This window comes from Bradyrhizobium sp. AZCC 1678 (assembly GCF_036924765.1).
Taxonomy (GTDB): Bacteria; Pseudomonadota; Alphaproteobacteria; order Rhizobiales; family Xanthobacteraceae; genus Bradyrhizobium; species Bradyrhizobium algeriense.
The window spans coordinates 3692975-4154347 of sequence record NZ_JAZHSE010000001.1; the positions used below are offsets into that span (position 1 = coordinate 3692975).

Genomic DNA, 461373 nt, shown 5'->3' on the forward strand with positions numbered 1-461373 from the left:
GAGGCGAAGGGTAAGGCGAGGGGTGGACGGTGCGGCGATCATCGGCGGCCTCACTGCAGATCGCGCTGGCCGGAGACCAGCCCGAGGATGCGGTTATAGGCAATGACCAGAACCAGCGAGATGGTCAGTAGCACCATGCCAAGCGCCGCGGCAAAGCCGACATTGAAGCTCGAGGAGATCTGCTGGTAGATCAGCATGGGAAGCGTCATGATCTGGAAGCCGCCCATCAGGATCGGGGTGACATAGGCGCTGATGGCCAGCGCAAAGACCAGGAGCGAGCCGGCCAGGATGCCCGGCAGGCTCAGGGGCAGCGTCACTTCGAGGAAAGCGCGGAGCGGCGAGGCGCCAAGATTTTGCGCCGCATGCTCCAGCCGCTCGTCGATCCGCCCGATGACGCCGACCAGGGTCAGAACCATGTAGGGCACGTAGATATGCGTCAGGCCCAGCACGATGCTGAATTCGTTGTACATCAGCGGCAGCGGTTTCGAGATCAGGCCGAGGCCGATCAGGGCCTGGTTGATCGCGCCTTTGTCCGACAACAGCGCCATCCAGGCAAAGGTGCGGACGACAATGCCCGTCAGCATCGGCGTCAATACCGCCATCATCAGCATGGCATAGGCTGTGCGGCCACGAACACGTGCCATCAAATGGGCCAGCGGGTAGCCGATCAGCAAGGCCGCCAGCGTGGTGAGCAGGCCAATCCGCAGCGTGGTCCAGATCACCTCGAAATAATAAGTGTCGTCGAGAATCCTCCGATAATATTTGGTCGTGAAATCGACATTTGCCTGCACGACCGGATTGCCGGTGAGCAGGCTCATCATGGCCATCAGCCCCATCGGTAGGAAGAAGAACAGGGCGAACAGCAGCGCGCTCGGCGCGATCAGCCAGGCGATAGGCGTGATGCCCGCGCGAGCCGCATTCATCTTGCTGCGGCCTTGCGTATGGGTGTGGCGCTATCCAGTGCGAGCCATATCGGATCATCGAAGAGCCGCCCGAGGTCGACCGCCATCGCACGCAAAGCTTGCCAAAGCTTCGCGCGCTCTTCAGCTGAGGTCAGCTGGCTCGGATAGGATACGGCGACCCCGATCGTTTCATTGGTGTCGCGACGGGTGAGTGCGAAACCCAGCGAGCCTACGCCCGGCAAGGATTCATTGCTGGCTTCGGAATAGCCGGTGCGGCGGATTTCGGCGATACGCGCCATCAGCGCCGTCAGATTCCGCGGCGCAGACGGCGAGATGGCCGGCAACGGTTTCGGCATGCGGGCGCGAATATCTGCGTCGCCGAGGCGCGCAAGCATAGCGCGGCCGTTGGACGTCGCGAAGGCCGGCGCGCGTACGCCGGGTGGCGTCACCACCTGAAGCGGATTGGATCCGGGGACGACGCGCAGCACGACCTGTTCGGCGCCGTCGAGCACGGAAATGTAGCCGGTATGGCCGGTCTTGGCGCAGACCGCGCGCAGCCGCTGCTCGGCGAGGGCCACAAAGTCATTTTGCGTCCGATGCAAGCGGCCGAGTTCGAACACTAGCAGGCCCGGCCGGTAGCGGCGGGTCAAGGCGTCCTGCTCCAGCAGCCCACATTCCTTGAGTTGACGCAGCAGCCGTGACGTCGAGCTCTTCGGCTTGCCGGTGAGCCGGATCACGTCGGCATTGCTGATCTCCGGCTGATGCGGCGCGAAGCAGCGCAAGATTTCGATGGCGTTGTCGAGGGCGCTCATGGTCTTGAACGGGCTTTCCGAGTAGTTCCGGAAAATGGAACAGAGTTTTTAATTTTGAGACCTGGAAGGGAGGCCGTCAACGGGTGGATGCGCAGCATTTTTGAACAATCCACGCTCAAAATTCGCGCAACTGACCAAAGATTGCTGTTTGAGTGACGTCGTTGAGTTGGTCCAGTCTCGCCGCGACATTCTTGGTGCGGCGTCGCTATCACCGCGCACGTGATCAAACGCGCATCAGGTAGTCGCTGTGACATGCGCAGCGCAGCTCCTGCGGCATGGACATTGCTTGAGAGACCAACTGCACGCGAGGTGCATTGGCCGTTTCCAAATCCTCCCAGACTCTGCTCACGAACCTGAAAAGGCACCCATGTCCAAATTGAAGGCTTTCTTCCCCGCGATGTTTTCGCTCGCGCTTATCGCGGCTCCAGCGGTTACGCCGGCCTATTCCGGCGGCAATCTTGTCGCGGTGCTGGAAGCGGAAATCGCCACGCTCGATCCGCATTTTACGCCGGCTTATATCTCGCGGACGTTCGGATTCATGGTGTTCGACACCCTGTTCGCAAAGGACGCCAAGGGCGAGGTCAAGCCGCAAATGGTGCAGGACTGGAAGGTTTCGCCTGATGGTTTGATCTACACGTTCACGCTGCGCGACGGCCTGAAATGGCATGATGGCCAGCCGGTTACATCCGCGGACTGCGTCGCGTCGCTGCGACGCTGGGGCCAGCGCAATGCACTCGGCCGGCGAATCTTCGCCATTACCGCGTCGCTCGAACCGAGTGATGCCAAAACTTTCGTGCTGACGCTGAAAGAGCCGTCGGGCCTGGTGATAGACGCGCTCGGCAATCCCGTGAGCCCTGTCGCCTTCATGATGCCCGAGCGCGTCGCCAAGACGCCCGCCGATCAACGCATCACCGAAATCGTTGGCTCCGGACCGTTTGTCTACAGCAAGGCTGATCACCGCACCGGCGATCGCATGATCCTGAAAAAATTCGCCGATTATGTGTCACGCTCCGAACCCGCCGACTTCCTGGCCGGTGGCAAGCGCGTCAATATAGACACGCTGGAAATTCGCGTCATCCCCGACGGTTCCACCGCCGCATCTGCGCTGCAGACCGGCGAGGTGGATTACATGCAGTACGCGCCGTTCGATCTGCTGCCGGTCCTCGAAAAGAATGCCAAGGTGAAGGTCGTGAACTTCACCGGAGGCAACATGTTTGCCGGCGCCTATCGCCTCAACGCCGCGCAGAAGCCGTTCGACGATCCGGCGATCCGGCGCGTGCTGTGGAAGCTGGTCGATCAGCGCGAGGTGTTGGACGGGCTGGGCCTCGATGCCAAATACGCCACGCCTTGCGCAACATTCTTCACCTGCGGCACCACCTATGACAGCAAGGCCGGAACCGACGCCGCAGCGAACCCATCCGTTGAGGCGGCGCGCGCGGCACTCAAGGCGACGAAATACGCCGGCGAGCCGATTATCGTGATGCAGGCCAGCGACCTCGAAGCGCCGCGCATTTCGGCGCAGGTTCTTGCAGAGAAGCTGAAGCAGGCCGGCTTCAACGTCGATTTGCAGGTGATGGATTGGGCCTCGGTGCTTGCCCGTCGCACCAAGAAAGAAGGCTGGAGCGTTTATGGCGTTCACGCCGGCGGCTTCGATCTGGCCTCGCCGCTTACGAACGTCATGGTGGCGTTCAACTGCGTCGACTTCACGGGCTGGCAATGCGACCAGCGCATCACGCCGCTGGTGGATGCCTTTGCCAAGGCGCCCGCCGAGGAGGATCGCAAGAAGATCGCAGCCGAGATCCAGACCGTGATGTACGATCAGGCTCCGGGCATTCCGTGGGGGCAGTTCGCCCAGCCGGCTGCCTATCGCGCCAATCTGCGCGGTTTGATACCGTCGGCGATTCCGATTTTCTGGAACATCGAGAAGTGACGCCATGTATGACGTCATTGTAGTCGGCGGCGGCTCTGCCGGCGCCGCGGTTGCCGCCCGGCTGTCCGAGGACCCCGCCAGGCGCGTGCTGCTGCTGGAAGCCGGCCTCGACTGGCGCGCCGACGAGGCGCCCTGGGAAGTCCGCACGCCGAACCCGATCCCGATCATTCACAAGCGCGAATATCAGGAGAAATGGCAGTGGCCGAATCTTTTGACCCGCCGAGTGGCGGGACAGGAGGCGCGCTTCTATTGGCGCGGCAAGGGCCTCGGCGGCAGTTCGATGATGAACGGCCAGATCGCCATCCGCGGCGTCGCGGACGCGTTCGACGACTGGGCGGCCGGTGGCTGCACCGGCTGGTCGGCAAAAGAGGTGATGCCGCTGTTCTCGGTCATCGAGGATGATTTCGAGTTCGGCGACAGGGCAGGCCATGGCCGTGATGGACCGTTGCCGGTCTATCGCGCGCCGCCGGAGAAGTGGGGCCCGATCGACCGCGGGCTCCGCGACGCCGCGCTGGCATCGGGGTATCCGTGGTGTGCTGACCTCAACGGACCGGATGGCGAGGGTGTCGCCTGTTATCCGATCAACAGCCGCGACAGCCGCCGCATCACCACCAATGAAGCCTATCTGGAGCCGGCGCGCGGCCGCGCCAACCTGGAAATCCGGGGGCATGCGCTGGTCGATCGCCTCTTGATCAGGGATGGCCGGGCCACCGGCGTACTGGTCCACATCGAAGGGCAAGGCAGTTTGGAAATCAGCGCGCGCGAGATCGTGCTGTGCGCCGGCGCCATCCACAGCCCGGCGATATTGCTGCGTTCGGGCATCGGCCCCGCCGACGAGCTGAAGGCGATGGGCATCGCGGTCGAGCGCGACCTGCCGGTCGGCAAGCACTTCTTCGACCACCCGCTGTTTCGCGCCACCATACAGCTGCGCGAGGAATGTCGGCCGAGGGACCCGGATACACGTCATACCAACTGCTGCGTAACGTATTCGTCCGGGCTTGCGAATGGCGGCAAGCGCGACATGATCCTGATCGCCTTCAACCACCGCGGCATCGGCACCCCCGGCGCGATCGGTGCAGGTCTGTTCAACGCCTACTCGCGCGGTCATTTGAAGCTGGCTTCGACCGACGCGTCGATCGACCCGATCGTCGAGGAAAACATGCTTGCCGATGACCGCGACCTGCTGCGCATGGTCGACGCGGTGAAGCGACTAGCCGTGCTCACCACCCGGCCGGCGCTGGCTGAAATCAGCGACTGGATTCGCCTGATTGATACCGACCTGACGCTGCCGCAGGCCGCTTCACTGCCGAATGGGGAGCTCGAAGCGCTGCTCCGCCGCGAAACCGGCGACATTCAGCATGCCGCCGGTTCTTGTCGCATGGCGGGCTTCAACGACGCCAATGGCGTGGTGAACCCGGATGGCACCGTGAAAGGAATCGCTGCGCTGCGCGTGGCGGACGCTTCGATCATGCCGTCCGATTGCCGCGCCAACACCCATTTCACCACGGTGGTGATTGGCGAGGCGATTGCGCGGATGATGATGCGGAAGACGGACGCGTCGAACAACGCTGCCGCCATGGCGCTGTAAGCAACGAGCCCGAGCAGCCTCGGGCCGCGCAACGCTCAAGAGGCACCTTGGTCCAGGGACCGGCTCGCCTGCCGGACTTCATTCAGGAACGCCTTGGCCAGGCGCGATAGCGGCTCCGCCTCGGACCACAGCATATAGGCCACGGCCACGGTCTTGGGCGTGAAAGGCCGAACGATGAGGTCCTGGCTACCGCCCTGGCGCGGTGAAAACGGGTCGACGACCGCCGCGCCCACGCCGGCGGCCGCGAGCACGCAGGCCGTATTGCAGTAGCGCACCTCGACGGTCGGCTGGAACGGCGCGCCGGCCTGCGCAAAGCTCTCGCGGACGGCTTCGCCCAACCGCGTGCCGCGCTCCAGCCCGATGAAGGGCAAGCCGACAAGGTCGGAAGCTGAAATGACCGGCCGTTCGGCCAGCGGATGGTTCGGCGGCAGGACGCAAACCATTTCGCCGGTATGAACCACCTCATGCGCAATGCCGGGATGATGCGACAGCCCGAGCGCGAAGCCGAGTTCGGCGACCCTGCTCGACACGCCGTCGATGATTCCTTCGTAACGCCGCACATCGAAAAAGACGCGCGTCTGCTGACGGCGGCGCAGGAAGTCCGATAAAGCGCGCGGAATAATGCTGTAGGCCAGCGGCGGCGTCGCCACGATCGATAGCAGCCCTGTGCGGCACTCCCTCAAGTCGCGCACGCGATTTTCGAGTTTGGCGTGGAGCGCAAAGATCGCTTCGCTTTCCTTGTAGAGCGCCATCGCCTCTGATGTCGGGAACAGCCGGTTGTTGACCCGCTCGAACAGAGCGAAGCCCGCCTGCGCCTCCATCGTCTTCAGCGCGTTGCTGATCGCCGGTTGCGATAGCGCCAGTTCGTCCGCCGCCGCGACCGTGGTCCGATGGCGGATAACCGCACGCAGGATCTCCAATTGGCGCAGGTTCATATAACTACCGGTTATTGTCTCACTGAAAATATCATAGCACGAGTGATTGCGTTTAGGGCTGCGCTTCCGCGTAATCACCCCGGCATCGGAGCGCTATCGGAGCGGGATCATCCGCCTCTTGAGTAAGCAATCCGCTTAGATTGGAGGCAATGTTGGTTCGAGTTCTCCGCGCCGCCGCCGCTCAGATGGGGCCGACGCAAAAAGCGGACTCGCGGGAGCATACGCTTGGCCGGATGCTGGCGTTGCTGGAGGAGGCGGCTGCGCGCGGCGCAACACTGGTCGTTTTTCCCGAACTGGCGTTCACGACCTTCTTCCCGCGATGGCTTATCGAGGGCGACGCACTCGATCATTACTTCGAGCGTGGCATGCCAAATCCGGCCGTGCAGCCCTTGTTCGACCGCGCCCGGGCGCTCGGCATTGGCTTCTACGTCGGGTATGCCGAACTGACATCGGACGGTCAGCGCTTCAACTGTTCGATCCTGGTCGATCGTGACGGAGAAATTCTCGGGCGCTATCGCAAGGTGCATTTGCCGGGCTCGGTCGAGCCGCGTGCCGGCGCAGCCTATCAGCAGCTTGAAAAGCGCTATTTCGAATATGGCGATCTGGGATTTCCTGCCTTTCGGGCGGGACCGGACTGGAGCCACGCAATCATGGGCATGATGATCTGCAATGATCGCCGCTGGCCGGAAGCCTGGCGCGTGCTGGGCCTGCAGGGCGTCGAACTGGTTTGCGTCGGCTACAACTCCGCCGCTTACGATCCAAACGGCGGTGTCTCCGAAGACGCGGCGCTGCGCACCTTCCATTCCAAGCTCGTAACGCAAGCCAACGCTTACATGAACGCCACCTGGGCGATCGCGGTCGCCAAGGCGGGGAGCGAGGATGGCTCCGGGCTGATCGGTGGCTCCTGCATCGTGGATCCCAACGGCCGGATCGTCGCCGAAGCGCAAACGCTCGTGGACGAAATTGTGGTCGCAGACCTCGACCTCGATCTTTGCCGCCAGGGCAAGGACAAGATGTTCAATTTCGCCGCGCACCGGCGGCCCGAGCAATACGCGGCTATCACGGAGCGTGCAGGCGTCGTCGAACCGGCCGCGTTCGATGCGGTCAAACGTCAAGCGGCCAGTGCGGGCAGAAGGAACTGATATGACACCTCTCTGGTTCTCCGTTGGGTTCGCCGTGCTGGTTGCGGCTGCATCTGCACAGGCCACCGAATTGCCGGAATCGATCAAGCAGGCGGGCACGTTGAGGCTGACAGTCAACTCGACCTACGCCCCCATGGAATATCGTGATCCCACCACAAACCAGCTCGTCGGGCTCGATATCGATCTCGCCAACGAACTCGCCAAGCGGCTGGGCGTGAAGATCGTCTGGAGCGAAACGCCGTTCGCCGAACTCATTCCCTCATTGCAGACCAAGCGCGCGGATTTCATCATCAGCGGCATTTCGGACCGCGGTTCGCGACGCGAGACCGCCGATTTCATCGACTATCTGGCGACAGGTCCGCAGTTCTTCGTCCTGACGGAAAATGCGGCGAAGTCTCCCATCGATCTCTGCGGCGAGAAGGTCGGGACGACGCGCAGCACCAGTTTCCCGGTCGAGATCGAGAAATGGAGCAAGCAGAATTGCGAGGCGAACGGCAAGCCCGCCGTGCAATATGTTCCGGGCGAAAACAGCATCGATGTCCGCAACCAGCTCAAGCAGGGCCGTATCGACGCCGCGGTGCAGGGTAGCGAAACGTTGCCTTACGCCCAAGGGCAGGAGGCCGGCAAATACCGCATTTTGGGTGAACCGTTCTCCACCGGCTATCAGGGCATCATGTTCCGGAAGGACGATGCAGCGCTGCGCGAAGTGGTGACGGAACATCTCGCAGCGATGATGGCTGACGGTTCCTACAAGGCCATTCTCGATAAATATGGATTGGGCGCGAACGCCGTGGCCCAACCGATGATGAATGCGTCCACGCAATGAGAGCAGCACCCACGCTCGCGGAAGGTTTCCCCGATATTTCGGAGATGACGGTCGCGCGTCAGGCTCACTGGGGGCGCTGGCTCGCTGCGGCGGCGATTCTCGTTGTGCTGGCGGCGATCGGTCGCGCTTTCGTCAACGGTCAGATTGAATGGACTTATGTCAGCCGCTTCCTGACAGCGAAGGTGATCCTCGAAGGTATCACCAACACCATGGTGATGGCGGTGCTCGCGATGGCCCTCGGCATCGTGTTGGGCGTCGTCGTCGCAATCATGAGGCTCTCGTCCAATCCGGTGCTGACGTCGGTTGCCGCTGGCTATACGTGGCTGTTCCGCGGCACGCCGTTGATCCTGCAGTTACTGCTGTGGTTCAACCTCGCGCTGGTATTTCCGACGATCGGCATTCCGGGCCTATGGTCGGCCCGGGCGGTCGACGTCATGACGCCGTTTCTGTCCGCACTTCTCGGTCTCGGCATCAATCAGGGCGCCTACACCTCAGAGGTGATGCGGGCGGGCATGCTATCGGTCGACGTCGGACAATATGAGGCCGCGCAGGCGATCGGCATGGGGCGGCTGCGCGCGCTGCGCCGGATCATCCTGCCGCAGGCGATGCGGGTAGTGATCCCGCCGCTCGGCAACGAATTCATCGGCATGGTGAAGGCCACGTCGCTCGCCAGCGTCATTCAGTATCCGGAGGTGCTGCACAACGCCGAGAATATCTACTACGCGAATTCACGCGTGATCGAACTCCTGATCGTCGCCGGCTCCTGGTATCTGCTCGTCGTGTCGATCCTGACTCCTTTGCAGATGCTCCTCGAACGGCGCTTCGCGCGTGGAGCATTGCAGATCACCCGATGACCCAGCCGCTCGTCGCCATCCGTTCGGTCAGCAAGAACTTTGGGGACTTTCAGGCCCTGAATCGTGTCTCGCTCGACGTCAGCGCAGGTGAAGTGCTGTGCCTGATCGGCGCGTCGGGATCGGGCAAGACTACGCTGCTGCGTTGCATCAATCAGCTTTCGTCGATCGATAGCGGCGGCATCTGGCTCGATGGCGAGTTGCTGGGCGTCCGGGAAGAGGGTGGGCGATTGCATCGTCTCACCGAGCGGCAGATTGCACGGCAGCGCCTGAAGACCGGCATGGTGTTTCAGCGCTTCAACCTGTTCCCGCACAAGACCGCGCTTGAAAATATCACCGAAGGTCCAGTGCAGGTGCAGGGCCGCAGTCGCGAGGACGCGCGGGCGGAGGCGATGGAGCTTCTCGGGCGCGTTGGGTTGGCGGCGAAAGCCGATGCCTATCCATCACAGCTTTCCGGCGGACAGCAGCAGCGGGTGGCGATTGCCCGCGCGCTCGCCATGAAGCCGATGCTGATGCTGTTCGACGAGCCGACCAGTGCCCTCGATCCTGAACTGGTCGGAGAGGTGCTTGCCGTCATGAAGGAGCTTGCCCGCAGTGGCATGACGATGATGGTGGTGACGCACGAACTCGGCTTCGCGCGGGAGGTGGCGGATACGGTCGTCTATATGGATCATGGCGTCATCGTCGAGTCCGGGCCTGCGGCGGAGGTTCTGGGCAAGCCCCGTGAAGTGCGTACTCAATCCTTTCTTTCCGCGGTGATCTGATGGAGCGATTGTCATGATGAAATGGTTTCTCGCTGCCGCGCTCACTTGCGCCGCTATGATTTCGGCCATGGCGATCGAACTGCCTCCGGAAATCGCCAAGCAGGGCAGTATCAAGGTCGCCATCGTACCGAATTATCCGCCGATGGAATTCCGCGACCCCGCGACCAACACGCTGACCGGTTTCGACGTCGAGCTTGGCGAGGCGCTCGGCAAGAAGCTCGGCATCAAGATCGACTGGCAGCAAACCAGTTTCGACCAGATGATGCCTGCGATTTCGACGGGGAGGGTGGATGCGATCCTGTCCGGCATGACGGATATGGCGAGCCGGCAGGACACGGCGACCTTTGTCGACTACCTCCGCAACGGACCCCGGTTCTTCGTGCAGCAATCGCGCGCCGCCGAGTTCAACGACACGACGGCATTTTGCGGGAAAAAGGTCGGTGCCAGCCGGCGCACATCGTTTCCAAAGCTGATTGCTGCCTGGAGCGACGCCCATTGCGGCGGCAATCCTATTCAATTCGTCGGCACTGAAGGATCGGCCGATGCCCGGACCCAGCTCAGGCAGGGACGGATCGACGCGGCCGTGCAGGGCGGCGAGACGCTTCCCTACATGATGGACCTCGAGCCGGGCGTCTATCTCCCGGTCGGCGACGTCTTCGCGACCCAGTTCACCGGGCTTGCGTTGGGCGTGAAGGAGAAGGTGCTGCAGCAGGCGGTCGTGGAGGCGCTGGACTCGTTGATCGCGGACGGCACCTACCGTGCCTTGCTGGCGAAGTGGAAATTGACCGACTACGGTGTAGAGAAGGCGACCATCAATGCTGGACAGTAAAGCACTCGCGAGCATTCCGCTCATTCCCGCAAACACCGCGCCGCCGGCTCCGGACTACCCCTGGCCCAAGCCTTACACCTCGGCGATGTTCCTCTCCTTCGACGTGGACGCGGAGAGCGCCTGGACCAGCAAGGATGCGTTACACGCCCAGCGCCTCATCACCATGAGCTACGGCGGCTACGAGGCGCGCGTCGGCACGCCGAAACTTTTGGAGCTGCTCGATCAGCTTGACCTGAAGGCGACGTTCTTCGTCACCGGCTGGTCGGTGGATGCGCATCCCGCGATGGCAGAGGCTATTCTGAAGGCGGGCCACGAGATCGGCCATCATGGCTACCACCATCTGCTGCCGGATCCGGGCGACCCCTGGATCGAGGAGGAGCTGGAGCGGGGGTTTGAGGCGCTGAAGCGAAGGCTTGGCGTCAAGCCGACCGGCTATCGGGCGCCCTACGGCGAATTCACCGAGGAATTGCGTGTGGCGCTGGTGCGCCACGGCATCGTCTACACCTCGTCATTTCGCGACGACGTGCGGCCTTACCGCCATCGCCTTGCGGATGGCAAGCCGGGCACGATCGAGCTTCCGGTGACCGCAAGCTACGACGACTGGATGCACGGACTGTCCGCCCGATTTAGCCCGCGGCCGATCTTTCCCAAGGAGCATGTGCTCTCGATCTGGAAGGATGAGCTCGACGAGGTCAGGGATTGGGGCGCGATGGTTACGACCGTGCTGCATCCGCAATGCAGCGGCCGCCCGATGCGGCTTCGGCTGCTGCGGGAATTTCTCACCTATGCCAAATCCTGCCCCGATCTGTGGATCACGACCGGAGAGGCGATCGCGGCGAATTTCAGCAGTCACGAAGCGGCCACCCTCTGAGAACCGCGCTGATCAAATATTGGAATCCTCGATGCTCGTTTCCCGTCGTTCACTGCTAAAGGCCGCCGCCACGGCGCCGGCGTTGTCGCTGCCAGGGATCCTGCGGGCGCAGTCGCAGACCACGCTGCGCTTTATTCCGGTGATCGACCTGACTTTCATCGATCCGATCTACTCCACGGCGCAGGTTTCCCGAAACCACGGATTCATGGTCTACGATACGCTCTATGGCATGAATTCGGCGCTCGAGGTTTCGCCTCAGATGGTGTCCGGGCATGTCGTTTCCAACGACGAGCGGCAGTGGGACCTGACGCTGCGCGACGGCCTGCTATGGCATGACGGCGAGCGCGTGCTGGCGCGCGATTGCGTCGCGAGCATTCGCCGATGGGCGGCCCGCGACGGCTTCGGCGCCGAGCTGATGGCCGCAACCGACGAACTGTCGGCGCCTGATGACCGCACCATCCGCTTTCGGCTGAGCAGGCCTTTCCCTCTGTTGCCTGCGGCGCTCGGCAAGGCCGCGATCCAGGCGCCGTTCATGATGCCGGAGCGGCTGGCGAGCCAGGATCCGTTCAAACCGCTGGGCGAGGTCGTGGGCAGCGGTCCCTTCCGCTTTGTGGCGGATGAGCGCGTGCAGGGCGCGCGCAACGTATACGCCCGTTTCGATCGCTATCAGCCCCGTCAGGACGGCAAGCCCGATTGGACTGCCGGTCCCAAGATCGTTCATTACGACCGCGTGGTCTGGACGACGATGCCGGATGCCGCGACGGGGGTGGCAGCGCTGCAAACGCGCGAGCAGGATTGGCAGGAGACAACGCCGCATGACCTGTTGCCGGTGCTGAAACGGACCGGTGGCATCACCACCCGGATTCTCGATCCGCGGGGGTACACCTGCATGCTGCGCGTGAACCATCTGCAGCCGCCGTTCGACAATCCCGCCATCCGCAGGGCGCTGCTGGGCGCGATCGACCAGTCCGCCTTCATGACGGCGGTTGCAGGCGACGATCCTGCTTACCAATCCTCACCGATCGGCTTCTTTGCGCCGGGTACGCCGATGGCGAGCGATGTCGGCCTCGATGTGTTCCGCGGGCCGCGCGACATGGCGAAGGTCAAGGCCGACCTGAAAGCGGCTGGTTACAATGGCGAGAAGGTGGTGCTCCTCGTCCCCACCAACTCGCTTGCGCAAAAACCGCTCGGCGACATCGCAGCCGACATGCTGCAGCAGGCCGGCATGAATGTCGAATATGCCGGGCTGGATTTCGGCGTGGTATTGCAGCGGCAGCTGAAAAAGGATCCCATCGCGCAGGGCGGCTGGAGCGCCGGCGTTGGCAACTGGCAAGGCATCGATTGGCTGACCCCGGCCGGCAATTCGAATCTGCGCGGCGACAGCAAGACGGCCGGCTGGTACAAGAGCGAGAAGATGGGGGCACTGCGAAGCCAGTGGCTCGCCGCCGCCAGCCTTGCCGAGCAGCAGCGGATCTGCCGCGATATCCAGGCACTATCGTTCGAGGAGGTTCCCTACTTCCCGAGCGGTCAGTACAAACAACCGACCGCCTACCGCTCGAACATCACCGGCATCCTCGACGGTACGGCCGTATTCTGGAATGTGAAACCGGCATGAGTACGATCGCGATCTTCGGCAGCTATGTGTTGTCGCGCAGGGATGGCGTGCAGGAGGTGCTGCGCGATCACTGGGTGTTACTGGAAGGAAAAAGGATCGCCGCCGTCACGCGCGAGCGGCCGTCCGCCACCGAGGTGTTCGACAAACCGGGCCGCTTCGTGCTGCCCGGCCTCATGAACCTGCACAACCACTGCTTCAGCGAAGCCGTCGCCCGGACACACACTGAGGACGGCAATGGTCGGCGGAACAACCAGAGCATCGTCTATACGGTGTTGCTGCCGCTGACCAAGCGCGGTGCGGACCTGTTGTCGCCGTCGGAGCGGCTCGCGATCGCGCGGCTCGGCATTCTGCAATTGTTGAAGGGCGGCGCCACCACTGTGATGGAGCCGTTCCGCAATACCATTCCGGAGATGTTCGACGCCGCCGAGGAAATGGGAATCCGCTTCTACGGCGCGCCGTATTTGTTTTCGACCTCGGATGCCAAGGCAGGTCCGGACGGCGTGGTGCATTACGCGGGCGATGACGGCCAGGCCGATATGGACACCTGGAACGCGCTGTACGATCGCTGGAATGGACGCGGCGACGGCCGTATTAGCCTTGCGATGAGCCCGCACGCGACCGACACCTGTGGTCCGGATCTGCTGCGGGCGTGTGCCGCCCGCGCGCGCGAACTCGACATTCCCATCACCACCCATCTCGCGCAAAGCCAGGCTGAAGTCGCGACAATCGGAAGCCGTCACGGCGGTCGCACGCCGGCTGAATATCTCGACTGGCTTGGCCTTCTGGCGCCGGATCTTATGGCGGCGCACTGCATCGCGAGCACCGATGGCGATTTGAAGCTGATGGCGGCGAAGGGCGCCACGGTGCTGAACTGCCCGCGCGTGTTTGCGCGCTCGGGCGTTACCGCGGCGTTCAGCCGGTTCGCGGAGCATGGCGTCCGGACGGTGGTCGGAACCGACGGCTACAACATGGACTTGCTCGGCGAACTCAACGCCGCGTCGATGATCTCGAAGATTGCGTCCGCTCGTGCAGATGTCGCCAACGCACCTGACCTGATCGAGTCGGTCACCGCAACCGCGGCGGCGGTCATCAAGCGGCCGGATCTCGGGACGATCACGCCGGGCGCAACCGCCGACCTCACCGTGGTCGACCTGACCCATCCCCATTTACAGCCGCTGTTCGACCCACGGCGCGGGCTCGTCGCGCTCGGGAACCGCGCCAACATCGATCAGGTCATCGTTGACGGGCGTGTACTGATCGATGCGGGCCGGTACATTCACGGCGACGAAGCCGCGATGATTTCGGCCGCGTCAGCGGCGATCGGCAAGATCTGGGATCTGCCGGAAGCCCAGGCGGCCTTCAATGGCTGAACGGCTGGTCGGCACACGCACCGTCAGGAGATTGCAATGCCCATCGATTTGATCCTGCGCGGTGGCCGCGTGATCGACCCCTCCCAGAAGCTCGACGCGGTGACGGATGTCGCCTTCGCGGGTGGCAAAGTGGCCATGGTCGGAAGCGAGCTCAAGGCCGGTCCCGGAACCGATGTGCGGGACGTATCTGACTACATCGTCACCCCCGGTTTGATCGATCTGCACACCCACGTCTATTGGGGCGGCACCTCGCTCGGCATCGACGCCGAGGAGTTCTGCCGTACCTCCGGCGTTACTACGGCAGTCGACACCGGCAGCGCCGGCCCCGGTAATTTCGCCGGCTTCCGCAAGCACGTCATCGAGCCGAGCCAGGTCCGCATTCTGGCCTATCTGCACGTCTCCCACGCCGGCATCTACGGCTTCTCGCACCGGGTCATGGTCGGCGAGAGCGAGGAGATGCGGCTGATGAACCCGATCGACGCCGTCAAGGTGGCAGAGGCCAACCGCGACCTCATCGTCGGCATCAAGGTGCGGGTAGGGCTCCATGCTTCGGGCACCTCGGGGATCGTGCCGCTCGAAATTGCGCTTGAGGTCGCTGAAGAGGTCGGCATGCCGCTGATGGCGCATATCGATCACCCGCCGCCGAGCTATGAGGAGGTGCTTGCCCGGCTGCGTCCAGGCGACGTTCTCACGCACGCGTTCCGGCCGTTTCCCAATACGCCCGCCACAGCCCAGGGCACGGTGAAGAGGGTGGTGCTGGAGGCGCGCGAACGCGGCGTGCTGTTCGACATCGGCCACGGTAAAGGCTCATTCGCCTTCAAGACTGCCCGCGCGATGCTTGCCAACGGCTTCTATCCCGACACGATTTCCTCTGACGTCCATGTCCTGTGCATCGATGGGCCGGCCTTTGATCAGGTGACGACCATGTCCAAGTTCCTGTGCATGGGCATGCCGCTCCCTGATGTGGTCGCGGCTTCGACGGTCAACGCGGCGATGGCGCTGCGGCGTCCCGAACTCGGCAGCCTCAAGCCGGGAAGCGCGGGAGACGCCACCCTCATCTCGGTCGAGCAAGTCCGGTTCGACTATGTCGACGCCGTCGGCGAGCAACTGATCGGCGACCGCAAGATTGTGTCCGAAGGCGTCGTCATTGCCGGCCGTTGGTGGCACCCGAAGCAATCGCCGAAGTTCAAGCAACTCGCAGGTTAGAACCGCAAATGGATATCACCGCGCGAAAATGTGATCGCTTGCAAGGGCTTCTCGTGTGGTCGGCCGGAAGTCGGCGGGCGCGTGAGCTGGCCGTGCTGGCATACCGCTTGCAAGCAAAAGGAGACTGATTGGCATCGGTTTGACTGGCCCGTTTCACCTCGTGCGGCGTCGAACCTTCGGCCACTGAATTGGCCGGAACTGCCATGACAACCCGAGACTGGGAGAGCCCTATGGATCGCAGAACTGTGTTGAAGGGATTGGCCGGGGTAGGAAGCTTGGCGGCGACGGGCGGCCTTTCGATGCCGGCGCATTCCCAAGGCGCTGCGGCGCGCACCTTGCGCTTTGTGCCGCAGGCCAATCTCGCGAATTTCGATCCGATCTGGGGGACCCAGTATGTCGTGCGCAACGCCGCCGCGCTGGTGTGGGACACCCTCTACGGCCTCGACGCCACGCTGCAGCCGCAGCGCCAGATGGTCGAGTCCGAGGAGGTGTCCGATGACGGGCTGGTCTGGACTTTTCGGCTCCGGCCGGGGTTGAAATTTCACGACGGCGAACCGGTGCTGAGCAAGGATGTGGTGGCGAGTCTCGCGCGCTGGTCGGCGCGCGATCCGATGGGCCTGATGCTCAAGGCGATCCAGAACGAGCTGACCGCCGTTGATGACCGAACCTTCAAATGGGCGCTGAAGGCGCCGTATCCGAAGATGCTGCTGGCATTGGGCAAGAACAGCACGCCCTGCGCGTTCATCATGCCGGAGCGTATCGCCCAGACCGACCCGTTCAAGCAGATCCCCGAATATATCGGCTCAGGCCCCATGAAATTCGCAAAGGGCGAATGGGTGCCTGGCGCCAAGGCGGTGTTCGAGAAGTTTGCCGATTACACGCCGCGGCAGGAGAAGACGTCCTGGCTCGCCGGCGGCAAGCAGATGCTGGTTGACCGCATCGAATGGGTGGTGATCCCGGATGCCGCCACGGCGGCGGCAGCACTTCAGAACGGCGAGGTCGATTGGTGGGAGAGCCCCATCACCGATCTCGTGCCGTCGCTCAAGAAGAACCGCAACATCAACGTCGACATCGCCGATCCCCTCGGCAACATCGGCTCATTCCGGATGAACCACCTGCATCCGCCCTTCAACGATGTGAAGGTGCGACGTGCCGTGCTCGCGGCGCTGAGCCAGGAAGACTACATGCGCGCGCTGGTCGGCGACGATACCGCGCTTTGGAAGCCGTTGCCGGGCTTCTTCACGCCGGATACGCCGCTCTACACGGAAGAGGGCGGCGAGATCCTGAAAGGCAAGCGCGATCTCGCAATGGCAAAGAAGCTGCTGGCCGAGAGCGGCTATTCAGGCCAGCCGGTCACCTGCGTGGTGGCGCAGGATCAACCGATCACCAAGGCGCAAGGCGATGTCACCGCCGATCTGCTCAAGCAGATGGGCATGAATGTCGATTTCGTCGCGACCGATTGGGGTACGGTCGGTTCCCGCCGCGCCCAGAAAACGCCGCCGGGCCAAGGCGGCTGGGGGATGTTTCATACCTGGCACGCCGGCGCGGACTGCGTCAATCCGGCCGTCTACAACGCTGTACGTGGCACTGGCGACAAGGCGTGGTTTGGCTGGCCCACTAGCGCGGCCGTGGAAAAGGAAGTCACGGCATGGTTCGATGCCAAAAATCTCGATGAGGAGAAGGCTGCGGTCAAGCGCCTCAACAAGGCGGCGATGGAGGACGTGGTCTATGCGCCGACCGGCTTCTTCCTGAGCTACACGGCGTGGCGCAAGGACGTCTCCGGTATCGCCAAGGGGCCGCTGCCCTTCTTCTGGGGCGTGTCGAAGACCGCATGACGGCGCAGTAAACCCACATGGTCTCGTATATCCTTCGGCGCGTTCTCTCGACCTTGCCCGTGATGGGGATCGTCGCGCTGTTCGTCTTCAGTCTGCTCTACATCGCGCCGGGCGATCCGGCCGCGGTGATTGCAGGCGACCAGGCGAGCCCGGCCGACGTTGAGCGCATACGCCAGGGCCTTGGCCTCGACCGGCCGTTTCTGATCCAGTTCGGGACCTGGCTCTGGCATATCCTGCATGGCGATCTCGGCACCTCGATCTTTACCAACCTGCCGGTCTCCGCGATGATCGCGCAGCGCATCGAGCCGACATTCTCGCTGATGGCGATTACGCTCGTCCTGACCATCCTTGTCGCGGTGCCGCTCGGCGTGGCGGCGGCGTGGAAGGCGGGAAGCTGGATCGACCGCACTATCATGGCATTCGCCGTGTTCGCCTTCTCGCTTCCGGTCTTTGTTGTCGGATACGTCCTTGCCTATGTGTTCGCGCTGCAGTTCGAATGGCTTCCCGTGCAAGGCTACACGCCGCTTGCAAGAGGCTTCTGGCCATGGCTGCAGAACCTCATTCTTCCCGCCCTGGCCCTCGGCACCGTCTACATCGCGCTGATCGCGCGCATTACCCGCGCCTCCATGCTCGAAGTGCTGCAGCAGGATTATGTTCGCACCGCCCGCGCCAAAGGCCTCGGGCAGCGCAACATCCTGTTCGTTCACGCGCTGAAAAACGCAGCCGTTCCGATCGTGACGGTGATCGGTATCGGCATCGCTCTCTTGATCGGCGGCGCGGTGGTGACCGAAAGCGTGTTCGCCATTCCGGGACTTGGCCGGCTCACGATCGACGCGATCCTGCGCCGCGATTATCCGGTCATCCAGGGCATCGTGCTGCTGTTCAGCTTCCTCTATGTGCTCGTCAACCTGATGGTCGACGTCACCTACACCCTGGTCGATCCGAGGATCCGCTATTGAGCATCTCCACGTCAAGCACGGCGCCGGTGCCGCCGGGCCTCGTCATCGCGCCGCAACTGCCGGACCTGCTGCTGCCGGTGGCCATCCGGCGCGGTGTGTTCGGCTTCCTGCGCGGTCATCCAACGGTTGCGATCGGCGGCGCCTTGCTGCTCTGCCTCGTCCTGGTTGGGATCTTCGCGCCCTGGCTTGGGACCGTCGACCCGACCGCGCTCGCGCCCGCCAAGCGCACGCGCCTGCCTTCCGCGGATTTCTGGTTCGGCACCGACCTGCTCGGCCGTGACATCTATTCACGCGTGCTCTACGGGGCACGGGTGTCGCTCACCGTGGGCTTGTCGGTAGCCATACTGTCCTCACTCGCCGGTCTCGCTATTGGCCTGGTTTCGGGGTTCGTGCGATGGGCGGACAGCATCCTGATGCGGTTCATGGACGGGCTGATGTCGATCCCGCCGATTTTGCTGGCCGTCGCACTGATGGCGCTGACACGCGCGAGTGTCGGCAACGTCATCCTGGCCATCACGATTGCCGAAGTCCCGCGCGTCTCGCGGCTGGTGCGCAGTGTCGTGCTGTCGCTGCGCGAGCAGCCCTATGTGGATGCCGCCACGGCCTCGGGCACGCGAACGCCGATGGTCATCCTGCGTCACATCCTGCCCAACACGCTGGCGCCGATGCTGGTCCAGGCAACCTATATCTGCGCCAGCGCCATGATCGTGGAGTCGATCCTCTCCTTCATCGGCGCCGGCACGCCACCCACCATTCCGTCCTGGGGCAACATCATGGCCGAGGGCAGGGCGCTCTGGCAGGTCAAGCCTTACATCGTGTTCTTTCCCGCCGCGTTTCTGTCCGTCACTGTGCTCGCCGTCAACCTGCTCGGCGACGGCCTACGTGATGCGCTCGATCCGCGAATGGCCAAGAGTCTCTGATCCGATGGCATTGCTCGAAGTCGAAAATCTGCAGACTCATTTCCGTACCCCCGAGGGTATCAACCGGGCCGTCGACGGCGTCTCCTTTCATGTCAACGAAGGTGAAACGCTGGCCATCGTCGGCGAATCCGGCTGCGGCAAGTCGGTTACCTCGATGTCGCTGATGCGGCTCATCGCCGAGCCCCCGGGCAAGATCGCAGGTTCTATCCGCTTCCAGGGCAAGGATCTGCTGCAACTCTCCGAACGGGAGATGCGCGCCATTCGCGGCAACGACATTTCGATGATTTTCCAGGAACCGATGACGAGCCTCAATCCGGTGCTGACAGTCGGCCGTCAGATCGGCGAGACGCTGCGGATGCATCAGGGGCTCGACAAGCAGGCGGCAGAGGCCCGCGCCATCGAGATGCTGACATTGGTCGGTATCCCGGAGCCTGTGCGGCGCGTGCGCGAATATCCGCATCAGCTTTCCGGCGGCATGCGGCAGCGCGTGATGATCGCCATGGCGCTCGCCTGCAATCCAAAACTCCTGATCGCCGACGAGCCGACCACGGCGCTTGACGTCACCATCCAGGCGCAGATCCTGCAGCTGATGCTCGACCTCAAGCGCCGCGTTGGCGCGGCGATCGTTCTGATTACACACGATCTCGGTGTGGTCGCTGAAATCGCCGAGCGCGTCATGGTGATGTATGCCGGCCGCAAGGTCGAGGAGGCGCCGGTCGCCGAACTGTTCCGCTCGCCCCGTCATCCCTATACGCAGGGCCTGCTTGGCGCGGTGCCCAAGCTCGGCTCTTCGCTAACAGGCGCGGCGCGGCGGCTCGCCGAAATCCCCGGCCAGGTACCCAGCCTCAAGGGGCGGATCGAGGGCTGCGTCTTTGCCGGGCGATGTTCGCTCGCGACCGATCTTTGCCGGCAGGTCGCCCCGGGTCTCGAAGAGAAAGGGCCCCGCCACATCGCCGCCTGTCATTACGCGCGCAAGGAGGCGGCCGCGGCATGAGCGCCCCATTGCTCCAGGTCAACGACCTCAAGAAGCATTTTCCGGTCCGTGGCGGCCTGTTCAGCCGCAAGTCCAACTGGGTCTATGCCGTGGACGGTGTTTCCTTCGAGGTCGAGCGCGGCGAGACGCTGTCTCTCGTCGGCGAATCCGGTTGCGGCAAGTCGACGGTCGGCCGGGCCATCCTGCGGCTGTTCGACATCACCGGCGGGCAGGTGGTGCTGGATGGCCAGCGGATCGATGATCTTTCCCCCGGCGGCTTGCGCAGCATGCGCCGCCGCGTGCAGGTGGTGTTCCAGGATCCGTTCTCCAGCCTCAACCCGCGCATGCGCGTCCGCGACATCCTGGCCGAGCCGATCCGCAATTTCGGCCTCGCGAAATCTTCCGCCGAACTCGAGGCGAAGGTTGCGGCGCTGATGGACACTGTGCGGCTGCCGCGCGACGCGCTGGGCCGCCGACCTCATGAATTCTCGGGCGGTCAGCGCCAGCGCATCGGCATCGCCCGGGCGCTTGCCGCGGAACCCGAACTGATCGTCTGCGATGAGGCGGTCTCGGCGCTAGACGTCTCCGTCAAGGCGCAAATCGTCAACCTGCTGCAGGATCTGCAACGGGAGTTCGGTCTCGCGCTGCTCTTCATCAGCCACGATCTCGCGATCGTCGAGCACATGACACACCGCGTTGCTGTCATGTATCTCGGCAAGATCGTCGAGATGGCGCCCAGGCAGCAAATCTTCACCGCGTCGAGGCATCCCTATACCAGGGCGCTGCTGTCAGCCGTGCCGGTGCCGGAGCCCGGGGCCATTCGCAACCCGATTATCCTGAAGGGCGACGTGCCGAGCCCGATCAATCCGCCCAGCGGGTGCCGCTTCCACACCAGGTGTCCATTCGTGTTCGATCGCTGCCGGACGGAAGAGCCGGAGCTTCGTTCAGTCGAAGGCGGACAATCGGTGGCGTGTCATCTCAAGGCGTTGCCGGAAGCGCCGGGCTCCGCTCACTGATCCCGTGTTGTGACACCGCCAACCTACTTTGTGCCATAGGCGCGGTCGCCGGCGTCGCCGAGACCCGGCACGATATAGGCGTTGCCGTCCAGCCCCTGGTCGATCGCCGCAAGCCAGATCGGAACGTCCGGATGAATGCCGCGTATGCGCTCGACGCCTTCCGGCGCGCCGATCAGGCAGACCAGTCGAATGTCGTTCGCACCACGCTCTTTCAGCCGATCGACCGCGGCGACGGCGGAGTTCGCCGTTGCCAGCACCGGCGAGATCACGATCACCAGCCGCTCATGCAGATCGCTCGGCGCCTTGAAGAAATACTCTACCGCCGTGAAGGTTTCCGGCTCACGGTAAAGGCCGATATGCGCAATCCGCGCGGTCGGCACCAGATCGAGCATGCCTTCCGCGAAGGTCACGCCGGCACGCAGCACCGGCGCGAACACCAGCTTCTTGCCCGCGATCTGCGGCGACTTCATCTGCGCAAGCGGCGTTTCGATTTCGATATCGGCCAGCGGCAGGTCACGGGTGACTTCGTAACATAGCAGCATCCCGATCTCCTTGAGGAGTTCGCGAAACGACTTGGTTGATCTGTCTTTCTGCCGCAGCAGCGTCAGCTTGTGCTGCACCAGTGGATGCCTAACGATTGTAACGCCGTCCATTTTCTCTGACCTCGGATCTAGAATACCGTACCGTCGCTGATGACTTTTACCGGAGGCGACGCGTCGGGGCGGCGTTCGCGCGCCAGCCGTCGGCCCGCAGCCCACGTGCCGCCCTCCAGAATTTTCGCCAGCGGCATCGACGTGGCATCGCGTCCTAGCCGATGCCGCAGACCATCGGCCACGCGGTCGAGCAGCGCCACCGTCAGCGCCCGCCATTCCACGACCAACTGTGACGATACCTCGTGTTCTTGCTGCGCTGCTGCTGCATCGCGAAATGCGAGCACGCCGGTATCGACGAACAGCCCGCCATTGCGATATTCGGCAAGGCCGGTCAGGCCGTCGATATCGGTCACGCTGATGCCGGATGTCTGCAGCGGTTCGATGAGAGAGTATGCCAGCCACTGCGAGAGCTTGTGCAGCGGCACCAGGCCATTGGTCGCATCCGCGGTCGTCAACGCCGGATGCCGCCAGCAATCGCCGAGCGCGATCCCGCCCAGCGTCAGCCGCGACGGCCAGATCGGCCCGAGTTGTTGCAGCAGTTCAGTTAAAATCGTCGGGGCGGGCAGGTTTCCACCCTCCGCCAGCATCGCAAGCCGGTCGAACAGGCCGCCGGGCCGCGGCATGTCGCGGCTGCCGAATATTTCCGGTTTCGAGGCCACCAGCCGGCCCAGGCGACGCAACAGGTCAGCGCGGCCGTCCATCCCGACCAGCGGATTGGCATCCGAGACTTGCATGCCGCGTTCGAGGTCGGCAACGCCAAGATTCGCGAGCACGCCGGCATCGACGCGCAAGGGCTCAAGCGGGGCTGCCGAGAATGCGCCACCCGTGAACATGGCAAGGCTGGCCAGCCCCAATCCTTCCGAACGGCCGATCGCCGATCCGGTTTTGGGATCACGATAGCGCCACGATGGACCGGCGCCGGCATCCAGGAAGACGCTGACAATGGCCAGATCGAATTCGGCCCGGGCGCGGGCCGCGCGATCGTGCCAGCCGGTCCGGTCGGCGACAGCAGCCCAACGATTATCCCCATCGGTGACGAAGTGCCGCCAGCGCGAATGAAACGGCACGTCGAACGAAGGGTAGGCGTTGCGCGTCGTTTCCAGCACCAGATCGACCGCGCCGTCCATGCGATCGAGGTCGATGCGGAAGTTTGGAAGCCTGTCTTCAAGGCCGATGGCGAGCATGCGGTGCGCGCGCTCGCGGACTGCCGTCGCACTTAGTAGCGTCAAAGCGGCTGACGCCTCCGGATTTGCAAGGGACAAGGCCGCCGCCTCTCTCAATATTTTTCGAGCGAACGGCCGACCGGGTTGTCCGGGTCTTGCTGCGGCTCGGGCGTGTAGTAACCCGCGGCCTTCTTGGCCGCGATTTCCACGTGCGCGTCGGCCGGGATCATGTCATCGGGGATAGGCACACGCTCGACGATTTCGATGCCCTGGCCGGTCAGCGCGTCGTGCTTCATGTCGCTCATGGAAACGAAGCGGTCGATCCGCTTGAGGCCGAGCCAGTGCACCACGTCCGGCATCAGTTGCTGGAAGCGGGCGTCCTGCACGCCGGCGACACATTCGGTACGCTCGAAATACTGCGCGGCGGCGTCGCCGCCTTCCTGCCGCTTGCGGGCGTTATAGACGAGAAATTTTGTCACTTCGCCGAGCGCGCGGCCTTCCTTGCGATTGTAGATGATGATGCCGAGCCCGCCGCTTTGGCCTGCGCGCGCGCATTCCTCGATGCCGTGAATGAGGTAGGGACGGCAGGTGCAGATGTCAGAACCAAACACGTCGGAGCCGTTGCATTCATCATGCACGCGGCAGGTTATCTTGGTGGAGTGGTCCGGCAGTTTGCTGACGTCGCCGAACAGATAGGCTGTGGTGCCGCCGATCGGCGGCAGAAAGACATGCAGATCGGGCCGCGTCACCAGTTCCGGAAACATGCCGGCGGTCTGTTCGAACAGTTGTCGGCGCAGATTGTTCTCGGTGGTTGCGAAGCGCGCCGCCAGGCCGGGCAGATACCAGACCGGGTCGATCGCGATCTTGACCACGGAGACGCTGCCATTCTTGTGCACGACCGTGCCATCCTGCCTGAGCCGTCCAGCCTCGATCGCTGCCTGCAGTTCGGGCAGATCAAGACGGGCACGCGTAATGGCAATACTCGGACGGATGTCGATGCCCTCGGTGATCTCGCTCGCGAAGGTCTCCGCGGCGAGATGTCCCCATGGATCGAGCGAGACGATCCGCTGCGGCTCGGTCCATTGCGGAAACGGCCCGATCGTTTCAGCAGGGTGGGTATTGGTGAGGTCCGGACGTCGGATCGGGTCGAGGGCGCCGGACGAGACGGCGAGCGCGCGATAGACCGAATAGGAGCCGCCGTGGGTGCCGATCACGTTGCGGTCCTGCGGGCGCGACACCGTGCCGATCACCGGTCCGCGTTCGCGCGCGCTGGTTGCGCCCCAGGCGATCGGGAATTTAAGCTTGGCACCCGGTGCCGGGTGCGACGTAATGCGAATATGATCAATCCGATTGGAACGAGTCATCGCCACGAACCCTGAAACGGCGACGGCCCGCCTAAATAGACGGGCCTGGTCACCAACATCAAAATCTCAGCAGCGGCTGCGGCTGAGACAGTAGTATAGTCAGATTTCGACCGAACACAACGGCGATTTGAGTTCGGGTACGTCAGGACATACCAGCCGTTAACCCTTTCGGTGCGGAGGGCTGGGCTGCCGGTTCTTGCGCCCGCGGGTCATCGCGGAAAACGAGATCGAGAAGCGGGACTATTCGTCGTGCGCTTGACGCGCGCGATCAGGTACGGTGCGCGTGGGCCCCCACGACAATCTGTGGCTTGATTGAGTTGGCGACCGTCGGCGCTTCAGAACTGGTGCTCGCGGTGACAAGCAGAAACGCAGAACTGACGTGCGTCACACGGACTGTCTCTGGAATTGACTTCGCGTGAACCAAAACTTTAACTGCCGACGTCGATCGAGCCGGAAAAGATTCCGAGCTCCGCGGACTGCTTCATTTTCATGCAAGCGCCGCCTTAAATGGAAGCATCCAGAAAGTTATCCATGCGCGTCATCAACGTTGCCGCCGCCCAGTTGGGTCCAATCCAGAAAGCCGACAGCCGTGAAGCCGTCGTCAAGCGCATGATCGCGCTGATGGATGAAGCCAAGGCGAAGGGCGCTGATCTGATCGTCTATCCGGAGCTCGCGCTCACCACGTTCTTTCCGCGCTGGTACATGGAGGATCAGGCCGAGGTCGATACCTGGTTCGAACGCGAGATGCCGAATGCGGCGACAAGGCCTTTGTTTGAACGAGCCGCCCACCACGGCATGGTAATGAATTTTGGCTATGCCGAACTGACGCCGGACGGGCATTATTTCAACACCTGCATCCTCACCGACCAATCCGCGAAAATTGTCGGCAAGTACCGCAAGGTTCATCTGCCCGGTCATTCGGAGTTCGATACGAAACGCGCGTTCCAGCATCTGGAGAAGCGCTACTTCGAGCCGGGCGATCTCGGCTTCAACGTCTGGCGCGCGCTCGGCGGCATCTTCGGCATGGCGGTCTGCAACGACCGGCGCTGGCCGGAGACCTATCGCGTGATGGGCCTGCAAGGTGTCGAGATGGTGCTGATCGGCTACAACACGCCCTCGGTCAATGCCGAGAAGATCGAGGAGGGGCCAGAAAAGCGGCTGTTCCACAACCGGCTTTCCGCGCAGGCCGGCGCCTACCAGAACTCGACCTGGGTCGTAAGCGTCGCCAAGGCCGGCGTCGAGGACGGCCACCCCTTGATCGGCGGCAGCCTGATCGTCGATCCGGACGGCGAGATCGTTGTCGAGGCAAGGACCGAAGAGGATGAGCTGCTGGTTCACCCCTGCGATCTCGACGCCACCATCTTCGGCAAGAACACGATCTTCAATTTCGCGCTGCACCGCCGCATTGAGCATTACGGCCTGATCACTAGCCGCACCGGCGCGGTGCCGCCTCCGGAAAACTAGATGTCCGGTATCTCCTTCCGCGAACTTGCCCCCCACGACCGCTACAAGCTGCTGTGTGGGGTCGTGGTGCCGCGGCCGATCGCGCTGGTCACGACGCTCGACGAGAACGGCAGCGTCAACGCGGCTCCGTTCAGCTTCTTCAACGTCTTCTCCGAAGATCCGCCCCTTCTGGTGCTCGGCCTGCAGCACAAACCCGATCTCAGTCCAAAAGACACCACGCGCAACATCCACCGCAGCGGGCAGTTCGTTGTGCATTTGGTGGACGAGACGCTGGCCGCAACCATGAACGACTGCGCGATCGATTTTCCCTCCGGTGACAGCGAAGTGGAGGCGACGGGGCTAAAGACACTGCCGTCGATCGATATCGCGGTGCCGCGATTGGCTGCGGCACCTTTCGCGCTCGAATGCCGGCAGCACGTCGCACTCGCCTTCGGGCCCGGCCGTGAGCTTCTCGTCGGTGAGGTGCTGCGCCTGCACGCGCGTGAGGGCCTGATCGACCAGGAAAAGATGTATGTCGATTTCGATGCCTACCAGCCGATCGGCCGCTTGTTCGGCAATCTCTACGCCGCCCAGCGCGATACCTTTACGCTGGCGCGCGAAAGCCACGCGCAATGGCTCCTGCGCAACGGAGCGGCCGAAACGTCCGACCAAAATCAGTGATGCGAGAACTGCACGGTGCCCAGCGCCATGGTCACGGCCGCCTGGGTCGGGTCGATCACGGGAATCCCGAGCGCCTGCTCCAGCGGCCGGCGATGACGAGCCATGCCGGCACAGCCCATCACGATGGCGCCGGATCCGTCTTCGTCCTTGAGCGCGCGCCCGACCTCGATCATCTTCGCGAGCGTTCCTTCGCCCGACGCTGTCTCCGCCACGCTCATGTTGAGCGGCCGTTCCCTGGTCAGGCGATCCATCAGACCCATCTGCCTGAGGTAACGGACATGGCGGCGGATCGAGCGCTGTGCGATTGCAATGACGCCGAAGGTTTCAGCGCGCGCGAGCGCTGTCAGTACGCCGCATTCGGCGATGCCGAACACGGGCCGGTCGGTGGCTTCGCGGCAGACGTGCAGGCCCGGATCGCTGTAGCAGGCGATGACAAAGGCGGCCGAATGGTTGTCGCCTTCGACGAGGCGGCGCAGCGGCATCGCCACGCCATCGACGTCGGCCTGGCTTTCGATCCCGTAGGGGCCTTCAATCAGCGTCTCGCAGACAATCTCCGGTCCGCCTTCAAAGCCAAGCGGCTTCAAGGCTTGCTCCAGCCCTTGTGTGACGAGCTGGTTGGAGTTGGGATTGATGACGAGAATGCGTGGCCGGGACATGGTATTTTCCTGCGGGATGATGCGTCGGTTGATACCGCGAGACCGGCGCGCAACAAGACGACAATGGAGGCAATGACCATGCCATCCAGTGATGCATGGTCCACTGTCTGCCGCGAAAGTGCAAGGGAGTGTAACGGCACGATCTGTGCTTTCATCCGGCGAATGCAAAACTTAGGATGCAGGACTCAATAGTTGGAGACTTTGCCATGACCGAGCCCGCCTACGACCTTCTCATTCGCGGCGGACGCGTCGCGACCGTGAGTGATGTATTCGAGGCCGACGTCGCCATTTCCGGTGAAACGATCGTCGCCGTCGGCCGCGGGCTGCCGGGCGCGCGGCGGGAGATCGACGCGCGGGGCAAGCTGGTGCTGCCCGGCGGTGTCGACAGCCACGCCCATATCGAGCAGCTCTCCGCTGCAGGCATCGTGAACGCCGATACGTTCGAGAGCGCGACCGTCTCGGCAGCCTTCGGCGGCACCACCACCGTGATTCCGTTTGCGGCCCAGCATGTCGGCATGAAACTGCCCCAGGTGCTGGAGGAGTACCACGCGCTCGCGAGAAAGGGCGCCGTGATCGACTATGCCTTTCACATGATCATCGCCGATCCGACCAAGGAAACGTTGGAAAATGATTTGCCGGCGCTGATCAAGCAAGGCCATGGCTCGATCAAGATCTTCATGACCTATGATCGCCTGAAGATCGACGACGAGCCGCTGCTCGACATTCTGCTTGCGGCGCGCGACGGCGGCGCGATGCTCTGTGCGCATGCCGAGAACCACGGGATCATTTCCTGGATGGTGAAGCGGCTGCTGGCGCGCGGCTACACCGATCCGAAATATCACGCCATCAGCCACGCCCGCGTCTCGGAAGCGGAGGCCTTCAACCGGCTGATCGGAATGGCAGCGCTGATCGATCAGCCGATCATGATCTTTCACGTCTCGACCGCCGAAGGCGCCAAGGTGATCCGCGATGCGCGCGGACAGGGGCTGAAGGTGTTCGCGGAGACCTGCCCGCAATATCTCTTTCTTACCGCCGACGATCTCGACAAGCCCGGCGTCGAAGGCGCCAAATGGATGTGCAGCCCGCCGCCGCGCCGCGCCGCCGACCAGGAAGCGCTGTGGCAGGCGCTTGCCCTTGGCGATCTCCAGACTGTTTCATCCGACCACGCGCCGTACCGGTTCGATGAGACCGGAAAACTGCGCGCCGGCCCCAATCCCAATTTCAAACAAATAGCGAATGGTCTGCCCGGCCTTGAGGTGCGCTTGCCGCTGCTGTTCGACGCCATGGTGTCCGGCGGCCGCCTGGGGCTCGAAAAATTCGTCGAACTGACCGCGACTGCGCCGGCGAAGATCTACAATCTGCATCCGCGCAAGGGCTCGATCGCGGTTGGCGCCGATGCTGACATCGCGATCTGGGACCCGCAGCGAGAGGTCACGCTGAGCGACGCCATGATGCATGATCTGGCGGGCTATACGCCCTTCGCCGGCCGCAAGCTGCGGGGCTGGCCGGTTACGGTGCTGTCGCGCGGGCGCGTCATCGTGGCGGACGGCAAACGGTCGGTCGAAGCAGGCTCGGGCCGCTTCCTTCCGCGCGCAGGAGGCGAGGCGGCGAAGCCGACTGGGCGCCTGATGCCGGACATGGATCCCGAGCAGAATTTCGGCGCGACCCTGCTGTGATCCATCCGCCGCGACGTGTTCGGATTGAGCGATGAGAATCCTTGTCTTCGGCGGCACCGGTTTCGTCGGGCTCAATATCGCTTCGGCACTGCTGTCACGCGGTCACGCGGTGACAGTGTTCGACCGCGCCGGCTTGCCGCCTGACGCAAGAAAGGATCTTACCTCTCACGGCGATCGGCTGGCGGTAATCCAGGGCGATGTCACGAATAGTCAAGCCGTGGAGGGCGTGATCGCCGCGGGTTATGACGCCATCATTCTGGGGGCCGCGATCACCGCCGGACCGGCGCGCGAGGCGAGCGATCCCGAGACCATTTTGCGGGTAAACCTGCTGGCTCAGACGCCGATCCTGATCGCGGCGCGAAGCAGCGGTGTTAAACGCATCATCAATCTGTCGTCCGCGGCAGCTTACGGCGCGAGCGCATTCCGGAACGTGCTGCTCGATGAAGAAACACCCTGCGATCCGGCCTCGCTCTACGCCATCACCAAATTCGCGTCCGAGAAGGTCGCGGCGCGCCTGGCCGGTCTCTGGCAACAGGAGATCATCAGCGTGCGGCTGAGCGCGGTGTTCGGGCCCTGGGAGCGAAGCAACGACGTGCGCGACACGCCGAGCCCGCAAGCGCAGATTCTCGCCGCGATGCAGGAGGGGTATGAGGCCGTTCTATCGCGTCCGGGCGTCAGGGACTGGATCTATGCCGTGGATGTCGCGGAAGCGGTGACGTTGCTGATCGAGGCTGCGAGGCCAAAGCATCAGCTCTACAACATTTCAACCGGCATGGAATGGTCGGCGTTGCAATGGGGCCGGGAGCTTGCCGCGTTACACCCGGGCTTCATTTGTCGGCTGACGGATGCCGGTGAGGTGGCAACGGTCGACCTGCATAGTCCGGCCGACCGGGCGCCGCTGTCGGTCGCGCGCATGGACGAGGAGTTCGGCTGGCGCGCGCGGTTCGACTGCGCTGACTCGGCTGCCGATCTGAGCCGTTGGTGGACCGGGCATCGAGGGGAAACCTGACATGAGACTGGCAGGGCGGACCGCGATTGTGACCGGCGCCGGCTCCGGCATCGGCCGGGCCAGCGCAGTGCTTTTCGCGAACGAAGGCGCCTTTGTTGCGCTGGTCGATCGCGATCGCGCGGGCTTGCAGGAGACGCTGGCGGCGATCGAGGGCGCGAAAGGCGAAGCATCGCTGCATGTCGGCGACGTCGGCGAGGCCGATTTCGCGAAGGATACCGTGGCCGATGTTATGGCGCGGCGTGGCCGGTTGGATGTGCTGATGGCCGCCGCAGGGTTTTCCTGCGGCGGTACGGTGCTGACCACCGACCCCGTCGATTGGGACGCGGTGTTCCGTACCAACGTCGGCGGCACCTGGCTTTGGTCGCGCGCGGCGGTGCCCGAGATGCAGCGGCAAGGCAGCGGCTCGATCATCACGCTCGCATCGCAGCTCGCGATCGCCGGCGGCAAGGGCAACAGCGCCTATATCGCTGCGAAGGGGGCGATCATCAGCCTGACCCGGACGATGGCGCTCGATTTCGCCACGGATGGCATCCGCGTCAATGCGATTGCGCCGGGCGCCATCGACACACCGATGCTGCGGCGCAGTTTTGCCCGTCACGCCGATCCCGAGCCGGTGCGCGAAGCGTCGCGCAACCGCCACGCCATGAAACGGTTTGGCAAGGCGGAGGAGGTGGCCGAGGCCGCGCTTCATCTTGCCAGCGATGCGTCATCCTTTACGACCGGCACCGTGATGGTGGTCGATGGCGGTTGGCTCGCGGCATGAACAGCGCCCTTATCGCTCTCGAAGCCCAGGTTCGCGCCGATCTTGCCAAGACCGCGCATCCGAATGCCGCGTGGCTTACGCCAAAACTCGGGCCGGACGACAGGCCGGCGCTGGACGTGCTCGTGGTGGGCGCCGGACAATCGGGGCTCGCGACGGCGTTCGGGTTGATGCGCTCGCAAGTAAGCAACATCCTCGTGCTCGACAAATCCGCGGAGGGAAACGAAGGGCCGTGGCTGACCTATGCCCGCATGCACACGCTGCGCAGCCCGAAGCATTTCACCGGGCCCGATCTTGATATTCCGAGCCTAACCTACCAGTCCTGGCACGAGGCGCGCTTCGGCGAGGAGGACTGGCGGAATCTCGACCTTATTTCGCGCGAGCTTTGGGCGGAATATCTGCTCTGGTTCCGGCGCGTCTTGAATCTGCCGGTGCGCAATGGTTGCGAGGTCATCGATATCGCGCCGGCGGCCGGTGGATTGCTCGCGGCGAAGGTACAGACCGCTGTTGGCATCGACGTTGTCTTTGCGCGGAAGATCGTGCTGGCGACGGGGCAGGAAGGCATGGGCGACTGGACCGTTCCGGAGCCGCTGCGCCATCTGCCGTCGCAGCTTTGCGCGCACGCGGCGCAGCCGATCGACTTCGCGTCATTGCGCGGCAAGCGGGTTGCGGTGATCGGCGCCGGCGCCTCGGCCTTCGACAATGCCGCCACAGCGCTGGAAGCAGGCGCGGCCGAGGTGGATCTGTTCTGTCGCAGGGCGGAGATCCAGGTGATCCAGCCCTACCGTTGGCTCACCTTCCGTGGCTTCCTTCGGCATTTCTGCGATCTGGATGATGCCTGGCGCTGGCGCTTCATGCGCGCCGTTCTGGAGATGCGCGAGGGTTTCCCGCAGGCAACCTACGATCGTTGTGCCCGCCATCCCAATTTTCGCCTGCAGGAGGGCGCGCCGATCGGCGCCGCCAGGGAAACCGCTCATGGCGTCGAATTGCAGACGCCAAGGGCCGAGTTCGCAGCTGACTTCGTGATCTGCGGCACCGGGATCGACATGAATTTTGCAGGCCGGCCCGAACTGCGAAACTGCGCCGCCAACATCGCGACCTGGGCCGACCGCTACCAGCCGCCGCCAGACGAGTGCAGTCCGCGCCTCGGACGCTTTCCCTATCTCGCTGACGACTACGCGCTGATGGAGCGCGCCGTCGGCGAAACACCCTGGATTGCGGACATTCATGTCTTCGCGATTGCCTCGACCATGAGCTTCGGCGCTTCGGGCTCATCGATCAATGCGATGACCACGGCGGTGCCGAAACTCGTGCATGGGTTGACACGCGGCCTGTTTCGCGCGGACATCGAGCGGCACTGGGCTTCGTTCCAGGCGTATGACGTGCCGCAGGCCGTCGTCGCGCGGCAAGCGCCGGCTATGGGCGAGGAACGGTGAACGGTTTCGCTCATACCTACCATGCTTGTATCTCCGGCGGTGTTCGGTTGGCATATCCCTTGCTTTAAGTTGATGTTCTCATTCAGAAAATAAACTCGGCAAAACAGGGAATAAGTTCGATGAGCGTTACAGGATCCAGGCGTCTGCTTACGGTAGTTGCCTCCATCGCGTTCTCACTGGCGACTGGATCGGTGCAGGCGCAAACACGTTCTGAAACGTTGCGCTACGTGACCGGAGCATCCGTCAATACGCTCGACCCGAATATTCCGGGGTCGACCCGCGAAGCTTTTGCGGTGAGCCTAAGCACCTACGACCGGCTGGTTTCCTTCGGCCGCAAACAACTCAACGGTAAATGGGTGTTTGATCTCGGCAAGATCACAGGCGAGCTTGCGGAATCCTACGAAGTCAGCCCGGACGGGTTGAAGATGACATTTCGCCTGCGCAAGGACGCCAAGTTCCAGGACGGCACGCCGGTGACGGCGGAAGACGTCAAATGGTCGCTTGACCGGGTCGTCACGGCGCCGGTCCTCGGCAAGGCGCAATTGCTCACGGGATCGATGACATCGGCCGACCAGTTCAAGGTGATCGATCCCCTGACCATCGAGGTGACGCTGCCGAAGCCGGACAAGCTTGCGCTTCCCAATCTCGCCACCGTCTATCCCATCATCTTCAACTCGAAGGTCGCCAAGGCCCATGCGACGGCGGACGATCCCTGGGCACTGGCATGGTTGAAGGAGAACACGGCCGGCAGCGGGGCTTACAAGATCGAGACCTTCAAGCCGGGTGAACAGGTCATCATGGCGCGCAACGAGGCCTGGAATCGCGGTACACCCGATAAGTCGGCGTTCTTCAAGCGCGTCATCGTGCAGTCGGTGCCGGAGCCGGCGACACGCGCCAATCTGGTCGAACGCGGTGACGCCGATATCGTCGTCGACCTGCAGGCAAGTGACGTCCAGTCGCTCGAGGCAAAGGGCAAGCTGAAGGTGATCTCGACGCCACAGTACAATTCCGTCACCTTCGTTTCGATGAACAACCAGATCCCGCCCTTCGACAACGTCAATGTGCGTCGCGCCATCGCCTTTGCGTTGCCCTACGACGACATGTTCAAGGCGGCGCTGTTCGGCCGCGGCTCGCCGCTGTTCGGCGCGACCTGGGCGGACGGCAAGCCTACGAGCGGCGCCTATCCGATCCCACAGCCGGTGAAGCTCGACCTCGAGAAGGCCAAGGAATATCTGAAGGCGGCAGGCATGCCTGACGGCTTCTCGACCACGTTCAGCTTCAATGTCGGCCAGGCCTCGACCGCCGAGCCGATGGCTGCCCTGGTGAAGGAATCGCTCGCCAAGATCGGCATCAAGATTGATATCCAGAAGCTGCCGGACGCGCAGATGTCGACGCAGATCAATGAGAAGAAGCTTCCCTTCTTCACCGAGGGCATCGTCGCGTGGCTGCCGTCGACCGACTATTTCTACCGCAACTTCTACACCGGTAATCAGCGTTGGAATTACTCATCAATCAACAATCCGGAACTGGCGGAGATCGCGCAGAAGGCCCGTTTCGAACCCGATGCCGCCAAGTATGAGGAAGACGGTAAAAAGCTGAACGCCATCCATTTCAGCGAAATACCGCAGATACCGCTCTGGCAGCCCAGCCAGGACGCCGTGATGGCGTCCTCGGTCGAAGGCTACACCTACCAGTTCCACCGCCAGGTCGATTACCGCGATCTCAATCGCAAGTAACGGGTAGATCAGATGGCGGCGTTTGGAGCAACGGTGATACGGGCGGGCAGGCGCTTTCTGTCCTCGCTGCCGGCGCTCTTTGGCGTGCTCGTCTTCACCTTCCTCTTGATGCGGGTGCTGCCGGGCGATCCGGCGGTGTTCTTCGCTTCCGGGCCCAATGCCGGCAAGGAGGAGATCGAGGTTATCCGCAAGCAGATGGGGCTCAACAAGCCGGTGCCGGAACAACTGATGCTGTATCTCTATGATGTCGGCAGCGGCAATCTCGGCAGATCGATGATGACCGGGCAATTGGTCACCAAAGATCTCCGCGAGCGGCTGCCGGCCTCGCTGGAACTCACCTTCACGGCGTTGCTGATCGCGCTGCTGTCGGCGGTGCCGCTCGGTGTGCTGGCGGCCCTGAGACCAGGCTCCATCATCGACCACGGCGTGCGGTTTTTCTGCGCGCTTGGCGTCTGCGTGCCGACGTTCGTTTCGGGCCTGTTGCTGATCTATGTCTTCTATTACTTGCTCGGGCTCGCGCCTGACCCGACCGGCCGGGTCGATATCTTTGCGTCACTGCCGCCAAGGCGGACCGGTTTCCTGCTGATCGACTTCCTGCTCGCAGGCGATTTCGATGGATGGTGGGCTGCCTTCAGACAATTGATCCTGCCGGCGCTGAGCATGGCGCTGTTTGTGGTGGCGCCACTGGCGCGCATCACGCGGGCCTCGATGCTGGTCTCGCTGGGCAGCGATTTCGTGCGCACCGCGCGTTCCGTGGGGCTTCCGTGGTGGCGGGTCGTCGTTACCTATGCGTTGCGCAACGCCATCCTGCCGGTCATCACTATCGCAGGCATCGTGTTCTCGACCATGCTCGGCGCCAATGTCCTGGTGGAGAAGGTGTTCTCCTGGCCGGGCGTCGCTTCGTACGCGCTCGACGCGCTGCTTTCTTCCGATTATGCGCCGGTACAGGGGTTTGTGCTGCTGATGGCGACCGTGTTCGTGATCGTCAATCTGCTGGTGGATATTCTTTATGGCATCGCCGATCCGCGGGTGACAATCGGATGACCAGTGCGACGCTTCGCCATGCCGGCTGGATTTTGCGCGGCAACCCGCTCACCGCTGTTGCCGCTACCGGCGTCCTCCTGCTTGCGCTGATCGCGATTTTTGGGCCGTGGATCGTGCCGTACGATCCGATCGTCTCGAACGTGTCGCAGGCCCTGATGCCGCCGAGCGCGGCGCACATCGCCGGCACCGATCAACTCGGCCGCGACGTGTTCAGCCGCCTTATCGTCGCGGCACGGCTCGACCTCGCCATTGCCCTCTCGGCGGTCGGAATCTCCTTTGCCATCGGCGCCGTCATCGGCGCGATCTGCGGCTATACCGGTGGCCGTCTCGATCGCGGCGTCGGTCGCTTCGTCGACGTCGTGATGGCCTTTCCGCTGTTCGTGCTGGCCATGGCGATGGTCGCCGCACTCGGTAATCGGGTCGAGAATATCGTCATCGCGACCGCCATTATCAATCTGCCGTTCTACATCCGCTTTGCGCGGGCGGAGGTGAATGTCCGTCGCAATGTCGGCTGGGTCGAAGCGGCGCGCGCCTGCGGCGACAGCCACCTTTCGGTCGTGCTGCGCTTCCTGCTGCCGAACGTGCTGCCGGCCATGGCGGTACAAATCTCGCTTAATCTGGGCTGGGCGATTCTCAATGCGGCCGGACTTTCCTTTATCGGCCTCGGCGTCAAACCGCCGACGCCGGAATGGGGCATCATGGTTGCGGAAGGCGCGCGCTTCATTTCCACCGGCAAATGGTGGCTGGTCGCCTTTCCAGGCCTGGCGCTGATGCTGACGGTACTGTGTTTCAATCTCCTCGGCGACGGGGTGCGCGATATTCTCGACCCCCGCATGCGAACATGACCCCATCACTGCTGGCATTGAGCGACCTGCACGTCACCTTCTCGACACGGCGTGGCCTTGTCGAGGCGGTACGTGGCGTCACGCTGTCGCTTGGCGAGGGCGAGATGCTCGGCCTCGTCGGCGAGAGCGGCTCGGGCAAATCCGTCACCGGTTTTGCGATCACGCGGCTGCTCGATGCGGCCGGCCGGATCGCGGCAGGCCATATCCGGTTTCGCGGGCAGGACATCACGCGGATATCGGGGAGTGATTTTCGCCATCTGCATGGCGCGGCGATGGCGATGATCTTCCAGAACCCGCGTGCGGCGCTTAATCCGATCCGTGCCGTCGGGGACCAGATAGCCGATGCGATTACGGCCCATAAGCGAATGCCCCGGGATGAAGCGCGCACTCAGGCGCTGGAGCTGCTGCGTGCGGTACAAATTCGCGATCCCGAAAAGCGGATGGCCGCTTACCCGCACGAACTCTCCGGCGGCATGTGCCAGCGCGTGATGATCGCCATGGCGATTTCCTGTAACCCGGCGCTCTTGATCGCCGACGAGCCGACGACCGGCCTCGACGTCACGACACAAAAAGTCGTGATGGACCTTCTGACCGGGATTGCGGCCGAGCGCGGCATGGCGACCATCCTGATCACCCATGACCTCGGTCTCGCCGCCCGCTACTGTCGCCGCGTCGTGGTGATGGAGCAGGGCCGGCTGGTCGAGGAGGCCGAGCCGAAAACTCTCTTTCACGCGCCACAGCACCCTTACACCAAACGTCTGGTGGCGGCTTCGCCCACGGCGAGTTCGCGGATCGCGGACCTGGTGCCGGAAGAGGAGAGGGGGCGGCAGGTTGCGATGCCCGTCGCGCCCAGGCCGCAACCTGCGCCGGGCACGCCGCCGCTGCTGGAAGTGCAGAAACTCGCAAAACGGTTCGATCAGGGGGCCGCGGCGGTGGCAGACTTTTCCATGACGATCAGCGCCGGCGAGAGCGTCGGTCTGGTCGGCGAATCCGGTTCCGGCAAGAGCACGACGTCGCGCATCATCTGCCGGCTGATCGATCCGAGCGAGGGGGAGATTGCGTTCGAGGGACAGTCGATTGGCCATATCCCGGCCCGCGATTTTCACCGGTCACCGTTCCGCAAGGATATCCAGATCGTCTTTCAGGATCCGAACGACAGCCTCAATCCGCGGTTCACTGCCTTTGACTGCATCGCCCATCCGCTGCTGCGGCTCGGCGGCATGCGCGCAGGTGACGCTTTGCGGCAGCGGGTGGAGGAGTGCGCGCAGCGCGTGGGACTGGGAATCGAATTGCTGACGCGCTTCCCGCATCAACTCTCGGGCGGCCAGAAGGCCCGCGTCGGCATCGCCCGCGCCATTGCCTGCCGTCCGCGCCTCTTGGTACTGGACGAGCCGACAGCGGCGTTGGATGTCTCGGTGCAGGCGGTGGTGCTGCAACTGCTCGACCGGTTGCGGCGTGAGGATGACCTGGCCTTCCTCTTTGTCAGCCACGATCTCAACGTCGTTCGCATGATGTGCGATCGCACTATCGTTCTGCAAAACGGCCGCATCGTCGAACAAGGCGAAAGCCGGGCGATGTTCGACAATCCGAAAACCGCCTACACACGCGAGCTGGTCGAAGCCGTGCCGAATATCGAGCCAAAATTAGCTGCGTTCGCAACCTGATATCATTGACGGGCACGACGGCTGCAAGGAGCCGCTTTCGCTCGATCGGTTGCAGTGGCTTTCCGCTGCGTCCAATGGAAGCCGGCGCCAAGTCTCGGATGATTACAAATTATGCAGTCCGAGTTAAAAAGGCGGCAGATGGCACCGTGGTGTTCAATCGAATAGGGCAGTAGCGCTGTCGCGATTGGAGTGCGCCGCGACGATGCGCTGCATCATGTCGACGAATGCGGCTTGCTCCCTTTCACTTAAATTATCGAGCGTGGCGCGGTGCGCGGACCGCGCCGAGGCCTCGATTTTTGCCAGAAGCGCCGCTCCCGCCGGCGTCAATTTACAGAGCCGCGCGCGGCGGTCCTCGTCATCTACGGCTCTCTCGACGAAATTGCGGGCGGCCAGTCGCTTGAGCGCTCCGGTCGTCGTCGTCCTGTCCAGTGCGATATCGGCCGCCAATGTGGTCTGATCGGCGGTTTTTCGGACTGCGAGCGCCGAAAGCAGGCTGTATTGCAGTGGCGTGATCTCGAATTCGCCGCATGCTTCCTGGAACAGTGCGACATGGATCTGATGCAGCCGCCGGATCAGAAATCCCGGCCGTTGTGACAGCGGCCAGGGGCGGTGCTTGGTCTCGCCGCGACGCTTTTTTGCCTTCCGCAATGCACTCTCCCAGCCTCGGAACATCAGCGCGAATAGCTCGATTCGATCGGCTTCGCCACGTCTGGATCATGGCATGAAGTTTGCTCTTGTAAAATACGAAGTATGCTTCGTATTCTGATGCGCGCGGTAACCAACTCCGCCGGCGAGGACAGAGGAGATCTTTCATGGCTATCAGCGCCACCTTCGACCAGCTTCTGCGCGGCGGCCGCGTGATCTGCCCGGCCTCCGGCATCGATGGGATCAGGGACGTCGCCATTCGCAACGGCAAGATCGCCGCCGTGCAACAGGACATCCTGCCGACCAGCGCCAAAGAGGTCATCGACGTGACCGGCAAGCTGGTATTGCCCGGACTCATCGATACGCACGCGCATGTCTATCAATATGTCACCGGCCGCTTCGGCATGAATGCCGACATGGTGGGCGTTCAGTCCGGCGTGACGACGTTGGTCGATCAGGGCGGTCCGTCGTGCATGACGCTGCCCGGTTTCCGGCACTTCGTGGCTGAGCCCGCGAAGTCGCGCGTTTATGCCTTCCTGTCGGCTTACCTGGTGGGCGGGCTAGAGGGCCATTACTATCCGCAACTCTATAGTCCCGAAGGTGTCGATATCGATGCCACGGTGAAGGCAGCGACGGCCAATCTCGACATTGTTCGCGGCATCAAGGCCCATGCGGAGATCGGCGGCTTCGCGCGTTGGGGCATTCGCGTCATCGAAATGGCGGCCGAGATCGGACGCCGCGCCGATCTGCCGGTCTATGTGCATTTCGGTCAACTTTGGGGCCTGCCCGAAAGCGGCACCAATGGCGAAGATGTCGACACTATCCTGGAGCGCGTGATCCCCTTGCTGCGGGAGGGTGACGTGCTGGCGCATCCGTTCACGCGCCATCCCGGCGGCTTCGTCAACCGCGAGGGTGAAGTGCATCCCGTGATTCAGGCGGCGCTCGATCGCGGCCTGAAGGTCGACGTCGGTCACGGCAGCCATTTCTCCTATCGTCTCGCGAAGAAGGCGCTCGCCGCCGGCATCGTTCCCACCACGCTCGGCGCGGACATTCACGGTTACAACACCCACGTGCCTGCGCCCGCCGGCACGCCGGAGCAGCACGAGGACGACGAGAACCATCCCTTCGCCGGCCAGGCCAAGTTCAGCTTGGTTCAGGCCATGAGCTCGATGATGGCGCTCGGGCTCACGCTTGAGCAGGTCGTGCCGATGGTCACATCCAACCCGGCCAAAATGCTCGGCCGTGCTGACGAAATCGGCGCGCTTAAAGTGGGCATGGAAGCCGACGTCTCGGTAGTCGGAGAACGAGCCGGACGATTTGTCCTTCGCGACAACGAGAACAATGAAGTCATCGCCGAGCGTCTGCTGCAGCCCGCGTTCTGTCTGCGCGCCGGAGCGCGATACGACGCGGTGGCGCCGATTCTGCCGCAGGCCGTCGCGGCGTAGGGAGGTCAGCGTCAGTTCGATCGGGGAGAACGTCACCGTGCGCAATGAGCGCGAGTTTCCTTCCGCAGGCGGAGCGGGCGCCGGACAAGGCGTCGGCGCGCGCCTGCCGCGAAAGGAAGACGATCGGCTGATGCGCGGCCGCGGTCAGTTCGTGGCCGATATCCGTCTTGCCGGGCTGCAGGACGTTGCTTTTGTGCGCAGCCCTTTGGCGCATGCGCTGATCCGCGGCATCCACGTGCCGGAGCGCTATCGCGCCAGCGTCTTTACCTCGGCGGACCTGGCCGGCGTCAATCCGATCCGTGCAGTTTCAGGGTTGCCGGGCTTCAAGATTTCCGAGCAGCCGGTGCTTGCCACCGGCAAGGTGCGTCAGGTCGGCGAACTCGTCGCCATGTGCGTGGCGTCGACGCGTGCCGAGGCCGAGGACATTGCGGCGGCGGTGACGCTCGATCTCGAAGAGCTTCCTGCCGTCCATGACATGCTGAGAGCGCGGGAGCCGGGTTCGGCTCTGGTGCACGAGCAGTGGGGAGATAACGTCTTTCTCGAAACCAATTTCGAGGTCGACATCTCCAGGGCGTTCGATGCGCCGATCAAGGTGTCGCGAGAAATATCGACCGCGCGGCAGTGCATGTCGCCGCTAGAGGGGCGCGGTGTGGTCGCGACCTTCGATCACCGTCTCGACCAGCTCACGCTGTATTCATCGGCCCAGATGCCGCACATTACGCGCAGCGGGCTTGCCGAGTGCCTTGGCATGGAGCAGGGCCGAATCCGCATTGTTTCGCCTGATGTCGGCGGCGGCTTCGGACACAAGGGCATCCTGCTGCCGGAAGAAGTCTGCCTTTCCTGGCTGACGATGCGTCGCGGCCATCCGGTGCGCTGGACCGAGGATCGCCGCGAGCATCTCACCGCCAGCTCCAATTGCCGCGAGCACCACTACAAGATCACCGTCTATGCCGATCGCGACGGACGGCTGCGGGGCATCGACTGCGAAGCGACCGTCGATTCCGGCGCCTACTCGTCTTATCCGTTCTCGGCGTGCCTCGAGGCGGCGCAGGTCGCCAGCATTCTGCCGGGACCTTATTTAATGCCGGCCTATCGCTGCCGGACGTTTTCGGTCGCCACCAACAAATGCCCGATCCTGCCTTATCGCGGCGTGGCCCGCACCGGCGTCTGTTTTGCACTTGAACTGATGCTCGATCTGGTCGCGGCGGAAGCCGGGCTGGAGCCGGGCGAGGTCCGCCTGCGCAATCTGGTGCAGCCCGAGCAGATGCCGTTCGACAACATCACCAACAAGCACTTCGACAGCGGCGATTATCCGGAGGCGATGCGACGGGCACTAGCGTCCATCGACGTCGAGGGCGTGCGTGCGCGTCAGCGCAAGGGCGAAGCAGACGGGCGCCGGATCGGCGTCGGCGTCTCGATCTATTGCGAGCAGGCCGCGCATGGCACGTCGGTCTACTCCGGCTGGGGCATTCCGATGGTGCCCGGTCACGAACAGGCCTCCGCACGGCTGACGCCGGACGGCGGCCTTGAACTCCGCGTCGGCGTGCATTCGCACGGGCAGGGCATGGAGACGACGCTGGCGCAGGTCGCCCACGAGATGCTGGGCGTCGACGTCGCCAAGGTGCGCATCATCCTCGGCGACACAGCGATGACGCCGTATTCGACCGGCACCTGGGGCTCGCGCTCGATGGTGATGGCGGGCGGCGCGGTTGCAACAGCATGCCGCGAGTTGGGGGAGCGCGCCAGACGCATCGGTGCCAAGCTGTTGCAGCACGATCCGGCCGCAGTGGTGCTGCAGAACGGCGAAGTGCGCGGCGTCAACGGCAGCGTCACCTTGAAGGAAATCGCGCACACCTGGTATCGCCGGCCGCAGGATCTGCCTGCTGACGTCGATCCCGGTGGGTTAGAGGTCACAGCAGGCTACAAGCCGCAGCGCGATACCGGAACCTTCAGCTATGCCGCGCATGCCGCGGTCGTTGCGGTCGATGCGGATCTCGGAGAGGTCGAAATCCTCGATTACGTTATCGTCGAAGACGGCGGTGTTCTCGTCAATCCGATGGTGGTTGACGGCCAGATCTATGGTGGCCTGGCCCAGGGCATCGGGACCGCGCTGTACGAGGAGATGCCGTTCGATGCGTCCGGCCAGCCGCTGGCGACGACGCTTGCCGACTATCTGCTGCCTGGTCCCACCGAAGTGCCGGCGCCACGTCTCGATCACATGGAGACGCCGTCACCCTATACGCAGTTCGGCGTGAAGGGTATCGGCGAGGGCGGCACCATCGCGCCGCCGGCCGCGATTGCCAACGCCGTCAACGACGCGCTGCGGCCGCTTGGCGTAGAGCTGATGCAGTCGCCGATTACGCCAATTCGCATCGTCGAGGCGGTTCTGGCCGCGCGCGACGCAGAAAGGCCGGCGGCATGAAACCGGCGCCTTTCGGCTACCAACGTCCACGCGACCTGCAGGCGGCGCTTGCCGTGCTCGGCGAGGCCAAAACTTCCGCCAAGATCATGGCCGGCGGCCAGTCGCTTGGTCCGATGCTCAATCTGCGGCTGGTGGAGCCGCAGATGATCGTCGACATCACCGGTCTTGCCGAGCTTAAGCAGGTCGAGCGTCGCGGCGACGAACTGGTGCTCGGGGCCTGTGTTACCCACGCCGATATCGAGGACGGACGCATTCCGGACGTCACGCGCGGCGCCATGCAGCGCGTCGCCGGCAACATCGCCTACCGCGCCGTGCGCAATCGCGGCACGGTTGGCGGATCGCTCAGCCACGCCGATCCCGCGGCAGACTGGGTATCGGCGCTGTCGGCGCTGGGTGCACGATTGACGCTGCGAAGCCGCGCGGGTGCGCGCATGGTGGCGATGGAGGATTTCATCATCGGCGCGCTCGAATCTGCGTTGCACGATGGCGAGGTTGTCGAGACCATTCACGTCCCGGCGATGCCGACATCGGCGCACTGGGGCTATGCCAAGAGCTGCCGCAAGACCGGCGAATTCGCGCATGCGATCGGGGCGATCCTGATCGATCCGAGCGCCGCATCGGCCCGCGTCGTGATCGGCGCGATCGATGCCGCGCCGATCGTCATAACCAGCGCTGCAGAGCTGTTTGGCGGACGCATTGCCGGCGACTACAAGGATCGCTTCGACATGCGTGTAGCTGACGTCCTCCTGGCAAAGGCGGGCGTATCGAGCGCGGCGCATCGGCATATTCATGTGAACGTGCTCAAGCGCGCGGTCAGTGAGGCCGCCGCATGAGCATGATTTCACTCACCGTAAACCGGCGTGCCGTGCAGGTATCGGCGGAGCCGCGCACCAATCTCGCGGATTTTGTCCGTGAAAAACTCGACCTGACCGGTACGCATCTCGGCTGCGAACACGGCGTCTGCGGGGCTTGCACGGTGCTGCTTGACGGCGTCCCGGCGCGCTCATGCATCACCTATGCGGTGGCCTGCGAGGGGGCTGAGGTCACCACGATCGAAGGGCTCGACGACGACAGCGTTACGACGGAACTTCGGGCGGCCTTCACCCGCGAACATGCGTTGCAATGCGGCTATTGCACGCCGGGAATGCTGGTCTCGGCGCGTGATCTTGTGCTGCGCCTGCCGCAAGCCGACGAGCGCCTGATCCGTGTCGGATTGAGCGGCAATCTGTGCCGGTGCACCGGCTATGTCGGTATCGTGCGTGCGGTCAAGTCTGTGATCGAAGCGCGGCGCGCCCGCGATATTGCGCCGATGCCGGACGGAGGGAGAAAGATCCTGGGTCCCGTCGGCTCAGATCGAAGCGACGCGGACCGGACCGAACGCATGCGGCCGGTCGAAAGCGAACCAACGTCGCCAGAGGCGGTCGGTTCGGTCGCCTCGATTCCGGATTTCACCCCCGCCACTGTCCTGGAGCAGCAGTTCACCGTCGCGCACCCGCCCGAGCAGGTGTTTGCGATGTTCGACGACATCGCGGCCGTCGCGGCATGCCTTCCCGGCGCGTCGTTGACGGGGCCGCCGAGGCCGGAGCGCGTCGAGGGCGCCATCCGTGTCAGGATTGGCCCGATCGCCGCGACGTTTCAGGGCGCCGCGCGCGTCGAGCGAAGCCCCACCGATATGTCCGGCCGAATCGTCGGCATCGGTAACGACCGGCGCAGCCGGTCTTCGACGCAGGGCGAAATCCGCTATCGGCTGGTGCCGATCGAGCAGGGGACGCGTGTCGATCTTTCTATCGGGTACACACTGACGGGTATGCTGGCGCAGGTCGGGAGGCCGGGGCTGGTGCGTGACCTCGCGGCGCGATTGATCTCGGAGTTTGCCGGCAATCTCGATCGCCGGCTGTCGGGTACGTCGCCGGGCGACGCCACAGCGGTCGAACTGAATGGAATGGCGCTTGCGTTCGGCCTTTTGCGCGCGCGGCTCGCGGGTTGGGTCGGTCGTTTCTTGTCCAACAAGGGTGGAGCGACGTGATGGATTGGATTTTCCGCGCGATGCGGAAACGACGAAGTTTGAACTGCGGACAGATGAACAGCGTGAGATTGGAGAACCAAATGACACGGACTTTCAGAATTGTTCCGGCGATTGCGCTGGCGGCTGCCTTGCTGGGTGGTGCCGCCGAGGCTCAGACCATCAAGATCGGCGTGAACGAGCCGCTTACGGGCGCGTTCGCCGCTTCCGGTACCTACGTCGTCAACGGCGCCAAGATCGCTGCCGATGAGATCAACGCAAAGGGCGGCATTCTCGGCAAGAAACTCGAACTCGTCATCGAGGACAACAAGAGCAATCCGACGGAGGCGGCCGCCGTCGCCGAAAAGCTGATCACGAGCGACAAGGTGCCGGTCCTGATGGGGGCGTGGGGCTCGAGCCTGACGCTTGCGGTGATGCCCAAGCTGATGGAATACGAAGTCCCGATGGTGGTCGAGACCTCCTCGTCGGGCAAGATCACCACGACCGGCAATCCCTACATCTTCCGTATCTCGCCGCCGTCGGCGATCGAGGCCGCGGCCTTCAAGGGGATCGTCGACAAGCTCGAACTGAAGAAGGTCGATTTCCTCGTCATCAACAATGACTGGGGTCGCGGCACCGCAGAAGACTTCAGCAAGATGATGAAGGAAAAGGGGATCATGGTCGGCGCCGTCGAGACCATGGATCAGGGCGCCCAGGACATGAGCGCACAGCTCTCCAAGCTCAAGGGTACCGATTCCGAAACCATCATCGTGACCACGGCGGTGGACCAGCTGACGCTGATCTTCAAGCAGGCGGCAGCGCTGGGCCTCAAGAAGCGTATCATCACCACCGGGGGCTCGCAGAATCCGGACCAGATCATCGCGCAGGCGGGGGCCGCCGCCAACGGCACCATGCACCTGACGACCTTCCTGCCCTGGTTCCCCGACAAGACGCCGAACCCGGAGGCGACCAACTACTTCATCGCCGAATGGAAGAAGCGCGGCTTCGACTTTGCCGGCTGCACCGAGAGTTTTCGTGGCTATGACGGCATTCGCACCGCGGCAGCCGCGATCGAGAAGGCGGGCAAAGCGGAGCCTGCAGCGATCAAGGCGGCGCTGTGGGATATCAAGATCAAGGGCCTGAACGGCGACATCGTGTTCCGCAAATCCGGTCCCGAAGGCAAGGAGAGCGGTCAGAGCCAGCCCAACGTCTATCTGATCGAAATCACCGACGGCAAGATCGGCATGAAGACGCTCTGACGTCACGTTGCTGACCGGCGAGGGTCGCGGCGAGCCGCGGGTCTCGCCGGCGTCAGGATATCTGGGGGCCACCTTGAGCGAATTTCTGCAACATCTGATCAACATGCTGGTGCTCGGCGGCACCTACGCGCTGCTGGGGATCGGGCTGACCTTGATCTTCGGCATTATGAACGTCGTGAACTTCACGCATGGGGTGCTGTATACGTTCGGCGCCTACATCATGTTCATCGTGGTGCATCAGCTCGGAGTTAACTTCTTTCTGGCGTTGCCGCTCGCCGTTGTCGCCGGCTGGCTACTTGGCGCGGCGATCGAACTGACCTTGCTGCGGCCGCTGCGCGGCTCCGATATCGACACGACCATGCTGGTCATGATCGGCGCCTGGATCGCGATGCAGTCCGGTGCTCTGTGGATCTGGGGCGGCGTGGCGAAATCGGTGACGACGCCGTTCCCCGACGCGCCGCTGGTGCTGGGTCCGGTCTCGGTGTCCTGGTTGCGGCTGTTCGTGCTCGCCGCGGCCGCGATGCTGATCGTCGTCACCTATCTCCTGATCAACAGAACAAAACTCGGCTGCGCGATGCGGGCGACGTTTCAGGATCAGGACACCGCCTCGCTGATGGGCGTCAACGTCGATCTGATCTACACCTCGACGTTTGCGATCGGTTCGAGCCTTGCAGCCGCGGCGGGGGCACTGCTTGGTCCGGTCTACGTCATCTTCCCGCAAATGGGCGATCTCGCCGCCGTCAAGGCATTCGCGATCGTGATCCTCGGCGGGCTCGGCAATATCACCGGCGCGGTCATTGGCGGCTTCATTCTGGCATTGGCGGAGGAACTGGGCGCCGGCTATGTTTCATCTGGATACCGCGACGCCATGGGCTTTTTGATCATTATCGCGGTTCTGATCTTCAAGCCGACCGGACTTTTCGCGCGCTCGGAGCGCGTCGGATGAAGTCAGCGGTCGCCATTCTCACGGTCGTCGCGTTTGCATCGGTGCCGCTGTGGCTGCGCGATCCGTATCTCATGAACGCGCTGATCACGACCGGCATCTTCATCATCGGCGCGATGAGCCTTAATCTTCTGCTTGGGTTCACCGGCCAGCTCAGCCTCGGTCATATCGCGTTCTTCGGCATTGGCGCCTATGTCAGCGCATTGACGTCGCTTGGCTTTGACGTCGGCTTGCCCTTCGGCTTTCGCATCGTTCACGAACCCTGGCCGCCGATCGTCGGTTTTGCGCTGGCAATCGTCATCGCTGGATTGTGCGGATATCTCGTTGGGCTGCTGTCGTTTCGTGTGCGCGGCGCCTATTTCGTGATCGTGACGATTTCCTTCGCCGAAGTGGTCCGCCTGGTGGCGCTGAATTGGGTCGAGCTGACGCAGGGCCCGCTGGCGCTGACCAACATTCCATCGATTACGATCGGATTGCCGGGTCTCGGAGATCTGACGCTGCGCACCAAGCTGCAGAACTACTACCTCGTGCTTGCCGTCGCGGTTGTCACCTATCTCTTGATCTCGCGCCTGGTCCATTCGCATTTCGGCCGCGCCATGCGCGGGTTGATGGAAAACGAAACGCTGGCGGTATCGGTCGGCATCGACGTGACAAAGACGCTCACGCTGGCAGCGGTGATCTCGGCAGGGATCGCAGGCGCGGCCGGCAGTCTCTACGCACACTATATCCGGATCATCGATCCGGAAGTGTTCGCCTTCATCAATACGGTGACGATGGTGATCATGGTCATCACCGGCGGCAAGGGATCGCTGGCCGGGCCTGTTGTCGGCGGCATGATCTTCGGACTGCTGCCGGTCTTCCTGCGCCCGATCATGGCGCCGGAGGCGCAATGGATCGCCTATGGCGGCGTGCTGATCGTCATCCTGTTCGTATTGCCGCGCGGGATCGTGCCATCGCTGGCGCAACGGTTTGCGAAACCGAGGAAACGGATCGAAACGGTTGCCCCGGTTGCTTTCTCCGAACGTGACGCCAAGGAGCATGCCTGATGACAGCTCCAGCGACGGCATTGAGGGTAGAAAAGGTTGCCGTGCACTTCGGGGGGCTCGTTGCGCTCTCGGACATGAACTTCACGGTCGGCGAGGGCGAGATCGTCAGCCTGATCGGGCCTAACGGCGCCGGTAAGACGACGGCATTCAACGTCGTTACCGGCTTCCTGGATCCAACCCATGGCGCCGTGAGCTATCGCGGGACGGCGCTGAATGGATTGAAGCCGCATCAGATCGCTGGCCTGGGACTGATCCGCACCTTCCAGCGCACCAGCGTGTTTCCGAACGACACCGTTTACGACAATCTGCTGGTCGGGCTGCATCGCCAGGGCAGGGTGAGCCTGCTCGAGGCCATTCTGGGCCTGCCGCGCGCCCGGTCGTCGCAGCGGCGTTTGCGCGAACGGGCCAGCGAACTGGTCGAATGGGTCGGCCTCGAACGCCGCGCCCACGATCTTGCGGGATCACTGTCCTACGGCGAGCAGCGGCTTGTCGGCGTGGCACTGGCGCTGGCAGCCGAGCCGTCGATGCTGCTGCTCGACGAGCCGGTCTCCGGCATGAACGCCTCGGAAACGCACACCTTCGTGCAATTGGTCCGCAACATCCGCGACCGCGGCGTCACCATCCTGCTCGTCGAGCACGACATGCCGATGGTGATGAGCGTCTCGGATCGCATAGTGGTGCTGAACTACGGCCGGATCATTGCCGAGGGTTCGCCGGACGTGATCCGGAACGACCCGGCCGTCATCGAGGCCTATCTCGGGCAGGGAGCGACACGTGCTTGAGATCCGCGACATGGTGTGTGGCTATGGCGGCGTCACGGCGTTGCGCGGCATTTCGCTGGAGGTCAAGGCCGGGCAGCTCGTCGCCCTGATCGGCGCCAACGGCGCCGGCAAAAGCACCACGCTGCGCGCGATCTCCGGGCTGGTCGCGCCGCGCTCCGGATCGATGCTGTTCGAGGGCAAGGACATTGCGGGCGCCAAGCCGCCGCGCGTGGTGGCCTCGGGCATCGCGCATTGTCCGGAAGGACGGCGGGTTTTTCCGCACATGACGGTCGAGGAAAATCTCGACATGGGAGCCTATCTGCGCAGCAGTGCCGGCGAGATCGCTGCGGACCGCGCTCGGATCTACGCCGAGTTTCCGCGCCTTGCCGAACGGAGAAAGCAGGCTGCCGGCACCCTGTCGGGCGGTGAGCAGCAAATGCTGGCGATCGGTCGGGCCCTCATGTCGCGCCCTCGCTTGATCATGTTCGACGAGCCTTCCCTCGGGCTCGCACCCAACATCGTCGAGCGGACCTTTGCGATCATCCGCGGCATCCGTGATGCCGGGACGACGGTACTGCTGGTGGAGCAGAACGCGTTTGCTGCGCTCGATATGTGCGACTACGCCTATCTGCTCGAAGGCGGCCGCATCGTTCTGTCCGGGCCGGGCGCCGATATGATTGAGAACGAGCACGTGCGGAAGGCCTATCTTGGCGGATGAGCGGCCCGAAACGGCGGCGTTGTCAGGCGACGGGCAATGGATGCCGGTCTGCGGGCTTAGCCGGCTGATTTCGCAAACGATCGTCTGCGTCCGCGTGACCGGCGTCGATTTGATCCTGGTCTGGAGCGAAGGACGTGTGGTCGCCTGCGAACGGATGTGCCCGCACGAACAGGCGGACCTTAGTCTCGGACACCCGGCGGGAGGACGCTTGTTCTGTCCCCGTCACGCGGCTTCGTTCGATCTCCGTCATGGCCGGATTTCCTACGGTTGGCCGAGCCGGCCGTTGCGGCTATACCCGGTCCGGATCAGGGACGATCAGATCTGGATCGACGCTGCGGCGATCAAGTCGCCGGCGACCTAGAGCGTTTTCCAGCGAAGTGGAGACCGGTTCGCGCCAAGAAAACGCGTCAAATCAAAAATCTAGAGCCCCGTTCCGATTCCATCGGAACGGAAAAGGCTCTAGCCGACGAGCTTCCGGGCGATTTCGACAAGCGCGCCGCCAGGCCGCCGCAGTTCGCTGAGAATGCTGAAATGGTCTGCGCCTTCGATCGGGAAAAGCTTGCCTGGTGCGTGCGCGGCCATGCGCGATTCATGAAACTTGATTGAATCGAAAACCAGCGCCGGAAGTTCGGCCGTACCGTAGGCGATGTCGAGCCGTTTGTGGACGGCGGGCAGGCGAAGCGGCGAAAGTCGTGCGATTTCCTGGTCGGTCAGCTTCAGCGCGTTGTTGAGCCCCGTGTCGCGGATGGGTGCAAGATCATACACGCCGGAAATCGCCAGTCCCGCGGTGACGCGCGGATGATCGAGCGCCATTGCGGCGAGGTGAGCGCCGGCCGACCAGCCCGAGAGCACGACGGGCCCGGACATGCCGTATGACGCGCCGTTTTGGGCCAGCCAATCGAGCGACCGTGATATCTCTGTCACGATCTCCGTCAGTGACGTGTCCGGGGCCAGCGAATATCCGGGAATGGCAACCGACCAGCCATGGGCCGCGACGCCTTCGACCAGCATGGCAAACAACTCGCGCGAATTGCGCTGCCAGTAACCGCCGTGCAGGAACACCAGGCAGGGGGCTGTCTTGTCGGCGGCCGGATAAAGATCGATCTTCGTCTTTTCGCGGTCGCCATACGGCATATCCAGAAATGATTTGCGGCTGGCGCGCAGCGCTTCGGACATCTGGTTTCTTTCCGCGATCAGCGCTGGGCTGTTCTTCACCGCCGCATTGTTGTCATATGCAGCGTCGCGCTCCGCTTGGGAAAGCGTGGCCCAGTTCAGCCGGGGATCGAGCGGTCCATTTTTCGTCGCCGAGATATCAGTCACGCACATCACTCCTGCAGAAACAAAGCGTTCGTTGTCATTCAAGCCAAGCGAAGATCACCAGTCGGTCCCACGATGGATTGAAGCGAGAGTTTAGGTTTTTCAATTAGATAGAAGGCAGCGTGTGCACGATGTGCACCAAGTGATCAAGCAAAATCTCAGTACAGCCAACATGCGCTGGCGCCGGCCTTCGCAGAACCGGCCTGTTTGGCTGGTCGTATGATCGCAGGAAGCCCGACGAGTGATTGGCTGTCGGCCGGACCCCTGGCTCCCTTGCGCAAACGCTTCGCGTTTGTCGCAGGCAATGACGAAGCCTACTTGCCAAACTTCTCGTGCAACAGCGGCCATAGCCGGTCCGGCTTGAACGGGGTTGCCGTGAAGCGGATGCCGGTGGCGTTGGCAATGGCGTTGCCGAGCGCGGCGGCGACCGGGTTGTACGGGCTTTCGCTCATCGATTTGGCGCCCATCGGCCCCAGGGTGTCCGACGTGTCGGCAAAGAACACTTCGGTGCGGGGAATGTCGGCAAAGGATGGCAGATGATAGTCGCGGAATTTGGGATTGATGACGCGGCCGTTGTCGTCGATCACCATTTCCTCGTAGAGCGTCGCACCCAGCGATTGAGCGACCCCGCCCTCGATCTGGCCGCGGCACTGCATCGGATTGGCGACACGGCCGGCATCGGCGGCCTGCACGCTCTTCAGGATCTTGAGTTCGCCGGTGTATTTATTCACGGCGACGCGAAAGCCCTGTACATTGAAGGCGACGGAACGCGGCGTGCCTGACGAATTGCCGCTGGCACTGAGGACCTTGCCACGCGAGTGCGCGGAGGCGGCGAGCTGGACAAAAGGAGTGCGGCGTCCGGCACAGACAGTGGCGTGGCTGTCGAGGGTGCACGTATCAGGGTTTTCGCCCGACAACGACGCCGCGAATTGCTTCAGTTGGCCGGCCAGCGCCTCGGCCGCAACCTGTGTCGCGCGCCCGGCGACGAAGGTCCCGGCGCTGCCATAGGCGCCGGTGTCGTGGCCGCCATGTGCGGTGTCGGATTGCAAGAGACGGATATGATCGACGGTCGTCGCCAGCGCGGACGCGGCGATCTGGCGATGCACGGTGCTGGTGCCATTGCCGAATTCGGCGGTGCCGACCGTGAGGTCGAAGCCGCCGTCATCCCGCAGCGAAATGCTGCAATCGGCGAAATGACCGGCCGGCGGCACGGTGTCGATCATGGTCAGCGCGATGCCGTCTCCGGTCAACCAGTCCGCGGAGAGCGAAGGCGGCGGCGCCTCGGCGGCCATCGCGCGCTCGACCAGATCGAGGCATTGATCGAGGCCGTAGCTGCCATAGAGCACATCGTGATACTCGGATTCCGGCGACGACAACGTGGGATCGCCTGACTTGACGACATTGCGGCGTCGCATCTCGAACGGACTGATGCGGAGCTGCTTTGCCAGTTCGTCGATCGCGGCCTCGACCGCGATCAGGGTTTGCGGCAGGCCATAGCCGCGAAAGGCTCCCGCGGGCACGGTGTTAGTATAGGCGGCGACGCCATCGACCTTCTTGTTCGGGCAGTTATAGACGCCGATGCATTTGCCGACCGAATGAAACAGCACCGGGCCGGCGTGGTTGCCATAGGCCCCGGTGTTCGAGAGGACGTCGAGCTGCAGCGCCGTCAGTTTGCCGTCCTTGTCAGCACCCGCCTTCACGGTGACCTGCATCGGATGCCGGGTCGAGGTCGCGATGAATTGTTCTTCCCGCGTCAGTTCGAATTTGACGAGGCGGCCGGTCTTGAGCGCTGCGAGCGCAAGAATGTCCTCGACGAACATTTCCTGCTTGCCGCCGAACCCGCCGCCGACGCGTTCACAGAACACCCGCACCTTGTCGGGCGGGAGACGGAAGAGGTCGGCCAGCGCACGCCGCGTCAGGAATGGTACCTGCGTGCTGGAGCGGACATTGAGGATTCCATCGGCATCGACCCAGGCAAGGCCGCCATGGGTTTCCAGCGCCGCATGCTGGACCCGCTGGGTCGTGAAAGTACCTTCATAGGTGACGGCGGCCTGCGCCAGTGCGCCCGCGACATCGCCAAATTCGCCATGGATTTCCGCCACGATATTGCGGCCTGCATTCGCGACGCGGTTTACCGGCGTCTTGTCGTCATGAATCGCAGGGGCGCCGGGCGTGATGGCGGCTGTGGGATCGACCACCGCCGGCAGGATTTCGTATGCGACGTCGAGTTGCCGGCAGCCTTCCTCCGCGGCGGCTTCGGTCTCGGCGATCACGGCGGCGACCTTTTGCCCAATAAAGCGGACGACGTTGTCGAGCACACGGGTGTCGTCCGGATCCATCCAATCCCACTCGTGCCGCGCGGTCGAGAACAGGCGGTCCGGCGCGTCTTCAAACGTCAGTATCGTGTGCACGCCGGGGACGCTGAGCGACGCACGCTTGTCGATCGAGATGATTTTTGCGTGCGGATACGGCGAACGCAGCATCTTGATGTGCAGCAGGCCTTCCGGCGCAACATCGAACGTGTAGGACGCCGTGCCGCGGACTACCTGCGGTCCGGCGGGGGCAGGGAGGCTGCGGCCGAATGCGGTGCCCGCGGCGGCGTCTTCGATGTTGTTCTTGCCATTCAGCGCATCCTCGATCGCGCGATAGCCGGTGCAACGACAGATATTGCCTTTCAGCGCGGCGCCGAGGTCCTGCCGCTGCGCCTGGTTCAGCGATGCGCAGGTCAGGATCATGCCTGATGTGCAGAAGCCGCATTGAAAGCCCTGCGCGTCCAGGAACGCCTGTTGCATCGGATGAGTGCCGCCATCCGGCGCAAGACCTTCGATCGTCGTCACGGCGTGACCGTCGGCGCGGAAGGCCGGGATCAGGCAACTATGCACCGGCTCGCCGTCGATCAGCACGGTGCAGGCGCCGCAGTCGCCGGCGTCGCAACCTTTCTTGACGCCGAAATGGCCGAGTTCGCGCAGGAACGTGCGCAGGCATTGGCCGGGTTGCGGCGCTTCGGAAAACTCCCTGTCGTTGATCTGGAACGTCATGCCTATGCCGTGCCCCGCAATTCGACGCGGATCTCTTCCGCGAGCCGCAGCGTCATATGCTTGCGCCATAATGGCTTGCCGTGAACGTCGCTATGGTAGAGGTCGTCGGCAATGTGCTGCAAAATCGTTTCGCGCAATTCCTTGCCGTTCGGGATTCCCGCGAAGGACAATCGAACAGGCCGCTTGGTCGATGCCGTAATCGTCAGCGCCAATCCGCCGTCGCTGGTCACGCTGCCGATCAGCAGCGCCGCCGAGCGGCCGACCGGCGTCAGCGAAATCTGGCGGAACGCCGAACGCCGCCTCAAGGCCGCGAGCGGGATATCGATCTGCCGCAACAGATCACCCGGCGCGAGCACGTTGCGCTGGTCGCCGGTGACGAATTCGGCGACGGGAATTTTCCACTCGCCGCCACCGGCCTGCCAGACCGTGCAGACACCGTCGAGCGCCGAGGTCAGCGAGATCATCGGTCCCGCCGGCAGCGACATGCAGATGTTGCCGCCGATGGTGGCCGTCTTCCAGATCTTGAAGGAAGCGAGAAACGCGCGGCAGCACTGGTTGATCAGCGGCGAGGCGATCCATTCCGGCGGACAGGCCAGCGCATCGAGCTGCGCCACCGTGCAGGTCGCCGCGATTGAAAGCTCGGTCTCGCCGATGGTCAGCGCCGGCCATTTCAGGTCGGTCAGATCGATCAGCCGCTTCAGATGGGTCTGCGGTTCGGAGAACAGCCAGGTTCCGCCGGCGAGCCAGGCATCGCCTGCCGTCCAAACGGGCAATTGATCCCGCGTCGTCGGATGGGCAACCTCGGCAATGGTGTTCAGGTCCATGGATACGGTAACACTTTCAAGTAGATGCATCTCCGACTATGAAGTCTTGCAAGTCCAGCGCCAAATTGCCATTCGGGTTGGGACGGTCCTTGCAAGAGGATGGCACTCGCAACCGCGCCTTCGCAAATCAGGTGGGATTATGGACCAAACGCAGGCGATCTGGATCAGGGATCCCCTCTCCATTCTCGCTGACGGCGCCGAGCGCGGCCTCGTGGTCCGCGGCGGCAAGATCGTCGAACTGGTGCCGCGCGGCCGGGAGCCGGTGACGGCAGATGCCGTCACCTACGACGCCGGTAGCCATGTCGTACTGCCGGGGTTGATCAATACCCACCATCATTTCTACCAGACGCTGACGCGGGCACTTCCGGCGGCGCTAGACCGCGAACTGTTCCCGTGGTTACAGGCACTCTATCCGGTCTGGGCGCGGTTGACGCCGGAATCGCTCGACCTGGGTGTCACCGTAGCGATGTCAGAATTGCTGCTGTCGGGCTGCACCACCACGACCGATCACCATTATGTGTTTCCGGCCGGGCTCGAGGACGCCCTCGACATCGAGGTCGCGGCCGCCCGGCGGCTCGGCATCCGCGTGCTGCTGACGCGCGGCTCGATGAACCGCTCGCAGAGGGATGGCGGTCTGCCGCCCGACAGCGTGGTGCAGGACGAGGATATGATTTTGGCCGACAGCGAACGCGTGGTGGCGAAACACCATCAGCGCGGCGAGGATGCGATGACGCAGATCGCGCTGGCGCCATGCTCGCCGTTTTCAGTGACAACCTCGCTGATGCGCGCGACCGCCACACTTGCTGACAAGCTCGACGTCCGCTTGCATACGCATCTGGCCGAGACCGAGGACGAGAACAAGTTCTGCGAACAGATGCATGGCTGCCGCCCACTGGATTATCTCGAACAATCCGGCTGGCTAAATGCACGAACCTGGCTGGCCCACGGCATCTTCTTCAATTCCGACGAGATGAAGCGGCTCGGCAAGGCCAAGACCGCTATCAGCCATTGCGCATGCAGCAACCAGATCCTGGCGTCGGGTTGCTGCCCGGTCTGCGAGATGGAGGAGGCGGGGGTTTCGATCGGGCTCGGCGTTGACGGCTCGGCGTCGAACGATGAGTCCAACCTGATGCAGGAAGTCCGCGCTGCCTTCCTGCTGCAACGGGCGCGCTACGGCGTCGGCCGTGTCAGCCACAAGGACGCGCTGCGCTGGGCCACCAAGGGCTCGGCGGCCTGCATCGGGCGCCCCGAGCTCGGCGAAATCGCGGTCGGGAAGGCCGCCGATCTCGCGCTGTTCAAGCTCGACGAACTACGCTTCTCCGGCCACGGCGATCCGCTGGCGGCACTCGTTCTATGCGGCGCGCATCGTGCCGACCGGGTAATGGTCGGCGGCAAATGGGTGGTAAAGGATGGCTCGATCCCCGGCCTCGATGTGTCCGACCTGATCCGCCGGCACAGCGCCGCCGCGCGCGCGATGCATCAGGGGTAAGGATTCCCCGGTGTGCCATTGCACATCTGAGGCCTGCCCCAAGAGGCGCATCCGGGAATGACGAGCAGAGATTTGCGATCGTCGATTTCCAACTAGATCTTGCGTTTTCGGATGGAGCGAGGCCCCATTCCTACTTTGCATGGGGTTGTTTTCGCAATTTTTCTGTCCCTCGAAGCGACCCGACCTCTCCCCGCAAAAGGGCGGAGAGAGGTAAGAGCGACGGGCCGTCCTACTTCCCGGGAATCTTCTCGTCGATGCCCTTTACGTAAAAATTCATGCCGAGCACCTGGCTATCGTCGAGATGGGTGCCGCCCTTGCATTCGACTTCCTTGCCGTCCTGGCCGACGATCGGGCACTTGAACGGCTGCAGCTTGCCTTCGATGATGGCAGCTTCGGTCTCCATCGCCAGCTTCTTCACGTCGTCGGGCATGTTGGTGTAGGGCGCCATCACGACGAGCTTGCTCTTCAGGCCGCCCCAGAAATCTTCCGATTTCCAGGTGCCGTCGAGCTCAGCCTTGACGCGCTGGATGTAGTAGGGGCCCCAATTGTTCATGGTCGAGGTGAGCTGCGCCTTCGGCCCGAACTTGATCATTTCAGAATCCTGGCCGAACGCCAGCTTGCCGCGCTCGGCGGCGACCTGCATCGCGGCAGGGCTGTCGGTGTGCTGCATGATGATGTCGGCGCCCTGGTCGATCAGCGCCTTGGCGGCGTCGGCCTCCTTGCCGGGATCGAACCAGGTGTTGGCCCAGATGATCTTGACCTTGATGTTTGGGTTGATCGTCTGTGCGCCGAGCATGGTGGCGTTGATGCCGGAGATGACTTCCGGAATCGGGAACGAGGCGATGTAGCCGAGCACGCCGGACTTCGACATCTTGGCAGCGATGATGCCCTGGATGTAGCGGCCCTCATAGAATCGACCCGAATAGGTCGACATGTTCTTGTCGCGCTTGTAGCCGGTGGCGTGCTCGAAATGCACGTTCGGATATTTCTTGGCGACCTTCAGCGTCGGCTCCATGTAGCCGAACGAGGTGGTGAAGATCAGCTTGTTGCCGGCGCGTGCCAGCTGCTCGATCGAACGCTCGGAGTCCGGGCCTTCGCTGACGTTCTCGAGGAACGTGGTTTCGACCTTGTCGCCGAATTCCTTGACCATCTCGAGGCGGCCGAGGTCGTGCTGGTAGGTCCAGCCGAGATCGCCGACCGGACCGAGATAGATGAAACCGATCTTGAGTTTGTCGGCGGCGGAAGCGCCGAACAGGCCTGCTCCGGTGACGAGCATCGCTGCGGTCGCCGCGATGAGAATCTTTTTCATGGAACTCTCCGTTTACTGACGGGTGGACAGATCTCTCCCATGCGCGGCGCCCCGTCGCGCGCGCTTCGGGCATGTTACCGGTCGGGCACGAACACGGTCCCGAGCGCCGCAGGCGCGGTCGAGCCGCCGGTTCGTGCACGTGAAATCAGGACAAGGACAATGACGGTCGCCAGATACGGCAATGCCGACATGAATTGCGATGGGATACCGACGCCCCAGCCTTGCGCATGCAGCTGCAGGATCGTCACCGCGCCGAACAGATAAGCGCCGATCACCAGGCGCCCCGGCAGCCATGACGCGAACACGACCAGCGCCAGCGCGATCCATCCGCGCCCGGCGGTCATGCCTGGAATGAAGAACGGCGTGTAGGCGAGCGGCAGATAGGCGCCGGCGAGGCCCGCGCAAGCGCCTCCGAACATCACCGCGAACATCCGGATCCTGAGCACGGGATAACCGAGCGCGTGCGCGGAAGCGTGATTGTCGCCTGCGGCCCGCAGGATCAGGCCGGCCCGCGTCCTGTAAAGGAAGAACCAGACGCCGGCGACCAGTGCCAGCGAGAGGTATACGAAGGCGTCCTCGCCGAACAAGATACGCCCGATAAGCGGGATATCGGTGAGGCCGGGAATATAAAGATGCGGCGCCAGCGAAATCTTTTCGCCGACGAAGCGGGAGCCGATCAGGCCGGAAAGGCCGATTCCGAGAATGGTCAGCGCGAGGCCGGTGGCGACCTGGTTGACCGCAAGTCCCAGCGTCATCAGCGCGAAGATCAGTGACATCAGCACGCCAGCGGCGATGCCGCACAGCGCGCCGATGATGACCGAGCCGGAGAGCCAGGCGCCGCCGAAGCCGCATGCCGCGCCGACGATCATCATGCCCTCGACGCCGAGGTTGAGCACGCCGGAGCGTTCGGTCACGAGCTCGCCGGTCGCAGCCAGCAGCAGCGGCGTGGAAGCCGCCAGCACGGCAAGGATGATGGCCTCAATGAGCCCCACTGGACACCTTTGGCGATACGAAAATGAGCTTGAACCGGTAGAGGATGAGGGAATCGCAGGCGAGCACGTAGAACAGCAGAATGCCCTGGAAGACCTTGGTGACGTCCAACGGAATTTTCATTGCGATCTGCGCCTGCTCGCCGCCGATGAAGGTGAGCGCCAGGAAAAGTCCTGCAATTAGTATTCCAGCCGGGTTCAGCCGCCCCAGGAACGCGACGATGATCGCGGTGAATCCGTAGCCGGGCGAGATCCCGGGCTGCAGATGCCCGACGGGGCCTGCGACCTCGATGATCCCGGCAAGGCCTGCCAGCGCGCCCGAAATCGCGAAGGTCAGCAGGATCAACTGGTTGGAGTTGAAACCACCGAAGCGCGCGGCGCGCGGGGCGGCGCCGACGACGCGGATTTCAAATCCCTTGATGGTTTTGCCGAGCAGCACCGCGCCTGCGGCGACCACCACGAGCGCGATGACGCCGCCAAGATGCAGCCGGCCGCCCTCGATCAGCAGCGGCACGGTGGCGACCGGATCGAACTCGGCGGTGGTCGGGAAGTTGAAGCCTTTCGGGTCGCGCCACGGACCGCGCACGAGGTAGTCGAGCAGGAGATCGGCGACATAGACCAGCATCAGGCTGGTGAGGATTTCGCTGGCGCCGAACCTGACCTTGCAGATCGCCGGTATCAGGGCGTACAGCGCGCCGCCGATCGCAGCCAGCAGCATCATCGCCGGCAATACCCACGGGCCGGCGTCGGTGCCCTGCGTCTTCACCGCGAGCCAGCTTCCGGCGACGGCACCGATCAGGAATTGTCCTTCGGCGCCGATGTTCCAGGCGTTGGCGAGGTAGCAGAGCGACAGGCCGATCGCGATCATTACCAGCGGCGTTGCCTTCACTGCGATCTCCTGCAGTGAATAGCTGTCGACGAGGGGATCAATGAAATAGACGCCGAGCGCGGTGATCGGGTTCTTGCCGAGGATCGCAAACAGGATGCTCATGGTCACGAGCGTCAGGCCGATCGCGATCAGCGGCGAAATCAGCGCGATCGTGTTCGACCGTTCGGCGCGTTTTTCAAGCACCAACTGCATGCGCCGCTTCCTTCTGCTCCAGAGTGCTTCCCCCCATCAGCAGGCCCAGTTTCTCGCGGCTCGCGCCGGCGGTTGGCAACGGCTCCGACAGATGGCCATGGAACATCACGGCGATGCGGTCGGTGATTTCAGCGAGTTCATCGAGGTCCTGGCTCGTCACCAACAGCGCGGCGCCGCTGGCGGCGAGATCCAGCAGGGCCTGCCGGATCACGGCGGCGGCGCCCGCGTCGACGCCCCAGGTCGGCTGGCTCACCACGAGCACCACCGGGTTGCGCAGGATTTCGCGGCCGACGATGAATTTCTGCAGATTGCCGCCGGAGAGGCTGGCGGCTTCCGGGTCGCGCTTGGCCTTGCGCACGTCGAAGGTTTCGGTGGCGCGGTCGACAGTCTTCAGGGTCGCGGCGGTATTGACGAAGCCGTGCAGGACCATGCCGCTCGCGGCGTGGCCGGTCAGCAGCGCGTTTTCCGAAAGCTTCATGCGCGGCGCAGTTCCGTGGCCAAGCCGCTCCTCGGGAACGAAGGCCGCCCCAAGCCTGCGGCGCTGCGTGATCGAAAGGTGCCCCGCGGCATGCCCATCTATGACGATTGTGCCGGGGTCCTGTGCCAGCCGCTCACCGGAAAGGGCGGCGAAAAGCTCGTCCTGTCCGTTACCGGCAACGCCGGCGATGCCCAGGATTTCGCCACCCTTGAGCTCGAAGGAGATGTGCCGAAGCCGCACACCGTGCGGATCGTCCGGCTCGAGGCTGAGGTCGTTGACGACTAGCCGCGGTACGGTGGTTTTCCGGTCGGCGGGCGCCCTCACTTCCTTGATCTCGCCGCCGACCATCATCCGCGCGAGCGAAGCCGCAGTCTCCGCCTTGGGATTGCAGGTCGAAACCTTTTTGCCGCCGCGCAGGATGGTGGCGGTGTCGCAAAGCCGCTTCACCTCTTCCAGTTTGTGGCTGATGTAGAGGATCGCGCGGCCCTCGGCCTTGAGGCGATTGAGCACGACGAAGAGTTGGTCGGCTTCCTGCGGCGTCAGCACCGCGGTCGGTTCGTCGAGGATCAGGAATTTCGGATTTTGCATCAGCGCCCGCACGATCTCGATGCGCTGGCGTTCGCCTACGGACAATTGCCAGACCTCGCGTTTGGGATCGAGTGGAAGCCCGTAAACACGGGACACTTGCTCAAGGCGGGCCGACATGTCCTTGAAAGATTCCTTGCCGTCGAGCCCGAGGGCTACGTTTTCCGCCACGGTAAGATTGTCGAACAGCGAGAAGTGCTGGAACACCATGCCGATGCCACGGCTACGGGCTTCCGACGGTCCGGAGAGAACCATCTTTTCACCCTGCCAGCGCATTTCGCCTTCGCTCGGCTGGATCAATCCATAGATGGCCTTCACGAGGGTTGTCTTGCCTGCGCCGTTTTCGCCGAGCAGCGCGTGGATCTGCTGTGGCCAGATATCGATGTCGATCGCCTCATTGGCGAGGAACGCGCCATAGCGCTTGGTCAGGCCAACCGCCTGGAGCAGTGGTCTGGCACCGGTGTGCAGCGCGGCAGGCGTCGAATCCAACATGCGTTGTCACGGTCAAGAGGAACGGATGCCTCAATACTGAGCCAGTTTAGGCGCGTGCGAAAGCAGGGGAAAGCGCCAGCCCTTGCCCAGAGCTACTTATCCCAAACCCCGGCGTGAACCGCCGCGGCCTCGTCCTCGAGCAGCGGACCTACCACCTCGGTCGCGCGTTGCCCGCTGGCGAACACGTCGCGGCAGGGCAGGTTGAGGGTGGGATTTTCCGGATGGTTGCCGGTGAGATCCCGCAGCCGATGTTCGCTCAGGCCGTAGACCACGCGGCCGATGCCGGCCCAGTAGATCGCGCCGGCGCACATCGCGCAGGGCTCGGCGGACGAGTAGAGCGTAGCGCTGCGCAGCGTGCCCGGATCGAGCGTGGTGCAGGCCTGCGTCGCGAGCAGCCGCTCGGCATGCGCCGTGCCGTCATGGGAGGGCATGTAGCCGTTCTCGGCCTCCAGCAGCAAATTGCCTTCCCGGTCGACAAGAACAGCCCCAAAGGGATGGTTGCCGTGGGCCACGGCGCGGCGCGCGACCTCGAACGACAGCCGCAGGAAATGCGCGTCGCGCTCTGACGGGCTGAGTGCTGAAAGGTTCGCCATCAATGGGTTCCTCCGCGACTGCGCACGGCGGTGGTGTTCGGGTTGACGATCAGACGGCACATGAGGCTGGTTCTACACCATTCCCTTGCCCGCGTCCGATCCGTGACGCCGTTGTCGCGCTTGGAGCACAAGAATGACGATCAGGGCCGAAAAGATGACGAGAAAGGATACGGCGCTCGTCAACGTTCCAAGCGCATAGATATCCGGCTTCGTTACGGTCGTCGTCAGGCCTTGCAACTCAAGCGGCAGGGTGTTGACGGACCCGATCGCCTGGCTGGAGCGCGCGAGTTCGTCCCAGGACAAGGTAAAGCCGAACAGACCAATGCCCACGACGGACGGCAATATAATTGGCAGCACCACATGGCGAAATGTCTGCCATGGCGTTGCACCGAGGTCGCGCGCCGCCTCTTCAAGCCGGCCATCGAACCGGTTGAAAATCGCAAACATGATCAAAAGGCCAAACGGCAGGGTCCAGGTAAGGTGCGCACCAAGGCCTGAAGTAAAAAGCCCCATTGCCGTCGTCCAGCCCTCGGCGCCGCTCTTGATGATGAAATCATCAAGCAACCGGAATTCCAGTGCGATGCCGAGCGAAGTGATGATCGACGGCATGATCAGGCTTGCGATGGCGACATAAAACAGGAAGGTCGCGCCGCGGAACGATTTGCGAAAGGCCATGCCCGCCGAAACCGAAAGCACGACCGTCAGGACCATGACGACGAGGCCGAGCTTGAGCGACCGCTTGAAGGCCGCACCGATGTCGACGATGCCGGCCCCGGCGAACACCTTGCCGAACCAGACCAGCGAAACGCCGTTCATTGGAAAGGTCAGGCCGCCGTCGGGGCCCTGGAACGAGAGGATGTAGATCGCAATCATCGGTCCGTAAAGAAACAGCACATAGGCCGCGAAGAACGCTGCCAGAACATAAAAGGATCGCGACCGCTTGTCGCCCATCTCATAGCTCCTTGCGGATATCGACGATCCGCGTCAGCGCCGAAATGATCATGATCGTGATGCCGAGCAGGATGACGGCGTTGGCTGCGGCCGCGGGAAATTGCAACGCATTGAGGCGCGCCTCGATGATCTTGCCTGCGGAAGCGATTTGTTGGCCGCCCATCACGCCGATCGTGACAAAATCACCCATGACGATCGTGATCACGAAAATCGAGCCGATCACGATCCCCGGTTTTGCCAAGGGAATGATGATATTCACGAGGGTCTGCCACCCGGTAGCTCCGGCATCATAGGCGGCCTCGATCAACCGCTTGTCGATCCGGATCATCGAATTGAAGATCGGCACCACCATGAAGAATGTGAAGAGGTGGACGAGGGCCAGCACGACAGAGAACTCGGAGAACAGTAGCCATTCCAGCGGCTGCTGGATCAAACCCGAGCCCTGGAGTCCCTTGTTCACCAGTCCATTGCGGCCAAGAAGCGGAATCCACGCGATCATGCGGATCACATTCGAGGTCCAGAACGGAATCGTGCAAAGCAGGGAGAGTACGATCTGCCAGGTTTTGGATCGGACGTGGAACGCGAGAAAATAGGCAACCGTGAATCCGATCAGCAGCGTCAGAACCCAGGTCAGCAGGCACAATTTCAGGGTCTTCAGGTAGGTTTTCAGGATCGTGCACAGGCCGGGCAGTTCGGCGATGCACCCTTCGAACGTATCGGTGTAACCGCGGAGACTGAAGGCGGGGAGCATTTCATATTCATTATAGTCCCACGCACTGACGATCGTCACAAACACCAGCGGCAACATAAAAAACAGCGCGAAGATCAGCATCATCGGCGCGGCTTGAAGCCACGCGACAAAGGATTTGCGGTCTGGAAGCATTTGGAGGCCGATCTCAATCAAACCGGAGCGGGTCTTGCCGGGCGCGTTGGCCCGGCAACTCCCGGCGCGGCATCAAGCGGCGATGAATTCGTTCCACTTGCGCACCATGTAATCGTTCTCGTCCATGACGGCGTTCCAGCAGGCGACGCCGCCCATGCGGTCGTCGTAGGAGCCCCCGTCACGCTTGGAACCGGCTTTCTCCAGGATGGTGCCGTCGGGCGCCTTGATATCGCCGACAGCCGCCTTGCCCTCCATCCAGTAGCCCCATTCGTCCGCCGTCATATTGGCCTTGGCGGTGGACAGAACGGCCGAATAGTAGCCCTGGCGATTGAGATAGGCGCCAGCCCATCCCGATAGATACCAGTTCACGAATTCATAGGCCCAGTCGAGCTTCGGTCCCGAAACCGCCTTCGACACGCAGAACCCTGACGCCCACGAGCGATAGCCTTCCTTGAGCGGTTGGAACGTGCAGGCGATTCCCATCGAGCGCACCTTGGTGACCGCGGGAGACCACATCGACTGAATGACGGTTTCACCTGCGGCCATCAGGTTGACGGACTCGTTGAAATCCTTCCAGAAGGCGCGGAACTGACCGGCCTTCTTTGCCTCCGTCATGATCTTCATCGTCAGATCGATCTCGGCCTTGGTCATGTTGCCCTTGTCGGCATACTTGTGCTGGCCGGTGGCCTCCACCACCATCGCCGCATCCATGATGCCGATCGACGGGATGTTGAGGATCGACGCCTTGCCCTTGAATTCGGGATTGAGCAGTTCGCTCCAGGATGAAATCGGCCGCTTGATCAGATCCGGCCGGATGCCGAGCGTATCGGCATTGTAGACCGTGGGTATCAGCGTCACGAATTCGGTGGGTGTTGTCGAGAATTTCTTGGAATTGGCTCCCTCGAGGTAAAGCACCTTCCACGGCGCGGTGCCCTGGTCGCCGATCTTCTTGCCGTTGGGCAACTGACCTTTGGTGAACACCGGCGTGATGTTGTCGAATTGCTTGATCTTCTTGGCATCGAGCGCGAAAATATTGCCCGACGGCACCAGCTTCTTCAGCGAGAAATATTCCGTATCGAGCACGTCGAACGAGTTCGGCTGAGTGATGACACGCTTGGTCACATCGTCGGTCGTTACGGTGATGTACTCAATTTTGATGCCGGTATCTGCCAGGCATTTCTTCGATATCTCGTCTCCCGCGTTCACCGCGGTCCCGAGGTAACGCAACACTTTCGGGTCGGCCGAGTGGACATAAGGAAATCCGGTGATGGCGCCCGAACCTGCCGCCAGGCCGACCGCACCGGCCGCGCCCTTCAGCACGGCGCGACGGCTGACGCCACGATTGAATTTCGAAGGTTTGCTCATGATCATCTCCCTAAGATGTCAAGCCGCCTTATCAGGCGGCGGGACGGTTACAGAACGACTGGTCATCAATGGGCTTGCCTGCGCCGGGTCCCAGGTGGCGAGAACACGCTCACCGACGGCGTAGTTGGCTGCGTCGAATTGATCTTCGTTGAGTTGGACCGAGATATCGGTTCCGCCTTCGGCGGCAATCGCGATACGGATATAGGTCCCCTGGTATTCGACCTCGCTGACGGTGCCCGCGATCGACGGACCGTCGAAGGCTCCGCCCGGTCTTCTCAGCTTGAGGCGATCTTCGCGAACCGCAAAAATTTCGTTGCCGATGGCAATGACATTGTGGCTGCCGATGAATTTCGCCGTGAACTCGGTCCGGGGATGGTTGAATATTTCACGCGGCGAACCCTGCTGTTCGATCCGGCCGCCATTCATCAGAACCACGATATCGGCGAGCGCCATCGCCTCGTCCTGACCGTGCGTCACATGAATGAAGGAAATCCCAAGTTCGCGCTGCAGCCTTTTCAGTTCGGTTCGCATCCGCAGCCGCAAAAACGGATCGAGCGCCGAAAGCGGCTCGTCCAGCAGCAGGATCTGAGGCGAGGTGATCAGCGCGCGCGCGAGCGCCGCGCGCTGCTGCTGGCCCCCGGAAAGCTGCGCCGGCAGCCTCGCCGCATAGGCCTGCATATCGACGAGTTCCAGCAGCTTTCTGGCTTCGGCATGGCGCTCCGCCTTGGCAACGCCTTTCATCTTCAAGGCAAAGGCAACGTTGTCGATGACGGAGAGATGTGGGAACAGGGCATAGGACTGGAACATCATCGCCGTGCTTCGGCCGGCGGGCGGCAGGTCCGTCACATTCTTCGGCCCGACAAGGATGTCGCCTGAAGTCGCCGATTCATGGCCAGCCACCATGCGCAAGGTGGATGTCTTGCCGCAGCCGGACGGCCCAAGCAGGCAACAATAGGAGCCGGCGGGAATCTTGAGGTTGATGGCGTCAACGGCGGTGACGCCGCCGTACTTCTTCGTCAATTGCACCAATTCGAGCGCCGCCGTGGTCGTCATCCGCACCATTCCGCATTGTCTTGCCCAGGACCCGGCGACCTTGGCGCCGGGAACGCTATCCGGAATTGGATGCAACAGATGTGCCAAAAATTGCGACAGATGAGACAAAAAGTGGGCAACCGGGAATGTTTATGAAGGCGACCGCGTTTCCCTAGTCCAAGTCAGGGAGGAAGAGTGATCAATTGGAGGCGCCGGTAGCCGTTACGGCTTGCCATATCTTTTCGCCGGCCCGAAGATGTCCAGGGGGAAGAGCATGCGCACAACATCGGTCGACGTCGTTCGCATTGCCACCAAAGGCCCCGGTGATGTCTCCGGCCGCTGGGCTTGATCGAGCAAGGCAAGATCGATCCAAAGTCGATCGTCGCGATACTGGGCAAAACCGAAGGCAATGGCGGCGTCAACGATTTCACGCGGGAATACGCCGTTTCCGCGCTCAGCGCTGCCCTGGCGCCCTTTATTGATCTGCCACCGCACCGCGTGGAGCAGCGGATCGCGTTCGTGATGTCGGGTGGTACGGAAGGCGTGCTTAGTCCGCATATCACCGTCTTCACGCGTGACAGCGCTGCCAATCGCGTTTCCGAAGAAATTTCCGGAAAGCGCCTCAGCATTGGGATGGCGCACACGCGGGATTTTTTGCCCGAGGAGATCGGGCGCAGCGTGCAGATCAGGGAAACGGCAAGGGCGGTGGCCGCGGCCATGGCCGAAGCTGCCATCGTCGATCCGCAGGATGTCCATTTTGTGCAGATCAAGTGTCCGCTCTTGACTAGCGACCGCGTCGAAGCGGCAGCGGCCCGTGGGAATAAGACCGTTACAAACAGTGCATACGGTTCGATGGCGTATTCGCGCGGGGCATCGGCGCTGGGAGTAGCGGTCGCCCTTGGCGAGATCGAGGGCGAGATTGACGACGAGCACGTCCTTCGGCGGTTCGATCTGTTTTCGTCGGTAGCATCCACATCGGCCGGCATCGAGCTGATGCACAATGTGGTCATTGTCCTGGGCAATTCGACATCGTCGGCCGCCCCGTTCGAGATCGGACACGCCGTGATGCGCGACGCAATTGATTCCACAGCCGTGATCAAGGCGTTGAAAAGCGTGGGACTGCACATCGAAGACGGGTCCGGGCCGCCGATGGCGAGCCGCCAACTTGTCAACATCTTCGCCAAGGCGGAAGCCTCGCCAAACGGTAGCATCCGCGGATTTCGTCACATCATGCTGGAGGATACGGACATCAGCTCAACCCGGCACGCCCGCGCTGCTGTCGGCGGATTGATCAGCGGCTTGTCGGGAACCGGCGCCGTCTATGTTTCTGGCGGGGCCGAACATCAGGGTCCGCCTGGCGGCGGACCCGTAGCCGCAATCGCCCGGCTATCAACAAAATAATTCCGACTGAATATTGGGCTTCTCTTGCAGTAAGTAGCGGTCAATTTCGTCTTATTGCTGCTGCAGGGCGAAAGCAACGCCGCGCACGCTTACTTGGTGCCGAACATTCTGTCTCCGGCATCGCCCAAGCCGGGCACGATATAGCCGTGATCATTCAGCCTCTCGTCGACAGCAGCGGTCCAGATCGGGACGTCAGGACACTCAGTCTGAAATCGGGCAATCCCTTCGGGGGCCGCGAGCAAGCAGACGAACCTGATGTCTCGGGCACCTCGCGATTTGAGCAGGCTGACCGCGGCGCAAGCTGAATTTCCCGTCGCAAGCATTGGATCCAACAGAATCACGATGCGATCCGACAGATCCTGTGGCGCCTTGAAGAAGTATTCCACAGCTTGAAGAGTTTTCGGATCCCGGTAGAGGCCGATATGCGCGACGCGCGCTGACGGAACGAGCGCCAGCATGCCGTCGAGAAATCCGACACCCGCCCGCAATATCGGAGCGAGTGTGAGTTTCTTGCCCGCGATTTTTGGCGTCTTCATTGCAGCGAGCGGCGTATCGATGTCGACCATTTCCAAAGGCAATTCCCGGGTGACCTCATAGCAGAGGAGCATGCCTATCTCGTTCAGAAGCTCGCGAAAGCCCTTGGTCGAGAGATCCTTGTCGCGCATCAGCGAGAGCTTGTGCTGGACCAGGGGATGGCTGACGTGGTTTACGGTTTTGGGTGTCATAGGATCGCTTTGTAATTGACCATCGGCCCTGACCGTCAGTGGCCCGCCATGTGTCGCCCGATTTCGGTGAGATTGGCTTCGCTGGCGCGGGCCTCGTGGACAAATTCACCGTGGAACATCACGACCAGACGATCCGACAATTCGAGCAGTTCGTCGAGATCCTCGCTGACCAAAAGCACCGCGGCGCCGCGATTGCGGGCAGCCATGATCTCGGCGTGGATCTGGGCGACGGCGGCGAAATCGAGCCCGAAGCAGGGATTGGCGGCGATCAGCACCTCGACCTCGCCGCCGAGTTCGCGCGCCAATACCGCGCGCTGCACATTGCCGCCCGAGAGTGCCGAGATTGGCGTGTCCGGCGTGCGGGTCTTGATCTTGTATAGCCCGATCTTGCGTTCGGCATCCTTGCGGAAGGCTGACCGGTTCAGCCACCAGCCGCTTTTGGCAAATGGCGCACGGTCGAATTCACGGAACGCGATGTTGTCAGCGACGCTCATGCCGCCGACGCAGGCGTTCTTCAAAGGCTCCTCGGGAAGCAGCGACATCTTGTGCCGGCGCATCTGTTCGCGGCGTGCATGATAGAGATCGCCGCCGACGCGGACCTCGCCGCTTTCGGCCTCGCGCTGGCCGGCCAACACTTCGACAAGCTGCCGCTGGCCGTTGCCGGAGACGCCCGCAATGCCGACGATCTCGCCGCCGCGCACGGTGAGCGATACGCCGTGGACGGCGATGGCCCCGGCATCGTCGAGCGCGGTGAGCTTGCTGAGTTCAAGCCGGGCTTCCCCGACTTCGCCAACCCGTGGCGGCTGGACCGTCAACTGTTCAGCGCCGATCATGGTGCGAGCCATATCGTCAGGCGTGAGTTCGGCGACCTTGCCGTGTCCGGCCAGTTTGCCCCGGCGCAGGATCGTCACGTCGTCGGCAAACGCCATCACCTCACGGAATTTGTGCGTGATCATCAGGATGGTCAAGTCGCCCGCCACGACCATGGCGCGTAACATGCCCAGCACCTCGTCGGCCTCGCCCGGCGTCAGCACGGAGGTCGGCTCGTCCAGGATGAGAAAGCGCCGCTTCAGGTAGAGCTGCTTGAGGATCTCGCACTTTTGGCGCTCACCAGCCGAGATGTCGGACACCTTTGCGTTGAGCGGCACCTTGAACGGCATCCGCGCCAAAAACGCTTCCAGCGCCTTCTTTTCCTTTGACCAGTCGACGACCGCCGGCACGTCGTCGCGCGCCAGCACCAGGTTTTCGGCGACCGTCATCGCCGGCACCAGCGTGAAGTGCTGGTAGACCATGCCGAGTCCGAGCGCATGCGCTTCCTTGGGATTGGCGATCGCCTGTTCGCGGCCGCCGACCAGTACGTCGCCTTCGGTCGCGCGGTAATAGCCCATGATGCATTTCACCAGCGTGCTCTTGCCGGCGCCGTTCTCGCCGAGCAACGCATGGAACGAGCCCGGCCGCACCTTGAGTTCGACGTTATCGAGGGCGACAAAGTCGCCGAACCGCATGGTCATGGCGATGGCGTCGACGCCGAGCGCCCCGCTGGGTAACGGCGTCTCGCCGATGATCATGACAGCGCTCCGATCAGCGCCGTCGAAGTCGCGACCGCGCCGAACACGCCGCCCTGCATCTTGATCATCTTCAGCGCGTGATCGTGGTTGCTCTTGTCGGTCGCGGCACAGCAATCCTCGATCAGGACGCATTCGAAGCCGCGATCATTGGCCTCACGCATCGTGGTGTGGACGCAGACGTCGGTGGTGATGCCGGTCAGCACGATATTCTCGATACCGCGCAGCCGCAGCATCAGCTCGAGGTCGGTGGCGCAGAACGATCCCTTGCCGGGCTTGTCGATGATGGGTTCGCCCGGTAGCGGCGCCAGGTCGGAAATGATCTCCCAGCCGGGCTCGCCGCGCACCAGCACGCGGCCGCATGGGCCGGGATCGCCGATCCCGGCCCCGATCTGCCGCGAGCGCCACTGCTTGTTGGCGGGCAGGTCGGTGAGATCAGGCCGATGTCCTTCGCGGGTATGGATGATGTGAAAACCTTGCCCGCGCATTACCGCGAGCAGTTTCTTGATCGGTTCGATCGGAGCGCGGGTCAGCGACAGGTCGTATCCCATCTTGTCGACATAACCGCCAACGCCGCAAAAGTCGGTCTGCATGTCGATAATGACCAGCGCGGTGTTTTGCGGGCGCAGATCGCCATTATAGGGCCAGGCATAGGGTTCGGATGAGATATAGCGCTCGGGCATGGTTCGCTCCCGCCTATCGGGTGATGGACAGTTCGGCCGGCGCGCCGGTCAGCGTGCCGCTTCGGCGAACAGGTGATGATCATGATCGCCAGCGTCAGGATATAGGGCGCGGCGTTGAACAGATGATAGCCGGAGGTGACGCCGACCGATTGCAGCGCCGGTCCCAGTGCCGCCGCTCCGCCAAAGGCCAATGAGGCCCACAGGCACAGCATCGGGTCCCAGCGCGCGAAGATCACCAGCGCCACCGCCGTGATGCCCTGACCTGAGGAGAGGCCCTCGTTCCAGCTGCCGGGATAGAACAGCGACAGGAACGAGCCGCCAATCCCGGCGAGAAAGCCGCCGACCATGGTGGCGCGCAACCGGATCCAGAGCACGGAATAACCCATCGCGCGTGCGGCATCCGAACTTTCGCCCGCGGTCCGGATCAACAGGCCCCAGCGCGTGGTTCGGAACGCCCAAAACAAAATCGGCGCGATCGCCACCCCGATCAGGAACAGCACATTGATCCGGAGCGCCGCCTGCACCTGGGGGATGTCGCTCCACCAGCCGAAATCTATCGCCGGCAGGCGCGCCGCGGTCGGTTCGATCAGCGGTTTGCCGAGATAGAACGCCAGGCCTGTTCCGAACAGCATCAGCGCGATGCCGACGGCAATGTCGTTCACCCGCGGCAGCGAGCAAATGCCGGCATGAAGTGCGCCGAGCAGGGCGCCCGTGATGCCGGCCGCCAGCACGCCAAGCCAGGGCGAGCCCGAGAGATAGGAGATGCCGTAGGCGCTCATCGCACCCATGATCAGCGTGCCTTCGAGGCCGAGATTGATGCGCCCCGAGCGCTCGGTGATGCATTCGCCCAGGCTGACGAACAAAAATGGCGTCGAGACGCGGATGGCGCCGCCGAACACGGCCAAGGGAACGGTCCAGAGTCCGATCGATCCGTCCGCCATGTCAAGGTTTTCCCTTCAGGAAGCCGATCCGCCCGTACAGCGCGTCGCTGGCCAGAACAAAGACGAAGATGATCCCCTGCAGCACCAGCACGGAGGCGTCCGGTAGGCCCAGTCGCCGTTGCAGCAGCCCACCGCTGGCGCTGATTCCGCCGAGCAGGATCGCGACGGGAATGACGGCCAGCGGATTTTGCCGCGCCAGAAAAGCGACGAGGATGCCGGTGAAGCCATAGCCCGCAGCGAGGTTGGCGTTGGTGCGGCCCTGCACGGCCGCGACCTCGATCATGCCCGCAAGGCCGGCTGCGCCGCCTGCAAGGAAGCAAATCGTCAGGATCAGTTTGCTGACGCCGAGGCCGACAATTTTGGCCGCACGGATGTTGCCGCCGGCGACCCGCGCAGCGAAGCCGAACACGGTGTGATAGATCAGGATATAGGACGCCAGGGCCGCGACCAGGCCGAACGCCAGCCCCCAATGCACGTCAGTGCCGGGAATGCTGCCGATCATGTTGGCGGCGCCGATTTCGCGGGTCGAGGGCTTGTTGAGACTGGACGGATCGCGCATCACGCTCTCGACCAGATGGTTGAGGACAGCAAGGCCGATATAGACCAGCAGCAGGCTCGAGATCGTCTCGTTGACGCCGCGGTATTGCCGGAGCGCACCAGCAAGCGTGATCCAGAGCCCGCCGCCCGCGACGCCGGCGCAAACCATCGCAATTTGTACCACCAGCGGCGGTGCCCACGGCATGGCCAGAGCGATTGAGGTCGCAGACAAGGCGCCGATCAGCAGCGCGCCCTCGCCGCCGATGATGACCATGCCGAGCTGTGCGGGCAGGGCGGTGCATAGCGCCGTCAGGATCAGGGGTGCGGCGCGCGTCAGCGTGTTCTGCCAGGAGAACCAGGTGCCGAACGCACCCTGGTACATGTAGAAATACAGATCGAGCGGGTTCTTGCCGAACAGGGCCACGAATATGCCGAATACGGCGAGCGCGCCGACCAGCGCCGCGCCCGGGATCAGGATGTATTCGATGGTTGTGCCGTAGCGTTGCAGGAAGCCGGGATCGGCGGCCGGAGCAACTCCGACCGCCTCCACCGGATCCGCCGCGTCGGTGGTCACGAAGTCGCTCCGAGCACGCCCTCGACCAGATAGTTCATCTTCTCAAGCTCAGGATCCTTCTGGCCGCGATCAGTGCCGGCGGTGATCACAGCCTTGCCCTTGTTGTCCATGATCGGACCCTTGAAGATGGTGTAGCCTTCGGCGGACAAGAACTTGGCCTTGATGTCGTCGGCGTGCTTGCGCGCTTCCGCCGAGACCGCCTCGCCATAGGGCGAGCATTTCACGATCTCTTCCTTCAAGCCGCCGCGATAGAAATTCGGGATAGCTTCGCCCGCGGCGATCATCTTGACGAACTTCGGATACAGCGCCTCCCAGTTCCACTCCGCGCCGGTGAGATAGGCCTTCGGCGCCAGCGGCGACTGGTTGACGTGATAGCCGCAGACCATCGCGCCGCGGCGGGCGGCGTTCTCGACCATGGTCTTCGGACCATCGACGTGACAGGTGAGGACATCGACGCCCTGGTCGATCAGACTGTTGGTGGCTTCAGCTTCCTTGACCGGCATCGACCAGTCGCCGGTGAAGATCACCTGCGTGGTCGCCTTCGGGTTGGCAAGCCTGGCTCCTAGCGTGAAGGCGTTGATATTGCGCAGCACCTGCGGGATCGGTTTTGCGGCGACGAAGCCGAGTTTGCCGCTCTTGGTCGAATAGCCGGCGACAATGCCCGAAATGTACTGGGCTTCGTCGATATAGCCAAAATAGCTGCCGGCGTTCGTGGGATCCTTGTCGCTCCACAACCCGCCGCAATGTTCGAAGCGCAGTTTTGGAAACTTCTTGGCCATCTTGATCATGTGCGGGTTGTAATATCCGAACGAGGTCGGAAACAGCAGCGTCGCACCGTCGAGATTGATCATCGACTCAATGGTCTTTTCGACCGCGTCGGTTTCCGGGACTTTCTCTTCCTCGACCACCTTGAGGCCGGGCATCTTCTTCAGCGCCGCAGCACCTTGCGCATGCGCCTGGTTGTAGCCGTAGTCGTCGCGCGACCCGACATAGATGAAGCCGATGGTGGTGTCGGCCGCCAGCGCCGAGCGCGCACCAAATGCCGAACCCAGCGTCAGCGCCGCGCCGCCTTGCAACAAATGCCGTCGTGAAATCCTGCCAAAATCCATTGCCTGCTCCCTCTGGGCGAGCGGGTCGCCCTTCATTGCGCAGCCGCGCCGAAACGGCGGAGCTCAGGAGAGGTGTCGCAATGTTCGTGCCAGAGATTTCTCGATGAGCATTTGGTCGTAACCATTTGAAAATAACCGGATATGACCGCTCGACTGAATCTTGTGCAGCAGGTTACATGCCTAAATTTACAGCATAATTCGCATGTTGTATGCAACGTAGCTGAGCAATCGCAACTCGATCCGGTTGCCGGTTGGCCGCGCTCAAAGCTAAGTCCTTCGTCTATGGAAAAGTCCCGTTCCCAAAAGAAGCGCGTGTCGATCGCCGGCGTGCATATCGATCGTGCGTCAGCGGTTCCGATTTATCTGCAGATCGCGGCGCATCTCCGGAACGGAATTCTGCAGGGGGCGCTTCCGGCCGGCACGCAGTTTCTCGGTTCGCGGGAGATCGCGCGCGAACTGGGCTGTTCACGAACGGTGATTCTGACCGCGTGGGATTTGCTTTATGCAGAGGGTTACCTGGAATCGACACCGCGCGGAGGTGTCACCGTGGCGTCGGTCAAGCGGGCGCAGGTGAACCCGGCGCCTGCTGCGTTCGTCTCGGAGGCTGCTTCAACGGCGATCGAGATTGGCCCCGTCTCCGATCGCTGGCGGTCCCTGCTGGCGTTCGAATACGACACCAACTGGAAGTCTGAATTCAGCCCCGGTGCGCCAGACGTCTCCAGCTTTCCGTTCAAGGAGTGGGCGAGGCTGCTGCGGCAGGCCTGGCAGAATCCCAGGAATTCCGACTGTCTGGATCTTCCGCCTGAGGGGCATCCGGTGCTGCGGAGCGAAATCGCCAATTTTCTCGGATCGGTTCGCGGTCTCGTCTGTGCGCCGGGCAATGTGGCCGTGACGTCAGGCACATCAGGTGCGCTGGATTTTTGCAGCCGGATGATCCTCGATCCGGGCGACGAGGTCTGGGTCGAGGAGCCGGGGTTCGTCGAAGCCCGATGGACGCTGACGGCGGCCGGCGCAAAACTCATTCCGGTGCCTGTCGACGACAAGGGGCTCTGCGTCTCCGAGGGGATTCGGCTGGCGCCGAATGCGAAGCTCGTGGTCGTGACGCCGTCGCATCAATATCCAATCGGCGTCAGCATGGGGCTCGAGCGGCGGCTCGAGCTTTTGGACTGGGCGAACAGGAATGATGCCCGGATCATCGAAGACGATTACAATTCGGAGTTCAGGCATCAAGACAGCATGATCGCCTCGCTGCGGTCGCTCGATCGCGACGGACGCGTGATCTATCTCGGGACATTCTCGAAGCTGGTGATGCCTAGCCTGCGTATCGGCTACATGATCGCCGATGAACGCCTGATCAGGGCGTTCTCAAAAGGTCGGGCCCGGATCGATGTCCACACATCTGGGATCGGGCAAGTCGCGCTGGCGGAATTCATGCGGGAAGGACACCTGCTGAGGCACCTGCGGCGAATGCGGAAGGTTTACGCCGAGAGGCGGGCTGCCCTGATTGACGCGATCGCCACGTTGATGCCGGACGACTTGACCGTGTCATCCGCAGCGACCGGGCTGCATCTGGTCGCCTTCTTTACCGAGCGAATGCGGGCGCGGCTGAGCGACACCCAGGCGGCAAAGCTCCTGCTGAAGACGGGTATTCATGTGCAGCCGCTGTCGCAGAACTATCTCGGCGAGCCAACGCGGCAGGGATTGGTGTTCGGGTATGGGCGGCTGCAGACAGAGGATGCGCACCGGCTCATTTCCAAAATGGCCGAATCCTTGAGTGGCCGGACTTCATAGCTGCAATCGGTGGTTTGGTGTACGGGCGATGCTGCTACTTTCGCAGGCAACGCAGCACCGAAAAGTGCAGAAGTCCCTTGCAGGAGTGAGGCGGCGATTTCGGGTGGCTGGCCTACCTGTTTGCGGCAACTCTGGCTCTATACGGTGCCTCGACCGGTCTGTCACAAATTCGCGCGGGTGGCCTTCACAGGGGAAACAGGGTGATGATGACGGATCGTGGAGTCTCGTTGAAGCTGTTGATCGGCGTAGCCTGTCTTTTGTCGGCGCCGGTCGTTGCGCAGGCGCAGACGCGCGCCGAGACGCTTCGTCAGGTGACCGGCAACAACATCAACACCCTGGATCCTTCGACGCCCGGAGCCACGCGGGAGGCGTTCGGCGTGTCGACCAGCACCTACGATCGCCTCGTGGCATTCGATCGCAAGCGCGAAGCCGGCGTCTGGGTGTTCGATCGTACGAAAATCCGCGGCGAGCTTGCCGAGAGTTACGAAGTCAGCCCGGACGGTCTCAAGATCACTTTCAAGCTGAGAGATGCGAAGTGGCACGACGGCACTCCCATTACCGCCGACGATGTCAAATGGTCGCTTGACCGGGCCGTGAGTGCGAAGTCCCTTTCAAAAGGCCAGCTGGGGACCGGTTCGCTGACCACGCCCGAACAGTTTGTCGTCGTCGACGCGCGCACCATTGCGGTCACGCTGCCGAAGCCGGACCGGCTTGCGCTTTCCAACCTTGCCACGCCGCTAGCGCCGATCTTCAACAGCAAACTGGCCAGGCAGCACGCGACATCAGAAGATCCCTGGGCGCAGGAATGGCTGAAGACCAATACGGCCGGCGGCGGCGCCTACACGATCGAGATCTTCAAGCCGGGCGAGCAAGTGGTGCTGCGGCGGAACGATGACTGGAAGAGCGGTCGCGGCGGCCAGTTGCCGTTCTTCAAGCGGGTCATCGAACAGACCGTTCCGGAACCCGCGACCCGCGCCAATCTGATCGAAAAGGGCGATGCCGATATTGCCACCGATCTCCAGGCCAGTGACGTGCTGGCGCTGCAGTCTCGCGGCAAGCTCAGGGTGGATTCGACGCCGCAAAGCAACGGCTTCACGATGGTCGCGTTCAATACCCGGATGGCACCGTTCGACAATGTCAAGGTGAGGCAGGCCATCGCCGCGGCGCTGCCTTATGACTCCATGTTGGAGGCGGCGATTTTCAAGCGAGGCTTTGCCCTGTTCGGCACATCCTGGACGGAGCCTCCGACCGGAGATTTTCCGCAAGCCATGCCGACCAGGACCGATCTGGTCAAGGCCAAGCAACTGCTTACCGAGGCGGGTGTCGCCGCCGGCTTCAAGACCACGTTCACGATCAACGTCGGCTCGGCGGCGATCACCGAACCTATGGCCGCGCTTATCAAGGAATCGCTGGCGAAGATCGGTATCGAAGTGGACATTCAAAAGCTGCCCGACGCACAGATGAGCACCGCCATCACCGACAAGCGGCTGCCGTTCTTTACCGAAGGGTCGACGGCATGGCTTCCGACCACCGACTATTTCTTCCGTAACTTCTTTACCGGCGATCAGCGCTGGAACTACAGTTCGTGGAACAATGCTGGTGTGACCGAACTGGGGGCCAAGGCGCGCTTTGAACTTGATCCGGCCAAATACGAAGAGATGAGCAAGCAGATGATCGCCGAATACGTCAAGGAGATGCCGCTGGTTCTGCTCTGGCAAGCGAACCAGGATGCCGTGATGGCACCCAACCTCGACGGCTATACCTACTGGTTTCATCGCCAGCTCGACTTTCGCGACCTGAGCCGCAAGCAATAATGTGGCCTTCGTCGTCGCGCCCTGCCTTGTTCGATACGCTGTGAAAGAAGGCAATGCCTGAACAAGGAATGAAATGAACAGCTCGGACAGGGAATGGGAAGTCGGAACCGATATCGGGGGCACGTTCACGGATATCATTGCCATCCGTCGTGATCCCGCCGAAACCCGGATTGCCAAGGTTGCGTCGCGTCCGCATGCGCCGGTCGATGCGATGCTCGAAGCCATCGAGGCCGTCGGGCTGCAGAAAGATCAGGTCAAGCGTTTCGTCCATGGCACCACGCGGGTGACCAATGCGATCGTCGAGGAGCGTCTGCCGAAGGTCGCGCTGATCGCCACCGCGGGATTCGAGGATGTGCTCGATATCGCCCGCTACCGGCGCCGTGATCTTTACCGCCTCGACATCCCGCCAAAATCTCCATCATTGGTGCCGCGCGAGCTTTGCTTTGGTCTGGTCGAGCGGCTTGATCACGAAGGAAACGTGCTGAAGCCGTTGGAGGATTGCGAGATCGATCGTCTGGTGATCTGGCTCAAGCAAACGGGTGTGCAAAGCGTGGCGGTGGCCCTGCTGCATGCCTACGCTAATCCGGTGCATGAGAGGATGCTGGCTGAGCGCCTGAAGGCGATCGTGCCGCATGTCTCGCTGTCACATGAGGTCAATCCCGAGGCGCGAGAATATGAGCGCACGTCGTCGACGGTGTTCAATGCGGCGGCGATGCCGATTGCCGTCGAATATTTGAGTGAGCTGGAGCAGCGCTTGCCGATTGGGCCCGGCCTGCAGGTGTTCCATTCCGCCGGAGCCATGGTTCCGATTGCCACGGTCAAGCGGCGCCCCCTGGTGATGGCGATGTCCGGGCCGGCGGCTGGTGTATCGGCGTCGGTCAGCATTGCGCGCCAGCTCGGCACATCGAGAATGCTCACCTTCGACATGGGTGGTACCACCACCGACGTCTGCCTGATCATCGATGGACAGGCGGAGATGGCGGACGGCCGGATGCTCGGGGATCGACCGCTGCGTCAGCCGATGCTGGCGGTTCACTCGATCGGTGCGGGAGGTGGTTCGATCGTGCGCAATGGGCCGGGCGGCTTGACCGTGGGACCCCAGAGCGCGGGGTCGGAACCCGGCCCGGCCTGCTATGGCCGCGGTGGCACTGCGCCGACGATCACCGATGCCAACGCCGTGCTCGGCTATCTCAATCCTGAGACGCGGCTCGGGGACCGTATCAGTCTCGACATCGAGGCTGCCCGGCGCACCATTGCGCCCATTGCACAGGCGCTGAATCTGAGTCTTGAGGAAACTGCACTCGGCATCGTCAAGGTCGCCAACGCCACCATGGCGCGGGCGCTGCGCCGGGTGACGGTGGAACGCGGCATCGATGGGCGCGACTGTACGCTCCTTGCCTTTGGCGGTGGCGGTCCGATGCATGCAGCGGGATTGGCGGATCTCTACGGCATCGGCTCGATCGTGGTGCCCAACGCATCGAGCGCCTTTTCCGCGCTTGGCTGCCTGACCGCCGATTTCAGTTTTCTGCAGCAGCAGACCTTCCGCGTCGCACTGGATGGCATCGATCTCGATCGGGTGTTGAAGCGGATCGAGATACTGATCGGGCAGGCGTCGGAGCCGTTGATTGCCAACGGAGTTACGCGCGCAGCGATCGATGTCGATCTGATCGCATTGATGCGCTATGCCGCGCAGAACGACGCCATTGCGGTCCCATTCTCTCTGCCGCTGGACGCTACGCGGCTGCGGGAAGATTTTCTCGCCCGTCACCACGAACTGTTCGGCTATGCGACGGCCGAGAGTTGCGTCATCGAATCGGTGCGCGTGCAGGCGCGGCGGCCATCGACCACCATCGTCGATCGCCCCACGACCGCTATCCGAAAACTGCGCGCGACCTCACGCCGATGCTCGTTCGATGGTGTTCATGACGTGGCGACTGAGATCGTAGACCGTGCTTCCATGAAGGAAGCGGTCCTTGGGCCTGCGATCATTGAAGATGCGTGGTCCACGGTTGTGATCCCGCCAAGCTGGCAGGCCAAACCGGACGCAATCGGTCATCTCTTTCTGACGAAGGTGACGCCATGAGGCTCGATCCGTTTACCGTCGAGGTGATCCGGCATGGCCTGTCGGCGGCGGCCGAGGAGATGAGCCTGGTGATGACGCGTTCGGCGCGTTCGCCACTGCTGCGCGAAGCCGGCGACCTGTCGTCGGCGATCACCGATGCCAGGGGCGATCTGGTCGGCCAGGGCAGGGATATTCCGATCCATCTCGGGGCGATGGCTTACACCGTTCCGGAACTGCTGAAAGTCCTGCCTGTCAGCGGCCTGAACGACGGCGACGTTCTGATCTATAATCTTGGTGCGCTCGGCGGCAACCATCTGAACGACGTCAAGGTGGTTCGGCCGGTCTTCGTCGACGGCGATATCGTCGCATTCGCCATTAGCCTCGCGCATTGGCCCGATATCGGCGGGACATGGCCCGGCAGCTACTTCGCCAAGGCCATCGACACCTTTCAGGAGGCGATGCGCATTCCCCCCGTTCTGATTGCGACAGCGGCAGGCGTGAATACGCCGATCATGCAGCTTCTGAAGGCCAATGTGCGAGATCCCGAAGCGTGCGAGGGCGATCTGCTTGGACAGATCGCGGCAACCAAGGCTGGCGAAAGGCGCATCGTCGAGCTTTGCCGGCAACACGGCAAGGATGTTTTCAGCGTGGCGCTGGCGCGTCTGCACGATCTGTCGGAGATCGAGATGCGCGAGGCGATCCGTGAATTGCCCGACGGCGTCTATGAAGGCGAGGACTACCTGGACGATGGCGGCGCGGGCGGCGAACCCGCCCGCATTCACGTCAAGATCACCATCGCCGGAGACGAAGCAACCTTTGATCTGTCTGATAGCGCCGACCGGGCCTCGAATTTCTGCAACACCACGCCGTTCATTGCGCGTTCCGCGGTGGCTTATTCGGCGCGCATCATGAGCGGGCGCGAGATGCAGCAAAACGCAGGCGCCTTGCGGCCGCTCACGATCGTCACGCGTCAGGGCTCGATTCTGGAGCCCGGGTGGACGGCGGCCGTCGCGGCTGGAAATCACGAAACCTCAATGCGCATCGTCGATGCAATCTTCCGCGCGATGCAGGACGCAATTCCGGAGCGCCTGTCTGCAGGCGGGACAACGACCGCCAGTGTACTCTTCTTTGCCGAGCCACGGTCGGATGGCTCCTGGAAGATGCTGTACGAGGTCCATGGCGGCGGCGAGGGCGCACGCCATGATCGCGACGGCGTTTCGGCGACCCGCGTACACCTTGCCAATACGTCCAATACGCCGGCCGAAGTAATCGAGGCCAACTACAAGATCCGGGTCGAACAGCAAACCATTCGCCGCGAGTCCGGCGGCGCCGGAAAATACCGCGGCGGGGACGGCGTGGTGCGTTCTTATCGGATTCTCGCGCCGTCCATGCACCTGACCACCTGTATCGAGCGGATGGTGATCCCGCCATTCGGTATGCAGGGCGGTCAACCCGGCGAGACCTGCCGGGTATCGCTGATCAGAAACGGCGCGAATGTCGAAATCGATGGCAAGTCGAATCTGGTGCTGCAGCAAGACGATCTCGTCACCATCGAAAGCTGCGGTGGCGGCGGTTATGGAATGGCGAAAGAGATTTCTCGATGAGTAAACTTTTGCGGACCGGCCTGAATGCGGGTGACAGCGCACCGCTTACCGTTGTCGGGGGCGAGGGTGTCTATTTCCATCTCGAGGATGGCCGGCGCCTAATCGACGGAAGCAATACCGGCGGCGGCCTGGGCCATCGCCATCCGGCGATGGTAGAAGCGATCCGTCGTGCTGCGGACACGCCCGTCGTGAACGAAGGCTGGACCTGGATCGGGCGCGAGCAAGCCGCCGACGACCTGATCCGGGTAGCGTTCGAGGGTGAAGAGGATTGGGTCGGTGCCGTCCGCTTCTGCATCAGCGGAAGCGAGGCGAACGATATGGCGCTCTCGCTCTGTCAGGCACTGACGCAGCGCACGGCGCTGGCCACCCGCGAGCGCGCCTATCATGGCCTGGTCGGTCTGTCCCGCAGCATGACCGTGCAGCCGCAATGGCATGGCGGCCTGGCGGTGCATGCCGGTGGCTCGCAGCTCCCTGCCGCCATGGCGCCGGTTCGTATTCTGCCCGCGCCGGATGGCGCGATCTATGGTGCGCCTCCGAACAATCCGTCGGCGAAACAATATCTTGCCGACGCCGCAAGCACGCTGGCAGATACCGCCGCAACGATTATCGACTATACGCAAGGCGGTATTTACTACGACGCCGAATATCAGGACCAACTGGCGCTGCGGGCCCGCGAGGCTGGATCGATCTGGATCGCCGACGAAGTGGTGACCGGCGCGGGGCGGGCGGGGCGATGGTTCGCGTTTCAAGGTGCCGAAAGCCGCCCGGATATCGTGACGCTCGGCAAATCGCTGGGGGGCGGCGCTGCAGCGGTCGCGGCGGTCGTGGTGTCGAAAGCCATCGTCGAGCAACTCAGGGGCAAGAGTTGGCAGAACTACGGAACGTTGCGTGGTCACCCGATCAGCATGGCCGCCATCAGCGCCTACCTCCGCGTAGTCGCGAGCGAAAATATCCTCTCCCGGGTGCGGCAGCTCGAAGGGTTGTTCGCCCAGCGTTTGCTCGAGATCGCCCGGCGGCATCCGAGCGTAAAACGCGTGGCGGGGCAGGGCCTGCATTGGACCATCGAGCTGCATGGACCGGATTGGCGGACGTGGCGCGCCGATACCCTTGAGGATCCCGTCGCCTCCCGCGTGGCGTTGCGTGCATTGGAGGCGGGTGCCGTCATTGGAACCAGCGGCGAACAGACCTCGTTGTTCCTTGCGCCGCCCCTGGTGATCTCCGCCGATGAATCCCATCAACTGCTCGATGCGCTCGATCACGGCCTGCTGATTGCGGACGAGGAGCACGACCGGAATGCCGCGTCGAGCCACGGCCGATAGGAGGTTGAGCTAAAGTCGTCGATGGGCAGCCAATGAACAACGTGTCTCCACTCTGGCCGGTTGGCGAACCTTGGCAGCTGCCGATGCCTGACGGCACGCTCTACCATGCGCTGGCGCGCGCTGCGCAGCAGCGCCCCCGTCATCCGGCGACCGCCTTCTATGGAGCGACGCTGAGCTATGCCGAATTGCGCCAGCGCATCGACGCGATGGCGGGCTTTCTGCAGCATATGTGCGGCGTCAAACGTGGCGATCGCGTCTTGGTCGCGCTGCAGAACTCACCGCAATATGTGATTGCGTATTACGCACTGATGCGGGCGGACGCGGTGATCGTGCCGGTCAATCCGATGACCAAGACCGAGGAAATCGCCTATCTCGTCGCCGACAGCGGGGCGACGGTGGCGATTGTCGGCAGCGAGTTGTGCGAAATATTCGCACCGCTGCTGGGAACGGTGCTCTCGCAGGCCGTGGTCGCTCACTATCGCGACGAGGTGCCCACGGACACACCCTACGCCTTGCCAGCCTGCGTGACGCAATCGAACGAGCAGCCGAGTTCACCGGGATGGTTCCGCTGGCATGAGGCGATCGCTCAGGCGCAATCACCGACGCCAATGACCGCAGCGCCGGACGAGCTGGAGCTGGGACTGGCGCTGTTGCGACCCGCTGCGGTAAGGGCTGAGGAGGAGCGGTTGCGCGAAGAGGTGAGGGGGATCCTGACGCGGTTTGGCGAGCGTCTCCTGCCGCGCATCGATCCCGGCCTATAGCCTGTCCTACGCCAATCGCCGCCGTGTCGAGATCGCGCGCGCGCTGGCGCTCAAGCCGCGTCTGTTGCTGCTCGACGAGCCTACGGCCGGCATGAACCCGACCGAGACCACCGAAATGCAAGGGCTGGTCGCCGAACTGAAAGCCGAGGGACTGACGATTCTGCTGATCGAACACAAGCTCGACATGGTCATGCGCCTCTCCGACCGCGTCGTCGTCATGGACGAAGGCAAAAAGATTGCCGAAGGCGCCGGCGAGGATGTACGGAACGACGCCAAGGTCATCGAGGCCTATCTCGGCCACGGATTGTCGCAGCGGGCGGCCGACGCGCGGGAGACAGCGGCATGAATGCCACAGCACATTCCGCCGGCCCGCTCTTGCGGCTGTCCAGCATCAATACCTTCTACGGTCAGGCACAGGTGCATTTCGACCTCTCGATCGATGTGCAGCGTGGTCATATCGTGTGTCTGTTGGGCGGCAATGCCAGCGGCAAATCGACGACGATGAAGATCATTCTCGGCCTGGTGAGACCGCGCTCGGGCGAATTGACTTTCGACGGTGCCTCGACGCTCGGTCTGACCACGCCGCAGATCGTTCGGCGCGGCATCGCGTCCGTGCCGGAGGCGCGCCGGCTGTTCGCGGACATGAGCGTGAGGGAAAACATCCTGATGGGCGCCTTCGTGCGCAACGACAGCGCCGAAGTCGCAAACGATCTCGAACGGATGCTGGCGCTATTTCCCAAACTCGGGCAACGGCTTTCACAACGCGCCGGCTCGCTCTCGGGCGGCGAGCAGCAGATGGTCGCCATGGCCCGCGCCCTGATGAGCCGGCCGCGGATGATCGTGATGGACGAGCCGACCATGGGCCTTTCTCCGCTCTTCGTCGATCGCGTCCTGGACTTGATCAGAACCATCAACAAGGAGGGCGTATCGATCTTCATGGTCGAACAGAATGCCAGCCTGGCATTGGAAATCGCCCATGAGGCCTATGTTCTGCAGACCGGCCGTATCGTTCTTTCCGGTTCGGCCCGCGCGCTGAAGGACGATCCCCGGGTGCGCGACGCCTATCTTGGCGGCGCGGAGGTCGCTTGAATATCTCCAGTCCTTGCGGGCCGTTCAGCTTCGTTCGGATTCAGGCACGAAGAAGCGTGTGCCGGCAAGTTCGGGCTCATTGTAAGCTTCGACCTTGCGGCGCATGTGATCGATATCTTCGCGGAAGAGCGAGGTCACGATAGCACTGGCGACCCGCTCGGCCGCGATATTGACGCCGGGGATATCGCTGGCGATGCCGGCATGGCTTGCATGGGCGCCGAAATTGACCAGATGGATCTGGCTGAGGGTTGGCTCGCTGCCCGGTGCCTTCTCGGTCAATTCGAAACCGGGACCCAGATAGGGAAACTGCTCCAGATCGCGGCGGCGGAGATCAGGAGCGGGCTGATAGCGATCGTACCAGGTGGCGATGTTGGAGGCGTAGCTGGCGAGTTCCGGAATCAGCGCCGGGTCGACATTGAAGCCAGTGCCCACGATCAGAAAATCATGCGTCCTGGTTTCATCCCGGCCCGCGATCTTCATCGCCACTTTCCCATCCGCACGGGAGGCCGTTTCGATGCCTGTGCGAAAATGGATATGGAAGTTGCTCAGCCTGGTGGTGCGGTTGACGGTTTCGTGTGGCACCGGCGCCTGAAGATCGTTCAGATAGACCATCGTCGCCCAGCGTTCGGCATCGGGCAGGGACGACCAGCCGTGCAGAAAGCCGGGAAAAGCCGAGCCACGCCCCTTGTTGACCTGCGGCAAGTAAGGGCGGCGCACATACATGTCGACGCGCGCAGCACCCCGTTCAAGGGCGGTTGCTGCATTGTCCCAGGCGGAGGCGCCGCCGCCGAGGACGGCGACGGATTTGCCGCGAAGCGCTGCGAAATCGATGTCATCATTGGTATGGGCGGCAAGATCGGGCACCAGTCCCCGATCGATGAAATCCGGCCAGAAAACGCCACCGGCTCCGGCACGGCCGGTCGCCAGAACGACCCGTCGCGCCAATAAATTTCGACGTACCCCGTCTTCATTCAGCATGGCTCGCACGAAGGGTCCTGCAGGCTCGAGGGCTTCCAGCGCAGCCCCATGCCTGACCGGCAACGCCAGCACTTTCTGCAACCAGGACAGATACTCAACCCAGGTCCGATTATGAATCTTGTAAAGGGTTTCCCAGGCATTGAGGCCGTATTTCGCCTCATACCAGGCACGAAAGGTGAGGGAGGGAACGCCGAGGGCGGGGCCCGTCAACGTTTTGGGCGAGCGCAGCGTGTCCATCCGCGCGAAGGTCAGCCAAGGCCCTTCCTGCCCCGGTCTTGAGCGCTCGACCACAGCGATATTGCGTATTCCTTTGAACATCAAGCTGCCGGCCGCGGCGATGCCGTTCATGCCGGCGCCGACAACCAGGACATCCAGGACCGGTTGGCCGGTGGCATCCTCGATTTTGGCCGGCCAATTCGCCGCCGGTACACCCAGAATTTCCAGGTCTCGCGCGACGGCACGCTCGTGCAGTGCGATCCCCGCCAAATCGATGCGATCAACCTTGCCCAAATGTCTGGCCCCATAGTCCGCGGTTCGAACGAAGTTCAGGACTTTCTATCCGCAAGAAGCGGATTTTTTCGTTCGGCTGTCTTCAGAAACACGCCGGAAATGTACCCGATGATTCCGGAAGGTGCTTGGCTAAATTCGCGGTGGAATCGCAGTTTCATCGCATAAATATGCTCATTTGCACACCGATCTTGGAATGGCCGCGACGGACTTGCTGAGCTCTTCAAGTGGGGTAAATGGAGGCATGCGCGGAGGAGTTCGATGTGGCTTGCCAGCGGTGTCAGGCACCAACCGCAACCACGGCTTTGCCGACGATACAATGCTTTAGCCCAAAGCGAAGGCAGACTGCGGCAGGAAGTGGCAATGCAGGGCGCAAATTTCACCGGCGCTTGCGGCTCAGCGCACGTCGTTCTGCAAAAATATGCACTGCCCACGTCCGAGGGGTCCACCTTACACTTCTCCCGACACAGAGGAGTGGAGTGGTCATGAAATTTAAATCCGGTTTGTTGCTGTTGTTGGCTCTCGCCGCGCCGTTCCCTTCCGCGGTGCTTGCCAAGGATACCGTGAAGCTCGCGTTCATCGGCCCGTTGTCGGGCGGCAATTCCGCACCAGGCCTCGGAGGCCGTAATTCCGCGCAGCTTGCGGTTCAGCTGCGCAATGCCGATCCGGCGGCGAAATACACCTATGAACTCGTTACGTTTGACGATGAGTACAAGCCCAATGTCGGCATTCAGGTCGCAACCAAGGCGGCTTCCGACAACTCCATCATCGCCGGTATCACGCATTACTGTTCCGCCGTCGGTATTGCCACCGTCGATACTTATTCGCGTTTCGGTCTTCCTGTCGTGGTGTGGGGTGCGATCCTGCCCGAAATCACCTACGGCAACGATTACCGCGAAATCCATCGCGTCAACGGCACCATGATCAACGAGGGAAGGCTGGCCGCGGATTTCCTCACCAAGCAGGGCTACAAGAAATTTGTCGTCGTCCATGACACCACGGACTACGGCAAGGGCCAGAACAAGTATTTCACTGAATATCTCAAGCCGACCGGCGGCGAGATCGTTGCGACATTCCCGGTCAGTCCTGACCAGCACGACTTTACGGCGGAGCTTACCAGGATCAAGGAGCTCAAACCTGACCTCATTCTGATCGGCGGATTGACGCCGCTCGGCGTTCGCCTGCGTGCGCAGATGGATCGCGTCGGCGTCACGGCCCAGCTTGCCGGTGTGTCCGGCATCATGACGGCCGGTTTCCTCGAGGGCGCAGGCGCGGCCGGCGAGGGCACGATCTCGTTCCACAACGGCGCACCGATCAGCAAATATCCGCAAGGCCAGGCCTTTCTCGACGCCTACGCCAAGGCCGGCTTCCGCGAGGACCCCGACGCCTACGGCCCGTTCGCCTATTCCGCCACCAATCTGGTGATGGACGCGATCGAAAAGACCGGCCCCGATCGCAAGAAGATGAAGGAGGTGCTCAACGGCACCAAGGGCTACAAGGCGCTGGTCGGCGAGATCAACTTCGATGATCACCGCCAGAACATCGTCAACGCCAATGTCTACGTGGCCCAGGACGGAAAGTGGGTCTATTGGCCGGATAGCGACTATGCCGCCGGCAAGAAGAGGCTGGCCAGGAACTAGCTCCATCGCGGCGAGCTTCGGCTCGCCGCTCCCTTCGCTCTTCGAATTTCTTTGCCACCAGGACTCCGCGATGGATATCGGCATTCTTGCCCAGCAGCTTTTCAACGGCCTGATGCTGGGCGTGATCTATGCGATGATCGCGGTCGGCTTCTCGCTGTTCTTCGGCGTGCTCGACGTCATCAAGTTCTCGCACGGCGATGTCGTCACCGTCGGCGCATTCTCCAGCCTCGGCGCGGCCGGGATTGCGGGAGGTCCGGTTGCGCTGCCGCCCGTGCTGGCGCTGGCCTCGGGAATAGCTGCGGCGGTGGCGATAGGCGCGCTGGCCGGCGTCATCATCGGGCGCGTTCTTGTGCTGCCGTTGCGCCATGCACCCGGCGTCAACGTGCTGCTGGCCACCTTGATGGCGGGCACCGTGCTACGCGAAGCCATCAGGCTCGGCGTGCCCAACGGTGGCAATCCAAAACCGTTTCCGGCACTGCTGCCGGGCGGCGCCATCAAAGCCGGTTCGTTCAGTGTCGGCATCGACAGCGTGATGATCCTCGCCTCCGGCCTGCTGCTGGTGCTGGGGACGCACCTTCTGATCACCCGCACGCGATTCGGTCTCGCCATTCGCGCGGTGGCCCAGGATGGCGAGGTGGCAAGGCTTTCGGGGATCGATTTCCACGCGGTGGTTCTGGGGACGTTTGCGCTGGGCTCCGCGCTCGCGGCGTTCGCGGGCTGCATGCTCGGGCTGTACTACCGCGAGATCAATTTCAACATGGGCGTCCTTCTCGGCATTATCGGCTTCGCTTCGGCTGTCGTCGGCGGGCTCGGCAGCATGCTCGGTCCGATCATTGGTGGTTTCCTGTTTGCCGGAGTACAGACCCTGGTCGTAGTCGCGCTGCCGATTTCGAGCGCGTACAAGGACGTGATCGCTTTCGCGGTGATCATCATCCTGATCGCGATCTTCCCAACCGGCCTGATCGCCGAGCGCCGAAGCGAGCGGGTGTAATGAGCAGCATTCCTTCCCCGATCCCCGTCTTGTCGCCGCTTCGGATGCAGCGTCATCCGCGCGCCGTGGTCGTGCTTACGGTGGCTTTGCTGTTTGCAGGCGGTGGCCTGATGATGCATGCGGAGTCGCAGATTCAGGTGCTCGGCCTGCTCGCGGCCTTTCTGGCGGTGTTTGCGATCGCCGATCGCACGCCGCTCGGTCAGGACGTCTCCGCCATCTGCAGCGACTACAGCGGATTCGCCAACGCCGTCGCTTTCGTCTGCGCACTGGGCCTGATCGTCGTCTTTCACGGCGAGCACTACACGCTCTTGATGATGGCGACCGTGGCGCTGTTTTCCACGGCCTGTATCGCGCTAAACCTTCAACTGGCGTTCGCAGGAATTGCCAATTTCGCCGGCGCGGCATTCTTTGTACTCGGTTCGTATACGGCTGCCGTAATGACGGCGTATGCCGGGATTCCGCATCTGATGATCCTCGTTGTCAGCGGCATCGTGACCGGCGCGATCGGAGTTATTCTGTTGCTGCCGGTGCTGAGGACCCGCGGGCACTATGCAGCACTTGTGACCATCGCATTCGGCCTGCTGCTGCGCAGCCTGCTGGAGGTGAACGACACACTCGGCGGCCCGCAGGGCATGAAGATCAGGGGTTTTTCGATCTTCGGCCTCGACTTCAACCGGATATCGTCGATCGGTCCGTGGGACGTGTCATTCTATCTGCCCTATGCAGTGCTTTCGATCTGCATTTTCGCGGTGGCCTTCACGCTGATCCGCCGCATCGAGCGGTCCTGGATCGGGATCGCGCTGGACACCGTGCGCAGCGATGAAACCGCGGCCTCGGTGTTCGGCCTGTCGATCGCCCGCTGGAAGGTCGTAGCCTTCCTGATCGGCAACGCAGTGATCGGTGTTGCCGGGGCGGTCTACGGCATGATGAACGGGTTCGTGACGCCGAACGGGTCCGGGCTCGGCGACTCCCTGTTGATGTTGTCGATCATCGTGCTCGGCGGGCTCGGCAATTTCTGGGGTGCTGTGGTCGCCGCCATGGTGATCCTCGTCATCCCCGAAAAACTGCAGGCTATTCAGGAATTCCGGCTGCTGATCTTTGCGTTGCTGGTGCTGGGTATCCTGCTGTTCCGCCCGTCGGGCATTTTACCGCGTCCGATCCGCGATCTGTCGCGCTTCATCGGGCGGCCGGGAGCAGACGCATGAACGCTCCCTTGCTGGCCTGCGGCGGCCTCACGATGCGCTTCGACGGTCTGGTCGCGCTTGATGGTCTCGATATCGAGATCGACAAGGGCGAAACTGTCGGGTTGGTCGGTCCCAACGGATCGGGCAAGACCACGTTTCTTCAATGTGGTGACCGGGCTTTACAAGCCATCGGCCGGATCGGTGCGCCTGGATGCGCGCGATCTGTTCGCCAAGCCGCCGCAAATGATCGGCAGGGCAGGCGTCGCGCGAACCTTCCAGCGCTCGCGGCTGATGTTGGACCAAAGCGTCTTTGACAATATCGCGGTCGGCGCCCTGTGCAGGCTCGATCTGGGGCTGTTTACCAACCTGTTTCGCCGCCGCCGCTGGCGCGGCGAGCTGAGCGGGATGGTCGAGCACGCCCGCGCGCTGGCGCATCGCTTTAATCCCGTCATTGCTGACCGGCTGTTTCAGCCTGCCGGCTCGTTCACGATGATCGACCGCCGGCGGGTCGAAATCTGCCGCGCACTGATCGGTGCGCCACGGCTTCTGTTGCTGGATGAACCGTCGGCGGGCATGACGCAGGAAGAGACGCGCCAGTTGATGGACGATCTGCTGACGTCTCGCCAGGAGATGCCGGATCTGGCAGTGATCCTGGTTGAGCACGAAATGGATGTGATCCGCCGCGTCTCGGACCGCTGCGTTGTGCTGAATTTCGGCCGCAAGATTTTTGAAGGCACGTTCGATGCGCTGATCGCCAATCCCGATGTCCAAACTGCGTATCTGGGAGTAAGTCAATGATCGCCGGCGCTACCGCAACGCGCAGGCTCTCGGCCATCGGCGTCACCGCCGGTTACGACCGCGCGGATGTGCTAAAGGGTGTCACGGTGGAGGTGAAGCCGGGCACGGTGACGTGTATCCTCGGCGCCAACGGCGCCGGGAAGAGCACGCTGATCCGCACCATTCTCGGCCTCAACCGCGTCCGCAAAGGCGAGGTGTATTTCGGCGGCGCTGCGATCGCAAATATGCCGACCCACAAGATCGCAGCGCTGGGTATCGCCACGGTGCCCGAGGGCAACCGTGTACTGCCGCGCATGACCGTGCTCGACAATCTGAAAGTCGGCGGTCTCCTGATGCGGGACTCCAGGCGTGTGGCCGCGCGCATGGAAGAACTGTTCGAGACATTTCCGCGGCTGAGGGAGCGGCGAAGTCAGTTGGCCGGCACGCTCTCCGGCGGCGAGCGGTCAATGCTGTCGATTGCACGCGGGCTGATGACCGATCCCGAGCTGGTGGTATTCGACGAGCCGTCGCTTGGGTTGTCGCCGCTGTTCGTCTCCGAGGTTTTCGGAATTGTACGGCGCCTGAAGACGGCCGGGCTGTCGATCCTGCTGGTCGAACAGAATGTGCGGCAGACGCTCGACGTCGCCGACTACGGCTATGTGCTGGTGCAGGGCCAGGTCGTGGCGGAGGGGGATGCGGAGTCGCTGAAGCAGAATGCCGAACTCCACAAGGCATACTTCGGCGTTCACTAACAAAGAAAGTAAGGGGAGCGAAATGGGACTTCAGGTTTTCGATCGCGTCAATCCGCTGCGCAAGCCAAAGGGCTTTGAACCGGTGGTGCAACGATGGTCCGCCGGCTTTACCAACAAGTGCGAGACGCTGTGCGTGGCGTTTCACGGCATTCAGGGGCGTGACGCCGAGAGCGTCTACGCGTCGCCGTTTTTTCCCTGGATCGAAAAAGCGACCAGTCTGCCGAGCGGGCCGACGGTGCACGACCATGCCTGGTTCATTGACCAGAACGGCCTCTATACCCACATCGTCGCGGCTTACTGGGTAGATCGAGAGCGCCGCGATGACTGGCTGGCCGATCCGCACCTGACGGCCTGGTGGACCGACGCGGCACGTCTTGCCGAGCCGAACGGCTATTTCCGTGAAAGCGTCACCGTGCCGGTGGAGCGGCAGGAAACGCTGTACTGGAAGGATTATCCGGCCGCGCTGAGCCGATCGCCTGAAGTGGCGGTCTATCCGACGCCCTATTGCGGCTATTACGGCGCCATGCGAGATCGGATTCCGCTGGCCGCGGTGGATGCGCTGGCGCCTGCCATGAATGAGTTGCCGACGCCGATTGCCCGCGACACCCGGTCGGCGCGTTGGCGCATCGTCACGCCGCAAAACTTCACCGTTATTCGCTCTGCCGCGTATTGGGGCCGTTGCGATCCGGCGCAGACCGAAGATTATATGCGCGATCTGCGCGCGCCGCTGGAGCGCGGCATGGCCTATTTGCGGGAGAGTCCCCAGGCGACCGGCTGCTGCTCGCTGCGCTTTCAGCAGACCTGCGATGCCAAAGGCAGACCGGAACTCGAAACCCACGCGCTCGGCTATTTCCTGTCCCTGGAGCACATGGAGAACTGGGCCGAGCGCCATGCGTCGCACGAGGCGATCTTCACCGCCGCGATCGCGCGTTATCGCAAGTTCGGCAAGGCCAATCAGCTCCGTACCTGGCACGAGGTGTTCGTGCTGCCGGAGCAAGGCCAGATCTTCGAGTACGTCAACTGTGCGCCCGGCACCGGGTTGTCGGGCTATTTCGTGGGCGAACGCCTGTGATCGCACAGCGGATATGCCTGCAGGGCACCGAAGCCGGCATGGCAGCGAGCGGCTGCAATCATAAGAAGGGTTCGTGATAATGACGTCATCCGTGAAAGTTGCTGCCGTCCATGCAGCGCCGGTGTTTCTCGATCGCGCGGCGACGGCGGCGAAGGCGATTTCGATCATCCGGGAGGCGGCCCGTGGCGGCGCGCAGCTGATCGCGTTTCCGGAGACCTATATTCCGGCATTTCCGGTCTGGGCGGCGCTGTGGGCGCCGATCGAGAACCACGACCTGTTCGTGCTGATGGCCGAGCAGTCCGTCGCCATCGCGGGACCGGAAATCGCGGCGTTGCGGCGTGAAGCCAGGTCCCTCGGCGTCACGATCTCGATGGGCATCAGCGAGAGCTCGCCGACCAGTGTCGGGCTGATCTGGAACAGCAATGTCCTGATCGGCCCTGATGGCGCCATTCTCAACCATCACCGCAAGCTGGTGCCTACTTTCTACGAGAAGCTGATCTGGGCCGCGGGCGATGGCGCCGGGCTCCGCGTCGTCGACACGCCGGCCGGCCGTGTCGGAAACCTGATCTGCGGCGAGAACACCAATCCGCTGGCGCGCTATGCGCTGATGGCGCAGGCCGAGCAGATCCACATCTCGAGCTGGCCGCCAATGTGGCCGACGCGGCGGCCGAGCGCAGGCGGCAATTTCAACAATGTTGCTGCCAACCGCATCCGCGCCAGCGCGCATTCGTTCGAAGCCAAGGCGTTTGGCATCATCACCGCTGGCTTCATGGATGCGGCGATGCGCGAATTCCTGATCGCGCGCGAACCATCGGTCATCGACGTGATCGACCGCACGCAGCGGGCGGCGAGCTTCTTCGTCGATCCCACGGGAGAAGCATTCGGAGACGTCCTGCAGGATCAGGAAGGCATCGCCTACGCGGAATGCGACCTGCAGCGCTGCGTCGAACCAAAACAGTTCCACGACGTGGTCGGCTATTACAACCGCTTCGATGTGTTCGATCTCAAGGTCAATCGCAAGCGGCTGGTTCCCGCGACATTCATCGACGCTGTTTCGACCGATATCGCACCCGTGCTGGCCGAGCAGGGCGCGACGGCTGAGGCCATCTCATTCCACAACGGCGGCAATCTGGATTCCTGACCCGATCCGAAGATAATTCAAACCGAGAGAAGGCGCGCCAGCAGGTCATCACCGGCCGTTACACGAGTCTGCCACAACCGCCCAAACGGGCGACGAGTGCCGGATGGTGCCGGTCTCCGTCGTGCCCATGGCGCGATGCACAACTGCGTCATCGTCGGACTGGCGTTCCGAGCGCCAATCTCGCAAGATGGGCCGCGCAAGTCCATTGGTTGCCAAGTTGGTTGCTCAATCCTGTCAGGACTACTCGTGTTCGATTGGAACGATCTGGTTTATTTTCTTGAACTGGCACGCCAAAGCCGCCTCATGCCAGCCGCACGGCGGCTGAAGGTCGACCATACTACCGTCAGCCGGCGTATTGCCGAGCTGGAGAAGAGCCTCTCGGTCAAGCTGTTTGATCGCAAGCCGGACGGCTTTGTCCTGACCGAACACGGCCATCGCCTGTTCGCGATCGCCGAACGTATAGAACAGGAAGCGTCTTCCGTTCAACAGGCGTTGGGCTCGGACGCGAGCACCGCCACGGGGCGGGTGCGCGTTGCGACCATGGAGGGGATCGCCGCCTTTTTTCTCGCGGAACGCTTCACGGAGCTGGCGGTGGGGAGCCCGGGAATAACGGTCGAACTTGTGACCGAGCGGCATCTGATCAGCCTGACCAAGCGCGAGGCGGACGTCTTTATCAGTTTCGTGCATCCCGACGGGCAGCGGCTCGTTGTCAAGAAGGTCGGATCGTTTCGTCTCGCTCTGTATGCGAGCCACGCCTATCTCGCCCTTCGCGGGATGCCGGCCAATCGTGCCGAACTCGCGTCTCATACCTTCGTCGACTATGTCGAGGACCTCATCGCTATCCAGCCGGTGCATTGGCTGCTGGATGTGCTTGAGCCGACTAACGTCGCCTTCCGCTCGTCGAGCATGCATGCGCAGCAGAACGCCGTGGCTGCGGGTGCAGGCATCGCGCTGCTGCCGCTGTTCTCTGCCAAGGCGAACCCGATGCTCGTTCCCGTGCTCCCCGATGAGGTCAAGGTCTATCGCGACGTTTTCCTGTCGGTACACCAAGACATCGAATTCATGGCTCGGGTCCGTTCAGTGAGCCGGCATATCGCCCACGTCTTCGACCGCGACAAGGCTTACCTGAACGAATTCTGAGAGGCAGCCGCATCGCCGGATCATTCACTGATCCGACAATGAAATGATGCAACAGGCTTGTTCGCACCAAGGTGGGCCGGTCCCCGACGCCAACGGGGCGTTCGGACAGGATGTCGGATCCGGCTCGCGGGAAGCCTGGGACCGTGTGTACACCCAGAAGTCAAAATGGGATCATTGAAGGTCGTTGTCAGCTTTCGTGGTCGCGTTGCAAGTGCAACGCGTGATGGCGCGGTTCGCGCGAGGCCGGTCGCTCGGACGGGTCGCGGCCAAGCTTGGACTTCAAATCCAGGAGGTCGATGAAAGCGTCGGCCTGACGCCGAAGTTCATCGGCGATCATCGGAGGATGGCTGGCAATGGTTGAGACGACGGTGACGTGAACCCCTCGACGTTGCATCGCCTCCACCAGCCGGCGGAAGTCGCCGTCGCCCGAGAAAAGAATCATCTGATCGATATGTTTGGCAAGCTCCATGGCATCAACAGCGAGTTCGATGTCCATGCTGCCCTTCAGCTTGCGATGGCCGCTGGCGTCGGTGAATTCCTTGGCCGCCTTGGTGACCACGGTATAGCCGTTGTAGTCGAGCCAATCGATCAAGGGCCGGATCGACGAATATTCCTGATCCTCGATGATCGCGGTGTAGTAGAACGCGCGAAGTATTGTGCCGCGACTTTGGAACTCCTTGAGCAGTCGCTTGTAATCCACATCGAAACCAAGCGCCTTGCTGGTCGCATGAAGATTGGCGCCGTCGATAAGGAGTGCGATTCTGCTACAGCTCGATGACATTCAGTCAATGACTCCCAAATCGGACGGCAAGGAATTAGAGACATCAGTTCACGTCGTGCGTTTGCGCCGCCACGAAAAGCGGGCCGGAGCAGCATCGCGAGTAGACTTGCCCATCAAATCATAGAATGGGACGGGGTCTCGTTGTGGTGCGGAGCGACGCCCGCCGGGCGCGGAGAACGTCCGCTTGAGCTTGTTGATGGCGCGAACGGCGAAGCCTAGTCCGAACGGTATGGTCTGGCGGAAGAAGGCGATCTTCTTCACGTAGTTCTCGACATGCCATTTGACGTGCGCACCGTCGCGGAACAATATCACGTCGCCCACGCCATAGCGCTTCGGTAGTTCGCCCTCGCTCTCGAGTACGATCGATCCTTCGAGAATCATGATGGTCTCGTCGACGTCGTAGTACCAGTTGAACTTGCCCTCGGTGCAGGACCAGATCAGGGTCGTGGCAGTGCCGCATGCGCTGCTCGACAGTACGTGCGAGCGGGCTTCAGGATTGCCCTCAAGGATCCAGGATGGCTCGATCGGCGACGGCTTGAGATCTACATTGCAATGGCCAGTTTCAATAAGCGCAAGCGGCATCGATGACCTCGACGGTTTGAATAAGCATGCACGGCTTCAAAGCATCCCGGCGGCGCTAGTAGCGGCTGTCGTTCTTCCGGGAGCCGCATATTATCCCAAAAAAACTGAAGGGGCCACTTTGGCGCAAGTAGCTCTGCGGTGCGCCCAACGGGTTGCTGAACGGGGGTTACCTCCAAAGAGGCACCTCAGGCCGTGTCCAAACTTGAGATGAAGCTACAATGCGAGCTACCCTCTGATCCCTGCCGATTGGCGCCGGGGATGCGGTGCCGCGCAGGCGCCTTATAGGTCTGATCGCGCCGTCATCTTCGTTGCTTCACTCTTGAAAATGCAGACCATCAGATCACCCTGAGGCATCAGCCAGCCGCCGCAGCGAGGGAGCGATTGATGGTTTGGCGTACGTCAGATCGAACTTCGATCACGACGGGGCCGTTGGCCGACATTGCTTCCGCGACGACTTCGGCCACCTGGGCTGCGTTCGTGATCGTATAGCCCTGCGCGCCGAAGGCGCGGGCAAGAGCCGCAAAATCGGGATTGGATAGATCCGTACCCCAAGGGCGGTTCGGAAATGCTCTTTCCTGATGTGAACGGATGGTGCCGTACGATTGGTTATTGGAGATCACGATCGTTATATTAAGCCGGCGGGCAACGGCGGTTGCCAACTCGTTCCCGGTCATCAGGAAGCCGCCGTCGCCGCAAAACGCGATCACCTGACGATCCGGATAACGAAGGCCCGCGCTCAATGCAGAAGGAACACCACTGCCCATCGCGCCGCAGGCGGAGCCGAGCAGTCGAGCTGACGGCTTGAAGCGGAATATCCGGTGTACCCAGGCGGCGAAGTCGCCGGAGTCGGTCGTCACGATACCATCTGCTTTGAAATGTTTGGCGAAGGCCGCAACCGCATGGCCAAGGACATCAGCGCTGGGGATACGCTGCTCGGGCCATGCGTGCACTGCTTCCCGAGCTTTCGCCGCGGCTTCGATCCACCCATCGCGCTCGCGTACGGCGACCGGCAGGTCGAGCCAGGATCTCAAGAAGGGGTGCGCCGACGAGACGATCGCAACATTCGTATGGAAGCGAGTCCCGATGGCATTCGGATCGGGGTAGACGTGAACCAGAGGCTGAGACGTCGGCGATTGTCGCGGAAATCGAAATCCGAGAGAAGACAAGTCGCCGAGCCGGGTTCCGATAGCAACGATCAGATCCGCTCGCTCAAAGAGTCGAACATGAGCTGGCGAGGTGAAGAAGCCAAGGTGCCCAATCCAGAGCCGGTGATCGTTCGGGAATTGATCTTGCATCTTGGTGGTGACTGCCACCGGAATATTCCAGCGCTCGCTCAGTGCGATCAGATCCTTGCGAAATTCCGCCGTCCGACACTCTCCTCCGACCAGCAGAATCGGCCTCTCCGCCTTTCCAAGCAAGGCGGCGGCCTGCTCGACGGCGGCTTGACTGGGCTCGGCTCGCGCGACGCCGTGAACCCTGGCGGTGAGCAGGCCGGCCTCCATCTCGAGAACATCTTGAGGGAGCTCGATCACAACCGGCCCTGGCGTGCCGCTAAGTGCCACGGAAAATGCGCGCGCCACCATCTCGGGTGCCTGGGCCGCTGAATCGATTCTGGTGGACCATTTAATAAGGCCACTGAAGGCCCGCCCGGTGTCGATCTCCTGCACTGCGTCGCGTTTCAGATTCGGCGTGTCGACCTGACCAACCAGCAGTATGAGGGGTATGGCCTCCTGCGAAGCTACATGGAGACCAAGCGCCGCGTTGGATGCGCCCGGTCCGCGGCTCGCCATCACCACACCCGGGCGGCCGGTGAGCTTGGCGTCGGCGACTGCGGCAAGACTGGCGCTTCCCTCGTGGCGGCAAGTCACGAGATCGATCTCGTCGCGTTTGTACAAAGCGTCAAGGAGCGCAAGAAAGCTTTCGCCGGGTACGCCAAATGCCCGGTCGACGCCGTGCGCGATCAGAGAATCAACGATTAGATCGGCAACCCGAGAAGCCATGCCACACCATCTCAATTTACGAACCGCTCCATCTCACGCCGCAAGCTTTGCCGTGTGCGCGAAATCCCAATACAGCTTCCGCGCACGTGCATAGAGGGGGCCGGGCGTGAGCTGCCGGTCGTCGATACGGATGACCGGCGCGACCTTGGCGAAATTGCCGGTCGAAAAGATCTCGTCAGCGGCGAGGAAATCGACATAGCGAAGCGTGGCCTCTATCACGGTGACGCCTTCGCCACGCAATAGTTCGATCACCCGCTGCCGGGTGATGCCGTTCAGGAAGGTGCCATTCGGAGCAGGCGTGTAGACAGCCCCATCTTTCGCCATGAACACGTTGGAATTGCCGAACTCCGCGACGTTGCCGAGCATGTCCAGCATCAGGCAGTTCTGGAAGCCGCGAGAGGCGGCCTCGATCAGCGCACGCGAACAGTTCGGATAGAGACAGGAGGCCTTGGCGCCGACCGGCGCGCATTCGGCCGTGGGTCTGCGGAACGGCGACAGCGTGATCGCGCTGCCGACAGGCTTCGGGATCGGCGCTTCGTAGATGCACAGGCACCAGTCGGTCGTTTCCGGATCGAACAGCACTCCGCCCCCGACGCCGTTCTGCGGCCAATACATCGGTCGGATGTAGAGCTCGGCACCGGCCGGGAAGCGGGCGATGCCTTCGTGCGCCAGACCCAGCCAGGTATCGAGATCGACGATGGGCTTGAGTCCGAAGTAGACCGCGGATTGATTGACGCGCGCGCAATGGCGGTCCAGGTCAGGCGTAACGCCTTCGAAAGCGCGTGCACCATCGAACACGGTCGAGCCGAGCCAGAGCCCATGGGTGCGTGGCCCCATGATCGGCACATTGCCCTCGTGCCACTGGCCTTTGAAGAACGTCCATGTCCGCGAATGGCTGACGGACTTGCTGCTCGGAATCATGACGGTCCTCCTAGGCGACTGAGTTACGGTCCATAGATCACCAGTTCGGTATCCGACAGATCGGCAAGCCGGGGGCACTGCGGACCCTTGAAGTATTTCCGGCCGCGCCGCTCGCGATAAACGCCGACCAGGTCCTTCATGCCGCCATTGGCGTCGAGAGCGACCGAGATCCGGCCGCGCCGGAGCAGGAAGCGGCCGATAGCGCCGGCGCAGGCGACATAGTCGGCCACATCGTGGCAATAGATCAGCTGCATCGCCGGCAGCGCGATCCGGCGCTTACGCATCGGCTGCAGGACGAAGGGAAAGCCGCGGCCATCGGCCGCGCGGCAGGCCAGGCTGAGGCAGCCGTAGGCCGCGTGCCGTGCAAGCAGCGCGACGTCGGCTTTGGACAAGCCGCCGATCGCCTGCGCGTCCTGTTGCACGACCTCGACGCGCATGCCCTTCGCCGAACGCGACAGCGCGGGAAAGGAAAAGAACAAGCCGCCGCAATACGCGCGGAATCCCTGGGCCTCGATGGTCGGCCAGGTCCAGTGCGCCGGGCTGATGTTGATGTAAGTGACATGCTCGTGGCGTTGCGCGACCTTGGTCAGCATCGACGCGTAGTTGCGAAAGGCGGGTTCCACATACCAGCTGGAAACATTGCAGCGGATGCAGGTCTCGCCGCCGTCGTCCCGTGCGGTGTAGATCAACAGCAGAACACCAACGGGCGTCCCCTCATGGTCGAGCATGTAGCCAAAGCGCGGGAATCCTTCGGGCACCTCGCGCACGGACGTGCGCCGGAGCCCCTCCATCCAGTAGTCGCGCGAGCGGCCCTCAAAGCCGCGCGTCAAGAGATCGGTGACGGCGGCGAGATCGGCTCTTACTATCTCGCGGCATCGGATCATGGTCCGAACTCCGTCATACGATCCGCTCCCGCTTCTTCGTCAGCAGGTCGGCGAGCGGCTCGCGGCCGTCGTCCGGCACGGGAATCTCCGGACGGGCGGCGCCCAGCTTGCGTCTGTGGCGACGAGCCGGAATTCCGGTTACGGAGCGAACTCCCTTCTTGCGCCTCCTACCGTTACCCATGGTGCCCGAATGCGCGGTATCCGCCGCGGTCCTGGACCGGCTTCGTTCGGCTCCTTCCGTTGAGCGCCAGCGGCCTTGAGCGTGCGGCTCGCTGCGACGCCATGTACAGCAGCCAGTTGCGGTAAATGCGCCTGGCCGGCAGATGCCAGGCGTTTCTCAGATTTTTTGCCAAGTGATCGGCCGGGAAATCGGCGAAAAACTCCGGACGTCTGTCCGCAAGGGCTTTTCGCCGGAAGGTGGTCAGGATCTCTTCCGCCTTCGTGCCAAAATAACCTTTCGGTATCGTCGGACAGACTTCGTTCTCTCCCCGGAGGAACCGGCCCATGTCCCTTCTGTATTCGCCCAACAGGCTCTGGGTCTCGTATTCCGGATGGCCCTGGAAATGGACGAAAAGGCTCTTCTTCTGCTGCTTGACGAAGCAATCGATGCCGGCCTCCGCCGACTTTGTGAGAACGGAATATCCGCAGCTCGCGATAGCTTCCTCCTGCACCTCGTTCCACCGGGCGTGCGGAATTCTGAAGATCGCGGGAATGTCGTGCATCAAGGGATGATCTCTCGTCTTCGTTTGAGCGAAGACGCCGATGCATTTGGCAGGCAGCTTGTGGCGTTCCACGCCGTCCATGTGCAGAACGGCCGCATGGACGGCGAGACAGGAATACACCGACGAGATCGTATTCTCCCTGGCCCAGTCCATGACCTGGGCGAGGGTGGTCCAATATGGCTCTTCCGTCAGGCGGGCAGCTCTCGGTTCGGCGCCGGTCACGATTATTCCGTCCAGGCTGCCGATCACCAGATCGTCGGTGCTGCGGTAGTATCGACGCACGTAATCGCGCCCCCATTCCGAACGGGGCGTGCTCTCCATCGTGTAGAAGTGCAGCCTGACGAGGAGCCTTCCGGCCGCCGCGCCGAGCAGGTCAAACAGCTGGCGCTCGGTGGACATCAAGGCAGCGTCCGGCATGTTGTTGATCAGCCCGATATCGAGACATTCCGCCCGGTTTTCCAGTGACGCCTTTGCGGCGGCGCTTCCGCTCGGTGCTCTCGAGAAGAGGTGGTGGTCGTAGGCGTCTATGTCGACTAGGACAGGCATCGGAATGCCTTCATGGCTGTGTGGGTTCAATCCGCGGCATGGAGCGCCTGATCGAGGTCGGCGATGATGTCGTCGACGTGCTCGATTCCGACGCTCAGCCTGATCATCTCGGGCCGCACGCCGGCCTTTTTCTGCTCTTCGGGCGACATTTGCCGGTGCGTGGTCGATGCGGGATGGCAAGCGAGCGATTTCGCGTCGCCAATGTTGACCAGCCGCTTGAATAGTTTGAGCGCGTCGTAGAACCGCTTGCCGGCCTCGAACCCTCCAGCCACGCCGAAGGTCAGCAGCGAACATGCCCGGCCGCCCAAATATTTCTGTGTCAGCGCGTGATAGGGGCTGTCCTGGAAGCCCGCGTAGTTCACCCATCCGACGCGACGATCGTTGCGCAGAAAGCGCGCGACCTTCTCGGCATTCTCGACGTGGCGCTCGATCCGCAACGCGACGGTCTCGATGCCCTGGAGCAACAGGAAGGCGTTGAGCGGCGCCAGGATGGAGCCGGTGTTCCTCAAGGAGACGGCGCGGCAGCGCGCGATGTAGGCGGCCGCCCCGTAGCGTTCGGTGAAGACCAGCCCGTGGTACGATTTCTCAGGCTCGTTCATCATCGCAAAGCGCCGGCCATGCTCCGCCCACGGGAATTTGCCGCCGTCGACGATGATTCCGCCGAGCGTGGTGCCGTGCCCACCCATGAACTTCGTCAGGGACTCCACCACGACGTCCGCGCCGTATTCGATCGGTCTTAGCAGGATCGGGGTGGCCACCGTGTTGTCGACGATCAGCGGCACGCCGTGCCTGTGGGCGACCTCGGCCATCGCTTCGATGTCGCAGACGTTTCCGGCCGGATTTCCGACGCTCTCGCAGAACACCGCCCGCGTCTCGTCGTCGATCAATCTTTCGATGCTCGCCGGACGGTCGTCTTCCGAGAATCGGACCGTGATGCCCTGCCGCGGCAGGATGTGCGCGAACAGCGTATGTGTGGTGCCGTAGAGTTGCGGGACCGAGACGATGTTGGTGCCCATCTCTGCGATGTTGGTCACCGCATAGTTCACCGCGGCCTGGCCACACGCTACGCTGAGCGCCTCGACGCCTCCTTCCATGGCGGCAACGCGCTTCTCCAGCACTGCGTTGGTCGGATTGCCGATCCGGGTGTAGCGGAAGCCATCCACTTCGAGGTTGAAGAGCGCGGCGCCATGGTCGGCGCTGTCAAAGGCGTACGAGGCCGTCTGGTAGATCGGTACGGCGACGGCCTTGGTGGTCGGATCGTTGTCGAAGCCACCGTGGACGGCGAGGGTCTCTCTTTTCATGGAGGTTGGCCCTCTGGCTCTTCGGTCGTGGGCTACCTCGGGATTTCGTTGGAGCATTGCATTTCCTCGAATGCCGAAAATCGTCTAGCGATCGTTCCGCGGGAAGCCGAGCAGGTCCCGCACCGCGGTAGGCCATCTGGCGACGTTGCTGCCGTGTGTGTGGAACATGGCGACGGCGAGGCGGTCCATTCCGAAGGCCACGCAGGCGGTATGGGCCGGCTCCCCGGAGGCATCCGCGATGTCCCAGGCGATGCCGAAATGATCGCGGTGGTAATTGAAGCTCATGCAGGCGGTCGGTTGCTCCTCGGAGCGCAGAGGCACCAACAGCTCGAACTTCAGCGCCTGCTGCTGCTGGCTCACCGCCTTCATCCGTCCGACCCGGCCGAAAAACGGATCGCTGGCGTAGTCGATCCTGAAGGTCAGCCCGAGATCGCTGGCGATCTCCTGTGCAAGCATCATCCAACGCTCCCGGAACTGCGAAACGTGGTCGGGGCTCCCGATGCAGACATATTCGCGCATCCTGAAGGACTGCAGCCGGTCGAGATGGCGCGAGGGCTCGCGACGGAAGCAATCGGCGGCTACGTCGAAAAGCCAGCCATCCGCCGGCACCGGACCGCGGCTTGCCGCGATCGGGTAAACGGGATAGCAGGCGGCCGGCGACAGCACGAGGTCGGCCGGCGACAGCGCGGCAGTCCAGTCTCCCCCGGCATCGAAGCGGCCGACCGCTACGTCGATTTCGCTTTCCGTGCCGTGCAGGCCGCAGACGCAACCCAGCAGGTTCGGGAAGCTCTTTAGATAGCCCGACCGTTCGAGCTGCCCGCGGTTCATGACGGGAGGGAAGCGCATCACCTCGGCGTCTGGTTCGCGATACCGCGTGATCAGCGCCGCAAGCCGCTCCACGATGTCTTCATAGAGTGCGGTGCGGGCATAGATCCCCGGAGAGCCCATCCGGTGGAACAGCACATCGGCGAGATGGTCCAGCGGATCGGCGGGTTCAACCGGTGCGGCGGCAAACATGGCCACGTTCATATCGAGCCCCATTCCTTCGAGGAGAAAATCAATCGCGCAGCGACACCGGGACGGCGCTCATCAGCGTGGCGCTACCCATGCTGGCGAGGATGCGGTCGTTGTTGATCATGATTGGAGCTGAAAGCACGTCGCGGAGGTGGCGGCCAATGCTGACGTCGGTGTCGTTGCGGTAGCCGGACAGGCCGCAGGCGCGCATCGCATGCAGCACGGCCGCGACGGCGAGCTCGGAGGCCTCCACCTTGAGAAGGTTGATCGAGGACTGAAAGTCGATGGACGACAGCGCGCGCTCGTCCTGTTCGCGGGCCGCATAGGACTCGAGATTCGCGGTGATGATGGCGCGCAGTTTCGTCAGCGTCATCTTGGCGGCGGTAAAATGTGACGCGCCGGGAGGCATGTTGCCGCCCGATCCACGGGCGGCCTTGCGGATGAATAGCTGCGCGCGATCCACCGCGGCGGCCGCAATTCCCGCCCAGACCGACGACCAGCACAGGTGGGCGACCGGCGTCATCGTTTGCGCATGGATCCTGTCGTAAGGCACGGGGAATATCTGTTCCGCGGTGCCCTTGAAGTTCAGCTTGAAGCCGGCGCTGCAAGTTCCTCGCATGCCGAGCGTTTCCCATGCGAGAGTGGGCTCCAGCGAATAGTCGTCCCGGGTAATGGCGAGCATCACTTGGTCGGATCCGGCGGCCTCGTCTGCACGGCGGGCGATGGTGACGATGCCGTCTGCCTCGGCGCCGTAGGAAATGACCGTCGCGTCGCGCAGCAGCGAGATCTCGGTACCGGCGCGCTCCACGGCCGCCGAGCTGAAGCGGATGTTCCCGCCGTTCTGGCCTTCCGTGGTCGACGACGCCAGCAGCAGCTGTTCGGTCGCCACGCGGCGCATCAGTTTTTCGTGCCAAGCGCTGCCCCCGCCGTGGCGGACAAGACACGCGACCTTGGTCTGATGCATCGCGAAGATCATCCCGGCCGACGCACAGGCGCGGCCGAGCGCGTAACACATGTCGGTTACGTCAGACATCGATGCGCCGTCTCCGCCGAATTCGATCGGGATCTGGGTGCCCAGAAGCCTCTGCTTGCGCGCCGCGTCGATGGCCTTCCGCGGGAAGCGCGCCTCACGGTCCACCGCTTCGACCTCCGTAGCCGCCGCCTCTGCGACGACAGCCGTCCGCTGCTGGAACGAGGCGCGGTCGGAACTGAATTGTACTCGGCTGGTTTCCGGGGCGAAGTTGCGGAACTGGACTTCCTGCACGTTCATGGCCCAAAGCCTCCCATCTAATGGTCGGACGACCCGCCCCTGATGGTTGGACGACCCGCACCGCGTTGAGATGATTTCCGCGCGAATTCGAGGGCGGCAATCTAACCGACCGTGGCTGCGGAGTCGGCGGCGCAAAGGTGGATATCGATGAGCAATGCGCTTCCGAGCGAGGTACCTCCGAAGTAGAGCTATTGACCTGGGTTGCAGTCAGCTATCTTCGCATCGACGACGATCGTGCCATTTCACGCGATGTATGGGGTTGAAATGCAATACTTAAGCGCCAGCGTTCAAGACCGTGTTCTTTTCGTCGTCAGGAGCGTCCTTGAGCAGAATGCGATCACCGCGGATGTCCACCCGGAGTCGCGGTTGGTAGATATCGGACTGGACTCGATGGATATGGTCGCCCTAATGCTCAAGGTCGAAGCCGAGTTCGATCTCACCCTTCCTCAACCCGAGATTACGCCCGAGAATTTCCAATCGGTGAAGACGCTGGAGCGGCTGATACTCAACCAGCTCGGACCCGGAGCGGGATGAAGCGCTTCGGGAGGCTGTCCGCGCCGACATCGATCAAACTCATCTGCATGGTCAGGTCATGGAAGCAGGGGTGATCCAGCGGGCGACTGGAAGTGGCGCTCCGCGGCGCAGGCCCTCCGTCGCCAAAACCTGGCTGAAGGCCATCGAATTGATCTCGCAGATCGAGGCCGAGCCGCATCGACTGTTCGCTGACGTCGTGGAAGACTGGGCGCAGCGGCAACCCGGGCGCCCCGCTTTGCTCTCGGATGGCCAATCCTTCACGTACGGGGAACTCGCCGCGCGGGTCAACCGATATGCGCGCTGGGCACTGAGCCTCGGCATCCGCACCGGCTGCACCGTCTGCCTTCTGATGCCGAACCGGCCGGACTATCTCGCCTGCTGGCTCGGCATCACCAGGGTCGGCGGCACGGTGGCGCTGATCAACACCAGGCTGGTCGGACCGTCGCTCGCCCACTGCATCGATCTCGCACGCGCCGATCATATCATCCTTGCCGCCGAGTGCGTGGATGCGTTCGAGACCGCACGTCCGCATCTGGATCGTGTGCCGCCAACCTGGAGTCTCGGTGCCGGCGGCGCAGACGCCGATCTGGATGCGGCGCTCGCGGCCGCGGACACCCGCCCGCTGTCCTCCGCCGAACGCGGCCACGTCACGATCGATGGACGCGCGCTTCTCATCTTCACCTCGGGCACCACGGGGCTGCCGAAGGCGGCGAACGTCAGTCATCGCCGCATTCTCAGCTGGGGAGGGTGGTTTGCCGGGCTCACTGACGCTTCCGTGGACGACCGTCTCTACGATTGCCTGCCGCTCCACCATTCCGTGGGCGGTGTCGCCGCGCCCTGCAGCATGCTTCGCGCGGGCGGTTCGGTGGTGATCGCAGAGAAATTCTCCGCGACGAACTTCTGGGACGACATCGTGCGTTTCGACTGCACCGTCTTCCAATATATCGGCGAGCTCTGCCGCTACTTGCTGAAGGCGCCGCCGTCCGGGCTAAGAGCAAGACACAGGCTGCGGCTGGCCGTCGGCAACGGATTGCGCGGCGACATCTGGGAGGCATTTGCCGGGCGGTTTGCGTTTCCTCATATCCTCGAATTCTACGCCGCGACGGACGGCAATTTTTCGCTGTTCAACGTCGAAGGAAAACCCGGCGCGATTGGCCGAATCCCGCCGCTGCTGGCGCATCGCTTTCCCGCCTCGATCGTGAAGCTCGATGCCGACAGCGGCAGCCCGGTCCGCGGCGAGGATGGGCTTTGCATCGCCTGCGCCCACGGCGAGATCGGTGAGGCGGTCGGGCGCATCGGCACAGCAGATCGGGGCGGCGGCCCCTTCGAGGGCTACACCGATCCGGCCGAGACCGAGAAGAAGGTGCTGCGCGACGTCTTTGCCGAAGGCGATGCCTGGTTCCGCACGGGCGATCTCATGCTGTGCGACGAACAGGGCTACTTCCATTTTGTCGACCGGGTCGGCGACACGTTCCGCTGGAAGGGCGAGAACGTCGCGACCAGCGAGGTGAACGACGCGATCAGGGACTGCTGCCCCGGCGTTCTCGATGCCTCGACCTACGGGGTCGCTATTCCAGGTGCCGATGGCCGCGCCGGCATGGTGGCTTTGGTAGTAGACCAAGGGTTCGATTTCAGGATATTCGCGGAACACCTGGCGCGCCGGCTTCCGGTCTATTCGCACCCGGTCTTCGTCAGGTTCTGCCGCGCGCTCGACGCCACCGAGTCCTTCAAACAGAACAAGCAGCGGCTGATCCGCGAGGGATTTGATCCCTCGGTCGTGGGCGATCCGCTGTTCCTGCGTGATCCGGCGACCGGCGACTATTGTCCGATCAACCGCGCCGTCTACGCGCGCATCGTGGAGGGCGGAGTCAGGTTTTAATGTCGGCTCGCAAGCCGTTTTTCTTGAGAGGTGAGGTGTTCCATGTCAGTGAGGTCAAGGATTTTCTCGGCGATGCAGCAGATCGCCGAAGAACAGAAGGTCACGCTCCCGCCGCTGCAGGACGATCTATCGCTTCACGACACCGGCTTCGATTCGCTGGCGTTCGCTATCCTGGTGGCGCGGCTGGAGGACGATCTCGGGATCGATCCGTTCACCATTGCCGAGGATGCCGCCTTCCCATCGACTGTCGGCGAATTCGTCAGAGTGTACGAAAATGTCCCCGCCTGAGACCTTCGCATTGCGCGAATATCTCGGCCCGGAGCTGAAGGGTCGTACGATTTCCGATGCCCGGCACAGCGTATCGCTGACCGACATTCGCGGGCACAGCTGTCTGATCGGCCGGTCCCGCGAGCTATCCGGCCGATCGGTGCTGCTTGCGGCGTCGGGGCAGCTGCAGTCCGCGCTCGCCATGATCGAGCTCGACGGTGTCGCCCGCCGCATGCTTCTGTGCCCGCCCGACCTCGATCCGGATCACATCCAGGCGCTGCTTGCGGATGCCGAGATCGACGCCATCGTCACCGACCGGCCGGACCGATGCGATGCCGGCAAATATTTGGTCGTCGGCGTCGGTCTGCCCGATCCTGCGGTGGTGCCATGGAAGACCGAACGCGCGACAGAATGGCTCATGCTGACCTCGGGCACATCAGGGCCGCCCAAGATCGTTGGACATACGCTCGACGGGCTGGCCGGCGCAATCATTGCCGAAGGGGCTGCGCGCCACCCGAATGCGGCCTGGGCGACGTTCTACGACATCCGCCGCTATGGCGGCCTGCAGATATTCCTGCGCGCCGTGATCGGCGGCGGATCAATGGTGCTGTCGGAGCCCGGAGAAGCCATTGCGGATTACGTGGCACGGCTGCGCGTAGGCGGCGTCACGCACATCTCCGGGACGCCGTCGCACTGGCGCAAGCTCCTGATGAGCGGTGCTGCAGCGAACTTCTCGCCGCGCTATGTCCGTCTGTCAGGCGAGATCGCCGACCAGGCCGTGCTCGACGGCTTGGCCCGTGCGTTTCCGCATGCGTCGATCGGCCATGCCTATGCTTCCACCGAGGCTGGGGTCGGGTTCGCGGTCGACGATGGGCGCGAGGGTTTTCCCGCCGACTTTGTCGGGCGGAACCGCGACGGCGTCGAAATGAAGGTCGTCGACGGATCGCTCCGGATCCGCTCCCATCGCGCGGCGCACGCCTATATCGGCGCCGACGCGCCACCGCTCGCCGATGCCGAGGGCTTCGTCGACACCGGCGACATGATCGAGCTGCGCGGCGATCGTTACCACTTCGTCGGACGGCGCGGCGGCATCATCAACATCGGCGGGCTGAAGGTCCATCCCGAGGAGGTCGAGGCCGTGATCAATGGACACGAGTCGGTGCGGATGTCGCGCGCGCGGTCGCGCAAGAGCCCGATCACCGGCGCCATCGTGGTCGCCGACATCGTCCTCGCCGACGGCGCTGATGCGGGTCGCCAGGAAGCGATCCGCACGGAGATTCTCGGCCGGTGCAAGGACTCGCTGGCGGCATACAAGGTGCCTGCGGTGATCCGGTTCGTCGAACGCCTCGACGTCACCACAGCGGGAAAACTGGCGCGGGCCGATGCGTAACGTTCTCGTCACCGGCGGCAGCCGCGGCATCGGGCTTGCGATTGCGCGCAGGCTCGTCGCATCCGGCGACTACAAGGTGATCGCGGCCGCGCGCCGCGAGAGCGAGGATCTGGAACGGGCCATCCGCGAGGCGGGCGCGGACCGCCTGCACTTCAGGGCGTTCGATCTCGGCCAGACAGACAAGATTCCCGCCTTCGTGAAGGAACTGCGCGACGCCTTCGGCGCGATCTACGGCCTTGTCAACAATGCCGGCATCGGCACCGAAGGACTGCTGGCCAATATGCGCAATTCCGAGATCGAGGCGTTGATCCGTCTGAACGTGCTGTCGCCGATCGTTCTGACCAAATACGTGGTGCGCCATATGATGGCCGACGGCGCCGGGCGCATCGTCAACATCTCCTCCATCATCGCCTCGACCGGCTACAACGGCCTGTCCGTCTACGCCGCGTCCAAGGCCGCGGCCGGCGGCTTTACCCGTTCGCTGGCCCGCGAAGTCGGCAAGCTCGACATCACCGTGAACGCGATCGCGCCCGGCTTCGTCGACACCGAATTGACAAAGTCCCTAGACGACGACGGCCGCCGGCGCATCGCCGGCCGCAGTGCGTTGCGCCGCTTGCCCGAAGCCGATGACGTCGCTTCCATGGTCGAATATCTCCTGGGAGAAGGCGGCCGGAACATCACCGGCACCGTTCTGACCGTGGACGCCGGCAACACCGCCTGACGCCGCGACGGCAGGCATGCGCCTTCGCGGTGCACCGCATTTCGTGCCCCTTTGAATGGAAGCCAGTTATCGAAAACTCGTGCAGCCTCCCGCGCAGCAAAGAATACGGGAATTAGGAAACGACAGGTGGAGTGCACCCCTGCTGTGAGACACAAGAATCAGGGACAGGTTGTGCCCGCCGCTTGTGGCGGCAGGGCGGGTTGAGAGATAGCGGCCGGGCTGCGGGGCTGCTGCGCAGCAGCCCCGCAGCCCGGTAGATTTGCTTCGAACTCGGCGGGAGGCCGGTAAGCCAGCGCCGAGTGCAGCCGTTGGCGGTTGTACACCTCCTCGATGAAGGTGCCGATGGCATTTTTCGCATGCTGCGCATCGCGGTAGGTTTGGCCGTTGACCTCCTCCTGCTTGAGGGTCTTCATGAAGCTCTCGGCTCTGGCATTGTCGTAGGGATTGCCAACCCGGCTCATGCTTGGGGCAATGTCGTGCCGCTGGAGTAGTTCAGTGTAGTCGCCGCAGGCGTATTGGATGCCGCGGTCGGAGTGGTGGATCAGGCTGCCGGGCGTTGGCCGGCGCGCCTCCAGCGCCATGGAGAGTGCGGCGATCGCCAGGCGCGCCTCCAGGTGCGTTTCCAGGGCCCAGCCGACCACGCGCCGGCTGAAGGTATCGAGCACGATGGCGAGATAGGCGAACTCTTCCTGCAGCCGGATGTAGGTGATGTCCGCCACCCAGAGCTGGTCGAGGCCGCTCGGCACCATGCCGCGGGCCAGGTTCGGTACCACGCGCCAGGAGTGGCGCGAGTCTGTCGTAACCGGCACAAACGGCCGCCGCCGCAGGCACAGCAGATTATCCTGCTGCATCAGGCGCAGCACGCGTTTGCGGTTCACCGCAAAGCCTTCACGTCGCAACTGCGCGGCGATCCGGCGATAGCCGTAATGCGTGTACGCAAGCACCAACCGCTGGATCGCGTCCCGCACAGCGGCTTCTTCCACGCGCGGGGCGGAGGCCGCCCAGTGCCGGTAGTAGCCGGCCCGGCTGACGCCAGCCAGCACGCACATCCGCTCAATCGTGAGTTCGCCTTGCAGCAGGGGGATCGTCATCGCCTGGATGACCGCGTAGATCCCGTCACGCCAGGTCCGGCGTTCGGCCGGCGTGCTTCCTTGACCCGCCGCAAGGCTTGCCGAAAAAAATCGAGCTCGATCTGCTGCTGGCCGATCTTGCGCTCAAGTTCGGCAACCCGCTCTGGCGCGGCAATGTCGCCAGCCGCAACCTCGCGCGCCCGCTCCGTCACCTTCGCCGCGACAACGGCAGTGCCCTTCCGCGGTCGACCCAGCGGCCGCAGCGCCTCCGCCCCGCCCGCCCGAAACAGATCGCGCCATGCATAGAGATCCTTGCGCAGCACATTCAGCTCCTGTGAAAGAGCCCTTATGCGCTCGCCCGCCAAAATGCGGCGCACCGCCTCAAGCTTGAATTCTCGGCTGAAAATACGGGGAGATTTCTTGGACATGCGTTCTCCGTTAGAGAACTGTCCCTAATTTCCCGTGTCTCACTTTTGGGGTGCACTCCACAGGTTCAATCGAAAACGTTCCGGATTTTCTCATGCAGGGGGCTACGTCTTACCGTGTGCTTCCAGCCGACCTACGGTGGTTACTGAAGTCAAGCTCTCGATCTGGTTGGCCATCGCGTCGCCTGATGCTGGAAGCCGCTTCCTTGGATGTACCCCTTAAGAGTTTCCCAGCAGCGGGCAAGCGAAGTGCATAAGGTGCGTGATGACGCATTGAAAGGGCCATCTCACCGTGCGGCGGTTGATGGCAGATGGGTCGCCCAATGAAAAACAGGTCAATCCTAGGCAAGGATGACGTAGCTGTCGCCTACGAGATCTCGGGCACGTCGCGCGTCGATTCGGACAGGACGCTATTTGCCCAGAACACAATGATGCGCCTGCAAGTGGAGGGACGAGCGGCGCCCGTGTGGACCGCTGCCGCTGTCGTCGTGATGACGTGGGCGTCCCAACCGCAGGCTTTCCCGGATCAGGCGCGATACGCGGCGGCGGATGAGCAACGCGCGACGAAGGCTCGGATGGCGGCGCTACATCCGTAGCACAGGGCAGTGCCTTCAAAGCTTGGAAAGGAAGGGGCTGATGAACTGGTCTTTTGGTTTAGCTCCGCGACTTTTGCTCATGGCATTGGCCTCGTTGCCCGTAACTATTCAGCCGTTCGCTGCGGACGCCCAGACTCAAAATGCCCGGATGCAAGGCGTTCGCCCGTTGCCTCGCGAGGTGCCGCGGCAAAAGCCGCAAGTGGCGATGAATGCCTGGACGGTCGGTATTGCAGGGGGCCTCCTCGAGGGAGCGCCAATCCGCCTGGCGGCGGAGATCGCCCGGGTCGTCGACGATGGACAGAATCTGCACGTTCTGCCGGTCGTGACGCGCGGCGCTACGGAAAATGTGAATTCACTGCTCTATTTGCGCGGCATCGATGCCGCGATCATCAATTCGGACGTCCTGGAGGAATACAAGAGCCAGGTGCCCGATATTCAGCAGCGGCTTGCCTACATCCTGAATCTATTCCCGTCCGAACTTCATATCTTCGTTCGTCCCGAGATTCAGGGTCTGAACGATCTCGTCGGCAAGAAAGTCAACTTCAATACCCAGGGTACCGCGGCGGCCTATTCGGGCCCATTGATCTTCAGTCGGCTCGGCCTCGAGGTGGAAAAGACGTTCATCCCGCATCAGGTCGCGCTCGAGCAGATGCGTAAGGGCGAGATGGCGGCTGTCGTCTTCATTACCTCGAAGCCGGTCGATGCTTTCGTGCGTGGCCGTTGGGAGCCAGGATTCAAGTTCCTGCCGATTTCCTATGACAGCAAGTTCGAGGACTATTACCTGCCCGCCGCGCTGGATGCCACGGACTATCCCAATCTGATCAAGCCGGGCGAACGTGTAACCACGATTGCCGTTCCGACCGCTCTTGTTGCCTTCAATTTTCCCGCCAAATCGAACCGCTTTCAGCGCATCGCGCGTTTCGTCGATCATCTGTTCTCGCGGATCGGCAAGCTGCAGGAGCCTGGCTTCGATCCGAAGTGGAAATCGATCAATCTCGCGGCGACGGTTCCTGGCCTCGTGCGCTTCCCGGCGGCGCAAGCCTGGCTCGAACGCCAGCAGCGCGCAACGCATGCATCGCAATGAGAGGCGCGGCCATCCCAATTGCAGTTGGAATCGCGCTCACAAGCGGGATTGCCTGGACGCAAGGGGCCGTAGATCCTGCGGCGCAGCTTCGCGACTGCAATTCGATGGAGCGCGCCGAAGGGCCGGAGTGCCCCGCCCAGGTGTCTCGGCCGATTGCTGCTGCGCATCAGGCGGCCTCCCAAGGAGACAACTGGATCGTCAGCCAAACAACCTCGCCAGTTGACTATTCACCGTTGATGACCGCGACGACCGCGTCGGGCAATGGAGCAGCCGAAACTGAAATGAAGCTTTCAATTCGTTGCCGCGGAGGGCGGACCGAATTGGTCGTCGCGGGACCGGGCATCTCCGGCCGCGGCGGCGACTACGCGATTTCCTATCGTGTTAACGATGGTCAGCAGGTGCGTGCCGCGGCAGCGCTGCCGGCGTCCGGAGCCGGGGTCGCGTTCGGAGGTGACGTGATTGGCTTGCTGCAATCCCTTCCAGACGTGGGAAGCCTCAGCGTCCACCTTGTACCTCGCACGGGAGGCGCGCTGGACGGAACGTTTTCGCTCCGCGGGTGGGAGGCGGTGCGCGCGAAGATGACTGTTGCGTGCAAATGGTCACACCCGATCGCGAAGCCGAACAGGTGATGGTGTCCGATGAAGTTTGTACATAGGAGAGCCCGATGAACATGTTTCAACATATTGCAAGCGTAACCACCATAGGAGCCATAACAGTCTTATTCGTCCCGTCGTTCGCTGCGGCGGAGCAGGGCGGACGCTACTGGGTGCCCACAACGACGTATCCCGCTCTGTACCAGACGCGCGTCGCAGAAAGAGCTGCCGCCCCGCGTAAAGCCACCACACGTAGTAAAGCCATCACGCATAAACGGGAACGGTCCGTTCTCGCCGCGAACGCTCGGCTTGCATCCGACTCCAAGGTGCATCGTCTAGTTTTGCAGGTGAACACGAATGACCCCGCCGCGATGAATCTTGCGCTCAACAACGCAACGAACGTTGCGCAATACTACAAGGATCTCAGTGAGAACGTAAAAATCGAGGTGGTCACGTTCGGGCCCGGCCTGCATATGCTGCGTGATGATACTTCGCCGGTAAAGGCCCGTATTGAGGAGATGGCGCTGAGTAGGCCGGAGATATCGTTCAAGGCCTGCGGCAACACCCGGGAAAGAATGCACAAGGCCGAGAACAAGGACATCCCAATTGTTGCTCAGGCCCAGGTGGTGAAATCAGGCGTGGTGCACGTGATGGAGCTGCAGGAAAAAGGATGGTCCTACGTAAAGCCCTGAGCGAGGCGGGGGGCTCGCGATGAATAGCGACCCCCGCGCCCTTTGGGATGAAGAGGGGCGCAAGCTAGCGGGAGCGGAGACGGCCAGGTCGGTTAGCTGGCCGGGGCCGTCTCCAGTTACCCGCAACGCTCATCGATGCTCTATCGTTCCCGCAAAGCCTCCTGCTTGTACCTTGCCAGCGGCGAGAGCAGGTAGCTCATCATGGTGCGCGAGCCGGTCTTGATCTCAACCGTCACGGCCATCCCGGGCCCAAGCTTGACGAGTTTCTCGTCTACCTGCATGGCCGCGCGGTCGAGCGAGACACGAGCAGCATATTCCAGCTCCTGACCTTTCGGCTCGCTGCTGTTCGTTGCCGCGCCCATAGCCCGGTCATTCGAAGTGCCCTGTTGCCTGTCGCGCGTGATGGCATCGGACGAAACGCTGAGCACTTCGCCATGAAGAAGCCCGTAGCGCGTGAAGTTAAATGTATCGACCTTGATCTCCGCTTTTTGTCCCGGATGCACGAATCCGATGTCGCGGTTGGAAAGCATGGCCTCGATCTCGAGCTGGCTCTCGCTCGGAACCACCACGGCGAGCGCCTGAGCAGGCGTTACCACGCCTCCCACGGTATGAACGGCGAGCTGTTGCACGACGCCGTCGACCGGCGCGGCCAAACGCTGGAGTTTCGTGCGCCGCTCCGCCTTGATCACCTCCTGCGCAGCGCTCGCAGTTTTCTGCTCGGCTTTCGCGAGTGCGTCATAGGTCGTACGGCGATACTCCGCGGCCGTCTTTTCCCTCGTTTCCTTCAGTAACGCGATCGCGGCATCGGCTTCGCGCAGCCGGCTCTGCTGCAGCAGGAGGTCCTGCTGAAGGCCGACCAGTTCCTGGTATTCGGAGAGATAGACGACCTTCGAAGCCAGTGCCTTGTCGACCAGATTCTTGCGGATGTCCACGCGTTCCTGCAGCACCGGTATCGTCGCCTGCAGCTTCGCGACGCTCGCTGAAGTGGTCGCCCGCTCTGCTTCCTTCTGGCCCTGCTGGCGTTCGATCTCGGCGAGCTTGGCATTCTGTTCGGCGCGCTGGCTGATCAGGAACTGACGATGCATCTCGATCTCCGCGGCGCTTGCGCTCTGCGGTGGCCGGAAGGCGGCAAGCGGATCCTCTGCGAGCCCGGCGCGCAGCCGGGCGGCTTCGAGTTCGGCCGCCAGGAAATCGCTCTTCTGGCGTTCGTTGTCGGCTTCCGTCATCGTCGGGTCGAGTTCGATAAGAGTGTCGCCAGCTTTTACGGTCTGCCCGTCGCGGACGTGGATGGCACGGACGACGCCCGTCTCGAACGGCTGGATCAGCTTGGTGCGCCCGCCCGGCACGATCTTGCCGGTTGCGGTGGCGACGATATCGACGCTGCCGAATGACGCCCACGCCACCGCGAAGCAGAAGACCGCGATGATGCTCGCGCCGATCGCGCGCCCGATCGGCGACGGCGGCGTTTCAGTGATCTCGAGCGCCGCTGGCAGGAACGCGATTTCCTGCTCGCGGCGGCGAGCCGGAGCCGGGGTTTTCGGAAACGGGACGATGTTTCGGCTAGCGGATGTCATGGATACCGGCCTGCAGATAATGGAGGTTTGCGTAACGCCCGTTCGAGCGGATCAGCTCATCATGGCTGCCGTCCTCGACGATGCGGCCATGCTCGAGCGTGATGATCCGGTTCGCATTGCGCACGGTCGAGAGCCGATGGGCGATGACGAACACGGTCCGGCCGGCGGCAATTCGCTTCATGTTCTGCTGGATGGCACGCTCGCTTTCGTAATCGAGCGCGCTGGTGGCCTCGTCGAGGATGAGGATGCGCGGGTCGGTAATGAGCGCGCGTGCGATCGCGACACGCTGGCGTTGCCCGCCCGACAGGCTGCTGCCGCGTTCCCCGACGACGGTGTCGTAACCCTCGGGCAGTTCCAGGATGAAGTCGTGAGCGCCGGCGAGCGATGCCGCCTCGATGACGCGTTCCATCGACATCGTCGGATCGGCCAGCGCGATGTTCTCGCGAATCGAGCGGTTGAACAGCACGTTCTCCTGAAGGACGACGCCAATCTGGCGCCGCAGCCAGGTCAGATCGACCATCGCGAGGTCGACGCCGTCGACCAGCACGCGTCCGCTCTCCGGCACATAGAGACGCTGGATCAGCTTGGTGATGGTGCTCTTGCCCGAGCCGGACGAGCCGACGATGCCGACGACCTGGCCGGGTTGGACGCTGAATGACACGTTGTGCAGCACCTCGGGGCCGTCGATGCGGTAGCGGAACGTCGCGTGATCGAACGTGATCTGCCCGCGGATCGGCGGCAGTGCGGCGCGGCCGGGACTGAAGCTCGGCTCCGGGATGGTGTTGAGGATGTCACCGAGGCGGTCGACTGACAGACGGGCCTGATGGAAATCCTGCCACATCTGGGCGAGACGCAGCACCGGCGTGCTCACACGTGCGGCCAGCATGTTGAACGCGACGAGCTCGCCGACGGTGAGATCACCACCGATCACAAGTCTCGCGCCGAAGTAAAGCGTTGCCGCGACGACCAGCTTGTTGATCATCTGGACCGCCTGGCTTGCCGTATTGTTCAGGCTAAGCACGCGGAAGCTGGCGCTTACATAGCCGGCGAGCTGCTCCTCCCACCGGCGCTGCATCTGCGGCTCGACCGCCATGGCCTTCAGCGTCTCGACGCCCGTGACGCTCTCGACCAGGAAGGCCTGGTTCTCGGAGCCCCGATTGAACTTCTCATCGAGGCGCCGGCGAAACAGCGGCGCAGCGAACACGGAAATGCCGATGTAGAACGGGAATGACGCCAGAACGATAAGCGTCAATGTCGTCGAGTAGTAGAACATCACTGCAAGGAAGACGACGGTGAACAACAGATCGATGACGAGCGTAAGCGCCGAGCTCGTCAGGAACTGACGGATATTCTCCAGTTCGCGGACGCGCGCGACCGAATCGCCGACCCGGCGGGCCTGGAAATACGCGATCGGTAGCGCCATCAGGTGACGAAACAGCCGGGCGCCGAGTTCGACATCGATGCGGTTCGTGGTGTGCGCGAACAGATAGACGCGCAGCGTTTCGAGAATGGCCTCGAACACGGTCAGCGCGACAAGGCCTATGATCAGAACGTCGAGCGTACTCATGCTTCGATGCACGAGCACCTTGTCGATGACCACCTGGAAAAACAGCGGTGAGATAAGGGCAAAGAACTGAAGGAAGAACGACGCGACCAGCACTTCGCTGAGAAGACGGCGATACTTGTGGACCGCGCCGACAAACCAGCCGATATCGAAGCGGCGGGAGAGATCGGTCAGGGACGCGCGCCGCGTCATCAAGATGATGTCGCCGCCCCAGATTGCCTCAAGCTCGGCCTGCGTCATTGTTTCGGGCCGGGGAGACAATGGGCGCTGAACCATAAGCTTGTCGTCGACGACCTGGCCGAGGATCAGGAAGCCGCCGTCGCGCAGCAGGGCGATGCCCGGCAGCGGTGTGACCGCAAGCCTGCTCCAGTTCGACTTCTGTGCCCGAGCTTTCAGCCCGAATTCCTTGGCGCAGCGCAGAATTTCGGTAACACCCAGCTTGGCCGCGCCCATGCGATGCCGGATCTGTTCAGGATCGGCCGCAATGCCATGGCATCGTAACAGGATTGCCACTGCCACGAGCCCAGACTCGTCCTCGCTCTGAGGCACGATGCTCGCAGCCTCGAAGTCGGTTCTGGCCGCCTGGAGGGCCATATCGCTTCGTTCGCCGAAGCACGCACGCATCAATGAATTGCAGGCCTGCATTACGGTATCGCGAGCGCGTGTTACGGGGGCGACGGCGCGGCGCGCCAGACCACGCACGGTGACACTCATGTCAGCGAGGGCATGGAGCACCCGATTGATGACGTTCTGCGATCCCGTCAGGATCAAGCGGCCGTCCCAGATTTCCTCGAATTCCGCGCGCGTCATCAGCTCCGGACGCGACGCAGTCGGGTGCAGCACGAGCGCCCCGTTGTCGTCGACCTTGCCGAGCAGCAGAAATCCGCCATCACGCAGCGATGCGATTCCAGGCAACTGGATGCTCGCAAGTCGCTTCCAATGCGTTGTTCGTGAACGGACCTTGACTCCAAACTCGCGCGCGCAACGAAGCAGGGCGCGGATACCTATTGTGCTGCTTCCACAGCTATCGCGGAGCTGCTCGGGCTCGGCGTGGACGCCATGAAGGCGCAGGAACAGAGCCAGGGCTCGAAACCCATGGTCTGCGGCGTGGGCATTCCCATTCTGCATCGCCATAATGTTTTAACTCAACCCTTCGCGGCTACCGGCCGCGTGTGATGTTCCTTCTCTGCATTCCCAAACTTTGATGGTGCCGCACCCGGGTGCTGATGCGCCCGGGTGCGGGAGGGGATCAGTGCGGTCTGGTCAGGATCGCGTCCTGCGCCCAACCGGCCGCTTGCGACACGGCTGACACGATCTGCCCGGAGTCGACCCGGCCGGTGTTACCGGCCAGATACTGGTTCAGCAGCGCAAAGCTCTGGCTTGCCAGGGACGCCGTGGTCGTACCCGTCGCGAGCTGAGGATCCGCCACGAACGCCTGCGGCCTACCGGTTGCCAGCGTGCTGGTGAACGACCCCACATGTTGCTGCAGCCGCTCAAAGCCCTGGTTCGCCAGGAACCCTGCGCTCGTCGAGGTCGAAGCCGGAGGACTGGTCACGCTGGTGGTCTGCGGCGACGTCGTGGTCGTCGTGGTCGTTGTCGTCGTGGCCGCAGGCCGCGGATCCGTCACGATGATGGTCTGCGGCGCGGCCGTCGCCACAGCGCCGGTGACCGGGTCCTTCGCGCTTGCCGTCAGCGAGAGCTCTGCGACGGGATGACCTCCGCCCCTGTAGTTCGATGTCAGAGTCAGTCCGCTCTCGACCTGCGCGGCCGTCAGGGTGATGTCCCTTCCCCTGAACGTCTGACCATCGAGCGCGGAGGTGATCGACTCGTACTTCGGCAACCCCCTGATGTTGACGGTCACGTTATCGTTGGGGTCGGTCGTTGTCACGCCGACTCCCAGGTCGACCGTACCACCTCTGCCGTACACCTTGAGCGAATCGTCCGCGACGGTGAGGACCGGCGCGATCGCTGACGGGGCCGTTGGGGTGGTTGGCGTCGTTGGAGTCGTCGGCGTCGTTGGGGACGTCGGAGTGGTTGGGGACGTCGGCGTCGCCGGGGTCGCATCGATCTGAAGACCGGAGAACGTCTCCACCGCGCCCGAAAGGTTCGCCGCGAGCCCGCCTGAATCCTTGATGCTCGCGCCGGTCGGAAGATTGACTCCCGTGATGGCGAGCGCCGAGGTGTCCTGGTCAGTCGACGCAACAGTGTTCTTGAAGATGAGCGAGCTCGTGCCTGAGCCACTGACATAGGTGGCCTTTCCGCCATCGTTAAGCGACAGCGTCGGCGTGCCGGTGACGGTCACGGCCTCGCTGAAGCCGAGCGTCATTGTGATGGTGTCGCCGTTATCTGCGATTCCCGTCCCCGGTGAAGCGGACGCCTGCGTCACCGTCGGCGCCAGGTTTACCGGCGTGGTTGGCGCAGTTGGGGTGGTTGGCGTGGTTGGGGACGTTGGCGTCGTCGGGGTCGCATCGATCTGCAGACCGGTGAACGTCTTCACCGCACCCGAGAGGTTCGCCGCAAGACCGGAAGTATCCTTGATGCTGGCGCCGCTCGCAAGATTGACCCCGGTGATCGCAAGCGCCGACGTGTCCTTGTCAGTCGGTGCGACGGTCGTTTTGAAGGTGAGCGCACTCGTCCCGGACCCGCCCACATAGGTGGCGGTCGCGCCATCGTTGAGCGACAGCGTCGGCGTGCCGGTGACGGTCACGGCCTCGCTGAAGCCGAGCGTCATTGTGATGGTATCACCGTTATCTGCGATTCCCGTCCCCGGTGAAGCGGACGCTTGCGTCACTGTCGGCGCCAGGTTTACCGGCGTGGTTGGTGACGTGGGTGTCGTCGGCGTCGTCGGTGCCGTGCCGCCAGCACCCTGCCAGCCGATCGCCTGCGATCCAGTGACCAGCGTCATGTTGCGAAAATCGACGGCAGTCGTCTCGGGCGCCGTCGACCGATAGATGCCATATTCCCAGTAGGTGCCGTCCCCATAGCCGAGCGGGCCGGAATAATCCACCACCTGTTTGCCGTCGATCGAGACGTCCAAATACCCGCCGCCGCTGTTCGAGACATTGGACTGGATATTGATGTCGTAATATCGGCCCGGCACAATCGGATTCGGATCGGTCCACAGAGTCATCATGTGGAGATCGGAAGACGAATTACTGGGATTCCCACCGGGCAGAACATAGCGGGCGACAATTTGCAGATGGTCGCCGTCCATCTGGACCGCGAACGGCGGTGAGGTCCCCACGCCGCCCGTAACGTCGTCATTGTGCATTTGACCGACGATAAACCAGCCATTCGAGCTGTTCTGAGTGTTAACAAATGACCCATTGGGCCCATTCGCCTCCACCATCAACTGATAGTCGATGCCAATCGGAGTACCGGCCGGCATATATGCACCCCAGCTGGTCTTGACGCCCGTCGAGGCATTTTGAATTTCAGAGCGATCAACGTATGAGCCATCAGCACCCGCTGCCCAATTTTCGCCCTGGCGGAGCTCGAACCGCAGGGTCTGCGGGTCGGGGTTGGTTATACTATAGCTCCTACCCTCCGTCTCAACTTCGTAGGAGTCGCCACCGATAAGAAAGTAGGTTCCAGGCGTGGTCTTGAAATTCGTGATCGTGCCGGTCGTATCCAATTCAGGCCTCCATCGAGAAGTTGTTTCTCGTATCGTTGATGTTGACGAGGGAATTCCACTGCCGCGCATGCGATGACGCGCGACATACTGCATGCTCGCAGCGACTGGCTTCGCGAACACATTTCAACGCATCGCAGCCTCGGACCGCGAGCGGATTTCAATGCATCGCAGTCTGGACCGCGAGCACATTTCAAAGCAGTGGGATTGTGCCCCCCCGACTGCTGGCGTGGGGGTTAATAAGCAAAAGTGGCGAAAAAAATTTCAAAATGTGATTTTATACGCATGTATACCGCGTCGACAGCATAGCGTTGAAAACATGCGCGATTCACCTACCAATCGGAGAAAATTGAATGGGTCAGTGTGGTGCATAAGTTCCGAGCGCGACGAGTGCGTGATCGGCTTTCCGTCTTGGCTCCCATATCAAGACGGCGTCTGCCGGGCGCCAAGGTTCAGCCGGGCCGGCGACGACGCCATGCCGCCACCACCGACAGCGACCACGACGAGCCGATCTATCCCAATCGAACCAAAGATTAGCCCATCAACGGCCCGAACCTGCTTAGGATCTCCGATGTCACCTATGTCGCTGTCGTAGGCGGGGCTCGTGCTTCAGATTGATGGCCTTATCGAGCCTGTGCGCGAAACAGATCGCCGTTCCCCATCTCCGGCTTCTTCTGTCGCATCGCTCCCCTTCACGCAATCAGGACTGCTGATTTGAGGGAATCTTGCAATCTCAAAACCGCAGCGGCGCCAAAAACCGGCTCTCAACTCAACGGCCTGGTGACTTTTTCACGGACGACAAGATTATTGCTTCGACCCCGAGTGATTGGCCTTCGGTGTTCGGACCGCCACTGCTGCCCGTCATCTCCATTTCGTCCATATGCAGGATGTCGGTCTTCCAGTCGCCAACCAACCATCACGATCCGGCTGTTCTTGCCGTTGATCGCCGCCCGCTCCTCATGAGCTCCGGCCACGAGCGAGGCGCTGAGAGCACATTGTCGCGTTCTGCGCGATCGAGGAAGACCGGCGGCCGAAGCCGCCAAACGGCGGCTCATTCACCTCGCTGTGTCCAACGGCTCAACCGCTCACCCGCGCGCTGCAACACAGTCTCTCTAGGAATACGATCGAATGATCGAATGATTAATCGACCATATCTCTAGTAATAGCTCCTTCCCATGTCGCGCGCGCCCTCCTATACGCCACCCTCCGATAAAGGCGGAGATAGGCGTTACACATCGCATCGCGCGAGAATGCGGTTTCAACGCGCCGACGCCCTTCGATACCGAATTGATTAGCAAGCGTACGGTCATTGAGGAGTCTGAGCACACGATCGGTCAGCACCCCAGCGTCGTGGCTCGGCACAAGAAATCCCGTCTGGCCCTCCAGGACCAATTCGGGAGTGCCCCCATCGTTTGTTGCTACGATTGGCTTACCCAATGCCATGCATTCGGTAATTGCGTTGGAAATGCCTTCCCCGTGTACCCGGCTGTTGGTAACGAGAACTCCCACAGTGAAGACATTGACGATACTTTCTACATCTTTCCGCCGACCCAGAAACTTTATCCGCGGCGAATACTCAGGTGGGACGCTGTCGTGCACTTTCCGCATCATTGCACCGTCGCCGACAGCCACAAAAGTAACATCGTCCCTGAGGCGGCAAATGCGGCAGGCCATTTCGACAAAGATTGCATAGTCCTTTTTGGGTGTGACGTTGGCAACCATCCCGACAATGTGGGGAGTCGCGATTCCCAAGCTGCTGCGAAGCTCGACCTCGTCCACCAAGTTAGAAAGTCTTTCAGGATTGAACCCATTATAGATGCATACACCTTTGCGCTCGGGAATATCGTAGGCAGCCAGGCCTGCGCGCGAATTGGCGACAACAATGTCTGAAAACGGAAAGGTCAGCTTGCCCCTTAAGTAGTCCTTATTCCACAGTGTCATATGCGGCGGCGCGTCCCGCACAAAGCCATTGACGAAAGCCGCGCCGCACAATTTCGCAACCGGAGCTGCGTAAATGGAGCATATGGAGCCCCACGAGTGGACGATATCAATTTTCAAATTGGAGGTCAGATCGTACAAACTCTTGAAAAGGCGCAAATCCCTCCTGCCTTTCCGAATGAGCGGAATGTATTGCGCATGTTCGCTGTCAATTTCGTATTGATCATCCTCCTCATAGGTAACTGCGACGAATGACTCTATTTCGCGGTGAGGGACAAGCCCCTCCAAAAGTTCGACGATTTGTCGTTCTTTTCCTCCCCGGCCTATGCATTCAGTAAAGTGTAGTATACGCACGGCATCGATCTCCCGCGGGGACTGCTTCAATCCAAATCGCAACGAGGCGGTTCAGCGCAAAATTCAACGTTCAACCGCGCTCGATGTAAAGCTTCTCATTTGCAGCATTTTGGCCACCGCCGATTGCATGCCGCTCATGCGAACCTCGAACCTGGCCCTCGTGTCGAATGGCCCCCCAACGCCGACGCGAGGAAGTGCAAAATGGTTTGAGTTGCGGTCGGATACTTGCCCATTCTGCGTTGTTACTGCGGTCGAAAAGCCTATTTCCTTCGCGAGATGTGCTTCGCGAGGACCACATGCTCTGGAGTCGCCGTAAGGATAAGCGAAGTGCCGAACCGGAAGCTGCAGCAATTGCTCCAGATAGCAGCGGTTATCCGCCATTTCGGCTCGCGCTGCAGGAGCATCCAGGGACGACAGTGCTGCATGCGAAGCGGTGTGCCCGCCGATTGACGCGAGAGGATGCCGCGAGAGTTTTTGAAGCTCGCGCTCATTCAGGAAATATGCCTCATTCAAAGCCGATAGCGATATACCCGTCTTGTTGAACGTTGAGGCGAGCATTGCAGCCCGGTGATAATCTTGGTGAATCCACTCAATTACCTTGTATAAGCCCGACACCTTTTCGTGAAACTCGGGACAGTGGAACTTCATGTCCATCGCATCGATCGTAACCGTGTCTCCAATGCGAAATACTTCGCGCAAGCCCAGCCACCACGATTGCAGCGTTCGTGTGAGGGCACCAGTGGGAACGTACATCATGAATGGGGCGTTGTTTCGCTCGAGGATTGGAAGCGCAGCCGCGAGGTTGTCGCGATAGCCGTCGTCAAAGGTAAGCACCGCATAGCGGCACGGTCCGGGATCCGTGGCCAATCGCTCGAGACATGTCTCGAAACTGACAATCTCCCACCCTTCTTGCCGCAGCCAATTGAGTGAATATTCGAAAAGAGCAACTGAAGTCCCGGTCATCAATTCCGAGCGAAAATCTTGTTGAATCTCATGGAACATCAGGATAGCTGCCCTACCAGCAAAAATCCTGCGGAAGGTTGGCATTAGCCCGGACCGATGAGCCAATTGGATCATGCTGTCCTTGAGAACCTGCTTCACTCTAACCCCTCATCAGAAAGAAACTAACGTCCCATCAGAAGGACACTGCCGCCTTGGCGAATTGACCTGACATTTCCGATTGCTTTCTGTGCGCGGTCTGTCGCCAATGTTCGTCTTCAGAATGATATTGTGAGCAAAAACTCAAGCAACGCGCTTGCGGAATAAGAAACGATTGAGCCTTTCTGTTTACTCGACGCGATTACCACACGCAATTCTGCGGACCGTTTACTCACTTGTAAGTACCTCCAAATTCGACACCTCCATTGAACAGCTTTCGCCGCATAGTTTTCTTCCTCCAGCCCATCGATCACAGTCTCTGCGTTCAGCCCATAAATGTAGGCGAAGGAGGGGAGTTTGAAGTGGGAAACCGCGTTAGTACAGCGGGAACCATCTCAACCAAGCGTACCAGCGTTGCAGACATTTGTGTCCGACCACTCTCGAAAGTGGAAACATCAACAGAAAGGTGAATCACGCGCGCCCAATCACAGCACCTCACACGCCCGATCACGGATCTCGTCGCGGCGCTCGACGGCGATCGCGAAATAGTTCGTGCTGCGCTGAGGAAGGAGGTGTGCTTCCTGGAACCCCGATAAATCGAGGCCGGGGTCGTTGTGGGCGACGCGGTTCGGCAGCACGACGCAGTAACCGCGCCGCGCCAGCCAATCGAACAGGTCGGCCTTAGGATACATCCCACCCGATCCGCTCTCGAACATGATCGTCGGCCGGCTGCTCGCAATCAGCTTCTCCGCGCCGCGCAGGACGCCTAGCTCCGCGCCTTCCACGTCGATCTTCATCGCATCGACATCCGTGGCCGTGACCACCGTGTCCAGGCGCTGCACCGGGACCTGGATCTCGCGAACGGTCGACCGGCGACCCAGCGTCCTGTCGAGCGACGAATAGCCGGAGCGGTTGAGGTCGATGAAGAACGCCGCCAGTTCCTCGCGCTCGCCCGCCGCGATGGAGTGGACCTCGATCTCGGGGAAGCGACGCCGGAGCGCTGCCGCTTTTTCGGGGATGGCCTCGATCGCGATGATTTTGCGCGGGCTGCTGTGTCGCCGGACGCCGGCCACCACGGAGCCGATATGCGCGCCCACGTCGACGAACACCTTCCCGTCGCCACAGATGCGCTCGATCAGGCGCCTGGCCGTGCTGTCGTTGGAAATGCGCCCAAGCGATTCATCCTGTCGCACGGCTGCTCTGAACAGCTCGACCCGCTCGCGCAGAGACAGTGCGAAACCGCCGACTCGCGTCCCTATGATCGCTTCCTTCAACATCGCAAAAGCTCCCTGTTAAGTTCCGCGCCTCTCACGGGCGGCGCACTTAGCTGTAGACACCGGATTTCTTCTGCACGTTATGCAAGAAGTCTTGCGCTCCGCGCCTGCAGAGGATGTCGGGCAGCGCGCTAGTCTCCCAAGCGGAATTGCTGTCCTGTAAGCTTTCTCGACGTTGGAAGGCTTTGAGTTGACCTCTGGCAATTTGAATTTGCCTTCGAGGATCTTGTAGAGTTCATTCTTCCAGCCGTCGCATTGTCGTCATCCGCTCCGCAGCAAACGCTTGCCCACCGTCCTTGCCCTGAAGTTCGAGAGAACGTCGGCATATACCCCGACGATCTTTTCGACGGTGAGCGCCTGGTCGTACCTCGCCATTGCCGCTCGCCCCCGGAACTCGCTGCTCCGCGACCAGTCAAAAACCTCTCGAAGGTTGCGGGCAATTGTGCCGGCGTCCTGCGGACAGATCCGCGTCCCCGCGATGCCGCTTAACAGCTCGCCAACGTCGCCTACCTCCGTCGCCACTACCGGGCGATTGCACGCGAGAGCTTCCTTGATAGAGGTCGGCGACCCCTCATAATCCGAGCAGAGAAGCAGGGCGTCGGCCGCGCTGTAGCACCACGGCATTTCGCCGTTCGGCACATTGACGACCGTCATCAACTCCGCGTCGACGTCCTCCTGCACGAGTCGCTCGACTGACGCTCTTGCCAGATCGTATCTCTTCTCAGGGCGCGCCGGATCAAATGGAAACAGAACGATATACCTGTCTTTCGGCCACCCCAGCCGCGCTCGTGCTTTGTCGCGATCGTACGGCTTGAATACGCCGAGGTCGACCCCGCAGGGAATTACGACTCCCGGAATCCGTCTCCGCATCCCCTCCGAAACGACTATGACGGCATCGGCGAAATGCGACACAACCCGTGTGCACAGCCTCTCAAAGATATTTTTGCCAAGTACGTCAGTCCCGTGCAGCGTGATGACGAGTGGCGCCTGCGACCGAAACATTGCAGGATATGCCGAATAACCGTAATGCGCATGGACGATGTCGTATGCCCCCGCGCTCGTCATTCGCATGACGTCAAGAGAGCACCTCAGATAGTTCATCTTGGACTGGAATCCGAGAATATTGATAACGTCGACCGTGTGGCCGAACCGGCGCAGCTGCTCTACCTGCTGGCACACGAAGGCTCCGGAGCCCGGTCTGTGCGGACTCGGATACATGTTGGTGACACAGAGGATCCTCACGATAGTGTTCCCTCGACGCTTGGCACGAACTGCCAGCGAGTCACTGGTCTGCGCCGCGAACCTCTTTGAGCCGTCGTCGGATCTCTGCCGGGACGCCCATCACGAGCGCACCGTCGGGCACGTCCTTCGTCACCACCGCACCGGCGCCGACGACGGCGCCAACGCCGATTCTGACGCCTGGCAGTAGGTTGGCTCCCAGGCCGATCGCCGCGCCGCGCGCGATATGGGGCCCGAGCATGGGCGAACCGTCGTAGCCGTTGCGGCCGATCGCATTGTCGTTCGAAGTGCCGACGCAGCCCGAAATGAACACGTCGTCTTCGATCGTCATATTGCCCGCCAGCCAGGTGTGATCCTGCACCCGGACGCGATCGCCGATTCGCGTGTTGTAATTGACCGTGACGTAACGTCCGATGACAGTCTTCGAGCCGATCCGCGATTGTTCACGGATCGAGGCGCCGTCACCAATCAGGGTCCCCGCGCCGACCGAGACGTCGTAGAAGATTACCGCGTGCGGTCCGATAGAACAATCGGCGCCGATATCGACCCATGCCTCGAAACGCGGCGCGCGCGACAACGCGCCGGCCCCCTTGGGCGCCTTGCCGATATAGGCTCCCGGGAAGATTTCGACGTTGTCCCCGATTCTTGCGCCGCTCTCAATCACGACATGCGGGTGAATGACCACCCGGTTGCCAATCGTAACATCAGGCCGCACCACGGCGAACTCGGCGATCGTCACGGCCGCACCGATCGCCTCGGTCTCGACCACCGCCCATGCACTGATTCGATTCATCGCCACTCCTTCCCGGCCTCGGCGCGCAGCGCGGCGGGCGAATACGTTGACTTCCGTCGCAATTTCTTGTGACCGTCCTGCTCGGCCGCAGCGCGCGCAATCGCGGCGATACGGCGCACCTGGTCGCGTGCGAGCTCGGGGAACATGGGCAGGGACAATGATCGAGCGGCCATCGCTTCGCAGTACGGCAAGTCGCCCTGCCTGTAGCCGAGATGGGCGAGGGCAGGCTGTAGGTGGAGCGGCACCGGATAATGGATCCCGGTAGCTACGCCGGCCTGGTCGAGCTTGTTCCGCATTGCGTCCCGCTCGTTGGTCTCGATCACATACAAATGATAGACGTGCGTCGACCCCTTTTGAACGAACGGCGTCTTGATCCCCGACTGCGCCAACTCCACGGCGTACCACTCCGCAGCGCGCCGCCGATTGGCGTTCCATTCATCCAGGCGCCGCAGCTTGATCTGCAGGATTGCCGCCTGGAGAGTATCGAGCCGGCTGTTGAACCCGATCTCGGCGTGGCTGTAGTGGCTGGTTCGACCGTGGTCACGCAGTCGTTCGATCCGCTCGGCGATCGCGGCACTGTTGGTAGTGACCGCTCCGCCGTCGCCATAGGCCCCGAGGTTCTTCGCCGGATAAAACGAGAAACATGCGACATCGCCGAGCGCCCCGGTTCGGACCCCCTGATATTCCGCCCCGTGCGCCTGGGCCGCGTCCTCTAGTACATAGAGGCCGCGCCGCCGTGCGATGTCCTTGATTGGACCCATGTCAGCGGGCTGGCCGTAGAGGTGGACTGCGACGATCGCTCTTGTACGACCCGTTAGAGCGCGCTCGATCATCTTGGGATCGATCGTGTAGGTGTCTGGATCGATATCGACGAACACGGGCCGCGCACCCGTCGCCACGATGGCCGCCGCGGTGGCGATGAAGGTATGAGCGGTTGTAATCACCTCGTCGCCATGACCAATATCCAGGGCCCGCAGCGCCAGATGAAGCGCGTCCGTGCCGCTCGCCACACCGCGCGCGTGGCGCACCTGGCAATACGCGGCGAAATCTCTTTCGAACGAGGCAACCGCCTCGCCGCCGATGAATTGCGCGGAGTCGAGAATGTCCCGAATTGCTTCGGCCATCTCGTCCTTTAGCGTCTCATATTGCGCTTTAAGATCGACGAACGGAATGTGCATTTGTCGAACCTCACGAGAATCCGTCTCTGTCACTGGAGAACCTCATCGGGCACCGTGCCCCCGCAGCACCGCGGGAAGCGTCAGCGCAATCAACTTCAGGTCGGTCCATAAGGTCCAGTTCATTGCATATTCGACATCCATCTCGAGCATTACCTCGGGGCAGACACGACCCCGGCCGCGCACCTGGCAAATTCCGGTGATGCCGGGCTTCACAATGTGACGTTTATGGTGCCAGTCCCGGAAGTATTCGAGTTCATAAGGAATCGCCGGCCGCGGACCGACGATGCTCATTTCGCCCCGCAATACATTGAGAAGTTGCGGCAGCTCGTCGAGGCTGGTTCTCCGCAGCCAACGCCCCACGCGCGTCACGCGAGGGTCGTCTGTCAGCTTGTATGGGGCATCGGGGTCGTTCGAGAGGGGTTCCTTTGCCCAAGCCCGCCGGATCGCATCGCGATGGACGTTTTCATCGGCGTTGTGGCGGAGCGTCCGGAATTTGAAGCAGTTGAACGGTTTCTCGTCTCGCCCGATCCGACGTTGGCGAAAGACCGCTGGTCCGGGACTATCGAGATGGATTGCTATCCACACCACCATGAAGACGGGAGCCAGCACCACGATCGCGAGAACGCCGATCGCGACGTCGAGCGCCCGCTTGCCGAATTCCCGCGGGGTCGCCTTCCGTCGCGTGGCTTCATGCGACGGCAATTTCGGGACCTCCCGCCGGCACGTTCCGCCGCCGAAACATCCGTTGATCCTTACCGTTGTTACGGTGTTTGTGCTTGAACCGTAGACACGCCGATGCCGCCTCGAGCGCTTCGACAACGCGCAGCCCGTGCAGTCCGTCCGCGCGCGGCCGTTCCCCGGTCATGATCGCGTTGACGAAGTCGAGTAACTCGAGTTTCAGCGGTTCGCTGCTGGATATCGCGGGGATATGCACGTCGCCATGATGATAGGCCGATTGGAAGTCGGCGTAGGAGTCGCCGTTAATCTGCGGCCTGAATCGCTTCTGGTAAACGCGCACTTTCTCGGACGGCTGCACGTCGTCGAACACCAGCATCGCATCGCTTCCGACGACCGTGATCTGGCGCACCTTGACCGGGTCCAACCAGGAAACATGCACATGGGCGGTCGCGCCGCTCTTGAAGCCCATCTTGGCGTAAACAACGTCCTCAACGTCAGGCAGAACGTGCGCGGAACCCCAGGCGCCGATGGTTTGCGGCACCTCCTCCAGCAGGCAGAAGATGATCGAGAGGTCGTGCGGCGCCAAGTCCCAAAGGACATTGGCGTCCTGCCGGTAGAGGCCGAGATTCAGGCGTCGCGAATCAATGTAGTAAAGCTCGCCGAGAGAGCCGCTCTGGATCATCTGGCGCATGACACCCACCGCCGGGTGATACTCGAACGTGTGTCCGACCATCAGCACACGCTTGCGCTCTTCGGCGATCGCATTCAACTCGCGGCATTGGGCGCTCGTCATAGCCAACGGCTTCTCAACGAGCGCGTGCTTTCCGGCCTGGAGCACCGCCCGCGCCAATTCAAAGTGCGTCTCCACAGGGGTGGCGACAATGACCCCGTCTATAGAAGGGTTATTCAGCACCGCGCCGATATCACGCGAAACATCGACAGAAGGATATTGTGAACGGACATATTCCAATCTGTCAGGGTGCAGATCAGCGGCCATCGAAAGCCTTGCGTTGCGTATGTCGCAGCTGACACGGATGTGTTTCGCACCCCAGTAGCCGCAACCGATGACGGCGAGCGACGGGCCGCCGTTCGCGGTCCGAATTTCCGCGTTATTCGCCATGTTGGTTCCCTGTTTGAAGGCCTCAGCGTGCGTTCATTCAAGATAACCGATTGAGCGCGCACGCTGCTGAAGAACACGGATTATGATCTACGCTCTTTTGGGGTACACAGGTCGGAATACCCCGCGTCCTTCAGTGGAAACCTGGCGGCCTTTCGTATAGGACTCCTCAAGAGGAGCACAATCTCGAGGTCGCGGACGATCCGCAGGATGCCCGGTGGCCTCGCTGAAGGATGATGCGACAACCCAGGACGGAACGCCGACGCCATGGACACGGGCTCTTCGATCGCGCTCCTGATCCGCAGTGACACTCCATCGTCCGACGATTGCAACCTGGCGGAAATCCTCGATTTTTTCGGAGTTCCATGGACGGCGCTGACAGTCAGTGAAGCGAACGGGGGCAATGTAGCCTCGCTGACGGCAAGTCATCCGCAGTTCTCCATCCTGACTTCCGCGCCCTGTCTTGCTGAAACCCTGCAGCCCTGCAAGGCCGGAACGCTTCCGGCTTGGTTGGCGGCAGCCGCATCCGTGTTCGTCTATGGATTTCAAGCTGTGGATCCCTGCAGGGCTCTGCTGCGCCAGATCACGGGAGACCCGGAGGCGGACATCCGCGGCATGGACGCGTGGCCAATAACCGTGTCCGTCACTGATGCTTTTCCAGAGATGTGCGGCCCAATGTCGGCCCTGCGGATCCAACTGGAGCCCGGCGCCGCGGATGCGGCGCTTGTCATCCGGGATGGTGGCGAATTGCAGAGCATCGTCGGGGCGCCCGAGGGACACCTGTTCGCCGGATTTGCTTATTCCGGCGTGCGCTTTTTTGCCGATGCCTCACTGGCGATGGTGGACATTCGCGAACGCGCTGCGACCTATTTTGATGTGAAGAAGCGTTTCGCCGGTGCGGTGCCAGTCGTGATGTATCTGAAGTGGTCGTTCCGCGACGTCTGCTGGACCGCCTCCGAAACAAACGCGTGCCTGATCATCGACGATCCACCCCTGAGGCCACGGTACGGCTTTCTCGATTTTGGCGAACTACTGCAGTTGGCCAACAAGCAGACGTTCGCGACGACCATCGCCTTCATTCCATGGAACTGGCATCGAACAAATCGCGACACCGTTACCGCCTTTCGAAAAAATAGCGGAAAACTGTCCGTCTGCGTGCACGGCTGCGATCACACCCGTAGTGAATTTGCAGCCCGTTCAGCCGACCTACTCGACAGAAAGCTGAAGACCGCCAAGTGTCGGATGCAGTCCCTTCTCAACGAGACCGCGCTTGATCATGAAAACGTGATGGTTTTCCCGCAAGGGGCATTCTCGCCCGAGGCGGTGTCGGCTCTCAAGCGACATGGCTTCGTCGCGGCAGTGAACACGGAAGTCGCACCAGCCGATGACGCGTCGAACGAAACGACACTTGCGGACCTGTGGAGTGTCGCCATCGTTCGGTATGGGGGATTCTCGATTTACACCCGGCGGTATATTGACCACGGCATTGAAAACTTCGCATTTGACGGAATCCTGGGCAAGCCGTGCTTCGTTGCCGGGCATCACGACCTTTTCCGAGGCCACGGCAGCGAACTAGCGGAGTTCCTCCGACAGCTTGCATCCTTGCGGTGGAAGCTCTGTTGGCGGACTCTCGGGGACGCCGTTTGCCACAGCTACAGCATTCGACCCGACGGCGTAACGATCATAGTAAAGATGTTTGCTGAACAACTCCGCATCGAAAACATGGAGGCGATGACGCGACGGATCCAAGTCGTGAAGCAAGAACCACAGGTCGATTCTTTGAAAGATGTTACAGTCAACCAAGACGTCGTCGCGTACGAATGCATGGACGGATGTATTCGGGTGATCGTCGATATCCCGCCCGGCAGGACGGCGGATATACGCTGCGTTTATCACAAACAGCCGGATGCTTTCGCGCATTCAGAATCGGTCTCATACCGACTTGGGGTGGCGGTTCGGCGATATCTATCCGAACTTCGTGACAATTACGGGTACCTTTTTCGTTTTCGCGTGTAGCCGGGAGGCGGACCGCAACGAGCGTGGTCATGCTGTTTCGGCCCAGGCACGAAGCTCCTAGCATGATGCTCCTGGCAGATCGCTTCCTGCTCCGGCGGGCTCCGACGCCTGACCCGATACGTGGCGTTCAACAGGTCGTCACTCGGCCTCCCGCGCAACCATCCTGTCTTCCCTTCGTCACAACCAGAATAGGTAGCCCAAAAAAGTTGAGGCTCTGCGCGGATGAAAGAATACACTCGGGTAGGGGTGCCGATCGACATATTATCTCTGAATGAAACCGTCGACCTTGCAGACAAACTCATGAGCAGCCGCCGCCGTTGCCAGCACAACGTAATGCGGCTGATGGATTAAGATGAAAATTGCGGTGTTCGGACTTGGTTACGTCGGCATGACGACGGCCGCTTGCCTCACCAGGCAAGGCCACGAAGTCGTCGGTGTCGACGTCAGCGATGAAAAAGTGGCGATCGTCAACGCGGGCAAATCGCCAATCACGGAGCCCGGTCTCGATCAACTTGTAGAGCGTGCTGTCAGGAAAAATTTGCTGAGCGCGACGAAGGATGCCAGCGGACATCTCGACAGTTGCACCATGGCCATAGTCTGTGTGGGAACGCCTAGTGCGCCGGACGGATCTCACAACATGAGCTTTATCGCGGAAGTTTCCCATCAGATCGCGGAGCTGGTCGGTCCCGCCCGCGCGACGACGTTGACGATCGTATTTCGCTCCACGATGCGGCCCGGTACCATCGAGGAACTGGTCCTCCCGATTTTCGAGGACGCATTGAAGGGCAGGACGGACCTCGTCGAGGTTGTCTATAACCCCGAATTCTTGCGCGAATCGGTAGCGATCGAAGACTTCTTCAACCCGCCGAAGATCGTGATTGGGACGAAGGACGGGGAAAGGTGCGCGGCTCTTGACGAGTTGAACGCAAGTATCGCGGTGCCGGTCTTCTACACGAATTATCGCGCGGCAGAGATGACAAAATTCGTCGATAACTCGTTTCACGCAGTAAAGATTGCTTTTGCCAACGAAGTCGGTCGCGTTTGCGATAAGCTCGGTATTAGCGCGACCACTGTTCATAAGATTTTCATCTCTGATACCAAGCTCAACATTTCCCCCTATTATTTGAGGCCGGGTGGCGCATTCGGCGGCTCATGCTTGCCGAAAGACGTTCGTGCGCTCCAACACATCGCAAGCGACGTCGGGGCGCATACTTGGCTCGTGGATTCGGTTCTGAGATCGAATGATGAGCATAAGAATTTCCTGTTTGAGAATTGCCTGAAAGCAGTCCCGGCCGGCGGGCGGGTGCTTATGCTGGGGCTTGCCTTCAAGGAGGACAGCGACGATCTTCGCGAGAGTCCCAATATCGACTTGGCTCGCAAATTCCTTCGGTTGCACATCGGCTTGTCGATCTACGACCCGCACGTCGAGCCGTCGAAATTGTTGGGTCAGAATCTTGGCTATGCGTTCTCCAATTTGCCCGCGCTCCGCAAATTACTAATCCTAAAGTCGGCCGCCGAGTCGGAGCTGTTCGATCTTGTCATCGATACCCGAGGGTGGGCGAAACATATGGCGTTACACGCCAGGCGGATCATTGATGTCAACACTCTTTCATGACGACGGCGTTGCACGCCACGATCAAGCGGGTGTTAGTTCGGTTCGCCGCCGGGTGCTTATCATCGTCGAAAATCTTCCGGTACCGTTCGATGCCAGAGTGTGGTCGGAAGCCAGCACATTGGCGCGGCATGGTTATGAAGTGTCGGTAATTTGTCCCAAGGGACCGGGCGCAACGGCCTCATTTGAAATTATCGAGGGAATCGCGGTCTATCGCCACTGGTTGCCGGGAGAAGGTCGTGGGGTGCTGGGCTATCTCGCCGAGTACAGCGCGGCATTATTTTGGGAGTTCGTGCTGAGTTTGAAAATTCTCACAACGCGCGGGTTTGATGTAGTCCACGCGTGTAATCCGCCGGATCTCATTTTCGTAGTTGGTGCATTTCATAAGTTTCTATTTGGAAAATCTTTCATTTTCGATCACCACGATATCAGCCCGGAGCTTTACGAGGCGAAATTCGGACGTCGTGGCTTGCTCTGGCAGGTTATGGTCCTACTTGAACGCATTACATTCGCATTGTCTGACGTATCGATAGCAACCAACCAATCATATCGTACCATTGCCATTGAACGAGGGCGAATGAACCCTGATCATGTGTTCGTTGTGCGCTCCGCTCCAAACCTTTCGCGCGTTCGCTCATTTCCACCAGACCCGGCCTGGAAGAGGGGACGGAAATTCCTTGTCGGATATGTGGGTGTTATTGCAAGGCAGGAGGGGATCGATCTGTTGCTGGAATCAATCAGGCACATCCGCAGGATACGAAATCGCGATGATGTCCAGTTCGTCATTGTCGGGGGTGGGCGGGAATTGGAGGAGCTCAAGAAGCTTGCATTGGCTTTTGAACTGGACGAATTGGTTACGTTCACTGGCCGTGTTGATGACGCTACACTATTCACAATACTCTCCACGGCAGACGTCTGCGTAAATCCGGACCGCCCCAGCTCGATGAACGACAAATCAACGATGCACAAGATCATGGAGTATATGGCGTTGGGTAAGCCTATTGTTCAATTTGACCTCACTGAAGGCCGTTTTTCGGCTGGAGAGGCATCCTTATATGTACAGAATGCGGATACTGCGGAGTTCGGCGACAAGATATTGGAACTTGTAGATGATCCAGTGCGACGCGATGCTATGGGTGCATTCGGCCAGAAAAGAATCTATGACGAACTCGCTTGGCACCACGAGTCAACAAAGCTCTTGGGTGCCTATGAAAAAGTATTCAAACTAAAAGAGAAATGCGGATAGGTCCTATTCTCTTCGCGTCTCGGCAAGCTTTCGATAACACCCGTCGCAAACAAAATAATAACATAGCGCGGCCGGATTTAACCGCGCTAGCGAGGTCGTGCTGCCAGTGAAGCTGCGCACCGTCAGTCAGGGTCGTCGTGACGAGACAGGTGCTGACGGCCCGATTGTTAGCATCAAATTTCGGTAATGGACGGCAGTCGTTTCAGGCGCCGACGACCGATAGATGCCATATTCCCAATAGGTGCCCTGCCCATAGCCCAAAGGACCCCGATAGTTCACAACCTGCGAACCATTGATCCAGACGTCCAAATACCCGCCGCCGCTGTTGGAAAAATTGGCTTGAGCGCGAATGTCCTTGTAGACGCCAGGAGTAATTGGAGTCGGATCGGTCCAGAGCGTGAGCATACGGAGAGCGGAAGACGAATTACTGGGATTCCCACCGGGCAGAACATAGCGGGCGACAATTTGCAGATGGTCGCCGTCCATCTGGACCGCGAACGGCGGTGAGGTCCCTACACCACTCGCAATGTCGTCATTGTGCATTTGACCGACGACAAACCAGCCGTTCGATCTGTTTTGAGTGTTTACAAATGACCCATTGGGCCCATTGGCCTCCACCATGAACTGATAGTCCATGCCAATCGGAGTACCGGGCGGGATAAATGCACCCCAGCTGGTCGCGACGCCCGTCGACTGATTTTGAATTTCAGAGCGATCACAGTATGAGCCATCACCACCCGCTGCCCAATTGTCGCCCTGATGGACTTCGAAGCGCAGAGTTTGTGGGTCAGGATTGGTCAGGCTATAGCTCTTACCCGCCGTCTCAACTAGGTAGCTGTCGCCACCGATAAGAAAGCGGGTTTGCGGCTTAGCCGAAAACGACGTAATCGACGGAACAACTGTTCTAGTTCTACTTACAGGCTGCGATGCGGCGCTCGTATTGTCTGCCATATTGCTGTGGGTGCCAGCAAAGCTGTGAGTATCGTCGGACAGGCCCTCGGCCAGTAAATTCCACGAACCACCTGCGTCGACTATCCTCGTATCGAGGGATGTCGATCCATTAGAGATGTTCGCGACGCTGCCAGCCAGCGCAAAGATAAGGGGTATCATTATTGTCATTTGCTATCCCCCTTGTCTGTATTCTACTTGTAGTCCGAGCAAGATTACAGCAACGCTCTATCGTGAAATTCGATCAGCGTGCTGCCGCAAAAATGCTTGGCCACTTGTGAAGAGAGCTCATTCAAATCCCGATACAATTTTCGACTGATTCAATCGAAGGAAAATAAGGACTACCACCAGGCATGAGCGCCCGAGGAATGCATCGTGAATTGTATGGCGTTGTACAGAATGCGAGATAACACGTGCGCACCGGGAGCATCACGCCTCGTGGCCGGACCCGAAAGAGCCGCGCCTGCGCGACGAGCGCCACCGTCCGCCGTCGGCGCAGGATCGCTAGCTTGATGCGCTCGAGACGCCGCGACAGCAGCTCCGGCGCACTGCAATGTAGGATGTCCGAATAGGGGATCCGCACGGGCAAAACTTTCCCCAGTCCTCCCAGTCGCCTCGCATTGAGCCGTTGCGTACGGCGCTTTACCACGAGAAAGGCATGATCCGACCCATCGCTGACGGTGAGCTGCAGGCAATCATACGGTGCGTGATCGTCGAAGATCTGTCGTTGCTGGCTAGTCAGCCTCTCGCGGACCGCAGCCGGATCGAAGCTGATGACCAGACGGTTCGGCGCGAACAGCGTCTCGGCCTGGAGCAATGGCGGCATGACGATCCTGTTCGAAGCTAGGGGTGTGAAGCGCTGCGCCAGGAGGGCAGCCCAGGCGGTCGGCTCGGGGTGAACGCCGTGCAGGTGAGGCTCTCGTCCCGCAGCGCCTCGGCGAGCAGGGCCATTCCCCAGCCGCGGTACTTCGCATGCACGGACCAGGAGGAGAGATTACAGACGAGCGCTACTTCCCCGACCATCGCTGTTGCGCCGACGGATAGGGTCGTGGCCAAGCCTTCGATCGACGGCGCCGCCAGAAAGGCCGAGAGGGTAGGGGGATGCCCAGTATAATCCTCGATCTCGAGAAGCAGGGTTCAAACGCTAGCGATTCCGCGCCGAAGCCAAGAAGACTATCGGACCAGGCAACGGGCGCGAGATGCCAAGCACGCGCTCGCAAATCGCCTGGAGCTCCCGCCGCAGCCCGTCACCCTGCGGGATCACCCCGTCGTGGCCTGGCGCCAGCCCCCGTGATGCCCTGATGGCCGGAGACGCCCGAAGAACCGGATGCTTGGCAATGGCATCGAGACATTCCGGGTTCTGCAGCGCATCGCGGTTCTGGACAGGGCGGCCATTCACCGCATCTCGCGCAGCGGTTTCGGACCGCTTGCCGCTAAAGGTCTCAGCAAGCGCCTCGACCTGTGCAATGCACGCCGGCACGAAAGCCGGGAAGCCCGCAGCGCGCGCAAGCTCGGAGCGGATGTGCTTCGCTAGCCTGAGTACCAGACCGTCGCGCAGCACGACCAGGAGAACCATGTGCGTGCCGCCGGTAGAACGTCGCGCTCGAGATCCCCTGCTTGCAGCAGGATAGCAGCGGTCGCCGCACCCGCCTCCTGCTCCCGCAAAATCCCGATGATCTGCTCTTCCGTGAAACGGCTCGGCTTCATGGTCTATCCCTCCCGAGGTGAGGGACTCTACCCAGTCTTGGAGGAGTTTGCGGGGCTCAGACCACACCTCGTAGGTAACCCCTATTATCCGCCAAACGGCTTCGGGATTCCTGAACAGCTGATATGCATTTGGCTATGCTCGTTTTTGATCGGCTACGAGCCTTTGACTTCGCCGGGGGAAAAAATGACGCGCGTCGAGCAAACCGCCACAGCTTTTCTTTTATGCGGCTGATTTATCGCCACTTCTTCAATGTCAGCGACCGGATCAATTACGTCAGCAAGGCCCGGCGAACCATGTGGAAATCGGGGATTCGCCGCAAGGCAGGATTTCTCGCGGCTGCGGGGCTGCTCGTTGGGGGTGCCTGTCATCCTGGTCCGCCACGTGACCACGCAGGAGTTCGAGGACTACCGCCTGGTGTGGCTGGTCGCCGAAACAGAGTTGATCCTCCTTCCTCTGTTCTTGCCGCAGTCTCTATTCTTTTTCCTGCCGCGCGCCGCTCCCGGAACCCGCCCAAAGTTGGTTGGCAACACGTTCGCAAGTCTCTTCGCTCTTGGGGGGCTCGCGATTCTGTTGCTCTTAGGGCTGATTCCACGCGAGGCCGTTGCAGCACAGGAGCTTTATGAGACAGGGCATGAGTACATCCACAAACCTTGAGGAAACGGCTCCCCCGCCCGATGGCGCGCCCAACAGCCAGGGGATCGTGATTCACGCTGGCCGCGCCATCTCGGTCGTCTTGTATGTCACCGTTGCCGCCCGGCTGCTGAGCATCGTCAGCCAGGTGCTGACGGCTTCGGCCTTTGGCGTTGGCCCAACCATGGACGCCTATACGGTGGCGCTGATCGTGCCCACAACCATTTCTGGCATCTTGACCACGGCGGTGGGCGCGGCATTGATTCCGGTCTTTGTGGACTACCGCGAAAACAAAGGCGAGGCGGAGTCCATGCGCCTGCTCCGGGTAGCGATGACGCTGGGCACGCTGATTGCGCTGGTGGTGACAGTGGCGCTGGCCGCGGGCGCACCGCTGGTCGTGACGATCTTCGCCCGGCAGATGGATGCCCCCACGCAGACGCTGGCGGTCATCCTCCTGCGCTTCTTGATGCCCGTGCTCTTGCTGCAAGTGCTGGTGACGCTGGTTGGCTCCGTTCTGAATGCCTATGGGCGGTTTGCGGTGCCATCGCTGGCTCCCGTCACGATTACGCTGAGCACCATCGCGTTTCTGCTGTTTGCGCCTTCTTGGGGCATCTATGCCCTGGGCTGGGGCACGATTGTGGGTTATTCGCTGAATTTCTTGCTGCTCGTCGTTGCCTATCTGCGCATGGGGCTGCGCTTTCATTTCGATTTTTCCTGGCGGCATCCGGGCATTCAGCGCATTGCCGCGCTTTCCACACCCATGCTGATTGGGGCACTGATGGTCAACGGCAACAGTCTGGTCGATCAGTTTATGGCTTCGCTCTTGCCGCCGGGCAGCATTGCCTCGCTCAGCTACGCGATCAAGCTGGTGGATATGCCCTCGGGGATCTTTTATACGGCGCTCTCCACGGCGCTCTTGCCGATCTTCGCGCTACAAGTGGCCCGCCGCGAATTTACGCTCTTAACCACCACCTTCCGCCAGGCGGTCATTTTTTCTGCAATCATCCTCTTGCCCGCTGGCGCGCTGCTGAGTTCGTTGTCGCGCCCGGTGGTGGAGATTTTCTATCACCATGGCAATTTTAGCGCGCAGGCCACCGATGTGGTGGCGTCCGCCGTGATGTTTCTCGCGCCGAATATATTCATCGTCACCTACGGGTTTATCAACGGGCGGATGTATAACGCCCTGCAAGATAATCGCACGCTGCGCAACGTCGCCGTGCTTTCGCTGGTGCTCAACGCCGTCCTGGACTATCTGCTGATGCAAATCTGGGGCGTGGCAGGTATCGCGTTCGCTACCACGCTGACCTATCTGATTGGCGCGCTAACGCTGCTGCTCATTCTTAACAAACGGCTGCAAGGGCTGCGCCTGCCGCAGCTTGGCCTTTCGCTGGGCAAAACCGTCGTGGCGGCGGTGTTCCTGTGGCTGACGTGCGCGCTGCTGGCGAAGCTGCCCCAGATGGCCGCGCTGCCGCCGCTGGTACAGATCGTCTTGCTGAGCGCTGCGGGCCTGGTGATCTATGCTGCGCTGCTGCTGGTCTTGCGCGTGCCAGAGGCGAGCCAGCTCTGGACCATATTGTGCAGTCGGCTGCACTGGGGCCGCGCGTGGGCAAAACCCGCATAGGCCGCAGATGAGCGTATCGATGTTTGCGTACCCTGCGAGGAAGGAAGAACTTTCCATGAGTGTACAAGCGGCTAGCTCCCCATCCAAAAGCCTTAGTCTGGCAGACCTGTTCAGGCAGGCGCGTGGTATGGTCGATGTCATCAGACGAACACGCTCGTGGACCTGCGTGCGCCTCTTCTGGTTGGGCGAGCGCAACCCTCGCCGCGTCCCCGGCGCGTTTCGCTTTCCCTTCGGGCTGGTGCGCTATACGGACGCCGGGGCGATGCTGTCGCTCTATCGTGAGATTTTTCTAGACCGCGGCTATGAGGTCGCCGGATTAGGCGACGCGCCCGTGATCCTTGATTGCGGTGGGAACATTGGCATGAGTGTGATCTGGTTCAAGCAGCGCTATCCGCGTGCCCGCATCACCGTCTTTGAGGCCGACCCGCAAACCGCCGACCTTCTGGAAGAGAATGTGCGCGCGCTGGGCCTCACCTCGGTCACGGTGGTTCGCGCCGCCGTCAGCGATGCCGCTGGCAAGGTATCGTTTGTGCCTGAGGGATCACTGGGCGGCCATGTCGGCGATGGGCCAGGGGTGCTGGTGGACGCGGTGCGTTTAAGTGACCTGATTACCGAGCCGGTGGATTATCTCAAGGTCGATATTGAGGGCAGCGAATTTGGCGTGCTCAAAGACCTGTGCGCCACAGGCAAAATGGAGTTGGTCAGCCATCTTTCGTGCGAATTGCACTGCAATCCTGCTGTGCAAGACCAGGTGGCGGAACTGTGGACGGCGCTTTCGCGAGCGGGCTTCCGCATCACGGTTAGCGATGCGAGGGTGGATGCTGAACTGCCAGGGCCACCCGTGCCCACGCCGTTTTCGTCGGCACCGAGCGCGAAATATCTCGTCTGGCTCTATGCCTGGCGAGTGTAGGGATTCGGACCGCATCTTGCCATGAGCAGAGGAAGAGGACGTCGTTCAGCTTCATCGGAATGGCGGCACGCGACTGCAACCTATCTGGCGAGCTCGCCGAACGGCTCACCCGGCTTCGCTGGTGCTTTGGGCGTTTGGATTCGGTCGGCAGGCCGCGACGATCGGCGCGATATCGCTTTTGCTCTCAATTGCCTTGAGCGTCCTTGTTATTCGGCCTCGCCGGCGCGGTGGCAGGAACCACGTTGTTTGGGAGTGGATCAGACTTTGAAAGTCGCCTTTGTGGTTGCGGTCGGTGTGCTGGTCGCTCACATCGTCTCCTCCGAGCTAGACACATCCGTTCTTCTGCGACTCGTGGCAAAGTCTTCGGCGTTTATGACGACCTTGCTGCTTGGGTTCGTGTTCACAAAGGTCCATCACTCCTTGATATCTTGGTTTCGCGCAGCTGAGGCGACCGCGAGCTAGCCGAGCTGACAACAAAACGTCTCAGCATTGTTTCACCGCTTGAAGGAAAACGCCGCTAGTAACTAAGTCCGCTGGGGTAAGATTCGTAAACCGCCTTGCAAGATGCGGGGCTTCCAGAGTGGACGGTCGGGTTACGGTCTCTTTGCAGAGCGTTCTGAAGCCTTCTTTGTCCAGAAGGCGCATATGAGTCGAAAGCGGCTCGCGATTTAAGTGCCACGATCGCTTTCCACGAATGAGGGCCCATTTCAGATCGGAATAGGACCAATGGCCGTTCCACTCCGCTGCACACCCGTGACACTTGAAGTCGACCACATGGGACATGAAAGCTCCGGGCTTCAACCACCGCCTCATGGCGTTGTATGCTTCGCTCAATGCGTCTACATGCTCTAGCACTGCCTGCGAAAACAGCATGTCAATCGTCCCGTCCTCGATCACGGTCGCGTCCAGCCAAGGTGCCCGTAACTGAACAACCTCCGCCTGCGAGGCGCCGTGCAGCGCCGCCTCGATCTCGCGTATCCAGGTCTCGGATATGTTGACGGCCCTGTTCGTAATTAGCTGCTCGGGGAACCGATAGCTTTTCAGCTTCGGGAACACGTCGGGAAATTCAGCTTCGTCTGGAATATCGGCGCGCTGGCCAAACAACTCAGCTAGTTCATGAAGCACTTGGATATTTCGCTCCGCTGTAACGTGCGAGATGAAGTCAAGCGCATAGTATTTGGAAGCTCCCGACAGGAGTGCTGCAATCCCGGTCCCCAGCGAGTCGCCCGGTCCGAGCTCTGCGATGACCTGAGGTCTCGTATCAAGCCCGCTTTCTGCCGCTTTCACGAGATGCCTTAGCCAGACGCTGTAGCAGTATCGGGCCGAGATTGTGCCGCCCGTTCCTTTGTCCCTGCGAGCAAGATAGTCTCTGACAGCTGGGATAGCTGTCACGCCCGGCGCGAATGTCGCTGCATTGAAAACAATAGATCGCGTGCTGTACATCTTGTCGCCTCCAAGTTCATCGACAAACCACAGAAGCTCCTGACACAGTATCGCGACCAGCGCGTCTGAGCGTCAAGAAAGAATCGCCCGACATATCCGCGATCTGCTGGCCTGGGCTTCTGCTGTGATCGAGAATGGGTAATCCGAAAGGGTCAAGCCGCGGACCGGTTCAAAATACTATGCTGCCAGGTGTGAGTTTGGATGCCATGCGTTTGCAGCCTGCAAGATCTGAAAAGGCGGGCGTCTGCAATGCTGGCTTGCTCAACCAAGCTGCGCTGTCGTCCGGCCCGCGGTAGTTCAGGGTTTGCGTCAGGAGGAGTGGGTAGTGAGTAGCATGGTTCAAGAAGAGGGACAGAGATTCGAGTTTGGGAATAACTGGCACCACTTCATTCAAAAGAATTTCGGACCCGAGAGGGTACGGATTTCCAAGAAGCACCTTCTCGATTTTATCGAACGGGACGATCTGAAGGGGCTAACGTTCCTCGATATTGGATGCGGAAGCGGACTTCACTCCATTGCCGCCCTAGAAGCAGGCGCAGTATCGGTTCGTGGCTTTGACTATGACGCGAATTCAGTCGCTACGAGCCGATGCGTGCAGGCTCAGGTAGGTAATCCCTCTAATTGGACCATCGAGCAAGGCTCCGTTCTTGACGACACATTTGTGAAGAACTTGGGGGCATACGACCTGGTCTATTCATGGGGGGTTCTGCATCACACCGGAGACGTCTGGCATGCAATTCGCAATGCCGCAGCGTGCGTTAGGCCCGGTGGTATGTTTTATATCGCTCTCTATTCAGCGGACGCTCAAGTCAACCCGCCGCCGGAATTCTGGCTCGACGTTAAGCAAAGGTATGTTACGGCGGGATGGCTGAAGAGACGCTACATGGATCTTTGGTACGTCTGGCGCTTTCAGATGCACTATAATCCGCTGCGGCTACCTCTGTTTCTGTGGAGGATGCACGAATACAAAAAGAATCGCGGCATGAATATGTTTACGGATATTCGTGATTGGCTTGGCGGTTGGCCGATGGAATTTGTCTATGACAAAGATGCCGTCTCCTTTTGCAAGGAGCTCGGTTTCAGCTTGCAGAGGATGGCGACCGGTGAGGCGAACACGGAGTTCTTGTTCATAAGGTCGGCCTCGCCTAAGTGAGCGCAAATCATGAGTGGGTGCTCTCACTCGTGTCTTTAGGTAAGGTAAGATCGGCGTTACAGCGGGCGGCATCGGGGAGACTTCGCTCTGTTCGAAGAGGGCGGGTTGGAGGGCAAAGCCTCCAGTGTGATAGGTGGCGTGTTCGGCGGAGAACCACTTCCTTCGCTCGGCGATCCAAAGCTCTCCATGCCGATCGACGTTCCGGCTTAGCGCGCTACCCCATTCCGCGATCTGCTGCTCTGGGCTTCTACTGTGCTTGAGAATAGGTAATCCGAAAGGGTCGAGCCGCGGACCGGTTCAAAATACTATGCTGCTAGCGTGTGAGTTTGGATGCCATGCGTTGACGTCCTCTCATTAGGGAGCTCTTTTCAAGCATGTGCGGAATTTCCGGTATATGGGAGCGTAATGGTTGCAGCCTGCAAGATCTGAAAAGGCGGGCGTCTGCAATGACGCAAACCCTGAGCCACCGCGGGCCGGACGACAGCGGAGTTTGGTTAAGCGAGCAGGCCAGCATTGCCTTCGGGCAGCGTCGCCTGGCAATTATCGACTTGTCCTCGATGGGACATCAACCAATGGTCTCGGCCAACGGCCAATATACAATTACGTTCAACGGTGAAGTGTATAATTTCCGAGAACTGAGGGCCGAACTGGAGCGCTGCGGAGTCCGGTTTCGAGGGCATTCAGATACAGAAGTTATTGTCGAAGGATTCGCCCAATGGGGCGTCAAATCGACCATCGCCCGTTTGAACGGGATGTTCGCAATTGCATCGTGGGACGCCGGAGAGCGTCAACTGTTCCTAGCTCGTGATCGAATGGGCGAAAAGCCGCTTTATTGGGCGATTTTCGATGGACTAGTTTTGTTCGGATCAGAGTTGAAGGCGCTGCGCGCTCATCCCGGTTGGAAGCCAAGTCTCAATCGTGGAGCGATCGCTGCCTTTCTTCGGCATGGTTATGTGCCAGGTCCATTCACGATCTATGAAGGTGTCTACAAACTGCCGCCCGCCGGGTTCGTCAAAATTGCGAGCGGCGGTGGCCCCGAAGTGGGCGCGTACTGGGATCTTGCCAGTGTTGTTTCGCAGGGGCAACGCAATACGCTTCGAGCCGACGAAGAGGGACTGGTCGACGAGCTCGAGGCGTTGCTGCATGATGCAGTATCGCGCCGCATGATAGCGGATGTTCCGCTTGGCGCCTTTCTGTCGGGCGGCTATGACTCATCTACTGTCGTCGCACTGATGCAGAAAGCTTCTCTGAGACCAGTCAGGACGTTTACCATCAGCTTTGAGAACGCGGCATTCGACGAAGCGAAACACGCTGAGGCTGTTGCGCGACATCTTGGGACCGACCATACAACATTTCCCGTTGGCGGCGCTGACGCTCTCGATGTGGTGCCGAAGTTGGCCGAGATGTATGATGAGCCATTCGCCGACCCCTCGCAGATCCCGACCCATATTGTTTCCGCGTTGACGCGAAAACGCGTCAAGGTGGCTCTGTCGGGAGATGGTGGAGACGAATTGTTTTCCGGGTACAACCGGTATCAATGGGCGCAGAACGTTTGGCGACCGAGTGCGAAGATGCCGCTTGCGTTCCGCCGCCTCGCGTCTTCAAGCATTCGCGCTGTGCCGCCTAGCGCCTTCGATAGGATAGCGCGCTATGTACCATACCTTCGGCGCGTGCCACGGGTCGGCCAAAAGGCCCATCGGTTGGCGCAAATTCTTTCATTTCCATCGATCGATTCCATGTACCATCAAATTGTTGCCTCGCATCACCCGAACCCAGACAGTCTTGTAAATGGGGCACAAGAGGTGCGGACGGCCTGCTGGGGTCAAAACCTCGAGGCCCTTTTGCCAGGTCCGGTGGACCGTATGCGCTACCTGGACATGTGCACGTATTTGCCCGATGACATCCTGACTAAGGTTGATCGCGCCTCTATGGCTGTCGCTCTTGAGGTGCGTGTTCCGCTCCTCGACCATCGCCTGGTCGAATGGGTCTGGAAGCTGCCGTCATTTCAGAACGCGCGTGCCCGGCGCCCCAAACATTTGCTCCGGTGTGTTCTTGCCCGCCATGTGCCCGATCGTCTGGTTGAGCGTCCGAAAATGGGGTTCGGGGTTCCGCTCGCAGACTGGTTGCGCGGTCCGTTGCGCGATTGGGCCGAAGACCTGATGAACGAGGCTAGCCTGAGCGCCGATGATATTTTTGACGTCGAGGGCATTCGCTCGCTCTGGGTCGAATTCTTGAGCGGGAATAATGAGCGGTATTTCCTCATTTGGAATGTTCTTATGTTTCAGGCGTGGCATCGTCGGTGGGGCGATGCGTCAGTGGCTGACACCGGAACAAGACGCTTGGCATCCCTTTTGAATTGAAGATATGGCGATGGCGGTCCCACGAAGCTCGGGGTCTCAGATGCGAATTCTCTCGATAGATTTTTCCATTCCCTATCTATTGAAGGATGATAACTATCCGATCGGCGGCTGGGCCGTCCAACTTTCAATATGGCTTCGCGCGCTTGAAAACGCCGGTCACGAAGCCGCTCTCCTTACCTGGAAGGGTGCTTTGGCCCATGTAGGTTCGGGCCAGCAAATCAAACTCATCGAAACCTATGATCCCGAACATGGGGTGCGGGTTGCGAAGTATTTCTACTCATATATTCCAAAAATATTGGCAGCCGCCCGCGCCTATCATCCAGATATCATGATCCAAGGCGTATGTGGGGTCCATACCGCCATCATGGCTTTCGTCGCCGGCCAACTAGGGATTCCGTTCGTTCACCGCGTTGTCAGCGACATGAACGTCGATGAACGATGCAAAGTCGGGCTTCGATTTTATGAATGGTTAGCGTATTCTTGGGCTCGGCATCGAACAGCGGCATTTCTTTGTCAAAATGAATATCAACGCGAAAAATTGGCAGCGCTGTTTCCGGGCACGCCTATACACGTCCTTCATAATGCCGTTGTCGTAGCAGAGGACGCGCCCGCTCCTTTGCTGCGCGCAGAACGCAGATATGTCGCCTGGCTTGGTGTTTTCCGCCATGGAAAGAATTTGCCACTGCTTTTTCGAATCGCCCAGGAATTTCCGGCCGTCAAATTCCGCGTGGGGGGGATGCCAGAGCGACAGGTTGATCAATCGACGCTGGACGCCGTGAATGGCCTGCGCCATCTGCCAAACGTGGAACTGGTTGGCCTTGTCCGGCGGGCAGACGTTCAACAATTTCTATCGGAAGCGACGATGCTTCTCTCCACATCGGATTTCGAAGGCTTCTCGAACGTGTTCCTGGAAGCTTTCGCCGTGGGCACACCTGTCATAACGCGCCGGCAAGTCGATCCGGACTCGATCGTCCTGCGTCATAGCCTTGGCGCATCGGCTGAGGACGAGTTGGCACTTTCCAAATCCGTGAAGATGTTCTGGGACATGGACGCAAATGAATACAACGCGCTCGCTCAACGATGTCAGATCTATGTTAAGGCCAATCACTCGCCGACGGCAAAAGCTCGCGAGTTAATTGCGGCTTTAACGCCTCTCGTCGCTAAGTCAAAACACCCGGGGCAACCACTTTGAAATGGCCCACTCGAACCTTTGTGACAACGCCTGGTTCGATCAAGCAGATGGAGAAGCATGTGATCGCGCGGAGAGCTCCGGCGGTTGGATTGCTCTCGGTACGTTTAGAGTAGATCAACCAAATTCGATAGGTCGATGAGTGCATCTTTAAGCCATAGCGGCCGAGCGCCTTATCATCTCACGTTGCCGCATTCGGTCGCGCAAGCTGGCACCGGCGCCTTTTTCTTTCTGTTGTTCATTTTCATGTGGCCCTTCCAGCGCGTGCCATTTCTGACGGACAATTTGTTCGGCATCCAGGGGTTTAAACCCTTCAACTTATTAGCAGCAATAGTCTTGGCTTATCTGGTGTTCGACACTGCGCTCCTACATGCGAGCGACAAAATCGAACGAACATCCATCAGAATTTTTCTCCTGTACTTCGCAACTCTTGCCATCGCCCACATTCGATCAGTTCCAAATGCGCCCCTTTTGCATAGTCGCTTCCCTGATTCATTTCCAGAGTCCTACTTTGACTTTGTACTATCGGCTTGCATTGTGCCGACCTTTTACACTCTATCCTTCCTGTTTACCCTTAAGCGGATGTGCTCCTTTCAGGAGCTCGAGAGGATCACGACGGTGATCTGCCTTTCGATACTATTGCTATCAATCGCTTTTGTCGCGCTCGTGCTGATGAATCCGTCCGTTCTGCTTTCAGGTCACGCGAGCGGAATAACTGATAGCGACCGGCGCGAAATGGCCCAGTTGTGCACAGCGTATTTGGGGACCCATTACAATGTGATTGGAAGCATGTACATTTCTACTGTACCCTTGTTGCTCTATCGAGCTCTTACGCGCGGCGGTCTCTGGATCGCACCCCTGTGTCTATCGCTCCTGGCGGTTCTTCTCCTCGAGTCACGAGGCGCGCTTGTCACAGTAGCAGCTTCGTGTTCCCTGTTTCTGATCCTGCGGCGCAGGTTTGTCATTTTAGTTCTTGGTGCTGCGGCGGCTGGCGTCACATCGTTGGTGTGGATCGGACCAACCGTTAACGCTCTTCTTTCGATCGGGTTGGGTAGCAGTTCCGGCGTCTCGGCCGATGCCTTGCTGACGGGCCGAGTTGATTACATTTGGCTTCCGCTGCTGGAGGAGTGGACGAGCAATATCGGCCTGTTCCTGTTTGGCGCTGGTCGCTACGGAATGGCGACGAGCCAGCTTTGGGACACAGGAACCCTGATACAGGCCAGCGTAGCGCATAATGCAATTATCGAGTTCTTTCTGGATTGCGGGGTGATTTTAACCGGTGTGCTTCTAATTTTCCTTATCGTTGGAACAGCTACGGCCTGGCGAGTTGGGCGAAGGTTGAATAGTGACCTATATTGGGCTCTGTTCGCGGGCATCTTTGGTTGTGGGATTAGTATGGCGACTGGGCGTGACATCCTTCCAACAATTGAAAACATGTATGCATTTCCGATCATTGCGATGATGATCAACTTGGCGCGGTTGCGGTATCTCGCGAGCCAACCGGCGCCACGTGAATGATTGGCTTGCAGACAACCCCGTTGCGCCGAGCCGTTACCGATACCAAGCGTGGCCGCCGTAACTCTTGACAACGACCCGCTGAAAACCCGATAGTTTGCTGTAATATTGTAAGCGCGTAGCTGACCGTCTCCCTCCGGTGACGGCCGCCTTGTCGGGTTAAGCCGAGTGCTGTGTAACAGTCCTTATGGACAGCAATAAGTGCAGTACTCAGATTGAACGGTTCGAGGTTGTTGAGACTGGTCGTCGCCGAAGGACCATTTCGGCAGCACAGCCGACGTTGCTGACAACGATTGGCAGACCCATTGCTATCATTTCCAATGCGGCGGGGGCGCCGCTTCGTAGAAACTACAGAGGACGCTAACGTCAAAAGGGCTCGTGTAAGGTCGCACGACCTGAGGGAGTTCGGCGAAAACCGCGGCCGCCCTCGCACGAATTGTCCAGAGTGCATTGAAGCCGACCAATGAGTCTCGAGGATAGTATCGCTTTTGCGACCAGGGCATGGGCTGTCGGATTCCAATGAGCATCTCTTGGATACTCAAACCGACCACCGTGAAGCTGAAAATCGGCAAAGAACAGGGGATCCATGTCAATCACTTCGTAGCCCAACGTTTCCGCCGTCTTGCGAAACACAGTCCTCATGACATCAAAGTAGCTTCCTTTACCAGCGTTCGCTGCACCCGGATATCGGAACCCGTCCATCGTAAACGTAATGCGATCTGGTTGGAGGCCAGTATATTTCGGCAGATCCCGAAAGAACGCGTTGATTGCTGCAATAGACGCCTCTATTCGCGCAGGATCCGGACTAGCATCCGTATTACCCGCATAAACTTTTGTGGGACTATCAATAACAACAAAGGCTCGAAGCCATTGCGCATTCGATAGCGTCTCCTTAATTTGTAAATTAAGGAAGAGGTACCGTGCAAGGGCACTCATCTTTAGAACAGACCGAATTGCTCCCACGTGAAACTCGCGCAATTGCAAACGGAGTTGCTCGCTTGTCTCTGGGGCGTAAATCCAGAAACCGGGGACCTGTCGACTATAGCTCAAGTGACTTTCATCATAGTCGTTCGAAACAACGTTTATGATCAGCGCCTTCGCTTTGTATTCTCGAGCTGCATGTGCAGCCCAGACAAGGTATTGACTCAGAGGCGCACCGGAAGCGGCAAAACTGTAAACTCGAAATTTTCCCTTGAGGGATTCAGATAGATGGCCTTGCGCGGTGGTATCGGACGGGACAGCTAGGGCTTCGATGTATGAGTCCCCGATGACACCGATCAGCGGCAGTGGGTCATCTTCTCGATAGTCGAGCTTGTTCACCCATCCGGCGTTATTGGTACGGCCATAATTGACCATGGTTAGGTCCCAGTCCTTGGAGTAGACAAACGAACGGTTAGGCGTGAAGTGAAACACTGGATCGATTCGCGTGACTGGAACGACAAGTGGATTGGCCGCAACAGGAAGGAAGCGAAGAACACATTCCGCTACCGCCAAAAAGCCAATAACAGCAATTGCAACTGTTGTGCCGCCTAGTAGAATCTCTTTGGTTTTCACCGCCCCTCCTTCTATGTCCGATGGATCGTGTGAACTCATGTCCCATTGATAAGCGATCTATCGGCAATCGTACCCCTACGCTGAGGCGAGCGACGATACCCAAGGTGAGGGACGCCCAGCGGCTTGGGTTAACACTTTGGGACTACTCGTTAAGGATGCGCAAGACAGGCGGCGCACCATGCTGAGACGTGTTCGTTGAGCTAGGTGGTAAAACAGCATCGGGCCATTTGCGCAGAACCACGTTTCAAGCCCGGCTCCCAGCGCCGAGGCTGGTCGGCGCGTCCGCTGCCAGAGTGATCGCGGATCAGGTGAAGGAGTGTGATTCCAATCAATCGATGGCCCACGTACGAATACGCTTACCTTTGCCTGCGTCTCGTTCAACAGAGCTGCAGTCTCTGGAGCCGACTGTCCTGCGCCGCCGACGACGTCGCGACCTTTGAACTGACTCAGGGCGCACTACGCTGGCGCGAGACCTCCGCCTCGTGCGATGCGCCGCTCACCGACCTGCAGGCCTTCCGCTACAACATGATCGGCGCGTTCTTCAACCAGACCCTGCCGTCCTCGATCGCCGACGACGCGATGCGTCTCTGGCGGTGAACCGGACCGGCGCTGGTTGGCGCGCGGCGACCCAAGGCCTGCTGTGCCCGAGGTCTGACCATTCGGCGAAACGACCCGGACGGCCGCTATCGCGAAAACCGCATGCCAAAACGGCGCCCAGCCTCAGGGGGTACCCCGTTAGCTTCCTTGCTGTCGCCTCTGGGCCTACGCAACATAGTAGGAACGGACGAGGTTTTCGTGAGTGCGAGGTTTTCGTGAGTGAATGGCTCAGTGACCGCATTCTCAGTGACCGCATTGTCGAGGAAGCTGCTCGTCGGATTTACGAGTCTCAGCAATCAAGGCTTTCGGATCAATCGACCACCGCCGCAAAGCGGGCATGGCGAAGCGAGGACGTGCCGGCGAAGTTTTGGGACAGTTATCTCGAGGACGCACGGTCAGCGCTTTCTTTCGACAGTCGAATGAAGCAGTCAACCCACGAGAACTTTGTCCGGGACGAAGCGGCGCTCCCCGGATCGGACCGGACGTTCGGCCTTGTGATGGCAGCAGCTTTGGCCGTTTTAAGCCTCTTCAACGGCTGGCATCATGGCCGGCTGTGGCCCTGGATGCTGCTGGCCGCCATGCTGTTTGCGGCGGCGGGCTGGCTCAAGCCCTCCTGGCTTCATCCGCTCAATGTTCTGTGGATGATGCTCGGTCTCGTCCTGGCCAAGATCGTCAACCCTATCGTGATGGGACTGTTGTTGTTCGGCACGATCCTGCCCACGGGCCTGATCATGCGCATGCGGGGCAGGGACCTGTTGCGGCTGAAGCGGGAACCGGCTTCCGACACCTACTGGATCGCGCGCCCGCCGGGGCCTCAGCCTGAAACCATGAGGGATCAGTTCTGATGATAGATTTTCTTGCCGAGCTGTGGCGCTTCATGCGCGTGCGAAAGAAATTCTGGCTGCTGCCGATCTTCGTAATGATGGTGGCGTTCGGCGGCCTTATCGTGCTGACCCAGGGCACGGTGTTCGCGCCGTTCATCTACACGGTTTTCTAAGGGTATGCGCACCCTCGGCATCTCCGCATTCTATCACGACAGCGCCGCCGCGCTGGTCGAGGACGGCCGCATCGTCGCGGCCGCGCAGGAGGAACGCTTTACGCGCAAGAAGCACGATGCCTCGTTTCCGCGCAACGCGGTCGGCTATTGCCTGGATGCCGCCGGCGCAAAGCTCTCCGAGATCGAGCACATCGCCTTTTACGACAAGCCGTTCCTGAAATTCGAACGGCTGCTCGAGACCTACATCGCGATGGCGCCAAAGGGGTTTTCTTCCTTCAAGATGGCGATCCCGCTCTGGCTTAAGGAAAAGCTGTTTCAAAAGAGCCTGCTACGCAAGCAATTGAAGCCATTTGACGAAGAAATTTCGTCCGACAAATTGCTTTTCACCGAGCATCATCTGAGCCACGCGGCGTCAGCCTTTTTTCCATCGCCGTTCGAGAAGGCGGTGGTGCTGACCATGGACGGCGTCGGCGAATGGGCGACGACGTCGGCTGCGATTGGCGAGGGCAACAAGCTCGAGATCTTTCAGGAGATTCACTTTCCCCATTCGCTGGGACTGCTCTATTCCGCGCTCACCTATTACACCGGCTTTAAGGTCAATTCCGGCGAGTACAAGGTGATGGGGCTCGCCCCCTATGGCGAGCCGAAATACGCCAAGCTGATTCTGGACCATCTTATTGACCTCAAGCCGGATGGCTCGTTCCGGCTCGACATGTCCTATTTCGACTATTGCACCGGGCTCACCATGACCAATGAGCGGTTCGCAAAGCTGTTTGGCGCGCCGGTGCGCACGCCCGACAAATTGCTGACTCCGTTTCACATGGATGTCGCGGCTTCTATCCAGGCCGTGCTTGATGAGGCGGTGCTGCGCCTGACGCGGAGCCTTGCGAAGAAGACCGGTGCGCGCAATTTGTGTCTTGCCGGCGGCGTGGCGCTGAACTGCGTCGCCAATGGCAAGGTGATGCGCGACGGCAAGTTCGACAAAATCTGGATCCAGCCGGCGGCGGGTGACGCCGGAGGGGCGGTTGGGGCGGCGCTCGCCGCCTATCACCAGTTCAAGGGCAACCCACGCATTCTTGCGTCGTCCGACGGAATGTCGGGCGCGTTCCTCGGGCCTCAATACTCACAAAGCGAAATCGAGCGCAGGCTGAAGGAGGTGGGCGCGCGCTTTGACGTGCTGTCCGAAGATACTGTCATCGAGATCACCGCAAAGGCGCTTGCCAACCAGCTCGCGGTTGGCTGGTTCCAGGGCCGCATGGAATTCGGCCCGCGCTCGCTTGGCGCGCGCTCGATCCTCGGCGATCCCCGCTCACCAACCATGCAGAAGAACCTCAACCTGAAGGTCAAATATCGCGAGAGCTTTCGGCCCTTCGCGCCCGCGGTGTTACGGGAGGACGTCGCGGACTGGTTCGAGCTCGATTCCGACAGTCCCTATATGCTGATCGTCGCCGACGTCCTGAAGGACAAGCGGCGCGCGATTAGCGCGGACGAGCAGGCGCTGTTCGGCATCGACAAGCTCAACGTGTCGCGCTCGGAAATTCCGGCCGTGACCCATATCGACTATTCCGCGCGCATCCAGACGGTGAGCCGCGACACCAATCCCAAGTTCCACCGGCTGCTCACCGAATTCAAATGGCTCACAGGATGCCCGGTGCTAGTCAACACCTCTTTCAACGTACGCGGCGAGCCGATCGTCTGCACACCGGAGGACGCGTTCCGCTGCTTCATGGGCAACGAGCTCGATTTGCTGGTTGTGGGCAATTGCGTGCTTAGGAAGCCGGAGCAAAATCCTGCGCTCAAACAGGACTATAGCTTGGCCCTTGAACTGGACTAGGCGCCCGAGGTGACGGCTGTTCACCTCGCTCGCGCAGGTTCGTGCTGTGCTGGCGACCTGGAAGGACGACTACAACAACGCCCGGCCACACAGTGCCCCGGGCAACCTCACACCGACTGAATGCGCCAATCGCAGCGCTCCTGGGCCGCAACGGGGCGGGACGCTGCGCTATGCCGCGGGCTCAGCTCACCCCACATAGCGGATGATGTTCGATTCAGAGAATCTCCTGGTTGATTTGTCCCAGGATCTCATGTGAGCGAACATATGTCTGACAGTATGCGTCCGCTGAAGGCCGCCTTGTCAGCTGAGGCGCATCCCGAAGATCTGTTTGCCTGTATCGAGGTCGGCGCCCACCGACAAGAACTACAAGATCTATGTCGATGCGCCGTCGAAAGATCGATAGAGGTTCTCTGCCCCCACCTTGTCGGGTGCGAACTGACCGGCAAGATACGAGCCGTCACATACAGTACGGTTTGCATATATGGTTGACCATATGGTTGACGCTTCGAAGCCGCGGGGCCGGGTGGATATCCAGGTCGGTGCGGGACGTCGTCGCCGGTGGAACGACGAGGTCAAGGGGCGGATCGTGGCGGAGTCGTATGCGCCGGGCGCGGTCGTGTCGGAGGTGGCACGCCGGCACGGCATCTCGCTGCAACATCTTTTCGTGTGGCGCAAGACGGCGCGTGCCGGCTGCTCAGCCTGCCGGCCGACGAGGCGCCACTCTTCGTTCCGGTGGTGACGGAGCTGCGTAGCGCTGGGCCGGGCACGGAAGCGGCAGCACGCAGCTCGATAACGATCAGCATCGAGATTGGCGGTGCGGTGGTTCGCGTGGCGGTCGGGGTCGACCCGGCGTGGCTGCGCGATGTGCTGCGGGCCGTGAGGGCGGCCACATGATCGCGGCTTCGGCGGGTGTGAAGGTCATGGTCGCGACGAAGCCGGTGGAGTTCCGTAAAGGTGCTGACGGTCTCGCCGCGCTGGTGCGCGAGCAACTCCGCCATGATCCGTTCTCGGGAACGATTTTTGTCTTCCGTTCGAAGCAAGCGGACCGCTTGAAGATTTTGGCCTGGGACGGGTCCGGCTTGGTGCTGCTGTGGAAACGTCTGGAACATAACGCGTTCCGCTGGCCGCCAATCAGCGATGGTGTGATGCGGCTCTCCGCCTAGCTTAACAAGGCCAAGTACTCACAGTTGAGTAGTCACTACGCCCCGGTTGAATTCGATCGAAGTGCTCTTATAACCCTCTTGCTTATAATCGCGCCAAAGAAGTGCCTTACCCAGCACCATTATAACCGGAGGGTAAGTGATGGGCGAATTTGATCTTCCGGTAGCCGTCATCGGTGCAGGGCCGTTTGGCGTCTCAACCGCGGCCTACTTGCGGTCTCTCGGAGTGGAGTTCCGTATCTTTGGCTCACCAATGAACCGCTGGCGGACACAGATGCCGGCGGGCATGTTCCTCAAGTCTGAAGGATTTGCTTCGAACCTCGCCGATCCGTTCGGGCGTTGTACCCTGCAGCAGTTCTGTAACGAGGCAGCGTTGCCCTACGAGGGTGAACGTGTATCGCTCGAGACATTTACCCGATACGCCATGTCGTTTCAGCAGCGGCTCGTTCCCATGGTTGAAGATGTATCAGTCACCATGCTGGATCGACAGGCCGACAAGTTTCAGATGCGACTGGCCACAGGTGAAGAAGTAAGAGCCAAAAAGGTGGTTGTCGCGACGGGCCTGTCGAACGCCGAATACATCCCCGCTGAGCTGGCGAGATTGCCTGCAGAATTCCTGTCGCACAGCAGCGACCACTACGATCTAGGCAAATTCAAAGGACGCGAGGTGGTCGTCATCGGCAGCGGTCAATCGGCGCTCGAGACGGCGGCTCTCCTGAACGAAAGGCAAGCGACAGTAAGGCTCCTCGTGCGGCGCTCGTCAATCGAGTGGCATGATGGCCCAACATCAGGGCCGCGATCTTTATGGCAACGGGTGCGCCGGCCAGCGTCGCCGATGGGAAGCGGGCTTAAATTGTGGTTCTGCGCGACCGCCCCGATTATGTTCTATCATCTGCCCGAGCAAATACGCGTCGGTGTGGTGCGGACGTACGGACAAGGTCGCCGCACATCTCTAGAGCTGCTTGGCCCGGCAGGTTCGTGGTGGCTCAAAGAGCGGATCGTGGGTCATGTACCGATACTGCTCGGTCACAGCGTGCTGGGAGCCGAAACGAGCGGAAGCAAGGCGGTGCTGCACGTCAAGGGCTCAGATGGCATGCCCCGCCATTTGACCGCAGACCACGTCATTGCTGCGACCGGGTATCGCTTTAATGTTGGATCACTCCCATTTCTGGCTGAGAGGCTAAAATCTGGGTTGCGCTGCGTGCAACAGGCTCCCTCGTTGTCGCCTGGCTTCGAGTCCTCGATCCCGGGCCTCTATTTCGCAGGCATAGCGAGTGCGTATAATTTCGGACCGGTGATGCGGTTCTTATGCGGCACCGACTATGCGGCCCGGTGTATCTCCGACGATATAGCCCGTGAACAACGCCGTTCTCCGTCGTCCGTTTCCGTCGGCCTTGCTTCCGCACGCAACCGAACCGCTTGTTGAGACAAATGGCGAGCGCGAACCTCTTGCCAAGTCAAACGGAGAGCGCGACCGAGGGTTCGTCGCCGTTTCCGGTACTCATCCTGAAGACGGGCCACTATGCCTTGCACCATGGCGGCCTCGGTATCATCCGAAGCCTGGGAAGCCTCGGCGTTCCAGTATTTACAGTTATTGAGGATCGCTTCGCACCAGCGGCCGTTTCCAAATATCTGAAAGGAAAATTCGTCTGGGACACGCGCGATCTGCCAAGATCGCGGCTGCTCGAGGGGCTGGAAAGAATTGGGCGACAGCTGAAACAGCCCACCATCCTCATTCCTACAGATGATGCCGGGGCGATCTTGATCGCAGAAGAGGCGCTCACATTGCGGCAGTGGTTTTTGTTTCCGGAAGTACGATCAGACATTCCCCGGAGCTTGGCCGACAAATCACGCCTGCAGGCTCTGTGCAGGCAGCTCGGGGTACCGTATCCTCGAGCCATATCGCCCAACACGATTTCGGAGATTTATGAATATATCGACGCTGCAGCTTTCCCGGTGGTGGTCAAACCAGCGAAGCCATGGCTTAAGCCAAATGTCAAAACGTCTATCGTCTACTCCCCGAAGGAGCTTCTCGATCTCTACCGCCGGTCAGAAGAACAGGTCCGTTCCAACCTGCTGATCCAGGAACACATTCCTGACGGCGAGGATTGGCTTTTCAACGGATATTGCAGCTCGACCTCGGAGTGTCTAGCTGCCTTCGCAGGCAGGAAATTACGCTCCTTTCCGCCACACTTGGGTTCTGCCACGTTGGCCAGATCTGTCACCAACCCCGCGCTCCTCCGGCAGGCCGAGGCGCTGGTCAAAGCCATTCCTTATGTCGGCATAATGGATGTCGACTATCGATTCGATAAACGAGACGGCCAATACAAGCTTCTGGATTTCAACCCGCGGGTCGGCGCTCAGTTTCGATTGTTCGAGGATGGCGAGGGAATTGATGTCGCGAGGGCGCTTTATCGTGATCTTACGGGTCAGTCCGTGCAGAGGTCTCCGCAGACCGATGGGCGAGTGTTCGTTGTCGAGCCCCATGATTGCCTGACCAGCATCCACCACCTCTTGCGTCGCGAACTATCGGTCAGAGATTGGTGGCGATCATTCAGGGGGACCAAGGAATTTGCCTGGCTCAGATGGAATGATCCTGTTCCCTTCATCATGATTTGGATACGCCTTGCCATGGCAAGCGTCGCAATAGCGGTGCGAGTTCTGCATTTTCCGTTCCGGAAGTCGCAACCCGAGCGCTGCTAAATCCAAAGAACGCATCCTGTTGGATGACGCATCATCTCCCTGTTAGACTTGAGCAAGATTGCGGGCGTTGGCAGCGGACTAGCTAGTGAGGATTCTAGCGGGCCCAAATGAACCCTGTTCTGAAAAAGTAGCCTGTTTTACGGCGCGAGCCGGATTGGGCAACTGCCCGGATTTGGCGCACTCTTCTCTGGTAGAGCGGCCATCATGCTTTTTCACGAAACGCAGCGCTTGCGACCCTGGACGAGTCCTCAGCACGATCTGAATTGGCCGAGGGCCGCGGATCTTGAGAATCTACTTCAATTGCTTGTTCGGCGCGTTGCATATCCGTACGGCACTTTCGGTCATGCCGATTGTTGGTGAGGATGGTAGCCTCATCCCGAACCCGTAAGTCGCACTGTCCTCGCCTTTGCCGATGCTTCAGAATCTTGTCGAATCGCGTCTGCAACAGGTCGCTCGATCCTGTCATCTTGGGCGCTTGGACGAGGTTCCTGCCCGCTGGTGCGGATGCTTTGAGACAGATCGCGCAGCATTCCTATAGCGATTCCAAGAAGCAGCCCTCCAACGGTCGCTATTCCAAGCACGATTCTAGGCTTTGGCGAACTTGCCTTCAAAGGAGGCGACGCCGCGGTAACGAGACTTGCATCAAACACCGGCGAGGATTGTTGTTGCGTCGCTTCTGTCTTGCGCAGCACGTGGCGAAAATTATCATAGGCGCTTTTTGATGATTCCGCAGCAGCTACCAATTTATCGATGGTAGCAGCTGAATCCGCTGGCTCTTTTCGATTCTTACTATAATCCTCCAACGCCTTTTGGGCAGCTAATGCTTGAGTGCTCAAGTCGTTCAGTCGATCCTTAACCCACTTCTCGTCTTGCAAGCCGGCCTTGTCCAATTGATGGGTAATATATTTTTCGGCAACAGCGTTTAGGATCTGCGCCGCTCGATCAGGATCTTTTGAGTCGAAGGTAACCTCGACAAGATACGTAGCGCCGACACGCTTGGCCGAAAGCTTGCGTTCGAAAGGTTCCAAGGCATAGCGCGCGGCGCTAACTTCCGTCTGCGGTTTACTCCAGCCGAGCAGCCGGGATATCATGCCGCTGCCTTGGCCGGTCGCAAATTCCGGGTCTTGAGCAAGGCGGAGTCTGTCGATCACGGCGCTAGCGATGCTCTCAGACTTTATGATTCCGATCTGACTTTGCACGATCGTTGACACCGCCGCAGCGTCCACAAAGGTCGTTTTCGAGTTTACGATGAGCAGCGCCTTGGCGGTGAACGTCGGTACCGCGGTGATGAGGTAAAGTGTAGCAACGCCAAGCGCCGCGAAACATGTCAGCGATATGATCAGTACATGTCGTCGTATAAACGCCAGCACGCCCAGGACTTCTGCCAGGGAGACGACCGGCGCCGGACGAAATTCAGGCGGCATACTGTCCCGATTTTCCCAATTATCCGTTCTATTGGTCTGCAGCATTTTTGTACCGGCGCTGATGGTTGAGGCTGCGCGATGATGCCCAACCGGCCGCTACCGACGCTTGCTGGGGCCGCCCTGTCGCCCTCGACCGAATGTGTCGGAGGCTACGTAGGGGCCGGCAAATTGGTGAAGCACGCATGCTCATGGCACTCTACGACATGGTCGCTCATCTCCGGCCAAATTAGTACATTTCGGGTCACTGGATGGGAACGGCAAAAAGGGGGTAGCTACAATAGTCCATTGAGCCGCGGCGGTGGGGAACTAGAATTGTCGAAAAGCAATCCGCTCGAAGTGCCATCCTGGTTGAAATAGGAACGCGAATGGAGGGAGGTCGGTCGTCAAAGCACCGGCTCCAGCGTCAATGAGGACCAGAACACAAGCTTTGCAGATTGCCCGTTTCGACGGTTGCTCGGAAGCAGCACGTCGGCGGGCTGTTGCGCGGTCAGATGGATCTCACCCGATAACAGCATCCGCACAGGGAATTGCCACTATGCTGAACGCCAAACTGCGCAGTTGGTCCTATATCGATGCCTTTGGCAGTAACATGGGTCGTTGCATCAAATGGGGCTTGGTGGCTGTTGGCCTGACAATTTCCATCACTCAAGCAAAGGCCGAATATCGGGTAAGCATTGGAGATGTCCTGGAGGTCGCGGTGGCAGGCGTGCCGGAGCTACGGCATCGTGCTGCCGTCCAAATGGACGGGAACATTTCGTTGCCGCTGGTCGGGATGCTTCCAGTGGCCGGCCTGCCCTTACCGCAGATCCGAACCAAAATCGGGGCGGCACTGGCCAGCAAGGTGTTTCGACAGAGGACTTCGGATGGCCGCGAGGCCGTCATCGTGATCGACGCGAATGAGATCACGACGACCGTCGTGGAATACAGGCCGATTTACGCAACTGGAGACGTGTCGAAGCCGGGTGAGTACCCTTATCGTCCGTCTATCACTGCAGGCCAGCTCGTCGCCGTGGCAGGCGGCTACGACATCATGCGTATCAGAATGAATAATCCGTATCTCGAGTCAGCGGACTTGAGAAGCGAATACGGATCGCTTTGGACAGAACTCGCCAAAGAACAGGCGCGTATGTGGCGCATCAAGAATGAGCTCGGAGAGGCGACGCAGCTCAATCCAGGCATTCTGACGGACGTACCCGTAGCTCGATCGGCGGTTTCGGAAATCGTCAATGCAGAAAGGGAATATTTGAAAACGAAGCAGAGTGACTATCAGCAGGAAAAGACGTTCCTTCAGCGCGGCGTCCGACAGGGAGAGGATCAGGTCCGCGTGCTCTCCGAGCAGCAGAAAAAAGAGGAAGAGGGATTTCAGTCAGATCTCGAAGAACTGCAGAAAGCGTCCGATCTCTACGGCAAGGGTTCCCTGACCAGCCCTCGCGTTACGGATGCGCGGCGCGCGGTGCTGCTGTCAGCAACTCGGAAGCTGCAGACCTCCGCGCAGCTCCTGCAGGTCAAGAAGCTACAGGACGAGGTCACCAGAAAGCTGGCAAAGCTCGACGACCAGCGGAGGCTTGAACTGCTCCGTGAGCTGCAAGACACCAGCGTAAAGCTCAACCAAATTCGCGAAAAGCTGCAGAGCGTCGGCGAGAAGCTTCAGTACACCGCGATGGTTCGATCACAGCTCGCTCAAGGAGTCGGCAGTAAGCCCGACATCGTCATCATTAGGAAAGGCGAAAAGGGGCCGGAACGGATTATCGCAAGCGAAGATATCGAATTGCAGCCGGGTGATACCGTCGATGCCAGCCTGCGATACCAGGATGGTCCTGACGCGCCTTCCCGAAGGCTAGGCAGCAGTTCTTCAGCTATCCCATTGGGGATGGGGCGGACCGAACCGACCGGGGGCGATTCGCTGCGCGAGATGGCTTCGGAACGGAAGGGCGATTCGTCTGGGAGGTGACTGGCGACGCCGCTGACACAATGCAGTGTCGGCCTATTCATTTCGAACGGAGGGGCCATGTGAACTCCGTTGGTCCTCGGTCCTGCTATGATGAGGGAAAGCCTTGCGCCGAAATGTGAGACATTACACCACCTGAATGCGCAAGCCATGTAGACGCCTCCCGCGAGGTGGTGGCGAAGCGATCAAATCACACCTCAAGGGCAGGCACTAACATGCGCATCGCGATGATCGGAACGGGTTATGTGGGATTGGTGTCCGGTGCCTGCTTTGCCGATTTCGGCCACCAGGTCACCTGCGTGGACAAGGATGCCGGCAAGATCGAAGCCCTGCGCCGAGGTGAAATCCCGATCTTCGAACCCGGGCTTGACGCGCTGGTCGCCTCCAATGTCAAGGCCAGGCGGCTCGACTTCACCACCGACCTTACCGCGCCGGTCGCTGAAGCCGACGCCGTGTTCATCGCAGTTGGCACGCCGTCGCGCCGCGGTGATGGTCACGCCGATCTGAGCCATGTCCACGCTGCCGCCCGCGAGATCGCGGCCGCGCTGACCGGCTTCACCGTGGTCGTCACCAAATCGACCGTGCCGGTCGGCACCGGCGACGAGGTCGAGCGGCTGATCAGCGAAGCCAATCCGTCGGCGGATGTGGTCGTCGCCTCCAATCCGGAATTCCTGCGCGAAGGCGCGGCGATCCGCGACTTCAAGTTCCCCGATCGGATCGTGGTCGGCACGTCGGACGAGCGCGGCCGCAAGGTGCTTGGCGATATCTACCGGCCGCTGTCGCTTAACCAGGCACCCGTGATGTTCACCGCACGGCGCACGGCCGAGTTAATCAAATACGCGGCGAACGCCTTCCTCGCCACCAAGATCACCTTCATCAACGAGATTGCGGATCTCTCCGAAAAGGTCGGCGCCGACGTCCAGGAAGTCGCGCGCGGCATCGGGCTCGACAACCGCATCGGCTCAAAGTTCCTGCATGCCGGCCCGGGCTTCGGCGGCTCCTGCTTCCCGAAGGATACCCGCGCGCTGGTCAAGATCGCGCAAGACCATGACGTGCAACTGCGCATCGTCGAGGCCGTGCTCGGCGTCAACGACATCAGAAAGCGCGCGATGGCGCGCAAGGTGTTGAACGTCGTCGGCGGCCTGCGCGGCAAGACGGTCGCGGTGCTCGGCCTCACCTTCAAGCCCGATACCGACGACATGCGCGAGGCGCCATCGATCCCGCTCGTCATCGGTTTGCTCGATATGGGCGCCAAGGTGCGCGCGCACGATCCGGTCGGCATGGAGCAGGCGCGCAAGGAATTGCCTGACATAGAGTATTGCAAAGATCCTTACGCTTGCGTCCGCGGCGCCGATGCGCTCGTGATTATCACGGAATGGGCGCAGTTCCGCGCACTTGATTTGAAGCGCCTGAAGCGCGAAATGGCGCAACCTGTGATCGTCGATCTGCGCAATATCTATCGACCCGACGATATGGCTGCTCTCGGCTTCCTTTATGAGAGTATTGGGCGGCGCCGAACGAGCCCGATTAACTTGGTGGAGGGCGGCCGAGCTAAATTGGCACCACAAGTCAGGCGACACTCCGTTTGACGTCAATGCTGTTCCGGATGTGTTTGCGACACCCTCCCGCGCGCCCAGCCAATAGCGACTGCTCAGTTCGAGTTGGAGAGGGCGCGCTCAGCCGAAGCAAGTTTCCTCCGCAGAATCTGTGGAGGCGATTTAGCGGAGCTTGAACCGATGGACCGTAAATCAGCTCTCAACGGACTGAAGATGGTCCGGCGGTACTCGAATCGCTTTCAGATACGGCGTGACCGGCTGCTGCGTGAGGCGTTCTCGGCAAACGCGCAGAACGAACCCAATTTCTAAACTGTTAATCGAAGAGAAGGAGCGGGTTGGCGGTTCGCGGAACAAGGTTCGTCGTTCGGCGTGTTGTGTGCCTCCTTAGTGGGCAGGCAGCACCGCATCAGCCTGGCGGTTGTCGTTTCTGACGATGATGATTGCGTCCTTGCGAATGGTAAATCGGGCGCCGAGCAGTTTGGGCACCTTATCGGTGAGGGGCGAGGGGAGGCGATCGTGCCGCCGTCACGGGATCCCCGACGTTAACGGCTGTCGCTCCATAGGACAGGCGGCCGGGCCGCGTCTGATCCGGAATTTTGCTGGTGCACTATGGAACGAGCACTGCAACGTAGAAAATCAGGAGGAATTCCGGAATGTATTTAGCGGCGTTTGGTGCAAGAGGATAAGCCGATGATAGAGGACGCCGCGAAAAAAGGCCGCAACGACAAGTAGGGATCTGGCGCCAACGCCAACAGGGAACCCAGTCGGCCCTACCGACGCGTGCTGGGTATGCCCTGCCGCCATTGACTGAATGTACCGGAAACTGGGTAGAGGCCGGCAAATTGGTAAGGGGGACAGTTCATCGCACGCTGCCTAGTCACTCCGGCTTCATAGCTGAAGCAGTAACGCTCCGGGTCGCAGAATGGGAACTGGCAATAAATGAGTAACTACGATGGTTCATTGAGCCGGGGCAGTGCGGGACTAAAATTCAGGGCCCTCCATGCGAGTAATAGATTCGCATCAGCGGAACGGATAATGACTCATCTCAACAGGCCGCATCGCGATGATGGCGGTGATCGCAAATGGCTCGCCCGGTAATTCTCAACGGTAAAATGAACACTGCCGGTGCCGTCGCACCAGCGTCGCGACACGATTCGGACGAGGCGCCGTTTGCGCGGAAGACCAAGAGACACCTAGTCACGCAGGGACGATCTGCGAACCCGTGGATAGCCGCGGCTGTGCTCGCGATGACATGGGCATCGGAAACCCAGGCGTCCCCTAAACAAGCGCGACACCCGGCTGATGCCCAACACGCGATGGCCGCCCGCAGTTTCGCTTTCGATGGAATGGTAGTCTACGGCGGCTTTGAGGCCTTACCGTCGAGCAGCGACAGAAACGAAAGATCGGTGCAGGTCGCGCAAGCAGCGACCAGCGATGCAGGTCGGCCTCGGGAACGAGAATACCACTGGGCGGAGACACTATCCTGCGAACTCACCATGGCGAGGCGCGATATCGAGTTGCTGCAACGTCTCGAGCTGGAGCACGATCGGGCCGAGTGGCTGGCGCAGGATCTTGCGGCTGCTCGGCGCGAAGTCGAAACCCAGACCGTACTGGCGGCGAAAGCAAGTGAAGAAGCGTCCCGGTTGAAACAGGCAAAGGCGAGTGGCGGGACGGAGTTGGAGACATCTTTGCAGCAGGAGCGCGAGCAGTCCGCGCGGCTGGAGCAGGATCTTGCGGCGGCGCGGCGCGATGTCGAGACCCAGACGGCACTGGCGACAAAAGCAACCGAGGAAGCGTCCCGGCTGAAACAGGCAAGGGGGAGCAGCGAAGCGGAGCTGCAGACGTCTCTGCAGCAGGCGCGCGAGCGGTCCGTGCGGCTGGAGCAGGATCTTGCGGCGGCGCGGCGCGAGGTTGAGAGCCAGACGGCACTGGCGGCGAAAGCAAGCGAGGAAGCGTCCTGGCTGAAACAGGCAAGGGAGAGCAGCGAAGCCGAGCTGAAGAAGTCCCTGCAACAGGCGCGCGAGCGGTCCACGCGGCTGGATCAGGATCTCGCGGCGGCGCTGCGCGACGTCGAGACCCAAACGGCATTGGCGGCGAAAGCAAGCGAGGAAGCTTCCCGGCTGAAACAAGCAAGCGAGAGCAGCGAAGCGGAGCTGCAAGAGCCTCTGCAGCAGGAGCGTGAGCGGTCCGCGCGGCTGGAGCAGGATCTTGCGGCGGCGCGGCGCGACGCCGAAACCCAGACGGCCCTGGCGGCAAAGGTAACCGAGGCAGTTATGCGGGCGAAGGGAGCTGCGGAAGCAGATGCTGCCGAGCTCAGGAAATCGATGCAGAAGGAGCGCGAAAGGGCCGACGCACTTGCGCAAGGCCTCTCGATGACGCGCAGCGCACTCTATGCATATGAGGCCCGCGCCCGCAAACTTGAAGACGAGACGGCCGAACTCAAAGAGGCGGCCGCAAACGGCGCGCCGTCGCTTCGCAAATCCGCACAGGAAGAGCGCGATCGGGCGGCGCGACTGGAGCAGGATCTCATAATCGCACGTCGCGATCTCGATACGCAGGCTGCCTTGGTGGCCAAGGTGAACGAGGAGGTCACGCAAGCGAGGCAGACGGCGGAGCGTGATACCGCCTCGTTGCGCAGCTCACTGCAGCAGGAGCGGGCTCGGGCAGAACAGCTCGAGCGGGATCTCGCGCTTGCAAAGCAGGTTGCGCCCACGGTTGGTTCGAGCGCGCGGGACAAGCCCACGGAAAACGCGAAGTCAGTCGCCGACCGGTCACCAGCGGCTCGCGTTCGGAGTGATGGCCAGCCCAATTTCAAGAACTCCGCAGTGGAGGCAGCGTTGCTTGCGCGCGCGACCGCGCTGCTTGGGCAGGGAGACATAGGCGCGGCGCGGATTGTGCTGGAGCGCGCCGTCGAGATGGGTAGCGTCCAGGCAAGCTTCACGCTCGCAGAAACTTATGATCCCCTGATCCTTGCCAAATGGGGAACTCTTGGAACGCGCGGCGATGCAGTCAGAGCGCAAGACCTCTATGCGAAAGCCGACGCCGCAGGAATCAAGGAGGCGAAAGCGCGGCTTGAGGCGCTGCGCCGGTAGCATCAATTTGAGCGATACGGAAAGTGTCCGATATGATCTTATTAACCGGAGGCGCCGGCTACATTGGTTCCCATGTGTCTGTCGCGTTACTCGATGCCGGCCTCGATGTCGTCGCAGTCGACAATCTCTCCAACAGCAACAACGCCTCTCTCGAAAGGGTGCAATCCATCTGCGGGCGGTCGCTCGCCTTTTGCCACGCCGACATCCGCAATGAAGAGGCGATTTACAAGGTATTACGTGATTGCGAAGTGACGGCGGTTATCCATCTGGCGGGGCTGAAGGCCGTGGGTGAATCCAACGCGGAGCCGATGACCTATTACGAGAACAACGTCCTGGGAACGATGCGGCTTTTGTCAGCCATGAAGAGGGCAAGCGTGAAGACGCTTGTCTTTAGTTCGTCCGCAACTGTCTACGGGATTCCGGCGTACCTGCCGCTCGATGAGAAACATCCCCTCGGACCGACAAATCCATACGGTCGCACGAAGTTCTTTATCGAGGAGATGCTGAGAGATATCTACAGGTCCGACGCCGACTGGCGGGTTGGTATCCTGCGGTACTTCAATCCGGTTGGCGCTCACGAAAGTGGGCTCATCGGAGAAGATCCGGTGGGCATTCCGAACAATCTGTTGCCGCTCGTAGCGCAGGTTGCAGTTGGAAAGCGAGAGAAAGTGCTGATTTGTGGAAACGACTATGACACCCCAGATGGCACCGGCATTCGCGACTTCATTCATGTCGTCGATCTTGCATCCGGTCATCTAAGCGTCTTGAACCACCTGAAACAGTCCGGGGTGCTCACGGTCAACCTTGGAACAGGCAACGGCCACAGCGTTTTGGAAGTGATCCGGACATTTGAGGCGGTGAGCGGGAGGTCCGTTCCGCATCAGATCGGCGAACGCCGGGCGGGCGATGTCGCCGCCTGTTATGCCGACCCGACATTTGCGGAAAAAACGCTGGGTTGGAAATCAGTGCGATCGTTGCCGCAAATGTGCGCGGATCATTGGCGTTGGCAATCGAACAATCCGGACGGCTATCGCGGTACGCAGCTGTTGCAGTACCAGGCGAATAAACTGAAACTCAAGGTCGGGTAGGCCGCCGCTTCGAAATCTCGCTGGCCACTGACCACCACCGCTCGAAAGCATTTCGATTAGCACGCCTCGGTCCGCGCGCTGACGTGAGCGTACGAGTTTGCCGGCGCCTGCTCTGCCTATTTGCCTAGCCGCAGCACTGCGTTAGGCCGTCGGTTGATGTTCTTGCGTATCAGGCTGATACTAGGAACCTCGACGTGACTTGTTTGGTGGTTGATCACTTCCATTCGCTCGGGTCCGTCGATTTGCTTGATGTTTGAGACCATTTCGATCGAATTTGGAAGTTGTTCGCTTGTACTCGAGCCGTCACTTATCGGTCGCACCAGTGAACCGTTGTTCATGCCCCAAATCGCCGCTTGAGTCCGGTTCTGGACCCGGATCTTGCGAAGGATAGCCTTGACGTGGACCTTCACGGTCGCCTCCGCGATATCGATCTTGCGCGCTATGCACTTGTTGGAATCGCCTGCGATCAGGCATTGCATGATTGATTTTTCCCGGGGGGACAGTTGTTGCGTAATGCTGCGCTCCGGCGTGAAGGGGATCGCCCGCGCATTGTCGTTGCGCGGCTCTGCCTTGGCGAAGTGGTCGCTTTCGGAGTGGAGAATGGATGACATGAATGCCGGCGGGAAGATTGTCTCGCCCATCATCACCAGTTCAATGGATTTGATGAATACATCGCACGTCATGACATCTATGAAATAGCCGCTGGCGCCCGCCCGAAATGCCGAAACCATCTCGTCCCGCCGATAGTGATCGGCCACGACTGCGATGCGTGCTTTCGGATGCCGCTCCCGCAAGAGCTCGATTTGTTCAACCGCGGCTTCGAAATCCTCGCCCGCATGGACAATGAGAACCAGCGATGGGTGCGATTGGAGTTTGCCCGGCGACAAATCGTCAGCGCATGACACCGAAGCGAGGGTACGAAAATTTGCCGCGCTTAGAATTCTAGCAATTCCCTCTCTGATTAGAACGCTTTTCCCGACGATGAATGTTGCAAAAGATTGCCGCCTCGGCATTTTACTCTCCCAGCCATTACGCAAATTGACAATATCAACACTTCCGAAGACACCGTAATTTCGAACTTGAATTAGCGCTTTTCCGAGTGATTGAGTCTTTTTCTCCGTCGTCTTGTTTCTTGCAATTTGGCAGCTTCAGTCGGGTAGGATTTTTCTCCTCTCACAACATCGGGTTGGTATATTTTGAGCGCCCAAAACTAATAAGCGTTTGTGAATGTTAGATTCGAATTGCCGCTATCCCTATATACCTTTGGTTATAGTCCCTGCGTACGCGCGGAGGCATGTCGTTCATAGTAGCAATCCGTGTTCGCCACATTCTCTGAGCGAGTTAATAGTACGAAGTCCATCGAGCGTTGCAGAATTTCGATCGAAGCTACCACTTGCCAGAACTTGATCCGCGCGATTGGGGGTGAAAAAGGTCTCTCGCGCTAACCAGTCCCGCAGTTCGCTAACTAATCCCGCAGTTCTACGGGTGCTTTCGTCGTCCAGGAATGTGTAGAATCTTAATGAAGCGCCGGCAAAGGGGGAGCCAACCCCTCTGCCTTCGTCTTTTGCGATGCGGCATTAGCCATGCTGTCCTGATCGATATATTATGTATTGGGGTATCGAGCAGGGGGGTGAACAAAGGCTGGGGGGCGGGGTTTAACATTGGGGACAGGCTGAGGACTGCCCAATGCGTCGTATCACCGTCGTGATTGCGGATCGGCATCCCGTCGTGTTGCAGGGTTTGAGCAATGTGCTTGGGGCCTATTCGGATTTCAACATTGTTGCATCTTGCACCGATGGTGCGGGCTGCATCGAAGCAATTCGGAATCTGGCGCCGGACATAGCTATTCTCGACGGCTCGATGCCTGGCGTGACCGGGCCGGAGATCCTCTCCATCAAAAATGCCGAGAATCCTTCAACGCGGTTCGTCTTTTTCACCGCATCCGAGGTGGAACGTGAGATGGTCACGGTAGCCGCGGCCGACGGTTACAGCTACATCTCAAAGGATGTGGCGCCCGAAATTCTCGTGCAGTCCTTGCGTCAGGTTGCGGGAGGCCGGCGGCTGTTGCCGCTGCCCACAGCCGATCAAGCCGTATGTCGGGAGCAAAGCGTGATTACGGAGAACGCACTGGCTGTGCTGACAGACCGGGAGCGCCAGATCATGCGGTTGGTGTCCGAAGGGCTGTCGAACAAGGAAATTGGCCGACGCCTGAACATTACCGACGGCACCATCAAGGTGCATCTTCATCACATCTTTCAGAAGCTTGAAATCAGCAACCGGACGGTACTCGCGGCCATGGCGATCTCGCAGGATGACGGTGCTGGTATCGTTCCGGAACATGAATCATCGCGCATTCGTCGTGAACGAACGTAGAGCGAAATTGGAATCTCGCAACGCGAATGGGAATTGCCTCGATCACAGGCAGTGTGATCTGCGCTTGTCAGCCAGGATGGGGCACGCCGCGTGGCGCGTTAAAAACGACAGGATCCCGAATCGCTTGATTGCATCGCTGTCAAATCATGAAGAGTCCCGAGCCGGATGCGCGGTTTAAAAATTTGACGCGGCCCGGCTGCATGATTCAATTTTCGCCAGGTCCCTCACGTTCTACCGAGGTTTCCCGGATCAAAGAGAGTCTGGAGACGACCAGCGTGAGCAGCCTGAGCTGAGCGCGCTGCGGTGTCGGCGGTGGGCTGATGTTGAGGTATCGTTCGTTCAGGTCCGATCATCTGCCGCGGAATTGCGGTCGGCGTTTGGCGACGAAGGCGGCGATTCCTTCTTGCGCATCATCCGTGCGGCTGGCCGCGACGATAGAATCTTTTTCGGCAGTGAGTTGATCCGACAGGCAGGTTTCGAATGACTGTCTCAGCATGCGGCGGACGGCGCCGAAGGCGCGCGTCGGACCCGCGGCAAGTGTCGCGGCGCGGTTGAGCAGCAAGAGCTCTTGTGTGCGTCGCATTCCGACCATGCGCGGCGGGAACCAGATATTGCCGCCATCGGCCGTCAGGCCGAGCGCCCCATAACCCAGCGCAAACCGCGTATCGTCGGCTGCCACCACAATGTCGGCGGTGTAAAGCAGTCCCAATCCACCGCCACCGGCACCGCCGCGCACCGCGGCGATCACAGGCGCGTCGATGCTGGTTAGCCGCTCGATCGCCAGATGATAGCTGTGCGGCAGGTTCAACTTGGAAGGACCCGTAGGCTCGACAGATTTTCCCTTAAGCCTAGCCAGAGTTCCATCGACGAATTCTGGAAAACGTCAAATCGCAGAAACGAATGGGCCGATACATCCGCGTTATGGCGAGCAATGCGGGATGGCGCGCCTCGCGCGTTCTCAATCTCTTGGTCGCTTGCGGCGTTGCTTGCGGCTGACATACTCGTTGCACGAAGCCATACTCGTTGCGTGAAATAGATATGTTCTAATTTACAATCTAAGCGTTTGTCGAGTCTGTAAGTATTCTAACGATGCTCCCGGTGTGACCAGAAAACACATCTGGTACTAGCGACGGAGGCGCTGGCACAAGATCGGCGGAGTTGTAAGGGCACTTTGATGCGTCTGTCCGGATATTTGAGGTCGTCGTTTTTCTCCTGTGCGTTGATGAGCGTCGCATGGCCGATCAGTTTCGTAAGCGAGACGCACGCGCAATCCAGCCTCCCACCGGTGACCGTCGATGCCCCTGATGTTCGTCGGCCAGTATCGGTAGCACGCCAGGCCGCAACAACTCGACGCGGCGCTACGGTGCGGCGAGCGCGATCTCCGGCATCTGCTGCAGCAGCCCGGCCCATCGAACAAGGGCCCGGCTCACAGGGCCAGCGTGACGCTGATGGAAGCATCGGTGTTGTCGCAACGCAAAGCAGCGCGGGCACAAAGACGAACACGCCCCTGATTGAGACACCGCAGTCGATATCAGTGATCACGAGAACCCAGCTCGAATCACAGGCGGTAAGAAACGTATCGCAGGCGCTGAACTACACTTCAGGTGTTTTTGGAGAGCCGCGCGGGCAAGTAAACGGATATTTCGAGTTTCCGTACATAAGAGGATTTAGCCCGGCGGGCTTTCTTTACCTTAACGGCCTGCAACTGCTCGGCGCGAGCGCCGGGCTCCAGATTGAGCCCTATGGCCTGCAACGAATCGAGGTGGTCAAAGGACCCTCCTCGATCCTCTATGGCTCCGGTCCGCCGTCGGGCATCGTAAACCTCGTCAGCAAGATGCCAACTGCAAAGCAGTTCGGAGAGATTCAATTGAGTGGTGGCGATTTCGATCGCAAGCAGGTTGCCTTTGACATTGGCGGCCCTGCCGATCCGCAGGGCCAGTTTCTTTATCGGCTAACCGGCCTTGTCCGCGATGCGCAAACGCAAGTCGACTTTACGAGGGATGATCGCTATTTCATCGCGCCGGCCGTGACCTGGCGTCCGAACGAAAACACAAGCTTCACAGTGCTTGCGCAGGCCCAAAAGGCGAACTCGGGCTTCTTCAATTTTCTACCGGCCCAGGGTACATTTTTGCCGAATGTGAATGGCAGGATTTCAACGAGCCTTTACGGCGGTGATCCAAATTTCAACAGGTCAACCATTGAAAGCGCGGCTGTCGGCTACCAGTTCGAGCATCGTTTCAGCGATGTCGTGACGGTGCGTCAGAATTATCGCCACGCGTGGCTGGATGTAAATGCTGACAATATTTTTACCGGCGCATTCCTCCCAAATCAGCAGCGGATCGTGACGCGCACCGCATTTAGCAACAGGGACAGATATGACGCTGACACGCTCGACAATCAGGTGCAGCTGAATTTCAACACGTTTGATCTCAGACACACCGTCCTGGCAGGATACGACTTTCAAAACAGTGTTCAGGACAAAAAAACCGGGAACCGGCCCGCACCATTCTTGGATCTGTTCAACCCGACATATTACGTTCCTGTTACGGCTCCTGCCTTTACGGTAAGTACGACACAGAATTTTCAGCAAAGCGGAATCTATCTTCAGGATCAAATCAAGTTCGGCCGTTTCGTCACGCAGCTTGGCATCAGAAACGACCGCGCCAATACGGATACTCTGGACAACTTCACAAATAAAACAGCCTCCCAGACGGACGAGGCAACGACCAAAAGGGCCGGGCTTCTCTATCTGTTCGACAGCGGCGTAGCGCCTTACGGCAGCTATTCCGAGTCGTTTCAGCCTCAGCCTGGTACTGACTTTTTCGGCGCAGCTTTCAAGCCAACGACCGGAAAACAGTGGGAAGCCGGCGTAAAATATCAACCCACCTTTTTCAATGGGCTTTTCACCGCCGCCGTTTTCGAGATAACAAGACAGAATGTTACGACACCCGATACCGCCCCCGGCCACCAAGGTCGTTCGGTCCAGCTCGGTGAGGTGGTTTCCCGCGGCCTCGAACTTGAAAGCCGCGTCAGCTTGACCAACGAGTTGGATATCCTGGCGGCCTATACGTATCTCGATGCGAAGGTGACGAAAAGTACGAATGCGCTGGGCGACCTCGGCAAGCGTCCCGTAGGAATTCCGACAAATGCGGCTTCACTTTGGGCCGATTACACTTTCCGCAGTGGTGCCTTGAACGGGTTTGGCGTGACTGGAGGCGTTCGTTACACGGGTTCGACGGCAGCCAATGCAGACAATTCGATAGAGGTTCCGTCATACACTTTGTACGATGCTGCAATTCACTATGAACTGGCATACCTTGATCCACGATTGAAGGGGTTCAAGTTGGCCGTGAATGCAACAAACCTGTTTGACCGCGTCTACACCGCATCTTGCCTCTCGGCGACAACTAATCAATGTTTCTACGGCCTGCGACGGACCGTATTGGGCTCGTTGACGTATCGGTGGTAGTATGGTCCACGACAGCGCAGCCCTTTCGGTAAGGATTTGGTGCGGCGTTCACAGGTGGACGAGTCTCATCTGCACGCTTTTCCTTTTGATGCTATGCATCACCGGGCTGCCACTCATCTTCAAGGGAGAGATCGACGATTGGCAGTACGAGAATGCCCAGTCGTCTTCCGCTTCTCATGCGCAACCGCTCTCACTCGATGCGCTTGCTGATATCGCAAGAAAGCGATTTCCCGGTGAGTTTATTCAGTTCCTGTTTTGGCATCCCAATGTTCCGAACGCCGTCAGTTTTGGACTCTCGCCAACACTTCGTGGCACGTCGGCAGCCGGGCTGCACGGTCTCGTAATCGACTCCCTCAATGGCAAGATCATCGAGGAGCCGAAGCCAAGGCGGGGCATCACATTTTATCTCCTGAAGACGCATACCGATATGTTTCTCGGGCTTCCTGGCGGCTTGTTCCTCGGTGCGATGGGGCTAATTCTTCTGGCATCTCTCGTCTCGGGAATCGTGATTTACGGCCCGTTCATGCGCCATCTCGATTTCGGCGAAATCCGTGCCAGACGTCGGCACCGGATTCGCTGGCTCGATCTTCATAATTTGCTGGGCATCATCACGGTGACCTGGCTCTTTGTTGTCGGCCTGGCGGGGGCAATGAACACATTGGCGGCGCCGCTTTTCGATCTATGGCGAGCACGGGAGCTTCCGGTGCTGGTCGGACTTCAGGACGCTGGTGAGCCAGCCAAGACTGAGCCAGCCAAGACATTGACGTCTATCGACGAGGCGGTTGCTGCGGCTCGGCGGGCGAGTCCGGATATGCGGCTCGTTAGCGTCGTCTTTCCCTATTCTCGAATGACCACTCCGCATCACTACATGATTTGGACGAAGGGCACTACCCCGGTGACCGCGCACCTGTTTGCACCTGTGATGATAAACGCTGAGAATGGCGAGTCAGCCGGCGTGTTGAACCTGCCCTGGTACATACGGGTCCTGGAGATGTCGCGTCCTGTCCATTTTGGAAACTATGGCGGCCTTCCCCTCAAGATTTTGTGGGCTTTCCTGGATATCGTAACCATCATCGTGCTTTCGACCGGAGTCTATCTCTGGATTATCAAGTTGCGCGCTTCCCGAAGCGGCATCAAAGCGCGACCATTGGTCGGTGCCTCAACTGTTCTTCAAGAATAATGGCGTAATGCCCAAACCGGGACGCAGCAGGAACCGTACCTTTCTATGGCCCGCCATTGTTGGTGTTGCTACGGCAATTGGACTCATCTCTGCACTGCTTGGCGATGGTGTATGGGACGTATTATCATGGCTAACGCTGGCTCTTCCTGCCGCATTGGCAGCGAAGGGACTTCGGCAAATTCACCGTAAAGGCTTTTGATCCCGCGTCAGGTGAGTCCAACCATGGTCGCTGCAGCGGATGCGCCGAGCAATGAGGCCACGCCTCACTTTTCTTGACTGAATGCTCGGAGAAATTCAACAAGTGGAGGTTACTAGTAGAGCCTCGATCGGTACGCCTCCTCCATCTTGCTCTTTCCAACCAAATTGAGAAGACTTAGCGCGACGCGTGCGAGGCGGGCTTCCTCGGCAGAAACCTCGATGCCGTGCACAGCGGCGGCGTGCGTGATGATTGTGCGGATGAAAGACAAATCGATCGACAAGGTCGCGGCGCCAGCGCTGGCGCGCTTTCTGCCAAACTCAATCAGCCGCTCTCGATTGAGCGCGGGCAGCTTAACACTGCCAAGCTCAGTCTTGAGCGACGCCATTACGGCGGCTTTCGACCGGCGAGGGGGCTTTCCAACTTCGCGCATGTCTTCGTCGTGCAGGTCGATCAGATCGCCAAATGTGCGAACGTTCCGGATTACGCGTGGCTTGGACGATCCGTTGCGGTCGATATTGCGCTCCATCTCGAGCGCCCATTCTTCTCCGTCCTTGCGCCGCCGGAACGTCTCGGCCACATAACGGGTCTTGCGGCGGACCTGGACGCGCCAGTTTCCGGTTGCCACGCGTCTGCACTCCGGCCTTCGTGTGCACTATGTGTGCACCGAGAGGTCAAAACGGGTACAAACGTGTGCAATTTCGTCTAGTTTAGAGTGCACACGGTCGCTGTTCATCCCATTGAGAGAGTAAGATAAACCGTTGAAATATCAAGACTATCGATTTTCCGTTGCACCCATGATGGACTGGACCGACCGGCATTGCCGCGTGTTCCACCGTCTGATGAGCCGCCGCGCACGGCTCTACACGGAGATGCTGACGACCGGCGCCATTATTCGTGGTGACCGCAGGCGGCTGCTTGGCTTCGATCCAAGCGAGCATCCGGTGGCGCTGCAGCTCGGTGGCTCCGATCCGGCCGACCTCGCCACCGCTGCGAAGATCGGCGAGGAATTTGGCTACGATGAAATCAACCTCAATGTCGGCTGTCCGTCCGACCGGGTGAAGGACGGTCGCTTCGGCGCGTGCCTGATGGCGGAGCCGGCGCTGGTGGCGGACGGCGTTGCCGCGATGAAGCGCGCAGTCAAGATTCCGGTCACGGTCAAATGCCGGATCGGCATCGACGACCAGGATCCGGAAGTCGCGCTCGACGTGCTGGCGCGCGGCGTGGTCGCGGCCGGTGCCGACGCGCTGATCGTGCATGCCCGAAAGGCCTGGCTCAACGGATTGTCGCCGAAGGAAAACCGCGACATCCCGCCGCTCGATTACGACAGGGTCTACCGGCTCAAGGCGGCGCTGCCGAATGTGCCCGTCATCATCAATGGCGGGATCGGCAGCGTTGCAGAGGCTGCGCGGCACCTCGATCATGTCGACGGTGTGATGCTGGGGCGGGCGGCCTATCAGGAGCCGTGGCGTTTGCTCGAGGTCGATCCAAAATTGTTCGGCGAGGCGGCGCCATACGCCAGCATGAAGGACGTCTTCGAAGCGATGTTTCCCTATATCGAAGACCAGTTGGGGCAGGGAGCAAAGCTGCATTCGATGACGCGGCATTTCGTCGGCGCGTTTCACGGCGTGCCCGGCGCCCGCGCCTTCCGCCGCCAACTGGCGGAGAAGGGCGTCAAGCCGGGCGCCGGCGTCGGCGTGCTGCGCGATGCGATCGCGCTGGTCGAGGATCGCGCAGCGGCGTTGGCAGCGGCCTAATCTGTCAGGCCGCCTTGGCGGCGTGCGAACAAAAGCCAAAGGCCGCGAGCGAAGCAGCCTGCTCCTTCAATCGGCTTGTGCCTTCGTCGCTTCAAATTTCGCTCGCGCCACCTCAATAGCCGGCCGGTTTCGCTTCGCCCAGGCATGTCTATGTCCTGAACTAGCCGATCGCATTTTCCGGAGCGTCTCCGCGCCAGGCCCGCGCGATCAGTTCGCGGATTGCTTCTCGCTCGATCGGGCGTGGATTCCAGTAGGGGTTCTTCACGGCGAGGTCGGCGGCCTGGTCGATGCCGCTCTCGGGCATGCCGATCTCGCGCAGCGATGCCGGCGCAGCAAGCTTTCGCGCCAGATCGTGGAGGCCGAGCGCGGCGTCGCTCACGCCGAGCGCGGCAGCGATGCGTGTCATCGCGTCAGGTGCAGCAGGCGCATTGTAGGCGAGGGCATGCGGGAGAATGACGGTGTGGGTTTCCGCATGCGGCAGATTGAACGAGCCGCCCAGCGTATGGCAGAGCTTGTGATGCAGGGCCATGCCGACGGCGCCGAGGCAGATGCCAGAGAGCCAGGCGCCATAGAGCGCGTCGGTGCGCGCGGTCTTGTCGTTTGGCTGGGCGCAGATTTTCGGCAGCGCATGCGTCAGCGTGCGGATAGCCTCCTGCGCCATCAGCGATATCACGGGATTGCGGTCGCGCGCGTAGAGCGCCTCGACGGCGTGCGCGATGGCGTTGATGCCCGACGTCGCCGATAGCTTCGGCGGCATCGTCATGGTGAGGTCGACATCATAGATCACGACCTCGGGAAGAATTTTCGGGCTCGACTGCGTGGTCTTGATCCCGCCGCTGGTCTGGCCGACGACCGGCGTCATCTCCGAGCCGGCGTAGCTGGTCGGCAGCACGATCTGCGGCAGGTCGGTTCGCAAGGCGATCGCCTTGCCGAGGCCGGTGGTCGAACCGCCGCCGATCGCCACGAGACAATCGGCCTGCACCTCGCGCACGGTCTCCATCGCCCGTTCCGTCACCTCGACGGGCGTATGCATGACGGCTCCGGTAAAGACGCCGGCGAAGCGCACCCCGATCATCTTTCGGATGCCGGCGATCAGATCTTTCTGGCGCGGCGTCGCCAGCACGAGCGCGCGCGTGACGCCGAGGCGGGACAATTCGTCGGGCAATTGACGCAGCGTGCCGGTGCCGAATACCACCCGCATCGGCGCGCTCTGGTAGACGAAGTCTTGCATGGCTGCTCCTTTGCGGAAGAGGCCGGCCCCGGATCGCTTCCGGAGCCGGACTTTCCGCATTGACGCTCCGCCTCAAGAAGCGGGCTGTGCAACCTTGCGCAAGCCGGCCGTCTCTTCAAGGCTATCAGCAGGTGCGCTCGCCGGCCGCCGCGCCAACAGGATGATGCCTCCGGCCGCGATCGCCGAAATGCCGATCGACAGGAACATCGGTGTCGGGCTCTGGTAATACTGCTGCAGCGCGCCGGCGACGAACGGTCCGAGAATGGCGCCGACGCGCGCGACCCCGAGTTCCATTCCAACCGCGGTGGCGCGCACGCCGGTCTCGTAGGAGGCCGCGGTAAAGTTGTTCAGCACGAACTGCGCGCCGATGATGAAGAAACCGGCGGCCGCTACCGACGTGATGTTGACGATGTGTTCATTCAACACCACGAGCGACAGCACGGCGAGTCCGCCGACTGCCCACCAGGTTGCGATCAGCCCGCGGCTGCTGCCGGACTTGTCGACCAGATGCCCAAGCACGAGAGCGCCGACGAACGACATAATCTGCATCAGCGCGCCGAAGCCGAAGCTGGCCGCAAAGGTTTCGCCACGCTGCATCATCACGGTCGGAATCCATCCTGACAGGCCGAAGATGCAGAACAGGCTGAGGAACGCTGACGCCCAGATCGCGAACGTGGTCCGGCGATATTTGGCGTGAAGCAGCACCGCCACCGAATTGACCGGCTTCTCGGACTCCCCGACGGCAATTTCGGCCGACTGATAGACGCTTGCGCGCTCGGGTCGAAGCTTGCTGAGCATGTCGCGGATTTCACCGGTGCGGCCTTGGAGGGCAAGGAATTTCGGTGACTCCGGCAACGTGTAGTGCATGAAGGGAAGCAGCAGGAACGACAGCGAGCCGATCCAGTACAACGACGTCCAGCCGAACATTGGCGTCGCGAACACGCCAGCGACACCGGCGAGCGTTCCGCCGAGCGCCCAGCCGAGCGCGACTCCCCACAGTGCAAAGGTGTTAGCTACCCGCCGCGGCGCCAGCTCATTGATGTAAGTCGTCGCCAAAGGCAGCAATACGCCGAGCCCGATGCCGGTCAGAAGCCGCAGGATGCAGAACGACAGGAAAGAGTCCGCGGACGTCGCGGTCAGCAGCGTGAAGATGCTGGTGATCCACAGGCCCCCGAGCAGGGTGCCGCGGCGGCCGAGGCGGTCGGCGATGATGCCGTGGATCGCAGCCCCGAGCAGGAATCCAACGAGGCCGCTAGAGATCAGCAGTCCCGCCTGGCCGGCCTGCAGGCCCCATGGCTTTGCGACGTAATGGATGACGTAGGCCGGATTGAACGTGTCATATCCGTCGAACAGCGTGAGCAATCCCATGATGGCGCCGAGGCGCCAGTGAAATTTGCCGACATTTGCCTCGGCTAGTTCCTCGTGAAGATCGATTGCTTTCGCAGTCATCGCCGTATCCCTCCCAGATGGTGATGATGTCGTGTGAGACCGCTTATTCCGCGGCTTGATGGATGCTTTGCCCGGCGACGGTGGTTTCGCCGAGATCGAGCTTGAACAGGTCGATGGCGTTGCGTCGGCCGATCTTCAGGCGATCGTTCTCACTGATGCTGGCGCTGTTGAACCAGTCGGAAGCGTGATCGACGTTTTCGAACGGCCAGTCGACCGAGAACAGGATGCGGTCCGCCCCGATCTCGAGAATGGAATCGATCAGGGTTTGGGTACGGAAATTCCCTGAAGTGGTCAGGAAGAAGTTGGCGTTGAAGTAATCGCAGATCTTCTTCTTCGCCTTGTGCTTCGGCGGCGCCTTGACCCAGCCGTTGCGGTGATCGACGCGCCACATGCTGTAGGGCAGGCCTTCGCCCATGTGGCCGAGGATGATCTTGAGTTTCGGATGGGCATCGAACAGGCCCGATCCCATCAGGCGCAGCGCGTGAACGGCAGTCTCTTGTCCGAACGCCCAGGTCGGGCCCATCAGCCACGGATGTCCTTCATAGATCGCGCAGTCGTCCGGCAGCGGATTGCGCGGGTGCAGGTAGAAGGGCAGGCCGGTCTGCTCGACCGCCGCCCAGAACGGCCAGTATTGCGGCAGGTCATAGTAGACCGGCCGCTTGCCGTCGCCGATCTGCGAAAAGCCGTTGACCAGCGCGCCGCGGAAACCGAGCGTGTTGATGCAGCGCTGGAGCTCCTTGATCGCAAGATCCGGATCCTGCATCGGCAGCGCGGCAAATGCCTGAAATCGCGACGGGCGTTTTGCCACTTGCTCGGCAAGGAAATCATTGGCCCGGGTTGCAATCTCGTTGGCGCTGATGACGTCGGGAATCGCCTGCACCGCGGGCGCGTTCAGCGACAGGATCATCATCTCGACGCCGTGGCGGTCCATCTGCGCCAGCCGCTTGTCCTGGATATCCAGCAGGCGATCCTTCAGCTCCGGCCAATAGGAGTCCGGGACGAAGCCCGCCGAATCCATCAGCGTGTCCGGAATGGCGAAATGCTCCTCAAGTGCGATCTTGCCCTGCATGTTGTCCTCGCTGATGTCTGATGTTGGTTAGTATTGGCCCTTAATATTGACCTTGCGGGGTCAGCCCGAGCGCGAACTGGCCGTACATGGTGCCGACGGCATCCCAGTTCATGCTGATGTGGCGACCGACGGCATTGGCGTCGCGCCAGGCGCGCTGCACCGGGTTGGAGAGATCGAGGCCGAGCCCGCCGGTGGAGGCGTTCAACGCTTCGGTGGCGCGAATGGCTAGTGCGACCGAAAAGGCCTGGCCGCGGCGGCTGACGATGCGATCCTCTATCGAGATCGGCTTGCCGTCGCGGACCGTCGCCGCACGATCCCGGAGATCGCGCAGCAGCACTTCGCGCGCCGCATCGACCGAGGCGGTCGCTTCCGCAACGCGCAACTGGATGGTCGGAAAATCCGCCATGCGGTTGTTGTGGCCGGCCACCGCGCCGCGGGTGATCCGTCGCGATGTCACGGCAAGATAATCCTCCAGCGCGCCGACCGCCGCGCCGACCGCGGCCGAGGCCAGGCAGGAGGGAATGTTCGACAGCATCGGGATCGAGAAGGTGGGGTTATTGGCATAGAGCGCGGCGCCCGGCGTCTTTCCGGACGTGGTGTCGGCGAACGACAGCAGGCGGTGCGCGGGCACGAACACGTCATTCAGTACCAGCGTCTTGCTGCCGGTACCGCTGAGGCCGACGACATTCCAGGTATCGTCGATGACGTAGTCGGCCGCCGGAACCAGCAGGAAGGCCGGCGCAAGCTGGCCGCTCTCGGTCTTCGAGGGCAACAACGCCGCGCACAGCGACCATTGGGCGTTATCGCAGCCGCTGGCAAACGACCAGCGCCCGGTGAGGCGATAGCCGCCGTCGACCTCGATTGCTTTGGCGGCCGGCGCGTAGGAGCCGCAGGCCACCGCGTCGGGATTGCTGGCCCAGACGTCGCACTGCGCGCTTTCCGGAAATCCTGCGATCAGCCATTGATGGGCCGCGAACAGGCCGCCGACCCATGCCGTCGAGGCGCAGCTTTTGGCAAGCTCGATGTTCAATTCGACCAGCACGTCGAAATCATGCTCGTAGCCGCCGAACATCGCCGGCTTGACGATGTCGAAATAGCCGATGTTGCGCAGCGCGATGATGTTCTCTTCGGGAACGCGGCCGGCCTTTTCCGTGGTGTGGGCGCGCGCCTTGATCTGCGGCGCGATCTGCGCCAAGCGGCTGCGCAGCTCGGCAATATCAGGACGAAGCGACGGTGACGCCGGCACGTCCTTCAACTGGGTGACTGATACCATTGGTTTGCTCCGTGTCTTCGATGGGTTGAAAGGCGGTCAGGCGGCTCGCGCGGTTCACGCGGCCTGGCTGTCGTGCGGCACCGAGAAACAGTAGGTCGCATCCTGGTAGATCAGCGGCTCGATCGGATCGCGCACGTTCACGACCTCGGCTTCGCCGATGAAGATCGTGTGCGTGCCGTAGGGCACGGCGGCCGCCTTTTTACAGAAGATGTTGATCTGCGCGTCGGCGAGGTAGGTGACGCCATCGGCCGAGGTCTTCCAGTCGCCGAGCCCGAACCGCTCCTCGGCCGGGAGCGCGCCGCTGAAGGCGGATGAAAGCGGGACTTGATCGCGGCGCAGCACGTTGACGCAAAACCGGCGTGCCAGCAGCATGATGTCATGCAGCAGCGTTGCCTGGTTGATGCAAACGATCAGGGAAGGGGGATCGAGCGACAGCGACGTCACCGCGGTCGCCGTCATCCCGTGCCGGCGATCCTGGTCGGCCGAGGTGATAACCGACACCGCCGCAGGAAATCGCCGCAACGCGCGCTTGAATGTTTCACGCAATTCGTCGGATGCCGAATCCAGCGACATGGTTTCCTCCACTGAGATCCGCTCTTGTTCGGCGGCTTAACTTTCTCAAACAATAATTGCATTTGCAAATATCGGTCAAGGGAAATTTTCAAATGCAACAATTGCCTTGAAAAACGATTCACGTCCGGTTATTGGAAGATCGCAAAAGTTGCACCAAGGCAGGACACAAGACTTTGTACAGGCTGACAAATTCCTTCCCCTACCTTCTCAACCGCGTCGGCGTGCAGATGGGTGAGCTGTTTTCCAGGCGCATTGCCGGCTACGGCGTGACGCTGCCGATGTACCGCGTGATGGCCGCGCTTTGGGAAACCGGCGACCAGCGGCTCGGCGATCTCGCTGCGATGACGACGATCGAGATATCGACGTTGTCGCGGCTGGTCGGTGAGATGAAACGGCGTGGCCTCGTCACGCGCGCGCGGCTGAAGGACAACGGCCGCACCGTTGCGATCAACCTCACGCCGAAGGGGCGGACGCTGGTCGAAGAGCTGATCCCGATCGCGATCCACTTCGAGGAGGTTGCGGTCCGCGATTTCCCGTCGAAGAACATTTCGGACCTGAAGACAATTCTGGCAGAGATCTACGAGAGCCTGAAATCGCTCGAACCTGAGATCGAGGAAGCCAACAAGGCGCGCAAGGCGGCAAAGTCGAAAGGCTGACTTCCAGCAACAACCAGTGAGATGCGAGACCTGGGATCGCGTCGCAATGGCGACGTTAGCTGCGCATCGTGGCCCGGAAGCCCACGAAGCTCAACGCAGCCGCCACGGCGACGGCAATCCAGCTCGCCCAGAACGGCACAGCGACGCCATTCAAGGTGACGGACCAACCCATCACAATCCGGATCAACTGCAGCAACGCGATCAGTGCAAAGATAGCGGCGGCAAACGTGCAAAAGGTTCTCATCGTCATGGCCCATCTCCGATGGCACACGAGGACGTGCTCGTCCCCACAGCCAAAATGGGGATAGAGCGGAGCGGCGGCGACTCCCGCTAAGCAGGGGAGGAGCTTAGCAGAGCCATTCTCGATGTGTCGCACAATCGCCGTTTCGCAACGCCACAAGTCGGGATCACTTGTGGCTGGCGACAGTGGTCTCTCGAAGTATTGCGCTGGCAGCCTGCAGATCTGGTGTCTCAAAGCCCTCAGTGAACTGGCGATGGAGCGGGGCGAGCAGGTCGTGAGCCTCGCCGCGTCGACCCTGTTGTGTCCAAAGTCGTGCAAGGCTTGTCGCCGCGCGCAACTCCCACAGCTTGGCGCCTTGCTGGCGCGCGGCCGCAGCCGCATGCCCGAACCGTGCTTCCATGGCGGTCGGATCGGCCTTCGGAAGCCGCAGCATCAGCTCGCCCATCATCCGATGGAGTTCGGCCTCGAACCACCGCTCGCCGGTTTCTTCCGCTCGGTCCAGCGCTTCGCCAACAAGATCCAAGCCCTCGTTCACTGCGCCGGACCGGCCGTGGAGCTCAGCAAGCAGGCTTCGGAAATAGGGGACCAGGAAGCCCGCTCCGGTGGCCTGCCACATCGCAAGTCCCTCTCGGATCTGCGCGATACCAGCCCCAAAATCCCCAGCCTCGCCCAGCGTCCAGCCGCGAACGACGATGCCGGCTCCGAGGAAGTGTGGGGAGTCCTGCTCGGCTGCAAGCGCGATCAGCGCATTCGCCCGATCTCGGGCCTCGTCGTGGTCCTGGCGGAGCTGCGACAGGATGCAGCCGTAAAGCAGGGCATAGCCGAGGGTGTTGCGGTGGGACAACGCCTTCGCGTCTGTCAGTGCCTCTTCGCTCCTCGCCTGGGCCTGTTCGGGATAGCCGAGGGCGAACAGTCCCCAGGACAGAACGGACAGTCCCGCCACGCTTGGATCCTGCGCGAACAGGAAGGCAAGCGACCGATGGGCGGCCGGATCGTAGAGAGCGAGCGTCCGCTCCAGATGGCCGCGAGCAGCCACTAACTCGCCGCGAAGCAACTCAGCGGTTCCGACGATGCGGTTGCCGATGGTTTCGGCGGCGGCATCGTTCTGTTCCTGGGCCCGGCGGAGTAAATCCTCGCCTGCAGTTCGACCGGCCTCGAGCTCCGCCCTCACGACGTGAAAAACCCACTCCCCGTAGAGAACAGGGAAGAGCCGCGACGTATCGCCGAGGCGCTCGCACAAGTCTCGGGCCCGTGCGTTGGCCCGCCCGACCTCCGGTGCGGCCCAGCCCTTCGCAGCCATCAGGGCGACACCGAGTGCGACTTGCAGTTCGAGCTCCCGCCGCGATCGTGTGGCGTCGTCGGGGAGAGCAGCGATCAGCTCGAGCCCTTTGCTCAGTTGCGTGATCGCCTCTGCGGTGGCCGAGCGCGCGATCTCTGTTTGTCCCGCCCTCAGCCAATAGTCGATCGCCGGTTCGACCAGCCCCGCCTCCATGTAATGGTGGGCCAGAAGCTCGGGCTGCGCCTGCACGGTCTCCGGAAAATGCTGCTCGATCGCGGCGGCGATCCGGGCGTGCAAGCGTTGCCGCTTGGCGCGCACCAGGGTCGCATAGGCGGCGTCCTGCACGAGCGCATGCTTGAAGCTGTAGGTCGCCTGAGGCGGCGTCCCGCGGCGGAACACCAGGCCCGAGCCGACGAGGTCGTCCAACGCCGCCTGCAGGTCGCTCTCCGGCAGCGCCGCGGTCATCGCCAGCAGTTCGTGCGAGAATTCCCGGCCAATCGCGGCCGCCACCTGGGCGACCTCCCGGGCCGGGGCCAGCCGATCGAGCCGCGCCAGCAGCGACTCCTGCAGCGTGGTGGGGATCGCCATCGGCGGCAGCGGCCCCGCGAGCGCGTAGTGGTCGCCCTCATCGCGGAGCAGATTGGCCTCCAGCACGGTGCGCGTCAGCTCCTCGACGAACAGGGGCACGCCGTCCGTCTTGGCGACGATCTGGTCGAGCACCGGAGGTGGCAGTGCTTTGCCGCCGCTCAGCCGCGTGACCATGGCCGCACCCTGCCGGCGGCTCAACCGGCTGAGGGTTAGCGCGGCGACATGGGCATGGCGCGTCCAGGGCGGCTCGAACTCGGGCCGGAAGGTGATGAGAACGAGCACGGGGGCGCCTTGCACCCGGTCGACCAGGAGATCGAGCAGCTCGAGCGAGGTCGGGTCGGCCCAGTGCACGTCCTCGTACAGGGCGAGGACGGGCCGGCGCGTCGCGAGGCCCAGCACCTGATTGACCAGTTCCTCGAGCGTCCGCTCCTTCTGCCGATGCGGGCTCATGTCGAGCGGCCCGTAGCGCGCAGCCGTCTCGAGCGACAGCAATGCCGCGAGCAGCGGGGCCACCGCAGTGACATCATCGCTCGAGAGCGCAAGCAGCGCCTCGAGCTTGTCGAGCCTCGTTGCGGCAGGATCGTCCGCGGCGAAGCCCGCCGCCCGCTCCAAAAGCCCGATCACCGGATAAAGCGGGCTGGTCTGATGGTGCGGTGAGCAGTAGTGGCTCAGGGCGGTATGCGGCTCATCCTCAAGTCGCCCGCGCAGCGCCCGCACGAGGCGCGACTTGCCGATGCCAGGCTCGCCCGCCAGCAGCACCACCTGGCCCTCACCCTCCTTGGCTCGCTCCCAGTGCTCGAGCAGCAGGCCGATCTCATTCTCGCGACCGACCAGCGGCGTCAGGCCGGCGCCGTGCAACGCCTCGAACCGGCTCTCGGCGCTGCCCTCCCCAACCACGCGCCACGGCCGCACCGGAACGGGAAATCCCTTCAAGATCTGCATGCCGAGCTCGGCGAGCTCGAACAGCCCGCCAATGAGCTCCCGGGTGCGGGCGGAGATCACCACCGTGCCCGGCTCGGCCAAGGTTTGCAGCCGCGCCGCGAGGTTCGGCGTGTCGCCGACCACCGTCTGCTCGCGCGCGGCACCTTCGCCGATCAATTCGCCGACAACCACCGGGCCGGTCGCGATGCCGACACGGGCCGCCAGCGCCTCGCCATGCGCCGACCCCAGGCGGCGCACCGCCGCGGCCGCGGCGAGCCCGGCCCGCACCGCGCGCTCGGCCTCATTCTCGTGGGCGCGGGGATAGCCGAAATAGGCCAGCACACCATCTCCCATGTACTTCGCCACGTGCCCTTCGAATCGCGCGATCGCGCCCGCCACTGCGCTCTGGTAGCTCCGCAGGACTTCGGCCATTTCCTCCGGATCGAGCCGCGCCGCGAGCGCGGTCGAGTCGACCAGATCCACAAACATCACGGTGAGCTGGCGACGCTCCGCCTCGGGAGTCTTTCCGGAGACAGTGTCGCGTGCGGCTGCGGCAGGGGTGGTCGCCGAAATTGAGCTGGCGCGCAGGGCGGCAATGGCGGCGAGCAGTTTGCGGCGATGGCCGATCGAGGCGACGCCGAGCCCGATCAGATCCTCAGCCGTAAGGTCCATGAGGACCTCGGCGTCGATGTCGTTCTCCCGGAACGCCTGTTCGTACTGTCCCAGCCCCAGACCACACAGCCAAGCCGCGACGTCCATGGGCGCCTCCCGGCTCACTCAGAGCACCAGGTGCTTAAGCCTACTGCAGAATGGCCGGGACCGCACCGGGAAACACCACGAGCTGATTGCAAGGGAAGAGCAGCTTCTGGCCGATCGCGTTGAATCGGCATGCCTGCGTCGCTTCTTGGATGCTAAGCGGACATCATCAACGTATAAGTGCGCGCCCTAGTTCGCCGCCGCGCGGCGCTTGCTCCTGCCTGCAACGTCGGGATAGCCGTGCAGCATCACCTTGTCGGCCTGCACGCCCCAGCTTTCCAGGCGATCGAGAAAGCTCATGCCGAGCAGGTTGGTCTTCATTTGCCCGCGCGGCACGACCAGCGCCGGAACTGATTTCTCGACGAGCTGACCTACCGCAAGGCGATCGAGCGTCAGCCGTGCCGCCTTGGTGTGACCGCCGGCGGTTTCGACGTCGACATTGTATTCGAGCATCTCGATCGGCAGGCCGATCGCCTTCGCCGTCTCCCAGGTCAGCACCACCGACGTCGCGCCGGTGTCGATCACCATCGGCGCCTTGACGCCGTTGATCTTGGCATGCAGCGCGAATTCGCCGGCCTTGCCGCGCGCGATCTGCACGGCGGGCGCCGGCTCCAGGCTGCGTTGCCGCAGCATCTTCGTGACCGAGTTGCTGGCGCGCGCGATCTGGTTCGGATCGCCATAGGCGACGACGGCGCCGGCGGTGGCGGCGAGCATCGCCAGAACGAGCATGACGCGGATCACAGCGCGCCTCCGCCGGTTGGTCCCAAGATTCGTCCCGGAATCAGCCGCGCTCGGGGCGCGGCGGCATCTGCACGAGGCCGGCTTCCGCCATGCGCGCCGCAAGCCCTTCCATCACGGCTAATCGCTCCGCGCTCTCCATGCGGTGCCAGCGCGCGATCTCCGGCAGCGTTCGTCCGCAGCCGAAGCAGAGTTTGGTTTTGGGGTCCATCATACAGACTGCGATACACGGCGTTTCTTTGCTCATTTATCGATAGTGAAATGGTTTGCGTCACTTGCGCAAGCGCTCCAGCTACAACCCGGTTACAAGCCGGTTCCTGCACTCATGATCGGTTTGTGACGCGTCCGCCGTTTGTCGTCGGCTGTGAAGGTGGGGTCGGGCTGCAGGGGCGGGGCCTCCTCGGCCATCGGCGCCAGCGCACTCATCACGCGCTCCGGCGGGAAGGTGACGATGACTTCGGTGCCGATGCGCAGCTTCGATTTCAGCGTGAAGGTACCGCCATGCATGTCGATCAGGCTCTTTGCGATCGGAAGGCCCAGCCCCGCGCCCTGTTCGGCCGATTTGATCGAGTTGGAGCCCTGGCCGAACGAGGCCAGCACGACCGGAATCTCATCCTCGGCAATGCCGGAGCCGGTGTCCTTGACGCTGAGATATTGCCCGCCGGAAGCGGTCCAGCCGACCTTGAGCCAGATATCGCCCCCCTGCGGGGTGAACTTGATCGAATTGGACAACAAATTGAGCACGACCTGACGCGTGGCGCGTTCGTCGCCCCAGATCCGGGGCATGCCGTGCTCGAACACTTCGTGGATGGTGATGCCGCGGCTGGTCGCGCGCAGCTTCAACAGATGGTGGCAGTCGGCAACGACGTGCACCAGCGACACCGCTTCCTCGTTCAGCTCATAGCGGCCGGCCTCGATCCGTGACAGATCGAGAATCTCGTTGATGAGATTGAGCAGGTGAACGCCCGAATTATGGATGTCGGCGGAATATTCCTTGTACACCGCCACCGTATGCGCGCCAAAGATTTCGCTCTTCATCACTTCGGAGAAGCCGAGGATCGCGTTCAGCGGCGTGCGCAACTCGTGGCTCATCTGGGCCAGAAAGCGCGACTTGGCGACGTTGGCGGATTCGGCGCGGTGCCGCGCTTCGTCCGAGATCGCCTTGGCCTGTTCGAGTTCGCCGATCAGCGCGTCCTTTTCGGCGCGCGCTTCCAGGGTCGCCAGCGTCGTCGAATGGAGCTGATGGGCGAGCAGGGCAAAATAGGCTTCGGCGGCGACCGCAAGCAGCGCGAGCGCGTAATTGTCGAAGGTTCCGCCCATGATGAAATTGAGCGCGATCGCCGCCGTCACCGGCGCGGTCGCGGCCATCGCCGCAATGGGGAGCGTCGCTGCCAGCATGCTCGACACCGCGATCACCAGCAGCATCAGGAACATCATCATCGTGTTCGAGACGACGTCGAGGCCGGCCGGATGCAGCAGGATCGCCGTCCAGCTCAGGCCGTAGAGCAGGTCGAGCAGCACGAACCGGGTTTGCCACCTGCGCGTGGCGGCGAGCGAGGGCTGCTCGCCGAGGAAGCGCCAGCAATTGCGGATAATGGCGGCATGGATGCAGAGCATGCCGACGGTCCAGACCGCGGCCGGCACGACGGCCTTCCAGAGGCCGAACAGCACGCCGGTCGCAACCACCAGCAGCATGACGACAAAGGAGGCCGATACCCGGGTCTGGGCGTATTGCCGGAGCAATTCGGTATCGAAGGCCGGGCGGGTGCCGCTTGATGACGTTAACCGATCCCGCGCCTCGCGCACCCGCTGCGCCGCCACGCGCCGGGTGTTGACCGGCGGTGCCACCGGCGCTTCTGCCGGAAGCTGCACGACCTCGGGCTTTTCTGCGGGGTTACTCATCAAACAACACAAATCCTGCCCGCGAACGCGCGGGCTTTTTGCATTGTCTATCTGTGGCCCTAAATCATTAAGCGATGACTTAAAGAGCTAAAAATTTCCGTTAACGGGAAGTTAAAATTAACCTGTTCCCCATGTGGAACCCCGCTTCTGAGGGGACAAGAAGCGAGGCCTGATATCGGATCTTAACCGGCTTTTTTAACTCACCGCTCCAGCCGGGCCATCAGGCTCGACGTATCCCAGCGCTTGCCGCCCATCTTCTCGACCTCAGCGTAGAACTGATCGACCAAAGCGGTCACCGGCAGGTTGGCGCCGTTGCGGCGGGCCTCGGCGATGCAGATCGAGAGGTCCTTGCGCATCCATTCGACCGCAAAGCCGAAATCGAACTTGCCCTCGTTCATCGCTTTGTAGCGGTTCTCCATCTGCCACGACTGCGCCGCGCCCTTGGAGATGGTCTCGACCACGGCCGCAACGTCGAGCCCCGACTTCTTTGCGAAATGAAGGCCCTCGGACAGGCCCTGGACCAGACCCGCGATGCAGATCTGGTTGACCATCTTGGTGAGCTGGCCGGCTCCGGCGGGCCCGAGAAGTCTGCACATCCTGGCGTAGGAGCCGGCGATGATCGGCTCGGCCGCGGCATAGGCATCTTCCTTGCCTCCGCACATCACCGTCAGCACGCCGTTTTCCGCACCGGCCTGGCCGCCGGATACCGGCGCGTCGATGAACTTGAAGCCGGCCTTGGTGGCGGCGGCGTCGAGCTCGCGGGCAACCTCGGCGGAGGCGGTGGTGTGGTCGACGAAGACAGCGCCCTTTTTCATGCCGGCGAAGGCGCCGTCGGTACCGATCGTGACCGCACGCAGGTCATTGTCGTTGCCGACGCAGCACATCACGAAATCCTGGCCATCGGCCGCGGCCCTCGGCGTCGGCGCGGTGCGCCCGCCGAACTTGTCCGCCCATTCCGCAGCCTTGGCGCCGGTCCGGTTGTACACGGTCACCTCGTGGCCGCCTTTTTTCACCAGATGTCCTGCCATGGGGAAACCCATGACGCCGAGACCGAGAAAAGCGACTTTAGCCATGTGTGTTACCTTGAAGTTTTGCCGGCGACATTGGGCTGGCCGGACGGGTGTTCTTGAGGGAGCCGCACCATACAAGCTGCGCAGGGCAGGGCAACGCCTTCGTTTGGCGGGCGGGGCCGGATTCGTGCTAGGATAGCGGTCTCAAGAACTTCACAAAAAAGGGAGTGACATCGCATGGGCGTCAGCGTGGGCGTGCTCGACCATTTCAACATCCGGACCCGCATCCTTGCCGATACGGTCCGGTTCTATGAGGACATTCTGGGCCTGGAAAAGGGCGCCCGGCCGAACTTTGCTTTCCCCGGGGCGTGGATGTACAGCGAGGGCAAGGCGGTGGTGCACCTCGTTGATATCTCCAGGACCGAGGAACCGCAGAAGCCGGATTCCGGCGTCGTCCACCATGTCGCGTTTGCCAGCTACGGCTTCGACGGCATGAAGCGGCGGCTGGAGCAGAAGGGTATGGCGTACGACTCCCGGCAGGTGCCGGGTGGTGATCTCTGGCAGATCTTCGTCAATGACCCCAACGGCGTCATGATCGAACTGAACTATGAGGCCGCCAAGGAGACGGCCGCAGCCCCTGCCGAGCGGCGGGATGATGTGGGAGCGAGGTAGCCTTTTGCGCTGAACCGCTCTATGGGTCGCATCGGACTAGAGCATGATCCGGAAAAGTGGGGACCGGTTTTCCCTCGCGACAAACGCGGAACGCGTTTGCGCGGAGATCATGCTCAAATCAAAGAGATAGAGCGGGATGATGTTTCGAAGAAATATCATCGCGCTCTGGCGTTTTGGAACGAGGTCCGCTTTTCGGATGTGCTCCGAGGCGGATCGGGTCGCGTCAAGAAAGCGCGTCGATACAAGAGAGTAGAGCCCGGTTCTCACTCAGGACCGAAAGGGCTTCAGGAGATGCGCGAGTGAGCGTTACGCAGCAACAGGTTCTCGATTCCCTTGGCGGGGTGGCGTCGCCGCGCGGCGTGCCCTTGACCAATGCCAATGTGCTGTCGGCGATCTCGGTCACCGACGGCAAGGTGTTCTTCTCCATCAACGTCGACGCCGCGGAGGCCCGCGCCTGGGAAAGCGTGCGCGCGCAGGCCGAGGCCGCCGTGCGCGCGATTCCCGGCGTCACCGCGGCGATGATCGCGCTGACGGCCGAGCGCAAGCCCGGCTCGCCATCTGCAGCACCTGCGCCGCATCGCCATGCGCATTCACATTCTCCCGGCGTGCAACCGGTCGCCGCGCATCGCCCGCCGCAAGGCGCGGCGTCGCCGATGTCGAAGCAGGCGGAGATACCGGGCGTTGCCGCGGTTATCGCGGTGGCCTCGGGCAAGGGCGGCGTCGGAAAGTCGACCACCGCGCTCAACCTGGCGCTGGGTCTACGCGACCTGGGCCTGCGCGTCGGCCTGCTCGATGCCGACATTTACGGCCCGTCGGTGCCGCGGCTGACCGGCATCAATGAGAAGCCGCAACTCGATGACAACAGGAAGATGATTCCGATTTCGCGTTTCGGGCTTTCCATCATGTCGATCGGCTTCCTGGTCGAGGAAAACACCGCGATGATCTGGCGCGGGCCGATGGTGATGTCGGCGATCACCCAGATGCTGCGCGACGTGGCGTGGGGTACGCTCGATATTCTGGTCGTCGACATGCCGCCCGGCACCGGCGATGCGCAATTGACGCTGGCGCAGAATGTGCCGCTGAAAGGAGCGGTGATCATCTCGACCCCGCAGGATCTCTCGCTGATCGACGCGCGCAGAGGGCTCGCGATGTTCAGGAAGGTCAACGTGCCGGTGCTCGGCATCGTCGAGAACATGAGCTATTTCCAGTGCCCCGAATGCGGCACGCGTTCCGACATTTTCGGTCATGGCGGCGCGCGCCATGAAGCGGAACGGCTGGGTGTCCCGTTCCTGGGCGAGATCCCGCTGCACATGTCGATCCGGACCACCTCCGATGACGGTAACCCGGTGGTGGCGAGCGAACCGGACGGCCCGCATGCCGCGATCTACCGGGCGATCGGGACCAGGGTTCGCGACCAGCTTCAGGGCGCTATCGCCGCGGCCTGAAGCCCTTATCCGTCGTCCCTAAGACTTTGGTTTAATCAGTGCAGTCATGCCTTTGTCGCGTTTTCGATAGCGAACTTCCGTGTTAAAGCCGCCCCCGCCAGAGCGCCCCGGATGACGTGGAATTCGCCCGCCGGAGGACAGCTCGAGGAATATGGGAAACGACCCGTCTTAAGGAGACTTGAATGAAGCGTCGTGATTTTTTGAAGGTTTCAGCGGCCGGTGCTGCCGCGACAGCCGTTGCCTCGCCGGCGATCGCGCAATCATCGCCTGAGATCAAATGGCGCCTGACGTCGAGCTTTCCGAAGTCGCTCGACACCATCTATGGCGGCGCTGAGCAGGTGGCGAAGTTCGTCGCCGAGATGACCGACAACAAGTTTCAGATCCAGGTGTTCGCGGCCGGCGAAATCGTCCCCGGCCTGCAGGCGCTAGACGCGACGTCGAACAACACCGTCGAGATGTGTCATACCGTCTCGTACTACTATGTCGGCAAGGACCCGACCTTTGCGATCTATGCCTCGGTCCCGTTCGGCCTCAATGCGCGCCAGCAGAATTCCTGGTGGTACCAAGGCGGCGGTGAGGCGCTCGGCAACGAGTTCTTCAAGAAGTTCGGCGTGATCGGCTTCGCCTGCGGCAATACCGGCGCGCAGATGGGCGGCTGGTTCCGCAAGGAGATCAAGACGGTTGCTGATCTCTCGGGCCTCAAGATGCGCATCGGCGGCATCGCCGGACAGGTCTTTCAGAAGGTCGGCGTGGTGCCGCAGCAGCTCGCCGCCGGCGAGATCTATCCGGCGCTCGAAAAGGGCACCATTGACGCGGCCGAGTGGGTTGGTCCCTACGATGACGAAAAGCTCGGCTTCGCGAAGGTCGCCAAGTACTACTACTACCCGGGCTTCTGGGAAGGCGGTCCGATGGTCCACGCCTTCTGCAATCTCGAGAAGTGGAATTCGTTGCCGAAGAACTACCAGGCGATTCTCACCAATGCCATGGCCCACGCCAACACCTGGATGAATGCACGTTACGACATGCAGAACCCCTCCGCGCTGAAGCGTCTGGTCGCCGGCGGCACGCAGCTACGTCCCTTCACCAACGAAGTGCTGGAAGCCAGTCTGAAGGCCACCAACGAGTTGTGGGCTGAGCTCTCGGGCAAGAACGCCGACTTCAAGAAGTCGATCGACGCGATGCAGGCCTACCGCTCCGACCAGTATCTGTGGTGGCAGGTTGCCGAATACACCTACGACAGCTTCATGATCCGCTCGCGCACCCGCGGCTGATTACGTCTTAAGTCGTAGAAAGCAGCCCGGCCTTCGCAAGGAGGCCGGGCTTTTTTCGTTTTGCCCGTATAGTTCGGGATGGAAATCGGGAACCGATTGTTCCATGCTAGCTGTGAAGGCCTCGCCAAGAGGGCCACGACACGCTCACCAACAGGGATGGATTCAATGAAAAGAAGAGATTTTCTTAAAGTTACAGGCATTGGCGCGGCCGGTCGCCGCAACGCTGGCGGCGCCTGCCATCGCGCAGTCGATGCCGGAGCTCAAATGGCGTTTGACCGCGAGCTGGCCGAAATCGCTCGATACGCTATGGGGCGGTGTCGAGTTGATGACGAAGCTCGTTGCCGAAGCCACCGACAACAGGTTCCAGATTCAGGCCTTTTCGAGCGGCGAAATCGTGCCGGGGCTGCAGGTTCTGGACGCCGTCCAAAACGGCACCGTCGAGATGGGGCATACCGCGTCCTACTACTACTTCGGCAAGGATCCGACTTTTGCTTTTGGTACGGCCGTGCCATTCGGCCCGAACCAGCGTCTCAACCAGGCCTGGTACATGCTGGGCGGCGGCAGGGACCTGCTCAACGAGTTCTACAAGAGCTACAACATCACGTCGTTTCTGGCGGGCAACACGGGCTGCCAAATGGGTGGCTGGTTCCGCAAGGAGATCAACACCGTCGACGACCTGAAGGGGCTCAAGATGCGCATCGGCGGCCTCGCCGGCCGCGTCATGCAGAAACTGGGCGTCGTGCCGCAGCAGCTTGCCGCCGGCGACATCTACCCCGCGCTGGAAAAAGGCACGATCGACGCCGCGGAATGGGTGGGCCCCTATGACGATGAGAAGCTCGGCTTCAACAAGGTCGCGCCGCATTATTATTATCCCGGATGGTGGGAAGGCGGCCCGATGCTGCTCGGGCTCGTCAACCTGGATAAGTGGAATTCGCTGCCGAAGTACTATCGAAGCGCTATCGAGCAGGCGGGCCAGTCCGCCAATAGCTGGATGATGGCCAAATACGATCAGGGTAATCCGCTGGCGCTGAAGAAATTACTCGCCGGCGGCACCAAGCTGCACGCCTACTCGCCGGCGATCATGCAGGCCTGCCTCAAGGCCACCAAGGAAGTATACGCCGAAACGGCGGCGACCAATCCGAACTTCAAGAAGGTCTTGGAGTCGCTGAATGGTTTCACGGGCAACGGATACCAGTGGTTCCAGGTCGCAGAGCTCGGTTACGACAGCTTCATGGCGCGCAATCCGCAGAGCTGATCGCGTCGTAGCAGGTTCGACAAACAAAAAACCCCGGAGCGAAAGCTCCGGGGTTTCTTCTTGGGAGAAGCGAAGGCCGCTATTGTTTCGGCCCGCCGAAATCCAGCATCGGTGGCAGTTCGATCTGCGGCACCTCGATCCTGACCTTGCTGAGATCGACGTCGAGCGGCTTGTCGAGCAGGGCGGTAACCACGACAGGGAAGGCGATCACGATCGCCACCATGACCGCCTGCAGGCCGATCCAGGGCACTGCACCCCAATAGATATCGGAGCTCTTGACCTCCTTGGGCGCAACGCCGCGCAGGTAGAACAGCGCGAAGCCGAAGGGGGGATGCAGGAACGACGTCTGCATGTTGACGCAGAGCATGACGCCGAACCAGATCAGGGCGGCATCCGGGCCGACGACTGGTGTCAGAATCTTCTGCGCGATCGGCGCAACCATGGGCAGGATGATGAAGGCAATCTCGAAGAAGTCGAGGAAGAACGCCAGGAAGAAGATGAAGAGATTGATGAAGATCAGAAAACCCCAGACGCCGCCCGGAATCGAGGTCAGGTGGTGCTCGAGCCAGACGCCGCCGGAGACGCCGAGGAACACCACCGAGAAGCAGGTCGAGCCGATCAGGATGAAGACCACCATGGTGGAGAGGCGCATGGTCGTCGAGTAGCCCTGCTTGATCAGGTCGCGCAGGTCAGGAATGCGGACGGCTTCGAGACAAAGCCATACGATGGCGAGATAGACCACCGCGAAGGTTAGCTTGAACGCGAGCCCCTTGCCGAGGAGAACTCCGATGATCGCGCCGATGCCGGCTGCGACGATGCCGACGATCAGCATCTTTTGGCCCTTGTTGCTCAGGTCCTTGTGATGGATTGCGGCGAGAATGATCGCGCCGATGGCGCCCATCGCGCCGGCTTCGGTCGGCGTCGCCAGACCCAGCATCATGGTGCCCAGCACCACGAAGATCAGCACGGCCGACGGAATGATGCCCATCAGGCATTTGCGCCAGAGCGGCCAGCCTGTCAGCGTTCGCGCTTCCCTGGGCACCGCCGGCACGTGACCGGGCTTGATCAGTCCGAGCATGAACGTGTAGCCGGCGAACAGGGCGATCTGGAGCACCGAGGGGCCCCAGGCGCCGAGATACATGTCGCCGACCGATTTGCCGAGCTGGTCGGCCATCACGATCAGCACCAGCGAGGGCGGCACCAGCTGGGTGATGGTGCCGGATGCAGCCAGCACGCCGGTGATGTAGCGCACGTTGTAACCATAGCGGAGCATCACCGGCATCGAGATCAGCGCCATGGCAATGACTTGCGCCGCCACCGTGCCGGTGATCGCGCCGAGGATGAAGCCGACGATGATGACGGAATAGCCGAGACCGCCGCGGACCGGGCCGAACAACTGGCCCATCGAATCCAGCATGTCTTCAGCGAGGCCGCACCGTTCGAGGACGGAACCCATGAAGGTGAAGAAGGGAATCGCGAGCAGCAACTCGTTGGAAAGCACACCGCCGAAGATGCGTCCGGGAATCGCCTGCAGGAAGTTCATGTCGAAGTAGCCGAGATAGATCGACAGGAAGCCGAAGGACAGCCCGAGCGCGGCCAGCGTGAAGGCCACCGGAAAACCGATCAGCATGGCCAGAATCAAGCCGCCGAACATCAGCGGCGGCATCATCTCCAGCGTGATCATTGGGTCGGCCTCTCGTATTTCGCATCGATCACGACATAACCCTTCAGTGCAGCGATGCGCTTGATCACCTCGGAAACGCCTTGCAGCGCCAGGAAAACGAAGCCTACGGGAACGACGAGCTTGATCGGCCAGCGCAGCAGGCCGCCGGCATTGCTCGACGTCTCGCCGACCTCGTAGGCCTGGAGGAAGAATGGCCAGGACAGATAGCTGAGCAGCAGGCAGGACGGGATCAGGAAGCACAGCGTGCCGATCAGGTCGAGCCAGAGCTGGCCGCGCTCGGACAGCATCAGATAGAGAAGTTCCACGCGAACATGCTCGTTCTTCTTGAACGTGTAGGAGGCGCCGAACATTATGAACAGGGCGAACATGTACCACTGCAGTTCGAGCCAGGCGTTGGAGCTGTAGCCGAACGCGTAGCGGATCATCGCATTGGCGGCGCTCACCACGCAGGCTGCGAGCACGAGCCAGTTGCAGACGCCGCCTAGTTTCTCATTGAGCCAATCGATAGAGTTACTCAGTGCCAACAATGGGCTCATTACGCTCTCCTCGGACGCGTCATCGACGCGTGCCGGATGTCTTCATTGATATTGCGTTGCCATCTCGCGCCGGCCGCCTGGAGCTGCCGCCATGCACCAAACGCGCAAGGCCGCTCCCGCGCTTAAAACGCGCAGGCCCGCAGCTCATTCGCAGATGCGATTGCAACGATAAATCCTCCCCCGTCTCGCGCTACCGCCGTCTTGACTGCAACCCAAGGGATGCAGCGGCCTGTTCCGGCCGTGCTGGCGTGAAGCAGCCGCACCATTTCAGCGCGCTGCGGCGGCGTCAATCGGAAAATGGACAAATTGACGCGGGGACCAATTCGTTGGTTGGCCTGATGAATCCGCGTTGAGGAGGGTGGTAAATTTACGGGCGGTAATCAGCCGCCGGTCACGCTCATGTGGCGCGAGACGCTCGGGCGGTTATGCCGGCGGTCGATGATGAAGTCGTGGCCCTTCGGCTTCAGCCCGATCGCGCGGTCGATGGCGGCCGACAGCAAATCATTGTCGGCGGAGGCGCGCAGCGGTTTGCGTAAATCGGAGGCATCCTCGTGGCCGAGGCAGGTATGCAGCGTGCCGGTGCAGGTGATCCGTACCCGGTTACAGGACTCGCAGAAATTATGGGTCATCGGCGTGATGAAGCCGAGCTTGCCGCCGGTCTCGGCAACGCGGACATAGCGGGCGGGGCCGCCGGTATCGTCGTCGAGGTCGGTCAGCGTGTAGTGCTTGGCGAGGCGGGCGCGCAGGAGCGACAGCGGCACGTACTGATCGATCCGGCCTTCGCCGATGTCGCCCATCGGCATCACTTCGATCAGCGTCAGCGCCATGCCCTTGCCGTGCGCCCATTCCATCAGCGCGGGGATTTCTTCCTCGTTCATGTTCTTCAGCGCCACTGCGTTGATCTTGACCGCAAGGCCTGCGTCGCGCGCGGCTTCGATGCCGGCCAGAACCTTGTCGAGATCGCCCCAGCGCGTGATGGCGCGGAATTTATGCGCATCGAGCGTGTCGAGCGAGACGTTGACGCGGCGAACGCCGCAGTCGCGCAATTCGCCGGCGAAGCGCGCCAGTTGCGAAGCGTTGGTGGACAACGTCAATTCATCGAGCGCGCCGCTTGAAAGATGCCGCGACAGCGAGCGCACCAGCGACATCACGTTGCGCCGGACCAGCGGCTCGCCGCCGGTGAGGCGGATCTTGCGCACGCCCTTGGCGATGAAGGCCGAGCACAGCCGGTCGAGTTCTTCCAGCGTCAGGAGGTCGGCTTTCGGCAGGAAGGTCATGTCCTCGGACATGCAGTAGAAGCAGCGCAGATCGCAGCGATCGGTCACCGACACGCGCAGATACCGGATGGTCCGGCCGAACGGATCGACCATCGGCTGGAACAACTGATCGGGTAACGGGGATCCGCTCATTCAAGCTGCCTTGCAACTGCCTTGTACCGAGGTCTTCACGTGTTGGCTCGCTAGCATAATCTAGGCACGTTGCAAGGCGCCTACAACAAGGCGCCTACAATCAGCAAGCTTGCGGGTGCAGTGCGAGGTGCAGGGGGGCCGTCGGGATTCAGCGGGCCGCGGGCTGCGCGGGGGCCGGGTTCGGCGCCGCGGCAGCCTTGGGCGGCTTCGGCTTCTTCGGCCGCATCGGCTTGCGCGCCTTCGGCGGCGGCTCGGCGGGCCTGAGTTCCGCGAACACGGGGCTAGGTTCGATGATGGTCGTCGGCGGCGAGGCAAAATCACCGGGATTGCGGATCACCTGGACCGGAACCGTGACCGGCTGGAACTTGGGGCCGGCAAAGGTGACAGAGAAGCCGGCGTCAGGCGCGGGCACGTCGATCGAGCAGGGGGTTTTGCAGGCCGGTCCGAGCGAGGTCGTGGCATCCGCTCCCGGTGGTACCGATTCCAGCGCGACCTTCACCAGCGGCGGTGCCGGCTTGAAGGAATCGAGAGAAAGCGACGAGCAGCCGGCGAGGCTCGCTCCGGTGAGGGCAATCGCGATGACACGACGCATGATTGATCACTCTGAACTTGCGGCAATCCGCCACAATCCCCAATGGCGAACCATAGGAGCGCAAGAACAAAGCTACAACCAATCAGGGCAAAATCGTTAAGGGATGGTTAACGTCAAATATTAGCGATTTAAATATGATAGATAAATTATATGGTTATGATCGGGATGGAACTTTGCTGAGGCTTTCCACCGCCGCCGGCAGCTCGCGCATATGGCCGATCAGCCGATCGGGCTTCAGTTCGGCGATCGGCACGTCGGTGTAGCCGAATTCGACGCCGATCACGGGAATGCCGGCCCGCCTCGCCACGCCGACGTCAGGGCCGGCGTCGCCGACCATGATGGTCGCAGCCATGTCGCCGCCCGCCCGCGCCACCGTCTGCTGCAGGATGATGGGGTCGGGCTTCGAGACGCCGAACGTGTCGGCGCCGCAGATGGCAGAAAATCGTCCGCTCAGCCCCAATTGGTCGAGCAGCAGCTTCGACAGCCATTCCAGCTTGTTGGTGCACACCGCGAAGCGGCAGCCCTGTGCCGCAAGCTCATCGAGGGCGGCTTCCAGCCCCTCGAACGGCCGCGAGGCATCGGCAATATGGGCGGCGTAATAGTCGATGAAATCCTTCATGAGGCGATCGACGTCCGCAACGCTCATCATGCGGCCTTCCAGTTCGAGCCCGCGCTCGATCAGCTTGCGGGCGCCGGCGCCGATCATGTTGCGCGCCGATTTCAGCGGCACCGGCGGCACGCCCTCGCGGTCGAGCGCGAAATTGAGCGCGGCGATCAGGTCGGGTGCGGTGTCGACGAGGGTGCCGTCGAGGTCGAAGACAACAATGCGGGGAAGGGTCATGGGAATTCGCTAGCGGCAGGCAAAGCATCATGCAAGTACGGAAGTTCAAATCCACAGGAGGAACCGCCATGCGAGAGTTCGCCGGCAAGACGGCCTTTGTGACCGGCGGAGCCGCAGGCATCGGACTTGCGCTCGGCCGGGCGTTTGCTCAATCCGGCATGACGGTGATGCTGGCGGATATCGAGACGGATGCCCTGCAGGCCGCCGTCAAAAGCCTGCAGGAAATCTCCCCCGACATCAGCGGCACCATCTGCGATGTGGCCGACGCGGAAAGCGTCGAGCGCGCGGCGCGGGCCACATTCGATGCGTTCGGGCGTGTCCATGTCGTGTGCAACAATGCGGGCGTCGCTGCGGGCGGCGGCATCGACCACATCTCGCTGGATAATTGGCGATGGGTCATCGACGTCAACCTGATGGGCGTGCTTCACGGCATCAAAAGCTTCCTGCCGCATATCCGCGCCCATGGCGAAGGCGGCCATATCGTCAACACCGCATCGATGGCGGGGATGCGGGGTGGGTTGGGATTTAGCCCCTATGCGGCGAGCAAGTTTGCGGTCGTCAGCATGTCGGAAGGCCTTGCTCTGCAGCTCAAGCCGCACGGGATCGGCGTAAGCGTGTTATGTCCACACTTTGTGCGCACCGGCATCGGCGAGAGCGGGCGCAACCGGCCGGAGCGCTACGGCCAGTCGCAACCGCTCGATCCCGCCAGTTCGGCGGCGGCGATGGTGGCCGAGATTGCAAGGCAGATCGGGGCGGGGCTCGAGCCTGCGGCGGTCGCCGCGCGCGTGCTCAGCGCGATTCGGGACGATGAACTCTACATTTTCACCCATCCCGGCATGCGTGCCGAGGTCGAGCCCCGTTTCGCGGCCATTTTGGCCGCACTGGACAAGGTGCCGGCCCAATAATCCCGGGCGTGTCGGGCCCTCATGACGCTGTTCCTGCCGGCAAAACGACGCTAGACATGCGCCCGCGGAACGGCGGATTTCGGAAGGCATTCGGCACGTGGATATGGACGGACTTAAGCGGCAGGCGGCGGCACAGGCGCTGGAGCACGTGCAGGACGGCATGAAGCTCGGGCTCGGCACCGGCTCGACCGCCAAGCATTTCGTCGACCTGCTCGGCCAGAGGGTTGCCGGCGGGTTACGCGTGGTGGGCGTACCGACATCGGAAGCGACCCGCGCCCAGGCCGAAGCGTGCAATATTCCGCTGACGACGCTCGATGAAGTCGACCGGCTCGATCTCACCGTCGACGGCGCCGACGAGCTCGATGGCGCGCTGAACCTGATCAAGGGCGGCGGCGGCGCGCTGTTGCGGGAGAAGATCGTGGCGGCGGCCTCCGATCGCATGATCGTGATTGCCGACGATACCAAATGGGTCGATGTTCTCGGCCGTTTCCCCCTACCTGTGGAGGTAATTCCGTTCGGGCTGGCCGCAACCCAGCGGGCCATGGCCACGGCATTTGCTCAAAGCGGCGTTTCCGGGCAAATGGGGCTCCGCAAGGGCAAGGACGGCCACGTTTTTGTCACCGATGGCGGCCACTGGATTGTCGATGCCCATCTCGGGCGCATCACGGATGCGCCGCGTCTGGCGGGCCTCTTGAGCCTGATCCCGGGTGTCGTCGAACACGGGTTGTTCATTGGCTTGGCCAGCACCGCCGTCCTGGCAGGTGCCCAGGGAATTCGCGTAGTTGAGCGGCGGTAACGCCGGTAATCGAGGAGAATTGGAATGAAGAGCCTTTCACGGATTTTGTCGGCGGCCGGCCTCGCAGTCGGACTGGCCCTGACCGCCGTTCCGGCCGACGCGCAGCAGAAAAATGCACCCGCCGCGACGGCGCCACTCAAGCCCGGCTCGCCGGCGGCGCTCGCCGCCGCCAAGGAAATCCTGGCGATGAAGAACGCGAGCGCGATGTATGCCAACGCCGTTCCCAATCTCGTCGAGCAGACCAAGAACGTGCTGATGCAGAGCAATCTGAACTATCAGAAGGACCTCAACGAGGTCGCCGTGATCGTTGCCAAGACTCTCGCCGGCCGCGAGAAGGAAATCGGCGAGGGCATGGCGCAGGTCTACGCCAACGAGTTCACCGAGCAGGAGCTGAAGGACCTCGTCACCTTCTACAAGTCGCCGCTCGGCCAGAAGCTGCTCTCGAGCGAGCCCCGTGCCATCCAGTTCAGCATGTCCTACATGAACCAGTGGGCGCAGCAATTTGCCGAAACCATCAACGGCCAGTTCCGCGCCGAGATGAAGAAGCGCGGCAAGGATATTTGATCTTTAGCGAAGCATGCCCTCGGACTTGATCCGAGGGTGGACTTCCGGTTCGCGTAAAGAAAACGCGTCAAACAAAAAGAGAAACCAGAGGCGACTTCGGGCGGGGTTGAGATGGCTGAGTTCGACGTCGATCTGTTCGTCATCGGCGGTGGTTCGGGCGGCGTTCGCGCCGCCCGCATCGCAGCCAACCATGGCGCCAAGGTCATGGTCGCCGAAGAATACCGGATGGGCGGCACCTGTGTGATCCGCGGCTGCGTGCCGAAAAAGCTGTTCGTGCTCGGCTCGCACGTCCGCCACGAAATCGAGGACGCAGCAGGTTTCGGCTGGACTATATCGGACGTCTCCTTTGACTGGCCGACACTGGTTGCCAACAAGGACAAGGAGATCGCGCGGCTCGAGGGCATCTACGCCGCCAATGTCGAGAAATCGGGCGCGCGCATCGCAAAGACCCGCGCGATGCTGGAAGACGCCCACACGCTGCGGCTGATGACGGGCGAGAAGGTCACTGCGAAATACATCCTGATCGCGACCGGCGGTGCGCCCAACCACGGGCGGGAAATCCCCGGCATCGAGCACGTCATCTCCTCGAACGAGGCGTTTCATCTCACCGAATTGCCGAAGCGTATCGTGATCCAGGGCGGCGGCTATATCGCGCTGGAATTCGCCGGCATTTTTGCCGGCTTCGGCTCCGACGTAACGGTGATCTATCGCGGCGACAACATCCTGCGCGGTTTCGACGAGGACGTCCGCAAGCACGTGCGCGCCGAAATGGAGAAGCAGGGCATCACCATCATCACCGGCTGCACCATCGATAAAGTGGACAGGCACGGCAACGAATTGACGACCCATTTGTCGAGCGGTTCGAGCATTGCGTCCGACAAGGTGATGTTCGCCATCGGCCGGCACCCGAACGTCGCCAATCTCGGGCTCGAGAAGGCCGGCGTCGCCATCAATCCGGCGAATGGTGGCATCGCCGTCGATGAATGGTCCAAAACCTCGGTCGACAACATCTATGCGATCGGCGACGTCACCCATCGCCTCAATCTGACGCCGGTGGCGATCCGCGAGGGCCATGCCTTCGCCGACACCGTGTTCGGCAAGCGTCCCGTCCAGGTTGATCACGCGACTATCCCGACGGCTGTATTCTCGCAGCCCGAGGTCGGCACCGTCGGCCTGACCGAAGCCGAGGCCCGGGCGCAATTCAGTCACGTCGATATCTACAAGGCCGATTTCCGCCCGATCAAGGCGACGATGTCCGGCCGCGACACCCGCGTGCTGATGAAGCTCGTGGTCGACGGCACGACCGACCGCGTGCTCGGCTGTCATATCGTCGGCGACACCGCTGCTGAAATCGTCCAGGCGGTTGCGATCGCGGTGAAGATGAAAGCGACGAAAGCCGATTTCGACGCGACGATCGCGCTGCATCCGACAGCGGCGGAAGAGCTGGTGACGATGCGGACGCCGACGGCAAGGCATGTACGCCAGGCGGCGGAGTAGGCGGGGCCGTAGGATGGGTGGAGCGAAGCGATACCCATCACCTTCCTTGAAGCGCCATTGATGGGTATCGCTTCGCTCCACCCATCCTCCGGATAGCACACTACCGATGGCCGCGGCACTCTGATAACGGTGCAGGCAAGCATTCAATAACGGAGTTTTTCCATGATCGAAACAATCGGCATCGTAGGCGCAGGCACCATGGGCAACGGCATCGCGCAGGTGTGCGCCGCCGCCGGTCTTCCCGTCGTCATGACCGACATCTCGGATGCCGCGCTGACGCGCGGCATGTCGGTCGTGTCCAACAGCCTGGAGCGCCTGGTCAACAAGCAGAAGATGACCGATGCCGACCGGCAGGCCGCGCTGGCGCGGATCACGACGAGCACGGACACCGCGAAATTCTCCACCTGCGATCTCGTCATCGAGGCCGCGACCGAGAACGAGGATTTGAAGGTCAAGATCCTGAAGGATCTCTGCACAAAGCTGCAGCCACGCGCGCTGCTCGCCACCAACACCTCCTCGATCTCGATTACCAAGCTCGCCGCCGCGACCGACCGGCCGGATCGCTTCATCGGCCTGCACTTCTTCAATCCGGTGCCGCTGATGGCGCTGTTGGAGTTGATCCGTGGTTTGCAGACGTCGGACGATACCCATGCCAAGGCGGAAGCCTTTGCAAAACGGATCGGCAAGGTATCCATCACGGCGAAGAACAGCCCGGGCTTTGCGGTCAACCGCATCCTGTGCCCGATGATCAACGAGGCGATCTTTGCGCTTCAGGAAGGCATCGCCACGGCAGAAGATCTCGATGCCGGCATGAAGCTCGGCTGCAACCACCCGATCGGCCCGCTGGCGCTCGCCGATATGATCGGCCTCGACACCATGCTGTCGGTGATGGAAGTCTTCTATGAGGGATTCAACGATCCGAAATATCGCCCCGCGCCGCTGCTGAAGGAAATGGTCGCCGCCGGCCATCTCGGCCGCAAGACCGGGCAGGGGTTTTATAGTTACGGGAAGTAAACGTCGCGGACGGCGTGTAGGATGGGTGTGCGCGGCGAAACCCATCATTTCTTGCGCGGAGAGGTGACGGGTATCGCTCCACCCATCCTGCGAAGCTACTTTGGCTTGGGCTCCGCGAGACCCTCCGCCGGATTCTCCAATTTCCCCGCGCGCGCGAGCTTTACCGCATTACCAAGCGCGCGGGCGACGTTGATCGTCTCTTCCTGAAACTCGCGGTCCTCGTCGAGCGCCTGGTGCGAGGTGGCGTAGGGCTCCATGTAGCCGACATAGCCGTCGGCTTCGCCGGTCCGCCCGGCCGAGATCAGCGCCATGTCGGTCAGCCAGTCCGAAAGCGAGCGGCGCAATGTCTCCGCGCCTGCGCTGTCGCCGTGCACGACGAGCCCGAAATGCCGCCTGGCCAGATGGCGCGGATAGGGCCAGCCTTTCAGCTCCAGCGCCTTGGCCTGGTCGGCGTGCTTGCCGTGCGTCGACGTCGGGTCGGGATTGCCGCCGTCGGCGCACACCAGCCGGTCCATCATCGCCTTCAGCGCGGTCGGAGCGTGATACCAGTTCACCGGCGCGACGATCAGGATGCCGTGCGCGGCGACCCAGAGCGGATAGATCTCGTTCATCCAGTCGTCGGTCTGGCCCAGCGAGTGGTTCGGATAGCAACTGCAGGGCCAGTGACAGAGCGGCATCGCGGTGGAGACGCAGGACTTGCAGGGATGAATCTGCCGGCCGTATTCCGACGTCAGCCGCGACAGGTCAAGGATGTCGACTGCGAATCCCATTCCGGCAAGCACCGGCTCGGCGATCTTCGCCAGCCGCCAGCTCTTCGACATCTCGCCGGGGCAGGTGTGCTCGCTGCGCGCCGAGCCGTTGATGATGAGCATGCGCGGCTGCGCGGCCGCATCGTCGTGCCGCCGCTGCGCTTCAAGAATGGCCTCGCGCGCAGCGAGCCAGTCCACCGAGATTTCGTATTCCGGATCGGCAAAGCCCGGCCCGGCCTTGCGCGTATGTGGGGCTTTTCGCGAATGGCTATAGGCATCCCACGCGGCCGCGACGATAGCGTCGAGTTCGCGCTGCAGCGGCCGGAAGGCCGGATCGACGAAGCGGCTGCGATAGCGCTTTTCGAATTCCTCGCGCGGCAATTTGACGGCCGGCATTCCCTTGCGAATGTCCGGCTCCGCCATAGGTTTAATCCTCTCGTGCGACCACTGCAATAAAGTCAACGTCGGACGAGCAGCCACAGTTCCCACCGCTCCTCAGAGCGGCTAATCCGGATGCCACATCTCGACCAGCTCCTCGGCGCTGACGAGATCGATCTGTTCGTGAAACCTGGTCCTGTACATGGTCATCAGCGCATCATGACCGGTGTCCGAGGAGCTGCACAGGGCGTCCTGCACGATCACCACGCGAAAACCGAGATCGACCGCGCCGAGCGCGGTGGACAGCACGCAGACGTCGGTCTCCGCGCCCGACACCACCACCGTCCCAACGTGCCGCTCGACCAGCAAATGACCGAGCCGCGAGCCGAAGAACGCCGAATAGGCGGGCTTGTCGACGATGAGCGCCGGCGGCGAATAGCGCGCAAGCTCAGGCACAATGTCGAGCGCACGGGGGGCGAGATTGCTGCGTGTCGCGCGCTGCCATTTCGTGAAATAGGTCTGCCATTGACCGCGCCGGTTTTCGGGTTTTTCCGGCGTGATGAAGCGCGTGAACACCGTCCGCTCCCGATACCGCGCGCATATGTTCGAGATGACCGGCAGCACCCGCTCCATCCAGGGCGTCTCCCACACGCCGCCTCTCGCGAAGATGTTCTGCATATCGATGCATAGATGTGCTGCATCGCGAATGGCTTCCATGAACGACCTCTCACCTTGCTGGAAGGGCTAATTCGACAAGCAGGAACTGGTTTCAACGGCGTCTCAAGGCCGCCGTGGCGCTCAATCTGCGGCGGACGAATAGCAGTCATGCCGGAACCATCCCGGATCAATCGCGGTTGGCGGCGCGCTTGTCCTCCAGCCATCAGCGTTTGTGGAGTAACTCATGTTGAAGCCTCTCGCGGCCGCTTCTGTTCTGCTGTTCGTCTTTTCCGTCGAAGCAAATGCGCGTCCCAACCACCGGCATCACGGTCACCGGGCGCACGGCTGGTGCGGTAGTTACCTCAGCAAATATCTCGGAAAACCGGATCGCCGTCTGGCGCTTGCGCGCTCCTGGGCGAGCGAAGGCATGAATGCCGGCGGCCCAGGAATCGGCGTGGTAGTGGTCTGGGCGCATCACGTCGGCATCATTACCGGGCAAACACCTGATGGTCAGTGGATCGTTCATAGCGGCAATGATGGCGGCGCGGTCCGCACGCGAGCCCGATCGCTTGCTCGCGCGATAGCGTTCAGGCGGGTGTAATCCGGAAGTTTCGGCTGCACGATCCAGGCATCGGCGATATTTAGCCGGCAGCATTGCAAAAGCCCGACAGTCGATCCGAACTGTCGGGCGGGAGCAAATATTACTTGAAGAGGAATGAGCCATTGTCGAATTTTGATTCGGCGTGGTCTATCCGGAAAACCACGGCTCTGTTGCAGTTCCGTCAAGAGGAACCGGGCGCCCGTCTTTGCTGTTTCGAAAATTGAATCGGAAGAACTTAGTCTGCCGCCTCGATCCATTCCGCTGCGCCAAGCCATAGCGTGTCGCGATGTTCGGGCCGGAAGAATCCCATATGGCCGATCCTGCTCGCGCCGGTGTCGGCGGGCGTCACCGTGATGATCTCGGGCTTGATCGAGGTAAATCCCGAGCACAGCAATTCGACCGCGGGCCGCGTTGCCCAGGGATCGTCGGACATGCAGAGCGCGCGCAACGCGCCCTGGTAGTTCGGAAAATTCTGCAAGGCTTCGAGCCTCGTATCGTCGAACAGATAGCGCGGGCTCATCACCCAGCCGACCCATTGCAGGAACGCGTCCTTCGGCAGGTCCATGCCGAGGCCGGCCTTGCCGGGCATGTAGCCGAGCGCGCGGGTTAAGGGGGCGCCGACAAAATTCAGCATCGCATAAACGCGGTAGCGCTCCGGCGCCGTCATCAGTTTCCAGTAGCCGGCCTGGGCTGCAATGAACAGCGCGCGCGAAATCTCCGAATTGTTCGGCAACAGGCCGAGCGCCTGGCCGCCGAACGAATGTCCGACATAGGCGAAGGGGAGCGCCTTGTAGCGCTCGCGCATCCAGGCGACCGCCGCCGTAATATCCTGTGCGGCCCAGTCCGACATCGAGGCCTTGAAGCCGACCAGCGATTTCGGCTGGTTGTAGCCGGTCAGCGCCTGCTGCCTGCTGTCGCCGGTGCCGCGGTAGTCGTAGGTCAAAACCGTGCAGCCGCGCGTGGCGAGGTAGCCGGCGAAGCCCCGGTAGAGCTTGCGGGGGACGGCGGTCGCCGAATTGATCAGGACGGCGTGGCGCTTGGTGCCGCGGGGCAGAAACAGAGTCGCGGCAAGGGGATATCCATCCGTCGCGGGCACCGTGATGTCGTCGCTAAATAAGTCGTCTAGCTCCGGCTCGGCCACTGCTTCTTCTCCTCAGGTTGCGAGCGGCCACAGCAAAAGCGAAATCGGCTTTTGCCGCAAGGGCCTGTCAGGATTACCGGAAATCTAACTGGCGGTCGGCTAAAGGCCTGTGTATAAACCGGCCCTTAACAATCGCCATTAAGTTGCGGTTTTTGCTCAGGAGTTAACGTCATGTCCGAGCGGTGGACGCCCGATAGCTGGCGCACCAGGCCGGTGCTGCAGGTGCCCGATTATCCCGATGCCAAGGCATTGGCCGATGTCGAGGCGCAGCTCGCCACGTTTCCGCCGCTGGTGTTCGCCGGTGAGGCCCGCAATCTGAAGAAAGCACTGGCCCGCGTCGCTGCGGGCGAGGCCTTCCTGCTGCAGGGGGGCGATTGCGCCGAGAGCTTTGCCGAGCATGGCGCCAACAACATCCGCGATTTCTTCCGCGTGCTGCTGCAGATGGCCGTGGTGCTGACCTATGCCGGCGCGCTGCCGGTCGTGAAGGTTGGCCGCATCGCCGGACAGTTTGCAAAACCGCGTTCGTCGAACACGGAAAAAATCAACGGTGTCGAGCTGCCGAGCTACCGCGGCGACATCATCAACGACATCGCTTTCACGCCGGAAGCGCGCATCCCCGATCCGCAGCGCCAGCTGATGGCGTACCGGCAATCGGCGGCGACGCTGAATCTGCTTCGCGCCTTCGCGACCGGCGGCTTTGCCAATCTCGGCAGCGTGCATCAGTGGATGCTCGGCTTCCTCAAGGATTCCCCGCAGTCGCGCCGCTACAAGGAACTGGCCGACCGTATCTCGGACGCGCTGAATTTCATGCGCGCCTGTGGGCTCGATCTCGAAAGCCACCCCGAACTGCGCGCCACCGATTTCTACACCAGCCACGAAGCGCTGCTGCTGGGTTACGAGCAGGCTTTCACGCGGGTCGATTCCACGACCGGCGACTGGTACGCGACCTCGGGCCACATGATCTGGATCGGCGACCGCACCCGCCAGCTCGACCACGGTCATGTCGAGTATTTCCGCGGTATCAAGAATCCGATTGGCCTGAAATGCGGTCCCTCGCTGAAGCCGGATGAGCTGTTGAAGCTGATTGACATCCTCAATCCCGACAACGAGCCCGGACGGCTGACGCTGATCAACCGCTTCGGCTCTGACAAGGTCGGCGACCATCTCGCGCCGCTGATCCGCGCGGTGCAGCGGGAAGGGCGCGTCGTGGTGTGGTCCTGCGATCCCATGCACGGCAACACCATCACCTCGACCTCGGGCTACAAGACCCGTCCGTTCGACCGCGTGCTGTCGGAGGTGAAGTCGTTCTTCGCGATCCACGCCGCTGAAGGCACCCATGCCGGCGGCGTCCATCTGGAGATGACCGGGCAGGACGTCACCGAATGCATCGGCGGCGCGCGCGCCATCACCGACGAGGACCTCAACGACCGCTATCACACGGTCTGCGATCCCCGTCTCAACGCCGAACAATCGATCGACATGGCTTTCCTGATCGCTGAACTGCTCAAGCAGGAGCGGGCGGGCAAGGAAAAGCCGATGCCGGCCGCAGCGGGGCTTTGACTTGCTGCGACTCTGGCGGGCCACCATCAACACGCGTAACGGCCTCGCCTTTGCGATCCGATCGGAGCAGGCCGTCCGCGAGGAACTTCTTGCGCTGGCGCTTTCGGTGCCGCTGGCCTGGCTGGTCGGCGCGAGCGTGATGCGCCGGGTTGAACTGGTCGCTGCGGTGGCGTTCGTGCTGGTGGTCGAGATCCTCAATACCGCGATCGAGAAGCTGGCCGACCGGCTCACCACCGACCACGATCCGCAGATCGGGCGGGTCAAGGACATGGGTTCCGCGGCGGTCGGCGTCGCGCTGCTGATGTCCGGGGCGTTCTGGCTGTTTGCCATCGCCGAACGCATAGGCGCGTTCTAGATATGCGGTACTGATCTGGATCAGAACCGCATATCTAAGCTTTTGTATTGACGCGTTTTCTTTATGCGAACCGGTTTCCGCTTCGCTCGAAAACGCGATGAAGCAAGCATTGCAGTTTGCTCTTGTGCAAGGCACCATCGCTACCATGACCGAACCAACCTTCAAGATCACACTGGCGCAGTTGAACCCGACGGTCGGCGACGTCACGGGTAATGCCGCCAAGGCGCACGGCGCGCGCGACAAGGCCAAGGCCGACGGCGCCGATCTGTTGGTGCTGCCCGAATTGTTCATCTGCGGCTATCCGCCGGAAGATCTGGTGCTGAAGCCCGCTTTCCAGGCGGCCTGCCGCGCGGCGATCGAGGAACTGGCGCGCGAGACAGCGGGCGGCGGCCCGGCGGTGCTGATCGGCACGCCCTGGGTCGAGGGCGGCAAGCTCTATAATGCCTGCGCACTGCTCGATGAGGGCCGCATCGCCGCCCTTCGCTTCAAGGCGAACTTGCCGAATTACGGCGTGTTCGACGAAAAACGCCTGTTCGCGCGCGGCCCGGCCGCAGGGCCGGTCACCGTCAAGGGCATCCGCGTCGGCGTTCCCATCTGCGAGGACATCTGGCTCGAAGAATCAGAGGAATACGAAAACATCGTCGAATGCCTCGCCGAGACCGGCGCGGAAATTCTGGTGGTGCCGAACGGCTCACCCTACGCGCGCGACAAGAACGATCTGCGGCTATCGATCGCGGTCGCCCGCGTCACCGAGAGCGGCCTGCCGCTGGTCTATCTCAACCAGATCGGCGGTCAGGATGAACTGGTGTTCGACGGCGCGTCGTTCGCGCTCAACGCCGATCTTTCTGTGGCGGCGCAACTGCCGGCGTTCGAGGAGAGCATCGTCACGCTGAACTGGACCAAGGGCGCCGATGGCTGGCGCTGTTCGGGACCGGTGGTGCCGCTCATCGAGGGCGACAAGGGTGATTACGCGGCCTGCGTGCTGGGCCTGCGTGATTACGTCCGCAAGAACGGATTCCCGGGCGTGCTGCTCGGCGTCTCCGGCGGCATCGATTCCGCGCTGTGTGCGGCGATTGCGGTCGATGCGCTGGGCACCGAGCAGGTTCGCGGCGTGATGCTGCCGTTTCGGTTCACTGCACAGGTGTCGCTCGACGACGCGGCAAAGCTCGCGAAAGCGCTCGGCATCCGCTATGAGGTGCTGCCGATCGCGGATGCCGTGAACGGCTTTGAAAAAATCCTCTCCGGTCCGTTCGCCGGCCTGCCGCGCGATATCACCGAAGAGAATTTGCAGGCGCGCACCCGCGGCACGCTGCTGATGGCGATTTCGAACAAGACCGGCGCGATGGTGGTCACGACCGGCAACAAGTCGGAAATGTCGGTCGGCTACGCCACGCTCTACGGCGACATGAACGGCGGCTTCAATCCGATCAAGGACATCTACAAGACCGAAGTGTTTCGTCTCTCGAGCCTGCGCAACGAATGGAAGCCTGACAGCGCGCTCGGGCCTTCGGGCGAGGTGATCCCGGTCAACATCATCACGCGGCCGCCGACGGCGGAGTTGCGCGAGAACCAGACCGATCAGGATTCGCTGCCGCCCTACGAGATGCTGGACGGCATCCTCGAACGGCTGGTCGAGCGCGAGGAGCCGCTGGCCACGATCATCGCAGCCGGCTTCCCGGCCGAAATGGTGACGCGGATCGACCGGTTGCTCAACATTGCCGAATACAAGCGCCGGCAGGCCGCACCGGGCGTCAAGGTGACGGAAAAGAACTTTGGCCGCGACCGCCGCTATCCCATCACCAATCGCTTCCGCGACAATGGCAAGGCGCTGCCCGCGCCCGACGAGAAGTTGGTCGCGCGCGCCGGCCGCGCCTCGGTGGACGCCTTCGAAGGGTAATTTCGCTAGACTACTGCTTCGGCGGGATGAAGGTCGGGCCGACGGTGCGGATCTTGTCCTTGTCGGCGGCGGTAGCGGTCGTGTCGGCCGGGGCTGCTGTCGCAGCCGGCGCGGCGGCGGTGCCGGCAGGCGCTGCGCCTTTCTTGGGCGGTGGCGTCGCGCCCTTCGGCTGCGCGCGCTGCTGCATGCGCCGCGCGCTCTCCTCGGTAACGATGATGTCGCCTTGTTCGACGCCGGCCCTGTCATCGACTGACTTCAGCGCTTCCGACCAGGTCTGGCCTGCGGCCTTGCAGGCGCAGGACGGGTTGAACTCAGAGCGGAATTTGAACGCGTTCGGCAGCGACGAGTAAGGCTGGCCGTTGATCGAGACCGCCTGATTGATGTCCTCGCCGGGATTGCGGTAGGTGAACAGCGTCGCTTCCGTCGCCGGGCAAAGTGCCTTGCAGGTCCTCTCGTCGTCCTGGAATCGCTGCTGGTAGGTGGCGAACGACACCGGGAAATAACCGCCGTCGCAGGTGCGGACGCAGACGGTGCGGAAGGTGCCGGACGGCGCGCCGAGATCGGCACTCGGCGGCGGGAGCGTCTGGTTGTTGTTGCCGAACAGACTGTCGATGAAGTTGCCGGGACCGCGCGCGGCCGCGGCATATTGCGGGCCGCAATTGTTCTGCGCGAGCGCGGTCAGCACCGAGCGGCGCTGGTTTTCGCGGTCGGCGCCGCCGATACCGCCGCTGCGCAGGCGCTCCAGGCTGGTGGTGATCTGGTCGAGATTGGCGCGCATCTGCTGAATCTGGTTGTTGACCGGACCGCACTGGGCGGACCGACCATTAAACAGCGAGAAGAAGCCCGAGCTTTCGCAGCCCATGCGCTTGGCCTGCAGCGTGACCCGATCGAGTTCGGCCTGCTGCTTGGCCTGGGCTTCCTGATAGCGGCGGACCTGTTCATCCTTGGCGGGGTCGCCGGTGCCGGCGCCGCGGTCTATGGTCGCCAATTGCCCTTCGAGCCGGATGCAGATCGGATTGGCCTGCGCGCCCTGCGGTGGCGGGGCGTCCTGGTTCATCTGCGCCATGGCGTCATCGTTCGACTGCGCCAAAGCGGGTGCGCCCGGGGTGGTGATGCCGAGCAGGATGGCGCAGGTCAAAATCCGAAGGGAGAGGGGCGCGTTGCGAATTTCCAGCATATCCGGCCATTGAGGGCTGATCCGCGCGGCTTGAAAGCCTGATGGCGCGGCCAAGGCAGCATTCTGCGGCCAAGGCCGCATCCAATACCCCCTTCTCAGGGCAGCGTCACGTCGTTTCCGGGGCGCGGATGTGGCAGCCAGCCCTTGATATTCCGCGATAATCGCCTCCATGGCGCTTTTGAGCGAGAGCCTGCTTCGTGCGTGAATCCCGGTTCTGATTCAACCGGAACCGAAAAGGCTCTAGCGCTGGCAGGTGATGGCGACGTATTCGCCGCAACCGTGGCCGGAGCATCTATCGCCGCCGTCTTTCGGAATCGCGCCGGTGACTTCCTCTGGATCGACGCGGCGGTAGGCGGTGGCCTGTGCAAATTCCCGTGACTGACAGTAGGAGCGGGCGGCGTGGGCGCCGCATTTTTCGCCCCTGGCGAGGCATTCATCGACGCCGTAACCATCGGCCTGGTTGGCAACGATGAAAACGCGGCTGTCGGCGGAAGCGGCCGAGGCGGCAAGCAGGAAGGCACCGGCCAGGAAGGCACAGGCAATGAGTGCGGAGGAAAGTCGCATGGATGACACCGGCAGGGATGAGGAACCGCCCTCAGGAATAGGCCCAAAGTGTTAATAATGATTAACCATGAGCCCGCCGGGCGGCAGCGAATGGCGGGGGTTCGCCGCCTGATCAGCCCTAATTTGGGCACGAGCAAGGCTTGACGCCGTCCGCCCGATACCGCAATGGTGGAACCATGAACGGTCTCCTCGCCATCTGCAGCATTTGCCGCGAGATTATTAGCTAGCGATTCGCTGGCTGAGGCCGTCTTTTCTCCCAACCGAGATCACTGGACGCCCGGCCGCAACGGATGGGTATGCCATGGAATTACGTCTCTACGATACGTTGACGAAGGAGAAGCGGCCGTTTGTGCCGCTTAATGCCGATAACGTCGGCATGTATGCCTGCGGACCGACGGTCTATGACTTTGCCCATATCGGCAACGGTCGCGCGGCGATCGTGTTCGACGTGCTGTTCCGCGTGCTGCGCCATCGCTACGGCGCAGAGCACGTGAAGTACGTCCGCAACATCACCGACGTCGACGACAAGATCAACGTGCGCGCCGCACGCGACTATCCCGGCGTGCCCTTGAACGAGGCGATCCGCAAGGTCACCGAACAGACCTATCAGCAGTATCAGGACGACGTCACCGCGCTCGGCTGCCTGGCTCCGACGGTGCAGCCGCGCGCGACCGAGCATATCCCGGAGATGCGGGCGATCATCGAGAAGCTCGTGGCCGGCGGCTTTGCCTATGTCGCGGAAGACCATGTGCTGTTCTCGCCGCAGGCGATGAACGAAGCCAATTCCGTGATGCCGCGCTATGGCGCGCTGTCAAAACGTTCGCTCGACGAGATGATCGCCGGCGCCCGCGTCGACGTTGCGCCGTATAAGCGCGACAGTACCGATTTCGTGTTGTGGAAGCCGTCGAAGCCGGGCGAGCCGTCATGGCCGTCGCCATCGGGCATCAAGGTGGAAGGCCGCCCCGGCTGGCATATCGAGTGCTCGGCGATGGCCTGGAAGCATCTCGGCGAAAAATTCGACATTCATGGCGGCGGCATCGATCTGGTGTTCCCGCACCATGAGAACGAACTCGCGCAGACCTGCTGCGCCTTTCATTCCGACCGCATGGCGAATGTCTGGATGCACAACGGCTTCCTGCAGCTCGAGAGTGAGAAGATGTCGAAGTCGCTCGGCAACTTCTTCACGATCCGCGAGATGCTGGCCGATTGGCCGGGCGAGGTGCTGCGTCTGAGCATGCTCAAGACGCACTACCGCTCGCCGCTCGACTGGACCCTGAGGGGCGCGGAAGAGAGCGCGAAGACGCTCGACGACTGGTATGCGATCGCGGCCGACGCCGAGGGCGGTCAACCGTCGCAGGCCATGGTCGAGGCGCTCTATGACGATCTCAATACGGCGCAGGCCATGGCCGTCCTGCATGGCCTGCGCAATGCGGCCGCGTCCGGCGGCGCGCGCGAACGCGGTGAGTTCGCGGCCTCGCTTCGGCTGCTCGGCTTCCTCTCGATGAGTGCGGCCGCATGGAAGGGACGCAAGCAGCAGGCGAGCGGCATCGACGCGCAGCAGGTCGATCGCCTGATTGCGGATCGAACAGCGGCGCGCGCGCGAAAGGACTTCAAGGAATCCGATCGCATCCGCGACGAACTAGCCGCGATGGGCGTTACCATCAAGGATGGCAAGGATGCCGACGGAAAGCCCGTGACCACATGGGAGATCGCGTGATGACCAGGCCCGATACGCCATTTCTAAAACACTGGCGTTATTACATCTTCATCAAATGGGCGTTAATCGTTGCCGCGGTCGTGCTGGCCTTCAGACTGTTCGGAGTGTTTTGACGCGATGGGACAGGCGCTACCCAAACCTGGTTTGCGGCCGTTTTTGCCGACGGATGTTCCGATGCTGGCGGCGATCTTCGTTGCCGCCATCGAGGGGCTGACCGGCGATGACTACAGCGAGGCGCAGCAGGCAGCCTGGGCTCAAGCTGCCGAGGACGAAGAAGCTTTCGGCAAGAAACTCGCCGGGCAGTTGACGCTGATCGCGACCATACAGAACGCGCCGGTCGGCTTCGCCTCGCTGAAAGGGGCTGACCATATCGACATGCTTTTCGTCCATCCGAGCGTCGCCGGGCAGGGCGTCGCCTCGATGCTGGTCGACGCGCTGGAAAAACTGGCCGGCGCGCGCGGCGCAAAGACCCTGACGGTTGATGCCAGCGACACCGCGGAGCCGCTGTTTCGGAAGCGGGGATATGCCGCCAAACAGCGCAACACCGTCTCGCTCAACGGCGAATGGCTCGCCAACACCACGATGCAGAAGACGCTGGCTGACAATGCCGCGCCGGGAGTTCCGTCATGAGCCGCGAACGCCTTTATCTCTTCGACACCACGCTGCGCGACGGCGCGCAGACCAACGGCGTCGATTTCACGCTGCATGACAAGCAGATCATCGCGCAGATGCTCGATGAACTCGGCATCGACTATGTCGAGGGCGGCTATCCCGGCGCAAATCCGACCGACACCGAATTCTTTGCTGAAAAGCCCAAGTTCGAGAACGCCAAATTCACCGCGTTCGGCATGACGCGCCGTCCGGGCCGCTCGGCCTCGAACGATCCGGGGCTTGCGGGGCTGATCGAGGCCAAGGCCGATGCGATCTGCTTCGTCGCAAAGTCCTCCGCCTATCAGGTGCGGGTGGCGCTGGAGACCACCAACGAGGAAAACCTCGCCTCGATCCGCGACAGCGTCAGCGCGGCAAAGGCTGCGGGCCGCGAGGTGATGGTCGATTGCGAGCACTTCTTCGACGGCTACAAGGAGAACGTCGATTTTGCGCTCGCCTGTGCGATGGCGGCCTATGAATCCGGCGCGCGCTGGGTGGTGCTGTGCGACACCAATGGCGGCACTATGCCGCACGAGATCGAGACCATCGTAGGCGCCGTGGCAAAACATATCCCGGGCAGCCATGTCGGCATCCACGCCCATAACGACACTGAGCAGGCGGTCGCCAATTCGCTGGCCGCGGTGCGCGCCGGTGCGCGGCAGATCCAGGGCACGTTGAACGGGCTCGGCGAGCGCTGCGGCAACGCCAATCTCTGTTCGCTGATCCCGACGCTGCGCCTCAAGAACGAATTCTCCGACGCCTTCGAGATCGGCGTCACCGCGGAGAAAATGACGACGCTGATGAAGGTGTCGCGGACGCTCGACGACATGCTCAACCGCGCGCCGAACCGCCATGCGCCTTACGTCGGCGAAAGCGCCTTCGTCACCAAGGCCGGTATTCACGCCTCGGCGATGATGAAGGACCCGCACAGCTACGAACACATTTTGCCCGAATCGGTCGGCAACCATCGCAAGGTGCTGGTGTCCGACCAGGCCGGCCGCTCCAATGTGATGGCCGAACTGGATCGCGCCGGTATCACCTACGAGAAGAGCGATCCGAAGCTGGCGCGTCTGGTCGAGGAGTTGAAGGAGCGGGAAGCGGCGGGCTACGCCTATGAATCCGCCAACGCCTCGTTCGACCTGCTGGCGCGGCGCACGCTCGGCCGAGTGCCGGAATATTTCAAGGTCGAGCAGTTCGACGTCAATGTAGAGCAGCGCTACAACGCCAACGGCCAGCGCGTCACGGTGGCGCTGGCGGTGGTCAAGGTCGATGTCGCGGGCGAGCGGCTGATCTCGGCGGCGGAAGGCAATGGTCCCGTCAATGCGCTCGACGTCGCGCTGCGCAAGGACCTCGGCAAGTACCAGAAATATATCGAGGGCCTGAAGCTGATCGATTACCGCGTGCGTATCCTCAATGGCGGTACCGAAGCGGTGACGCGGGTCCTGATCGAGAGCGAGGACGAGAACGGCGACAGCTGGATCACGGTCGGCGTCTCACCCAATATCATCGATGCTTCGTTCCAGGCGCTGATGGATTCGGTGGTCTACAAGCTGGTGAAGTCAGGCGCACCGGCGTGAGCCAAGACCGTAGCCCGGATGGAGCCAACGGGTCGCGCGAATGCGCGCCCGATGACAGGCTCCGCGCAATCCGGGATTCTCGCACGTCGCTTGACTGCCCCCGGATTGCGCTGCGCTCCATCCGGTACAAGTGACGGAGGAGCACGAAATGATCGACCACATCTCCGTCGGCGTCAGTGACCTCGAACGCTCCGCGCGCTTCTATGAAGCGACGCTTGCAGCCCTCGGCCTGTCGCGTCTGGTGACACGCCCCGCAACCATCGGCTTCGGCAAAACCTACCCCGAGTTCTGGATCAACCTGCGTGCCGGCATGGCGCCGGTGCCGCCCGAGAGCGGTACGCACGTCTGCCTTCGCGCCAAAGCAACTGGTGATATCGATGCGTTCCATGCGGCGGCGTTGAAGTCCGGCGGCCGCTCCGACGGTGCACCGGGCCTGCGCCCGCATGATCGCGTGAAGTACTATGCGGCGTTCGTGATCGATCCCGACGGCAACCGCATCGAGGCCGCGACGTTTCCAGGCGAGTGAAGCGAGGAGGCTTAAAGCTTCCGCGCCAGCTCCGGCGCCATTTCCTTGCTGCCTTCGGGCGCACGCGCTGCGGCGGCGCGCAGGCGCGGCACGATGTCCTCGACCCGTTCAGCCTTGAGGATGTCGATGTCCAGTGACGGGCGGATGAACTCGGTTTCGCGCATGTGCGCCAAAAGCGCGATCAGCGGCTCCCAGAAGCCGTCGATGTTGGCGAGCAGAACCGGCTTGGAGTGGCGGCCGAGTTGCTGCCAGGTCATCTGCTCGACCAGTTCTTCCAGCGTGCCGACGCCGCCGGGCAGGGCGACGAACGCATCGGAATGTTCGAACATCAGCCGCTTGCGCTCGTGCATGTCGGGCGTGACGATCATTTCCTGAACGTGCGTCAGCATATTTTCGCGGGATCGCAAAAAATCCGGAATGATCCCGGTGACCAGGCCGCCGTGATCCAGCGTGGATTTGGCGACCGCGCCCATCAGGCCGACCGAACCGCCGCCATAGACGAGCCGGATATTATTCTCGGCGAAAGTCTTTCCCAGGGCGTGGGCGGCTTCGACAAAGCGGGGGCTGGAGCCGGCGCCGGAGCCGCAATAGACGCAAACGGTTTTGATTTGTTCGGTTTTGATTTGATCCATGCAGATCATGTGGCACCGCACCCAGGAAAGCTCAAGTCTGGTTGACTTCGCTGATGCAGCAGAAATAGGCCCGAAATCAAACCAAACGGGGGAAAGATTTATCTTTCAAGGCTGTACGGGAGAGTTAAACGCTCTATATGACGAGCATATGCAGACTGCCGAAAACTCCCTGAAGGCGACTGGTGCGCCATCTTGCTCTGGGCGCGACGCCAATGGCTGATCCTGATTCGCACCCGCACGCCGGTGCCGCCACTCCGGCCGACGCTTCTCCTGAAAAAGCGACCCTGATCGGGACGCTGGTGCATCTGTGGCCCTATATCTGGCCGGGCGACCGCGCGGACCTGAAGATGCGCGTGGTCTGGTCGATGGTGCTGCTGCTGGCAGCCAAGCTCGCGACGCTGACGGTGCCGTTCACCTTCAAATGGGCGATAGATGCGCTCAACGGCATGGGCACCGCGCCGGTCGAAGCGTCGAACTGGATGCTGTGGCTGATCGCCTCGCCTTTGTTGATGACCGCGAGCTACGGCGCGATCCGCGTGCTGATGGCGGTGCTGACGCAGTGGCGCGACGGCATCTTCGCCCGCGTCGCCATGCATGCGGTGCGCAAGCTCGCCTACATCACCTTCGTCCACATGCACGAATTGTCGCTGCGCTTCCATCTGGAGCGCAAGACAGGCGGCTTGACGCGCGTACTGGAGCGCGGCCGCACCGGCATCGAGGTGATCGTGCGGATGGTGATCCTGCAGCTGATCCCGACCATCGTCGAGGTGTCGCTGCTGATGGCCGTGCTGCTGTGGCAGTTCGACTGGCGCTACGTGCTGGTCACCGCGATCACGGTCGTGATCTACATGTACTACACTTACATCGCCACCGAATGGCGGATCGAAATCCGCCGCAAGATGAACGATTCCGACACCGAGGCGAACACCAAGGCGATCGACTCGCTGCTCAATTACGAGACGGTGAAATATTTCAGCGCCGAGAGGCGCGAGGCCGAGCGCTACGACCATTCGATGGAGCGCTACGAGCGCAACAGCGTCAAGACCTATACCTCGCTGGCGGTGCTCAATACCGGGCAGGCGGTCATCTTCACCATCGGCCTCACCGCGACCATGCTGATGTGCGCGCTCGGCGTCCGCAACGGCACCAATACGGTCGGCGATTTCGTCATGGTCAACGCCATGATGATCCAGCTTTACCAGCCGCTGAATTTCATGGGCATGGTTTATCGCGAGATCAAGCAGGCGGTCATCGATATCGAGAAGATGTTCAACGTGCTGCAGCGCAATCCCGAGATCAAGGATATCCCGGGCGCTGCGCCACTCGTGGTCAGCTCAGGCAATGTGCGCTTCGACGACGTGCGCTTTGCCTATGATGCAGAACGGCCGATTCTCAAGGGCCTCAGCTTCGAGGTGCCCGCCGGCAAGACGGTTGCGATCGTCGGCCCCTCGGGCGCCGGCAAGTCGACGATTTCGCGATTGCTGTTTCGTCTTTACGACGTCTCCAGCGGAAAAATCCTGATCGACGGTCAGGACATCCGCAACGTCACGCAGGCGAGCCTGCGCGCCTCGATCGGCATGGTGCCGCAGGATACCGTGCTGTTCAACGACACCATCCGCTACAACATCCGCTACGGCCGCTGGGACGCCGGCGATGCCGAGGTCGAAGAGGCGGCGCAACTGGCGCAGATCGACGCTTTCATCCGCATGTCGCCGAAGGGGTACGAAACCCAGGTCGGCGAGCGCGGCCTGAAACTGTCGGGCGGCGAGAAGCAGCGCGTGGCAATTGCGCGCACGGTGCTGAAAGCGCCGCCGATCCTGGTGCTGGATGAGGCGACGTCCGCGCTCGACAGCCACACCGAGCATGAAATCCAGGAAGCGCTGGAGCGCGTCTCGCGTGGCCGCACCTCGCTGGTGATCGCACACCGGCTGTCGACCATCGTCGGCGCCGATGAAATTATCGTGCTGGATCAAGGGCGCATCGCCGAGCGCGGCACCCATGTCAGGCTTTTGGCGTCTGGCGGGCTCTACGCCAGTATGTGGAACAGGCAGCGCGAAGCCGAGGAGGCGCGGGAGAAGCTCGCCCAGATCGACGACGACAACGAAGCGCCGAACCGCGCCCCGCCGCCGGTCGACGATCCGCTCAACGAGCAGCCCAGGGATCCGCCCAAATCCAAAGATCCCTTGTCTAAAGATCCCTTGGCAACCGCCGCGGAATAATCCAAATACGGCGCTACTTCCGAAACGGGAAGTCGGCCAGACAACAGCGAGCCCTAATGTCGATTGCTAATTCCATCCGCGCGCAGATCCCGCCGATCCATCCCGAGGGCTATCCATTCATTGGCGGCTTCGCGCTCGTCAGCCTGATCCTGTTCTGGATCTGGACACCGCTGGGCTGGATCGGCTCGCTTTTGACCGTCTGGTGCGCGCTGTTCTTCCGCGATCCCGTCCGCGTCACACCGGTGCGCGACGGCATCGTGGTGGCGCCGGCCGACGGTCGCGTCTCCATGGTCGCGCAGGTGCTGCCCCCGGCCGAACTCGGCCTCGGCGACCGGCCGCTGCCGCGCATTTCGATCTTCATGAGTGTGTTCAACTGCCACGTGAACCGCAGCCCGGTGGCGGGCCGCATCGATCGCATCGCCTACCGGCCCGGCGCCTTCATCAACGCCGAGCTCGACAAGGCCAGCGAAGACAATGAGCGCAATTCGCTGGTCATCTCGACGACGAACGGACGGATCGGCGTGGTCCAGATCGCCGGCCTGGTGGCGCGGCGGATTGTCTCATTTGTGCGGGAAGGCCAGTCGATCGGCGCCGGCGAGCGGTTCGGCCTGATCCGTTTCGGCTCGCGTCTGGACGTTTATTTGCCCGAAGGCACGCGATCGCTGGTTTCCGAGGGCCAGACGGCCGTGGCCGGCGAGACGATTTTGGCCGATTTCGGGTCGAGCGAGCAGGGGCGGACGTTTCGGGCTGATTAACCACCCTCTGGCCGCCTAAAGGCTAGGCCGCCGCCAATGGTGAACCGGACCGGCGCTTGCTATATAATGGCAAGCCATGACCCCATTTGATCCCAAATACCCTGAACTGCGCCGCCGCCGGTTTCGCCCGATCCCGGTGCGGATGCTGGTGCCCAACGTCATCACCTTGCTCGCGATCTGCGCCGGGCTGACGGCGATCCGCCTGTCGATCGAAGGGCGGATGGAGCTCGCGGTCGCCGCCATCGTATTCGCGGCCGTGCTCGACGGGGTCGATGGCCGTGTTGCGCGCATGATCAAGGGCCAGTCGAAATTCGGCGCCGAACTCGACAGCCTTGCGGATTTCGTCAATTTCGGCGTCGCGCCCGGCCTGATGCTGTACTTCTGGCAGCTGCAGGAATTGAACAATGGCGGCTGGATCGCGGCGATGGTGTTTGCGATCGCGGGCGGCCTGCGGCTGGCGCGTTTCAACGCGAGCATCGACGATCCGAACAAGCCTGCCTTTGCGGCGAATTATTTCACCGGCGTGCCGGCGCCGGCCGGCGCCATCCTTGCGATGCTGCCGTTCTATCTGTCGTTTCTCGGCGTCCCGAAGCCGCCGGCGATGCTGACCGCGGGCTATATACTTCTTATCGCGTTCCTGATGGTGTCGCGGCTGCCGGTCTTTTCCGGCAAGACGGTGCGGATGCGGGTGCCGCCGGAAATGGTGCTGCCGGTCTTCGTTTCGGTGGTGTTCTTCGTCGCCCTGCTGATCGGCTATCCTTGGCACATCCTGTCGATCGGCTCGGTGCTCTATCTTCTGAGCCTGCCCTGGGGGTGGAAGTCCTATCGCGATCATGAGCGCAAGGCGACCGCGGCGCAGCCGTCGGTAGCGACGGAGGCCGCCGGACCGTCAACACCGTCGCCGGCCTTTGCGCCGGCTCCCAGCGACCCTGAGGACGAGCGGCCGGCGCGGCTGAACTGAGCGCGCCCGCCGCCCGGCGGCACGCCGCTCAGGCGGTAAACCCGGCTAATCGCTCAATGAACCAGTACGCAGCCATGATCCCGATCGCATAGGTCGTCGCCAGCCTTGCGTGGCGTTTGACGAAAACCGGAAACTTGATCCATTTGGTCAGTCGCAAGGCGCCCAGAACCGCCGCAATAAAGATCAGTTGTCCGACTTCAACGCCGACATTGAAGGCAAACAACGCAAGCGGAATATCCCCCTGGGGCAAGCCAATCTCCGTCAGCGCGCCGGCAAAGCCAAATCCGTGCAAGAGGCCAAACGAGAAGGCGACGAGCCACGGCCATTGCGCGGTCAGGCTTGGCTGCCCCCGGTCCGATCGGATGATCTCACAGGCGAGGAGCAGAATGCTCAGCGCGATCGTTGCCTCGACCGGCGGTCCGGGGACGTGCACCACGCCCAGCGTTGCAAGGCTTAGGGTGATGGAATGAGCGATGGTGAAGGCAGTGACCGTGATCAGAAGGACGCGGCCGCGGCGCACGATCAGGATCAGGGCCAGCACGAACAACAAATGGTCGTAGCCGAGCAGGATGTGCTCGATGCCGTGCATCAGATAGGCGAAGGCAACCTCCAGCGAGCTGCGCGAGGTTGCGATCTCGATCCACGGTTTTGACGGACGCACCAAGGTGGTGGAATAGGTCCCATCGAGCAACTGCACGCGCACCAGCGCGTCGGTGATTGTTGCCTGCAGCCCGACGATTTCGATGCGCGCGCCGGTGAGCCCCTTGTCCAGTTCGACCAACCTGCGTTCGATCAGCGAATCCGAAAGTTCGCGCAGTGTCGGCTCGGTGACGTTGCGCGCTGTCTCCGGCAATCGGAGCGCTACCGGAAGCCGCATGCCGGATAACAGCGGGGTGCGCCAGACGATCTGATATCGGTGCGGCGCTATCTCGGTCACTTCCATATAGGCCGGACGGGACTCGTGTGCGGACGCGGTACTGAAAAGTCCGAACGTCACGAAAAGAATACCGAGAAATGCCGATCGTAAACTCAAGGTTTTCTCCGCCGGCTAATTTGGCAGCTTCTCCGGCAGCACGATCTGATAGCGTGCTCGCATCGTCTCGTAGGCATTTGCCTTCGCCTGAGCGCGCTGGTCAGCGATCCAGCCTGCCTTGATGTCCGACTCGATTTCTTCGAAGGCGGGTACCCTGCTCGGAGCGGAAGAATCGACAAAAATCAGGTGCCATCCGTATCCGGATTCCACCGGTCCCTGCCACGAGCCAGGCTTGGTGCCTACCAGCACTCGAGCAAAATTCAGCCCGAACAGCTTCGCGATATCATCGAAGGACCGATCGCCGTAGTGATCCTGGTACATGAAGGGGTCACCAAGAGCCGCAACGTCCTTCGCTTCGCCCGATTGGTCTGCGACTTTCTCCAGGGCTTTTGCAGCGGCTTCCCGCGTGCGCTCGCCATGTCGATCGGAAGAAAAATAAAGGTGGCGGAAAGAGACGCGCGGCAAGAGGGCAAATCGCTGCTGATTGTCCTTGAACCAGGTCCTTAGCGTATCGGTCGAAGGGTCGTTATCGATTGCAGCACCCTCGGCCAGAAATTCCATTTTCTGCGCCATGCGCCGCTTGACGATCGTGTCATCCTTGTCCAACCCGAGCGCCTTTGCTTCCCGAAACAGCACTTCCTCCCGAACCTTGAGTTCAATGAGGTTCTGCATTTGCTCCGGAGTCGGCGGTGGCCGGCCCTTCGCCAGCCAGGCCACACTTATCTGAACAAGATCGTCCGGCGTCAGGACAATTCGGTTGGATTCGGATGCGGTCTCTGATTTTGGATTCAAGCCGCTGTAGCCAGCAAACAGGGCCAGGCCGATCAGAACAAAATGAACCAAGGGTTCGCGCAACCATCGTCGCAGCGACGATGGCTGAGCCGGCACGGCTGCGTCCGGATTCTTGCCGGGCGCAGCGCCCACATTAGCTTGACGATCCAACGACACCTCACAATCTCTTGCCGGCAATGCCACTTCACAACGGAGGACGCTCGGCTTGACCCGAGCTGAGATTCTCCAGATTTATCGGTGTCGGAACGATCTCATAATTGGCGTAGCCGTACTCATTGCTGCGCGCGCCGAAGTACTTGTCGCCCACCTTATAGACGGTGACCTCATAAGGCAGGTTTCCGAACGCGGTGACGATCTTGCCATCCTTGATTGAATAGGACGAAGGCGAGCCAAGTTCGCCGCTATGCATGACATCGCCGATCTGCCCCGGCTGCGGCAGCGTCCCGTCGACATTGGTGATCAGGCGCCGGCCAGCCGAGCTCCAGATGACCTGGAAGACGCTGCCCGTCACGTTGTTGCGGATCCACGTCGACTTGCCGACGATCAGATCCTTCAGTTGGTCATCATTCAGCGTGGTCGTACCAGACTGCTGTTGCAGGCTGGCGACGGTGGTGCCCGGTTTTGCGGTCACGCGCGCCTGTTCGGTCGGCGTGTACCAGATCGGCGAGGCCCACGCGCGCTCCTGTACCGTGACCGACACGATCTCGGGCGGATTGATCCCGAGATTCTTGGCCTGAATCGTGGTCCACCGCGGCGTCGGGATTTCGAGTGCCCGGGCGTAATAGAATGCGTTGAGACCAGGGTCGAATTCCGGATCGCTCCATACAGCCTTCAGTTCGACCGCGCCGATCGTGTTCTTGTAGGTCGCTTCCTGAATGTTGACGGTGCTGCCGATCGGCGGGACCTTGCCCGTGACCGGATCGGGCGTGCGTTTGCCCGCCCAAACCACATCAAAGACCTTTTCGAAAGATTGGCCGTCCTTGGTCCATCCCTTGACGATTTGAATGCGGTCAAGATTGCCCGATGTTGGGTCCTTCACCGCCCACACCGCAAAGGACGGTGCCTTCTTGTCGGCCGGCATCGACGGCAGGTCGCCTCCCATCGGCACGCCCTGCGCATAGGCGGTGCGGACCCACAGCCGGTCCTTCAGCCAGTCGGGAACGATGTTCCAGATTTCCCTGTTCTTTACGTCCTTTGCGTCCTGGCTGTAATCCCACCCGCCAAAGAAGCGCAATTGGATACGCGGTCCGCTGGTGGCAAAGGTTTCCTTGCGCTGCATGGCATTGAACAGCGCGGCACGGGTGTTCTCCTCGGCCCACAGGCCAGTGAGGCCGGCGGGATTCTCGAGGCGAACGTCGAGGCCAGCGAAGACGTGACCCGACATGCGCTGCTTTTCATCGCCGTCGTTGCGGGCGTGGCCGCCGTAGAAGTTATCCTGACGATAAGGGACGCCGGTATTGTGCGAGTCGGAGCCGCCGACGATGCCGAATTTGTAGGGGTTGTACCCCTTCGAATCCTGCATCGCGATGCCGGTCTTGTAGGCGTCGCGAATGTAGCTGCCCGGGATGGTCGGGAAGCGTCCCGCGGGATCGCCGAGCAGATAGGTCAGCACCTCGAAATTCGCGAACTCATCGTTGGGCGACAGGCTCGGATGCGTCTCCGACTGCCCCTTTATCTGCTTGATCTCGGACAGCTTCTCATTGCGTTCGCGCGACTCGGCCCAGGCCTTGTCGATCGGCCGTCCCTTGAAATCGACCTCTGTCGGGAACATGATTCCGTCGGAGAGGTTGGCGTTGTGCGAGATCGCTAGCAGCTCGCTGCCGGCCTTGCGCTGGACGTCCATCCAGTCCCACAGGTCTTCGGGAGCCGACGAGTCGATGGCGCTGAACGGCAGCTCCGGCACCTTGGCGCAGTCCTTGAAGAAGACGTTGCGGTGCATGTTCCGGTTGTCGGGCGTCGACGTCCATTCATAGGAACAGAACGCCGTAAATTTACCGGGCTTGTTGAAGCGATCCGCAATCGCATTGTTCTCTTTCCAGATGTTGCCGGCGACTTCCGGGCTGATCAATTCCTTGATCGGCTTCTTGTCGACGATCGTGTAGCCGAGCCAAAGATATATTCTCTGAATATCGGCTGGGCTGCGAACCTTCAGCTTCTCTGCGATCGGCAGCTTGCTTAGGGCTGAGCCGGGAGTATTCGCCAGCTTGACCGTCCCGACGTATTCGGAGTGATCGGTCACGCCCATCCAGTCCAGCGGGGTCGTGATCTTGATCGGATAGCCCATTGGGTGTTGGATGATCTGTCCCGTCGCATATTTGTAGGCTTCCTCCGGCCCGGTCTTGGTGTTGCCGAAGATGTAGGCGTCGAACGACCAGCCGGTATGGACGTGGGTCTCCCCGAAATACGCGTTTCGCTCCGGGGTGGTTTGGGCGAGCGCCGGCGATATGAGGGCTGTGGAAGCTGTAAGGGCGAACAATGCAATCCAGTTGCGGCGGTCGAGACGCTTCATATCCGTGCCCTCCGTTCAGCTAATTCATTCCAGATCGACTCCTGGTACGGCCGCCATCCTTCTCTCAGTATTGGGATGGAGAGCCGGCAATCTTGGAATTTGATTCAATTTTGTGCATGACATCGACTCCTCTTCGCAGAAGTTCGATCGGCGCCCCAGCGCTCTCGCTTCAAGCGAGAGGTCGCAACAAAGACAAGCAATTCTCACTGCAGTTTACGCCGCATGGCGTCTGCAGAATCAAAAACGCGCGCTGGAATTAAAGGTTATGGGCTCGTTATCTTTAAGGTGCTTTGAAAGAAACTGACTTCGGCTACCTCCACGGGAGTTACATTAGCACAACCGGAGAATGACGACCAGCGTCTGCGACGGCGGGCTGCGCGGTTTCGCCGGGTACATGCTATCCGACGCCGCAAGCAGTGACGGCCTGGAATACCAGACTGCCGTTTTTCGATGTCGCCAATGATGCCCCGCACCTCCGACCAATTTCATTGATTTAAGTCAAACCGAGCATTTTCTACCTTCGCGAGAACGTCAGAAGATCATGAGGGTCGCTGGATGATTTTTCGTTGTCGCGTGCGTCAGCGCGCGATAGTCTTCTCCCATCGTCTGGCAGTGACGTGTCCTGGTGCACGGAGTATTCGGTGCAAAGTGGCGGGGAGCAGAACGCGGTCGTCAGCGATCTTCGGCGTGCGGCTTTTTCGCCACGCCGCGCTTCAACACATAATCCAATATTTCATTCCGGTAACTGGTGTGCCGCGCTCCGGCAGCGATCGGAGCCGGCGCAGCGTCGAGTAGAGGAGACCAAACCATGAAGCAGTTGTTTCGAGTGTTTGCCGCAGTCACGACCTGCGCTGTGTTGTCATTTCCCCGCCTGGCCGCTGCTCAGACGCCATCCGGAATCCCTCCGGGGCTCATCACACCCGACCGGGTCGAGACCCGGATCGGTACCCTTGAATCCAAGGACGGCGCACCGACTGTGGAAACCGCAGAGAAGGTGCGCGACACGCTGGACTTCACACGCGCCCTGAACGCGTACAACAACAGCTTCCGTGGCGCATCGGCGTATGCCTTGGGCAAGGGTTTCCAGAGCATCGGTGCTGAAGACAACACCCCGATCATCTTCTCCGATTTGATGGACGCAAAGTCGCTGTTTCTCACCGCCAACGCCGACACCATCTACTACATGGCGGTTGTGAACCTGTCGAAAGGCCCAATGGTGTTGGAGCAGCCGCCGATGGGCCTAGGCACCATCAACGACATGTGGTTTTCGTGGATCGTCGACATCGGCTTCCCGGGGCCGGATCGCGGCGAGGGCGGCAAGTACCTCATCCTACCGCCCGGCTACGAAGGGCCGCTGCCCGAAGGCGGTTTCTACATCGCGCGCTCGAAGACCAACCGCGTACTGTACGCAGCGCGATCGTTCCTGACCAACAATGATCCCAAGCCAACCGTTGAACTGATCAAGAAGCATCTCAAGATCTATGCCTACACACCGGGCGGTGTCGGTACGAGCATCGCGACAGCCCTGGAAGGCAAGGTACGGCTCGCCAAGAACCCACCTGCTCCTGAAACCAGGTTCGTCGAGGCCAGCGGCAAGGCGTTCAACACGATTCCGCCCGGCGATTACGGCTTCTTCGAAATGATCAACGAGAACGTTCAGCAGGAGCCCGCGACCAGTTACGACGTAGAACTCTCCGGGCAACTGGCCGCCATCGGCATCGTGAAAGGCAAGCCGTTCAAGCCTGATGCGCGGATGAAGAAGATCCTCACCGACGCTGCCGCCGTTGGCAACGCGACCGGCCGCGTGCTGAACTGGCGCTCCGCCGTGCCTCATCCGGAATGGGCGTACTACCCCGGCTCGATGTGGGCCAGTATGCTGTGGGAAGGCGGCGCCAACTTCGAGACGCCGCCGCCGGAGTTCACCAAAGAGGGCATGTTCAAGCCGCTGCCGCCGACCGGCGCACGGACTCTGGATTCGCGGACCGCGTTCTACTACGGCTACACGCTGGATTCGCCGGGCATGATCATGCGCATTCCCGACGTCGGCTCGCAGTATCTGATGGGTTTTGTCGATTCCGCCAATAACCCCTTCGACGGCGGCAAAACCTACAAGGTGACGCTGCCCAAGAACATCCCCGCGCGGGCGTTCTGGTCCTTTACGCTCTACGACAACCAGACGCGATCGTTGCTCGACACGCCACAGCGCTTCCCGCGCGCCGGCAGCCAGACCTATCCCTCGCCCGCTGCCGAAGCCAGCGCCGACGGCTCGACGACCATCTATTTCGGTCCGACGCAGCCGCAAGAAGTGCCGCGCGGCAACTGGATCCAGACCATGCCCGGCAAGGGCTGGTTCACGATCCTGCGCCTCTACAGCCCGCTCGAGCCGTTCTTCACCAAGGCGTGGCGGCCGAGCGAGATCGAACTTGCTGCCGCCCCGACCGAAACGATCGGGCGTCAGGACAAGCGCTAGGGGTGTTGCAAACAGGCAGGAAGCTTGGTGCGACTGAGCGCCTTCGGCTCATCGGCGGTGTGTTCGATAGACTGCGTCGGCCCACATGGATGGCAGGCCATTCGAGCGCATCAATTGCTCCCGGCTGCCTGCAGAGGTGAGGAAAAGGCGCGGGCGGGCGCCTTGACCGCATAACGTGCGTCATGCGGGTCCGCCAGTCGTTCGTGCCTCGACCAATGGCAGATGCCGGAGTGCCGTCATGTTCATTATATTGACGCTTTACGTGGTCCTGCTGTGGCTCGTTTTCTCGAAGCTCAAGCTGGTGCGGTGGGGATGGGGCTCCGGCACGGTGGCCGTGCTGATCGGCGCGTCTATCCTCGCGGTATTCCTGGCCATGTTCAATTACCTCACTCCCTCGGGAAGCTTTGTCGTCATTTCCCGCGTCGCGGAGATTACCCCCAATGTTTCCGGTCAGGTGGTCGAGATACCGGCCAAGCCGAATGAGCCGGTGAAAGCCGGAAGCGTCCTGTTCCGCATCGATCCGGCACCGTTCCAGTACAAGGTCAGCCAGCTCGAGGCGTCGCTCGCTCAGTCACGGCAGCAAGTCAAACAACTTGCGGCCAACTACGAGCAAGCAACGGCGAACGCTGAAGGACTCGCCAAGCAGCTCGCCTATCACAGGCAGCGGCTTGCGGATTACAGCAAGCTCGCCGGCGAAGGCGCGCAAACCGAGTTTCGTTTGCAAGACACCCAGGTGCAATACGAGACCGTGGAGTATCAGCTCCAGGCGGCCAAGGCCGCGCAGTTGAACGCACAGCTCGCCATGGAATCGGAGGTCGGCGGCGTCAATACGACGGTTGCCCAAATCCAGGCCCAGCTCGACAATGCCAAATGGGAGCTCGACCAAACGACGATCCGTGCGCCCGCGGACGGCACAGTAACGGTGATGGCGCTCGCCGTCGGCGACCGCGCCGTGCAAGCGCGCTCCGTGATGTCGTTCATCGTCGCCGATGAGATCGTCATCGTCGGCATGTTCTCGCCCAACGGATTTAAGACCATCAAGCCCGGCGCCCGGGTGAAGCTCGTGTTCGACGACGACCCCGGCCGCATTCACGACGCGACGATTACCGAGATCCCGCAGGGCGTGGGGCAGGGCCAGATTGCGGTCTCGGGCACGCTGGCCCGGGTGGGCTCGATCAGCGGCGTCAAGGTCTATCCGGCGGCCATTTCCATACCGAAGGACATCGACCGCAGCCAGCTCAGGCTCGGAATGCCGGGCACTGCCACCGTGTTTGCAGAGAACGCCGGCGTCATCGGCCTGATCATGTCGATCCTGGTCTGGATCAGCTCCTACACGGCCTATCTCTAGTCGCCGGTCGGCTCAGGGAAGGTGAGCCGTGCTTCTACAAGCTCGCCTCCACTGGCACCCCTGATTCAATAATTTTAGAGCGCGATCGGGCGCCAAAAGCCTGTTTCCACTTTTGCTGATCGCGCTCTTCTCGGCTATACGGCTTGTGGATGCACGGCTTTCAGGAACAGCCGGCCCGAAAAAGACCAGGAGAGAACGCCGTGAACAAAGCCGTTACCGCCCCGCTGCCTGCTTCCGTCCTCGAGGCGCTGGCGCGCTATGACACGCCGACGATCTGCAATGCGATGGAAATCGTCGCGCCCGAACGCCGCCTGATAGGCTACACCACCAAGCCGCTGGTCTGCCCCTTCCCCGATTTGCCGCCGATGGTAGGTTATGCCCGCACCGTGACGATCCGCTCGGTGCTCAAATCCACCCTTCCGCCCGACGAGCAGTCGAAGCGCCGCATCGCCTATTACGAATATGTCGGCACCGGCTTCGGTCCGCGCATCACCGTGATCCAGGACATCGACGGCGCCGATGCCGGTTACGGCGCGTTCTGGGGTGAGGTGCAGAGCAACGTGCACAAGGCGCTCGGCTGCCTCGGCGTCATCACTGACGGCTCGATCCGCGACATCCCGCAATGGGCGCCGGGTTTTCAGGCGCTGGCCGGTTCGGTCGGGCCGTCGCACGCCTGGGTCCATGCTGAACACTGGGGCGGCGAAGTGCGCGTCGCCGGCATGACGGTACATTCCGACGATCTGATCCACGCCGACCAGCACGGCGCCATCGTGATCCCGACAGATATCGCGGCGCAGATTCCGGAAGCCGCCGAACTCTGCGGCCGGCGCGAGACGCCGATCCTGGAGATCGCGCGCAGCCCGGACTTCACGCTGGAAAAACTGAAAGAGGCGTTGAAGCGTTCGTCCGAGATCCACTGACAAAAAGTCAGGGTTCAACAAACAGGGGGAAAGCGTCATGAAGAGGTTCTGGACCGCGTTGTCATTCTTGATCCTCTTCGGTGCTGCGGCTGCGCAGGCGCAAACCTATCCCTCCCGCCCGATTACGCTGGTGGTGCCTTTCCCGCCGGGCGGGTCGACCGATGCCGCCGCCCGGATCATGGCCGAGCGGATGCGCGCAACGCTTGGGCAGTCCGTCGTGATCGAAAATGTCGGCGGCGCCGGCGGCAGCATTGGTGTCGGGCGCGTCGCCCGCGCCGCGCCGGATGGCTATACCTTCGACATCGGCCAGTGGGACACCCATGTCGGCAGCATCATCTACAAGCTCGACTACGACCTCGAAAAAGATTTTGAGCCGATCGCGCTTGTTTCCAACAATCCCCAGCTCATGGTCGCCAAGAAAGACCTGCCGGCCAACACGCTTGCCGAACTGGTCGCCTGGATGAAGGAAAACCCGGGCAAGATCAATTTCGTCAACCAGAACGCGGCGGCGAACGTCACCGGCGTGATGTTCGAGAACCTGACCAAGCAGAAGGTGCAGTTCATTCCCTATCGCGGCGCAGGCCCTGCGATGACCGATCTGATCTCCGGTACGGTGGATCTGCTGGTGGTGCAGGGCGCGGTGGCGCTGCCGCAAATCCGCGCCGGCAAGATCAAGGCACTCGCCAACCTCTCGGCGACGCGCTCGGCCTCGATGCCTGACATTCCGACCGCGGATGAGACCGGCGTGCCCGGGCTCTATATGTCGGGCTGGTTCGGCTTCTGGGCGCCAAAGGGCACGCCGAAGGATGTCATCGCAAAACTCAACGCCGCGACGGTGGAGGCACTGGCTGATCCGGCGATCCAGAAGCGCTTTACCGAACTGGGCCTCGACGTCGCGCCCCGTGCGCAGCAAACGCCGGAAGGATTGGCCGCCTTTCCAGAAGGCCGAGATCGAAAAATGGTGGCCGATCATCAAGGCCGCAGGCATCGGCGCGCAGGCACAGTGAGCGCCAAACGCTATGGTTAGTGAATCCTTGAGATGAGCGGGTCGCTGACCCGCAATTCTACGACCGCGCTTTAGGCTTAACCTTTACGCCTCTTTAATGGCGCAGTCGTAGGGTGCCTCCTGCGCAGCTCCGGATGAGCCGCGCGACCGTCCAGGACGGCCGGTAGTTCGCGTGTGCGTTCGGAGTGCAGAATGGATATCACCACGCTCGTTGGCCTGGTCGCCGGCATCATCGTCCTGTCGACGCTGATCCTGATGGGCGGTGACTTCCGGATGTTCTACGACATCCATGCCGTCATCATCATCTTCGGCGGCTCGACGGCGGCGACACTGATCCGTTTCCCGCTCAGCGCGATCCTGCACGGCATGCCGCTGGGTGCGAAATTCGCCTTCACGATGAGCCGTCTGTCGGCGCGTGATCTGGTCGACGAACTGGCGCGGATCGCTGAAATCGCCCGCAAGCAGGGTCCGGTCGGCCTGGAAAAGGTCGAGACGGATGAGCCTTTCCTCGCCAAGGGAATCCGCTACGTCGCCGACGGCTACGATCTCGAATTCATCCGCGACAACATGGAGCGCGATCGCGACAATTTCCTGATGCACCTGAACGAGGGCTCGAAGATCTATCGCGCCATCGGCGACTGCGCGCCGGCGTTCGGCATGATCGGCACGCTGCTCGGCATGGTGCAGATGTTCTCGAACATGTCGGACCCTTCGAAACTCGGCCCCTTCATGGCGGTCGCCCTGCTGGCGACGCTTTACGGCGCGCTTGTCGCAAACCTGATCTGTCTGCCGATCGCCGACAAGCTGCATGGCAAGCTGATCGACGAGGAAACCAACCGCACGCTGATCATCGACGGCATCCTGATGATCCGCGACTCCAAGAGCCCGGCGCTGGTGCGTGAAATGCTGCTGGCCTATCTGCCCGAAAAACATCGCCACGAGGAAGGCGAGCTGGTTCCGGCCTGACCGGCCGTCGGCATCCAGGCGCGGACATAAAGCATGGCTAAGAAAAAACGCGAAGAGGCACATGGCGGTCACGGCTGGTTCGTGACCTTTGCGGATCTGATGGCGTTGCTGCTGTCGTTTTTTGTGATGCTGGTGGCGTTCTCCACGCAGGATTCGGCCAAGCTGAAGATCGTCGCGGGTTCGATGCGCGATGCGTTCGGCGTGCAGACCGAATCCCGATATTCGGGATTCGTCGAAGCCGACGGCCTGCCGACGCGGCCGAAGCTGAAGAATGTCGAGCATATTTCGCCCGAGGATTCCTCCAATACGCCTACGCCGGACGATAAGGACCGTCAGCGCGAATCCGGCGCCCGCCTGAAGGTCGATCGCGAGTTCGCGCTCGCTTCGGCCTCATTGCGCCAGGCGCTGCAGGACATGCCGGAACTGACCGAAATGTCCAAGCACATCATCTTCGAAGAGACCAGCCAAGGCCTCAATCTCGAAATCGTCGACCAGGACGGCCGCTCGATGTTCGCCGACGGCTCCAAGGTCCCCTACGACCGCACCCGCCGGCTGATCCAGAAGCTGGCCGTGCCGTTGAAGGCGACACCGCTGCGGGTCAACATTGTCGGCCACACGTCGGCCGGCTTCGTGCCGGCGCGCAGCGAATATGGCGCATTCGATCTGTCGGCGGATCGCGCCAACGTCGTGCGCCAGATCCTCGAACGCGAGGGGCTGCCGCCATCCCACATCTACGCCGTCGGCGGCAGGGCCGACAGCCAGCCATTGTTTCCAGACGATCCGACATTGCCGGCAAACCGTCGCGTCACCATCACATTGATGCGTGAAAATCCGCCGCTTCCGCCAAACCTGAAGCCGTAAGACGACGGAACTACCATAATACCACCTCTCTATTTCGATCTGCTTTGCGTGAGCTCCGCATCGCCTGCGGTGCTATGCTTGTCCGACGATTGACAGGTAGCGCGGAAGCGTCGATAGCCGCCCGGATCAATTCAACGACGAGAACGTTCCTCTCCATCATGACTGTCAGCGTCACATCTACCGAAGCCCATGAGGGGCACGCAACCTCAGGCTTTTTGGCCCTGACGCTGGGTAGCATCGGCGTCGTGTTCGGCGATATCGGCACCTCGCCGCTGTATGCGTTCCGCGAGGCCGTCACCCACGCCGCGAATGGGGCGCCGGTGTCGCGTACCATCGTTCTCGGCGTGCTCTCGCTGATCCTGTGGTCGTTGTTCATCGTCGTGACCGCCAAATATGTGCTGCTGCTGTTGCGCGCCGACAACAACGGCGAGGGCGGTACGCTGTCGCTGATGGCGCTGGGACAGCGGGCGTTGGGCCGGCGGAGCTGGCCGTTGCTGGCGCTCGGCGTCGTCGGCGCCTCGATGTTCATCGGCGATTCCATGATTACGCCGGCGATTTCGGTGTTGTCTGCGGTTGAAGGTCTCAAGCTAGTCACTCCTGCGCTCGAACATTATGTGGTGCCGCTGACGATCTTCATTCTGGTCGTGCTGTTCTCGGTGCAGAGCAGCGGCACCGCGCGCGTCGCCTCGGCCTTCGGGCCGGTCATGGTGGTCTGGTTCGCGACATTGGCGGTGTTGGGCCTGATCCACATCAGCGACGATCCCACGGTGCTCTACGCGATCAATCCCTGGTACGCGATCCAGTTCATGCTTTCCCATGGCGTCATCGGCCTGGTGACGATGGGCCTGGTGTTTCTGGCCGTGACCGGCGGCGAGGCGCTTTATGCGGATCTCGGCCATTTCGGACGCAAGCCGATCCAGACCGGCTGGTTCTATTTTGTGTTGCCCGCGCTCCTGATCAATTATTTCGGGCAGGGCGCGCTGGTGCTGGCCGACCCGGCGGCGATCGAAAATCCGTTCTACCGGCTGGTCCCCGGCGTCCTCTTGCTGCCGCTGGTGGTGCTGGCGACCGCTGCGACCGTGATCGCAAGCCAGGCGGTGATAACCGGTGCCTTTTCGCTGATCCGCCAGGCCGTGCAGCTTGGCCTGCTGCCGCGCTTCGAGGTTCGCTATACCTCGGAAACCCATGCCGGCCAGATCTATCTGCCGCGCGTCAACCGGCTGCTGCTGATCGGCGTCGTGCTGCTGGTGCTGTTGTTCCGCACCTCGAGCGGTCTGGCTTCGGCCTACGGCATTGCCGTCTCCACGACCATGGTGGTCGATGGCATCATGGGTTTTGTCGTGGTCTGGAAACTGTGGAACTGGCGCGCGGCGACCGCGGCGGCCGTGATCGTGCCCTTTGTGATCATCGACATGAGCTTCTTTGCCGCGAACCTGTTGAAGCTGCTCGAAGGCGCCTGGGTGCCGCTGCTGTTCGGCGTTGCCGTCGCGGTGATGATCTGGACCTGGCGCCGCGGCGCGGCGATTCTGACCGCGAAGACACGGCGCATCGAGGTGCCGCTGGCGGACCTGATCAAGAGCCTGGAAAAGCGGCCGCCGCACATCGTCAAGGGAACGGCGGTGTTCCTGACCTCCGATCCGAGCTTCGTGCCGACTGCGATGATGCACAATCTCAAGCACAACAAGGTGCTGCACGAGCACAATGTGATCCTGACCATCGAAACCGCCCAGACGCCGCGCGTCGATCCGGCCGAGCGCGTCAAGATGGAAACCATCAGCGAGAAGTTCTCTCTCGTGCGGCTGCGGTTCGGCTTCATGGAATCGCCGAACGTGCCCAAGGCGCTGGTGATCGCGCGCAAGCTCGGCTGGCAGTTCGACATCATGGCGACGTCGTTCTTCGTGTCGCGGCGGTCGCTAAAGCCCTCGGCGCAGTCGGGCATGCCGCTATGGCAGGATCATCTGTTCATCGCGATGAGCCGGTCGGCCAATGATGCCACCGACTACTTCCAGATCCCGACGGGGAGGGTGGTGGAGGTCGGAACTCAGGTAACTATCTGACCAACCAACGAGATTCCTCAGGTAAGCCCTCCGATCTATGCGTTGGACGCATAGCAAGGGCCCAGATACAATATAACCTATGCGTTCGCGGTAGGAGTATAGCCCTGCCGTCCTGAATTGTGCGTTGCAATAAGCAATCGAGGCGCAAATCCCATGTCATCTGTAAGTGCGGTCACCGCGGCGGAAACGCCCGCGGCCAACGGTCATGGCGAAACGCATTCCACCGCCGGCTTCAAGGCCCTGATGCTCGGCAGCATCGGTGTCGTCTACGGCGACATCGGCACCAGCCCGCTCTACGCGTTGCGCGAAGCCATCGTCGCGGCCAGCGGGCACGCGGGCACCGCCAGCCCGCAGGCGGTGCTGGGCGTATTGTCGCTGATCCTGTGGGCGCTGATCGTCGTGGTGACGCTGAAATACGTTGTCATCCTGCTGCGCGCCGACAACAACGGCGAGGGCGGGACGCTGGCGCTGATGGCGCTGGCGCAGCGTGCGGTCACCAAGGGCGGCGGTGCGATCGTGCTGCTCGGCATCATCTCTGGTGCGCTGTTCTACGGCGACGCAGTCCTGACGCCGGCGCTATCGGTATTGTCTGCGATCGAGGGCATCAAGCTCGTCACGGTGACCTTCGAACACTATGTCGTACCGCTGACATTGGTCATTCTGGTTGCGCTGTTTGCGGTCCAGTCCCACGGCACCGCGCGCGTTGCCGCATTCTTCGGACCGATCATGTGCGTGTGGTTCGCTGTCATCGCGATCGCTGCCGTGCCGCAGATCATGCTCCATCCCGAGGTGCTGTCGGCATTCAATCCGCTTCACGCGGTTTCCTTCATGCTCCATCACGGCATGATCGGCTTCATCACGCTCGGCGCGGTGTTTTTGGCGGTCACCGGTGCGGAAGCGCTTTATGCCGACCTCGGCCATTTCGGAAAGCGGCCGATCCAGACCGCGTGGCTCTTCATCGTGCTGCCGTCGCTAGCGATAAATTATTTAGGGCAGGGCGCGCTTCTCATTGCCGATCCCAAGGCGATCGAAAATCCGTTCTTCCTGATGTTCCCGGACTGGGCGCTGATCCCGATGGTGGCGCTGGCGACGGCGGCGACCGTAATTGCGAGCCAGGCCGTCATCACCGGCGCCTATTCGCTGACGCGGCAGGCAATCCAGCTCGGCCTGATGCCGCGGTTCGAAATCCGCCATACGTCGGAAGCCCATTCCGGCCAGATCTACATTCCGCGCATCAACATGCTGCTGTTCGCTGCGGTGATGCTGCTGGTGGTCCTGTTCCGGTCGTCGAGCGCGCTGGCTGCGGCCTACGGCATCTCCGTGACCGGGACCATGGTGGTCACGGCCATGATGGGCTTTGTCGTGATCTGGCGGGTCTGGAAATGGTCGCCGCTTGCGGCCGCAGCCCTGATCGCGCCGTTTTTGTTCCTCGACATCACCTTCCTCGCCGCCAATCTGTTGAAGGTGTTCGAGGGCGGCTGGGTGCCGTTGGCGCTCGGCGGCATCGTGATGCTCCTGATGTACACGTGGCGTCGCGGCAGCAAGCTGTTGTTCGAGAAGTCGCGCAAGCTCGAATTCCCGCTGGCCGACCTCGTGGCGATGCTGGAGAAGCGCCCGCCGCAGCGGGTGCCCGGCACGGCGGTGTTCCTGACCTCCGATCCCGAATGCGCGCCGACGGCGCTGATGCACAGCCTGAAGCACTACAAGGTGCTGCATGAGAAGAACGTCATCCTCACCATCGAGACCGCGCCGACGCCGCGGATCGACGATAGTGAGCGGGTGCGGATGGAGCAGCTCAGCGAGACCTTCTCGCGGGTGACGCTGAAGTTCGGCTTCATGGAATCGCCTAACGTGCCGAAGACGCTGGCGATCGCCCGCAAGCTCGGCTGGCAGTTCGACATCATGTCGACGTCGTTCTTCCTGTCCCGCCGCGCGCTGAAGCCGGCCGCGCATTCGGGCATGCCGCGCTGGCAGGATCTGCTGTTCATCCGCCTCAGCCAATCCGCCAACGACGCCACGGATTATTTCCAGATCCCGACCGGGCGGGTGGTGGAAGTGGGAACGCAGGTCACGATCTAGGAGGGGGAGCCCGCAAGTTCCGCCTGATTTTGTCGCCGGATGGCAACAGCTTGATTGTTTTTTTGGGCGGAACAGAACATCTGACTCCACACGCATCCCGGTTTGGATCAGTCTCCTGATGCCGGGGGTCGGCGGATCGGAGTTTTACCCGGCGGGCCGCAGGGCGCGAATGCCTGCGGCATTTCATGCGGACTTTGCTCGGAAGCCTTGAGTGGCAATATTCCGATGCGACGATCTGACATTGTGAGGAGTAGCGCAAATGAGTTTCAGCGCGAACGACCATTCCAACTCCGATAATCCGGAAGATCCGCTGTACTACGCACCGCGCTCGGCGCGCGGCATGGCGAACCCGCGATCCAACGCGGCACCGCAGACGAGATCAGACCATTTGCATCCCACGCCCCCTTTGTCTCGTTATGATGAGATGCGCGAGGAAGCTTTCGCCAAATTCACCCGTCCGCTGGAGTCCCAGTTCGTTTACGAACGCCGTCCACGACGCGGACTGCTCGCCACTGCGGGCGCAATTGCCGCGGCGATCGGCGTTACTGCGATCCTGGCGCTCGTTTTGTTCAACGTGTTTCCAAGGTCAAAAACTGATCCCTCGGAGATCGCCGTCTCCATTTCAACCCCTGCATCGGCGACGCCGGCCCCGGTGACGACCGAAGACTCCCAGGCGCTGCTTCAAGGATTCAAGCAGTTTCAAAGGATACAAGAAGGCCAAGACCCGGCTGTTTCCGAACCAGCCTCCGCTGGAACGGCTAAAGAGGCGCCCGAAAAATCCCAGGCTCTGCTTGAAAAATTCATGCAGTGGCAGCAGAGGAAATAGCGTCAGGCGCAGGGAAGGCCGGCCGGCGCGATCGTCCTGAGACCGCAAATGGACGCCGCCGGACTTAGTCTAGCCATTTCGACAGCCTGGCAGCCGTTTCCGAATAAAGAGGCAGCCGTCGCAGGAAGTATCAGTCTCGCAAAGGTAACGGGCTGCGTGCCGACCGCGGCTCTCGCGGGCCTGAGTCGATCAGAAGATCGATCTAGTCTAGCTCACCGGCGGGTTCCAGTACGCCACGCAACCAAAGCCGGTTCCCATTAATACCGTAGTATCCCTTGTGCATTCCGCAAGTTTCCTGTGTCTATGGCATGTAATTGGCATGACAGGGCGCAAGTTGATCCGTAACCTTCGCGTTGGGCGTGCATCAGGGGGCAGGAACAGGGGTGTTTGTCACTGGCATAAGCTGGACAGCTTTACATAGTCATCGGCCGCGGCGGGATGTCGTCGTCGACCTCACGCCAGGCATTTCACTCGCTTTGGTGCGCTGCGCGCTGCCGATGCAAATGCTGAGGGTTTCCCGGTGCGGCACTACCGTGGAGATTTATTGGCCGTGGGGTGAGGCAGGCGTTTACCTGCGATGCCGTATCGAGCTGAACTCGAAAGATCGGGACCTGTTGCGGCATCGGCGGCTCGCCCATCAGACAGCGAACTATCAATCATCGGCATTGGCGATCCTTGCAATGATGTTGCTGCTCGCGATGTGTGGTTGGATCGTCGGTGGGACCGAGGGCATGCGGCGCGCGTTACAGGGAACCGCCCCCCGCCCCGATGGCACGGTCATCTCGCGCGAGAGCATGTATCGCTGGTTCGGCGCCCGCCTGCTGTCTCACGCCCAGGTGCCGGAGTTGTTCGCCATTCTGACGAGGGTTTGCGGCCGAGCCGGCTTGGCTCGAGTGCCGGAGCTTTATTGTCTACCGGCGCCAAGCGATATGAATGCCTACGCGCTCGGCGGACCGGAACGCAGCGCCATCGTCTTAACTGAAGGGCTGTTGCGCGGCATGACGCGCGAAGAGATTGCCGGGATCTTGGCCCACGAAGTGGCGCATATCCGCAACAATGACACCTGGACGATGAGCTGGGCGACTGCATTGCGTCGTGCGATCGATTGGACCTCGCTCGCCGGTCTCGCCCTGCTGCGAACGCGACATAACCACGGCGCGATGAGGGTAAGCCAGCCATTGGCTGCGCTGCTGAGCGCAGCTCCGACGCTCGGTCAGCTGCTTGGACTGGCGCTGTCGCGCGTCCGCGAACTGGATGCGGATGCAACCGCGCTAGAATTGACCGGCGACTCGCGGGCACTCATCGCCGCACTCGATAAGCTGGAGCGCCATCATACCGGCTCTGCGCCAATGGCTGTGCCTGCATTCGGGCATGATCCCATGCGCTTGCTTCGCAGCCACCCCGCTACCTCCGAGCGGGTCGGTACTCTACTCAACCTCACTTTTTAGCAATCGCGTGAGCCGAAGCAGATGCGCTTCGGCAAGAGGGCTGGCTGACAAGATCCGCGCGTCCTGGAATTTTCATAGAGTTGCCACCAAAATATCGCCGCCTGTCCGCGAAACTATTCGCGCTTGAGCGCGTTCGGGGAAAAATCAGTGATCAATCGCAGAGCGTCTGAGCGGACGTAAGTAGCTGGCCTCCAGGAGATGGCTAGTAAGAAACGACAAACCCGCTCCTGCATCTCTCAACGGCTTTGTTTTGCCGCCTTATGCTTCTCATTCGTTTGTTGCCTTGAGGAAGGCCGTTCGCGTGCCTCAAGGCAGACATGACCTATTGCTGCGATTTGTCCGGCGTTGAGCATTTGAATTTGAAAAATGCAAAGCCGTCACAAACCGGCGTGACGGACTGTGCCACCGAAGGACCTCGCATGCTGAGGCTCTGCAAAGGACTTTGGGCTGAGGGCACCAACCATCGCAAGGAGAACGGCGATGACCTACTTTGATTACCTCGCGCATAATCCGCAGTTCGGACAGTTCGGCCCGCAACAACAAGGGGGATGGGGAGCATTAGGTTCGCAAGGCGGTGTTGGACTCGGACAGGCGGCCTACGGCCAGCAATATGGGCAATACGGCGGTCAGCAGCCCTTCGGCGCATTCGGATATAGCCCCGGCTGGGGCGGGCAACCGACGGGATGGGGCCAGCAGTGGGGCGGCCAACAGCGCCAGCTTTCGCAACAAGACGTGAACGAGGTCGTGCGTCAACTGGTACCGGCGCTGCCTCAAATGCTCGCGCAAGCACAAAATCCGTTCGGCGGAATCGGCTACGCGGCCTACGGCCAAGCGCCGCGGCAGCTGAGCCCGCAGGACGTGAATGAAGTCGTGCGGCAAATCCTGCCCATCGTTCCGCAGATCGTTGGAATGCTGCAGAGCCAGCAGCAACCTCACTATGCGGCCATGCAGGGCGGCCTCGGTCAGGGTCAGTTTGGAGGCCTCGGTCAGCAACTCGGAGGCCTCGGCCAACCCGGTCTCGGCCATCCAGCGCAAGCCTGGGGCACTCAGTTTGGCGCACCTCAGTTCCAGTCAGCGTTCGGCGGTCCCATGGCCTTTGGCCAACAGCGACAACTGACGCAGCAGGATATGGCCGACATTACGCGCCAGCTGATCGGCGTCATTCCTCAGGTCATAGGTAACCTTCAGGCCTATAGCCAACAGCGGATGATCTGAGCGCAATTCGCGGCCAGTCCGCAAGGTAATCAGCGACCGCCGCCCGAAGCGGCGGTTGCGCTCGCTGCCGTTATGCTTCCCTCCGGAGGAGAACATCCATGTCCGATTCCAATCCTTCTGGCGCAACTGCGTCACAGCCACGCCCGGCAGACATTCAGCAGCTCGTCGCGCTGCTCGGCAATTTGATGCCGCTTCTCATGCGCCTTCAGTTTCAACCATTTGAGCAAATGTTCCAAACCATGCCCGGTAGCCTGCCGATACCGAACCCGGTCCTCGATCGTCAGGCTGCGGAGAACATGATCGGCGATATGGTCGCGGAATCGCTGCGCTCGCTTTCCGCCTTTCTCGCAGCCAACGCAGTACAGCATGCCGGCCTGGAGAACTGCGTGCCGATCGTGACCCAAGCCGCGCACAGGTTTGCCGCGCGGGACTATGCGCAGGCCTTCGACCTGATCGGGCAGGCCTATCGCATGATCGAAATCGTCCGCGCAGCTGATCCGCGCGTTCCGCTGGTGCGACAGGCTTCGACCGATCAGACTCAACCCTCAATCCACTAAAGGTGGGAGGCGACACCATGGCAGCAAGCTCAGATGATGCGCGCTCCACGGCGAGCGGCGACCGACGCAAATCATCACGTGACGCGCGCTCGGCGCCGGCCGGTGATCGACGCAAACCGGCCCGCACCAGTCAGTACATGATCGCGCCGGCGGGACCTGGCGTAAGCGGTCAAGAGCTGGCCGAGCAACTCAACCAGTTCGGCAACATCGAGATCCTGCGGACCCGTGAGCGGCGCGACACCACTGTCCCGCCAATTGCGGTCGTGCGCATACCTGACGACGCCGCCACCGCACTGCGCCGCTCCGCGGCCGGCAGCTTGATCATCGAGCCGGACCTCCATTTGCGAGCTGCATCATTCGCTGGCGCGTCATCGGTTCTCCCGACGGCCGCGATGATGACCGCGTTCGGGCCGGATTTGAAGGTGACGATCCGGATCGTGAGCGAAGCCGGCACGCCCGTGGAGCAGGCGGCGGTGCGGCTCATCGGCGAGCAGGTGTCAGTTCAGGGACTGACGGATAGCGACGGCAGATTAGATCTGACGCTGCAAGGCGAGCAGCCGGACACGGTCGCTGCCATATTTGTCAATCCGCGTTCCGGCTTTTGGGGCCTGTGGCAACATCGGCCTCATCTCGACGCCGATGCGGTGAACATCTTCACCCTAAAACCGTTGTCGCTGTCGGAGGCGCTGGATTGGGGGGGCGCAGCCATGCAGCTTGACCGGATCCCGAAGCAATGCCGCGGCGCCGGAGTCAGGATCGCTCTGATCGACAGTGGCGTTGCGACCAGCCACAAGCGATTGACCGGGATCGATCACGGTATCGACATCAGGAGCGCCGAAGCAAAATCCTGGTCGAAGGACGCAATCGGCCACGGCACGCCATGCGCGGGCCTTATCAGTGCCGCGCCTCAGATAGCGCATGGCGTACGGGGTTACGCGCCGGACAGCGAGCTGCATGTCTGCAAGCTTCCGTCCGATGCCTATTGCAGCGATCTGATCGTGGCGCTCGACTATTGCCTGCAGAACGCCATCGACGTGGCGTGTCTGGGATTCGGTTGCGAGCGCGGCTCGGCTCTGGTTGAGCAACGCATCGCTGAGGCAAAACAGCATGGCATGAGCCTCATCGCGGCTGCCGGAAATTCCGCAGGAGCGGTGCCGTTTCCGGCTTGCTCCCCGAACGTCATGGCGGTTGGTGCGGTCGGACAAGCGGGAAGCTTCCCGGAAGACAGTCCGCAGGCGGCGCAAGCGGCGGCAGCCATCGCGCTCGCCGGCGGGTTCTTCGTACCGCCGTTTTCCTGTCGCGGGCCCGAGCTCGACCTCTGCGCGCCTGGCGTTGCGATCATTGCCTGCCAGTCCCCTGACAGTTACGCGGTCTGTGACGGGACCTCGCTCGCGGCTGCCCACGTTACCGCACTCGCAGCCCTGATCCTCGCCGATCACAGTGATTTCAAGGGCAGTTTCGCTGCCAGAGATTTGCAACGCGTCGAACGGCTGTTCCAGATTCTCAAGGATACCGCGCAGCCGATCGGTCATCCCTGGCAGACCGGGGCTGGGCTACCGAACGCGGCGCGTGCGCTTGGCATCTGGTCTGAGCAGCGAGCGACAGTCGTGCCGCTGAATGTCGGATTGGGTCAGATGCGCAGCGCCATTCGGCAGCTCGATCAGATTCAGTTCGGCGCAAGCGACGTGATGCCGTTCGAGCTGCCGCGTGGTCCGGCCAGGGTGAGTAGCCTGCCGCTGAGTTCGGGACCTCTGGCGTTCCAGGCCGACGGCGGCGAGAAAGCAAGCATCCACGAACTCAAGGCAGCAATGGCGTTCGCTGGTTTGGCGGCAGAACGCTAAAGCGCGATGGCTCTAAGTCGAATCGCAATCGCGCTTTAGTCGGTTGCGTCCGTCGCATTTAAAATAGCGTCAGGACCAGGGACGGTCGGACCGCAGCGATCGTTCTGAAACCGCAAACGGACGCCACCAGATCTTACGGCGCGTGAACATCAGCCGCGTCGCGCCGCTTTGATCGCGGCGACGTCGATTTTCTTCATGCCCATCATGGCATCGAATGCGCGCTTTGCTTCAGCGCCGCCGGCCGCCAGCGCCTCTGTCAGCACGCGCGGCGTGATTTGCCAGGAGACGCCCCACTTGTCCTTGCACCAGCCGCACGCACTCTCCTGGCCTCCATTGCCGACAATGGCGTTCCAGTAGCGGTCGGTCTCCTGCTGATCATCGGTGGCGATCTGAAACGAGAAAGCTTCGTTATGCTTGAACGCGGGGCCGTTGAGACCAATACACGGGACGCCGGCGACCGTGAATTCTACCGTCAGCACGTCGCCCTGCTTGCCGGAGGGGTAGTCGCTGGGTGCCCGGTGGACGGCGCCCACGGCGCTGTCGGGAAAGGTTTCGGCGTAGAAGCGGGCCGCAGCTTCCGCGTCCTTCTCGTACCACAGGCAAATCGTGTTCTTGACCATTGCTCGTCCTTTCGCTGGGCTTGCGCGCCGTTCTATCGATGCCGTGCTGTCTCGGCCGCTCTTCATCCTTAGGCTCTCCCAACGCAAGAGGCGAAGTCGGGTTCGATGAGAATCCTCGGCTTTTTGGGAACGGAGGTCACGAGCTACAGCGAGAACTTATAGTAGAGAATGAGCCGCTCACGCCCGCAGAACAGCTAGCGGATACACTCAGGTCAAGGCATAGACCTTGGCCTCCCAGGGAAAGATCGGCTCCCGGTCGACCCATTCGGGCGGCACGTCGCGATTCTGCGTAATCTCGCGCCAGCGCATGCCCGGCGGGGTCATTGGCCAGTTCGGCACGCGGTATTCGGAAGCTGGGGCGAACGGCAGCGCGGTTTCAAAATCCGAAAAATTCGCGACGACGATCACAGGGTGGTCGATGCCCGGCCGGCCCCGCTGCCAGACGAGCACGCGTTTACCCTCCTCGAAATCGACGTGGATGAACTGCGTGTCGTTGACAGCAAGTGCGCCAGACCTCGTGCGAAAACGGACGAGGCGGGCGCAATATTCGAATACGCGCCGGCGCCAAGGGTCCTGCAGGCGATCGAAGTTCACGGGATCGATCTGCTTTTGCGGATGGACGACCGCGAGGTCATGCTGGTCGGCGAACTCTTCGCCTGCGAAAATCATGGGTATGCCGACGGCAGTCATCAGACAGACGAATGCAAGCTTGATCCGTCGCTCCGTATTCCAAACGCCATTGTTGTTGAGAAGATTGTACAGGCGCTCGTTCCTGACGCCCTCAACATCGTGCGAGGTCACGTAGTTGATCGCTTGAGACCCATCGGCGAAGCCAAGCAGACGGCAGTCGATCAGTTTGCGCACCGTCCACTCGAAACTCGGCTCCTTTTCGTCATTTTGTCCGATGATTGCATACCGAACCATCCGCTTGAACTCTTCGTTCCACAGGCCGTCGAGGCGGTTCTGGCGCAGAAGATCAATCGGCACCGCCAGATCCTCTCCGACGACGAGGAAGCGTTCGTCGGCACCCTGTGCCGGCAGGCCCTGCGCCAGCCACCGCGAGCGCCATATGTTTCGGGCAAGATCCTTGTACTCCTGTACGAAGTCCCAGTTCATGATGTTGGGCACGCTGTCCATCCGAATGCCATCGACCCGAAAGTCGAGCATCCAGCGCGCAAGGCAGGTTAGCATGAGGCGACGCGCCGGCACGAGGCGCGCGGGTCCCCCGGTGATCGGGTCGTAGGCGTCGGTCAAGAAGTTATACTTGAAGAGGTCACCGCCAAAGTCGTCCCGGGCGTCCTCCTCCGGATCATCAGTCCCACGGTGGACGTGGAAGTCGAGGAAATTGACGTACCGATAAGCATACCGTGTCGCGAAGGCCATCACGACGTCGGTGAAGAACCGAAGGCGGTGTCGATGGCAGGCGGTAACAAGCGCCGCAAGATCGGCGGACGCCGTCGGCGAGGCATGGCCTCTCGGAAATCCCAAATCAAAATCGGCGGCGAAATAGTTGCTCGTCGCGTAGCCCCACTCGCGGTTGACGAAGCTGTCGGCCGGAGGCAACAGCTCGAGAGCGTTGACGCCGAGGTCTTCGAGATGTGCCTCGCCGGGTGCGAGCGCAGCTACGCCCGCGAAATTGGTCGGTGCCGCGGTCCGCTCCACGAGCGCAAGGACGTCACGGAAAGTCCCGCCGGCGATGCTGACGGTGCCCTCTGTCTCAATCCGGCTCCAGCGCGTTGGCAGCTCGTAGATGACGAGACGGTTGTTGGCGGGGAGGGTGTCGAGCCGCGGGTCGTTCTGCCAGTCCGGTTCGTCGCCGGCGGGATCGCAGGGCACCAGCTCGTTTTCCCGCCACTTCACGACGGCCGCCGGGCCGCGGTCGTCGTCGGTGAACGGGAGCGGCAGTGCCGGTGCGCGCAGTCGCCAATCCACCGTCCAGGCGGTCGGGTCCGTGCACAGGATGCGGGCCGACACCGGCGTCTTCGGGTTCACGTTGGTGACTTCAAACCAATAGTGATAGACGCGGCTGTCCGCCAGCCCGCAGGCTGCGGCCGCTATTTCCCATAGATCGGCCGAGACCGGTGAAACCGCCAAATCGAACCTGTTCAGCGGCTGAAAGCTCGGCGGGTTTCCCTCGATGAACGTGCCGATGACAAGGGCAGGGGGCGGGTTCACGCTCCCTGGGCGCCAGAGCATGAAATGGCTTCGCTTCCTCTGCAGAAGATCAAAGGGCATCGGACTTAGTCCCCCGGATGTCTGCGGCACCGCGCCGCGACGGCATGCGCTTGCCGATCCGCCGTGATCGGGACGCTGGCTGCCGAAATCATCCCGCGCCGGTACGTCGTCCTGATGAACATAACGCGATACCGCCCTACTGCGGAGATCGCAGTTCGATGCCGTAGCGGGCGTAGATCCGCGCGATGGTGCCATCGGCCAGCAGGGCCTCGATCGCCGCATCGACACGCTGCCGCAGCTTGTCGTCGGGGCGAAGCAGCCCGGCCGCAATATTCCAGTTCAGATCCTGGTCGTTGTCGAACGCTGGAATCAGGCGCAGCGGCTTGTCGGCATGTTGCAGGTTGAACCAGCCGACCGTCATCGGTGTGACGGCGGCGGCCTCGATCTCGCGATTGGCCAGTGCTGCAACAATATCGTCCTCGAACACGAACGGAGATGTCGCGGCGCCCCCCTTGGCGAGCGTCATCGAAACCAGCGAGCCGACCGGTACCCCGACCCGCTGATCGGAACCGAGATTGGCCAGCGACGAGGCGTGCGAATCGCTGCGCACCGCGAGCACGACGCCGCTGCGATGGTAGGGACGCGAAATCCGTACACCGCCCGCGGGCGGCGTATCCTTGCGGGCGATGACGTCGAGCACGAGGTCGCAATCGGCGCGGCGATACTGGATCGCACTGACCACCCACTCCCGCGTCAGCTTGACACCGAGTTGCTCGGCAATTTTCTCGCCGAGCTCGATCTGAAACCCCGGGACCGGTCCGGTCTTGCTTGCAAACGGCAGCGCATTGGGGCTGGCGCAGAGCGTCAATGCGCCGCGCTCGATGACGGTTTCCAGCGAGCGGGCATCTGCCGGCGCGTTCCAGAGCATCAGCAGCGAGAGGCTGGCCGCGTATCGGGCGAGCCGATATCGCGGTTTCCACGCCGCGCTAGTCATCGAGCCCCCGAATGTAGGCCAGGATCGCGATGATCTGGCCGTCAGTGAACACCGACCCATAGGCGGGCATGGCGCCGACCTTGCCCTTCTTGATACGCTCGATGAGGTATTCGTCGCTGCGCTCGGACTTCGACAGCTTCGGACCTTTGCCCGCATGGCGGCCGCCATCCTGGTGACAAAAGCCGCAGGTCGTGGCGAACATTTTCCCGCCTTCGATGTCGTCCGGCGAGGCTTCGGCTTGCGGCAGCGGATTTGCAGCGTCCGGCGAGGTGGACTGTTGGGCAAACGAGGCGGTCGACAGCCATGGCCATATGATGGCCAGGGAAACAACAATTACAAACGGTATTCGCATTCCGGCATCCGCATTCATCGCAAGGGCGGCAGGGTCTTGATCGCAAGGGCGGCAAGGAGATCGATCCCCGCCGCCCACGCTATCGTCATTGTCTGAGCGTGAAGACAACCAGGGCACCGGTATTCTTCGGCATGCTCTTGAAGGGCTCGCCAAAGAGCCCGACAAATTCGTCGCCCACCAGGGTGCCCCAGCCCGCCGGTACGGCGATGTACTGCTTGCCACCAGCCATGTAGCTGATGATGCCGGCATTATGCCCGATGCCGTTGTTGCGCGACCAGAGCTCTTCGCCGGTGTCCGCATTGTAGGCGTGCACGATGCCTTCGGCGTCCGGCACGAATACCAGATTGCCCGCAGTGGCGAGAACGCTGGCGAGCGGCGGGTACTTGTAGTTGACCTCCCACTTCTTGGCGCCGGTGACCGGGTCGCGGGCGCTAAGATGACCACGGGCCGGTCCGTCCGGAGGCGCCACAGGCTTGAACGTGGCGCCGAGGTTGAGCTGGGCCATCGGCTCCAGGATCGGCGTGGTCTTCTCGACGGTCAGCTCCATGCACCACTCCTGCCCGATCCGGTAGAAGAGCCCGTTCTTGGGGCTGTAGGCGCCAGAGTTCCAGCTGATGCCGCCCATGATCGCCGGGCACAATGGCGGGTCGACCTTGCCTTCCGAGAGGTCACGGCGGCCGATCAACTCGCCGGTCTTCGGATCGATGCTCTTGACGAAGTTGATATTCTTTACCAGCGGCCAGACGTTCTCGATCTTGGCGTTGGAACGATCATAGACGAAGATGTGTCCGCCCTTGTTGGCGTGCACGACGAGCTTCTTGCCGCCACGCTCGATCATGACGAATTCGCCGACGGAAGAGTCGAAGTCCCAGGCGTCGTGCGGCAGCTCCTGATGGTGGAATTTGAGCTTGCCGCTATCAGGATCGAGCGCGATGACCGATGTCGTGTAGAGATTGTCGCCCGGCCGCGGCCCGCTCTTCTTCCAGTCCGCGCCCGCCCAGTCGTAGAGCGGCGCCGGGTTGGCGGTGCCCCACCACACCGTATTGCTTTCCGGATCGTAGGTTCCGGGCATCCAGCCGCCGCCGCCGCCGGTCCGCCAGGAATCACCACCCCAGGTCTTCATGGCCTCTTCGGTGCCGGCGACCGTGAAGAACTCCCATTTCTTCTGTCCGGTCTTGCCGTCCACGCCGAAGATCGGTCCGCGATGGGGCCATTCGCCGCCCTGGGCACCAATGATCACCTTGTCCTTCACCACCAGCGGCGCGCCGGTGAAGCCGACCGTCATCCTCTTGGAATCCAGCAGCTTGGTGTCCCACACCGGCTTGCCGTCCTTGAGATTGAGCGCGATCAGGCGCCCATCGACCGTGCCGACGTAGAGATTGCCGTGGCCGATGGCGATGCCGCGGTTGTACGGCGAGTGCGTTTGCTTGGCGACCAGTTCCTCGTCGAGCTCCGGCGCGAAGGCCCAGATCGTCTTGCCGGTCGCGCCGTCCAGCGCGTAGACGCGGCTGTAGGAACCCGAATAGTACAGCACGCCGTCAAGGGCCAGCGGCGTTGACTGAATGCCGCGGGTGGCGCGCTCCGGAAAGTGCATCCAGGCGACCTCGAGATTCTTGACGTTGCCGGTATTGATCTGGTCGAGGCCGCTGTAATGGTAGGACTTGTAGGTGCCGTGGTACGTCGGCCAGTCGTTCTGGGCAGCCTCGGCATTCAGCGCCGCGTCTTGAGGCTGCGTCGGCGCTTGAGCGTGCGTTGGCGAGACGGTGACCAAGGCAGCCACCGCCAGCACAGCGCAGCCGGCGAGATATCGTTCATGGAAAGTCATCTGCGTCCTCCCTTTGTAGTTTGTTTGTTGGGCCGAATTTTCGTCCGCGACCCTTGGCAGGATGTCGTGGCGTCAACGCCTCCTAGGGTCGGAAGTTCGAAATAGATGGCATGGGCCGGCGGGGCTGCCATCGCGAAGAAGCGGCAGCACGTCTTGCGGCCCGAGTGAGAAGCGGGCAGAGGATCGGGCGAAGGATTGTCTTCGAAGAGGGCGCCATGTCAGAGCACGGCGGCACATGCGATCACTGCCAGCGCTTGCCTGCCCCATGCTGCCCCCGGCGATGTCGGTGCACTGCACCATGACATGTCCCTCGATGCGCACGCCCATTAGTTGACCGGATTGTTGTTTTTTTGTGGAGCGCCTGTCGGGCGGTGGCAACCTTGAGCTGAAGCCGCAGTCACTCCGGCCACGGCGCAGGAGGACAAGCGATGGCGCCGCGCAAGCGTGTCGAGCACAGCATCACCACCGAGTACCACGGCAGCGGGGTTGTGCTCATTCCGGTAAACCCACCGGTCGCGCCGGTCGCAAATGACGGCGGCGTTTGGACAGTGTGACTGCCGGATTACATCGCTTGCGCCAATCGAGGTTTGAGCATTGAATTCGGCGATGATACGCCACTACCGCAAGTGGCTTTTCAAGTGTGCCTGCGCTCTCGCGGGATGAAGCGATCAAGAGAGTCGCTTGGGCACGAAGCGCGTGTGATGGTTTCATCCGTAGCTAAGCAGAGAGGTACGCCTCGTTATCCTCCTGACTGATCGGGAGTGGCCAAACTCGCACCCTCATGCGCGCACTGACCAGCACAGTCGACGCCAAAAAGGGAGAAGAACAATGAGCACCTGGCTTAGTGAGCGTGAGCAACGTCTCGTCGCGGGCGCGGAAGCGGCATCAGCGGCAACGCCGATTCCCACTCAGATTGTCTCCAACGGCGAGTATCTGCCACCCCGGCAGAGCGCCACGCAAAAGAAGGTCGAGGCGCGGATCAACGAGCTCGCCGACGTCAATGGCAAGCACCTCGGCTTGAGCCGCAGGCAGTTCCTGCACACGAGCTGCGGCATGGCGGCGGCATTCCTCGCCATGAACGACATCTACGGCAATGTCTTCCAGGTCGCGCCTGCCGAGGCCCGCGAGCCCGAGCTGATGCTGGCGCGCGCGCAAGGCCTCGCCGGCCAGTTCATCTTCGACGTCCAGACCCATTTCGTGCGCGACGATTTCGACCACAAGGAGCTCTTGGACCTGGCCGGGTTTGCGAGCCAGCACTGGAATCCGAAGATGAAGGAGGAGGGCGTCTCCTCGCTCGCCCGCTACAAGTTCCAGAATTATGTGAAAGAGATCTACTACGACAGCGACACCAACATGGCGCTCTTGAGCGGCGCGCCGTTCGACGATCCGAGCTGGTGGCTTCTCTCCAACGAGCAGATCGTCAAGGCGCGCGAGCTGATCAACGACTTCGCGGGCTCGCGCCGCCTGCTGGCGCACAGCGTCATTACCCCGAAGCAGCCCGGCTGGATGGAGGAGGTCGACAAGGCAATCGAGGTCTACAAGCCGGATTCCTGGAAGTCCTACACGATCGGCGACCCGCTGGCGCCCTCGAAATTCCCATGGCGGCTCGACGACGAGCAGGTGATGTATCCGTTCTACGAAAAAGCGGTGAAGGCCGGCATCAACACGTTGTGCATCCACAAGGGGCTGCTGCCGCCCGATTACGAGAAGTCGTTCGCCGGCGTGTGGGAATACGCAACCGCGTGGGACATCGGAAAGGCGGCAAAGGACTGGCCGCAGATGAACTTCGTGATCTATCACTCGGCGCTGCGGGCGTTCCTCGAACTGCCGGACAAGGCATGGGCGGAGTTCGAGCAGACCGGCCGCATCCAGTGGGCTACGGATCTTGCGGAAATCCCGCAGAAGTTCGGCGTCACCAATGTCTATGCCGAGCTCGGCACTTCCTTTGCCAACTCGGCGGTGGCGCATCCGAAGTTCTGCGCCGCGCTGGTCGGCACGCTGATCAAGGGCATGGGGGTCGATCACGTCATGTGGGGGACCGATTCGGTCTGGTACGGCTCACCGCAGTGGCAGATCGAAGCGCTGCGCCGCCTCGAAATTCCGGAGGACATGCAGAAGAAATACGGGTTTGCGCCGCTCGGCGATGCCAATAGCGGCGTCAAGCAGCTGATCTTCGGCGGCAACGCCACCAAGTTCTACAAGATCAGGCTGAAAGCGGCTGACAACACCAGAATGCCGGCCTTTTCGGCGGACCGTCTCGCTTCGCTCAAGAACGAGTATGCGCTGGCGGCCGAGGGGCCCTCGAACCTGCGCTACGGCTACGTTCGCGCCGCGTAAATGTCCAACGGCTGCGCCGGCGGAGTGGGCAAGCTTCGCCCGGCGCGGTCGACGCGCGGCTGCGGTGACCAGGATGCAGATCGCCAAATGCAATTTCGGCTTCGAAACCAAAGGACGGTGGGAACTTCCAGGCGACCGCGGGGGCAGGTTTGTAAGGCTCCGCGCGGCAAGGAAACGAAGGGAGCGAAAAAATGGTCGACCCTTATGAATACACCGATAGTATTTTGAAACAATGGGGGCCAGGCGGGACGGCATATCAAGGCGGGCGACAGCTTCCTGCACCTGGCGATCCCAGAAAAGTATTTGTCTCGCACGGCCATGACGACAAAGCCAAAGCGGACGTCACGTCATTCCTTGAGAGCTGCGGTCTCGAGCCGATCGTTCTAGCGGATCAGCCGAGCGGAGGCCGCGCAATTCTTGAAAAGTTTGAAGCCTACAGGGACGTCGGATTTGCGACCGTTCTTCTAACGGCCGACGATCTCGGCCGAGCCAAATCCGATACAGACCTGCAGCCGCGAGCGCGCCAAAATGTTATAATGGAGATGGGCTACTTCATGGCCAAGCTCGGAAGGGGCCGGGTGTGCGTACTGCTACAGGTCGGTGTTGAAATCCCTTCGAACATATTGGGCATCGTCACTATCGGCTATCCCCACGATAGCGAATGGCCAGATGAACTGAGGCGCGAACTGAAGTATGCCGGACTGAAGCTTCGATCCTAGATCGTCATTAGAGGCAGGCCAACCGTCTTGCTTGGTGGACATGGGTACAGCGCAAGATTGGTTGGGTTTCGCGGAGGGATCGTGAGACGACGTGAGTTCATCGCGCTCCTCGGCGGCGCGGCGGCAATCCGGCCATTCGGCGCGCACGCGGAGCGCCCGCCTGCGCGCATCCTCTATTTCACATACTCGGCCGGCTACCGGCATGATGTCATACCGCTTTCCAAGGCTATCCTGACCCGGCTTGGAAGCAATTCGGGTGTCTTTGAAGTCACGGCAACGGAAGACACATCTGAATTTTCCACCGAAAACCTCGAGCGCTACGCCGCGGTGATGTTCTACACGTCAGGAGAGCTTCCGATGAGCGGCGCGCAAAAGGTAGCGCTTCTCAATTTTGTGCGCTCGGGCCGCGGGTTCCTCGGTGTTCATTCGGCGACCGACACATTCTACAATTGGCCGGACTATCTCGATCTGGTCGGCGGCTACTTCAATGGTCATCCCTGGCATCAGGCCGTGACAATCCAGGTTGATCCCAGCGATCCCCTCGTGGCTTTTCTCGGGAATTCGTTGCAAGTCGAGGACGAGATCTACCAGATCAGCGACTTCGACCATCGTGGATCACGCGTGCTGCTGCGCCTCGACCCAGGCTCGGTGGATCTTGGCAAGACCGGCGTGCATCGACGATTCTATGGTTGGCCTCTTGCATGGACGCGATACTACGGCGAGGGACGCGTATTCTATACGGCGCTGGGCCACGAACCGTCAGTCTGGCAGGACGCCCGCTACCAGCGAATCCTGGCGAATGCTGTCCTCTGGTCGATACGAAGGTCGCCCTAGCAGACGCCGTCGCGGCCGCCATTCGTGCGAGGCGGGAACGGCTCTGCTATCCGCGGATCGCCGCATTGGCCTTCGCGGCGGCGTTGGTCATCGCAATCTTCGCTGGATTCGCTCCGGTGACCACTTCATTCACGCCGATCATGAATGCGTCCATGATCGGTCTCGATTGCGGATGGAAAAGGATCGCCTTGGCGCGGTCGACATCGGCATTCTGCAAGTTGGTCAGCGCCGCCTCCGCGGCTTGTGCGCCGAACGCTTTCTTGAAGTCCCCGCTCGACCAGGCCGACACCCGTGTCGTCGCCAGCCCCGCCGCGGCGGTCCGCATCGATGTCGGCTTGCTTGTCGCCCACAGCAGAAACAGGAACGCCGCCCGCTTGTTTCGTGACCTGGAATTGATGCAGGCCTGCCAATGCGACATGAAGGGCACGGACGTGCGACCGGTGGCATGCGGAAAGGCGGCAAACACGGCCTTCCCGGCAACGAGGCTTCTTGCCGGATTGGAGATGTCGGTCGCGAAATTGCTGCTGTCGATCGCCATCGCCGTCCTGCGCTGAAGGAAGTCGTCCAGCACGTGGTACCATTCGTAGCCGCTCACACCGCCAGGCCCGGCTTGACTGAGCAACTTTCCAAACATCTCGATGGCCGCGATTGCTTCGGGGCTTGCGAAAACAGCCTTGTTGTCGCTGACCATGGCCCCGCCATAGGAGAAGACGAAGCTCATGGCCGCCACCGATGAATTGCCGCCGGCTTGAGCCCGCATGGCTATCCCGGACATCTCATCGGTCTTGAGCGCGTTCGCAGTAACAAGCAGCTGCTCGAAAGTCTGCGGAACCGGCAGGTTCTTGGCTGCCAGCGCATCGCCGTTGATGAACAGGGTCACTGCCTCCGAAGTGATCGGCATGGCGTAGCGTTCGCCGTCCCGCCACAACGGAAAGGCCCGGGCTGTCTTGAGAAGGTCGCTCTCGTCATACCAGCCGAGATCGGTCAGCGACTTGTCGGCATAATAGGCGTTCAGCGGCTCGAGCCATCCTGCCGAGATGCCCTGGCCATAGGTCGTCCACATGAAGACGTCGGGGGTGCTGCTGCCACGGTTGAGCTGGATCGGCAGCGCGCCCAGGTACGTCGTCTCCAGCCGGAAGTCGGGAACGACGCTAATACCGGTGAGCTCGGTGAAATCGGGCAAGAGTGGAGTAATCGCGTTCGACCAGGGATGGATCGCGCCCGCGAGCGCGATCGTCTGCCCCGCAAATTGTTTCCAACCTATCGCGGCATTGGCATAGTTCGCCGCGGCATCCTGTACGAAACCCCACCGCGGCAACATGGCAAGGGCCGGCAAAGTTACGCCCGCCGCGCCCAATCCCTTGACGAAACTGCGCCGGCTGGCCGACGCTGGACCGCTCGGCAACTTTCCACGCAACTTTCCACTTGGAGCCATGTGCTCCTCCCGGGGAAGCCGCCTTCACGTGGGCCGGGCCTAACCGTGACGTTCTGGCCCCTTGCGAGGGGCGTAACGGGCCGTTGTAATCTGCGCGTTGAGGGTGCCGGTTCCCGTCTTACCCATGCGACCGTGGCTGCATTTACATTATAATACTGGCAATACTCTGCGTCGGCATTAGAAATCAGCCGCTCACGCGAGCATCGAAGACTTAACGCCAATGTCAGTCCCTCTGAGGCAGTCCTTTCGGTGGTTTGCTCGTCCGCTGGCGCTGGTGGTCGCGGTTCTTCTAACTGTGGTTGTTGCGACCGGGTTTCTCGGTCTCCGATACTTGCAGGAGCGACAAGCGGCAAATCTTGCGCAGGAGCGCAACCGCCAGGTGCTCGAGACGCTGGATCGGCTGAAAGCGGTCATCGCCGACGTGGAGGCCCATAGGCGCGGCTATCTGCTGACTCTCGATCCGCAATACCTCAAGGCCTACGGCGTCTCCGATGAAAGCGTACGGCGGGACGCGCAGGCGCTCCAGGCTCTGGTCGCGGGTGATCCATTGCAGAGCCATCGTGCCGAACATCTGGCGCTGACCGTTGCAGCGAAGCTGCGCGAGATCGATGAAATCGTCAAAACGGTCCGCACCTATTCCGGGCCGGCCGCGCTGGCGATGATCCGCAGCCTGGACGAGATAAGGTCGCAGATCGACCAGATGGTGGACCATGAGCGCTTCCTGCGCGTGGATCAGGAAAGGCGCGCCGAGGCACTCGAACGACGCAAGGCCTGGCTGATCGCGGCCGCGATCGTCATTGTCGCAGTCCTGGCCGGGGTGGCGCTGGCGCTCGCACGGCTCGAAGCAAAAAGGCGGCGTAAGGCGATCGCAGAGAACATCGCGCTCCACGGCGATCTCCTGGCGCGGGACAAGAAGATCCGGCGCCTGGTCGACTCCGACATCGTCGGGATCATCATCTGGGATCTCGAGGGTCGCATATTTGAGGCCAACGATGCGTTTCTCCATATGTTGGGTTACGACCGGGCGGATCTTGCCTCGGGGCGGGTGAACCGGACGGACCTGACGCCGGCGGAATGGCGCGACCGCGACGCACGCACCGTGGACGAGCTGAAGCGGATGGGGACCGTCCAGCCATTCGAGAAAGAGTACTTCCGGAAAGACGGCAGCCGCGTGCCCGTGCTGATGGGCGGAGCAATGTTCGAACAAAGCCAACATCAAGGTGTTGGCTTTGTGCTCGATTTGACCGAGCGCAAGCGGGCGGAAGAGGCGCTGCGGCGGAGCGAGGAGCGCTTTCGCACCCTCGTGCAGTTTTCTTTCGACGTGTACTGGGAGACCGATGCGCAGCATCGCTTCATTCACCAGGAGTTCGCGGAGAACCTTGCCGACGCGCCGGGGTTGGGCTCCGAGATCGGGAAGACACGATGGGAAGTGCCTTACCTGGAGCCTGATGAAGAGGCCTGGCGCAAGCACCGGGAGATGCTCGATGCCCACCTGCCGTTCCGTGATTTTGAGCTCGCACGGCTCGCTCCCGACGGCAGCAAGCGTTACGTCTCCGTCTCCGGGCTGCCGGTGTTTGACGGAAGGGGACGCTTCATCGGCTATCGCGGCGTCGGGCGGCACATCACCGAACGCCGGCGGGCCGAGGAAGCCTTGCGCGCCATGCAGGCGGAACTCGCGCACGTCAATCGCGTCACCACGATGGGACAGCTGGCGGCCTCGATCGCCCATGAGGTCAACCAGCCGATCGCCGCGACGGTTACCAACGCGCAGGCCGCCCTGCGCTGGCTGCGCGCCCAACCGCCCGATCTCGGCGAGGTTCGCGACTCCCTTGCCCGTATCGCCGAGGACGGCAAGCGCGCCGGCAACGTCATCGGCGGTATCAGGGCCCTCATCAACAAGGTGCCGTCGCGGAAAGATCGGTTCGACCTCAACGAAGCCATCCTCGAAATGGTCGCGCTGACCCGAAACGAAGTGCTCAATCAGGGCATCTTGCTGCAGACCGGGCTCGCGCCGGGATTGCCCAGGGTGGATGGCGATCGCACTCAACTGCAGCAGGTGATCCTGAACCTGATCCTCAATGCCATTGAAGCCATGGGCGGCATCGATAAGGGGACGCGCGAGCTACGGATCACCACCGAGAGGGAGGCCGCCGGCGGCGTGCTCGTCACGGTTCGCGATTCCGGCCCGGGCCTGCACCCGGCGGATGTGGAGCGCGTTTTCACGGCCTTCTACACGACGAAGCCCACAGGCATGGGCATGGGCCTCGCGATCTGCCGGTCGATGGTCGAGGCTCACGGGGGACGGATGTGGGCGAGCGCGAATGAACCTCGGGGCGCGGTCTTTCAGTTTACCCTGCCGCTGGAACGAGACGAGAGCGTTCCAGCCCGCGCTTCAGGCGATGGTGATAACGAGGTCCGTGGTGACCGCCCTCAAGCATCAGAAGCAGAACCGTCGGCAACCGACGGCAGATCGGTTCACGCGCGAGACGGCTGCGAATAACCGACTATTAACCATATAAGCGCATGATTTACGCGCTGAATTTGGGAGGGGGCAATCGCACGCGAGTCGTCGCTGCATCGTCCACGCGATGGCTATGCGAGGGAAATCTTGCGACGGGTCTGACACGTAGGGAACGCAGGTGGCCGAAACACCGGATAAGGAAACGCAACAAGACAATCAGCCTGCGACGGCACGGCAGGGGGCTTCGGGCCGGGTACCGGCGATACTGGTGTCTATATCCGCCTTGGCCATCATCGGTGCGGCCACCGCCAATTCTTTGCCGAGTTTCAATGCCTCCTCGTTGCCGAATTTCAATTATCTCTCTTTGCCGAATTTCGATCGCTTCTCTCTGCCAAATATCTCTCTGCCAGATTTCGATGGCTTCTCCTTGCCGAATTTCAATCGCTTCGCCGCACCTGCACATGAGACGGCTTTGGCCCCGTTACCAGATCCCGTCGTCCGCGCGGCACTGAACGATATTCAGTTGTCGCAGCAGCAAAACGCAGCGGTGTTGGTATCGCTCACGCAGACCTCTGCAACTCAACAGGGGGACTTGAAAAGAATATCCCGTCAACTCTCCTCGCTAGCGGCGCAGACGGACGCTCTGCAGAGTGCTGTGACGCCGTTGACGACTTCCAGCATCTCGCATTCAAAACCTCGCGCTCGGGTCGTCCGCACGTCGCGAAAAACAGTCTCCCCACGGCCTAAACCTGTCGGCCCTGTTTCGGTCGGAGGCGCCCCGCTGAGTCCCGCGCCGGCACCGGGTTCGGGTGCATGACAGCTTTGCGGTCCCGGCCTCAAATCTGTGCCGCCGATCGGGCTAACGCAGAAGCGTATCCTGGGCGTTCAGGATTTAAGAGCGCACGCTACGCACTTCGGCCTGGCGGGAGGACGACGACGATCGCGCCCAGCTTCACCCGGTCCACGAGATCGATGATGTCTTCGTTGGTCAAGCGGATGCAGCCGGACGAAATGGCCTGACCGATATATTCCGGCTGGTTGGTGCCGTGGATGCGGTACAGGGTGTCCTTGTTGCCCTCGTAAAGATATAGCGCCCGCGCGCCCAGCGGATTGGCCGGACCTCCGGGAATGCGCTTCGGGTAGGGGCCGAGCCGAGCCTGGATCTCCGCCGTCGGGATCCAGTCCGGCCATTCGGCCGTACGGCCAACCGTGGCGACGCCGGACCAGGCCAGCGCTTCCTCTCCCACCGTCACGCCGTAGCGGATCGCCTTGCCCCCCGGCAGGACGTAATAGAGATAACGCGCGTTGGTATCGACCAGGATCGTGCCCGGCTGCTCTTTGCGCGTGTAGTCGACAATATGTCGGCGATACGTCTCAGGAATGCTCGCCTGCGCATAAGGCGGGTGGGCGAGCAATTGCCGGTCCCTTGGGGTCAAACTGGCGTTCGATGACGGCGCAAGCGTCGCTTGCATGCAGCCGCCGAGCAGCCCTACCAGTAACAACGCGAGCCCACGCCCCATCATCGCGTGTCCTCCAAAGAGTTACATGTTTGCAATTTGTTTGCTCGAAAAGTGCAGAAATCAAGGCGTCGTGCGATTATTGCGTGTCTCGCGACAAGAATATTCGGGGGCGGGCGGTTCGGCGACCGGATCAATCGAGTGCCATTCAATCCCGGTGCGCCGCTTCCCAATCTTTTGCAGCCTTCACCAACTCTTCGAATGCTCCGCCGCTTTCGAGCAGCGCACGTTTGAGCGCGGGCTCGAGCGGCTGTTCGGCGCCGGTATCGTCGAGCGGCATCCTGTCCTCACGCACCGCCGTCATTAGCCGGCTGATCTCGCCTGCCGCGTGGGCCGGTGTGTGCATCAGCACCAGCCGGCGCATCGGCATGGGGTTGTTCGGCATGTGACAGTTATCGCATTGCGCATCGCGCATCCGCAGTGCCAGCGTCCTGTAGGTGAAGTCGAGCTTTGGCAGATAGGGATTGTCCTGCCGGAACAAGCCGTCGAAGAGCGTCACGCGCGGCTGGATGCGTCCCTCCTTGTCCATCCACATCCATTTGCCATCGAACTTGGGCCATATCGGTTGCGCGGAAACAATCCGGCTGTCGCTGCCTCGCTCGGTAAATTGCCCGATGACGATCTTCGCGGTCTTTCGATTGACCCAGAGCAGGACCGCATTCGCAGCCTGATAAACACCCCACTTCGCCTCTTCGTGCCAGAACGGATACGGAAACTGCCCGGGCGGCAACAGGTTGCGAAATCCTGCCCGTAGACGGATCAGGTACAATCGCTCGCGCTCGACGTACTCGGTGCTGTACTCGCCGCTGTACATGAACAGCGGGAGGTAAAGACCGGTAATCACATCGGGCGCAAACTGCGTGAGGTTGGTGTCACTGAGCGCTGCCGCGGCATCCTGGTTCCGGCGACCCCACAGCAGCCTCGGCGCGAGGCTGCGCCGCAGCGCGGAGTCGCCGAACAGGCTGCGCCGGCATCGGTCGAAGGCTGCCTGGTCCGACGGTGAAGCAGGCGGACAGATTTGCTGCAACTCGAATGCGACCTCGGAAGCCATCTGCGCGATCTTGTCAGTAAGGTCGGGCAGATCGTCGTCGACGTCAGCGGCGTCTGCGGCAAGGAAGGTGGCAAGCAGCAGCGCGCCGCCGGTCACCAAGCGCCTTGCGATGGCGCCGAACATGGGCCTACGGCGCCGGCTTCATGTACTTTGCCACGAGATGGTCGGCGATCTTGCGACCCATCGCATCTCCGACCTCCAGCGAATTGCGGAAATGAATGCCGCCCCAGATGCGCACCTCTTTGTGCTCCTGAGCCATCTGCGCAAAGCTGGTGAATTTGCGTGAAAGGCGCGCGTCGGAAGTATCGGTCGCGACGAAGTCTTCCGTCCCGTTGCCGAAAACAGCTTCCAGAACGCCTCGCGCGGCACCCGCGTTGATCGCCGCCTGCGCCGGGTATTCCGGATGCATCGGCGTGGTGTTCAGGGGCTGCCAGCCTGCTTCGCGTTCAGTCGCATCGTTGCCGTCCTGGTCGCCGTTGCGGATCGCGGTGATCGGCCGCCAGAAATGGTATTGGAATTTGGCGTCCCAATCGACGATGAAGCAATTGCCGAGAGCCATGGACATCAGTGCAAACACGCGCGCGCTGTCTGCGACAGGGAGGTTGTGACGCGCGGAAGCCTGCCTGGCGGCCTGGAACCATGCCGGCCCAAGGTTGGCCTGGGTCCAGAAGCGCACGGCGTCAGACTGCGCGTCGGTCCGCTTCGTGCTTTTCACGCCACCCATTTCCCTGGTTTCGTTGTAATCGCGCGCGTAAAGCGCGCTGTTGAGGGCCGGGGGCGGAGCCGGGCGGAACTGACTGGCGCTGTCCAGACCCCACGGCTTGGCCGTCGCATATTGAGGGAAGAGCGGCGGCGTGGTCGGCACCCATACGCCGGGCGTGGTGAGCGGGCGGTATGTGTCGGGCATGTTTGTCGCATCGCTCTGCCGTTCCGTAAAAACGGCGTCCGCAACGCTTTTGCCTAAATCAATACCTGCAGCCCGTGCGGGGTTGTCCGGAATGGTTTTCATCGTCTCCGCGAAGGCTGCATCAATCCGCTCCTTCTGACCGGGATACTGGCGCATGAGAATTTCGCGGGCAGCCGCCGCTGCCGCGGCCTCGGCTGAGGCGTTTGGGTTAGCTGGAAGCTCCGGTATGTAACGTGAATATCGGTTCTGCACCGAATTGACCGCGTCGGACATGGACACGTTCACCAGAGCCATGCTGCGCGTCCACGGATTACCGGCGACGTTGACCGCCTTCATCACGTCCATGGCGGTGTTGTTCCAGTCGCCGATGACGTCCGCGCGAACCGGTGTATGGGCTGAAATCAGGGCCAGGCCGACGATTGCAACTTTCAGCACGTTCATCGTTGCCTCCTTCAAAGTTGCATTTTGCCAATGTGGTGTGACTGACAATGTGGTGTGACTGTACCTCCGTAATTATCTTGTCGTGCGCGCAGCCGCACCCACGCCTAGTCCGCGAAAGCGTCGCCCGGGTCCATTACAATTTTCGCCCGCTAACCGATTGCGGCGGAGCGAAGGTCGAGCCTATCGCTCAGGCGTGTCCGTTTTCGAATCTGACATCGCGGACCAGCGCTCGTCAAAACTCGCAGGCGGGAACTGGTTCGCGTCAACCGTAGTCGCGCCGGTAGAGACCACAATGCCGTCTGTCGAAGTCGAGTGCGACCTCATGTTGGCGGCGGTTGCGGCAACAGCGAGCAGAGCGACAGCCACGAACCCGGTAATCGTTCGATGCCTCGTCATGCGGACCTCCTACTCTGGTCCAAACGCCCCTTAGTGTTGGGTCACGGGAACTTCGCGAAGGTTCAATAGCAAAGCGAGAAGTATGGATTGCGCAAATCCACACACGGACAACGAAGCTGTCCCAAATTCTGAAACCCGCGCACGAGACCGAATTGGATCTGGAAGTGCAAATTACGGCAAGGGCATAAGTTCAGTTGGTAGCGGTCTCTTACCCTGGGGGCAGCCCCGTTCGGCCCTTGAGGGACTGAATCGAAGCTGGAGACTCGTTGGACTGTTTCGGATCAGAAGCCGATGCCTCGGTCGCGCTTATAAATTCGGTCGCGGCAGCGTTCGATGACCATTCCACGTAACTAACAACGGCGAACAGGTGAGAAGCCCGACCGCCACCGTGTTGCCCATTCCCTGCCAATGGATTTGGCTATTGAATAATGGCATCGCTCGTCTCCGGGGCTAGCGACGACCTTAAATCAACTCGCGATATTCAAATGTGAACTGCCTCACGTCTCACGGTCACTTGATGTCGAGACGGAACGACAACGTCTTTCTGCTTGGGGCCGTCGCAAACTGAGCAATCATTTGGACGGACAAGCTTAATGACAATGCGGATCGCTTGTGCGCCAGCCGGCTGATCGAACAGAGCAGGTTGGAGGGCTTTTTCCAAAGCAGCTGATAAACTCGTTTGCAGAACATCCGCTTTGCGCCACTAACGTTCGGCCGCGAACAATCTGACGCTCTCTGTGAGGCCCTTCAGGGAATGACTACCTTCGTCATGAAACCTGATGTTTGATCCTGCGACAAGATCACGGACTGTATTCGACACCAGAACCTGCCCGGGCTTTGCCATCGTCGCGACACGCGATGCAATGTGGACGGCGATACCGCTCAGATCATCATCGGCCATTTCGACCTCGCCGGTATGAAGGCCGGCCCTCACCTGCAGCCCAAGAGCTTCAACGCCTTCGTTGATCGCCAGAGCGCACCGGATTGATCGAGCCGGCCCGTCAAAGGTTGCCAAGAAGCCGTCTCCCATTGTCCTCACCTCATGCCCTCTATGTCGCGAAATCTCCCGCCGCACGAGCGCGTTGTGCCGATCAAGCACATCGTGCCATGCACGATCTCCGATCGTCTCGGCACGCTTAGTCGAGTTCACAATGTCAGTGAACAGAACGGTGGCGAGCACGCGGTCAGATTCGATTGCGGACCGCGAGCCTGTCAGGAACTCTTCAACCTCATCCAATATCCGTTCTGTTTCGCCAGTCCACAACATGTGATCACTGCCGGGCAGTTCGAGATATTTCGCGTTTGGGATTTGCCGGGCCATGAACCGGCCGGCTTCAACGTTGACGCGAACGTCCGCTTGTCGATGAATAATGAACGTCGGCACCCGTATCGACGGAAGGATTGGACGAACATCGATTTCGCTGTTCATTCGCATAAGCGCGACAACTGCAGAGGGACTTGCCCCGAGACGTTCAAAACGGGCCCATGATAGCTTGAATGTCTCATCTGATGCCACACTGGGGGCGAACAAACGGAGGCTCTCGCCGGTCCCCCAATTTTTTTCCATGCGATCCAGGGCGGCTTCGAGCCTGTCCGGGGGCACAACCCACGAACTGAAGTGGCCATAGGTGCCGTACAGGACCAACGCTCGGGTACGCTCTGGGTAGGTGGCCGCGAACAAGACTGACATCGCGCCGCCTTCGGAGATGCCGAACAGGGCGGCCTGTTGCGAGCCCACGGCATCCATGACCGCGCGAACATCGTCCATGCGCTCTTCCAGGGTTGGCGCACCAACCGTTCTGTCGGAAAGCCCGGTGCCGCGCTTGTCGAACATGATCAGGCGGGCGAAGGCCGCCAAGCGGGTCCAAACCCGCGCACGATAGGGCTCCTCCCAAGCGACGTCGAGGTTCGAAATGAAACCAGGAACGAACACGAGGTCGAACGGCCCTTCGCCGACGACCTGATAGGCGATGCGAACATCACCGCTCTTTGCGTACTGGGTTTTCGGAACCATTGCACATCACTTCACGTAAAGTGGCGTGATCGGCTTCGTCGACTTCCCGGTGAGCAGGTTCGATCTGAATCTTATCAGTTTGCCGCGGTACGCGGAAGCCAAAAACCGCGTAGCCGAGCCTCGGCATGCGGTAATCGGCTCTTTCTCAACCAGCTATCACACAAGCCAAAGCAGCCGACTTTTGCAACAAAATCTGCCAGACTCGTGCGGTGCATGGCTCTTAATTCTTGCCTTCCGCCGGTCGTGCAACTGATGTAGCCTGATCATGAGCTGCCGAGCGGGACGTGCCGAAGTCCCTTTTATCTAGCCGCAGCGCTCGTGCCGTCGGCAGGCGTGCATCGAAATTAAACCGACGTCTGCGTGTGCGGCCTCCCGTGCGGCTCCGCAGGGACTCCGCATGCCAGCAGTTTGGGGAGGCCGCAATGAAACTTCCGCGCCGTCAATTCCTGCATCTGGCAGCGGCCGCTGCCACGCTTCCGGCATTATCCCAATTCGCCAGCGCGCAGAATTACCCGACGCGGCCGGTGCACTTGCTCGAAGGCTTTGGCGCGGGCGGTGCACCTGACATCGTCGCGCGATTGATCGGTCAATCGCTGTCGGAGCGACTTGGACAGTCATTTGTTATCGAGAATCGCAGCGGCGCTACCGGCAACATCGCCACTGAGGCAGTCGTGCGGGCATCCCCGGACGGCTACACGCTGCTGTTGGTTACCACGCCAAATGCGATAAATGCGACCCTGCTCAAGCTCGACTTCGACTTCATCCGTGATATCGCGCCGATCGCAGGTATTGTTCGTGTACCCTTGGTCATGGAGGTACACCCATCGGTTCCCGCCAAGACAGTCGCGGAGTTCATCGCCTACGCGAAAGCCAATCCCGGCAAGGTCAATATGGCGTCAGCCGGGATCGGATCTACGACCCATTTGGCCGGCGAAATGTTCAAAACGATGGCCGGCGTCGATCTCTTTCACGTGCCTTACCGGGGCGCGCAGGTATTTCCTGCCCTTCTCACCGGCGAAGCGCATGTCTACTTTGGCCCGCTACTTTCATCGATCGAATATGTCAGGGCCGGCAATTTCCGCGCCTTGGCGGTAACAACGATGGCGCGCTCGCCAATATTGGCGGACGTTCCGGCTCTGGGCGAAACACTGCCCGGTTACGAGGTAAGTGCATGGTTCGGCATCGGCGGTCCAAGGCGCACGCCGGAAGAAGTCATCGAAAAGCTGAACAAGGAAGTCAACGTCAGCATCGCCGATCCGAAACTCCAAGCGAAGCTTGCCAATCTGGGCGGTACGGCTCTTGGCGGGTCGCCCGCCGACTTCGCCAAACTGATCGCCGACGAGGTCAAGAAGTGGAGCAGGGTGATTTTGGCGGCCAATATGAAACGGGAATGAGCAGCAGGGGAGCTGCCGCACTGCGGGATTTCGGCCGGCCTATCTCCGTTCTAGTCCCTCGGAGGTTTGCGGACGCCGGTCCCCCGTGTTCGCCGCGCCACCATCATGGGGCCGGCATCCGAAACCCTTCACAAGAGGCGAAACCCCTGTCCATCTTGTCGATGTCTCCTATTCCATCGAAAGCGGACTGGTCTGCATGTTTCATTTCTCAACAGGCGGATCGATAGCCTCGTTGACACGATTCTTATTTTTACTTTCCTCGCTCGGCCCCGTTGTGCCCTCTGTTGTCAAATTCGCGGGGCCCGGGCTTTTTGTGCTTTTGGTACCGCCTCGATCAACAGAGCGAGCGCCTTGCTGAAGCCTGAAGCGGCGTAGGATTCGCCCCGATAGTGTCCGAGTCGCACGACGACGAGATCGTGCGAAGGAATGATCAGCGTGGTCTGCCAGCCAGCGCCCGCCATGTAATAGGCATCGCGCGGGACTGGATATTGCCCGTCGCCGTTGAGCCAGAAAAAAGCTCCATAGATCGGCCGATTGTCCGCGGCCCAGGCGGGCGCAAGCGTGCTGACGAATGTGGTGTAGCCCTCCGGGAGAATTCGCTCACCGTTCCAAACGCCACCCTGAAGAAAGAGATTGCCAAGCCGCGCCCAATCGCGCCCGGAGCCCACCTCATAACCTTGCCCCAGAAAATTTCCGAACGGATCGGTTTCCATCACCATGGTACGGATGCCGAGCTTGTCGAACAGCACCCGCTGAGGAAATGAGAGATATTCGTCACCGCTTTTTTCGACACCGAGCCGGATCAGATAGTTGATCAGGACCGGATCGGTGTTGCGATAGCGTCCGATCGTGTTGGGAGGCCATTGCAATGGCCGTGTTGCCGCGTAGTGAAAGGAATCGATGCCGCCGGTATAAAGATAGACGTGATCCGGGTAAGGCCCCGTTGGGTCATAATCCGGGTCTTGGGGCGCCCTGATCCGAAGCCCGCTCGACATGTGAAGGAGATCCGCAATGCGTATTTTGGCGCGCGGGTCGCCGGGCGTTTGCCATTCAGGGATCGGTGCCGGCTGGTCCAGATCATAGACGCCGGCTTTGACCAGAACGCCAAGGAGCGCTGCCGTAATGCTCTTGCCCATGGACCAGCTTTCGAGCGGCGTCTGCGCCGTAACACCTTCCGCGTAGCGCTCGGCGATGAGGCGGCCTTTCCACGTCACGACGAACGCCGCGGTCAATGCTTCGGCCGGCTGGAACGCGGCGTTCACGGCAGCTTTGAGTTTCCCGGTGTCGATCTCTGCCGGCAACGGATCCTGCGGCAGCATGTCGCCCATGGGCCACAGTTGGGTCGCGGGATCGGGCAATCGGCTCTTGACAGCGACCGGCTTGAAATTCATGGCGCTCTCGCCGATCGGGAACGTGACGCAACCCTGGCTCCCAAGTTGTTTGGCGGTCCGGGTCACGCCGTTAGGGAGCGTGACGTGGACTTCCTTGTTGGCGCGATCGATGACCGGCTTGCCGAGCTTCTCGCGCTGTCGGTAGGGCGCCGTGAAAAACCCGACATTTTCGGCCGCGAAATCGGGCGCAAGGCCGGTCATGAATACAGCTGAGCACATGACCTTCGCAAATCCGGCGGCATGATGCGTCAAGGGGTCGCCTGGCGGCGGCACATAGGGCGTATCGAGTTCGAATGATTTCGCGCGGGCGATGAGCGCGTCTGGAGCCTGCGCAGTCGCCGCCGTATCGGTGAGAACCGCAAGAATCGTCGCCAGAAGACACTTATTCATGATCGCTCCCGCGAAACGAACAGTAATCGTTTGGTTCAGTTGCTGCGCGTGGAACACAACAATATGCCCTGACGCGTATCTGAGTATGGACCGGCCCTCGCGGCGCAGGATATCAGATCGGCGGCACAATCGCTCCCGAAGCGATCCGCCCATATTTCGGCAGTGTCCCGCACAGCGGGTCCAGCGTCACCTTGCCGGATTTTCCCTGGCCACCGCCGGCCTGGAATTGCCTCATCTGTGGTGCGAGACATCCGAGCGGGGCCTATCGACTTTGCCGCACGTTTGTTGCCAGAGGTGCCAATGGGCACATGGCACGGCTTAGTCTGATATGAAAGAGGCCGCCAACGGAGGTACTCCAAACTAGTTCGGAACGATCAACCGGGTTGCGATAATTTAACTGACCGTTGGCCGCTTGTTTCCGCGTTGCTAGCGGTTGGAATGGCGGCCTCAGCTCAGCCCCTAGCCCCCCGCTGCTGGGGCCGCTTCTCTCCGGCCCCGCGAAATGAAAAAGGCCATCAACTGTCATCTCGCGGATTGAGTGTATCGACCCCGCGAGGCACGAGCGCCCTGATTATCGTCACACGCCAATCCAGCCGGGCGTTCGCGACGTGTGCGGCTCAAGGGCGGAGGCGCGCGATCGGCCAGAGCATCAATTCTTTGCCGCAGATGATCAACCAGGAGTTCGGCGCCGATAGTCAGGCAGCCACGATGTCCCCAAGGCACCTGGATCACTTCGAGTTGAGAGCTGAGATGCCGCCACGCGCGGCCGTCGTGTTCGGCCGCGTAAAATGTCACAGGGACCTCGAGTGGTGCCGGAAGATATTGCGCCATAGCGATTGAGTAAGCGTCCCACAACGGTCGCGGAATCTCGCTCTCGGCGATCGCAATCGGCCCGCTCGTCGACGCCTTGGAGTATCGCTCCAGCTGCGCCATTTGTTCATACGTCCAGCGCAGAAGGTAAGGCGAAACTATTGGCTTCATCAGCCCAATGATCGCCCGGTGCGCCGGACGGGCCGTGACGGTCGGCGGGTCTACCATCGCGACCATATCAACCTCGTGACCGGCTGCCATCAGCAGGCGGGCTGCTTCGAACGCCACCATGGCGCCGTTGCATTTGCCGCCCAAGAGGAAAGGCCCGCTGGTCTGCCTCTCCAAAATAAGCGGCAGGCGGTCAGCGGCCATCTGCTCGATCGACGGCGGAATCGGCTCCCCGTGCAGACCATGGGGATCGATGGAGACGATCGGGTAATCGGGCCCGAAAAGCTCTACCACCCGCCGCATACCGATGTGGCCGCTGACGAGGTCTCCATTGAAGAAATACAGGGGAGGTCGATCGCCATTGGCACTGAACTGGAAGAACGGCGTCGCTGGCGTGCCCGTCTGCATGGCGATTTTTGGAGCAAGTTGCCGGATTGTTTCTGCCCCGAACAGGATCGTTTCCGGTACGGGATGGCCGATGAGCCGCTCGATCTCGATGAGCATTTCCATCGCTAGAAGGGAATCACCACCGCGGGCAAAAAAATCATCGTCGATCGTCACAGCCTCGGACTTGAGCAGCCTACGCCATAGGGTCAGCAATTCAGCTTTCAGATCCAATGGCCCTTTGTTCACAGCAGGCAGCGGCATCGCCCCCTGATGACCCAACAGCCCGTCGAGCTCCTCGCGCAGCCGTCGCCGTTGCACCTTTCCCGTTGCCCCCTTTGGCAGCTGGTCGAGGAACAGAATGTGCCGCGGAATCTTGAAGGAGGCCAACTCGCGTTGCAGGAACTGGCGAAGCTCCGCGGGTGTCGTCTGCGCGCCAGGATGGCGAATGATGGCGGCTGCGACGTCCTCGCCAAGGCGTGGATGTGCGATAGCGAAAGCAGCGGCTTCGGCTATGGCTGGATGGCGTAGTAGCGCGGATTCGATCTCAGCAGGCGCGATCTTCTCACCGCCGCGGTTGATCAGTTCACTCAGGCGGCCGTGCACGGACAGGAAGCCGTCTCCGTCGAGGCTGCCGATATCGCCCGTGCGAAACCAACCCTCTTTGAAAGCAGCTTGATTGAGTTCCGGCGCATCGAGATAGCCAGACGTCACGGTGGGACCACGAACCCAGATCTCACCCCGCTCGCTGGCTTGCAAGGGATGTCCATCCTCGCCAACAATGGCCACGGTATCAGGCCAAGGTTGCCCGCAAGTCCCTGGCCTGTTCGGGCCGGGCGGCGGCAGGTTGGTGGCGATCTGCGCGGCTTCGCTGGAGCCGTAATGCTCCAGCACCGGCACGCCCAAAATGCGCTGCAGGTCGTCCTGCACCTCTTTCAGCAGCGGCGCGCCACCCGATACAACGAACCGCAGAGTGTGCGCCGCTGGCGCATCCTCAAGGCTTTCTGCCTTGTCCAGCACTGCAGCGTGGAGCGTGGGACCTGCCGAGTACCAAGTCGGCCGCAGAACATCGAGCCACTCGTCCAGCGCCACGACGGCACAGTTCGCCGGGACGGCAATGCTGCCGCCCGTCAGGAGCGGTGTGAAGACCGTTACTTTGAGCCCATGGGAATAGTAAGGGGACGAAACGCTCAGGCAACGATCCCAGTGTGTGAGGCCGAACCAGGCCTGAAGCCGTGCGGCCGCCGCCAGCATATTGCTATGACTGAACGGGATGAGCTTCGGCTGCGCGGTCGTGCCCGACGTCTGCAGGATGAAAGCGGGCGAGCCCGGATCAGGCTCAGCGTCGATCGCAGGGACGTTGGAGAGCTGCACTGCGATATTGAGTCCAAGCTGACCGTGTCCGACCGGAGCGGCTTCGATGATGGCGAGCCTTCTCCGCTCGGCGGCCTGGCGAGCTTCAGAGGCACTGCCTTGCGGCACGAGAAGAGCGTTCAGGCGCAGCATGTCGAGACGCTGATCGATCTCCGCCTGGGAGAGCCGCGGATCAAGAGGAACTGCGATGCTACAGCAGGCTACCGCAACGATGGTGAGAACCGCGTCCGCGCCGTTCGGCATGAGTATCCCGATCCGGGCGCTGCAATCGAACCCAGCCAAACGCAACTGTCGGCGGATGCCGTCCAACTGCCGCTGAAGACCGCGGTACGTCAGAGGCGCAAACGTGGCGGAGACGATCGCAGGCTGGTGTGGGAACGAACTTGCAGTCCGACCGATGACTTGGCCCAGTGTTAGTTTGGCTTCAGCCTCTGTGCCATCGCGCATTAGAATGTCCCCCTTTGACTGCTCTATCGGCGCGCAATCAATCTAGCGGGAAAGAGCGGCAAGTGGCGGGGGCAGGACGCCACTAATCCTTAATTTCCATGCCCATAACTGTTTGGCGAAGGCCAAGGAACAATCGGCATGGCTGAGGGTTGCTTCCAGTGCTTCCAGCCGAAAGGCGCCCCCCCGACTGCTGGAAGAAAACCCGTATCGTTCGGGTTGGCGGCCCCCGGTTTGGGGCCGTTTAAACGAATGGCTAGGGTTCCCGTACATCGAACGAACCGGCCTCTGCGTTGGGCCCACTGGTGACAGCCGCCGGGGCCGCCGTCACTGATAACCCGCAGCAAAGATTACACCCGCTTTCCCATTGACCGGGCAATTTCCTCTTCGCTGGAAGGTCGCATCTGGATCATCTTCAGACATTGGCCTAGGCCATTATAGTGCGCATCTCTCAATGGCGGACATTGGCTCGGCAGGTCCGTTTGAGGTGAGGCAGGTGACGATGGATGCCATTTACCGTCGCGCGATGCGCAAGGACGTGAGCCGTCTGCACGACGTGCGGCGGCGATCTATCCTTGAACTCGCGCTTCCAACGATGCCGGTCGCCGAAGCGCAGGCGTGGGCGGCGCAGCTCACGCTGTCCGGCATGGAGCGAAAGCTGCGGGAGCTGGAAGTGTGGGTTGCCGAGCTGGACGGCGTCGTCATCGGATGGGGGGCCATTCGCGGCGACATGCTGGAGGGCTTGTATGCGGTACCTGAATTTGCCGGGAAGGGCGTGGGCGCAGGATTGCTCGCCATGCTCGAGGGGCTGATGCGCGAGCGCCAGTTCCCTTCGGTGCGCCTGGAGGCAAGCTCAAACGCCCGCGGCTTCTACCTTCGTCGCGGCTACCGGGCGACCGGTCCTCAAACGGCGAAAGGCGCCTGGCCCATGGTGAAAGAACATCTCGCCTGAAAACGGCGGCGGGAGCAGAATAACTGCGTTGGGCGGCGGCCTGGTTTTGGCGGTCGTTTAAACCGTTCGCGGCGCTTGATTTTCGCCCCGCGAGGGGCGACTTTGGCGCCCGCTTGGCCGGGCTGATCGGAGCCCTCGCGGCGGGTTGTCAGGAGGATATTGCGTGGCGGACCATCAGGTGCACGATTTGACCGCGGAAGAGGTTTCCGAGGGGATGGCGGAAGGGCGCTATCTTCTGGTCGACGTCCGCGAACCCAACGAGGTCGCGGTGGAAGCCTATCCGGACGGTGTGGTCGTTCCTCTCCAGACCTTCGATCCGGCGGCCATTCCGGACCCGCGGGGAAAGCAGGTGGTTTTCGCCTGCCGTTCGGGCAAGCGCTCGGTGACGGCCTCGCTGGCGGCCCAGGCGGCGGGCCTTCCCTATGACAAGCATCTGGCCGGTGGCATCATCGGCTGGAAGGCCGCAGGCTTGCCGACCAGAACCGGCGGCTGATCTCCATCATGACATCCATGAACAAGGTCTTTGCCGACCTTCCGGTCACCGTGTTCGAGGCGATGTCGCAGGCCGCCCGCGACAACAACGCCATCAATCTCGGCCAGGGCTTTCCCGACGATCCCGGGCCGGAGGACATCCGCCGCGCCGCGGCCGACGCGACGGTGAACGGCTACAACCAATACCCGTCGATGATGGGCATTCCCGAACTGCGGCAGGCGATCGCGGCCCATTATGGACGCTGGCACAAGCTCTCACTCGATCCCATGACCGAGGTGATGGTGACCTCGGGCGGCACCGAGGCGCTGACGGCCTCCATTCTCGCCGTCGTCGAACCCGGCGACGAGGTCGTGGTGTTCCAGCCGGTCTATGACAGCTATTTGCCGATCATCCGCCAGGCCGGCGGTATTCCGCGCCTGTTGCGGCTCGAACCGCCGGGCTGGCGGCTGACGGAAGAGATGCTGGCCAGCGTATTCAATTCCAAGACCAAGGCGGTGCTGTTCAACAACCCGCTCAACCCGGCTGCGGTGGTCTATCCCCGCGAAGACCTCGAATTGCTGGCGCGGTACTGCCAGCAGTTCGACACCATCGCGATCTGTGACGAGGTCTGGGAACACGTCGTCTTCGACGGCCGCGAGCATATCCCGCTGATCACGATCCCGGGCATGCGCGACCGCACCATCAAGGTCGGCAGCGCCGGCAAGATTTTTTCGCTGACGGGATGGAAGGTTGGCTTCGTCTGCGCCGCGCCGCCGCTGCTGCGCGTGGCTGCAAAAGTGCACCAGTTTCTGACCTTCACCACTGCGCCGAACCTGCAGGCCGCGGTCGCCTACGGCCTCGGCAAGCCAGATGAATATTTTTACGACATGCGCAAGGAGCTGGCGCGGAGCAGGGACCGTTTGACGAAGGGACTGGAGAGCATCGGCTTTCCCGTGCTGAAATCGCAGGGCACGTATTTTCTCACCGTCGACCTGTCGCCGCTCGGGCTCAACGAAACCGACGTCGAGTTCTGCAAGCGTATTGTGAGCGATTATAAAGTCGCTGCGATTCCGGTTTCGGCGTTCTACGAGCAGGACGCGGTGACCTCGGTGGTGCGGTTCTGTTTTTCCAAGAAAGACGAAACGCTGGATACCGCACTGGAGCGCCTGTCGGATGCGGTGCGCGGCCGTCGCAAGAGGTAGCAGATGCGCGACCTTCTCCGAAGTTTGCTTCGCCTGACCGGCGTGATGACAGTCGCGCTGTCGCTCTCGCCCACCTGGGCGCAGGAACGCACGGTCAACTTCTACAACTGGTCGAACTATATGGCCCCGGGGGTGCTGGAGGACTTTACCAAGGAGACCGGCATCAAGGTGGTCTACGACACGTTCGACGCCAACGAGACGCTGGAGACGCGGCTCCTGGCAGGGAAGTCGGGCTACGACGTCGTGGTTCCCACCGGCTATTTCCTGCAGCGTCAGATCACGGCAAAGGTTTTTCTCAAGCTCGACAAGTCCAGGCTGCCGAACCTCGCCAACGCCTGGCCTGTCGTGACCGGCCAGCTCGCGACCTACGATCCCGGCAACAATTACGCCGCCAACTACATGTGGGGCACCACGGGCATCGGCTACAATGTCAAGACGATGCAGAAAATCCTCGGGCCGGACGCCAGGATCGATAGCTGGGACATCGTCTTCAAGCCGGAGAACCTCGCCAAGTTCAAAGACTGCGGTATCCACATGCTGGACTCCGCTGACGACATTCTGCCCGCTGCGCTCGGCTATCTCGGGATCGACCCGAACTCGACCAGGCAGGCCGATCTGGAGAAGGCCGCCGAGCTCGTCAGCAAGATCCGGCCTAACGTGCGCAAGTTTCATTCCTCGGAATATCTGGGCGCGCTGGCATCAGGCGAAATCTGCTTCGTGGTGGGGTGGTCCGGCGACATCATGCAGGCGCGCAGCCGCGCGGCGGAAGCCAAGAACGGCATCGAGATCGGCTACACGATTCCAAAAGAGGGCGCGCAGATGTTCTTCGACAATCTCGCGATCCCGGCGGATGCGAAGAACGTCGCGGAGGCCTACGAGCTGATCAACTATCTCTACCGTCCGGACGTCGCGGCGAAGAATTCGGACTTTTTGTCGTATGCCAACGGCAATCTGGCGAGCCAGAAGCTGGTCGATCCAAAGATCCTCAACGACAAAAATATCTATCCGGACGAGGCGACGCAGAAAAAGCTGTTCGTCATCCAGGCCCGCGACCCCGCCACCCAGCGCGTCATCAACCGGCTCTGGACGAGGGTGAAGACGGGGAGGTGATGGGTCTACCGTCATTCCCGGTCTGGTGCTTACGCACCATCCCGGAATGACAGTGTTGATGCTTTTAGTATGTAGCCTTGCCGAAACCCGACGCAGAACCTATAGCTCCCTCCAGGAGCATCACATGACCAACATCCTCACGTTCTTTTCAACGCGCACGCTGCTGCAGATTATCTTTGTCCTGGCATCGACGGTCGCGATGAAGGCATGGAGCCTCGGCCTGCTGTTCGGCGGATAGGCGAGCTACAAGAGAGACGCTAGCGCCACCTTCTGTGCAGCCAGAGCCACTGGTCCGGATATTCCCGCACCCAGCCTTCGATCACTGACGTCACCGCCTGCATCGTGCCCTGGATGTCGATCTGGCCCGAGGCGTCGCGCACCGGCTTGACCTCTTCGGACAGTTCGGCGCGGAAGCGGTGGTTGGGCAGGCGGATGATGCGCACGCCGTGCACGGGGCAATCGACCTGCCGCAACAGCCGCGCCAGTGTCGGGTTGGCCTTGGTCTTGCGGCCGAAGAACGTCACCTCGACGCCGTTGCCCATGTATTGATCGACCAGCATCGCAACGTGCTGGCCTCGCTGCAGGGCCTCGGCGAGCTTGAGCGGCGCCTCGCGGCCGGCCGGCACCAGCGTGCCCATCTTGACGGCGCGGATCCGTTCGATGGCGCGGTCGGCGGACTCGATGTTGGGGCGGCGGAACAGGATCGCGCAGTCCAGCCCATGGGCGACCGCGCCGAGCGCCGGGATCTCCCAATTGCCGAGATGGCTCGCGAAGATGATCGCAGGCTTGCCGTCGTCGCGCAGGTGGTCGAAAATCTGCTTGGTCCGCGCGCCGAACTCGACGCGGCTCGGCTTGTCCGGATGCTCGACGTCGTAGTCCCAGATGTGATCGAGATGGGCGAACTCGGCGCCGATGCGGCCCAGATTGTCCCACACGCCGGCCAAGATCGTTTCGATCTCTTCGGGCGATTTCTCAGGGAAAGCGGCCTTAAGATTCTCACGCCCAATGCGGTCCTCACGCAGCCGTCGTCCGATGAAGCGGGTGGCACGGCCGAAGAAATTCGCGGTCTTGTCCGGATCGAAAAAGCGCGTGGTGCGCAGCAGCACGATCGTCAGCGCGCCGACGGCTAATTCCGCCACAGGCTTTACGGCGTCGCGCAGGCGCGCCTTGGTGCGTAGGAACAGGCGGTTCATGTTTGCGAGGCAGCTAGCCTACTAGACCGGTTCGCGGGTCAGGATCAGCGAGGCGTTTTGCCCGCCGAAACCGAACGAGTTCGACATCACGGCGGTGACCTTGGCGTCGCGCGCGGTATTGCCGACCACATCGAACAGGATCGCCGGATCCGGAATCTCGTAATTGATGGTCGGCGGAATCCGCTGGTGCTCCAGCGTCAGCAGCGAGAACACCGCCTCGACGGCGCCGGCCGCCGAAATCGTATGCCCGACCATCGACTTGTTCGACGACACCGGGATCTTCGGCAGATGCTCGCCGAACACGACCGCGGTCGTGTTGTATTCCATCTTGTCGTTTTCCGGCGTCGCGGTGCCGTGCGCGTTGATGTGGTCGATCTGCTCCGGTTCGAGACCGGCATCCGCCAGCGTCTTGCGCATGCAGCCGATGATCGGCTTGCCGTCCGGGCTGGAGCGGGTGCGGTGGAACGAGTCGGTCAGCTCGCCGCAGCCGGCCACCACGCCGAGAATCTTCGCGCCGCGGGCGATAGCGGACTCGTAGCTTTCCAGCACCATCGCGCCGGCGCCTTCCGCCATGACAAAACCGTCGCGGTTCTTCGAGAACGGCTTTGAGGCGGCCTGCGGCGGATTGTTCTGCGTCGATAGCGCCGACAGCAGCGAGAACCGCACCATCGCTTCCGGATTGACCGAGCCGTCGGTCGCCACGCAGAGCGCCGCGTCCGCATCGCCGCGGCGGATCGCCTCGACGCCGAGCTGGATTGCGGTCGCGCCGGAGGCGCAGGCCGTCGACAGCGAGATCGGCGAGCCCTTGGTGCCGAACGCTTCGGCCAGATGGCTCGCCACCGAGCCGAACATGAAACGGTGATGGTAGGCTGTGAACCGGCCGCCGCCGCTGAGGCGCAGCATGTCGTCATAGCCGAATTCGGTCTTGCCGATCGCGCGTCCGAGTTCGAGCCGCTGCGGCCATTCGACCTCGACCGGCGCTACCGCGAGAAACAGCGGTCCGGGAAAATCGGCCTTGGCGCCGATCGCGGCCTGTTCGAGCGCTTCCTCGGTGGCCATTTCGGCCAGCCGCTCGGTCAATCCCGTCGAGGTGACGGGATCGACGGTGACGAAATCGACCGTGCCCGCCATGGTCGATTTCAACCCGTCGATCGGGAACCGCGTCACGGTGCGGATGCCGGATTCGCCCGCGGTTAGCTTGCGCCAATTGTCCGTCTTGCCGGCGCCGAGCGACGTCACCACACCCATGCCGGTGACGACGACGATCGGCCTGCCGAATTTATCTGATGGTGCTGACATGGTTCCCCCGATGTTGCGCCGTAACTGAAAGCGCTCTCGCGCTAGTTTCTGCTCTCGGCTGTGATCCCGCCGAAAGCGTTCCCGATCGCGCTCTACTTGACGGCCTCGACCAGGGCCATGCCTTCGCCCTGCCAGTGACCGGCCCCCACCACCACAATCTGGTCCGGGGCATCAGCCTTTTCAACCTCAAGCCCGGTCGGATCGTTGGGCGGAAACAGCGCGCCGCGGGAGAGCGAAAGCGCGGCGAGCGCCAGGCCCAGCGGAAACTGGGTCTCCAGCGTGTGGCCGAACATCGTTCCGGTGGCGCGCACCGCGAATCCCGGATGCTGGCGCAGAAACGCCTTTTCTTCCGAGGTCACCGGCTCGGCGCCAGTCGCGCCAGTGATCAGATTGCCGCTGTCGCCGGCGATGCCGAGCTTCGGCCACAGCGCTTCCAGCGATTTGGTCACCGCGCCCGGCTGCTTGCGCTGCGCGAGGTCGGCGACCACCTTGGTCAGTTTTGCATAGGGCTTGGCGCCGCGCGCTTCGGCGTGCTCGCGGGATTCCAGCACCAGGAAACAGCCGGCGGAACCGAGCGCAAAACCGCTTCGGCCTTCGCGCTGCCAGACGGGGGCGTACTTCTCTTTCAGATTGAAGTCGCCGAATTCATAGAGGACCAGCAGATCGGACCGCTCGCCGTTATGCGCGGCGCCGACCAGGGCAATCTCGCTCTGTCCGGATTCGATGCGGGCAAGCGCGATCCGCGCCGCGTCGATGGAGGCGGCTTCCTCGCCCATGAAGGTGCGCGACGTTCCGCACACGCCGTGCACGATGGCGATGTTGCCGGCGAGCAGGTTGGAGAGCTGGGCGAGAAACAGTGTCGGTCGCAAATCGTTCATCAGCCGTTCGTTGAGAAAGCCGGGGCTGGAATTGCCCTTGGCATCGGCGGTCATGATCGCGAGGTCGACCGCAAGGTCGCGCTCGCCGCCGCCGGCGGCGACGATCATGTCCGTCCGCCCCAGGATTTCCTTGTCGCCTTTGATGCCGGCCGAATCCAGCGCCAGCCCTGCGGCATAGGTGCCGATGCGCTGCCACGCTTCCATCTGGCGCTGATCGCCCTTTTTCGGGATCTGGGCGTCAAACGTCACCGGCGCCAGCGGATGCACGATGTAGGGCGCAAACCGCTTGTCGTCGACGTTGATCTTCCTGGCGTTCAGCGCATCCCAATGCGCATCCAGTCCCTCGCCGAGCGAGGAGACGATGCCGATGCCGGTGATCCAGACTTCCTTGGCGCCTGCGGATTTTGGTTCAGTCATGCGTTATCGCCTGCAGTGGGAAGCCGATCTCGTTGGCCTTTGCGTCCATGTGCACGCGCAGGGCCGGGTCGGGGAAGGGGGTGAGACCGAAGGTTAGTTCAGCGCTGCACTTGAGTTCTTTGCCGACGCGTCCCTTGACTTTCGTGACGGCGAAACCGGAACCTTCGTGCTCGAGCTTCGCCTCGATCGTCAGCAACTGACCGGGACTGACGAAACCCCGCATCTTGGCTTCCTTCACGATGGCCAGGAACGGCATGCGCTCGAACTTCAGGACGCCGAGTATCAGCCAGCCGGAGCTCTGCGCCATCGCTTCGGTCAGCAGCACGCCGGGCATGATAGGGAAACCCGGAAAATGCCCTTCGAAGATGGTGTGAACAGCCGGAACCTGGGCCTCGACCGTGATTTTCTTCTCGTCGAGATTGAGGTCGACGATGCGGTCGATGAGCTGAAAGTAATCAAGGTTCATGGCGGGCGACTAAAGCGTTTTCCAGCGAAGTGGAGGCCGGTTCGCGTCAAGAAAACGCGTCAAAACCAAGAATCTAGAGCCCCGTTCCGATTCAATCGGAACGGAAATGGCTCTAGGCGCCCGGGGCTGCATTCTTGGCGGCGACCAGTTCGTCGATGCGATCGGCGAGATTTTGCAGCACGAAATACTGCTCGGTCGTGGCCTTGCCGTCATTGACCTCCTGGGTCCATTTTTCGAGCGGCATCTTGATCCCGAACGCCTTGTCGATGGCAAAGGCGATGTCGAGGAAGTCCAGGCTGTCGATTCCCAGATCGTCGATGGCGTGGCTCTCCGGCTTGATCGTGTCGCGCGGAATGTCGCAGGTCTCCGCGATAATGTTGGCGATCTGATCGAATGTGGAAGACATCATTAAGCCTTTGATATATTGGAGATAATCCGGAACGGCTCGGAGGAGGCGGGTGAACGGCCCCGGAAGCCTTGTTCCCCTCGGCCGGAGTCGAGAGCCCGTATATCGGAGCAGGGGGCTGAGTTCAATGGAAAGGGGCTAGGCGGGCGGGGATGGATTTTGGGCAGAAACGGCCGTTTTGGGGACACGCGCCGGGCATAGGAGAGTCAATTGCATCCACAGGATGGGTAGAGCGACTTGTCCCGCCGTAGCTCAACGAGCGAAGGCGGAAGCGAAACCCATCGCCGCCTTGTCCGCAATTGATGGGTAAAGGGCGTGGCCTTCAGCCAGCGCTTCTGACTGGTTGCCGCAGAATCGTCTTGAGCTTTTCCGGTGGCGTCTTGCGTGCATCGCTCAGATAGATCTCGTGATGTGGCCCTGCAAACGTCACCCCCTTCGCAGGCATAATCTCGTTGTGAAGCCTGGCGAGTGTCGGGCCTTCGTCGTCATAGCTGCCGATATGCAGCGTCTGCAGGCATCGCCCTTCGTCCAATGGCTCAAGGCGCAGCGAAACCGGAGGCTCCCCGAGCCTGTCGCGCGACCTTGCCAGGGCAGCCTCGTACAGGGACCGCTCAACGAAGTCGGGCACCATGATCATCATCGTCCATTGCCACAGATGCTTGCGGCGCCTGACAAAATCGTCGGGATTGTCAGCCCACCAAAGGCCTTCGAGGGGCGGAACGACGTAGTCTTTTCCCGACTTGGTCTTGGTGGCAAATTTCATCGCGTAGCTCACGGAGTACAGCCACTCGATGGCACGCGTGTAGGCTGGATCACGATTGGGATCGCCTTTGCCGTCGATCTTGACGAATTTCATGACCGGCACGTCGACGGTAGCAAAACTGCCATTAGGCGCGCTGTAGAGCGCTGAGAGCTTCTTCTTGAAATCGATCTTGTCCATGCTCGTCTTTAGTACGTAGGATGGATAGAACGTAGTAAACCCATCGCCGTCTCTGGCCGCAAGTGATTGACATCGCTGCGCTCCACGTGTCGAAAGCGCATCATTAGATCATACAACTGTAGCTTGCGCATCGTGGTTTTCCTGTTATGTTGAGTTGAAAACCGATGCACGCACACGCGCTGATGAGAGACGGGCAGGGGCTTTTTTGCGATGCAGCCGGTTGCTGCGGCCGATCCGACGAATCGAACAGCGCATGTAAGTGCCGTGGCGTATCGCCATGTCGATACAGGCCCTTTGCATGCTTGCCCTAGTCAGCCTTGGAGCAGCGCTTCGCGGCATTGGCGGCGTAAACGAAGCAGTTTGGCTGGACCGCCACACGCGCAGAGGGCTGGGCGCGCGATCAAGCTACCGTGCGGTTCGATATCATCGAAATTTGCCGCGTCCTGCGGAGTAACCAGGATGCGCCGGATGAAGTCCCTTGGAGTAGTTGGCGCGATTACTGCAACGATCAGGTCGCACGAGCGAGCCCAGAGGCTCGCATCGTGAAGGGCTTTCTGGTCGCGTTCAGCGGTGCACTGTTGCTGGTGTCGGGATGGATGCTCCAGCGAGCAGACGCGGATGCGCGCAAATACTATCCGCTTCAATTCGCCGATGAGCTTTCGTCGCGATATTACATGATGTACGTGCTGTTCAATCGGTCGATACCCTTGGAAATCCGGCGGCGGTTCGCGGTTTCCTCGGCGCTATCGATGTTGGCTTTCGCGGGCTTCGCCGCGGTGGCCTACCTCGCCGACAATCCCGTCATCGCTGTGCTGTTGCTGCTGATCTGCGGCTTCGGGGTCGCGAACGTCGTTTGGCAGTGGCGCAGCGCGAGGCGGTAGCGGATCTGCGAACCAGATTGGTCAGTTCGGCGGATCAGCCGATGGCATAATCCGCCACGCCACTGCTGCGCCGACGTCGTGAATTCACACCTTTGTCGAAACGGCGGATTACGCTGTCGCTAACGCCGGATCGGCTCCACGGCGGGGTGGCGAGGGAGCAATCGGCTGTGCGCGATCGCGCGATTTTTCGTAACGACTTCAACGTGATTTGCCCCGTCCAGTCTCGGTTGCAAAAATAATCTGCTTTGCCGCGACCCCAAATCACCCCTAAAACTCCGGCCATCCCGTCCTGAAGAAGAGGGGCGTTGGCCATCGTCACGAACGTTGGGACGGGTTGCGGTGGACGCGGCAGCGTCAGGCGCGAGAAGTTGTTCGCAGGGCGGTTATCCGTGAGCGAATACAGCGCGCAGGACGTACGGCGCTGAAGCGTACGGCAAAACCGTGTGGTCCCGACACCCGTGGCTGGTGCCAAGCTGTCGGTGGTGAATTTGATCCAACCGGATCGATCAGCCATCAAGCCGGCAGTGATGGAGGCAAGACGAATTCGTCTCCAGGGAGAGCGCGGCATAAGCCGTCAACCCATTGCGCAGGGAATGCCGGAGTGCTCCGGCTGTACCTGTATGCTCGTGTGCGCCTCCATCTCCATCTTGCACACGAGACCGCGGGTGCAGCAAGCACCCGGCATTCCCTGCTCCCTCTCAGGAGGGACAACGTCATGCAAACCTCGGGCGCTGTGCGCCGCGAGATCGCGAACGCACATTCAGGTGTCGTCACCCGCGAAGGCGGGTGACCCAGCATTCCAGAGACAGTAGTGATTGAATCGAGAGGCCGCGGCGTACTGGATACCCGCCTTCGCGGGTATGACGATCTGATTTGGTGCGACGATCGTGACCAACTACTCCAGCGGCGTCACCGAAATCCGGGCGCAGTCGCGGCGGCCCATCAGCACGCAATCCTGGGTCTTGCGCAGATCGGCGATGCTGACCGCAAGCCAGATGCCGATGGCGGTCAGCGCCACGGTGAAGGCGAGCGCGGCGACATTGGCGAGCATGCGATGACGGAAATCGTCGCCCTCGTCGCGCGGCCGCTCGTAGCGGGACAGATCGTTCGCCGCGGGCGATGTGTTGGTGTTGGTCGTGTTGGTGTTGGGCGTCTTGGTGTTGGGTATCTTGGCCGGATCGGGTTCTTCCCGTCCGCCCGGCGGGTGGGCGGAGGTGCGCGGCCGGAACTTGAGCACGACGTGCTCGTCGTCCGAAATAATGGGCCGCTGGGTTTTCACTGCCGCAGATCCGCGAAAAATCCTGCGCCTTTCTTAGCACAGCGGCAGCGCTTCCAACATCAAATCTTGCAGCATGAAATCGTGCCGGACGCGGGGCAGCCATCCATCCGCGCAACGTCTGATGGAACCGCTGCCGCCGATCGGAAGCCCGTGGCCTTTGGCTTCCGCCAAATCCTGGCATGCCTGCCGCAAACCTCGGGTCGCAGCCATTTGAGGGCCCGCACCATCATGCCATGATAAAAGTTTGCCACAGCGCAGTTTTGCGGGTTCGGGCACGAGGATTGAAGCAGAGGGGCAACCATGGCCAATACGCGCGACCCGATCCTCAAGCCGATCCCGATCCTGTCACTGCGTCCGACCCAGATGACGGTCGGCCTGCGAGAGGTGAAGGAGAAGCGCGAGCGCTGGCGCGAGCACAAGTCGGAAAAGAAACGCGCCGAGCTGCTCGGCAAGCACATGATCCCGGTCGTGCTCGGGCCGGACGAGCACCATTACGTCGTCGACCATCATCATCTGGCGCGTGCTCTGCATGATGAGGGCGTCGAGCATGTTCTGGTCACGGTCATCGGCGATCTCACCATGGTCGAGCGCGAGGCGTTCTGGACCGTGATGGATCACAAGCGATGGGCCTATCCCTACGACGCCAAGGGCGAACGGCGGCACTTCAAGGACCTGCCGAAGTCGGTCACGGGCCTGGCAGACGATCCGTTCCGCAGCCTCGCCGGAGAATTGCGCCGCGTCGGCGGCTTTGCAAAGGACATCACTCCGTTCAGCGAATTTCTGTGGGCGGATTTTCTGCGCCGCAAAATCTCGCGCAAAAGCGTCGAGGTGAATTTCGACAAGGCGATGGAGAAGGCGCTCGGCTTTGCCAGGAGCAGGGACGCGGTCTATCTGCCGGGCTGGTGCGGACCCGCCGATTGAACCGGCAGCTATTTCGATTTGTCCTGCGAAGAGGCCGGAGGCGGTTCCTGTTCGGCCTCGTCCTCGCCGCCAAGCCTCTTGTGCAGCCAGCGTTCCATTCGGCCGCCAACGGTCAAGACCGCGAAGGTGATGACCAATGCGATGAATACCAACCGCCATTGTCCGAGACCGCAGACAATTCCGATACAGGCAGCCAGCCAGGTGCAGGCGGCGCTGGTGAGCCCGCGAACCCCGAATTGACCTCCTGCGTGGACAATGACGCCGGCGCCGAGAAAGCCGATCCCGGTCAGGATTCCCTGTATCACCCGGCTGCCGGCATCCGAGACGATTTTGGCCTCGTCCGAATGGGCCATCACCAGCAGCATGGCCGTTGCAAGGCTGACCAGCCCCAGCGTCTTCAATCCGATCGGCTTGCCGTGCAGATCGCGGTTGAGACCGATCAACCCGCCCGCGAACGTGGCGATGCCGAGACGCAGTATGATTTCGCTCCAGTCCAGCAACGCGGGAAACCTCCGGGGCCCAGGCTAATCCTTGGGCTAAGCCTTGGGCTAATTCTCAGGTCATTTCGGCAGCCGTCCCATCATGTAGAACTCGTCATTCGGGCGCATTGCGGTGACGTTGGCAAGCCGGTTCGACAGCGCAAAGAAGGCTGCGATCGCGGCGATATCCCATATGTCGTCGTCGGAAAAGCCGTGGCCGGCAACTTCCGCAAAATCCCTCTCCGAAACTGTGTTGGCCTGCTGGCTCACCTTCATGGCGAAGTCGAGCATGGCGCGCTGCCGTGGCGTGATGTCGGCCTTGCGGAAGTTGACAGCGATCTGGTCGGCGATGACAGGATTCTTGGCCCGGATGCGCAGGATCGCGCCATGGGCGATCACGCAGTAATGGCACTGGTTGGCGGCGGAGGTCGCCACCACGATCATCTCGCGCTCGGCCTTGGAAAGCCCGCTGTCCTTTTCCATCAACGCGTCGTGATAGGCAAAGAAGGCGCGAAATTCGTCCGGACGGTAAGCCAGCGTCAGGAAGACGTTCGGGACGAAGCCGGATTTCTCCTGCACCGCAAGGATCCGGGTGCGGATGTCCTCCGGCAGCTTGTCGATGGCGGGCGCTTGAAATCGTGTGGTGGCGGGCTTGCTCATGAAAGGGTTCCGACTGAGGCCGCAAGGCGGCGTTGCCGGGACCATATAGCTTTTTGCGGTGAGGTGGATACCGGCCCGCGCGAAGAATCCCGCGCGAACGCTTCCGGCCTCAGCGCAGCGGCTTCTTCAGCAGCGAGAAGCGGTCGGGGTCCAGCCCCATCGAGGGCTGCAGCATCGGCGCTTCCACCGGCGTCATGACGCGGGCGGCGGGCCGGTCGTTGATGCCGGGATCGTTCGGCACGTCGCGGTTCGAGGTGGCGCCGCGCCAGCGATCCAGCACGGCGGAGACGAAATGCATGTCATGGCCGGCGGAGACCGAAGGCACCGACGCGATGGTGGCTTCGCTGCGCGGCAACTGATGGACCGGAACCTCCTTGAAGCGCAGGCGCGTCGGCAGCGCCACGCCTTCGCCGAAGGCCAGCACTTCGCGGGTGCCGAGCGAGGGTACGAACGACAACAGGTTCGCGGCGGCGTCCGAGACCGCCGAGCGCAACAGCGCTTGGTCGCGGTCGTTGGCAAGCCGCATCGCAAACAGCGTGTTGCACTGGGAGATGATGGTGGCGTCGAGTTCTGCCGGACGCTGGGTGACGAGGCCGAGAAAGACGCCGTATTTGCGGCCCTCCTTGGCGATGCGCGAAACGGCTTTCCGGGTCGGGCCGAAACCGATGTTGCGGTCGGCCGAGGCGTAGCGGTGCGCCTCTTCGCAAACGAACAGCAGCGGCGACACGCCGTCGCTCCACAGACCGAAATCGAACGCCATGCGGCACAGCACCGACACGACGGAATCGACGACTTCGGCAGGGAAGCCGGCGAGCTGCATGATGGTCATCGGCCGGCCATTGGCGGGCAGGCGGAACAGATGGCTGATCACCTCCGCCATGGTGTCGCCGCCGACATTGGCGTTGTCGAACATGAAGGTGTAGCGCGGATCGTTGCGCACGGTGTCGATGCGCGACATCAGCTTGTGATAGATGATGCGCGAGGAGCGGTTCTCCAGCTTGCCCATCCGTTCATCGATCAGCGAGATCAGATCGGTCAGCCGGTAGGGCACCGGCGTATCGACGGTGTAGCCGCCGGACTTCGGGTCCAAGCGCTTGAGCCCGAGCCGGTCGGAGTTCTGATACTGGGTGTAGAGACCCTTCGCCATCGGGATGACCTCGGCGAGGACGTCGAGCTCTTCGGGCACGCCCGGGCGGCCGCCGAACAGGACGTCCACAATCTCTTCGAAATTGAACAGCCAGAACGGCAGTTTCAGGTTGCGCGGGTTGAGCACCAGCGCACGGTCACCGAAGCAGCGGCCATACTCGTTGTGGACGTCGAGCAGGAATACCCGCAGGTTCGGCCGGGCTTTAAGAATCTCGTTGAGCAGCAGCGAAACGCTGGTCGATTTGCCGACGCCGGTGGAGCCGAGCACCGCGAAGTGCTTGGAAAGCATCTCCTCGACGTCGACATAGGCGATGACGGAGCGGTCCTGCTGCAGGGTGCCGACATTGATCTGATCCGCCCCGCTCGGCGCATAGACGGTGCGGAGGTCCTCGGCGGTGACGAGGTCGACGGCATCGCCGATGGTCGGATAGTTGGTCACGCCGCGCTGAAACTTGGGACGCTCCCCGCCGGAAATCTCGCCGAGCAGGTCGACCGACGCGGTCGCCATGTATTCATCGGAGCTCGGCTGGTTCTCGCACGACACCTCGGTGATCATTGCAATGATGGTGGTGGCCGTCGCACAGCGAATACTGATGAAGCGGCCGACGGTGGCGCGCGCTTCGGAGACGGGCACCTGGCCCGACGCCAGAAGTCCGACCCGGGCGAGGGAGCCTCGCACGGAAATCACACGTCCGAAGGATGTCACGGTGTTGGATCTCATGAATTGGGGTCTGACCCCCATTATGGGCAGCGCCGGCTAGCGAAACGGTTAAACAGGCGGGGTTTCGTATCGGCTAAATCTGCGGCATCTCGGTCAGGATTCGTTTTTGCGGCACCGTCCCGTCATCGTCGTCGGGTATCAGTTGCGCTGGAAAATAAGGGCTTTCTTGCATTTCCGGCCGCGCGCGACGCAGGCTTCGGATTAATTATTCGTTTACCACCGCGCACGAGTGCAGCCGCCCGCCGGTCACGCCTCGGTAACCTCCGATGCCGGATCGCGGATTGGAGCCAGCGCGTGTGCAAGGTAACCGATTGCTAACCGCAAGTTGTAACGCGCCTTCCATCTGTGTTGCGTAACAGTATCGCAGGGGCGTCGTAGCAGCGTCCGATCGCACGCTAACTTTTCATCTGACGCAGGGCCCGTCGCCAAACCGGGACATCTTGGCGGGGGATGCGCGGGGAGCCATTTCGGGTGGACATCGACAGCGGCCAGCAAATGTCGAGCGATTCTGCCGGCCCTGCGGAAAGGGCCGCGACGATCACGCGGCTTGCGGCATGCTGCGTGCTGCTCGCGGCGGCGGTTGTCGGCGGCATTGCGACCTCGGGATGGAGTCTTCGCGAACGCCTGCTACTGGCGCTCGTCGCCGTTCTGGCCGTGGCCGCCGGACTGCTGCTGCGGCGTGACCGGTTGACCGACCGGCGGCTGGCGGCCGAGCGGCGCCAGCTCTCGATTGCCGTGAACAACATCCCACAAGGCCTTGTTCTTTATGATGCATCCGCGCGGATCATCATTTGCAACCAGCCCTATCTCGACATGTTCGGACTGTCGCCTGACGTGGCCAAGCCCGGCTGCACCATGCAGCGGCTGATCGCCCACCGGAAGCAAACCGGATCATTCGACGGCGACGTCGACGAGTTCTGCAACGCAATCATCAAGACAGTGTCGCTCGGCAAGGCGACGCGTCAGTTGACGGAAGCGCCGGGTGGCCGGGCGATCGAGATCATCAACCGGCCGCTGAAGGGCGGCGGATGGGTCGCGACCATCGAGGACGTCACTTCGCGACGGCGCGCAGAGGAGAAGATCGCGCATCTGGCGCACTACGACGGATTGACCGACCTGCCGAACCGGATCCTGTTCCGCGAACGGTTGGAACAGTCGCTCAAGGCGATACGGCCCGGCGAGCAACTGGCGGTGCTCTATATCGACATCGACGAGTTCAAGAGCGTCAACGACGCGCTCGGCCATCCGATCGGCGATGAACTGCTCAAAGGCGTCGCCGAGCGCCTGCGCGGATGCCTCAAGGAAACCGATGTGGCGGCCCGGCTCGGCGGCGACGAGTTCGCCGTGATTCAGACCGCCATCAAGGACCGGCCGGAAACCACTCAGCTCGTTGATGTAATCCATTCGGCGATCAGGCAGCCGCTGGAATGTTTGGGACATCTGATCACGACCGATGCCAGCATCGGCATAGCGGTGGCCCCCGGCGACGGGGTGGACCTCGACCAGTTGTTGAAGAATGCGGACCTCGCGCTCTACGGCGCCAAGGGCGACGGACGGCGGACCTACCGCTTCTTCGAGACCGGCATGGATCAGCGCGCCAAAGCGCGGCGCAGCCTGGAGCTCGAGCTGCGTCAGGCGATCAACAATGGCGGCCTGGAGACCTACTATCAGCCGGTGGTCAACATCGAGGACGGCAAGATCAGTTCCTGCGAGGCGCTGTTGCGGTGGCGGCATCCCGAACGCGGCATGATCTCGCCGGCGGAATTCATCCCGATCGCGGAAGACAGCGGCCTGATCAATCAGCTCGGCCTGTGGGTGCTCAATACCGCCTGTGCCGAGGCCGTCACCTGGCCGGATCATGTTCGCGTCGCGGTCAACGTCTCGCCGGTGCAGTTCAGGAGCCCGTCGCTGGCGTTGAACGTGGCGGCGGCACTCGCGGCTTGCGGCCTTCCCGCCAGCAGGCTGGAACTCGAGATCACCGAGGCCGTTCTCATTCGCGATGACGAGGCGGCGCTCGACATGCTGCATCAATTGCGCAAGCTGGGCGTTCGGATCGCGCTGGACGATTTCGGCACCGGCTATTCCTCGCTCAGCTACCTGCAGCGTTTCCCGTTCGACAAGATCAAGATCGATCGGTCTTTCATCAAGGATATCGCCGGTCCCGGCGCGTCCTCCTCCATCGTCCAGGCGGTGGTGAACATCGCGGCCGCCAGCGACATGACGACGACGGCGGAGGGTGTCGAAACCGAGCAGCAGCGGAATCTGCTGTACATCCTCGGCTGCGACGAAATGCAGGGCTATCTGTTCAGTCCCGCGATACCGGCCACTGACGTGAGGCGGTTGTTGCTCACGCACCGCGGCAGGGCCATGTCGGCTGCTTGAAGTCGGCGGCTTGAAACGCCGGGCGCGGCTTGCTATCCAGTTCTGCATAACAAGAAACAGAGCAGGGTGGACCGCGATGAACCGCGACAACGCATCTTGAGCGAGCCCGCGCGGCCTTCAGCGCTCGCACCATTCCGTATCAGGAATTATCGTTTTCAGTGGCCGGCCGATCTGCTCACCTCGTGGGCGTTCGAGATGGAGACGCTGATTCTCGGCTGGTACGTGCTGGTCGAGACCGGTTCGGTGCTGTTGCTCACTCTGTTCGCCTCGCTCGGCTATATAGGGACACTGGTAGCGCCGATGTTCGGTGTCGTCGGCGACCGGATCGGTCACCGCGATCTCCTGGCGATGATGCGCGCGACCTACGCGGTGCTGGCGGCCGTGCTGACGACGCTGGTGTTGTCCGGCCAGCTCGCGCCGCTCTATGTCTTCATGGTCGCGGCCGTGATGGGCATCGTCCGCCCATCGGACCTCGGTGTGCGCGGCGCTTTGGTGGCGACCATCATGCCGCATGGCCAGTTGATCGGGGCGATCAGCATCTCGCGCACGACGATGGATACCGCGCGCATTGCCGGCGCGCTGAGCGGCGCCGGATTGTTTGCCGCGCTCGGCATGGGCCCGGCCTATGTGGCGATCGTCTGCCTTTATATTACTGCTACCGCGCTGATGCTGTGCATCGTGGCTCCGGCAAAGCCGCAACTCGCGGGCGCGGCTGCCAGCGAGGCGTTGCAGCGTTCGCCGCTGCGCGACCTCAAGGAGGGAGTGGCCTATGTCTGGACCACGCCGCGGATGCAGGCCGCGCTGTGGGTGGCGTTCCTCGCCAACCTGACGGCCTATCCGCTCTCCAACGGTCTGCTGCCCTACATCGCCAGGGCGATCTACGGCACCAACCAGACCGGGCTTGGCTATCTGTCGGCGAGTTTCGCAATCGGCTCGCTGGCCGGTTCGATCGTGTTGAGTTTGATCCGCGATCTCCGGGTGGCGCGGCTCATGATCGGCGCCACCGTCGTCTGGTACGCGACCTTGCTGATCTTCGTGCAGATGCAGACCGTGCCGACCGCGATTGCGTGCCTGGTGGTGGCCGGCTTTTCGCAAAGCCTCGCCATGATCTCGATCGCCGTCATCCTGATGCGGACCGCGAGCGAGAATTTCCGCGGCCGGGTGATGGGCGTGCGCATGATGGTGATCTATGGCCTGCCGATCGGCCTATTGGCCGCCGGCAGTCTGATCGACGAGATCGGATTTGCGGCGACTGGAACACTCTATGCGGCGGCCGGCCTCGCCTTGATGCTGGCGGTCATGCTGCACTGGCGCGCCGATCTGTGGCACGTGCACGCGCCGGCGAATGCGCGGTGACCGCGCAAAGCCGGCTCGATGACCTCACTGCATCTTGATGTTCGCCTCTTTGAGCACCAGCTCCCATTTCGCGGCCTCGGTGCGCATGAAGGCGTCGAAATCCTTGGGCGAGTTGCCGACCGGCGTGGCGCCCATCTTTTCCAGCGCGGTCAGAACCACCGGATCTTTCAGCGTGGCGGCAAGGTCGGCGTGGATCCTGGCGACCAGGTCAGGCGCCATGCCGGCGGGGCCGAGAAAACCCCACCAGACCGAGGCGTCATAGCCGGGGATGCCTGCCTCCGCGATCGTGGGAACGTCAGGCAATGCCTTCGAGCGCTGCGCCGTCGTCACCGCAAGCGCGCGCACCGCATTGCCTTCGAGTTGGCCGACGACCTCGGGCAGCGGATTGACGCTCATCGGAACCTCGCCTGATATCACGGCGGTGAGGGCAGGGGCGCCGCCCTTGTAGGGGATCGCCTGGATCTTGACCTTGGCCATGTGGTTGAGCAACTCGCCGGCGAGATGGGCCGAGGTGCCGTTGCCGGACATGCCATACGATAATGACTCCGGCTTTTCGCGTGCGGTCGCCAGCAACTCCTGCAAATTCTTCACCGGGCTGTTTTTGGACACCACGATCGCCAGCGGCGAATAGGCGATCTCGCTGATGGCGGTAAAATCCTTGAAGGTGTCGTAGGGCAGTTTTGGATAGAAGAACTGGTTCAGCGGATGGCCGCTTGCCACCAGGATCAGCGTGTAACCGTCCGGCGCCGATTGCGTGAGCGCCTGCGACGCGATAGTCCCGCCGGCGCCCGGACGATTTTCGATGACCGGCTGCTGTCCCCAGGTCTTCGACAGCGATTGCCCGAGCGTGCGCGCCAGCACGTCGACGGCGCCGCCGGCGGCGTAGGGCACCAGGATACGCACGGGTCTGGTCGGGAACGGCTCCGCATAAACGTTGGTGCCGGCCAGCGTAAACAGGGCGGCGACGGCGATGCTGCGGATGATTGTTCTGCGTGATGGCATGAGAAAAGGTCCTTTTTGGCTGGGCGTATCATTTGAGAATTTCATGCGTGCACCTCATTCATGCGCGAAGCTGCAGCGTGGACATCGCTACTCCGCGGCCGAAATCATGGCGCCGCGCAACCCCACGCGCGCGATCGCGGCTCCGACCACGCCTTCCGACTTCACCTCGTTGGTGAACTGGCGGATGAAAGCCATTGCCTGCTCGCGTCCCCTGGGAATGGCGATGGCGTGCCGCTCGATCCCCCAGCGGCCTTCGAGGACTTTCGACCCCGGCAGTTTCTCCGCCATTTCGAACAGCGTGGCCTTGTTGGTCGCGTAGGCATTGATCGCGCCGGCCGACATCATCTCGATCGCGACGTCGAAGGTGGCGGCGCGAACGATCTGGGCATGCTTGAAGTCGCGCGAAAGGGTGGCGTCGGAAGAACTGCCTGCGGTCACGCCAACGCGTAGTCCCGGTGCATCTACCTCCGCCGGCGTCGTCAGCGCGGACCCGCGCGGGATGAGATAGCCGAGCTCGATTTCGAGATAGGGCGGGCCAAAGTCCATATCCCGCGCCCGTACCGGCGTCGCATTGGTGAAGGCGACGTCGACCTCTCCGCTTTTGACAGCGGCGAGCACTTCGGCGTTCTTGGCGAACACGACCGGCTCATAGGGGACGCCAAGCCGGCGCGCGAGTTCCTTGCCGAGATCGTAGCCGACGCCACGCGGCTCACCCGATCCGGCATCCGGCAGGATCGAGGTCGGCGTGCCCGGATAGAGTCCGGCCCGCAATACGCCTGATGGCGCCAGTATCAGGCGTGGATCCGGATCGGCCGCGATGGCAGGGCCGACGCCACGCCAAGCCAGTGCGCCGGCAACGATCAAGAACGCAACGATGATCCGGCGCATCCGGCGGTTCTCCCTTGTTATCCCCGGGGCCAGTCGCGGTGGCTGCTCGCCACCCGGATGTTTGTTGACTAGACCTGCTATTTTGTACAAACGTACAAAACTCGAGAACGGAAAGCAAATGCCATGACGCGAAATCCGAACATGCGGGAAGCCATCCTGAGCGCGGCCGAGCTGCTGTTCTCGACCAAGGGCTTCAATGCCGTGTCGATCCGCGACATCGCGCTGGAGGCGGGCGCCAATCCGGGCAGCATCACCTATCACTTCAAGAGCAAGGACGGCTTGCTGCTCGAAATTTACAAGCGCCATTGCGGGCCGATGAACAAGCGCCGCATCGAGTTGCTGGTGGCGGCACGGCGCGTGCGCGACGTCCAGGACCGGCTGGAAGCGATCGTGCGCGCCTATGTGCAGCCGGCGTTTTCATCGAGCAGCGACCTTGCCGGCGGCGGGGCGCGGTTCACGCGGCTGCGCGCCGTAATGTCGGCCGAAGGCAATGCCGTGGTGGGGCGCATCATCGCCGAGATATTCGACGACACCACCAACGCGTTCATCGAGGCGATCGAGGAAAGCCTGCCGCATCTGCCGCGGACGACGATCGTGTGGCGGTCGCAGTTCCTGCTCGGCGCACTCTATTATACCCTCGTCAGTCCGGAACGGGTCACGCGGCTGTCGCGCGGCGAAGCCGATGGCGCTGATATGGCGGAAGCGATCGAGCAACTCGTCGCGTCGACGGTCGCCTCGTTGCAGGCGTCAGATGTAGATCATCTCGACACAGCCTCACGCCAGACGAAGTCCACCCAGCCGCCCGCAAAGGGCGCTGCTGGAAAGCGGAAAGAAAATTCGACTTCATGAGTATCGAGACGCCATGAAGCGCGACCAAGAAACTGCAGAAGGCACCATGCACAAGCCGACGATTCCCGGACCCGATCCCGATACACGAACGCCGAAGTTCAAGCTCCCGGCGCTGGCGTGTGACGCGCATACCCACATCTTCGGCCCAGGTGATAAATACCCCTATGCGCCGGGACGGCCCTATACGCCGCCCGATGCGCCGCTGGAGGATTTCCGGGCGCTGCACAGGAAGATCGGGATCGGCCGCGCGGTCATCGTCAATGCCAGCGTGCACGGCACCGACAACCGGGTGGCGCTGGATGCCATCGCCGTGAGCGATGGAACCTTTCGCGCCGTCGCCAATATCGACGATAGCATTACCGAGCGCGGCCTTCGCGAGCTGCATGAAGGCGGGTTTCGCGGCTGCCGCTTCAACTTCGTGCGCCATCTCGGTGGGGTGCCTGACATGAGGGTGTTCCATCGCATCGTCGCGATGGTGGCGTCGCTCGGCTGGCACATCGACCTGCATTTCGATGCGATCGACCTGCCTGAATATGCCGAGATGCTGGCAAAATTGCCGGTGCGCTACACCATCGATCACATGGGGCGCGTCAAGGCATCCGATGGCCTCGACCAGCTACCGTTCCGGACCCTGATTGACCTGATGACGCGGGACGAGAAATGCTGGGTCAAGGTATGCGGCTGCGAGCGGGTGTCCTCCGGCGGCCCGCCTTTCCACGACGCGGTTCCGTTCGCGCGGCGTATTATCGAGACCGCGCCCGATCGCGTGATCTGGGGGACCGACTGGCCGCACCCGAACGTCAAGGTGATGCCCAACGACGGTGATCTGGTCGACCTCATTCCCTTGTTTGCGCCGGAGGCCGAGCTGCAGCAGAAGATCCTGGTCGATAATCCGGCGCGGCTGTTCGAGTTTTGAAGGAGGGTTGTGCGATGGCGGACAAGCGCGAGCGATACGCCGTGAGCCGGCGCCGCGCGTCGTTCGCCGGGATGGCTGCGCTGGCCGCGACATTGTTGTTGTCGCAAATCGCCGACGCGCAAAACTATCCGAACCGGCCGGTGCGGCTGATCCTGCCGTTCGGCGCGGGCGGCGTTGCCGACGTCACGGCGCGGCTCGTTACCGAAAAACTCGGCGAAAAGCTCGGCCAGCGCTTCGTCATCGAGAACATGCCGGGCGCCGGCGGCATCAACGCCGCGCGCGCAGTGCTGTCCGCGCCTCCAGACGGCTACACGCTGGCGCTGCTGAGCAACGGCACCGCCATCTCGGTATCGTTGTTCAAGAACCTTGGCTTCAATCCGGTGACTGACTTCGTTCCGGTGTCGAGCATGGGTTATTTTGACTTCATCTTCGTCACCCAGGCCGGCACGCCTTATCCGACGCTGGCTGAATTCATCAAGGCGGCCAAGGCAAAACCCGGCACGCTCAATGTCGGCACCATCAACGTCGGGTCGACCCAGAACCTCGCCGCGCAATTGTTCAAATCGACCGCCGGTGTCGATGTCACCATCGTGCCGTTCCGCAGTTCGCCGGATGTGCTGATCGCGCTTCTGCGCGGCGATATCCAGATGGCGATCGAGAACTACAGCGCGGTGCAGTCGCATGTTGCCGACAAGGCGGCCATTGCCGTGTCGTCTTCGGATACGATCCGCACCGCATTCCTGCCTGATGTTCCGACCGTGAAGGAAGCAGGCGGCGGCGATTTCGAGGCACGGTCCTGGAACGCGATTTTTGCACCCAGGGGCACGCCGCCGGAGGTGATCGCGACGCTGAACGCCGCGTTGCGCGCGGTGCTCGAAATGCCGGAGTTAAAGAAGCGCGCGCTCGATCTCGGCATCGAGGCCAAGGCCAGCTCACCCGAGGAAATCCTCAACCGGCTCAAGGCCGATATCGACAAATGGGCAGTAGTGATCGAGCGGGCAGGAATTGCCAAACAATAGTCACGCGGCCGGTGCGGCCGGCCACGTGCAACAAGCGAAGGAGGAAATCCCGATCATGAGCAATGCTGGCAAAACGGGCCTGGTGGTCACGGCGCATCCCGGCGATTTCGTCTGGCGCGCGGGCGGCGCGATCGCGCTGCATGTGAAGAAAGGTTATCGCGTCAAGATTGCCTGTCTGTCGTTCGGCGAGCGCGGCGAAAGCCAGTTCGCCTGGAAGGAGGCGGGCGCGACGATGGAGAAGGTCAAGGCCGGACGGCGCGACGAGGCGCAGCGCGCGGCGGAGATGCTGGGTGCGGAAATCGAATTCTTCGACGCCGGTGACTATCCGCTGCGGCTGACGGATAAGCATTTCGACCGCATGGTCGACATCTACCGCGAACTCAATCCGTCCTTCGTGCTGACGCACGCGCTGGAGGATCCCTATAATTTCGATCATCCAAACGCGGCGCACTTCGCGCAGGAAACCCGCGTGGTCGCGCAGGCGATGGGTCACAAGCCCGGCGCCAAATATACTTATTCCGCGCCGCCGGTGTTTTTGTTCGAACCGCATCAGCCGGAGATGTGCAATTTCAAGCCGCAGGTGATCCTCAACATCGACGAGGTCTGGGAGATCAAGCGCAAAACGTTCGAAATTCTCGCCGCGCAAAAGCACCTGTGGGCCTATTACGAGCGGGTGGCGCTGCAGCGGGGCGTGCAGGGCGGCCGCAATACGGGCAAGCCGATGACTTATGGCGAGGCCTATCAGCGGCTGTTCCCGATGGCGATGGAGGAGCTGGCATGAAGACGGTCGTCGTCCGCAACATCAAGCGAACCGATGCCGAACTCGTGAAACGACTCGGCGCGCTCGGCGTCGCCACCGCGCACGAGGCCTATGGCCGCTTCGGGCTGATGAAGCCCTATCTGCGCCCGGTCTGGAGCGGGGCCGAGACATCGGGCACCGCCGTGACCGTGCTGGCGCAGCCCGGCGACAACTGGATGATCCATGTCGCGGTCGAGCAGTGCCAGCCCGGCGACATCCTGGTGGTCGGCTGCACCACCGACAACACCGACGGCATGTTCGGCGATCTGCTCGCGACTTCGCTGATGGTGCGCGGCGTCAAGGGACTCGTTATCGACGCCGGCATTCGCGACGCCAAATCGCTTCGTGAAATGGGCTTTCCGGTGTGGTCGAAGGCGATCTCGGCCAAGGGCACGGTCAAGGCGACGCTCGGCGCGGTCAACGTGCCGGTGGTCTGCGCCGGCATCAATGTGGTGCCGGGCGATGCTGTGGTCGCCGATGATGACGGCGTGGTGGTGATCGGGCGCAAGGATGCCGCCGACGTGGTCGCGAGGGGCGAGAAGCGCGTTGCCGACGAAGACGGCAAGCGCAGGCAGCTCGCTTCGGGCGTGCTCGGGCTCGACATGTACAATATGCGCGAGCCGCTGGCGAAGGCCGGGCTCGTCTATGTCGACGAGCTGGAGGACGACTGAGGTGGCGATGCGCCTGCGCACTTTGCTCGGCGACCATCCAGGTACGTCGGCGCTGAAGAGTGGATCGATCGGATCGGATCTGGTCGAGCTCGATTTCGCAGAGTATTCGCCGACCAACAAGGGCTTCAAGCCGATGGTCCGCGAAGGGGCGTTCGACGTCTCGGAGATGGCGATCGTCACTTACCTGATGGCGAAATCGTTCGGCAAGCCGATGGTGCTGCTGCCGGATGTTGTGCTGGCGCGGTTTCAGCACGGGCACGCGCTCTACAATGCAAGAGCGGGAAAGCTCGCGCCGCGTGACCTCAATGGCAAACGCGTCGGCATTCGCTCCTTCACCACTACGACCGGCGCATGGCTGCGCGGCATTCTTGCCAATGATTGTGGCGTCGATCTGGATTCGATCGACTGGGTGACGTTCGAGGACGCCCATGTCGCTGAGTTCGTAGACACGACCAAGCGGGCGGGCGCGGGCAAGCAGATCGTGCAGATGCTGATCGACGGCGAGCTTGATGCTGTGCTGGGCGAAAAATCGGATCATCCCGATTTGAAGCCGCTGTTCGCCGATGTTGCCGCCGAAGAGAAGGCGTGGTTTGGGAAACACAAGGTGGTGCCGATCAACCACATGGTGGTGGTGAGCCGGACCTTATCCGACCAGCACCCGGACGTGGTGCGGGAGGTCCATCGGCTGCTCGCCGAATCTGCCGCCGCGTCATCCGCGGTGCCGCGTTTTGGCCGAAACGAGATGCAGCGTTCGCTGGAACTGATTATCGATTACTCCACACAGCAAAAACTCATTCCGCGCGCGTTCGCGGTGGATGAACTGTTCGACGACGTGACGCGAGCGCTGTAATTGTAGGGTGGGCAAAGGCGCATTGCGCCGTGCCCACCATGTGGTTTGAACTGGTGGGCACGCGGAGCCTGTCATCGGGCGCGCATTCGCGCGACCCGGTGGCTTTGCCCACCCTACGAGAGAGACCGCCAATGACCCCCGAGCCGATTTTCGACCTCGCCCATCTCGGCCACATGGAATTGCTGACGCCGAAGCCAGACGAGAGCCTGAAATTCTTCGTCGACGTTATGGGCATGACGGTCAGCGGCCGGAAGGGCGAGTCGGTCTATCTGCGCGGCTGGGATGATTACGAGCGCTATTCGCTCAAGCTGACGGCCTCGAAGACATCAGGCATGGAGCACATGGCGTTGCGTGCCCGCAGCCCGCAGGCGCTGGAGCGCCGCGTCGCCGCGCTGAAGGGCTCGGGCTTCGACATCGGCTGGGTTGACGGCGACATGGGGCAGGGGCCGGCGTTTCGCTGCCGCGATCCCGATGGCCATATCGTCGAGCTCTATTACGAGACCGAGTGGTATCAGCCGCCGCCCGAGCTCAAGCCAGCGCTGAAGAACCAGGCGCAGCGGTTTCCGGCGCGCGGCGTCAATGTCCGCCGGCTCGATCATCTCAATTGCCTCGCGGTGGACATCAAGGCCAACCGGCTGTTCTTCGAAAACTATCTGGGCCTCCGCACCACCGAGCAGATCGTGCTCAACGACGGCACGGAAGCAGCGATGTGGATGACGATGTCGAACAAGAGCTACGACTTCGCCTATACCCGCGATCATTACGGCAAGGCCGGACGCTTCCACCACGTCACCTACGCGCTCGACAGCCGCGAGGAAATTTTGCGCGCCGCCGACATCTTTCTCGAAAACGGCATCCACATCGAGACCGGCCCGCACAAGCACGCGATCCAGCAGACCTTCTTCCTCTACGTCTATGAGCCCGGCGGCAACCGCGTCGAGGTCGCCAACGCCGGCGCGCGCCTCATCCTCGCGCCCGACTGGAAGCCGATCGTCTGGACCGAGGAAGAACGGAAGAAGGGCCAGGCGTGGGGGCTGAAGACGATCGAGTCGTTTCACACCCACGGTACGCCGCCGGTCACGATCGGCTGAGCCCGATCGGACCGCGTGGTTCTGCGGCCTGATCGATCCGGGTCACATGCCAGCGGTGCCACGCCTGGACATGGTGCGCAACCGGTCGAGGCCTGTCTCGATCGAATTCCGCGTCGAGCGGGGGAATAACCTTGCGCTCAACCACGATATCCGGCCGGCGAATGCTGTCGCGATAATTCCGGACGTCGTTGCCGGCTTGGTGACGGCCGTCTTCGCCAGATGAATCGGCGAAAGCAGATCTCGGGCCGCATCCATCGCCGGCTTCTCGATCCAGCGATAGGTCAGCGCGGCGACGGGGATGACGAGCAGGGTCAGGATGAGCGCCGGCAATACCGCCTGTTCCGGCGTTCCCAGCAGCATCAGCTTCTCCTCATTGTGCCAGCCCACCAGGTTGAGATGGGCCTTTTGCCCGACGAAGGAGACCCCCATCTTCATCACCTGAAACAGGAAGGTGTGGATCATGTAGATCGAATAAGACCACAAGCCGAGCTTTTGCAGAATGGACGAACGCAACACTTTCGAAACGGCGCCCTGATCGTATGAAAAGACGTAAAGGACGATGATCGCAAGCAGCGGAAACGCGTAGTGCGACGGGCCCCATGGTCTGGACGCAGCAAACGCAATGACCAGCACCACGCAGCAGGCCTCCCATAAATTCGGCGCCGTCAGCTTCTCATCCGAACGCGCCCGCAGATGATACGCCAGGCAGCCCGCGAAGAAGCCGAACATGGCGCGCAGGATGCCCCAGTCGGACGAGACAAACAGCGCTTCTGGCGAAACCTGGTAGAGCAGCGCTCCGGCCGCCAGACAGAGCGCAAGGAAGATCGCATAGCGCTGGCGCGGGAAAAGCATGACGACCGTCGCGAACAGGATCGACACGTAGAACTCGACGGCCGCACTCCAGGCGGGACCATTCCATGACAATCCAGCGTGCAGATTGAAAGACTGCAGAAACAGGATGTTCGTGGCGATCTCCCAGAGCGAGCGACCCGGACCAAAGGCCTGGGAATCCAGCGCGAACGCGGTATCGGCGCGGCTGAAGATGAACTTGCCGGTCTCAAGTCCGACGAACAGGGTCAACATCACGATGTGCAACGGCCAAAGGCGGGCAAACCTCATCGCCACGAAACGAATGCTCTCAGCGCGATCGTTGAGACGTTGGCCATAGGCATGACAAAGCACGAAGCCGGACAGGGCGAAGAACATGTCCACGCAAAACTGCAGATTGGCGAATGAGCCGATGTCTTTAAGAGCATGGTAAACGGGGACGTGGAACAAGACCACGAGCAGCGCGCAGACGCCGCGCAGCGCATCGAGTGCCTCGAAACGAGCCGCAATTGCAGATTTTGTTCCCGGCATGATACATCTCGTCCATGGTTCTTTCAGGTTGTATCTCCGTCAGCAAGAGCGGGGCCACAAACCCGGCAAGATCGGGATCGAGCCCGAATGTTCCGTACCCATGGCAGGGTGCCGGTGAGAGACGTCGTATCCCCCGGCCATTGCGCCGATCGTGTTGCGCACCACCTTGATGTATGGGCGTGAAAGACGCCGTGAGGTGTGCCGATGGCAGAGTTCGTGGATTTCACCAGCGAGGCATTTTTTCGTGATCCGCAGGCAGGGGTCGCGAGTTTGCGCGCCGTTGGTCCCGTCGTCGCGACAAAATTTCCGATCGTGGGCCGCGTCTGGGTCACCACGACCTACGAGGCGGCGGCGCGGGTGCTGAAGGACAGCGCGCTCTTCACGCTGCGCAGGGAGGGCGGGGTTCTCGTGGGCCTGCCCTGGTGGATGCCGAAATTCATCGCGACATTCGCCAACAACATGCTCACGATGGACGAGCCGGACCACACGCGGCTGCGAAGTATCGTCGACGAGGCGTTCCGCCGCCGCGCGGTCCTCGACATGGAGCCGCACATCCGCGCCATCGCCGATCGCCTCGCCGATGAGTTGTTTGCTGTGGGCAGCCGCGCCGATCTGGTGCAGCGTTATGCGCGGATGCTGCCGCTTGCGGTGATTTGCGAACTGCTAGGCCTGCCGCCGGCGGACCGGCCGAAATTCATTGCCTGGGCCAATTCGATCGCGAATCTCACCAGCGCGTTGGGCTTTCTGCGGTTGATCAGCGGAATGATGAGGATGCGGCGCTATCTGAAAGCACGTCTGCAGGTCGCCCGGGAACAGGGCGGCGAAGGATTGATTGCCGAGCTTGTGCGGGTCGAGAAGGAAGGTGGGCGCATCACACCGGACGAAATGGTCTCGATGGTGTTTCTCTTGCTGGGGGCGGGCTCCGAGACCACCACCCATCTGATCAGCGGATCGGTGTTCGAACTGCTGAAGGATCCGGTTCGTCGCGATTGGCTCGCGGCGGACTGGAGCCGTGCCGGGTTGGCAGTCGAAGAATTTTTGCGCTTCGTCTCGCCGGTGCAATTCTCAAAGCCGCGCTATGTGCGCCAGGATGTCGATCTCGAGGGCGTCAAATTGAAGAAGGGCGATCGGGTCATGGCGATGATCGTCGCCGCCAACCTGGACAAGGAAGCCAATGAGTGCCCCGAACGGCTCGATCTGGAGCGGCGGCCGAACCGGCATCTATCGTTCGGAACAGGAATTCATTTTTGCCTCGGCCACCAGCTCGCTCGCATCGAAGGAATTTGCGCCCTGCAGGCGCTGTTCACGCGCTGGCCCGCACTCAAGCTGGCGGTTGAGCCGTCGCAAATTCATTGGAGAAGAAGGCCCGGCATTCGCATGATCGCAGAGCTGCCGGTTGTAGCCGGCGTGTGATGAGGGCGGCTAAGGGGAAGGGCCGACAAGTCTGGCTGGGGAACTAGGATTCGAACCTAGACAAACAGAGTCAGAGTCTGTTGTGCTACCGTTACACCATTCCCCAAGAATTGCTCAATGACATCAATATCTTATATGGATGTCCGGGCAATCGGCTGGAGCGGGATTTTGCAAATCACCGCTTTCGCTGGTGCGTCGTTCTACTCGCTCGGTCCGGGCCTTGGCAAGCGCGGAAGGAGGGGCATTTTGGGGGCGAATTGCAGGGGGCGCTGCGGGCGGCATTTGCCGCGGTCCCGGGTCAGCTCCGCGAATGACGTACCTGCTTTTTGCGCCCGCGCGAACGGCGAACGGTCGGCTCCGTCATCTCCGCCTGCAGCAACAGCAGCAGCAGGCAATTCGCCAGCTGCTCTTCCATTTCGCGGTCGTGAATGGATAGCGGACCGGGATCGTTGAGGATGGCGTTGACCAGCGTTCCCAGCACGACCTGGAAGCCGAACGCGATCGCGCGTGTTTTTGCCGCCTTGTTGCCCCGGCCCATGGCGCCAAGCAGGATTGGCGTGGCGTCCGCCACGTTGGCGCGCGCCAATGCCTTGAAGGTCGACCAGCGGTCCGGCCTGGTGTCGTCGTGCTGAAGTGCTGCGCGCAGCACGCCTTCGTGATTTCGGATCCAGCCGATGGTCCCTCGGACGAGGAGGCGGCTGAGCTCGGCGAGATCCGCATCGGCCAGCCGCTCGTCTTCCTTCATCCGGGACAACCTGCTTTCGCCGTCACGCGCAGCAAGCGCCATGAGGGCATTGAAATAGGCCTCCTTGCTCTCGAACCGGCTGTAGAAGGTGCCGACGGTGGCCCCGACCTGCCGGCACAGCGCCTCGATCGACAATTCCGCGAGGCTGTGCGTGCGCAACATCTCCGCGCCGGCCTGGAGCAGCGCGGCCGTGGTCTCGCGGCTGCGCTTCTGCCGCGACGGGGTCACGCCGGGAAGGTCGAGTTCGGCCGATCGCTGCATCCGGAACTTGCGTCTCCGTTCGAAATAACCATAATAATAATTCGGATTATGGTTTTTGGCAATGCCGCAGGGCAGCGTGTTGCCGCGAGCCTCGGCGAACCGGCGGATCAACCGCGATCACATCCAAAAAGCGGAGGAAAGCATGGCGGCAGGCAGCGCAAAACCGTTCGGCGGCATGATCGGCAAGACGGTGGCCGGATCGAAGCCGTGGTGGCCGTGTGCGCCGAAACCGCCGCAAGGCGCACCGAACATTCTGGTCGTGCTGTTCGACGATGTCGGATTCTCCGATTTCGGCTGCTACGGCTCGGCCATCAAAACGCCGACCATCGACAAGCTCGCCGCCGAAGGCCTGCGCTATTCGGGCTTCCACACCACCGCGATGTGTTCGACGACGCGCGCGGCGCTGCTCACCGGGCGCAACCATCATTCGGTCGGTGTCGGCTGCCTCGCCAATTTCGACAGCGGCTACCCCGGATATCGCGGCAAGATCGCGCGCGAGGCGGGCACGCTGGCGGAAATGCTGCGGTCGCACGGCTATCGCAATTACATGGTCGGCAAATGGCACGTCACCCCATTGACCGAAAGCGGCGCCACCGGGCCATTCGACGGCTGGCCGCTCGGCCGCGGTTTTGATCGCTTCTATGGTTTTCTCGATGCCGAAACTGATCAATTCGCACCGGAGCTTGTCTCGGACAACACCCACATCGATGCACCGGGGACGTATGCGGACGGCTATCACCTCACGTCCGACCTGATCGACCAGTCGATCCGCTTCATCGCCGATCACACCGCCGATCGGCCCGATGTCCCATGGCTGACCTGGGTGGCGCTCGGCGCCTGTCACGCGCCGCACCAGGCGCCGATGGACATCATCAAGAGCTATGACGCGATGTTCGCCCATGGCTGGGACGCCGAGCGCGAGCAGCGGATGGCGCGGCAGAAGGTGATGGGGATCGTGCCGCCGGAAACCCGGTTGCCCGCACGCAATGACGGCGTGAAGGCATGGGATGAGCACACCGTCGACGAACAGCGCGTCTTCACGCGGCTGCAGGCGGCTTTCGCCGGCATGCTCGATCACGCCGACCAGCATCTCGCGCGGCTGATCGGCTTTCTCGATACGGCCGGCATTCGCGACAACACGCTGATCCTGGTTTTGTCCGATAATGGCGCAAGCCAGGAGGGCGGTCCGCTTGGCTTCGTCAACGCGATGGGGCCGTACAATTTCCGTCCCGAACCGATCGCGGAAAAGCTGCGCCGAATCGACGACATCGGCGGGCCGGATTCGCACAGCAACTTTCCCCACGGCTGGGCGATGGCGTCGAACACGCCGCTGCGCCGCTACAAGCAGAACACCCATGGCGGCGGCATCCGCGATCCCTTCGTCATGACCTGGCCGAAGAAGATCGCCGCCAAAGGCGAAGTGCGCCATCAATTCGTTCACGCCTGCGACCTGACGCCGACCTTGCTCGACCTGATCGGCATCGCGCCGCCGGCCGAAATCGGCGGCGTCGCCCAGATGCCGATCGAAGGCGAGAGCTTTGCGCGCTCGATCGCCGATCCAGCCACGCCGTCAAAGTCTTCGCCGCAATATTTCGAAATGTTCGGTCATCGCGGGATCTGGCAGGACGGCTGGAAGGCGGTTTCCTTCCATCCCTCGGGCACGCCGTTCGAGAACGACAAATGGGAGCTGTTTCATCTGGCGCGGGATTTTTCGGAAACCAGCGATCTGGCGGCGCAAGAGCCCGAGCGGCTTGAAGCGATGATCAAGCTGTGGTGGCTCGAGGCCGAGAAACACAATGTGCTGCCGCTCGACGACCGGTTCGGCCCGCGCTTTGCGGAAAACGCCGCGCGCTTTCACGGCGCACGCAACAAGTTCACCTTTCACGCCGGCATGGGCCACGTGCCGACCGACGTCGCGCCGGACGTGCGCAGCCGCAGCTACACCATCGAAGCGCATGTGGAGATTGCCGAGGAGGGCGCCGAGGGCGTGCTGATCGCCCACGGCGATGCGACGTCAGGCTACAGCCTCTACATCAAGGACGGCGTGCTGGTGCACGATCTCAATATTGGCGGTGGCCATGAGATCGTGACTTCGAACCGCAAGGTGCCGTCAGGCGTGCGCCGGCTCGGCGTGCATGTCGAGCGTCTGTTGCGCAAGGAGCCGCCGGCCAGGGGCTCCCGCGCCGGCGTGACGGCCTATACGCTCCTCATCGACGGCGAGGCGGCAGGCTCGATCCAGACCCAGTCTGCCTTCAACAATTTCATCTCGTGGTCCGGCCTCGACATCGGCCGCGATCGTTCCAGCCCGGTCTCGCATTACGCGGCGCCGTTCGAATTCACCGGGCAGTTGTTGCGGGTGACGGTCGACATGCACGACGACCAGAAGCTCGACGGCGAGGGGGTGGGGGCCGCGGAGATGGCAAGGCAGTAGGCCTCCGGCAGCAGCCCCGTCATTGCGAGCCACCCGGTCGGCGCGAAGCGCCGCCGGATGACAGGCTCCGCGAAGCAATCCATTCTTTCTTCGGCGGAGATATGGATTGCTTCGTCGCTTCGCTCCCTTGCGCAAACGCTTCGCGTTTGTCGCAGGCAATGACGATCGAGGTCTACTTGATCTTCTCATACGCCGCGGAGAAATCCGCCAGCGGCATCGGGATCGTGATGGTCTCCTTGGCCATGTTCTGGAACGAGACCTTCAACTGCTTGCCGGATTTCAACGTGGCCAGCACGTCAGCCGAGATCTGCAGGTTGGCGTAGCAGCCGCGCGCCTCGCAGGTCTGGATCTGCAGCTCGGACGTCTTGCCGTCGTCGACCTGGAATTTGGCGCCGGCCGGCAGGTTGAGCCCGAGCGGCAACTGCACAAGCGCGATCGGCGCGCGGGTTTCGGCTGATACGCGGATATTGATCAGCACGATCAGCTGGCCGGTCTTGGTCAGGACCGCGCTCTGCTCGATCGCGCATTCGAGCGGCGCGCCGCGGCTTGCGCTGCTGCACCGCGCAATCCAGCCGGGAGGCGCTGGAGTATTCGCTCCCTCGGTCGCAGCGGCGGTAGGGCCTGGCGTCGCCTGCGCCACAGGCGCGGCGTTGTTTTTGGCTTTGGGGGTCTGGGCGTGGCTGTGGCCGCACAAACCTGATATCGCCGCGGCAGCGACCGCAAACTTCATTGAAATTTTCACTGAACCGGCTCCGAAATGAACTACCTTCGGTAGTGCCGGTGGCCGCGCAAAGTCAAGTCATTCGGCCGCTTGCTTGACCGAGCCGTCAGCGTCCAGACGCGCATCATGGTTAGGATTGGACGAATTGCCCCATCGCGCAAACGCGTTCGAAAGCCGGTCGAGATAGAGATAGACCACCGGCGTCGTGAACAGCGTCAGCGCCTGGCTGACGATCAGGCCGCCGACCATCGCATAGCCCAGCGGCTGGCGGATTTCCGATCCCGTCCCGGTACCGAGCATCAGCGGCACGCCGCCGAGCAATGCCGCCATCGTCGTCATCATGATCGGGCGGAAGCGCAATAGCGCCGCCTTGCGGATCGCGGCCTCGGGCTCGAGCCGCTCGTCGCGTTCGGCCGTGATCGCGAAGTCGATCATCATGATGCCGTTCTTCTTCACGATGCCGATCAGCAGCACGATGCCGATCAGGGCGATCAGGCTGAAGTCGAACCCGAACAGCATCAGGATCGCGAGCGCGCCGACGCCGGCGGACGGCAGCGTCGACAGGATCGTGATCGGGTGGATATAGCTTTCGTAGAGAATGCCGAGGATCAGATACACTACGACGAGGGCAGCGAGGATCAACAGCGGCACGGTGCCGAGTGACTGCTGAAACGCCTGCGCGGTGCCCTGGAAGCTCGAATTGAGCGTCGTCGGCGCGCCGAGTTCGACCATCGCCTTCTGCACCGCGTCGGTCGCCTGGCCCAGCGCCACGCCCTGCGCGAGATTGAAGCTGATCGTGATCGCGGGAAACTGGCCCTGATGGCTGATCGACAACGGCCGCACCGGCACGCTGGTCCAGGTGGCAAAGGCCGACAGCGGCACCTGGTCGCCGGTGGCTGGCGATTTCACGTAAATCTTGTTGAGCGTGTCGAGACTGCCCTGCAATTCCGGCAGCACTTCGAGCACCACCTTGTAGGTGTTGAGTTGGGTAAAGAACTGCGTCACCTGGCGCTGGCCGAACGCATCATACAGCGTGTCGTCGATCAGTTGCGGCTGGATGCCGTAGCGCGAGGCGGTATCGCGGTTGATCTTGAGCTCCAGCGTGGTGCCGTTGGTCTGCTGGTCGGTGGCGACATCGCGCAGTTCGGGCAGCGTCTGCATCTTCTGAAGGATCTTCGGCGCCCATTCGTTCAGCTCGGCAAGGTCGGCGTCCTGCAGCGTGAACTCGAACTGGGTTCGCGTCGGCCGCCCGCCGAGCCGCACGTCCTGCGCCGCCTGCATGTAGAGACGGGCGCCCTCGACCTTCTCCAATTGCGGACGGAGGCGGGCGATGATCTGCTGGGCAGACGCCTTGCGCTCGTCGCGCGGCTTCAACGTGATGAACAGATTGCCATTGTTGCCGGCGCGGCCGCTGCCGCCGATCACCATCGCGACCGAGGCCACATCGGGGTCGGCCTGCACGATCTTGCCGAGCTCCTCCTGGCGCCGCTTCATGTCGGCGAAGGAGATGTCCTGGCCGGCCTCCGAAGTAGCCGTGATCAGGCCGTTGTCCTGCTGCGGAAAGAAGCCTTTGGGAATGACGACGAACAGATAGATCGACAGACCGAGCGTTGCGAAGAAAATCATCAGCGTCGTGAACTTCCAGCGCAGCGCGAGGTCGAGACCGCGCTCGTAAGCGCGCAGCATCGCGTCGAAGGCGCGCTCGCTCCATTGATAGAACCGGCCGTGCGTGACCTCGCGATGTGCGCGCAGGAAGCGCGAGGCCATCATCGGCGTCAGCGTCAGCGACACGATCATCGAGACGAAGATGGTCATCGCCAGCGTCACCGCGAACTCGCGGAACAGCCGGCCGATGATGCCGCCCATCAGCAACAGCGGGATCAGCACCGCGACCAGCGAGACACTGATCGACACGATGGTGAAGCCGATTTCACGGGCGCCCCTGAAGGCGGCGGCGAGCGGCTTCTCGCCTTCCTCGATGTAGCGCGTGATGTTCTCCAGCATCACGATGGCGTCGTCGACAACGAAGCCGACGGCGATGGTAAGCGCCATCAGCGACAGATTGTCGAGCGAATAGTCGAATACCCACATCAGCGCGCAGGCGCCGAGCAGCGCCAGCGGCACCGTCACGGCCGGAATCACGGTCGCCCAGAAACTGCGCAGGAAGATGAAGATCACCATGACGACCAGCGCGATGGTGAGCAGCAGGGTGAACTGCACGTCTTCCACCGCAGCGCGGATGGTCTGGGTGCGGTCGCTGATGACTTCGATCTTGATCGCCGATGGGATCGCAGCGACCAGCCGCGGCAACGCCGCCTTGATCTTGTCGACGGTCTCGATGACGTTGGCGCCGGGCTGCTTGTACACGATCAGGAACACGCCGCGCTTGCCATTGGCCCAGGCCGCCTGCTTGGCGTCTTCCGGCCCGGTAACGGCCTGGCCGATATCGCGGATTCGTAAGGGACCGCCGTTGCGAAAGGCGATAACGACGTCGTTCCAGTCCTTTGAGTCCGGCAACTGATCGTTGGCGTAAATAGTGTACGCGCGGCGTTCGCCGTCGATATTGCCTTTGGGACTGTTCACGGTCGTGATTGCGATCTGGTTGCGCACGTCCTCCAGCGACAGGCCCTTGGCGACGAGCTTGGCGGGGTCGATCTGAATGCGGATCGCCGGCTTCTGCTGCCCGCCGATGATGACCTGGGCGACGCCGGAGATCTGGCTGATCTGCTGCGCGAGCTGGGCATCGACGGCGTCGCTGACTGATGTCAGCGGCAGCGTGTCCGACGTCGCTGACAGCAGGAGGATGGGCGAGTCGGCCGGGTTGACCTTGCGATAGGTCGGCGGCGAGGGCAGGTTCTTCGGCAATTGGCCGCTGGCCGCATTGATCGCGGCCTGCACGTCGTTGGCGGCGGCGTCGATCGAGCGGTTGAGATCGAATTGGATATTGATCGCCGCGGTTCCGAGATAGCTGGTCGACGTCATCTGCGCGACGCCCGGAATTTGCGCGAACTGATGTTCCAGCGGCTGCGCCACTGACGAGGCCATGGTTTCCGGACTGCCGCCGGGCAGAGAGGCCGAGACCTGGATGGTCGGAAAGTCGACTTGCGGCAGGGGCGCAACCGGCAGCAAGGGATAGGCGACGAGGCCGACGAACATGATCCCCGCCATCATCAGCGAGGTGCCGATCGGGTAGCGAATGAAGGGGGCGGAGATTCCCCCGCTCATTGGTCGGTCACCTTGGCCTGCGCCTGATCCGAGCTGGCGACGGCCGTCGTCACCAGCGTGCCCGGCTGAACCTTGAACTGGCCCGCCGTGATCACCTGCTCGCCGGGCGACAGCCCTTCGTCGACCACGGAGCGGCCGTCGATCGAGCGCGTCGCCCTGATCTTGCGAAGTTCGGCTTTGTTCTCCTTGTTGACCGTGTAGGCGTAAAGACCATTGGGGCCATGCTGAACGGCATCGTCGGGAACAACGGTAGCGTCTTTCAGCGTCGCTACCAGCAGCCGGGTTGAAACCGACTGGCCCGGCCACAGCGCATGATCCTTGTTGTCGAACACGGCCTTGAGCCTGACGGTGCCGCTCGATGTGTCGACCTGGTTGTTGATCAGCGAAAGCGCGCCCGTGGACAGCACCCGCTTGCCGTCGGTGGAGAGCGCGATCGTCTTGGGAGAACCGGCGGCGAGTGCGGCCTTGATATCCGGCAACTGGTCTTCCGGCGCGGTGAAGATCACCGCGATCGGCTCGATCTGGGCGATGCTGACGATGCCGGTCTGCGTCGCGGCATTGACGATGTTGCCGACGTCGACCTGGCGCAGGCCGGCAATGCCCGAGAACGGCGCCTTGACGGTCGCGTAGTCGAGCTGCGTCTGTGCATTGGCGATTGCTGCATCGTCGCCGGCCACTTGCGCCGTCAGTTGCGCGACCAAAGCCCGCTGGGTGTCCGTTTGCTGGCGGGTCGCGAACTCACCGAGCCGGGTGGAGCGCTGCAGGTCGAGGTTGGCATTGGCGAGATTGGCTTGGTCCTGCGCCTTCTTGGCCTTGGCCTGATCGAGGGCTGCCTGAAACGGCCGCGGATCGATCTCGACCAGCGTGTCGCCTTCCTTGACGAACTGGCCTTCCTGAAACGCGATCCGGTTGATCTGGCCGTCGACACGGGTGCGGACCAGCACCGTGTTGAAGCCTTGCACGGTGCCGAGGCCGGTCAGGTAGACCGGGAAATCGGCCTTTTCGACCGAGGCAATCCGTACGGGAACCGCAACCCGGGCGGTGGCGTGCTTCCGGGTTTCAGCTTGCGCCTGATGATCTTCGCCCTGGAATCGCTGCCAGCCCAGATAACCCAGCGCAGCGATCGCCACGATCAGTAAAGCCCAACGGATGGTGCGCGGCCCCGACATGTTTGCTCATCGATTTAACGAAGTCCCCAATCCTGCCGATATAATGTCCGTGAGCTCACGCTGTACAAACACTAAGGCTTGAGAATCCTAAACAATTGGAAAGGTTTGACGCCGCGATGGGCGCGGTTCGGCGTCGCCGCCAAATCTCTCGCGATCTCCGGCGTGAATTTCGCGCAGGGTTGAATGCGCGATCGATGTCGTCCATATCGCGCGCGTGCAAGCAATCGGGGGTGCAGGATGGATGAACTGAACGGACGCATGATGGCGTGCCAGATTCTGATCACGGGACTGATTGCGCGCGTCGCGAACGATTCGCCCGACCCGTTGCGATTCCTCAGCGACTTTCGCGACGAGATCAAAGCTGTCGTGAAGGGCGTCAACATATCAGGCATGGACAACACCGATCGCGTCCGCCAGGTCGCGCAATCGACAGTCGACGAATTGTTTTCGCTGATGAAGCCGCCGAGCGTTGATTGATGGTGAGAAAGCGGTGATGCAACTAATGCCTGATTTTACGGCGTTTCTTGCATCTCTTTAGACCGCTTACAAAGTTCTTTTAGAACGATTTCAAACTGCAGATTAGAATCGTTGTGAACTGGATGGATTCAACCGCAGTGTTGCCCCGATCGCGTTGACCCCAAAATTTCCGCTCGGTACTGACCGCGCGGGACCATTCGCTGCATGTCGATTTGCCGCGAATTGAAATTGATCAGGGGCACGTGAATGAATGTTGTGAAGGCACCGAGGTCGCTTCGCCTTGAAGCGGCGGTCTACTCACTCGGTCAAACGGTTGAAAACAATTCCGGCAAGAAGGTTTCCGCGGTCGCGGGCCTCATTGCGGTGGCGTCGTTTTCCGGCGCCGAAGCGCAGCAATCCAACCTCCCGCCGGTGACGGTCGATGCCCCGGTCGCTCGCCCGCGCCCCTCGGCGTCAAAACCTTCGCCGGACCAACTCCGCGCCCGCAGCGCGCTGCGTCGCGCCGCCCGCCGCGCACAGCCGGCGCAGGTCGCCCCCGTGCCGTTCCCGAATGCGGGGAGCCTTGCCGCCGATCGCAACCCCTACGCCGATGCCGCGGCGCCCTACAAGGTCGACCGTGTGCAGGCATCCGGCAAGTTTCCGGAGCCGCTGCTCAACACGCCGAAGACCATCACGGTGCTCAGCAAGGAGGTGCTTGCCGACAAGAACATCACCTCGCTGCGCGAGGTCGGCCGCTCCACTGCCGGCGTGACGCTCGGATCGGGCGAGGGCGGCAACGCCTTCGGCGATCGCTTCTTCATCCGCGGTTTCGACGCGCGCAACGACGTCTTCATCGATGGCATCCGCGATCCCGCGGTCAGCATCCGCGAAAACTTCTTCACCGAGCAGATCGAAATCCTGCGTGGCCCGGCCTCGTCCTATGCCGGCCGCGGCACCGCCGGCGGCGCCATCAACATCGTCACCAAGCAGGCCGGCGATCGCAACTTCTACAACGCCGAGACCACGTTCGGCACCGACCACACCAAGCGCGTCACGCTCGACGTCAACCAGGTGATCAGCCCGACTTTCTCGATTCGCACCGGCGGCATGTTCCAGGACGCCAACGTCGCCGGCCGCAACTATGTGACCGATGATCGTTGGGGCGGCTTCATCTCGACCAAGTGGACGCCGACCAACGACATCAAGATCACGACGAACTACGTCCACACCGACCTCAGCGGTCTGCCGGACTTCGGCGTGCCTTGGTACAGGCAGGGCAACACGCCCGTCACCGAGGCCGGTATCCCGCGCCAGAATTGGTACGGCTTTGTCAATCGCGACTTCCAGACCGCGCGGCAGGATTTCGGGACGCTGACGGGCGAATACAAAGTCACCGACAGCATCACGCTGACCAGCCGGACGAGGGCGGAGCACTCGCTGTTGGCCTATATCGGCACGCTGCCTAACTCGCCCGTGACGACAAATCCCGATCCGACAAAATGGACGTTCACCGCGAGCCCGCAGAGCCGCAACCAGTTCGTCGACATCCTGGCGAACCAGGAAGACGCCACGTTCAAATTCGACACCGGATCGGTCAAGCATACGGCCGTCGTTGGGCTCGAGGTCTCCAACGAGCGTGTTGGGATCAACCGCTACACGGGCCTTGCGTCGGAAGCGTTTGGCGGAATTGCGTTCAACCCCAACGGGGCCTTGCAGAACCAATCGATCTACGCGCCAAGCTACACTTTCGTTCCGTTCAACACCATTCCGACGCTGGGCGGCGATCCGACCCGCTACAATGTCGACAGCAAGGCCTTCTACGTTCTCGATACCGCAAATTGGGAAGACAAGATCATCGTGAACGGCGGCATCCGTTATGACGGTTACGACCTGCGATCGTCGACCAGCGCGAGATCGAGCACCGTCAATTCGGATTTCATCAATTACAACGGTGGCATCGTCTTCAAGCCGGTGCCGATCGGAAGCCTCTATGCCGCCTATGCGACCTCGACCAATCCGTTCGGCTCCGAACTCGACGGCACCGCGGCGGATTACGGCGGAGCGGTCCCGGGCGGCGTCGTCCTTGGGCCTGAGCGCAACAAGGCTGCCGAGGTCGGCACCAAGTGGGAGTTGTTCGATCGCCACCTCTTGGTGACGGGCGCGCTGTTCCATACCGAGAAGGACAATGCGCGCGAGACCGTTGGCGGCGTTCTGGCGTCGGGAGCGGCCTACCAGGTCGAGGGTATCGACCTTGAAGTCAGCGGCAACATCACCGATCGCTGGAGCGTTTTCGGTGGTCTGGTGCTGATGAGGTCGAAGGTCACGCAGAGTGCGCTGCCGTCCAACATCGGGCTTCAGATGGCCAACATCGCCCATGAATCCTTCAGCATGTTGAGCAAGTACAAGTTCGACGGCGGCTGGGAACTTGGCGGGCAGGCGGTCTACCGCTCGAAGATCTATGGCGGCACCTTCGGCGCCAACACCGGCACGGAGCTTCCCAGCTATTGGCGCTTCGATGCTTTCGTCGAGAAGAAGATCGACAAGAACTGGACCATGAAGCTCTACGCGCAGAACCTGACCAACAAGCTCTATTACGACACGCTCTACCGCAGTGCGACGCCGTTCGTCGCGGTGGCGCCAGGGCGGGCGTTCTACCTCGTCACCTCGGCGAAGTTCTGATCGTGCTGATATGCGTCCCCGAGGTGCTGAGCAAAGATGATGTGGCGGATTTCCGCCGCATCATGGATGCCTCCGACTGGGAGGATGGCCGCTCCACCGCGGGGGCGCAATCGGCCATGGTCAAGCGCAACGAGCAGCTTCCGCCGGACGGCGAGGTTGCGCGAACGCTCGGCAATCGCGTGCTGTCGGCGCTATCAACCAGTCCGCGATTCATCTCGGCGGCGATCCCGCTGCAGATCTTCCCGCCGCTATTTAATCGCTACGTGGCCTCCGGCGGGCACCATTTCGGCCTCCATGTCGACAACGCGGTGAGGGGAGATCGCCTCACGGGCATGCGGATCCGGACCGACCTGTCGGTGACGCTGTTTCTGTCGGAGCCAGACGAGTATGACGGGGGCGAGCTGGTGGTCGAGGATCTCTATGGTTCCCACGAGATCAAGCTCGCGGCCGGGGACCTCGTGCTTTATCCTGCGTCTAGTTTGCATCTGGTCACCCCGGTCACACGAGGTATGCGTGTGGCATCTTTTTTCTGGCTGCAGAGCATGGTACGGGATGCTCACGCCCGCAGCCTGATCTTCGATCTCGATACCTCGATCCAGGCCCTGGTGGAGCGGCTTGGGCGAGACGACCCTGAAACGGTCAAATTGACCGGCATCTATCACAACCTGATCCGCTACTGGGCCGAAGTATGATGAACATGTCTCTTTCTCGCGTAACGACATTTGCGGTGATCTCGGCGCTGGCGATGCTGTCGCTGGCGGGGCCGTCGTCGGCCCAGCAGGGCACAACCCCTGCGGCGCCGCTAGCACCTCTGGCCCAGCAGGCGCCCGCGGTATCGCAGCCTCCGGCTGCGCTGCCACAGCCGGCGGCTGCGCCTGACGCGGCTGCCACGCCGGCGGAGCGCGAGGGCAAATTGCTGAAGGCGGCAGCTGCAGAACTCAAGGAATTGTCGCCGTGGACGATGTTCAAGTCAGCCGACGTGGTGGTCAAGGCGGTCATGATCGGCCTCGCCTTCGCGTCGCTGGTGACCTGGACCATCTTCATCGCCAAGATGATTGAACTGACCGTGGTTCAGCGCAAGGTGCGCTCGGCGCTGGCCAAGATCGCGGACGCGCGGTCGCTGGCGGAAGCGCAATTCGCGCTCGGCGCCAAGGGCAGCGTGCTGGCGTCCTTCCTGGCAGCCGCGATGCGCGAGGCGCGGCTGTCGGCCGGCATATCGAGCGATGCCGGCATCAAGGAGCGTGCCGCTTCGAGCTTTGGCGAAATCGTGCGCGCCGAGGCACGGCGCATCCGGCTCGGCATGGGCCTTCTGGCAACCATCGGCGCAACGTCGCCCTTCGTCGGACTGTTCGGCACCGTCTGGGGCATCATGAACAGCTTCATCGGCATTTCGAAATCGCAGACCACGAATCTTGCCGTGGTGGCGCCCGGCATCGCCGAGGCGCTGCTCGCCACCGCGATCGGCCTGGTCGCTGCGATCCCCGCCGTCATCATCTACAATCACTTTTCGCGCGTGACCAAGGGCTACATGGAACTGGTCAGCCGTGCGTCAGGCGCAGCGGGGCGGCTGTTGTCGCGCGATCTCGACCGCACCCATGTCAGCGGCTCGCATTCGCGCACGGCGGCGGAGTAGGCGATGGGCGCCTCGATCGCAGAACACGACCACGATGACGACAGCGATTTCGCGGAATCGCATGAGATCAACGTCACGCCGTTCATCGACGTCATTCTCGTTCTCCTGATCATCTTCATGGTCGCGGCGCCGCTGTCGACCGTCGACCTGCCGATCGATCTGCCGACGTCAACCGCGACGCCGCAGAAGAAGCCGGACAAGCCGACTTATGTGAGCATCAAGCCGGATCTCTCGGTTGCGATCGGTGAGAACATGGTTAAGCGCGTCGATCTGGTGCGCTCGCTCGATACGATGCCGGATGCCAGCAAGGAGCGCTACATCTTCCTGCGTGCCGATCGCGCCGTGCCCTATGGCGAATTGATGGACGTGCTCGAAATCCTGCGCGCCGGCGGCTATTCCAAGCTCAAGCTGGTGGCGCTCGAAGGCGTTCCCGATGCAGCGGCGGCGCAAGCTGCGCCGGCAAAACCTTGACCGGCCTCGACCAGCAAAAGCCCTCCCGGCGGCTCTGGATTACAGCCGCGGTGATCGCGCTCGCGCTCCACGTCGGCGGCGCGGCGCTGGCGATCGCGCATTTGCAGACCGAGGAAGCCGATGACGCCCTGGGCGCGACGGCGATCGAGATCGGGCTGGAAATGGCCGCCGTACGCCGCGAAGTGACTGACTTGCCGCCAGGGCCGGATACCGATGCTTCCGCGGCATCGCCCCAGCTCGCCGAGCAGAAGGCGGAAGTGAAAGAGACCGATCTGCCGCAGGACAAGCCGACCGAGCCCGAAGAGGCCGACCGGGTCGTGACCGAGAACGAGTCCAAGAAGCCGAAAGAGGACGACCCGAAGATCGCGGCGGTGCAGACCCAAGCTTCCACCGAGTCGATCGCTTCCGAAGCCACCGCAACTCCGAGTTCAGAGGAAATGCCGGAAGGACAGCGTTCTGTCGCGCCGGTGATCGGCACCGGCGAGAGCGCGCGGCGTGCACGCGCGACCTGGCAGAAGGAGCTGGTCGCGCATCTCGACAAGCACAAGCGGTACCCGAAGGAACGGCAGCAAAAATCCGCCGAGATCCAGATTCGCTTCACGCTCGACCGCATGGGCCACGTGCTCTCGACCGATATCGAAAAGGGCTCGGGCGATACGGCCTTCGACGAGGCCGCGCTGGCGATGGTGCGGCGCTCCGATCCGGTGCCGATGCCTCCGCCTGTCATCGCCGACGAAGGCCTGACTTTCACCCTGCCGGTGATCTTCCGCGTCAAGACCAAGAGCTGACACTACGCTTCTGACTCAATCAGAGACGAAGTTCTAGACCGGATAATGCTGTGGTCCGGTCTGGGTCTCCGCGATCCGGCCTATTTCAATCGCTTCTTCCGTAAGTACCGCGGCGCGTCACCGGGGAGTTATCGCCGGCAGATCCGATTGGAGCATGCGCGTAGCGGCCCTTCCTACGCGGCATGGCCATAAAGCGACGATATCGCGCCGACGGAAGACGCCCGGCGTCAGCGCCAGTAATAGCGGATACTGACATAGACCACGGCGAGGCACGCAAAGATCAGCGCCACTGGAAGCCTTGGTTTTGTCGCCGGGCCGGATGCCGCAGTCTTGGGCCGTGGGGGCGGCCGTCGAAACGCGGTGACGTTGCCGGTATCGGTGGCCGGCTCGCTCGCGCGCGAGGGAATTTCAGGTGGCGTTCCGGAGCCGCCCATCTCGGCATAATAGCTCTTGTATATGAGCTGGACGGTGGCCTCGGATGCGTCCGCCTCGGTCATCCTCGCCAGCAACTGCCGGTAGCCTTCCAGAAAGCTCTGCGCCTCAGCGGGCAGGGCGGAGAATCCATTGAGCTTGGCCATCATTAGCCAGGTTGCAAAATCTGCCCTGGCGCGCGTATCGGCGCGGCGTGCAATCAACATATCGGCAGCTTTTGTCGCCATGGCCCGAGCGGTTCTTCCCTGTCCTTCTTTCTATCGGAAGTTTAGGCGTTGCCGGTGATGAAGAGAAGCGCGCTGATCACATAACCGGTCAGTGTCCGCAGTATCGCCGAAATAACATCAAGATTTAGGCCGAGCTGCGCGCCGATGATGGGAAGCAGGATCAAAAGGCTGATCAGGATCAGCATCCCGTACGGTTCCAGTCGCGAGAGCGGGTATGCCAGCACCCGCGGCAGCAGCCCGACGGCGACTCGGCCGCCGTCCAGCGGCGGGATCGGCAGCATGTTGAAGATCGCCAGCACGATATTGATCAGGAAAGCATTTTTGAGGTTGTCCGCCGTCCATTTGGCGGCGTCTGCCGGCACCAAAGGCAGGGCATGGAAGGCAAACGCCACGATCGTCGCCAGGATGATGTTAGTGGCCGGGCCGGCCAGGGCCACCCAGACCATGTCGAGTCGGGGATGGTTAAGGTTCCGGAAATTCACCGGGACCGGCTTGGCGTAGCCGAACAGGAACGGAGAGTGCGCCAGCAGCAGCACGCCCGGCAGAATCACGGTCCCGAAGGGATCGATATGCTTGAAAGGATTGAAGCTGACCCGGCCGAGCTGCCAGGCGGTATTGTCGCCGAGCTTGTACGCCACAAAGGCGTGCGCGGCCTCGTGGAAGGTGATGGCGATGAGGAGCGGGAGCACCCAGACCGAGATGGCGTACAATGAAATATTCACGTGGTCTCACTCAGTTGAAGGCGATCGGGATGGCGTCGCGGGTTGCGCGCCTCACCGAGATTTCATCAAGATGGTTTGAGATGGTTGAGCGCAGGTGATCCGCGAGTAGCGCGCCCGCTCGTGACAGATTCGCGGTGCGATGCAGGCAAATGTCCGCAGCCGGTAGTCGCGGCATGCCGTCGCGCTCCGACAAAGGGCGCAGCTTCGGCGGAAATGTACCTGCCTTCACGACGGTCACCGCAAGTCCCTGCGCCGCAACCGATTCAACGGCTGCCAGGCTTTGGCTGACGAAAGCCAACCGCCACGGTCGCTTGACCGCATCGAGCGCCTCGATTGCCCATTTTCGGAACAGGCAACCTTGCGGATAAAGCGCAAGCGGCAGCGGGTTCTGCTGCTCGACAGGGTGAAATGCGCCGGTTGCCCAGGCAGCCTGTTCGCGCCGCAGGAATTCACCCTCGCCACTTCCCTCCGGGTGCATCGCAATCACGAGGTCATAGGCATTGCCGAGGCGCGAGGGCATCGAAGAGGTGAGTCCTGTCTCCATCTCGACATGGACCAGCGGATAACAGGCGACGAAGCTCGCCAGCAAGGGCGGGACGATCAAGGTGCCGTAGTCGTCCATCACACCCAGGCGCACGACGCCTTCAATCTTGCGCTCCCGCAGCTTGCCGACGGCCTCGTCGTTCAGCGTCAGGATGCGCCGCGCGTATCCGAGCAGCCCTTCGCCAGCGGAACTCAAGTCGACATTGGCCTTGGTGCGGTTGAACAGCTCCACGCCAAGGCGCTCCTCCAGGCGCTTGATCTGCATGCTTACGGCTGACTGGGTCCGGTGAAGCTGGCTCGCGGCGCGGGTGAAGGAGCGGCTGTCGGCCACCGCCACAAAAGCCTTCAACAGGTCCGGATCGAGGAGGGGCGCACTCATAAGTAAACGTTATTTCTTCTATCACGGAAATGCCATTCCTTGATTACTAGTCCTTCCCTACCTTGCCTGCAAGCTGCAAGGGGGAAATACATGAACGAGGCGTGGGGCGTGCTGGCGGCGGTCCTGTCGAGCGGTCTGGGCGGAACTTCGGTTGCGGCAACCCGCTATCTGGTGAATGCGATCGATCCGCTGGCGATCGGTTCGTTCCGGTTCGGAATCGGGTTTCTGCTGTTGTTGCCGGCGGCGCTTCTGCAGGGCGGCCGGTGGCCACCGCGCCGCGACTGGTCGGGCGTCGCCGGATTGGGTGTACTGTACTTCGCCCTGTTCCCGATCCTGTTCAATGCGTCTCTGATTTTCACGACGGCGGCGCGGGGGGCGCTTGCCTTGTCGACGCTTCCGCTGCTGACGATGGTCGTGGGGGCGCTGCTCGGCAGCGAGGCCCTTACGGCGCGCAAATCGATCGGTGTCGTGATCGCAACGCTTGGAGTTGCCCTGGCTCTTCTGTCGGGTCTTGCTTCCGCGCCGCCGGGAGCCTGGCGCGGCGATCTCCTGATGATCGCGGCAGCCCTCTGCATGGCGCTCTACAGCATCTGGTCCAAGCCGTTCATCGCCCGCTCCGGGCCTATTCCCTTCACGACGGTGTCCATGGGAGTTGGGGCTTTATGCCTTGTCCTGATCTCGTACTGGCGCGGCAGCTTTACGCCCGTTGCGGCTTTCGAGATCCCGCAATGGCTCGCGGCCCTGTATCTCGGCGCCTTCGGCAGCGCGCTGACGTTTTATTTGTGGGCATTCGCGCTGGCGCGCACCACGCCGACCCGCGTCGCGATCTCGGTCACCGTCAATCCGATCACCGCGTCGCTCGTGGGCGCGGCATTGCTGGACGAACCGCTTCGCTGGAATTTGGTTGGCGGCATCGTGACCGTCTTCGCCGGCATCTGGATCGCGACCACCGCAGGCCGGCGTCCTGCGCCGGCCAAGGCATAATCCCGGGCGCCGAATGACCAGAGCAGGATGAGATCAGGGTTGGGCCGCGACGAGCGACCATCTCGTGCCCGCACGCAAGCGGCGTGAGTGCAGGAAACCGGGGCCCATTCTACTTTGCATGGGGTTGTTTTCGCGATTTTGTGTCTGGGCCTTGCGGTGTACCGCCCCAAGCCATCCCGCGCTAGTACGTCGCCCGGCCGCCGGAAATGTCGAACACCGCACCCGTCGAGAATCCGCAATCCTCCGACGCCAGCCACGCCACCATCGCCGCGAGTTCTTCCACCAGCACAAAACGCCCTTTCGGAATCTTCGACAGCATGAAGTCGATGTGCTGCTGCGTCAGCTGGTCGAAGATCGCGGTTTTCGCCGCAGCGGGTGTCACCGCGTTGACCAGGATGTCGTGCTGCGCGAGTTCCTTGCCGAGCGATTTGGTGAGCGCGATCAGGCCGGCCTTCGAGGCCGAATAATGCGCGGCGTTGGGGTTGCCTTCCTTGCCGGCGATCGAGGCGATGTTGACGATGCGGCCGTATTTCTGCTGCAGCATCGCAGGCACCACGGCCTTGCAGCAGATGAAGGGGCCGTCGAGATTGATGCGTAGCACCTTGCGCCATTCGTCGAGGTCGGTCTCCCACACCGTCTTGTTGATGCCGGCGATGCCGGCATTGTTGACGAGGATGTCGATCTTGCCGAGCGCCTTCAACGTTTCGTCGCGGGCCTTCTCGACCGCGGCGAGGTCGGAGACGTCGACCTTGAAGGCCGAGACGGCCGCGCCGATTTCCCTGGCGGTCTTTTCCGCAAACGGCAGGTCGTGATCCCAGATCGCGACCTTCGCGCCGGATGCGACGAAGCGCTCGGTGATCGCGCGGCCAAAACCCTGCGCCCCGCCGGTAACGACGGCGCAACGGCCGTTGAGGTCGATCTTGTTCATGGGGATTTCTCCTGCGTTACAGCGTCCAGCCGCCGTCGATGACGTGCGCGACGCCAGTCGTGAACGCGCTTTCGTCGCTGGCGAGATAGACGGCAAGCGAAGCGATTTCCTCGACCGTGCCGAGCCGTCCCATCGGCTGCCGCGAGATGAACATCTCGCGGCCGTTGGGGCCTGCGGCGGCGGCGCGGTCCAGCATCGAGGGCGTCTCGATGGTGCCAGGGCAGATGCAATTACATCGCACGCCCTTGCCGACGAAGTCGACGGCAACCGAACGCGTCAGCGCGGCGACGGCGGCCTTGGTCGCGCCGTAGACGTAGCGGTTCGGCGCGGCCTTGAACACGCCGGCGGCGGAGGAGATGTTCACGATCGCGCCGCGGCCTTGTTCCAGCATCCCCGGCAGGAATGCGCGGATCGTGCGGTGCATCGACTTGACGTTGAGGTCGAACGAAAAATCCCAGTCCTCGTCGGAGCAATCCAGCACAGTGCCGTGATGCACGAAGCCGGCGGCGTTGAGCAGGATGTCGGTGTTGCCGGCGCGCCTGGCCATGGCAGCGACCGCTGCACTGTCGCGGGCATCGAGCCTGGCCACTTCCGCGATTCCTTCGCCCTTGAGCGCTTCGAGCTTGGCCTCGTCGATGTCGGTGGCGAACACCGTTGCCCCTTCACGCGCAAAGGCCACGGCGCAGGCGCGGCCGATTCCGACGGCGGCGGCGGTGACGAAGGCGCGCTTGCCCTTCAGGCGGTCTGACATTTTTTCTTCTCCTTATCCTTTGGTCATTGCGAGGAGCGAAGCGACGAAGCAATCCATCTATCCCCGCGTGGAGAGGTGGATTGCTTCCGCCTTCGTTCGTTGAGCTACGGCGGACAAGTCGCTGCGCTCGCAATGACGGCGATCAGCTAATGATTATCCCGCGCCACGCCGACCGTGCCCGCAATATTTTGATAGCGGGTGGCGAGCTCCATGCAGGCGCCGGTGGCCTGCTGGCCGACGGTCGAGCGATACACCTCCTGCCACGGCGTCTGGTTGGCTGGGTAGGGGAAGCCGCCCTTGTCCTTCAGCTCGGCGCGACGTTTCTTCAATTCATCGCTCGTGATCAGGATGTTGGCGTCGCCCTTATTGAGGTCGATGCGAACCTTGTCGCCGGTCCGCAAGATCGCGAGCCCGCCATCGGCGGCAGCCTCCGGCGAAGCGTTGAGGATCGACGGTGAACCCGAAGTGCCGGACTGCCTTCCGTCGCCGATGCACGGCAGCGAGAGGATACCGCGTTTGATCAGCGCCGCCGGCGGCTGCATGTTCACCACCTCGGCGCCGCCGGGATAGCCGATCGGCCCGGCGCCGCGGATGAACAGCACACAGTGCTCGTCGATGTTGAGCGAGGGATCGTCGATCCGGTCGTGATAATCCTCAGGCCCCTCGAACACGATGGCGCGGCCTTCGAATGCATTCGGGTCTTTGGGATTGATCAAATAGCGGTCGCGGAATTCCTTCGAGATCACGCTGGTCTTCATGATCGCGGAATCGAACAGATTGCCGCGCAACACCAGGAAGCCGGCGTCCTTCACCAGCGGCTTGTCATAGCTCCAGATCACGTCGCCATCGGGCTTGGCCGCCTCGCGGCAGTTCTCGCCCATGGTGCGGCCGTTGACCGTCACCGCGTCTTCATGGATGCGCTTGTGCGCCATCAATTCGCGCACCACCGCCGGCACGCCGCCGGCGCGATGATATTCCTCGCCGAGATAGAAGCCGGCCGGCTGCATGTTCACCAAGAGCGGAATGTCGTGGCCGTGCTTCTGCCAGTCGTCGATCGAGAGCTCGACGCCGATGTGCCGCGCCAGCGCGTTGATGTGGATCGGAGCATTGGTCGAACCGCCGATCGCCGAATTCACCACGATGCAGTTCTCGAACGCCTTGCGCGTCAGGATGTCGGAGGGTTTGAGATCCTCCCAGACCATTTCGACGATCCGTTTTCCCGTCTCATAGGCGATCTGGCCGCGCTCGCGATAGGGCGCGGGGATCGCCGCGCAGCCCGGCAGCGACATGCCGAGCGCTTCGGCGAGCGAGTTCATGGTCGAGGCGGTGCCCATCGTGTTGCAGTGGCCGACCGAGGGGGCCGAGGACGCCACGATTTCGATGAACTCGTTGTAGTCGATCTCGCCGGCGGCGAGCCGTTCGCGTTGCTTCCAGACAATGGTGCCGGATCCGGTGCGCTCGCCGTTGAACCAGCCGTTCAGCATCGGTCCACCGGAAAGCACGATCGCGGGCAGATTGACAGTCGCCGCTGCCATCAGGCAGGCCGGCGTCGTCTTGTCGCAACCGGTGGTCAGTACAACGCCATCGAGCGGATAGCCGAACAGGATTTCGACCAAGCCGAGATAGGCGAGGTTGCGGTCGAGCGCCGCGGTCGGCCGCTTTCCGGTTTCCTGGATCGGATGCATCGGGAATTCCATCGCGATGCCGCCGGCGGCGCGAATGCCTTCGCGCACCCGGTGCGCCAGTTCGAGATGATGCCGATTGCATGGCGACAGGTCGTTGCCGGTCTGAGCGATGCCGATGATCGGCTTGCCGGATTGCAATTCCTCTCGGGTCAGGCCGTAGTTCAGGTAGCGCTCGAGATAGAGCGCGGTCATGCCCGGATTATGCGGATTGTCGAACCATTCGAGGGAACGTAGCCTCCGGCCTTTGCCATTGGTGGCAGTTTTGTCGTCGTTGTTTTTCACTGGTTCCTCCCGCACTGCAAACTCGTGGACGGCTTAAGTCACGGCAGCGATGCACCATGCCAAGAATTTCATCCGCTGCAACGCGCATGCCTTCTCCCGCCTGAGCCACCCGATCCTAGTTCGGTCCAAAAGATAGCGCTACCATTTTCTGTTTGCGCTCGACCCACGCCGGAGACGGCGATCAAGCGCTTTGCGGTGTCGAACTCTCGCGGACCATCAATTGAAAACCAAGGTCGATAACCGGCTCCCGCGGGCGACGGCCCTCGATCGCGTCGATTACCATCGTGACGGCGTGCCGGCCCATTTCGTAGCGGTTGGTGCGCACGCTGGTAAGCGAGGGGACCGCAGAGGCCGTGAATTCCAGATCGTTGAAGCCGACAATGGCCAAATCGCCGGGAACCGACATCTGCCGGCGCCGGCATTCGAACAGGACGCCGAGCGCGAGGTCGTCGTTGACGCAGAAGACCGCGTCGATGTCGGACGTCCGGGCAAGGAGATCGGCGAACAAAGTTCCGCCGAGCGTGACGGTGGTTGGTACCGACGTGGTGACGATGAGGTTCGGATCGAACAGCGAGGCCCCCTTCATGGCATCACGATACCCTTCGAACCGCCGCTGCACGCGAGGGTCCATTCGCGCGCCGAGAAATCCGATACGGCGGTATCCTTGCTCGAGCATGTGCGAAATTGCCGCAAAAGCCGCGTCGTAATGCGAGAAGCCGACCATCATGTCCACAGGACTGTCGCCGATCTCCATGATCTGCGTGACCGGGCAATTCATGGACTCCAGGATCGTGCGCGATTCCGCAGTCTGGTTGATACCGGTGACGATCAGTCCCGCGGGCTTCTGCGCCCGGAACAGGCGCAGCAGCTTTTCCTCCTGCAGAATGCTGTAGCGGGTATTGGCGAGCTGGATGGTGTAGCGGCTGCCTTCGGAAGAATCGTAGATGCCGCGCAATACGTCGGCGAACACGTTGTTGGTGAGGGAAGGGATGACGACGCCGATGACTTCGGTGCGGTGCGAGGCCAGCGCACGCGCGGCGAGATTGGGCACGTAGCCCAGTTCCTTCACGGCGCTATCGACGCGTTCCCGCTTGCTTAATGACAGCGCTTCTGGATTCCTGAAAAAACGCGATGCCGTGATTGGGCTGACGCCAGCGAGCTTGGCGACCTCGGTGAGGCGGATTTTGCCAGACTTTGTCTGTTTTCGTCCCATCTTGCGCTCATATCACATCAGATTGGACGTTTGAACAATTATTGACAGCGCTACCATCGGATTGCTAAAAACCGCCAAACTGCGGATGATGATGCCCGTTGAATTCGGCTTCCGGCATTAGAGTCGAAAAGACAGCATGGCGCCGCCGCCAACCTGTGGCGCCAGAAAACAGAACATGAGGGAGAGAGTTTGATGTCGTCGGTACAGATTCGCGACGTGCGGAAGTCGTTCGGTAACTTTGAGGTTTTGCACGGCGTATCGATTCCGATCGATGATGGCGAGTTCGTCGTGCTCGTCGGTCCCTCCGGCTGTGGCAAGTCGACCTTGTTGCGGATGCTCGCCGGCCTCGAAAACATCACCTCGGGAACCATTTCGATCGGCGATCGCGTCGTCAACAATGTCCAGCCGAAAGAGCGCGACATTGCGATGGTGTTCCAGAACTACGCGCTCTATCCGCACATGACCGTCGCCGACAACATGGGCTTCTCGCTCAAGCTGCGCGGCGCGAGTGCCGATGAAATCTCGAACGGCGTCAAGCGCGCCGCGGAAATCCTGGCCCTGACGCCGCTGCTCGAGCGCTATCCCCGGCAATTGTCCGGCGGCCAGCGCCAGCGCGTCGCCATGGGCCGCGCCATCGTGCGCGATCCGCAGGTGTTTTTGTTCGACGAGCCGCTTTCCAACCTCGACGCCAAGCTGCGCGTCGCGATGCGCACCGAAATCAAGGAACTGCACCAACGGCTGAAGACCACGACCGTCTACGTCACCCACGACCAGATCGAGGCCATGACCATGGCCGACAAGATCGTGGTGATGCATGACGGCATCGTCGAGCAGATGGGTACCCCGCTCGAACTCTACGACAGCCCGGCCAACCAGTTCGTGGCGGGCTTTATCGGCTCGCCGGCGATGAACTTCCTCAAGGGCCAGGTGAAGTCGAACGGTAGCGCGGGCTTTGAGGGGCCGAATGGCGTCAAGCTGCCGCTGGCGTCGGCACCGGCCAATTCGGAAGGGCGGCCCGCGGTCTACGGCGTCCGTCCCGAACATTTCACCATCGCCGATGACGGCGCCGAAGCCGAGATCGTCGTGGTCGAGCCGACTGGCTCGGAGACGCAAGTGTTTGCCAAGCTTGGCGGCGAGCAGGTCGTCGCCGTATTCCGCGAACGTCATCAATTCAACCCGGGCGACAAGGTCCGGCTGAAGCCAGACCCGGCACTCGTGCATTTGTTCGACGAGCAGACCGGGAAACGACTGAACGCCTAAAAATAAAGTCAAAATTATAAATCAACGGGAGGATGGACCATGCAGGATTTTACCCGCCGCTCTCTGCTTCAGGGCGGCACCGCGCTGGCGGCGGCCGGCGCGCTGACCGGACCGGCATTGCTCGATTTTGCGAAGGCGTGGGCGCAAGCCTCGCCCTGGAAGGCCGAGCCGGGCGCCAAGCTCACCGTGATGCGCTGGAAGCGCTTCGTGCCGGCGGAGGACGAGGCCTTCAACGCCATGGTCGCCGCGTTCAAGACCGCGACCGGCACCGAAATGAACGTGTTCTCGGAGTCGTTCGAGGACGTGCAGCCGAAGGCCTCCGTTGCCGCCAACACCGGCTCGGGTCTCGACCTTGCCTGGGGCCTGCACACGCTGCCGCAACTGTTCCCGGCGCAGGTGCTTCAGCTAAACGACGTCGCCGACTATCTCGGCAAGAAATACGGCGGATGGACCGAAGCGGCTGCGGTGACCTGCAAGCAGGGCAACAACTGGCTCGGCATCCCGGTCGCGACCATCGGCGGCTACATGACCTACCGCAAATCGTCAGTGGAAAAGGCCGGTTTCAAGGATTTCCCGAAAGACTTCCCAGGGTTCCTCGAAATGTGCAAGGCGCTGAAGAAGAACAACACGCCGGCAGGTTTCCCGCTGGGCCATGCCTCGGGCGACGCCAATGCCTGGCTGCACTGGATCCTCTGGGGTCACGGGGCCTACACGGTCGACAAGGACAACAAGGTCATCATCAACTCGCCCGAGACCGTAAAGGCGCTCGAGTACTGCAAGGCGCTCTCCGACACCTTCATTCCCGGCGTCGCGTCGTGGAACGATTCGTCGAACAACAAGGCGTTTCTGTCGGGCGAACTGCATTGCACCGCCAACGGCATCTCGATCTACGTCGCGGCCAAGGACGATCCGACCAAGAAGGAACTCACCGAAGACACATATCATGCGCTGTGGCCGGTCGGCCCGATCGGGAAGCCGACCGAACTGCAGCTCTGCGTTCCGATCCTGGCGTTCAAGTTCACCAAATATCCGAACGCCGCGAAGGCCTTCATCGCCTTCATGCTCGAGAAGGAAAATTACGACAAGTGGCTGATGGGCGCGCGCGGGTATCTCACCCACACGCTCAATGCCTACGATAACTCGCCGGTCTGGACTGCGGATCCGAAGAACCAGGTGTTCAGCCAGGCCAGCAAGCGCGCGTTGCCTGCGTCCGGCATCGGTACGCCAGGCGAGAAGGCGGCAACCGCGATCGCCGACTTCCTGGTGGTCGACATGTTCGCCAACTACGCCACCGGCGCCAAGGATGCCAAGACAGCGATCGCGGAAACCGAGCGTCAGTTGAAGCGCATCTATCGCTAATAAGAACCGGAGCGGATGGCGGGTGACCGCCGTCCGCTCCATTCATTTTCAATCGGGACATCGCCCATGGCTGACATCGCAATCGCGCCACGACGCGCCAAGACGGAGATTCGCGAGGCCAACGCGTGGGACCAGCTCAAGCACAACCGTAACTGGCTGGGCTTCTGGTTCATGGTGCCGGCGCTGGCGTTCCTGATCTTCTTCCTGGCCTATCCGCTGGGCCTCGGCATCTGGCTTTCGTTCACCGACACCCGCATCGGCCGCGTCGGGGCATATGTCGGGACCGAAAACTACGAGTGGCTGTGGGACGACGCGATCTTCTGGCTCTCGGTGTTCAACACGCTATTGTACACGTTCGTCGCGAGCGCCATCAAATTCGGCATCGGACTCTATCTGGCGCTGCTGCTAAACGAGAACATGCCATTCAAGGCGATGCTGCGCGCGCTGGTGCTGATCCCCTTCATCGTACCGACCGTGCTGTCGGCGCTGGCGTTCTGGTGGATCTTCGATTCGCAATTCTCGATCATCTCGTGGTCCTTGAAGCAGATGGGCCTGATCACGCAGAACATCAATTTTCTCGGCGATACCACCTGGGCCCGGATCTGCGTGATCTTCGCCAATATCTGGCGCGGCGTTCCCTTTGTCGCGATCACGCTGCTGGCGGGCCTGCAGACGGTGTCGCCATCGCTTTACGAGGCGGCGATCCTCGATGGCGCGACCAGCTGGCAACGATTCCGGTTCATCACCTATCCGCTGCTGACTCCGATCATCGCTGTCGTGATGACCTTCTCGGTGCTGTTCACCTTCACCGACTTCCAGCTGATCTGGGCGATGACGCGGGGCGGCCCGGTCAATGCCACCCATCTGATGGCGACCTTGTCGTACCAGCGCGCGATCATCGCCGGTCAGTTGGGTGAGGGCGCGGCGATCTCGAGCGCAATGATCCCGTTCCTGCTCGCCGCGATCATGGTCTCCTGGTTCGGGCTGCAACGCCGCAAGTGGCAGCAAGGAGAAAGCAATGACTGATCTCCCCACCTCGCGGATCGATCTCAAGGCCGTGCTGCATAGCTCGGCGCCGACAGTTGCGATGGACGACCACAGCGAGGGCATGAGCTATTTGCAGTCGGTGCCGCGCCGGCTGGTGACGCTCTATCTGCCGCTGTCGATTATCGTGATCGTCCTGCTGTTCCCGTTCTACTGGATGGGGCTGACGGCGATCAAACCGGACGAGCAACTGCTCGACCTCGACAAGTTCAACCCGTTCTGGACCTGGAATCCGACCCTCAAGCACTTTTACAAGCTCCTGTTCGAAAGCCACTATCCGATGTGGCTCTGGAACACGATGTATGTCGCGGTTTGCGCCACCATCCTCTCGATTATCGCCAGCGTGCTTGCGGCCTATGCCATCGTGCGCCTGCGCTACAAGGGCGCCAATCTGGTCGGCGGTCTGATCTTCCTGGCCTATCTGGTGCCGCCGTCGATCCTGTTTATTCCGCTCGCCACCGTCGTGTTCCAGTATGGGTTGTTCGACTCGCCGATGGCGCTGATCCTGACTTATCCGACCATCCTGATCCCGTTCTCGACCTGGCTGTTGATGGGTTACTTCAAGACCATCCCGTTTGAGCTGGAAGAATGCGCGCTGATCGACGGCGCCAGCCGCTGGCAGATCCTGATCAAGATCGTGCTGCCGCTGGCGATCCCCGGCCTGATTTCGGCGTTCATCTTCTGCTTCACGCTGTGCTGGAACGAGTTCATCTATGCGCTCACCTTCCTGCAATCGACCTCCAACAAGACGGTGCCGGTCGCGATCGTCAACGAATTCGTCGACGGTGATATCTATCGATGGGGCTCGCTGATGGCGGGCGCGCTGGCCGGCTCGCTGCCGCTCGTCATCCTTTACGCCTTCTTCGTCGAGCATTATGTGTCGGCCATGACGGGAGCCGTGAAAGAGTGAGCGCTTGAGGCCCGTATCTGATAACAGGGTTCAAAAAGGAGACGGGTCTTGCACATTCTAATTCTTGGTGCCGCCGGCATGGTGGGCCGCAAGCTGACCGAGCGGCTGCTGCGTGACGGCCGCCTCGGCACGCACGACATCACCCGCATGACGTTGCAGGACGTGGTGGCGCCCGCCAAGCCCGCCAACGCCTCGATCCCGATTCAAGTCGTCGCTTCCGATTTTGCCGATCCCGGCGTGGCGGAACCGCTGATCGCCGATCGGCCCGATGTGATCTTTCATCTCGCCGCGATCGTCTCCGGCGAAGCCGAAGCGGAATTCGACAAGGGCTACCGGATCAATCTTGACGGCACGCGCTATCTGATCGACGCCATCCGCCACGCCGGTGGCGGCTACAAGCCGCGGCTGGTGTTCACGTCCTCGATCGCGGTGTTCGGCGCGCCGTTCCCGGAAAAGATCGGTGACGAATTCTTCCATACGCCGCTGACGAGCTACGGCACGCAAAAGTCGATCTGCGAACTCCTGATCAACGACTACACCCGCAAGGGCCTGCTCGACGGCATCTCGATCCGACTGCCGACGATCTGCGTGCGGCCGGGCAAGCCGAACAAGGCCGCTTCCGGCTTCTTCTCCAACATCATCCGCGAGCCGCTGGCGGGCGAGGAGGCCGTGCTGCCGGTCTCCGAGGACGTGCGGCACTGGCACGCCTCGCCGAAATCGGCGGTCGGCTTTCTGGTCCACGCCGGCACCATGGACCTCGATGCGATGGGGCCGCGGCGTAACCTGAGCATGCCCGGCATGTCGGTGACCGTCGGCGAACAGATCGCAGCACTGGATCGCGTCGCCGGTAAGAACGTCACCGCGCGCATCAAGCGGGTACCCGATCCGACCATCATCGGCATCGTCTCTGGCTGGCCGCGCGACTTCGTCGCCGACCGCGCGCTCAAGCTCGGCTTCACCACCGCCGAGAAGACGTTTGACGACATCATCCGGATCCACATCGAGGATGAACTCGGCGGCAAATTCGCGGCGTGAGGTGATCTCGCGCTCATTCGCATGGATGCGGTCATGAGCAAGGTAGCCTGCATCGGCGAGTGCATGGTCGAGTTGAAGCAGGCGGACGGCGGCCTGTTCTCGCGCGGCTATGGCGGCGACACGCTCAATACCGCCGTCTATCTCGCCCGGCTCGGCGTCGGCGCCGATTACATCACCGCACTTGGCGACGACAGCCTTAGCGAGGAAATGGTCGCCGGCTGGGCGGCGGAGGGGGTCGGGACCAGGCGGGTAGTGCGGCTGCCGGGCAAGCTTCCGGGTCTCTACATGATCCAGACCGACGCCAAGGGTGAGCGGCGGTTCTTCCACTGGCGCGACAGCGCAGCGGCGCGCAGCCTGATGGATTTGCCGGAGACGCCGGAGATCCTCGACGCGCTCGCTGGCTATGACGTGGTCTATCTCTCGGCGATCACACTCTCACTGTATGGCGCGGAGGGAAGGGCGCGTCTGTTCGAGGCGCTCAGACGCGCGCGCGAAAATGGCGCACGTTTCGCTTTCGATACCAACTTCCGTGCCCGTGGCTGGCCCGATCTCGACGTTGCGCGCGCCGTTTTTCGGGAGGCCTTCGCCACGGCCGATATCGTGCTGGCTTCCACCGACGATCTGCTGCCGCTCTATCCGGACGTAACCAACGAAGCCTTGCTGGCGCGGGTTCCAGGCGCCGAGGTGGTGTTGAAGCTTTCTGAGCCGGCGAGCATCCTGCGTCTGGGAGGCGTTTCTTATCCGATCAAGGCCAGGCCGGTGGAGGCGCCGGTCGTCGATACCACAGCAGCCGGCGACAGCTTCGCTGCCGCCTACGTGGCCGCGCGCCTCGTGGGCGCGGATCCGCTTGAAGCCGCGCGGGCGGGGCATCGTCTGGCCGGCGTTGTGGTATGTCACCCCGGGGCGATCATCCCGCGCGCGGCGATGCCGTCCGGCCTCGTCCCGAACCACGTCAATTCTCGCAAGGCATCGCCATGACCGCAGCCACCAGGCAGGAACAACTCGCCGCCATCTTCAAGTCCGCCACGGTGATCCCCGTCCTCACCATCGAACGGCTGGAAGATGCCGTGCCGCTGGCCCGCGCGCTGGTTGCAGGTGGTGTGGGCGTGCTGGAAGTCACCCTGCGGACGCCGGTGGCTGTCGAGGCCGCCAAGGCCATGATCGCGGAGGTGCCGGAAGCCATTGTCGGCATCGGCACGATCCTGAACGCCGACGATCTGGCGAGGGCGAGGGCGCTCGGCGCCAACTTCGGCATCAGCCCCGGCGCGACGCCTGAGCTCTTGAAGGCCGCCGCCGCAAGCGACCTGCCGTTCGCCCCGGGGATCGCGACCGCCTCCGAGCTGATGCAGGCGCTGGCGGCCGGCTTCGATCTCGTGAAATTCTTTCCCGCCGAGCAGGCCGGCGGTATCAAGGCACTTCGGGCGCTGGCCGGGCCGTTTCCGAATATCAGGGTCTGCCCGACCGGCGGCATCGGGGAAGCCAATGCAGCGTCCTGGCTGGCCGAGCCGAATGTGGTGGCGGTGGGTGGTTCCTGGCTCTGCCCGGCCGCCGATATCCGGTCCGGCAACTGGGCCGGCATAACCGCCATGTGCACGCGGGCCCTGAAATCCCTGAAACCGGCGTGAAGTCTTTTTCCCAATAGGGTACAAAGGCTTCAGAACCGAAACAGGGAGAACGACCATGACTGCCAGCATCGTCGGATGGGCGCACACGCCATTCGGCAAGTTCGACGCGGAAACCGTCGAGAGCCTCGTGGTGAAGGTTGCGACCGATGCGCTGGCGGATGCCGGCATTTCAGCCGAAGACGTCGACGAGATCGTGCTCGGGCATTTCAATGCCGGCTTCTCGCCGCAGGATTTTACGGCCTCGCTGGTGCTGCAGGCCGACCCCAAATTGCGCTTCAAGCCGACCACGCGGGTCGAAAACGCCTGCGCCACCGGTTCGGCGGCGGTACATCAGGGCATCCGGGCGATCGCTGCGGGCGCGGCCAGGATCGTGCTGGTGGTCGGCGTCGAGCAGATGACGCGGACCCCCTCGGCCGATATCGGGCGCTACCTCCTGAAGGCGTCCTATCTGCCCGAGGATGGCGACACCATCGGCGGCTTTGCCGGCGTGTTCGGCAAGATCGCGCAAAGCTATTTCCAGAAATATGGCGACCAGTCGGACGCATTGGCGATGATCGCGGCCAAGAACCACAAGAATGGCGTCGCCAACCCTTATGCGCAGCTGCGCAAGGATTTTGGCTTTGAATTCTGCCGCGCCGAGAGCGAGAAGAACCCGTACGTCGCAGGTCCCCTGAAGCGCACCGACTGTTCGCTGGTGTCCGACGGCGCGGCGGCGCTGGTACTGACGGATTTGGAAACCGCAAAGACCATGGGCAAGGCGGTGAACTTCCGCGCCACCGCGCACGCGCAGGATTTTCTGCCGATGTCCAAGCGCGACATCCTGCAGTTCGAAGGCTGCACCGTTGCCTGGCAGCGCGCGCTGGCGCAGGCCGGGGTGCAGCTCTCCGACCTCTCTTTTGTCGAAACCCATGACTGCTTCACCGTCGCCGAACTGATCGAATATGAAGCGATGGGCCTGACGCCCCGCGGGCAGGGCGCCCGCGCCATCAAGGAAGGCTGGACCCAGAAGGACGGCAAGCTGCCGGTCAATCCGTCCGGCGGGTTGAAGGCCAAGGGCCATCCGATCGGCGCCACCGGCGTCTCCATGCATGTGATGAGCGCGATGCAGCTCGTCGGTCAGGCGCCCGAGGGCATGCAGCTCAAGAACGCAAAACTCGCCGGCATCTTCAACATGGGCGGCGCGGCGGTGGCAAACTACGTTTCCGTACTGGAGCCTGCGAAGTAGCCGAGAAACGTGCTATCGTAGGGTGGGCAAAGGCGCGCTAGCGCCGTGCCCACCATTAGTGCCGCGCGATGAGGGAGGTGGGCACGTCTCGCTTCGCCACCCTACAATTTCCGGAGCGTGCATCATGAGCAACGAAAGTTCGTTGTCATCGGCAGAACTGAATAACCGGATCAGGATTCTGGAAGACAACATCCGGCAGTTGATCGAACAGGCTGCCGCCGCCTCCGGCGAACGGAACGAAGCGCGTATCGCCGACCGCCTCAGCCAGCAGAATGAAGAGCTGGAGCGCCTGACCCGGGAACGCGACGCCAGATCGAAGAAATAGCCGCCAACACCGCTCTATCGTTGTCCCTGCGTCCGTGCGCAATTGCGCACCAGGCAGGGACGACACCAGCTATTGTTCTCCAGCGCATACGCCCATACGCCGGGCGCGCTTGATCTTCCCAATCCGCTGCCGTTACTTGACCGGAACGACAATCCGGGAGCGAATTGAGCCATGGGACCGTTGGAAGGCATCAAGGTCATCGACATGACGACCGTGCTGATGGGGCCCTATGCGACCCAGATGCTCGGCGATTACGGCGCCGACGTCGTCAAGGTGGAATCGCTCGATGGTGATGTGACGCGGCAAATCGGTCCGACCCGCCATCCCGGCATGGGGCCGGTGTTCCTCAACACCAATCGCAACAAGCGCTCAATTTGTCTCGATTTGAAGAAGCCAGCCGGGCGCGACGCCGTGCTGCGGCTGATCAAATCCGCCGACGTGCTGGTCTATAATGTGCGCCCGCAGGCGATGGCGCGGCTGAATCTCGGTTACGACGTGGTGTCTGAAATCAATCCGCGCCTGGTCTATGCCGGCGTGTTCGGCTTCGGCCAGGATGGGCCCTATGCGGCAAAACCGGCCTATGACGACCTGATCCAGGGCGCGACGGCGTTGCCGGCGCTGATGGCGCAGACCGCCGACGGCGTGCCGCGCTATGTCCCGAATGCGCTGGTCGATCGCATTGTCGGGCTCACAGCCGTGGGCGCGATCTGCGCCAGCCTGGTTGACCGTAACCGCACCGGCCGCGGCCAGCGCGTCGATATCCCGATGTTCGAAACCATGGCCGGTTTCGTGATGGGCGATCACATGGGCGGTCTCACCTATGAGCCGCCGCTCGACAAGGGCGGCTATGCCCGTCACCTGTCGCCGGACCGGCGGCCTTACAAGACCTCGGACGGCTATATCTGCGTGATCGTCTACAACGACAAGCAGTGGCAGAATTTCTTCGACGCAACGGGGCGTGACGATCTTCGCGTCCACCCGAAATTTGCAACCTTCGCCGGCCGCGCCGTCAATATCGACGCGGTTTATGCCGAACTGGCGCGCATCCTCGAGACCAAGACCACCGCCGAGTGGACCGCTATCCTCGAGAAGGCCGATGTGCCGGTCATGCCGATGCACGACCTAGAAAGCCTGCTCGGCGATCCCCACATCGTCGCGACCGATTTCTTCCCGGTCGTCGATCATCCGACCGAGGGCCGCATTCGCAACATGCGACCTTCGGCGCGATTTTCCGAAACGCCGGTTGAGACCAGGTGGCTGGCGCCCCGCCTGAGCGAGCACAGCGCGGAAATCCTCCGCGACGCCGGTTTTTCGCCGGATGAGATCGCAGCCCTGGTGCGCGATGGCGTCACCAGGACCGCGTCAAACACGTAAGGACAGATAGATGGATTTCGCGCTATCCGCCAACCAGGAATCGATCCGCGACGCGGTCGCAAAAATCTGTTCGCGATTTGACGATGCCTATTGGCTGAAGAAGGACAAGGAGGGCGGTTACCCAGCCGACTTCCACCGCGCGCTGGCGGATGCCGGCTGGCTCGGCATCTGTATCCCCGAGGAATATGGCGGGTCAGGGCTCGGCATCACCGACGCCGCGATCATGATGCGGACGATTTCGGAATCCGGCGCGGGCATGTCCGGCGCTTCCGCCGTGCATATGAACGTGTTCGGGCTTAATCCCGTTGTCGTCTTTGGCACCAAGGAACAGTGCACGCGCATGTTGCCGCCGATCATCGATGGCCGCGACAAGTCCTGCTTTGCGGTGACGGAGCCCAATACCGGGCTCAACACCACGCAGTTGAAAACCCGCGCGTTGCGCAAGGGCGACAAATATGTCGTCAACGGCCAGAAGGTCTGGATTTCCACCGCGCAGGTCGCCAACAAGATCCTGCTGCTGGCGCGCACCACGCCGCTGGAAGAGGTGAAGACGCCGACGCAGGGCTTGAGCCTGTTCTACACCGACTTCGACAAGAAGCGCGTTACGGTGCACGAGATTGAGAAGATGGGCCGCAAGCCCGTCGACTCCAACGAATTGTTCTTCGAGAATTTCGAGATCCCGGTCGAGGATCGTCTGGGCGAAGAGGGCCGTGGCTTCGAATATATCCTGCACGGCATGAATCCCGAGCGCATCCTGATTGCGGCGGAAGCGGTGGGCTTGGGCCAGATCGCGCTGTCGCGCGCCGCGGCCTACGCCAAGAACCGCATCGTGTTCAATCGCCCGATCGGTATGAATCAAGGTATCCAGCATCCGCTGGCGAAGAACTGGATGGAGCTGGAAGCCGCGTGGATGATGGTGCTGCGCGCAGGCTGGCAATACGACCAGGGCATGCCATGCGGCCCGGCCGCCAATGCCGCGAAATATCTTGCCGCCGAAGCCGGCTTCCACGCCTGCGAGCAGGCGGTCATGACGCTTGGCGGCTTCGGATACGCCAAGGAGTATCATGTCGAGCGCTATTTGCGGGAATCCCTGATCCCGCGGATTGCGCCGATCAGCCCGCAGCTCATTCTTAGCTTCATTGCCGAGAAGGTGCTGGGTTTGCCGAAGTCGTATTAAGGCGGCACTGCCATGAGCTTCATCACCGGCGTCGGGCTGACGTCCTACGGCAAGCATGAAGGCTCGTCCTCGCTCGATCTGATGAGCAAGGCGGCCGAGTTTGCCATTGCGGATGCCGGGCTGAAGCGATCCGAGATCGACGGCATTCTCTGCGGCTATTCGACGGTGTCGCCACACATTATGCTGGCCACCGTGTTCGCCGAGCACTTTGGCATCCAGCCATCCTATGCGCATGCGGTGCAGGTCGGCGGCGCCACTGGACTTGCCATGACCATGCTGGCGCACCATCTCGTCGACGCCGGCGTGGCAAAGCATGTGCTGGTGGTCGGCGGCGAAAACCGCCTCACCGGACAGAGCCGCGACGCCTCGATCCAGGCGCTGGCGCAGGTCGGTCACCCCGATTACGAGGTGCCGCTGGGACCGACGATCCCCGCTTATTACGGCCTCGTCGCCTCGCGCTACATGCATGAATATGGCGTCACCCAGGAAGACCTCGCCGAATTCGCGGTGCTGATGCGCGCCCACGCTGTGACCCATCCTGGCGCGCAGTTCCACGAACCGATCACCGTCGCCGACGTGATGGCCTCAAAGCCGGTGGCGATGCCGCTCAAGCTCTTGGATTGCTGCCCGGTGTCCGACGGCGGCGCAGCGTTCGTGGTCAGCCGCGAGCCGACCTCCGCGACCGGCATTCGCGTGCGCGGCTGTGCGCAGGCGCACACCCATCAGCACATCACGGCAGCGCCGCGTTTGAGCGAACTCGGCGCCGAGATCGCGATCGCCAAGGCGAAGGCAGCATCCGGCGTTGCGATATCGGATGTGCGTTATGCCGCGGTCTATGACAGCTTCACCATCACGCTCGCTATGCTGCTGGAAGACCTCGGCCTTGCCGGGCGCGGCGAAGCGGCGGCGCGGGTGCGGGCAGGGCATTTCGGCCGCGACGGCGCGCTACCGCTCAACACCCATGGCGGGCTGTTGAGCTACGGGCATTGCGGCGTCGGTGGCGCGATGGCGCATCTGGTCGAGACGCATCTACAGATGACGGAACGTGCCGGTTCCCGGCAGGTCCGCAATGCCTCGGTCGCGCTCTTGCACGGCGATGGCGGCGTGCTGTCGTCGCATGTCAGCATGTTCCTGGAGCGGGTGCGATGAGCGACAAACTGGCCGACTGGACCAAGGGCGCCGAGGCCATCGTCTATCAATCCTGCGGTGCGTGCGGGAACGTGCAATATTTCCACCGCCGTTTCTGCGCCGCCTGCGGTGCGCCGGATCCGGTGGAGAAGCGTGCCAGTGGAACCGCGACGGTCTATGCGACGTCGCTGGTGTGCCGCGCCGCGACGCCGGAGACGCGCGCGCATGTTCCCTACAATATCGTGCTGGTCGATGCGGCGGAGGGCTTTCGCATGATGGCCCACGGCGACAACGATCTGGCGATCGGTGACAACGTCACCGCAAGCTATCGGCCGTTTGCGGGAAGGCTGGTCCCGTATTTCGAGAAGACGGGGTGAATGTCAGGCATCAATGCTCACGCTACGAAGCAACCCAGAACTACGCGGAACAGGTGAAAATCTGAGTGCTTCGACGCGTCAACATTCAATGCCAGTAGAACACGACGCTGGCGATAACGAGCATTGCTGTTACCGCCATCATCTGCGCAAGCGCTTCCGAGGCCGCCTTTTTGGTGGCTTCCTTCATGCCTAACTCCCTAGACTTGGGCATGAGTCATCAATGCCCGCGAAGGCTTGATGGCTCAGTTTGGTTTTACTCGGAACACCCCGCGACGAGTATTCGCTCTTTTGAGTCCCCACTCAGCGAATATCGACAGTCCTGAGAATCGACCAGCATTGAGGCGGCAATTTGGCTCGCTCGTAGCCGGTTTGTGCACGAGAGAGGGAGTTTTTTGGCGCGGCTCGAACGGCTTGGACGCAGGTCCGAACTGGCGTCGGCAGCATTTCGGCGGTTGATCGGCCTTCTGCTGCGGTGCATGATCCCTCTGTCAACAAATCAGAAAATCCCCAAACCCCAAGGTGATCAATGGCCCGCGTCGAATACAGCGATCCCGCCAAGCACAACGAGCGCACCCGCGAATTGCTGGGCAAAAACCGCAATGCCAACATCTTTCGCATGATGGCGCATTCGCCGAGCTACCTCGAACAATACTGCCGGCTGGGTGGGGCCATCAGGCACAAGGGCGAATTGGACCCGATCGTGCGCGAGCTCGCCATCACCCGCACCGGCATCCTGTGCGAGGCACCTTACGAAATCGTCGCCCACAAGCGGATCGGCAAGAACGTCGGCGTCACCGACGAGCAGAACGAGGCGCTGGAGAACTGGGAAGCGGCGACCTGCTTCAACGACGTACAACGCGCGGCGCTCGCCTTCACCGATGAAATCGTCCGGCGTCACAAACCAACGGACGCGACCTTCAACGCGATTGCCTCGAAACTGACGGCGGCCGCACTGGTCGAATTGCAGCTCTCGGTCGGCTTCTACATCATGACGTCGAAGTTTCTGGAAACGTTTGCCATCGATCTGCAGCCGGTGACGGAAGTGGTCGGCTGATCGACGGCTGTTCCGCGAACGACGAATCTCAGTTCGCAGGGCCGTATCGTCGCAGCGCCTCCAGCGTCAATCCCTTGCCGACGGCGCCGAAGATGTCGCCCTCGACGATGCGGGCCGATGGCACGGCTTTGACGATCGTATTGCGAACGTGGGCGAGTTTTACCGAGCCGCCGGTCAGGAACACCGAGTCGATATCGCCGGCGGCCAGGCCTGCCTGGATAAGGCAGTTGTTGATCCGCGCGGCGATGCGATCGGCCAGCTGTTTTGTGTGGCTGACGAGATCGGGGCGGCTGATATCAGCGCCAAGGCCGGGGGTAACCCACTCCAGCGGGATGTCCGCCCGGCGCTGCTCGGACAGGGCAATCTTGGCCTCTTCGACTTCCATCGCCAGCGTATGGCCGCGCTGTTCGTGCACCACGCGTATCAGCCGGTCGAGAAGTTCCGGCTCGCTGGCCTCCTGCCGCACCTGGCGGATATCGGCCATCACGCGCGGATCGTACATGCGGTTGATGCTCGACCAGGTCGCGAGGTCGTGGAAATAGCTCGACGGCACGTCAAGCCCGGGACGCTTCATGGCGCTGCGGAATCCGAACAGCGGCATGATCACGCCGAGGCTGAGCTGACGGTCGAAATCGGTGCCGCCGATGCGCACGCCGTCATTGGCGAGGATATCGGCCGCGCGATCGGCCTTGCCGTGGCGCTCGGGCCCCAGACGCACGATCGAGAAGTCGGAGGTGCCGCCACCGATATCGGCGATGAGTGCGACTTCCTCGGATGTGATCTGTCGCTCATAGTCCAGCGCCGCGGCGATCGGTTCGAACTGAAACGTGACCTCGTCAAAACCGATCCCCCGCGCAATCGTCCGCAGGGTGTCCTCCGCCTTGCGATCGGCGTCCGGCGCGTTGTCGACGAAGTGCACCGGCCGGCCGTGAACAACCTCGCGCAGTTCGCGCGCCGTGGCTTGTTCCGCGCGGCGTTTGACCGCACCGAGGTAATAGGCGATCACGTCGCGAAAGCTGACCCGTGCGCGTCCGAGCCGGGTGGTTTCGTCGATCAGCGAGGTGCCGAGCACCGACTTGAGGCTTCGCATCAGCCGGCCAGGCGCGCCTTCGACATAGGTTTCCACGGCCTTGCGGCCGATCAGAACGCCCCCGTCCACCTCATAGAACATCGCGCTGGGTATAGTGGTTTGTGTGGCCTCCAGGGCCACCAGAACCGGCGCATGGCCCTCGATGGTGCCAAGCGTCGTGTTCGACGTTCCGAAATCAAGGCCACAGATTGACACGGGTACTCCTGGAGGGAGCGTCCGTTTACACATTACAACGCCATCGATCCACCTTTATCTTGTGCCATCGCAACCGGTTGTTCGCACATATTGAATTGTTCGATTAAGGCCATCCACAGATCAATTTGTTTCCCGCAACGCCTTGATGAAATAATCTGCGATGGTCCATAAGCGGCCTCCGGCGGCGGGGGTGATTCACCTGCCGCTCTGGTTTCGGGAAAGATGTGGCCGTGGCAAATATCAATCGACAGATCGCGGAAGAACTCGGCGTTCGCGAGCAGCAGATCTCGGCGACGGTCGAATTGCTCGACGGCGGCGCCACCGTGCCGTTCGTGGCACGCTATCGCAAGGAAATCACCGGCGGGCTCGACGACGCGCAATTGCGCACGCTGGAAGAGCGGCTGACCTATCTGCGCGAACTCGAGGAGCGCCGGACGGCCATTCTCAATTCGGTCCGCGAGCAGGGCAAGCTCGACGCCGCGCTGGAAGCCGCGATCATGGCGGCCGACAGCAAGGGACGTCTGGAAGACATCTACCTGCCGTTCAAGCCGAAGCGCCGCACCAAGGCCGAGATCGCCAAGGAAGCCGGGCTCGAACCATTGTCCGAACTGTTGCTGACGCAGCCGCAGAACGATCCGCAGGTCGTGGCTGCCGGCTACGTCGACGCCGAGAAGCAGGTGCCTGATGTCGCCGCGGCGCTCGAAGGCGCACGCGCGATCCTGGTGGAGCGTTTTGCCGAGGATGCCGATCTGATCGGGCGCTTGCGCGAAGAAATGTGGTCGAACGGGGTGATGACATCCACCGTGCGCAAGGGCAAGAAGACCGAGGGCGAGAAGTTCAAGGACTATTTCGACTACAACGGAGCCCTCCACAAGCTACCGTCGCACCGCATTCTCGCGCTGTTTCGGGGTGAGAAGGAAGAAATCCTCGAGCTGCAGATGATGCCCGAGGCGAATGTTCCGGCGGCCGGCGTCCCCAGCACGTATGAACTGAAGATCATGCAACGCTTTGCGATTACCGATCAGGGCCGCCCGGGCGACCGCTGGCTGATCGAGACCGCGCGCTGGGCCTGGCGCACCAAGATCCAGGTGCATCTCAACATCGACCTGCGGATGCGGCTGTGGACGGCGGCGGAGACCGAGGGCGTGCGGGTGTTCGCCTCGAATTTGCGCGACCTGCTGCTGGCAGCGCCGGCCGGCGCGCGCGTCACCATGGGGCTCGATCCTGGTTACCGCTCCGGCGTCAAGGTCGCCGTCGTCGACGCGACGGGGAAGGTGGTGGCGACCACCGCGGTCTATCCGCACGAGCCCCAAAGGCAATGGGATGCGGCGCTGGCGACGCTGGGCAAGCTCGCGGTCGCGCACCGCGTCGACCTGATTGCGATCGGCAACGGCACCGCTTCGCGCGAGACCGACAAGCTGGCGACCGAGCTGGTCAAGCTGCTGCCGGACCTGAAAATGTCGAAGATCGTGGTGTCCGAAGCGGGCGCGTCGGTCTACTCCGCCTCGGCCTTCGCGTCCGAGGAATTGCCGGAGCTCGACGTCACCTTGCGCGGCGCGGTGTCGATCGCGCGGCGCCTGCAGGATCCGCTGGCCGAACTCGTCAAGATCGACCCGAAGGCGATCGGCGTCGGACAGTACCAGCATGACCTCGGCGAATCCAAATTGGCGCGCTCGCTCGATGCCGTGGTCGAAGACTGCGTCAACGCCGTCGGCGTCGATGCCAACACGGCTTCCGCCCCGCTGCTGGCGCGGGTGTCGGGCATCGGCGCAGGGCTCGCGCAAAGCATCGTGCAGCATCGCGACGCCAATGGCCCGTTCAAATCGCGAAAGGCGCTGAAGGAAGTGCCGCGGCTGGGACCGAAAGCGTTCGAGCAATGCGCCGGATTCCTGCGCATCAACGGCGGTGAAGACCCGCTCGATTCGTCCGGTGTGCATCCGGAAGCCTATCCTGTGGTGCGGCGGATACTCACCGCAGCCAAGAGCGACATCAAGGCGCTGATCGGCAATGCCGAGATCGTGCGCCAGTTGAAGCCGCAGGCCTTTGTCGATGACACGTTTGGTCTGCCCACGGTGACCGACATCCTGCGCGAACTGGAAAAGCCCGGCCGCGACCCGCGTCCGGCATTCAAGGCCGCGGTGTTCAAGGAAGGCGTCGAGGAGATCAAGGACCTCAAGCGCGGCATGATCCTGGAAGGCACGGTGACGAATGTCGCGGCGTTCGGCGCCTTCGTCGATATCGGCGTGCACCAGGACGGACTGGTGCACATCTCGGCGATGTCGAAAACCTTCATCAAGGACCCGCGCGAGGTGGTGAAGCCGGGCGACATCGTCAAGGTCAAGGTGCTGGAGGTCGAGGTCGCTCGCAAGCGCATCGCACTGACGCTGCGGCTCGACGACGAAGTGGGCGAGAAGGGCCCCAAGCTGTCGGAAAGCAAGATGCGCGAGTATTCCAAGGCGTCGATGACGTCGTCCGCGCCGCGCAAGGCACAGGAGCAGGGCGGTGCACTGGCTGATGCCTTGCGGCGTGCCGCCGAAAAGAACGGGCGGGGCAAAGCGGGATAGGCGGGGCGCGTCTCGCCACCAGTGGCTTCATCCTTCGAGACGCGGCCAAGAGGCCGCTCCTTCAGGATGAGGTCTGGCAGTGTCGAAACCGGGATGCAGCTCTTTGACCCTCATAGTGAGGAGCACGGCAACGCCGTGCGTCTCGAACCATGTGGCCCCTGGCAGCAAGTCTAACTCGGTGTCAGCAGATTCACCTTGGCGTTGGCGAGGATCAGGCGGTCGGCGAGTAATTGCGCAAGATTGCGCATGATGCGCTCGCCGGCGCGCGGATGCTGCTTTCGGAAACGTTCGAAATCGCGCAGCGGGACTTCATAAGCCGTCGCGGCCATGTCGGCGAAGACGTCAGCCGAGCGGCGCGGCTCCAATAGCGCCATCTCGCCGAACGGCATTCCCGCCGTCAGCGTCGCCAGGCGGATGCCGTCGGGCAGGGTGACATGCACCACGCCGCTCCTGAGAAAGAACACGGAAGTTGCGGGATCGCCGGCCGCGATGATCTTTTCGCTCGCCTGATAGGTCCGGATCGAAGCGAGCGAGGCGAGATCGGTCAGTTCCTCCTCCGTCAGCCCCGCCAGCAGCGCCTGTTCGGAGAGTTCGGTCGCCTCGAAGAAATCGATCGCGCCGCCGTAGCGGTACACCACCTGGTCTTCCGCCCATTCGATGGCGGCATCGAGCAAATAGTAGTTGCGGATGTTGCTGAGGCCTTCCGTCCATTCCCCGATCATCTTCCATTCCGGCGACGACCGTCTGATGCCGGACAGGATCACGGTGACGTGGTGGGCAGCGAGTTCGCGGAATTCCTCGGCGAGCAGGCGGGTGCCGGCGCGGGTCATGGCCGTCACGCGGCGGAGGTCGAAGATGACGAGCTGCGGCCGCGGCTTGGCCGCGAGCTGGCGCGAGACATAATCGACATTGGAGAACGACAGCGTCCCGACCAGCTCGATCACGCGAACGTCCTGGTGATGCGCGGCGAGGATGTTCTGTTCCTGCGCACGCCGCACGCGCCGCGACGGGCTATTGCCGATGTCGTAGTCGGCAATGATGCTGTTGCGCGCGTCGTCGCTGCGGTTCAGCATATGCAGGTCGTAATGCGATGACAGCGCCTCGCAGACCTTGATGCCGCGCACGCTGTTGCCGTGCTTGTCGAGTTTCGGCGAATAGCTGCCGAGCCCGAGCCGCGCCGGCAGCGCCGCGAGGATGCCGCCGCCGACGCCGCTCTTGGCGGGAATGCCGATCCGGTAGATCCATTCCCCGGCGTAATCATACATGCCGGAGCTCGTCATGACGGAGAGCGCCCGCGAGATGGCATACGGCGTCAGCACCTGTTCGCCGGTCACGGGATTGATGCCGCGGTTGGCCAGCGTCGCAGCCATCACGGCGATATCGCGCGCCGTCACGAGGATGGCGCATTGCCGGAAATACACCTCCAGCACGGCAGCCACGTTGTCTTTGATCACGGCATTGGTGCGCAGCAAATAGCCGATCGCCCGGTTGCGGTCGCCGGTAGCGCTTTCGGAGGCATAGACGGCGTCGTCGACGTCGAGATCGCGCCCGGCAAACCGGCCCAGCGCCTGCCTGATATAGTCGAATGCAGCGTCGCCCTTGGCCTCGTGGATCAGGCCGGAGCAGGCGATCGCGCCGGCATTGACCATGGGATTGAACGGGTGGTTCTCGGCGTTGAGGCGGATCGAGTTGAAGGGATCGCCCGACGGCTCGACGCCAATGACGCTTTCGACCCGAGCCGCACCCAGCGTATCCAGCGCCAGCGCGAACACGAATGGTTTCGACATGGACTGGATGGTGAAGGGGATCTGGGTGTCGCCGACCTCATAGACATGGCCGTCGAGGGTGGCGAGGCTGATGCCGAAATGGGAAGGGTCGGCCTTGCCGAGTTCGGGGATGTAATTGGCGACCGCGCCGCTGCTCTCGGGCGCGAAATCCGCGTGGCAGGCGTTCAGGAACCGCAGCAAGGGCGGTTTCGAGCTGGTCCAGGCAGCGGGGCCGGCGTTAAGCGGAGGAGGCGATTGTTTCATCGCCTCCTCTTGTGCAACGCAATCAGGGTGCGCGCAACTGGCTCGGCGCCAAGGTCTGGCGCCGTACCAGCACCAGCGCGGTGAGAACGGTCGGGATCAGGATCGCCAATCCAAGAGAGGTGACCTGCCATTGCGCGAGCGGCATGATACCGCCGCCAGGCGTGGCGATGACGAAGCCACCGATCACGAGCAATACCCGCAGCGGCCATTCCAGCGCGCCGGCACCCCTTAGGTCGCCGACAAACGCCTGATAGCCCTGGATGCCACCGCAGATGAACAGTGTGCCGAAGCCCGCCAGCGCCATCAGCCCGAGCCCCTCCAGATACGGGCTTGGTCCCTGCAGCACCAGCGCCGGGTTCAGCACGAAGAAGAACGGGATGAAATAGATGATGCTGCCGACCCACATCGACTCCCATCCCGTCTTCATCGCCGGCGAGCCGGCTATGCCGGCTGCGGCAAAGGAGGCGATGGCGACTGGCGGCGTGATCGAGGACAGCATGCCCCAGTAGAAGATGAACATGTGCACGGCCATGCGGTTGAGGCCGAGTTTTTCCAGCGCGGGCGCCACCAGAATGGCGAGGAAGATGTAGCAGGCCGTCGTCGTCAGTCCAAGCCCGAGAACGAGGCTGGTGAAGGCGCACATCACGAGCAGCAGCAATGCATTGTCGCCGGCGATCCGCAGCAGATCGTTGGCGAGGCTGGAAACCACGCCGGTCATCGAAAACGCGCCGATCAGAAGCCCGCAGCCAGCCAGGATGCCGACCAGCTCGACGAAGGTACGTCCGTTGACCTCGAGGAACTTGCTGATAGTCGCAGGCGTCCAGCGCGTATCCTTGGAGAAGATCTGGTTCAGTACCAGCAGCAGCGCCGTCGCGTAGAACGGCGCGTGGCTCTCGCGCTTGAAATACAGCAGCATCACGATCAGGAGCGCGATGACGAAAATATAGTACCAGCCCTCCTTGATGGTGTCCCAGACCTTCGGCAGCTCGGACCGCGGAATGCCCTTCAGCCCGTGGCGCGCGGCATAGGAATCCACCTGCATGAACAGGCCGATGTAATACAGCGCCGCCGGAATGATCGCGGCGAGCGCGACGTCGGCGTAGCTGACGTTGAGGAACTGCGCGATCACGAACGCGGTCGCGCCCATCACCGGCGGCGCCAGCACCGCGCCGGTCGACGCGCAGGCCTCGATCGCGGCGGCATAGGAGGCGCGGAATCCGCTCTTCTTCATCACCGGAATCGTCATGGTGCCCGCGGTCAGCACGTTAGAGATAATCGAACCGGACATCATGCCGAGCAGGCCGGAGGCAAAGATGCAGACCTTCGCGGCGCCGCCGCGGAAGGTGCCGCACAGCGCAAAGGCGATGTTGATGAAGAATTTGCCGGCGCCCGTCATCATCAGCGCGGTGCCGAACACCAGAAAGCCGATCACGGTGTCGGCAAAGGCCTGGATCGGGATGCCGAGCAGGCTTTCGCCCGACAGCACGTGATAGGAGGTCGCCTGTTCGAGCGTCGATTGCGTGCCGCGGAACGGTCCCAGCCACGTGGCGTCGGCGAACAGCGGATAAACCGTAAACGGCATCACGCTCAGCAGCAGGCTCCAGCCGCCTGTGCGCCGCAACGCCTCCATCAGCACCGCCCACATGATGACGCCGGCGACGATGACAGGCGTCGGCGCGCCGCCGAATTCCCAGCCGGCTTCTGCCGCCTTGCGGACGCTGCGCATCAGGAGGATGGCGCAGGCGAAGGTGACGACGAAGAGCAGGATGTCGTACCAGGGAATTCGATCCAGCGGCGAACTCTCGGCTCCCGGAAAGATCAGGAACGTGAACGGCAGCATCAGTGCGATCAGCAGATAGAAATACTCGGTGTTGAGCTGCGTATAGCCGAGGAAGAAGCGTAGCGAGAATTGCTGGTTGATGCACAAAAGGATGGTGACCGCGGTCGCGACCACCAACGCCCAGCGCCACGCCCCTCGCAACGCTCGCACCCGCGTGACCTCGGCTTCCTGCATGTTGGCATGCGGGTCGTCGAACTCAATTCGTTGTGTCGGCGCGATTACGCTATCGCTCGCAGAAGGTGACATTATTTCCCTCGAGACGGTATTCGCTGTCGACCTGATCGCGCGAAGCAGTGTTATTCAAAGCCGTTCGGCATGCTGGCTTTGGTCAGCGCCGCAGCGCGCGCCTTCATCCAGCCATCGAGAAACGCCTTGTCGTCCGATGGCGGACTGGACTTGTTGAAGTCGGTCCATGCCGCCGCCAATACCTGCTGGCGCTTGAGCAACCCCTTGTTATGGGCTTCCTGTTCGTCGCTCCACTGTCCGGCTTCCTTCAGAGCCTTGGCTGCGCCCGGATGAACCGGGACCACCCAGTTCTTGGTCTGGCGGTCGGCGGCAAGGCCGCCCGCGCCCGGCGCGGAATCCTTGTAAGCGTCGTAGCCCGTGATCATCGCCTTGGTGATGGCATAGACCTCGTCGGCGCCCAGCGATCCGTATGACACGAAGATCGGATAGGGGTAGTTGCCGAGCTCGACCGGCTTGTCCTTGGTGATGCCGGCACCGCAGGTCGCGACGTGCGGGAAGAAGAACGAGCCGACCTTTTTCACCCGCTCCCAGCCGGCCTTGTCGCTGGCGGGCAGCGGCGGCCAGATGATGCCGCGCGGCGATGTCTCGAGTTCCTTGGCAGGGCCGGTGATGGTGGTGGCGAAGGCGGCATCGATGTCGTTGTTGACCATGCCCTTCCACATCGCGCCATAGCTCGAGAACTCGACGACCTTGACGTCGCTTTGCTTGAGGTCACCGAACGCCAGGACCGCGAGTGCGTTCTGGTTCAGCGCCGGCGAACCGACCACGAAGCCGACGCGCTTGCCCTTGAGCTGCTTGATCTCGGTCACGCCGCTATCCTTGGCGACCCCGAGCGAAGCGCCGTTGCAATCGACGGTAGACAGCACCAGTTGCAGGGCTTGCGGACCCCATTCCTTGGTGCCGAATTCGAACACGCCTTCCTGGGCGAAATAGCTGCCGGAGCCCATCGCGGACATGGCCGCGCGCTTGGCGCGCAACGGTGCCAGTCGCGCCACGTCGTTGCCGGCGGGCAGCACGCGGACATCGGTGCCGTATTTGTCCTTCATCATCTTGCCGACGCCGACGGCGATGTTGAAGCCCGCCGTTCCGGTGTCATAGGCGGTGACGACCATGGTCGGCGGCAGCTTGACGTCTTGGGAATGGGCCGGCGAGGCGAGCAGCGAGACGCCCGCAAGGGCAATTGGCGCGAACGCCTTCAACCGATGAATCATAATTTTTCCCCTCAGATAGTTTTCGCGAAAGTCACTCGTTAGCGTTGATCATGTCATCGGCTGCTGGCGATGGCAACGTTAGGTGCGCAAACGTCAACAGCAGAGCTGGACAGATTGTCGCGGAATCGTCGCAAGCACGTCTATGCCGTGATCAAGTTAAGCTTCGATGACGGCGACGACCTGTCCTTCAGCGATGACGTCGTCGAGTTTGACCAGGATAGCCTTGATTCTTCCTGCCGTCGTCGACGTGACCGGAATTTCCATCTTCATGGCTTCGACGAAAGCAATCTCGTCGCCGTCGCTGACATTTCCGCCGGTTGTGACGGGAAGCGCGCACACGCGGCCGGCGACTTCAGTGACAATCTTGATGTCTGGCATTTCCGCTCTCCGGGGACCGTCTGACGGACTCGTGTCCTCGCGAACGGCTTTTTGTTGTGACCGCAGATTGCCTGAGGTAGTTTGTTCTGCAAGTGGAATTTTATTCCGCAGGGCGGAATGGAGCCATACCAAATGGGAAGACGCTCGGAACGGCTTAGCAAGCAGGGAATGCTCGCCAGCGATCTCGCAGGCGAGGGTGACGTGATCCAGGTGGTGTCGCGGGCGTTCGACGTCCTGCGCTGCTTCGAGGGTCATGAAGCGAGACTGGGCAATCTGGAAATTTCCAGCCGCTGTGGTCTGCCGCGGTCGACGGTATCGCGGCTCACGCACACGCTGACGCGGATGGGCCAGCTGGTTTATCTGCCGCGCGACCAGAAATACCGGATCGGTCCAAGCGCGGTGGCGATGAGCACCTCGATGATGAAGGGGTTGCAGCTTCGCAATCTTATCCGGCTGCGGTTGCAGGACGTCGCCGATCAATTGCCGGGTACCGTCGGCTTCGTGATTCCGGATCGCTATCATCTGGTCTATCTCGAATTCGCGCGTGCAGCGAATGCGCTCGGTCTGCATGAAGGCACCGGCAGCCGCATCTCGATGACGAGCACCGCGGCCGGCTTTGCCTACACCGCCGCGCTCGATACTGACGTCGGCGACGCCTTGATCGCCGAAATGGAGCGCGAGATTCCGGGAAATGCGGGGCTCTTGAAGTCGCGCATGGAAACCAACCGCCGCCATTTGCGCGAACACGGTTATGTCGTCGGCTGCGGCACCTGGAGCCCGCATATCAACGGTTGCGCGGTGCCGGTGTGGTCGCCGCAATATCAAACCTTCGTCGTCGTGACGATCGGGCTGCTGTCCGCGATGTTTGATGAGAAGCGGCTGCACGGGGAAGTGGCGCCGTTGATGCTCGAACTCAGCGTTGCGATCGGCAGTCTGCTCGAAGGCGCCGAGGGCGATATCTTCGCAAATCGCATGGAAAGAAAGCCGCTTCCGGTACCGGCTCATAATAACAAGATCATCAAGACGGAGGATACGAATGAACTGGAAGCCGGAGCTCGACGAGCTCGCTCGGCGCGAAGCGTTCGCGCGCGAGATGGGAGGCGTTGACAAGGTCAAGCGCCAGCATGACCAGGGCCGGCTCACGGTTCGTGAGCGCATCGACGGACTGATCGACAAGAATTCCTTCCACGAGATCGGCGCGATTTCCGGCATCGCCGAATACGACGACAACAGCGAACTCAAGCACCTGACGCCGGCCAACTGCGTGTTCGGCCGCGGCAAGATCGACGGCCGCACCGTAGTCGTGGTCGGCGACGATTTCACCGTGCGCGGCGGTTCGGCCGACGCCTCGATCTCGGCCAAGCCGCTGATGGCCGAGGAAATGGCGCATGATTTTCGCCTGCCGATCATTCGCGTGATCGAAGGCTCGGGCGGCGGCGGCTCGGTGAAGACGATTGAAACGCGCGGGGCTGCCAATCTGCCCGGCGGGGTCGGCGGCACACGCTGGTACTGGTTCACGATTGCCAACATGGCGCGCGTGCCGGTGGTGGCCCTCGGCCTCGGTTCGGTCGCGGGCCTTGGCGCGGCGCGGCTTGCCGCCAGCCATTATTCCATCATGACCAGGAATTCCGCGATGTTTGTCGCAGGTCCGCCGGTCGTGAAACGCCTCGGCCAGGATCTGACCAAGCAGGAGCTCGGCGGCGCCGAGATCCAGACCCGCGCCGGCGGCGTCGACGATGCCGTGGACACCGAGGAGGAGGCGTTCGAACGCGCCAGGCGCTTTCTGTCCTATCTGCCGTCCTCGGTGTACGACCTGCCGCCGACCACGCCTTTTGCCGACGATCCGGAGCGCGCGGAAGAATCGCTGTTGAAGGCGGTGCCGCGCAATCGCCGCCAGGTCTACAAGATGCGCCCGATCATCGACGCCGTGGTCGACAAGGGCTCGTTCTTCGAGGTCAACGCCAATTTCGGCCGCCCGGTCATTACCGGGCTCGCCCGGCTCGAAGGCCGCGCCGTGCTGCTGCTGGCGAGCGATCCCTTCCACTACGGCGGATCGTGGACGGCGGAGGCGTGCCAGAAGGTGGTGCGCTGGGTCGACTTCGCAGAGACCTTCCATCTGCCGGTGGTTTATCTGATGGATTGCCCCGGCTTCATGATCGGGCTCGAGGCCGAGAAGTCGGCGACCATCCGTCACGGCGTGCGCGCGATGGCGGCGGTCAACCAGTCGACCGTGCCCTGGTGCACTATCATCGTGCGCAACGCATTCGGCGTGGCCGGTGTCGTGCACCAGCCGGCCAACCGCTATTCGATGCGCTACGCCTGGCCGTCGGCCTATTGGGGCTCGCTGCCGCTGGAAGGCGGCATCGAGGCGGCCTACCGCGCCGACATCGATGGTTCAGATGATCCGGCCGCGAAGCTGAAGGAGATCGAGGATCGCCTCAACAAGCTGCGCTCGCCGTTTCGTTCGGCCGAGAAATTCTGGGTCGAGGAGGTGATCGATCCCCGCAAGACGCGTTCGCTGTTGTGCGAATTCGCGCGATTGGCGGAGCCAATCCGAACCGTGGGTCCGCCAACCAATATGTCGACGCGGCCGTAGGTCTCGTAGGGTGGGCAAAGCGCAGCGTGCCCACCATCTCTCCACGCATTGACAGCGAATGGTGGGCTCGCTTCGCTCAGCCCACCCGACAACTCCATCACGCCGCCACCGGCTTCGGCCGCGAGATCGCCAGCACAATCAGCGCCGCCACCACACAGAGCGCACCGGCGACGAAGAAGGCCGGCAGGTAGGTCTGGAGCGCCGTCCGCGACAGGCCGGCGCCGAAGGCCGCAACGCCCGCGCCGAGCTGATGGCCGGCAAAAATCCAGCCGAACACGAGATTGGCGCGCTCAGGCCCGAACCGCTGCGCGGTGAGCCGCACCGTGGGCGGCACGGTCGCGATCCAGTCGAGCCCGTAGAAACATCGCAAACAGCGACAGGCCATAGAACGAGAAGTCGGTGAAGGGCAGGAACAACAGCGACAGGCCGCGCAGCCCGTAATACCAGAACAGGAGCCAGCGATTGTCGTAGCGGTCCGACAGCCAGCCCGAGACGATGGTGCCGACGAAATCGAAAATGCCCATCGCCGCGAGCAGGCTCGCCGCCTGCACCTGCGGAATACCGAAATCAAGGCACATCGGAATCAGGTGAACCTGGACCAGACCGTTGGTCGAGGCGCCGCAGATGAAGAAGGTGGCGAACAGGATCCAGAACACGCCCGACTTCGAGGCGTCGCGCAGGGTGCCGAGCGCTGCCGCCATGATAGGCGTGTTGTTCGGCGGGAGCGCCGGCAGCGGCTCGGTGCCTTCGTCGCCGAACGGCCGCAAGCCGACGTCGCTCGGGCGGTCGCGCATGACCATCAGCACGGCGAAGGCGGCCACGCCCAGCATCACGCAGACCAGCGCCAGCGCGATCCGCCAGCCATAGGTTTCGGTCAGGCTCGCCAAGAGTGGCAGGAAGGCAAGCTGCCCGGTCGCAACGCTCGCGGTGAGGATGCCGACCACAAGCCCGCGCCGCGCCGCAAACCAGCGCGCGGCAATCGTAGCCCCCAGCACCAGCGCCGTCATGCCGGTGCCGAGCCCGATCACCACGCCCCACAGCAGCATCAACTGCCAGACCTGCGTCATCGCCAGCGATGCGACGAGGCCGGATACGACGATCAGCAGCGCCAACAGCGTGACGTTGCGCAGGCCGTAGCGGTTCATCAGCGCGGCGGCGAAGGGCGCCATCAGCCCGAACAGGATGAAGCGGATCGACAGCGCCGAGGAAATCTCCGCCGTGGTCCAGCCGAATTCCTTCTGCAGGGGCACGATGAAGACGCCGGGAGCGCCGACCGTGCCGGCGGAGATCAGGGCGGTGAGAAAGGTCACGGCGACCATCACCCAGCCGTAGTGGATGTTGCGGCGGGCGAGGGCGGCTGACAGCCAGTTCGAGATCATTGGGCCTCAGAGGATTCCAGAGGGAAGATTGGCCTGGTTCGGCTTACGCATTCTGACGTGATGACCGTTTGACTTGAATGTCACACTTCCCTCATTTCAGGACATCACGACACCGCTGCGCCAAGGATCGATCCAGGTGCGGTCAACCCCGGTATTGAATTATTGTTGTAATATTATGCGCTGCAACAAATCGCAACGGACCATCCCATGAAAAATCTCGCCGTTCGCCTGAGAGAAATTGATCGACCGGCGCCTGAGGCTGGGATTGCCCCCTTGCCGGCAGGTCTCATGCGGCCCTCCGTCTATTTCTTGCGGTCGAGAAATCCCTGCATCAGCCGCTGCGGCTCGCCGGTCAGGAAGGACTTTCCGAACACGCCGACGCTTAAGTTGACGGATTCGGTCAGCGGCAGTTCCTCCCACTGGCGCAGCAGCGCCTTCTGTGCGCGCAGCGCTTCCGGGCCGCATTCGAGCAGCGCGTTCACCGTGTGCTCGACGGCGGCATCGATGCCATTTTCCTTCGCGACCACGTCGACCAGGCCCCAGGCGAGCGCGGTGGGCGCGTCGATGTTTTCCGCTGTCATGACCAGCCAGCGGGCGCGGCCCCAGCCGATCAGCCGCGGCAGCAGGGCGGCATGGATTACCGAGGGGATGCCGACACGCACCTCCGGCATGCCGAATTTAGCGTCGTGGGCGGCAATGCGGAAATCGCAGGCGGCGGCGACTTCGAGTCCGCCGCCGAGACACCATCCAGGCAGCCGCGCGATCACGGGCGCCGGAAAGTTGCGCACGGCCTCGCAGAGGTCGCGCAGCCGCGTGATAAAGGCTTCCGCGGATTTCTGGTCGAGACGCGCCATCTCCTTGATGTCGGCGCCGCCGATCATGCTCTTTTCGCTCTGGCCGGCGAGGATGACCGCGCGAATGCTCTTGTCGCCGGCGAGTTTCTCAAACCCTTCACGAACCCCGTTGGTGACGGCGGAGGAGAGGATGTTGAGAGAGCCTGCGTTGCAGATCGAGAGGCGAACGACACCTCGAGCGTCGCGATCGATGCCGCAGTGGGGATTGAGCATTTCCATTTTGTTTTCCGCAACTGGTCGGGACGGTTGACGTCACTTCCAAGGACATTACGGCGGCTTGTCAAGGGGAAGCGGGGAGGGTGTTGCGCGGCGGCACGCGCCGACATAGAATGACGACTATCATTCAATGGAGCTGTTCATGACCTCGACAGAGACCGTCGATCTGTTTTCGTTCGACACGCGCAGGCATCGGGTGGTGGAGTGGCAGGCGCCGGGGCCGGTAGCGAAGGCGGCCTCCGGGATGTCCGGGCTGGAGACGATGTGCGCGATCCGCGACGGCATCCTGCCACCGCCGCCGATGGCCCGATTGATCGGCTTTGAGATGCGTGTCGCCGAACCCGGCCGGATCGTGATGGAACTCGACCCCGATGAAAGCCTGGAAAATACCATCGGACTGCTCCATGGCGCGGTGGCTGCGGCACTGCTGGATACCGCCATGGGTTGCGCCATCGCCACCATGCAGCCGGCCGGGCAGAGCTCGGTGACGCTCGACCTCAAGCTGACGTATTTGCGGCCGCTGTCGGTACGATCAGGCACGGTCTCGGCGGAAGGCAAAGTGGTAAAACTCGGCCGCCAGGCCAGCTATGCCGAAGGCTTCGTCCGCGACGGCGCGGGCAATCTTGCGGTGCACGCGACTGCCACATTCACGATGATCGGCGTTGAAAAAGCGAAATAGATGCAGCTTTTCGCCCGCACAACTGCTATTATATGACTGCAGACATTTAATGGGACGGGTTGATGCGTTATTCAAAAGAGCACAAGCAGGAAACCCACGCGCGGATCGTGAAGAAGGCCTCGGTGCGGCTTCGCGAAAAGGGCGCGCATGGCATCGGCGTCGCCGACCTGATGAAGGAGGCCGGCCTGACTCATGGCGGCTTCTACGCGCATTTCGATTCCCGCGAGGCGCTGGTGATCGAGGCCTTTGCCTATGCGATGGACCGCTCGGTCGCGCATTGGCGCGAGATCGCCGCTGAAACGCCGCCGGAGAAGCGGCTGTCGACGATCATCGATTCCTACGTCTCGACGGTGCATCGCGACGATCCCGGCCGCGGCTGCGCGGTCCCCACGCTCGGCGCCGAGATTGCCCGCGAAAGCGCCAAAACCCGCAAGGCCTTTAGCGCCAAACTCGAACAGTTGATCGATGTGATGGCCGAACAGATTCTGGATGTGCCACGAAAGACGGCGCGCAAGCAGGCCATGGGCACGCTGGCCACGATGATGGGCACGCTCGTGATGTCCCGCGTGGCGGGCAGCGGTGAACTGTCGGACGAAATTCTCGCCTCTGGCCGCGAGGCGGCGCTGGCCCGTGCCGAGGCGACAAAACCGACCGCGAAGAAGGTGCGGGCGAAGGTGAATTGAAATCCAAATCTACGTTCTCGCAATGACGTGGTGAGAGTTCACCGCCCGGCAAACAGCGCGCGTTCGCTCTCCACCGTCTCGTAGATGTAATCGGCAACCGCCCTGATCCGCGCGAGATCCTTGCTGTCGGCGTGCATCAGCATCCAGAAGGTGCGCGAAATCCTGATCTCGTCCGGCAATACCGGCCGTAATTCCGGATGCGCCGTTGCCATGAAGTGGGGCAGCACGGCGATGCCGAAGCCTGCGATGGTGGCATTGAGTTGCGCGATCAGATTGGCGCTGCGGAATTTCGCGGAGATCTTTGGCGAGACCTGCGGCAGGTAGTCCAGTTCGGGCGTGAACAGCAATTCCTCGATGTAGCCGACGAAGCGATGCGCGGCCAGGTCGGCACGGCCAGTGATTTTCGGCGCGCGGTCGAGATAGGCGGGGGCGGCGTAGAGCCCGAGGCTATAGTCGAGCAGCTTGCGGCCGACGATCCGGCCTTCCTTGGGCATCGTCAGGCTGATCGCAATGTCGGCCTCGCGTTTCGACAGGCTGAACAGGCGCGCGGTGGCGACGAGCTGCAGGTCGAGATCGGGATACCGCTCGGTGAACTTCAGAAGCCGCGAGGCCAGGAAATGGCTGCCGAACCCGTCGGGGGCGCCGATCCGGACCGTGCCGGTGAGCTGGGCGCGCGAGCCGCCGACCGCCTCCTGGTTGGCGACGATGGTGGATTCCATCGCTTCCGCGCTGTCGGCGACGCGCTGGCCGGCCTCGGTCAGGAGGTAGCCGGTCTTGCGGCGATCAAACAGTTTTGCCGAGAGATGCCGTTCCAGGCGGTCGACACGCCGGATCACTGTGGCATGATCGACCGATAGCTGCTTGGCGGCAGCGGAAACCGATCCGCCGCGGACGATCGCCAGCACGAAACGGAAGTCATCCCAATCGATCGTCTTGGTGCCTTGATCCAGCATTTCCGCACATCTAAGGTGCAATATATCAGACTTGTATCCTAAGAAATGCAGGTCAAAAAGGGCTCCAAAGCTGATCCAGCGGGACTTCAGGGAGAAAATTCATGCGCTCAATCGGACATTTCATCGGTGGTAAAGAGGTCAAGGGCACGTCCGGCCGGACGGCCGACGTTTTCGAGCCGATGACAGGCGACGTCCAGGCCAAGGTGGCGCTGGCCTCCAAAGCCGAGGTTCGCGCCGCTGTCGAGAACGCCAGGGACGCCCAGGTCGAGTGGGCCAACACCAATCCGCAGCGCCGCGCGCGCGTGATGATGAAGTTCCTCGAACTGGCGCAGCGCGATTACGACAAGCTCGCCGACATGCTGGCGCGCGAGCACGGCAAGACCGTTCCCGACGCCAAGGGCGACATCCAGCGCGGCCTCGAAGTCGTCGAATTCGCCTGCGGCGTTCCGCACCTGATGAAGGGCGAGTACACCGAAGGCGCGGGCCCCGGCATCGACATCTATTCGATGCGGCAGCCGCTCGGCGTCGTCGCCGGCATCACGCCGTTCAATTTCCCGGCGATGATCCCGATGTGGAAATTCGCGCCGGCGATCGCCTGCGGCAACGCCTTCATCCTGAAGCCGTCCGAGCGCGATCCCGGCGTGCCGATGATGCTGGCCGCACTGATGATCGAGGCGGGGCTTCCGCCCGGCGTGCTCAACGTCGTCAACGGAGACAAGGAAGCCGTCGACGCCATCCTCGACGATCCCGATATCAAGGCGGTCGGCTTCGTCGGCTCTTCGCCGATCGCGCAATATATCTATGAGCGTGCCGCCGCCACCGGCAAGCGCGCGCAGTGTTTCGGCGGCGCCAAGAACCATGCCATCGTCATGCCCGATGCCGACATGGACCAGACCGTCGATGCGCTGATCGGCGCCGGCTATGGCTCGGCCGGCGAGCGCTGCATGGCGATTTCGGTCGCCGTGCCCGTCGGCAAGCCCACCGCCGACCGGCTGATGGAAAAGCTGATCCCGCGGGTCGAGAGCCTGAAGATCGGCACCTCGATCGATCCCTCCGCCGACTACGGTCCGCTGGTGACGAAAGAGGCGCTCAACCGCGTCAAGAACTACGTCGAAATCGGCATCAAGGAAGGCGCGACGCTCGCCGTCGACGGCCGCGGCTTCAAGATGCAGGGCTATGAAAACGGCTTCTACATGGGCGGCTGCCTGTTCGACAACGTCACCAAGGACATGCGGATCTACAAGGAAGAGATCTTCGGCCCGGTGCTCTCGGTGGTGCGCGCCCACGACTACAAGGAAGCGCTGGCGCTGCCGTCCGATCACGATTACGGCAACGGCGTTGCGATCTTCACCCGCGACGGCGACGCCGCTCGCGATTTTGCCGCCAAGGTGAATGTCGGCATGGTCGGCATCAACGTGCCGATCCCGGTGCCGATCGCCTATTACACGTTCGGCGGCTGGAAGAAGTCCGGCTTTGGCGATCTCAACCAGCACGGTCCGGATTCGATCCGCTTCTACACCAAGACCAAGACGATCACCTCGCGCTGGCCGTCCGGCGTCAAGGAAGGTGCGGAATTCTCGATCCCGACGATGAACTGATGGTGTAGCCCAGGCCGTCATTGCGAGCCAACGGGTCGGGCGAATGCCCGCCCGATGACAGGCTCCACGAAGCAATCCATAGTGCCGCGAAAAGGAAGAATGGATTGCTTCGTCGCTTCGCTCCTCGCAATGACGACAAGAATGAGCAGCCCAGAATGCATTTCGCTCTCAATGAGGACCAGATTGCGGTTCGCGATATGGCGCGGGAATTTGCCGCGGAAAAAATCGCGCCGCATGCGATCCGCTGGGACGAGGAAAAGCATTTCCCCGTCGACGTGATGCGGGAAGCTGCCAAGCTCGGCATGGGCGGCGTCTACATCAGGGACGACGTCGGCGGCTCGGCGTTGACGCGGTTCGACGCCGCGCTGATCTTCGAGGCCTTGGCGCAGGGCTGTCCGACGGTGTCGGCCTTCATCTCGATCCACAACATGGCTTCGTGGATGATCGATGCCTATGGCAACGACACCCAGCGCCAGAAGTGGTTGCCAAGGCTCTGCACCATGGAGCTGTTGGCGAGCTATTGCCTGACCGAGCCGGGCTCCGGCTCGGATGCCGCGGCGCTCCGCACCCGCGCGGTGCGCGACGGCGACCATTATGTGCTCAACGGCCAGAAGCAGTTCATCTCCGGCGCCGGTGGCGGCGACCTCTATGTCGTGATGGTGCGGACCGGCGCCGACGGCCCCGGCGGCATCTCGACGCTGGTCATTCCGGCCGACACGCCGGGCGTCTCATTCGGCGCCAATGAGCGCAAGATGGGCTGGAACGCGCAACCGACCCGCGCGGTGATTTTTGAGAATGCCCGCGTGCCGGTCGAGAACCGGCTGGGCGAGGAGGGCATCGGCTTCAAGATCGCGATGGCCGGGCTCGACGGTGGCCGCATCAATATCGCGGCGTGTTCGCTCGGCGGCGCGCAAAGCGCGCTGGAGAAGTCGCTGGCCTACATGAAGGAACGAAAAGCGTTTGGAAAACGCCTCGATGAATTCCAGGCGCTGCAGTTTCGGCTTGCCGACATGGCGACCGAACTGGAGGCGGCGCGGACTTTTGTCTGGCGTGCCGCCGCAGCCCTCGACCGCAAGGACGCGGACGCCACCATGCTGTGCGCGATGGCCAAGCGTTTTGGCACCGACGTCGGTTTCGAAGTCGCCAACCAGGCGCTGCAACTGCATGGCGGCTACGGCTATCTCAGCGAATACGGCATCGAGAAGATCGTGCGCGATTTGCGCGTGCACCAGATCCTGGAAGGGACCAACGAAATCATGCGGCTGATCGTGTCGCGCAAGCTGATCGAGGGCGCGCGATGACAGATGCTGCTGTTGCAGAGGGCGACCTGATCGCGCGCAAGGAAGGCTCGGCTGGCATCCTCCGGCTGAACCGGCCGAAGGCCATCAATGCGGTGACGCTGGAGATGTTCCACGACATCGACAAGGCGCTCGATGCCTTCGAGGCCGATCCTTCCGTGGCCGTGATCCTGCTGGAAGGCGCGGGCGAGCGCGGCCTCTGCGCCGGCGGCGACATCCGCGCGCTCTGGGAAAGCTCCAAGGTCAAGGGCGATCTCGGCAAGATCCTGTGGCGCGACGAATACATCCTCAACGCCCGCATCAAGAAATTCCCGAAGCCTTATGTGTCCTTCATGGACGGCATCGTGATGGGCGGCGGTGTCGGGTTATCGGCGCACTCGAGCCACCGTGTCGTGACCGACAAGACGAAATTGGCAATGCCGGAAGTCGGCCTCGGCTTCTTCCCGGATGTGGGCGGCACATGGCTGCTGTCGCATTCGCCGGGAGAGATCGGCACGTATTTCGGCTTGACCGGTCAGACCATGAACGGTCCGGACGCGATCCATGCGGGTTTTGCCGACGCGGTCGTACCGTCAGGCAAACTCGCCGCGTTGCGCGAGGCGCTGACCAAGATTCGGCCCGGTGTGACCCCCGCAGAAGTCAAAGCGCTGATTGCTGGCTTCGCAACCGGTGAGACGGCTGGACCTGTCGCCGCGATGCAGCCGAAGATCGACGCATGGTTCGCCTACGACCGCATGGAAGACATCGTCGCGGCTTTGCAGCGCGACGGCTCGGAGCTGGCGCTCTCGACGCTGAAGACGCTGAAGGAAAAATCGCCGCGCGGCATGGTGGTGACGCTGAAACTGCTGCGGCTGGCGCGGGCATCACGTTCGCTGGAGGAATGCCTGGTGCGGGAGTATCGCGCCGCGCTGGAAGTCTTTGCCAGCGACGATTTCCGCGAGGGCGTGCGCGCCGCGGTGATCGACAAGGACCGCAATCCCAAATGGTCGCCGCCGCGGATTGAGGACGTGACGCCGGCAGTGGTCGCGCCGTATTTCGCCGAGATCGGCGCCGATGAGTTGAAATTTCCCTGATCAAAACAGAAAAGTCTTAGCGGAGGATTCGAGATGGCAAATATCGCATTCATTGGCCTCGGCAATATGGGTGGGCCGATGGCGGCCAATCTGGTCAAGGCTGGCCACAAGGTGACCGCGTTCGATCTCGTGGCAGCCTCGCGCGATCAGGCCAAGGCCGACGGTGCCGCCATCGCCGAGAGTTCGGTGGCCTCGGTCAAGGGCGCTGAAATCATCATCACCATGCTGCCCGCGGGCAAGCATGTGTTGTCGGTCTGGAACGAAGTGATCCCGGCGATGACCAGGGGCACGCTGATCATCGATTGCTCGACCATCGACGTCGAAAGCGCCAAGCAGGCGCATGCGCTGGCCGCCAAGCACGGCGCGCTCTCGGTCGATGCGCCGGTGTCGGGTGGAACCGGCGGCGCCAAGGGCGCGACGCTCACGTTCATGTGCGGCGGCGAGGACAAGGCGTTTGCGGCGGCAAAGCCCGTGCTGGAGAACATGGGCAAGAAGATCGTGCATTGCGGCGGCCCCGGCGCGGGGCAGGCGGCCAAGATCTGCAACAACATGATATTAGGCATTTCCATGATCGGGGTCGGCGAGGCCTTTGCGCTCGCGGAGAAACTCGGGCTGTCGCATCAGGCGCTGTTCGACGTCGCCTCGACCTCCTCGGGGCAATGCTGGGCGCTGACGTCGTATTGCCCGGTGCCGGGCCCGGTGCCGGCGTCGCCCGCGAATAACGGCTACAAGCCCGGCTTCGCCTCGGCGCTGATGGTCAAGGACCTGACGCTGGCGCAGGACGCGGCCAATGCCTCGGGGGCTGTGACGCCGCTGGGCAAACACGCGCAGGAGATCTACAAGGCCTTCGACGCCGCCGGCCATGGCGGGGTGGATTTTTCCGGTATTATCCAGCACGTTAGGAGCCTCGCCGGGAAATAACGGAGACCTGATGACGACCTTCCAGGAAGCGCGCACCTTTCTGCTCAAGCACCGCGCCGATTACGATACGGCCGTGAAGGGATTTCGCTGGCCCGATCCGGTTCCGTTCAACTGGGCGCTGGACTGGTTCGACGCGGAACTCGGCTGCAATGCCGACAGCCGCGACCGCAACGCGCTCTGGATCGTCGATGCCGGTCACAAAGAGACAAAACTTTCCTTTGCGGCGCTCTCGGCCCGTTCCAATCAGGTGGCAAACTTCCTGCGTGCGCAGGGCTTGAGGCGCGGCGACCATCTGTTGCTGTTGCTCGGCAATGTCGTGCCGTTGTGGGAGACCATGCTGGCGGCAATGAAGCTCGGCGTGGTCGTGATCCCCGCCACCACGCTTCTCACGCCCGACGAATTGCGCGACCGGCTCGATCGCGGCCGGGCGAGGGTGGTGGTGGCTTCGCAGGATCAGGTGGCGAAATTCGCAGGCCTCGGCGGCGACAATCTGGTGCGTATCGTGGTCGGCGCGTCCACGACGCATGACGGCTGGCTGCCGTTCGAGCAGGCGGCCGGCGCGCCCGGGACTTTTGCGCCTGATGGTCCGACCAACGCCGACGACCCGATGCTGCTCTATTTCACCTCGGGCACGACGGCAAAACCAAAACTGGTGCGGCACGGCCAGCGCAGCTATCCGGTCGGTGCGCTGTCGACGATGTTCTGGCTCGGGCTGCAACCGGGCGACGTGCATCTGAATATTTCCTCGCCGGGCTGGGCCAAGCATGCCTGGAGCTGCTTCTTCGCGCCATGGAATGCCGGAGCTACCGTGTTCGTGGTCAACCAGCCGCGCTTCGATGCCAAGGCCTTGCTCGCCACCATCGGCCGTTGCGGCGTCACCACGCTGTGCGCGCCGCCGACGGTGTGGCGGCTGTTCATTCAGGAGAGGCTTGCGGATTTCAAGGTGAGCCTGCGCGAGGTCTGCGGCGCCGGCGAGCCGCTCAACCCCGAGGTGATCGATCAGGTGAAGGCGGCGTGGGGCTTGACCATCCGCGACGGCTACGGCCAGACCGAAACCACCGCGCTTGCGGGCAACTCGCCGGGCCAGAAGGTCAAGGTCGGCTCGATGGGCCGCCCGCTGCCGGGCTACCGCGTGCAGATCACCGACAGTGACGGCCACGTCACCAAGGAGGGGGAGGTGACGCTGGTGCTCGGCGCCGATCGGCCCGCGCCGGCCTGATGCAGGGCTATCAGGGTGAAGACGGCAAACTGAGCGGCGCCGACGGCGATCTCTATCGCAGCGGCGACGTGGTGTTTGCCGATGACGAGGGTTATCTGACTTTCGTCGGCCGTTCCGACGACGTTTTCAAATCATCCGACTACCGTATCAGCCCATTCGAGCTGGAAAGTGTGCTGCTGGAGCATGAATCGGTCGCTGAAGCCGCAGTCGTTCCCAGTCCCGATCCGATCCGTCTCGCAATCCCCAAGGCCTACGTGCTGCTGGTGTCGGGCGTGGAGCGAACACCGGAGACAGCGCTGTCGATCTTCCGGCATTTGCACACAAGGCTCGCCCCATTCAAGCGTATCCGCAAGATCGAGCTGGTTACGGAACTGCCGAAGACGATTTCCGGAAAGATCCGCCGCGTGCAGTTGCGGCGGCTCGAACATGATAATAACCGCAGTGATGTGTTGCGCGGCGCCGAGTTCCGCGAGGAAGAGTTCCCGGAGTTGCAAAAGGTGCGGACCGCCGGGCTGGAGAGTTAATCAATGAATGAAGTCTGGAAGAAGCCGCCGGTCTCGTTTGAGGCCTATCAGGCCATGGTGGGCAAGGAGATCGGGGTGTCGTCCTGGCACCTGATCGACCAGAGCCGGATCAACGTCTACGCCGACGTGATCGAGGACCATCAGTTCATCCATGTCGATCCCGAGCGAGCCAGGAAGGAAACCGAGTTCGGCAACACCATCGCCCATGGCTTCCTCACGATGTCGTTGATGAGCATCATGTCCTATGAGGTGATGCCGGTCATCGAAGGCACCGCGATGGGCGTGAATTATGGCTTCGACAAGCTGCGCTTCCTCTCGCCGGTGCGCGCAGGCTCGCGCGTGCGTGGCCGCTTCACGCTGATGGAGGCCAAGCTGCGCAAGCCGAAGGAGCTGCAGTCGCGCACCAATGTCACCGTTGAGATCGAGGGCGAGGAGAAGCCGGCGCTGGTCGCCGACTGGATCGGGCTGATCTATTTCAATTGATATCCGCCCGTCATGGCCGGGCTTGACCCGGCCATCCATCCTTGTTCAAAAGCATCCTTGTTTTGATGGATACCCGGGTCAAGCCCGGGCATGACGACAAAGAACGCAGCGGGAATTCCAATCATGGCAATCAGGTTTGACGGACGCGTCGCTATCGTCACCGGCGCGGGCAATGGTCTGGGACGGGCGCATGCGCTGGGGCTGGCGAGCCGCGGCGCCAAGGTGGTGGTCAACGATTTCGGCGGCGCGCGCGACGGCACCGGCGGGTCGCTGACGCCGGCTGAAACCGTGGTCGAGGAAATCCGCAAAGCGGGCGGCACGGCGATGGCCGATGGCGCGGACGTCTCGAAGTTCGGACAGGTCACGGCGATGGTCGAACGCGCCACCAAGGAGTGGGGCAGCGTCGATCTCCTGTGCGCCAATGCCGGCATTCTCCGCGACAAGTCTTTCGCAAAAATGGACGTCGCCGACTTTGCCAAGGTACTCGATGTTCATCTCGTCGGCACTTTTTACTGCTGCAAGGCGGTGTGGGAAGGCATGCGCGAACGCAACTATGGGCGCATCGTGCTGACCACCTCGTCGTCGGGCCTGTTCGGCAATTTCGGCCAGGCCAATTACGGCGCCGCCAAAGCCGGCATGGTCGGCCTGATGAACGTGCTGGCCGAGGAAGGCCGCAAGAACAATATCCGCGTCAACACCATTTCGCCGACCGCGGCGACCCGGATGACGGAAGAACTGCTGCCGCCGCAGGCGCTGGCCCTGATGCGCCCCGAGGCGATCACGCCGGCGGTGGAATTTCTGCTCAGCGAGGACGCCCCGACCCGCACCATCATGGGCGCCGGCGCGGGCTCGTTCGCGGTGATCAAGATCATAGAGACCGAGGGCGTCAATCTGGCCCAGTCCGACTGGACGCCGGATGCGATTGCGGCGCATTTTGCCGAGATCGACGATGTCTCGAAGGCCAAGGCGCTGCAAGGCGCGTTCGAGCAGACGCAGAAATATGTGGCGCAGGCCGCAGCGCGGGCGGGGATCAAGCTGTAGAGCACGGGCCAATTCGTAGGGTGGGCAAAAGCGCACTTCGCGCCGTGCCCACCACGCATCTCCGATGCCGGTGATGTATGGTGGGCACGCTTCGCTTTGCCCGCCCTACAGACTGTCAATCCGGCTTACACTCCCGCCATGTCATCATCTTCCAAAAACGTCGCTGTCATCGGCGCCGGCCCCGCTGGCCTGATGGCGGCCGAAGTGCTCGCGCAGGGCGGCGCCGAGGTCACCGTCTATGACGCGATGCCGTCGGTTGGCCGCAAATTCCTGATGGCCGGGCGAGGCGGGCTCAACCTCACGCATAGCGAGCCGTTGCCGACATTCCTCGCGCGCTATCGCGAGGCGATGCCGCATCTGAAAGCCGCCATCGAGGCATTCCCGCCGCAGGCGTTGCGTGACTGGAGCGAGGCGCTGGGGCAGGAAACTTTCGTCGGCTCCAGCGGACGCGTTTTTCCAAAAGCCTTCAAGGCTTCGCCCTTGCTGCGGGCCTGGCTGCGACGGCTGGATTCGATGGGCGTACGATTGGAGCTGCGTCATCGCTGGAGCGGCTGGGACGAGCAGGGCCGTCTTCGTTTTCAAACGCCGGATGGACCGCAATTCGTCGAGACGAGCGCGACCGTACTGGCGCTTGGCGGCGCAAGCTGGCCGCGGCTGGGCTCCGATGGCGCATGGGTCGAAACGCTCGTCGCGAAAGGCGTGCAGATATCGTCGCTGCGACCGGCCAATAGCGGCTTCGCCGTCGCATGGTCGGACATCTTTCGTGACCGCTTCGAGGGACAGCCGCTCAAGGGTGTGGCGCTGACATTCGGTGCGCATAGCGTCCGCGGCGAGGCCGTCGTTACCCGAACCGGCATCGAAGGCGGCGCGGTTTATGCGCTGTCGGTCGAGTTGCGCGAAGCCATTATCCGTTCAGGTCAGGTGACGCTGCATGTGGCGTTGCGGCCCGATCTCGACATGAAAGAGCTGATCGCGAAGGTATCGGCGCCGAAAGGCAAACAATCCCTGTCGAATTTCCTGCGGAAGGCCGTCAGCCTCTCACCTGTTGCAATCGGATTGCTGCAGGAGGCAGCCAAGGCATCCGGCACTTCGCTCACGTCGCTGTCGCAGCCCAACCTTGCCAGCCTGATCAACGCCGTCCCGATCGAACTCACCGGCACAGCGCCGATTGCGCGCGCGATTTCGACCGCGGGCGGGATACCGTTCAGCGAGATCGACGGCGATTTCATGCTGCGCCGCCTGCCCGGCGTGTTTGCCGCCGGTGAAATGCTGGACTGGGAAGCATCGACCGGCGGCTATCTGCTGCAAGCCTCGTTCGCGACCGGAGCGGCAGCCGGACGGGGCGCGCTGAAGTGGCTTAGTTCGTAGGATGGGTAGAGCGCAGCGAAACCCATCAACTAGCAACGCGGCAAGTCCCGATGGGTTTCGCTGCGCTCTACCCATCCTACGGGGTACCTACCGCAACTTCCCCCTCGCCGCCACCGGCAGCGTGCCCAAAATCTCCTCGCCGCGCACCATCACCACCTCGTCCATCATGTTGACGACGACGCAGACGTGATTTGGCACGATCCGCACGACGTCGCCGACGACAGGCCGCGTGTTGCTGCGGGCCAGATCGAGAAAGCCATGCTCCTCGGCAAAGCGCGCAATCTTCGCCTCGGGGTGCTCCAGGATCAGCCCGTGGCCTTCAAGCCCGCCGCCGGTATCTGATGTCAGCGTCTTGGAGCCCGCATCCAGAATGCCGCGCTCCGGGCCGGCGCGGCTGACGACGGTGGAATAGATGTTGAGCGCGCAATCGTCCCAACTGGCGACGCCGGCGGCGACCTGCATGCGGTCGTTGTAGATATAGGTGCCGGGACGATGCTCGGTCGCGCCCTGGAGTTTTCCAAGATTCTTCAGGTTCGGCGAGCCGCCGGTCGAAACCATCGTCGCATCGAGCCCGTGCGCACGGACTCCGGCCAGCGCCTCATCGAAGAATTTCTGTGCCTCGGTCCAGCCGGTCTCGGTCGGGTACAGCATGAAGCCCGCAAACTTGAGTCCCTTGCAGCCAGCGATCTCGCGCGCCAGCGCAATCGCTTCGCCCGGCGTCTCGACACCGGCGCGCTTGCGCCCGGTGTCGCATTCCACCACGACCGACAGCGGACGGCCGGAAGCGCTGGCTGCCTGCGGCAGGCCCGCGATCACGGTCGAATTGTCGGCGGCGACCGTCATGTTGGCTTTGGCCTGCAGCGCGGCGAGCCGGGCCATTTTTTCGTCGCCGATCAGATTGTAGCTGATCAGGATGTCGTCGATCCCGGCTTCCGCCATCACCTCGGCCTCGCCGAGTTTTTGGCAGGTGATGCCGCGGGCGCCAGCCGCAACTTGCATGGTCGCTAACAGCGGGCTCTTGTGGGTCTTGATATGCGGCCGGTTGGCGACGCCAGCCGCATCGCAGGCCGCCTGGATCCGAGCGATGTTGCGCTCGACGCGGTCCATGTCGATCACGGCGCAGGGCGTGCCGTATTCACGGGCGATTTTGGCGGCGAGGGGGGTGCTCATCAAGTTGGCTCCAGTTGTGCTTTTTCGTCATTGCGAGCGAAGCGAAGCAATCCATCGAGCGGCATAACGGATGGATGGATTGCTTCGTCGCTTCGCTCCTCGCAATGACGGTAGAAATACCTACGCCTGTTCGATCTCTTCTCGCAAAACTTCCAGCTCCAGCCACCGGTCTTCGGCGGCAGCGAGTTCTTCCTGCGCCTTCGCGATCGCCGCGGAGGCCGCGTCGAATTTCTTGCGATTCTTGGTGTAGAGGTCGGGATCGTCAAGCAGCTTTTGCTGTTTTGCGATCTCGGCCTGCAGCTTCGCCATCGTCTTCGGCAGCGTTTCCAGCGCGTGCTTCTCGTTGAAGTTCAGCCGCCGCTTGGGCGCCGCAGAGGGCGCGGCAGCCTTGGTTTCCTTCTTTTCCTCGACGGCAGTCATATTGGGAGCTTCGCGTGCGAGATCCTCGCCACGCTGCGCCAGCATGTCGGTGTAGCCGCCGGCATATTCGATCCAGCGGCCGTCGCCCTCGGGCACGATCACGGAAGTGACGACGCGGTCGAGGAAGTCGCGGTCATGGCTGATCAGGATCACGGTGCCCTCGTAGTCGCCGAGCATCTCCTCCAGCACGTCGAGGGTTTCGAGATCGAGGTCGTTGGTCGGCTCGTCCAGCACCAGCAGGTTGGAGGGCTTCGCCAGCGCGCGCGCCAGCATCAGCCGTCCGCGCTCGCCGCCGGAGAGCACCTCGAGCGGCGTGCGCATCTGTTCCTGGGCGAACAGAAAGTCCTTCATGTAGCTGACGACATGCTTCGGCCGGCCGCCGACCATGACATGGTCGCCGCGGCCGCCGGTCAGCGCTTCGGCGAGTGTCGATTTCGGATCGAGGCTTTCGCGGTGCTGGTCGAGCGTCGCCATCTCGATATTGGCGCCGAGCCGGATCGTGCCGCTGTCGGGTGGATCGTTGCCGATCAGGAGATGAACCAGCGTCGTCTTGCCGGCGCCGTTCGGTCCGACGATGCCGATGCGGTCGCCGCGCTGGACGCGGATCGAAAAGCCATCGACGATCGTGCGGTCGCCATAGGCCTTGGCGACGTTCTTGGCCTCGATGACGAGCTTGCCTGACTTGTCGGCTTCGGCGGCGGCGAGGCTGGCATTCCCGGTCGCGCCGCGATAATCGCGCCGCTGATCGCGCAGCGCATGCAGATTGCCGAGCCGCTTGACGTTGCGCTTGCGGCGGCCGGAGACACCGTAGCGCAACCAGTGTTCCTCGTTGACGATCTTGCGGTCGAGCTTGTGCTGGTCGCGCTCTTCTTCCGCCAGCACCTCGTCGCGCCAGGATTCGAACGCCGAGAAACCGCGGTCGATCTGCCTGATCTGGCCGCGATCGAGCCAGGCGGTCGCGCGCGACAGATTGGAGAGGAAGCGGCGGTCATGGCTGATGATGACCAGCGCGCAACGTCGGCTTTCCAGCTCGCCCTCCAGCCATTCGATGGTGGGAAGGTCGAGATGGTTGGTCGGCTCGTCCAGCAGCAATATGTCGGGCGAAGGCGCCAGCACCCGCGCCAGCGCCGCGCGGCGGGTCTCGCCGCCGGAGACATGTGCGGGGTCTTCGTCGCCGTGCAGCCCGAGTTGCTCCACCAGATAGCGCGCCTGGTAATGATCGTCGCCGGGGCCGAGGCCAGCCTCGACGTAGGCCAGCGTCGTCTTGTGATCGCCGAAATCAGGCTCCTGCGGCAGATAGCGGATGGTGGCGCCCGGCTGCACGAAGCGGCTGCCGCCGTCGGGCTCGACGGTGCCGGCGGCTATCTTCAGAAGCGTCGATTTGCCGGAGCCGTTGCGGCCGATCAGGCAGACGCGCTCGCCCGCGGACACGGATAGCTCCACGCCCGACAGCAGCGGCGTGCCGCCAAAGGTCAGCCTTATATCTTTCAACTGGATCAGCGGCGGCGCCATCGTTCACTTCAACCCTGATTTGGCGCGGGCTGTTGCGCCCGCTGGCGCTGGATGCGGCGGATGGTCTGGTCGAGCGCCGACAAAAATGCCGAGCGGTCGCGCGGGGAATAGGATTTCGGCCCGCCGGTGACTTCGCCCGATGAGCGCAGGTCGGTCATCAAATTGCGCACGGCCAGCGTCATGCCGATCGATTGTTCGGTGAACGGCTTGCCGTTCGGCGCAATCACCTCGGCGCCCGATTTCACGCAGCGGCTGGCGAGCGGGATATCCGAGGTGATGACGATGTCGCCTTGTCCCGCACGCTCCGCGATCCAGTCGTCGGCGGCATCCATTCCGGAACCGGCGGCAATGCGCTCGATCAGCGGATCCTGCGGCACGCGGATGAAATTCCCCGCGACCACGCTGACCGGCAGGCCGTGCCGGGTCGCGACGCGATAGATCTCGTCCTTTACCGGGCAGGCGTCGGCGTCGACATAGATGCGGGTGGGGTTCAATTCAGGCATATCTCGGCGGCATGTTCTTGCCCGCGCGTGGTAGCCTATTCGATGGCTGAATGCGAGGAAAACAGGGGGCGGAACACGCTTGCCACGGTACATTCTTTGCGTACGATAAATGGCTGAAAACAACCAAGAATAAGAGGAATGGGCATGACTATCGAGCCGTATCGCGTCCAGGCCTACAACACCGCCAAACAATCCGAAAACAAGATGCATGACGACACCGTGGCAAAGCGGTTCGGATTCTCGGGTGGGCTGGTTCCGGGCGTCGACGTGATGGCCTATATGATGCACCAGCCGGTCGCCAAATGGGGCCGTGCCTTTCTCGAACGCGGCTTTATCGATGTGCGCTTCCTCAAGCCGGTCTATGACGGCGAGATGGCCGAACTCACGGCAGGGGAAAGCAATGACGTGCTTTCGATAGAAGTGCAGAGCCGCGACGAGCTTTGCGCCACCGGCACCGCGTCATTGCCGGCATCCGCACCGGCTGTTTCGATTGCAGACTACAAGGAAGTCGCTGCCGTAGCGGAGCGCAGGCCGGTCAGCGGCGCTTCCTACGAACTCGGCAAATGGCTCGGCACCACGCCGCGCGACTGGGCGGGCGAAGCGGCCGCGGGATATCTGGCTGACATCAGGGCAGCCGATCCGATCTATACGAAGGAAGGCCTCGGTCATCCTGGCCTGCTGCAACGGGTGATGAACCGGGCGCTGGTCGACAACGCCATTTTGGGGCCTTGGATTCACGTCGGCAGCCGCATGCAGCTCCTGTCGGCTGCGAAAGTCGGCGACGTCATTACGGCCCGCGCGAAGGTGATCGGCAATTACGACAAGAAGGGCCACCGCTTCGTCGAACTCGATGCGCTGGTCGTCGCCAACGGCAAAACACCGCTGGCGCATTGCCACCACATCGCGATCTACCAGCCCCGCGAGCAGGCGGCGGCGTAACACGATGCGTTATTGCCGGGCTTGACCCGGCAACCCGTCCTCTACGAGAGGCTGTTCCTCTCTGGCCTGCCGCCATGTCGCGGGCGGCGAGCCGACCACCCGCCGGAACGCCCGGTTGAAAGCCGCGTCGGAGTCATATCCGACGCGTCCGGCGATCTCGGCCACGCCAAGCGTGCTGTCTTGCAGCAGGTGCTGGGCCAAATGCATCCGCCAGCCCGCGAGATACTGGATCGGCGACTCGCCGACCAGTTCGACGAATCGTTTGGCGAGCGCCGCACGCGAGACCCCGACTTCCTTTGCAAGCGCTTCGACGGTCCACGGTCGTTCCGGCTGCGCATGAAGCAGTGTGAGCGCGGGACCCACCTGGGGATCATGCAGGCCCGCCAGCCATCCGCCGCCATGGCCCTGTGGCGCAAACTGCAACTGCCACCGCAGCAGCTCGAGGAAAAGCGACTCAGCCAATCGCGCCAGCACGGCACGATTGCCGGGACCCGGCGTCGCGGTTTCGCTCATCAGGTAGCGCACCGATGCCCGCCACCACTCCTTCTCCTGCGGATGCGTGATCGCCTGCACACGCCTTCCGATGCCGTCCAGCGTCTCGAGCGTAAGGGCGTCTTCGCGCGAGCGGACGCAAAGAATCGCCGGCAGCGATTTCAGCAGCGGATCGAACCGCTGATCGGCGTGCAGAAAGCCGCAGATGAAGCGCGCCGGCGGCCCGCCGCCGCCGTGATTCACGACCGTGATCCGCTCCGCGGACGGTTGCGAATAGATGTCCTGTATCGGGACAGGCGCCAGTTCAGGGTCGCTGGCCATCACATGCTGATCGCCGCGCGGGAACACGATCACGTCGCCGCTTTCGATGTGGATTGGCGGCAATGCCCCTGATGTCACCAGGCAATTGCCCTCGGTGACCACATGAAACGGTGTCACCGATCCTTCGGAGGATTGCAGGCGCGCCGCAAGCAGCGCCGGCGGGGACGAAAGAATGGCCCACGGATGCGTAAATTCCGCGCGAAAATGGATCGTTCCGGACAAACGGACGACGCGCAGGACTTCCGACAATACGTCCACAATCTGATTCCAAATTCCTGTTGTCGGCACGCCTGCGGGCTGGGCGAAAGCTTTTCAGAATGCACGCTCCAGTCAAGCGCTATAGCGTCGCGGCAAAGCTTCTTGGAGCCGTGGTCATTGCGCTATTGACCAAGCTTCGCCACATACTACGCCATTATCTGTGCCCAACGGTAAAACAGCATACGGGAGAATACGATGCCGAGTTCAGTGAAGGATTTACTTGCAGCGGCTAACAGCTCCGTTCCAGCCATCAGCCCGCAAGACGCGAAAGCCCTGATCGAGCGCGGCCAGGTCCTGGTGGTCGATGTGCGCGACGGGCTTGAGCTACAGAGCACCGGCAAGGTCCAGGGCGCGAAACACGTCGCGCGCGGCATGCTCGAATTCAAGGCGGATCCTGACAGCCCCTATTATGACAATGCATTCGATCGGGAAAAAACCGTGATCGTCTATTGCGCCTCCGGCGGCCGGTCCGCGCTTGCCGGCAAGACGCTGCAAGACATGGGCTACAAGGACGTGCGTAATCTCGGCGGCTTCAAGGGCTGGGCCGAAAGCGGCGGCGCGGTCGAGAAGGTGTGATGCGCAGAACAGGAAATACTCGTCATGCGCGGGCTTGACCCGCGCATCCATCACTTCAGAAGAGTCATTGAAACGTGATGGATTGCCGGGTCAAGCCCGGCAATGACGGGTTGGCCTAGCCTCACGCCGCCTGCTTGGCCTTCGCATCCTGGATCGCCCGCCACACCCGCTCCGGCGTCAGCGGCATGTCGATATGGGTGATGCCGTATTCCGACAGCGCGTCGACCACCGCGTTGACGACGCAGACGAGGCTGCCGGCACAGCCGGCTTCGCCGCAGCCTTTTGTGCCCAGCGGATTGGACTTTGCGGGCGAGGGGTGGTCGCCGACTTCCATCGGCGGAATGTCCTCCGCGCGCGGCAAGGCATAGTCCATGAACGAGCCGGTGATCGGCTGGCCGCTTGAATCGTAGCTGACTTCCTCCATCAGCGCCTGGCCGATGCCCTGCGCCACGCCGCCATGCAACTGGCCGGCGACGATCATCGGGTTGACCACGGTGCCGAAATCGTTGACCGCGAAGTAGCGCACGATCCGCGTCACGCCGGTCTCGGGATCGATTTCCACTTCCGCGACATGGCAGCCATTGGGGAAGGTGGACGGCGTGTCCTTGGTGGCGTGGTCGACGTCGAGCGACAGCGGCACGCCCTCCGGCATCCTGCCTTCGCGCACGCGCTGCGCCAGCTCCATGATGCCGATCGAGCGGTCGGTGCCGGCGATGGTGAAGCGGCCTTGGGCGAATTCGATATCGCCCTCGGACGCTTCCATCAGATGCGCGGCGGCCTGTTTGCCTTTCGCGATCACGAGGGCGGAAGCTTCCACGATGGCCTGACCGGTCGCGGTGATGGAGCGCGACCCGCCGGTGCCGTTGCCGAAACGGACGAGATCGCTGTCGTTCTGCTCCAGCGTGATCTTGTCGAAGGGAACGCCTAGCTGCGCCGAAAGCACCTGCGCGAACGGCGTGGCGTGGCCTTGGCCGTAATCGAGCGTGCCGGTGGTCAGCTTCACCGAACCATCCGGCTCGAAGCTGATCTTGCCGAGTTCGCCGCTCGGCGGCGCGGTCACTTCCAGATAGGAGCCGACGGCGATGCCGCGCAGCTTGCCGCTCTTTTTGCTCTCCTTCTTCCGCTTCGCAAAATTGGCGTGATCGGAAATCTCCAGCGCCTTGTTGAAGACGCCTGCGAAATCGCCGCTGTCATAGGTGACGCCAGAGGCTGCTGCGAACGGCAGTTGCGACGGCTTGATGAAGTTGCGCTTGCGCAAGGTGAGGCGGTTGATGCCCATCTCGTCGGCGGCGCGGTCGATCAGCCGCTCCATGTAGTAATTGGCCTCGGGCCGGCCGGCGCCGCGATAGGCGCCCATCAGCGTGGTGTTGGTCAACACCGTCTTGATGTCGACGCCGAGCAGCGGCGTGCGGTAGACACTCGCAAGATTCTTGCCGGTGTTGAGCGACAGCGGCCCCGGCGCGACGCCGGTGATGTAGGCGCCGAGATTGCCGTAACCCTGCAGGCGCACCGCCAAAAACTTGCCTTCGGCATCGAGCGCCAGTTCGGCGTGAATGAGCTGCGCGCGGCCATGGCTGTCCGAAAGGAAGCTGGTCGAGCGCTCGTCGGTCCATTTCACCGGGCGGCCCAGCGCCTTCGCCGCGTGCAGGATGCAGGTATATTCGGGATAGCTGACGTTCTTCATGCCGAAGGAGCCGCCGACATTGGCGGTCAGGATGCGAACCTTGTCGTTCGGCACGTTGAGGATTTTCGCCAGCGTCACCTTGTTGCCGGAGACGCCCTGCGTCGGCACCTGCAGCGTGAAGCGTTCGGCCGCCTTGTCGTAGGCGGCCAGCGCCACGCGCGGCTCCATCGACACCACGGCAACGCGGGTGTTGACGATGTCGAGTTTGGTCACATGGGCAGCAGCGGCGAACGCCGCGTCGATCTTGGCCGTGTCGCCATAGTGGTAGTCCAGCGCGACGTTGTTCGGGATGTGATCGTAGAGCAGCGGCGCACCGGGCTTTGTCGCTTCAGCCGCGTCGGTCACGGCGGGTAGCGGCTCGATCTCGAGTTCGACGGCCTCCGCCGCGTCGCGCGCCTGCGCCAGCGTTTCCGCGACCACAAAGGCGATGGGGTCGCCGACAAAGCGCACCTTGTCGGTCGCCAGCGCCGGACGGTTGGTCTGCAGCAGCGGTGAGCCGTCCCGGCTCTTCAGCGGCAGACCGCAGGTGAAGGGGTTGTAGCCGGCGGCTTCCAGGTCCTTGCCGGTCCAGATGCCGAGCACGCCGGGCATGGCCTTGGCGGTGGCCGTGGCGATCCCCTTGATGATTCCGTGGGCATGGCTGGAGCGCACCATCCAGCAATAGGCCTGGCCGGGCAGGGCGAAATCGTCGGTGTATTTGCCCTTGCCGCGCACCAGCGTGTCGTCTTCCTTGCGGCGCACCGGCTGCCCCACCCCGTATTTTTGCAGTGCGATAGCGTTGTCCAGGGAGGCGGCGCCCGTGTGATCTTGCATCGAAAAACACCTGAAATGCTTGGGATTCTCTTGGATTTTCCCGGTTCCGCGGGTTCCTGCTGAGATAACGCACTGCGTCATGCCGGACAACGCCTGATTGGGCATAGTCCTATGTGATGGGTTGTTGCGTAGCCCCTTGGCGCTGCTAAAGTTTCCGTGAACGGTAATTTTTCTTCGGCGGCCCGGAAGCGGCCTGCGGAAAGACAGTTTTGATGATTGACGATACGCGGCTGCGCGAAGGCCTTGAGGTCTGCGCTAGCCCGTCAGGGTCGGTTGCGGCGGCCACGGCAAACGGTGTCTATGCCGCGCTCGACCTTGGCACCAATAATTGCCGGCTTTTGATCGCCAGTCCGGCAGGCGATGGTTTTCGCGTGGTGGATTCGTTTTCGCGGATCATCCGGCTCGGCGAGGGCATTTCCGCGACCGGTTCCATCAGCGAGGCGGCGATCGAGCGCGCCATCGCGGCGCTCAGCATCTGCAGCGACAAGATCCGCTACCGCAAGGCCCACCGCCTGCGGTTGATCGCCACCGAAGCCTGCCGCGCTGCCGCCAATGCCGAAAGCTTTCGCGCCCGCGTCGCGAGCGAGACCGGCATCCGGCTCGAGGTGATCGATCGCGAGACCGAGGCGGCGCTTGCCGTGATCGGCTGCTCGCCGCTGCTGGACGCAAGAGGGCGGGGCGCGATCCTGTTCGACATCGGCGGCGGCTCGACCGAGCTGGTCCGGATCGAGCGCGATCCCGCCGAGCAGAATGCGTCGCCGCGGATCAAGGCGTGGATATCGATCCCGCTCGGCGTCGTCACCTTGGCCGAGCATTTCGGCGGACGAGACGTCACGGCGGAATCCTATGCGGGGATGGTGCGCGAAGTCGCGCAATATGTCGCGCCGTTCGCTGGCGAGCACGGCACGGATTTGCACGACATGCATATGCTGGGCACCTCCGGCACCGTGACCACGCTCGCCGGCGTCCATCTCAATCTGGCGCGCTACGATCGCCGCCGCATCGATGGCATCTGGATGCACGGTTCCGACATTACCGCGGTGATCCAGCGGCTGCGCGGCATGAGCTATCTGGAGCGCGCCAACAATAATTGCATCAGCGTCGAGCGCGCCGATCTGGTGCTGGCCGGCTGCGCCATTCTGGATGCGATCCGCGATGCCTTCCCGCTGCCGCGGCTGCGCGTTGCCGACCGGGGCCTGCGCGAGGGCATGCTGGTCGAGATGATGCGCGAAGACGGCGCGCTCAGGGCGTGTTAATGCGCCGCGTGGCGTGATGTGCTAGATCGCGTCTGACACCCCAAGGCACCGACAGACATGGCAAAAGACACCACCGGACGCCTGCACGTCACGGTCAAGAGCGGTGGCAAGCGCAAGCTGTCATCAAAACTCTGGCTGGAGCGGCAGCTCAATGATCCCTATGTGGCGCAAGCCAAGCGGGACGGCTATCGCTCGCGCGCGGCCTACAAGCTGATCGAGATCGACGACAAGTATCACTTCCTCAAGCATGGCATCGCTGTGGTCGATCTCGGCGCCGCTCCCGGCGGCTGGAGCCAGATCGCAGCGAAGCGTGTCGGCGCCGTCAACGGCAAGGGCAAGGTGGTCGCGATCGATCTCCTGGAGATGCCGGAGATTCCTGGTGTCAATTTCGCCCAGCTCGATTTCCTGGCTGAGGACGCGCCCGAAAAGCTGATCGCGATGATGGGCGGGCGGGCCGATGTCGTGATGTCCGACATGGCGCCCAACACCACCGGCCATCGCAAGACGGATCAGTTGCGCATCGTCGGCCTGATCGAAACTGCGGCAGCGTTTGCCGCCGACGTGCTCAATCCCGGCGGAACGTTTCTGGCCAAGGCCTTTCAGAGCGGCGCAGACGCCGAACTGGTCGCGCAATTGAAGCGCGATTTCGCCAGCGTGCGCCACGTCAAGCCGGCTTCGAGCCGGCAGGATTCGTCGGAGCGCTACGTGCTGGCGATGGGATTTCGCAGGCAGCCCACCCGGCTTTAAGCGCAACCTTTACGCGGCCGCGGTCGATGAATGTCTGCCTGGTTGCGGGGTGAGCGACGTTGACGCGCCTGAGTAATGCCATTGGAACTTTTTCCCGGATGGCGCATAATACCAGCTCGGCGCGGTCTGTTTATTCGCATGCAGCCTGACGCCAGCAGCAGTTCTGCAGCGTACGGCGCATCCGTCTGGGAAGGAGCTTTCCCGTGATGGAGCACAGGGCCAGAGTTGGTAATCGACTGTTAGCTGCATTGCCGCCAGCAGATCTTAAATTCCTAGTGCCTCATTTCCGAATGGTCCCGCTTGAACGTGACGCCGTGCTGATGCGGTCGGGTGACGTAGCCGAAAAGATCTATTTCCCTCTCAGCGGCTTGATCGCCTTCATCATGGACATGCCGAGCGGGCAAACGGTCGCGACCGCTCTCGTCGGCAACGAGGGAGCTGTGGGCATCCTGTCGACGCTGGGGCCTTCCCGCTCTCCGATGACCGCGGTGGTGCGGGTGGCGGGGACCACGTTGCAGATTTCACCAGCACGGTTTCAAGCGGCGCTCGACCGCAGCAGCGCCTTGAATGGCGCGGTCCAGATCCTCTCTAGGGCACTGATGGCACAATTTCAGCACGTCGCGGCCTGCAATGCGCTACACTCGGTCGAAGCCCGTCTGGCGAGATGGTTGCTGCACGTCCACGATCGGCTCGACGGGGACACCCTGCCGCTGACGCAGGAGACGCTTGCGGAATTTCTCGGCGTGCGGCGAACGACGGTGACGCATGCCGTTTGCAAGCTCCGTGACTCGGGTGCGGTCCGATCCAATCGGCGGTCCTTCATTGAGATCGACAGGCCGCGGCTCGAAGCAGCAGCATGCGAGTGCTACCAGCTCATGCGCCGCAGGATCGGTCGGATCGTCTTGCCGGAGGAGATGACCCCGCCGGGGCTCGTCCGGCATCCCCGGGACCGAGCTGCCTTGTTTGCCGAGGCAGAGGAGGTTCATCGCCGCACGCCAAGCCAGGGAGTGACCGGCCCCCGCTCGAGGGGCCATTGACGGAGTTGCAGCAACGGCTTCAGCGGCCCTACGCGGATTGCAGGCTGAGCGTGGCCTTTGGCTTGAGCCGCCTCTCTGATGGCTCGTGAACCCAGGCCTCCCTGGCAAACCATTCGTGGCTGGCTTTGCAGATCAAACAGAAGGTGCGCGCGAAAAATACCGGACTGCAGCGAAACCGTTCGCGATCCGCTTCCATACCTGTCGGAATGGCACGCCCCGTCTCGGGGCATTTGATCATGACGACGCCCATCTGCTCTTCCGTCCCTGGATTTTTGTGTTGCGGCATGTCAACTCGACGTCGGCTGGAATGCGCCCTTCTTGTGGAGCGCTCGTTCCAGCCGATCCTGTCGGGCTGCGAAAGTGACTTAAAACCAGGACGCTTTCTGCAGCATGCCGGCAAAGCTCTTCTTGATTGGATCGGCACTCTCGGTCGCGATCTTGCGGGTGAGCTCCCACATCTCCCGGTTTTGTGCTGCCGTGGCTCCAAAGTTCTTGCAGCCCTGTGCGGCGGAGAGCTGCAAGATTTCCGAGGGCGACTTCGTGCCCATGAGATGGGTGAGAAAATCGAAGGCGGAGCTGGTGTTGGCGGCCGAGAACTCGATCAATTTCGAGGCGTAGTCCGCGGCGCCTCTTGCGTTGGTTGAACAGGATTCCAGGAGAACGTCGGTGACTGCTCCCGAGGCAACCTTCATGTTCTCGATGCCTTCCTTCGCCCGCGTCATGTTCTGCTCGGTGATCCCATTAAAGATCCCAGGCACCGCGAAGAACGGCATGTCAAATCCGCGCTTTTCGTATGGTCCGGTGGCTTTCGGGTTCGGCGTATTGTTATTCACGTCAACGTTCATATTGGCATCACTCACGGGTTTCATCCTCTCAGCGAAACTGAACTCAACAACGATCGGATTTTTGTTCCCGGACCTTCCGAGGCGCGTGCCGCCGCAGAGACGGAACCGGGAACCATTTCCCCCAACTTCCAACAAGGGCAGGTGCTGCCGCGGATGACCGCCTCGCGCCCGCCTATACCAAAGTATATGGCGGACTGGCGCCGGGGCTTCCGTTCGCTTTGTGACTCTCACGGCGAATTTTTGAATGTCGGGTGTCATACACACCGGCAATGAAAAAACTCTCGGGGAGGCTCGGGCCTTCGGCCTTGCCGGAGCTGCCGTCAGGTGAGGCGTAGCTGCGCCTAGTCAGCCCAGCCGCTGATCGCGTGCGTCCTCGGTGCCTTCGCTGGCGGCCTTGGTAGCCGCCTTTGCCGCGCCCTTGCGGCTGGAAATCTCGACCACCTTGCGCCCGGAAATTTCGTGGCCGGCGTCATCGGGCATCTGCCAGAAGAAATAGGCCGACGCCGCCGAGATGACCGCGACCACGAGGAACGCCGGCGGGAATACGTCGGCGTTCAGTTCGGTGACATGGTGCCACAGCATGGTCGATTCCACCGAGAACGCACCGACCGCGACGCCGGCGGAAATCGCCAGTTGCTGGTTGACACTGACCAGCGTGGTCGCGCGGCTCATCTGCGCCGGCTCGACCTCGGCATAGGCCACCGTATTGATCGCGGTGAATTGCAGCGAGCGGAAGAATCCCCCGACGACCAGGATGATGAAGATCAGCAGCAGTGGCGTCGTCACCGTGAACAGGGCGCAGGCGGCGAGGAAGACCGCGCTGACGACGGCATTGACCGTCATCATGTTGCGGAAGCCGAAGGCGCGGATGATGCGTGCGGCCAGCGTCTTCATGCCCATCGCGCCGACGGCCGAGGCAAACGTCACCAGTCCCGATTGGAATGGTGTCAGGCCAAAACCTTCCTGCATCAACAGCGGCAGCAGGAACGGCAGCGCGCCGATGCCGAGCCGGAACAGGAAGCCGCCGATGATGCTGGCGCGCATGGTCGACAAGCGCAGCAGCGAGAAATCCAGCACCGGCGATCCGGTCCGCCTCGCATGCATCACATAGAGCGTCATCGAGATCGTGCCGACCGCAACGAGGCCGGCGACAACAGGCCAGGGCAGCAGGCCGAGGCCGGCAACCGAGAGGCCGAAGGCGATGCCGGCAAGGCCGATCCCGGCCAGCACCAGCCCATAGAGATCGAAGCGCTCGGGATCCTCGCTCTTGATCGGGTCGATATACTTCATCGCCATGAAGATGCCGAGCAGCCCGATCGGGATGTTGATCAAAAAGATCCAGTGCCAGGAGAAGTAGGTGGTGATGAAGCCGCCGAGCGGCGGGCCGATCACCGGCCCGATCAGCGCCGGCACCGTCACCCATGTCATCGCATTGACCAGTGCGCTCTTGTCGATCGAGCGCAACAGCACCAGCCGTCCGACCGGCGTCATCATCGCGCCGCCCATGCCCTGCAGGATGCGGGCGATGACGAAATGGGTCACGTTCTGCGACAGCGCGCACCCGATCGACCCGATCATGAACACGCCGATGGCGATCGAGAACACCATGCGCGCGCCGAAACGATCGGCGGTCCAGCCGCTGGCCGGGATGAACACCGCGAGCGACAGCAAGTAGGACGTGATGGCGAGCTTCAGCGTCAGCGGGCTGGTGCCGATATCGGCCGCGATCGCCGGCAGCGAGGTCGCAATCACCGTCGAGTCCATGTTTTCCATGAACAGGGCAGTGGCGACGATCAGCGGGATCAGGCGTTCTTTGGTCATCGGGATCGGGGGACCGGAAAGTGAGGCAGGCGAGGGCGCTGTATCATTCCGCTGTCGCACAGGCCATTGCGGAACGGGGCAAACCACCTAAGTCCTGCGTGACGCTGGTATGCACCGTGCCAGCCGCTGGAGGTCCGCATGATCTACGTGCTTGCTGCCTTGTTGCCGCCGGTCGGGCTGCTGCTGAACGGGCAGCCGTTTTCGGCGATCTTCAACCTGGTCCTGATCGTGTTTTGCCTGGTTTTCGGGCTGATTTTCCACGTACTGCTGCTGGTGCCCTCGGCGCATGCGCTGATCGCGGTTCACATGAAGCGGGAGGACCGCCGGCACCGCGAGGTGGTGGAGGCGATCCGCCAGCACGGCCCGCCGCCGGGATACCGGCCCTAAGGCCGTCGCTAACCCCTTGGGATTGCGGCTTTTCCCGAAAAGCCTGTGCATAGCTGGCAAACACTTTGATTCGGCGTCCCGCCATGCTATCGACCACCGTCAACCCCACCGATGGGCTTCGATTCGACGGCGATGCCGATAGCATCGCCGAAGGCGGCGTTCATCCATAAGAACTGATCGCGGCGATGAGCCGCCGAAAGGAGTTGGCAATGGCGCAGGGACTTCAGGGTATCCGTGAAGCCTTCACGTTCGACGATGTGCTTCTGAAACCCGGTCTCTCGGATATCCTGCCTTCTGAGGCCGATATCCGCTCGCATGTGACCCGCGCGATCCCGCTTAACATCCCGATCATCGCGTCCGCAATGGACACCGTCACCGAAGCACGCATGGCGATCGCGATGGCGCAGGCCGGCGGCGTCGGCGTCATCCACCGCAATTTCGATCCGGAGGGACAGGCCGCCCAGGTGCGGCAGGTCAAGAAGTATGAATCCGGAATGGTGGTCAATCCGCTGACCATCGGCCCCGATGCGATGCTGTCGGACGCGATGGCGCTGATGAAGGATCACGGCTTCTCCGGCATTCCCGTGGTCACCGGCGCTTCCAAGGGGGTACCGGGAAAGCTGGTTGGCATCCTCACCAACCGCGACGTCCGCTTTGCGAACGATCCGCGCCAGAAAATCTCCGAATTGATGACGCATGAAAACCTCGTCACGGTGCGCGAAGACGTCAGCCAGGACGAGGCGAAGCGGATGTTGCACAAGCATCGCATCGAAAAACTGCTTGTTGTCGACGATCAATATCGCTGCGTCGGCCTGATTACCGTCAAGGACATGGAGAAGGCGGTTGCGCATCCGCTGGCCTGCAAGGACAGCCAAGGCCGTCTGCGCGCCGCAGCCGCGACCACCGTCGGCGAGGGCGGCTTTGAGCGTACCGAACTGCTGATCGATGCCGGGGTCGATCTGATCGTGGTCGATACCGCGCACGGCCATTCGTCCCGCGTGCTGGAAGCGGTCAACCGCATCAAGCGGCTCTCGAACGCCGTGCAGGTGATCGCCGGCAATATCGCCACGAAGGAAGGCGCGCAGGCGCTGATCGATGCGGGCGCTGACGCGATCAAGGTCGGCATCGGCCCGGGCTCGATCTGCACCACGCGCATCGTCGCCGGCGTCGGCGTGCCGCAACTCACCGCGATCATGGATGCGGTGGAAGCGGCGAAGAAGGCAAACGTGCCCGTCATCGCCGATGGCGGCATCAAATATTCCGGCGATCTCGCCAAGGCGCTCGCCGCCGGCGCCGACATCGCCATGGTCGGTTCGCTGCTGGCCGGCACCGATGAGACGCCGGGCGAAGTGTTTTTGTGGCAGGGCCGTTCCTACAAGGCCTATCGCGGCATGGGCTCGGTCGGCGCGATGGCGCGCGGTTCCGCCGACCGCTACTTCCAGCAGGACATCAAGGATACGCTCAAGCTGGTGCCCGAAGGCATCGAGGGCCAGGTGCCTTATAAAGGCCCGGTCGGCAACGTCATGCATCAGCTCGCCGGCGGCCTGCGCGCCGCGATGGGCTATGTCGGCGCCCGCAACCTCGCCGAATTCCACGACAAGGCGCAGTTCGTCCGCATCACCGGCGCGGGCCTGCGCGAAAGCCACGTCCACGACGTGACGATCACGCGCGAGAGCCCGAATTATCCGGGCGGGGTGTAATCTTAGGCTGTCATTCCGGGGCGCGAAGCGAACTAAGGTGCGCAATTGCGCACCTGAGAATCTCGAAATTCCGGGTTCGGTCCTACGCATCGCCCCGGAATGACGGCGTTGGAGGAGATGTCATTCTCCCTCCACCGTCATTGCGAGCCAACGGGTCGCGCGAATGCGCGCCCGATGACAGGCTCCGCGAAGCAATTCATTTCGCCGCTTGCGGAGGCGTGGATTGCTTCGCTACGCTCGCAATGACGAAGAACAACAACACTCGGAGGAACCCTCAATGTCCGCATCAGCAAAGCGCATCGTTCTCGCCGCTCGCCCGGTCGGCGAACCCAAACCCTCCGATTTCCGCCTCGAGGATTGCCCGATCCCGACCCCGGGCGCGGGCGAAGTGCTCCTGCGCACCATCTGGCTCTCGCTCGATCCCTACATGCGCGGGCGCATGAGCGATGGGCCGTCCTATGCGCAGCCGGTGCCGATCAACGGCGTGATGGAGGGCGGCACGGTCAGCGAGGTGATCGCCTCGAACAATCCCGGCTTTGCCAAGGGCGACATCGTGCTGTCGCGTGCGGGCTGGCAGACGCACGCCATCTCCGACGGCAAGGGCCTGGCGAAAATCGATCCGAAGATTGCGCCGATCTCGACCGCTGTTGGCGTGCTCGGCATGCCCGGCATGACCGCGTATACCGGCCTGCTCGATATCGGCAAGCCGCAGGCCGGCGAGACCGTCGTCGTCGCGGCGGCCTCCGGCGCGGTCGGCTCAGCGGTCGGCCAGATCGCGAAGATCAAGGGCGCACGCGCGGTCGGCATCGCCGGCGGCAAGGACAAGTGCGCTTACGTGAAGAACGAACTCGGCTTCGACGATTGCCTCGATCACCGCGAAACCGATCTTGCCGCGAAGCTGAAGTTTGCCTGCCCGAAAGGCATCGACGTCTATTTCGAAAACGTCGGCGGCGCCGTGTTCGAAGCGGTGTTTCCGCTGCTCAATGCGTTTGCGCGCATGCCCGTCTGCGGCCTGATCGCGCATTACAACGATACGCAAGCCGTGGCGCCGAAATGGGCGCCGGCGATGATGCGCAACGTGCTGACCAAGCGGCTGACCATCCGCGGCTTCATCGTCAGCGATTTTGCCGCGCGTCACGGCGACTTCCTGCGCGACATGTCGCAGTGGGTTCGCGAGGGCAAGGTCAAGCACAAGGAGTTCGTCACCGAAGGTCTCGACAGCGCGCCTGCCGCGTTCATGGGCCTCTTGAAGGGCGCGAACTTCGGCAAGCAACTGGTGCGCGTCGGGCCGGATAAAATTTGAGCCAACTGGAACTTGCGGCGCGAACCTCACAGCCACTTGAGATGGATGAGGGAACGTCCCTTCAACGCCGTCGTTTGGTTTTGACATCCAATGGAGAAGCCAAATGATGAACTTCAAGAAACTATCGCTCGGTCTGGTTGCCGCAACGATGCTGGCCACTCCTGCAATGGCTCAAGTGGTTTACCAGGAACCCGGCGTGACGGGCTACTATCCGAACTCCGGTTACGTCACAGGAGGCTACGGTGTCAGGGTCACGCCCGGACCGGGCTACTATTACGGCAGCCGGTTTCAGCCGGCTCCACGCGTAGGCGCATTTGCGACAGCGCCATGGGACGATGGTTCCTCCTCCTTTGGCCTCGTTGAGCGTCAGTGGTGATGCGCTCTAACGTGTGAAGCATGATCTGAAAATCTTTCGAGAAGGTCGTGCTCAAATCAAAGCGGAAGCAGAGCGGTCCCAAGAACGCCTCAAGAACGCCTCAGTCCTTGGCCGCTTTGCCGAGCAGCTCGTCCAGCCCGACATCGGTCTGGCCGGGCGCCCTGACGTGGCGGACTTCAAAACTGTCGGGCTGGAAACGGTATTCCACCAGCCCGACTTGCTTGGCGCCAATCACTTCCTGCATCCGGTCCGGAATGATGAAGCCGGCAGACGGCGCCCAGACATGGCGGGTGTGGCCGAAGGTGAAGTCGCGGCGCTGGTGCACGTGGCCTGAGGCGACCAGCCGCAGATCGACCGCCGCAAACATCTCGATCAGATTCTTGCGCCGGGGCTGCGGAACGTAGCGGATCGCCGACGCCTCGATCTCGGGATCGTCGGGCGTGTTCAGATATAGAGGCTTATGCAGGAATAGCGCGACCGGCTTGCCGTTCACGCTTGCAAGTTCTGAAACCAGCCAGCCGAACTGCTCGGCCTCGCTCTCGATTCCGGTGTTCATGATCAGCGAGTTCAGCCCGATAAAACTCCAGCCGGCAGCATCGAAGCGCCAGCGGTCTTCGCCAGTCACAGACAGATATTTCCGCCGCTCTTCCTCGGTCGCCGGCTGCTTTGGCGCGGGGCCGATCGCTGTCGGGTTGTCGCCGATGTCGTGGTTGCCGGGCAAAAGCCTGCACGGCACCGGTAGCGCGTCATGCATTTCTTTCGCAAATTCGAGATCGCTGCGGCTGGTCGGACCGTCGAAGGAGATATCGCCACTGTTGATGACGAGATCGGGCCGCGTCGCGTCGATATGCTCGCTGACGCGGTGAAAATTGTCGGTCAGTTTCTGCAGACGGCGGGCGAGGTGGGTATCGGAAATTTGCGTCAGGCGAAATTCGGACATGCAGCCTTCCTTTCGGGCCGATCATAACCGGACCTGAAGTCGGAACGATGACGAAAGCGTGTGGGTGGCGTCAGCCCAGCGTCCGCCGCCAGAACGCGAGCATATCCGCCCTGAACAGCTCAGCATCGCCGTCGCGGCTTCCGATTCTCGCGCCCTTCCGGCCGTAGCCCGCCTTCAGCGCATAGACCATCAGGTCACGGTCGACGAGCTTGCTGTCCGCGACGCCCGTGAGCGGATGGATGAAGGCGCCGTTATTGGCGATATAGGCCGTCGGCGCGGCGGGGGAGACGGATGCGTCGGGAACATTTTCGATACCTGTGCCGCGGTCAAAGCTGTGCTGCGCGCCGCCGATCAGCCGCATCGTCGCTTTGCCACCGGAAAGGCGGATGGCCTGGCAATGGCCCTGCACCTGCATCGGCGAGCACCATTCATCCGCATCGCCCATGATGACGCGGATTTCGGTTTCGTCGACGGATGGATCGAGGAACTGGTGGCCGCTCCAGGGATAGGCGGCGAGCACGCTGCGAAAACCGGCGCCGGCGCCGACCACCGCATCGGCAAAACGTCGCGTCGCCGCCGTCAGCACCGCCGAGCCGCCGCGGCTGTGGCCTTGCGCGCCGATCCGGGAAGCGTCGATCTCGGGATGAACAGACAGCACCTGCCAGGCGGCCAACACGTCATAGGCGCTGGCGGCAAATGAAAATTGGGTCTGGTTGGCGACGGTGGACGTCACATCGCGCGCGCCAAAACTGTCGAGCACAAAAGCCGCAAAGCCGTCGCCGACCACCGTTTCGGCATGCGCCAGGTGAGAAGCCGCGACGCCGAGGCTGCCCGGCACCACCATGACAAGCGGTAGCTTCCCGTTGCGCTTGCGATGATCCGAAGTGGGCAGGAACAGCTTGCCGTCGATGACAAGTCTCGGCAGGTCGGCGGCATTGCTGATGACTTGGAAGTAATTGACCGGATTGGCGCTGAGGATGTCGATATTCTGTCCCTTGGCACCGCCAGCGAAAACAATGTCCTGATCGCGAAATCGCAAGTGTAACCCTCCCGCGGCCACTCTCTTTCGGCGACCGTCGGGGATAAAGTAAAGCGCTGGTTGTTCCCGTCAAAGTAAAAGTGCCCGCGGTCTTGCCATCCTTGTCCTTCAGGGCAAATGGGCAACACAAGCGCTCCAGCGTCTTGGCCGCGTCGTGGCCGCCCAGCGTAGCGCCTCAAAGCACGCGGTAGCGGATCGCGAAGGCGTCGTGAATCTCTGAAGTCACCGCGCCGCCATTGGCCGGCACGATGCCGTCGGCCAGATGCCATGGTCCGAACTGGCCGGAGCGTGTCGGGCTCGCCGGCAGCCGCAGCCGGAACGTGCCTTGGGCCTGGCCGGGCAGGTTCAGCACCATCACGCGCTCGGTGGTGCGATAATCCAGCGTCACCGTGCCCCGCAATATGCTGCGGCCGTCGGGCGTGGAGGCCAGCGCCTCCTGAACCTTGGCCAGTTTCTGGTTCCGGTCGGTCAGTAGTTCGACCTGGGTTTCGGCGGCGGTCGTCAGCACAGCCTTCGGCAGGCGGATTTCAAATTCCACCGCGGGCTTTGCCGGATTGAGGCCGAGATAGGCCTGCGCCGCGTGCCGCATGTCGGAGATCGCGAAGGCGAGCAGGACCAGCACCGCGAAGACGGCAAGGCCGTGTTTGAGGAGATCGTGGCGGCTGCGGTAGCCGCTGCGAAAGTAGACCGAGAGCACGATCGCGACCGCCAGCGCCGCAGCGACACCGGCCAACGCCGACATGATGATGCCGAGGCCGCCATCGGGGCTGTCGCTGAACCCGACCGCCCGGAGAAAGGAGGTCATGGAATAGCCGGGCAGCTCGGCCGCGTTGGCTGCTCCGGTCAGGATCGGGGAGGTGATGTTCATCGCCTGCTCGCGGGTTGCTTTGGAGCCGGTTCGAGACCAGAACCATCGGAATTCTCGATAGTTGGTCGCCAAGGCTTCGTCCGTGGTTCAAAAGGCTCGGGCTGTGGTTCAAGCGAGTGTCGAGGAACTGGATTTGTCAGGCGAGGGGTGCCTCGGTATTGCTTTAAGGTCTGGTGCAGGTTTCGGGGGAGGTTCTCATGTCGGTTCAAATGGTTTTGCTGCCGGTTTTCGTGTCGGTCGGGCTCACTTTCTTCCTGATGCTATGGATGGTGTCGGCCCGCACAAAGGCGGTGAAGGCCCGGGAAACCAGCCTGAAGGACATCGCGCTGGGGCAGCCGAAATATCCGGCCCGCGTGGCCCAGATCGGCAATTGCTTCAGCAATCAGTTCGAAGTACCCCTCCTGTTCTACATGCTGATCGCGCTGGCGCTGCCGCTGCGCCGGGCCGATCTCTTCATCGTGCTGATGTCCTGGGTGTTCGTGGTGACGCGATTTGCCCACGCCGGCATCTTCGTCACCTCCAACAACATCCAGCAGCGCAGCCTGGCCTGGTTCGCCGGCGCAGTGGTGCTGCTCGTGATGTGGATCTACTTCGCGCTGAAGCTGCTGCTTCTGATTTAGAAAGCCCTTGATGACCCCTGCTGCCCGGCTGTCCGCCGCTATCGAACTGATCGAAACCATCGACGCGCAACGCGTTCCCGCGGCGAAGGCGCTGAAGGAGTGGGGCACCGCGCATCGCTATGCCGGCTCGGGCGACCGCGCGGCGATATCTGGCCTGATCTGGGACGTGCTGCGGCGCCGGGCGTCCAGCGCCTGGCTGATGGACGCGGACACGCCGCGTGCGCGTGTGCTCGGCATGATGCGGCTCGAGCGCGGCATGAATACCGAGGCCATCGCCGCGCTGTGCGACGGCGGGCGTTTCGCGCCGGAGCCGCTGAGCGAGGCTGAGCGATCAGCGCTCACCTCGCGCACCCTCGACGGCGCGCCGCCGCACATCGCCGGCGATTATCCGGAATGGCTGGACGCGCCGCTGGCAGCGGTGTTCGGCGACGACCGCGTGGCCGAGGCGACAGCGATGGCGAGCCGCGCCCCGCTCGATCTGCGCGTCAATACGCTGAAGGCCAAGCGCGAGAAGGTTCTCGCTTCGCTCAAGCACCTCGGCGCGCGGGAAACGCCGTGGTCGCCGATCGGCCTCCGCATCGAACTCGGCGCCGACGCGCGCAACCCCGGCATTCATGCCGAGGAGGATTTTATCAAGGGCGCCGTCGAAGTGCAGGACGAAGGCTCGCAGCTTGCGGCGCTGTTCTCGGCGGCAAAACCCGGCGAGCAGGTGATCGACCTCTGCGCCGGCGCCGGCGGCAAGACGCTGGCGCTCGCCGCGATGATGCAAGGCAAGGGGCGGCTGATCGCGACCGACCACGACAAGCGCCAGCTCGCGCCGATCTACGAGCGGCTGTCGCGCGCCGGTGTCCACAACGCCGATGTCCGCGCGCCGAAAGGCGACACTGATCCATTGGCCGACATCAAGGCCTCCGCCGATCTCGTTCTGATCGACGCGCCCTGTACCGGTACCGGCACCTGGCGCCGCAACCCCGACGCCAAATGGCGCATGCGCCCCGGCGCGCTCGAAGTGCGGTTGAAGGACCAGGCGGAAGTGCTTGATCGCGCGAGCGCCCTGGTCAAGCCCGGCGGCCGCATCGCCTATGTCACATGCTCGGTGCTACGAAGCGAAAACGGCGACCAGATCCGCAGCTTTCTGTCGCGCCATCCGGAGTTTTCGATTCAGCCACTGAACGAGACGGCAAGCGTGCTCTGGGACAAGGCGGAAGATTTTGAAAACGCCGCGCTGAAGTCGGCCGAAGGCTGGCTGCTAACCCCGCGCCGCACCGGCACGGACGGGTTTTTCGTCTCAGTGCTCAAGAAGGCATGATCGCGTAGGGTGGGCAAAGCGAAGCGTGCCCACCATTCAACTGCGAAACCGGAGAGATGGTGGGCACGCTGCGCTTTGCCCACCCTACGATTCCTCAATCCACAATGAACAGCTTCACGCCCGTCTTCGTCGACGACCGATGCGCGGCGTCGCCGAAATCCGACACCTGATAGCTCATGCCCGGCTTGAGCTTGAACGTGCGGCCGTCGCGCAATTCGGAATCGAGTTCGCCTTCCAGCACGTAGAGCACATGCCCGCGGTCGCACCAGTGATCGGCAAGGTAACCCGGCGAATACTCGACCATCCGCACGCGCAGATCGCCGATGTTGAGCGTGCGCCACAGCGCTTCGCCGGTTTCGCCGGAATGTTTCGTCGCGGCGACCTGGCTCCAGTCGGTCACGGTGAAGGGTAGTGTCGGAATTTTCATGCGGGGGAGTCCTGCGGTAAGAGGAGAGCGGGGTCTTTCCGCCGTCATTGCGAGCGAAACGAAGCAATCCATCGTGCGGCACAAAGAAAGATGGATTGCTTCGTCGCTAACGCTCCTCGCAATGACGCGGTTGGGTCGGTGGTCCACGTTGGAACACGTCGCACAGGCAGGGCCTTAATGCGCGAGATGATTGGCCGAACCCTGCCTGATCTTTCCCCTCGCATCGAGCCGCAAATATTCGCAGATCTGCGCGCCGCGCTCGTTCTGGTAAAACACGACCACGCTGTCCGGGCTCACATAGGTGTCGATCAGGTCGAAATGCAGGCCGGGCAACAGCCGAAACGCCTTGCCCCAGTACATTCGCAAGCTTTCCTTGCCGCGCAGCGTGCCGCTGGCTTCCAGGCCGAGCGCCTGAATACGGTCGGAGGTCATTTCGGCATCCTCAGCGTAAAGCGCTAGGATGCGCTCGAGGTCGTGCGAGTTCCAGGCGGCGATCCATTCCCGGCCGAGCGCGGCGAGATCGGCCGCCGCGTAGTGCTGGCTTTGCATGGTTCCCTCCGTTTCCTCGCGATTTGCTCTCGACAACTGTCGAGCGCAAATTAGGTCAATAATACTTACCTAAATTGGGTTTGTCCACGGCCCAGAAAGAATGTGGGCCAACCCTTTGCCGCGGTTGCGAGGCCGCGCCCCGTCGCGTAATTCCTGTCCATGACAGCAGCACAACAAGCCCGCGAGCAGACCACCTCGGTGGCCTCGGCGCATGACAAGATTCTGATTGTCGACTTCGGCAGTCAGGTGACGCAACTGATTGCGCGCCGGGTGCGCGAGGAGGGCGTCTATTCCGAGATCGTCCCGTTCCAGAAGGCGGAAGCTGCCTTCGACGAGATGAAGCCGAAAGCAGTGATCCTCTCCGGCGGCCCGGAATCGGTGCATGAGGAAGGCTCGCCCCGCGCGCCGCAAAAGATCTTCGATTCCGGCGTTCCCGTGCTCGGCATCTGCTACGGCCAGATGACCATGGCCGCCCAACTCGGCGGCGAGGTCGAGGGCGGCCACCACCGCGAATTCGGCCGCTCCGATGTCGAGGTGAAGACGGCGAGCAGATTGTTCGACGACACCTGGTCGATGGGCGAGAGTCATCCGGTGTGGATGAGTCATGGCGACCGCATCACCAAAATGCCGCCGGGCTTCAGCGTCGCCGGCGTTTCGCCGAACGCGCCGTTCGCGGTGATCCAGGACGAGAAGCGCAAATATTACGGCCTGATGTTCCACCCCGAAGTGGTGCACACGCCCGACGGCGCCAAGCTGATCCGCAATTTCGTCCGCAAGGTCGCAGGCCTCACCGGCGACTGGACCATGCGCGCGTTTCGTGAAGAGGCTATCGAAAAGATCCGCGCGCAAGTCGGCAAGGGCAGGGTGATCTGCGGCCTCTCCGGCGGCGTCGATTCAGCGGTGGCCGCGGTGCTGATTCATGAAGCGATCGGCCACCAGCTCACCTGCGTGTTCGTCGATCACGGCATGCTGCGGCTTGATGAAGCCAAGACCGTCGTCGACCTGTTCCGGCATCACTACAACATTCCGCTGGTGCATGTTGATGCCTCAAAACAATTCCTCGGCGAACTCGCAGGCGCCACCGACCCTGAAGTGAAGCGCAAGACCATCGGCCGCCTGTTCATCGACGTGTTCGACGCGGAAGCCAAGAAGATCGGCGGCGCGGATTTCCTGGCCCAAGGCACGCTCTATCCCGACGTGATCGAGAGCGTCTCCTTCACCGGCGGCCCGTCGGTGACGATCAAGTCGCACCACAATGTCGGCGGTCTGCCCGAGCGCATGAACATGAAGCTGGTCGAGCCCCTGCGCGAACTGTTCAAGGACGAGGTCCGCGTGTTGGGGCGCGAACTCGGCCTGCCCGAAATCTTCGTCGGCCGCCACCCGTTCCCGGGCCCCGGCCTCGCCATCCGCTGCCCCGGCGACATCACGAAGGAAAAGCTCGACATCCTGCGCCAGGCAGACGCCGTCTATATCGACCAGATCCGCAAAGCCGGCCTCTACGACACCATCTGGCAAGCCTTCGCCGTGCTGCTGCCGGTGAAGACGGTGGGCGTGATGGGCGACGGCCGCACCTACGAATACGTCGTCGGCCTGCGCGCGGTAACGTCAACCGACGGCATGACCGCCGACTTCTATCCCTTCGACATGAGCTTCCTCGGCCAGACCGCGACGCGGATCATCAACGAGGTGAAGGGCGTGAACCGGGTGGTGTACGACGTGACAAGTAAGCCGCCGGGGACGATTGAGTGGGAGTAGGGCGCAGGATAGTGGAGGATGCGTTAGGACAGTATCGCGCATCCAACCGAATGATGGTCTTCGATAGACCTTGAGCGTTACCGAACGACCGCTGATTGCTCAGCTCCACGAAGGTGCGCGGCGCATGACCAACATCACGACCTTCTTCATGTTCGACGTGCCGCCGAAGCGTGGTCACACCGACAAAGCGGCGCGCAGACTGTGTCCAACCTCACTTCTGCGCAACGTCCGCAGCGCCGATGTTCTGGTTGGCGACTCCTGCCGTGATGACGCCGGCGGCCATCGAGTTGTCCGGCGTCTGGCTGCTGTCCAGCAGGATCAGCGGTTGCGATCGGCCTCTGCCGGCCGATCGCGGTTGTGTTCGACTTAAATACCGGGCAATGCCACCTGCAACGCCGTCTCCAGCGCCACCATGATCTGCTCGCGGATGATCGATGATAACAAACATATTAGACGCTATGGCTCCGACGGCGATTGTCTTGCACGGTACTACAAGCGCGGGCAAGTCGAGCATCGCCAAGGCGCTGCAGGCGACCGCACCAGTGCCAGCATTCCACATCTCCCTGGACGCATTCGTCACAATGTCGAATCGCCGCGATATGCGGAGCGACGCGGAACGCGCTCAGGCCTACAGCATCCACTGCGAAAACCTGCGCTCGACACTTGCACGTGTCGTGCAAACGCACTTCGACATTGTCCTGGACTTCGTCTTGCGGGATGAAGTCCAAATAGATGCATGTTTGAACGTGCTTCGCGGACGGCCCACTTACGTCGTCCGCGTCTGGGCTCCGCTTGACGTTCTTGAGGAACGAGAACGGTCGCGCGACAACCGCGCGCCTGGGATGGCCCGTGAACAGGTCGATCATCCGGCATACCGTCGCGCTTACGACCTGGAGGTAGACACCTCGCTGTGTACCCCGGAAGAAGGCGCGGTTGCGGTGCGACGCCTCATTGGAAGCATCTAGCTGGGTAATACATCATTAGATGATCGCGCTCTGGGCGGGCTCATGATTCCCGCGGGTCCAGGCCCGACGGCTAACGGCCGGATCGCGCGCTCGGTGAATTACGGTGACGGTGCACTAAATGGCAAGCTGCCGGGCTTAGCCGGTCTTATCTATACTGGAAGCGTAGCCCCGGGTGAGCGCGCTAATACCCGGACTTCTCCTTCCGCATATCGCTGCGCTCATGCGGCCTACAAATCTGCTCGCCACGCCGATCGCCCCCGCTCAAATGCCGGCTGCACACCCTAGGCCGCCATGTTACGACTCCTGCATCGCCCCTCCGGAGCCAGCCTTCATGTCCGCCGCGACCGCACCCAGCCAGACCACCACTCCAACCGCCGCCGAGACCGATCCGCAAACGTTGGGCTGGATGCAGGGCTTTCCCCCGCCGCCGGATAAAACCATCATGTTCCAGAACGGCTCGTTCCGCAGTTTCCCCGAATTGCGTTGGGCGTGGAGCAATATCCGCCAGTTGGTGCCGACCGTGAACGTCTGGCGCGGGGCAGGGCCTGCATCCGCGCTGCCGCGCGAGGAGCACGATATCGGTGCGTCCGCTTCGGTCACCATGGACGGGCGGCCGATGACGTTTGCGCGCATGCTCGAGGAAACCTATGCCGACGGCATCGCGGTGCTGCACCGGGGCAAGCTGATCTACGAGCGCTATTTTGGTGCGCTGAAGCCGCACAAGCCGCATATCGCGATGTCGGTGACGAAATCGTTCACCGGCACGCTCGCCGGCATTCTGGTGGCGGAAGGCAAGATCGATCCGCAGGCGCCTGTCACGGATTATGTGCCGGAGCTGAAGACTAGCGCATTCGGCGATGCGCGCGTGCACGAGGCGATGGATATGACCATGGGCCTCGAATACACGGAAGTTTACACCGATAAGAATTCCGGCGTGTTCGGGCTGCGGCGGGCGAACGGCATGGCGCCGATCGAGCCGGGCTATGAGGGCGCGACCAACATCTTCGATTTCCTGTGCGCGCAGAAGAAGCAGGGCGAGCACGGCAAGGCCTTCGCCTACAAGACCGTCAATTCCGACGTGCTGGCCTTTATCTGCCGGCGGGCGAGCGGGATGACGCTGTCCGATCTGCTCTCGGAGCGCATCTGGATTCCGATGGGGGCGGAAGAGGACGCGCATTATCATGTCGACCGCATCGGCACCGAAAGCGGCGGCGGTGGCCTCTCGACCAGCTTGCGCGATCTCGCCCGCTTCGGCGAGACGATCCGCAATCACGGCCGCTTCAACGGCCGCCAGATCGTGCCGTCGGCCGTGGTGGAAGACATCGCCCGCGGCGGCGATCCCGCAAAATTCAAGCCGGCGGGCTACACGACATTGCCCGGCGGGTCGTACCGCAATCAATGGTGGATCACGCACAATGCGCACGGCGCCTACATGGCGCGCGGCGTTCACGGGCAGGGCATCTATATCGATCCGAAAGCCGAGATGGTGATCGCCCGCTATGCCTCGCACCCGGCGGCCGGCAACGCCGCCAACGACCCCGTGACGCTGCCGGCCTACATGGCGCTGGCAAAGGACCTCATGGCGGGGGGCTGATGCCCCCGCCAAGTGCCTGTGTCTATCCGCGCACCGCCGCCTCGATCTTCGCAACGTCGATCTTCTGCATCGTCAGCATCGCCTCGAACGCGCGCTTTGCCACGTCGCCGCCCTTGGCCATCGCGTCGGTCAGGACGCGCGGGGTGATCTGCCACGACAGGCCCCATTTGTCCTTGCACCATCCGCATGCGCTCTCGGCGCCGCCATTGCCGACGATCGCGTTCCAGTAACGGTCGGTCTCCGCCTGGTCCTCGGTGGCGATCTGGAACGAGAACGCCTCGCTCTGCTTGAAGATGTCGCCGCCGTTGAGGCCGATGCAGGGCACGCCGCATACCGTGAACTGCACGGGTCAGGACGTCGCCGGCCTTGCCGCCCGGAAAGTCGGACGGTGCTTTATGAACCCCGTCGACGCTGCTGTCGGGAAAGGTTTTGGCGTAAAACCGCGCGGCCTCTTCGGCGTCATGGTTGTACCACAGGCAGATCGTGTTCTTGTTCACCGTTGTTCTCCTTACATTTTCCGCAGGCGCGAGGCTTGCCGGCACCGCTACCAGCAAAGGACGATCGAACAGGTCGCGTCCCGACGTCGCTCAACTCTTTTTTCGCCGCGGGTTCGCTGCCGGCAGGGGTCGTTTGGCCGGCGGGCACGGTCAGGCGGGCTTCGATTACTGATTCTCAACGATGATATCGAACCATCGATCCGGCGTGGCGTGCTGAAAATACCAGTCTTCCGCTTCGTGCCATTGCTGTTCCCAGGGACCGATGCCGCGTTCGCGCAGCCCTACGGGCTGCGATTTCGCGCGTTCAGAGGAGGCGTCAGGGGGCAAGGTCCATAAGCACGGCCCCGGTCCTGAAATCGACGGGCAGGGAGACCGGCCGCGACAATAACGTTGCGGTCACCCGGCATACGACGGCGGCACATTCTCTAAACGGCCCAGCACAGCCCCGTTCCCCAGTTGGCCGAGCCGATTTCGATTGTGCAACCGGCCGTCTCGCAGAGCGTTCATGCTTCGACACTTAGGCGTGAACCAAAGCCACATGAACTTCGCGATTTCTAGACCCGGAGGAACGGCGATAATGGCACGATGGGCTTTACCAGAGCGGTTCTCGTTCGAGGAACAGGCGATCGCCTGCGGCGCTAGCAGGACGGCCCATATTTGCGGTCATCCACGAGACCGCCGACGCGTTGGCGGACGGTGAGGATCGCGAACGCGCCTTCGCGGCAATGCGCTGGATCTTGCGGCGAGCGCTTGAGCAGGAGGCCCGATGAGCAAGGTCCGAAAGAGCCGGGTTCTGGTTATTGGCGGCACGCGGGGCGCCGGGCTCCTGATCGCGCGCCTGCTGCACCAGCGCGGCTATCAGGTCCGGGTGCTCGCGCGCAACCTGGCCGCAGCCGCAGCCGAACTGGGCCACTCTTTTGAGGTCGTCGCCGGGGATCTCACAAAGCCGGAGACGCTCCCTGCCGCGGTGGCGGATGTGGATCACATCATTTTCACCGCAGGCGCGCCCAGCGGACGCTACGCGCCGGAGCGCCTAGTCAAGGCGACGGACTATCAGGGCGTGGTGGACACGCTTGCGGCCGCGCGCCGAGCCGGGTTCCACGGCCGCTTCGTCTATCTCAACTCGATCGGCATCGGGACGTCTTCTTTGGCCGGGACCCTCATCAACCTGCTCAAGAGGAACACGCTGGTCTGGCGCCGGCGCGTTGAAGACGATATTCGCGCCAGCGACCTGGACTACACGATCATCCGCGTTGGCTTCCTGCTCAATCGGCCTGCCGGGGGGCGCGCGGTCGTCGTCGGGCAGGACGCCCTGCCGCTGGCGCCTCGGAACCGGATCGCCCGCGCTGATGTCGCGGAGGCGTTCGTTGAAGCCATGGAGCATCCGCACGCCTCGCGGACGACGTTCGAGATTGTGTGGGGCAAGGGTGCGCGGCAAGGGAGCTGGAACTCCCTACTCGATCGGCTCAGGCCGGACCCGCGATGATGGGCGTCTGACTGAAGGATCGCACGTGATGCGCGAGGGCGCGATGGAGGCAACGCGACACGTCTCTTTTGCTAGGATTGCGCGGGATTACGGGGACCACGGTGACACAAAATTGCAACGGTGGCTCAAGGCCGCGTCACAAACCGGCACGACAGGCAAATCACTTCTGATTTTCCGAAATCGTGTCAAGGCCAGGAATCAAAAATATTCCGCTTTCGTTCTCACCCAAATCAGTCCCATAACTCCGCCCGTCTCACGGCGGATGAGGGGCGTTGGCCATCGTCACGAACGCGCGGTGAGATGCGATGGACGCGAGAGCTGCGACTGACGTGTGTGGCTTGAGCGTACGGCGAAGTCGTGTGGTTCGGGCGCCGCGGTGCTGGCGCTAAGTCCAAGAGAAGCGAAGCTTCTCGGGGGCGACGGAGGCAAAAGAGCCGTTCTCCGGGAAGAGCACGAAGTAAGCCGTAAAGCCATTGCGCAGGGAAGGCCGGAGTGTTCCCGCTGCCCTGTATGCTCGTGTGCAGTTTTGTTTGCGCAAATCGCACGCGAGACCGCGGGTGCAGCAAGCACCCGGTCTTCCCTGCGCCCTCTGTCTTTCGAGAGGGTAAAATCAAGACAATAGCTCGGGCATTTCGTGCCGCGAGAACGTGGGTCCGTACCCACGCTGTTTGACAGTTGAATCAGAAGAACCGCATTGCGTTCACGGACGAGCAAGCCGCCGGGGACGATTGAGTGGGAGTAGGGGGCAAGTGGGCCCGGGTCGAAAGGGCCTGACTCCGGCAGGGCCTCCGGAAGGTCGAGGGCCGGTGGCGACGACAGAAGGGCACGCGCCAAAAAAATGATCGCGGTGCTGTCGGATCTTGTCGATCTGGCTCGTCCTCAGGTTTGGACCGCCACAAGGAGACAGACGATGCGGGTGATGGTGTTCGGAAAAGCCGCTGACGGCAGCGAAAAAAGCGCGCCCCCCACGAAAGAGGCGTTCGCGGCCATGGACCAGTTCACCGACGAGCTGGTCAAGGCCGGAATCATGGTGGCCGGCGCCGGCCTCCAGAACAACGCCCAGGCCAAGCGCATCACGTCAGATGGTTCGAGCAGCAAGGTCATCGACGGGCCGTTCGCCGAGACCCGCGAGCTGGTCGCCGGCTTCATGATCTGGCAGGTCAAGGACATGGACGAGGCCGTGGCCTGGGCGAAGCGCAATCCCATGTTAGGCCCGAGCGGGGTCGAGATCCGCCCGTTCTACGAGGCGGCGGATCTGGCTGAGTATCTGACGCCCGAGGAGCTCTCGGCGCCCCGTGACGGGGAGCGCGGGAAGCTCGGCGTCGCCTGATACCGTCGGCTGGATCGGCCGCCATCCGTCTCGGTTGGCCGTGAGATTCCGTTTCTTGTGGAAAGCTGAGGAAATCGCCATGGCGAAGATCGTATTTGGAATGAACCAGTCCTTGGACGGCTACGTCGACCATGACCATCCGGAATTTGCGCCAAGCCCCGCGCTCTTTCGTCACTTCATCGAGCAAGTGCGCGGCCTGGCGGGCAGCGTGTACGGTCGCCGCATGTATGAGGTGATGCGCTATTGGGACGAAGACCATCCTGAGTGGACCCCGGACGAACGCGACTTCGCGGCGGCGTGGCGGAACCAACCGAAGTGGGTCGTGTCGCGCTCCCTGGAGTCAGTCGGCCCCAACGCCACGCTTGTCGCGGATGACCTCGAGGCGGTGATACGGGGACTGAAGGCTGAGCGCGTGGGGGAGATTGACGTCGCCGGACCAGACCTGGCGCGAAGCCTAACCGATCTTGGTCTTATTGATGAGTATCAACTGTACCTCCACCCCGTCGTGTTGGGTCGCGGCAAACCATTCTTCTCCGGCCCCCGGCCGCCGCTCCGCCTTGTGGCCAGCGATCGAATTGGCGAGGACGTGATCAGGTTGACGTACGTTTCTGCTTGATGACGGGACTCGCCCGACCGACGGCATCGACGCGTCAGGTTCTTCGGTGACGATCGCTTCGCTCATCGCAGGCGCCGTTTCAAATCTCCGACTTCAGGTCGGCGAACGCCTCTTTTAGATAAGTGGCGATAGGTCGCTTCCCCTGGTCGCGGTTCCAGTTGTCGATCGCAAGACGAAGTGCTCCGATCGACATCATGGCGACAATGCGCAGCGCAGGCTGCCGCTTGGGCTGCGGCCACATCTGGCAGAGCGCGTCGAATACCGCTTGTTCCTTCTCTACATATTTCGCCTGGTGTCGAATGCGAAGCGACTCGTTCGCACACATCAGGCGTTCGATCACCCTGGTTTGCTTGTAATCGGCCTGAAAGCTGCAGCGATAGATGCCGGTTTCGCCCCCATACGCCGTCAGGCCCACCCCAACCTTCGCGACTTTGTGGCCTTCAAATATTCGGTCGCGCGCTGCTCGAAGAAGTTAGCGCGCGCGACCAGTTCTCGGCGTCGATCACACGGTCGTAGATCGATTACTGCTCCTTCTTGAACAAATCCTGGAAGATGAGCTGGCCCCAAGTGCGGCCGCGTGCGTGCACCAGCGCGCCACCCTCGTTGAGCTTTCCCAGCTTGACGGGTGCGAACCCGAGTTGTTTGGCCAAGGCCGCCACGGGAGCGATCGCGTCCTCGTCGTCGCTCGACAGAAAGACGACGCGGTGCCCGCCCTCGACGATCGGATCGGCAGCCAGGGTGGCCGCAATCAGATGATTGAAACCTTTCACGAGCTTGGCGCCGGTGAACGTCTTCGCGACGAAGGCGGAGGACGGTAGACCGTCCAGCTGTTCAGGGACTGGAAACGCATTCATCGCGTCGATCACTGTCTTGCCTTTCCAGCTCGGCAGGGCCTTCGCAACCTCGCGATGCTCCCCGAACGGGACCGCCAAGATGATTGTGTCGGCCTCGAGTGCTTCCCGCAACGACTTGGCGACGACCGTGGGTCCAATCGCCCGAGCCTGCGGCGCCAACGCCTCGGGCGGCCGGCGGCTCGCGACGGTCACCTCGATGTTTTTACGGGCGAAGGCGTGGGCGAGGGCCTGGCCTATCTTACCGAATCCTACAATCGCGTAGCTCATAATGGTTCTCCGATCCTTGTTGATATTGATTTCCCGGCCTTCAACGGCGCCTGCCGATCAGCCACTTCCGGCGATCCGGCGCGAATTCAGATGGCCGAGAAGCCGCCGTCGACAGACAACTCCACCCCATTCACGAAGCTCGAATCGTCTGAAGCAAGAAACAGCGCGACCGCCGCAATTTCCTCAGGACGACCCATCTTTCCCCGCGGGATCAGGGATTCGAACATCCGCTTCGCTTCCTCGGTGAGAACTTGGTCCTGCATCGGTGTGGCGATCGGCCCCGGGCTCAGCACGTTCACCCGGATATTCCTGCCCTTCAGTTCGTTGAGCCAAGTGCGTGCGAATGAGCGCAATGTCGCCTTGCTCGCCGAATACACGCCGTAACCAGGAAAACCTTTCACCGAAGCAACTGACCCCGTCATGAAGATCGATCCGCCATCGTTGAACAGCGGCAACGCCTTCTGAACCGTAAACAGCGTGCCGCGCGCATTCAGGTTGAAGGCCGCATCGAAGTGCTGCTCGGTAATCTCGCCCAGTGGGACGGCTTCGCCCATGCCGGCGCTCGCGTACAGGACGTCGATCCTGCCCTTTTCCCGCTTGACCGTATCGAACAGACGGTCGAGGTCGTCGAGATTGGCCGCGTCGCCGCGCACGCCGGTCACGTTCCGGCCAATCAGCTTGACGGCCTCGTCGAGCGCCTCCTGCCTCCGGCCCGTGATGAAAATATAGGCGCCTTCTTCAACGAAGCGCTTGGCGCTCGCCAGCGCCATGCCGCTCGATCCACCCGTGATGACTGCAATCTTACCCTCAAGCTTTCCCATGACTTCCTTTCAGACTCCGTCTTTGGTCGTTCGGGGATGCCCCCGAGAACCTCAACATGGGTCCGCCGGCGTCAGGCGTTGAGTGCAGAAGCGCGCACATCGGTGGTGCGAAATCGATCCGGTTGGACGACTGACGCCAGCCGCGACGATCGGTGTCCCGCCGTTCGGAATTGGGCCGCGCTCGTCGACAAAGGCTATGATGACCGCCCGTATTGCTGCACGATATGTTAGATACGGGCTTTGGAAGGCGCACCGTGCGGTGCCGGAATGCACCATGATCGACTGGGATGACGTTCGCTACTTTCTGGCCGTCGCGCGCGGAGGCTCAGTGCGGGCTGCGGCGGAGCGCCTCGGGGTGAATCACTCGACCGTGCTGCGACGCATCGCCCAGCTCGAGGAACGCCTGGGCGCGCAGATGTTCGAAAAGTTGCCTTCAGGCTACCGGCTGACGGCTGCGGGCGAGGAGGTTCTCGAGCTCGCGGACCAGATGGAAGCGTCGTCGCACGAGCTGGAGACGCGCGTCTTCGGGCGCGACCAGAGCGTGCGCGGGCTTCTGCGGGTGACGTTGGCGCCGCCCTTAGCGACACACCTGTTCATGCCGGATTTCGCCGATTTCGCGCGTCTGCATCCGGACATCGAGATGGAAATCTTGTCGTCCGGCGAGCTGGCAAATCTGACCAACCGAGAGGCCGACGTGGCGATCCGCGTTGTCTACGACCGCAAAACTCTGCCGCTCAATCTTCACGGCCTGAAGGGACCGGAGCTGTTCGGAGGCGTCTACATGTCCCGCGATCGACTAGCCGCGTCGCGTGCGGGCGCGCCTGATCCCATCCGGTGGATCGTCATAAGCATTCATGGAATCCCGGACTGGGCCCGCGAAGTCCGCACCACGGGGGTTCCGTTCAGGACCACGGACGCTGAGGCGCAGATCGTTGCAGTAAGGCAAGGGATCGGGATGACGACACTGCCGTGCTTCGTCGGCGATGCCGACCCCCTGCTGGTGAGGGTGCCGGGCACCGACCTGCACATGTACGGAACGCTCTGGCTTCTCACACAGGGGGAGACACGCAAGACGAAGCGCGTGCGGCTCTTCACGGAGTTCGTATCCCGCAGGCTCGCCGCGTACGCTCCGCTTCTAGCGGGGCTGTCCATATCGCGCGACTGATGCGCAGCAGGTCGCCGGCGACGCTTGCCGTAATCCGGTCGGAAGCCGATTCTCACTCTGCTGAACTGGCGTTTTCAATCCCTGCCGCGCAGGTCCGATCTGCGACCACTTTCAGGATGATGTAAGGTCGCTTCAAAAGGCGGAGTGCTCTAGCTAACGTAGAATAGCGCGCGCAAAGGCCGATCTGCTTCGCGCCGATTGCCGGAGATCGAAGCCTTCAGGAGACAGTCTCGCAATCAGCGCTCGGCTAGCTGCCGCGGGGCAGGGCAACGAGACTTGGCGCTCCATCGTCAGCGGCAAGACAATCTCGGTTCCCGCGCGTCCCCATGAGAACCTCCAGCATGTTTCAAGTTTCCATCAGCCTGGAGGACAGGAATTCGATGAAGCGCTGGGTCTTGGCTGGAATAAGGCGAGTTTCGGTGACGGCGTAAATGCTGACCGACGACCCCTGCCATTCGGGCAGGACACGCCGGAGGCGGCCAGAGGCAAGATCTTCGGCGACGATCTTCTCGGCAAGCAGGGCGATGCCCTGGTGGTTGACCGCCAGGGCGCGGGTCATCCCCACGCTGTTGAGCGTGAAGCGGCCGCGAACACCGACATCGACCTTGTTCATCCCCTGGTGCAAAGTCCAGGTCGGGATCCGCGGCATGCAGATGCATTCATGCTCCGCCAGGTCCGCCGGTGTCGCGGGCTCGCCTGACGCTTCGATATAGCCATGAGACGCATAGAGGTGGCGCGAATGCCGCCCGATCAGGCGAGCGATCAGACTGGAATCTTCCAGTTTGCCGATGCGGATCGCCACATCGAACGGCTCGGCCACCAAATCGACGCGGCGTGGGGTCAGGTCGAATTCGAACGTGATGCCGGGATAGTGCCGCGCGAAATTGGCGATGATCGGCGTGAGGTAAAGCGTAGCGAAGTCGACCGGGAGCGAAACCCGCAGGACACCGCTCGGCTGCTCAACCATCGCGCCGAGCTGTTCGTGCGCGAGCCGTGCCTCGTCGACGATTCGCTTGCTTCGTTCATAATAGATCTGGCCGGCTTCGGTGAGCTCGATGTTGCGCGTCGTGCGATGCAGCAGTCGCAGGCCGATCGCCTTCTCCAGCTCGCTGATACGTCGCGACAGCGTGGAGTTTGGCATACCGAGAGCCTCCGCGGCCTTCCGAAAACTCCTGGCTCTGGCCACCTCCACGAACAGCGCCATGTCGTTCAAATGGCTCAACTGATTGCTCCATATATGGAAATATGATTTCAATTCTATCGGATTTATCCCGAAATCGGAATGGTGGACAAGGACTCCAGCGAATGGAGAACCCAAATGATTCCACTGTTCACCCCGGTCCGCATTGGCCGCTGCATGCTTCCCAACCGGCTGGTCATGACGCCCATGACCCGCAGCCGCGCCGCCTTCGACCGTCCGCGATCGCGCCGGGGACGGGCATGTTCACGGCGCCAATCCGGATTTCGTCGTTCGGCTGAAGGCTGATGCGGCGATGAACGAGCCAGACCACAACACTTTCTTCGGCGGCACCGCGCGAGGCTACGTCGATTACCCCGCCCTGAGCGCCCGAACCAATACCAGTTCATGACCGGAGATTTTAAATTGACCCAATCACCGCATACTTCGACTACCTCGGATAGGAAGGCACTTGCCGAGACCGTAAATTCAAGCGCGACGGGGAAGAAAAAGGTCTTGCTCGTCGGCGCCACAGGATTCCTCGGAGCCAAGATTCTCCGCAACCTGGCGCATGATGCGAATGTGGCCGTCGTTGCGATGTCGCGTAAGGGCGCGCCCTCAAATGAGAGCGCCGATGTCGAATGGGTGCGCGGCGACATGATGGATCCAGGGTCACTGGATCGTGCTTTGCAGGGCGTGGACGTCGTCGTCAGCTCGGCTAACAGTTACATGAAAGGAAGCCTCGACACGGACTTCCAGGGCAACAAGAATCTTATAGAGGCCGCAGCAAGAGCCAATGTTGGCCGATTTGTCTTTCTCAGCATCGTTAGCTGCGAGTCTGCGTCAGCAGTGCCGCATTTCCATGCCAAGAAAGTGGCCGAGGATCTGATCAAGGCCTCCGGGGTGCCGTACGTATTTGTCCGCGCGCCTACATTTCTCGATCAAAGCTCAGACTATATTGCGAAGGGTGCGAAAGCTGGCCGGTTCCTGGCGGTCGGCGATAAAGCCACGAGGTGGTCCTATGTGCTGACGGATGATCTTGCCTCATATCTCGCCAAAGCCGCGACATTTCCTGGTAGTGAAATCAACAACCAAACGATCGATGTCGGCTGGCGCGATGGTCCCAAGAGCCAGCAAGAGATCGCCGATATCGTCTCCGAAATTACGAAGAGACGTCTCAAGGTCCGGGTGGTGCCGTGGCTGGTTCTCCGCTTGCTCGCACGCCCGGTAAAGCTGTTTTCCGAGCTTGGGTATGATCTGATTCAGATGTTTCTGTTCTTCAAGAAGGGCGTCTATGTTTCGAACATTTCGCAACAAGAGCACTTCTTTGGACCCGCCCCTACATCCCGAGATGCGATCACACGATGGGCGAAAGTCATCGGTTAATTTCCTGATTCAGGCGACCGCGTGGTGATCAGTGCTAACGGTCTTTTCGGCCGCTGAGCGGATGGTCGTTCGTTGCGGCTGATAACAAAATCAACCGATCGGTACCGATAGTCGATGAACCCGAAAAAATTTCTGATCGCCGAAATTCCCTATTGAAATCAAGAGCGCAAATTTCTGACGGATCTGGGAGTCGGTCTTTGGCGACGCGCGGAAAAAGTTTGGCTGATAAACCAGCATGCTAATATAGCTCTGAGCAATCGAGTGGGAGTAGGGGGCCAAGTAGCTAAGCGGCCGGGATAAACGCATATCCCTGCCCTTTCTCAATTATTCTACCGAGGCCTGGTCGACCTAGGTGAGCGCCGGCCAGCCAAGTATGTGCATCCGCTGCGTCCTGGAGCAACTTGATCCGGGTCGTCCTCGCCATGGACTCGTCATCGTCATAGGCCCAGGTAAGCTCGGGACGGGCAAACTGTGCAGCAGGAACGTGGATCAGGTCGCCGCAGAATAAGATATCGTCCTCGCCAGTGCTAAGGAGATAACCCATATGGCCCGGAGCATGCCCAGGCATTGCAAACGCCAGCAAATGATCGGCCAGCCGGTCTCCTCCGTTAATGGGAGCAAGGAGTGGACGAAACTCCGCTAGTTTTGGCTCGGCAAGAAACCCCTCAACGGCGTCCTCCCCGATCACGATCTTGCTCAGGTTGTTAAATGCTCGTCGACCGTCAGGCGTTAGAAGACCATTGATGTGGTCGCCATGAGCATGGGTGAGGGCGACCATGGTGATCGATGACGTGTCGATGCCTGCCTCTGCCATCGCCTCCTCGAGGTGACCCATGGACGGGTCCCAACTCGCACCCGCCCCACAATCAATCAAAACGCGGTCGATGCCAGAGCGATCGAACAGGAAGCAGTTGACCGACAATCGAACCAGCAAATCGTCTCGCTGAGGCGGTTCGGCCCGCTTGGATATTTTGTTGTTGGGATATCTGAGGGATTCGGCGGGCAGGTCGACATGTCCGTCAGAGAATGACCAAATCTTCCATGATCCCGAAGCGCAGCCCAGGGCATTGGGGCTTTGTGACAGAAATTCCACGGACAACCTGCCAAGCGTATGATTCACTTTTGTAAAACAGCACCGAAGCCGTTAGGTTTTCGAAGTCATGACTTTCTGAGCGATTTTCCAGGTTCCGTTGACCTTTAAGCATGACAACATGTCGGTGAAGTAGCGCGGTGGAATTTGCAATTTCAACTTCAAAAGCGCGAGATCTCCATCAACGTCTATTGATAGGATCTGATCGTGGCGCTCCAGGCCCTGTTGTTTCGGAGCTTTCATATTACGGACGGCTGCTAGCCACATCCCGATCGGCGTCACGCTCACGTTGCCGTCGTCGCCGACTTTGGTCACGGAACTCGAGGGATGAAAGATGGACGCAAATTTGTCAGCATCCATTTCATAGGCACCGTCGAAATAGGTCTGCGCTAGAGAGTGCAAGGCACGAGCATCGGCATCCATAAGCTTGTTATCCATAAGGTTGTTATTTGGAACGGGAGGAGACTGCGCATGGCTGAAAGTCCGATCTCCAGGCATCAAACCAGGAGTGCTGACGAGCGTAGCTCCAATAATCACGCTGGCAGATCGACTCAAAAATGCTCGCCGATCCATTTTTGACATTCTGCTCTCCAAAAGTCCCTGTGGGTTTAAGTTGCGTTCTTCAGATGGGATTAAAACCGCCGGGTATAGCCATCCCAAAAAGTTGTTACAACGAGCCGCTTTCATAGGCCCAGCTGCATGTGCTGAGCGTCAAGCCGGCCGAAACCTGCGGAAGGTTGCCTCAAGTCTCCTTGTTGTTATTGGCAACCCTAGGACAAAGTGGCTTATGAGACTAGACATGTTGCAAGGCATGGAGTCATGAGCGATATTCATAAATCATGAGAAACGAACTGAACGAACTAGCTACGTTTGCAATCGTCGCCAGTGAACGAAGCTTTACACGGGCTGCGGTAAAGCTAGGTGTGTCTCAGTCTGCCCTAAGCCACACGATCCGGGGACTTGAGCAACGACTCGAGTTGCAGCTTCTCGCTCGGACGACCAAGAGCGTCGCACCAACCGCTGCAGGGGCAGCTCTTTTGAAAGAGTTGTCTCCGGCACTTGAGCAAATTGCTCGTGCCCTCAACAAAGCCCGAAGCGTTCGGCACCGACCTGCGGGGCGCCTTAGAATTGTAATGTCCAGGTCGGCTGCCGTGATGGTATTGTTGCCGCGGCTCACGGCATTTGCTGAGACCTACCCCGACATCGTTCTTGACGTTGTTACTGTCACTGGCCCTGTAGACCTCGTTGCGGGCGAGTTCGATGCCGGTATTCAACTCGGCGAGTACATTCAAAAGGATATGATCGCGGTGCGGGTCACGCAGGAGCTGCGATTGGCGGTGGTCGGATCGCCTGGCTATTTTGCATCACGAAGCATTCCCCAGAAGCCCAAGGATCTGAATGACCATCGATGCATAAGCCTGCGTCTTCCGGGCGGTCCGTATCGGTGGGAATTCGAGCAAGGACGAAAGGCGGTTACGATCGGCGTGAACGGCCCGCTCATAATCGATGATACCAATCTGGTGATTCAGGCGGCACTCGCTGGAGTCGGCGTAGGCCTCGCATTTGAAGAGCAGGTCGCAGAGTATGTTGCGAAGCGCCGCCTTATCCGTGTGCTGGAGGACTGGACGCCGCCAATTCCCGGCTTTTTCATGTATTACCCCAGTCGCCAGCATCAGCCTGCTGCGCTGTCTGCACTCGTCAACGCGCTGCGACTCTCTTAACAATAAATAGTCGGCGCGCGACGATCGGTAGCCGTGGCGATCGGAACTGACGTGTGGAGTGCGCGAGTCATCGCGCTGGCCTCAGCCCCGCCGCTGCCAGGCCGACGCCGTCTATATCGACCAGATCCGAAAAGCCGGCCTCTACGACACGATCTCGCAAGCCTTCGCCGTGTTGCTGCCGGTGAAGACGGTGGGCGACGATCGCACCTACGAATACGTCGTGGGCCTGCGCGCGGTGACGTCGACCGACGGCATGACCGCCGACTTCTATCCCTTCGACATGAAATTCCTCGGCGAAACCGCGACGCGGATCATCAACGAGTGAAGGGCGTGAACCGGGTGGTGTACGACGAGCAAGCCGGGGACGATTGAGTGGGAGTGAAAATCAAGTATAGCGAGATTCTTCTCGCTTTCAATTCTTGATTGTGCAATCTCATGCTATCTCGCCTGCGCTGCAGGGCTGACTACGCCAAATTGCTTCCGAGCCGCGGCGAAATGGCCTTGGTCTTAATAACATTCTCTATATCGCTATTCTCATTGAGCATTTTCGCAAACGTGCAACGGACCACCAGTGATCCCGAGGAGTCCGACGCCGTCGTGTGCCGGCTCGCGCCGCAGGGAGCGCCGCTGCTCTTTCCGGACAACCTCGTCGCTCCCTGCAGCAAATGCTGGCGCATGGTTCAATTCAGGCCGCACGCGCCGAAGAAGCCGCGACGGGTGTGCGACGAATGCATCCGTCCGGAGATCGAGGAGCACCGGAAGACTGAGGGTGTAAAATACATCATCACGCCGAACACGGCGACCGATCTCGCGCTGTATTTCCATAGGAAGGGCCGGCCGCAATGAGCGACTATCGCGGTTTCCGCATCACCGAGATTCACGCGATCACCGACGTAGGCGATGACGATGAGGAGAGCATCCCGGCGTGGTTCGCCGCGACGGGACCGATCCCACTGATCCCTGCCGACCCGAAGCGTCTCGAAGACATCAAGGCAATGGCGCAGCGCATTGCCGATGCCACTGCCCAGAGCTTCAAGATCACCCAGTTCTCGGTCCGCGAGGACATCGGCGAGATCAAAAGCACGAAGACCAATTAAATGAGAACGCGCTCGATCATCGCCATTTCGCTCGGCATCTACGCGGCCTACCTGCCGGCCGCGATCTTCGTTCACCGGGATTATGTCGCGTCGCCGCGACCGGCAGGCCAAGTAGTCGAATTGCTGGGCAGGTTCTGGTTCGACCATCCGAATCATTATGCGGTAAGGCCGTATGTCTTCCGGGCCGCTCGGTTTCCTGACACTTCGCGGTTTGTTGTTTACGAGAATATGACGCCGCTGCCTCGCGAGAATTTCGGGGCTATCTGGGACAAGGTCCCGACGGAAAATGGTTCGCTTGTCGATTCATATGCCATTCGTTTCCGCACCAGTGACGGCTCAGACCCGCGCGTCAACGGTCGGCAATACTGGATAGTTGGAAAATAGGGGGATACTTCTCGTGAAGATTGGCTGGCAAATCCCGTTCGCCACGCTTGTGTCGAGCGGCTCGGTCCTCATCCTCCTGAACGGCGCGATCGGCAGCAGCGGCGTGCCGGCGCTGACCGTCGCGGTCATCGGCGGTTCGGTCGTAGCACTCTTCCTGCTCGGTCGCTTCCGCGCGTTCGAGATCAACCTGGTCGACATCCTCTTCGCCGCGTTTGCCGCCGTCGCGATCTTCTCCTTGATCCGAATACCGCCGTCGCCGCGCGATGCGGCGCTCTTCCTGCTCGCGCTTGCCGCCTACCCGGCTGGCCGCCTTATCCCGACTGACAGCAAGCTCGGCCTCTTCCATCGCATCACGGGCCTCGTTGCGCTGCTCGGCACCGTGGCAACCTTCTTCGCGCTCGGCGCGCAATGGAACGATCCGCATGGCAAGCCGATCGTCTTCGGCTTCGCGCATGCATCGCGACGGTCTTCACAATGTCATTCGGCTTCCTCGTGCTTGCGGTCGCCTGCTATGGCGATCTGCGCCGCATCAGGTTGATCCTCGCGATCCTGGTGCCTCCGCTCGTGATCTTCGCCGCGTCGCAGGTGCGGTTCATCTTCGTCGCGCTCGCGCTCGCTCTTGTCGCTGCGTTCTTTGTCTCGCCATCGGACCGAAGGCGGCCGATCGCGATGATCCTCGGCGCGGCGATCATTTCGGTCCTCATCGGGCTTGCGGTTCGACCGCAGACCAGTGGCATCTTTCTAAATTACATATTCAGCCCGGCACGTGCCGGCGATACCGTGCCTGGGCGTCCACCCAATCCGGTGGCCGGCGAGTGCGGCGAACTCGACAATTCGGTCGCGATCAGGAAGTCACTCCTCAAGGAGGCGGTGAAGGCTGTCCCTGGTGCCGGAATTTTTGGCGGCGGCCTCTCCTCGTTCGAGCGTGCCTCCTGCTTCAAGGCCTACCCGCACGTCACGCTGCTGCAGACAATCATCGAGTTCGGCTTTCTCGGCGGCACGCTCGTCATTCTCCTCGTCGCTGCCGCGCTTGGCGGCCTGATCCCGGCGGACTCTCCTCAAGTCCGCTTTGCCCTGACCGCGCTGGTCTTCGTTGCCTCGCTCGAAATGGCACACGGCGGCCTGACCGGGGCATTCCTGCTGTTCACTTTCCTCGGCATGGCTGCCGCACACCGGAGGGTGCCGGCATGAGACGCCTGTCGTTCCAGGAGCGGCACCCGCGCATCTGGCTGGCGATCCACATCGCGCTCCTTGCCTACATCCTCGGAATTGCACCAAACTAGCCGAAGACTATCCCCGAAGCTGCGTTTTGTTCCTGCCGACAAGCAATCGACCTCCGCTTCGGCAAGGGCGCTGTGGATTGCTTCGCTTCGTCCGCAATGACGAATAAGAGTTTTCGCATGCGACTAATGGGCACGATGGGCAATTAATTCTGATTTTCCGAAATTGTGTCAAGGCCAGGAATCAAAAATATACTGCTTCGTTCTCACCCAAATCAGTCGCATAACTCCGCCCGTCTCACGGCGGATGAGGGGCGCGTACGGCGAAGTCGTGTGGTTCGGGCGTCGCGGTGCTGGCGCTAAGTTGGCGGTTGCGCATCGATCCTATCGGATCGAGCGCGGTGTCCCGCCGATGACGGAGGCAAAAGAGCCGTTCTCCGGGAAGAGCACGAAGTAAGCCGTAAAGCCACTGCGCAGGGAAGGCCGGGATGCTCCGCCTGTACCTGTATGCTCGTGTGCGTGTTCTTTTTGCACACGAGACCGCGGGTGCAGCAAGCACCCGGTCTTCCCTGCGCCCTCTGAACAAGAGGAGGGCAAAAGAAGATGCAAAGCTCGGGCGAGATACGCCGCGAGATCGCGGAACCATATCCCCGTCATTGCGAGCGCAGCGAAGCAATCCATTGTCACCTCATACGCGGAAAGATGGATTGCTTCGCTTCGCTCGCAATGACGACGCAAAATCCTCGCGAGACTGCAACGCGCATCATCAACGAGGCGAAGGTTGTCAACCGGTTGCATGTTCGACTGTATTAAGGGTCTTGACTTATATAAGCTAAAGCCGGTATTCATCGCCCGAAAAGTACAAGGAGGACCGAATGGAGATCGACGTCGCCAGGGTATTGGGGCTTGTCACGCGCTCAGTGCGCAATTTTGAGAAGGACGGGAAGGCCGCGAGCGCGGTGACGCTGACACGGCTTTACGACACTGATGTCGATGACCTCTGGGACGCATTGACCAGCAAGGAACGCATTCCGCGCTGGTTTTTGCCGGTCGAGGGAGACCTTGAGTTGGGCGGAAAGTACCAGCTCAAGGGGAATGCGGGCGGGACTATCACGGCGTGTACGCCGCCTGATCATTTTGCAGCCACGTGGGAATTCGGCGGTGCGACGAGCTGGATCGACGTCAGTCTGGCGGCAGAGCGCGACAAGGCGCGGCTGACGCTGGAACACACCGCGATCATCGAGGATCATTGGAATCAGTTCGGTCCAGGCGCGGTGGGTATCGGTTGGGACCTCGCCCTTGCGGGGCTTGAGCGGTATCTTGCGACGGGGGCATCCGTCGACCATGAGACCGCCGAGGCATGGATGGGCTCTCCAGAGGGCAAGGAGTTCATGACTCAAAGCGGTGAGTTTTGGCGCGCGGCGCATGTCGCGAGCGGAGTAGATCCGGCCTCGGCAAAAGAGCGGTCAGACCGGACCATCGCTTTCTATCGCGGCGAGATTCCGCCTGATATGGCGCACCCGGGCACAGGAAGCTGATGCACGTCTTCGAAGTCCTTTCCGATCCGGTGCGCCGTCGCATCCTTGAGCTGCTGGGCCCTCGGGAAATGGCGTCCGGTGAAGTAGTAGAGGCGATCGGAGCCGAGTTCGGGATCACGCAGGCCGCCGTGTCGCAGCATCTCAAGGTGCTGCGCGAGAGCGGCTTTGCACGGGTCCGGGCGGACGCGCAAAGACGACTTTATTCGGTGGATGCTGCGGGGCTTCAGGCGGTGGATGCATGGATCGGTCAGTTCAGGAGCTTCTGGGAACCGAAGCTCGACGCGCTGGCGACCGAGATCGCGCGAGGCAAACGGGAGCGGCGTAACGCACCAATGACCAAACGTACTGGGAAGAGAGCTTAGGTCAGATCGCGCACGAGCGGTGCGGCAGACCTGCCATTCTGATCGAGGGGCTGCGGCCCGCTGTCTGTCGTGGCATGTTCGAAGGCTTCATCACATCCTGGATCGCGCCGCATGTCTGACGAGTCGAACTGGCTTTCCGCCCACGAGATGGCGCGGCGCTTCGCCAAGGGTGAGTTGTCGCCGATCGATGTGCTGGAAGCTACTCTCGCGCAACTGCACACGGTCAATCCGGCTCTCAATGCCATCTGCCTGCTGGATGAAGCGCAGGGGCGGCGTCTGGCCGCAGAGTCGGCGGAACGTTGGCACAGCGGTGCGCCGCTCGGGCCGCTCGACGGCGTGCCTGTCGCGATCAAGGATACAGCGCATGTCGCGGGCTGGCCGACGCGCATTGGCTCGCACGCGACGCCAGCTGTGCCGAGCACGGAGGATACGCCCGGTGTCGCCCGCCTGCGCGAGGCCGGCGCGGTGTTCTTCTGCAAGACATCTACGCCCGAATTCGGATGGAAGGGCATCACGCATGGCCCCCTGACCGGCATCACGCGTAATCCCTGGGATGTTTCCCGCACGCCCGGCGGCTCCAGCGGCGGTTCGGCCGCGTTGGTGGCGGCAGGCGTTGTGCCGCTGGCCACCGGCGGCGATGGCGGTGGCTCGATCCGCATCCCGGCGGCGTTCAGCGGCGTGTTCGGATTGAAGCCGAGCTACGGCGTGGTGCCGAATTTTCCGGGGCCGATGGGCACGCTCGCGGTCTATGGCGGCCTGTCGCGCGATGTCGCTGACAGCGCCCTGATGCTGAACGTGCTCACGCGGCCGGACGTTCGCGATTCCTTCGCCATTCCCTACCGCGGCATCGATTATCTCGGCGGCCTCGACCACGGCGTGGCGGGGATGCGGATCGCATGGTCGCCCGATCTCGGCTTCCCGGTCGCCGATTCTGCCGTCGTGGCCGGCATGCAGCTGGCCATCGATGCGCTGGTGAAGGCCGGTGCTGACGTGCAGCGTGTTGCTCTCGATCTTTCCGGTGCGCAGCATACGCTGGAAGTGATCTGGGGCGCATCGCATGCCGCACTGGTGCGTGATTTCGATGGCGCGCAACTGGCGGCGCTCGATCCGGGCCTGCTGCGGCTGGTCATATCAGCCCAGAATATTTCCGCGATCCAATTGCAGGCGGCCTATGCCGAGATGCGCGTGCTGAGCCAGAAGATGCAATTGTTTCACGGGGATTATGATCTGCTGCTGACGCCGACCGTTCCCATCACCGCTTTCGCGGCCGGCGTCGACACGCCCGACGCCACGCGCTTTCCCCAATGGTTCGATTGGACGCCGTTGACATGGCCGTTCAACCTCACCCGCCAGCCTGCAGCCTCGGTGCCCTGCGGATTTGTCGAGGGTCTGCCGATCGGGTTGCAGATCGTGGGGCCGATGTTCAGCGAGCAGAACATCCTCCGCGCCAGCCGCTGCGTCGAGCAGGCCTGCGCCACCGGCGCGCGGCCGAGCCTTGCAGCGGGCGGTCTTCCTCGCAAGGACAAACAATAGCCCGGATAACCGAATGGCAGTGGGGGGATAGGCAGCGGAATGACCGACATCTACGACCCGCAATTCGTAAAGACCGTCTTCGATCGCTGTTCGGATCGGTACATCACCTTCAGCCTGATCTGCTCGTTCGGTTTCACCGAGCGCTGGCGGCAGCAATGCGTGGCGGCGATGCCGTCGCCTGGGGCCGGCGGCGCGCGCGGCTATGATCTGATGGCGGGGACCGGCGAGGTCTGGCCGCATCTGTTGAAGCGCTTTGACGATATTGGATCAATCACCGCCGTCGATATCTCCTCCGGCATGCATCGCCGCGCCATGGAGCGGCTTCACGCCCACCGCGCCCACCGGATCGAATTCATCGAGGATGACGTGCTGGCAAGCGACCTGCCGTCGGAGAGCGCGGACTTCGTCATCTCCACGTTCGGGCTGAAGACATTCAATCCCGAGCAGCATGCGCGGCTCGCCGCCCTGATCGCGCGTGTGCTCAAACCCGGCGGCGTCTTTTCCATGATCGAGGCGTCGGATCCCAAGGGCTGGTGGCTTCGTCCGCTGTACCTGCTTCATCTCAAGGTGGTTCTGCCGCTCATCGAGCGCATCCTGCTTCGCGGCGCACAGGATTTTGCGATGATCGGTACCTACAGCACCAATTTCGGCAACGCCGCTGGGATCGCGGCTACGTTGCGCAGCCACGGGCTTGAGGTGGAGTTCTCAAAATACTTCTTCGGCTGTGCGACGGGCGTTTCGGGCCGCAAGGTCGGGCCCAGCTCGTAGGGCACACCATGTTCCGAAAATTACTACCGAAACTGCGGACAACGATGCACGTAATCCCAGGGAATATCATACACGCACGTGTAACGGAGGTCGTCTGATTGCTTTAGCGGCGGAGCCACGACCACCGGTTCGTCGACCGTATCAGGTGCTAGACCATAGAAGACCCCCGGGCCTCCCGCCCATAAGCCGCTGCCCCGGTGATGGTGATGATGCATCGATCGGGGGAATGACGGGAAACCCGGGCGCGCCGGAGCAATCCCTGCACCTGCACCGCGCGCTACGCCCGGATCGGCAAATGCCTCGCTCGCGGCAATGACAAGCGCGACTACACCGAGGGACGCGATTAACGTCGTTCTATAGGTCATGGCACTCACCCGTTGGTAGGTTACTGAGCAGCATTCCTAAGACGCTAAGCCGAGCCTTTTGTGCCCGCAAAGGCATAATTAATTATTAGTTAAGACGTAATCTTAACGGAGGGGCGCATTCATCTCAACTGCGCGACATCTTTTCAAAACGCTTGATCAGCCGCTCGCGCCTGAGGCGGGACAGCCGTCTGATCCAGAACAGGCCGTTGAGCTGATCGATCTCGTGCTGGTGGCAGACCGCGCGCAGCCCGTCCGATTCCTCGGTCTGCAGGTTGCCGTGGACGTCCTGATAGCTGATCCGGACCCGCGCATGACGACTTACCTCGTCGTTGACCCCGGGCATCGAGACGCTGCCCTCCCGATGCAGGATCGTCTCTGATGATGCCCAGATAATCTCCGGATTGACATAGGTCCGCGCGCCCTCGGTTGCGTCGAGGTCGAGCACCACGAGCCGCAGGGGGATGCCGATGTGCGGCGCGGTAATCCCGATCCCCGGCGCGGCGTGCATCGTCTCGAGCAGGTCGCTCGCAAGGTCGCGCAGCGCGCCGTCAAACACGGTGACGGGCTGCGCCGGGAGCGCAAGCCGAGGGTCGGGGTAACGGACGATGGGGCGGATGGTCATGATCCGGTTGGCACATGGGAGCGGAATGTGTCCGGCCGGCGCGGGATGATCTTTCTTCGAATCGTCATCCCGCTCTGGCTTTTCCGGATCATGCCCTAAGCCGGGAAGAACTGATAATCGACGAGGATCCGGCCTTCGCCGTCGATGATCAGAAACTCCAACCCCCTGACCAGGACGGTGTCACCGTTGGCGGGCAGCATCTCCCAATGGAACGTGATGACATTGTGCAGGCGGCGAGCGCCGGGCGCTGCGCGAAATCTGTTGCCGTTATCCCTGACGTTCTTTTCGTGTGATCCCCGGATCCGCTTCTCCAGCTCCTCATAGCCTCGGGCCTGCCGGCCTTCGACGAAGTGCTCGCCGTTTGGCACCCAAAGCGCCGATATGGCATCCCGCCTGCGTTTCTCGTCGGCTTCATTCCATACGGCAACGTATCGATCGGCCAGCGTCTGTGGGTCGAGCATTGATTTTTCTCCAATTGGCGATCTGGCGTCCTGAGCGAGGGCAGGGATCGCAAGCACTGCGCTCATCAGAAGTGCGAGCAGGTAGTGATCAATCCTGGGCATGTTCCACCTCGAAGTTTCGCGGTCTCAAGTTCGAACCAAAGCCCCGCATCAGCATTCGCTTGAACGTCAGCCGAAATCGATGACCCCAGAGGTCAAAAAGCGGAGGTTCCGCGCAGCCAACTTGACCTCTGAGGTCATTGAGAACAGCCGGGTCGGACGCTAGATTCGCGCGATGAGTGCCTATCAGCTTCCTTTCGGCATCCTGCTTCGGCGTTGGCGCGAGCGGCGGCGCATGACGCAGGCCGACCTCGCACACGCAGCGGAGAGCTCGACCAGGCATCTGTCGTGTCTTGAGACCGGAAAGTCGCAGCCCAGCCGTGAAATGATCATGCGACTTGCCGGGCACCTGGATCTCCCGCTTCGCGATCAGAACAAGCTGCTTCTCGCCGCAAGCTTCGCTCCCGCTTTCCAGGAGCGCGCGCTGGAGGAACTGGAGGCGGCAAAGAGCGCCATTGATACTGTGCTGAGCGCTCACAGGCCGTATCCGGCGTTCGCGGTCGATCGGCACTGGAACGTCGTGCTGTCGAATTCGGCGCTTCCGCAACTTTACGAAGGTTGTTCGGCGGAACTCCTGCGCAAGCCTGTCAACGCCATGCGTCTCATCCTGCATCCAGCCGGAATGGGGCCGCGCATCGTGAATTTCGCGCAATGGCGCGTGCATTCACTGAGTGTCCTTCGCCAGCAGATCGAGACGGGGGCGGATCCGGCGATTCAGCGGTTGCATGCAGAAATAGCGGCCTATCCCGTGCCGCCCAATTCCGAACCGCTCGCCGGCTTCGAGGCTACGCAGCATCTGGCAACGCCGCTTCGTATCGCGACGCGCCTTGGCACGGTGTCATTCCTCAATACCGTGACCGTTTTCGGCACTCCTAACGACGTGACGTTGGCCGAGCTTGCGTTGGAAATGCTGTTTCCTGCCGATGCCAGGACAATTGAGATTGTGAGAAGCATGGTGCGGGAGCAGCTCCAGCTCGACAACGTGCCCAGCGCCAACGCTCAGCTGTTCGCGACTTAGCTCGCAGGGTGGAATAGCGTAGCGTATTCCGCCAAATCGGATGTGACCGGCACGATACGTTTCGCCCTATGAGCCGGTTACCGCCCCGTAAAGCCGTTGATCCCACCACACCGGCTCGGGCAAAGTGTGCGTGATGCCCCTGGCGTCGGGGTGAGCCGGGTTGATCAGAAAGTTGCGCTCCAGCCGCGCCGGGATGGAGGGGACGAGCAGGAGCGCCGAACGCTTCTCCTCGTACCATCCCTGGCCGAAGGTCTTGCAGATCGCCTCGTTGCGCGAATCCCAGCCGGGATGCGCCGCGGTCTGGAAAATTTCATACGAGACGCCGTTTGGAATCGTGATCTCGATGAAGTGCTGGTTGGCGGGCATCACCAGGTTGGTGTGCACCAGCTTTTCCAGGAGCGCGGTGGAATAGTGCTCCGAGGCGTAGATGGCCGGGCTCGCATGCGTATTCCAGCGTCCGGGATACAGGCGGGCGCCTTCGGCATCATAGATCGGGAAGGCGCCGTTCGGGTCCCCGATGCGATAGCATTTCAGAACGCGATCGGTCTTCTGCACGCCTAGACGCCGCCGCTATACGCCGCCCGGCCCATCAGGTTGATCACCGCATCGGCGCCAGGGCCGGTCGCAAGCGCCACTTCGAGCGGAGCGTTGTTGTCCAGCATCGGGTGCGGACGCTCGAGAAAGTCGCGGACCTTGGCTTCGTCACGGAACACGTCGATCCCGAAGGCGAACACCTTGGCGACGCGCGCGAGGCGGTCGCTTTCCTCGATGGTCAGGAGCTGCTTGTGCTTGCGCCTGCGCTCCAGCGTCGGCTTGGGCACGATCCGATAGGTGAAGCGGCGGACATCGTTCGGGCTGACACGGTCAGCGAACTTGTCCAGTGCCGAGACCGGCAGGCCCTTCTCGACGGAGTAGGCCAGCGTCAGCGTCGTCTCGGTGTTCTTCGGTTTGACGCCGAGCAGTTCGGCGGCGGTTGCGGCCTGGTAGCCCATGAAACCCTCGCATCAGTTGAGGCAAAGATATGCCTCATGTGAGGCGAGGTCAAGGTGCCCCTTTGCCGCGGGCGGGCTCGCTACGCCTCAGGCCGGATCAGCTTGATGTCCTGGTCGGCGGCCCACCCGGCGACGTCCTCGCGCTTCAGCGCGGTCGCCATCAGGTCCGGAAACTGATCGGGCGTGCAGGCGAACACGGGGATGCCGAGGGCTGCGACCTTGGCCGACAGAGCAGGATCATAGGAGGGGCGCCCGGTATCGGTCAGCGCCAGCAGCACGATCACGTTGACGCCGCGCACCGACAACCGCGCCAGCCGGTCGACCAATGCGTCGGCGTTGCCGCCTTCATAGAGGTCGGTGATCAGGATCAGATGCGCTTTGGTCGGCCGCTCGATCCGCTCCTCGCAATAGGCGACCGCGCGGTTGATGTCGGTGCCGCCGCCGAGCTGGACGCCGAACAGCACCTCGACGGGATCGGCCAGTTCCTCGGTCAGGTCGACAATTGCGGTGTCGAAGCACACCAGCTTGGTCGCGACAACAGGCAGCGACGCCATCACGGCCGCAAAGATCGAGGCATAGACGACCGACGTCGCCATCGATCCCGACTGGTCGACGCACAGCACCACCTCTTCGAGATCGACGATGCGCCGCTGCTGGCGCAGGAAGCCGATCAGCCGCTCGGGGACTACAGTGCGATGCTCGGCCTGATAGTGGCGGAGATTGGCCTTGATAGTGCGCGGCCAGTCGATATCGGAAAAGCGCGGGCGGTTGGTGCGTTGCGACCGGTTCAGCGCGCCGCGGATCGCATCCGCCGTGCGCCGCTCCAGCCGCTCCATCAACTCCTTGACCACCTTGGCGATCACGATCCGCGCGGTCTCCTTGGTCTTGTCCGGCATCACGCCGCGCAACGAGACCAGGTCGGCGATCAGGTTGACGTCGGCCTCGACGGTGGCGAGGAATTCCGGCTCGATCAGCATCTGGCGCAAGCCCTTGCGCTCGAATGCGTCCTTCTGGATCACCTGCACCACGGGCGCGGGAAAAAATTCACGGATGTCGCCCAGCCATTTCGCGACGCGCGGCGCCGATCCGCCGAGGCCGCCGCGGCCTTTCTTGGGCGCGTCATCGCCGTCGCCATAAAGCGCCGTCAGTGCGTCGGACATGCGGCGGTCACTGTCGGACAGCGCAAAGCCGCTCTCGGCATCAGGGTCGACACCGAGCGCGAGCGTCCAGCGGCGATTGCGTTCGTCGGTCTCGCTCATCGCGCCGCTCCGGATTTCAAAAGTTCGATCACCCGTGCCTGATGCTTTGGCCAGATATCCGCCGCGCCCGCGATCAGGCGATAGCCCTTGGCGCCGCCGCGGCGTTCGAACAGCGCGTCCATCAGCCGCCGCCGTTCGGCGGGATCGAGCGCCGAGAACACCCGGCGGAACAGCGGCAGGTTGGCGGTGAACGCCTCTTTGTCGAGCGCCATGAGCCAGGCGTCGACCGCGCCGCGCAGCGCTGCGTCGTGGATCAGCCGCTGGCCGGCGCCTTCGAAGAAGCCCTCGAAGAAGCCGGCCGCTTCAGCGACCGGCGTGCCCGGCGACAGCATCCGTGCCAGCAGGTCGGAGGCTTGCCCGGCGGTAAGCAGTTCGACCTCATAGAGCAGCCGCGCGGCGGTGCCGGCGACAAGCCGCGTTGCCTGACCGTCGCGCAGCAGCGCCTGCAGCGCGTCGCGCCAGCCGGCCACCACGTCCGCTTCGAGCTGGGCAAGTTGTATCGCGCTGTCGGCGGCGAGGATCGCGCCGCGCAGCTTGCCCGCCGCAGCCGCATCCAGATTGCGCGCGGCGTAGGGCAGGGCGAGCGCGGCCTGCACGACGATGCGCGGCATCAACGTCGCTAGATGCTCGACGGTGCCGGCGCGCGCCTCGCCATAGCGCAGGATGTCGGCCATCGGCGGCAGCGCGGCGAGCAGGGCTTCGCAGTCGCTGGTGAGCGCCGCCCTTCTCCTCCAGCGCGGCGATGCCGAATTCGGTCGCGCGCGGCAGATCGGCGATCATCGCGTTGCGCACCTGCGTTGCCAGCGCGCCGAGTTCTGTAGCGCTGCGCATCGCTTCCATCAGGCGGCCGCCGGCGGCTTCCGCAATGGTCGAACCGTAGATCAGCTTCTCGACAAGCTGCACCGCGAACTCAGGCTCCCAGCGCAACTGCCAGTTTTCGCGAAAGGTGCCGCGGCTGCGTCCGGCGTCGGTCAGTCGTCCCCAGGGCACGTCGAGCGCGTTCAGTCGGTGCAACAGCGTCGAGCGCGTCAATCCGCTTTCGCTGCGCAGGTCGAGCGTCAGCGCCCGCTCCAGCGCCTCGGGCTTGAGACGTGTAGCCTTCTGCTGGCGCTGCAGGTCCTCGAGCAGCGGCGCGAGGGGCGTCGCGGCGGGGATCGATCCTACGCCCGAGCCGATCAAGAGCTCGGCTGCGACATCGTTCCAGAGCGCGCGCTCGCCGCCGCACAGGCAGGCGATCGCGGCTTCGCGCAATTCCTCGAAGCCGGGCGCGGGGCGGTCGCGAAGCGCGGCCAGCGCGGTGCCGAGCCGCTGCGCCTCGATCACCGAGGCGGTCGAGACGAAATGCCCGCGGTCGCGCAGGACATACGCGACCCTGGCAAGCCACACCGCGCCGCGATCGGCGCTGTCGCGCGTTGCCCACAGATGCGCGCACCAGCCGGGCGCGACCACGCCCGCGCCATAGCCGCTTGCGCGCGCCAGCCGCGGGGCGGTCCACGGCGCCCAGGTCGCCTTGATCTTCGCCTTCGGCCGCCCCTTGAGCAATTCGCGATCGGCCGCGAGGCTGCGGCGCTCCGCAAGCGCCGGCACATGCCAGGCGCCGCACACCACCGCGATCGCGCCGTCGCATTCCTTTGCGGCCTTCGCGATCTCGATCCGCATATGCGCCTCACGCGCGGCTTCGCGGGGCGAGAGCGATTTCGATTCCGCGCGCAGCGCCGTCATCGCATCGGCGACCGCGGCGAACACCGGGCCCGAGGCGGGATTTTCCTCGATCACGTCGGACCACCAGGATTCGCCGTCGTCGTAGCCCGCCGCCGTCGCCAGCACGCCGATCGGATCGCGGCTGATCGGATCGTCATCGGCGCTCGCCGCCATCTCGTCCTCGATGCCGCCGCCGGCGACGCCCAGGCGGTCCGATGCCGGCAGGTCGATGAAGCGCAATGCTGTGCCGTGGCGTACCGCCCAGCGCGCGGCCTGATATTCCGGCGAGTACTCGGCAAAGGGAAAGAAGCTGGCGTTGGCCGGGTTGTCCTCGGCATAGATCAGCAACGCCACCGGCGTCGCCATGTCAGGGTCGGCAAGCATCGGCAATAGCTCCGATGCTTCCGAGGGCCCCTCGATCAGCACCGCTGATGGCTTGAGGTCGTCAAGCGCCTGCACCAGCCGCCGCGCCGATCCCGGCCCGTGGTGGCGAATGCCGAACAGGAAGACCTGGCCCGTCATGGTCTCAGATCAGGTCGGTCAGCGATGCGTAATAGCCCTCGAACCCACGCCGCTTCTTCAGCACGGTTTCGAGATATTCGCCGAGCACGGCCGTATCCTGCACCGGGTCCTTCACCACGGCGCCGAGCATGTTGGCGGCGAGCGTCTCAGGCGTCAGCTTGCCGTCGTTGAAGAAGGTCGCCTGGCTGATGCCGCCGATCATCACTGCGATTGCTTCCGCAGTCGAAAGCCCGCCCGAGGGCGATTTGAGCGCGATCTTGCCGTCCTCGGTCGCGCCGGAACGCAGCTCACGGAAAATCGCTACCACCCGCGCCACCTCGTCGGCGACGTTCTTTGGCGCCGGCAGATCAAGGCTTTGCGCCATCTCGCCAACGCGCTTGATGATGATCTCGACCTCCTGCGCGGCATTGTCGGGCAGCGGCAGCACGACGACGTTGAATCGGCGCTTCAACGCCGAGGACAATTCGTTGACGCCCTTGTCGCGGTTGTTGGCGGTGGCAATAATGTTGAACCCACGCTGCGCATAGACGGCGGTGTTGAGCTCCGGGACCGGCATCATCTTCTCGGAAAGCACGGTGATCAGCGTGTCCTGCACGTCGCTGCCCATGCGTGTCAGTTCCTCGAAACGGCAGAGCTTGCCACCCTCCATCGCGCGCATCAGCGGGGTAGGGACCAGCGCCTCACGGCGCGGCCCGTGCGCGAGCAACTGCGCATAGTTCCAGCCATAGCGGATCTGGTTCTCGTCGGTGCCCGCCGTGCACTGGATGACGAGCGTCGAATCGCCGGTGATGCCGGCGGCGAGATGTTCCGATACCCACGACTTGGCCGTGCCGGGCACGCCGAGCAGCAAGAGCGCGCGATCGGTGGCAAGCGTCGCGACGGCGGTCTCGATCAGCCGCTTGTCGCCGACATATTTCGGCGTGATGATCGTGCCGTTGCTGGTTTTGCCGCCCATCAGATAGGTCACGACAACCCGTGGCGAGAGCGCCCAGCCCGGCGGGCGAGACCCGCTGTCGCCGGCGGCGAGCGCCTTCAGCTCGGCCGCATAGCTCTCCTCGGCGGGCAACCGTAGTTTCTCGCTCATGGTTCTGCTCCATTGTCGTCCAACGCGGCGTTGAGCCGCAGCATGTCGAGGCGTGGGTCGCCCTGCAGCAGCCCTGCGCCGTTCAACCGTTCCAGCGCCTGACGCGCGGCTGCGCGCGAGGCGATCAGGCCGAGCGCAAAGAGCTCTGTGAGCTCATCGGAAGGTTTTGCATCGTCGCGCCGGAGCGCCGCAAGCAGCGCGGTGCCTGCCGGTGCGGTCATTGGATTCTCCAGCCGCGCCGTGCCGCCCGCAATGGTCTTCGCCACGTCAAAGCTGAAGCCGCGCGTGCGCAAAACCTTCTCAGCGAGTTCAGATCGCTGCCCGGGCACGAGACGAGGTGTCAGCGTGGCAAGGAAGGCGCTCGCATTGCATTGGCTCGCGGCTTCGGCGGTCTGGGCGACCAGCGAGTCCGTTCCGGTGCGCGCGACAAGGCTCATCAAGGCGGCGTCGGCCTGTCGATCCACGTCCCAATTCCAGGCGTCGACCAGCTCCTGTGGGGTCAGCGTGAGCGCCCGCGCGAGCGAAGCGATGTCAGCACTCTCAAGCAGCGCCGCCCGGCGGTGCATTTGTGCCGGCGTCTTGACGTTTTCGAACTGGATCACGCGCGAGCGGCGCAGCAGGCCCTTCATCTTCACCGAGAAGAAGCCGGCGAGTTCGGCGATATCCTCGCCGACCGTCGGGCCGCGGCTGAGCCGGGCCAGCAGCGATGCCGCCAGCGCCTTGACCTTTGGCGCGCGATCGTTCGCCGCGATGCCCTCGAGGAAGGGAATATCGGCTTCCGATAGTCCCGTTGCCAGCAATGAAAGCAGGGGCAGTCGCACGTCCGCATTCTCGCTGGCGAGTTTGGCCTCCAACACGGCGCGGGCCACTTCAGGATCGCGACGCCTGAGTTCGGTCAGCGCCACCTTGCGCGCCGCCGGCCAAAAGTCCTCCCAATTGTCAGCGGTGAGCCGGTCCCCGACCTGCCGTCGCACCACGCTGTTGGATGCCGCGATCCCGGCCCAGTCGCGCCACGGCGCGTAGACGTCGGGCGCGTCCTCGTCATTCGCCGTCGGCATCCATTCTGCGGGATGCGTGGTCCAGCCGCGCGCGGCGAGGAAGTCGAGCAGCTCGGTCTTGCGCTGCGTCTCCTTGAATGCGTTGAGGATGCGATGCACGAGCGGGCGCAACGCCTCGGGCACGGTCGGCAGCGCGAGCGCGGGAATATCGGGCAACACGCGCAGCTCCGGCGGCTCGGCCGTCACCGCGACACCGAGGAACTGCCCCGATAGCGCCAGCAGGCGCAGCTCCGCTTCAGTGGGTTCAGTGCCAAGCTCCGCACTCCATACCGCGGCGGCGGGCGCGGCGGCCGATCCCATGGTCCAGCGCGTCAGGACCGAACCCATCGCATCGTAGATCGCCTCAGCCATGGCCGCTGACGCGCCCCCATGAAGTTTGCGCGGCCAGGATCGTCAGCCGGTTGCCGGACCAGATCGCGGCCGTGCGTTTCAGATCGGTGCCGCACAACAGACCTTCAGCGCTGCCCGCGACCGGCAGCGTGCTCGCGCCATCGGCCGACCGCCACCACGGATGTCCGGCGTCGTCGAGCGCGATCCGCCCTGCCGGCAGCAGCACCGGAATTTCGATCGTCCATGGCTCGGCGAGCAGGGGACCCGTCAAGCTATCCGCGAGCGCCGTCTCCGGTGTCGGCCATTCCGGATTGGCCGCGTCCTTTGCGGCTGCGCGCGCGACGAGCAAGGCGCGCAGCGGCTGCCGGGACGGATAGAATGCCAGCTCGCCCTGAAACCGTTCGCCCGGCGTAAACACTGACCCGCGGCGGCCCACACTCGCCGGGAAAAAGTCGAGCAGCATCGCAAAGCGGGGGCCATCATTATTGAGACTGAGCAGCCAAGTGGTCTGCGACACCAATCCGTCGCGCCGTGTCTGCACCTGTTCGGCGAGCACTTCCCAGCGCGCGTTCACGCGCAGCGTCTGCGGATTGGTAAGCACCGCCTCGCGGGTTTCCGAGGCCGCAACCGCGCGCCGAATCTCGGCATCGCGCGGCGTGGTGCGGAAGGCGCGCGCGAGCAGCACCAGCTTGCCGAGTTCGACCACCGCGCCGCGCGGCCGGTCGCCCGGCGGAAGCGCGAGGAGCCGGCCCGGCAACTCGTCGATCCGCCCGGCCAGTACGGCTGCCTTGCCGTCGACCAGCCGCGCCGCGATCCGCCGGCAACGCGCGGTCACGTCGTCGACAAACGCGGAAAGGCCCATGCGCAGTTGGTCGCCGATCCATTGTTCGAGCGCATCGAGCGCATCAAAAATCGCGCGCTCGGTATCCTCGCTTCGCTTGGCCGCCGCAACTTCACGACGCGCTGCGTCCTTCGGGTCCTCGACCACCTCCGGTTCGGTCTGCTGCGCGGCGCGCAAATCCTTGGCGGCGGATGGTGCAACGCTGGGCGGCGCTTTGGGTGTGCCGGCGCCGGCGCGCCGCCGGCCGAGCCAATCGCTGACCCAGGCAGGCGTATCGGCCGGGGCAAACGGCATTACCGCCTCCGCCTTCAGCCACAACAGGCCGAGTACGTGCTTGCATGGGAATTTTCGCGACGGGCAGGTGCATTTGTTGCCGAGATCGCGCAGATCGGCCATCACGCGATAGGGATTGGCGCCGGAGCCCGCGCATTCGCCCCAGACCAGCGCGCCGTCATGGCTCACGCCGACGCCCGACCATTTGGCGGGCTTGGCGAGCCCCGCCGCCGCCTTGAGCGAGGATTGATCGGTGGCGAGTTGCTCGATTGCTTTCAGATCAATCGCCACGCAGTAATCCCGACCGAATCCAGAATAGGCAGTATATAACGGGATATATCGGGGGACAATGAACGCCCCATGTCGGTGCCATCGTCAAGAACGGCGCGCGTGTGACAGGGGCAACACCTGTCCCGAATGTTCAGTTATTCCCAACGGGCTATCGCCGCCCTGTTTTTCCGATCCGTTCAGTCCCTGCTTTACGCATTTGCAAGCCAGCCGCGCCAGGTAAAAGCGGCGTAGAACAACTCCACATCCCTGAATCCGGCCTCACGCAGAATTTGCGCGTCCTGTTCCGGGCTGAACAGGTTCAGGTTTGCGTCGACTGCGGCACGCGCATTGTTGGCCAGGTCCGGATCGGCGCCGGAGGCGATCGCATAAGCGGCATAGCGCGACAGCCACCGCGCACGCTCAGCGTCGGCTTGCGGAAAACTGGAATGGGCCACCACAAAGGGCGCGCCGGGCCTGAGCCGCCGGTGGATTTCCCTTGCAGTCCGCCGCCGTTCGTCGGCATCGAGGAAATGAAACGTGAGCAGGCAGGTGGCGGCATCGAACGGCCCGTCGGGCGCATCATCGATGTAACCCTGCTGCAGTTCCACGCGCGCGTTGAATGGCCCGAGGGTCTGCTCGGCGAGCTTCAGCATCGCCAGAGCGGGATCGACGCCAACGAAGCTCCAGCGAGGCTCGGCCTCCGCCAATGCCTTCAATTCCAGGCCGCCACCGGCGCCAAGCACCAGCACCCGCGCATCTTGCGCAACCTGTTCCGCCAGCAAGATGCGGGTCATGCGGTGAAGGTCCGCAAACCCGGGCACGAAGCGCGGCGGCCCATCCGCATAATGCCGCACCGCCTCGGGATCGGAGAAGTGGGCCAGCCAGGGCTGGACGGCTGTGTCACGATGCATGGGCGGTCTCCAGACGATGGCGGTTGCGCCGGTCGCCCAGGCGCTTTTGAAAGTCGGCGCTCAGCATCGCAAGCATCACGTCGCCCAGGCGCGACAGCAGCAGCGCCTCCGCGTCATCGAAAGCCCGGTCGAGCGCGGCATTGACGGCCTGCTCGACAAGACAGCCCGGCGCTTCCGTTCGGTTTCCCACCGCGAACAGCGAGGGGTGACCGAGGGCCTCATAGATATCGCGCAGCGATAATTTCGCGAGGTCGCAGGCGAGGGACCATCCGCCGCCATGCCCTTTCTCCGATCGCACATAGCCCTGATCGCGCAGCCCGGACATGATCCGCCGGATCACCACCGGATTGGTATCCATGGCCTTTGCCAGCACCTCTGATGTCACCGGCGCATCGCGCTCGGCCATGTGGAGCAGGACGTGGAGCACGCCTGACAATCGACTGTCCCGTTTCATGTAACTATCGGTATTACATGAATGGCCGCCGGTCAAGACACTCGGCAACGCGGAAGAAAATGACGTGACGTCCTACTTCTTGCGCCGGCCTGACGCAGGGCGATATCGCACATGGTCGACCAGCGCGCGCAGCTTCGGCGGAAGATTTCGGCGGTCCGCGAAATAGAGGAAGAAGCCCTGGAAGGGCGGGCAGTACCGCTCCAGCAGCGGCACCAGCTCCCCTCGCTCGATGTAGGGTCTGAAAGTCTCCTCCATGCCGAACGTCAGACCGCCGCCGGCGCAGGCGGTCCGCAGCATGACCCACATGTCATTGGTCGTGATCCTGGGGTTTACCGCGACGTCGAATTCGCGGCCGCTCTCCTCAAACTCCCAGCGATACGGCGCCACCTCCGGCGCCGGTCGCCAGCCGATGCAGCAGTGCCGCGCAAGCTCGGCCGGGTGAGATGGCGCTCCGAAACGCTTCACGTAGGACGGTGCGGCCACCACCATCTGGCGCTGATCGCCCGAGACCGGCACGGCAATCATGTCCTGCTCGATGACTTCGCCGAGCCGAACGCCGGCATCGTAGCCCTCAGCTACGATATCGAATTCCTCGTCAGTCACGGTGATGTCGATCTGCACAGCGGGATGAGCGTGCGTGAAACTCGCAAGCAGCGGTCCGCAGATGAAACGCTCGGCGATCGAGGAGACGGCGAGCCGTAGCTGCCCTGTTGGCTTGGCATCCCGGTCCTGGGCGGTATCGAGTGCGTGTTCGACTTCCGCAATCGCCGGTGCGACACGCTCGTGCAACTGGACACCGGCCTCGGTGAGGCTGACGCTGCGCGTCGTCCGCTGGACGAGGGCGACGCCCATCCGGTCTTCCATGCGTCGAATGGCTTGGCTCACCGCGGATCGGGTTACCCCCAGCCGCTCGGCCGCGCCGCGAAAGCTCTTCGCCTCTGCGACCGCAAGGAAAACAGCAACAAGATTCAGATCCAATGCCATTGGTTAGTATAGCTTACCAAGCTGGTTACGATTGGGCAAATTGTTTCACATGTCGCCTTGTCGTATGTCCGCCTTCGACATGAGTTGGAGGCAAAGACAATGACGTCCCTTGATCATTACCGTCTGCTTGGCCGGTCCGGCCTGCGTGTATCCCCGATCGCGCTCGGCGCGATGACCTTTGGCCAGGATTGGGGTTGGGGCGCCGATGCGGGCGAGGCGCGCAGGATCTTCGATCTCTACGTTGATCAGGGCGGCAACTTCATCGATACGGCCGTGAACTACACCGATGGCGCCTCTGAACGCATCGTCGGCGAATTCATCAAGGACAAGCGCGACCGCCTCGTGCTCGCGACCAAATTCACCATGGCGCGCGAGCCGGGCAACCCGAATTCAGGCGGCAACCATCGGCTCAACATGCTGCGTTCGGTGGAGCAGAGCCTGCGGCAGCTCGACACCGACCGCATCGACCTGTTCCACCTGCACAGCTGGGACATGACCACACAGCCCGACGAAGTGATGCGCGGGCTCGATGATCTCGTGCGCTCGGGCAAAATTCACTATGTCGGCATCTGCAATACGCCGGCTTGGCGTATCTCCCAGATGCAGACGTCAGCCGATATGCGCGGTTGGTCACCCTTCGTGGCGCTGCAGATCGAGTACAGCCTGATCGAGCGGACGGTCGAGCATGAGCTGATTCCGATGGCCGCCGCGCTCGGTATGGGCGTGCCGCCCTGGTCGCCGCTCGGCGGTGGCGTGCTGACCGGCAAGTACGCCCGGTCCGATGTCGCGGACTCGCGCGACGCGAGCGTCGCAATGACGCGCAAGGGCGTCATTGCATCGTCCGGCCATCTCAATGCGTGGTCGATCGAAGTTGCCGATGTCGCGCGCGCCGTGGCCGAAGAGATCGGCGCGACCCCGTCGCAGGTAGCCATCGCCTGGACGCTCGCGAACCCCGCGGTCACGTCGCCTGTCATGGGGGCGCGCACATTGGCCCAGGCGAAAGACAATCTCGGCGCCCTCGAGGTCGCACTTTCGGCTGAGCATCTCGATCGGCTCAATCAGGCGAGCGCGCCGGATCCGATCTTTCCCGGCCGCTTCGTAGGCCGTCCCATGGTTCAGCAGCTCATCTTTGGCGGCGCATCCGTCGCCCGGCGGGATTGAACGTAAAAGAAGGAAGAGAACAGAAAAGGCGACTGACGTAACGGCCTTTCCCGACCTCGCCCCATACGAAGATGTCCTGCGGCGCATTCCTGCACCTTAGAAGCAAGACGGCGGCCGATCACCGGAGGAGAACGAGATGAAGTACCGACCAGTTACGATATCTGTCGTGATACTGGGATCGATTTGTGTCATCGGACCATCGATGACGATCGCATCCAGCGAGGGTCCAACAGGTAGCAAACGCGCGCAGCAGTCCATGGAGAAAGAAATGACGCGGCATAGCTATGTTGGCATGTGGGTGACCGATGGCGGCCACATTCGCCATGAGCTTCTTCCGAACGGTCGCTACGATGAAGCCCGCGGCACGCGCGCGAGCGCCTATCAAGGGCGATATGAGATCAAGGGCAATCACATCGACTATTGGGACGACACCGGCTTTACCGCTGACGGCAAATTCGTCGACGAGAATACCCTCCATCACGGCGGCATGATCTTCCGGCGCCAGTCGGTGTTCTGACGCTTTCGCTACCCCGTCCAACGACCTCGCAAAAAAGTGAGCTGGCGGCAGCTCGGCCCGTCGGTTCCGGCCCATCCCGTTCGTCTTCCACCTAGAGAGAGTTACGGGTGGAGATCAGGAATGGAAAATTCTCGCTATCGCTGGGTCATTGTCGCGGCCGGGGGCTTGCTCGGCTGCGTCGCAATCGGCGGCATGTTTTCGTTGCCGGTGTTTTTGCAGCCGATTGCGCGGGATACCGGCTGGTCGGTGACCGGCATATCCAGCGCCATGACCATCGGCTTTCTCGCCATGGCCTTCTCCAGCATGATCTGGGGCACCTTGTCCGACCGATTTGGGCCGCTGCCGGTGGTGTTGACCGGATCGGTCGTGCTGGCGGTCAGTCTCGGGCTGGCCAGCCTTGCGACATCGCTGGTTGTATTTCAATTCGTCTTCGGGCTGTTGGTCGGCTGCGCCATTGCTGCGATCTTCGCGCCGATGATGGCGTGCGTCACCGGCTGGTTCGATACCCATCGCAGCCTCGCGGTGTCGCTGGTCTCGGCCGGCATGGGCATGGCGCCGATGACGATGTCGCCGCTGGCGGCATGGCTGGTCTCGAACCACGACTGGCGGACCTCGATGCAGATCGTGGCCCTCGTCGTCGCCGCGATTATGATCCCGGTCTCGCTGCTGGTGCGCCGCGCGCCCGCGCTCGAGAGCGGGGCGCCCGCGCCATCCAGCGATCCGTCGCAACCGGACATGACGCTCGCGCAGGCGCTGCGCTCGCCGCAGTTCATCATCCTGCTGCTGACAAACTTCTTCTGCTGCGCCACGCATTCGGGCCCGATCATCCATACCGTGAGCTACGCCATCAGTTGCGGCATCCCGATGATCGCAGCCGTCACCATCTACAGCGTGGAAGGCCTCGCCGGGATGGGCGGGCGCATCGCCTTCGGCCTGCTCGGCGATCGCTTCGGCGCCAAGCGCATACTCGTGTTCGGCTTGCTGGCGCAGGCGTTCGGCGCGCTCGGTTATGTCTTCGTGCGCGAGCTCGCCGCGTTCTATACCGTCGCGGCGCTGTTCGGTTTCATCTATGCCGGCACCATGCCGCTCTACGCGGTTCTGGTGCGCGAAAACTTTCCGCTGCGGATGATGGGCACCGTGATCGGCGGCACTGCGATGGCCGGCAGCCTCGGTATGGCGACGGGCCCGCTCGCCGGCGGTCTGATCTACGATACGTTTGCCAGCTACGCCTGGCTCTATATCGGCTCGTGGATCATGGGGCTCGGCGCGTTCCTGATCATCCTGACGTTCCGGCCGATGCCGGTGGCACGGGCCGCTGCGCCGGCGCCGGCGTGAGGGTGTCACACGATGCCACAGCCGTCATTGCCTGCGACAAACGCGAAGCGTTTGCGCAAGGGAGCGCAGCGACGGAGCAATCCATCTATCCCCGCGTTGAGGTATGGATTGCTTCGCTGCGCTCGCAATGACAGGTTTGGCTTCGGCCCATCCAACAAAAGCCCGAGGAAACCCTGATGCTCACGCTTCATCACCTCAACGACTCCCGCTCGCAGCGAGTTCTGTGGCTGCTGGAAGAACTGGGCACGCCTCACGAGATCAAGCGTTATCAGCGCAACGCCGAGACCCGGCTGGCGCCACCCGAACTTGCAAAGATCCATCCGCTCGGCAAGTCGCCCGTCATCAACGACGGCGACACGACGATCGCCGAATCCGGCGCCATCGTCGATTACATCATCCGCCGCTACGGTAAGGGCGCGATGATGCCGGCGCCGGGAAGCGCCGACTACGAAGCCTATAACGAGTGGCTGCATTACTCCGAGGGTTCGGCGATGCTGCCGCTGATGCTGAACCTCTACGTGTCCCGGCTGAAGGAAGCTGGCGCGCCGCTGCATCCGCGCATCGACAGCGAACTTGCCAACCATCTCGGCTATGTCGACGGCGCGCTGAAGGGGCGGGAGTTCTTTGTCGGCCCGTCGCTGACCGGCGCCGACATCCAGATGAGCTTTGTCGGCGAGATGGCAAAAGTGTTCGGGAAATTGGAGCCATACCCGAACCTGGCGGCCTGGGTGGGACGGATGCACGCCCGGCCAGCGTTCCAGCGGAGCATCGAAAAGGGCGGCCCGTACCGGTTTGCGTGAGGGGGCAGTCATTCCGGGGCGCGAAGCGAACCCGGAATCTCGAGATTCTCAGGTGCGCAATTGCGCACCATAGTTCGATGCTTCGCATCGCCCCGGAATGACAGCGGATTGGGAGCAACCCCGGCGCAAGGGACGACGGGCTGGGTAGGGCGGGACGACCAAGGGCCGGGAACAGGCCCCCTTCCTCCCCACCATATCTGGCATAAATATCGGCCCTGTACCGCAAGTGCTTGGCCAATTCCGGCCGATGTGGTATCTCGCGGACACTTCTTTCGACCGCCACACATAGCCGACCGCTTTGCCCCTAAGGGCCTGCGGCGGTGGAGATATTTCGCCCAATGACCTCCTCATCCTCCAGCTCCAAAACCGCCTCCGCGCCCGACTCGTTCTTCACGGCCACGCTCGCCGAGGCCGATCCGGAAATCGCTGCCGCGATCAAGGGCGAACTCGGCCGCCAGCGGCACGAGATCGAGCTGATTGCGTCGGAAAACATCGTCAGCCGGGCGGTGCTGGAAGCGCAGGGTTCGGTGATGACGAACAAGTACGCGGAAGGGTATCCGGGTGCGCGTTACTACGGCGGCTGCGAATGGGTCGACGTCGCCGAGACGCTGGCGATCGAGCGCGCCAAGAAACTGTTCGGCGCGCAGTTTGCCAACGTGCAGCCGAACTCCGGCAGCCAGATGAACCAGGCGACGTTTCTGGCGCTGCTGCAGCCCGGCGACACTTTCATGGGCCTCGATCTCGCCGCCGGCGGCCATCTCACGCACGGCTCGCCCGTCAACATGTCCGGCAAGTGGTTCAAGGCCGCGCATTACACGGTACGGCGCGAGGACCAGATCATCGACATGGATGAGGTGGCAAAGCAGGCCGAGCAGGTGAAGCCGAAGCTGATCATCGCCGGCGGTTCGGCCTATTCGCGGGCCTGGGACTTCAAGCGCTTCCGCGAGATCGCGGACAGCGTCGGCGCCTATCTCCTGGTCGACATGGCGCATTTCGCCGGCCTCGTCGCGGGCGGCGTCCATGCCTCGCCGGTGCCGCATGCCCACGTCACCACCACCACCACGCATAAGTCGCTGCGCGGCCCGCGCGGCGGCCTGATCCTCTGCAACGACGAGGCGATCGCCAAGAAGCTCAATTCGGCGATCTTCCCGGGCCTGCAGGGCGGCCCGCTGATGCATGTGATTGCCGCCAAGGCGGTGGCGTTCGCCGAGGCACTCCGCCCGGACTTCAAGGTCTATGCCAAGAACGTGGTCGAAAATGCCAAGGCGCTGGCGGAAACGCTGCGCGGCCACGGTTTCGATATCGTCTCCGGCGGCACCGACAACCATCTGATGCTGGTTGACCTCCGGCCGAAGGGCCTGAAGGGCAACGTGTCCGAGAAGGCCTTGGTGCGCGCCGCGATCACCTGCAACAAGAACGGTATCCCCTTCGATCCCGAAAAGCCTTTCGTCACCTCCGGCCTGCGTCTCGGCACGCCGGCGGCGACCACGCGCGGCTTCGGCGTTGCCGAATTCCAGCAGGTCGGCGGCATGATCGCCGAAGTGCTCAACGCGCTGGCGCAGTCGGAGGACGGCAAGGCGCCGCTGGTCGAAGCCGCGATCAAGGAACGCGTCAAGGCGCTCACCGACCGCTTCCCGATTTATCAGTAAAGGCCTCGTTGGATGCGCTGTCCCAGCTGCAACAGTCTCGATACGCAGGTAAAGGACTCGCGTCCGACTGAGGATTCGGCCGTGATCCGGCGGCGGCGGGTGTGCATCGCCTGCAATTTCCGCTTCACGACCTTCGAGCGGGTGCAGTTGCGCGAACTCACCGTGATCAAGCGCAACGGCCGCCGGGTGCCGTTCGACCGCGACAAGCTGGTCCGCTCGCTGCAGATCTCCTTGCGCAAGCGGCCGGTCGATCCTGAGCGGGTCGAGAAGATGGTTTCCGCGATCGTGCGCGAGCTCGAAAGCGGCGGCGAGGCGGAAGTATCCTCGGAGGCTATCGGCGAGATTGTGATGGAGCATCTGCGCCAGCTCGACGACGTCGCCTATGTGCGCTTTGCCTCCGTCTATCGCAATTTCCGCGAAGCCAAGGATTTTGAGGCCGTGCTCGGCGAACTCTCCGCGGAAGACGACGCGCGGGTTGCCACGTTACGCAAATGATCTTCCGCATTCTGGAAGACCAATACGCGCAGAAATCCAGAGAGGCCAAGGCGGCGGACCAGCGCTTCATGCAGCTCGCGCTTTCGCTTGGCCGGCGGGGGCTGGGACGCACCTGGCCGAACCCGGCCGTCGGTGCAGTCGTGGTGAAAGACGGCGTCATCGTCGGCCGTGGCTGGACCCAGCCCGGCGGCCGTCCCCATGCCGAGCCCGAGGCGCTGAGACGTGCCGGCGAGGCGGCGCGCGGCGCCACGCTCTATGTGACGCTGGAGCCCTGTTCGCATTTCGGCAAATCGCCGCCCTGCGTCGATGCGGTGATCGCGTCAGGCATTGCGCGCGTGGTGTCGGCGATCGAAGACCCCAACCCCGAAGTGGCCGGGCAGGGGCATGCCAAACTTCGCGCGGCCGGGATCACCGTTGATGTTGGCCTCGGCGCTGCGGAAGCTGAGCGCGATCACGCCGGCCATTTCGGCCGTATCCGCGAAAAACGCCCCCATGTGATCCTGAAACTCGCCGTCTCCGCTGACGACAAGATCGGCACCGCCGGCCACAAGCCGGTCGCGATCACGGGCGAGGCGGCGAAGACACGCGTGCATCTGTTGCGCGCGCAATGCGACGCCATCCTGATCGGCATCGGCACCGTGCTGGCGGACGATCCGGTTCTGACCTGCCGCCTGCCGGGAATGGAGGCGCGTTCGCCGGTGCGGGTGGTGCTGGATCGCGCGCTGCGGTTATCCGGCACCAGCAGACTGGTCCATTCCGCGCGGCAGACGCCGCTCTGGGTCATGACCTCGGATTTTGCCGAAGCCCCTGCGGCCATGAAACTCGGCGCGGCCGGCGCGCACGTGATGCGCGTTGCGGCGACCGCGCAGCCGCCCGGGCTGGATCTGCCGGCGGTGCTGCGCGCGCTTTCCGACAAGGGCATCACGAGGCTGATGGTGGAAGGCGGCTCGCGGGTCGCCTCGTCCTTTGTCGCCAGCGGCCTGGTCGACGAAGTCTGGCTGCTGCGCGGGCCCGAAACCATCGGGACTGGCGGCATTCCCGCGCTGGACGCATTGCCGCTGTCGGCTCTCACCGGGTCGCCTGCCTTCAAGACACGTGCTAGCGAAAGCCTCGGCAAAGACACCCTTACCGTTTACGAGCGCGCCTAATGTTTACCGGAATTGTCACCGACATCGGCGAGATCGCAGCCTTGACGCCAACGGCGCAGGGCCAGTTGCACCGCATGCGCATTGCCTGCCGTTACGACCAGACGACGATTGCTGATGGCGCATCGATCGCCTGCAATGGCATCTGCCTGACCGTGGTCGCGTCCGGCATCGAAGGCGGCAAGACCTGGTTCGACGTCGACGCCGCCGCCGAAACGCTCGGCATGACGACCGCAAAGCACTGGGTCAAGGGCACCAAACTCAACCTCGAGCGCGCGTTGAAGATCGGCGACGAACTCGGCGGCCATATTGTTGCGGGGCATGCCGACGGCATTGCGACCATCGTCAAGCGTGACGATCTGCCTGACATGGCGCGGTTCGAATTGCGCACCACGCGGGAACTGGCGCGCTTCATCGCCACCAAGGGCTCGGTGACGCTGGATGGCGTGTCGCTGACGGTGAATACGGTCGAGGATGTCACGTTTTCGGTGCTGATCATTCCCCATACGCTCAGCGTCACCACGCTGAGCGGCTGGCGCGCAGGCAGCGAGGTCAATATCGAGGTCGATCTGATGGCCCGCTATGCGGCGCGGCTGTCGGAAATGAAGTGACAGGCAGACATACGGCGCTTAAAACGCCGGCCAGCGAGTAAGACGGAAGGTAGTTGATGGCAGACGCGCGGCGCGCCCCTTTAAAAGACCAGACCGACATCACAGGCGCGCATGCGTTGATCGTCGAGGCGCGATTCTATGACGACATCCAGGATGCGCTGCTGGAAGGCGCCGTCGCCGAGCTCAAGGCGGCCGGGGTGACGCACGACCTCATCACGGTGCCCGGCGCGCTGGAAATTCCGGCGGCGATCGCGATCGCGCTCGATGCTGCCGAAAACAACGGCAAGCCTTATGATGCGGCAATCGCGCTCGGCTGCGTGGTGCGTGGCGATACCATCCATTTCGAAATCGTCTCGATCGAATCTTCTCGCGCGCTGATGGATCTGGCGGTGGCGCGCAAGGTTCCGCTCGGCAACGGCATCATAACGGTCAATACCGACGCGCAGGCCTGGGCGAGGGCGCGCGCCAGCGAGTTGAACAAGGGCGGCGACGCCGCGCGTGCGGCACTCGCGATGCTGCGCATCAAGCGCCGGCTGACAAAGGTCTGACGATGGCAGACAGCAAGAGGCCAGCGAAAAGTCCCGACAAGAAGGCCAACCGCCGTGGCGCGGCGCGGCTCGCCGCCGTGCAGGCGCTCTACCAGATGGATATCGCCGGCGCCGGCATCAACGACATTTTTGCTGAGTTCGAAAGCCACTGGCTCGGCAACGAGGTTGAAGGCGACAAATATCTGCCGGCGGAAGCAGCGTTCTTCAAGGATGTGGTGGCCGGCGTGGTGCGCGACCAGGCCAAGCTCGATCCCTTGATCGACGATGCGCTCCAGAAAGGCTGGCCGTTGAAGCGGATCGACGCGATTTTGCGCGCGGTGCTGCGCGCAGGCTCGTATGAGCTGGAACATCGCAAGGACGTGCCGGGCCGCGTGGTCGTGTCCGAATATGTCGACGTCGCGCACGCGTTCGTCGAGAAGGACGAGACCGGCATGGTCAACGCCGTGCTCGACCAGATCGCGCGCCAGTTCCGCGCAGACGAGTTCGCGCGTGGCTAGCGGGAAACCCGCGTCCGGCGAGGACTCGCTGATCGCGCGCTATTTCCGGCCGCTTGCGATCGACCCGGGCGCCCTCGGTCTCGACGACGACGCTGCGGCGTTGCAGCCTGACGGCTCGGACATCGTGGTGACGACGGACGCCATCATCGAGGGTGTCCATTTCCTGCCCGACGATCCCCCCGATACGGTCGCGCGCAAGGCGCTGCGGGTGAATCTTTCCGATCTCGCGGCGAAGGGCGCTGTGCCGGCCGGCTTCGTGCTGACGTTGGCGCTGCGCGGCGCTGACGAGGCCTGGCTAAAGCCGTTCGCGGCGGCGCTGGGCGAGGATGCCGCGCAGTTCACCTGTCCGCTGCTGGGCGGCGATACCGTGTCGACGCCCGGACCGCTGATGGTTTCGGTCACCGCATTCGGCCGCGTGCCGCCGGGCAAGATGGTTCATCGCAGCGGGGCAAAGGCCGGCGAGCGCGTGATGGTGACGGGCACGATCGGCGACGCCGCGCTGGGGCTTGCCGTTCTCAAGGGCGGCAAGGTCCACGCTGCCGCAACCGATGTCGCTGCGCGCGACGCACTGGTCGGGCGCTATCGCGTGCCGCAGCCGCGGGTGGCCTTGGCGGAAATCGTTCGCGACTTTGCCAGCGCTTCGATGGATGTGTCCGATGGCCTTGCAGGCGATCTCACCAAGCTATGCGGTGTGTCCGGCGTATCCGCAGTGATCGACTTGCCGTCGATTCCGTTGTCGAGCGCCGCGCGCGATCTGGTGTTGCGGGGGATTGTCGGACTGGAAGCGCTGATCGCCGGTGGCGACGATTACGAGATACTGTGCACGATCGCCGAGGACCGCGTCGAAGCCTTCTCGCAGGCCGCGGAGCGCACCGGTGTCGCGGTGAGTTCCATCGGAACGGTGGTCGCGGGAAGCGCGTTTCCGAAGTTCATCGATGCAGAGGGCAGGGAAATCGCGCTGGAACGGCTGTCTTACAGCCATTTTTGAAGGTGGGGTCGTTAACGCCGTCGGCCTTTATTTCCCGCCAGCCATTGCTATTTCGACGGAAAACCTATACGTGTATTGCCATTCGATTACCGTCGTGCCTTTTCGAACGCGCTCCCTAAGGAGCTTCTTCCAGAGACATCGCCGTGAGATTGGATTTGAATCCGCGCGATCGCCGCGCGGAATGAAAGCCTATGTGCTTTGGAGAAGAGAAAATGGCTACGGGAACAGTGAAGTGGTTCAACGGTCAAAAGGGTTTCGGTTTCATTGAGCCGAGCGATGGCAGCAAGGATGTGTTCGTGCACATCTCGGCCGTCGAGCGCGCCGGCCTCGGCGGACTGGCCGAAGGTCAGAAGGTTCAGTTCGAACTCAAGACCGACAAGATGCGGGGCAAGGTGAGCGCGGAAAACCTGTCGCTCGTCTAAGGCCTCGAAACGGTCGTTTCACGGATGTACTGGAATGGCTAGTGAGCCCGCTCGATCCCGATGGGATTGGGCGGGCTCTTGTATTTTCGGGCCGAGGCAAGCCTCTGCCACCTCCCGGGTGATATTTCGCCCGGCGCGATTAGCAGTGATTCCTTTCAAAATTCGACGGTTTCTGGCCTCCGCGGCGTTGCGCCAGGGGGGCGATTTTGGCAAGGTCCCGCCGATTTGAGAGGCCGCCCTTCTGGGCAGGGAAGGCCTCCTTTTTATGCGTCCGCCGCGACCGCGGTGACGCGCGGGGTGGAACAAAAAATCTGAGGCAAATTCAATGACAGCATTATGGGTGATTGTGCTCTGCGGAGCGCTTTCGATCGTCTACGCCATCTGGGCGACGTCTTCCGTTCTCAAATCGGACGCGGGCAACCCGCGCATGCAGGAAATCGCGGCCGCCGTCGCCGAGGGCGCGCAGGCCTATCTCAAGCGCCAGTACATGACGATCGGCATGGTCGGCGTCGTGATTTTCGCCCTTCTGGCCTACTTCCTCGGCATGCTGGTTGCGATCGGCTTTCTCGTCGGCGCGATCTTGTCGGGCGCCGCGGGCTTCATCGGCATGAACGTCTCGGTTCGCGCCAACGTGCGCACCGCGCAGGCCGCGACCACCTCGCTGGCGGGCGGCCTCGAACTCGCCTTCAAGGCGGGTGCGATCACCGGACTTCTCGTTGCCGGTCTCGCGCTGCTCGGCGTCACCATCTATTTCGCCGTTCTCACCCACGGCATGGGGCTGAAAGCCAACGACCGCGTCGTCGTCGATGCTCTGGTAGCGCTCGGCTTCGGCGCCTCGCTGATCTCGATCTTCGCCCGTCTCGGCGGCGGCATCTTCACCAAGGGTGCTGACGTCGGCGGCGACCTCGTCGGCAAGGTCGAAGCCGGCATTCCCGAGGACGATCCGCGCAATCCCGCGACCATCGCCGACAATGTCGGCGACAACGTTGGTGACTGCGCCGGCATGGCGGCCGACCTGTTCGAGACCTATGCGGTGACCGCGGTCGCCACCATGGTGCTCGCCGCGATCTTCTTCGCGACTTCGCCGCTGCTGGTGCCGATGATGACCCTGCCGCTCGCCATCGGCGGCGTCTGCATCATCACCTCGATCATCGGCACCTTCTTCGTCAAGCTCGGTGCCAGCCAGTCCATCATGGGCGCGCTGTACAAGGGCCTGATCGCGACAGGCGTGCTGTCGCTGCTCGGCGTTGCCGGCGTCATCAATTGGCTGATCGGCTTCGGCCCGCTGGCGGGCGTGAAGTACACCGGCCTGGCGCTGTTCGAATGCGGCGTCGTCGGCCTCGTCGTCACCGGCCTGATCATCTGGATCACCGAATACTACACCGGTACTGAATATCGCCCGGTGAAGTCGATCGCCTCGTCCTCGGTCACCGGCCACGGCACCAACGTGATCCAGGGTCTGGCGATCTCGATGGAATCGACCGCCGGCCCGGCGATCGTGATCATTGCGGGAATCCTCGTCACCTACAGCCTTGCCGGCCTGTTCGGCATCGCGATTGCGACCACGACGATGCTGGCGCTGGCCGGCATGATCGTAGCCCTCGACGCCTTCGGTCCGGTCACCGACAACGCCGGCGGCATTGCCGAAATGGCCGGCCTGCCGAAGGAAGTCCGCAAGGCCACCGACGCGCTCGACGCGGTCGGCAACACCACCAAGGCGGTCACCAAGGGCTATGCGATCGGCTCCGCCGGTCTCGGCGCGCTGGTGCTGTTCGCGGCCTACAATGAAGACCTCAAGTTCTTCATCGCCAACTCTGCCAAGCATCCGTACTTCCAGGGCGTGCTGCCCGACTTCTCGCTCAACAACCCCTACGTCGTGGTCGGCCTGCTGTTCGGCGGCCTGCTGCCGTATCTGTTCGGCGCGATGGGCATGACCGCGGTCGGCCGCGCAGCTGGCGCGATCGTCGAGGAAGTGCGTCGCCAGTTCCGCGAAAAGCCCGGCATCATGCAGGGCACCGACAAGCCGGACTACGGCAAGGCCGTCGACCTGCTGACCAAGGCGGCGATCAAGGAAATGATCATCCCGTCGCTGCTGCCGGTGCTGTCGCCGATCTTCGTCTATTTCGTGATCTACGCGATCGCGGGCGGCGGCGCGGCCGGCAAGTCGGCGGCGTTCTCCGCCGTCGGCGCCATGCTGCTCGGCGTGATCGTAACCGGTCTGTTCGTCGCGATCTCGATGACCTCGGGCGGCGGCGCCTGGGACAACGCCAAGAAGTACATCGAGGACGGCCATTTCGGCGGCAAGGGATCGGACGCCCACAAGGCCGCCGTGACCGGTGACACCGTCGGCGATCCCTACAAGGATACGGCGGGTCCCGCGGTCAACCCGATGATCAAGATCACCAACATCGTGGCGTTGTTGCTGCTGGCGATCCTGGCGCACTGAGCCGGCGACAAGCCGATCAAAACGAAAACCCCGCGGTGCGAGCCGCGGGGTTTTGCTTTGGAGGTTCGCCGCGCCTTACCCCGTCATTGCGAGGAGCGTTAGCGACGAAGCAATCCACACCTGGGTTGTGGCGGTATGGATTGCTTAGCTTCGCTCGCAATGACGCAAGAGATCAATTCACGTCCATCTGCAGGCCTTCGCGCTTGATGATCTCGGCGAATTTCGTCGTCTCCGCCTGCACGAAATCGGAGAATTGCTGCGGCGTGCCCCAGTCGGCCGTTGCGCCCATCTTGCCGATGGTGGTCTTGATGTCCTCGCGCGCCAGCATCGCCTTGATCTCCTTGTTGAGGGCCTCGACGGCGGGAGCGGGCGTGGCTTTCGGCAGGAAGATGCCGAACCAGGAGGAGACGTCGAAGTTCGAAAGTTCGGGCACGCCCTCGCGCATGGTCGGGATGTTCGGCGCCGCCGGGCTGCGCTCGGGCGTGGTGACGCAGAGCGCGTTGAGCTTGCCGTCCTGGGTCTGCGGCAGCGACGGGTAGAGGTTGTCGAACAGGATCTGGATGTCGCCGGCCAGTGCTGCCTGCAGCGCGGGACCCGCGCCGCGGAACGGCACATGGACCATCTTCAGGCCGGTGAGCTGCAGGAACCAGGCGCCGGTGAGGTGAGGGCTCTGTCCGACGCCGGAGGAGGCGTAGGTCAGCTTGTCCGGATTGGCCTTGATGTAGGCGATCAATTCGGGGATCGACTTGATGCCGGTCGAGGGATGCGCCGACACGATGTTCGGAATCCGGATCATGTTGCTGACCGGCTGCAACTGGTCGGCCTTGTAGGTCATGTTGCGGAAGATGCTGTAGGCAATCGCGTTCGGGCCGGGATTGCCGACCAGAATGACATGGCCGTCCGCCTTGCCGCGCACGACTTCGGCGGTGCCGATGGTGCCGCCGCCGCCGGAACGGTTTTCGACGACCGCTGACTGGCCCCAGGCGGTCTGCAGATGCGCGGCCAGCAACCGCCCCATCACGTCGGTACTGCCGCCGGCCGCGGCCGGCACGATGAGACGCACGGTCTCGGTCGGCCGCCAGTCGGAACCGTAGCTCGCACGCGGCAAGATTGCCGCGGCCGAAACGGCTGCAGCTCCGGTCAAAACGCGGCGTCGAGAAATAGCTTTAATCGTCACAAGTTCGCTCCCTGCTGAATCATTATTTGCAGGGAGCGTAGGCACCGCGCGCGCGGAGGGCAAGCGGGCGACTTGGCGCAGGATTTCCGCGTCGCGGAACAGCGTGAATCAGAACTGACCGGGCCTAGTTAAAGCTGAGCAGCTTGAACAGCGGCGTCAGGTAGCTGAGCTCCTGGCCGGACGTCGGCGTGGTGCGGCTGATGAAGTCGAAGATCTTGCCGTCCTGCAATCCGTAATTGGCGAGCCGCTGCACTTGGCGATTCTTGTCGAAATAGATCGCGATCACGCGCTGGTCGACGACCTGCTGATTCATGAAGGCGACTTTGCGCTCGGAGCGCTGCGAGATGTAATAGAACACCTCGCCGTTCAGGGTCGCAACCGTGGAGGGCGTTCCCATCACGATCAGCACCTGATCCTGGCTGGCGCCGATCGGAATCTGCTCCAGCGCGTTGGGCGGCAGGATATAGCCCTTCTGGAACTGCTCGCCGGTGCACCCGGCGAGCGCCGCGCAGACCAATGCCAGGACCGCGGCCGCGCGGAAGCCGCGCCGGCGTGCGGTCAGGCGGAGAGGCGAGGGCACGCAGGTGCTCAGGTGGCTCATCTCGGTCATCTCAGGAATTAGCCCGTCCTCTTGCATCGCGCGGTGCGTTGACGTACCGGGCAGCACGCTTGATTGCAACACGCGTGGCCCGGGAGGGCTCGCTTGCGGAACCCACAATGCTTTGGCCGTTCAATCACTTCAGGAAACCCCGGACGCCGTTGCGCGGCACCATCGAGGCCATCTATGGCATGATCGTGACGCAGGCGCGAGAACCGTTGTTTTATCGGGACTTTGGGGTTCCGGACACGGTTAACGGCCGTTTTGACCTGCTTCTGCTGCATTTGTGGCTGGTCTTGCGGCGCCTGAAATCGGTGGAGGGCGGCACAGCCCTGTCACAGGGGCTGTTCGACCATTTTTGCAACGATATGGACGATAATCTGCGCGAGATGGCGGTTAGTGACCTCAAGGTGCCGAAGCGCATGCAGGCCTTCGGCGAAGCCTTCTATGGCCGGACAGCGGCCTATGATTTTGCTCTGACGGAGGGCCGCGAGGCACTGGCGCAGGCGCTGTGCAAGAATATCCTGAACGGCGAGAACATCGAAAAGGCCCGGCTGCTTGCCGCCTATGCCGAGGCGGCGATGGCCGCCCTCGACAGCCTCGACGAGGCGACGCTGGTGAGCGGTTCGGCCAAATTTCCATTGCCGGAGAATGGCGCGCAGCAATGAGCAAGACTGGTACGACCAAGACTGGCACGACAGAAAAGCCCGACCCGTGGCGCGTCCCCGTCGCGGTGGCGCAGATACCGGAAACGGGCCTGCACCGCGACATCGAGGCCGATCAGGCCATCCGCAACGCGGTGGCCGATGTCGGAGGCTTGCGTGAGGTACTTTCGGTGCAGGCCTCGTTCGACGTCACGCCGAAGAGCGGCGGCAGCTTCCAAGTGGCCGGCTACGTGCGGGCGCGGATCGGACAGACCTGCGTGGTGACGCTGGAGGAGATCGAGACCGATATCGACGAGCCGATCGATCTGATCTTCGCGCCGCCCGAGCAGATCCCGCAGATGGCCGCGCTGGTCGATGAGGCCGAGCAAGGCGACGAGGAGACGCCCGATCCGCCCGAGCCGATTGAGAACGGCATGATCGATCTCGGCCGGGTCGCCACCGACGCATTGTATCTTGCGGTCGATCCATATCCGCGCAAACCCGGCGCCGTATTTGAGCCGGTGGTTGAAGCCGCCGATCCCGAGGATCACCCGTTCGCGGCGCTGAAGGCGTTGAAGGCAGAACCGAAAAAATCGGGCACCAGGAAGCCCAAGGGCAAGTAGCCGGCAGTTAAAGTGGCCGGCGAAGCTGCGATCGGTTGGAGATCGTTGTGATATCCTGCCAAGAATGTCCCATAAGATATTGAATTATATTGGGATATTTTGTATTCTGGATTTCGGGCCACAGCGCTTGCCTTTCGCCAAAAGACCGTGGTCAAGAGGTTGTGTCGGGACGGGGACACGCTATTGTCCCGGCCCGGCGGAGGCGCGGGGATGCGCTTTGCCGAGCACCGCTTTGGCGGTGCCTTTCCAGTGCGCGGCCATGCTCTATGAGGGCCGCAAGAGATCAGGTTTCCGGGACGTTCATGCCGCAAAAGGTTCGAATCGCGCTTGACGCCATGGGTGGCGATGTCGGCGCATCGGTCGTCGTTCCCGGCGCCGCCATCTCTTTGAAACGGCATCCCGACAGCGAATTCCTGCTCTTTGGCGACAGCAAACAGATCGATGAGCAGCTTGCAAAATATCCGGCGCTGAAAAAGGCCTCGCGCGTGGTCCATACCGACGTGACCATCAGCATGCACGACAAGCCGAGCCAGGCGCTGCGCCGCGGCCGCAAGAACTCGTCGATGTGGCTTGCGATCGACGCCGTGAAAAAAGGCGAGGCCGATGTGGCGGTTTCCGCCGGCAATACCGGCGCGCTGATGGCGATGGCGCGCTTCCATCTGCACACCATGCCCGGCATCGACCGGCCGGCCATTGCCGGCGTATGGCCGACGGCGCGCGGCGATTCCGTCGTACTCGATCTCGGCGCCAGCATCGGCGGCGATGCGCATCATCTGGTGTCGCTCGCGGTCATGGGCAGCGCGATGGCGAGCGTGCTGTTCGGCCTGAAGCGTCCGACCGTCGGACTGCTCAATATCGGGGTTGAGGAGGTCAAGGGCGGCGAGGAGATTCGTAAAGCCTCGGAACAGCTCCGCGCGATGAACCTTCCAGAGCTCGACTATATCGGCTTCGTCGAGGGCGACGGGATCGGCGCGGGCGCGGCTGACGTGATCGTTTCGGAGGGTTTCAGCGGCAATATCGCATTGAAGTCCGCGGAAGGCACCGCACGCCAGATGGCGGATTTTCTGCGCAATGCGATGGCGAGCAGCTGGCAATCCAAGATTGGCTATTTGTTCGCCCGTAGCGCCTTCAAGGCGCTGCGAGAAAAGCTCGACCCGAATAAATCCAATGGTGGTATGCTGCTTGGATTGAAAGGTTTGGTTGTCAAAAGCCACGGCGGAATCAACGCCGAAGGCTTTGCCTACGCAGTTGATGTTGGCTATGAGATGGTCCGCTGCGATCTCCTCACCAAGATCAGTGCGCTGGTACAGGCGCAGATCGCGCAGGAGGTTGTCTCGTGACTGCGAAACGTTCGGTCGTGCTGGGCTGCGGCTCCTATCTGCCGCAGAAGGTACTGACCAATGCGGAACTCGCCGCCCGTATCGATACTTCGGACGAGTGGATCGTGCAGCGCACCGGCATCCGGCAGCGCCATATCGCGGCCGAAGGCGAGTTCACTTCACATCTGGCGATCAACGCGGCGCGCGCGGCGCTGGAACACGCCGGCATCGATGCCCAGGCGATTGATCTGATCGTGCTGGCGACGTCGACGCCAGACCATACCTTTCCGGCAACTGCAGTCGCCGTGCAGAACGAGCTCGGTATCCATCACGGCGCCGCCTTCGATCTGCAGGCGGTGTGCTCCGGCTTCGTCTTCGCGCTCGCGACCGCCGACAATTTCCTGCGCTCCGGCGCCTACAAGCGCGCGCTGGTGATCGGCGCCGAGACGTTCTCGCGCATTCTCGACTGGAACGATCGCGGCACCTGCGTACTGTTCGGCGACGGTGCCGGCGCGATCGTGATCGAGGCGCAGGACCAACCGGGCGCGCCTTCCGATCGCGGCGTGCTCACCACGCATCTGCGCTCGGACGGCCGGCACAAGGCGAAGCTCTTTGTTGACGGTGGTCCTTCCACCACCCAGACCGTCGGTCATCTCCGGATGGAAGGCCGTGAAGTGTTCAAGCACGCGGTCGGCATGATCACGGACGTGATCGTGGATGCCTTCAATGCGACCGGCGCGACGGCCGAGCACATCGACTGGTTCATCCCGCATCAGGCCAACAAGCGAATCATCGACGCTTCGGCGCACAAGCTTCATATTGCACCGCAGAAAGTGGTGCTGACCGTCGATCTGCACGGCAACACGTCGGCAGCTTCGATTCCGCTGGCGCTTGCGGTGGCCGTCAAGGACGGGCGCGTGAAGAAAGGCGATCTGGTGCTGTTCGAAGCCATGGGCGGCGGCTTCACCTGGGGTTCCGCGCTCGTGCGCTGGTGAGCGCTGCGTAAGATACTGATCAAATTTGTTGCGTTGTTCCATGCGTATGCATGATGGTCGCTGTTGACCATTGCGTGCTAACCTCCTAATTTCAGGGAATAAATTGTTCGCCGAGAGTGCGGGGCAGGCGATGACAGGGACCGGGAAAACAGTCACACGTGTCGATTTGTGCGAGGCAGTCTACCAAAAAGTGGGCTTGTCGCGGACGGAATCATCCGCGTTTGTCGAACTCGTTTTGAAAGAAATCACCGATTGCCTGGAGAAGGGCGAGACCGTGAAGCTGTCGTCGTTCGGTTCGTTCATGGTGCGCAAGAAGGGTCAGCGGATCGGACGTAACCCGAAGACCGGTACCGAAGTGCCGATCTCGCCGCGTCGCGTAATGGTGTTCAAGCCGTCGGCCATTCTGAAGCAGCGGATCAACGGCCACGTGGTCGGCAACGGCGAAGGCAAGACCGATTAGTGAGCAAGGCCGATTAGCGAGACCGAGTAATACGGCCGCGTAGCAAGGCGAGTACCGCGTCTTCACCAACAAGATGAGTTGAGAGGAGCTGGCATTTGGACAAGGCGCCGGATGCGTTCCGCACCATCAGCGAAGTCGCTGAAGAGCTCGATATTCCCCAGCACGTGCTGCGGTTCTGGGAGACGCGGTTCGCCCAGATCAAGCCGATGAAGCGAAGCGGCGGGCGGCGTTACTACCGCCCCGACGACGTTGACCTGCTCAAGGGCATCCGCCGGCTGCTCTACGGCGAGGGCTACACCATCCGCGGCGTGCAGCGGATCCTCAAAGAGCACGGCATCAAATCGGTGCAGGGCCTTGCCGACCAGACTTCCGCCGTCACTTTCGGCGCCGTCGAGGAGGCGATCGGTCTCAGCCTGCAGGAGCCCGAGGAGGGCGAGACGCCGACCGTCGATGCCGACGACGAGGATTACGAGACCGAAGAGAAAGAAATCGACTACCGCTTTGCCGATACCGACGACGACGGCATTTTGCTGCCGTTCGCCAAAGGTAAGCCCGGGCCCTCGGACGCCAACCGCGAGCGCCTCGAACGGGTGCTGCAGGACCTGGTCGCCTGCCGGCAATTGCTGGACAACGCCCTGAAGGACGGCTGAGGGGCGGGGCGGGGAACTGGCCGGCTGTCACCTCAATGAGGCCGCTCGCGCGCCTTGCGCCGGGCGCTGATCGCAGCTAATGGAACGGCATCGGAGCGTGGCGCAGCCCGGTTAGCGCACTAGTCTGGGAGACTAGGGGTCGGAGGTTCAAATCCTCTCGCTCCGACCAATTTACCCAACATTTTGGGCGGCCTCTTTCGTACGAAGGCGTGCCAGACTTAGCGGCCTTATCGCGATAGTTCTCGAGCTTCTGGATCGCGTTCGCCGCCAGCACGCCGCGCCGGGCAAGGTACAGGTCAATGACCTTTTGGGCCTTGTCGACTGTCCGAGTTATCGCCCCGGCGCCGCAGCGCCGGCCTCGGCGAGTAAGGTTGCCGCCCACAGGTTCAGCACCTGCCGGCGTAAATCGGCGATCGGCCTCACGCGCGCCTCGGCATTTGCTAACTGCAGCTCTGTATCTTCGTGGTAATCGCGGAAGATATCGCCGCGAGAGTAATGCGTCAGAGCCGTCGCTGTATCAACCCAGCGGCGGCTTTTTCGCGAGGGTTCACTTGGCGGGCCCTTTCTTTCGCCGGATTTCTGTCACCATCTTTCGTCTGTTCGAATCTATGGGGAGTCATGGACGTGGCAACAGGTACGGTGAAGTGGTTCAACGCGACAAAGGGCTATGGATTTATCCAGCCCGAGACTGGTGGCAAGGACGTGTTCGTCCATATCTCGGCCGTCGAGAGAGCGGGTCTGAGCAGTCTGAATGAGGGTGCGAAGGTAAGCTACGAAGTTGTGGCCAACCGTGGGAAAGAATCCGCCGAAAACCTCAGGGTAGGTTGATCCGGCACTTACGTTCCGGTCTTGACCGTCGCTAGATGCCGAGCACCCAGACGGCCACGATGGCCCCGAGCACAGCTACTCCGCTGACGGTCCAGCCGGTCAGGTAGGCCGCACCGTCCGTTTCCGGTCGATCAACCATGCTGTCGCGCCACTGGCTCACGGCGGTCTCCTCTGGATTGATACTGCCTCTGATCAGTAGGTCGTTGGCGGAGGCCAAAGGTTCAACGAGCGCGGAGGGCGCGCCCCGTGGCCTCATTCCCGGGCTGAGCTGTCTTGCGCCCGCGGCGCTGGAAGTAAGTCCGCCCGAGCGGAACCGGCGGATCGGACTACGCAGCGCGAAAGTGACCCGCGACATCTGCAAGGTCGGTGCGCGACGATCTAGCCGAGGTACCTGAACGCCGATGCGTGCGGCCGCCCGGTAAGTTTGCCTTAACCCCACCCCACGCACCGATCCGCGATTAACGTTCCCGGCATATTCCGGGTGTTATAGATGCCCCGATACAACCGTTCCAGGGCGTTAAGCCATGAATTTCTTGATGCGTGCGGCTTTTGTTTTGGGTGGCATTTTTCTGGGCATAAACCTGATCAACTACTTCGTCCTCGGCAACACCGCGGATTACCTCCCGGGCGGACAACGTATGGGCGAATGGAAAGAGGCCAAGATACGCGAAGCCTGTTATCCCGCGCTTGAAAGTCCCGAGCGCGATGAGCTACTGCCAAAGCTCACGAGCAACGAACATCGTGTCGACTGGCGAGACCTCACCCGCGCGAAAGAGATAACGGCGGCGCTGAACTGCTATCTCGTCACCCATCCGAACGCAGTCTGCGAGCGGAACAATCGCGCCTACATCGTCGATTACATCAATCGCTATTTCGCGAAGTTCGATGAAATGATGAATACCGCCAAGCGATATGGCGAATCCGAGATGTCCACGGTCAGGAATCTCTGGGACAGCCCTCGCAACCGGGCGATCAACGCGGCCTTGATACTGGACACCAGCAATGGCCGCCTGATCAAGGCTGATTTCGGCTGGACCGTCCCAGCGGCAATGAAGCCGATGCTCGATCAGTACAAGGGCACGACCGACAACTGCCCCAGGGCTTAGCAGCGGGAGCTTGAAAATTGATCCGTCAGGTTCTCACCCTCATCCTGGCTTTCGTCGGAGGCTTCCTCGCGGTCGGCGCGTGGATCTGGGCCCCGAATATTTCGAGTTCGATGTCAAGTTTCGTCTCGGTCGGGCCCAGTGTTTCGTTGTTCGCCGACGCCAATCGCCTCGGCCGGCCGGAGGTCGCGCCGGTCGTGCGGAGCTGCATTTTCCGCGTTGTGGACGTCGGTCCGGACGCCGAGAAGATGCAGCCAAGTGCCGCATACTTCATCCTGAAGGCCGGCAGCATGCAGGCGAGCGTTGCCGCCCTGGCCGGCAAGCCAGATTCGAGATCCGAATTCCGGACGGTTCTTTCGGCTGTCAAATGGGGAGAGTTGGCGGGCTGCATTTATGCGCAGGACGATCGGGAACTCTGCGACCCCGATAACCGCGCGGCGATGGTCGAGGCCACCACGAAGTTCTTTGCTTTCGCAAAGCAGGCGGAAGCGTCCAAGCCGCCGATCCCAGCTGGCGACGCAAGCGTCATCGAAAACTTCAGCGATAAATTGTTGAACGCACTCAAGAACCACCGGCGCTATGGCACGCTTGTTGCTGCTGATTTCAGCAGCTTCGCCGCGCCCGAGATAATGCGGATCATGCGTGAGGAGAAAGCGACCAGCGACATCTGCAAGCGTTGACGCCGGGCGATGAAATATTGCGAGCTGCGAGCGCCGGGCCCGCTTTGATCGAAAGCCGGTTCACGCGGCGTTTTCCGATACCCTGCCGTGCCAATTCCGTAACTGGAAAGCTGTCCCGACATCCCATAGGCTTGCCGCAACCGGCGGATATCGCCGGCAAAGCGGGGACACACCCGCTATCAGCGGATGGAAAAGCGAGGGCAGGCCCATGAAAGCACGTCCCACCGGCGTGATACCGCCGATGACAACGCCGTTCCGGAAAGACGGCGAGATCGAATTCAAGCTGGTTGCCTCGCAGGTCGACTGGCTGATAGGCGCCGGCAGCCATGGCATGGCGGCGGGCGGTTCGACCGGCGAGGGGCATACGCTCGATCACGAGGAGTATCGCGACCTGGTGGCGGCGACGGTGGAAGCCGCCAAGGGGCGCGCGCCTGTGATCGCCGGCATCATCGTGGATTCCACCCGCGATGCGATCCGGCGCGGCAAACTTGTGCGCGACATGAACGTCGCAGCACTCCAGGTGACGCCGGTGCATTATCTGTTCAAGCCGGACGAGCAGGCGATGGTCGATCACTTCCGCCGCATGGCTGATGAAACCGGCATGCCCATCATCATCTACAACGTGGTGCCGTGGTCCTATCTCTCGCCGGCGCTTTTGACCCGCATCATGAACGAGGTGCCGTTGGTCGTCGGTGTCAAGCAGAGCGCGGGCGATTTGAAACTGTTTGCCGATCTCATGATGATGGCGCCGGACAAACTGATCTACAGCGCCGTCGATGCGCTGATGTATCCGTCCTACGCGCTCGGTGCGCATGGATCGATCGCGGCGATCCTGAGCGCCGCGCCGCACGCTTCCGTCGAACTCTGGAACGCGGTCAAGGCGGGCGACCACGTTCGCGCGCTGGAGTTGCACCAAAAGCTGCTGACGTTGTGGAACGCGATCGTCTCGGACAATCTGCCGGCGTGCACGCGCTATGCGCAGTCGCTGCAGGGGCTGCCCGCGACATTCTCTCGCGCACCGATGCCGGAAGCATCGCCCGCACAACAGGCCGCCATCAGGAAGGCGTTGGAGGGATTGGGCGGGTCGGTTGGTCATCGCGTCGAGGCGGTGGAGTAGTATCCGCCTTGCAGGCGGTTTTACCGCCAGTCGCGAGCTGTTACTGTCCTGCTCGCATGGGCTCCATTGCCATGAGAGCCCAAACTTTAAAAACTCAAAACCGAGGTAACGATCTCAATGAAGGACTTTGCCGGAAAGTTTGCCGTGATCACCGGAGGCGGCACGGGCATGGGTCGCGAACTCGCGCGCCAGCTCGTGGCCGAAGGCTGCAACGTCGCGATGTGCGACGTTTCCCCGGAGGCGATGGCCGAGACCAAGCGCATGTGCGAGGCGGAAAAGCTGCCGCAGGGGCTGCGCATCACCACGCATGTCGCCGATGTCTCGATCGAGAACCATCTCCAGCGTTTTCGCGACGAACTGATCGAGCAGCAGGCAACCGACAAGATCCATCTGCTGTTCAACAATGCCGGCATCGGCGGCGGCGGCAGCCTGTTCACCAACACCCGTGAGCAGTGGGAGCGCACCTTCAATATCTGCTGGGGTGGCGTCTACCTCGGCGTCCGCACCTTCCTGCCGCTGATGATGAAGGCGGACGAGGCCCACATCGTCAACACATCGAGCGTCAACGGTTTCTGGGCGTCCGTGGGATTGGGCGCGTCGCATACCGCCTACAGCGCCGCCAAGTTTGCGGTGAAAGGGTTTACCGAAGCGCTGATGACGGACTTGCGGCTCAACGCCCCGCACATCAAATGCTCCGTCGTGATGCCCGGGCATATCGGCACCTCGATCGTCTCCAATTCGCGCAAGATCCAGAGCGGGACGGAATCCGAAGAACTGAGCCCGAATGAAATCCTGGCGACGCGGCAGCGCCTGAAGGGCATGGGCATCGACACCGCGCCGATGTCGGACGACGACATCCAGAAGATCGCGCTCGACCGTGCCCGCACTTTCCGTGAGGAGGCGCCGACCACGGCGGCGGCCGCGGCAAAGATCATCCTCGATGGCGTCAAGACCGAGCGTTGGCGCATTCTCGTCGGTGACGACGCTCACAAGCTCGACGAGCGGGTGCGGCAGGCCCCGGAAAAGGCCTACACGCCGGAGTTCTACAAGAGCTTTACGGAAGAGGTCGGCTGGCGGCTGGGTTAGAGTCTCGCGGTTCTGATTTTGAATCAGAACCGCAGCTCCTCTTTGTTGACGCGTTTTTCTCAGCTCACCCCGGATCACGTGCGAGGGCCTGCCTCGTCTGAAAACGCGATTTGCCTTATCCTCGCACGACGCGCTGGCGCGAGCCCGGACGATAGGCGAGGCGGTGGTGGCCCGAACAATAGGGCATGCCTTCAATCGGCGTGTTGCCGCAAAAGCAGAAATCCTCGGCGCCGGGCGTGCTGATCGGCCAACGGCACCGTTCGTTGCTGAGTTCGAACAGCGAGCAGCGGCGTTCGCTGGCGATCGGCTCCTCCTGGAGCGGCTGCGCGTTTTCGTAGACGGCCTGCAGGATTTGATACTGCAGCCTGGGGATGGATTTCCTGGAGCGCTCCCGGGCGGCCTTGGTCGGGCGCGGTTCGGCACGGGCCGGGCCGCGCGTCAACTGGAGGCGGGCAAGTTTGCCGATCACCGCGTTGCGGCTGACGCCGATGCTGGCTGCGATCTCGCGGCAGGTAAGGCCGGCTTCAAAATGACTCTTCAGCAATTCGACGCGATCGGTAGTCCAGGTCGGTAGATGCGTAAGCATGTTTTCGGTTCCACATTCTGTGTGAACCGCCGCGTTCCGAAAATTCCCGTCAGGACGCCTTGCCGTTGTCGCGGATTGCAAGCAGCCCGTCCTTGATGGCGAGCCGAATGCCTTCCTCGATCAAAGTCCTTGCGACGCCGGGAACGCTGGTGCCGTGGGTGCCCTGTCTCACCAGTCTTTCGAGATAGTTGATGGTCGAGAGCGCCAACGTAACGGGAACGCGGTCGGTTTCGGCTTTTTCTGTAGCCATGGGGAACGCTAACTTTTAAACGATGTACTGAAAAGTTACTATTTCGACTCTATTTAGTTTTGCACACATGAGTCAAACGACTTGTGGATAGCTTCCTATCCGTTTGAAAAAGCGGTTAAAAATCCGGGGGTGGGTCTGTGGACTGACTGCGCGCCGGTTGAACGGAGCTCCCGCCGGGGCTCGGCAGCGCTCGCGGGCGCGGCGAAACGATCCTGCCGCGCGTCCATTTCTTGATTGCCTCGCGCTACCGGGAATGCCGATGATGTCCGCAGACGACTGCAAGGGGCGCAATGACGGTAACGAACGGTCTCTACACCATCCAGATCGAGATGACGGACGGCGGGCATGGCCGCGCCAACGGCGTGATCGTGCTGCATGATGGCAAGATCGCCGGCGGCGACTCATATTTCTATTACACGGGCTCCTATCGCGCCGATCGCGGCAAATGGCGCGGCGAATTGATCACCAACGAGCACACGAAATCGGTCGGCAGCCTGCCGCTGTTCGGCGGGCGTGAAGTCACCTGCGGCTTTACCGGCGGCTATTCCGCCGACGCGGCGGAAGTGAACGGTACGGCGCTGGTCGGAAAAACCAGCGTGGTGTTTCACGCCAGGCTGCAGCTGCGTTCGGAGTTTTGAAGGCGGGTTAGATCATGACGCGATAGACGCATCATGATCTCATCTCTTTAGTTTGAGCATGATCTCCGCGCAAACGCGTTCCGCGTTTGTCGCGAGGGAAAACCGGTCTCCACTTTTCCGGATCATGCTCTAGCCGTGCACGACCGCCTTCGCGATCATGCAGTGAATGCCCTTGGAGCCGTTGACGGTCTGCGTCACCCGCAAATCGGCGGCGAGGCTGCACAGCGTGTAGGCGTCCTCGCGCGACAGATTGCGCTTCTCGCCGAGCAAGACAATCATGTCGCGCAGCGCGCGCACCACGCATTGATCGAGATCGGGGTCCATCGCCATCGTCATGTAATGATCAGGCGTTTCCGCGCGCGGATAATCAAGCCGTAAATCCTTGCGCAAGGTCAGGCGGAAGCGGCCCTGCAGCGCTGTCTCGATTGCGGTGACGCAGACTTCGCCATCGCCCTGCACGCCGTGGCCGTCGCCGCAGGAAAACAGCGCGCCCGGCACGAACACCGGCAGATACAGTTTGGCGCCGGCGCCCAGTTCCTTGTTGTCGAGGTTGCCGCCCATCGCGCGCGGGATCAGCGAGGTGATGCGGCCCCAGGCGGGTGGCGGCGCCACGCCCATCACGCCAAAGAATGGCTTAAGCGGCAGGTCGAGGCCCCATGGCATCCGGCCCACCATCCGTTCGCGATCGAGCGGAATGTTCAGGATCCGCGTCTCGTGGAAATCATCGGGCAGGGTGCCCGCCAGCGGACGGATCAGATTGTAGCCCCAGTCCTGCCGGAGCTGGACGTCGAGGATATCGACCTCCAGCACGTCGCCGGGTTCGGCACCGGCCACCGCAACCGGCCCGGTGAGAATGTGGCCTGGCACCATGCGCTCGCTCCGCGCGTGGATGTCGGCAAGCTCGGGAGGAACGTGAAACTCGGCTCGGTCGGGCACCACGTCCGCGCCGCCGCTCACAGTGTCGATGGTGACTTCATCACCGCTGGCAATGGTCAGGACGGGCTTCAATTTGGCTTCGAAGAAGCCCCAGTGGCAGGTTTCGGGGCTGGAATGCAGGTGATGATGGGGCATGAGGAGGGCTTTTGGTTGCTGCAATGGCGTCGTATGACGCTGTAGCAGACATTGTCAGAGGCTTCCCTTGTTTTTTGTCCTGTCCAAAACGCTCGGCTACCTGCTGTTGCCGACGAATTTTCTGATCGCCATCGGGTTCGTCGGCGCCATTCTGATGGCGACGCGCTTTGCATCGCTTGGCCGCAAGCTCGTGATATCAGCCGTGTTGCTCCTTGTGATTTGCGGGCTGTCGCCACTCGGAAAAGCTCTGCTCTATCCCCTCGAGCAGCGCTTCCCGTCATGGGACGCCGCGCGCGGCGCGCCTGATGGCATTATCGTGCTGGGGGCATCGATCGAAGCCGATCTTTCCGTGGCGCATGGAACGCCGGTGGTGCGCGGCGCGCCGGACCGGATCATCGCTGCCGCCGCGCTGGCGAGGCGATATCCCAATGCGCGCGTGGTTTTTTCCGGCGGCAGCGCGAACCTCGTCTCGAACGATGCCAGGGAAGCTGATTTCGCCGGCGCCATCTTCGAAAGCCTCGGCGTCGACAAATCGCGGCTGATCATGGAACGGGGATCGCGCAACACCCAGGAGAACGCCGAATTCTCCAAGGCGCTGGTCAAGCCGAAGGACGGCGAACGATGGGTGCTGGTGACCTCGGCCTTTCACATGCCGCGATCGGTCGGCTTGTTCCGAAAAGCGGGATTTGCGGTAGAGCCCTATCCCGTCGATTGGCGGGTCGGCGGACGCGATGACCTGATGGCGCTTTCAAACGTCGCCGTCGAGGGGTTCGGACGGACCGACCTTGCGGTGCGCGAATGGATGGGCCTCATCGCATATCGGCTCACCGGCAAGATCGACGAGTTGGTGCCGGGCCCGGCGCCGAAGTAAGAGGTCGCAACCCCCATCGAGCCGGGCTACAATCAGGCAAGGCGCTGTTCAGCGCGCCGATGACGGGAGATGACGCCATGCAACAGCAGACGCCGGAAGCGCTCGATTTGGCCGGCATGGTGGCTGATCTCAACAGCCTGCTTCGCCTGAAGACGACCGTGATCGGCATCAAGATGTTTGCCCGCGTCGAGGAGATGACCGCGATCCCGAAAATCCGCCGTCCCTCGGCGGTGCATACCACCGACCAGATCGTTAGCATGGCCTCGCGGCTCGGCTGGACCGTCGGCATCACCGGTGAGGATCTCGTCGGCGCGCAGTGCCGGGCCGTGATCGGGCTGGCGCCGCAGGACGAAAAGTTTCTCGCCGGCGATAATTATGTCGGCGTCTGGCATGGCACGGCCGAGGATGCGCGCAAGCGCCAGGAAGCGCTCGACGTCGTGCCTTTCGGCCGGTACCAGGCGATGGCGGTGAGCCCGCTCACCAGCGGCCGGCTCAACCCGCCCGACATCTGCCTGGTCTATGCGACGCCCGGCCAGATGATTATCCTGATCAACGGCCTGCAATATACCGGCTACAAGAAGTTCGAATGGGGCGTGGTCGGCGAGACCGCCTGCGCCGATTCCTGGGGCAGGGCGCTCAAGACAGGCGAGCCGTCGCTCTCGCTGCCGTGCTTTGCCGAGCGGCGTTACGGCGGCGTGCCCGACGAAGAAATGCTGATGGCGCTCAAGCCTGAGCATCTTGCCAAGGCCATCGTGGGCATGAAGCAACTGGCGAAGAACGGCCTGCGCTATCCGATCGCGCCCTATGGTATCCAGGCCGACGTGCGCGCCGGCATGGGCGTGTCCTACGCGAAGAAATAGGCTTGCGAAAGCGACAGGAAACCGTCATTGCGAGCGGAGCGAAGCAATCCATGCCGCAGCAAGAGGAGCGATGGATTGCTTCGCTTCGCTCGCAAATGACGAGAAGTACTAAAGGGAATTCAGGTATGCCTTCGTCGAAATTCGACATCGTCGTCTACGGCGCCACCGGCTTCACCGGCCAGCTCGTCGCCGAGTATCTCGCCGAGCACTACAAGGGTGACACCAATCTGAAATGGGCAATGGCCGGGCGCAGCAAGGACAAGCTTGCCTCCGTCCGCGACGCGATCGGCGCTCCATCAGATGCGCCGCTGATCGTCGCGGATGCCAGCGATCCCGCCTCGCTGAAAGCGATGGTGGATCAGACGAAATCCGTGATCAGCACGGTCGGCCCGTATCAGTTTTATGGCAACGAGCTGCTTGCAGCCTGCGTGGCCTCGGGTACCGACTATTTCGATCTCTGCGGTGAGCCGCTGTGGATGCGGGAGATGATCGACAAGCATGAAGCAGCGGCGAAAGCGAGCGGCGCGCGCATCGTGTTTTCATGCGGGTTCGACTCGGTGCCATTCGAACTCGGCGCCTTCTTTGTGCAGGAGGAAGCCAAGCGGGTGTTCGGCACGCCGGCTTTGCGCGTCAAGGGTCGCGTGCGCGACATGCGCGGCACCCTGTCCGGTGGGACTGCCGCGAGCGCCAAGGCGACGTTCGACGCGGTCGCCAAGGATCTCAGCCTCGTTGCGATCCTCAAGGATCCGTTCGCGCTGACGCCCGGGTCCAAGGGACCAAAACAGCCACCGGGCAGCAAGCCGGCCTACGAGGAAGACCTGCAATCCTGGGCAGCGCCGTTCATGATGGCGCTCATCAACACCCGTAACATCCATCGCTCGAACATGCTGATGGACTTTCCGTACGGAAAGGAGTTCGTCTACGACGAAATGGTGCTGACGGGGGATGGCGAGAGGGGCGAAGCCAACGCCAAGCTGGTGATGGCCGCAAACACCGAAAAGACCGGTCCGAACGCGCCGAAGCCGGGCGAAGGGCCGTCGAAGGAAGAGCGCGAGAATGGGCTCTACGACCTGCTCTACGTCGCGATTGCTCCCGATGGCCGTCAGGTCCGCGCAGCGGTCAAGGGCGATCGCGATCCCGGCTATGGCTCGACGTCAAAGATGATCTCGGAATGCGCGATCTGCCTGCTGCGCGATACGCCGGATGTGCCAGCGGGAATTTGGACGCCGGGGGCGGCGATGCAGCACAAGCTGATCAAGCGGCTTGTTGATCATGCTGGGTTGACGTTCACGGTGGAGAAATAGCGTCGAATTGTACGGTGGGTTACGTCGGTGCCATAATCGCGGAATTGCTGTTCGCTTTCCAGCGCTCAGCGGCGACAAACATGCCCCACATCGTGCCCAGCATCATCCAAAAGTGCCGCCAATGGTCGGTATCGATGATGAAACTCTCGCCGACGGTGCCGAGGAAAGCCGCGAAGATGGCCAGATAGGTCGGCTGCCAAGGCACGCGGACGAACACATAGCGGAAGCTCGTCAGCACCGTGACGAAAATTAGCGCCGGATAGCAGACGCCGGAGAGCCAGCCGCCCGACATGAACGCGTTCAGGTAGGAATTGTGGGTGTCTTCGGGAAAGAAGCGATTGAACTGCAGCGGCCCGATGCCGAAGGGTAAGCCCAGCGCCATCTCGGCGCCGAGGATATGCCGGCCGAAGCGGCCGAAACGGCCTTCATCATAGCTCTGGTCGAAACTGGCGCGCTGCTTGAACAGCTGCGAGATGGAATCGAACGACAGCAATACCGCGACCAGCGCGGCCGCCAGCACCACCACGACCAGCGCCATGACGATGATGCGCGAGCGCTGCGACTGCGAGCGGCTGGTCAGCACCATCAGCGCCAGCATGACGGCGGAGGTGATGACGAGCATGCCCCACGCCGCGCGTGAGAACGCCAGCAGGATCGCCAGCGACATGATGCCGAACGCGATCGCGTTGCGGAGCGATTTGCCGAACTTGTCCGAAACGACGCTTTGCAGCGCGAACAGCGCAGGCAGGATAAGGAACGCACCGTATACGTTCGGGTCCTTGAAGGTGCCGCGGGCACGGTCGTACAGCGTCAGCAGGTCGCGCCCGCCGGGAACGAGATTGAAATAACCCGCGATGCCGGCGAGCGAAGCAATCACGGCGCCGAGGACAAGGCCGCGCCGGAGCATGTCGAGCCGCGCCGTGGTGTCCTCGGAGATGACCATCGCGAAGAAGATGACCGTGACCGCCATGTACCAGGAGGTTGCGATCCAGTTCGGCACATTGGGCCGGTCCATCACGGCGACCGCGCTGATGCTGTAGCCGATATTGATCAGGAACAGGAGCAACAGCAGCGGCATGAACACCAGGCGCATCCGCAACCCCGTTGCGAAGAAGATCAGCGAGGCGGCCAGTGTCGCCAGCTCATAGGGCGAGGGTTCGATAAAGACGATGGCGCCGCATGCACCGACCAGCCACACCATCGCGCGCTGCAAGGCAAGCACGCCGGGCGCGGCCGTCATCGATGGGAGCGATCCCCCGGCTGTCGCCGCATACGCCATCACACACTCACGCAACGCAACAAAACTACGACACCACTATCCGCGTCATTGCCTGCGACAAACGCGAAGCGTTTGCGCAAGGGAGCGGAGCGACGAAGCAATCAATCTTTCCCAGCGTGACGCTATGGATTGCTTCGCTCGCAATGACGGCGAGTCTCCTCAACTCAATACGCGTTCTCGCTCTTGGTCATCAGCGCCAGCGGCGTCTTGAGCAGAATGTAGAGATCGAACAGCACCGACCAGTTCTCGATGTAATAGAGATCGAACTCGACGCGCTTCTGTATCTTCTCGTCGGTATCGACTTCGCCGCGCCAGCCGTTGATCTGCGCCCAGCCGGTGATCCCCGGCTTGACGCGGTGGCGCGCGAAATAGCCGTCGACGGCCTCGTCGAACAACCGGCTCTGCAGCTTGCCCTGCACGGCGTGGGGACGCGGGCCGACCAGCGAAAGGTTGCTCTTGAACACGACGTTGAAGAGCTGCGGCAGTTCGTCGAGGCTGGTCTTGCGGATGAAGCGCCCGACGCGCGTGACGCGGGGATCGTTTTTGGTTACGACCTTGGAGGCGGTCGGATCGGCCTGATGGTGGTACATCGAGCGAAACTTGAAGACGTCGATACGCTCGTTGTTGAAGCCGAATCTTTTCTGGCGGAACAGCACCGGCCCCGGGCTGTCGAGCCTGACCGCAAGCGCGACCAATCCCATCACCGGCAGCGCCAGCACCAGGATCATGAAGCCGACGACGTGGTCGAACAGCCACTTCATCACCAGGTCCCAGTCGGTGATCGGCGCCTCGAACACGTCGAGGGTGGGCACCTCGCCGAGATAGGAATAGGAGCGGGGGCGGAAGCGCAGCTTGTTGGTATGGGCCGAAAGCCGGATATCGACCGGCAGCACCCACAGCTTCTTCAGCATCTCCAGAATGCGGGTCTCGGCCGAGATCGGCAGCGCGAACAGCACGAGGTCGATGCGGGTGCGGCGCGCGAATTCGACGATGTCGTCGACCTTGCCGAGCTTGGGGCTGCCTGCACAGGTATCCAGTGCGCGGTCGTCGTTGCGGTCGTCGAACACCCCGAGCACCTGGATGTCGGAATCATCCTGGGTCTTGAGCGCCTGGACGAGCTGCTCGCCGTTCTCGTCCGCGCCCACGATGATGGTGCGACGATCGAGCCGGCCCTGACGGGCCCAACTGCGTACCAGCGAGCGCAGGAACACCCGCCCGGTCACCAGCGCCGCAATACCGCCAAGGAAAAACGCCGTAAGCCAGAGGCGCGAAATTTCGCTGCCGAGCTTGACGATGAAGGATGCGCCGATGAACAGCAGGAACACGAACGCCCAGGATGAAATCATCCGGGTCATCTGGCGAAGATGGTCGCGGAATAGCTGCACCTGGTAGATGTCGGCGGCTTGGAAGCAGATCACGGCCGTTGCGGCCACGCCGAAGATCGCCGCGAGAAATTCCCAGTAGAAGCCGGAGAGGGGGACGACATATCCGAAATAAAGCGCGACGCCGATCGCGCTGAGCATCGCAAAATCCATGACGCGAACTGCGCCTGCGATCACGATCGGCGAATAAGCGCGGCCGACTTTCTGGTTGCTGACGGCAATAGCGGCCGGGGTAAGCCTGCGGCGCCGTTCGATCGGTGGGTGATCGGCGGTGACGGCCATCGCGGCCGTTGCCGCGGCATCGAGCATCGAGCGTGCGTTAATCGGTTCCACTGGTCCACGTCCGTTCTGGAGCATGCACATAGGACCGTGCCTGCCGGTGCGGAATTCCCCACACCCACGGCTTACGGGACAAATCGGAAGAAACGGTTACGTTGGTAAAGAACGGTTAACGATTGGCAAACGCGTCGCGGTAGCCGGCGAAGACGCCCTCGACCATCGCCTTCTGCGAAAAATGCATGAAGATTCGTTCGCGCAGCGATTTCGCCTGTGCGGTCGCCGCGGCCGGATCCTTCAGCGCGGCTTCGATCGCTTCCGCCATCGCGGCCGCGTTGCTGGGAGCAAACAAGGCATCGCCATGCGGACCGAAAATCTCGGGGATGCCGCCGATGTTGGCGGCGACCATTGGAATTCCTGCAGCCGCCGCCTCGATCACGACATAGGGCATCGAGTCGCCGCGGGAGGGAACCACCAGCAGCGAGCCCTTTGAGAAGCCGAAGCGCGCCTTGACGTGGCCGATGAACCGCACGGCCTCGCCGAGGCCGAGTTGTTCCACCTGGCCTTTGAGGCTTGCGCTTTCCTCGCCGTCGCCGGCGAGCGTGAGCGTCACCGGACGGCCGCCGGCGCGCAGCCGTGCCACCGCGTCGATCAGGAGGTCGGCGCCCTTGATGTGCCGGAACTCGCCGACATAGATCAGGTCGGTGGCGTCATCGGCCTTCACGACCGCGTCGAATTCAGTGGCGGTGACGCCGTTGAATACGCAGCGCACGAGTCCCTTCGGCGTGCCGATGGTGCGCTGATAGGTGTCGCGCGCGAACGCGCTTTCGAACAGGAACAGGTCGGTATCGTTCATCAGCGCGCGTTCGACGCGGGCATAGATGTTGCCCTTCAGCGTCGCCAGCGGATAGTGCAGCGAGCCGCCATGCGGGGTGTATACCCGGATCCTGTCGCGGGAAGCGGTCCGCAAACGCATGTAGGCGCCGGCCTTGGCGCCGTGACCGTGCAGCACGTCCGGCTTCAGTTCGCGGATCAGCCGCTGGAACCGGGCCCACACCAGTAGATCGGTCGGAAGCGGCTCGCGGCGAATGGCCGTGCGGTGAACGCCGAGCTTGAGGCGTGGAGCGATTTCCGCCAGCGCCTGCTCGGCGCGTTCGCCGCCGGTGAGGCTGTCCGCGATGATGCCGACATGGTGGCCGCGATCGGCCTGGCCGTTGGCGAGATCGAGGATATGGCGGAAAATGCCGCCGACGGGCGCGCGCGTGGCGTGCAGGATACGAAGCGGCTGACCGTCAACGAGAGGCATGATCAGAACCAGCGCTCGCCGACCAGCACGAGCGCAGCAACCAGACATGAGATTCGAGCGGGTACGCCTCGCATTACTAGAGTCCTGAAAAAATTGTCGCCCGATTAAGGCCTTTGATGGTTAACAAAAAATGACCGCGTGCCAATAGCCCGTGTTTGCCGGCCGCGAAATGGGGCAAATTAACCCAGCGGCAACCATAATGGAGTGTACTCGGGCCAGGTTCGAGTGGACCAGCAGTGGCGTCCGCGGGAGTGTGCGATGCGTTTGGCGTTCTGGCGTGCAGGCAAAGACAAGCCGGTGGTGCAGCGGGCGATGGCAAGGCCTGCGCCTTCGGCCCCGAAGCCCGTCGCCGCATCCGAATCCGGCGATCTCGATCTGCATGCGCTCGGCCAGACGCTGATGCACAAGCGAAGTTTGATCATCGTCCCGACGGTTCTGGTGCTGGTGGCGTCGCTGGCCGCGGTCAATATGATCACCCCTCGGTTCAAGTCGGAAGCGCGCATCCTGGTGGATGGGCGCGAAAACGTGTTCCTGCGGCCGACCGGCGAGCGCAACGAGGAGCGCAGCGCGCTCGACGCCGAAGCCGTGACCAGTCAGGTGCAACTCGTGCAGTCGCGCGACCTGGCCCGCGAGATCATCAAGAAGAACAAGCTTGCCGAGCGTCCCGAATTCGATCCGGTGCTGCAAGGGTTCTCGCCGCTGAAGTCATTGCTGGCCCTGATCGGTATCGGACGCGACCCGCTCTCGCTGACACCTGAGGAACGCGTCCTGGAAGCCTATTACGATCGCTTCACGGCCTACGCCGTCGACAAGTCCCGCGTCATCGTCATCGAATTCCAGTCGCGCGATCCCGAACTTGCCGCGCGCGTCGCCAACTCGATCGCGGAAGGCTATCTGGTGCTGCAGCAGGATGCGCGGCAGCAGCAGGCGAAATCGGCAGGCCAGTGGCTGTCGGGTGAAATCGAAAGCCTGCGCAAGAAGGTGGCAGAAGCCGAATCCCGCGCTGAGGATTTCCGCTCCAAGTCTAGCCTGTTTGTCGGCACCAACAACACCACGCTGTCCAACCAGCAGATGGGTGAGATCAACACGCAGCTGAACAACGCCCGGGCCTTGAAGTCTGATGCGGAGTCCAAGGCACGGTTGATCAAGGAAATGCTGCAGGGCGGCAGGCCGATCGAGGCTTCGGAAGTGCTCAATTCCGAACTGATCCGCCGGCTCTCCGAACAGCGGGTGACGCTGCGCGCCCAGCTCGCCGAGCAATCGTCGACGTTGCTCGGTGGCCATCCCCGCATCAAGGAATTGAAGGCGCAACTCGCCGATCTCGATCGGCAGTTGCGCGAGGAGGCGGACAAGGTGTCCCGCTCGCTGGAGAGCGATGCCCGCATCGCCAGCGGCCGGGTCGATGGCTTGATGAACAGCCTCGATCAGTTGAAGAAGCTGGCGTCCTCGAACAACGGCCAGGACGTGCAGCTCCGCGCGCTCGAGCGCGAAGCCAAGGCCCAGCGCGATCTGCTGGAATCCTATCTCGCCAAATACCGCGAGGCCAGCGCCCGCGAGAACATCGAGGCGGCGCCGGCCGATGGCCGCATCATCTCGCGCGCCACCGTCTCCAATACCCCGGCCTATCCGAAGAAACTGCCGATCGTGCTCATCGCGACGCTGGCGACCTTGTTGCTCACCTCGGGTGCGATTGTGACCGGCGAGCTGTTGCGCATGACCGCGCCGCGGAGACCCGGTGCGGCATGGCCGGAAGTTGTGCGCGAAATTGCGCCCGAAATCGCGCCCAAAATTATCTTGGCTGCTCCGCCGGAACCGGTGCGTGCGCCGGCGATCGCGCCCGAGCTTCCCGTGGCGGACCTCGCTGACGCGGATCACATCTCAGAGCCGGTGTTGAATGAGCCACGCGTGGACAGCCCTCGCATGGACACCGCGGCGGAAATCGGTGAAATCGGGCAGGTAGCGGATGTCCTGGTTGGCGCAGGCGTCGCGGCGCGCAAGGTTACCGTGCTTGGCACGGCATCGAGCGAGAGCATCACGCTGACCGCGTTGACGCTGGCGCGGCTGATGGCGCAGCAGGCGAAAGTCGTAGTCGTCGATCTCGTGGCATCCTCACCGATGATTCCCGCCGCGTCGGTCGATCCAGTGGCACCTGGACTTGCCGAACTGATGCAGGGCGAGGCGTCGTTTGCGCAGATCATCACCAAAGACCGGCTGTCGCGCGTTCATCTCGTCAGCGCCGGACGCCCGGGTTTCGACCGCGCGCAGCTCCAGTCGCCGCGGCTGGTGCTTGCGATCGACGCGCTGCTGCGGGTCTATGACCATGTGCTTATGGACGCCGGCACGGCCTCTGATCTGCCGGCCGAATTGCTGACGTCACAGGCGCAGGCAGTCGTTGTGCCCGAAGCATCGATGACGCAGGATGCGCGCGCGCTGATGTGCGACCAGCTCAGGGCGGTCGGCTTCTCCGAGGTGACGATGCTGAGCAAGCCGTGTCAGGATTCCGATGAGGTCGAGCCCGGACCGCGCGTGGTGGCGGCTTGAGAGAATTCGTAGGGTGGGAAAAGCGAAGCGTGCCCACCATTCAACGACTTGAAATCGGATAGATGGTGGGCACGGCGCTATCGCGCCTTTGTCCACCCTGCGGCATTTTGTTCAGCTGAACGCGCTGCGCAGCTTTTGCGCCATCTCCAGCAGCGCCGGATTGTGCTTCACCAGCCGCTTGGTGCGGTTGAGGCCTGACATGACGCCGGCGGCGAGCTTGCCGCGCTGGCTGAGCGGGATGAAGCTATCGAAGATCGGCTCGTCGCTCTTGCAGAACAGCCGCTTGTAATCGTCCGATCCGATCCCCAGGTCGAGCGCGCCATAACCCTGTCCGGCATAGTGATCGATGATGTCGCGCATCAAAATCAGGCCGGGGCTGTATTTCGAATTCGCCGACATCGTGTAGGTATTGAACATCATCGAGAAGCGATGGCCGTCGGCGACGCCGGCGAAGATCGCGATCACTTCCTCGTCGCATTCCAGCGAGTGGATATCGATGGCGTGCTTGCCGCCGCCGAGCGGCGCGGCGCAGGCGCCGCGGACGAAATCCTCGATGCCGGGATCGGCGAACACATTGGGCAGCTTCTGTTCGGCCATCCGCAGCGGCTTGACGCGGAAGAACCAGTCGAGCAGTCGGGTGATGTCGGCCTCCGATGACGCGACGCGGGTGCGATAGCCGGGCAGGGACTGCAGCTTGCGTTCCTTGCCCTTGAGGCGGCGCCGGAACGAATTGCTGACCAGCGCCGCGGGCGCGGCGCCGGGCTCCATCACCAAGAGCGGGCAATCATTGGCGGAGGGCTGATGCGGCAGCAAGGCAAGCGGATTAGGCAGATCGCGCCAGCGAACCGGTTGCTGGTGCAGTGTGAGGACGTCGGCTTCGGATCGCTGCGCTATCGCCGATATCAGGCCCTCGAGATCGGCTTGCGTTGCGCTTGCGGCGAAGTCGCGGTCGAACAGCGCCATGTTGAAGGTGGAATGCTTGCCGCCCATGAAACTGGCGCAACGCGCGCCGTAGGCGTGCCTGAGCGCGAGCGGGAGCAGCAACAGCGGACGGCGTTCCGCGTCGTAGGCGACCACGATAAAGGGAACGAGGCCGTCGCGCTCGCCGACCGCCCGCTGCCAGGGACAGAGGAAGTCGAACCGCTGATACGGCGTGAAGAAGGTTTGCGCGCCTTCCAGACGGCGCCAGATGCCTTCCGCGGCAGTGAGGTCGTGGACGATGTCGATGCCGGCGATGCGGCTCGCCTTCGACCACCCATTTGCATCCGCCGTTCGGTCATCAATCGCGGCAGCCATGGTCATCGCAGAGCCCGTGCTATATGAAATTGTTTACAATTTTCGGCTTTGGCCGACCTTCGCAGGGAAATGTCAACAAAGGGTAATAACAATCCGGCCGCGGCGGGGCAGGCGCGGTCGGAAGTGGGGACGGAGCTTGGCGTCGGATATCGGAATTTTGCGGCGGGCCGGGATGGAGCTCGCCTATTTCAGCGGCTACTTCAGGCTGAAGCAGCGGGAGACCGGCGGCGCCGGCGTCATTTTGCGGTTCGAGCGCGTGCGTCCGCGCGAATTCCGGCCGTTTCAGCCGAACCGATGGCGTGAAATCACGCCGCAATTTCTCGACCGGACGATCCGTGCGTTGAAGCGCTGGAACTTCGATCTGATCACGATGGACGAAGTGTGCCGGCGGGCGGTCACGCTGCCGAGGGCTAATCGATTTGCCTGCCTGACCTTCGACGGCGGCTGCAAGGATGTCATCACGCAGGCCTATCCGGTGCTGTCGAAGCATGGCGTGCCCTTCACCGTGTACCTGCCGACCGCGTTTCCGGACGGGCTCGGCGAAGCCTGGTGGCTTGCGCTGGAAAACATGATTGCGCGCGAGGATCGCATCAGCCTGGTGATCGACCGCAAGGAGCGGCGTTTCGCAACAGGCAGCACGCTGGAGAAGTATGACACTTTCGAATTTCTGACCAGCTGGATGCGGACGCTGCCGCCGCCGGATCTTTCGTTCGCAATCCACGACCTCTGCACGCGCTACTCCGTCGATCTCGCGACGCTGTCGCGCGCTGCGTCGATGGATTGGGACGATCTGGCGAAGCTCGCGGCTGATCCGCTAGTGACGATCGGTAGCGCAACGGTGAACTATCCCGCGCTGTCCAACCTGAAAGAGGCCGACGCGCAACGCGAAATGACCATGGGCAAGGCGGTCGCGGAGACCGCCTTGCATCGCGCCGTCAGGCATTTCGCCTATCCGTTCGGCGATCGGCAATCCTGGCGCCGCGAGCATGTCGTCATGGGGCAGGAGGCAGGTTTCGCCAGCGCGGTATCGACGA

The 461373-nt window shown here is 62.1% G+C and carries 406 protein-coding genes, 2 tRNA genes and 15 pseudogenes (2 of these 423 only partly in view); 247 read left to right on the forward strand and 176 right to left on the reverse strand.

The features are described 5' to 3' along the window. The 3 genes in view from V1294_RS17440 to V1294_RS17450 are tightly spaced (at most 8 nt apart) and all read right to left on the reverse strand, a layout consistent with a single transcriptional unit that may run on beyond the window. Window positions 1–42 carry the 5' end (the start) of an ABC transporter permease gene (locus V1294_RS17440; RefSeq protein WP_334498838.1) on the reverse strand. It extends 780 nt beyond the left edge of the window, so only the first 42 of its 822 coding nucleotides appear in the window; its start codon is at window positions 40–42; the stop codon falls past the left edge of the window. 8 nt (window positions 43–50) lie between these two features. Next, complete coding sequence (locus V1294_RS17445; protein ID WP_334498840.1) at window positions 51–923, reverse strand: ABC transporter permease; 873 nt, start codon at window positions 921–923, stop codon at window positions 51–53. Further along, window positions 920–1714 (reverse strand): IclR family transcriptional regulator, encoded by a 795-nt coding sequence (locus V1294_RS17450; RefSeq protein ID WP_334498842.1) that lies wholly within the window; start codon window positions 1712–1714, stop codon window positions 920–922. Before V1294_RS17450 ends, V1294_RS17445 begins: the two co-directional genes overlap by 4 nt. Window positions 1715–2081: 367 nt before the next feature. On the opposite strand from V1294_RS17450, the gene V1294_RS17455 reads away from it, so the two are divergent. Together V1294_RS17455 and V1294_RS17460 are read left to right on the forward strand one after the other, a co-directional pair. Beyond that, the gene (locus tag V1294_RS17455) at window positions 2082–3644 is read left to right on the forward strand and encodes an ABC transporter substrate-binding protein (protein WP_334498843.1); all 1563 of its coding nucleotides are present in this window, start codon (window positions 2082–2084) and stop codon (window positions 3642–3644) included. A gap of 4 nt (window positions 3645–3648) precedes the next feature. Next, window positions 3649–5232: a GMC family oxidoreductase gene (locus V1294_RS17460; RefSeq protein WP_334498844.1), complete on the forward strand. Its 1584-nt coding sequence runs from the start codon at window positions 3649–3651 to the stop codon at window positions 5230–5232. Between the two features lie 35 nt (window positions 5233–5267). Here the strand turns inward: V1294_RS17460 and V1294_RS17465 are convergent, their stop codons facing one another. Beyond that, on the reverse strand, window positions 5268–6167 hold the full coding sequence (locus tag V1294_RS17465; RefSeq protein WP_334498846.1) for a LysR family transcriptional regulator: 900 nt from the start codon (window positions 6165–6167) through the stop codon (window positions 5268–5270). Between the two features lie 149 nt (window positions 6168–6316). On the opposite strand from V1294_RS17465, the gene V1294_RS17470 reads away from it, so the two are divergent. The 14 genes from V1294_RS17470 (at window position 6317) to V1294_RS17535 (ending at window position 21344) form a co-directional block, all read left to right on the forward strand. Continuing rightward, window positions 6317–7309, forward strand: a complete 993-nt coding sequence (locus V1294_RS17470; RefSeq protein ID WP_334498847.1) for an N-carbamoyl-D-amino-acid hydrolase — start codon at window positions 6317–6319, stop codon at window positions 7307–7309. Between the two features lies 1 nt (window position 7310). Continuing rightward, window positions 7311–8135 (forward strand): ABC transporter substrate-binding protein, encoded by an 825-nt coding sequence (locus V1294_RS17475; RefSeq protein WP_334498849.1) that lies wholly within the window; start codon window positions 7311–7313, stop codon window positions 8133–8135. Next, the gene (locus tag V1294_RS17480; RefSeq protein ID WP_334498851.1) at window positions 8132–8989 is read left to right on the forward strand and encodes an amino acid ABC transporter permease; all 858 of its coding nucleotides are present in this window, start codon (window positions 8132–8134) and stop codon (window positions 8987–8989) included. Before V1294_RS17475 ends, V1294_RS17480 begins: the two co-directional genes overlap by 4 nt. Next, the gene (locus tag V1294_RS17485; protein WP_334498853.1) at window positions 8986–9750 is read left to right on the forward strand and encodes an amino acid ABC transporter ATP-binding protein; all 765 of its coding nucleotides are present in this window, start codon (window positions 8986–8988) and stop codon (window positions 9748–9750) included. Before V1294_RS17480 ends, V1294_RS17485 begins: the two co-directional genes overlap by 4 nt. A gap of 13 nt (window positions 9751–9763) precedes the next feature. Then, complete coding sequence (locus V1294_RS17490; RefSeq protein WP_334481823.1) at window positions 9764–10579, forward strand: ABC transporter substrate-binding protein; 816 nt, start codon at window positions 9764–9766, stop codon at window positions 10577–10579. Continuing rightward, the gene (locus tag V1294_RS17495) at window positions 10566–11450 is read left to right on the forward strand and encodes a polysaccharide deacetylase family protein (RefSeq protein ID WP_334481821.1); all 885 of its coding nucleotides are present in this window, start codon (window positions 10566–10568) and stop codon (window positions 11448–11450) included. The genes V1294_RS17490 and V1294_RS17495 overlap by 14 nt, the downstream gene beginning before the upstream one ends. 31 nt (window positions 11451–11481) lie before the next feature. Continuing rightward, window positions 11482–13065 (forward strand): ABC transporter substrate-binding protein, encoded by a 1584-nt coding sequence (locus tag V1294_RS17500; protein ID WP_334481819.1) that lies wholly within the window; start codon window positions 11482–11484, stop codon window positions 13063–13065. Then, on the forward strand, window positions 13062–14435 hold the full coding sequence (locus tag V1294_RS17505; protein WP_334481817.1) for an amidohydrolase family protein: 1374 nt from the start codon (window positions 13062–13064) through the stop codon (window positions 14433–14435). Before V1294_RS17500 ends, V1294_RS17505 begins: the two co-directional genes overlap by 4 nt. Before the next feature lie 36 nt (window positions 14436–14471). After that, window positions 14472–15641 (forward strand): amidohydrolase/deacetylase family metallohydrolase, encoded by a 1170-nt coding sequence (locus V1294_RS17510; RefSeq protein WP_334498855.1) that lies wholly within the window; start codon window positions 14472–14474, stop codon window positions 15639–15641. 230 nt (window positions 15642–15871) lie between these two features. After that, on the forward strand, window positions 15872–17476 hold the full coding sequence (locus tag V1294_RS17515) for an ABC transporter substrate-binding protein (RefSeq protein ID WP_334481815.1): 1605 nt from the start codon (window positions 15872–15874) through the stop codon (window positions 17474–17476). 17 nt (window positions 17477–17493) lie between these two features. Continuing rightward, window positions 17494–18435, forward strand: a complete 942-nt coding sequence (locus V1294_RS17520; protein ID WP_334481813.1) for an ABC transporter permease — start codon at window positions 17494–17496, stop codon at window positions 18433–18435. Continuing rightward, the gene (locus V1294_RS17525) at window positions 18432–19355 is read left to right on the forward strand and encodes an ABC transporter permease (protein WP_334481811.1); all 924 of its coding nucleotides are present in this window, start codon (window positions 18432–18434) and stop codon (window positions 19353–19355) included. The genes V1294_RS17520 and V1294_RS17525 overlap by 4 nt, the downstream gene beginning before the upstream one ends. Window positions 19356–19359: 4 nt before the next feature. Further along, a complete protein-coding gene (locus tag V1294_RS17530; RefSeq protein ID WP_190241758.1) occupies window positions 19360–20349 on the forward strand; it encodes an ABC transporter ATP-binding protein in 990 nt (329 codons plus the stop codon). Then, window positions 20346–21344, forward strand: coding sequence for an ABC transporter ATP-binding protein (locus V1294_RS17535; protein WP_334481808.1), 999 nt, complete (start codon window positions 20346–20348; stop codon window positions 21342–21344). Before V1294_RS17530 ends, V1294_RS17535 begins: the two co-directional genes overlap by 4 nt. Before the next feature lie 23 nt (window positions 21345–21367). On the opposite strand, the gene upp (V1294_RS17540) is transcribed toward V1294_RS17535, so the two are convergent. From upp (V1294_RS17540) to V1294_RS17550, 3 genes are read right to left on the reverse strand one after another with little or no spacing between them, the layout of a single operon-like run. Beyond that, window positions 21368–21997, reverse strand: coding sequence for a uracil phosphoribosyltransferase (gene upp, locus V1294_RS17540; protein ID WP_334481806.1), 630 nt, complete (start codon window positions 21995–21997; stop codon window positions 21368–21370). A gap of 17 nt (window positions 21998–22014) precedes the next feature. Next, window positions 22015–23226 (reverse strand): URC4/urg3 family protein, encoded by a 1212-nt coding sequence (locus tag V1294_RS17545; protein ID WP_334498857.1) that lies wholly within the window; start codon window positions 23224–23226, stop codon window positions 22015–22017. Between the two features lie 47 nt (window positions 23227–23273). Beyond that, on the reverse strand, window positions 23274–24524 hold the full coding sequence (locus tag V1294_RS17550) for a GTP cyclohydrolase II (protein WP_334481803.1): 1251 nt from the start codon (window positions 24522–24524) through the stop codon (window positions 23274–23276). Window positions 24525–25055: 531 nt separating this feature from the next. Here V1294_RS17550 and V1294_RS17555 point away from each other — a divergent pair. Continuing rightward, window positions 25056–25988: an N-carbamoyl-D-amino-acid hydrolase gene (locus V1294_RS17555; RefSeq protein ID WP_334498860.1), complete on the forward strand. Its 933-nt coding sequence runs from the start codon at window positions 25056–25058 to the stop codon at window positions 25986–25988. Then, on the forward strand, window positions 25989–26648 hold the full coding sequence (locus V1294_RS17560) for a flavin reductase family protein (RefSeq protein WP_334498862.1): 660 nt from the start codon (window positions 25989–25991) through the stop codon (window positions 26646–26648). It abuts the gene before it with no gap. Here the strand turns inward: V1294_RS17560 and V1294_RS17565 are convergent. Next, window positions 26642–27304, reverse strand: coding sequence for an aspartate/glutamate racemase family protein (locus tag V1294_RS17565; protein WP_334498864.1), 663 nt, complete (start codon window positions 27302–27304; stop codon window positions 26642–26644). The genes V1294_RS17560 and V1294_RS17565 overlap by 7 nt on opposite strands. 206 nt (window positions 27305–27510) lie before the next feature. On the opposite strand from V1294_RS17565, the gene hydA reads away from it, so the two are divergent. From hydA to nikE, 8 genes are all read left to right on the forward strand, one after another. Continuing rightward, window positions 27511–28980 (forward strand): dihydropyrimidinase, encoded by a 1470-nt coding sequence (gene hydA / locus V1294_RS17570; RefSeq protein ID WP_334498867.1) that lies wholly within the window; start codon window positions 27511–27513, stop codon window positions 28978–28980. Window positions 28981–29011: 31 nt separating this feature from the next. Next, the gene (locus tag V1294_RS17575; RefSeq protein WP_334498869.1) at window positions 29012–29989 is read left to right on the forward strand and encodes an NAD-dependent epimerase/dehydratase family protein; all 978 of its coding nucleotides are present in this window, start codon (window positions 29012–29014) and stop codon (window positions 29987–29989) included. A 1-nt stretch (window position 29990) separates the two neighbouring features. Further along, a complete protein-coding gene (locus V1294_RS17580; RefSeq protein ID WP_334498872.1) occupies window positions 29991–30752 on the forward strand; it encodes an SDR family oxidoreductase in 762 nt (253 codons plus the stop codon). Continuing rightward, entirely contained in the window at window positions 30749–32185 is a 1437-nt protein-coding gene (locus V1294_RS17585) for an NAD(P)/FAD-dependent oxidoreductase (protein ID WP_334498874.1), read from the forward strand. The genes V1294_RS17580 and V1294_RS17585 overlap by 4 nt, the downstream gene beginning before the upstream one ends. Window positions 32186–32304: 119 nt before the next feature. Further along, window positions 32305–33921: an ABC transporter substrate-binding protein gene (locus V1294_RS17590; protein WP_334498876.1), complete on the forward strand. Its 1617-nt coding sequence runs from the start codon at window positions 32305–32307 to the stop codon at window positions 33919–33921. Between the two features lie 12 nt (window positions 33922–33933). Then, window positions 33934–34965, forward strand: a complete 1032-nt coding sequence (locus V1294_RS17595; RefSeq protein ID WP_334498878.1) for an ABC transporter permease — start codon at window positions 33934–33936, stop codon at window positions 34963–34965. Next, window positions 34962–35810, forward strand: a complete 849-nt coding sequence (locus V1294_RS17600; protein ID WP_334498881.1) for an ABC transporter permease — start codon at window positions 34962–34964, stop codon at window positions 35808–35810. The genes V1294_RS17595 and V1294_RS17600 overlap by 4 nt, the downstream gene beginning before the upstream one ends. Next, entirely contained in the window at window positions 35807–37474 is a 1668-nt protein-coding gene (nikE, locus tag V1294_RS17605) for an ABC transporter ATP-binding protein (RefSeq protein WP_334498883.1), read from the forward strand. The genes V1294_RS17600 and nikE overlap by 4 nt, the downstream gene beginning before the upstream one ends. A 153-nt stretch (window positions 37475–37627) precedes the next feature. Here the strand turns inward: nikE and V1294_RS17610 are convergent, their stop codons facing one another. Continuing rightward, window positions 37628–38122, reverse strand: coding sequence for a MarR family winged helix-turn-helix transcriptional regulator (locus V1294_RS17610; RefSeq protein WP_244608239.1), 495 nt, complete (start codon window positions 38120–38122; stop codon window positions 37628–37630). Window positions 38123–38286: 164 nt separating this feature from the next. Here V1294_RS17610 and V1294_RS17615 point away from each other — a divergent pair, with 164 nt between their 5' ends. The 10 genes from V1294_RS17615 (at window position 38287) to V1294_RS17660 (ending at window position 49076) form a co-directional block, all read left to right on the forward strand. After that, window positions 38287–39564 carry an amidohydrolase/deacetylase family metallohydrolase gene (locus V1294_RS17615; RefSeq protein ID WP_334498887.1) on the forward strand — a complete coding sequence of 426 codons (1278 nt, stop codon included), beginning with the start codon at window positions 38287–38289 and terminating at the stop codon, window positions 39562–39564. 130 nt (window positions 39565–39694) lie between these two features. Beyond that, entirely contained in the window at window positions 39695–41986 is a 2292-nt protein-coding gene (locus V1294_RS17620) for a xanthine dehydrogenase family protein molybdopterin-binding subunit (RefSeq protein WP_334504702.1), read from the forward strand. Next, window positions 41983–42819, forward strand: a complete 837-nt coding sequence (locus V1294_RS17625; protein WP_334498889.1) for an FAD binding domain-containing protein — start codon at window positions 41983–41985, stop codon at window positions 42817–42819. The genes V1294_RS17620 and V1294_RS17625 overlap by 4 nt, the downstream gene beginning before the upstream one ends. Beyond that, on the forward strand, window positions 42816–44012 hold the full coding sequence (locus tag V1294_RS17630) for a xanthine dehydrogenase family Fe-S subunit (RefSeq protein ID WP_334498890.1): 1197 nt from the start codon (window positions 42816–42818) through the stop codon (window positions 44010–44012). The genes V1294_RS17625 and V1294_RS17630 overlap by 4 nt, the downstream gene beginning before the upstream one ends. Before the next feature lie 80 nt (window positions 44013–44092). Next, window positions 44093–45247 (forward strand): ABC transporter substrate-binding protein, encoded by a 1155-nt coding sequence (locus tag V1294_RS17635; protein WP_334498891.1) that lies wholly within the window; start codon window positions 44093–44095, stop codon window positions 45245–45247. Window positions 45248–45320: 73 nt separating this feature from the next. Continuing rightward, window positions 45321–46193 carry a branched-chain amino acid ABC transporter permease gene (locus tag V1294_RS17640; protein ID WP_334498892.1) on the forward strand — a complete coding sequence of 291 codons (873 nt, stop codon included), beginning with the start codon at window positions 45321–45323 and terminating at the stop codon, window positions 46191–46193. Beyond that, entirely contained in the window at window positions 46190–47236 is a 1047-nt protein-coding gene (locus V1294_RS17645; protein WP_334498894.1) for a branched-chain amino acid ABC transporter permease, read from the forward strand. The genes V1294_RS17640 and V1294_RS17645 overlap by 4 nt, the downstream gene beginning before the upstream one ends. Beyond that, on the forward strand, window positions 47236–48018 hold the full coding sequence (locus V1294_RS17650; protein ID WP_190241754.1) for an ABC transporter ATP-binding protein: 783 nt from the start codon (window positions 47236–47238) through the stop codon (window positions 48016–48018). The genes V1294_RS17645 and V1294_RS17650 overlap by 1 nt, the downstream gene beginning before the upstream one ends. Beyond that, window positions 48011–48715 (forward strand): ABC transporter ATP-binding protein, encoded by a 705-nt coding sequence (locus V1294_RS17655; RefSeq protein WP_334498896.1) that lies wholly within the window; start codon window positions 48011–48013, stop codon window positions 48713–48715. Before V1294_RS17650 ends, V1294_RS17655 begins: the two co-directional genes overlap by 8 nt. After that, complete coding sequence (locus V1294_RS17660; protein ID WP_334498898.1) at window positions 48705–49076, forward strand: Rieske (2Fe-2S) protein; 372 nt, start codon at window positions 48705–48707, stop codon at window positions 49074–49076. The genes V1294_RS17655 and V1294_RS17660 overlap by 11 nt, the downstream gene beginning before the upstream one ends. Window positions 49077–49174: 98 nt before the next feature. Here V1294_RS17660 and V1294_RS17665 read toward each other — a convergent pair whose 3' ends face one another. The 3 genes from V1294_RS17665 to V1294_RS17675 form a co-directional block, all read right to left on the reverse strand. Beyond that, complete coding sequence (locus V1294_RS17665; RefSeq protein WP_442895349.1) at window positions 49175–50041, reverse strand: alpha/beta hydrolase; 867 nt, start codon at window positions 50039–50041, stop codon at window positions 49175–49177. A 305-nt stretch (window positions 50042–50346) separates the two neighbouring features. Further along, window positions 50347–53070, reverse strand: a complete 2724-nt coding sequence (locus V1294_RS17670) for a molybdopterin-dependent oxidoreductase (RefSeq protein WP_334498902.1) — start codon at window positions 53068–53070, stop codon at window positions 50347–50349. Window positions 53071–53072: 2 nt separating this feature from the next. Next, window positions 53073–53894, reverse strand: a complete 822-nt coding sequence (locus V1294_RS17675) for an FAD binding domain-containing protein (RefSeq protein WP_334498904.1) — start codon at window positions 53892–53894, stop codon at window positions 53073–53075. Window positions 53895–54033: 139 nt separating this feature from the next. On the opposite strand from V1294_RS17675, the gene V1294_RS17680 reads away from it, so the two are divergent. Continuing rightward, window positions 54034–55383, forward strand: a complete 1350-nt coding sequence (locus V1294_RS17680; RefSeq protein ID WP_334498907.1) for an 8-oxoguanine deaminase — start codon at window positions 54034–54036, stop codon at window positions 55381–55383. Between the two features lie 229 nt (window positions 55384–55612). On the opposite strand, the gene V1294_RS17685 is transcribed toward V1294_RS17680, so the two are convergent. From V1294_RS17685 to V1294_RS17725, 9 genes are all read right to left on the reverse strand, one after another. Further along, window positions 55613–56692 carry a BMP family ABC transporter substrate-binding protein gene (locus V1294_RS17685; protein WP_334498909.1) on the reverse strand — a complete coding sequence of 360 codons (1080 nt, stop codon included), beginning with the start codon at window positions 56690–56692 and terminating at the stop codon, window positions 55613–55615. A gap of 74 nt (window positions 56693–56766) precedes the next feature. After that, on the reverse strand, window positions 56767–57684 hold the full coding sequence (locus V1294_RS17690) for an ABC transporter permease (RefSeq protein ID WP_334498910.1): 918 nt from the start codon (window positions 57682–57684) through the stop codon (window positions 56767–56769). Then, complete coding sequence (locus V1294_RS17695) at window positions 57671–58762, reverse strand: ABC transporter permease (protein WP_334498911.1); 1092 nt, start codon at window positions 58760–58762, stop codon at window positions 57671–57673. The genes V1294_RS17690 and V1294_RS17695 overlap by 14 nt, the downstream gene beginning before the upstream one ends. After that, window positions 58746–60317, reverse strand: coding sequence for an ABC transporter ATP-binding protein (locus V1294_RS17700; RefSeq protein WP_334498913.1), 1572 nt, complete (start codon window positions 60315–60317; stop codon window positions 58746–58748). The genes V1294_RS17695 and V1294_RS17700 overlap by 17 nt, the downstream gene beginning before the upstream one ends. 92 nt (window positions 60318–60409) lie before the next feature. Then, window positions 60410–60910 carry a nucleoside deaminase gene (locus V1294_RS17705; RefSeq protein ID WP_334498916.1) on the reverse strand — a complete coding sequence of 167 codons (501 nt, stop codon included), beginning with the start codon at window positions 60908–60910 and terminating at the stop codon, window positions 60410–60412. Window positions 60911–60982: 72 nt separating this feature from the next. Beyond that, window positions 60983–61861 carry an ABC transporter permease gene (locus V1294_RS17710; RefSeq protein WP_334481757.1) on the reverse strand — a complete coding sequence of 293 codons (879 nt, stop codon included), beginning with the start codon at window positions 61859–61861 and terminating at the stop codon, window positions 60983–60985. Window position 61862: 1 nt separating this feature from the next. Then, window positions 61863–62744, reverse strand: coding sequence for an ABC transporter permease (locus V1294_RS17715; protein WP_334498919.1), 882 nt, complete (start codon window positions 62742–62744; stop codon window positions 61863–61865). Between the two features lie 72 nt (window positions 62745–62816). Beyond that, the gene (locus tag V1294_RS17720) at window positions 62817–64115 is read right to left on the reverse strand and encodes an ABC transporter substrate-binding protein (protein WP_442895350.1); all 1299 of its coding nucleotides are present in this window, start codon (window positions 64113–64115) and stop codon (window positions 62817–62819) included. 12 nt (window positions 64116–64127) lie between these two features. Next, window positions 64128–65162 (reverse strand): ABC transporter ATP-binding protein, encoded by a 1035-nt coding sequence (locus tag V1294_RS17725; RefSeq protein WP_334498923.1) that lies wholly within the window; start codon window positions 65160–65162, stop codon window positions 64128–64130. Between the two features lie 253 nt (window positions 65163–65415). On the opposite strand from V1294_RS17725, the pseudogene V1294_RS17730 reads away from it, so the two are divergent. Then, a pseudogene (locus V1294_RS17730) lies at window positions 65416–66542 on the forward strand (ring-opening amidohydrolase). A gap of 89 nt (window positions 66543–66631) precedes the next feature. On the opposite strand, the gene upp (V1294_RS17735) reads toward V1294_RS17730, so the two are convergent. The 6 genes and pseudogenes from upp (V1294_RS17735) to V1294_RS17760 form a co-directional block, all read right to left on the reverse strand. After that, window positions 66632–67267 (reverse strand): uracil phosphoribosyltransferase, encoded by a 636-nt coding sequence (gene upp, locus V1294_RS17735; protein ID WP_334498924.1) that lies wholly within the window; start codon window positions 67265–67267, stop codon window positions 66632–66634. 35 nt (window positions 67268–67302) lie between these two features. After that, window positions 67303–68835: an ABC transporter ATP-binding protein gene (locus V1294_RS17740; RefSeq protein ID WP_334498925.1), complete on the reverse strand. Its 1533-nt coding sequence runs from the start codon at window positions 68833–68835 to the stop codon at window positions 67303–67305. Then, entirely contained in the window at window positions 68832–69515 is a 684-nt protein-coding gene (gene biuH, locus V1294_RS17745) for a biuret amidohydrolase (protein ID WP_334498926.1), read from the reverse strand. Before biuH ends, V1294_RS17740 begins: the two co-directional genes overlap by 4 nt. A gap of 13 nt (window positions 69516–69528) precedes the next feature. Beyond that, window positions 69529–70456 (reverse strand): annotated as a pseudogene (locus V1294_RS17750) (ABC transporter permease). A gap of 1 nt (window position 70457) precedes the next feature. Beyond that, window positions 70458–71567, reverse strand: coding sequence for an ABC transporter permease (locus V1294_RS17755; RefSeq protein WP_334498928.1), 1110 nt, complete (start codon window positions 71565–71567; stop codon window positions 70458–70460). Beyond that, a complete protein-coding gene (locus V1294_RS17760; protein WP_334498930.1) occupies window positions 71564–72676 on the reverse strand; it encodes a BMP family ABC transporter substrate-binding protein in 1113 nt (370 codons plus the stop codon). Before V1294_RS17760 ends, V1294_RS17755 begins: the two co-directional genes overlap by 4 nt. Window positions 72677–72958: 282 nt before the next feature. Between V1294_RS17760 and pdxR the strand changes: the two genes are divergently transcribed. From pdxR to V1294_RS17800, 8 genes and pseudogenes are all read left to right on the forward strand, one after another. Then, a complete protein-coding gene (gene pdxR / locus V1294_RS17765) occupies window positions 72959–74467 on the forward strand; it encodes a MocR-like pyridoxine biosynthesis transcription factor PdxR (protein WP_442895351.1) in 1509 nt (502 codons plus the stop codon). Between the two features lie 206 nt (window positions 74468–74673). Next, window positions 74674–76281, forward strand: a complete 1608-nt coding sequence (locus V1294_RS17770) for an ABC transporter substrate-binding protein (RefSeq protein ID WP_334498934.1) — start codon at window positions 74674–74676, stop codon at window positions 76279–76281. A gap of 73 nt (window positions 76282–76354) precedes the next feature. Next, window positions 76355–78364, forward strand: coding sequence for a hydantoinase/oxoprolinase family protein (locus tag V1294_RS17775; protein ID WP_334498936.1), 2010 nt, complete (start codon window positions 76355–76357; stop codon window positions 78362–78364). Further along, window positions 78361–79947 (forward strand): hydantoinase B/oxoprolinase family protein, encoded by a 1587-nt coding sequence (locus V1294_RS17780; protein ID WP_334498937.1) that lies wholly within the window; start codon window positions 78361–78363, stop codon window positions 79945–79947. Before V1294_RS17775 ends, V1294_RS17780 begins: the two co-directional genes overlap by 4 nt. Continuing rightward, entirely contained in the window at window positions 79944–81266 is a 1323-nt protein-coding gene (locus tag V1294_RS17785; RefSeq protein WP_334498938.1) for an aminotransferase class III-fold pyridoxal phosphate-dependent enzyme, read from the forward strand. The genes V1294_RS17780 and V1294_RS17785 overlap by 4 nt, the downstream gene beginning before the upstream one ends. Before the next feature lie 83 nt (window positions 81267–81349). Then, a pseudogene (locus V1294_RS17790) lies at window positions 81350–81706 on the forward strand (AMP-binding protein); the annotation flags it as partial. Between the two features lie 189 nt (window positions 81707–81895). Further along, window positions 81896–82373 (forward strand): annotated as a pseudogene (locus V1294_RS17795) (ATP-binding cassette domain-containing protein); the annotation flags it as partial. After that, entirely contained in the window at window positions 82370–83116 is a 747-nt protein-coding gene (locus V1294_RS17800) for an ABC transporter ATP-binding protein (protein ID WP_334481723.1), read from the forward strand. The pseudogene V1294_RS17795 and the gene V1294_RS17800, both read left to right, overlap by 4 nt. A gap of 24 nt (window positions 83117–83140) precedes the next feature. Here the strand turns inward: V1294_RS17800 and V1294_RS17805 are convergent, their stop codons facing one another. Beyond that, the gene (locus V1294_RS17805) at window positions 83141–84604 is read right to left on the reverse strand and encodes an NAD(P)/FAD-dependent oxidoreductase (protein ID WP_334498939.1); all 1464 of its coding nucleotides are present in this window, start codon (window positions 84602–84604) and stop codon (window positions 83141–83143) included. A 482-nt stretch (window positions 84605–85086) separates the two neighbouring features. On the opposite strand from V1294_RS17805, the gene V1294_RS17810 reads away from it, so the two are divergent. The 9 genes from V1294_RS17810 (at window position 85087) to V1294_RS17850 (ending at window position 93298) form a co-directional block, all read left to right on the forward strand. Then, window positions 85087–86241, forward strand: coding sequence for a branched-chain amino acid ABC transporter substrate-binding protein (locus V1294_RS17810; RefSeq protein ID WP_334498940.1), 1155 nt, complete (start codon window positions 85087–85089; stop codon window positions 86239–86241). Between the two features lie 70 nt (window positions 86242–86311). Beyond that, a complete protein-coding gene (locus V1294_RS17815) occupies window positions 86312–87232 on the forward strand; it encodes a branched-chain amino acid ABC transporter permease (RefSeq protein ID WP_334498941.1) in 921 nt (306 codons plus the stop codon). Further along, window positions 87232–88437: a branched-chain amino acid ABC transporter permease gene (locus tag V1294_RS17820; protein ID WP_334498942.1), complete on the forward strand. Its 1206-nt coding sequence runs from the start codon at window positions 87232–87234 to the stop codon at window positions 88435–88437. Before V1294_RS17815 ends, V1294_RS17820 begins: the two co-directional genes overlap by 1 nt. After that, window positions 88434–88730: an ATP-binding cassette domain-containing protein gene (locus V1294_RS17825; protein WP_334498943.1), complete on the forward strand. Its 297-nt coding sequence runs from the start codon at window positions 88434–88436 to the stop codon at window positions 88728–88730. Before V1294_RS17820 ends, V1294_RS17825 begins: the two co-directional genes overlap by 4 nt. After that, window positions 88618–89214, forward strand: coding sequence for an ABC transporter ATP-binding protein (locus V1294_RS17830; protein WP_334498944.1), 597 nt, complete (start codon window positions 88618–88620; stop codon window positions 89212–89214). Before V1294_RS17825 ends, V1294_RS17830 begins: the two co-directional genes overlap by 113 nt. Then, window positions 89211–89945: an ABC transporter ATP-binding protein gene (locus V1294_RS17835; RefSeq protein WP_334498945.1), complete on the forward strand. Its 735-nt coding sequence runs from the start codon at window positions 89211–89213 to the stop codon at window positions 89943–89945. Before V1294_RS17830 ends, V1294_RS17835 begins: the two co-directional genes overlap by 4 nt. Window positions 89946–89967: 22 nt before the next feature. Continuing rightward, window positions 89968–91017 (forward strand): phenylacetaldoxime dehydratase family protein, encoded by a 1050-nt coding sequence (locus V1294_RS17840; protein WP_334498947.1) that lies wholly within the window; start codon window positions 89968–89970, stop codon window positions 91015–91017. 79 nt (window positions 91018–91096) lie between these two features. Next, entirely contained in the window at window positions 91097–92158 is a 1062-nt protein-coding gene (locus V1294_RS17845; protein WP_334498949.1) for a carbon-nitrogen hydrolase family protein, read from the forward strand. Window positions 92159–92404: 246 nt separating this feature from the next. After that, the gene (locus tag V1294_RS17850) at window positions 92405–93298 is read left to right on the forward strand and encodes a LysR family transcriptional regulator (protein ID WP_334498951.1); all 894 of its coding nucleotides are present in this window, start codon (window positions 92405–92407) and stop codon (window positions 93296–93298) included. 187 nt (window positions 93299–93485) lie between these two features. On the opposite strand, the gene V1294_RS17855 is transcribed toward V1294_RS17850, so the two are convergent. From V1294_RS17855 to V1294_RS17895, 9 genes and pseudogenes are all read right to left on the reverse strand, one after another. Then, complete coding sequence (locus tag V1294_RS17855) at window positions 93486–94079, reverse strand: LabA-like NYN domain-containing protein (RefSeq protein WP_334498953.1); 594 nt, start codon at window positions 94077–94079, stop codon at window positions 93486–93488. 147 nt (window positions 94080–94226) lie between these two features. After that, window positions 94227–94661: pseudogene (locus V1294_RS17860) on the reverse strand (cupin domain-containing protein); the annotation flags it as partial. 353 nt (window positions 94662–95014) lie between these two features. Then, window positions 95015–96661 (reverse strand): thiamine pyrophosphate-dependent enzyme, encoded by a 1647-nt coding sequence (locus V1294_RS17865; RefSeq protein ID WP_334498955.1) that lies wholly within the window; start codon window positions 96659–96661, stop codon window positions 95015–95017. A gap of 33 nt (window positions 96662–96694) precedes the next feature. Continuing rightward, window positions 96695–97582: a branched-chain amino acid aminotransferase gene (locus V1294_RS17870; RefSeq protein ID WP_334498957.1), complete on the reverse strand. Its 888-nt coding sequence runs from the start codon at window positions 97580–97582 to the stop codon at window positions 96695–96697. A 23-nt stretch (window positions 97583–97605) separates the two neighbouring features. Then, a complete protein-coding gene (locus tag V1294_RS17875; protein WP_334498959.1) occupies window positions 97606–98466 on the reverse strand; it encodes an acyl-CoA acyltransferase in 861 nt (286 codons plus the stop codon). Between the two features lie 173 nt (window positions 98467–98639). Continuing rightward, window positions 98640–99734, reverse strand: a complete 1095-nt coding sequence (gene metA / locus V1294_RS17880) for a homoserine O-succinyltransferase MetA (RefSeq protein WP_334498962.1) — start codon at window positions 99732–99734, stop codon at window positions 98640–98642. Window positions 99735–99760: 26 nt separating this feature from the next. Continuing rightward, complete coding sequence (locus V1294_RS17885; RefSeq protein ID WP_334498963.1) at window positions 99761–101035, reverse strand: O-acetylhomoserine aminocarboxypropyltransferase/cysteine synthase family protein; 1275 nt, start codon at window positions 101033–101035, stop codon at window positions 99761–99763. Window positions 101036–101119: 84 nt separating this feature from the next. Continuing rightward, entirely contained in the window at window positions 101120–102064 is a 945-nt protein-coding gene (locus V1294_RS17890) for an amino acid--[acyl-carrier-protein] ligase (RefSeq protein WP_334498964.1), read from the reverse strand. Between the two features lie 28 nt (window positions 102065–102092). After that, a complete protein-coding gene (locus tag V1294_RS17895) occupies window positions 102093–103319 on the reverse strand; it encodes an acyl-CoA dehydrogenase family protein (protein ID WP_334481697.1) in 1227 nt (408 codons plus the stop codon). A 264-nt stretch (window positions 103320–103583) separates the two neighbouring features. Here V1294_RS17895 and V1294_RS17900 point away from each other — a divergent pair, with 264 nt between their 5' ends. From V1294_RS17900 to V1294_RS17920, 5 genes are read left to right on the forward strand one after another with little or no spacing between them, the layout of a single operon-like run. Next, a complete protein-coding gene (locus tag V1294_RS17900) occupies window positions 103584–103853 on the forward strand; it encodes a phosphopantetheine-binding protein (RefSeq protein WP_334489744.1) in 270 nt (89 codons plus the stop codon). 58 nt (window positions 103854–103911) lie between these two features. After that, window positions 103912–105732, forward strand: a complete 1821-nt coding sequence (locus V1294_RS17905; RefSeq protein ID WP_334498965.1) for a long-chain-acyl-CoA synthetase — start codon at window positions 103912–103914, stop codon at window positions 105730–105732. 42 nt (window positions 105733–105774) lie between these two features. Further along, window positions 105775–106020 (forward strand): acyl carrier protein, encoded by a 246-nt coding sequence (locus V1294_RS17910; protein WP_108513955.1) that lies wholly within the window; start codon window positions 105775–105777, stop codon window positions 106018–106020. Further along, entirely contained in the window at window positions 106007–107389 is a 1383-nt protein-coding gene (locus V1294_RS17915) for a class I adenylate-forming enzyme family protein (RefSeq protein WP_334498966.1), read from the forward strand. Before V1294_RS17910 ends, V1294_RS17915 begins: the two co-directional genes overlap by 14 nt. After that, window positions 107382–108110: an SDR family NAD(P)-dependent oxidoreductase gene (locus V1294_RS17920; protein ID WP_334481689.1), complete on the forward strand. Its 729-nt coding sequence runs from the start codon at window positions 107382–107384 to the stop codon at window positions 108108–108110. The genes V1294_RS17915 and V1294_RS17920 overlap by 8 nt, the downstream gene beginning before the upstream one ends. A 158-nt stretch (window positions 108111–108268) precedes the next feature. On the opposite strand, the gene V1294_RS17925 is transcribed toward V1294_RS17920, so the two are convergent. Beyond that, on the reverse strand, window positions 108269–109201 hold the full coding sequence (locus V1294_RS17925) for an IS3 family transposase (RefSeq protein WP_334495346.1): 933 nt from the start codon (window positions 109199–109201) through the stop codon (window positions 108269–108271). Continuing rightward, window positions 109198–109608, reverse strand: coding sequence for a helix-turn-helix domain-containing protein (locus V1294_RS17930; RefSeq protein WP_334495344.1), 411 nt, complete (start codon window positions 109606–109608; stop codon window positions 109198–109200). The genes V1294_RS17925 and V1294_RS17930 overlap by 4 nt, the downstream gene beginning before the upstream one ends. Window positions 109609–110280: 672 nt before the next feature. On the opposite strand from V1294_RS17930, the gene V1294_RS17935 reads away from it, so the two are divergent. From V1294_RS17935 to V1294_RS17945, 3 genes are all read left to right on the forward strand, one after another. Next, window positions 110281–111285, forward strand: a complete 1005-nt coding sequence (locus V1294_RS17935; RefSeq protein WP_442895352.1) for a TAXI family TRAP transporter solute-binding subunit — start codon at window positions 110281–110283, stop codon at window positions 111283–111285. A gap of 104 nt (window positions 111286–111389) precedes the next feature. Continuing rightward, window positions 111390–111914: a hypothetical protein gene (locus V1294_RS17940; protein ID WP_334498968.1), complete on the forward strand. Its 525-nt coding sequence runs from the start codon at window positions 111390–111392 to the stop codon at window positions 111912–111914. Window positions 111915–111949: 35 nt separating this feature from the next. Continuing rightward, on the forward strand, window positions 111950–112570 hold the full coding sequence (locus tag V1294_RS17945; RefSeq protein WP_334498970.1) for a DsrE family protein: 621 nt from the start codon (window positions 111950–111952) through the stop codon (window positions 112568–112570). A 140-nt stretch (window positions 112571–112710) separates the two neighbouring features. Here the strand turns inward: V1294_RS17945 and V1294_RS17950 are convergent, their stop codons facing one another. The 11 genes from V1294_RS17950 to V1294_RS18000 all read right to left on the reverse strand — a co-directional run bounded on the left by V1294_RS17950 (window position 112711) and on the right by V1294_RS18000 (window position 129011). Then, window positions 112711–114144 (reverse strand): HlyD family type I secretion periplasmic adaptor subunit, encoded by a 1434-nt coding sequence (locus V1294_RS17950; RefSeq protein WP_334498972.1) that lies wholly within the window; start codon window positions 114142–114144, stop codon window positions 112711–112713. Then, window positions 114131–116842: a type I secretion system permease/ATPase gene (locus V1294_RS17955; protein ID WP_334498975.1), complete on the reverse strand. Its 2712-nt coding sequence runs from the start codon at window positions 116840–116842 to the stop codon at window positions 114131–114133. Before V1294_RS17955 ends, V1294_RS17950 begins: the two co-directional genes overlap by 14 nt. A 115-nt stretch (window positions 116843–116957) precedes the next feature. Then, a complete protein-coding gene (locus tag V1294_RS17960; protein ID WP_334498977.1) occupies window positions 116958–119342 on the reverse strand; it encodes a heparin lyase I family protein in 2385 nt (794 codons plus the stop codon). 1137 nt (window positions 119343–120479) lie between these two features. Continuing rightward, window positions 120480–121631, reverse strand: coding sequence for a glycosyltransferase family 4 protein (locus tag V1294_RS17965; protein WP_334498979.1), 1152 nt, complete (start codon window positions 121629–121631; stop codon window positions 120480–120482). A 63-nt stretch (window positions 121632–121694) separates the two neighbouring features. Further along, the gene (locus V1294_RS17970; RefSeq protein ID WP_334498981.1) at window positions 121695–122732 is read right to left on the reverse strand and encodes a polysaccharide deacetylase family protein; all 1038 of its coding nucleotides are present in this window, start codon (window positions 122730–122732) and stop codon (window positions 121695–121697) included. 482 nt (window positions 122733–123214) lie between these two features. Next, window positions 123215–124006, reverse strand: a complete 792-nt coding sequence (locus tag V1294_RS17975; protein WP_334498985.1) for an FkbM family methyltransferase — start codon at window positions 124004–124006, stop codon at window positions 123215–123217. Between the two features lie 258 nt (window positions 124007–124264). Beyond that, window positions 124265–125245 carry a glycosyltransferase gene (locus V1294_RS17980; protein ID WP_334498988.1) on the reverse strand — a complete coding sequence of 327 codons (981 nt, stop codon included), beginning with the start codon at window positions 125243–125245 and terminating at the stop codon, window positions 124265–124267. A 40-nt stretch (window positions 125246–125285) separates the two neighbouring features. Next, window positions 125286–126035 (reverse strand): hypothetical protein, encoded by a 750-nt coding sequence (locus V1294_RS17985; protein ID WP_334498990.1) that lies wholly within the window; start codon window positions 126033–126035, stop codon window positions 125286–125288. Continuing rightward, window positions 126032–127213 (reverse strand): DegT/DnrJ/EryC1/StrS family aminotransferase, encoded by a 1182-nt coding sequence (locus tag V1294_RS17990; protein WP_334481677.1) that lies wholly within the window; start codon window positions 127211–127213, stop codon window positions 126032–126034. The genes V1294_RS17985 and V1294_RS17990 overlap by 4 nt, the downstream gene beginning before the upstream one ends. Before the next feature lie 42 nt (window positions 127214–127255). Next, window positions 127256–127915, reverse strand: coding sequence for a sugar transferase (locus V1294_RS17995; protein WP_334498992.1), 660 nt, complete (start codon window positions 127913–127915; stop codon window positions 127256–127258). After that, window positions 127902–129011 (reverse strand): Gfo/Idh/MocA family protein, encoded by a 1110-nt coding sequence (locus V1294_RS18000; protein WP_334498994.1) that lies wholly within the window; start codon window positions 129009–129011, stop codon window positions 127902–127904. The genes V1294_RS17995 and V1294_RS18000 overlap by 14 nt, the downstream gene beginning before the upstream one ends. A 264-nt stretch (window positions 129012–129275) precedes the next feature. Between V1294_RS18000 and V1294_RS18005 the strand changes: the two genes are divergently transcribed. From V1294_RS18005 to V1294_RS18015, 3 genes are all read left to right on the forward strand, one after another. Continuing rightward, window positions 129276–131024, forward strand: coding sequence for a hypothetical protein (locus V1294_RS18005; protein WP_334498996.1), 1749 nt, complete (start codon window positions 129276–129278; stop codon window positions 131022–131024). A 352-nt stretch (window positions 131025–131376) separates the two neighbouring features. Next, the gene (locus tag V1294_RS18010) at window positions 131377–132639 is read left to right on the forward strand and encodes a nucleotide sugar dehydrogenase (protein ID WP_334498998.1); all 1263 of its coding nucleotides are present in this window, start codon (window positions 131377–131379) and stop codon (window positions 132637–132639) included. Continuing rightward, window positions 132620–133882 (forward strand): glycosyltransferase family 4 protein, encoded by a 1263-nt coding sequence (locus V1294_RS18015; RefSeq protein ID WP_334499001.1) that lies wholly within the window; start codon window positions 132620–132622, stop codon window positions 133880–133882. Before V1294_RS18010 ends, V1294_RS18015 begins: the two co-directional genes overlap by 20 nt. A 126-nt stretch (window positions 133883–134008) precedes the next feature. Here the strand turns inward: V1294_RS18015 and V1294_RS18020 are convergent, their stop codons facing one another. The 5 genes and pseudogenes from V1294_RS18020 to V1294_RS18040 form a co-directional block, all read right to left on the reverse strand. Beyond that, complete coding sequence (locus V1294_RS18020; protein WP_334499003.1) at window positions 134009–135001, reverse strand: heparin lyase I family protein; 993 nt, start codon at window positions 134999–135001, stop codon at window positions 134009–134011. Window positions 135002–135122: 121 nt separating this feature from the next. Continuing rightward, entirely contained in the window at window positions 135123–135656 is a 534-nt protein-coding gene (locus V1294_RS18025; RefSeq protein WP_334499004.1) for a hypothetical protein, read from the reverse strand. Window positions 135657–135974: 318 nt separating this feature from the next. Next, complete coding sequence (locus tag V1294_RS18030) at window positions 135975–136406, reverse strand: hypothetical protein (protein WP_334505005.1); 432 nt, start codon at window positions 136404–136406, stop codon at window positions 135975–135977. Beyond that, window positions 136339–136537: pseudogene (locus tag V1294_RS38015) on the reverse strand (transposase); the annotation flags it as partial. The gene V1294_RS18030 and the pseudogene V1294_RS38015, both read right to left, overlap by 68 nt. A gap of 153 nt (window positions 136538–136690) precedes the next feature. Beyond that, window positions 136691–136906: a hypothetical protein gene (locus V1294_RS18040; RefSeq protein ID WP_334499005.1), complete on the reverse strand. Its 216-nt coding sequence runs from the start codon at window positions 136904–136906 to the stop codon at window positions 136691–136693. 13 nt (window positions 136907–136919) lie between these two features. On the opposite strand from V1294_RS18040, the gene V1294_RS18045 reads away from it, so the two are divergent. The 3 genes from V1294_RS18045 (at window position 136920) to V1294_RS18055 (ending at window position 139699) form a co-directional block, all read left to right on the forward strand. Beyond that, window positions 136920–137192, forward strand: coding sequence for a hypothetical protein (locus V1294_RS18045; RefSeq protein ID WP_334499007.1), 273 nt, complete (start codon window positions 136920–136922; stop codon window positions 137190–137192). Continuing rightward, a complete protein-coding gene (murJ, locus tag V1294_RS18050) occupies window positions 137170–138789 on the forward strand; it encodes a murein biosynthesis integral membrane protein MurJ (protein ID WP_334499009.1) in 1620 nt (539 codons plus the stop codon). The genes V1294_RS18045 and murJ overlap by 23 nt, the downstream gene beginning before the upstream one ends. A 127-nt stretch (window positions 138790–138916) precedes the next feature. Continuing rightward, on the forward strand, window positions 138917–139699 hold the full coding sequence (locus V1294_RS18055) for an FkbM family methyltransferase (protein ID WP_334499011.1): 783 nt from the start codon (window positions 138917–138919) through the stop codon (window positions 139697–139699). A 105-nt stretch (window positions 139700–139804) separates the two neighbouring features. Here V1294_RS18055 and V1294_RS18060 read toward each other — a convergent pair whose 3' ends face one another. Continuing rightward, window positions 139805–140008: a hypothetical protein gene (locus tag V1294_RS18060; protein ID WP_334481659.1), complete on the reverse strand. Its 204-nt coding sequence runs from the start codon at window positions 140006–140008 to the stop codon at window positions 139805–139807. Window positions 140009–140182: 174 nt separating this feature from the next. After that, a complete protein-coding gene (locus V1294_RS18065; protein WP_334499013.1) occupies window positions 140183–141142 on the reverse strand; it encodes a methyltransferase domain-containing protein in 960 nt (319 codons plus the stop codon). Window positions 141143–141476: 334 nt separating this feature from the next. Here V1294_RS18065 and V1294_RS18070 point away from each other — a divergent pair, with 334 nt between their 5' ends. From V1294_RS18070 to V1294_RS18085, 4 genes are all read left to right on the forward strand, one after another. Continuing rightward, a complete protein-coding gene (locus V1294_RS18070) occupies window positions 141477–142295 on the forward strand; it encodes a class I SAM-dependent methyltransferase (RefSeq protein WP_334504705.1) in 819 nt (272 codons plus the stop codon). Between the two features lie 374 nt (window positions 142296–142669). Continuing rightward, window positions 142670–144655, forward strand: a complete 1986-nt coding sequence (gene asnB / locus V1294_RS18075; RefSeq protein WP_334499015.1) for an asparagine synthase (glutamine-hydrolyzing) — start codon at window positions 142670–142672, stop codon at window positions 144653–144655. 40 nt (window positions 144656–144695) lie between these two features. Further along, window positions 144696–145847, forward strand: a complete 1152-nt coding sequence (locus V1294_RS18080; protein ID WP_334481652.1) for a glycosyltransferase family 4 protein — start codon at window positions 144696–144698, stop codon at window positions 145845–145847. 135 nt (window positions 145848–145982) lie between these two features. After that, window positions 145983–147362 (forward strand): hypothetical protein, encoded by a 1380-nt coding sequence (locus V1294_RS18085; RefSeq protein ID WP_334499018.1) that lies wholly within the window; start codon window positions 145983–145985, stop codon window positions 147360–147362. A 363-nt stretch (window positions 147363–147725) separates the two neighbouring features. On the opposite strand, the gene V1294_RS18090 is transcribed toward V1294_RS18085, so the two are convergent. Beyond that, window positions 147726–148913 carry a hypothetical protein gene (locus V1294_RS18090; RefSeq protein WP_334499020.1) on the reverse strand — a complete coding sequence of 396 codons (1188 nt, stop codon included), beginning with the start codon at window positions 148911–148913 and terminating at the stop codon, window positions 147726–147728. A 318-nt stretch (window positions 148914–149231) separates the two neighbouring features. Here V1294_RS18090 and V1294_RS18095 point away from each other — a divergent pair, with 318 nt between their 5' ends. The 9 genes from V1294_RS18095 to V1294_RS18135 all read left to right on the forward strand — a co-directional run bounded on the left by V1294_RS18095 (window position 149232) and on the right by V1294_RS18135 (window position 156204). Continuing rightward, entirely contained in the window at window positions 149232–149510 is a 279-nt protein-coding gene (locus V1294_RS18095) for a hypothetical protein (RefSeq protein WP_442895353.1), read from the forward strand. Window positions 149511–149725: 215 nt separating this feature from the next. Next, window positions 149726–150355: a hypothetical protein gene (locus V1294_RS18100; RefSeq protein ID WP_334505007.1), complete on the forward strand. Its 630-nt coding sequence runs from the start codon at window positions 149726–149728 to the stop codon at window positions 150353–150355. Next, entirely contained in the window at window positions 150355–150507 is a 153-nt protein-coding gene (locus V1294_RS18105; protein ID WP_417021156.1) for a DUF5989 family protein, read from the forward strand. The genes V1294_RS18100 and V1294_RS18105 overlap by 1 nt, the downstream gene beginning before the upstream one ends. A gap of 4 nt (window positions 150508–150511) precedes the next feature. Then, window positions 150512–152341 (forward strand): carbamoyltransferase family protein, encoded by a 1830-nt coding sequence (locus tag V1294_RS18110; protein ID WP_334499023.1) that lies wholly within the window; start codon window positions 150512–150514, stop codon window positions 152339–152341. Between the two features lie 16 nt (window positions 152342–152357). Then, complete coding sequence (locus V1294_RS38020) at window positions 152358–152540, forward strand: integrase core domain-containing protein (RefSeq protein ID WP_442895452.1); 183 nt, start codon at window positions 152358–152360, stop codon at window positions 152538–152540. A 294-nt stretch (window positions 152541–152834) separates the two neighbouring features. Continuing rightward, a complete protein-coding gene (locus V1294_RS18120; RefSeq protein WP_334499026.1) occupies window positions 152835–153080 on the forward strand; it encodes a transposase in 246 nt (81 codons plus the stop codon). A 151-nt stretch (window positions 153081–153231) separates the two neighbouring features. Continuing rightward, the gene (gene tnpB / locus V1294_RS18125; RefSeq protein WP_334499028.1) at window positions 153232–153504 is read left to right on the forward strand and encodes an IS66 family insertion sequence element accessory protein TnpB; all 273 of its coding nucleotides are present in this window, start codon (window positions 153232–153234) and stop codon (window positions 153502–153504) included. Between the two features lie 139 nt (window positions 153505–153643). Further along, entirely contained in the window at window positions 153644–154927 is a 1284-nt protein-coding gene (locus V1294_RS18130; protein WP_334499030.1) for an NAD(P)-binding domain-containing protein, read from the forward strand. Between the two features lie 5 nt (window positions 154928–154932). Continuing rightward, window positions 154933–156204, forward strand: coding sequence for a carboxylate--amine ligase (locus V1294_RS18135; RefSeq protein WP_334499034.1), 1272 nt, complete (start codon window positions 154933–154935; stop codon window positions 156202–156204). A 371-nt stretch (window positions 156205–156575) separates the two neighbouring features. Here V1294_RS18135 and V1294_RS18140 read toward each other — a convergent pair whose 3' ends face one another. Then, window positions 156576–157673 carry a Wzz/FepE/Etk N-terminal domain-containing protein gene (locus V1294_RS18140; protein WP_334499036.1) on the reverse strand — a complete coding sequence of 366 codons (1098 nt, stop codon included), beginning with the start codon at window positions 157671–157673 and terminating at the stop codon, window positions 156576–156578. Window positions 157674–158163: 490 nt separating this feature from the next. Between V1294_RS18140 and V1294_RS18145 the strand changes: the two genes are divergently transcribed. The 5 genes and pseudogenes from V1294_RS18145 to galE all read left to right on the forward strand — a co-directional run bounded on the left by V1294_RS18145 (window position 158164) and on the right by galE (window position 165312). Further along, window positions 158164–159579 (forward strand): polysaccharide biosynthesis/export family protein, encoded by a 1416-nt coding sequence (locus V1294_RS18145; RefSeq protein ID WP_334499038.1) that lies wholly within the window; start codon window positions 158164–158166, stop codon window positions 159577–159579. Then, window positions 159573–159692, forward strand: a pseudogene (locus V1294_RS38025) (SDR family NAD-dependent epimerase/dehydratase); the annotation flags it as partial. The gene V1294_RS18145 and the pseudogene V1294_RS38025, both read left to right, overlap by 7 nt. Window positions 159693–159791: 99 nt before the next feature. Then, the gene (locus tag V1294_RS18150; RefSeq protein WP_334499041.1) at window positions 159792–161165 is read left to right on the forward strand and encodes a UDP-glucose dehydrogenase family protein; all 1374 of its coding nucleotides are present in this window, start codon (window positions 159792–159794) and stop codon (window positions 161163–161165) included. A gap of 1049 nt (window positions 161166–162214) precedes the next feature. Next, complete coding sequence (locus tag V1294_RS18155; RefSeq protein WP_334499043.1) at window positions 162215–164224, forward strand: hypothetical protein; 2010 nt, start codon at window positions 162215–162217, stop codon at window positions 164222–164224. Window positions 164225–164256: 32 nt separating this feature from the next. Next, window positions 164257–165312 carry a UDP-glucose 4-epimerase GalE gene (gene galE, locus V1294_RS18160; protein ID WP_334504708.1) on the forward strand — a complete coding sequence of 352 codons (1056 nt, stop codon included), beginning with the start codon at window positions 164257–164259 and terminating at the stop codon, window positions 165310–165312. A gap of 116 nt (window positions 165313–165428) precedes the next feature. Here galE and V1294_RS18165 read toward each other — a convergent pair whose 3' ends face one another. Further along, a complete protein-coding gene (locus tag V1294_RS18165) occupies window positions 165429–166325 on the reverse strand; it encodes a response regulator transcription factor (RefSeq protein ID WP_334481634.1) in 897 nt (298 codons plus the stop codon). A gap of 673 nt (window positions 166326–166998) precedes the next feature. Between V1294_RS18165 and V1294_RS18170 the strand changes: the two genes are divergently transcribed. Beyond that, on the forward strand, window positions 166999–167685 hold the full coding sequence (locus V1294_RS18170) for a response regulator transcription factor (RefSeq protein ID WP_334499045.1): 687 nt from the start codon (window positions 166999–167001) through the stop codon (window positions 167683–167685). Window positions 167686–168034: 349 nt separating this feature from the next. On the opposite strand, the gene V1294_RS18175 is transcribed toward V1294_RS18170, so the two are convergent. Beyond that, window positions 168035–168493, reverse strand: coding sequence for an enoyl-CoA hydratase-related protein (locus V1294_RS18175; RefSeq protein ID WP_334499048.1), 459 nt, complete (start codon window positions 168491–168493; stop codon window positions 168035–168037). Window positions 168494–168859: 366 nt separating this feature from the next. On the opposite strand from V1294_RS18175, the gene V1294_RS18180 reads away from it, so the two are divergent. Both V1294_RS18180 and V1294_RS18185 read left to right on the forward strand, forming a co-directional pair. Beyond that, the gene (locus V1294_RS18180; protein WP_334499050.1) at window positions 168860–171154 is read left to right on the forward strand and encodes a TonB-dependent siderophore receptor; all 2295 of its coding nucleotides are present in this window, start codon (window positions 168860–168862) and stop codon (window positions 171152–171154) included. Between the two features lies 1 nt (window position 171155). After that, a complete protein-coding gene (locus V1294_RS18185; RefSeq protein WP_334499052.1) occupies window positions 171156–172334 on the forward strand; it encodes a PepSY-associated TM helix domain-containing protein in 1179 nt (392 codons plus the stop codon). Between the two features lie 311 nt (window positions 172335–172645). Here V1294_RS18185 and V1294_RS18190 read toward each other — a convergent pair whose 3' ends face one another. Beyond that, on the reverse strand, window positions 172646–173158 hold the full coding sequence (locus V1294_RS18190) for a hypothetical protein (protein WP_334499054.1): 513 nt from the start codon (window positions 173156–173158) through the stop codon (window positions 172646–172648). A 133-nt stretch (window positions 173159–173291) separates the two neighbouring features. Between V1294_RS18190 and dusA the strand changes: the two genes are divergently transcribed. Further along, window positions 173292–174287 (forward strand): tRNA dihydrouridine(20/20a) synthase DusA, encoded by a 996-nt coding sequence (dusA, locus tag V1294_RS18195; protein ID WP_334499056.1) that lies wholly within the window; start codon window positions 173292–173294, stop codon window positions 174285–174287. Between the two features lie 160 nt (window positions 174288–174447). Here the strand turns inward: dusA and V1294_RS18200 are convergent, their stop codons facing one another. The 5 genes from V1294_RS18200 to V1294_RS18220 form a co-directional block, all read right to left on the reverse strand. Continuing rightward, complete coding sequence (locus tag V1294_RS18200) at window positions 174448–175518, reverse strand: maleylacetate reductase (protein WP_334499058.1); 1071 nt, start codon at window positions 175516–175518, stop codon at window positions 174448–174450. Window positions 175519–175590: 72 nt separating this feature from the next. Beyond that, complete coding sequence (locus V1294_RS18205; RefSeq protein ID WP_334499059.1) at window positions 175591–176967, reverse strand: MFS transporter; 1377 nt, start codon at window positions 176965–176967, stop codon at window positions 175591–175593. A 43-nt stretch (window positions 176968–177010) separates the two neighbouring features. Next, a complete protein-coding gene (locus tag V1294_RS18210; protein ID WP_334499060.1) occupies window positions 177011–178036 on the reverse strand; it encodes an amidohydrolase family protein in 1026 nt (341 codons plus the stop codon). Window positions 178037–178076: 40 nt separating this feature from the next. Continuing rightward, window positions 178077–179309 (reverse strand): flavin-dependent monooxygenase, encoded by a 1233-nt coding sequence (locus tag V1294_RS18215; RefSeq protein ID WP_334499062.1) that lies wholly within the window; start codon window positions 179307–179309, stop codon window positions 178077–178079. A gap of 54 nt (window positions 179310–179363) precedes the next feature. Beyond that, on the reverse strand, window positions 179364–179882 hold the full coding sequence (locus V1294_RS18220) for a flavin reductase family protein (RefSeq protein WP_334499064.1): 519 nt from the start codon (window positions 179880–179882) through the stop codon (window positions 179364–179366). A gap of 173 nt (window positions 179883–180055) precedes the next feature. Here V1294_RS18220 and V1294_RS18225 point away from each other — a divergent pair, with 173 nt between their 5' ends. Beyond that, on the forward strand, window positions 180056–180538 hold the full coding sequence (locus V1294_RS18225; RefSeq protein ID WP_334435320.1) for a MarR family winged helix-turn-helix transcriptional regulator: 483 nt from the start codon (window positions 180056–180058) through the stop codon (window positions 180536–180538). Window positions 180539–180593: 55 nt separating this feature from the next. On the opposite strand, the gene V1294_RS18230 is transcribed toward V1294_RS18225, so the two are convergent. From V1294_RS18230 to V1294_RS18255, 6 genes are all read right to left on the reverse strand, one after another. Beyond that, window positions 180594–180788 carry a hypothetical protein gene (locus V1294_RS18230; protein WP_334481612.1) on the reverse strand — a complete coding sequence of 65 codons (195 nt, stop codon included), beginning with the start codon at window positions 180786–180788 and terminating at the stop codon, window positions 180594–180596. Between the two features lie 157 nt (window positions 180789–180945). Further along, window positions 180946–184326 carry an adenylate/guanylate cyclase domain-containing protein gene (locus V1294_RS18235; RefSeq protein WP_334499066.1) on the reverse strand — a complete coding sequence of 1127 codons (3381 nt, stop codon included), beginning with the start codon at window positions 184324–184326 and terminating at the stop codon, window positions 180946–180948. A gap of 186 nt (window positions 184327–184512) precedes the next feature. Then, window positions 184513–185064, reverse strand: a complete 552-nt coding sequence (locus tag V1294_RS18240; protein WP_334481608.1) for a TIGR02281 family clan AA aspartic protease — start codon at window positions 185062–185064, stop codon at window positions 184513–184515. A 40-nt stretch (window positions 185065–185104) separates the two neighbouring features. Beyond that, the gene (locus V1294_RS18245) at window positions 185105–185308 is read right to left on the reverse strand and encodes a DUF1289 domain-containing protein (RefSeq protein ID WP_108513760.1); all 204 of its coding nucleotides are present in this window, start codon (window positions 185306–185308) and stop codon (window positions 185105–185107) included. Between the two features lie 56 nt (window positions 185309–185364). After that, a complete protein-coding gene (locus V1294_RS18250; protein WP_334481604.1) occupies window positions 185365–186963 on the reverse strand; it encodes a sensor histidine kinase in 1599 nt (532 codons plus the stop codon). 200 nt (window positions 186964–187163) lie between these two features. Beyond that, window positions 187164–188036, reverse strand: a complete 873-nt coding sequence (locus tag V1294_RS18255) for an NAD(P)-dependent oxidoreductase (RefSeq protein ID WP_334499071.1) — start codon at window positions 188034–188036, stop codon at window positions 187164–187166. Between the two features lie 174 nt (window positions 188037–188210). On the opposite strand from V1294_RS18255, the gene V1294_RS18260 reads away from it, so the two are divergent. The 4 genes and pseudogenes from V1294_RS18260 to V1294_RS18275 all read left to right on the forward strand — a co-directional run bounded on the left by V1294_RS18260 (window position 188211) and on the right by V1294_RS18275 (window position 192616). Then, window positions 188211–188645: a VOC family protein gene (locus V1294_RS18260; protein ID WP_334499072.1), complete on the forward strand. Its 435-nt coding sequence runs from the start codon at window positions 188211–188213 to the stop codon at window positions 188643–188645. 299 nt (window positions 188646–188944) lie between these two features. Beyond that, window positions 188945–190090 carry an Mrp/NBP35 family ATP-binding protein gene (locus V1294_RS18265; RefSeq protein ID WP_334499074.1) on the forward strand — a complete coding sequence of 382 codons (1146 nt, stop codon included), beginning with the start codon at window positions 188945–188947 and terminating at the stop codon, window positions 190088–190090. Between the two features lie 182 nt (window positions 190091–190272). Further along, window positions 190273–191361, forward strand: a complete 1089-nt coding sequence (locus V1294_RS18270) for a TRAP transporter substrate-binding protein (RefSeq protein ID WP_334481598.1) — start codon at window positions 190273–190275, stop codon at window positions 191359–191361. Window positions 191362–191526: 165 nt separating this feature from the next. Next, window positions 191527–192616 (forward strand): annotated as a pseudogene (locus tag V1294_RS18275) (TRAP transporter substrate-binding protein). A 79-nt stretch (window positions 192617–192695) separates the two neighbouring features. Here the strand turns inward: V1294_RS18275 and V1294_RS18280 are convergent. The 5 genes from V1294_RS18280 to gph all read right to left on the reverse strand — a co-directional run bounded on the left by V1294_RS18280 (window position 192696) and on the right by gph (window position 197678). Then, window positions 192696–194300, reverse strand: coding sequence for a TRAP transporter large permease (locus tag V1294_RS18280; protein ID WP_334481594.1), 1605 nt, complete (start codon window positions 194298–194300; stop codon window positions 192696–192698). Further along, window positions 194297–194836 carry a TRAP transporter small permease subunit gene (locus V1294_RS18285; RefSeq protein ID WP_108513752.1) on the reverse strand — a complete coding sequence of 180 codons (540 nt, stop codon included), beginning with the start codon at window positions 194834–194836 and terminating at the stop codon, window positions 194297–194299. The genes V1294_RS18280 and V1294_RS18285 overlap by 4 nt, the downstream gene beginning before the upstream one ends. Before the next feature lie 380 nt (window positions 194837–195216). After that, a complete protein-coding gene (gene moaA / locus V1294_RS18290) occupies window positions 195217–196245 on the reverse strand; it encodes a GTP 3',8-cyclase MoaA (protein WP_417021154.1) in 1029 nt (342 codons plus the stop codon). Window positions 196246–196393: 148 nt separating this feature from the next. Continuing rightward, entirely contained in the window at window positions 196394–196837 is a 444-nt protein-coding gene (locus V1294_RS18295) for a hypothetical protein (protein WP_334499076.1), read from the reverse strand. A gap of 154 nt (window positions 196838–196991) precedes the next feature. Next, the gene (gph, locus tag V1294_RS18300) at window positions 196992–197678 is read right to left on the reverse strand and encodes a phosphoglycolate phosphatase (protein ID WP_334499078.1); all 687 of its coding nucleotides are present in this window, start codon (window positions 197676–197678) and stop codon (window positions 196992–196994) included. Window positions 197679–197746: 68 nt separating this feature from the next. On the opposite strand from gph, the gene V1294_RS18305 reads away from it, so the two are divergent. The 5 genes from V1294_RS18305 (at window position 197747) to V1294_RS18325 (ending at window position 202454) form a co-directional block, all read left to right on the forward strand. Beyond that, window positions 197747–198583: an SDR family NAD(P)-dependent oxidoreductase gene (locus tag V1294_RS18305; RefSeq protein ID WP_334499079.1), complete on the forward strand. Its 837-nt coding sequence runs from the start codon at window positions 197747–197749 to the stop codon at window positions 198581–198583. A gap of 103 nt (window positions 198584–198686) precedes the next feature. Beyond that, a complete protein-coding gene (rpiA, locus tag V1294_RS18310) occupies window positions 198687–199379 on the forward strand; it encodes a ribose-5-phosphate isomerase RpiA (RefSeq protein WP_334499080.1) in 693 nt (230 codons plus the stop codon). 24 nt (window positions 199380–199403) lie between these two features. After that, window positions 199404–199943 carry a DUF2059 domain-containing protein gene (locus tag V1294_RS18315; protein WP_334499083.1) on the forward strand — a complete coding sequence of 180 codons (540 nt, stop codon included), beginning with the start codon at window positions 199404–199406 and terminating at the stop codon, window positions 199941–199943. A gap of 111 nt (window positions 199944–200054) precedes the next feature. Next, window positions 200055–201440: a glutathione-disulfide reductase gene (gor, locus tag V1294_RS18320; protein ID WP_334499085.1), complete on the forward strand. Its 1386-nt coding sequence runs from the start codon at window positions 200055–200057 to the stop codon at window positions 201438–201440. 162 nt (window positions 201441–201602) lie between these two features. Beyond that, on the forward strand, window positions 201603–202454 hold the full coding sequence (locus V1294_RS18325) for a 3-hydroxybutyryl-CoA dehydrogenase (RefSeq protein WP_334499087.1): 852 nt from the start codon (window positions 201603–201605) through the stop codon (window positions 202452–202454). A gap of 95 nt (window positions 202455–202549) precedes the next feature. Here V1294_RS18325 and V1294_RS18330 read toward each other — a convergent pair whose 3' ends face one another. Both V1294_RS18330 and V1294_RS18335 read right to left on the reverse strand, forming a co-directional pair. Then, on the reverse strand, window positions 202550–203626 hold the full coding sequence (locus tag V1294_RS18330) for a flavodoxin family protein (RefSeq protein WP_334499090.1): 1077 nt from the start codon (window positions 203624–203626) through the stop codon (window positions 202550–202552). 81 nt (window positions 203627–203707) lie between these two features. Further along, complete coding sequence (locus V1294_RS18335; protein ID WP_334499092.1) at window positions 203708–204298, reverse strand: cysteine hydrolase family protein; 591 nt, start codon at window positions 204296–204298, stop codon at window positions 203708–203710. A gap of 184 nt (window positions 204299–204482) precedes the next feature. On the opposite strand from V1294_RS18335, the gene V1294_RS18340 reads away from it, so the two are divergent. Beyond that, window positions 204483–204839 carry a hypothetical protein gene (locus V1294_RS18340; protein ID WP_334499094.1) on the forward strand — a complete coding sequence of 119 codons (357 nt, stop codon included), beginning with the start codon at window positions 204483–204485 and terminating at the stop codon, window positions 204837–204839. 235 nt (window positions 204840–205074) lie between these two features. On the opposite strand, the gene V1294_RS18345 is transcribed toward V1294_RS18340, so the two are convergent. Next, window positions 205075–205980, reverse strand: a complete 906-nt coding sequence (locus V1294_RS18345; RefSeq protein WP_334499096.1) for an alpha/beta hydrolase family protein — start codon at window positions 205978–205980, stop codon at window positions 205075–205077. Between the two features lie 171 nt (window positions 205981–206151). Between V1294_RS18345 and V1294_RS18350 the strand changes: the two genes are divergently transcribed. From V1294_RS18350 to V1294_RS18360, 3 genes are all read left to right on the forward strand, one after another. Next, window positions 206152–207540: a class II 3-deoxy-7-phosphoheptulonate synthase gene (locus V1294_RS18350; protein WP_334499099.1), complete on the forward strand. Its 1389-nt coding sequence runs from the start codon at window positions 206152–206154 to the stop codon at window positions 207538–207540. 1 nt (window position 207541) lies between these two features. After that, complete coding sequence (locus V1294_RS18355) at window positions 207542–207895, forward strand: diacylglycerol kinase (RefSeq protein ID WP_108513741.1); 354 nt, start codon at window positions 207542–207544, stop codon at window positions 207893–207895. A 145-nt stretch (window positions 207896–208040) separates the two neighbouring features. Continuing rightward, complete coding sequence (locus tag V1294_RS18360) at window positions 208041–209792, forward strand: NAD+ synthase (protein ID WP_334504710.1); 1752 nt, start codon at window positions 208041–208043, stop codon at window positions 209790–209792. A gap of 10 nt (window positions 209793–209802) precedes the next feature. Here V1294_RS18360 and V1294_RS18365 read toward each other — a convergent pair whose 3' ends face one another. Together V1294_RS18365 and V1294_RS18370 are read right to left on the reverse strand one after the other, a co-directional pair. Beyond that, the gene (locus V1294_RS18365; RefSeq protein ID WP_334504712.1) at window positions 209803–210969 is read right to left on the reverse strand and encodes a DUF2865 domain-containing protein; all 1167 of its coding nucleotides are present in this window, start codon (window positions 210967–210969) and stop codon (window positions 209803–209805) included. A gap of 240 nt (window positions 210970–211209) precedes the next feature. Next, on the reverse strand, window positions 211210–211533 hold the full coding sequence (locus V1294_RS18370; protein WP_108513738.1) for a hypothetical protein: 324 nt from the start codon (window positions 211531–211533) through the stop codon (window positions 211210–211212). Window positions 211534–211834: 301 nt separating this feature from the next. Here V1294_RS18370 and cysS point away from each other — a divergent pair, with 301 nt between their 5' ends. From cysS to V1294_RS18390, 4 genes are all read left to right on the forward strand, one after another. Next, the gene (gene cysS / locus V1294_RS18375) at window positions 211835–213250 is read left to right on the forward strand and encodes a cysteine--tRNA ligase (RefSeq protein WP_334499102.1); all 1416 of its coding nucleotides are present in this window, start codon (window positions 211835–211837) and stop codon (window positions 213248–213250) included. A gap of 117 nt (window positions 213251–213367) precedes the next feature. Next, window positions 213368–213880 (forward strand): GNAT family N-acetyltransferase, encoded by a 513-nt coding sequence (locus V1294_RS18380; protein WP_334499103.1) that lies wholly within the window; start codon window positions 213368–213370, stop codon window positions 213878–213880. Continuing rightward, window positions 213877–215475, forward strand: coding sequence for a citramalate synthase (gene cimA / locus V1294_RS18385; RefSeq protein WP_334499104.1), 1599 nt, complete (start codon window positions 213877–213879; stop codon window positions 215473–215475). The genes V1294_RS18380 and cimA overlap by 4 nt, the downstream gene beginning before the upstream one ends. Before the next feature lie 148 nt (window positions 215476–215623). Beyond that, window positions 215624–216001, forward strand: a complete 378-nt coding sequence (locus tag V1294_RS18390; protein ID WP_334499105.1) for a VOC family protein — start codon at window positions 215624–215626, stop codon at window positions 215999–216001. Between the two features lie 11 nt (window positions 216002–216012). Here the strand turns inward: V1294_RS18390 and V1294_RS18395 are convergent, their stop codons facing one another. Further along, window positions 216013–216633 carry a TIGR00730 family Rossman fold protein gene (locus tag V1294_RS18395; protein ID WP_334499107.1) on the reverse strand — a complete coding sequence of 207 codons (621 nt, stop codon included), beginning with the start codon at window positions 216631–216633 and terminating at the stop codon, window positions 216013–216015. A 212-nt stretch (window positions 216634–216845) separates the two neighbouring features. Between V1294_RS18395 and V1294_RS18400 the strand changes: the two genes are divergently transcribed. From V1294_RS18400 to V1294_RS18410, 3 genes are all read left to right on the forward strand, one after another. After that, a complete protein-coding gene (locus V1294_RS18400) occupies window positions 216846–218852 on the forward strand; it encodes an ABCB family ABC transporter ATP-binding protein/permease (RefSeq protein ID WP_334499108.1) in 2007 nt (668 codons plus the stop codon). Between the two features lie 5 nt (window positions 218853–218857). Next, window positions 218858–219607, forward strand: a complete 750-nt coding sequence (locus tag V1294_RS18405) for a phosphatidylserine decarboxylase (protein ID WP_334504715.1) — start codon at window positions 218858–218860, stop codon at window positions 219605–219607. A 76-nt stretch (window positions 219608–219683) separates the two neighbouring features. Further along, complete coding sequence (locus tag V1294_RS18410; protein ID WP_334481556.1) at window positions 219684–220568, forward strand: CDP-alcohol phosphatidyltransferase family protein; 885 nt, start codon at window positions 219684–219686, stop codon at window positions 220566–220568. A 28-nt stretch (window positions 220569–220596) separates the two neighbouring features. On the opposite strand, the gene V1294_RS18415 is transcribed toward V1294_RS18410, so the two are convergent. The 3 genes from V1294_RS18415 to V1294_RS18425 are packed head-to-tail and all read right to left on the reverse strand — an operon-like array spanning window position 220597 to window position 224902. Further along, entirely contained in the window at window positions 220597–221601 is a 1005-nt protein-coding gene (locus tag V1294_RS18415; protein WP_334481555.1) for a HupE/UreJ family protein, read from the reverse strand. Between the two features lie 15 nt (window positions 221602–221616). Beyond that, entirely contained in the window at window positions 221617–222543 is a 927-nt protein-coding gene (locus V1294_RS18420) for a peptidylprolyl isomerase (RefSeq protein ID WP_334499109.1), read from the reverse strand. A 34-nt stretch (window positions 222544–222577) separates the two neighbouring features. Continuing rightward, complete coding sequence (locus V1294_RS18425) at window positions 222578–224902, reverse strand: DUF3604 domain-containing protein (RefSeq protein ID WP_334499111.1); 2325 nt, start codon at window positions 224900–224902, stop codon at window positions 222578–222580. An 808-nt stretch (window positions 224903–225710) separates the two neighbouring features. Between V1294_RS18425 and V1294_RS18430 the strand changes: the two genes are divergently transcribed. The 13 genes from V1294_RS18430 (at window position 225711) to V1294_RS18490 (ending at window position 242496) form a co-directional block, all read left to right on the forward strand. Next, entirely contained in the window at window positions 225711–227372 is a 1662-nt protein-coding gene (locus V1294_RS18430) for a DUF1254 domain-containing protein (RefSeq protein ID WP_334499113.1), read from the forward strand. 238 nt (window positions 227373–227610) lie between these two features. Next, window positions 227611–228720 carry an HlyD family secretion protein gene (locus tag V1294_RS18435; RefSeq protein WP_334499115.1) on the forward strand — a complete coding sequence of 370 codons (1110 nt, stop codon included), beginning with the start codon at window positions 227611–227613 and terminating at the stop codon, window positions 228718–228720. A 149-nt stretch (window positions 228721–228869) separates the two neighbouring features. Beyond that, a complete protein-coding gene (locus tag V1294_RS18440; RefSeq protein WP_442895354.1) occupies window positions 228870–229640 on the forward strand; it encodes an RraA family protein in 771 nt (256 codons plus the stop codon). A 37-nt stretch (window positions 229641–229677) separates the two neighbouring features. Further along, window positions 229678–230667 (forward strand): Bug family tripartite tricarboxylate transporter substrate binding protein, encoded by a 990-nt coding sequence (locus V1294_RS18445; RefSeq protein WP_334499119.1) that lies wholly within the window; start codon window positions 229678–229680, stop codon window positions 230665–230667. A 171-nt stretch (window positions 230668–230838) separates the two neighbouring features. Then, entirely contained in the window at window positions 230839–231612 is a 774-nt protein-coding gene (locus V1294_RS18450) for a motility protein A (RefSeq protein WP_108513729.1), read from the forward strand. 33 nt (window positions 231613–231645) lie between these two features. Continuing rightward, on the forward strand, window positions 231646–232473 hold the full coding sequence (locus V1294_RS18455) for an OmpA/MotB family protein (protein WP_334499121.1): 828 nt from the start codon (window positions 231646–231648) through the stop codon (window positions 232471–232473). Between the two features lie 158 nt (window positions 232474–232631). After that, complete coding sequence (locus V1294_RS18460) at window positions 232632–234530, forward strand: potassium transporter Kup (protein WP_334499123.1); 1899 nt, start codon at window positions 232632–232634, stop codon at window positions 234528–234530. Between the two features lie 153 nt (window positions 234531–234683). Then, complete coding sequence (locus tag V1294_RS18465) at window positions 234684–236609, forward strand: potassium transporter Kup (RefSeq protein ID WP_334481538.1); 1926 nt, start codon at window positions 234684–234686, stop codon at window positions 236607–236609. 259 nt (window positions 236610–236868) lie between these two features. Then, window positions 236869–237435, forward strand: coding sequence for a hypothetical protein (locus V1294_RS18470; RefSeq protein ID WP_334499125.1), 567 nt, complete (start codon window positions 236869–236871; stop codon window positions 237433–237435). 383 nt (window positions 237436–237818) lie between these two features. Beyond that, a complete protein-coding gene (locus V1294_RS18475; protein ID WP_334499127.1) occupies window positions 237819–238883 on the forward strand; it encodes a zinc metalloprotease HtpX in 1065 nt (354 codons plus the stop codon). A gap of 480 nt (window positions 238884–239363) precedes the next feature. Further along, window positions 239364–240098 (forward strand): hypothetical protein, encoded by a 735-nt coding sequence (locus V1294_RS18480; protein ID WP_334499129.1) that lies wholly within the window; start codon window positions 239364–239366, stop codon window positions 240096–240098. A gap of 98 nt (window positions 240099–240196) precedes the next feature. After that, window positions 240197–240655, forward strand: a complete 459-nt coding sequence (locus tag V1294_RS18485) for a hypothetical protein (protein WP_334499131.1) — start codon at window positions 240197–240199, stop codon at window positions 240653–240655. A gap of 17 nt (window positions 240656–240672) precedes the next feature. Further along, on the forward strand, window positions 240673–242496 hold the full coding sequence (locus tag V1294_RS18490; RefSeq protein WP_334499134.1) for a S8 family serine peptidase: 1824 nt from the start codon (window positions 240673–240675) through the stop codon (window positions 242494–242496). 149 nt (window positions 242497–242645) lie between these two features. Here the strand turns inward: V1294_RS18490 and V1294_RS18495 are convergent, their stop codons facing one another. From V1294_RS18495 to V1294_RS18515, 5 genes are all read right to left on the reverse strand, one after another. Next, complete coding sequence (locus tag V1294_RS18495) at window positions 242646–243116, reverse strand: VOC family protein (RefSeq protein WP_334499136.1); 471 nt, start codon at window positions 243114–243116, stop codon at window positions 242646–242648. Between the two features lie 207 nt (window positions 243117–243323). Next, on the reverse strand, window positions 243324–245108 hold the full coding sequence (locus tag V1294_RS18500; protein ID WP_334499138.1) for an alpha-amylase family glycosyl hydrolase: 1785 nt from the start codon (window positions 245106–245108) through the stop codon (window positions 243324–243326). Between the two features lie 379 nt (window positions 245109–245487). Then, window positions 245488–246285, reverse strand: coding sequence for a substrate-binding periplasmic protein (locus V1294_RS18505; protein ID WP_334499140.1), 798 nt, complete (start codon window positions 246283–246285; stop codon window positions 245488–245490). Further along, window positions 246278–246637: a c-type cytochrome gene (locus V1294_RS18510; protein WP_334481523.1), complete on the reverse strand. Its 360-nt coding sequence runs from the start codon at window positions 246635–246637 to the stop codon at window positions 246278–246280. The genes V1294_RS18505 and V1294_RS18510 overlap by 8 nt, the downstream gene beginning before the upstream one ends. An 85-nt stretch (window positions 246638–246722) precedes the next feature. After that, the gene (locus tag V1294_RS18515) at window positions 246723–248462 is read right to left on the reverse strand and encodes a pyrroloquinoline quinone-dependent dehydrogenase (protein ID WP_334481521.1); all 1740 of its coding nucleotides are present in this window, start codon (window positions 248460–248462) and stop codon (window positions 246723–246725) included. 428 nt (window positions 248463–248890) lie between these two features. Here V1294_RS18515 and V1294_RS18520 point away from each other — a divergent pair, with 428 nt between their 5' ends. The 4 genes from V1294_RS18520 (at window position 248891) to V1294_RS18535 (ending at window position 252352) form a co-directional block, all read left to right on the forward strand. Further along, window positions 248891–249016, forward strand: a complete 126-nt coding sequence (locus V1294_RS18520; protein ID WP_334499142.1) for a hypothetical protein — start codon at window positions 248891–248893, stop codon at window positions 249014–249016. 274 nt (window positions 249017–249290) lie between these two features. Further along, window positions 249291–250799, forward strand: coding sequence for an amidohydrolase family protein (locus V1294_RS18525; RefSeq protein ID WP_334499145.1), 1509 nt, complete (start codon window positions 249291–249293; stop codon window positions 250797–250799). Window positions 250800–250990: 191 nt separating this feature from the next. After that, window positions 250991–251518, forward strand: a complete 528-nt coding sequence (locus V1294_RS18530; RefSeq protein ID WP_334481519.1) for a nucleotide-binding protein — start codon at window positions 250991–250993, stop codon at window positions 251516–251518. Window positions 251519–251599: 81 nt separating this feature from the next. Further along, window positions 251600–252352, forward strand: a complete 753-nt coding sequence (locus V1294_RS18535) for a ThuA domain-containing protein (protein ID WP_334481517.1) — start codon at window positions 251600–251602, stop codon at window positions 252350–252352. 46 nt (window positions 252353–252398) lie between these two features. On the opposite strand, the gene V1294_RS18540 is transcribed toward V1294_RS18535, so the two are convergent. Beyond that, entirely contained in the window at window positions 252399–253787 is a 1389-nt protein-coding gene (locus V1294_RS18540) for an ABC transporter substrate-binding protein (RefSeq protein ID WP_334481515.1), read from the reverse strand. Window positions 253788–254007: 220 nt separating this feature from the next. Here V1294_RS18540 and V1294_RS18545 point away from each other — a divergent pair, with 220 nt between their 5' ends. Next, window positions 254008–256287 (forward strand): PAS domain S-box protein, encoded by a 2280-nt coding sequence (locus V1294_RS18545; protein ID WP_334499147.1) that lies wholly within the window; start codon window positions 254008–254010, stop codon window positions 256285–256287. A 139-nt stretch (window positions 256288–256426) separates the two neighbouring features. Beyond that, the gene (locus V1294_RS18550) at window positions 256427–257065 is read left to right on the forward strand and encodes a hypothetical protein (RefSeq protein ID WP_334499150.1); all 639 of its coding nucleotides are present in this window, start codon (window positions 256427–256429) and stop codon (window positions 257063–257065) included. Between the two features lie 88 nt (window positions 257066–257153). Here V1294_RS18550 and V1294_RS18555 read toward each other — a convergent pair whose 3' ends face one another. The 4 genes from V1294_RS18555 to V1294_RS18570 form a co-directional block, all read right to left on the reverse strand. Beyond that, the gene (locus V1294_RS18555) at window positions 257154–257771 is read right to left on the reverse strand and encodes a L,D-transpeptidase (protein ID WP_334499152.1); all 618 of its coding nucleotides are present in this window, start codon (window positions 257769–257771) and stop codon (window positions 257154–257156) included. 142 nt (window positions 257772–257913) lie between these two features. Next, complete coding sequence (locus V1294_RS18560; protein ID WP_334499154.1) at window positions 257914–258939, reverse strand: hypothetical protein; 1026 nt, start codon at window positions 258937–258939, stop codon at window positions 257914–257916. Window positions 258940–258943: 4 nt separating this feature from the next. Continuing rightward, window positions 258944–260164, reverse strand: a complete 1221-nt coding sequence (locus V1294_RS18565) for a vanadium-dependent haloperoxidase (RefSeq protein ID WP_334499156.1) — start codon at window positions 260162–260164, stop codon at window positions 258944–258946. Window positions 260165–261263: 1099 nt separating this feature from the next. Next, window positions 261264–262574, reverse strand: a complete 1311-nt coding sequence (locus tag V1294_RS18570; protein ID WP_334481504.1) for an adenylate/guanylate cyclase domain-containing protein — start codon at window positions 262572–262574, stop codon at window positions 261264–261266. A gap of 422 nt (window positions 262575–262996) precedes the next feature. On the opposite strand from V1294_RS18570, the gene V1294_RS18575 reads away from it, so the two are divergent. Continuing rightward, complete coding sequence (locus tag V1294_RS18575) at window positions 262997–263968, forward strand: Bug family tripartite tricarboxylate transporter substrate binding protein (protein WP_442895453.1); 972 nt, start codon at window positions 262997–262999, stop codon at window positions 263966–263968. A gap of 287 nt (window positions 263969–264255) precedes the next feature. Here the strand turns inward: V1294_RS18575 and V1294_RS18580 are convergent, their stop codons facing one another. Continuing rightward, window positions 264256–265296 (reverse strand): serine hydrolase domain-containing protein, encoded by a 1041-nt coding sequence (locus V1294_RS18580; RefSeq protein WP_334499160.1) that lies wholly within the window; start codon window positions 265294–265296, stop codon window positions 264256–264258. A 147-nt stretch (window positions 265297–265443) separates the two neighbouring features. Between V1294_RS18580 and V1294_RS18585 the strand changes: the two genes are divergently transcribed. Next, on the forward strand, window positions 265444–265572 hold the full coding sequence (locus tag V1294_RS18585; RefSeq protein WP_334499163.1) for a hypothetical protein: 129 nt from the start codon (window positions 265444–265446) through the stop codon (window positions 265570–265572). A gap of 289 nt (window positions 265573–265861) precedes the next feature. Here V1294_RS18585 and V1294_RS18590 read toward each other — a convergent pair whose 3' ends face one another. After that, a complete protein-coding gene (locus tag V1294_RS18590; RefSeq protein ID WP_334499165.1) occupies window positions 265862–265984 on the reverse strand; it encodes a hypothetical protein in 123 nt (40 codons plus the stop codon). Window positions 265985–266271: 287 nt separating this feature from the next. After that, complete coding sequence (locus tag V1294_RS18595; protein WP_334499167.1) at window positions 266272–268932, reverse strand: AMP-binding protein; 2661 nt, start codon at window positions 268930–268932, stop codon at window positions 266272–266274. 499 nt (window positions 268933–269431) lie between these two features. Between V1294_RS18595 and V1294_RS18600 the strand changes: the two genes are divergently transcribed. From V1294_RS18600 to V1294_RS18615, 4 genes are all read left to right on the forward strand, one after another. Next, window positions 269432–269881, forward strand: a complete 450-nt coding sequence (locus V1294_RS18600; protein WP_334499169.1) for a GNAT family N-acetyltransferase — start codon at window positions 269432–269434, stop codon at window positions 269879–269881. 214 nt (window positions 269882–270095) lie between these two features. Further along, on the forward strand, window positions 270096–270374 hold the full coding sequence (locus V1294_RS18605; protein WP_334504717.1) for a rhodanese-like domain-containing protein: 279 nt from the start codon (window positions 270096–270098) through the stop codon (window positions 270372–270374). A gap of 8 nt (window positions 270375–270382) precedes the next feature. Next, complete coding sequence (locus V1294_RS18610; protein WP_334481499.1) at window positions 270383–271555, forward strand: aminotransferase; 1173 nt, start codon at window positions 270383–270385, stop codon at window positions 271553–271555. A 45-nt stretch (window positions 271556–271600) separates the two neighbouring features. Beyond that, the gene (locus V1294_RS18615) at window positions 271601–272665 is read left to right on the forward strand and encodes a polyamine ABC transporter substrate-binding protein (protein WP_334489719.1); all 1065 of its coding nucleotides are present in this window, start codon (window positions 271601–271603) and stop codon (window positions 272663–272665) included. Between the two features lie 257 nt (window positions 272666–272922). Here V1294_RS18615 and V1294_RS18620 read toward each other — a convergent pair whose 3' ends face one another. The 6 genes from V1294_RS18620 to V1294_RS18645 all read right to left on the reverse strand — a co-directional run bounded on the left by V1294_RS18620 (window position 272923) and on the right by V1294_RS18645 (window position 278264). Continuing rightward, window positions 272923–273858 (reverse strand): lipid A biosynthesis lauroyl acyltransferase, encoded by a 936-nt coding sequence (locus V1294_RS18620; protein ID WP_334499172.1) that lies wholly within the window; start codon window positions 273856–273858, stop codon window positions 272923–272925. Window positions 273859–273879: 21 nt separating this feature from the next. After that, window positions 273880–275157, reverse strand: a complete 1278-nt coding sequence (locus tag V1294_RS18625) for a beta-ketoacyl-ACP synthase (protein WP_108513698.1) — start codon at window positions 275155–275157, stop codon at window positions 273880–273882. A gap of 92 nt (window positions 275158–275249) precedes the next feature. Further along, complete coding sequence (locus V1294_RS18630; protein WP_334499174.1) at window positions 275250–276452, reverse strand: beta-ketoacyl-ACP synthase; 1203 nt, start codon at window positions 276450–276452, stop codon at window positions 275250–275252. Next, window positions 276445–276918: a 3-hydroxyacyl-ACP dehydratase FabZ family protein gene (locus V1294_RS18635; RefSeq protein ID WP_108513696.1), complete on the reverse strand. Its 474-nt coding sequence runs from the start codon at window positions 276916–276918 to the stop codon at window positions 276445–276447. The genes V1294_RS18630 and V1294_RS18635 overlap by 8 nt, the downstream gene beginning before the upstream one ends. 112 nt (window positions 276919–277030) lie before the next feature. Further along, window positions 277031–277324 (reverse strand): acyl carrier protein, encoded by a 294-nt coding sequence (locus V1294_RS18640; RefSeq protein ID WP_028346689.1) that lies wholly within the window; start codon window positions 277322–277324, stop codon window positions 277031–277033. A gap of 322 nt (window positions 277325–277646) precedes the next feature. Continuing rightward, complete coding sequence (locus V1294_RS18645) at window positions 277647–278264, reverse strand: GyrI-like domain-containing protein (RefSeq protein ID WP_334499176.1); 618 nt, start codon at window positions 278262–278264, stop codon at window positions 277647–277649. Between the two features lie 542 nt (window positions 278265–278806). Here V1294_RS18645 and V1294_RS18650 point away from each other — a divergent pair. Then, window positions 278807–279145: a hypothetical protein gene (locus tag V1294_RS18650; RefSeq protein ID WP_334499178.1), complete on the forward strand. Its 339-nt coding sequence runs from the start codon at window positions 278807–278809 to the stop codon at window positions 279143–279145. Window positions 279146–280040: 895 nt separating this feature from the next. Here the strand turns inward: V1294_RS18650 and V1294_RS18655 are convergent. After that, the gene (locus V1294_RS18655) at window positions 280041–280424 is read right to left on the reverse strand and encodes a hypothetical protein (protein WP_334499180.1); all 384 of its coding nucleotides are present in this window, start codon (window positions 280422–280424) and stop codon (window positions 280041–280043) included. 300 nt (window positions 280425–280724) lie between these two features. On the opposite strand from V1294_RS18655, the gene V1294_RS18660 reads away from it, so the two are divergent. After that, complete coding sequence (locus V1294_RS18660) at window positions 280725–281345, forward strand: ParB-like protein (RefSeq protein ID WP_334499182.1); 621 nt, start codon at window positions 280725–280727, stop codon at window positions 281343–281345. An 8-nt stretch (window positions 281346–281353) separates the two neighbouring features. On the opposite strand, the gene V1294_RS18665 is transcribed toward V1294_RS18660, so the two are convergent. The 3 genes from V1294_RS18665 to V1294_RS18675 form a co-directional block, all read right to left on the reverse strand. Continuing rightward, window positions 281354–281845: an MgtC/SapB family protein gene (locus V1294_RS18665; protein ID WP_334499184.1), complete on the reverse strand. Its 492-nt coding sequence runs from the start codon at window positions 281843–281845 to the stop codon at window positions 281354–281356. Window positions 281846–281905: 60 nt separating this feature from the next. Then, window positions 281906–282484 (reverse strand): peroxidase-related enzyme, encoded by a 579-nt coding sequence (locus V1294_RS18670; protein WP_334499186.1) that lies wholly within the window; start codon window positions 282482–282484, stop codon window positions 281906–281908. 109 nt (window positions 282485–282593) lie between these two features. Next, the gene (locus V1294_RS18675; RefSeq protein ID WP_334481483.1) at window positions 282594–284351 is read right to left on the reverse strand and encodes an ATP-binding protein; all 1758 of its coding nucleotides are present in this window, start codon (window positions 284349–284351) and stop codon (window positions 282594–282596) included. A 561-nt stretch (window positions 284352–284912) separates the two neighbouring features. Here V1294_RS18675 and V1294_RS18680 point away from each other — a divergent pair. Both V1294_RS18680 and V1294_RS18685 read left to right on the forward strand, forming a co-directional pair. Then, window positions 284913–286733 (forward strand): annotated as a pseudogene (locus V1294_RS18680) (putative bifunctional diguanylate cyclase/phosphodiesterase); the annotation flags it as partial. A gap of 96 nt (window positions 286734–286829) precedes the next feature. Further along, a complete protein-coding gene (locus V1294_RS18685) occupies window positions 286830–288089 on the forward strand; it encodes an MFS transporter (RefSeq protein ID WP_334499188.1) in 1260 nt (419 codons plus the stop codon). 24 nt (window positions 288090–288113) lie between these two features. On the opposite strand, the gene V1294_RS18690 is transcribed toward V1294_RS18685, so the two are convergent. Both V1294_RS18690 and V1294_RS18695 read right to left on the reverse strand, forming a co-directional pair. Next, window positions 288114–289091, reverse strand: coding sequence for a tripartite tricarboxylate transporter substrate binding protein (locus tag V1294_RS18690; RefSeq protein ID WP_334499190.1), 978 nt, complete (start codon window positions 289089–289091; stop codon window positions 288114–288116). 87 nt (window positions 289092–289178) lie between these two features. Then, window positions 289179–289979, reverse strand: coding sequence for an ABC transporter substrate-binding protein (locus V1294_RS18695; protein ID WP_334499192.1), 801 nt, complete (start codon window positions 289977–289979; stop codon window positions 289179–289181). 123 nt (window positions 289980–290102) lie between these two features. Between V1294_RS18695 and V1294_RS18700 the strand changes: the two genes are divergently transcribed. The 7 genes from V1294_RS18700 to V1294_RS18730 all read left to right on the forward strand — a co-directional run bounded on the left by V1294_RS18700 (window position 290103) and on the right by V1294_RS18730 (window position 296174). Next, window positions 290103–290828, forward strand: a complete 726-nt coding sequence (locus V1294_RS18700) for a TetR/AcrR family transcriptional regulator (protein WP_334499194.1) — start codon at window positions 290103–290105, stop codon at window positions 290826–290828. 13 nt (window positions 290829–290841) lie between these two features. Continuing rightward, window positions 290842–291744 (forward strand): amidohydrolase family protein, encoded by a 903-nt coding sequence (locus V1294_RS18705; RefSeq protein WP_334499196.1) that lies wholly within the window; start codon window positions 290842–290844, stop codon window positions 291742–291744. A 14-nt stretch (window positions 291745–291758) separates the two neighbouring features. Next, window positions 291759–292763: a Bug family tripartite tricarboxylate transporter substrate binding protein gene (locus tag V1294_RS18710; RefSeq protein ID WP_334499197.1), complete on the forward strand. Its 1005-nt coding sequence runs from the start codon at window positions 291759–291761 to the stop codon at window positions 292761–292763. Between the two features lie 55 nt (window positions 292764–292818). After that, window positions 292819–293544, forward strand: coding sequence for a PIG-L deacetylase family protein (locus V1294_RS18715; RefSeq protein ID WP_161853967.1), 726 nt, complete (start codon window positions 292819–292821; stop codon window positions 293542–293544). Next, window positions 293541–294233: a 4-carboxy-4-hydroxy-2-oxoadipate aldolase/oxaloacetate decarboxylase gene (locus V1294_RS18720; RefSeq protein WP_334499198.1), complete on the forward strand. Its 693-nt coding sequence runs from the start codon at window positions 293541–293543 to the stop codon at window positions 294231–294233. The genes V1294_RS18715 and V1294_RS18720 overlap by 4 nt, the downstream gene beginning before the upstream one ends. Window positions 294234–294240: 7 nt before the next feature. Then, entirely contained in the window at window positions 294241–295083 is an 843-nt protein-coding gene (locus V1294_RS18725) for a hypothetical protein (RefSeq protein ID WP_334499201.1), read from the forward strand. 131 nt (window positions 295084–295214) lie between these two features. Further along, window positions 295215–296174 (forward strand): catechol 2,3-dioxygenase, encoded by a 960-nt coding sequence (locus tag V1294_RS18730; RefSeq protein ID WP_334499202.1) that lies wholly within the window; start codon window positions 295215–295217, stop codon window positions 296172–296174. Between the two features lie 42 nt (window positions 296175–296216). On the opposite strand, the gene V1294_RS18735 is transcribed toward V1294_RS18730, so the two are convergent. Further along, window positions 296217–297533 carry an acyltransferase family protein gene (locus V1294_RS18735; RefSeq protein ID WP_334499203.1) on the reverse strand — a complete coding sequence of 439 codons (1317 nt, stop codon included), beginning with the start codon at window positions 297531–297533 and terminating at the stop codon, window positions 296217–296219. Window positions 297534–297737: 204 nt separating this feature from the next. Between V1294_RS18735 and V1294_RS18740 the strand changes: the two genes are divergently transcribed. Next, window positions 297738–298946, forward strand: coding sequence for a cytochrome P450 (locus V1294_RS18740; protein WP_334499205.1), 1209 nt, complete (start codon window positions 297738–297740; stop codon window positions 298944–298946). Window positions 298947–298978: 32 nt separating this feature from the next. Here V1294_RS18740 and V1294_RS18745 read toward each other — a convergent pair. Next, window positions 298979–299052 (reverse strand) — tRNA-Gln (locus tag V1294_RS18745). 192 nt (window positions 299053–299244) lie between these two features. Beyond that, window positions 299245–299952 carry a TetR/AcrR family transcriptional regulator gene (locus tag V1294_RS18750; protein ID WP_334504720.1) on the reverse strand — a complete coding sequence of 236 codons (708 nt, stop codon included), beginning with the start codon at window positions 299950–299952 and terminating at the stop codon, window positions 299245–299247. Between the two features lie 142 nt (window positions 299953–300094). Between V1294_RS18750 and V1294_RS18755 the strand changes: the two genes are divergently transcribed. Further along, complete coding sequence (locus V1294_RS18755; RefSeq protein WP_334499207.1) at window positions 300095–302383, forward strand: arylsulfatase; 2289 nt, start codon at window positions 300095–300097, stop codon at window positions 302381–302383. Between the two features lie 172 nt (window positions 302384–302555). Here the strand turns inward: V1294_RS18755 and V1294_RS18760 are convergent, their stop codons facing one another. The 3 genes from V1294_RS18760 to V1294_RS18770 all read right to left on the reverse strand — a co-directional run bounded on the left by V1294_RS18760 (window position 302556) and on the right by V1294_RS18770 (window position 307498). Next, window positions 302556–303113, reverse strand: a complete 558-nt coding sequence (locus tag V1294_RS18760) for an invasion associated locus B family protein (RefSeq protein WP_334499209.1) — start codon at window positions 303111–303113, stop codon at window positions 302556–302558. A gap of 69 nt (window positions 303114–303182) precedes the next feature. Beyond that, window positions 303183–306329, reverse strand: coding sequence for a multidrug efflux RND transporter permease subunit (locus V1294_RS18765; RefSeq protein WP_334499211.1), 3147 nt, complete (start codon window positions 306327–306329; stop codon window positions 303183–303185). Next, a complete protein-coding gene (locus tag V1294_RS18770; protein ID WP_334499213.1) occupies window positions 306326–307498 on the reverse strand; it encodes an efflux RND transporter periplasmic adaptor subunit in 1173 nt (390 codons plus the stop codon). Before V1294_RS18770 ends, V1294_RS18765 begins: the two co-directional genes overlap by 4 nt. A gap of 237 nt (window positions 307499–307735) precedes the next feature. Here V1294_RS18770 and V1294_RS18775 point away from each other — a divergent pair, with 237 nt between their 5' ends. The 6 genes from V1294_RS18775 (at window position 307736) to V1294_RS18800 (ending at window position 313525) form a co-directional block, all read left to right on the forward strand. Continuing rightward, window positions 307736–307975, forward strand: coding sequence for a hypothetical protein (locus tag V1294_RS18775; RefSeq protein WP_334481459.1), 240 nt, complete (start codon window positions 307736–307738; stop codon window positions 307973–307975). 246 nt (window positions 307976–308221) lie between these two features. Then, window positions 308222–310633, forward strand: a complete 2412-nt coding sequence (locus V1294_RS18780) for a TonB-dependent receptor (RefSeq protein WP_334499214.1) — start codon at window positions 308222–308224, stop codon at window positions 310631–310633. 2 nt (window positions 310634–310635) lie between these two features. Beyond that, entirely contained in the window at window positions 310636–311325 is a 690-nt protein-coding gene (locus tag V1294_RS18785) for a Fe2+-dependent dioxygenase (protein WP_334499216.1), read from the forward strand. A gap of 5 nt (window positions 311326–311330) precedes the next feature. Beyond that, window positions 311331–312266 (forward strand): tonB-system energizer ExbB, encoded by a 936-nt coding sequence (gene exbB / locus V1294_RS18790; protein ID WP_442895355.1) that lies wholly within the window; start codon window positions 311331–311333, stop codon window positions 312264–312266. A gap of 3 nt (window positions 312267–312269) precedes the next feature. Next, the gene (gene exbD, locus V1294_RS18795; protein ID WP_334481452.1) at window positions 312270–312737 is read left to right on the forward strand and encodes a TonB system transport protein ExbD; all 468 of its coding nucleotides are present in this window, start codon (window positions 312270–312272) and stop codon (window positions 312735–312737) included. After that, entirely contained in the window at window positions 312734–313525 is a 792-nt protein-coding gene (locus V1294_RS18800) for an energy transducer TonB (RefSeq protein ID WP_334499217.1), read from the forward strand. The genes exbD and V1294_RS18800 overlap by 4 nt, the downstream gene beginning before the upstream one ends. Window positions 313526–313752: 227 nt before the next feature. Here the strand turns inward: V1294_RS18800 and V1294_RS18805 are convergent, their stop codons facing one another. The 3 genes from V1294_RS18805 to V1294_RS18815 are packed head-to-tail and all read right to left on the reverse strand — an operon-like array spanning window position 313753 to window position 315828. Then, on the reverse strand, window positions 313753–314184 hold the full coding sequence (locus tag V1294_RS18805) for a hypothetical protein (protein WP_334481449.1): 432 nt from the start codon (window positions 314182–314184) through the stop codon (window positions 313753–313755). A 41-nt stretch (window positions 314185–314225) separates the two neighbouring features. Next, window positions 314226–314906, reverse strand: coding sequence for a site-2 protease family protein (locus tag V1294_RS18810; RefSeq protein ID WP_334499218.1), 681 nt, complete (start codon window positions 314904–314906; stop codon window positions 314226–314228). Window positions 314907–314916: 10 nt separating this feature from the next. Next, complete coding sequence (locus tag V1294_RS18815; protein WP_334499220.1) at window positions 314917–315828, reverse strand: LysR family transcriptional regulator; 912 nt, start codon at window positions 315826–315828, stop codon at window positions 314917–314919. 90 nt (window positions 315829–315918) lie between these two features. On the opposite strand from V1294_RS18815, the gene V1294_RS18820 reads away from it, so the two are divergent. Next, window positions 315919–316812, forward strand: a complete 894-nt coding sequence (locus V1294_RS18820; protein WP_334499222.1) for a DMT family transporter — start codon at window positions 315919–315921, stop codon at window positions 316810–316812. 181 nt (window positions 316813–316993) lie between these two features. Here the strand turns inward: V1294_RS18820 and V1294_RS18825 are convergent, their stop codons facing one another. The 4 genes from V1294_RS18825 to V1294_RS18840 all read right to left on the reverse strand — a co-directional run bounded on the left by V1294_RS18825 (window position 316994) and on the right by V1294_RS18840 (window position 321671). After that, window positions 316994–317740, reverse strand: a complete 747-nt coding sequence (locus V1294_RS18825; RefSeq protein WP_334499224.1) for an SDR family NAD(P)-dependent oxidoreductase — start codon at window positions 317738–317740, stop codon at window positions 316994–316996. A 16-nt stretch (window positions 317741–317756) separates the two neighbouring features. Next, window positions 317757–318491 (reverse strand): SDR family oxidoreductase, encoded by a 735-nt coding sequence (locus V1294_RS18830; RefSeq protein ID WP_334499225.1) that lies wholly within the window; start codon window positions 318489–318491, stop codon window positions 317757–317759. Between the two features lie 146 nt (window positions 318492–318637). Further along, window positions 318638–320458 (reverse strand): IlvD/Edd family dehydratase, encoded by a 1821-nt coding sequence (locus tag V1294_RS18835; protein WP_334499226.1) that lies wholly within the window; start codon window positions 320456–320458, stop codon window positions 318638–318640. A 181-nt stretch (window positions 320459–320639) separates the two neighbouring features. Then, on the reverse strand, window positions 320640–321671 hold the full coding sequence (locus V1294_RS18840) for a LacI family DNA-binding transcriptional regulator (protein ID WP_334481437.1): 1032 nt from the start codon (window positions 321669–321671) through the stop codon (window positions 320640–320642). A gap of 192 nt (window positions 321672–321863) precedes the next feature. On the opposite strand from V1294_RS18840, the gene V1294_RS18845 reads away from it, so the two are divergent. The 14 genes from V1294_RS18845 to V1294_RS18910 all read left to right on the forward strand — a co-directional run bounded on the left by V1294_RS18845 (window position 321864) and on the right by V1294_RS18910 (window position 335564). Further along, the gene (locus V1294_RS18845) at window positions 321864–322931 is read left to right on the forward strand and encodes an ABC transporter ATP-binding protein (RefSeq protein WP_108513664.1); all 1068 of its coding nucleotides are present in this window, start codon (window positions 321864–321866) and stop codon (window positions 322929–322931) included. A gap of 39 nt (window positions 322932–322970) precedes the next feature. Then, window positions 322971–324290 (forward strand): ABC transporter substrate-binding protein, encoded by a 1320-nt coding sequence (locus tag V1294_RS18850; RefSeq protein ID WP_334499228.1) that lies wholly within the window; start codon window positions 322971–322973, stop codon window positions 324288–324290. A 66-nt stretch (window positions 324291–324356) separates the two neighbouring features. Then, complete coding sequence (locus tag V1294_RS18855; RefSeq protein ID WP_334481433.1) at window positions 324357–325316, forward strand: carbohydrate ABC transporter permease; 960 nt, start codon at window positions 324357–324359, stop codon at window positions 325314–325316. Further along, complete coding sequence (locus V1294_RS18860; protein WP_108513661.1) at window positions 325309–326244, forward strand: carbohydrate ABC transporter permease; 936 nt, start codon at window positions 325309–325311, stop codon at window positions 326242–326244. The genes V1294_RS18855 and V1294_RS18860 overlap by 8 nt, the downstream gene beginning before the upstream one ends. 48 nt (window positions 326245–326292) lie before the next feature. Further along, window positions 326293–327279 carry a D-erythronate dehydrogenase gene (denD, locus tag V1294_RS18865; RefSeq protein WP_334499229.1) on the forward strand — a complete coding sequence of 329 codons (987 nt, stop codon included), beginning with the start codon at window positions 326293–326295 and terminating at the stop codon, window positions 327277–327279. A gap of 33 nt (window positions 327280–327312) precedes the next feature. Continuing rightward, a complete protein-coding gene (locus V1294_RS18870; RefSeq protein ID WP_334499231.1) occupies window positions 327313–328257 on the forward strand; it encodes a sugar kinase in 945 nt (314 codons plus the stop codon). Continuing rightward, window positions 328254–328904 carry a bifunctional 4-hydroxy-2-oxoglutarate aldolase/2-dehydro-3-deoxy-phosphogluconate aldolase gene (gene eda / locus V1294_RS18875; RefSeq protein WP_334499233.1) on the forward strand — a complete coding sequence of 217 codons (651 nt, stop codon included), beginning with the start codon at window positions 328254–328256 and terminating at the stop codon, window positions 328902–328904. The genes V1294_RS18870 and eda overlap by 4 nt, the downstream gene beginning before the upstream one ends. Window positions 328905–328959: 55 nt before the next feature. Further along, window positions 328960–330129: an acetyl-CoA acetyltransferase gene (locus V1294_RS18880; RefSeq protein WP_334499236.1), complete on the forward strand. Its 1170-nt coding sequence runs from the start codon at window positions 328960–328962 to the stop codon at window positions 330127–330129. Between the two features lie 124 nt (window positions 330130–330253). Next, a complete protein-coding gene (locus V1294_RS18885) occupies window positions 330254–330454 on the forward strand; it encodes a hypothetical protein (RefSeq protein WP_334481421.1) in 201 nt (66 codons plus the stop codon). A 171-nt stretch (window positions 330455–330625) separates the two neighbouring features. After that, complete coding sequence (locus V1294_RS18890; protein ID WP_334499238.1) at window positions 330626–331828, forward strand: CaiB/BaiF CoA transferase family protein; 1203 nt, start codon at window positions 330626–330628, stop codon at window positions 331826–331828. Between the two features lie 10 nt (window positions 331829–331838). Continuing rightward, the gene (locus V1294_RS18895) at window positions 331839–333005 is read left to right on the forward strand and encodes an acyl-CoA dehydrogenase family protein (RefSeq protein ID WP_334499240.1); all 1167 of its coding nucleotides are present in this window, start codon (window positions 331839–331841) and stop codon (window positions 333003–333005) included. A gap of 12 nt (window positions 333006–333017) precedes the next feature. Next, window positions 333018–334154 carry a thiolase family protein gene (locus V1294_RS18900; protein ID WP_334499242.1) on the forward strand — a complete coding sequence of 379 codons (1137 nt, stop codon included), beginning with the start codon at window positions 333018–333020 and terminating at the stop codon, window positions 334152–334154. Next, window positions 334151–334510 carry a Zn-ribbon domain-containing OB-fold protein gene (locus V1294_RS18905; protein ID WP_334499245.1) on the forward strand — a complete coding sequence of 120 codons (360 nt, stop codon included), beginning with the start codon at window positions 334151–334153 and terminating at the stop codon, window positions 334508–334510. Before V1294_RS18900 ends, V1294_RS18905 begins: the two co-directional genes overlap by 4 nt. Before the next feature lie 526 nt (window positions 334511–335036). Continuing rightward, a complete protein-coding gene (locus tag V1294_RS18910; RefSeq protein WP_334481413.1) occupies window positions 335037–335564 on the forward strand; it encodes a carboxymuconolactone decarboxylase family protein in 528 nt (175 codons plus the stop codon). 28 nt (window positions 335565–335592) lie between these two features. Here the strand turns inward: V1294_RS18910 and V1294_RS18915 are convergent, their stop codons facing one another. Continuing rightward, window positions 335593–336849 (reverse strand): Hsp70 family protein, encoded by a 1257-nt coding sequence (locus V1294_RS18915; protein WP_334499248.1) that lies wholly within the window; start codon window positions 336847–336849, stop codon window positions 335593–335595. Window positions 336850–337079: 230 nt separating this feature from the next. Between V1294_RS18915 and V1294_RS18920 the strand changes: the two genes are divergently transcribed. Next, on the forward strand, window positions 337080–339413 hold the full coding sequence (locus V1294_RS18920) for a Tex family protein (RefSeq protein ID WP_334499250.1): 2334 nt from the start codon (window positions 337080–337082) through the stop codon (window positions 339411–339413). Window positions 339414–339583: 170 nt separating this feature from the next. On the opposite strand, the gene glsA is transcribed toward V1294_RS18920, so the two are convergent. From glsA to V1294_RS18940, 4 genes are all read right to left on the reverse strand, one after another. Continuing rightward, window positions 339584–341443, reverse strand: coding sequence for a glutaminase A (gene glsA, locus V1294_RS18925; RefSeq protein WP_334499252.1), 1860 nt, complete (start codon window positions 341441–341443; stop codon window positions 339584–339586). A 22-nt stretch (window positions 341444–341465) separates the two neighbouring features. Continuing rightward, complete coding sequence (locus V1294_RS18930) at window positions 341466–343529, reverse strand: TRAP transporter permease (protein ID WP_334499254.1); 2064 nt, start codon at window positions 343527–343529, stop codon at window positions 341466–341468. 50 nt (window positions 343530–343579) lie between these two features. Next, window positions 343580–344740: a TAXI family TRAP transporter solute-binding subunit gene (locus V1294_RS18935; RefSeq protein ID WP_334481406.1), complete on the reverse strand. Its 1161-nt coding sequence runs from the start codon at window positions 344738–344740 to the stop codon at window positions 343580–343582. A gap of 156 nt (window positions 344741–344896) precedes the next feature. Beyond that, window positions 344897–345118: an acetyl-CoA carboxylase biotin carboxyl carrier protein subunit gene (locus V1294_RS18940; protein WP_334481405.1), complete on the reverse strand. Its 222-nt coding sequence runs from the start codon at window positions 345116–345118 to the stop codon at window positions 344897–344899. Window positions 345119–345250: 132 nt separating this feature from the next. Here V1294_RS18940 and V1294_RS18945 point away from each other — a divergent pair, with 132 nt between their 5' ends. Both V1294_RS18945 and V1294_RS18950 read left to right on the forward strand, forming a co-directional pair. After that, the gene (locus tag V1294_RS18945) at window positions 345251–346225 is read left to right on the forward strand and encodes an IclR family transcriptional regulator (protein ID WP_334499257.1); all 975 of its coding nucleotides are present in this window, start codon (window positions 345251–345253) and stop codon (window positions 346223–346225) included. Beyond that, window positions 346155–347714, forward strand: coding sequence for an acyl-CoA carboxylase subunit beta (locus tag V1294_RS18950; protein WP_334499260.1), 1560 nt, complete (start codon window positions 346155–346157; stop codon window positions 347712–347714). The genes V1294_RS18945 and V1294_RS18950 overlap by 71 nt, the downstream gene beginning before the upstream one ends. A 97-nt stretch (window positions 347715–347811) precedes the next feature. Here the strand turns inward: V1294_RS18950 and V1294_RS18955 are convergent. After that, a pseudogene (locus V1294_RS18955) lies at window positions 347812–349093 on the reverse strand (MFS transporter). A gap of 302 nt (window positions 349094–349395) precedes the next feature. Next, window positions 349396–350166: an enoyl-CoA hydratase gene (locus V1294_RS18960; RefSeq protein ID WP_334481400.1), complete on the reverse strand. Its 771-nt coding sequence runs from the start codon at window positions 350164–350166 to the stop codon at window positions 349396–349398. A 139-nt stretch (window positions 350167–350305) separates the two neighbouring features. On the opposite strand from V1294_RS18960, the gene V1294_RS18965 reads away from it, so the two are divergent. Then, window positions 350306–350842, forward strand: a complete 537-nt coding sequence (locus V1294_RS18965) for a PaaI family thioesterase (RefSeq protein WP_334499262.1) — start codon at window positions 350306–350308, stop codon at window positions 350840–350842. A gap of 62 nt (window positions 350843–350904) precedes the next feature. Next, a complete protein-coding gene (locus V1294_RS18970) occupies window positions 350905–351525 on the forward strand; it encodes a TetR/AcrR family transcriptional regulator (RefSeq protein WP_334499264.1) in 621 nt (206 codons plus the stop codon). A gap of 38 nt (window positions 351526–351563) precedes the next feature. Here the strand turns inward: V1294_RS18970 and V1294_RS18975 are convergent, their stop codons facing one another. Then, window positions 351564–352478, reverse strand: a complete 915-nt coding sequence (locus V1294_RS18975) for a LysR family transcriptional regulator (RefSeq protein WP_334499267.1) — start codon at window positions 352476–352478, stop codon at window positions 351564–351566. A 101-nt stretch (window positions 352479–352579) separates the two neighbouring features. On the opposite strand from V1294_RS18975, the gene V1294_RS18980 reads away from it, so the two are divergent. From V1294_RS18980 to V1294_RS19015, 8 genes and pseudogenes are all read left to right on the forward strand, one after another. Further along, window positions 352580–354076 carry a CoA-acylating methylmalonate-semialdehyde dehydrogenase gene (locus tag V1294_RS18980; protein WP_334499269.1) on the forward strand — a complete coding sequence of 499 codons (1497 nt, stop codon included), beginning with the start codon at window positions 352580–352582 and terminating at the stop codon, window positions 354074–354076. Between the two features lie 155 nt (window positions 354077–354231). Continuing rightward, window positions 354232–355377 (forward strand): isobutyryl-CoA dehydrogenase, encoded by a 1146-nt coding sequence (locus V1294_RS18985; protein ID WP_334499270.1) that lies wholly within the window; start codon window positions 354232–354234, stop codon window positions 355375–355377. Continuing rightward, on the forward strand, window positions 355374–356447 hold the full coding sequence (locus V1294_RS18990; protein ID WP_334499272.1) for an enoyl-CoA hydratase/isomerase family protein: 1074 nt from the start codon (window positions 355374–355376) through the stop codon (window positions 356445–356447). Before V1294_RS18985 ends, V1294_RS18990 begins: the two co-directional genes overlap by 4 nt. Before the next feature lie 33 nt (window positions 356448–356480). Next, a complete protein-coding gene (gene mmsB, locus V1294_RS18995) occupies window positions 356481–357368 on the forward strand; it encodes a 3-hydroxyisobutyrate dehydrogenase (protein ID WP_334499273.1) in 888 nt (295 codons plus the stop codon). A gap of 10 nt (window positions 357369–357378) precedes the next feature. After that, a pseudogene (locus tag V1294_RS19000) lies at window positions 357379–359111 on the forward strand (AMP-binding protein). A gap of 3 nt (window positions 359112–359114) precedes the next feature. Beyond that, window positions 359115–359594, forward strand: coding sequence for a MaoC family dehydratase (locus V1294_RS19005; protein ID WP_334499275.1), 480 nt, complete (start codon window positions 359115–359117; stop codon window positions 359592–359594). A gap of 123 nt (window positions 359595–359717) precedes the next feature. Further along, window positions 359718–360635, forward strand: coding sequence for an SDR family NAD(P)-dependent oxidoreductase (locus tag V1294_RS19010; RefSeq protein ID WP_334481384.1), 918 nt, complete (start codon window positions 359718–359720; stop codon window positions 360633–360635). A 138-nt stretch (window positions 360636–360773) separates the two neighbouring features. Further along, on the forward strand, window positions 360774–362003 hold the full coding sequence (locus V1294_RS19015; protein WP_334499277.1) for an NAD(P)/FAD-dependent oxidoreductase: 1230 nt from the start codon (window positions 360774–360776) through the stop codon (window positions 362001–362003). An 87-nt stretch (window positions 362004–362090) separates the two neighbouring features. Here V1294_RS19015 and V1294_RS19020 read toward each other — a convergent pair whose 3' ends face one another. From V1294_RS19020 to V1294_RS19030, 3 genes are all read right to left on the reverse strand, one after another. Continuing rightward, window positions 362091–363173, reverse strand: a complete 1083-nt coding sequence (locus tag V1294_RS19020) for a D-TA family PLP-dependent enzyme (RefSeq protein ID WP_334499279.1) — start codon at window positions 363171–363173, stop codon at window positions 362091–362093. Window positions 363174–363293: 120 nt separating this feature from the next. Further along, a complete protein-coding gene (locus V1294_RS19025; RefSeq protein ID WP_334499282.1) occupies window positions 363294–365105 on the reverse strand; it encodes an ABC-F family ATP-binding cassette domain-containing protein in 1812 nt (603 codons plus the stop codon). Window positions 365106–365113: 8 nt separating this feature from the next. Next, window positions 365114–365599, reverse strand: a complete 486-nt coding sequence (locus V1294_RS19030; RefSeq protein WP_442895356.1) for a YaiI/YqxD family protein — start codon at window positions 365597–365599, stop codon at window positions 365114–365116. 147 nt (window positions 365600–365746) lie between these two features. Between V1294_RS19030 and V1294_RS19035 the strand changes: the two genes are divergently transcribed. Beyond that, window positions 365747–366547, forward strand: coding sequence for a hypothetical protein (locus V1294_RS19035; protein WP_334499285.1), 801 nt, complete (start codon window positions 365747–365749; stop codon window positions 366545–366547). Between the two features lie 9 nt (window positions 366548–366556). On the opposite strand, the gene V1294_RS19040 is transcribed toward V1294_RS19035, so the two are convergent. Further along, window positions 366557–367618 (reverse strand): AraC family transcriptional regulator, encoded by a 1062-nt coding sequence (locus V1294_RS19040; protein WP_334499287.1) that lies wholly within the window; start codon window positions 367616–367618, stop codon window positions 366557–366559. A 195-nt stretch (window positions 367619–367813) separates the two neighbouring features. Between V1294_RS19040 and V1294_RS19045 the strand changes: the two genes are divergently transcribed. Beyond that, window positions 367814–368194: a rhodanese-like domain-containing protein gene (locus tag V1294_RS19045; protein ID WP_247778404.1), complete on the forward strand. Its 381-nt coding sequence runs from the start codon at window positions 367814–367816 to the stop codon at window positions 368192–368194. Window positions 368195–368315: 121 nt separating this feature from the next. Here the strand turns inward: V1294_RS19045 and V1294_RS19050 are convergent, their stop codons facing one another. After that, window positions 368316–370691: a xanthine dehydrogenase family protein molybdopterin-binding subunit gene (locus V1294_RS19050; RefSeq protein WP_334499291.1), complete on the reverse strand. Its 2376-nt coding sequence runs from the start codon at window positions 370689–370691 to the stop codon at window positions 368316–368318. Between the two features lie 212 nt (window positions 370692–370903). On the opposite strand from V1294_RS19050, the gene V1294_RS19055 reads away from it, so the two are divergent. The 3 genes from V1294_RS19055 to V1294_RS19065 all read left to right on the forward strand — a co-directional run bounded on the left by V1294_RS19055 (window position 370904) and on the right by V1294_RS19065 (window position 373731). After that, complete coding sequence (locus V1294_RS19055) at window positions 370904–371947, forward strand: Ppx/GppA phosphatase family protein (protein ID WP_334499293.1); 1044 nt, start codon at window positions 370904–370906, stop codon at window positions 371945–371947. 57 nt (window positions 371948–372004) lie between these two features. Beyond that, entirely contained in the window at window positions 372005–372694 is a 690-nt protein-coding gene (locus V1294_RS19060; RefSeq protein WP_334499295.1) for an RlmE family RNA methyltransferase, read from the forward strand. Between the two features lie 206 nt (window positions 372695–372900). Beyond that, complete coding sequence (locus V1294_RS19065; protein ID WP_442895454.1) at window positions 372901–373731, forward strand: Crp/Fnr family transcriptional regulator; 831 nt, start codon at window positions 372901–372903, stop codon at window positions 373729–373731. A 28-nt stretch (window positions 373732–373759) separates the two neighbouring features. Here V1294_RS19065 and V1294_RS19070 read toward each other — a convergent pair whose 3' ends face one another. The 3 genes from V1294_RS19070 to V1294_RS19080 all read right to left on the reverse strand — a co-directional run bounded on the left by V1294_RS19070 (window position 373760) and on the right by V1294_RS19080 (window position 376397). Then, the gene (locus V1294_RS19070) at window positions 373760–373981 is read right to left on the reverse strand and encodes a hypothetical protein (RefSeq protein ID WP_334481370.1); all 222 of its coding nucleotides are present in this window, start codon (window positions 373979–373981) and stop codon (window positions 373760–373762) included. 115 nt (window positions 373982–374096) lie between these two features. Continuing rightward, on the reverse strand, window positions 374097–374711 hold the full coding sequence (locus V1294_RS19075) for a phasin family protein (protein WP_334499299.1): 615 nt from the start codon (window positions 374709–374711) through the stop codon (window positions 374097–374099). A 210-nt stretch (window positions 374712–374921) separates the two neighbouring features. Beyond that, window positions 374922–376397 carry a DHA2 family efflux MFS transporter permease subunit gene (locus V1294_RS19080; protein WP_334499301.1) on the reverse strand — a complete coding sequence of 492 codons (1476 nt, stop codon included), beginning with the start codon at window positions 376395–376397 and terminating at the stop codon, window positions 374922–374924. Between the two features lie 138 nt (window positions 376398–376535). On the opposite strand from V1294_RS19080, the gene V1294_RS19085 reads away from it, so the two are divergent. From V1294_RS19085 to V1294_RS19100, 4 genes are all read left to right on the forward strand, one after another. Further along, window positions 376536–376784, forward strand: a complete 249-nt coding sequence (locus V1294_RS19085; RefSeq protein ID WP_334481365.1) for a hypothetical protein — start codon at window positions 376536–376538, stop codon at window positions 376782–376784. 209 nt (window positions 376785–376993) lie between these two features. Further along, a complete protein-coding gene (gene guaB, locus V1294_RS19090) occupies window positions 376994–378484 on the forward strand; it encodes an IMP dehydrogenase (protein WP_334499303.1) in 1491 nt (496 codons plus the stop codon). A gap of 277 nt (window positions 378485–378761) precedes the next feature. Next, window positions 378762–379787: an NADP-dependent oxidoreductase gene (locus V1294_RS19095; RefSeq protein ID WP_334499305.1), complete on the forward strand. Its 1026-nt coding sequence runs from the start codon at window positions 378762–378764 to the stop codon at window positions 379785–379787. A gap of 106 nt (window positions 379788–379893) precedes the next feature. Continuing rightward, window positions 379894–380163: a hypothetical protein gene (locus tag V1294_RS19100; protein ID WP_334499308.1), complete on the forward strand. Its 270-nt coding sequence runs from the start codon at window positions 379894–379896 to the stop codon at window positions 380161–380163. Window positions 380164–380263: 100 nt separating this feature from the next. Here V1294_RS19100 and V1294_RS19105 read toward each other — a convergent pair whose 3' ends face one another. The 3 genes from V1294_RS19105 to V1294_RS19115 form a co-directional block, all read right to left on the reverse strand. Further along, window positions 380264–381103, reverse strand: a complete 840-nt coding sequence (locus V1294_RS19105) for a metallophosphoesterase family protein (protein WP_334499310.1) — start codon at window positions 381101–381103, stop codon at window positions 380264–380266. Window positions 381104–381173: 70 nt separating this feature from the next. Next, on the reverse strand, window positions 381174–382142 hold the full coding sequence (locus tag V1294_RS19110) for a dienelactone hydrolase family protein (RefSeq protein ID WP_334499312.1): 969 nt from the start codon (window positions 382140–382142) through the stop codon (window positions 381174–381176). A gap of 175 nt (window positions 382143–382317) precedes the next feature. Continuing rightward, on the reverse strand, window positions 382318–383010 hold the full coding sequence (locus V1294_RS19115; protein WP_334499314.1) for an acriflavin resistance protein: 693 nt from the start codon (window positions 383008–383010) through the stop codon (window positions 382318–382320). 197 nt (window positions 383011–383207) lie between these two features. On the opposite strand from V1294_RS19115, the gene V1294_RS19120 reads away from it, so the two are divergent. After that, complete coding sequence (locus tag V1294_RS19120) at window positions 383208–383630, forward strand: MAPEG family protein (protein WP_334481353.1); 423 nt, start codon at window positions 383208–383210, stop codon at window positions 383628–383630. 10 nt (window positions 383631–383640) lie between these two features. After that, entirely contained in the window at window positions 383641–384939 is a 1299-nt protein-coding gene (locus tag V1294_RS19125) for an RsmB/NOP family class I SAM-dependent RNA methyltransferase (protein WP_334499316.1), read from the forward strand. 94 nt (window positions 384940–385033) lie between these two features. On the opposite strand, the gene V1294_RS19130 is transcribed toward V1294_RS19125, so the two are convergent. Next, window positions 385034–385366 carry a DHCW motif cupin fold protein gene (locus V1294_RS19130; RefSeq protein WP_334481349.1) on the reverse strand — a complete coding sequence of 111 codons (333 nt, stop codon included), beginning with the start codon at window positions 385364–385366 and terminating at the stop codon, window positions 385034–385036. 174 nt (window positions 385367–385540) lie between these two features. Beyond that, window positions 385541–385915, reverse strand: coding sequence for a nuclear transport factor 2 family protein (locus V1294_RS19135; protein ID WP_334499318.1), 375 nt, complete (start codon window positions 385913–385915; stop codon window positions 385541–385543). Between the two features lie 159 nt (window positions 385916–386074). Here V1294_RS19135 and guaA point away from each other — a divergent pair, with 159 nt between their 5' ends. After that, window positions 386075–387670, forward strand: coding sequence for a glutamine-hydrolyzing GMP synthase (gene guaA / locus V1294_RS19140; RefSeq protein ID WP_334499320.1), 1596 nt, complete (start codon window positions 386075–386077; stop codon window positions 387668–387670). Window positions 387671–387881: 211 nt separating this feature from the next. Here guaA and V1294_RS19145 read toward each other — a convergent pair whose 3' ends face one another. Then, window positions 387882–388118: a hypothetical protein gene (locus V1294_RS19145; RefSeq protein WP_334499322.1), complete on the reverse strand. Its 237-nt coding sequence runs from the start codon at window positions 388116–388118 to the stop codon at window positions 387882–387884. A 31-nt stretch (window positions 388119–388149) separates the two neighbouring features. On the opposite strand from V1294_RS19145, the gene V1294_RS19150 reads away from it, so the two are divergent. Beyond that, complete coding sequence (locus V1294_RS19150; protein WP_247778383.1) at window positions 388150–388635, forward strand: phosphotransferase-like protein; 486 nt, start codon at window positions 388150–388152, stop codon at window positions 388633–388635. A gap of 331 nt (window positions 388636–388966) precedes the next feature. After that, entirely contained in the window at window positions 388967–390229 is a 1263-nt protein-coding gene (locus tag V1294_RS19155; RefSeq protein ID WP_334499326.1) for a serine hydrolase domain-containing protein, read from the forward strand. A gap of 22 nt (window positions 390230–390251) precedes the next feature. On the opposite strand, the pseudogene V1294_RS19160 reads toward V1294_RS19155, so the two are convergent. Beyond that, window positions 390252–390726, reverse strand: a pseudogene (locus V1294_RS19160) (VOC family protein). A gap of 766 nt (window positions 390727–391492) precedes the next feature. Here V1294_RS19160 and V1294_RS19165 point away from each other — a divergent pair. The 3 genes from V1294_RS19165 (at window position 391493) to V1294_RS19175 (ending at window position 394158) form a co-directional block, all read left to right on the forward strand. Further along, window positions 391493–392212 (forward strand): SDR family oxidoreductase, encoded by a 720-nt coding sequence (locus V1294_RS19165; RefSeq protein WP_334499329.1) that lies wholly within the window; start codon window positions 391493–391495, stop codon window positions 392210–392212. Window positions 392213–393050: 838 nt separating this feature from the next. Further along, window positions 393051–393542, forward strand: coding sequence for a YciI family protein (locus tag V1294_RS19170; protein ID WP_334499331.1), 492 nt, complete (start codon window positions 393051–393053; stop codon window positions 393540–393542). A 79-nt stretch (window positions 393543–393621) separates the two neighbouring features. Then, window positions 393622–394158, forward strand: a complete 537-nt coding sequence (locus V1294_RS19175) for a dihydrofolate reductase family protein (RefSeq protein ID WP_334499335.1) — start codon at window positions 393622–393624, stop codon at window positions 394156–394158. A gap of 79 nt (window positions 394159–394237) precedes the next feature. Here V1294_RS19175 and V1294_RS19180 read toward each other — a convergent pair whose 3' ends face one another. From V1294_RS19180 to V1294_RS19190, 3 genes are all read right to left on the reverse strand, one after another. Further along, a complete protein-coding gene (locus tag V1294_RS19180) occupies window positions 394238–394573 on the reverse strand; it encodes an acyl-CoA-like ligand-binding transcription factor (protein WP_334499338.1) in 336 nt (111 codons plus the stop codon). Window positions 394574–394679: 106 nt separating this feature from the next. After that, on the reverse strand, window positions 394680–395279 hold the full coding sequence (locus V1294_RS19185) for an NADPH-dependent F420 reductase (protein WP_334499341.1): 600 nt from the start codon (window positions 395277–395279) through the stop codon (window positions 394680–394682). An 86-nt stretch (window positions 395280–395365) separates the two neighbouring features. After that, a complete protein-coding gene (locus V1294_RS19190) occupies window positions 395366–396100 on the reverse strand; it encodes an SDR family NAD(P)-dependent oxidoreductase (RefSeq protein ID WP_334481329.1) in 735 nt (244 codons plus the stop codon). Window positions 396101–396374: 274 nt separating this feature from the next. On the opposite strand from V1294_RS19190, the gene V1294_RS19195 reads away from it, so the two are divergent. Then, window positions 396375–397265: a LysR family transcriptional regulator gene (locus tag V1294_RS19195; protein ID WP_334499343.1), complete on the forward strand. Its 891-nt coding sequence runs from the start codon at window positions 396375–396377 to the stop codon at window positions 397263–397265. Between the two features lie 346 nt (window positions 397266–397611). Here the strand turns inward: V1294_RS19195 and V1294_RS19200 are convergent, their stop codons facing one another. Beyond that, window positions 397612–398487, reverse strand: coding sequence for a LysR family transcriptional regulator (locus V1294_RS19200; RefSeq protein ID WP_334499345.1), 876 nt, complete (start codon window positions 398485–398487; stop codon window positions 397612–397614). A 223-nt stretch (window positions 398488–398710) separates the two neighbouring features. Here V1294_RS19200 and V1294_RS19205 point away from each other — a divergent pair. Both V1294_RS19205 and V1294_RS19210 read left to right on the forward strand, forming a co-directional pair. Further along, window positions 398711–398854, forward strand: a pseudogene (locus V1294_RS19205) (alkene reductase); the annotation flags it as partial. A 14-nt stretch (window positions 398855–398868) separates the two neighbouring features. Further along, a complete protein-coding gene (locus V1294_RS19210; RefSeq protein ID WP_334481325.1) occupies window positions 398869–399828 on the forward strand; it encodes an SDR family oxidoreductase in 960 nt (319 codons plus the stop codon). 283 nt (window positions 399829–400111) lie between these two features. Here V1294_RS19210 and V1294_RS19215 read toward each other — a convergent pair whose 3' ends face one another. Beyond that, window positions 400112–400921 (reverse strand): MBL fold metallo-hydrolase, encoded by an 810-nt coding sequence (locus V1294_RS19215; RefSeq protein WP_334499347.1) that lies wholly within the window; start codon window positions 400919–400921, stop codon window positions 400112–400114. 51 nt (window positions 400922–400972) lie between these two features. Further along, window positions 400973–401500, reverse strand: coding sequence for a nuclear transport factor 2 family protein (locus V1294_RS19220; RefSeq protein ID WP_334499349.1), 528 nt, complete (start codon window positions 401498–401500; stop codon window positions 400973–400975). Between the two features lie 257 nt (window positions 401501–401757). Between V1294_RS19220 and V1294_RS19225 the strand changes: the two genes are divergently transcribed. The 11 genes and pseudogenes from V1294_RS19225 (at window position 401758) to V1294_RS19275 (ending at window position 409541) form a co-directional block, all read left to right on the forward strand. Further along, the gene (locus V1294_RS19225; protein ID WP_334499351.1) at window positions 401758–402639 is read left to right on the forward strand and encodes a LysR family transcriptional regulator; all 882 of its coding nucleotides are present in this window, start codon (window positions 401758–401760) and stop codon (window positions 402637–402639) included. A 97-nt stretch (window positions 402640–402736) separates the two neighbouring features. Further along, window positions 402737–403021: pseudogene (locus V1294_RS19230) on the forward strand (GMP synthase (glutamine-hydrolyzing)); the annotation flags it as partial. A gap of 173 nt (window positions 403022–403194) precedes the next feature. Continuing rightward, the gene (locus tag V1294_RS19235; RefSeq protein WP_334481320.1) at window positions 403195–403485 is read left to right on the forward strand and encodes a hypothetical protein; all 291 of its coding nucleotides are present in this window, start codon (window positions 403195–403197) and stop codon (window positions 403483–403485) included. Beyond that, a complete protein-coding gene (locus V1294_RS19240; RefSeq protein WP_334499353.1) occupies window positions 403482–403736 on the forward strand; it encodes a hypothetical protein in 255 nt (84 codons plus the stop codon). The genes V1294_RS19235 and V1294_RS19240 overlap by 4 nt, the downstream gene beginning before the upstream one ends. After that, window positions 403737–404120, forward strand: a complete 384-nt coding sequence (locus V1294_RS19245) for a hypothetical protein (RefSeq protein WP_334481318.1) — start codon at window positions 403737–403739, stop codon at window positions 404118–404120. Between the two features lie 13 nt (window positions 404121–404133). Then, entirely contained in the window at window positions 404134–404658 is a 525-nt protein-coding gene (locus V1294_RS19250; RefSeq protein ID WP_334499355.1) for a hypothetical protein, read from the forward strand. Further along, entirely contained in the window at window positions 404595–405311 is a 717-nt protein-coding gene (locus tag V1294_RS19255; protein WP_334499357.1) for an O-antigen ligase family protein, read from the forward strand. The genes V1294_RS19250 and V1294_RS19255 overlap by 64 nt, the downstream gene beginning before the upstream one ends. Window positions 405312–406215: 904 nt before the next feature. Then, window positions 406216–406878: an SRPBCC family protein gene (locus V1294_RS19260; protein ID WP_334499359.1), complete on the forward strand. Its 663-nt coding sequence runs from the start codon at window positions 406216–406218 to the stop codon at window positions 406876–406878. Continuing rightward, window positions 406878–407240, forward strand: coding sequence for an ArsR/SmtB family transcription factor (locus tag V1294_RS19265; protein WP_334481313.1), 363 nt, complete (start codon window positions 406878–406880; stop codon window positions 407238–407240). Before V1294_RS19260 ends, V1294_RS19265 begins: the two co-directional genes overlap by 1 nt. A 111-nt stretch (window positions 407241–407351) precedes the next feature. Continuing rightward, on the forward strand, window positions 407352–408773 hold the full coding sequence (locus V1294_RS19270; RefSeq protein ID WP_334499363.1) for an amidase: 1422 nt from the start codon (window positions 407352–407354) through the stop codon (window positions 408771–408773). Between the two features lie 39 nt (window positions 408774–408812). Continuing rightward, the gene (locus V1294_RS19275; protein ID WP_334499365.1) at window positions 408813–409541 is read left to right on the forward strand and encodes a class I SAM-dependent methyltransferase; all 729 of its coding nucleotides are present in this window, start codon (window positions 408813–408815) and stop codon (window positions 409539–409541) included. Between the two features lie 489 nt (window positions 409542–410030). Here V1294_RS19275 and V1294_RS19280 read toward each other — a convergent pair whose 3' ends face one another. Then, window positions 410031–410528: a peptide deformylase gene (locus V1294_RS19280; RefSeq protein WP_334481307.1), complete on the reverse strand. Its 498-nt coding sequence runs from the start codon at window positions 410526–410528 to the stop codon at window positions 410031–410033. 95 nt (window positions 410529–410623) lie between these two features. Beyond that, entirely contained in the window at window positions 410624–411091 is a 468-nt protein-coding gene (locus V1294_RS19285; RefSeq protein ID WP_334499366.1) for a hypothetical protein, read from the reverse strand. Between the two features lie 172 nt (window positions 411092–411263). Here V1294_RS19285 and V1294_RS19290 point away from each other — a divergent pair, with 172 nt between their 5' ends. Continuing rightward, window positions 411264–412106: a helix-turn-helix transcriptional regulator gene (locus V1294_RS19290; RefSeq protein WP_334499367.1), complete on the forward strand. Its 843-nt coding sequence runs from the start codon at window positions 411264–411266 to the stop codon at window positions 412104–412106. Window positions 412107–412172: 66 nt separating this feature from the next. Here V1294_RS19290 and V1294_RS19295 read toward each other — a convergent pair whose 3' ends face one another. The 11 genes and pseudogenes from V1294_RS19295 to V1294_RS19345 all read right to left on the reverse strand — a co-directional run bounded on the left by V1294_RS19295 (window position 412173) and on the right by V1294_RS19345 (window position 422785). Then, window positions 412173–412661 (reverse strand): RES family NAD+ phosphorylase, encoded by a 489-nt coding sequence (locus V1294_RS19295; protein ID WP_334499368.1) that lies wholly within the window; start codon window positions 412659–412661, stop codon window positions 412173–412175. 2 nt (window positions 412662–412663) lie between these two features. Beyond that, window positions 412664–413098 carry an antitoxin Xre/MbcA/ParS toxin-binding domain-containing protein gene (locus tag V1294_RS19300; protein WP_334481303.1) on the reverse strand — a complete coding sequence of 145 codons (435 nt, stop codon included), beginning with the start codon at window positions 413096–413098 and terminating at the stop codon, window positions 412664–412666. An 80-nt stretch (window positions 413099–413178) separates the two neighbouring features. Beyond that, a complete protein-coding gene (locus V1294_RS19305; protein WP_334499369.1) occupies window positions 413179–414357 on the reverse strand; it encodes a VWA domain-containing protein in 1179 nt (392 codons plus the stop codon). Continuing rightward, window positions 414354–415031: a DUF5682 family protein gene (locus V1294_RS19310; RefSeq protein WP_334499370.1), complete on the reverse strand. Its 678-nt coding sequence runs from the start codon at window positions 415029–415031 to the stop codon at window positions 414354–414356. Before V1294_RS19310 ends, V1294_RS19305 begins: the two co-directional genes overlap by 4 nt. A gap of 103 nt (window positions 415032–415134) precedes the next feature. Continuing rightward, a pseudogene (locus tag V1294_RS19315) lies at window positions 415135–416580 on the reverse strand (DUF5682 family protein); the annotation flags it as partial. A 4-nt stretch (window positions 416581–416584) separates the two neighbouring features. Continuing rightward, entirely contained in the window at window positions 416585–417664 is a 1080-nt protein-coding gene (locus V1294_RS19320) for an ATP-binding protein (protein ID WP_334499371.1), read from the reverse strand. After that, window positions 417661–419073, reverse strand: a complete 1413-nt coding sequence (locus V1294_RS19325) for a DUF5691 domain-containing protein (protein ID WP_334499373.1) — start codon at window positions 419071–419073, stop codon at window positions 417661–417663. Before V1294_RS19325 ends, V1294_RS19320 begins: the two co-directional genes overlap by 4 nt. Continuing rightward, window positions 419066–420457 carry an SWIM zinc finger family protein gene (locus V1294_RS19330; protein ID WP_334499375.1) on the reverse strand — a complete coding sequence of 464 codons (1392 nt, stop codon included), beginning with the start codon at window positions 420455–420457 and terminating at the stop codon, window positions 419066–419068. Before V1294_RS19330 ends, V1294_RS19325 begins: the two co-directional genes overlap by 8 nt. 188 nt (window positions 420458–420645) lie before the next feature. Beyond that, window positions 420646–421347, reverse strand: a complete 702-nt coding sequence (locus tag V1294_RS19335) for a class I SAM-dependent methyltransferase (protein ID WP_334499377.1) — start codon at window positions 421345–421347, stop codon at window positions 420646–420648. Continuing rightward, window positions 421337–421801, reverse strand: a complete 465-nt coding sequence (locus V1294_RS19340) for an Rrf2 family transcriptional regulator (RefSeq protein ID WP_334499380.1) — start codon at window positions 421799–421801, stop codon at window positions 421337–421339. Before V1294_RS19340 ends, V1294_RS19335 begins: the two co-directional genes overlap by 11 nt. 72 nt (window positions 421802–421873) lie before the next feature. Then, complete coding sequence (locus V1294_RS19345; RefSeq protein ID WP_334499382.1) at window positions 421874–422785, reverse strand: LysR family transcriptional regulator; 912 nt, start codon at window positions 422783–422785, stop codon at window positions 421874–421876. Between the two features lie 99 nt (window positions 422786–422884). On the opposite strand from V1294_RS19345, the gene V1294_RS19350 reads away from it, so the two are divergent. The 13 genes from V1294_RS19350 (at window position 422885) to V1294_RS19410 (ending at window position 435399) form a co-directional block, all read left to right on the forward strand. Continuing rightward, on the forward strand, window positions 422885–423946 hold the full coding sequence (locus V1294_RS19350) for an aldo/keto reductase (protein ID WP_334499384.1): 1062 nt from the start codon (window positions 422885–422887) through the stop codon (window positions 423944–423946). A gap of 256 nt (window positions 423947–424202) precedes the next feature. Continuing rightward, window positions 424203–424463: an Atu4866 domain-containing protein gene (locus tag V1294_RS19355; RefSeq protein WP_442895455.1), complete on the forward strand. Its 261-nt coding sequence runs from the start codon at window positions 424203–424205 to the stop codon at window positions 424461–424463. Window positions 424464–424583: 120 nt separating this feature from the next. Further along, entirely contained in the window at window positions 424584–425798 is a 1215-nt protein-coding gene (locus V1294_RS19360; protein WP_334499388.1) for an MFS transporter, read from the forward strand. A gap of 176 nt (window positions 425799–425974) precedes the next feature. Then, window positions 425975–426598 carry a glutathione S-transferase family protein gene (locus V1294_RS19365; RefSeq protein WP_334499391.1) on the forward strand — a complete coding sequence of 208 codons (624 nt, stop codon included), beginning with the start codon at window positions 425975–425977 and terminating at the stop codon, window positions 426596–426598. 338 nt (window positions 426599–426936) lie between these two features. Beyond that, window positions 426937–428247 (forward strand): serine hydroxymethyltransferase, encoded by a 1311-nt coding sequence (gene glyA, locus V1294_RS19370; RefSeq protein ID WP_334481288.1) that lies wholly within the window; start codon window positions 426937–426939, stop codon window positions 428245–428247. Window positions 428248–428259: 12 nt separating this feature from the next. Beyond that, on the forward strand, window positions 428260–428742 hold the full coding sequence (gene nrdR / locus V1294_RS19375; RefSeq protein WP_108513565.1) for a transcriptional regulator NrdR: 483 nt from the start codon (window positions 428260–428262) through the stop codon (window positions 428740–428742). Then, window positions 428739–429890, forward strand: a complete 1152-nt coding sequence (gene ribD, locus V1294_RS19380; protein ID WP_334499393.1) for a bifunctional diaminohydroxyphosphoribosylaminopyrimidine deaminase/5-amino-6-(5-phosphoribosylamino)uracil reductase RibD — start codon at window positions 428739–428741, stop codon at window positions 429888–429890. Before nrdR ends, ribD begins: the two co-directional genes overlap by 4 nt. Continuing rightward, window positions 429890–430498: a riboflavin synthase gene (locus tag V1294_RS19385; RefSeq protein WP_334499395.1), complete on the forward strand. Its 609-nt coding sequence runs from the start codon at window positions 429890–429892 to the stop codon at window positions 430496–430498. Before ribD ends, V1294_RS19385 begins: the two co-directional genes overlap by 1 nt. A gap of 56 nt (window positions 430499–430554) precedes the next feature. Then, the gene (gene ribH / locus V1294_RS19390) at window positions 430555–431046 is read left to right on the forward strand and encodes a 6,7-dimethyl-8-ribityllumazine synthase (protein ID WP_334499397.1); all 492 of its coding nucleotides are present in this window, start codon (window positions 430555–430557) and stop codon (window positions 431044–431046) included. Between the two features lie 2 nt (window positions 431047–431048). Continuing rightward, on the forward strand, window positions 431049–431543 hold the full coding sequence (gene nusB / locus V1294_RS19395; protein WP_334499400.1) for a transcription antitermination factor NusB: 495 nt from the start codon (window positions 431049–431051) through the stop codon (window positions 431541–431543). Further along, window positions 431536–432531, forward strand: coding sequence for a thiamine-phosphate kinase (gene thiL / locus V1294_RS19400; RefSeq protein WP_334499402.1), 996 nt, complete (start codon window positions 431536–431538; stop codon window positions 432529–432531). The genes nusB and thiL overlap by 8 nt, the downstream gene beginning before the upstream one ends. A gap of 212 nt (window positions 432532–432743) precedes the next feature. Then, a complete protein-coding gene (locus V1294_RS19405; RefSeq protein ID WP_028345703.1) occupies window positions 432744–432953 on the forward strand; it encodes a cold-shock protein in 210 nt (69 codons plus the stop codon). A 325-nt stretch (window positions 432954–433278) separates the two neighbouring features. After that, entirely contained in the window at window positions 433279–435399 is a 2121-nt protein-coding gene (locus V1294_RS19410; protein WP_334481278.1) for a sodium-translocating pyrophosphatase, read from the forward strand. A gap of 172 nt (window positions 435400–435571) precedes the next feature. Here V1294_RS19410 and V1294_RS19415 read toward each other — a convergent pair whose 3' ends face one another. After that, window positions 435572–436576 carry a Bug family tripartite tricarboxylate transporter substrate binding protein gene (locus V1294_RS19415; protein WP_334481275.1) on the reverse strand — a complete coding sequence of 335 codons (1005 nt, stop codon included), beginning with the start codon at window positions 436574–436576 and terminating at the stop codon, window positions 435572–435574. 124 nt (window positions 436577–436700) lie between these two features. Further along, entirely contained in the window at window positions 436701–437177 is a 477-nt protein-coding gene (locus V1294_RS19420) for an outer membrane protein assembly factor BamE (RefSeq protein WP_442895357.1), read from the reverse strand. A 116-nt stretch (window positions 437178–437293) separates the two neighbouring features. On the opposite strand from V1294_RS19420, the gene V1294_RS19425 reads away from it, so the two are divergent. From V1294_RS19425 to V1294_RS19480, 12 genes are all read left to right on the forward strand, one after another. Then, on the forward strand, window positions 437294–437842 hold the full coding sequence (locus tag V1294_RS19425) for a ubiquinol-cytochrome C chaperone family protein (protein ID WP_334481271.1): 549 nt from the start codon (window positions 437294–437296) through the stop codon (window positions 437840–437842). After that, window positions 437839–438441, forward strand: coding sequence for a YceD family protein (locus V1294_RS19430; RefSeq protein ID WP_334481268.1), 603 nt, complete (start codon window positions 437839–437841; stop codon window positions 438439–438441). The genes V1294_RS19425 and V1294_RS19430 overlap by 4 nt, the downstream gene beginning before the upstream one ends. 302 nt (window positions 438442–438743) lie before the next feature. Beyond that, window positions 438744–439781 (forward strand): phosphate acyltransferase PlsX, encoded by a 1038-nt coding sequence (plsX, locus tag V1294_RS19435; protein WP_334499403.1) that lies wholly within the window; start codon window positions 438744–438746, stop codon window positions 439779–439781. Next, a complete protein-coding gene (locus V1294_RS19440) occupies window positions 439778–440755 on the forward strand; it encodes a beta-ketoacyl-ACP synthase III (RefSeq protein ID WP_334499404.1) in 978 nt (325 codons plus the stop codon). Before plsX ends, V1294_RS19440 begins: the two co-directional genes overlap by 4 nt. 130 nt (window positions 440756–440885) lie before the next feature. Then, window positions 440886–441215, forward strand: a complete 330-nt coding sequence (locus V1294_RS19445; protein ID WP_334481261.1) for an integration host factor subunit alpha — start codon at window positions 440886–440888, stop codon at window positions 441213–441215. Between the two features lie 95 nt (window positions 441216–441310). Continuing rightward, complete coding sequence (locus V1294_RS19450) at window positions 441311–441865, forward strand: MerR family transcriptional regulator (protein WP_108513552.1); 555 nt, start codon at window positions 441311–441313, stop codon at window positions 441863–441865. Between the two features lie 91 nt (window positions 441866–441956). Then, window positions 441957–442034 (forward strand) — tRNA-Pro (locus V1294_RS19455). Window positions 442035–442483: 449 nt separating this feature from the next. Continuing rightward, window positions 442484–442693, forward strand: coding sequence for a cold-shock protein (locus tag V1294_RS19460; protein WP_249805689.1), 210 nt, complete (start codon window positions 442484–442486; stop codon window positions 442691–442693). A gap of 524 nt (window positions 442694–443217) precedes the next feature. Beyond that, the gene (locus V1294_RS19465; protein WP_334481256.1) at window positions 443218–443799 is read left to right on the forward strand and encodes a hypothetical protein; all 582 of its coding nucleotides are present in this window, start codon (window positions 443218–443220) and stop codon (window positions 443797–443799) included. Between the two features lie 17 nt (window positions 443800–443816). Then, window positions 443817–444476: a hypothetical protein gene (locus V1294_RS19470; protein WP_334499406.1), complete on the forward strand. Its 660-nt coding sequence runs from the start codon at window positions 443817–443819 to the stop codon at window positions 444474–444476. 208 nt (window positions 444477–444684) lie between these two features. Beyond that, window positions 444685–445593, forward strand: a complete 909-nt coding sequence (locus V1294_RS19475; RefSeq protein WP_334499408.1) for a dihydrodipicolinate synthase family protein — start codon at window positions 444685–444687, stop codon at window positions 445591–445593. 117 nt (window positions 445594–445710) lie between these two features. After that, a complete protein-coding gene (locus V1294_RS19480) occupies window positions 445711–446679 on the forward strand; it encodes an SDR family oxidoreductase (RefSeq protein WP_334499410.1) in 969 nt (322 codons plus the stop codon). A gap of 115 nt (window positions 446680–446794) precedes the next feature. On the opposite strand, the gene V1294_RS19485 is transcribed toward V1294_RS19480, so the two are convergent. Continuing rightward, a complete protein-coding gene (locus V1294_RS19485; protein WP_108513547.1) occupies window positions 446795–447265 on the reverse strand; it encodes a GcrA family cell cycle regulator in 471 nt (156 codons plus the stop codon). A 49-nt stretch (window positions 447266–447314) separates the two neighbouring features. Next, entirely contained in the window at window positions 447315–447515 is a 201-nt protein-coding gene (locus V1294_RS19490) for a hypothetical protein (protein ID WP_057839093.1), read from the reverse strand. A gap of 290 nt (window positions 447516–447805) precedes the next feature. Between V1294_RS19490 and V1294_RS19495 the strand changes: the two genes are divergently transcribed. Continuing rightward, window positions 447806–448153: a GrlR family regulatory protein gene (locus tag V1294_RS19495; protein WP_334481250.1), complete on the forward strand. Its 348-nt coding sequence runs from the start codon at window positions 447806–447808 to the stop codon at window positions 448151–448153. Between the two features lie 129 nt (window positions 448154–448282). Here the strand turns inward: V1294_RS19495 and V1294_RS19500 are convergent, their stop codons facing one another. Continuing rightward, window positions 448283–449224, reverse strand: a complete 942-nt coding sequence (locus tag V1294_RS19500) for an acetamidase/formamidase family protein (RefSeq protein ID WP_334499412.1) — start codon at window positions 449222–449224, stop codon at window positions 448283–448285. Between the two features lie 67 nt (window positions 449225–449291). On the opposite strand from V1294_RS19500, the gene V1294_RS19505 reads away from it, so the two are divergent. The 3 genes from V1294_RS19505 to V1294_RS19515 all read left to right on the forward strand — a co-directional run bounded on the left by V1294_RS19505 (window position 449292) and on the right by V1294_RS19515 (window position 452259). Beyond that, window positions 449292–450095, forward strand: a complete 804-nt coding sequence (locus V1294_RS19505) for a YdcF family protein (protein ID WP_334499414.1) — start codon at window positions 449292–449294, stop codon at window positions 450093–450095. Between the two features lie 77 nt (window positions 450096–450172). Further along, on the forward strand, window positions 450173–450955 hold the full coding sequence (locus V1294_RS19510; protein WP_334499416.1) for a DUF169 domain-containing protein: 783 nt from the start codon (window positions 450173–450175) through the stop codon (window positions 450953–450955). A 125-nt stretch (window positions 450956–451080) separates the two neighbouring features. Further along, the gene (locus tag V1294_RS19515; protein ID WP_334499418.1) at window positions 451081–452259 is read left to right on the forward strand and encodes a saccharopine dehydrogenase family protein; all 1179 of its coding nucleotides are present in this window, start codon (window positions 451081–451083) and stop codon (window positions 452257–452259) included. Between the two features lie 19 nt (window positions 452260–452278). Here the strand turns inward: V1294_RS19515 and V1294_RS19520 are convergent, their stop codons facing one another. The 3 genes from V1294_RS19520 to V1294_RS19530 form a co-directional block, all read right to left on the reverse strand. Next, entirely contained in the window at window positions 452279–453538 is a 1260-nt protein-coding gene (locus tag V1294_RS19520; RefSeq protein ID WP_334481243.1) for an O-antigen ligase family protein, read from the reverse strand. A gap of 164 nt (window positions 453539–453702) precedes the next feature. Further along, a complete protein-coding gene (locus V1294_RS19525; RefSeq protein WP_334489712.1) occupies window positions 453703–455229 on the reverse strand; it encodes an undecaprenyl-phosphate glucose phosphotransferase in 1527 nt (508 codons plus the stop codon). Window positions 455230–455368: 139 nt separating this feature from the next. Further along, entirely contained in the window at window positions 455369–456502 is a 1134-nt protein-coding gene (locus tag V1294_RS19530; protein WP_334499420.1) for a glycosyltransferase family 4 protein, read from the reverse strand. Window positions 456503–456760: 258 nt separating this feature from the next. On the opposite strand from V1294_RS19530, the gene V1294_RS19535 reads away from it, so the two are divergent. Further along, a complete protein-coding gene (locus tag V1294_RS19535) occupies window positions 456761–459043 on the forward strand; it encodes a GumC family protein (protein WP_334481240.1) in 2283 nt (760 codons plus the stop codon). Between the two features lie 111 nt (window positions 459044–459154). On the opposite strand, the gene V1294_RS19540 is transcribed toward V1294_RS19535, so the two are convergent. Beyond that, window positions 459155–460345 carry a GNAT family N-acetyltransferase gene (locus V1294_RS19540; protein WP_334499422.1) on the reverse strand — a complete coding sequence of 397 codons (1191 nt, stop codon included), beginning with the start codon at window positions 460343–460345 and terminating at the stop codon, window positions 459155–459157. A gap of 130 nt (window positions 460346–460475) precedes the next feature. Between V1294_RS19540 and V1294_RS19545 the strand changes: the two genes are divergently transcribed. Continuing rightward, window positions 460476–461373: the 5' portion of a polysaccharide deacetylase family protein gene (locus tag V1294_RS19545; protein ID WP_334499425.1), read on the forward strand. Its footprint extends 155 nt past the window's final position; only the first 898 of its 1053 coding nucleotides appear in the window; the start codon lies at window positions 460476–460478; the stop codon falls past the right edge of the window.

Coding starts and splice junctions, on each gene's coding strand:
- V1294_RS17445 (WP_334498840.1), bottom strand. CDS start 923: ATGAATGCGGCTCGCGCGGGCATCACGCCTATCGCCTGGCTGATCGCG.
- V1294_RS17450 (WP_334498842.1), bottom strand. CDS start 1,714: ATGAGCGCCCTCGACAACGCCATCGAAATCTTGCGCTGCTTCGCGCCG.
- V1294_RS17455 (WP_334498843.1), top strand. CDS start 2,082: ATGTCCAAATTGAAGGCTTTCTTCCCCGCGATGTTTTCGCTCGCGCTT.
- V1294_RS17460 (WP_334498844.1), top strand. CDS start 3,649: ATGTATGACGTCATTGTAGTCGGCGGCGGCTCTGCCGGCGCCGCGGTT.
- V1294_RS17465 (WP_334498846.1), bottom strand. CDS start 6,167: ATGAACCTGCGCCAATTGGAGATCCTGCGTGCGGTTATCCGCCATCGG.
- V1294_RS17470 (WP_334498847.1), top strand. CDS start 6,317: ATGTTGGTTCGAGTTCTCCGCGCCGCCGCCGCTCAGATGGGGCCGACG.
- V1294_RS17475 (WP_334498849.1), top strand. CDS start 7,311: ATGACACCTCTCTGGTTCTCCGTTGGGTTCGCCGTGCTGGTTGCGGCT.
- V1294_RS17480 (WP_334498851.1), top strand. CDS start 8,132: ATGAGAGCAGCACCCACGCTCGCGGAAGGTTTCCCCGATATTTCGGAG.
- V1294_RS17485 (WP_334498853.1), top strand. CDS start 8,986: ATGACCCAGCCGCTCGTCGCCATCCGTTCGGTCAGCAAGAACTTTGGG.
- V1294_RS17490 (WP_334481823.1), top strand. CDS start 9,764: ATGATGAAATGGTTTCTCGCTGCCGCGCTCACTTGCGCCGCTATGATT.
- V1294_RS17495 (WP_334481821.1), top strand. CDS start 10,566: ATGCTGGACAGTAAAGCACTCGCGAGCATTCCGCTCATTCCCGCAAAC.
- V1294_RS17500 (WP_334481819.1), top strand. CDS start 11,482: ATGCTCGTTTCCCGTCGTTCACTGCTAAAGGCCGCCGCCACGGCGCCG.
- V1294_RS17505 (WP_334481817.1), top strand. CDS start 13,062: ATGAGTACGATCGCGATCTTCGGCAGCTATGTGTTGTCGCGCAGGGAT.
- V1294_RS17510 (WP_334498855.1), top strand. CDS start 14,472: ATGCCCATCGATTTGATCCTGCGCGGTGGCCGCGTGATCGACCCCTCC.
- V1294_RS17515 (WP_334481815.1), top strand. CDS start 15,872: ATGGATCGCAGAACTGTGTTGAAGGGATTGGCCGGGGTAGGAAGCTTG.
- V1294_RS17520 (WP_334481813.1), top strand. CDS start 17,494: ATGGTCTCGTATATCCTTCGGCGCGTTCTCTCGACCTTGCCCGTGATG.
- V1294_RS17530 (WP_190241758.1), top strand. CDS start 19,360: ATGGCATTGCTCGAAGTCGAAAATCTGCAGACTCATTTCCGTACCCCC.
- V1294_RS17535 (WP_334481808.1), top strand. CDS start 20,346: ATGAGCGCCCCATTGCTCCAGGTCAACGACCTCAAGAAGCATTTTCCG.
- upp (WP_334481806.1), bottom strand. CDS start 21,997: ATGGACGGCGTTACAATCGTTAGGCATCCACTGGTGCAGCACAAGCTG.
- V1294_RS17550 (WP_334481803.1), bottom strand. CDS start 24,524: ATGACTCGTTCCAATCGGATTGATCATATTCGCATTACGTCGCACCCG.
- V1294_RS17555 (WP_334498860.1), top strand. CDS start 25,056: ATGCGCGTCATCAACGTTGCCGCCGCCCAGTTGGGTCCAATCCAGAAA.
- V1294_RS17560 (WP_334498862.1), top strand. CDS start 25,989: ATGTCCGGTATCTCCTTCCGCGAACTTGCCCCCCACGACCGCTACAAG.
- V1294_RS17565 (WP_334498864.1), bottom strand. CDS start 27,304: ATGTCCCGGCCACGCATTCTCGTCATCAATCCCAACTCCAACCAGCTC.
- hydA (WP_334498867.1), top strand. CDS start 27,511: ATGACCGAGCCCGCCTACGACCTTCTCATTCGCGGCGGACGCGTCGCG.
- V1294_RS17575 (WP_334498869.1), top strand. CDS start 29,012: ATGAGAATCCTTGTCTTCGGCGGCACCGGTTTCGTCGGGCTCAATATC.
- V1294_RS17580 (WP_334498872.1), top strand. CDS start 29,991: ATGAGACTGGCAGGGCGGACCGCGATTGTGACCGGCGCCGGCTCCGGC.
- V1294_RS17585 (WP_334498874.1), top strand. CDS start 30,749: ATGAACAGCGCCCTTATCGCTCTCGAAGCCCAGGTTCGCGCCGATCTT.
- V1294_RS17590 (WP_334498876.1), top strand. CDS start 32,305: ATGAGCGTTACAGGATCCAGGCGTCTGCTTACGGTAGTTGCCTCCATC.
- V1294_RS17595 (WP_334498878.1), top strand. CDS start 33,934: ATGGCGGCGTTTGGAGCAACGGTGATACGGGCGGGCAGGCGCTTTCTG.
- V1294_RS17600 (WP_334498881.1), top strand. CDS start 34,962: ATGACCAGTGCGACGCTTCGCCATGCCGGCTGGATTTTGCGCGGCAAC.
- nikE (WP_334498883.1), top strand. CDS start 35,807: ATGACCCCATCACTGCTGGCATTGAGCGACCTGCACGTCACCTTCTCG.
- V1294_RS17615 (WP_334498887.1), top strand. CDS start 38,287: ATGGCTATCAGCGCCACCTTCGACCAGCTTCTGCGCGGCGGCCGCGTG.
- V1294_RS17620 (WP_334504702.1), top strand. CDS start 39,695: ATGCGCGGCCGCGGTCAGTTCGTGGCCGATATCCGTCTTGCCGGGCTG.
- V1294_RS17625 (WP_334498889.1), top strand. CDS start 41,983: ATGAAACCGGCGCCTTTCGGCTACCAACGTCCACGCGACCTGCAGGCG.
- V1294_RS17630 (WP_334498890.1), top strand. CDS start 42,816: ATGAGCATGATTTCACTCACCGTAAACCGGCGTGCCGTGCAGGTATCG.
- V1294_RS17635 (WP_334498891.1), top strand. CDS start 44,093: ATGACACGGACTTTCAGAATTGTTCCGGCGATTGCGCTGGCGGCTGCC.
- V1294_RS17645 (WP_334498894.1), top strand. CDS start 46,190: ATGAAGTCAGCGGTCGCCATTCTCACGGTCGTCGCGTTTGCATCGGTG.
- V1294_RS17650 (WP_190241754.1), top strand. CDS start 47,236: ATGACAGCTCCAGCGACGGCATTGAGGGTAGAAAAGGTTGCCGTGCAC.
- V1294_RS17665 (WP_442895349.1), bottom strand. CDS start 50,041: ATGTGCGTGACTGATATCTCGGCGACGAAAAATGGACCGCTCGATCCC.
- V1294_RS17670 (WP_334498902.1), bottom strand. CDS start 53,070: ATGACGTTCCAGATCAACGACAGGGAGTTTTCCGAAGCGCCGCAACCC.
- V1294_RS17675 (WP_334498904.1), bottom strand. CDS start 53,894: ATGGACCTGAACACCATTGCCGAGGTTGCCCATCCGACGACGCGGGAT.
- V1294_RS17680 (WP_334498907.1), top strand. CDS start 54,034: ATGGACCAAACGCAGGCGATCTGGATCAGGGATCCCCTCTCCATTCTC.
- V1294_RS17685 (WP_334498909.1), bottom strand. CDS start 56,692: ATGAAAAAGATTCTCATCGCGGCGACCGCAGCGATGCTCGTCACCGGA.
- V1294_RS17695 (WP_334498911.1), bottom strand. CDS start 58,762: ATGCAGTTGGTGCTTGAAAAACGCGCCGAACGGTCGAACACGATCGCG.
- V1294_RS17700 (WP_334498913.1), bottom strand. CDS start 60,317: ATGTTGGATTCGACGCCTGCCGCGCTGCACACCGGTGCCAGACCACTG.
- V1294_RS17705 (WP_334498916.1), bottom strand. CDS start 60,910: ATGGCGAACCTTTCAGCACTCAGCCCGTCAGAGCGCGACGCGCATTTC.
- V1294_RS17710 (WP_334481757.1), bottom strand. CDS start 61,861: ATGGGCGACAAGCGGTCGCGATCCTTTTATGTTCTGGCAGCGTTCTTC.
- V1294_RS17715 (WP_334498919.1), bottom strand. CDS start 62,744: ATGCTTCCAGACCGCAAATCCTTTGTCGCGTGGCTTCAAGCCGCGCCG.
- V1294_RS17720 (WP_442895350.1), bottom strand. CDS start 64,115: ATGATCATGAGCAAACCTTCGAAATTCAATCGTGGCGTCAGCCGTCGC.
- V1294_RS17725 (WP_334498923.1), bottom strand. CDS start 65,162: ATGACGACCACGGCGGCGCTCGAATTGGTGCAATTGACGAAGAAGTAC.
- upp (WP_334498924.1), bottom strand. CDS start 67,267: ATGACACCCAAAACCGTAAACCACGTCAGCCATCCCCTGGTCCAGCAC.
- V1294_RS17740 (WP_334498925.1), bottom strand. CDS start 68,835: ATGATCATCGGCGAGACGCCGTTACCCAGCGGGGCGCTCGGCGTCGAC.
- biuH (WP_334498926.1), bottom strand. CDS start 69,515: ATGCCCGAGCGCTATATCTCATCCGAACCCTATGCCTGGCCCTATAAT.
- V1294_RS17760 (WP_334498930.1), bottom strand. CDS start 72,676: ATGGATTTTGGCAGGATTTCACGACGGCATTTGTTGCAAGGCGGCGCG.
- pdxR (WP_442895351.1), top strand. CDS start 72,959: ATGGAAAAGTCCCGTTCCCAAAAGAAGCGCGTGTCGATCGCCGGCGTG.
- V1294_RS17770 (WP_334498934.1), top strand. CDS start 74,674: ATGACGGATCGTGGAGTCTCGTTGAAGCTGTTGATCGGCGTAGCCTGT.
- V1294_RS17775 (WP_334498936.1), top strand. CDS start 76,355: ATGAACAGCTCGGACAGGGAATGGGAAGTCGGAACCGATATCGGGGGC.
- V1294_RS17780 (WP_334498937.1), top strand. CDS start 78,361: ATGAGGCTCGATCCGTTTACCGTCGAGGTGATCCGGCATGGCCTGTCG.
- V1294_RS17785 (WP_334498938.1), top strand. CDS start 79,944: ATGAGTAAACTTTTGCGGACCGGCCTGAATGCGGGTGACAGCGCACCG.
- V1294_RS17800 (WP_334481723.1), top strand. CDS start 82,370: ATGAATGCCACAGCACATTCCGCCGGCCCGCTCTTGCGGCTGTCCAGC.
- V1294_RS17810 (WP_334498940.1), top strand. CDS start 85,087: ATGAAATTTAAATCCGGTTTGTTGCTGTTGTTGGCTCTCGCCGCGCCG.
- V1294_RS17815 (WP_334498941.1), top strand. CDS start 86,312: ATGGATATCGGCATTCTTGCCCAGCAGCTTTTCAACGGCCTGATGCTG.
- V1294_RS17820 (WP_334498942.1), top strand. CDS start 87,232: ATGAGCAGCATTCCTTCCCCGATCCCCGTCTTGTCGCCGCTTCGGATG.
- V1294_RS17825 (WP_334498943.1), top strand. CDS start 88,434: ATGAACGCTCCCTTGCTGGCCTGCGGCGGCCTCACGATGCGCTTCGAC.
- V1294_RS17835 (WP_334498945.1), top strand. CDS start 89,211: ATGATCGCCGGCGCTACCGCAACGCGCAGGCTCTCGGCCATCGGCGTC.
- V1294_RS17840 (WP_334498947.1), top strand. CDS start 89,968: ATGGGACTTCAGGTTTTCGATCGCGTCAATCCGCTGCGCAAGCCAAAG.
- V1294_RS17845 (WP_334498949.1), top strand. CDS start 91,097: ATGACGTCATCCGTGAAAGTTGCTGCCGTCCATGCAGCGCCGGTGTTT.
- V1294_RS17855 (WP_334498953.1), bottom strand. CDS start 94,079: ATGTCATCGAGCTGTAGCAGAATCGCACTCCTTATCGACGGCGCCAAT.
- V1294_RS17865 (WP_334498955.1), bottom strand. CDS start 96,661: ATGGCTTCTCGGGTTGCCGATCTAATCGTTGATTCTCTGATCGCGCAC.
- V1294_RS17870 (WP_334498957.1), bottom strand. CDS start 97,582: ATGATTCCGAGCAGCAAGTCCGTCAGCCATTCGCGGACATGGACGTTC.
- V1294_RS17875 (WP_334498959.1), bottom strand. CDS start 98,466: ATGATCCGATGCCGCGAGATAGTAAGAGCCGATCTCGCCGCCGTCACC.
- metA (WP_334498962.1), bottom strand. CDS start 99,734: ATGCCTGTCCTAGTCGACATAGACGCCTACGACCACCACCTCTTCTCG.
- V1294_RS17885 (WP_334498963.1), bottom strand. CDS start 101,035: ATGAAAAGAGAGACCCTCGCCGTCCACGGTGGCTTCGACAACGATCCG.
- V1294_RS17890 (WP_334498964.1), bottom strand. CDS start 102,064: ATGAACGTGGCCATGTTTGCCGCCGCACCGGTTGAACCCGCCGATCCG.
- V1294_RS17895 (WP_334481697.1), bottom strand. CDS start 103,319: ATGAACGTGCAGGAAGTCCAGTTCCGCAACTTCGCCCCGGAAACCAGC.
- V1294_RS17900 (WP_334489744.1), top strand. CDS start 103,584: ATGCAATACTTAAGCGCCAGCGTTCAAGACCGTGTTCTTTTCGTCGTC.
- V1294_RS17905 (WP_334498965.1), top strand. CDS start 103,912: ATGGAAGCAGGGGTGATCCAGCGGGCGACTGGAAGTGGCGCTCCGCGG.
- V1294_RS17910 (WP_108513955.1), top strand. CDS start 105,775: ATGTCAGTGAGGTCAAGGATTTTCTCGGCGATGCAGCAGATCGCCGAA.
- V1294_RS17915 (WP_334498966.1), top strand. CDS start 106,007: ATGTCCCCGCCTGAGACCTTCGCATTGCGCGAATATCTCGGCCCGGAG.
- V1294_RS17920 (WP_334481689.1), top strand. CDS start 107,382: ATGCGTAACGTTCTCGTCACCGGCGGCAGCCGCGGCATCGGGCTTGCG.
- V1294_RS17925 (WP_334495346.1), bottom strand. CDS start 109,201: ATGACGATCCCCCTGCTGCAAGGCGAACTCACGATTGAGCGGATGTGC.
- V1294_RS17930 (WP_334495344.1), bottom strand. CDS start 109,608: ATGTCCAAGAAATCTCCCCGTATTTTCAGCCGAGAATTCAAGCTTGAG.
- V1294_RS17935 (WP_442895352.1), top strand. CDS start 110,281: ATGGCATTGGCCTCGTTGCCCGTAACTATTCAGCCGTTCGCTGCGGAC.
- V1294_RS17940 (WP_334498968.1), top strand. CDS start 111,390: ATGGAGCGCGCCGAAGGGCCGGAGTGCCCCGCCCAGGTGTCTCGGCCG.
- V1294_RS17945 (WP_334498970.1), top strand. CDS start 111,950: ATGAACATGTTTCAACATATTGCAAGCGTAACCACCATAGGAGCCATA.
- V1294_RS17950 (WP_334498972.1), bottom strand. CDS start 114,144: ATGACATCCGCTAGCCGAAACATCGTCCCGTTTCCGAAAACCCCGGCT.
- V1294_RS17955 (WP_334498975.1), bottom strand. CDS start 116,842: ATGGCGATGCAGAATGGGAATGCCCACGCCGCAGACCATGGGTTTCGA.
- V1294_RS17975 (WP_334498985.1), bottom strand. CDS start 124,006: ATGTTGAAGGAAGCGATCATAGGGACGCGAGTCGGCGGTTTCGCACTG.
- V1294_RS17985 (WP_334498990.1), bottom strand. CDS start 126,035: ATGAATCGAATCAGTGCATGGGCGGTGGTCGAGACCGAGGCGATCGGT.
- V1294_RS17990 (WP_334481677.1), bottom strand. CDS start 127,213: ATGCACATTCCGTTCGTCGATCTTAAAGCGCAATATGAGACGCTAAAG.
- V1294_RS18000 (WP_334498994.1), bottom strand. CDS start 129,011: ATGGCGAATAACGCGGAAATTCGGACCGCGAACGGCGGCCCGTCGCTC.
- V1294_RS18005 (WP_334498996.1), top strand. CDS start 129,276: ATGGACACGGGCTCTTCGATCGCGCTCCTGATCCGCAGTGACACTCCA.
- V1294_RS18010 (WP_334498998.1), top strand. CDS start 131,377: ATGAAAATTGCGGTGTTCGGACTTGGTTACGTCGGCATGACGACGGCC.
- V1294_RS18015 (WP_334499001.1), top strand. CDS start 132,620: ATGTCAACACTCTTTCATGACGACGGCGTTGCACGCCACGATCAAGCG.
- V1294_RS18020 (WP_334499003.1), bottom strand. CDS start 135,001: ATGACAATAATGATACCCCTTATCTTTGCGCTGGCTGGCAGCGTCGCG.
- V1294_RS18025 (WP_334499004.1), bottom strand. CDS start 135,656: ATGCCGCCATTGCTCCAGGCCGAGACGCTGTTCGCGCCGAACCGTCTG.
- V1294_RS18030 (WP_334505005.1), bottom strand. CDS start 136,406: ATGGTTCTCCTGGTCGTGCTGCGCGACGGTCTGGTACTCAGGCTAGCG.
- V1294_RS18040 (WP_334499005.1), bottom strand. CDS start 136,906: ATGACAGGCACCCCCAACGAGCAGCCCCGCAGCCGCGAGAAATCCTGC.
- murJ (WP_334499009.1), top strand. CDS start 137,170: ATGAGTACATCCACAAACCTTGAGGAAACGGCTCCCCCGCCCGATGGC.
- V1294_RS18055 (WP_334499011.1), top strand. CDS start 138,917: ATGGTCGATGTCATCAGACGAACACGCTCGTGGACCTGCGTGCGCCTC.
- V1294_RS18065 (WP_334499013.1), bottom strand. CDS start 141,142: ATGTACAGCACGCGATCTATTGTTTTCAATGCAGCGACATTCGCGCCG.
- V1294_RS18070 (WP_334504705.1), top strand. CDS start 141,477: ATGGTTCAAGAAGAGGGACAGAGATTCGAGTTTGGGAATAACTGGCAC.
- asnB (WP_334499015.1), top strand. CDS start 142,670: ATGTGCGGAATTTCCGGTATATGGGAGCGTAATGGTTGCAGCCTGCAA.
- V1294_RS18080 (WP_334481652.1), top strand. CDS start 144,696: ATGCGAATTCTCTCGATAGATTTTTCCATTCCCTATCTATTGAAGGAT.
- V1294_RS18085 (WP_334499018.1), top strand. CDS start 145,983: ATGAGTGCATCTTTAAGCCATAGCGGCCGAGCGCCTTATCATCTCACG.
- V1294_RS18105 (WP_417021156.1), top strand. CDS start 150,355: ATGATAGATTTTCTTGCCGAGCTGTGGCGCTTCATGCGCGTGCGAAAG.
- V1294_RS18110 (WP_334499023.1), top strand. CDS start 150,512: ATGCGCACCCTCGGCATCTCCGCATTCTATCACGACAGCGCCGCCGCG.
- V1294_RS18120 (WP_334499026.1), top strand. CDS start 152,835: ATGGTTGACGCTTCGAAGCCGCGGGGCCGGGTGGATATCCAGGTCGGT.
- tnpB (WP_334499028.1), top strand. CDS start 153,232: ATGATCGCGGCTTCGGCGGGTGTGAAGGTCATGGTCGCGACGAAGCCG.
- V1294_RS18130 (WP_334499030.1), top strand. CDS start 153,644: ATGGGCGAATTTGATCTTCCGGTAGCCGTCATCGGTGCAGGGCCGTTT.
- V1294_RS18135 (WP_334499034.1), top strand. CDS start 154,933: ATGGCGAGCGCGAACCTCTTGCCAAGTCAAACGGAGAGCGCGACCGAG.
- V1294_RS18140 (WP_334499036.1), bottom strand. CDS start 157,673: ATGCTGCAGACCAATAGAACGGATAATTGGGAAAATCGGGACAGTATG.
- V1294_RS18145 (WP_334499038.1), top strand. CDS start 158,164: ATGCTGAACGCCAAACTGCGCAGTTGGTCCTATATCGATGCCTTTGGC.
- V1294_RS18150 (WP_334499041.1), top strand. CDS start 159,792: ATGCGCATCGCGATGATCGGAACGGGTTATGTGGGATTGGTGTCCGGT.
- V1294_RS18155 (WP_334499043.1), top strand. CDS start 162,215: ATGGCTCGCCCGGTAATTCTCAACGGTAAAATGAACACTGCCGGTGCC.
- galE (WP_334504708.1), top strand. CDS start 164,257: ATGATCTTATTAACCGGAGGCGCCGGCTACATTGGTTCCCATGTGTCT.
- V1294_RS18165 (WP_334481634.1), bottom strand. CDS start 166,325: ATGCCGAGGCGGCAATCTTTTGCAACATTCATCGTCGGGAAAAGCGTT.
- V1294_RS18170 (WP_334499045.1), top strand. CDS start 166,999: ATGCGTCGTATCACCGTCGTGATTGCGGATCGGCATCCCGTCGTGTTG.
- V1294_RS18180 (WP_334499050.1), top strand. CDS start 168,860: ATGCGTCTGTCCGGATATTTGAGGTCGTCGTTTTTCTCCTGTGCGTTG.
- V1294_RS18185 (WP_334499052.1), top strand. CDS start 171,156: ATGGTCCACGACAGCGCAGCCCTTTCGGTAAGGATTTGGTGCGGCGTT.
- V1294_RS18200 (WP_334499058.1), bottom strand. CDS start 175,518: ATGCAAGACTTCGTCTACCAGAGCGCGCCGATGCGGGTGGTATTCGGC.
- V1294_RS18205 (WP_334499059.1), bottom strand. CDS start 176,967: ATGACTGCGAAAGCAATCGATCTTCACGAGGAACTAGCCGAGGCAAAT.
- V1294_RS18210 (WP_334499060.1), bottom strand. CDS start 178,036: ATGCAGGGCAAGATCGCACTTGAGGAGCATTTCGCCATTCCGGACACG.
- V1294_RS18215 (WP_334499062.1), bottom strand. CDS start 179,309: ATGGTATCAGTCACCCAGTTGAAGGACGTGCCGGCGTCACCGTCGCTT.
- V1294_RS18220 (WP_334499064.1), bottom strand. CDS start 179,882: ATGTCGCTGGATTCGGCATCCGACGAATTGCGTGAAACATTCAAGCGC.
- V1294_RS18230 (WP_334481612.1), bottom strand. CDS start 180,788: ATGACGATGAGAACCTTTTGCACGTTTGCCGCCGCTATCTTTGCACTG.
- V1294_RS18235 (WP_334499066.1), bottom strand. CDS start 184,326: ATGGACGTCGCGGCTTGGCTGTGTGGTCTGGGGCTGGGACAGTACGAA.
- V1294_RS18245 (WP_108513760.1), bottom strand. CDS start 185,308: ATGAGCAAAGAAACGCCGTGTATCGCAGTCTGTATGATGGACCCCAAA.
- V1294_RS18250 (WP_334481604.1), bottom strand. CDS start 186,963: ATGAGTAACCCCGCAGAAAAGCCCGAGGTCGTGCAGCTTCCGGCAGAA.
- V1294_RS18255 (WP_334499071.1), bottom strand. CDS start 188,036: ATGGCTAAAGTCGCTTTTCTCGGTCTCGGCGTCATGGGTTTCCCCATG.
- V1294_RS18260 (WP_334499072.1), top strand. CDS start 188,211: ATGGGCGTCAGCGTGGGCGTGCTCGACCATTTCAACATCCGGACCCGC.
- V1294_RS18270 (WP_334481598.1), top strand. CDS start 190,273: ATGAAGCGTCGTGATTTTTTGAAGGTTTCAGCGGCCGGTGCTGCCGCG.
- V1294_RS18280 (WP_334481594.1), bottom strand. CDS start 194,300: ATGATCACGCTGGAGATGATGCCGCCGCTGATGTTCGGCGGCTTGATT.
- V1294_RS18285 (WP_108513752.1), bottom strand. CDS start 194,836: ATGAGCCCATTGTTGGCACTGAGTAACTCTATCGATTGGCTCAATGAG.
- moaA (WP_417021154.1), bottom strand. CDS start 196,245: ATGAGCGGATCCCCGTTACCCGATCAGTTGTTCCAGCCGATGGTCGAT.
- V1294_RS18295 (WP_334499076.1), bottom strand. CDS start 196,837: ATGCGTCGTGTCATCGCGATTGCCCTCACCGGAGCGAGCCTCGCCGGC.
- gph (WP_334499078.1), bottom strand. CDS start 197,678: ATGACCCTTCCCCGCATTGTTGTCTTCGACCTCGACGGCACCCTCGTC.
- V1294_RS18305 (WP_334499079.1), top strand. CDS start 197,747: ATGCGAGAGTTCGCCGGCAAGACGGCCTTTGTGACCGGCGGAGCCGCA.
- rpiA (WP_334499080.1), top strand. CDS start 198,687: ATGGACGGACTTAAGCGGCAGGCGGCGGCACAGGCGCTGGAGCACGTG.
- V1294_RS18315 (WP_334499083.1), top strand. CDS start 199,404: ATGAAGAGCCTTTCACGGATTTTGTCGGCGGCCGGCCTCGCAGTCGGA.
- gor (WP_334499085.1), top strand. CDS start 200,055: ATGGCTGAGTTCGACGTCGATCTGTTCGTCATCGGCGGTGGTTCGGGC.
- V1294_RS18325 (WP_334499087.1), top strand. CDS start 201,603: ATGATCGAAACAATCGGCATCGTAGGCGCAGGCACCATGGGCAACGGC.
- V1294_RS18330 (WP_334499090.1), bottom strand. CDS start 203,626: ATGGCGGAGCCGGACATTCGCAAGGGAATGCCGGCCGTCAAATTGCCG.
- V1294_RS18335 (WP_334499092.1), bottom strand. CDS start 204,298: ATGGAAGCCATTCGCGATGCAGCACATCTATGCATCGATATGCAGAAC.
- V1294_RS18340 (WP_334499094.1), top strand. CDS start 204,483: ATGTTGAAGCCTCTCGCGGCCGCTTCTGTTCTGCTGTTCGTCTTTTCC.
- V1294_RS18350 (WP_334499099.1), top strand. CDS start 206,152: ATGTCCGAGCGGTGGACGCCCGATAGCTGGCGCACCAGGCCGGTGCTG.
- V1294_RS18360 (WP_334504710.1), top strand. CDS start 208,041: ATGACCGAACCAACCTTCAAGATCACACTGGCGCAGTTGAACCCGACG.
- V1294_RS18365 (WP_334504712.1), bottom strand. CDS start 210,969: ATGCTGGAAATTCGCAACGCGCCCCTCTCCCTTCGGATTTTGACCTGC.
- V1294_RS18370 (WP_108513738.1), bottom strand. CDS start 211,533: ATGCGACTTTCCTCCGCACTCATTGCCTGTGCCTTCCTGGCCGGTGCC.
- cysS (WP_334499102.1), top strand. CDS start 211,835: ATGGAATTACGTCTCTACGATACGTTGACGAAGGAGAAGCGGCCGTTT.
- V1294_RS18380 (WP_334499103.1), top strand. CDS start 213,368: ATGGGACAGGCGCTACCCAAACCTGGTTTGCGGCCGTTTTTGCCGACG.
- cimA (WP_334499104.1), top strand. CDS start 213,877: ATGAGCCGCGAACGCCTTTATCTCTTCGACACCACGCTGCGCGACGGC.
- V1294_RS18390 (WP_334499105.1), top strand. CDS start 215,624: ATGATCGACCACATCTCCGTCGGCGTCAGTGACCTCGAACGCTCCGCG.
- V1294_RS18395 (WP_334499107.1), bottom strand. CDS start 216,633: ATGGATCAAATCAAAACCGAACAAATCAAAACCGTTTGCGTCTATTGC.
- V1294_RS18400 (WP_334499108.1), top strand. CDS start 216,846: ATGGCTGATCCTGATTCGCACCCGCACGCCGGTGCCGCCACTCCGGCC.
- V1294_RS18410 (WP_334481556.1), top strand. CDS start 219,684: ATGACCCCATTTGATCCCAAATACCCTGAACTGCGCCGCCGCCGGTTT.
- V1294_RS18425 (WP_334499111.1), bottom strand. CDS start 224,902: ATGAAGCGTCTCGACCGCCGCAACTGGATTGCATTGTTCGCCCTTACA.
- V1294_RS18430 (WP_334499113.1), top strand. CDS start 225,711: ATGAAGCAGTTGTTTCGAGTGTTTGCCGCAGTCACGACCTGCGCTGTG.
- V1294_RS18435 (WP_334499115.1), top strand. CDS start 227,611: ATGTTCATTATATTGACGCTTTACGTGGTCCTGCTGTGGCTCGTTTTC.
- V1294_RS18440 (WP_442895354.1), top strand. CDS start 228,870: ATGCACGGCTTTCAGGAACAGCCGGCCCGAAAAAGACCAGGAGAGAAC.
- V1294_RS18445 (WP_334499119.1), top strand. CDS start 229,678: ATGAAGAGGTTCTGGACCGCGTTGTCATTCTTGATCCTCTTCGGTGCT.
- V1294_RS18450 (WP_108513729.1), top strand. CDS start 230,839: ATGGATATCACCACGCTCGTTGGCCTGGTCGCCGGCATCATCGTCCTG.
- V1294_RS18455 (WP_334499121.1), top strand. CDS start 231,646: ATGGCTAAGAAAAAACGCGAAGAGGCACATGGCGGTCACGGCTGGTTC.
- V1294_RS18460 (WP_334499123.1), top strand. CDS start 232,632: ATGACTGTCAGCGTCACATCTACCGAAGCCCATGAGGGGCACGCAACC.
- V1294_RS18465 (WP_334481538.1), top strand. CDS start 234,684: ATGTCATCTGTAAGTGCGGTCACCGCGGCGGAAACGCCCGCGGCCAAC.
- V1294_RS18470 (WP_334499125.1), top strand. CDS start 236,869: ATGAGTTTCAGCGCGAACGACCATTCCAACTCCGATAATCCGGAAGAT.
- V1294_RS18480 (WP_334499129.1), top strand. CDS start 239,364: ATGACCTACTTTGATTACCTCGCGCATAATCCGCAGTTCGGACAGTTC.
- V1294_RS18485 (WP_334499131.1), top strand. CDS start 240,197: ATGTCCGATTCCAATCCTTCTGGCGCAACTGCGTCACAGCCACGCCCG.
- V1294_RS18490 (WP_334499134.1), top strand. CDS start 240,673: ATGGCAGCAAGCTCAGATGATGCGCGCTCCACGGCGAGCGGCGACCGA.
- V1294_RS18495 (WP_334499136.1), bottom strand. CDS start 243,116: ATGGTCAAGAACACGATTTGCCTGTGGTACGAGAAGGACGCGGAAGCT.
- V1294_RS18505 (WP_334499140.1), bottom strand. CDS start 246,285: ATGACTAGCGCGGCGTGGAAACCGCGATATCGGCTCGCCCGATACGCG.
- V1294_RS18510 (WP_334481523.1), bottom strand. CDS start 246,637: ATGCGAATACCGTTTGTAATTGTTGTTTCCCTGGCCATCATATGGCCA.
- V1294_RS18515 (WP_334481521.1), bottom strand. CDS start 248,462: ATGACTTTCCATGAACGATATCTCGCCGGCTGCGCTGTGCTGGCGGTG.
- V1294_RS18520 (WP_334499142.1), top strand. CDS start 248,891: ATGGCGCCGCGCAAGCGTGTCGAGCACAGCATCACCACCGAGTACCAC.
- V1294_RS18525 (WP_334499145.1), top strand. CDS start 249,291: ATGAGCACCTGGCTTAGTGAGCGTGAGCAACGTCTCGTCGCGGGCGCG.
- V1294_RS18530 (WP_334481519.1), top strand. CDS start 250,991: ATGGTCGACCCTTATGAATACACCGATAGTATTTTGAAACAATGGGGG.
- V1294_RS18540 (WP_334481515.1), bottom strand. CDS start 253,787: ATGGCTCCAAGTGGAAAGTTGCGTGGAAAGTTGCCGAGCGGTCCAGCG.
- V1294_RS18545 (WP_334499147.1), top strand. CDS start 254,008: ATGTCAGTCCCTCTGAGGCAGTCCTTTCGGTGGTTTGCTCGTCCGCTG.
- V1294_RS18555 (WP_334499152.1), bottom strand. CDS start 257,771: ATGATGGGGCGTGGGCTCGCGTTGTTACTGGTAGGGCTGCTCGGCGGC.
- V1294_RS18560 (WP_334499154.1), bottom strand. CDS start 258,939: ATGTTCGGCGCCATCGCAAGGCGCTTGGTGACCGGCGGCGCGCTGCTG.
- V1294_RS18565 (WP_334499156.1), bottom strand. CDS start 260,164: ATGAACGTGCTGAAAGTTGCAATCGTCGGCCTGGCCCTGATTTCAGCC.
- V1294_RS18570 (WP_334481504.1), bottom strand. CDS start 262,574: ATGGTTCCGAAAACCCAGTACGCAAAGAGCGGTGATGTTCGCATCGCC.
- V1294_RS18575 (WP_442895453.1), top strand. CDS start 262,997: ATGAAACTTCCGCGCCGTCAATTCCTGCATCTGGCAGCGGCCGCTGCC.
- V1294_RS18580 (WP_334499160.1), bottom strand. CDS start 265,296: ATGGGCGACATGCTGCCGCAGGATCCGTTGCCGGCAGAGATCGACACC.
- V1294_RS18590 (WP_334499165.1), bottom strand. CDS start 265,984: ATGAGGCAATTCCAGGCCGGCGGTGGCCAGGGAAAATCCGGCAAGGTG.
- V1294_RS18595 (WP_334499167.1), bottom strand. CDS start 268,932: ATGCGCGATGGCACAGAGGCTGAAGCCAAACTAACACTGGGCCAAGTC.
- V1294_RS18600 (WP_334499169.1), top strand. CDS start 269,432: ATGGATGCCATTTACCGTCGCGCGATGCGCAAGGACGTGAGCCGTCTG.
- V1294_RS18605 (WP_334504717.1), top strand. CDS start 270,096: ATGGCGGAAGGGCGCTATCTTCTGGTCGACGTCCGCGAACCCAACGAG.
- V1294_RS18610 (WP_334481499.1), top strand. CDS start 270,383: ATGACATCCATGAACAAGGTCTTTGCCGACCTTCCGGTCACCGTGTTC.
- V1294_RS18615 (WP_334489719.1), top strand. CDS start 271,601: ATGACAGTCGCGCTGTCGCTCTCGCCCACCTGGGCGCAGGAACGCACG.
- V1294_RS18620 (WP_334499172.1), bottom strand. CDS start 273,858: ATGAACCGCCTGTTCCTACGCACCAAGGCGCGCCTGCGCGACGCCGTA.
- V1294_RS18625 (WP_108513698.1), bottom strand. CDS start 275,157: ATGTCAGCACCATCAGATAAATTCGGCAGGCCGATCGTCGTCGTCACC.
- V1294_RS18630 (WP_334499174.1), bottom strand. CDS start 276,452: ATGACTGAACCAAAATCCGCAGGCGCCAAGGAAGTCTGGATCACCGGC.
- V1294_RS18635 (WP_108513696.1), bottom strand. CDS start 276,918: ATGAACCTTGATTACTTTCAGCTCATCGACCGCATCGTCGACCTCAAT.
- V1294_RS18640 (WP_028346689.1), bottom strand. CDS start 277,324: ATGTCTTCCACATTCGATCAGATCGCCAACATTATCGCGGAGACCTGC.
- V1294_RS18645 (WP_334499176.1), bottom strand. CDS start 278,264: ATGGACAAGATCGATTTCAAGAAGAAGCTCTCAGCGCTCTACAGCGCG.
- V1294_RS18660 (WP_334499182.1), top strand. CDS start 280,725: ATGGCCAATACGCGCGACCCGATCCTCAAGCCGATCCCGATCCTGTCA.
- V1294_RS18670 (WP_334499186.1), bottom strand. CDS start 282,484: ATGAGCAAGCCCGCCACCACACGATTTCAAGCGCCCGCCATCGACAAG.
- V1294_RS18675 (WP_334481483.1), bottom strand. CDS start 284,351: ATGAGATCCAACACCGTGACATCCTTCGGACGTGTGATTTCCGTGCGA.
- V1294_RS18690 (WP_334499190.1), bottom strand. CDS start 289,091: ATGCCATCACGCAGAACAATCATCCGCAGCATCGCCGTCGCCGCCCTG.
- V1294_RS18695 (WP_334499192.1), bottom strand. CDS start 289,979: ATGCGCCGGATCATCGTTGCGTTCTTGATCGTTGCCGGCGCACTGGCT.
- V1294_RS18700 (WP_334499194.1), top strand. CDS start 290,103: ATGACGCGAAATCCGAACATGCGGGAAGCCATCCTGAGCGCGGCCGAG.
- V1294_RS18705 (WP_334499196.1), top strand. CDS start 290,842: ATGAAGCGCGACCAAGAAACTGCAGAAGGCACCATGCACAAGCCGACG.
- V1294_RS18710 (WP_334499197.1), top strand. CDS start 291,759: ATGGCGGACAAGCGCGAGCGATACGCCGTGAGCCGGCGCCGCGCGTCG.
- V1294_RS18715 (WP_161853967.1), top strand. CDS start 292,819: ATGAGCAATGCTGGCAAAACGGGCCTGGTGGTCACGGCGCATCCCGGC.
- V1294_RS18720 (WP_334499198.1), top strand. CDS start 293,541: ATGAAGACGGTCGTCGTCCGCAACATCAAGCGAACCGATGCCGAACTC.
- V1294_RS18725 (WP_334499201.1), top strand. CDS start 294,241: ATGCGCCTGCGCACTTTGCTCGGCGACCATCCAGGTACGTCGGCGCTG.
- V1294_RS18730 (WP_334499202.1), top strand. CDS start 295,215: ATGACCCCCGAGCCGATTTTCGACCTCGCCCATCTCGGCCACATGGAA.
- V1294_RS18735 (WP_334499203.1), bottom strand. CDS start 297,533: ATGCCGGGAACAAAATCTGCAATTGCGGCTCGTTTCGAGGCACTCGAT.
- V1294_RS18740 (WP_334499205.1), top strand. CDS start 297,738: ATGGCAGAGTTCGTGGATTTCACCAGCGAGGCATTTTTTCGTGATCCG.
- V1294_RS18750 (WP_334504720.1), bottom strand. CDS start 299,952: ATGCAGCGATCGGCCGAACTCGACCTTCCCGGCGTGACCCCGTCGCGG.
- V1294_RS18755 (WP_334499207.1), top strand. CDS start 300,095: ATGGCGGCAGGCAGCGCAAAACCGTTCGGCGGCATGATCGGCAAGACG.
- V1294_RS18760 (WP_334499209.1), bottom strand. CDS start 303,113: ATGAAGTTTGCGGTCGCTGCCGCGGCGATATCAGGTTTGTGCGGCCAC.
- V1294_RS18765 (WP_334499211.1), bottom strand. CDS start 306,329: ATGAGCGGGGGAATCTCCGCCCCCTTCATTCGCTACCCGATCGGCACC.
- V1294_RS18770 (WP_334499213.1), bottom strand. CDS start 307,498: ATGTCGGGGCCGCGCACCATCCGTTGGGCTTTACTGATCGTGGCGATC.
- V1294_RS18775 (WP_334481459.1), top strand. CDS start 307,736: ATGGATGAACTGAACGGACGCATGATGGCGTGCCAGATTCTGATCACG.
- V1294_RS18780 (WP_334499214.1), top strand. CDS start 308,222: ATGAATGTTGTGAAGGCACCGAGGTCGCTTCGCCTTGAAGCGGCGGTC.
- exbB (WP_442895355.1), top strand. CDS start 311,331: ATGTCTCTTTCTCGCGTAACGACATTTGCGGTGATCTCGGCGCTGGCG.
- exbD (WP_334481452.1), top strand. CDS start 312,270: ATGGGCGCCTCGATCGCAGAACACGACCACGATGACGACAGCGATTTC.
- V1294_RS18805 (WP_334481449.1), bottom strand. CDS start 314,184: ATGGCGACAAAAGCTGCCGATATGTTGATTGCACGCCGCGCCGATACG.
- V1294_RS18815 (WP_334499220.1), bottom strand. CDS start 315,828: ATGAGTGCGCCCCTCCTCGATCCGGACCTGTTGAAGGCTTTTGTGGCG.
- V1294_RS18820 (WP_334499222.1), top strand. CDS start 315,919: ATGAACGAGGCGTGGGGCGTGCTGGCGGCGGTCCTGTCGAGCGGTCTG.
- V1294_RS18825 (WP_334499224.1), bottom strand. CDS start 317,740: ATGAACAAGATCGACCTCAACGGCCGTTGCGCCGTCGTTACCGGCGGG.
- V1294_RS18830 (WP_334499225.1), bottom strand. CDS start 318,491: ATGTCAGACCGCCTGAAGGGCAAGCGCGCCTTCGTCACCGCCGCCGCC.
- V1294_RS18840 (WP_334481437.1), bottom strand. CDS start 321,671: ATGGGACGAAAACAGACAAAGTCTGGCAAAATCCGCCTCACCGAGGTC.
- V1294_RS18845 (WP_108513664.1), top strand. CDS start 321,864: ATGTCGTCGGTACAGATTCGCGACGTGCGGAAGTCGTTCGGTAACTTT.
- V1294_RS18850 (WP_334499228.1), top strand. CDS start 322,971: ATGCAGGATTTTACCCGCCGCTCTCTGCTTCAGGGCGGCACCGCGCTG.
- V1294_RS18855 (WP_334481433.1), top strand. CDS start 324,357: ATGGCTGACATCGCAATCGCGCCACGACGCGCCAAGACGGAGATTCGC.
- V1294_RS18860 (WP_108513661.1), top strand. CDS start 325,309: ATGACTGATCTCCCCACCTCGCGGATCGATCTCAAGGCCGTGCTGCAT.
- V1294_RS18870 (WP_334499231.1), top strand. CDS start 327,313: ATGAGCAAGGTAGCCTGCATCGGCGAGTGCATGGTCGAGTTGAAGCAG.
- eda (WP_334499233.1), top strand. CDS start 328,254: ATGACCGCAGCCACCAGGCAGGAACAACTCGCCGCCATCTTCAAGTCC.
- V1294_RS18880 (WP_334499236.1), top strand. CDS start 328,960: ATGACTGCCAGCATCGTCGGATGGGCGCACACGCCATTCGGCAAGTTC.
- V1294_RS18885 (WP_334481421.1), top strand. CDS start 330,254: ATGAGCAACGAAAGTTCGTTGTCATCGGCAGAACTGAATAACCGGATC.
- V1294_RS18890 (WP_334499238.1), top strand. CDS start 330,626: ATGGGACCGTTGGAAGGCATCAAGGTCATCGACATGACGACCGTGCTG.
- V1294_RS18895 (WP_334499240.1), top strand. CDS start 331,839: ATGGATTTCGCGCTATCCGCCAACCAGGAATCGATCCGCGACGCGGTC.
- V1294_RS18900 (WP_334499242.1), top strand. CDS start 333,018: ATGAGCTTCATCACCGGCGTCGGGCTGACGTCCTACGGCAAGCATGAA.
- V1294_RS18905 (WP_334499245.1), top strand. CDS start 334,151: ATGAGCGACAAACTGGCCGACTGGACCAAGGGCGCCGAGGCCATCGTC.
- V1294_RS18910 (WP_334481413.1), top strand. CDS start 335,037: ATGGCCCGCGTCGAATACAGCGATCCCGCCAAGCACAACGAGCGCACC.
- glsA (WP_334499252.1), bottom strand. CDS start 341,443: ATGAAACAATCGCCTCCTCCGCTTAACGCCGGCCCCGCTGCCTGGACC.
- V1294_RS18930 (WP_334499254.1), bottom strand. CDS start 343,529: ATGTCACCTTCTGCGAGCGATAGCGTAATCGCGCCGACACAACGAATT.
- V1294_RS18935 (WP_334481406.1), bottom strand. CDS start 344,740: ATGATTCATCGGTTGAAGGCGTTCGCGCCAATTGCCCTTGCGGGCGTC.
- V1294_RS18940 (WP_334481405.1), bottom strand. CDS start 345,118: ATGCCAGACATCAAGATTGTCACTGAAGTCGCCGGCCGCGTGTGCGCG.
- V1294_RS18945 (WP_334499257.1), top strand. CDS start 345,251: ATGGGAAGACGCTCGGAACGGCTTAGCAAGCAGGGAATGCTCGCCAGC.
- V1294_RS18950 (WP_334499260.1), top strand. CDS start 346,155: ATGAACTGGAAGCCGGAGCTCGACGAGCTCGCTCGGCGCGAAGCGTTC.
- V1294_RS18960 (WP_334481400.1), bottom strand. CDS start 350,166: ATGGAAATGCTCAATCCCCACTGCGGCATCGATCGCGACGCTCGAGGT.
- V1294_RS18965 (WP_334499262.1), top strand. CDS start 350,306: ATGACCTCGACAGAGACCGTCGATCTGTTTTCGTTCGACACGCGCAGG.
- V1294_RS18970 (WP_334499264.1), top strand. CDS start 350,905: ATGCGTTATTCAAAAGAGCACAAGCAGGAAACCCACGCGCGGATCGTG.
- V1294_RS18975 (WP_334499267.1), bottom strand. CDS start 352,478: ATGCTGGATCAAGGCACCAAGACGATCGATTGGGATGACTTCCGTTTC.
- V1294_RS18980 (WP_334499269.1), top strand. CDS start 352,580: ATGCGCTCAATCGGACATTTCATCGGTGGTAAAGAGGTCAAGGGCACG.
- V1294_RS18985 (WP_334499270.1), top strand. CDS start 354,232: ATGCATTTCGCTCTCAATGAGGACCAGATTGCGGTTCGCGATATGGCG.
- V1294_RS18990 (WP_334499272.1), top strand. CDS start 355,374: ATGACAGATGCTGCTGTTGCAGAGGGCGACCTGATCGCGCGCAAGGAA.
- mmsB (WP_334499273.1), top strand. CDS start 356,481: ATGGCAAATATCGCATTCATTGGCCTCGGCAATATGGGTGGGCCGATG.
- V1294_RS19005 (WP_334499275.1), top strand. CDS start 359,115: ATGAATGAAGTCTGGAAGAAGCCGCCGGTCTCGTTTGAGGCCTATCAG.
- V1294_RS19010 (WP_334481384.1), top strand. CDS start 359,718: ATGGCAATCAGGTTTGACGGACGCGTCGCTATCGTCACCGGCGCGGGC.
- V1294_RS19015 (WP_334499277.1), top strand. CDS start 360,774: ATGTCATCATCTTCCAAAAACGTCGCTGTCATCGGCGCCGGCCCCGCT.
- V1294_RS19020 (WP_334499279.1), bottom strand. CDS start 363,173: ATGAGCACCCCCCTCGCCGCCAAAATCGCCCGTGAATACGGCACGCCC.
- V1294_RS19025 (WP_334499282.1), bottom strand. CDS start 365,105: ATGGCGCCGCCGCTGATCCAGTTGAAAGATATAAGGCTGACCTTTGGC.
- V1294_RS19035 (WP_334499285.1), top strand. CDS start 365,747: ATGGGCATGACTATCGAGCCGTATCGCGTCCAGGCCTACAACACCGCC.
- V1294_RS19045 (WP_247778404.1), top strand. CDS start 367,814: ATGCCGAGTTCAGTGAAGGATTTACTTGCAGCGGCTAACAGCTCCGTT.
- V1294_RS19050 (WP_334499291.1), bottom strand. CDS start 370,691: ATGCAAGATCACACGGGCGCCGCCTCCCTGGACAACGCTATCGCACTG.
- V1294_RS19055 (WP_334499293.1), top strand. CDS start 370,904: ATGATTGACGATACGCGGCTGCGCGAAGGCCTTGAGGTCTGCGCTAGC.
- V1294_RS19060 (WP_334499295.1), top strand. CDS start 372,005: ATGGCAAAAGACACCACCGGACGCCTGCACGTCACGGTCAAGAGCGGT.
- V1294_RS19065 (WP_442895454.1), top strand. CDS start 372,901: ATGGAGCACAGGGCCAGAGTTGGTAATCGACTGTTAGCTGCATTGCCG.
- V1294_RS19070 (WP_334481370.1), bottom strand. CDS start 373,981: ATGGGCGTCGTCATGATCAAATGCCCCGAGACGGGGCGTGCCATTCCG.
- V1294_RS19080 (WP_334499301.1), bottom strand. CDS start 376,397: ATGACCAAAGAACGCCTGATCCCGCTGATCGTCGCCACTGCCCTGTTC.
- V1294_RS19085 (WP_334481365.1), top strand. CDS start 376,536: ATGATCTACGTGCTTGCTGCCTTGTTGCCGCCGGTCGGGCTGCTGCTG.
- guaB (WP_334499303.1), top strand. CDS start 376,994: ATGGCGCAGGGACTTCAGGGTATCCGTGAAGCCTTCACGTTCGACGAT.
- V1294_RS19095 (WP_334499305.1), top strand. CDS start 378,762: ATGTCCGCATCAGCAAAGCGCATCGTTCTCGCCGCTCGCCCGGTCGGC.
- V1294_RS19100 (WP_334499308.1), top strand. CDS start 379,894: ATGAACTTCAAGAAACTATCGCTCGGTCTGGTTGCCGCAACGATGCTG.
- V1294_RS19105 (WP_334499310.1), bottom strand. CDS start 381,103: ATGTCCGAATTTCGCCTGACGCAAATTTCCGATACCCACCTCGCCCGC.
- V1294_RS19115 (WP_334499314.1), bottom strand. CDS start 383,010: ATGAACATCACCTCCCCGATCCTGACCGGAGCAGCCAACGCGGCCGAG.
- V1294_RS19120 (WP_334481353.1), top strand. CDS start 383,208: ATGTCGGTTCAAATGGTTTTGCTGCCGGTTTTCGTGTCGGTCGGGCTC.
- V1294_RS19125 (WP_334499316.1), top strand. CDS start 383,641: ATGACCCCTGCTGCCCGGCTGTCCGCCGCTATCGAACTGATCGAAACC.
- V1294_RS19130 (WP_334481349.1), bottom strand. CDS start 385,366: ATGAAAATTCCGACACTACCCTTCACCGTGACCGACTGGAGCCAGGTC.
- V1294_RS19135 (WP_334499318.1), bottom strand. CDS start 385,915: ATGCAAAGCCAGCACTACGCGGCGGCCGATCTCGCCGCGCTCGGCCGG.
- guaA (WP_334499320.1), top strand. CDS start 386,075: ATGACAGCAGCACAACAAGCCCGCGAGCAGACCACCTCGGTGGCCTCG.
- V1294_RS19145 (WP_334499322.1), bottom strand. CDS start 388,118: ATGTTTGTTATCATCGATCATCCGCGAGCAGATCATGGTGGCGCTGGA.
- V1294_RS19155 (WP_334499326.1), top strand. CDS start 388,967: ATGTCCGCCGCGACCGCACCCAGCCAGACCACCACTCCAACCGCCGCC.
- V1294_RS19165 (WP_334499329.1), top strand. CDS start 391,493: ATGAGCAAGGTCCGAAAGAGCCGGGTTCTGGTTATTGGCGGCACGCGG.
- V1294_RS19170 (WP_334499331.1), top strand. CDS start 393,051: ATGATCGCGGTGCTGTCGGATCTTGTCGATCTGGCTCGTCCTCAGGTT.
- V1294_RS19175 (WP_334499335.1), top strand. CDS start 393,622: ATGGCGAAGATCGTATTTGGAATGAACCAGTCCTTGGACGGCTACGTC.
- V1294_RS19185 (WP_334499341.1), bottom strand. CDS start 395,279: ATGAGCTACGCGATTGTAGGATTCGGTAAGATAGGCCAGGCCCTCGCC.
- V1294_RS19190 (WP_334481329.1), bottom strand. CDS start 396,100: ATGGGAAAGCTTGAGGGTAAGATTGCAGTCATCACGGGTGGATCGAGC.
- V1294_RS19195 (WP_334499343.1), top strand. CDS start 396,375: ATGATCGACTGGGATGACGTTCGCTACTTTCTGGCCGTCGCGCGCGGA.
- V1294_RS19220 (WP_334499349.1), bottom strand. CDS start 401,500: ATGTCAAAAATGGATCGGCGAGCATTTTTGAGTCGATCTGCCAGCGTG.
- V1294_RS19225 (WP_334499351.1), top strand. CDS start 401,758: ATGAGAAACGAACTGAACGAACTAGCTACGTTTGCAATCGTCGCCAGT.
- V1294_RS19240 (WP_334499353.1), top strand. CDS start 403,482: ATGAGCGACTATCGCGGTTTCCGCATCACCGAGATTCACGCGATCACC.
- V1294_RS19245 (WP_334481318.1), top strand. CDS start 403,737: ATGAGAACGCGCTCGATCATCGCCATTTCGCTCGGCATCTACGCGGCC.
- V1294_RS19255 (WP_334499357.1), top strand. CDS start 404,595: ATGTCATTCGGCTTCCTCGTGCTTGCGGTCGCCTGCTATGGCGATCTG.
- V1294_RS19260 (WP_334499359.1), top strand. CDS start 406,216: ATGGAGATCGACGTCGCCAGGGTATTGGGGCTTGTCACGCGCTCAGTG.
- V1294_RS19265 (WP_334481313.1), top strand. CDS start 406,878: ATGCACGTCTTCGAAGTCCTTTCCGATCCGGTGCGCCGTCGCATCCTT.
- V1294_RS19270 (WP_334499363.1), top strand. CDS start 407,352: ATGTCTGACGAGTCGAACTGGCTTTCCGCCCACGAGATGGCGCGGCGC.
- V1294_RS19275 (WP_334499365.1), top strand. CDS start 408,813: ATGACCGACATCTACGACCCGCAATTCGTAAAGACCGTCTTCGATCGC.
- V1294_RS19280 (WP_334481307.1), bottom strand. CDS start 410,528: ATGACCATCCGCCCCATCGTCCGTTACCCCGACCCTCGGCTTGCGCTC.
- V1294_RS19285 (WP_334499366.1), bottom strand. CDS start 411,091: ATGCCCAGGATTGATCACTACCTGCTCGCACTTCTGATGAGCGCAGTG.
- V1294_RS19290 (WP_334499367.1), top strand. CDS start 411,264: ATGAGTGCCTATCAGCTTCCTTTCGGCATCCTGCTTCGGCGTTGGCGC.
- V1294_RS19300 (WP_334481303.1), bottom strand. CDS start 413,098: ATGGGCTACCAGGCCGCAACCGCCGCCGAACTGCTCGGCGTCAAACCG.
- V1294_RS19305 (WP_334499369.1), bottom strand. CDS start 414,357: ATGAGCGAGACCGACGAACGCAATCGCCGCTGGACGCTCGCGCTCGGT.
- V1294_RS19310 (WP_334499370.1), bottom strand. CDS start 415,031: ATGGCCGACATCCTGCGCTATGGCGAGGCGCGCGCCGGCACCGTCGAG.
- V1294_RS19320 (WP_334499371.1), bottom strand. CDS start 417,664: ATGAGCGAGAAACTACGGTTGCCCGCCGAGGAGAGCTATGCGGCCGAG.
- V1294_RS19325 (WP_334499373.1), bottom strand. CDS start 419,073: ATGGCTGAGGCGATCTACGATGCGATGGGTTCGGTCCTGACGCGCTGG.
- V1294_RS19335 (WP_334499377.1), bottom strand. CDS start 421,347: ATGCATCGTGACACAGCCGTCCAGCCCTGGCTGGCCCACTTCTCCGAT.
- V1294_RS19340 (WP_334499380.1), bottom strand. CDS start 421,801: ATGAAACGGGACAGTCGATTGTCAGGCGTGCTCCACGTCCTGCTCCAC.
- V1294_RS19345 (WP_334499382.1), bottom strand. CDS start 422,785: ATGGCATTGGATCTGAATCTTGTTGCTGTTTTCCTTGCGGTCGCAGAG.
- V1294_RS19350 (WP_334499384.1), top strand. CDS start 422,885: ATGACGTCCCTTGATCATTACCGTCTGCTTGGCCGGTCCGGCCTGCGT.
- V1294_RS19355 (WP_442895455.1), top strand. CDS start 424,203: ATGGAGAAAGAAATGACGCGGCATAGCTATGTTGGCATGTGGGTGACC.
- V1294_RS19360 (WP_334499388.1), top strand. CDS start 424,584: ATGGAAAATTCTCGCTATCGCTGGGTCATTGTCGCGGCCGGGGGCTTG.
- V1294_RS19365 (WP_334499391.1), top strand. CDS start 425,975: ATGCTCACGCTTCATCACCTCAACGACTCCCGCTCGCAGCGAGTTCTG.
- glyA (WP_334481288.1), top strand. CDS start 426,937: ATGACCTCCTCATCCTCCAGCTCCAAAACCGCCTCCGCGCCCGACTCG.
- nrdR (WP_108513565.1), top strand. CDS start 428,260: ATGCGCTGTCCCAGCTGCAACAGTCTCGATACGCAGGTAAAGGACTCG.
- ribD (WP_334499393.1), top strand. CDS start 428,739: ATGATCTTCCGCATTCTGGAAGACCAATACGCGCAGAAATCCAGAGAG.
- V1294_RS19385 (WP_334499395.1), top strand. CDS start 429,890: ATGTTTACCGGAATTGTCACCGACATCGGCGAGATCGCAGCCTTGACG.
- ribH (WP_334499397.1), top strand. CDS start 430,555: ATGGCAGACGCGCGGCGCGCCCCTTTAAAAGACCAGACCGACATCACA.
- nusB (WP_334499400.1), top strand. CDS start 431,049: ATGGCAGACAGCAAGAGGCCAGCGAAAAGTCCCGACAAGAAGGCCAAC.
- V1294_RS19405 (WP_028345703.1), top strand. CDS start 432,744: ATGGCTACGGGAACAGTGAAGTGGTTCAACGGTCAAAAGGGTTTCGGT.
- V1294_RS19410 (WP_334481278.1), top strand. CDS start 433,279: ATGACAGCATTATGGGTGATTGTGCTCTGCGGAGCGCTTTCGATCGTC.
- V1294_RS19420 (WP_442895357.1), bottom strand. CDS start 437,177: ATGAGCCACCTGAGCACCTGCGTGCCCTCGCCTCTCCGCCTGACCGCA.
- V1294_RS19425 (WP_334481271.1), top strand. CDS start 437,294: ATGCTTTGGCCGTTCAATCACTTCAGGAAACCCCGGACGCCGTTGCGC.
- V1294_RS19430 (WP_334481268.1), top strand. CDS start 437,839: ATGAGCAAGACTGGTACGACCAAGACTGGCACGACAGAAAAGCCCGAC.
- plsX (WP_334499403.1), top strand. CDS start 438,744: ATGCCGCAAAAGGTTCGAATCGCGCTTGACGCCATGGGTGGCGATGTC.
- V1294_RS19445 (WP_334481261.1), top strand. CDS start 440,886: ATGACAGGGACCGGGAAAACAGTCACACGTGTCGATTTGTGCGAGGCA.
- V1294_RS19460 (WP_249805689.1), top strand. CDS start 442,484: ATGGACGTGGCAACAGGTACGGTGAAGTGGTTCAACGCGACAAAGGGC.
- V1294_RS19465 (WP_334481256.1), top strand. CDS start 443,218: ATGAATTTCTTGATGCGTGCGGCTTTTGTTTTGGGTGGCATTTTTCTG.
- V1294_RS19475 (WP_334499408.1), top strand. CDS start 444,685: ATGAAAGCACGTCCCACCGGCGTGATACCGCCGATGACAACGCCGTTC.
- V1294_RS19480 (WP_334499410.1), top strand. CDS start 445,711: ATGAAGGACTTTGCCGGAAAGTTTGCCGTGATCACCGGAGGCGGCACG.
- V1294_RS19485 (WP_108513547.1), bottom strand. CDS start 447,265: ATGCTTACGCATCTACCGACCTGGACTACCGATCGCGTCGAATTGCTG.
- V1294_RS19490 (WP_057839093.1), bottom strand. CDS start 447,515: ATGGCTACAGAAAAAGCCGAAACCGACCGCGTTCCCGTTACGTTGGCG.
- V1294_RS19495 (WP_334481250.1), top strand. CDS start 447,806: ATGACGGTAACGAACGGTCTCTACACCATCCAGATCGAGATGACGGAC.
- V1294_RS19500 (WP_334499412.1), bottom strand. CDS start 449,224: ATGCCCCATCATCACCTGCATTCCAGCCCCGAAACCTGCCACTGGGGC.
- V1294_RS19510 (WP_334499416.1), top strand. CDS start 450,173: ATGCAACAGCAGACGCCGGAAGCGCTCGATTTGGCCGGCATGGTGGCT.
- V1294_RS19515 (WP_334499418.1), top strand. CDS start 451,081: ATGCCTTCGTCGAAATTCGACATCGTCGTCTACGGCGCCACCGGCTTC.
- V1294_RS19520 (WP_334481243.1), bottom strand. CDS start 453,538: ATGGCGTATGCGGCGACAGCCGGGGGATCGCTCCCATCGATGACGGCC.
- V1294_RS19525 (WP_334489712.1), bottom strand. CDS start 455,229: ATGCTCGATGCCGCGGCAACGGCCGCGATGGCCGTCACCGCCGATCAC.
- V1294_RS19530 (WP_334499420.1), bottom strand. CDS start 456,502: ATGCCTCTCGTTGACGGTCAGCCGCTTCGTATCCTGCACGCCACGCGC.
- V1294_RS19535 (WP_334481240.1), top strand. CDS start 456,761: ATGCGTTTGGCGTTCTGGCGTGCAGGCAAAGACAAGCCGGTGGTGCAG.
- V1294_RS19540 (WP_334499422.1), bottom strand. CDS start 460,345: ATGACCATGGCTGCCGCGATTGATGACCGAACGGCGGATGCAAATGGG.